The organism is Bacillus sp. FJAT-27245, assembly GCF_001273955.1.
Lineage (GTDB): Bacteria > Bacillota > Bacilli > Bacillales > Cytobacillaceae > Bacillus_D.
This window is the reverse complement of the sequence record NZ_LIGI01000001.1, coordinates 3,507,030-3,968,402: the sequence shown is the minus strand read 5'-3', so window position 1 is coordinate 3,968,402 and position 461,373 is coordinate 3,507,030. Positions and strand designations below refer to the sequence as shown.

Here is a 461,373-nt window from a genome sequence, read left to right as displayed (position 1 = left end):
TCATGACGGCATACAGTTGGGGCCTCCTCCCTTATATGAAGGTCTATGGCAGCGACGCAATGAGCACAACGATTCTCGGAATCATTTATCTTTCCATTTATCCTGTCTTTTATATAGCGAATATCACCTTTTTAAGCATCCGCGATGAGCAGGCAATGGATTACATCAAGACGGCTTTTTCGAAAGGGACTTCTTCGTTAAGAGTTCTCTACACGCACGTCCTGAAAAATTGTTATCCGAAAATTCTCAGCCATACGAACACGATTACACTTTATACTCTCTCAAACTTGTTTATTGTTGAATACTTGACGAATTACCGGGGCGCGGCCTATTTTTTCTTCCAATCGGTCGCCTCTCCATTCATTGTAGCCGTAGGGCAGGAGCATTATCCAATTAATATTTACAGCGCGGCGGGTTATATCTTTCTTTTTACATCGGTTATTTTCCTTTCAAAAGTAGTCAGCCAGATTGGAAAAAACCTTCTGTACCCGCTTGAAAGGAATGGATCAGGATGAAGAAAAACTGGAGGCTTTGGGCCGGTGCTTTTTTTCTTGCTCTTTTGGCTGTCATCGCTGTTGCGGGGCCGCATTTGCCATTTGTAGACACGGAGCTGAAAGAAATTGGAGCGATAAGGACGGACGAGGGGAAAATCATCCTTGTCCCGTTTCCGCCAATGGAGGGATATCCGCTTGGAAGTACCCATAAAGGGGTCGATATCCTTAGCCTGCTTATAATGGGGACGGGAGAAACACTTAAGATTGTCCTGGGCGTCGTCGCGCTGCGTTACGTATTTGCCGTTCCGCTAGCTGTAGCTGGCTTTTATTCAAGATTTATAGAGTGGCTTATGAATGGCTGGCAGCAGCTTTTTTCATTCATGCCGCCAATTTTCTTCGTATCATTTTTTTCCGGCCTGCCGTTCATCTTTTTCTCCGATTGGCGGCCATTTTACATGATTCTCGTCATTGCCTTGCTGGAAACGGGGCGGGTTGCCGAAATTATTCACACGCATTTGCGGGATACCGAGAAACGGCCCTATATTGAGGCGGGAATTGTCTCCGGCTGTTCTCCGTACACATTATTCAGGAATTATTATCTGCCTGTCGTCATACCAAATATTATTGTAATGATTATCAATGATATCGGCAGGACGCTGTTCCTTCTCGCGCAGCTCGGTATTGTTTTTATTTTCATTAGCCAGAAATTCATGATGAACGAATGGGGGTCGGCTTACGAAGTTGTCAATACCTCTCCATCATGGCCCATGATCTTTGAGAGCATTCTTAAAGATGTCCGGGTCTACAAGTGGATCCCGTTTGCAGGAATTGGCGCGATTGGGCTCACCCTTCTGTTCATTAATCTGTTCGCGGGCGGGCTTCAGCGCTACTTTGAAAGCAGGCATCGGACGGCAAGGTATGATTTGTGAAAAAAATAGCCCATACTGAAACTTTTTAGGTAAAGGCCCGTAAAAACAGGGAAGGGAGGCTGGTGTTATGGATACAAGGAAAGTCCTGTCCGGATTATGCTATTTTAGCATCTTTTTTGCACCGTTCCTGTTTCCGATTGTAGTTTATTTTGTAGCAGAGGACCTCATCACGAAGGAGCACGCCAAAAAGGCATTGTTATCCCATCTCATACCATTCGTAGCGATTCCGTTTGCGATGCTTGGTGCGATTGCGGGTGCGGGTGCCGGGTCAGATGCCGGATTTGGGATAGCGATACTCGGGATGGGGATTTACGGAATCCTGTCGATAGGGGTAATTATCTGGAATGTTGTGAAAGGAATAAAGACAATCCAGGAGCTGTAAGGCTGTACCAATTTGCAAATGGGCAAGGTATGAAAATGACATCCCAGTTTTAGGTTTATTTTAAAAATATGTGAAGGAAAACGTGGAGGAAGGGGAGTTTTTTTGTGAAGGAAGAGCGCAGAAGGATTTTGGAAATGGTTGAGCGTGGCAGTTTATCGGCGGTTGAAGCCATCACCTTGCTTGAGGAGCTGGAGAAGTCCTCCCAGACCGCAGGCGAGAGGGAGCAGGAGCTGAGGAACGAGCTCTCGGTAGTCGTGCACGAGGACTCCGGAAGCAAAAGGGCAAACGAGGAGCCGTATAGGTCGCATACGACGAAGGATAAGCTGTTTGAACTCCTTGATACCGCGATTAAAAAAATCAAGGAACTGGATTTGGATTTCAATTTTGGCCAATCTGTGGAGATTTCACACATTTTTCATCAAAATGCCGTGAGCCTGGCTGATATTGATGTCAACATTGCCAACGGCTCGCTGAAAATTGTCCCATGGGAACAGCAAAACGTCAGGGCTGAGTGCCAGGCCCGCGTTTACCGGGTGGAGAACCAGGATGAGGCAAGGAAAACGCTCCTTGAAGCGGTTGTTTTCGATGTCGTCGAAGGACGGCTGAGATTTTTAACGACTCATAAATGGATGAAGGTGGACACTGTCCTGTATGTCCCGGACGAATCGTACGAAAAGGTTCGCGCCAAATTGTTCAACGGGCCAGTAACCGGGGAAAATCTGCGCGCAGCCGATGTAAAGGCGAAGACTGGAAGCGGAAAAATTTCCTTTAAAGGAATTTCCGGCAAAAAGCTTGAGGCTGAGACAGGAAATGGGCATATTAAGCTAAAAGGCTGTGCGGTTGAAAAGGTTGAGGCTGAAACGATCAATGGCGGCATCAAGCTGGAAGGGTCTTTTCAATCGGCCGATCTTAGGACCTTTACTGGCGGAATCACCTGTGACATTCAGGGGGCATGCGAGTTCCTTTCGGCAAAAGCAGCGACCGGCGGCATTGATATATATGTGCCGGAAGGTCAGGCGGTCGACGGCGAACTAAGATCCAATTTGGGCGGTTTCCAGGTTGACCTCGACCGTATCCAGCTTCTTGAGGAAAAAAGCGAGATGATCCAGAAAATGCTCCGGTTTAAAACAATTCAGCCTGATGGCCGGACGGCCAGGATTATCGCCGAAACGAAAACCGGCGGCATCACAGTCAAAAAGGCCGAATCTGCTAGGAAGGATGAATTATAATTAACGTTAGCGGATACGTTAATCCAATTTGATCATTACTAGGAAGACTACAGTTTTTTTAAAAAAGAAAAGATAGTTGTTGGAAATGAAAGGTGGAGCTAGAAATGAGATGGCTGATAGGGATAGGGATTAATGCAGTACTGTTCATGGCAATCGCGGGGTATTTTGACGATGCATTCCGGATATCGGGCTTTGGTGCCGCTATCGTTGCAAGTTTCCTGCTGTCCATCCTGAACGTGCTCGTCAGGCCGGTGCTCATTTTGCTCACCTTGCCGGCTACTATCCTGACACTCGGGCTGTTTTTGTTTGTAATCAACGCGGTGACACTGCTTTTGACGGACGCGCTCATGGGGCCTGCATTTGAAATCTCAGGCTTCGGGATGGCACTGCTTGCGGCAATTATCATTTCGTTGGTGAATATTATCATTCAAAAATTTGTGATGGATAAAGAGCGAAAATAAGCCGTTACAGAAAAAAGCGCGGGAAGCCGCGCTTTTTTCATTCGTAAGGAAACAGCGTTATTGAGCTTGCCCCGTGGAGTAAGTAAGTTTATCGAAGGCAGCTCGCTACTCCTGATAAACCAAAGCCGCAAACCCATCGGCCATAAGCCTTTTTACAAGCGCTTCGGCATTTTCTTTTTTGGAAAAAGCGCCGGCCTGCACTTTGTATAGGCCATCTTTGTCCTTCGCGGCAAATGCCTGGTAACCTTTTAACGACAGTTTGGATACCAAATCATCGGCATTGGTTCTGTCGCGGAAAACTCCGGCTTGTACTCGGTAAAGAATCCCGTCGCGAGGGGCAGGTACCGGCTGTTTCTTCTTCAATCCGAACTGTTCGGCAATCCCGTCGGCTATCGCCATTCCGCATATTTGCCTGTAGGAGTCAGATCGTAGAAGTGCCTCTTCCTCACGATTTGTCATGAACCCGCACTCAGTAAGTATGGCGGCCATGTCCGTCTCGCGGAGAACGTGAAAATTGGCCGTCTTGACGCCCCGGTCACGCCGTCCGGTTTTCTCGACTAAATGTTGCTGAACCTTTAAGGCAAGCTCATAGGCATCCTTTGGTTTTTTCACATAAACGAACGTATCTACCCCATTCGCACTGTTCCATGTATCCTCGTACGCATTTGCGTGAATCGCCACATACGCATCCACCTGCAATTGGTTCGCCTTGTCTGTCCGTTCTTGGAGAGGGACATCCCGGTCGTCCGAATGGGCAAGGTATACCGAAACATCCTGGTACGTTTCGAGCTCCTTTTTCGCGTAGGCGGCAACCGCCCTGTTAAACTCGTATTCCCGCATCCCCGAAGGGCTTCGCTTACCCGCTGTCGAATAGCCATGGCCCGCATCCAGCATAAATTTCATCCTATTAACCCCCTTTCAAGTCTTTCTCTTACTAAATATGAAAAATTGTTGAAAGTGGCTAGGGACAAGCTGACAATTAATTTAAAGAATGCTCTTTTTAAAAAAGGACTTTTACTGCCTCGGTGCCCAGAGGATGATGGAAACACCAATCAGGCAAATTCCGGCCCCAAGCCAGTCAAAAAAGTCAGGGGTTTTGCGGTCGACTCCCCACCCCCAGAGCACAGCCAGGATGATGAATACTCCACCATAAGCGGCATACACCCGCCCAAATGTCGGGAAGTTTTGCAATGTCGGAATTACTCCGTACGCGGCAAGGATAAGGCAGCCGAAAATCCCGTACAAAAGTGGGCGGCCTTCCCTAAGCCAGAGCCAGACTAAATAGCCGCCGCCGATTTCCGCCAGACCGGCAACCACAAATAAAAGTATTGCTCCAATCATAAAGGACCTCCACTTAAAAACAGTACTTACACCCCATTCTAAATGTAGAGGGGGAGAGAACAAAAAAAAGAGCCATTGCGGCTCTCTTTACACTTTTCAAGCTTGATCTTTAAGGTTTGTCCACGGTTTGAAAGAGATCCAATCGATTCTTTTGTAAAAAAACCGCTCCTTAAATCAGGCTTAGTGCATCCTCATCTGCAATGATTGTTACATTGCCATGCTTCTGCAACGCGGATGCAGGGAAGTCTTCGGTAATTTCTCCTTTAATGAGGCTGTGCAGCGCTTCAGCCTTTGACTTTCCGTTAGCGAGGAGGATAATCTCCTTGCTTTCAAGTATGGTTGCAATCCCCATCGTAAGCGCCTTTGTCGGAACTTCCTCAGGAGAGGAGAAAAAGCGGGCGTTATCCTTGATTGTATCTTCCGCCAGCGAAATGACTTGAGTTCTGCTCTCAAATGAAGTCCCGGGTTCATTGAAGGCGATATGGCCGTTGCGCCCGATGCCGAGCAGCTGAAGGTCAACTCCGCCAAGATCGGCGATTTTCTTTTCATAATTGGTGCACTCCGCCTCAAGGTCCTTCGCCATTCCATCCGGAATGAAGGTCCTTTCCGGGTTGATGTCGAGATGGTCAAACAAATTTGTTTTCATAAAGTAATAATAGCTGTTTGGGTCTGTTTTCGGCAGACCGATATATTCATCAAGGTTAACGGATGATGCCTTGCTGTAGGAGGTGCCGTTTTTCTTGTGATCCTCAATCAAATATTGGTATGTGCCAATCGGCGTGCCTCCTGTCGCAAGCCCCAGGACAATCTCCGGGTTGGCGCGGACCTTTTCCGCAATTAGCTCCCCGGCGGCTTTTGCCAGTTCCGTATCGTTCTTAACTTTGATAATTTTCATCCTTTATCCCTCTTTCCAAACCTTTTATTTTTTTTATTATGAAGGAATTTTTCTTTTCCTCCAAACGATAACCTGCCGCCATTCGATTATTTTTTATGCGCCAGTACCCCGCGGCACCATGTTGCAGCGACATTCATGCCGGAATCCAGGACGGCCAGGTCAGCGTCCTTTCCTGGAGCGATGCTGCCTTTCTTATCAAAAATTCCGATCTGCTTCGCCGGGTTCACGCTTGCCATCCGGACCGCATCCAGAAGGCTGACCCCCGAAAAATCAGCTGCATTTCGGACGGCTTCATTCATTTTTAAAATACTTCCGGCAAGTGTCCCATCCGCCAAAACTGCCCGGCCATTACCAACGGTTACATCTTGGCCCCCGAGGTCATAAACGCCTGCGTTCAGGCATTTCGCCCTCATCGAGTCGGTAACGAGCACCATCCCATCAGGGCCTTTCGCGGCAACGGACAACTTGACCATTTCAGGGGCGATATGGATGCCGTCGACAATCATTTCAACGAGAAGCTCCTTGAACAATAGCGCCGCCCCGGCAGTACCTGGCTCGCGGTGGTGCATGCCGCGCATGCCGTTGTACAAGTGGGTAACATGCCTGGCACCGGCCTGGACCGCTTTTTCAACTTCCTCATAGCCGGCGTCGGTATGGCCGATGGAGGCGATGACGCCTGTACTGGCCAAATATTCAATGAACTCTGTCCCGTTTTCAAGTTCGGGTGCAGTGGTGACAAGCTTAATCAGGCCCGCCGCTGTTGTTTGCCATTGTTTGAATAAATCGATATCGGGATTGATAATATATTCCCTTGGCTGGGCTCCTGCCCTTTTTGCGTTGATGAATGGACCCTCCAGATGGACGCCGGCCATTTCCGCCCTGCCGGGAACATTATCGTTTTCGCAATAGCTCGCTGCATTTCTCAATGCCTGTTCGATGTTTCCATGCTCCTGGGTAATGGTCGTCGCGAGGAAGGCGGTTGTTCCTTCCGCGGGCAAGGCGCCGGCAATTTTCCGAAGCGCTTCATGCGTACCGTCCATTGTATCCGCGCCGGCCGCCCCGTGTATGTGCAGGTCAATGAACCCAGGCACGACCGTTGCAGATTCCCCGAACTCAAATACCTCGGCATCCTGGTATTTTCCGTCAGCTTCGGATAAAGGACCCGCGGCAGCGATTTTTCCATTCTCTATATAGACGTATTGATTTGTTTTAACTTCATTTTCAAAAACAATTCTGCCTTTAATTTTCAGTAAAGTGGCCAAACCAACCAGCTCCATTCGCCTAATATACGTCTAGGTGCTTCCCTTAAGTATACGGTTTTCGCCATTTGGCTGTCCAGGCAACAGCGGTGCAACGATGATTAAATTGGCCAGCTTGATTTTGTTCCGGTGAAAAAAGTGCTAAAATAGATAGAATCAACTGATTGGCTGCGCCAGAAGAGAAGGAGGAACGGCTTTGTTGAAAGTACGTACGAGGGATATTTACGAGAAGTTTGGCCTTGAACTCATTTGTGGCGGTGAAGGCATAGACAGGCCGATTACAACGAGTGATTTGTCCAGGCCGGGCATTGAGCTCGCAGGCTTTTTTGATTATTATCCAGCCGAACGAATCCAGCTGCTTGGAATGACCGAGCTTTCTTTTTTTGAAAAATTAAATGGAAACGATCGCGTCGTAAGGATGGAGAGGCTATGCACGGATATTACTCCTGCAATCATCATCACCCGCGGCCTTGAGGTTCCGGAAGAATTAATAGAAGCAGCCGAGCGGGAATCCGTCCCAGTGCTGCGCACGAAATTCAAAACGACCCGCTTCTCCGGAAATTTGACCAATTTTCTTGAAAGCAAGCTTGCGCCGACAACCGCTGTCCATGGCGTTTTGGTAGACGTTTATGGAGTGGGGGTCCTTCTTACTGGAAAGAGCGGCGTCGGTAAAAGCGAAACCGCGCTCGAATTGGTGAAACGCGGCCATCGGCTAGTTGCCGACGATTGTGTAGAAATTCGCCAGGAGGATCAGGATGCGTTGTTCGGAACGTCGCCTGATTTAATCGAGCATCTCCTCGAAATCCGCGGACTCGGCATCATCAATGTTATGACGCTGTTCGGTGCCGGCGCTGTCCGCAGCAACAAACAAATTACGTTAAATATCCATCTTGAAATATGGGACAAGGATAAGCAATATGACCGGCTGGGCCTTGACGAGGAAAAATTGAAAATCATCGACTCAGAAATTACGAAACTGACAATACCCGTCCGCCCTGGCCGAAACCTGGCTGTTATTATCGAGGTTGCCGCAATGAACTTCCGGCTGAAGCGGATGGGCGTCAACGCGGCTAAGCAGTTCACTGAAAAGCTGTCGGGTGTAATTGAGGAAGGCCGTTCTGAACCGTTTTAACCGCCTTGATTAAAAGTGGATCTCCAACTTTTGGAGGAAAAGAGAAAATCAAAGGAGAATGAGAATGGAAGAAACGATTACACCGCTCAACCCGGTTGCGATCGACCTCGGCCCAATCCAGGTTCACTGGTACGGCATCATTATCGGGACCGGGCTTGCGTTGGCTTTATATCTTGCCATGAGGGAAAGCGATCGGAGGGGGCTGCCAAAAGAGACCTTTTCCGACCTGCTCATTTGGGCAATCCCGATCGCCATTATTTCAGCGCGCATTTATTATGTTATTTTCCAATGGGACTACTACGCCCAAAACCCGGGCGACATTATAAAAATCTGGAACGGGGGAATCGCCATCTACGGCGCATTAATCGGTTCCGTTCTGACAGCCTATTTCTTTACGAAAGCACGAGGCATTTCTTTTTGGAAGCTGGCCGATATTGCCGCCCCGAGCATCATCCTTGGCCAGGCAATCGGCCGCTGGGGGAATTTCATGAACCAGGAAGCCCATGGGGAAGAGGTTTCGCGGTCGTTCCTTGAAGGCTTGCACCTGCCTGATTGGATCATTAACCAAATGTATATTGAAGGGCACTACTACCACCCGACCTTCCTGTACGAATCGCTCTGGAACTTTGCCGGCTTCGCGCTGTTGCTTTTCCTGCGCCGCGTCAATCTTCACCGGGGGGAAAGTTTTCTGGCATACGTTATCTGGTATTCAATCGGCCGTTTCTTCATCGAAGGGATGCGCACTGACAGCCTAATGCTCGGTGATATCAGGGTCTCACAGCTGCTATCGATCGGCCTCATTCTGCTGGCCGCGGTATTGATCTTTTACCGCAGAAAAACCGGCCTTGCCGACGCCCGGTACCTTGATGACGACGGGAAAGGGAAGTAGGCCGCTGGATTCAACCCGGCAATGCCGGCATTTGATTTATGAAGACAGTTTTGGGAAGCTTTCCGTATGAAAGTGTCTTCATCGGCGTTATGAAGACAGTTTGGGGAGGGTTTTCCGCTTGAAAGTTTCTTCATCAAGGTTATGAAGACAGTTTAGATAAGCTTTTCAACTCTAAACTGTCCTCAAAATAAATTTCTACTCACAATCATTCAAACACAAAACCAACAAAGGGGAAAAGAGAAGCAATGCTGATCCAATCAATCAAAAAGGGCTTGCTCGTTGGCTTAAAAACAACCTGGTCGCTGGGCAAAGTCATTTTTCCTGTCACTCTCGCCGTCTCGATCCTGCAATATACGCCTCTTTTGGCATGGCTAATCAAAGCGGTCAGCCCATTGATGAAACTGATCGGCCTTCCCGGCGACGCGGCGATCCCGCTCGTCCTTGGCAATGTGCTTAACCTGTACGCGGCAATCGGGGCGATCCTGACCCTCGATTTCAGCGTCAAGGAAGTTTTCATTCTCGCCGTCATGCTGAGTTTTTCCCATAATTTAATCGTGGAATCAACCGTTGCCCTGAAGGCGGGGGTAAAACTCTGGGTTGTCCTGGCAGTCAGGCTTGGGCTTGCTTTCGTGTCGGCCGCCGTCATCAATCTTGTTTGGCACGGAGGCGGAAGTCAGGCGGTTTACGGATTTATCCAGACAAAGGCCGAACCGGCTTCCGGAGTCCTGAACATCATTCTTGAAGCCATTGAAAAAGCTGGCCTCGGCATCGTCCAGCTTGCCATGATTGTCATCCCGCTCATGGCTGTCATCCAAATCCTCAAAGATCTGCAATGGCTCAGCAAATTTTCAAAAACCATGGCGCCAATGACACGGTCGCTTGGCATGAAGGAAAACACGTCCACGACAATGGCGGCGGGCCTACTGTTCGGCCTTGCCTACGGGGCCGGCGTCATGATACAGGCCGTCAAGGAGGATGGGGTCAGCAAAAAGGATGCAACACTCGCATTCATCTTCCTCGTCTCCTGCCATGCTGTCGTCGAGGACACCCTGATCTTTATCCCGCTTGGCATCCCGGTCTGGCCGCTGCTGGTTATCCGAATCGGCGTGGCGGTCCTCCTGACATTCATCGTTGGCACAATCTGGAAGCAAACAGGCGCTATGCAAAGAAAGGAAGTTAACTTATGAAGCCAGCCACAGGAATCGATACAATTCTGTTTGACCTTGATGGAACCCTGATTGATACGAATGACCTGATTATCAACTCGTTCCTGCACACACTGAACCGCTATTACCCAAATAAATACACGCGTGACGACGTTCTGCCGTTCATGGGCCCCACTCTCCGCGAAACGTTCGGAGCAATCAACCCGGAGATCGTCGAGGACATGGTCGCCATATACCGCACGTTCAATCGCGCCAACCATGACCTGCTCGTCAAGGAATTCACCGGCGTGTTTGAGACAGTAAGGACGCTGAAGGAAGGCGGCTACAAAATCGGCATCGTCACGACGAAAATGCACGATGTCGTCCTCAAGGGGCTAAAGCTCTCCAAGCTGGACCAATTTTTCGATGTCATCGTCGCCCTCGACCATGTCAAAAACGCAAAGCCCGATCCGGAACCGCTCATGCTCGCCCTCGAGCAGCTTGGATCCAAGCCGGAAACGGCCATCATGGTAGGCGATAACTACCACGACATCCTCGCGGGGAAAAACGCCGGGACCAAAACAGCCGGAGTCGCCTGGTCGTTAAAGGGCCGCGAATACCTTGAAAAATTCGAACCGGACTTCATGCTTGAGAGCATGGCAGACATCCTGGACATCGTCGAGGCAAGCCGGCAATGAGGCGCACAAAACGATACCCTGTCAAAGGCGCCAACTCGCTCTGGCAGGTATATAAAACAGTATCGTTTTGGAAAGTCGCCAAAAACTTCATCATCATCCAGATATCACGCTACACCCCGTTCATCGGAATGAAAATCTGGCTTTACCGGACATTCCTGGGGATGAAGGTCGGTGACAGAACCTCATTCGCGCTGATGGTCATGCCCGACACCATGTTCCCTGAGTTAATCACCGTCGGGCAGAACACCGTCATCGGCTACAACACAACCATCCTAGCCCACGAATACCTAATAAGGGAATACCGGCTAGGCGAGGTCACAATTGGCGACGAAGTCATGATCGGCGCAAACTCAACCATCCTGCCCGGAGTCACTATCGGCGACGGCGCCATCGTCTCGGCCGGAACACTTGTCCACAAGGACGTCCCCGCCGGCAGCTTCGTCGGCGGAAACCCGATGCGCATCATCTACACCCCGGAACAGCTCGCCCAGCGCTGGGCCGAGGATCCAATATACGGTACTGGGAAAACCGACTAAACGTCACACTTCTTTTTTGGAAAAGGGGACAAAGCATGCGCCCCTACCCAATTTGGACACCCAGAACCCCGTTCGGCTCAGGCCGTGCCGGAAACTGCTAAGCGCAGCTTCCGGCACGGCCTTTTGCATGCGGCTTGGACTCACGTCCCACAAGCATCCGCGCTGCCACAAACTTCGCTTCAAGGTATGTTGCCGCTGCCACAAACTTCGCTCCACAATATGGTTCCGTTTCCGCAAACTACCGCTCCAAAATTTGTATTAGCTTCCGCAAACTACGCTCCAAAATTTATTCGCGCTACAGAAATCACCAATCCGTAATATGTTCTCGTGCTGGGCAGGGGAGCGCTCCGGCCCGCAGCTAGCACCAGCTTTTCATCCGTCTCCCTGTGCTAGTAAACTGCTATCTGGATGCTAGCGATTCCCGGAGATTTTCCGGTTTTATCCGGAGATCTCACAACTTTAACCGGAGAGTTCACAACTTTATCCGGAGAAACACTTTAATATTTAGCCTGGGATTCTGTTTTTCCTGAAATTCCGCCACAGTTGAACATGGTTGAGTTCGCCCGTAAACTTTTTCAATTCTTCAAAACTTATGATCTCTTTCCCCGTGCTGTCCGGAAGTTTCAGAGTTTATCCCCGCGCCGCTAAATTTATGATATACTACTTAGGTTATTACATTAGTGGAGGACTTCATGGGGAAAGATTCGAAAGCATTTAAAGGCAAGGGGAAGCTTCTCTCCTTTTTCCCGACAGGTGAGTATTATTTTACAAAGGGGCTGAAGGCCTACCACCGCAGGGATTTTGAAAAAGCGAAACGATATTTAGAGCGTGCATTCCAGCTGGAGCCGGGCGAACCGATGATTGCCTGCCAGCTTGCTTTGGTGTGGACGGAAATCGGCGGGTATGAAAACTCGAACCGGCTTCTCCACATGATCCTGGATGAACTTGATCCGGAAATGACCGAATGCCATTATTTCTTAGCGAACAATTACGCCCATTTGGGTTTCTTTAAAGATGCCACCCACCATTCAAAGCTTTACCTTGAGCTTGAAGAGGATGGAGAGTTTGCCGACGACGCCGAGGAGCTATTGGAGCTGCTGATCATGGAAGGCTTCGATGATGAGGATGAACTGTTGTTTGAGGAAGATGACTTGATGTCAAGGCAGGAGGAAGCACGGAATCTGCTTGAGTCGGGCTATTTTCCGAAAGCGATTGAAATGCTGACCTCTATTGTCGAGGAGTATCCGGAGTATTGGTCGGCATACAACAACCTGGCTTTGGCCCATTTTTACCTTGGCGAAACCGAACAGGCACATGAGGTGCTTTACGATGTGCTGGAGAAGAATCCCGGGAACCTGCACGCATTATGCAATCTGCTTGTGTTCGCCCATTATCGCCGGGACAAAAAAGAGACTGCAAGGTTAATAGAAATCCTGAAGAAGATCAAGCCGATGATGACGGAGCACCAATTCAAGCTTGGCGCGACCTTCGCTTTGTCAGGAGAGTACGAGCTTGCGTTTGAGTGGCTTAAGAAGCTGCATAAGCGTGGATATGAAGGCGATGGACCATTTTATTATTGGTTTTCGTATGCGGCTTATTATACAGGAAGGGATGAGCTTGCTCATGCCCTTTGGAAAAAGGTTATTGCGATTTCACCCGACAAGGAAGGCGGCGAGCCGTGGAATAATGCTGGCGCATCGGGAGGAATGGAAAGCCAATCACGGTCGATTTTGCAAAAGCTTGGAAGTGATTATCCGGAAGAGCGGCTGTTTGCAATTTTCCTTGCTTCAGTGTCAGAAAACAGGCAGGAAATACTCCAATCAAGCGAGTTTTGTGACAACGAGAAGTTCGGTACGCATGAAAGGGCATATCTTGCTTACCTTAAGGATGGCAAGCGTTCACCGGCCGCGGATGCACATGAAGCTGCTGAGATGCTCTACCAGACGTACCGGCCGATTGGCACTGTTGAATCCGGATTGTACCTGATGTGGTTCTCCGTGTTCGAGGAAGCAGAAAAGCAGGGGCATAGCCTTAAGAATACAGCAGGCTGGGCGGCCGGGGCCGCGCAAGTATGGCATAAATTGCGGAACGATAAAGTGCCCATCGCCCAGCTTGTCGATCAATATGGCGTATCAGCGGGAACAATCAGGAAATATGCCAAACTGATTATGGGCTGCATACAATAGGCAGGAATTGAACGGAAAGCTAGGACTGCCTGATTCAATTTTTCGTATTCGATGTGTTCAGCGGCAGCGGGAACTGGCAAGCCGGCCATGTACCAGCCCTGATGCCGAGTGAGCAGATGGTTGGACGGAAAGCCTGTTGTTTTATAGGATAGATGTGATAAGGAAAGACTATTATTGGATTGAAACCATCGTGCGATATAAGGAGTGACAGGCATGTCGGAAGAAAAAATTTATGATGTCATCATCGCTGGTGCAGGGCCTGCCGGAATGACAGCAGCGGTGTACACATCGAGGGCCAATTTGTCCACGCTCATGATTGAGCGCGGGATTCCCGGCGGGCAAATGGCAAACACGGAAGAAGTAGAAAACTATCCAGGTTTTGACCATATTCTCGGGCCGGAGCTATCGACAAAAATGTTCGAGCATGCGAAGAAATTCGGCGCGGAGTATGCATATGGAGATATAAAAGAAGTCATCGACCACGGCGACTACAAGACTGTTGTTGCCGGTGCGAAAGAATACAAGGCGTATTCTGTCATTATTTCCGCTGGAGCGGAGTACAAGAAAATCGGTGTGCCGGGCGAGAAAGAGCTTGGCGGCCGTGGCGTATCTTATTGCGCTGTCTGCGATGGCGCCTTTTTCAAAAACAGGGAGCTTGTCGTAGTCGGCGGCGGAGATTCCGCTGTGGAAGAAGGCGTGTATTTGACTAGGTTTGCGACAAAGGTAACAATCGTGCACCGCCGTGACGAACTGCGCGCACAGAAGATCCTTCAGGACCGCGCTTTTGCGAATGACAAAATCGACTTCATCTGGAACCATACAGTGAAGGAAATTAACGCCAAGGATGGCAAGGTTGGCAGCGTAACACTTGTATCGACGGTTGACGGAAAGGAAACCGAATTCCCGGCGGACGGCGTGTTCATCTACATCGGCATGGTGCCGCTTTCCAAGCCGTTCGAAGGCCTCGGCATCACGAATGCAAATGGCTATATCGAAACGAATGAGCTTATGGAAACGCGCGTTCCAGGCATTTTTGCGGCTGGGGACATCCGTGAAAAAACGCTCCGCCAAATTGTCACCGCAACAGGCGATGGCAGCATCGCGGCCCAATCCGCCCAGCATTATGTTGAAGAACTGAAGGAATCGATGAAGGAAAAGCAAGCATAACCCATTTCGGAAAACAAGAGCCTGTCGAAGAATGGGAAAGCCTGTCTTGAAAAATTAACGTCATTTTAATTTAACTGTAACAAAAGTGAAATAATGGTAGGGTATCATAAAACTAGAAATTGACCCCCTTTTTATATACCCTTTAGCACGGGCTCTTGTCCGTGCCCTTTTTTTGTTGTTTTTTCCATGTAGGCTAATAAGAAAACTTATTTTCCCTTCATTGTGGGGGAATTTTAAAAATAGTATAATGTATAGAATCAGGGCCGGAATGTTCGTTTAAATTCCCGCTTTGCCATAATTGAGGTGGAAGCTATGCAAAGGGTCGCCAATTGCGTATTGATGAAGGATAGCGAAATACTCCTCCTGCAAAAGCCGCGGCGGGGATGGTGGTCGGCGCCGGGCGGGAAAATGGAGCCGGGTGAGTCCGTCCGCGATGCCTGTATCCGCGAATACAGGGAGGAAACGGGCATATACCTGAAACACCCGAAGCTGAAAGGCGTTTTTACAATAATCATCCAGGAAAACGGCAAGACCGTGAATGAGTGGATGATGTTCACTTTTTTTGCGAAAGATTATGAGGGAAAGCTAAACGAGAATTGTGAGGAAGGGATTCTCCAGTGGCATTCCGCGGACAGGATTGCCAGCCTGCCAATGGCTCCCGGGGATTACCATGTCCTTGAATATACAATTCATGGCAATGATATAATTTTTGGAACGTTCACATATACGCCGGAGTTTGAATTGCTTGGTTACAGGCTTGATCCAAGTTGAGAAGGGGGAAACATGAATGAGCACCGGTTCAGTACATGATACACAAATGGTCATCATAACAGGCATGTCGGGTGCCGGAAAAACAGTCGCGATCCAAAGCTTCGAGGACCTTGGCTTTTTTTGCGTCGATAATCTCCCGCCAACACTCTTGCCCAAGTTTCTGGAATTGATGAAGGAATCCGGCAACAAGATGAACAAGGTTGCCCTTGTTATGGATTTGAGGGGCAGGGAGTTTTTTGACCACCTATTCAAGGCGCTTGATGAACTCGCAGAAACGGACTGGGTGACACCGAAAATCCTTTTCCTGAACGCCGATGATGCCGCTCTTGTTAGAAGATACAAGGAAACGCGAAGGTCTCACCCGCTTGCAAGCTCCGGGTTGCCGCTCGAAGGCATCAGGCTTGAGCGTGAACTGCTCGAGGATTTGAAGGGCAGGGCCCAGGTTATCTACAACACAAGTGAAATGAAACCAAGGGAGCTTCGCGAAAAGATTCTAAACGAATTTTCGGTAGACAGAGAAACGATATTCACCGTAAATGTTGTGTCTTTCGGCTTCAAGCATGGCTTGCCGATTGACGCGGATCTCGTCTTCGATGTAAGGTTCCTGCCGAATCCCCACTATATTGAGCATATGCGCCCGAAAACCGGACTTGAAACCGAGGTTTCGGAGTATGTCCTAAAATGGAGCGAAACGCAGAAGTTCATTACGAAAGTAACCGACCTGTTAAGCTTTATGCTTCCCCATTACAAAAGGGAAGGGAAGTCGCAGCTTGTTATCGCGATTGGCTGTACAGGTGGCCAGCATCGTTCGGTAACCTTGGCTGAATACATTGGCCATTATTTCGAAAAAGATTATAAAACTGTCATTTCCCATCGGGATATTGCCAGGCGAAAGGAAATAATGACATGACAGGCGCTACGCAACCAAGAGTCGTAATCATAGGAGGCGGAACCGGGCTTCCCGTCCTGCTACGGGGATTGAAGCGGTATCCCGTCGATATTACAGCGATCGTGACCGTAGCGGATGACGGCGGCAGCTCTGGGCGGCTGCGTGAAGATTTGAACATACCGCCTCCGGGCGATGTCCGTAACGTGCTTGCCGCGCTCTCAGATGTCGAACCTTTGGTGGAAGAGATGTTCCAGCACCGCTTCTCCACATCCAATGAATTGTCCGGACATTCGCTTGGAAACTTGATTCTTGCCGCAATGGCTTCAATTACGGGAAATTTCACCCATGCAATCCAGGAAATGAGCAAGGTCCTGAATGTTAGGGGGAAAGTGTTGCCGGCCGCCACACGCAGTGTAGTCCTTCATGCCGAGATGGAGGATGGCACGGTTGTATCCGGGGAATCGAAAATCCCTTATTCGGGCAAAAAAATAAAAAGGGTTTATTTGACTCCTTCCGATGTCCAGCCGCTTCCTGAAACGCTTCAAGCCATCAGGCAGGCTGACATGATTATTATCGGGCCGGGAAGCCTATATACGAGCATCCTTCCAAATCTCCTAGTAAAAAAGCTTGGAAAGGAAGTATGCCGGTCGAAAGCCAGGAAAGTATATATTTGCAACCTTATGACGCAGGCGGGTGAGACGTTCGGCTATACAGCGAGCGACCATGTGAAGGCAATCTACAAGCATGTGGACTGCCCGTTCATTGATACGATTCTCGTCAACAACGAGGAAATTGACGAGCATATCCAGCTCCGTTATAAAGAAGAACTTGCACACCCGGTTAAATATGATACAGAGCGGTTGGAAGAAATGGGCATCGAGGTGCTCCATGAAGAAATAGCCATCCAGGATGGCACAGCCCTTCGCCACGACACGAAAAAAGTGTCGGCAATTCTTTATTCGATGATTGTGGAGGAAACGAAGAAGCGCGGAAACAGCTGAGCTTGCATCGGTATCGGACAGCCCCGTTTCATTCAGCCAGCTAGGTGTTCCTTTTAATGCCTTTTGTGGGCATTTTGTATTTGGATGCTGAATGGAAATTAGCAGATATTTATACTAAATCCAGGTAAAATAGCTTTTTAATGAAACCAAGTTGGGGCTTGCCCGTAAAATAGAAATGAGCCTTCCATCAGTGGGGGGTTATTCCCCCGCTGATTGCCCGTTTAAAAAAGGATTAAGCATGTAGGATCGTTCTGGAGGTGAGGAATTGTCTTTTGCATCAGAAACGAAAAAGGAATTGACGGCAATTGAAGGAAAGCCATGCTGCGGCATAGCAGAACTTTCCGCCCTGATCCGGATGAACGGCTCGCTTTCCTTTTCGAACAGGAAGCTGATGGTGGATGTCCAGACAGAGAATGCCGCAATCGCCAGGCGTATTTACACTCTGATCAAAAAGAGTTATCCCATCCAGGTCGAGCTCCTCGTCAGAAAGAAGATGCGCCTTAAGAAAAACAATGTGTACATCGTACGCCTTGCCCAGGAAGCGAAGGAAATCCTTGAGGATTTAAAGATTCTTGGCGAAGGCTTTACAATTATCCACGACATTTCGCCGGATTTAATCAAAAAGAAGTGCTGCAGGCGTTCATACTTACGCGGTGCATTTTTAGCAGGCGGCTCTGTGAACAATCCGGAAACATCATCGTATCATCTGGAAATAGCTTCACTTTATAAGGAGCACAATGACTCGCTTTGCGAATTGATGAATACGTTCGGGCTAAACAGCAAAACGCTTGAACGGAAAAAAGGATTTATTACTTATTTGAAAGAAGCCGAAAAAATCACCGAATTCCTGAATATTATCGGAGCACATAATGCCCTGCTCCGCTTTGAGGACGTCAGGATCGTAAGGGATATGAGAAACTCGGTGAACCGCCTTGTAAACTGTGAAACGGCCAATTTGAACAAAACAATCGGCGCATCGCTCAGGCAGGTAGAGAATATCCGCTTCATAGACCGGACAGTTGGCCTTGAAATTTTGCCTGGCAGGCTTCGGGAAATAGCGGAATTGAGGGTGGCCTACCAGGATGTGACGCTAAAGGAGCTGGGGGAAATGGTTTCCGGAGGCGCAATCAGCAAATCGGGCATCAACCACCGCCTTCGCAAAATTGATGAAATCGCGGAGAAATTAAGGGCAGCTGAACAGGCGCCGAAATAACTGCGCCCTATGCGAAGTGGTGTTTCGCATAGGAGCTTCAACGGGAATAGAATAGCAACAGGCAGCTGCCGTAAAAGAGATATAGAGGAGGAAGAATGTAATGGTAGAAAAAGAAGTAGAAGTGAAATTGAAAACCGGCCTCCAGGCGCGGCCGGCTGCCCAGTTCGTACAGGAGGCGAACCGTTTTTCAGCGGAGGTCTTTTTACTGAAGGACGGCAAAAAAGTGAGTGCGAAGAGCATTATGGGCCTTATGAGCCTGGCTGTCAGCTCAGGGTCGGTTATTACCATTGCGGCAGAAGGCTCCGATGCAAATGCCGCCGTCGAGGCACTTGCACAGTACGTCTCAAAAGAAGATTGATTATTTTGAAAGCGGATTCGTTCATGAGGTGAACGGATTCGTTTTTTTTTTTATTAAACGGTGCTTTAATGTTAAACGACTGGAGGACCGAGACTACCGCGGGAAACAGAGGCAAAGTTAAGAACCCGTAGGCTGCGGCTCGGGGCTATGATTGCGCCTTGTGGATAACAGATTGCGCGGAAGTAAAAATCCTCCTGTTTATTTGGGAGAGTTGTAAGTATTTCTTCCTGGGGGTGACATAATGGGAACTGTAAATCGTCTAATTGATAAACGTGCAGAAAGGGGTACCCCGCCTTGAAGATTTGGATGTCAATGATGATTGTTTCCCTTATGTTTTTAGCCGGCTGTAATGGCAGCAAGGAAGCTATTAAAGGGCAAGTTGATTTAAAAGGATTGGTCAAAGAAGTGAATAGCGATGGAAACCGGATTTTAATTGATGATGAAGAAGCTGGGCTTGTATGGGTTTCATTGCCCGATCATGGAAAAATTGACCGCTACAGTGTAGGGGAGGAAGTCGTCGTCTGGATTACAGGAGGTATTGATACATCACTACCTGCACAGGCAAGGGCTCTAAACATCGAAATCGTAAAGTAGCAGTCTGTTGACTGGTTGGGCTAACGGAAATCGACGGTAGAAAAAGATCCAGCCGCAGGAGCTGGAGCAGAATGTTGATTGGAGTTGGTTCTCAAGACCGTTTTGAATGTGGTTGTCTGTTGAAACAGTCTTAATGCGTGCTCTCAAGACCGTTTTGAATGTGGTTGTCTGTTGAAACAGTCTTAATGCGTGCTCTCAGGACCGTTTTGAGTGTGGTTGTCCGTTGAAACGGTCTTGATGCGGGTTCTCAAGACCGTTATGAGTGTGGTAGTCTGTTGAAACGGTCTTGATGCGGGTTCTCAGGACCGTTATGAGTGTGGTAGTCTGTTGAAACGGTCTTGACGCGGGTTCTCAAAATCGTTTTGAGCTTATCCTCTTGTTGAACAGGTTTTATACGTCACATTTAAACACCGGATAAGGATCGCCCCTAAAAAAACAGTTTTACAGCAACTCCCTTATTTAACCCAGCCACACCAAACAGCCCGCCTCCAATCGGAAACGGGCTGCATTCAGTATGTTTTATTATTTATCCTTCTTCTCTTCAATGACATTGCGGCTGATGATATGGTCGACGAGACCGTATTCTTTCGCGCGCTCAGCTGTCATAAAGTTGTCTCGGTCCGTATCCTTGGCGATGACTTCAAGCGGCTGTCCAGTGCGCTCAGAAAGGATGCCATTCAGCTTCTCGCGAAGGAACAGGATGCGTTTTGCGGCAATATCGATATCAGTTGCCTGGCCTTGCGCACCTCCAAGCGGCTGGTGAATCATCACTTCAGCATTTGGAAGGGCATAACGCTTGCCTTTTGTTCCTGCTGCGAGAAGGAACGCGCCCATCGATGCCGCCATGCCGATGCAGATGGTCTGGACATCAGGCTTGATGAACTGCATCGTATCGTAGATGGCCATCCCCGCAGTAATGCTTCCGCCTGGGGAGTTAATGTAGATGGAGATGTCCTTTTCAGGGTTTTCCGCTTCAAGGAACAGGAGCTGGGCAACGATTGAGTTGGCAACGTGGTCGTCAATCCCGCTTCCTAGCATAATAATCCGGTCTTTTAACAGGCGGGAGTATATATCGTATGCTCGCTCGCCCCGATTTGTTTGTTCAATAACCGTAGGGATCAAATTCATTAGACTGCCTCCTTATGAAACATTTTAAGGTTTCCTTATGTAAGTATCATACAATGATGGTCAATAAAGGTCAAACGAATCGCTCAGCCAAGTGGATTTTGTTCGAACTTTTTTCCATGTTAGCCATCTTACCCAACGTTGTCCATTTTAAACATATTCTACACTTGCAAAGCTGAACGGTTTCCCCTATAATATGAAATTGTGATGCAAAAAAACATGCCCTCGTAGTGCAACGGATAGCACGCAAGATTCCGGTTCTTGAAATTCGGGTTCGAGTCCTGACGAGGGCGCTACTTTTAAAAAAATCAACGGTTCCTGTATAGGGGCCGTTGATTTTTTTTGTAAAAATGGCCATGGCATCAACTTCCATGCTATCGAACGAGTGAGCAAGGCCAATTCTTTTCCCAAAAAACCTCTCCAAGTTTTTCTCCCTATAACCCAAACAGATGAATTTCATGTAAAATAGAAGTCGGGGGGGAAGCAGATGAACATGAGGATTGGACTTTTGCAACAGCAGCAGACAAGATTGTCAATGACGCAGGAATTGTCCCAGGCGATTGCCCTGCTCCAATACAATGCCCAGGAGCTCGCAAGCTTTCTGGAGGCAAGGGCGCTTGAAAATCCCCTGCTTGAAATTGTACCTTCCGGGCAGCCGAAAGACCGTTCAAGAAAAACAAACTTCAGCAAAAAGGAAAACGATATAAATGGAATTGCAGCGGAGACGGGAACGACGCTTGAGGAGCATCTTCTCTCTCAGTTAAATCCCGGGCGCTATCATAATGACGAACAAAAGCTCATTCGCCAGGTTATATTAAATATAGATGAAAACGGTTATTTCCGTGGGGATATAAATGAAATCGCTCTCAGTATAAACGTGAGCCCAGCCCAAGTGGATGAGTGCCTTAGGGAAATACAGCAGCTTGACCCGCCGGGCATCGGCGCGCGAAGCTTGCAGGAATGCCTCTTCCTCCAGTTGGACAGGATGGGGGAACTATCGCCTTTGGCCCATTTAGTCGTAAAAGGGTATTTTTCCGAATTTGCGGAAAAAAAGTGGAAGAAGCTCGCAAAGGAATTGAAGGTAAGCCTTCAGGAAATACAGGAAATCTATGATCTTTTGCAGAAACTAAATCCGAGGCCGGGTGCGGATTTTCATCAGGAAAGGGCTGCATATCTTGTGCCCGATGTGGTGGCTGAATGCATGAATGGGCAATGGCGCGTCCATCTTGTTGAAGGGAATCTTCCGGCAATCGGCTTTAACGACGATATGTATCATTCACTGACTTCCAGCGGCGATGAGCAGGCAATCAAATTTCTGCAGGATAAATACCAGGATTACCAATGGCTTGCGAAAAGTATCAGGCAGCGGAACGATACACTTTTAAAAGTGGCTGGGAAAATCATTGAAAAGCAACCGTACTTTTTTGCGGAAGCGAAGGGGCAGATGATGCCGCTTACGATGAAGGAAGTTGCCGATTGCCTCAATATCCATGAATCGACCGTGAGCCGGGCCGTCCGGGAAAAATACCTTGGTACCCCTTTTGGCACCTTTGAACTGAAGTCGTTTTTCTCATCGGGAATCGGTACTGTCTCGGACAGCAGCGCATCCTCAGCCCAGGTGAAAAAATTGATTGCCGCGATTATCGGCCATGAGGACAAAAGGCAGCCAGTTTCGGACCAGGATATTACCAATATGCTGAAGAAGAACGAGGGGCTTGTCATTTCGAGAAGGACTGTGGCCAAGTATCGGGAACAGCTTGGAATCGCATCTTCTTCAAAACGGAAACGATTTTAAAAAAGGGATGATTGAATTGAAGCCGAAAGTTACTTTCTATACTAGGAGCCGTTGCCCGCTATGTGATAAAGCGAAGGATGATTTGCTTGAGATCCGCGAGTCCTTAGCGTTCGAGCTAGAGGAAATTGATATCGGCTCCAGTGACAAATTAACTGAAGACTATGGGTTGATGATACCGGTCATCCTAGTAGACGGAATCGAAGTGGGATACGGGATTATTGACAAAGAGTATTTGTTTTCAATAATAAAGAAAAAACAATCCGCCCATATTAGTTGAATGTGAAAATCACTCCTGTTAAAATGAATTCGAACAGGGTGATTTTTTTTTGTGATAAGTGGGACATAATTTGTCATAGTGGGACAAAAAACGTCCCAGTCCCTTTTCGGGAAAGACTCAGCTATGCCCCGCCAATTTGCAAGAAGGAGCTGCGAAGGATGCACTCGTTAATAGATATCCAAAAAAGATTATTGCCTGACCTTCTCAACGTTATGCAGGAAAGGTACTCCATTTTACGAACAATCAATTTCCTGCAGCCGGTGGGAAGAAGGACTCTCGCCGCGAACCTTGGCTATACGGAAAGGGTTCTTCGCACTGAGACCGACTTCCTGAAGGAGCAGAGCTTGATTGTGTCACATCCATTGGGCCTGATGCTTTCAGAAGAAGGCAGAAATTTGCTGGAAGATCTTGATGGCATAATGCGGGAGCTAACGGGTATAGACGTAATGGAACTCGAATTGAAGCACCGCCTTCGCATCCAGAACGTGATTATCGTACCCGGAGACAGCGACCAATCACCCCTTGTCAAAAGGGAAATGGGGCGCGCGACGGCGAGCAGCATGAAAAAGCTGATTGAAGGAAAAAATATCATCGCGGTGACTGGTGGATCTACGATGGCGGCTGTTGCCGAAGAATTGGGCCCGGGCCTTGCCAGGGAAGATTTGATGTTTGTTCCGGCTCGCGGCGGAATCGGCGAGGACGTCCAGAACCAGGCGAATACGATTTGCGCCATTATGGCAGCCAATACGAAATCCCGGCATCGCGTCTTTTACGTTCCCGAGCAGGTAAGCATGGATATTTACGAATCTTTTATTAGGGAACCTGGAGTGCATGAAGCGCTGTCGCAGATTAAGTCGGCGGGAATGGTGCTGCATGGTATAGGGGATGCTATCACAATGGCTACCCGGCGCAATACCCCCAAAGATGATATGGAAAAAATCACTCAAAATAATGCTGTTGCAGAGGCGTTTGGCTATTATTTCAATGAGCAGGGCGACATTGTCCATAAGGTAGTGACGATCGGCCTGCAGCTTGGTGACCTGGCGGGCATACCAAAAGTCCTTGCTGTTGCAGGCGGGAGKTCAAAAGCCAAAGCCATTCAATCGTATTTAAAAAAGGCTCCGCCCCAAACAATCCTCATAACTGACGAAGGGGCAGCCAAACTAATGTTAAGAAGCAATGCAATCTAAGCAAAAACGGGACACATGTTATTAAAAGGGTAATTGCCCTTTGATATAAAATTTTAAGCCTTACCGAATCAAAGGAGGAACTAATCATGGCATTAAAAGTTGGTATTAACGGTTTTGGACGTATTGGACGGAATGTTTTCCGCGCCGCTCTTAACAATCCGAACATTGAAATCGTCGCAGTAAACGACCTTACAGATGCAAATATGCTTGCCCACCTTTTGAAATATGATACTGTCCACGGAACACTTTCCGAGGATGTAACAGTAGATGGCTCCAACCTGGTTGTTGGCGGAAAAACGGTTAAAGTTCTTGCAGAGCGCGACCCTGCGCAGCTTGGATGGGGAGACCTTGGCGTTGAAGTGGTTGTTGAATCAACTGGCCGTTTTACTAAGCGTGCTGACGCTGCGAAACACCTTGAAGCAGGTGCCAAGAAGGTAATCATTTCCGCCCCGGCTTCCGATGAAGATATCACAATCGTAATGGGCGTTAACCATGATAAGTACGATGCAGCGAACCACCATGTTATCTCAAATGCATCTTGTACGACAAACTGCCTTGCGCCTTTCGCAAAAGTACTTAACGACAGCTTCGGCATCAAGCGTGGCATGATGACCACTGTCCACTCTTATACAAATGACCAGCAAATCCTTGATTTGCCACATAAAGACTACCGCCGCGCGCGTGCAGCAGCTGAAAACATCATACCTACAACAACTGGTGCTGCAAAAGCGGTTGCCCTTGTTCTTCCTGAACTGAAAGGCAAGCTGAACGGTATGGCAATGCGTGTTCCAACTCCTAACGTATCCGTTGTTGACCTTGTAGCCGAGCTGGAGAAGGACGTAACGGCTGACGAAGTGAACCAGGCGCTGAAAGAAGCGGCAGAAGGCCCACTGAAGGGAATTCTTAAGTACTCGGATCTTCCACTTGTCTCTTCTGACTATAATGGCAGCACTGAGTCATCCATTGTTGATGGCCTGTCCACTATGGTCCTTGAAGGTAATATGGTGAAAGTCCTTTCCTGGTACGACAACGAGTTCGCTTACTCAAACCGAGTAGTCGACCTGTGCGAATACATCGCTGAAAAAGGCGTATAATCCGTACCATTAGTAAAATTGGCTAACTTTTAAAAAAACATCTATAATGAAATTGGCTTTTAACGGGGAGCGGGGAGGATTCCCCCTCCTTTTTTAATGGCAAAATCGAAAAAATTCGATGTTCCAGGAGGGATTCCATGAACAAGAAGACGTTGAAGGATGTAGATGTAAAAGGAAAGCGCGTTTTCTGCCGGGTCGATTTCAATGTCCCGATGCAGGACGGTAAGATTACTGATGAAACTAGGATTCGCGCTGCACTCCCAACCATCCAGTATTTGATCGATCAAGGAGCCAAGGTGATCCTGGCAAGCCATTTTGGCCGCCCGAAAGGTAAGGTTGTCGAAGAAATGCGCCTTGCGCCCGTTGGGGACCGTCTTGGCGAACTGCTTGGCAGGAATGTCCTGAAAGCTGATGAGGCCTATGGTGACAATGTAAAGGCGCAAATTGGCGGCATGGCGGATGGCGATGTGATTCTTTTGGAAAACGTCCGTTTTTATCCCGGCGAGGAAAAGAACGATCCTGAACTTGCAAAGGAATTTGCAGCACTTGCAGATGTTTATGTAAATGACGCGTTTGGCGCGGCACACAGGGCGCATGCATCCACTGAGGGCATCGCACACCATCTTCCGGCTGTTGCGGGATTCTTGATGGAAAAGGAGCTTGACGTACTTGGAAAAGCACTTTCCAACCCGGAACGCCCATTTACAGCGATTATTGGCGGCGCAAAGGTCAAGGATAAAATTGGTGTAATTGAAAACCTGCTTGAAAAAGTCGACAACCTGATCATTGGCGGCGGCCTTGCTTACACTTTTGTAAAAGCAAAGGGCTATGAGATTGGAAAATCCTTGCTGGAAGAGGATAAAATTGATCTGGCCAATTCATTCATGGACAAGGCTAAGGAAAAAGGCGTCTCCTTCCATATGCCAGTCGATGTTGTCGTCGCGGATGATTTCTCTCCGGATGCCAATACGAAAGTCGTGGGCATTGAGGACATCCCTGCTGACTGGGAAGCACTCGATATTGGCCCGAAAACAGCGGAGCTTTACAAGGATGTCATAAAGAACTCAAAACTTGTGATCTGGAATGGCCCGATGGGTGTCTTTGAATTTGATAAATTTGCAAACGGAACAAAAGCAGTTGCCGAGGCACTTGCTGAATCCGAATCTACATATTCGGTCATCGGTGGCGGTGATTCTGCCGCGGCGGTTGAAAAGTTCAACCTGGCAGATAAAATGAGCCATATTTCAACAGGGGGCGGGGCTTCCCTTGAATTTATGGAAGGAAAAGACCTTCCTGGCGTATCCGCGCTGAACGATAAGGAATAAACCAGGAAAGAAAGGACGTGCCGGAATGCGGAAACCGATTATCGCGGGAAACTGGAAAATGCACAAGACGTTATCGGAAGCAAAGAGCTTTGTAGAAGAAGTAAAAGGCAGCGTGCCAGATAGCGGGGAAATTGAATCGGCCATTTGTGCCCCTGCACTATTTTTATCGGCTTTGGTCACTGACACGGACGGCTCCTCTGTTAAAATCGGGGCGCAAAACATGCACTTCGAAGAAAAAGGGGCTTTTACAGGCGAAATCAGCCCGGCTGCACTGGCCGACCTTGGCGTCGCTTATGTCATCCTTGGCCACTCCGAGCGCCGTGAAATGTTCAATGAAACAGATGAAATGGTGAACAAGAAAACGCTGGCTGCGTTCAAGCATGGCCTTGTKCCAATCGTTTGCTGCGGTGAAACGCTTGAACAGCGTGAAAACGGCGAAACAAACGGGTTTGTTGCCGGACAGATCGAAAAGGCTCTTGACGGCCTGACAGAAGAACAGGTGAAGCAAACCGTGATCGCTTACGAACCAATCTGGGCAATTGGCACAGGAAAATCATCGACTGCGGAAGATGCGAATGAAGTTTGCGCCCATATCCGTAAAGTTGTAGCCGAAAAGTTTTCACAGGAAGCTGCTGACGCGGTCCGCATCCAATACGGTGGCAGCGTCAAGCCGGAAAACATTGGGGAGTATATGGCCCAGCCTGATATCGACGGCGCGCTCGTTGGCGGCGCAAGCCTGGAACCGCAATCGTTCCTTCAGCTTTTGGAGGCTGGTAAAAAATGACCAAGTCCCCTGTAGCTTTAATCATCCTTGACGGCTTCGGCCTGCGGGGTGAACGATATGGAAACGCCGTTGCGCAGGCGGAAAAACCAAACTTTGAACGGTTCTGGAACGAATACCCACACGCACAGCTTAGGGCTTGCGGCGAGGCGGTCGGCCTTCCTGAGGGACAGATGGGCAACTCCGAAGTTGGCCATCTCAACATCGGTGCAGGCCGGATTGTGTACCAAAGCCTGACAAGGGTGAATATTGCCATTCGCGAAGGAGAATTCCAAAAGAATGAAACCTTCCTCGGTGCCATCGAGCACGCGAAAAAGAATGGGACCGCCCTTCATCTATTTGGGCTTCTTTCCGATGGCGGGGTCCACAGCCATATTAACCATATGTTCGCGTTATTGAAGCTTGCGGCCGAAGAGGGCCTGAAAAAGGTGTATATCCATGCCTTTCTTGACGGGCGTGATGTCGGTCCGCAAACCGCAGGCACGTATATCGAGGAAACACTTGAAAAAATGAAGGAATATGGCGTTGGCCAGTTTGCGACCATTTCCGGACGCTACTACTCCATGGACCGCGACAAACGTTGGGACAGGGTTGAAAAATCGTACCGGTCCATGGTTTATGGCGAAGGTCCGTCGTACTCCGAGCCGATGCAGGTAATCGAGGACTCGTATCAGCACGGGATTTTCGACGAATTCGTGCTTCCTTCGGTTCTGACGGATGAAAATGGCCAGCCGGTAGGGAAAATCAAGGACAATGATGCGGTTATTTTCTATAATTTCCGTCCGGACCGTGCCATCCAGATTTCAAATACATTTACGAATGAGGATTTTCGGGCTTTTGACCGCGGACCAGAACATCCAAAGCATTTGTACTTTGTCTGCCTGACCCACTTCAGTGAATCGGTTGACGGGTATGTGGCATTCAAGCCTACGAATCTTGATAACACCCTGGGCGAGGTGCTTTCCCAGAACGGGCTGAAGCAGCTGCGGATTGCCGAAACCGAAAAATACCCGCATGTTACGTTCTTTATGAGCGGTGGGCGGGAAGACAAGTTTCCGGGCGAGGAGAGGATTCTCATCAACTCCCCGAAGGTAGCGACCTATGACTTGAAACCTGAAATGAGCGCCTACGAAGTTACGGATGCGCTTTTAAAAGAAATCGAGGCCGACAAGTTTGATTGCATCCTCCTCAACTTTGCAAACCCGGATATGGTTGGCCACTCAGGAATGCTTGAGCCGACCATCAAGGCTGTTGAAACAGTTGACGAATGCCTTGGCAAAATTGTCGATCTCATTTTACAAAAAGGCGGTACGGCCATCATTACAGCGGACCACGGTAATGCAGACGAGGTTGTTACGATTGAAGGCAACCCCATGACTGCCCACACGACGAACCCGGTTCCGGTCATCATCACAAAACCGGATGCTGAATTAAGGGAAGACGGCATACTTGGCGACCTGGCTCCAACCATCCTTGACCTGCTTAAAGTCGAACAGCCAAAGGAAATGACAGGAAAAACACTTTTGAAATAGTAAGAACAGACTGAATTAGGAAGTTTCCATACCGGAATTAAAGCCGGAACACTACTACTACTTTTTAAGGAGAGATACTGCATGCCATTTATTACTGATGTTTACGCACGTGAAGTACTTGATTCCCGCGGCAATCCAACAATCGAGGTAGAAGTTTTCACTGAATCCGGCGCATTCGGACGCGCGCTCGTTCCAAGCGGTGCTTCTACCGGTGAGCACGAAGCAGTCGAGCTTCGCGACGGTGACAAAGACCGTTACCTTGGAAAAGGCGTACTGAAAGCTGTTGAAAACGTGAACGACGTTATTGCGCCTGAATTGATTGGTGAATACAGCGTCCTTGACCAGGTTGGCGTTGACCAGGCCCTGATTGAGCTTGACGGCACGGAAAACAAAGGGAAACTAGGCGCCAATGCCATTCTTGGAGTATCGATGGCGGTTGCCCACGCAGCGGCAGACTACCTTGATATCCCATTGTATCAATACCTGGGCGGCTTCAACTCCAAGCAGCTTCCAGTTCCAATGATGAACATCGTCAACGGCGGTGAGCACGCGGACAACAACGTCGATATCCAGGAATTCATGATCATGCCTGTCGGCGCTCCGAACTTCCGTGAAGCCCTTCGCATGGGTGCGGAAATTTTCCACAGCCTGAAATCAGTGCTGAAAGAAAAAGGCCTGAATACAGCTGTTGGTGATGAAGGCGGTTTTGCGCCTAACCTTGGCTCCAACGAAGAAGCGCTTCAGACAATCGTTTCCGCGATTGAAAAAGCAGGCTACAAGCCAGGTGAAGAAGTTATGCTCGCAATGGACGCGGCTTCTTCTGAGTTCTATAACAGAGAAGACGGCAAATACCATCTGTCTGGCGAAGGTGTTGTGAAAACCTCTGCAGAAATGGTTGACTGGTATGCAGAAATGGCATCCAAATATCCAATCATTTCAATTGAAGACGGCTTGGACGAAAACGACTGGGAAGGCCACAAGCTTCTGACTGAGCGCCTTGGCGATAAAGTCCAGCTTGTTGGTGACGACCTATTCGTAACAAATACGAAAAAGTTGGCACAAGGAATCGAGCAGGGTGTCGGCAACTCCATCCTGATCAAAGTGAACCAAATTGGTACATTGACTGAAACGTTCGACGCGATCGAATTGGCGAAGCGCGCGGGCTACACAGCTGTCATTTCCCACCGTTCAGGTGAAACGGAAGATGCAACAATCGCTGATATCGCTGTCGCAACAAACGCAGGCCAAATCAAAACGGGCGCACCATCCCGTACTGACCGTGTGGCAAAATACAACCAGCTGCTTCGTATTGAAGACCAGCTCGGCGAAACTGCCCAATACCTTGGCCTTAAAAGCTTCTACAACCTTAAGAAGTAAGTGGGCAGTAAAGCAGGGGACGTAACTGCTTATTCAGAAAAAAACTCCTCCAATGTGCAGCATCACATTTGGAGGAGTTTTTATTTCATTTTAAAGGCCTTTCCAATTAAGTACTTATACTTTGTATAAAATATAATGAGGGTCGGCTGAAAAAAGTCGCAATTTTTCGACACATATTATTTTACCTGTACAAATATAGTGGTTAATATAAAGGTAGTCAGGCTATTGCCTGTCTTTGAAAGCGCTTTAAAAATTGAAGAGGGAGAGGTGTGGAAAGATGTTAGGTTTTTTGGTACGGATAGGAAGGGCGCTCATGCTCCCGATTGCCGTGTTGCCAGCAGCCGCCCTATTGCTTCGCCTGGGCCAGCCGGACTTATTGGATATTGAATTTATTTCTTCTGCTGGTAACGCAATTTTCGCAAACCTTGCACTCCTTTTTGCAATCGGGGTCGCTGTCGGAATCGCGAAGGATGGCAATGGAGCCGCCGGGCTTGCCGGCGCAATTGGCTATTTTATTTTGACGGAAGGCACAAAAGCCATCAATGAAGAAATTAACATGGCGGTTCTTGGAGGGATCCTTGCCGGGGTAATCGCCGGGCTATTGTACAATAAATACCATGATACCAAACTTCCGGATTGGCTTGGATTCTTTGGAGGGCGGCGCTTCGTCCCCATTATCACTGCCTTGGCGATGCTTGTTTTGGCCGCCATATTCGGCTTCGTTTGGCCGCCGATCCAGCACGTAATCAACTCTATTGGGAACTGGATTGTTGGCGCGGGTGCGCTTGGAGTCGGAGTATTCGGCTTCCTGAACCGTTTGCTCATTCCGCTCGGCCTGCACCATGTCCTCAACACACTTGTCTGGTTTGAATTTGGGGAATTTACGAATGCTGCCGGCGAAGTCGTGAAAGGTGACTTGACCCGTTTCTTTGCGAAGGATCCAAATGCGGGAATCTTCATGACGGGATTCTTCCCGGTCATGATGTTCGGCCTCCCAGCCGCAGCCGCAGCGATGGTTGCCGCCGCCAAAAAGGAACGGCGCAAAGCAGTTGCCGGGGTTATGATCGGGCTTGCGTTTACCTCGTTCCTGACCGGTATTACCGAACCAATTGAATTCCTGTTCATGTTCTTGTCTCCAGTCCTCTACTTTGTCCACGCACTTTTGACAGGGATTGCACTAGCAGTTACCTATTTGATGGGCATACGGCACGGATTTGGGTTCTCGGCAGGCGCGATTGACTATTTCCTGAATTACGGAATCGCAACGAAGCCGTTTCTGCTCGCACTGGTCGGCCTTGTGTATGCAGCCATTTACTTTGTTGTCTTCTACTTCCTGATCAAGAAGCTCGACCTGAAGACTCCGGGACGGGAAGATGATGTAGAAGGTGAGTTTGACGAGGATTCAGCGATTAAAGGGGATTACCATACTGCCGCCGTCCAATATGTCGATGCCCTTGGCGGAAAGGACAACTTGCTCAGCATCGACAACTGCGTCMCCCGCCTTCGCCTCCGGGTTAAGGACGTTGATAACGTGAATGAAACCCGCCTTAAACAACTAGGCTCCAAGGGAGTCATCAAGCTTAGCAAGCAGGACATCCAGGTGGTTGTCGGCACCGACGTTGAATTCCTGTCCAACGAAATGAAAAAGCTATAAATAATTTGAAACGCTTGGCGGCCACGTGCCGCCAGGTATTTTTTATTGGTTCTGCACCAAAAAGAGTGGTTTTAACGGAGGGGCTGATACAGAACGATCCGCCCATGCGAAAATTAAAGAAAAGAATCCCCATAAAAAAGGAGAGTGCCGCTCTTCCAAAATATTAAAAGCTCATAAACCAAAACAAGTTTGTAGCCAGACTGCAGAACTGGAACCTCCTGTCATACTTTCGATGAATAACGGATTGCCTCTGCCTTGTATATATCCAGATTGGAAGAGTAAAGATTTAAGTAGCCAAATAACAATTTATTCCCTGGGAGGTAGCCGCGTTGAAACGAATTCTTGATTGCACCGCTTCCGATTTTGTGAAAATGACCGGACAGGATATTAAAAAGTCCATCCTCGCCTCGGAAGGGAGAACGATTTTAGCCGAGGTCATCGGCGCGTTCACCCCGCTTTACCCTGCTGTGACAAACGCCGAAATGGTGGCGGCGTTTGGGGCGGACCTGATTCTCCTGAACTTCTTTGACGTTTTCAACCCTGAAATTCAGGGAATGCCCGATACCGAACCGAAGGAAATTGTCCGCAGCCTTAAACAGCTTGTTGGCAGGCCGGTCGGCTTGAACCTTGAACCTGTCGACCTTTCAGCGGAAAAGCTTGAAGCACTCACTGAACTACCTGAAGGACGCATTGCAACCGAGCAGTCCCTCCGSAGGGCAAAGGAGCTAGGTTTTGACTTCGTATGTCTGACGGGAAACCCGAAAACAGGTGTCTCAAATGCCGAAATCACGAAAGCAATTGCCGTCGCCCGGGATGTCTTTGGACCTGAAGGACTGATTATTGCCGGAAAAATGCATGGAGCCGGAGTCGCGGGCGAAACCGGAAGCAGCCTGATGGGGGAAGAAACTTTGCATAGTTTCATTGAGGCGGGTGCCGATATTATCCTCATCCCATCCCCGGGAACCGTTCCGGGCTTTACCGTATCAAAAACAGTGCGCCTCGTAGACCTTGTCCATGCAAAGGGAGCGCTCGCCATCCTCACGACCGGGACAAGCCAGGAAGGATCGGACGAAGCAACCATTAGGCAAATTGCCCTGAACAGCAAAATGGCCGGGGCGGATCTTTACCATATTGGCGATGCTGGCGCGAATGGAATCGCATTGCCGGAAAATATCCTGGCGTATTCCATCGTTGTCCGCGGCAAGCGGCATACATATGTCCGAATGTCAGCTTCGGTTATGCGATAGGACATCACCCCTTTGCTGCCGAAAGCATGCTGCCTGGCTGAATACCCATGCCAAGCATAGCCGTTAAAATCTCCCTCAATCCTCCTATTGTGAAAAACGGGATTATATGTTAAATTAAGAATACTGTGAATGAACGTCTAACAGGAGGTGGCCTTCATGCATGCATTTTTTGTAACATTATTGGTAATCGTATCAATCGGACTAATCGTCGTTGTTTTACTACAATCTGGCCGTAGCGCGGGACTTTCCGGCGCGATTTCCGGCGGGGCGGAGCAGCTTTTTGGGAAGCAGAAAGCACGCGGAATCGACCTGGTCCTTCACCGGATTACGGTTGTCCTTGCGGTATTGTTCTTTATCCTGACAATTGCCGTAACATACTTCAAACTTTAATACAAAAAAATGAGCCCGGCCGCGTGCCGGGTTTTATTTTTTTATTAAAAAGGATGTAAAGCTGTTGCTCTCGAATAAATGAGTGGGATTGGATTAAAAGGAGCGATTGTATGTTAAAGTGGGCAGGCGCAGCGGGTATATGCATAAATGAAGAAGGCAACCTATTAATGGTTTTGCAGGGGATGCCTGAGGAAGTGAAAAAGTGGTCGGTGCCTTCCGGAGGCGTTGAGGAAGGCGAAAGCTTCCAAGAATGCTGCAAACGGGAGTTCGAGGAAGAGACGGGTTATCTTGTTGAGGTTCTTGACGAAGTAAAGGTAAAAACAGGTACATATGAAGGTTTTATGGTTGAAGTCCGTTACTTTATTGTAAAAATCGTGGGCGGCAGCCGAAAAATCCAGGATCCAGATAACCTGATTTATGATATTGCCTGGAAAACAGTGGATGACTTGGCTACTTTGGAGCTATCCTTCCCGGAGGATCGAGGCTTTTTGCTAAATCACATGGAAAATCGGGGTAATTTTACTTAATAGAAGCGCGTAAGTTGTGCATTTACTTAGTCAGAATATAATTCGCCCCATTTATTTGCTTATTCACCCTGTTTTTAAAAAGATTCGCCCCATATTTCTTTTGATTCGGATGTATCTAAATTTTCAGTAAATTAACCACCATAATCGGAAGACTTATTTCTGGCATGTGTGGCTTGCCTTTGTTAAAACTAAAGGAAGATGTACGCAAGAAGGAGACAACAGAAATGAAAGTACAACCACCTAAGCCGTTTACATTTGAAGCTGGTCCGCGCGCGGTTCTTCTCCTGCACGGTTTCACCGGGAGTTCCGCCGATGTCCGCATGCTCGGCCGCTTCCTTGAGAAAAAAGGATACACAAGCCATGCGCCTCACTATAAAGGCCATGGGGTCCCGCCCGAAGAGCTTTTGAAAACCGGACCTGAAGATTGGTGGCAGGACGTCATGCGCGGCTATCAATTTTTAAAAGATAAGGGCTATGAGGAAATTGCGGTTGCCGGCCTGTCCCTTGGCGGAGTGTTCTCGCTCAAGCTTGGTTACACGGTTCCTGTAAAGGGTATTATTCCAATGTGCGCCCCGATGGATTTCAGAAGCGAGGAAACGATGTATGAAGGGGTGGTCCATTATGCCCGCGAGTACAAAGAGCATGAAGGAAAATCACCTGAAGAAATAAATGAGGAAATGGCTGAATTCATGAAGACCCCGATGACGACGCTAAAAGCTCTCCAAGAACTGATTACGGATGTGCGCGGCCATGTCGACCTTATCTATGCGCCGCTGTTTGTCGTCCAGGCTCGCCACGACCGGATAATAAACCCGAACAGCGCCAATATTATTTATAGCGAAGCGGAGTCGATTGACAAGAAAATCAAGTGGTATGAGGAATCTGGGCACGTTATCACCCTCGATAAGGAGAAAGAACAACTCCATGAGGATGTTTATGCGTTTCTGGAAAGCCTAGATTGGAAAGAATAATAAGAAACACCCTGTAAGGGAGGGATTAGCTTGGAAGATAATATTCAAGCACATATAGACAGGCTTTTGCAATATATGAGAGATGAAGCCTACAAGCCGCTGACTGTCCAGGAGCTTGAGGAAGCTTTTGGGATCGAAGATTCAGCTGATTTTAAGGAATTCGTCAAGGCACTCGTCCAGATGGAGGAAAAAGGCCTTGTCGTCCGGACCCGTTCAAACCGCTACGGACTGCCGCAAAAAATGAATTTGATTCGCGGAAAGGTTGCCGGCCATGCGAAAGGCTTCGCATTCGTTATGCCGGAAGAACCAGGTATGGATGATATTTTCATTCCGCCAAATGAAACGAACAATGCAATGCACGGCGATACTGTTCTTGTCCGGGTTTCATCGGAAACATCGGGTGAGCGCAGGGAAGGGACGGTCATCCGCATCCTGGAACGCGGCATCACCCAAATGGTCGGGACATATGTGGAGAGCAAAAGCTTCGGGTTCGTCATCCCGGACGAGAAAAAATTCGCCGGGGACATCTTCATTCCAAAGGCAGCTAACGGAGGCGCAGTCGAAGGCCATAAGGTTGTCGTGAAGATCGTCAGCTATCCGGAAGGAAGGACGAGTGCAGAGGGCGAGGTTATCCAAATCCTCGGCCATAAAAATGACCCGGGCGTCGATATCCTGTCGGTCATTTACAAGCATGGCCTGCCGCTCGCGTTTCCAGAGGAAGTGATTGACCAGGCAAATTCGGTGCCGGATGAAATCGACGAACGCGACATGGAAGGGCGCCGCGACCTGCGCGACCAGGTCATCGTTACGATTGACGGCGCCGATGCGAAGGACCTTGATGATGCCGTTACTGTAACAAAACTTGATAACGGCAATTATAAGCTGGGCGTCCATATTGCAGACGTAAGCTATTACGTAACTGAGGGCTCCCCAATTGATAGGGAAGCGGAAGAGCGCGGAACGAGCGTATACCTCGTCGACCGGGTTATTCCGATGATTCCACACCGTTTGTCGAACGGGATTTGTTCCCTTAACCCGAAGGTGAATCGCCTGACGCTCTCATGCGAAATGGAGATTGATTCGAGCGGGCATGTTGTAAACCATGAAATATTCCAAAGCGTCATCAAGACGACCGAGCGGATGACGTACAGCGATGTGAACAAGATCCTAGTCGATAAAGATGAAGAAATACGCAGCCGCTATGAAGCGCTCGTTCCAATGTTCGAGCAAATGGAAGAGCTTGCGTCTATTTTGCGTAAAAAAAGAATGGGCCGCGGCGCGATTGATTTTGACTTTAAGGAATCGAAAGTACTTGTTGAAGAAGATGGCAAACCGGTTGATGTCGTTCTTCGCGAGCGCTCTGTCGGCGAGCGTCTGATTGAAGAATTTATGCTCGCGGCCAACGAATCGGTCGCTGAACATTTCCACTGGATGGATGTTCCATTCATCTACCGGATTCACGAGGATCCAAAGGAGGAAAAGCTGCGCCGCTTCTTTGAATTCATCACGAATTTCGGCTATTTTGTCAGGGGGACGGCAAATCAAGTCCACCCGCGCGCCCTTCAGGAAATCATTGAAGAAGTCCAGGGCAAGCCGGAGGAAATGGTCGTTTCAACGGTAATGCTGCGCTCGATGCAGCAGGCGAAGTATTATCCTGAAAGCCTTGGCCACTTCGGCCTTTCAACCGAGTTTTACACGCATTTCACCTCTCCGATCCGCCGTTATCCGGACTTGATTGTCCACCGGCTTATCAGGACATATCTTATAAATGGAAAGCTGGATGAAGCAACCCGGGAAAAATGGAATGCGAGGCTGCCGGAGATTGCCGAGCATACGTCCAAAATGGAACGCCGGGCAGTCGACGCCGAGCGGGAAACAGACGAGCTGAAAAAAGCGGAGTACATGGAAGACAAAATCGGCGAGGAATACGATGGAATTATTTCCTCGGTTACAAACTTCGGTATGTTTGTTGAACTTCCGAACACGATTGAGGGACTTGTCCATGTCAGCTACATGACAGATGACTATTACCGCTATGATGAGCGCCATTTTGCGATGATTGGCGAACGAACCGGCAATGTGTTCCGGATTGGAGACGAAATCACCGTCCGCGTCATCAATGTAAACAAGGATGAACGGTCGATCGATTTTGAAATCGTCGGCATGAAAGGGAAAAGGCGCGAACGAAGCGGGGAAGGCCGCGTTTTCAGGACGAACAGTTCCGACAAGAAGCCGACCAATGGCAAGGGAGGCGGACGCGGTTCCGTATCCAAAAGTATAGGCCGCACGGAGCCTGGTTCTTCGGATGGCGATAAGGCGAAGAAAAAGAAACGTAAATTTTACGAAAACGTACCGAAAAACAAAAGTGTAAAGCGAAAAAATAAAAAGCGGTAGGTGTGGCTGGCGGGKTTTTGCTCTTTAAACCGGCCAGTAAATTACCGCAGCAAATTGGAGGGCCTCCTGGAGGCTCTCTTTCATTCCCGGCCCATCCGTTGTGGGAATAGAGAAATTTTGCTACAATTAAGGAATGTTAGGGGGAGTCAGCATGCCTAAAGGTTTTGGGAAAACAGTCGCGCAAAATAAAAAAGCGTACCATGACTATTTTATAGAAGAGACATATGAGGCCGGAATCGTGCTGCAAGGGACCGAGATTAAATCAATCCGAGCCGGCAAGGTGCAATTGAAGGATTCGTATGCAAGAATCCACAATGGCGAGATGTTCCTGTACAGTGTCCATATTTCCCCGTATGAACAAGGGAACCGATACAACCATGATCCGCTAAGGACACGGAAGCTTCTTTTGCACAAACGGGAAATCATGAAGCTGCTTGGGGAAACGAAGGAAGCAGGCTATGCGCTCGTGCCATTAAAAATGTATTTGAAGAACGGCTACGCCAAAGTGCTCATCGGCCTTGCGAAAGGGAAGAAGAAATACGATAAACGTGAAGACCTGAAACAGAAAGAAGCAAAGCGAGACATCGAAAGAGCATTCCGCGAGCGCCAAAAAATGTAGGAAAGACTGGGAGACCAAGTCCTTCCTATTGAAAAATTGGCTGTTTGTGCTATAATAAGAATTGTCGCAGGTTAATTGCGGCACATAATCTAAGCTCAACTCTGAGCTTTTCCGACGTCCGGCAGGAATTCTTGCCGCACATATACTAAATGGGGACGCTACGGATTCGACAGGGGTAGTTCGAGCTTAGGTTGCGAGTCGAGGGGATCGGCCTCGTAAAAACGTCAACGCCAATAACTGGCAAAACTAACAACAACCTAGCTTTCGCAGCTTAATAACTGCATAGCTGTTCGCCCCTCCATCGCCTATGTGGTAGGGTAGCGGACTCACTCTTAGTAGGCTACGCCGGATCCCACCGCCTGAGGGAGAAGGAAGAGAACAACCAGGCTAGCTGACCAAACGCCTGTCGACAGGCAGATGGCTCAGCGAATCGCGAATATGTCGACTACACTCGTAGAAGCCTAAGTGCCGATATCTTTGGACGTGGGTTCGATTAGTAATTAGTCGCCTTGCATAGCAATATGCAAGTGAAAATCTGGCTTTATCGGTGAAACCTAAGTCGCGCTTGCGCGATAAGGCAATGCCGAGCGGTATGTGGGGCAATCCAACAGCCGTGTATCGACTTATAGGCTGCCCACTGGGTAGTACTAGGATGCATAATCTGTCCGGGAACCGGGCAAATCTGCATTATGCATAATACGCCAGACGGCCTTTATAAAGAAGGTCGAAGATATAGTCAGTGCCATCTCGAAAGAATGGAAATGCACGTCCCACCGTCTCCACCAATACATAATTGGTGGTTTTTTTTTGTTTAAAATAGCTTCTGACACTATTATGTTTAAGACAATTTGTTAAACAATAGAGGAGGTTTGAGTCCTATACCTTGATGAAGTGGAAAAAATTTTTGATAGCAGGGTAGAGAACCCAATCCCACTCTCGGCGTAGCATCAATATTCCAATTCTCTAAATCCTTATATTCCAACTTCCTCCCTCCAAGGATATTTTTATAGGAGTACAGGCTAGATGGTTATAAACAAAAGAAACTTTTTTCAAATTCAATTTTTAGAGCAAGTTTTTGTTGATCATATTTTCCGTTCCTAGGGGTAACGTTATTGTAGTGTAGAAGAATCCAGTTACATCGGTCCTTTTTTCTTTCCACTCTCAAATAGGGAGAAACTTGCTTTAAAGCTGTGAAAACCTCTTTCTTTTTAACAATGTTTAAGCAATAAGAGTTTTTGTGCTTCAAAGGTCTGTAGTTTTTCTTATTAACGATGGTGCCTCCAGTGATACTTTTTACATATTCCAAGAGCTCAATATCTGTGGAGGCTATAGTAATACATGGGCGTCTAAATTCTTTTCGATGCATTCGAGTTAATGTTATGCTCCCCTCTCCATCGATAATTCCCGCAAGATAGGATGCCTCCCACTCCTCCACAATTAACCCCTCCAAGGTTATTCAATCTTCTTCTCTATTATAAAATTAATGACCACAATACTCCAACCCAATTAGGGGTGAAGTTTCTTTCCTGTAATAGCTCCCTCCACATGCTTCAAAGCAGCCTATTTTGCTTCTTCGACTGACACATTAGGTACACTATTGTTAGGTAAGCTGTTCTCCTTTTCGAAATTGCTTTGCTCTTGTGCTACTTCGTTATAGCCAATCACTTTCCCTGTTAAGGCATCGATTTTCACTTGGTAATCCCGGTCTTGTTTTGTGATAGTGATTTCATACTTCTTTAACCCGCCTTCCTGGGTTAGATGACTGTCCGTTACAAGACCGCCTCTTGTCAGATGTGAAGCAATATCAATAGCCTTCAACTGGTTGATCTTGCTGGCAGGTACATTGGCCTGGGCGGATACAGATTGGTTATCTATGGTAGCGTAAGCAAACATTCCGAGGCTTCCTATCAGTAAAACGTTGGTTAGTAGTTTTGTGAATAATTTCATCTTTTTCATCCCCTAATCTTGTTTGTATCCTTATCATAGCCGTCTGAAATTAAAGCATTAGAAGGGGAAGTTTAAAATTCCATTAGAAAAGCATTAGAAAGTTGAAGTAATCAATCGTGATGGCCGCTTCTCCTTGCTGCTGGAGGCTCAGCGTTCAGACCTAATAGGCGCGATTATTGTATATGAATCAGATAATAAGATTGAGTGGGCTTTTTAAGGGGAACTAGGCCTTGGACTGGGTTTGCCAGATTCCGTTTACGTGCTGGAGTGCCCACCTTTTTGAGCCGGATGGCCATGACGTGCTCGTGGTATCCCCTCAAGGGGTGGAATCATAGGGCCATGGCTACCATAATCTTTATGGCGGCATTTATGTTTTGGGCAATTTGGATATCGAATTGCTTACATTGTAAGTCAATCACTATAAGGAACTTGAAAGAGGCTGTGCTTTTATATACGCCGCAGATCTTTTCCAGCAAAAATAAAGGGTGCGATAAATACGGTTTTGTCTGGACCTCTTTGCTTGAGATTTAAAAAACAGTGAAGAAACAAATGTGTGTCGATCACAGCATTGCCGGGATTTTCATAAACGGCGAAGGAGCCGTCATCACAGCGCGTGTCTTTCCGAAGAGTGCATCAAAGGGCATTGCTGTGTTCGGTGATGGTAAACTAAAGATAGCCTATTAAAAACACGAACTGGCATAAGGCATTTCTTTTTAGGGGTGAGCACATGACGAAACTTTATTCAATTGGAGAAGTATTAATTGATTTTATCCCTCTTCAGCGGGGCCAGGCGTTGAAGGATGTAAGTTCGTTTGAACGGGCTCCCGGCGGCGCTCCTGCCAATGTGGCGGCTGCTGTTGCGAAGTACGGGCATGATGCTTCGATGATTACAAAGCTCGGTAAGGATGCTTTCGGTGATTTTCTCATCGAACAGCTTGAGAAGGCCGGAGTCCATACGGATGAAATCCTTCGCACAGACGAAGCGAATACCGGTTTGGCATTTGTTTCCCTGAAGGACAACGGAGAAAGGGATTTTTCCTTCTACCGGAAGCCATCGGCGGACCTGCTTTTTACCGAGGAAGAAGTGAAGGCTGAATGGTTTGGAAAAGGTGATGTCCTGCATTTCTGTTCAGTCGACCTTGTTGAAAGCCCAATGAAACAGGCACATTTCCGCGCGATCCGCCTTATGAAGGAAAAAGGAGGACTGATCAGCTTTGATCCGAATGTAAGGCTGCCATTATGGGATGATCCCGAAGAATGCCGTTCAGCGATCCTGGAATTCTTGCCAATGGCTCATCTTGTGAAAATTTCGGATGAAGAATTGGAATTCATCACGGGATTGAGTGATGTCGAAGACGCCATTCAATCTCTTTTTGCGGGCGATGTCCAGGCAGTCGTTTATACGAAGGGTGCTGCTGGTGCAGACCTTTACATGAAGAACAGGGCAAAATGGGAATCCCGTGGCTATAAGGTTGAGGTCCAGGATACAACGGGTGCCGGGGATGCTTTTATTGGCGGATTTCTGTACAAGCTCCTAGAAGCTGGGGCGGATCCCGGAAACCTGGAATTGCTCTTGGTGGAAAAGCACGATGAAATCCTTAATTTTGCCAATGCGAGCGGTGCATTGACTGCGGCGGGCAAGGGGGCGATTTCAGCGCTTCCAAGCAAGGAAGATGTTATTAATTTAATTACGTTACAGTCCAGATGAAAAAAATGACGTGTGCGAATGGCACACGTCGTTTTTGTCATTAGCAGGATATATGAAAATACTGCCCCCCTGATAATGTAGCCCAATAGGCAGCAAGGAGAATCCTCTCTCGCATTGAATTGAATATTGTTTTAAATTTTACAAGTTTGGCAAGACTTTTCTGGCCCCGACAAAAAACCATGTGATAAGCACGAAAGGCATGGTCAAAACCGGGAGCCCGTATGGCAAAAGCCATGTAGTCACACTGGCGGTAAGCGGTACGGTTAAAAAAGCCACGATAAGGCCGGAGTAAAACGCAAATCGGTTTTGAATCGCCTTAAATACGACAGAAACGCCTAAAGTGGCCAATATAGCATTGTATCCGTAAAAGCCCATATAAATAGGATTATGTTCTCCTCCAAGGGAAAACGATGTTAACAAAGCAATTGCATTTCCCAGTACAGCATAAAGGCCTAGCTTCCATCCTGCTAAAAAAATCGCAATAAAAAGCAAAATCCCTGAAATGATACTATGAACAAAGAAAATCTGTCCAATTCCGTTAAATGCCGCATAAGTCCAATCTATTTTTTCGGATAAATCCAATCCTACATAAGAAATATCCTGAGGAACTAGTTTTGACGTTAAATGAAAAACCTCTAAACGGTAAGTAGCAAGCAGAGTGAACCATGTCACGATGATATAAGGAATTGTAAGCACAGGAATCCCCGTATTTTTCATTACATGCATCATGGTCGCAGTTAATAATGCTGCTACTGCCGCGCCGGTGAGAGCGATAATCCAATGGTACGGCCCTGTTAGGAATAAGGTTAGCGCCATACCTGTCAACACGGAATTGTACCCGAACAGACCCTGATGAATCGTTTGTTCTTCCGCGCCTCCTATTTCCCCGATAAGTGTGCCAATCAAGGCTGATAATAAAGCGGTAATTCCTAAAGAATAGGAAAAGGTTGTTATAGCAATGAGCATGACAAGCCCTGAAAGAGCATTTTCAATGAGCAGAACCTGGGAAACGCCCTTTAGAGCCGCCGTCAGAAAGGAAAATACTTTACCTTCTGTCCATGGCCTGTGATGGATGTGTTGCATACTATCCTTCCTTTCGGGATTTTCTTACTTAGGATTCCTGCCTCTGAATGGAGGCCGTTCTCTCTCTGCACAGCGGCAAAGTTTTTTGGTTGCCTAATTGTTTAAATACCTCGTAAGGAAGCAGGTAAACGGAAATAGAAAAAGGCTTGTTCCCTTCTATGAGGAAATCATCCTATTAATTAACGATAGATGATGGTTTAGAAGGAATCAACCTATGGATGTCGGGATTTTCCATGTAATTAGTGGATAATCAACAAAATTCTTCATTTGAATCATTTAAAGGCGAACGTTAACGTCTTAATATTTTTGAATATTCGTTTGTTAATGGATTTATTTCCTTTGGGCCCAGTGTTTCTATCACTTATTTTTTCGGCCTGTAGATACGTTTTAGGTAAAGGAGCTTTTATTGGAGAAACGGCAATAGCCGTTTCTTCTTTCTTATTTGGTGGGAATACGTCTATATTTTTTGAAAACGCCCTTCCATCTTAACCCTATTCACAATAATCCAACTTTTTAATTATATTAAAATACCTTTTTTTGTCGAATGTTATCTGTTATAATCCATGTTGTTATTAATTTAATAATTTTCACTCATATAATCGCAGGGATATGGCCTGCAAGTTTCTACCGAACCCCGTAAAGGTCTCGACTATGAGTGGCGATATTCTTGTGTTTAATCTCTTGTTTTATTGTCAGGAGACCAATTTTGTATTGGAAGCCCAAGAAATATTGTTCACTCATCTGTGTGTTCAATATTTCTTGGGCTTTTCTTTTTGGTTATTTTAACAAGAGCAAGATTTAATTTTTCCGCTTTTTAGTAATCTCTCGGCAAACCCGATAGACCAATTATTATCATTCAATAACATCATTTAAAAAATAGAAAGTGAGGCCAGTAATGACGCACAGAAGATTTCCTTATATCATCTTGGCTCCAGGTTTAATTCTCTTAATTTTGTTCTTGGTATTGCCTCTGATCTCCATCATTTTTCCTACATTCTTTGATGGAGGATTTACCCTCGGACATTATATTTCGTTCTTCAAGGATGGTTACAATTTAGGTATTTTATGGCGGACAATTAAGGTTTCACTGGTTGTGACGTTGATTTGCGCAGCTATAGGAGTTCCGACAGCATACTATATTTCCCAAAGTCCAAAGAAATGGCGCGGTCTTTTAATGTCTTTAACCTTGTTTCCGTTACTGACAAATTCAGTTGTTCGAAGCTTCGCATGGATTACGATTTTAGGGAAAAACGGCGTTGCGAATAATGTCTTGATGGGAGCAGGCTTGATTTCCGAACCACTAACTCTACTTTATACGGAGTTTGCGATCGTGATTGGGTCCGTGTATCTATTCTTGCCTTTAATGGTTATTACCTTAGTGGGGATTTTAGAAAATATTGAGTCCGAAATTATGGAAGCGGCAGAAACATTAGGTGCGAATCGCTTGATCGCTTTTATGAAGGTCATATTGCCGCTAAGTGTGCCAGGAATCATTGTTGGCAGTATTTTGGTTTTCACAGGAACGATGACTGCCTATACAACCCCACAATTATTGGGAGGGAACCGAAATATGATGCTAGCCACCTTCTTGTATCAGAGTGCAACTGCATTAGGCAACTGGCAAGGTGCAAGTGTCATTGCCCTGATTATGATTGTTGTAACTCTAATCGTTATGAAATTATTTAACGTGGTTGCCAAACGCATGGATAGGAGAGGTGAGGTAAGTGCGTAAACAGATTGGCTTAAAAATCTTTGCGGGTTTGGTATTTGCGTTTTTATTTCTTCCATTGCTGATTATTGTCATAACCTCATTTGGAACGAATTCTACGATTCAATTCCCGATTGAAGGTTTTACACTTGACTGGTACAGCAAGGTATTTAGCAATGAGTACTTTATGGACAGCTTCATTCTTAGTTTGCAAATAGCATTTTTCGGGACGGTTTTGGCGCTGTTCGTCGGGGTTCCGGCTGCATACTCGTTGGCGCGGCACAACGTGCTTGGGCGTAGTTGGATTAAAAGTTTCTTTCTTTCACCGACAATTGTACCGGGCTTGGTCGTCGGGTATTCATTGTATCAATTTATAGTGATAAGATTCCAATTTCCGGTTATTCAAGGCTTGCTGCTTGGCCACTTTTTAATTTGTTTGCCCTACGTCATTCGAGTGGTAGGCTCAAGCATCGAACAGCTGGATACCTCGATTGAGGAAGTGTCATGGACACTGGGCTGCACTAAATTACAAACATTCGGAAAAGTGGTTTTGCCGAATATTACGTCAGGTATTTTTGCTTCCTTTATGCTGGCATTCATTAATTCTTTTAACAATATTCCGGTATCCCAGTTTTTATCAGGGCCTGGAGTGACAATGCTGCCAACAAGCCTGATGAATTACATTGAATACAATTATGATCCATCTGTATCGGCATTATCGGTTATTTTAATGCTGGGCACGGTTGTTCTGATGTTCATTATTGAAAAGACATTGGGGCTGGCAAGTATTTCATAGGAACAGCCAGGATAAAACAGTAAAGGGGGAAAACCGATATGTCCTATGTTGAATTAAAAGATATTCGTGTAAGTTATGATAACCAATCCAATATATTAAAAGATTTAAATTTATCGATTGAAAAAGGCGAATTGGTTTCCTTATTAGGGCCATCGGGTTGCGGGAAAACAACCACTTTACGTGTAATTGCAGGTTTAATTCAACCAAATGATGGTGAATTTCTGGTCGACAAACAAAACTTAACAAGGGTACCCGTGCATAAGCGAGGATTTGGCATGGTATTCCAAAGCTATGCCTTGTTTCCCCATCTAACCATTAAGGAAAACGTCGAGTTCGGCTTGAAATTGCGTAAGGAAAAGAAGGATACGATTGATAAAAAAGTAAAGGATATTTTGGCCATTACAGGACTGGACGAGCTTGGTGGCCGCTATCCAAAGCAACTTTCCGGCGGCCAAAGGCAACGTGTGGCATTAGCGCGGGCTCTCGTAATCGAACCAAAACTATTATTATTGGATGAGCCATTAAGTAATCTGGATGCTAAATTGCGCGTGGCAATGCGGATTGAAATCAAGCGCATCCAGAGCCAATTAGGGATTACATCTGTGTTTGTCACGCATGACCAGGAGGAATGTTTCTCTATTTCCGACAAAGTCGCTGTCATGAATAAAGGGGTTATAGAGCAGTTCGACACTCCGGAAGAAATTTACAAAAATCCAAAAACGGAGTTTGTCGCCCGCTTTATAGGCTTTGAGAATTTCTTTGACTTAACTAAAGAGCAAGAAGGAAAATATAAAGCTGTTGATGGCACGGTTTTCTTAAGTACGCGCCATTGGGAAACAGGAAAACGTACTGGAACAATCCGCCCAGACGACATCGATATAGTAGCAGGTACCGGGCCGCATACAACTAACAGCGTGGCCGGAACAATCAAAGTCCGTACTTTCCTTGGAAAGTCCTATCAATATGAGGTTGAAACATCTATCGGAACATTACTTGTCAACGAAGCGGATGATGTCATTTATCAAATGGGGGATGCTGTTACATTATCAATTCCATCCCACAAACTAATCATCGTTTAAATGGTGGAGAAGGATTGGGCAATGACTATCGTGCACATGGCGAAATCGTAAATATTCAAAAGACAGGTATTAATCCGTATAAACAGTTCAGGAACCTATAAAAAGGGAGAGAAAAAAATGAAGAAAAAATTGGGTTTGGTTGGTCTAACGTTCATAACTGCTGGCATCTTGGCGGCATGTGGCGGCAATGCTGAGGGAAAACAAAAATTGATCGTTTCGACGTTTGGTTTGGAAGAGGACAAAATGCAGGAGGATGTCTTCAAGCCTTTTGAAGAGAAATATAATGTAGATATTGTACTGGAAACTGGTACAAGCTCCGAACGTATTACTAAACTAAAAAGCAACCCAAACTCAACGGTTGATGTCATTGAATTATCCCAATCCAATGCGGCTGATGGAGCGGCGGCGGACTTATTCGAAAAAATTGATAGCACCAAAGTGCCGAACATGGAAAACTTAATCGAGAGCGCGAAAGAATTATCTGCAGATGGTTCTGGCCCTGCATACACATTGAACAGTATCGGGATTATTTATAATAAAGAGGCAGCAGGCATGGAAATCAAGGAATGGGACGATCTTTGGAATCCATCTTTGAAAGGGAAAATCTCCATTCCGGACATTACGTCCACTTTTGGCCCAGCCATGCTTCATATAGCAAGCAATCACGAGAATGTGGATATTACAACCGATAATGGAGCAGCGGCCCTTAAAGGGATTAAGGAATTAGCACCAAATGTCGTAAAAACGTATAGCAAGTCATCCGATTTAGCAAACATGTTCCAATCTGGTGAAATTGTAGCAGCTGTTGTGGGCGACTTTGCTGTTCCGATCATTTCGACTTCAAATCCAAAGGCCGAATATATCGTCCCGCAATCGGGAACATACGCAAACTTTAACACAATCAACGTTAACAAAAACTCTAAAAATAAAGAGTTGGCTTATAAATATATTGACTGGAGATTAAGCCAGGAAATCCAGGAAAAAACGGCTGTGTCGATCAATGAAGCACCATCCAATAAAGAGGTTGTTTTAGACGGAGAAACGGCAAAGAACAAAACATATGGCGAAGTGGCAGAACGGACTAAAAGGATTGATCCGAAATTCGTAAATGAAAACCTTGAATCTTGGATTAATCAATGGAATCGAATTCTCAATAAATAATACCATCGGAAGGAGGAGAAAGGCTAAGAATGATTCTTGGCCTTTTTTCTCTTTTACGATATTCGTGTGGTGGAGGGATTTTAAAATGCAAGTCGATTTGATCATTAGAAATGCACAGGTTTTTAACTCGTTTACGAAAAGGTTTGAACGGAAAAATGTTTCAATTGTTGGCGACAAATTTTACTATTTGAAGGCTGGTGAATTCGAGAGTATTGAGGCTGCCGAAGTGGTGGATGCCAAAAATCAGTATATGGTTCCAGGATTGATGGATATCCATATGCATATTGAAAGCTCGATGACTTCGCCTTCTATTTTCTCAGGGGCCGCCATTGGACACGGAGTGACAACTGTTGTCGCAGATGCCCATGAGATTGCGAATGTGTTTGGGATTGAAGGCCTCGAGGCGTTCTTCTCCCAACCAAGTGTTATGGATATTTTCTTTGCGATTCCTTCTTCTGTCCCTTCAACTACACCAGAATTAGAAACGACGGGCGGCATTATTGGGGTTGAAGAAGTGAAAACGCTCCTGCAGCATCCTAAAGTCATTGCGCTTGGGGAAGCGATGAATTTCAATGGGATTGTTAATGAACCAAGTTCTTTAATTCGCCAAATTATCCACCTTGTTCAAACGGAGAGGCCATTTATGCCTTTGGAAGGCCATATCCCGCGTGTTTCTCAATTGGAGCTTGCGAAATTTTTATATGCTGGCCTAACGGCTGACCATACCCACCAAACGCCCGAATCGGTTTATGAGAAAATCTCAAGCGGGATGTTTTTGGAGTTGCAAAAGAAATCGATTACCCCGGAAACGATTCGGGTCATCGTTGAGAATCAGTTTTATGAATATGTATCTTTCATTACGGACGATGTGATGGCTGACGATTTGCTGGAGGGGCATCTGGACGCAAATGTCCGCCTGGCTATTTCATGCGGGATGCCGGTAGAGCAGGCGCTATACTGCGCTACGTATACCCCCGCCAGACGAATGGGATTTCAGGACCGGGGTGCGATAGTCCCTGGTTTTAAGGCTGACTTCATGCTATTGGATGGTCTCGATAGCGTGGATATAGCGGCAGTTTATAAGGATGGCAAGTTGGTGCATGAAAAAGGAAGTAATTTCCGATATCCAGCTGAGAAACCTCATTTTCCTAATCATTTTTATCAATCCATTCAATGCCGTCCCTTAACATTAGAAGATTTACAGATTAAGGTGAAGGCATCTGATAAGGCCTTGGTCAATGTAATTCGAATTTCTGAAGTGGGGACATTTACCGAACATGTACAACGGGAAGTCAGCGTCGTGGATGGATTTTTGGATTGGGAGAGTAGTGGGTTGGCCTTGATTGTTGTAATGGAGCGATATGGGAAAACCGGGGATATCGCCTACGGTTTTGTCGAAAAGGCTTTATCTGAAAAAGGAGCCGTTGCCACAACCTGGGCTCATGATCACCACAATTTGATGGTGATGGGAACAAGCGCCGAGGATATACTAGCCGCACAAAAACGAGTATTGGACATGCAGGGAGGCTATGCTGTTGTAAAGGCTGGAAAGGTACAGGCGGCCTGCCCACTGCCAGTTGGGGGTATTATCAGCGATGCACCGATACAGGAAGTAGGCGCACAATTGAAGGAAGTCCGCCAAGCGATGATTAAGTTAGGTTATCGCAACACCAATGAAATCATGTCTTTTTCGACTTTATCATTGCCAGTCTCACCTGTTATAAAAATTACAGACAAAGGCATGATGAATGTACGTTCCCAAATGATCATCCCATTGGTAGAGGGTGAAAAAATATGAGAACACTCATTAAAAATGCCTGGATATTAACGATAAATGAACAAAAGGAGCAAGTTCAAAACGGCTATTTACTAGTGGATGGGGAAAAAATTGCAGAAGTCGGAGAAATGAATTCATTGCCGAAGGATACCGCATATGAAAAATGTGTTGATGCCAAAGGTGCTATTTTGTTGCCTGGTATGGTAAACACGCACACACATATCGGCATGGTACCCTTCCGTTCTTTAGGCGATGACTATCCCGATCGTTTGCACCGTTTCTTATTTCCATTAGAAAATGAATGCATGAATGAACAATTGGCCTACACGAGCGGACGATATGCGATTGCGGAAATGCAGCTTGCCGGCGTAACGACTTTCTTTGATATGTATTATTTCGAGCATCAATTGGCGATTGCGGCAGAGGAAATGCATTGCCGAGCTATTTTAGGGGAAACCGTCCTGGATTCCATAACCGTAGATGTACCGGAGCCTATGGGGGGATTGCATTACGCTGAACGTTTTATGCCGAAGTGGCACGGACATCCCAGAATTAAAGCAACAGTAGCACCACATGCACCCTATTCGAATACGATTGAAGTGCTTCAGCAAGCGGATCGTTTGTCTCAAAAATACAATGTGCCTTGGATGATGCATGTTAGTGAAATGGATTTTGAGATGAACAAATACCGTGAAGAACGCAATCAAACTCCGATTGAATTTTTGGAGGAGATTGGCGTTTTGAGCCCAAGGCTCGTCGCTGCACACTGTATTCATTTGTCAGACCATGATATTGAGTTGTTAAAGAAGTATGATGTGAAAGTGGCTCATTGTATCGGCGCCAACACGAAATCTGCCAAAGGAGTAGCTCGGGTACGGGATTTATTGTCTGCTGGCATAGCGGTGGGGTTAGGAACAGATGGCCCGAGCAGTGGCAATACACTCGATATATTTAGCCAGATGCGATTGTTTGCCAATTTTCATAAAACATATTTACAGGATCGCAGTGCGTTCCCAGCCGAAAAGATTGTCCAGTTAGCGACAATGGGGGGAGCAAAGGTTTTAGGCCTGGAGGAGCAAATTGGCTCTATCGAAACTGGGAAACAAGCCGATTTTATCCTCGTAGAAACCGATTCAGTCAATATGTTTCCCATATTTGATCCGTATTCTGCTTTAGTGTACTCGGCTAATGCCAGTAATGTAAGAGATGTATTCATCGGCGGGAAGCAGGTTGTTGCAGGAAAAGAATTAGTGGGTGTTCAGTTGGCCGAATTAAAGGCAGACCTTGCTGAAGCGATGGAACAATGCGGATTTAAAAGTAAAGCGTTAAAGGCGATGGAGGGAAATGAAGGTCGTGGTGAAAGTTAGATAAGATGGGAAAGAGCCCATTGGTCGGAATCTTAACAGGCTGGAAATTGAATTCATAACATACCGAAAGAAACCTTGATTGGCAATTAGCCATCAAGGTTTCTTTTTTTAAAAACACTTACTTAACGACGAATCATTTAGCGCAGGAAAAGCTTACCCAAATGAGTAAGCTTCACCCTCCCGTATAAATCCCTTCGCATGTATCAGGAGCCGGTTCATAGTAACAGTGGTTTTTGTATTGGCCGGAAAAGGGCTGGCCATACCATGATGGAGGGCAGGGGGCATACGGATTGAAGTACCAAAGGGCAAATTTCGCCGGGTGCTGTCTCCAATACTCCAGATTCTGCCTTGCCAAACGTTTTTCAACATCCCTTGCCCGTTGATAAAATACATTTCCTTTCTGTACGGCTTCAAAGGAAAAATTTCCTCCCTGGACATGAAAGATAACCTGGCGAATCGTTCGAAGCCCTTTAAAGTCCGAACAATTTGCCTTGAGGCGGTTAACAATTACATTTCCAACATACAGCATTCCCTGCTTTCCTTCACCCTCTGCTTCTGCTCTCATCATCCTTGCCATTAAGTTAACGTCTGCTTCCCGGTATTTAACTCTCGCCATATTTTCACCCCAAGATATAGTATGAAAAAGGCCTAGATTGGTGTAGGTCTTTTTTTATTCATCTGTTCTGCGGGGTTTTATCCCAACTGTGAGGGAATAATAATCGACATGACAAAGGATGGTGATTCTTGTGGCGAAAAGAATAGCGCAGGGCTTGTTTTTGCTGGGAATCGTGCTGTTGCCCCTTATAACGCAAGCGCACGTTAAATGGTTTGCCGAAGTAAAGCCGATTAGGGAGTCAATTGAGAATATCCTCTCTCCGTTATTTATCACGGTGGCTTTAGTATGCGCGGTACTCCTGGCGGTGTTATCGCAGGTGATGCATAAGCTAACTAGTTTTGAAATGGCAAGAAGAATAGACCGGTGGCTTGAAAAGCGAAGAGCATATTCCCGTCATGTATTAAAATACGGAACAGCGCTGGCGCTGCTGCTGCAAGTTTTTTCYGGAACGACGTTTGCCCCCGAATTCCATATTGAACATACGTGGGAAACCATTTTAATGTGGGCAGCGATCATCCTTCTCGTTATTCCGCACCACATCGCTACCAAGTTAGGTGCGATAGTGCTTTTCATTCTGTTTGTAAACGTGACAATGACCGCCGGCTGGTTCCATATGCTCGATTATGGATTTTACCTCGCTATTATAGGCGTTTTTCTGGTCGGAAAAACGAAGTGGGAGGATTGGGGCTTTCCGTTTTTGTATCTTGGGACGGGTTTGAGCCTGTGCTGGGTAGCAGTTGAGAAATGGGTCTTCCCAAATATGACGCATGAGATTATCCACCATCACCACGTGCCTACCTTTGGCTTTCCGGCAGATACGTTCACAGTCCTGGCTGCTTTTATTGAATTTGTTGTCGGCTATTTGCTGGTTGTAGGGATTTTGAACCGAATTCTTGCAGTCGTTGTTACAGTGCTATTTATCCTGACGACGATGATTTTTGGCTATACGGAAATTGTCGGACATGCGATGATTCACATTGTGTTGCTTATCTTTATTATCGAGGGAGTTTCTTTTTATCACCCGCCAATCCAAATGCACAAAACGAAACTGGATCAAATGGTTTTCGTTTTCCTGAATTTTATCTTTGTTCTTTCTACATTTTTGCTGATCTATTATCGGTTTGCTTAAGGATTTTTCAAAATCAAAAAGGACGAATGGCCAATCGGGATTATCCGTTGGCCTTATTTTCGTTGGGCTTCGATAAAAATCGTTTGGGATGATTTTGGAGACTTTAATAGAATTTAACCAATGATTTGAACCGCTCTTGAAAGACCATTCGTCTAATTAGTAAGGAAGGGGGATGGACATGGAACTTTACTCGGAAAATAAGCCTGACTTGCAACAGTCCCTTAATGAAATCATGGATCGCTATGGTACTGAGCTTTCCATTCTTGCATTCTCTTATGTGAAGGATATTGAAGCAGCGAAGGATATCGTCCAGAACGTATTTGTAAAGTGCTATACCCATATTCATTCGTTTCAGGGGAAATCATCATTAAGAACATGGCTATACCGGATCACCATAAACGAGTGCAAGGACTATTTGAAATCATCTTATTTGAAAAGAATATTTCTAGGTGGCCGTGTAAAAGAAGAACCTACCCATCAGACACCTGAAGCGGTTCTGCTCAAAAAGTCTGAGGACGAGCAGGTGATAATGGCAATCATGAGCCTTGGAAAAAAATATCGGGAAGTGATGATCCTTAGGTACATCCATCACCTTGAGGTAAAAGAGATTGCCCACGTACTCGAAGTTTCGGCGGAGACGGTTAAAACAAGGATCAGGCGCGCAAAAATGAAGCTATTGCCGGTAGTAAAGGAGGAACTTCTTTATGAATAGGAAACAATCCTTACAACAAGCCTTTATTAAAATGTATGGTGAGAGCCTAACATTTTCGGATAGAGATAAAAGCGACGTGCAGAGTAAGCTTCAAAATAGACGGGTTAGGAAAAGGATGAAAATTCACTTGGGCCCTTATGTCGTAATAGCCCTCGTTCCAGCGGTAGTATTCGTCCTCCTGCTTAGCAACGTGAATATTTTTGAAAAAGGGACGGAAAGGCGAGAACACTCTGCAGTCCTAAAGCCGGCGCCGCAATCCAATCAACAAGCTTTTGGCGATATCGGGATTCAACAAGTATGGGAGAAAGGGGGGTTCCAGGAAATAAAACAAACAGCGGAGGACAAGGGCATCGCCATTTCGGTCAACGGGGCCATGTATGACGGGGCGCGACTCGTAATTGTTTATACAATAAAACCCGAGATTGAAGTAAAAAACCCTTTCGATTTATTTCCGACTGAAAAATTAGTTATAAATGGAGAACATTTTATAGACTATTCCAGCAGTGGCGGACCGATAGGGAAAACGGGCCAACACTATATGGAATATCAGCTTTGGGGTGATTTGCCGGATGAGTTTGAGCTTGGATATGATTTAGTTGCTCATGGAGATGAAAAAAGGGAATGGAAGTTTACATTCCCAGTAAAAAAGATTGAAGGCTTAAACAAATTAATAAAACCGGCATATTCGGTTACAAGCAAAGACATGACTTTAAAAGTGGAGGAGGCGATGTTTACCCCCAGTACTACAAATCTTAAAATTAGTTTAACTGTCCCACAAGGGCATGAGATGACCAAGAATCCTTCCAAAAGATATATTTTCGAAGTGACTGACCAAAAGGGCAGGCAGATAGGCGGCATGTATTCGGCTGCTACCTCAGGGAAAGGCCTGGATAATAACATGTTCAGGGAAACATTCAATGAGTTTTATGAGCCTGTAGGCAAACTGCCAAAATCCCTTACCATTCAGGCGTACTCAGTTGAAACCGGACAGATGGAGATGCTGGAAGAATCCCTGAATCAGAAGCTGCCTATCCATTTAAAACATGGCCAGTACAGCGGCATAAGCATAAAAAAGATTGAACGATACCGGAATCAGCTTTGGATATACTATACCATTGAGGGACCTATACATTGGAGGCAGTTTCTTGGAATTAGGGAAAAGGAAACGGACCTGCAAATTCAACCTATGAACCTAATCAAAAATAACGAGGGTTACCTTGCCAAATTTGATACGAATCTCCCACCGGAGGACTTAATCGCCATTTCGCCTCAAAACAATTTAATAAAGTTGGATGACCTTAAACTAGAGATAGAGATTAAGTAAAGAGCGTGAAAGCATAGGCTGGTTTTAAGAACCTCTTCACACTGCAGTGGAGAGGTCCTTTTTTCATTCAAGATAAAATAAAATGGAGGGCATTTTCCATTTTTGTAGAATGAATAGAGAGGAGGAATGAGATGAGGGATTCTACTAATATGAAAAGAGAACCAGAAATTGTACTTAAGGTATGTGAAGCATACTTTAATTTATGGCACAAACATCTGCCGGGCAAACTTCAAGGCTTTTATTTACAAGGCTCCATCGTCCTTGGGGCTTTTGAAAACGGCTTAAGTGACATTGATTTCATTGCAGTGACGAAAAACCGGATGGCGGAAGAGGAGCTTCAGATTGTTTCGGAGATTCATAAAGCCATTGCAGAAAGCTTTCCGAAACCAGAGATGGATGGCATGTATATTGTTTGGGAGGATTTTGGCCGCCAACACACTTTTCATAACACTCCATATCCTTCTTACAATGAAGGGAAGCTCTCGTTTGGTGTTCATTTTAACCCTGTAACCTGGTGGCTCTTAAAGAAAAAAGGAATCAGCCTTTTAGGGTCAAATAGCTCCGAACTCGACATACCAGTGACCGAAAAGGATCTTGTCGAATACGTTTTGGAAAATATGGATTCCTATTGGGGGAAGAGGGTTGAATGGCTGGAAAATTCAAAGGAGAAGCTGTCCGCTTTTTCCGTTGCGGAAATAAACGGTGAAATTGAATGGACAGTGCTTGGGCTGCTGCGCCAATTCTATACGTTAAATGAATACAACATCACTTCCAAACTGGAGGCTGGTGAATACGGGCTCGCCCGACTTCCAGAGGAATGGCACTCTATTATCAGGGAAGCTATCGCGATCAGAAGCGGGAGCACGGAATCGCTCTTCGGTTCGGATGGGGAGCGGGTCAACAGAATGGTAGAATTCGCGCGATATATTATTAGGAAATCAAAGTGGGGAAACAAAATGCAGCTTTCAAATGAAATATATAGCGTACGGACCGGAACCATCGCAGATGCGGAAGGCACTTTTGAAGTACAAAAATCTGTCGTTGCCGAGGGTAGATATCTTATGACAGCTCCCGAGGAATTCAATAAAACCATCGACCAGCACGAAGAATGGATAAAGAGGATTACGAGTAGTGAACGGGAAACGCTTTTTGTTGCTGAAAGAAACGGAGAAATTGCGGGTTTTATTATATTTCAATCACCCGATAGGAAAAGGCTGTCCCATACAGGCACTTTTGGCATCATGATCAGCAAGGAGCACAGAGGCCAGGGGCTTGGCAAATTGCTTTTAAAAACGTTGCTCGATTGGGCGGAAAAGAACCCTCTTATTGAAAAGGTAAGCCTCGCGGTATTTTCTACAAACCAGAGGGCGATTGCTTTTTATAAAAGCTTTGGGTTCATGGAAGAAGGTCGAAAGGTCAAGGAAGTGAAGTTTGGCGAAAATGAGTATGCGGATGACATCCTCATGTACAAATCAGTGAAATAGCAAAAAGGCACGATACTCCTTTAAAAAGCGGGTACTGTGCCTTTCTTTAATCTATTTTTTTGTATTGTCCTTTTCGTCGCCCTTGGCAATTTCCTTTTTAATCTCGTCCGTCAGCCCCTCGGAAGCCCGCTTAAACTCGCGGATTGACCGTCCGAATGCGCGGCCGATTTCAGGCAATTTATTCGGTCCGAACACAACAAGCGCCACAATAAGGATTAAGATCAATCCAGGAACACCGATATTTGAAAGCATTGTCTCATCTCCTGATGGAATTGTATCCCGAACTACAAGACCAGTATACTCTTTTTTGGAAAAGAGGACTAGTGTAAGCTTCCGTTAACCGATGTAAAAACCCGTACCCAGCGAAAAACTGGCTACGGGTTTTCCTGTTGCTAACAGCACCTTGAGACTTTACCGCCCTTGCCATTGTAGCGGGCGTCCTGTGCTTCGCAGAAGAATTCCTTTCTAGTTTTAACGGGCTGTTCTGGATGATGGGCTTTCATGTGTTCAACATATCTCTCATAACTCGGGACCCCGACGAGCAGCGAAATGAATTGTTTCCGGTATGCGAGTATGTCTTTCAGTTTATTAAGCATAATGTTTCAGGTCTCCATCCCCGCGTGGAATGTAAGGGGATTCGTGTAACTCCAGTTTCTGGTTCTTCAGCACCTTAATCCAAATCCTGAGGGCCGAAATCAGGACTGCAATTACGACTACCATGAAGAATCCGCAAAGGGCGGCATCAATATAGTCATTCATAAGAACCTGCCTCATTTGTGCCTCACTCGCTGCAGGGGCCAGAACCTTCCCTTCATCCAAAGCCTGGCTGAACACCTTGGCGTGGGCCAGGAAGCCGATTTTTGGGTTCTCATGGAACAGCTTTTGCCAGCCGGCAGTCATGGTTACAATCAAAATCCATGTTGTCGGTACAAGGGTAACCCATACATACGCTTTTTTGCCCATTTTGAAAAGGACGGTCGTCCCGAGAAGCAGGGCGATGGCGGCAAGCATTTGGTTTGCGATGCCAAACAGCGGCCAAAGCGTATTGATTCCGCCAAGCGGATCGATTACACCCTGGTAAAGGAAATAACCCCAGAATGTGACGCAAAGCGTCGTCGCAATGATGTTCGGGATTAAAGCGTCTGTTTTTGCAAATGGCTTGTACACGTTGCCGATCAAGTCCTGAATAATGAAGCGGCCGACACGTGTTCCGGCGTCGATCGTCGTCAGAATGAACAGCGCTTCAAACAGGATGGCGAAATGATACCAGAATGCCATCAAGGCTTTTCCGCCAATGACCTTAGAGAAAATAAACGCCATACCGATGGCCAGGGTCGGCGCTCCGCCTGTACGGGAAATGATCGATTGCTCACCGACATCTTCGGCAAGCCCTGTCAAATCGTCAGGCGTAATCGTGAATCCCATGTTTGAAACAGCAGTTGCGGCCTGTACTACGTCCGTTCCAATAACAGCGGGAGGGCTGTTGATCGCAAAATAAATCCCCGGCGTCAGTACGCACGCTGCAATCATTGCCATGACCGCAACAAACGATTCAGTTAGCATCGCGCCATAGCCAATCGGCTGGGCATGCGATTCACGCTCGATCATTTTCGGGGTTGTGCCTGATGAAATCAGGGAGTGGAAACCGGATACTGCCCCGCACGCGATGGTGATAAACAGGAATGGGAACAGGTTTCCGGCGAATACCGGGCCGGTTCCATCAATGAACTTTGTCACGCCAGGCATCTGCAGATCCGGTGCGACAATCAGAATCCCCAAGGCCAGTCCGAAAATAACGCCGATTTTCAGGAATGTACTTAAATAATCACGCGGTGCAAGTAGCATCCAGACTGGAAGGACGGACGCGACGAAGCCGTACACAATCATCATAACGGCAATTGCTTCACCCGAAAACGTAAACATTTTTGCCAGCTCGGCATGCTGGGAAACGTATTGTCCTCCATAAATAGAGAGGAGAAGCAGAATTCCCCCCATGATTGAGGCTTCGCCAACGCGGCCCGGGCGGATATAACGCATATAGAAACCCATCAGCACCGCAATTGGGATGGTCGCGGCAATCGTGAACATTCCCCAAGGGCTTCCAATAAGCGCTTTTACAACTACCAGTGCCAATACGGCCAATAAAATAATCATAATTCCTAAAATGCCGACCATGGCGATGATGCCTGTAATAGGGCCGATTTCTTCCTTGATCATTTCTCCAAGTGATTTTCCATTGCGGCGCATGGAGCCGAACAGGATGATGAAGTCCTGGACAGCACCGGCAAGGACGACACCGACAACAATCCAGAGTGTTCCCGGCAGATACCCCATTTGGGCCGCGAGGATTGGTCCGACGAGCGGGCCGGCACCGGCAATTGCGGCAAAGTGGTGCCCAAACAAAACCCATTTGTTTGTCGGGACATAGTCTTTCCCGTCATTGTTTACTTCCGCTGGAGTTTTCCGGTTGTCATCCAGCTCGAAAACTTTTCTCGCGATGAACTTGCTGTAGAAACGATAAGCGATTGCATAAACACAGATGGCGGCTGTTACGAGCCAAATCGCATTGATGGTTTCTCCATTATTCAGAGCCAGAACCCCGAATGCTGCGGCGCCCAATGCAGAAACCAATCCCCAAATAATGATTGACTTTAATGCTTTAATGATACTCCCCACCTTTTTCTGTTTTTTGTATACAAATACAATTATATTGTATTATTCAGAATTTTTAAATAAACATTTGTCGGTTTGTGAAAAAATAAGGAAAAGATACTAGGATTTTCTGCTAGGAGCAGGTCAAAATAGAAGAAGTGTATTTGCGGAAAATCAATAGAGCCGGTTTCTTGGCAGATGTCACTTACCTGTCATGGCTTTCAGAAAAGTAAAAAGCCGCTTGCTACGGCCTAACGGATATACTTTAAAGTATATCCGTTAGACGTCTGCTGGCGGCCTTATCGATCAAAAGTTAATTTTAACTTAAATCCATCGTTCCCTTGACTCTTGCCTGGTAAGCAGCAAAACGGATACAACCGAGGCAAATAATGAAAAAAACGATTCCCAATAAAAACTCCTGCCCGGCATAGACAGGGACTCGATCAAAGTTTCCTTCATTCATAATCTCCTTTGTCAGCTTGACCCCTCTTGTTAAGGGAATGAAGTTTGCTATGAATTGCAGTGCGTGGGGCATGCTCGCTTGAGGATAGTTAGCCCCGCTTAATAGAAGCAGGATGCTGGCTAATAAGTTGGTCAGCAGGTGCATGGAAGGCGTCCATAAACAAAAGCTTCCGATGATTAACCCAAGGCCGCAAGCAGAGAAAATCGAAACAGCCCATACGAGCGCAAGGGCACCCGCCGCTTCAAAAGTAATGGATATGTCAAAAAGTAAAATTCCAAATAATAAACCGATAAATGCGGTAAACATCCCGTTTGCCACGTGCGCCAAAGAACGGGCCAAAAACATCGCAGGCTTGTTCGCCGGTGCAGCCATAACTAGCTGGAGCGTGCCCATGCTCCGGTCTGAGGTAATGACGGATGTGATTCCAAACACCGAATTCATTACGCACAAAAGTAAGGCGTTTGCGCCAATATAGCCGGCTAGGTCCACGCCATTATAAACGTGCCTCACCAAGAAGGAAAAAAACAGCAATTGGCTGAGCGGCATGCATACCATGACAAGTAAATACACCTTCGGATTCAGCCACCCAAATAATGCCCGGTAGGATAATAAACTATGCCGCAGAAAACGCTGAAATGGTTCCATGATTAATACACCCCCAACTTTCCGTCAATCCTTGCTTTTCGCTCGACAGCTTTATAGCATGACCATGCGATCAATCCATACACAAGAGACAATAATACTAAAATGCCCATTGTTTTGAGAATGGCAGAAGTGTCAGTGGCAGTGAGTGTCTCCCGCAATAATGCAATTGCCCATGTAGGGGGCAGTAGATACGAAAGCGGCTGAATCCAATTCGGCAAAATGGAAATCGGGAATAAAAACCCGCAAATAAAATAAATCGGGTATTCAAGGAAGTTCATTAATGCCTCCGCCTGGCGGGATAAAGTGAAAAACAGCGCCATAAAGAATGAAAAGATGATCAACGTAAATACCACAAGCAGGAGCGCCAGCAAAAACAGCAGGGGATGGGCAATCACAACCTGAACACGGAAAATCACAACTAAATAGAGTACCGACAACCCCATGGCGATAATTCCCCAGATTGTATTCCCGACAATTTTGCCGAGAAGGATAATTGAAAAGGGGGTAGGGGCGACGAAAATGTTTTCCAATGTTCCGTAAAATCGTTCCCGGTTAATATCGCTCGCGGAAGAATAGACAATTGACGACCACAGGGCCATAAAGCCGGAACCAAGCAACACATACTGCACGAGTGTCTCATTTGGAACTTTACCGTAAATAAAGTAGCTTAGTGTCGCGTAAAAAAGTGGGGAAATCCAAATGATGAATTGGAACATTGGACGTGCGATTGAAAGCCTCATTTGCAGATTAGCTGTTTGCCATAATGGGTGAAGAATGCTGTTCATCTTTTAATCCTCCGATCAAATGCAAATAAACATCTTCCAGGGAAGGTTCCGTAATCGAAATGTTTTGAACACCGCTTTCACCCAACCCGCTATAAAGAAGGGAAATGACTTTTTGCGGATCACTGGTTTGGACACGGACAGTCGAATAGTAATCATTTGTGGTTTCTTCCAAATGGTGAAAGCTGGCATGTTTGCTTAGCAGGGATTTTGCTTTCAGCCCATTTGTACAATCAAATTGGACGACTGAAAGCTGCCCCACCATCTTCTTCAAATTATCGGGTGTGTCTATTGCGATAAGTTCCCCTCGATTAATAAATGCAATGCGGTCGCAAAGCTCATCTGCTTCCTGCATGTAATGGGTTGTCAGTACAATGGTTGTTCCTTTTTCGTTTAGCTGCCGGATGATTTGCCGCAGGTTTCTGGCACTTATCGGATCCAGGCCGATGGAAGGCTCATCTAAAAAAAGGATTTTTGGGTCATTTATCAACCCACGTGCAATTTGCAGCCGCTGCTTCATCCCTTTTGAGAAAGTTTCAACCCGCTGGTTGGACACATTCTCAAGCCCTACCAGTTGCAGCAATTCAGGGATTCGTTCCTTCTGGACGATCCTTGGGATTTTATACAGGTCAGCAAAGTAGGTGAGATTATCATAGGCTGATAACCGCCAGTATAAATTTCGCTCCCCGCCAAGAATGAAATTGATTTCGGGCCTCAATTTGTTGTTTTCCGTTTCAACATCCAAACCAAGGATGGTGGCTTGACCTTCCGTCGGAATGAGCATAGTCGTCAAAATTTTAATCATTGTCGTCTTGCCAGCTCCATTGGGGCCAAGCAAACCAAAGACCTCTCCTTTTTGTACTTCAAATGAAATTCCCTTAAGAGCTTCAGTCGTTTTCTTCCTCTTTTTGATAAATCCCTGCTCTGTCACATACGTCCGTTTAACATTTTTTACATGAATAATGGTAGTATTCACCTTGTCACCCCTATATTAGATGTATATCTTATATTATGATTGTATTATAATTCTAAATTTTTGCAATAAAAAAAGAACGACATATTTTGTCGCTCTTTTAATCATGATTCAGCATTCGTGAATTCCTGAAGTACTAATTTGAATTTCTCCAGTTGAACCGGATTCGCGGAAAAATATTTAATTGCCCCGATTTTTTCTTCCTTGATCAAATTGGCCTTTTTTAGCTGGTCCAGATGATGTGAAACAGTCGCCGTTGTGACCCCGACATACTCCGCCAATCTTGCGCCATATTCCTTTTTTACGCATAACATTCTTAATATGAGAAGTCTGTTTGGGTCCGATAGAACTTTTAGGATTTTGGACAATTCTCTGCTTTTTTCCCTGTCATCATTCAGTGGTTGGGCGCAGCCGAATATCACAATACAAACCGCATGATTAAAGACACGCATTTTAAATGGAGAAAAACTGTAGCTTGGGAAAAAATAATAGAGCTTATAATCGCTTGTGCGCTTGAACGTTTTTCCCATTACGTATTGTGAAAGGCCGAGTGGTTTCATGTTTAACTTTCCTAATTCCAGTAATGATTGATCAATGTCTGCTTGTTTTGTCTTAATCAACTTTTGGAAATGGCCGCTTTGAACGATGTGAAGGAATAAATTAAGGAAATCCTTGCGAAATGAAGGGAGTTCGAGCAAAAACAATTTAATGAATTGCCGTTTTTCAGGGGTGCTCCACTCATAACGCTCTTCTATGGATTCAATGCCATCTGGTGCAATTAGGAGCTTTTCAGTTAAATCCCTTGGAATTTCTCCTCCTAAAAAGCTCTGGACAAAATCAATATCGGATAAGGCCGAAATGCCGGTGCAAAAATCTTTTTCATCTTGAAATTGCGGTACTTTTAAAAGTAGCTCGAGGCAGCCTAATAAATCATCAGTAGAATAGCCGCGCCACTTTTCAATAAATACTCTCGATTGTTCAGGAAGCTCTTTTTCAACTGATTGGTAATCTATGTAGTGAAAATTCTTTTTGTTCCTTAATAACAATGCACAAAGGAGAATCATCCCTTCCACAACGGGAGAAAAAAACATATGTACTTGTTTATCCGCGGTTTCTTCGTAGTTTACCTCAATGGTCATTTTCAGTCCTCCATAAGTATGTTACTAGTATTATAAAATGGCCATCTGATATTTGGAAGTTTAGGGACCAAAGTACCTCCAGTAAAATAGAAAAAGCCATGAGTGAGGAACTCTTGGCCACTTTAACGTATTTCATTTTAGGAGAAAAGCTTTTATTTATCCTTCGTTTCTTCTATAGCCATAAGCACGGCTTCCCTAATCTCCTTATACCCGGTACACCGGCAAATATTGGACTCCAGCCAATCTTCGAGCACCTTTTCGTCAGCATCTGGTGCCTTCTGGACAAGCGCATGGCAATTCATCAGAAAGCCGGATGTGCAGTAGCCGCACTGGAAGGCGAATTTCTCGACGAATGCCCGCTGAATAGGAGTATCTTTAAGGCCTTCAACCGTCGTAATTTCCTTTCCTTCACCCTCGAGGGCAAGCATGAGGCATGATTTCTGTGGTGTGCCGCCAACCAGTACGGTGCATGCGCCACAATCCCCATTCAGGCAGCCGGGCTTCGACCCGGTTAGCCCAAGCCTTACACGGATAACATACAGCAATGTATCGGCCGGACGGATCGTAACAACTTCTGTTTCGGAATTGATGGCAAGATGGACGTGGACCCTCGGATCATTGGCCAATATTTTCACCCTCCAGGTCACGGATGGCATCCGCAATCATATTTTTCAACACGTAAAGGCGAAATTCCTTCGAGCCCTCAACATCGTCCAGAATGGGGGAGGGAAGGCTGCCCAAGGCCCTGTCCGCTCTTTCTTCGGGAGAAAGCGCTTTCTCATTCATAGCCTCTTCGATTTCCGCAGACCGGAACGGGAAGGGGCAGACCCCGCTGAACGCCATCCGAATTTCCTCGCCCTTTTTTATGGCTGCGATTGTCACGAGCGGGTAACCGGTGTTCCACTGCTTCCGTCTTTTTTTTGTGTAGTATGGAAGGTTTAAATACTCTTTTTCTATTAAAATCGTGAACACGAATTGTCCATCCTGCAATTGGATTGTACGATTGAATATGGTGTTTAATGGCCTATATGCAAGCCCAGTTTCGTCCATAATCCCAATTACGGAGTCGGCGAGCAGCAAAGGCAGCACGGCTTCCCGGTAAAAGATTTTCCCGCATACATTCCCGCCAATCGTGATTTTATTCCGGGAAGTCCGGTCGGCGATTTCACTCACCGTCTTGCTAAGGAGGGGAAAAAGATTGTCCTCTTCGATAGAAGTAAGTGTCACGCCTGCTCCTATCACCAAATACTTTTCATGGGAAAAAATATCTTCATACCCAGGTATCGCTTTCAGATCAATTACAATATCCGCATAATCTAGGCCAATCCGTCCAAGTGTGACTAGTTCGGTACCGCCTGAAAAATAATAAGGGGCTTCCTGCTGGTTTTTGGCTCCCTGATAAAGACGGACGGCATCCTGGGCTGTTTTCGGTTTGAAATACCGGAAGTTAAACGGTAGCATTTTTCATCCCCCTCGATGCCCGCCATAGTTGTTCCGGAATAAGGGGAAGGTGGTTTAACTGGACGCCTAATGCAGCCGACAGGCAATTTCCGAGGGCAGCAGGCATGCCAATCAAGCCGTGCTCACCGGCGCCCCTTGAACCGTAGGGACCGGCCAGGTGGGGAGTTTCTACAAAGTCGACGATGTATTCGGGCTGTTCTCCATAATGAAGCGGCCTGTATGTCCTCAGTTGAGGGTTTAGGATTCTCCCGTTTTGATCGAATACAAATGTTTCCCTTCCCCCAAAGGCGATCCCCATGCTCATCGCTCCCATCACTTGGCCAAGAAGAGCTTTCTCGTTTAAAACTTTCCCGATATCCAGAACCGCATAAGCTTTTAAAATCCGATACGTAAAATCCCTTGTATCCAGTTCTAGTTCAATTCCTTCAGCGCCTACAGTCCATTCGGGACCCGGCCTCCCTTTTCCAGTCTGGGGATCGAGCTTTGTAATCCGGTTCTGTGTATAAATCCCGGTGGCAAGGATTTGGCCGCCAATCGTTTCGCCATTGGGGAATTTGTATCCGTAGGCCAAGTCCTTTACATCAAGGCTTAGAGTTGGATCATCAATGTAATAAACCTTTTCATGCGCAACCTCAAGATCATCGGGGGTAACATGCATAACACAGGAGGCAAGCTCCTTAAGCTGGCGGATTGCATCCTCTGCGGCCGCGAGAACCGCCCGCCCACCCATCAACGTTCCACGGCTGCCGACTGTCTTCCAGTGCTCGGGAGTCGTTTGCGTATCGACAGGCATTTTCACGTGGATTCTATTTATGTCCATTTTCAGCCGTTCCGCTAAAATTTGCGCAAGGACCGTTTTCGTTCCGGTGCCAAGTTCGACGACGCCCGACATGAGGTTAATGCTGCCGTCCGGGTTGAACGTTAAAATCGCGCCAGAGGTCGCATCCGTATCAAAGGTAGAGGTCTTCCAGACGCAAGCGATTCCTTTTGCCCGGATCAACCGGCCATCTTTATGAATTTTCGGCTCTGCGTCCCAGTTCATCAGTTCCTTTAGCCTGTCTATGCATTTCGGGAGGTTGCCGACGGTACTCCGGTTCAGCACGACCTGGGTCGGCGTCATATCACCTGGCATGATTGAGTTTTTTCGCCGTAGCTCCAGCGGGTCCATCGAAAGTTTTTCGGCGAGCACATCCATCGTCCGCTCGAAGGCAAAGTGGACTTCGGAATGGCTGTAGCCTCTGAATGCGCTGGCATAGGGATGATTCGTGTACATGCAATACGAATCGCAGTAAATATGTTCAATATCATAGGGGCCGGTGCAGTCAACCGCTCCGGCGCGGCTTATATCCACCGATTTATCCGAGTAGGCACCGCCATCCCATAGAAACACGATTTCCGCCGCCTTCAGCATGCCGTCCTTTGTCGCACCGAGCTTTACAGTTGCGTCCAGGCCAATATGGCAGGGGGATGTGATGATGTCCTCCTCCCGTGAATTGAACAGCTTGACCGGACGGCCGCCAACCGCTTTTGAAGCGAGGTACGCAATGACCTCGAGCTGGATGGCCGCCTTGCCGCCGTACGCCCCACCTACAAGGGGCGTATAGACGATAACTCTGCCAGGATCAATACCGAAATACCATTTGAATAATTTTTTTATCGCGAACGGAGCCTGGGAGGAGGTCGTAATTTTAATATGGCCGTCAGGTAAAATTTCAGCAATTGATGCCCTTGTTTCCATTGCGACGTGGTCAGAGGGATTAAAGTCAATTTGGAACTCCGCAACAACCTCGCTTTCCCGGAACCCTTTCTCGATATCGCCTTTCCTGATTTTATCCAAATTGGCAACATTTGTACCTGGGATTGGATACACACCTCCTGGCTTTTCATAATTGCCAAGCTGCTCATGGACAAGAGGTGCATCCTTTTGAAAAGCCTGCCGCGGTGAATTTACGACAGGAAGTGCCTCATAGGACACCTTGATCCGGTCAACCGCCTGCTTTGCGATAACCGGCGTTTCCGCCACAACTACCGCAACTGGCTCACCGTGATACCGGACCCTTTTGTAGGCGATGGGCGACCTGTCCTTGATTTCCTCGCCGACCAGCGGAAATGACTGATTTCCGAGAATTGCTTTCACTCCGGGGACATTCCAGGCATCGGAAAAGTCCATGCTTACAATATTCGCATGGGCGTAGGGGCTGACCAGCATCCTGGCATGAAGTGTGCCCGTTTCCTGGAAATCATTCGTATACTTCGCCCTGCCAGTTACTTTATCAAAAGCTTCCTTTCGGATGATGCTTTTCCCGATATACTCCAATCGAACCACCTCGCAATCTATTTGCCCCGGCAGTCGGGGATGTTTTAGTTCGACCATAAACAATGGTATTCGGCCAAGTTTCAGGACATTAAAAGCAAACCTTTGATTTGTTCTGGAACGCATTAAGTGTTCCTTTCCTTGAGCAGACTTGCCAATGCTTTATATTCATCCATTGTATCGACATCGTAAAAAAGCCGGGGCTGCCTGAAATCGATTGCCCGCACGGATGCCTTTGACTCACCCCGGATTAGTTTCCGAAGCCCGTGGTCACCATCAAGATGTTCAAATAAGGAAAAACACTTATTTGAAAGCAAGATTGGCGGCATCGGATTGCCCCTTGGCCCCGATGCTCCGACAAAATCAGTAGGGGTCTTACTAAAATAATCGATTAGTGTATCAATTACCTTAAACGTAACAAAAGGCTGGTCAGCAAGGAGGACCATTCCTGCATCCGCTCCCGATTCCGCGGCTTTTTTGACGCCAATCTTCAGAGAGTATCCCTGCCCTTTTTCCGCATCGGCGCATTCCAACCGGGTCCACTTTCGATAGATCCGGGATTCAAAAAACGAATCCGGAAGCCAATCAAGGTGATCCCCTTGCTTTGTTACGACAAATACATGATCCAGTTTTGAAAGAAGGGCCTGCTTGAGGGCAATGCTTCCGAGCGGAACTCCGCCAAAAGTCAGCTTCCGCTTATCCGTTCCCATGCGTCTGCTGCTGCCTGCCGCAAGATAAAGGCCGGCAATTCTCATAAGGCCGGCTCTTTGTCTCTGCGAATTTTCTTGATTATCTCGGCAACGATGCTGACGGCTATTTCCTGAGGGCCTTGAGCACCAATGGCCAGGCCAACAGGGGAATGGAGAAATTCGGGTATGGGAGTTCCCCGAAGCAGCCGTTCCGTCCGCTCCCTCGGACCGAGAACTCCCAGGTAAAATAGCGGCCCGGACTCAAGCAAACTGTCCAAAATTAGTTGATCTCTATCAAAGTGATGCGTCATGACAACCGCCAAATCCGCAGCTGAAAACGAAAGGCCCATGAATATTTTTTCAAGAGAGTCGCTTAAAAGCATATTTGCCTCCGGGAACCTCTCAATAGACCCAAAAGCCGGCCGCCAATCGATTACAGTGACATCAAAGCCTGTTTGGGAGGCGAGGGAAACAACCGGCATGGCATCATCACCCGCGCCAAAAACAAAAAGGCGGGGCCTTGGCTTCAGTTGATGGACAAACAGGAATCCGCCATTTTTGGCGTCGGGATGAAGCCCTGTTGGCAGCTGCGAAGATTTTATCACTTCGCTTCCTGTCGAGGATTTTTCCGCGGGAAAAAATCGTCCATCGGCAAGTTTCATATCCGGAGTAAACCTGACGACCCGTGTGACTGCCTTATTGGAATCAAGCGCTTTTTTTGCAAAAAGAAGGCCCGAAAGCAGCTTGTCATTGACGGGCTCCAAAAGGATAGTCAACCTTCCGTTGCAGCCCGCTCCCCGCCCCCACGCTAAATCATCCTCATTTGCCATATCAAAGTGGACAACGCTTGGGTTCCCTGTAGTGAAAACTTCCGTCGCCCTCTCTGTTATATCCTCCTCGAGGCAGCCCGCCGAGAGAAGCCCAAGCCTGGATTTGTCCCGGAGTATCAGTATCGACGCCCCTTCCTTCCTGTAGGCGGAGCCCTCCACATGAATAATGGTCGCGAGCACCATCGGCTTTTTGGGTGAGAGGGAAATTGTATCGAGCAGTTGATTCATCGTTTCCACGGTTTTCACCGCTTTCCTGCCAATTTTCATCTCTATATGGATATTCCCCCGAATAAAAAAATATCCCAGGCCCGGCAGGCGAGGGATACTTAATGCAACTGATTTAGCAGCCTCCGTGTTTCAAGACAGAAGGTGTTTCGGTACATCTCATCACTTTGGCTTTGTGGAAGGGCAATGTTTGATTGAATCAGGCCAATTACGGCGTCGCGCCTTTCCTGATTGAAGCCCGGGGCACCTGTTTCTAGGAAAAAGTCCTTTAAAATCTGCAAATCTGTCCTTAACATAGTTTTGTCCGCGGGGGAAAGCTGGCCAGCTTTTTCCCATTCTGTAAGGGTGCCGATGACTGCTGAAGCATATTCAAATCCATTTTCGAGTATGTGAAGCCTTGTTTTATAGCTGGAAAGCGTATCTTTGTGTTTTTTTCCAAGAGGATTGAACTTTAGGCTCCTCGATGCGATGTTAAGGGTGTCCTTCACCGTATGGAGATCGTCCAACAAGTCCTTGCGCCGGTTTTCCATTTCCGTCTGCTTGTCGAACCCCCATTCCGAATGGACCCAATTGGCCATTTCCCCTAGGAGGACTGACAGTTTGTGGCTTGCCTTTTTGATTGCTGCCTCGGCATCCTTTGTAAAATCGGGCGGAAAGAGAATCATATGGACAATAACCGCGACAACCGCGCCAATGATGGTATCCACAACACGGTCAAAACCATAATCACCGGACTTTCGTTCAAAGGAAAAGAGCAGCAGAATGGTGAGCGCAACCTGGTGGATTGCGGTCTCGTCCATCCTCAGCCATTTGACGGCAAACGTCCCGGCCAAAAGCAACAGGCCTAGGGACCAGCCATTCATGGGAAGGTGGCTGACAAACCACGAAACCATCAGAACGCCAACCACCGTTCCGGCAATTCGGTGGAACGAGAACCTGATTGATTTGTAGATAGTCGTCTGCAGGCACAAAATAACCGAAAGTGGCGCGAGATAGGGATGGTCCGAGCCAGCCAATTTGGCGAGCTCCCACGCTATCGCCGACGCTATCGCCATTTTCCAGACGAGCAGTGTTTTGTTCACGAAATCTTTCTTATTCTTCTTCATGCCGGACCTTCTTTCAAACGTCTTCTTTATAGAGTTCTATTGCGGGCATCGTTTTATTCCATGGTTAACTGGCTGGCAGGGTGAAACAGAAAAAGTCCGCTTTCCCAGGCAAGGGATAGCGGACCATATATAACTAGAAATCGTATCGGTTCATAAATTCAGGGACCCGGTTCGGTTCATAAAACATCGATTCCGGTTCATAAATCTTTGAGGCTCGTTCATAAAACGAGAAATCGGTTCATAATTCCCAAACACGGTTCATAAACCCAAAACCCTATTTACAAACCGACAATCACAACCGCAATCCTTAAACCGAATTAATAAACCATCCCTTCATCATGATAATACTTGAATTCAAGCAGGTTGTTCGCCGGGTCAATCAAAAAGAACGTAACATGCTCCTCTTTTTTTCCGGGGAACCGGACCATCAGCTCTTGGAAAAACGGCAGTTCGTGTGTTGTCGCATGCTCAAGCGCCTGGTCGAATTCCTCCCTGTCGAGGAAAGTGACTCCGAAGTGCCTTGGGTACATTTTCGGGGCAGGGTCAATCTTATCCGGGTTCAAATGGCAAACAACCTGGTCGCCGAAAAAGTCGAAGGTCACCCGGTCATGGTACCGGCGCGCAAGCCGGCAGCCGAGCTTTTCGTAAAAGTCCACTGTCTCATCAAGATCCTTGCACGGAATTGCAAGGTGGAACACTTTGTTCGTTTCCCTCATTTTACAGCCTCCTCGAAAAGGAAAAATGTATCGGACCGCAAGCCGAGCCGGAGCGTTTCAAGTGCGATTGCATCGCTGAACGGGATATTCGCAAGGTTCGCATTCGGGCCCGCAAGCCTGATAAACTCGGTTTGCATTTTCTTCGTCGGCGCTTCAAACAGGATCCGGTCAAGCGGGATGCCGGACGCGAGGATGTCGTTGACGATATCGAAGCGCATGTCTCCGTTAGCCTGGCAGATGCCGCTTGTGCCGCTTTCCCTCGCCTCGGTAATGACTTTGGCCGCGCCTGCCTCAAGGTCTTCCTCGATGAATTCCAGCCATTCGGAAGGAGATGCGGTTACGCTGCTGTCCTTGTTCCCGACTTCACTGAAGACGGTGAACTCCTTCGAAAAATTGGTGATGTGCCGGGCTTTCTCCTTGTTCGTCATCGGCAAGGTCCCGTTAGAGATTTCAATGTGCATGCAACAGAACCGTTTGCAATAATCATAGTAATCGTCCAGCTTGTTCTGGCTGAGGAATTTTTCAAAAAGAGTCCCTCCGAAAAAGTAGCCGACTTTATGCTCCTGTAAAATCGAAATCTTGTTTGGAAGGCCGGGTGAAACAATGGAAGTCCCCCAGCCGAACTTAACAAAATCGACATAGGGGGAGGCGCTTTTAATCGTATCGGCAAAAAAGCCTTCAGGGACGCCGTTGTCGATCAGGACGGTTACCCCTTTAAACCTCGGCTTCGCTTCTCTTTCCGGAAGGTCCAATCCTGTATAATTCATCGTTATTCACCCTCACAATCGTCGGGAATTTCCTGGTGCAATCCACATGCATCACAAACCCGCCAGCCAATTCCCTTGTGCAAAAAGCAATATCCTCCGCCTGAAACTCAGGCCGGGATGGGTCAAAAAATTTCCTAGCAGGTACGGAGCGCCTGATTCTTTCAGCAACAGCTTCCGCGGAGATGGTTTCCTTCCCGTTGAGTATCCCTTTTATATACTCGGCGCATGCCAGGTCATCGTCCCCATCGGGATGGGAAGCGATAATATTCACAACTGACCCTAGCGGCCACAATTCAAGGACACATTCCGCTGTCGTGCGTGCGTTTGAAAAGCCTGTTACAAATACAGCGTCGGCATCAAGGGCATTCAGCGCGGCCTTGACGCCGTTCGTTGTTTTTTGGACGAGCGTGCTTCCACCAACATCTGCACAGGCCATCCTTGCCGGGGAGTTATCAAAATTAAACCCTGCAATCGGAAGCCCCTGTACCTCGCCGGCGAGCAAAAAGTCCGGATTTTTTTCTTTTAAAAGGAAGGCCTCGCCTTCAGTTCCCGCAAGGATAATTTCCCTGGCTCCGCGGAGGAAGGCGTAATGAGCGACAGTGAACGCCCGCACGACATCAATGACAATATTCACGTCCGCATGTGGGAGCCGTGGGCGATGGCCCTGATAAATGGTTGCTTTCATTTTTTGCGCTCCTGTTTTTTAGAAAATGCCTAGACACTCTGCAAAAAGTATATGCCCAGGAACCGAAAGCGTACCTTATCCCTGTTTTTTTAGGTGACTATATAGGTTGAAATAAAAATTGGGTTCCAAATGTAACGAGGTGGTTGATTTCCGCTCCGGGCATTTCGCTTTCCGCGGGGCGTCAGTGGAGCCTCCTCGTCGCGTTGCTCCTGTGGGGTCTCCCCTTGCCGCTCAATCCCGCAGGAGTCTACATGCCTGAGCTCCAATCAGCCAGCTCCCCAAACTAAAGGGTGTAATTATTAAGTTCAACCTATATAGTGTTTTCAAGTAAAATTTGGCCTCCAGAAAATAAATAGGCGCATATCCTTCCGGAAATAGGCTTTTACCCTCCGAACTTTTAAGGGAAAAATGAATATTTTGTACATAGGTTTTAACCTATTTTGACAGTTGGAAAGGTTTTAGAATCGAGGGGAAGGAAATGGGGAATGTGCTGACCTACGAAACATGGGAAGAAGGTAGTGCCGGCCGTGTGCTGGAGAAATTGACCGATACAATGGATGTGCTGAAATGGGCGTACCGGGAATATGGGGACGATATCGTCTATGCGTGCAGTTTTGGCGCAGAGGGAATCGTTATGCTCGACCTGATTTCAAAAGTAAATAAGGAAGCAGGAATCCTCTTCCTGGATACCGGCCTTCACTTCGCTGAGACGTATGAGCTGATTGATAAAATAAAAGAAAAATACCCGGGCTTCAGGCTGGACATGGTCGAACCGGATCTCTCCCTGTCAGAGCAGGAGGCGCTATACGGGAAGGAATTGTGGAAATGCGACCCGAACCTTTGCTGCAAAATCAGGAAGGTCGAGCCGCTGGCAAGGGAGCTGGGAACGGTGAAAGCCTGGATCTCGGGTCTTCGGAGGGAACAGTCCGAGACAAGGAAGAACATCCAGTATATCAACAAGGATAACCGCTTTAAAAACATAAAAATCTGTCCGCTCATCCACTGGAAATGGGAGGATACCTGGAATTACATCAGCCTCAATAACCTTCCGTATAACCCGCTCCATGACAAGCTTTATCCGAGCATTGGCTGCCAACCGTGCACCCAGCCGGTGAAAGAGGGGGACGACTTGCGCGCGGGAAGATGGGCAAATACCGGGAAGACTGAATGCGGCCTCCATCTTGCGGGAGGGAGCGACTGAGCAGGGCCGTTCTTACCGGAAAATCGGCTTTATTCCAGCTGGTGAACGGATTGCTTGAAAGGATAAGGAGGAACAATACATGATCGAACCTCACGGGGGAGTCCTGGTCAATAAGCTAGATGAAGACTATTGGGTGGATGAGAAGAATCTGTCTGTGGAGCTGGATGCGATGGCCCTAAGCGATCTTGAAATGCTTGCGATTGGGGCATATAGCCCGCTTGGCGGATTTATGGAGAAAACCGATTACCTCGCCGTCGTGGAAAGGATGCGCCTTGAAAATGGGCTTGTCTGGAGCATCCCCGTTACCCTTCCCGTAACAAAGAGTGTGGCTGCGAGGATTAAGCCTGGCGACACGATTAACCTGGAACGGGAAGGAACCATCTTTGGCATCATGGATGTCACCGATAAATACATTCCGGATAAAAGAAGGGAAGCGAGGCTTGTTTACAGGACCGATGAACAGGACCACCCGGGTGTAAAAAAGCTGTTCGAGCGGGGAGAGGTCTATCTTGGCGGCCCTGTTACCATGGTAAAGAGGCCGTGGAACCGATACGAAGAAGAGAACCGTACTCCGAAAGAGACAAGGGAACTATTCCGAAAACGGGGCTGGAGGACGGTTGTTGGCTTCCAGACGAGAAATCCGGTCCATAGGGCCCATGAATACATCCAAAAGTGCGCCCTTGAACAAGTCGATGCCCTTTTCCTGCATCCCCTCGTCGGCGAGACAAAGGCGGACGATGTTCCCGGCGATATTCGCATGAAGAGCTATAAGGCACTTCTGGAAAAATATTATCCGAAAGACCGGGTCCTGTTATCGGTTTTTCCGGCGGCAATGCGCTATGCCGGCCCGCGGGAGGCAATTTTTCACGCGCTAATCCGGAAAAATTACGGGTGCACCCATTTTATCGTCGGGCGGGACCACGCCGGCGTCGGGAATTATTATGGAACATACGATGCACAAAAAATCTTCGCCAATTTTGAAAAGGGCGAAATTGGCATCCAAACCTTATTTTTTGAAAACAGCTTCTACTGTGAGGTTTGCGGAAATATGGCTTCCGTAAAGACATGCCCCCATGATAAAAAACACCACATCGCGCTTTCAGGGACAAAGGTTAGGGCCATGCTGCAAAAAGGGGAGGCGCCGCCGCCGGAATTCAGCCGCCCGGAGGTAGCCGGCATATTGATTGAGGGCATGAAGACGCAGCGGCTTTCAGTCCAGGAGATGGTGGGTAAAAATGAGTGAGCATATCGTCTGGCATCCGTCATCCATCACGAAAACGGATCGCCAGAAGTTGAATCGGCATAAAAGCTTTGTCCTCTGGTTCACGGGGCTGTCCGGTTCGGGAAAATCAACCCTTGCCAATGAAGTAGACCGCCAGCTTTACAGCATGGGGGTAAGAAGCTATGTCCTTGATGGCGATAACATCCGCCACGGATTGAACAAAGGGCTTGGCTTCAGCAAAGAGGACCGAGTCGAGAATATCAGGCGCATCGGTGAAGTTTCCAGGCTGTTCGTCGACAGCGGCATGGTTGTGCTGACCGCCTTCATATCGCCGTTCCGTGAAGACCGGAATAGGGTGAGGGAGCTGTTCGAGCCGGGTGAATTCATCGAAGTTTTTGTCGACTGCCCACTTGAGGTGTGTGAGATGAGGGATGTAAAGGGGCTTTACAAAAAAGCGAGGAGGGGTGAAATCCGGGAGTTCACCGGAGTTGATTCCCCTTATGAAGCCCCAAACGCGCCGGAGCTATTAATTGATACTTCCGAATCATCTGTGGGGGATAGCGCAAGAAGGGTCATCCGCTATTTGCAGAATAATGGATTGATAGGGATGAATAATGACATTTCGTAAGGATAGGAGAACCAACAAGCATAACCGCCAGTAAAACGGGCGGTTATGCTTGTTTTAAAAAGAATTTGCCCGACTCCGAGGGACGGTGCAGCATCATAGGTTTACGCGAATTTTTCGGGAACCTGCCGCTATCCTTAGTTCCAGCCGTTGTCGGCCAAGTATTGTTCCTTTTTCAGAATATCCTTCCGTGAATCCCCGAGCAGGAGGCCATTTATGAATGGCTGCATCCCTGAGCCGGCCTCCTCTTCAGGATGATAGATTGCCAGGGGGATGAGGGAGCCCGATTCAATCATGTTTTTGCAGACGGAGAGAAATTCTTCCCACTCGCCATCAATTTTCCACGTTTTATACATCATATCCTGCGTATTTTGGCTTCTAAAAATGCTGTCTTTCAGCAGGAGTGCCGGGGTGGAGCCATTCAATCGGAAATTCAGGTCAATGCATAACACCCTCCCGTCTTCCGTCAAGAGGATATCGAACCCCGCTACCCCTTTGTAGCCAAGTTCGCACGCCTTTTCCATGATAGATTCCCCAAGGGCAATTGCTTCATCGGGCGGCCCTTCGGCGTTCGGAATCCAGTTTCCTTTATATTCTCCGGTATCGGTTGTAATTTGTTCCCCCGCCCCCAGATAAATGGTTTTACCATCATGCGTTTTGGCAAATTGGATGCAGTAATTTTTCTTAATATCAACAAGCTCTTCAATTACAATGCTTTCGCTCTCTTTCAGGCTTTCTAGCCCCTTGGCAAAATCCTCATCCGTATGGCAAAAGAAGACGTCGTGCCCGCCAGCATTCGGGAGGTCTGTCCCGGCCTTCATAACAAACGGATAATTCCACTCCGCTTTTACCGAAACGGCTTCTGAAGGGCTGACAACCGTACGTTTCGGTCGATGTTCACGAGGAACGAGTTCTCCCAAATTCGCCTTGTTGTTTAAATAGGAAAATACATCTTTATCAATCCAGTAATTTTCTTCTGGTACCTCGGAATCCGGGACCGGCTGGTTCATTACTTTTTTCTGCCGGCCGCTGTTAAGCTTGTCCAACAGGCTATAGAAGCTTTCCTCTGAATCATAAACGAGGAGGTTTGATGCGGGGGTGATTCCCGCCTTTTCAAAAAGGGCAAGCGTTTCATCCGTCACTGTCCTATCATTGCACACGAGTGGCATATCCCCAGCAATGGGAAGAAGGGCACCCGTCCGGAAATCATCCATGTTTTCGTTTGTCGGAATCCAGCCCAACCCTTGGAATGATACGCGCGGATTAAAAACGAGCTCGGGCCCGAATATATCCTGTAGCGTCATTGAAGGCTCTATTTTCATTGTTTAAACGTCCCTCCCTTGAGCAAAATCATAATCGCAATCTTACATACCCTTACCCGGAAAAGACTATTTTTAAAATCCGCTTTCGCTGTATCCTGATATTCCCAAAGAGGGTTTTTTTGAATCCATTAAAAAAGGAGGACGTAGTGTTTCTCCTTACCCTCCAGATCCAACTGTTATTTATCATATAAAAAAATTGATACATGATCATTCCTGTCTACTGTAGCGAGCAGAATATCGCCGACTTCCGCCTGATAGGTGCGTTTTATGGTCGATCGAATCCAATCCTCATCCTTGCCGATTCTTTTCAGTTCTTCGAAGTTAATTTTCCCTTCCTTAACAATGACCCGGGGCAAAAAGAACGGCTTTGTGTCCATCTTTAATGTTGCGGGCGTTACCGGTTCATACTGCGGGTCGAGGAAAAAAGAAATCCGCCCGTCCGCTTCCCAAATAGCAAGCGCCACCTTTTTTACGTCTTCCACCTTTTTTTCGCGCATTTCCTCCAATAGGACGTCGAGAGAGATCCTGGCCCGTTTCAGCCCGGCATAAAGGATGCTGCCATTTTCAATAATTGTAATTGGGGCATGATTGACCAATTTCCTAAACCATGGCCATTTTAAAATTAAAAAAATCCCCAGACTATACAAAACGACAAGGACGATAGTGGTAATAACAGATCCTTTCATACTCAGATGGTGGTCTGACAAAGGGTGGGCAATAATATTCCCGATGACAAGAGCAATCACGAAGTCAAGCAGCCTGAGTTGCGATATCGCCCTCTGGCCAAGAACCTTGGCAACTACCACCAAAAAAACAAAACCAACAACTGCCCGAAGAATCCAATCTAATGTGGATAGGGTTTCTTGCATTTGATAAAAATCCATCCGTTAGCACTTCCTCGCCCATACCGTATTATTCCCTTTTTGAAAAGCTACTTTTACTATTTCCAAACCTTGGGGGTCCATTCAAAAATAAAAGGAGTGCCCCATGTTTAGACTCCTGCAAAATTGTTGGATTTGTCCCATTCCACCTCGGTCTGAAGTCTTAGGAAAAAATCATTCCACAGCTTCATACGTTAAAAAGGTGAATAATTTACCATAAAGAGGACGATGTTCCAGAGTATTCCTCTGGGCGAAAAAAGGATGGGAGAATCAAAATATGAAAAAAGTAATCCAATTCAGTATGAAAAACGGGGTAGCACTGTTTTTAATGATGGCGCTGATTCTGGCCGGGGGAATCTTTTCCCTGAAAGAAATCAATATTGAAAAGTACCCGAATGTCGACATTCCGTATTTGACTGTCGTCGTTCCATACCCGGGCGCTTCACCCGAGCAGGCAATGAAGGAAATTGGCGAACCGGTTGAACGGGAGCTGATGAATATTGAAGGCGTTAAGAATGTGTATACTGATGGGGTTGCCAACGCCGTTTATGCGACTATGGAGTTCGACATGTCCATTGATATGGACGACGCCGAACAGATGGCCAAAGCAGCTGTTGGTAAAATCGCCCTTCCGGAAGCAGCGAAAAACCCGGAATACATTTTGCAGGGACCTGATCCCGACCCTGCTGTCTATACCATTGGCGCATATGCCGGAAAAAGCGGCGCCGAAGTCCAAGCGTTTGTCAAAGAGAAACTAGTCCCGAGGCTTGAAATGATTGAAGGGGTCAGCAAGGTGGATGTGGGCGGCATTGCGGATAAAAGCATGAATATCCGCCTGATACCGGAAGAAATGAACAAACGCGGCATTACGCTTGACCAGGTAAAAGCGGCAATCACAGCAAACAATATGACAATACCGACTGGTGATGTCAAACTGTCCGGCCAATCACTGCCGGTCCGGGTCGGCAAGGAACTGAAGTCGCTTGAAGACGTAAAGGGAGTCATCTTGTTTGCACAGGGAACGGGTTCTCTTGAACAAATTAAGCTTAAGGATATTGCCGACATTACGTTTGATAGTGAAAACAGGAGCGACTTCACCCGCATCAACGGAAAGGAAGGCGTCCGCATCGGCATCATCGCGCAAGGCGGAGCCAATGTTGTCTCAATCGTCGAAAATGCAAAGGAAGAAATCAAAAAAGCAGACCTTCCTGACGGCGTGAAAATTCAAGTCCTAAGAGACCAATCTATCGAAATCAAGGATTCTGTATACGCGATGCTCCGCGAAGCGCTGCTTGGATCTTTGATGGCTGTCATCGTGACCTTCCTTTTCTTGAGGAATTTGCGCTCGACGCTCATTGCCATCATTTCGATTCCACTGTCGATTTTCGCATCATTTACCGTATTGAATATGCTTGGCTACACACTTAACATCATGACGCTCGCGGGTATTGCCGTCGCAGTCGGCCGGGTTGTAGATGATTCGATTGTTGTCATTGAAAATGTATTCAGAAGGGTCCGCGCCGCGAAAGACCGCGACGAAAAGCTTGTCGAAGAAGCAACGAGGGAAGTGGCGTCCGCCATCACCTCTTCAACGATTACAACCGTGGCAGTATTTCTTCCAATGGCGTTCGTGCCTGGAATCATCGGGAAATTCTTCGCGCCGCTTGCATGGACGGTCGTAATTTCCCTGCTGTTCTCGCTTCTTGTCGCCGTTACCGTCGTCCCGCTAATGTCAAAATTATTCCTTCTCAAGCTCTCCCCAAAAGAGCATAAAGAAGGGCTCATTCAAAAGAGCTACCGTACGTCTTTGAACTGGGTGCTAAGCCATCGCGCCTTGACTCTTGGAGTATCGATAATGCTTCTTGGCGGAACGGTTGCGGTTATTGCCCCGAAGCTCGGGACAACGTTTTTGCCCCAAGAGCGGGTCAGCAATTATGACGTAAGAATCACGATGGACAAAGGCACATCGCCGGAAAAAACGAGTGATGCTGCCAGTATCGTCGAGGCTGTTTTATTGGAAAAAGAAGAAGTCAAACTTGTGAGCACGAGCGTGAACGGCCAATTCGGAAGTGCTTCAATCAGCTTCGAAATAAAGGATTCCGTCAAGGATGCGGATGGCTTCATAAAAGATTTGCGCGGCCAATTTGGCAAACTGAATATAGCGAAAGAAATTTCCGTGACAGGAGTCGGCGATTTTGCCGGCGGGGCCCAGTCTCAATATGTCCTTGTTGTGAATGGTTCGGATTTTGAAGACATCAAGTCCGCCAGCAAAGACATCGTGAACGAGCTGAAAGGGATCACAGGCATAGCGGATGTCCAATCCTCGCTTGAAGGGGATGAGCCTGAAATCCAAATTGATTTAAACGAGCAGAAACTTGCGGATAACGGGCTGATGCCGGCAATGGTTGGTAAAAGCCTCCGGGAACTGATTAATGGGGACGTTGTCACAACGATGTCCGTTGATGAAAACAAAACGGATGTGAAGATTGGCTTGAAAATGGATTCTATTGCCTCGCTGGATGAGCTTGGCGAACAGCAAATTACGAATATGATGGGCATGCCGGTCAAACTTAAGGACATCGGCGAACTAAAGCGCGGAAAAAACCGGACAGTGATTACCCACCTGAACCAGAATGAATATGTCATGGTTTTTGGGCAAATCACCGACAGCAAAACAGGTGATGTAGCGAAAAAGGCAGACAAGGCAATTGCGGCCCTGAATTTACCGGACAGCGTCAATTATTACAAGGAAGGCGCATCGGCTGCGATGGAGGAAGGCTTCAAAAATATGGCGATTGCCATCGTTGTCAGCATCCTGCTTGTTTACCTTGTGATGGTCATTGCGTTTGGCGAAGGGAAGGCGCCGTTTGTCATCCTGTTCTCAATTCCTTTCTCGCTCATTGGCGCGCTTCTCGGCCTGTACATTGTCAACGAGCCGATTGGGATGCCGGCGCTAATCGGGCTCCTGATGCTGAATGGAATTGTCGTAACGAATGCAATCGTGCTAGTAGATAAGGTAAAGCAATTCGAGAAGCAAGGCCTTGCAGCCAGGGAGGCATTGCTTGAGGCGGGAGTCATCCGGATCAGGCCAATTCTCATGACTGCTATTGCGACGGTCGGCGCTTTAATTCCGATGGCGGTATCAAGCCATGCCGGTATTGTCTCTTCTTCGATGGCAGTCGTCGTCATCGGCGGGCTTGCCACTTCCACACTCCTGACGCTATTCATTGTGCCGGTCATGTACAGCCTCTTCAGTTCAAAGAAGAAGGTGGCGGAATCGGCCCTTGTAAGCCAGACGGAAACGAAAGAAAAGCCGTTAAAGGGCGTCATCATTACAACAAAACCAGTGTAATTTCCTATTGGAATCCGGATTTTACCAGTGGTGTTCCAAGGAATGGGTGAATACCTGCCCCGGAAATTAAGCCAAAATCGGAATAGTAAAAAAATAACAAGGTGAAATCCCGTGAAATTGTTTTGAAAGTATGGTATAAAGGTAAAGGATAAAAAAATACTTGTTCTTGGAGGAGCCTGTCACCAAGGGGAGAAGTCTGCCCTTTGGTGGCGGGCTCTTTTTGTATTTTTTTAGACGTGCAGATAAAAATAGACTGAAAGGATGGGAAAGAATGTTAATACTTCAACTCGCAATTATTTTAATTGCTTCAAAAGTTGCCGGCAGCCTCAGCGTCCGGCTTGGGCAGCCTTCCGTTCTAGGCAAGCTGCTGATAGGCATCGTCCTTGGCCCATCCGTACTGGGCCTTGTAAATGAAACGGTGACGCTGGCCCAATTAAGCCAACTCGGCGTAATCCTGCTAATGTTTATCGCGGGCCTTGAAACGGATATCGATGATTTCAAGCAATCCGGCAAAGCAGCTTCATTTGTAGGGCTGGGCGGAATCATCCTGCCGCTTGTCGGGGGGTATTTGGTTGGGGGCATGTTCGGCCTTTCAACAATGGAATCCTGGTTCCTGGGACTTTTGCTGTCCGCCACGAGCGTAAGCATCTCGGTCCAGGCCCTGAAGGAGCTGAACCAGCTTCAATCCCGTGAAGGCACTGCGATCATGGGGGCGGCCGTCATTGATGACGTCGTCGTGATTATCGCGCTCGCATTCCTGATGAGCTTCGCAGGCGGAGATGTAAACCTAACCGCCGTCGTCCTGAAGAAGATTGCTTTCTTTGCCGGGGCAATCCTCGTCGGCTGGAAGGCAGTCCCTTGGTTCCTTGAGAAATTTGGGAAGCTAAAGGTGACGGAAACAGTTATTTCCTCGGCCTTGATCGTTTGTTTGGTTTTTGCTTATTTTGCGGAATACACAGGGGTTGCCGCCATTATCGGGGCCTATATCGCGGGTGTAGCCATCAGTGTAACGAAGTTTAAGGAAGAGGTATTTGAAAAAGTCGAGACGATCAGTTATTCAATCTTTGTTCCGGTATTTTTCACCTCTATCGGCATCTCGGCGCAATTCAGCGGGATCGCAGATAACCTTCCCCTGATTGTTATCCTGACTGTCCTGGCAATTTTAACAAAATTCGTTGGGGCAGGGATTGGCGCCAAACTATCCGGATTTGGCTGGAACAGCGCGATGGGCATCGGCTCAGCCATGGTTTCCCGTGGTGAGGTGGCGCTGATTATTGCAGCAATCGGACTTGAGGCCAAACTTCTTACACAGGACTTGTTCGCTGTTCTTGTTGTCGTCATCCTCATCACAACAATCGTCACTCCGCCAATGATGAAAGTATTCTTCAACCGCGGATCCAAAAGTGTAGAACCAGTTCATTCAAATTAAAGGGTTCTCGAACCGGCTTTACTAAAGCCAGTTTAAAAAAGGCCTGCCGGCTTCAAGCTGGCAGGCCTTTTCATGATTAAACCTCTTCAGTTATCGGTATGCCATCTTTATCTTTGAAGCTGCCAATCAAAATGAATATCAGGTCAATCAATGCCCAAATCCCAAACCCGCCAAACGTCACCAATTGCAAAATGCCAGTACCAATCTTTCCGACATAAAACCGATGGGCGCCAAGCCCCCCTAAAAACAAGCAAAGCAAAAGCGCGATAATTCTCCGTTGATTCATCTTCCATTACCCCCATGAATAAAATTGTTTGTTGCAAATCAAAATGCTAACCATAAACTCTCTGGCGGGTACGTAAACTTTCCTGGCTGCGGCGCCAGGATTAGGGCAGATTCGCTTATTAGCGTTTCTAATTGGCCAGGCTTCATGCGATTCAGTTGTTTTTTAACGAAGGCCCTCGATTACCCCCTTAGCCACCTGCCTGCCGCTGAATAAGCAGCCCCCGAGGAAAGTCCCCTCGAGCGAACGGTACCCATGGACACCGCCACCGCCGAAACCCGCAACCTCACCAGCAGCGTAAAGGCCTTGAACCGGATTGCCATCCTTGCCGAGCACACGGCCCGCCAGATCGGTCTGCAGCCCGCCAAGTGTCTTCCGGCTGACAATATTCAGGCGGACGGCGATAAGCGGTCCATTTTTCGGGTCAAGAAGCTTGTGTGGCTTTGCGACCCTGATCAGTTTGTCGCCAATATAATTTCGCGCCCCTCTCAAAGCCGTAATCTGCAGGTCCTTTGTGAATGTGTTGTCCATCTCGCGGTCGCGTGCCACAACCTGCCGTTCAATTTCCCGGAAATTCAGCAAATTTTCACCGGTAAGCCTGTTCATCCCATCTACAAGGGCCGCAAGATTATCGGCAATCACGAAATCCTCACCCTTATCCATAAAGGCTTTAACGGGTGCCGTCGGGCCGGGGAGGATTCTCGATAAAACCTGCCGGATGCTTTTTCCGGTCAAATCCGGATTTTGCTCCGAGCCGGAAAGCGCGAATTCCTTTTCAATAATCGCCTGGGTTAAAATGAACCAGGAATAATCGTATCCCGTTTTCATAATCGCATCCAGCGTTCCGAGTGTATCGAAGCCGGGGAAGTTGGGTGCGGGGAAGCGCAACCCTTTGGCGTCCAGCCAAAGGGAGGAAGGGCCAGGCAGTATGCGGATGCCATGGTTTGGCCAGACCGGATTCCAATTTTTAATGCCTTCGGTGTAATGCCACATCCGGTCGCGGTTTACTATCCTTCCGCCAGCGTTTTCGGCAATCGCTAGCAACCTTCCGTCAACATGGGCCGGAACCCCTGAAAGCATTCGTTTCGGAGGGGAGCCAAGGCGCGTTGGCCAATTTTTTCGAATCAGCTCATGATTTCCGCCAATTCCTCCGCTTGTCACAAGCACGGCGGGGGCATGGAATTCAAATTCGCCGGCAACCTCGCGGGAACTTGCTTCGCCGCGCGCGGCATTGCTTGGGACAAGGATCTCCCCTGAGACTCCGGCGACGGTGCCGTTGTTTGAAAGAAGCCTGCTGACACGGTGGCGCGGCCGGTAGTCAACAACCCCTTCCGCAATCCCTTTTCGCATCCTTTCATCAAATGGTTTAACGAGCCCGGGACCGGTCCCCCAGACAATATGGAAGCGGGGGACTGAATTTCCATGTCCCTCGGCGAGGTAACCGCCCCGTTCCGCCCAGCCGACTACCGGAAAAAAACGGATGCCCAGCTTGTGAAGCCAATCCCGTTTTTCGCCGGCAGCCCAGTCCACATAGGCTTCAGCCCACTTTTTTCCCCAGTAATCCTCGTCGTTTTCTCGGTCGAATCCAGCGGCCCCTAGCCAATCCTGCCAAGCCAGTTCCTTTGAATCCTTTATTCCGAGCCTCCTTTGCTCTGGCGAGTCGACGAGGAACAAGCCTCCAAAAGACCACCACGCCTGCCCGCCAAGCGAGGCTTCCGGCTCCTGGTCCAAAAGAAGAACCTTTTTGCCGGCGGAAGCAAACTCGGAAGTTGCCACGAGGCCGGCAAGCCCAGCCCCAACGACAATAACGTCATATCCCATGTATTCTCCTCCATTATTCGTGGTAAAGCGAAAATTCTTTGGTCCCGGCTTTTTTTCCTGCCTGAGACGGTAAAATCCAGCCAAATCTTTAATGAAAAGGGCCATGACGAGTTTTTAATGTGTCACAGCCCTGAATGTCGACTTTTCCTTATACATTTCCTTATCGGCTAGCTCAATGATTTCCTCCGCGGTCATCTGCTTTCCTGGTGTAAAGTGGTAAAGCCCGTAGCTCGCCGAAAGCTGGAAATCCTTTTGCATCGTGGCATTCAGGATTTCAAACTCTACCGTAATCGCCTTCCACGATTTCCGGGCGTCATCCGGCTTTTTCTTGTTGAAGATAATCACAAATTCAYCCCCGCCAAGCCGGAAAAAAATATCCTCAACGCCAATTTGGCCGGAGATGACCGAACAAATCATTTTGATCATTTCATCGCCGACATTGTGGCCATACTTGTCATTGACTGTCTTTAAATTATTAATATCGATAAAGCAAAGCGTAAACTCATGCCCTGGCCGGGACAGCGCTTGCTGTTCAAGGATTTCAATCCCGCGGCGCCGGTTCATGATTCCTGTCAGCATATCAATAGTAGCGTGGCGGTGAAGCTCTTCTTCCTTCTTTTTAAAACTCGTAATATCGGAAACGGCAATCAAAACGCAGGATTTTTCCATATAATCGACCGGTTCAACATTGAGCATTGTCCACCTCGGGGATCCGCTTGAATCCTTATATTCAATCATATAGTTCTGGATGCTTCCGTTTTGATGGAGTCTTTCAAGAATTTCCTGTTTTTTTTCCTCTACCGGAAAAATGAAATCGGCATTCAATTCATCTAAAGGAAGAGTTCCTGTTTGATAAAATTCCGTTGCCTGCCTGTTCATGAGGATAATTTTATTTTCCTTCAAATTTACCAAAAGCAGGGGGGAAGGATTCATGCTAAAAAGCCTCCTGAAGCTTCTTTCTTTGCCTTTCAGCTTTTCTTCCTTGATAAAGATTTGCTTTTGAAACATATAAAAGCTGTAGCATATCAGCAAGGATACGGCCGCGGCCCCTGAAGAATTCATTTGTTTGGCCAGCAGCGTATAGTAATTTTCCATTAACTCTGGCAATCCCGCCAGGAAGAGGGAGTGTACAATTGCTAGCATGATTGAAAAATGGAGCGGCCTGAGCGGGAATGCCGCAGCCGCCGAAATCATGACGATCACATACGCGGCAATCGTTCCTGTCAGCATCTGGCTGTTAAGGGAAGCCGCCGCTCCGGCTGCCAAATAAAAAGCAATGTATGTATAATTGATAAATCGCTTGTTAACGCGGTCCGGTTTTTTTCGTAAGTATAAAAAAATCACCGAGGCAAAAAAGCACACGGAGTGGAGGATAAATAAATTCATCCTGTAAACTATGCTGCCAAGATCCCGTAAAAGAAAAAGGTCAACCGCGAACAAAAGCGGGTAGGAAGCAGCCAAAAGAAGGGAAACCAATTTTATCCGCTCAAAAATTAGGTGGTCAACATGAAGATTGAAATTGCGGCTTGAATTCCGGTCCTTAAAGGCCGGTTTGAACAGGTTGGCAAATGGCCTCATGGGCATCGTTCCTTTTATCTGATAACTAATGATATTTTACCATATTTTTCACGTTTTTAAGTAAAAACTAACATGTTTTCTTTTTATTAACATTTAAATATTTTCATAGATTTTCAATAAAAGAAGTGGGTTATTCCTCCTTTATTGACGGCAGGACGTGCTATCTACCGCTGTTCGGGTGTTAGATCCTCCTTTAATGCCCGAAGGATTGGTTGCCCACTGGCGTTCGTGCTCTAAATCTTCTTTTAGAGCCCGAAGGATCGGTTGCCCACTGCCGTTCGTGCTCTAAATCTTCTTTTAGTGCCCGAAGGATTGGTTGCCCACTGGCGTTCGTGCTCTAAATCTTCTTTTAGAGCCCGAAGGATCGGTTGCCCACTGCCGTTCGTGCTCTAAATCTTCTTTTAGAGCCCGAAGGAGAAGTTGCCCACTGCCGTTCGTGCTCTAAATCTTCTTTTAGAGCCCGAAGGACCGGTTGCCCACTGCCGTTCGGGCTCTGAATCTTCTTTTAGTGCCCGAAGGATCGGTTGCCCACTGGCGTTCGGGCTCTAAATCTTCTTTTAGTGCCCGAAGGAAAGGTTGCCCACTGTTGTTCTGGCACTAATCTATCGTTAGTGCCAGAAAGATTGCCGCGATGTCCCAGTTCTGGCGTCCAGCTAGCAAACTTTAATATTTTGAGAGGGCGGCACTCTTTCTTTTTGTGGGGATTTCTTCTTGTATTTTTCGCATAATCGCGGATGTCCTGCATCAGCACATTCAAAATTTAAAACCCCTCCCGATTCGGAAGGGGCTGGTTTTGTTCTGAACCGTCAAGGCTTGAGAACGACCTTTACAACATCATCTTCATGGTCATTGAACATTTTGTATGCTCTCGCTGCATCGTCAAGCGGGAGGCGGTGTGTAATAATTTCTGTCGGGTCGATTTGGCCGCTGATGATTTTATCAAAAAGAAGCGGCATATAATGGATTACCGGGGCCTGTCCCATTTTTAGCGTCAGATTCCGTTCCCAAATATGCCCGAGCGGGAATGCGTTGAAAAGGGCCGAATAGATGCCGGTCAATTGAATCGTGCCGAATTTTCTGACCGCATTCATGGCAATTTCGATTGCGCTGAGCGTCCCTCCCTGGAGGTGCAGCTTTTGGCCAATTTTTTCAAGGGCCGATTTCTTGCCGTCAATTCCAACACAATCGATGACGACCTCGGCACCGCCATTTGTCAGCTCACGGAGGAATTTACCGGTATCATCATGATCTTCAAAGTTACAGATTTCCACATTGTTCATTTGTTTCGCCTTAAGCAGCCTGTATGGCAAGTGATCCACGGCGATGACACGTTTTGCCCCTTTCATCCAGGCAAATTTCTGGGTCATCAGCCCAACAGGACCGCAACCTAGGACAATAACCGTATCCCCCGCTTTTACCCCCGCATTTTCCACACTCCAATAAGCTGTCGGTAGCACGTCCGATAGGAACAGCATTGCTTCATCCTCAAGCTCGCACGATTCGGGAATAACAAATGGCATAAAGTTTCCATAAGGCACCCTTAAGTATTCAGCCTGTCCGCCCGGGTAATCGCCATACCGCTCGGTAAACCCGAGAAATCCGGCAGTATCAAGAAGCGGATTCGGGTTTGAGTTGTCGCACTGGCTTTCCATTTCATGCTTGCAAAAAAAGCATTCGCCGCACGAAACATTGAATGGGATGACAACTCGGTCGCCTTTTTTCACCTTTGTGACTTCAGGGCCGACTTCCTCAACAATCCCCATTGGCTCGTGGCCGATAATATAGCCGGGTCGGGTCGGAACAGCCCCTAGGTAAATGTGCAGGTCGGAACCGCAAATCGCAGTTGAGGTAATCCGGACGATGATGTCATCATTTTTTTCAATCTTTGGGTAATCAACTTTTTTTACCTGGATATCCTTTGCGCCCTGAAACGTAACAGCTTTCATATCCACCCTCCTAATTTTGGAATAATATCCTTTACCCGGGATAGCTGGCTATATGTATTTTTCGTTGGGAAAAAGGAGCCTGCAATCCGGTAACGGGTCCCCACCTGCCAGCATTTCAAGGTGTCGGATGAAAAAAGGTTCAATGGTCTGTATTTTTCTTCCTATTAGTATGGTAAAATTTCGGCGACACTATGAAAAGGATGTGCATCAGTGAAAAAGGCATTTTCGATAGTAGTTGGACTCGTTTTCCTGCTAGGCTGGCTTCCTTTGGCTGGAGCTATGGGCGGCTGCTCACAATATGAAGGATTGGACAAGGTGTGGTGGAACGGTGCAGAATTGAAACCTGGCCAAATCGGCAGGCTGACTGTGCTGGCCGATACATCTCTTTATAAAGTGGATGGGGAAGAAAAGGTTTATACACGGAAGCTTAAGGCGGGGGAATTTTACAGAATCTATGCCTTTAAACCGGGTATGCTCAGCGTTGGCGGCGGGTATTATGTTGAACGTGACAGCCGGGTAAACTATGAAACGCCAAGCAAAGCAAAGCTGGAGGCGGCCGCCTGTGTGTACGCATCAATGCCGGTTGGCCAATTTACGAATCTTGGGCCAACAATAGAAAATATCACGGCTATGACTGCGGCGACAGGATATGGGCCGGATGGCACGCCGCTTATGTATGTTGTCATGCAGGGCCAGCCTGCCAAACTGGTTGTCATGGACATTTTACGAAATAAAATGGTTGACCAGAAATCGTTGGGCACGTCTACGAGCGCTTGGGCAATTACAGTTGATGCCGGGCAAAACGCCTGGATTGGCGGAACGCCGAGTGAACATCTATACCGCTATAATCCCGGAACGAAAACGTTGACTGATGTCGGAAAAGCCACAGTAAAGGGTACGTCGATCCACGACCTTGAGGCGTTGCCGAACGGAACCATTTATGGAAGTGGATCACCGAACGGGAATGTGTTCCGCTATAAGGCTGGGCAAGGGTTCACTGATTTAGGCCAGGTGCTTCCTGATAAAAAACTTGCCCGAAGCCTCGCATACAATGAAAAAACGAACACCCTGTTTGTTGGCGTCGGCGCCAAAGCGCAGCTCGCTGCCTGGAATTTGGCCACAAACAAAAAACAGGCGATTCTCCCGGCTGCCTATCAAGGAGAAACATCCGTGTATGATCTGGATGAAGAAAACGGCTTCTTGTTTGCAAAATTGGAGCCTAGCAAGAAAATTCTTGTTTTTAATAGCTCAACATATGCATTCCTTGGCGAGCTGCCGGCAAGCTCGCGAGGCGTATCGCCTGTTGTGGAGAAGGAGAATGCGGTCTATTTTACCCATCAATACACGCTGAAAAAATACGACTTAAATACGAGGAAGGTAACTTCAATTCCAGGGACGACAAAAGGGACGGAGGCGGTTGCGATGGATGTGATTGATTTGCACAGCAATGCCTATCCCGGTGAATCGGTCGTTTCTTTGCTTGGGAATACAGGAACATATATGATTTACAATCCCGCCACCGGACAGTCGAAAATAAGCAAATTCAATCTGCCGCCGCAGCCAATCCCGATTTATTCAATCGCGAAAGGCCCGGATGGACGCATTTACACAAACGGATTTGTCTCGGGCCAATTGAGCGCCTATAATCCGGGGGATGGTTCGATTAAATCATTGCTGAAGGTAGGGCAGGCCGAGTCAATGGCGCCGCTGAACGGCAAGCTATATCTTGGGGTATACCCGGGTGCTTCTCTTTATGAATACAATCCGGCTACCGATACACTTGGCGTCCCATCACCACTATTTTCGGTAGGGAACGGGCAAGACAGGATTGCCGCGATGGCGGTGGATCCAGCGACAAACACGATATTCATGGGAACGCACCCGAAGAACGGGGAAGTTGGCGGGGCGTTCGTCGCCTATAATACGAAGACGAAGACCAAAACGATCCGGAGGAATATTGTGCAAAACCAAAGCGTTGTCTCGCTCGCGGTAAGCGGAGGGTACGTTTACGGAGGGACTTCCATTTTTAGCAACAGCCCTTCTGAAGGCACGTATACGGCTAAATTTTTCAGGCTGAAAACGGGGCAACCGGGAAGCCAGCCGGAATTCATCTCGCTTCCGCTGACGAAGCCGCGGATGATTCACGCGCTTGCCGTGGCGCCAAACGGGGTGATTTGGGGGCTGTCGGATGGGAATTTATTCGCCTACGATCCTAGGACAAAAACGACGAAAATCATCTCTATTACCGCCAACACGAGCGGCCGCTTCAAGAATGGCTCACTTGTGATCGGCAAGGACGGGAATGTGTACGGCACGGTCGAGCAGAAGCTTTTCAAAGTTTTTCCGGCAACGATGACAAAGAAAATCCTCTTGGAAAAAGGCGCCGCCAATTTGGCTATGGATAACAATGGGGCTTTATTTTTCAACAACAATACCGAACTGTGGATGTATAAAACGAATTAAGATGAAAAGTATAATGCGGTTTGATTATCCGCACATTAAGGCTTGCTGGAAGTGGTTCGGCAAGCCATTTCTCTTTTTGCGGATCCTTTCGCCGATAGGAGGAACAAGCGCCTTGGCAACTGGTTCATTTCTAAAGGTTCCTCCGAAAGGACCAGTCCAGTACAAATAAGCTAGTAGTTAATTCCTGATTATGGCGTTTACGGAACCTTTACCCCTATTTAACAATTCCTTCATACGTAACTCTTATAATGAAAGTGTACCAACCAACTTACCAACAGGAGGGTTTTGAATGAGGAATGCGTTGAAGAAAAAAGTATTGGCAGTTGCAGCTGTGTCGGCGATTGCTCTCGGCGCCCTTGGAATCGGATCGGCGGCCGGGGCGGATGGAACGTACAAGCATAACCATGGGAAGGTGAAAAATGTAATCTTTTTAATCCCTGACGGCTTCTCTGCCTCCTATGCTACAAACTATCGCTGGTTCAAGGGCAAGGAAAGCCAGATGGACTCCATCCTTGTCGGGATGCACCGTACATACTCAGCCGATACGGAAGTGACAGACTCCGCGGCAGCCGGGACAGCAATGGCGACTGGCGTGAAAACGAACAACGGCATGATCAGCACTTCCCCGGATGGCAAAAAGCTTAAGACAATTTTACAAGCAGCCGAAGCGAGCGGCAAAGCAACAGGGCTCGTCGCAACTTCGACGATTACCCACGCAACCCCAGCTGTTTTTGCATCCCATGTTGCAAGCCGCGCGGATGAAGCATCAATTGCCCCTCAATTGCTCGAAAACGATGTTGATGTCGTGTTGGGCGGCGGTAAAAAGTATTTCCCGGACTCCCTACTTGATGAAGCGAAAAAGAAAGGCTACACATACATCAACGACAAATCAGGACTCGCTACTGCCGCGAAATCAAACAAGCTGATTGGCCTGTTCGCGGATGATGCGCTTGCTCCTTCTCTTGACAGGGAGGAAACGAACCAGCCATCCCTTGCGGAAATGACCGACACTGCATTAAATGTCCTGAATAAGGATAAGGACGGTTTCTTCCTCATGGTTGAAGGCAGCCAAATCGACTGGGCCGGCCACGACCACGACGCGGCATGGGCAATGAACGATGTGAAGGCATTTGAAGAAGCATTGGCCAAAGCGCTTGCTTTTGCGAAAAAAGACAAGCAAACACTTGTCGTTGTAGCGGGCGACCATGACACAGGCGGTATGTCTGTCGGCGGTTACGGCGTCTACGATTCAAAAGTTGATATTCTCCGCAATGTAACCGCGACCGGTGACTACATGGTCAGCAAGCTCGATGCGAACAGAAGCAACATCAAGGAAGTTGTAAAACAGTACACCAGCCTCGACCTGACTGATGCAGAGGTAGAAAAAATCAAAAACGCATCCAAGCCGGACATGGCGATCAATGATATTGTTTCCGAGCGCGCACTCGTCGGCTGGACAAGCACCGCGCACACAGGCGTTGACGTACCGCTCTACGCATTCGGCCCTGGCTCCGATCTGTTCAACGGTCTGCACCAGAATACGGATTTGCCTGTTTTGATGGCGAAAGCAATGAAAATTAAGTTTTAATAGGTTGGATAGGAGGGCACCGCTCGGATTGGGCGGTGTCTTTTTGGTGTTAGTGGGTGCTCACTCCGATTGACTTGCGGTAAAGTGGTTGCGTTTACTGATGAAAAGCCTTTGTTTGCTGATAAAGATATTGCGTTTACTGATAACCGGCTTCTGTTTGCTGATAAACTAGTCCCGTTTACTGATATAGCCTCTGTGAATGCTGATAAACATTCCACGACCTTCTATCAGGTTGCTGCGAAGCCATTGCTTTCAATCCAGCCCGGTTTTTGTTAACAAATTGCCATCCGGGGCGAAAGGGTAATCCGCTGATTCGTGTTCTAGCTCAGCCGGACGGGGGAGGAATTTGCTGAATACTGATAAAAAGTCTTTGTTTGCTGATAAACTGGTCCCGTTTGCTGATAACCTGTCTTCGTTTACTGATAAAACCCCTCCGATCGCTGATAAACCACCCGCAAATGCCATATTACGTTGCCAATTCCGAAAAAGTTTGTCGATTTTGTGTGGTTTTTTGTAAAAAGGAGGAAGTTCCCGATTAACCTTAGAAACTTATACCTATAAAGAAATGGAGTGATATAATGATTAAAAAACCTAGAACGAAACCAACCTACCTTTGCCAGCTAGAAGAACTTGACCAACGGGCGCCAATCCATCTGTCCCAGAAAGCCGACATTCAAAAGCGTTTGATAAACGAAAAATCCGGCTTTAAAGGTGAATTGGCAGTAAATTACCCTCTGAGTTTCCTCCCTCATCAAGACTTCATTATTCTTCATGGCCTACGTTTAAAAGGTGCCTCAAACTACTTTCAAATGGATACCCTGCTACTATCCAGATTTCTTCTCATCCCCCTTGAAATAAAGAATTTCTATGGACTAATCGAATTTGAAGACAATGGGCAATTTACCCGGACTGGGGATAGTGGCATACAGGAAGGCTATCCCAACCCAATCTACCAGTCTATGTATCAAATGGAGCAGCTTCGGGAATTTTTTAAAAAGAATGGATGGCCTGCTATCCCAATATATCCTCTTGTTGTGATAAGTTTTCCCAGTACAATTGTTCGATCCAGCCCGGGTAATCGGGAAGTGATTGAGCGGGTCCATCATAGCGCAAAACTCCCGTTCATTGTTCCTCATATTGTTAAACAATTTCCTAAACCTATTATCGACGATGCGCAATTAGTGCACCTTTCTAATCAATTAATGGCTTCGCATGAACCATACTTTCCCAATATTATGGAGTTGCTCGGAGTCCGGGATACAGAAACTATAAATGGGGTGCAATGCCAAAAGTGCCGCCATATCCCGATGGCCAGGACTTCAAAAACATGGATTTGTCCAAGGTGCACTCATAATGATCCAATTGCCCATATAAAAACGCTATCCCATGATTTTCCCCTTTTAAAAAGTTCCACGATTACAAACCGCCAGGCAAGGGAGTTTCTTCAAATACGTTCCCCAAACGTTGCAAAATACCTTTTACAGTCCACTTTCCCGACATGGATTGGAGACAACAAAAAGCGCATTTATACTATTAATTGGGAAGAACTACTTCCTTAATCCATTTATTTTCACCCTACCCTCCTTTTTCGCTATACTTACGTTAACGGGGATGGATTCGGCCGCCGGATGCGTTCTACATGTATGATTGGGGTAAAGTGATGCAGGACTGGGTGATTGGGCTTTTTGAAAACTACCGGGAAGCTGCGGTATTGATCAGCGTGCTGCTGAATGTGGCGATCAGCATTCTTGGGGTTGTACCGAGTGTGTTTTTGACAGCGGCCAACATTATTGTGTTCGGGCCGATTGCCGGAACGGCGATTTCGTTAATCGGTGAGGCCGCTGGTGCCATCGTATCATTCCTGCTCTACAGAAAAGGTTTCAAACGGTGGGCCGGGAAAAAGCTGCCGGAGAAGCTCTGGATCCAAAAGCTGCTCAATGCCCGCGGCAAGGACGCATTTGCAATGATTGTTGCTTTGCGGGTTCTCCCATTCGTTCCCTCGGGACTCGTCACGTTTGCAGCAGCGATTGGCTCGGTGGGGGCTGCAACATTCACGCTTGCCAGCACAATGGGAAAAATTCCAGCCCTACTAATAGAGGCATATTCCGTTTACCAGGTTACGGAATGGTCGATTCAGGGCAAAATAATTCTGGTGGTTTTTTCAATAGGAATCATTTTTATTGGATTGAAGAATAGAAAAAAGTAAATTTTTATAAAAAGAAGGAGGGGCTTTCATGGCTGAAAAAGTTGAATTGGCCACATTTGCGGGGGGCTGTTTCTGGTGCATGGTGCAGCCGTTTGATGAACAGCCGGGCATTAAGGAGGTCGTTTCCGGCTATACCGGCGGCCATACCGAGAATCCGACGTATGAAGAGGTCTGTTCGGACACGACAGGCCATTACGAGGCGGTCCAGATCACGTTCGATCCAACCGTTTTTCCTTATGAAAAATTACTTGAATTGTTCTGGCAACAAATTGACCCCACCGATCCGGGCGGCCAGTTTGGTGACCGCGGCTCCTCGTACAGGACGGCAATTTTCTACCATAGTGAAGAACAGCGAAGGCTCGCCGAAGAATCGAAGCAGCAGCTTGAAGCGAGCGGCCGTTTCAACAAACCAATCGTGACGGAAATCCTTCCGGCCAAGCCGTTCTACAGGGCCGAGGAAAGCCATCAGCACTATTACAAAAAGAACGCTTTTCACTATAATATGTACAAGGAAGGGTCTGGAAGGGCACGTTTCATCCGGGAAAACTGGAAAAAGAAGAAAAGCGATGAAGAACTGCGCCGCGAGCTGACGCCGATGCAATATGAGGTAACCCAAAATTCAGGGACCGAGCCGCCGTTCCAGAACGAATTTTGGAACCATGAAGATGATGGCATTTATGTTGACATCGTTTCAGGTGAACCTTTGTTCAGTTCGACGGATAAATACGATGCCGGCTGCGGCTGGCCAAGCTTTACAAAGCCGATCCGCAGAAATGAAATCGAGGAAAGGCTTGATACTTCGTACGGAATGAGGCGCATCGAGGTCCGTTCGAAAACGGCTGATTCGCATCTAGGGCATGTATTTGACGATGGCCCCGGACCTGACCGGGCGCGGTATTGCATCAACTCGGCCGCCCTCCGCTTTATACCGAAGGACAAGCTTGAAGAAGAAGGGTACGGGGAGTTTTTATCGCTGTTTGAGTAAAGGCGCCTTTGCCAGTTTCGGGCTCCCTTGAAAAAGAGCCGGCGTGTCTTTTCCTGAAGTAGGAAACCACGCCGGCTTTTGCGGTTTTGGGAAATGATTTTTTTAAAAAGAACGTTTATGATGGTGAAAATAGACTTTAAGGGTGAAAGAGATGAACCAGGTTATTCTTCCCGCATCATCAAATATGAAGGATTTCGAGGCCTTTTTGGAAAGCCCCTATGAAATTGGCGTGTTTTTGGAGCTCCATGTCGCCAGGCTGAAAAGTGTCAGCGCGATGGCAAAGGAGCATGGGAAGAAGATGCTTTACCATGTGGACATGATTCGTGGCATCAAGAGTGACGACGCCGCGACCGAGTTCATCTGCCAGGAATACAAGCCGTACGGGCTGATTTCAACAAAAGCGAATGTCATCCTCAAAGCAAAGCAAAAGGGCGTTCTTGCTATCCAAAGGATTTTTTTAATAGACTCGCATGCACTTGAAAAAAGCTATCAGCTACTCGAAAAAACGCGGCCGGATTACATCGAGGTTCTGCCAGGGGCGATGCCTGATCTAATTGCCGAAGTAATCGAGAAGGTGAACATCCCGGTGCTGGCAGGCGGATTTATCAGGACTCCAGCCGATATTGAGAATGCCGTCAAGGCGGGCGCCCAAGGTGTGACAACCTCCAAGAAGGATTTGTGGGACCATTTTGCAAACAAAAAAAATTGAAAGCGGTGCCGCGCTGGAGTATACTCAATTCAAAGTTAACAAGTGATGGAGATCAGGAGAATCACACAGACAAGTCCTTTTGGAAGGGGTATTTCTGTTGGTTCTCCTTTTTTTGTCCAATCAAAATCAGTGGAGGGGATTTGGGATGGAAATGTACATTTTAGCGTTGGATCAGGGAACGACGAGTTCGAGGGCGATGATTTTTGACAAGGACGGAAAAATCGTCCATTCATCCCAAAAGGAATTCACACAGCATTTTTCTAAACCGGGCTGGGTGGAGCATAACGCGAACGAAATCTGGGGATCAATCCTTGCAGTCATCGCAGGTGTTCTGTCGGAATCGAATATCAAGCCCGAGCAAATAGCGGGAATCGGAATTACGAACCAACGTGAAACTACTGTCGTCTGGGATAGGGAAACCGGTACGCCTGTTTATAATGCAATCGTGTGGCAGTCAAGGCAGACGAGCGCCATTTGCGAAGAGCTGAAGGCAAAGGGCTTAAACGATCTTTTCCGCGAAAAGACGGGACTCCTGATCGATGCGTATTTTTCGGGTACCAAGGTGAAATGGATCCTGGACAATGTTGAAGGGGCGAGGAAAAAAGCTGAAGAAGGTAAATTGCTGTTTGGGACAATTGATACTTGGCTAATCTGGAAGCTCTCCGGAGGCAACGCCCATGTGACCGATTACAGCAATGCGTCCCGCACGCTGATGTTCAATATCCACGAATTAAAATGGGATGAAGAACTGCTAGAAATCCTCGGCGTTCCGGCTTCGATGCTTCCCGAGGTAAGGCCTTCATCGGAAGTGTATACGAAGACGGCGCCGTTTCACTTTTTCGGAAAAGAAGTGCCAATATCCGGAGCGGCCGGCGACCAGCAAGCGGCATTGTTCGGCCAGGCCTGCTTTGAAAAGGGTATGGCGAAAAACACCTATGGAACGGGTTGTTTCATGCTAATGAACACGGGCGAAAAGGCGGTCCGGTCGGAGCACGGGCTGTTGACGACGATTGCCTGGGGGTTGGGCGGAAAAGTGGAATATGCCCTCGAAGGCAGCATTTTCGTCGCAGGCTCCGCCATCCAATGGCTCCGTGACGGATTACGGATGCTGAAGGATTCAAAAGACAGCGAAAGCTATGCCGAAAGAGTTGAATCGACGGATGGGGTCTATGTGGTTCCGGCATTTGTCGGGCTTGGCACGCCGTACTGGGACAGCGATGTACGAGGAGCGGTGTTTGGCCTGACAAGGGGAACGAGCAAGGAGCATTTCATCCGGGCAACGCTTGAGTCGCTTGCCTACCAGACAAAAGATGTCCTGGCAGCGATGGAGATGGATTCGGGCATTAAGCTGAAAACGTTAAGGGTGGACGGAGGGGCTGTTAAAAACAATTTCCTGATGGACTTCCAGTGCGATATTCTTGATGTGCCGGTAGAACGGCCGCAAATCAATGAAACGACTGCCCTTGGCGCGGCCTATCTAGCTGGACTTGCAGTCGGGTTCTGGGGCAGCCAGGAGGAAATTGCTGCGAAATGGGCGGTTGACCAGGCCTTTGAACCAGAAATGGAAGCTGGGATACGGGCAGAATTATACAGCGGTTGGAAAAAAGCAATCAAGGCGGCAATGGCTTTTAAATAGACACTTCGTTTGAATGGAATTTGAGTTTGGAATTTGATACAATAATCTTAAGTTAATATGACGGCAGGAGAATTGGAGAGACCGCGAAGCATTATCACCAGAAGTGGTAATGTTTTTCGTGGTCTCTTTTCCTGTTTTTGGGAGGAAAACGAATGTTTACGAATTTGCACCGCGCGGAAATCATAGAAAAGCTAAAAGGGAAAACCTTTGATTTACTTGTAATAGGTGGGGGAATTACAGGAGCCGGCATTGCCCTCGATGCGACAACAAGGGGAATCGATACGGCCCTGATTGAGATGCAGGACTTTTCAGCGGGAACGTCCAGCCGGTCGACAAAGCTTGTGCATGGCGGTTTGCGCTATCTTAAGCAGCTTGATGTAAAGGTCGTCGCCGAAGTCGGAAAGGAAAGGGCAATCGTTTATGAAAATGGCCCGCATGTCACGACCCCGGAATGGATGCTTCTTCCGCTCCACCAGGGAGGAACGTTCGGCAGCTTTTCAACCTCGATTGGCCTTAGGGTCTATGATTTTCTCGCCGGTGTAAAAAAGGAGGAACGCCGCTCCATGCTTTCTGCCGGGGAGACATTGCAAAAAGAGCCGCTTATAAAAAAGCAAGGCCTAAAGGGCGGCGGTTATTACGTCGAATACAGGACTGATGATGCAAGGCTTACAATCGAAGTCATGAAGGCGGCTGTTGAAAAAGGTGCGACGGCAATCAATTATTCAAAAGCGGATGACCTGGTCAAGGAAGGCGGCAAAGTGGTTGGCGTCGTTGTGAAGGACCAGCTGACAGGCGAGACGTACAAGGTTTTCGCCAAAAAAGTCATCAACGCTTCGGGTCCATGGGTTGATACAATTCGTGAAAAAGATGGCTCGAAAAAAGGAAAGATGCTGATTTTATCAAAAGGGGTCCATATTGTCATCGACCAATCCCGTTTTCCTCTTAAGCAGGCGGTCTATTTTGATACCCCGGACAAGCGGATGATTTTTGCGATTCCGCGCGGCGGGAAAACGTATGTTGGTACGACTGATACCTTTTATAACGGAGATAAAGTGAATCCGAGGATGACCGTCGCGGACCGCGATTACATCCTATCCGCAATAAACTTTATGTTCCCTGAGGTTAACGCAAAGCCCGAAGATGTAGAGTCCAGCTGGGCAGGCATTCGGCCGCTCATCCATGAAGAAGGGAAGAACCCGTCCGAAATTTCAAGGAAGGACGAAATTTGGGAATCGGATTCCGGCTTGATCACCATTGCCGGCGGAAAACTGACCGGTTACAGGAAAATGGCTGAAACGATTGTCGACTTTGTCGCAGGGAAATTGGAAGCTGCCGGACATAAAAAGGCTGGGCCGTGCAAAACGAAATCAATCAAAATATCAGGTGGTGATTTCGGTGGTTCCGGAAATTTCGCCAGCTTCATCACTTCGGCAACTCAACAGGGAACGAGTATGGGGATGAGCGATCAGGATGCAAGGCACCTGGCAGGGTTTTATGGATCGAATGCGCCTGTCGTATACGATTTGGCCAAAATCCATAGGGATGACGCAGAGAAATTCGGAATGCCAGCTGTCCTGATGGCAAAATTGGTCTACGGCATCCAGTATGAAATGGTCGCAACGCCGCTCGACTTTTATTTCAGGAGGACCGGCGACCTTCTATTCGATATTGGTTCCGTAAGAAAGTACAGCGAGCCTGTTCTCGCCTATATGGGAACCTTGTTCAGGTGGAGCCCCGAGCAGGCCGCCAAGTATGCGGCTGAGCTTGAGGCGGAGCTTGAATATACGGCAACCCCTGTCGCTGAATAACATAGCGGGAAATAAAAAGAGAGCTGGCACACTAGATGTAGCCAGCTTTTATTCTTTGGGCCCGGTGTTTGGAACTTTTGTAAAATTGAAGTGTTATCAAAAATACTACCCGGCTGAAGACAGTTTGGAAGCCGAAAACTGTTTGAAAGTGTCTTCATGAAGCCGATGAAGACAGTTTCAGGGATGGAAGCCGTATGAAAGTGTCTTCATGAAGCCGATGAAGACAGTTTCGGGGATGAAAGCCGTATGAAAGTGTCTTCATGAACCCGATGATGACAGTTTCAAAGAGGAAAGCCTTTTAAAAGTGTCTTCATAACCCAACCTGAAGACGGTTATTCAGATGACCTCCGTCCGAGCAGTTCAGCGAGGCGGTTCGGGKAATTTGTAAAGGCGCCGTCCACCCCAATTTCCAATGCTTTTTTCATATCCTGTTCCGAATCAATTGTATAGGGATGCACTGCCAGTCCTGCTTCATGGGCCTTTTTAACATAGTCCCGATCGATTTTTTCGAAGTTTGGTCCAATCCCTGCCGCATACAGTTTGATCATTCGCGCTTCTTTACCGGTAAGGGATGCTTTATCTCGATATTTTTTTAGCTGAATAAGCGGAATGTCAGGCTCAAGCTCGTGAATCCTTTTTAAACTCTTGCTGCTGAAGGATTGGAGAATTAGGCCGGGGTTCTTCCCTTCCTCGGTCCGGATGACGCCATACTTTCGTGCCAGCTCAATCAATTTATCTTCCATCCCCGGATATACGTCCGGGGATTTTGTTTCAATATAATAATTTGCGGAAGTCCCGAAATGCCTAAAAATCTCCTCTAACGTGGGGACCCTTACGTTTTCAAACTCGGTCCGGGCGTATTCCGGGTGTAGGTGATTGAACCAGGAGCCCGCATCAAGCCGTTTTATTTCTTCGAGGGAATAGGACCCCGCAGCGCCGGTTCCATCGGTTGTACGGTCTACCATTTTATCATGCATAGCGATTAAATGGCCGTCCTTTGTCATCTGCAGGTCGATTTCCAAATAATCCGCGCCAAGAAGATAGGCCAGTTCATAGGACGCAATCGTATGCTCGGGGGCATAAGCGGATGCGCCACGGTGCCCAATAATCATGAACCCGCCCGGTAAAGCGGATGCCGGAGCCGTTTCCGTAAACCCACAGCCTGAAACGGTAAGCATAATGAAAAGAAAGACTACTAGGTTTTTGTACATCAAGGCACCCCGAATCTGAATTTCTATCTATAGATACTGTTAATAGGTAAAATGAGTAAAATAATTGACTGTAAATTGGATTTATTGTAATATTATAACAAGTTAATAGCGTGATGGAGATCAGGAGGCTCACATTTTTTGTCTATTTGTTTGATAGGCATGATTTGTGGCCTCCTTTTTACATAACCAGGGGGTGAAACCAGTTACAATTTCGGCAACAGCAATAATTGGACGACTGCTTTTGGCTGCCCTCCTGGGCGGCGTTATCGGATGGGAGCGCGATCTGCGTAACAAACAGGCAGGGGTGAAAACACATTTGCTCGTTTCAGTCGGATCAGCCTCAATCATGCTCCTATCCATTTATGGATTCACCGAGACAATTAACCATGTGAATGCCCGTTTCGATCCGGCGCGGCTGGCACATGGCGTCATCAGCGGAATTGGTTTCCTTGGAGCGGGCGCAATCCTGAAACATTCCAACAGGAGCGTTACCGGTATAACCACAGCGGCGACTTTATGGGTTGTTTCCGCCATTGGCCTTGCTGTCGGAAGCGGCTTTTATCTTCCCGCACTCGTCACAACGGGTATCGTCATGTTAACCKTTTTTGTGTTGAGGGGATTCGAAGAAAGGTTTCTGGCAACCTACAAATTTATTACCTTTACCCTGTCGATGAAGGATGAAGCGCAAATTCTGGGCAAAATCAACAAAGTCTTCAAAAATGAAGACGCCCAGATCGAAGCGATATCGATGTCGGACGAATATTTCTTTCTCGAAGAAGGGCATCTGTCGATGGATATCCGTGTGAAAATTTCCTCAAAGAAAAATGTGTTGGAACTTTCCAGGGATCTAGGAAAACTTGATGGCATCAAGCAAGTAAAGCTGAACAATAAGGCCATGCCTTCACAAACGGCGGACTAATTTTTTTGGAAAAACATAAGTGGAATTGAAAGCGCTTAAAAAAGAAGGGGTGGCAATTTTGAAAAAAGTCGAGTTGGTGAATGTCTCCAAATCATATGACAAAAAGACGGATGTCATCACCGATATTAATGTAACAATCGAGCCCGGGGAATTTTTCGTACTTGTCGGACCGTCCGGTTGCGGGAAAAGTACGATGCTGCGCATGATAGCGGGGCTTGAGGAAATAACCGGCGGCGTCCTTCGAATTGGCGGCATGGAGGCAAACCATCTTCCGCCGAGCAAACGGGACATTTCAATGGTGTTCCAGAACTATGCTTTGTATCCTCATTTGACCGTTGAAGAAAACATCGTATTCGGGCTCCATGTAAAAAAAGTGTCCAAGCATGAAAGGAAAAAACGCTGTGACGATGTCGCCACGATGCTGGGCCTGACACCTTATTTGAACAGGAAGCCACGTGAGCTATCCGGGGGCCAGAGGCAGCGTGTCGCGTTGGCAAGGGCAATCGTTAACCAGGCGCCGATTTGCCTGATGGACGAGCCGCTATCAAACCTTGATGCGAAACTGCGCGCACATATGCGTTCCGAGATAAGGCAAATCCAGAGAAGGCTTGGCATTACGATGATCTATGTTACCCATGACCAGGTCGAGGCGATGACGATGGGTGACCGAATTATGATCCTCCATGACGGGGAAATCCAGCAGATTGGCAAGCCAATCGATATTTACAACAATCCGGCAAATCCTTTCGTCGCAACTTTCATCGGCTCCCCGCCAATGAACATCGGTGATGGAATGGTTGACCGCGAGAACTCCGTCGTAACGGTTGGCGAGGGCGCGAAAATAGACGTTCCGGCCAGGGACCAAGGGATGCTGAAATCCGACCGGATCATTGTCGGCATCCGCCCTGAGCATCTTAAACCTGCCACGAAGGACTCTAGCGCTGAAAACCGGATCGACGTGAAGGTAGTCAACGTCGAAGTTCTTGGAAACGAAACGATCTTTTCTTTCGATATGGGCGGAAAGGAATGGCTTGCAAAGTGGACGGGCCAATGGCGTATTGATGTAGGCGACACGATCCCAATCATCATCAATTATGATTCGGTATGCTTTTTTGATGTTGAATCAGAGAAAATCGTAAAGACGCCTACGGATATAGAAAACTATGTGTTCGGTAAAGAGGTGCTCATATGAAAGCGGAAGTAAACGGCCGTGTGGCGTATACTCCACCGAAACTGTCCTTGTGGAGAAGGTCGCTGAATGCACGGACAGCGCTTTTGTATTTGTTCCCTTCAATTTTATTGTTTTCAGTTTTCGTTTTTTATCCGATGTTTAGGACGATTTATTTAAGCTTTTTCCTGACCGACCAGCAGGGGACAGCGGCTGTTTTCGTCGGGATGGAAAATTACCAGTATCTCCTTGAGTCGCCGGCCTTCCGGAACAGTGTGAAAGCGACTGTTTTGTTTGTCCTGTACACGGTCCCGACAGGCGTTATCATTTCACTTTTCCTTGCACTGATTGCAAATGAAAAGCTGAAAGGAATTGGCTTTTTCCGGACGATTTACTCGTCGACAATGGGGATTTCCGTCGCGGCGTCATCCGTAGTCTGGCTATTTTTATTCCATCCAAGCATCGGGATGTTCAACCGGCTGCTTCATGTTCTTGGCATGCCGGGAGTACAGTGGCTTCTGGATCCGGATTGGGCGCTTGTTTCAATATCCATCTCAACGATTTGGATGAATATCGGTTTTTCCTTCCTTATCCTGCTTGGCGGCCTTCAGAATATTGATGAATACTTGTACGAAAGCGCGAAAATAGACGGTGCCGGCTATTGGTACCAGCTGAGAAGGATTACAATCCCGATGCTTTCGCCAACGCTGTTCTTCATCATCACGATTTCTTTGATCAATGCGTTCCAGACATTTGGCCAGGTTGATATTTTAACAAAAGGCGGCCCTTCCCAGGCGACCAACCTGATCGTCTATTCGATTTATCGGGAAGCGTTCGTCAACTACCAATTTGGCACGGCGAGCGCGCAGGCTGTATTCCTGTTCATCTGCATACTCGTTGTCACTATCTTGCAATTTAAGCTCGGAGAAAAGAAGGTGCATTACCAATGAGCATGTCCACGCCTAAAAAATTATTGTTCTATGTGTTGCTGGTACTGTCGGCCTTTCTAGTATTTTTTCCGGTTCTATACGCATTCATGATTAGCTTCATGACTGGAGGAGAAATCCTTCAGGGGAAGTTCTTTCCGAGTTCCTTCAGCTTTGAAAACTATGCCAAGGTATTCGACAGGCTTCCATTGTTGAATTACTTGATAAATAGTTTTGTTGTTTCATTCGGGGTCATGCTTGGCCAGCTAGTCGTTTGCAGCATGGCGGCATACGCATTTGTCTTCATTCCCTTTAAAGGCCGCGATTTCATTTTCTTCCTCTTCATTTCAACGATGATGATTCCGTGGGAAGCGACGATGATTCCGAACTTTTTTACGATCCAAAAGCTCGATTGGATGAATACATACCAGGGCCTGACCGTGCCTTTCTTTGCGCTCGCGTTCGGGACATTCCTGCTTCGCCAGCATTTCAAGACAATCCCGAAGGAGCTGCATGAAGCAGCTGAGGTAGCTGGATTGAGCAAATTCGCCTTCTTCTGGAGGGTCATCCTGCCAATTTCGAAAACAAGCCTTGTGACCCTTGGAGCGTATGGCTTTTTAACAACATGGAATATGTATTTATGGCCACTCCTTGTCACAAGCACAAAACAGGTAAGGACAGTGCAAATCGGGTTGAAACAGCTCCAGTCACAGGAAGTTGCGACAGAGTGGGGCGTCGTTATGTCCGGGGTAATCGTTGTTATCATTCCAACCCTGATTCTTTTGTTCGCTGGGCAAAAGCAGCTTCAAAAAGGCCTTACACAAGGAGCAATCAAGTAATAAGTAATGGGGGTTTCACCTTCTGGCATCTCGCTCGGTAAGGAATTGCCGGAAGTTTTTATAAAAAATGAAAAAGGGGTGTAGGAAAAGTTGAAAAAGAAGCTCAAATGGTTAGTTGTCCTTAGTACGATTATCAGCATTCTCATCATGTCGGCATGTTCTAATGATGCAAGTTCGGGAACCGTTAAGAAAAAAGATGGCAAGGATGCAGGCGAGAAGCAGGAAAAAACCGAAATTTCCTTCTGGCATGCCATGTCAGGTCCTGGCCAGGTGGCGCTTGACAGCATTGTCGCCGATTTTAACAATTCACAGGATAAATATGTTGTAAAAGCAGAATTCCAGGGTACATATGAAGAGTCTCTCACCAAGCTGCGCAGTGTCGGCGGCACGAAGGACGCACCGGCTATTACCCAGGTTTTCGAAGTTGGCACGAAATACATGATTGAAAGTGGCTATATCGAGCCGATGCAGACATTCATCGACAAGGAAAATTATGACGTTTCCCAGCTTGAAGATAACATCCTGAACTATTACCGTATCGATGGAAAGCTGTATTCCATGCCGTTCAACTCCTCCACACCGGTTATGATTTATAACAAGGATGCGTTCAAGGAAGTTGGGCTTGACCCGGACAATCCGCCGCAAACCTTCAACGAAGTAAAAGAAGCTGCAAAGAAGCTGACCAAGAAAAACGAAAGGTTCGGCTTCTCCATGCTGACGTATGGATGGTTCTTTGAACAGCTGGTCGCTACGCAAGGCGGACATTATGTCGACAATGACAATGGCCGTTCCGATGATGCCACAAAGGCAGTCTTTAATGGAGAGGAAGGCCTTCGCGTCTTCAATTGGCTAAATGAAATGAACAAAGCGGGAATTTTCGGGAACTACGGAACGAACTGGGATGATATCCGCGCCGCTTTCCAAACAGGAAAAGTGGCAATGTACATGGACTCTTCAGCGGGTGTAGCCGGGGCGATCAACAACTCACCATTCGAAGTGGGAGTCGCCTACATTCCATATCCGGATGAAGTCGAAAGGCAGGGTGTTGCCATCGGCGGAGCTTCCCTCTGGATGTCAAAAGGAATTGCCAAGGAAGAACAGGAAGCCGCATGGGAGTTCATGAAATTCCTTGCGTCTCCTGAAAGCCAGGCGAAGTGGCATGTTGGAACTGGTTATTTTGCCATCAACCCGGCCGCATATGACCAGGATATCGTAAAGACCGAGTGGGAAAAATACCCTCAGTTTAAAGTAACGGTTGACCAGCTTCAGTCAACAAAAGCATCCTATGCAACCCAGGGCGCGCTCATTTCTGTGTTCCCTGAGTCTCGTCAGCAGGTGGTGACCGCCCTTGAAAACATGTATCAAGGCATGGATCCTAAAAAAGCGCTCGACCAGGCCGCTGATGGAACGAACAGGGCAATTGAAATCGCTAATAAAACTAAGAAGAAATAATTGAGAAGAAGGGTAAGGCAGCCATCTTCCAAGGCAAAAGAATTTACCTTGGAATGTGCGCCTGCCCTTTTGGATTTTTTAAAAAGAGGTGTGGCAATATGGGGAAGACAAAAATTTATGCTCACAGGGGAAGCAAGGGAACGCATCCCGAAAATACGCTTGAGGCTTTCAAGGAAGCGATTAGGCTAGGAGTTAACGGCATCGAGCTCGATGTCCACCTTTCCAAGGATGGCGAGCTGGTGGTCATCCATGACGAAACCGTTGACCGGACGACGAATGGGTTGGGAAAAGTACGGGACATGACGCTTGGGGAGCTGAAAGGCCTTGACGCGGGTTCATGGTTTGGCTGGGAATTCCAAGGCGCGGCAATTCCGGCGCTTGATGAGGTTCTCGAGCTGTTGGCCGGCACCGGAATCATGCTGAATGTCGAAATAAAAAGCGATGTCATCCCATACGAGGGCATTGAGCAAAAGGTACTTGAAGTACTCGAGCGGCATTCCTATAAGGAGCACGCGATCATTTCATCCTTTAACCATTACAGCCTGAAAAAGATCCGCGAGCTTGACTCCGAAATTGAAACTGCAATTCTATTTATGGAGGTTCTCCATGAACCGTGGGTGTACGCGAAAACCATTGGCGCTTTCGGGCTTCATGTCCACCTTCCCGTTGCCTATACCGAAATGGCCAGGACCGCAACTAATCTCAGAGTCCCTGTCCGTGTTTTCACGGTGAATAAAGAAAAAAATATGAGGGAGCTTATCGATCTTGGCGTTGATACTATTATGACAGACTACCCGGAACGCGCGCTTAAGGTCAGAAGCGAGCGCGGTGTAATGGAATAGGGATTTTAGGAGGGACCTGGGGCGGCGGGTCCTTTCTTTTTTCTGTTTTTGGGAAAATAACGGTCGGTTGGCGAGTTGGAATCGAGGATGGCCTTATTTTTTGTGGGATCGTACTGCCAATTGGACAAGGAACAAGAATTTTCGAGGTGTGGTTGTCAGAAAAAGCCCAGATATCTGACAAGCGCAGGCGAAAATCGGGTTGGGTGTTAGATAAGTCCTTGATATGTGACAAGCTGAGGCAGAAATCGTGTTAGGTTGTCAGATAAAGCCATGATACGTGACAAGCGGAGGCGGAATTCGTGTAGGGTTGTCAGAAAAAGCCCGGATATCTGACAAGCGGAGGCAGGAATCGGGTTAGGTTGTCAGATAAACCCATGATATACGACAAGCGTAAGCTGAAATCGTGTAGGGTTGTCAGATAAAGCCTTGTTATCTGACAAGCAGAGGCAGAAATCGGGTTAGGTTGTCAGATAAAGCCATAATATGTGCCAAGCGGAGGCGGAATTCGTGTAGGGTTGTCAGAAAAAGCCCGGATATCTGACAAGCGGAGGCAGGAATCGGGTTAGGTTGTCAGAAAGAGCTTGGATAGGTGACAAACGCAGAAAATCGTTATCGTTAGCTTTTATAAACACTAATGAGATAATCCTCTTCCGGTAAGTCCCCCAAGTATTCAAGGCCGCACTCCAAATAAAACTGCCTGAGTTTGTCGTTCCCGGCCCAGCAGTCGAGGTACATCGCTGTGCCAGTGTTATTTGCAAAAGAGCGCGCGAAGGAGACAATTTCTCTCCCAATCCCATGTCCCTGGAAGTGTGGGAGAATGGCAATCTTTGATAGGTAGAGGCTGCCTTTTTCCACCAGCAAACCTGAAAAATTATTCGCCTCGCCAATCCAGAATGCACCAACGATACTTCCGTCCAATTCTGCTTTATAAACTTCGCGCTTCTGAATTGCGTCTTTTACACAATCAACCCGCCACGGGTAGTCCCATTGGTGGATTCCCTTTCTGAGTAGCTTCAATGTGACTTCATTGTAAAGTTCAACGATTTCATGGCAATTTTTAAGATCGGCGATTTTGAATGTTGCCGCCATTCCTGTTCCCTCCGATGCGTTCTTTTTAAAATAAGTGTAATCCAGCGGCTTGGAATAGGGAACCAAATTGTCCGCTTTCTGGGTGACAATCATCCGTGTTTCCCTTAAGATGGAAGTTAAAGGGGGAGTTTGCATGCAGGTCAAGGTGTTTGCCAATCTCCGCGTGATTTGCGGGGGCGTGACCGTTGAAGTGAAGCCGGACGGGGACCGGGTCATTGATGTGTTGGAGAAAATGGTTGAAATGTTCCCGGATATTGAAGAGGAAATTTTTACACCGGATCGGACGCTTAAGGATTTTGTCCATGTATACATAAACGGAAAAAATATCGTCCATCTTGCCGGACTGGAAACGACAGTCAGCGAGGCGGACCAGTTCGCGCTGTTCCCGCCGGTTGCGGGCGGTTGAGATGAAGGAAACCGTTCTTGAATTTCGGGGCATCAATCTCATCCTTCTCGAACAGTACTTCGAGGAACTAGGCGGGGTGCTATCAGTTGATTCCGGCATGCCGAAAAAGTATAGCGGAGGAAGCTGGAGCGGGGAAATCCTCTCGGAAAAAGAAATTGCCTTTTCGAAGACTTTCAAGGTCAACTCCGTCATGGTCCGCTTCCGGGCGGAAACTGAGGAAGAGCTTGCTGCGCTGATAAAAAGCTATCGTTACAAAACCACAAGGGTTGGCGGATAGGTGGAAAGGATTTCGAAAAATTACTAGAACGCAATGGAAACTGTATACATTCTGGTGCGGGGCACCTTGGTACATCAATACAGCACCTTGTTTAAAGCACCCAAGTAAGTGGGTGTTTTTTATTTGCAAAGGCCACCTTAGATAATAGTGTGCTGAATTATTCCGGACTTCCGAAAACGGTGTGTGCAGGTTTAGGCGGGGTGCATGGGCCCAAAGGAACTTTTCCAAAAAAGAGAGGTAGCGGAATTGCTTGGGGAAGTGATATTCTGAATTATGTTAGAATAGCGTTTACATTACAACAAGTGAAAAGCAGGTGAGGCAGTGGTGAAGAAGGTAATTCTGGATATTGATACGGGGATTGATGATGCTCTGGCAATCGTTTATTTGTTAAAGCATCCGGATGTTGAGGTGAAGGGCCTGACGACGGGCTTTGGGAATGTCAGTGTTGAGCAGGCGACGAAGAATACTCTTCAGATCGCGGAGCTGGCGGGGCGGCCGGATGTTCCGGTTTTTGCCGGGGCTTCAAAGCCGTTGCTTAAAACGTGGAATGGGCCTGTCGTCCATGTGCACGGGGAGAACGGAATCGGGAATGTTTCGCTGCCCGACCCGAAAGCAAAAGCCCAAGAGGAAAGGGCATCCGATTTCATCGTCCGCGCGGTGAATGAAGACCCGGGCGAAATTTCGGTGATTACCGTTGGGCGCCTGACGAATCTCGCCGAGGCGCTTGCAAAGGACCCTTCCCTGCCGAAAAAGGTAAAAAAGGTTGTCATCATGGGCGGGGCTGTAACGGTGCCGGGGAATGTGACGCCGGTGTCGGAAGCGAACATCGCCGGTGACCCGGAAGCGGCGAATATGGTATTCGAGGCAGGCTTCCCGCTGACAATGGTCGGCTTGGATGTGACGATGCAAACGCAAATCACGGCAGGGGACATGGCGTGGCTGGTCAGCCAGAAGGACGGGTCGAATGCGGAGCTTATCGACGCGCTCGATGAAATGGTTCGCTTCAGGCTCGATGCGTACAAGAAGATGGACGGCATCGACGGGAGCCCGCTCCATGATCCATTGGCGGTTGCCGTAACCCTCCATCCTGATATTGTAAAAACAACACCAATGCTCGTCGCGATTGAAACGAAAGGTGAGCTTTCCTCGGGAGCGACCATTGCGGACCTCCGCGGCTCGGAAAAGCCTTACTACAATGTGGACGTCTGCCTTGAAGTCGACGCGAAGCGCTTCATCAAGGAATTCGTTGAAATCGTTTCCGGCAAGCAAAGGGAGGTTTTATCATGAAGAAAGTCATTCTGGATGTTGATACAGGTATCGATGACGCGCTGGCGATTGCGTATGCAGTGAATTCCGAGGACATTGACCTCGTCGGAATTACAACGAGCTTCGGGAATACATCGGTGGATGAAGCGACCCGCAATACGCTGCAGTTGCTTGAATTGCTCGGCCGTGAGGATATTCCGGTTTGTCCGGGTGCGGAAAAGCCGCTGTTCCGGCCTACGTTGAAGCAGAAAGCGACGTTCATCCATGGCGAAGACGCGATGGGAAACCATTCGCTTCCATTGCCAAAAACAAAGCCGTCAGATAAGCACTCGGTTGAGTTCATCATTGAGATGGTTCATAAATATCCAAATGAAATCACCCTTGTCTTTGTCGCGAGCATGGCAAACCTTGCGCTTGCTGTTATGAAGGACCCGTCGATTGTTGGGAAAGTCGAGCGCGTCGTCATTATGGGTGGTGCCGCGACCGTGCCGGGGAATGCGACACCTGTGGCTGAAGCGAATATTTACGCGGATCCGGAATCAGCCGAGTATGTTTTCCGTTCCGGGCTGCCGGTCACAATGGTCGGCCTCGATGTGACGATGCAGACGCTCCTTCCATGGGAACAGCTTGCGGTCTGGAGGCAAAAGCAAACGCCGGTTGGCGATTTCATGGCGCATATTGTGGAGTTTTACATAAATGCGTACCGGAACATGTATCCGAACATCAAAGGCTGCGCGCTTCACGATCCGCTCGCAATTGGGGCTGTTATCAACCCTGATTTTATTAAAACAAAACCGATGCATATCCAAGTCGATTGCGAAGGCATCCACTCCGTCGGCAGGACGATTGCTGATTTGCGGAGTATCCCGGCGAACCCGCCCAACGTCGATGTGGCGCTTGAAGTCGACGCTGAGGGATTCCTGGAACATTTTCTAAGTGTGGTTGTTTGAGCGGGGGAGTTGTTTGATCAGTGTGATTGATTGGACGGCGTAGTGGTCTGACCACTGAACCTGTTAGACAGTCCCTCAAATGCTTATCAAGAAGTATTTGGCTAACATAAAATAAATAGGGTAAAATTTCGGGGAAGCCGTTCCCGTGGAGTAAAGCGGAAACAGGTTTCCGTTCTCCACAGGGGGCGGTTTTCATTATTATCGGAAATGTCCTGTAAATTGTAGGGCAGCAAGTGGGAAGGATTGATTTGTTGGATAGAACGCTTGGTATACTATCGGTTTTAGCAGCCGCGTCAATATATGGTTTTGTGAATACGATCGTAAAGCTCGCCTATGCGGATGGGTTTGAGTTTCCGGAGCTGACGATCAGCCAGTATGTCTATGGCACGATTGGCCTTATTGTTCTTATTTTGGCGACACGGTCTTTTGGAAAAGTAACGCTCAGGGACTATTTGAAGCTGCTTGCGGTCGGGGGGATCGGTCTCGGCGGTACGAGCATTGCCCTTTATAAGAGCCTTGCTTATGTACCGACTTCCGTTGCTTTGGTGATGCTTTTCCAGTTTACCTGGATTGGGCTCCTCATAGAAATGTTCGTTTTAAAAAGAAAGATTCACCGAAACGAGTGGATCGCAGTCGTGATTGTTCTCGTAGGAACGCTGCTTGTGCTCCGGATAACCGCTATTGATTCAGGTGCGGTCAATGCGCCTGGCCTGATTTTCGGATTTATCGCGGCAATTTGCTATTCCGTTTTCCTGATTGGCGCATCTGTTCTGCCGGAAACGATTCCGCAATTTTATAAAAACGGCCTGATGGTGTCAGGAACGCTTGTCCTGCTTTTTGTTGGGTTTGCGGTGACCACGCCGATCGCGGAGATTAACCCGTTTGGTGCGGTGCTGAAATGGGGGCTGTTGCTTGGGATACTCGCCCAGCTCGTGCCGCCAGTCCTGTTCACTTACGGGGCGCCAAAAATCGGCGGGGCGCTTACGTCCATTTTGAGTTCATTCGAGCTTCCAGTCGGGATTATCGCCTCAAACCTGATACTTGGCGAACAGGTCGCCCTCGTCCAGTGGATCGGAATGCTGCTTATCCTTACAGGGATTTTCGTGTCTCAGGTGCGGCAGAGGGAGACAGGGAAGGCGTAGATTTTTGGGGGAGTGGGGGAGTTTTGAGAGGTCAAGACCGTTTCGGTTGTGAAGTCCACTTGAAACGGTCTTTAGACCTTCTATTAAGACCGTTTCAGTTGTGCAAATCATTCGAAACGGTCTTGAGACCCTCCTTCAAGCCCATTTCAGATAGGGAAGTCATTCGAAACGGTCTTGAGACCCTCCGTCAAGCCCATTTCAGATAGGGAAGTCATTCGAAACGGTCTTGAGACCCTCCATCAAGCCCGTTTCAGTTGTGAAAGTCCTTCGAAACGGTCTTGAGACGCTCTATTAAGACCGTTTCAGTTGTGGAAGTCATTCGAAACGGTCTTGATAACCTTAGATGTCGATTAGGGTTTCTACTGTTTCTTGATGAAGACAGTTTTAGGTTGCTGGTCCACTTGAAAGTGTCTTCATAGCCTTGATGAAGACAGTTTTAATCTGTAAATCTACTTGAAACTGTCTTCATTTCAAAGGGCTGCTAGTTTTGCCCAAATGATGAGGAAATTAGGCGTTTGAAGCAGCTTTTCATAGGAATCGGGCTTCATGGTTTTGAATTTTTCCGTTGGTAGGGGCTCGATGATTTGCTTTATGGTAAAAAAGGCAAGGGTGTCGTTGAAGATTCTATGCAACGGCCTTCTGTAGAATGGCACATTGAACACTTTCCCATCCTTTCGCCATTCGTCGATGATCAGTTCAGTAGAAAAATAGCTTGGGTTTTCAAGTAGTTTGATATCGGCGAACGGGTGGTGGACGGAAAACAGGAAATCGCCTCCGGGTTTCAAAATCCGCTTGAATTCGCTGAAGGTAAAGTCCCAATCCTGTAGATAGTGGAGAGTAAGAGAACTGACCACGTAATCGAACGACTGGCTGGCGAACGGCAGCGGTTCCGCCAGATCATGGCACAGAATTTCGGCTTTGTCCCCAACGCGTCTTTTTGCGGCGTTGACCATTTCGGGGCTTAAATCAATGCCTACGACCCTCGCGCCCCGATTGGCGAGCTCAAGGGGATACCAGCCCGCTGCACAGCCCGCGTCGAGAATTACTTTCCCTGTTAAATCCTCAGGCAAAACTGCGAGCATGGAAGGACGTTCGTACTCGCTATTGTACAGGCTGGATGTGTCGACCGATTTTTCATAGGAGGAAGAAAGCTCGTTGAAAACGTTCTTTATTTTGTCTTTCATGTGTCACCCCACAGAAATAAAGGCTCCTGCACAACCGCGCAGAAGCCTTTGTTTATTTATTGAAGAGGTCCCATGTATTAAACGAGCTGGCTGCCTGGTTCTGCGGCGGCAGGGAGGATGCCGAGTTCGCGCAGTTTTTCTTCAGGGACGACGCCGTCTTTCCAGCCGCGGGCCTGGTAGTATTCGTCAAGCATGATGTCCATGCGGCTGACGGATCCGGCGCTATTGCCTGTAGCAGGCTCCTCTGTGAAGCGCTTTGGCAGGAAGTCGTCCTCGCGGCGGTTAAAGCCTGCAAGGTTATTGTAATAGCGTTCGAGATTGTAGATCCGTTCACCGGCGAGCATGACGTCCTCGGCCGTCATTGGGATGCCGGTCATTCCGCTGTACTGCTCCGCATAGTTCTCGGCGTTTTCAGAGAACGATGAGAATTTACAAATATTCATTGAGTCAGAGAAGGAGAGAAGGTCCTGGAATATTTTCAGGAGCTCGCCCTTTCCTTCAGGCTGCAGGCGGTCGGTTGGTTCCGGGATGCCGGCAATTTCCGAGGCGACGGTATAGCCGCGCAGGTGGCAGGCGCCGCGGTTGCTCGTCGCATAGCCAAGGCCGATTCCCTGGATGCCGCGCGGGTCGTATGCCGGGATGGACTGGCCTTTGACGGACATTGACAGGTGAGGAGCTCCCCACATCGCGGATGCCCGGGCAGGACCCTCGGCTAGAATTCCGCCGAAGCCTTCGCGATGGGCGATTTTCCTTGTCATTTCAATCATCTTGTCGGCATCTCCCCAGTCAAGCTGCTCGTCGACGATGCCCTTTTCGTACGCTTCCATTGTTACCGAGAAGGCGTTTCCTAGCTCGATCGTGTCGATTCCGTACTCGTTGCACGAGTCAATCAGGTAGGCGATCGCCTCCGAGTTGCTTAGGCCGCTGTTCGCGCCAAGCGCCCATGCGGATTCGAATTCGAAGCTTTCAACACGGGTTTTGTATTTGCCGTCCTTGACTTCGACTTCGATTTTACAGGCGACAGGGCAGGCGTGGCATGTATTGTTGGCAACAAGCAAATGCTCGTTTACATACTCTCCGCTATGCAGCTCCGCCTGGTCCCAGTTGGTGAACTGGGCGTTCTTAGTCGGCAGCGCGCCGACTTCGTTGATGAGGTTGGTCAGGACGTTCGTGCCGTAAACGGACAATCCGCCCTTGTTCGGCGCGGTCAGTCCGCCTTCAAGAATCGCTTTGACCGCTTTTTTATTGGCCTCTTTGTATTCGTTTTCGAGTGCGGGCTGTGGCATATTGCCTTTTTGCGCCGCCTTGATGACGATGGCCTTCAATTTTTTATATCCCGCGACTGCGGCTGTTCCGCCACGGCCTGCAGCACGGTCATGCTCGTTGATGAAGGATGCGTAGCGGACGGTGTTTTCCCCGGCCTGGCCGATTGCCATGACGCTCAGGTCTTCCGCGCCGTACCTGTCCTTCATCGCTTTGACCGTCGCCCGTGTGGACGTTCCCCACTCGGCGGATGCATCGCGCAATTCCGCTTTGCCATCCTCTATGTAGAGGTATACCGGCTTGTCGCTTTTCCCTTTGAAAATAATGTTGTCAAAACCGGACCATTTCAGGCGCGCGGCTGTCCAGCCGCCCATATGGGAATCGGTTACCGTCCCGGTCAGCGGTGATTTCGTTACAACCGCAAGCCGTCCGCTCATTGAAGAACGGGAGCCAGTCACCGGCCCGGTCATGATGCAGAGGATGTTTTCCTCTGAAAGCGGTTCCACTTCAGGCCCATTGTCAAGGACATACTTGACGCCAAGGCCTCGCCCGCCGATATACTTCCGTGCATCTTCCTCATTAATGCTCCTATACTCCACTGTGCCATTGGTCAAATCAACAACTGCTTCCCTGTTCTTGAAACCGCCAAGTTTCATTGATTCGGAGCCCCCTTACATGGATTGGATTTTACTAAAAAAACGCATGTACCTGTTATATATTCGTTATCGATTTGCATATTCCTTCCTTTTTTAAAAATAATTTAAAATCTTTAGTATATTTTGTTTCTTTATTTATAATAGAAGAAAACCGTAACGATTGGGAGGCAGGCAGATGGAACGGTATTCGCGCCAAATACTTTTTAAGCCGATTGGGGAAGAGGGGCAAAGGCGGCTGCTCGAAAGCCGGGCGGCGATTGTCGGGATGGGAGCATTGGGGACAGTGATCGCTAATCATCTTGTCCGCTCTGGTGTCGGATATGTCCGGCTGATTGACCGCGACTTGGTCGAGCTGTCCAATCTCCAGCGCCAGACGCTTTATACCGAAGACGATGCTCGTAAAAACCTTCCGAAGGCGGTTGCTGCGGCTGAACGGCTGAGGGAGGTTAACTCGGAAATCACCATCGACCCGGTCATCGCCGACTTGAACCTGGATAATGCCGAGGATTTGCTGGCGGGATTCGATGTTATCGTCGATGGCACCGACAACTTTTCGGCGCGGTACCTGGTCAACGATATTGCGGTTAAATTCGGAATTCCGTGGGTGTATGGCGGCGCGGTCAGCTCGCGCGGCATGTTTGCGGTAATCGTCCCTGGAAAGACGCCGTGTTACCGCTGCCTTTTTCCGGACGCGCAGGCCGGGCTTGGCGAGACGTGCGACACGATTGGCGTCCTGTCCCCGATCACCGAAATCATCGGTTCGTTCGAGGCGATGGAGGCGCTTAAGATCCTAGTCGGAGCCGAGCACAACCCGAATCTCGAGCAAATTGACATCTGGTACAATTCGAACATGCAAATGGACATTTCCAAAGGGCGGAACCTGGAGTGTCCGTGCTGTGGGAAACGGCAATTCGATTTCCTTGACCGATCCTCTGAGCGGCAAGTCGCGTTTACCGCGTTATGCGGGCGGGATACGGTCCAAATCAATCCTCGTAAAAAGAAGCCGGTCGAGCTGGAAAAATTGGCTGGCGTCCTCCGCGAAGCCGGTACTGTTACCGCGGCGAACCCATTTTTGCTAAAATTTTCGCCGGACGAGCGCATCACGATGGTCTTTTTCAAGGATGGACGCGTTTTGGTGCACGGCACAAACGATCTGGCGGAAGCCAAATCGTATTTTGCCAGGTACGCCGGGGCATAGGGAAATGTTATTTTTAGGGATTCACACATAATGTCTTTCTGAATTTTGCGCCTGAAATCCGTGAAATAATGACTATATAGGTTGAACTTAATAATGACACCTTTTAGTTTGGGCAGATGGTTGATTGGAGCTCAGGCATGTAGACTCCTCGAAAATGCTATCGCATTTCCTTCGTGCAAAGCCTATTCGAGGAAGCCAATTGTCCTGCGGGATTGAGCGGCAAGGGGAGACCCCCTGGAAAAGCGAAAGCGCCTTGGTCAGCCCTGACAAGCGCTGGAGGGCCTGAAGGAGAAGTCGCTCTTTGACTTCACCTGAAGGACCGAAGCGACCTCGAGGGGCTAGGCGCTGTAGCTCGACAAGCAGGAGCAACGCGACGAGGAGGCTCCACAAAAGATGCTCCTGCGCCACAGAATATTCGAGGAAGTGAATCTTCAGCTCGTCGCAAAGCTGCACGGAGCCAATTCACGGATGCTTCTCGGGAAGTTAATACAGGTAGCTGCTTCGCCCCGCGGAAAGCGAAATGCCCGGAGCGGAAATCAACCACCTCCTTCACATTTGGAAACCAATCTTTATTTCAACCTATATAGAATAATCGAAAAATAGTTAGCTGTTCCTTAATTATTTCGACAGTTGGACTTAAATGTATTGGACTTGGAAGGTTACATCTACAAGGATGTGAGTTAAAAAAGTATTACACTTTGGGGGACACGATGAAAAACCACTTATCAATCATTTCATTAATGATCTTATTAATGGTTTCCTGCCAATCAAAGGAGAATCACTTACTATCTGAAGGCGATGGAGAAGAAACTCAAAGTAAAACAAATGTGAATATATCTAATGGAAATAGTCTTAAAACAAATGAACAAAAAGACTTCGACCTTCATATTGAAATGCCAAACCGAGAACCACTCTATGTATCCCTAGAAACGCTTCCGATTTTAAATACATACCTAGAACAGTTTGAGGACAAAAAGAATGAAATAAGCAGAATTCGAAGCAGCTATTTGTATACAACTGATCAGAAGGACTATTTCCTTGTGAATTACAGTTGTGGGACGAAACTTTGTAATCAACTCCTTTTAGAACATAAACAAGGGGAAATACAGTCATTACACATATCAGAAGCAAGTTTTCTTCAAAATTCAAAACTCAACAATGATTATATAGCATTTCTTTTTGGCAGAAATGAAGGTTCCGATGTCCTTCGAAATCAAGTCGTAATAATCGATTTGAAAAATTTTCGGAAGGTTTCGCCTCCAGAAGACATGAAAGTATTAGAGTCATTTGAATACCCAATTCCGACAATTGAATGGGGGGATGGCACTTTACTATCCACAATTGCTGATATAGACGATACTTCCTATGAAGGTATAAAGAAATGGTATAAAAATAATCAAGAACCGATTAAACAATTTAAATGGAAAATTCAATGACGGAATCCCAAAAACCAATTAGAGCTAAATTGGTCTGCTCTATTTGAATATAATGCCGGAAATGGAGGGGGTGCACCCTCCTTTTTGCTTTTGGTGGACATGGTGCCTGGGCTAGGGGATGTTTTTTTCCCAAAAGGAGAAGGGTATAGGTAGAACAGGAACGTAATTCGCTGCGGCTGACTTGGGGAGACTGTATGCTAAAACGGAGAATTGAATTTTTGTTTGTGATTGTGTTGGTCATATCGCTGTATATGGTGTTTTTTACAGGGGCGAGCCCGTTGTGGAAGTTGGGGTTTGGGCTGTTGTATGCAGGCATTATTCTTGTGAGCGTTTTTTCGCTTATTCTTGAAAATCGGTCAGCGCACCATACGCTTGTGTGGATGTATGTGCTGTTGTTCATACCGGTGCTTGGGTATATTTTTTACTTGTATTCGGGGCAGCTTTATTTGAAGGGGTATTTGTTCAAATCAAAGCGGCAGTTGAACCGGGATCAGTGGGAGCGGATGATGCGGTCGGAGATTACGCCTGATTTGACTTTCCTGGTCGACAATCAGGAGAATTTCGCGCGGTTTGCGGGAAAGGTCGCGATGACGCCGATCAGTACGGCTTCAAGGTCGGTTGTTTTGAAAAATGGGAAAGAGACGTTTGGGGAAATATTGGATTGGCTGCGGAAAGCGGAGTCCTATATCCACATTGAATATTATATTTTCCGGTCGGATCGGCTTGGAAAGGAAATTATCGATATTTTGATTGACAAGGCCCATGCTGGCGTCGAGGKGAGGTTCATTTTCGACGCGGCCGGGAGCAGGACGCTGTCTGGGGCTGACCTGAGGGCGATGAAGAAGGCGGGCATTAATGCAATTCCATTTTCGCCGTTGAAGTTCGGGTTCTTCAACCAGAAATTCAATTTCAGGAACCACAGGAAGATTGTGATTATCGATGGGAAAGTCGGTTTTGTCGGTGGCCTGAATGTTGGCATTGAGTATTTGGGCGAGGATGAAAATTTCGGCTACTGGCGCGATACCCATATGATGCTGACGGGTGAAGCGGTGTACACGCTGCATACGATCTTCCTGCTTGATTGGGAGTATGTAAGCGGCGAAAAGGTGCTGAATGAATTCCCGATCGAGAGGCACCCGATTGAGGTTGAGGAATTGGATGGCGCGATTCAGGTTGTCGCGAGCGGGCCGGATACGCAACAGGGGATCATGAGCGATTTTTATTATGCGATGATGGCGGTTGCCAACCATTCAATCTGGATCGCAACCCCATATTTCGTCCCGGATGAGTCGATTCGGACCGCGCTAAGGATTGCCGCTGCAAAAGGGCTCGAGGTGAGGATTCTGGTGCCGGAAATCAACGACAGCTTTTTGACGCAATATGCAACAAGGTCCTATTTTCCGGAGCTGCTCCGCAGTGGCGCCGAGATTTATTCGTATAAAAAAGGTTTCCTTCATCAGAAGGTCATCATTGTTGACGGGAACCTGGCCTCAATCGGGACTGCGAATATGGATATGCGCAGCTTCCATCTGAATTTCGAGGTGAACGTGTTCCTGTACGGAACGAGTTCGATCCGCGACCTCGTTGCCCATTTTGAAGAGGATATGAAGGAAAGCGAAAAGATTGGCGCCGTCGAGTTTTACAAGCGCGGGTTGTGGAACCGGGTGAAGGAATCATTTGCCCGTTTGTTCTCGGGAGTTCTGTGAGACAGGGGACGTACCCTTTGTTTCATTTGGACATTTTCCGGGGAAGGGGTAAAATTAAGTGAATCTTCCATGGGTGGAGCATGGTTTGTTCCCGCCATTGGTTATAAAATCAATCTGACTTTTAGGGCTTACGGTCCCTTAAGGTGGGGAAAAGTGTATTTAGGCTAGGAGGGATTGTTTTGAGTATGCAGGAGCGTATTATCACGGAGTTGCATGTGAAGCCGGAGATCGACCCGAAGGAGGAAATCAGTGCGCGGGTCGGCTTTTTGAAGGAGTACTGCAAGAAGGCAAAGGCGAAGGGATTCGTGCTCGGGATTAGCGGCGGCCAGGATTCGACGCTGGCTGGACGGTTGGCGCAGCTTGCGGCCGAGGAGCTTCGCGAAGAGGGTTATACTGCCAAATTTATTGCCGTGCGCCTTCCGTACGGCGTTCAGAAAGACGAAGATGATGCGCAGCTAGCGCTTGATTTTATTAAGGCGGATGAGGAGTTTACCTTCAACATCAAGGATGCCGTCGACGCGGTGAAGGCGGAGTATGAGCGTTCCGGTGAGGGCCAGGTGCTCGCTGATTTTCAAAAAGGGAATGTGAAAGCGCGGTTGCGGATGATCGCGCAGTATGCGTATGCGGGCATGAACGGATTGCTAGTTATTGGAACCGATCATGCCGCCGAAGCGGTGACCGGATTTTTCACAAAGCATGGCGACGGGGGAGCGGATGTGTTCCCGTTGACTGGCCTGAACAAGCGGCAGGGCCGGGCGTTGATGAAGGAACTCGGCGCGGTTGAGCGGCTGTACCTGAAGGAACCGACCGCCGATTTGCTGGACCATGTGCCGCTGCAGGCGGATGAAACCGAGCTCGGGATTTCGTATGATGTAATTGATGATTATCTGGAAGGCAAGCAGGTTTCCGAGGAAGACGCAAGGAAAATCGAGGAGCGCTTCCTCATTTCGGCGCATAAGCGGCATATGCCGGCCAATCCTTATAGCGAATGGTGGAAATAGTGAGCGGATTTTAGGCCGTAGACGTGGATTCATTTGAACACAGTCCTTTTTATAGGGCTGTGTTTTTATTTTAGGAGGTAAATACGGCCATACCGCCATTCATACGGAGGAGCAGAAGTACAGGCTGATTGACGAAATCGGCGGGGTGCTCGGCGAGTGAATTGGTGCTTGTCCGCATTTAATCAGCTTTCGACTGTGCTGGCATACGATAGTCCCCACCCTTTCCCCCTAATAGCCCGCCAGCCACAAAACGTTGCAAGAATAGTCATGAATTTGCTATATTCCTCACTGCCAAAGGCTCCACATTGCTTTTATAATGGAGAAAATTGGCTTGGAATAGGGGGGAGTCAGGTGAGGAACACGATGACGGAAGGGCGTTTTCTGGCGTGGGTGGTTGGGGCGATCATCGCGCTCATGGGCATCCATGTTTTCCACCTGCAGTTAATCCAGGCGTACAACCCGGTGAACTATGTGTCGTTCCACACGCTGCTTGAATTTTTCAGTATCATCATTTCGCTCATAATTGTCATGTACAGCTGGAGGGCGTTCAGCCGGAACCGCTCGGCTAGGCTGCTGCTTCTTCTTTTCATTTTTTCCACAGTGGGAATGGTAGACCTCCTCCACACGATGTCCTTTAAAGGCATGCCTCATTTTCTGACCGAAAGTTCCGTGGCGAAAGCAACTTGTTTCTGGATCTTTGCCCGAATGATCCAGGCGGTCCTGATGCTGGCGATGATACTGATGCCGGACAGGCTGGTGAAGCGGGATTTGCGAAAGCCGGTTATAGCCGCCGCAATTATGATTGGACTGGCTATCATGGCAATTGTTTTCACTTTTGAAAAGAGCCTTCCCATTCTTGTGATTGAAGGGCAAGGGACGACTCCTCTTAAAAATGGCCTCGAGTATTTTATCAGTTTCATGCATTTCCTGTCACTCATCGTCTGCCTGCACAAATACTATCTTGAAAAATGTCCGGCCCACCTGAATCTTGCGCTCGCCTTTACACTTCTGTTCCTGTCGGAGATGATCTTCACCGTTTACCAAAGCGTCGTCGACCTCGATAATTTTACTGGCCACATTTTCAAGGTGCTCGGCTATTATTTCATCCTGAAAGGTATTTTCCTTCTCTTTAAGAAACAGGAACAGGCGCGTGATGAAAAAGTGATTGTGAGACTTAGTCCGGGGGCCGTCTTTACTTTTACAAAAAAAGAAGAGTGCTTCGTTATCACCTTCATGGAGGGCGGACTGCTCCGGGAGGTAGGGCTTAAGCCGGCCGCACTCACCGGCACCCACGTTGGGGACTTGCTTCCGCCATCGGAAGCCGATGCACTCGACTACTGCCGCGAATGCTGGGAAACTGGCGCCAAACAAACGTTTCTGGCCAATTTTAACAAAAGGCATTTGGCAATCTCCCTCGTACCGGTCCTAAAAGGCGGGGAGGTCGCGGAAATTGCCGGAACCGCCATCGATGTTTCCAATTTCGTCCATTACGGCGCCCGCGGGAGGCCGCAACCGGCAGCTGCCAGGAAGGGGAAGGCCTTGAAAACACTGTAATTGACGGCTTTTTGGAAAATTGGCCACCCGGGCCGGGCGTTGCGCGGGAGAGGTTGACAAATCCCCTGAGAGGGCTTATCCTAGGTTAGTCTAATTGAGGCTCTACTAAAAAATAATTATATAATTCCTCATCAGCGAGATGAGGTAGAGGTCGCGGGTATTATGAGTAATCCGGAAGAGGGGCAGGCACCCCGGGGAGGCTGGATGAAAGGAATAACCGCCGAAGCGCCGCAGGTCACTGGCTGCGGCAGCTGGGACTGTATCCGAACAGGTGCAGGACTGTCATGGGAAACCATGGTGAACTATCCCGTTTTGTCTGATGCGGCACCAACACACTCCGTATCAGGGGTGTTTTTTTTATGCCTGTTTTTTGAAGTGTAACAGAGGGAAGCAGTGCAACAGGGGACGGATCTACTGCTTCATTCATTACCGGAAATGTGTCTGTTATAGCTTTATTGCAAAAAGTGAAGCACCGGGTACGTCCCCCGCTTCATTTTCGACAGCGAAGAGAGGAGACAAGTATAAATGGAAAAGCAAGGGAAACTTGGTTTATGGATATTGACGGCACTTGTCGTTGGAAATATGGTTGGGTCGGGCATTTTCATGCTGCCTCGTTCGCTTTCGGAGGCGGCAAGCCCGGCTGGCGTTCTGATGGCATGGGGGCTGACCGGCTTTGGGGTCATGATGACGGTCCTTGTGTTCGGCAATCTCGCCATCCGCAAGCCGGAGCTTAAGGGCGGACCGCAAATTTATGCGAAGGAATTGTTCAGGCCGGGCACACAGGCTTCAACACTGTCGGGCTTCATGGCGACATGGGGCTACTGGATCGGCAACCTCGCCGGCAACATTGCGATTATTACAACGTTTGCAGGCTATCTTTCAACCTTCTTTCCGATTTTGACGAGCCAGGCGGAATGGTTCTCGATTGGCGGTGTGGATGTTAGGGTTGGAAACGGACTGACGTTTATCGTCTGCACGGTGATGCTCTGGGCAACCCATGCCATCATCCTGCGTGGAATCGAGAACGCCGGCCGCTTGAATTTCGCCGCCACCGCTGCGAAGGTTATCGGTTTCGTTTTATTCATTATTGTTGGTTTATTTGCGTTCAGTAAAACAAACATCCTGCCGCTCACCGCTCCGCGGGTTGATGGAAGCGGCCAGTCAATCGGGCTGCTTGGCCAGGTGAATTCAGCCGCCCTGTCAACGCTTTGGGCGTTCGTCGGCGTTGAATCCGCTGTCGTCTTCGCATCAAGGGCAAAGAGGCAGATCGATGTAAAACGCGCTTCTATCCTTGGTTTGCTTATCGCCCTCGCGCTTTACATCGGAATCTCCATCCTTGTCATGGGCATGCTCAGCCAGGGAGAACTCATTGCTTCCGACAAGCCGCTGATTGACGCAATTACCAAGGTGCTTGGGCCTGTCGGTGGCCAGGCGCTCGCCGCAATCGGCCTGATCAGCCTCGTCGGTTCGACGCTTGGCTGGGTCATGCTAAGCGCGGAAATTCCGTACCAGGCGGCAAAGCAGGGGCTATTCCTGCCATGGTTCTTAAAAGATAACAAAAAAGGCATTCCGGTCCGTGCAATGATCGTTACAAACGGCCTTGGCCAGCTTTTCATTTTCTCAACGATTTCGAATTCGATTTCGAAGGCATTTGGATTTGTCATTTTCATTGCGACCCTGTCCTATCTCGTTCCGTATTTCATCGCTTCGCTTTACCAAATTAAGCTAGTCGTGACTGGGGAAACGTACCTCGGCGACAAAAAGCGTGTGACTGATGGAATCATTGCCGCTGTATCGACGATTTATTCAACATGGGTAATCATCGGCGGGACAGCTGACCTTAAGACATTCAGTTTTGGGATGCTTCTCATCGTAAGTGGAATTCTCTTTTACGGGCCGCTATGGAGGGCGACTGCGGGAAAGCAGTCTGCTAAAAAGAGGCCCGCGGCTTAGGGGTAAGGAACACGAACTTAGCGGGCCAGCTTTACCTCCACAAATTCCGTTGCAAGATGGAGCCGTGCTTGGAGCAATGAACTGCAGCTTAGGGGGAGCTACTGCCCCGGACCGCAAAAAAATATAGAAACAACTAAACCGCTTGGGGTTCCCAGGCGGTTTTTTCTAGGTTCAACATTCTCCTTTTATTGGATACACCGTAATCCTTGGCCAAGTGGCCTTCCAGTTTTTCTGTTTTATCCGGTTCTCGTAAATAGGGGCAAGGAGAGTGTTTTGGAGGAAGTGAGCGGTTGGACGGACTTCCATATTAAGAACATCTGTAAGGCCGCACGGTGCGGAAAGGATGACTCTGTTTTCTCCGCCAAGCTTTAAACCTAAGGCTGTCGCCGTTTCCGGGAACTTTGACATTGCGTCCTCTGACGATGAGTAGGGCGGAAGGTGATTGACAAGATGCATCCTGGCTTCATTTTTCACGGACCAGGGAATATCAGGGAGGATTCCTTTCAATCTTTCCTCCAGCCTCTTTTCATCTCTTTCGCCCAGGTTTGTTTTATCAAAATAAATCACGTCTATGTCCGGAATCGGGGTCCTTTCTGAAAATCCATGCAACGTGTCCCAAATTTTCGAGCGGACAAACCCAGCGCAAACCCACCAATCCGGCAAACTCAATGACTTAGCCGCAAGTAAAATGTCCATCATCCAATCATCCTGCTCAATCAGGTGAATGATATCTTTTTCGGTACGAATAACCATAAAAGGCATCTCCTTTGGTATTAACCTATAAAGTTTATAGTACAGGAAAAACAGAGGAGGGAGGAGAATGTTATATAAAATCCTGTCTGCCCGGTCCGGGTGGCCAATTTTCACAAAAGCGTCTTTAAAGGGAATTCGGCAGCTTTCCAAGATATCCCTTGTGAATGCGATTAATCTGAAACAGGAAGGGTAAAATATACAGAAAATAATCTTTGACAGAGCTGGCATTCCTGTACTATGATGTTTAAAGTTGACCAAACCAATGAGAATTAGGGGGTATTGATTTTGAAGAAGTTATCCATTGTTTTTGCGTTCATGCTTAGCCTTGTGCTGGTGGTTACGGCGTGTGGTACGAATGACGCGAATAATGCTAAGAATAATAACAATAATGAAGGAAAGAAGACTGGCGGGAATGATGTTCTTGCCAAGGTGAAGGATGAGGGGACGCTTGTTGTTGGTACGGAAGGTACATATCCTCCGTTCACGTTCCATGATGATAAAGGAAAACTGACGGGTTTTGACGTTGAGATTGCCGAAGAGGTTGGGAAGCGGCTTGGCGTGGAGGTTAAATTCCTTGAGACCCAGTGGGATGCGATTTTCGCTGGGCTTGATGCGAAGCGTTTTGATATGATTGCAAACCAGGTTGGCATCCGTCCTGACCGCCAGGAGAAGTATTTGTTCTCCGAGCCTTACATTACTTCCGCAGCAGTCTTGATTGCGCGTGAAGATAATAATAAGGTGAAGAAGTTTGAGGATATTAAGGGGCTTCAGTCTGCCCAGTCGATGACAAGCAATTATGCGGATATCGCAAGGAAATATGGTGCTAAAATTGTTGGCGTTGACGGATTTAACCAGGCGGTCGAGCTTTTGAACTCGAAGCGGGTTGATGTGACGATCAATGATAAGATTGCGTTCCTTGATTTTAAAAAGAACCGCCCAGAAGCGAAAGTGAAAGTCGTTGCGACAGAAAGCGATGTTTCAAAAAGCGGTCTCATGTTCCGCAAGGACAGCCAGACGCTAGTCGATGAAGTGAACAAGGCGCTTAAGGATATGGTTGACGACGGCACGTACGACAATATTTCAAAGAAATGGTTTGGTGAAAATGTACTTAAGTAGTATTTTCACAGACCCTGCCCGGATGGACAGGTTGGTTGCGATTGCGAAAAGTTCCTTCCAGCCTTTGCTGGAAGGACTTGTTGCCAATACAATTCCTTTGACGCTTATTTCTTTCGTGCTGGGGCTGATTCTGGCGATCCTGACGGCGCTGGCGAGGATTTCGCAAACGAAGGTGCTTCAGGGAATTGCGCGGTTTTATGTGTCCGCGATTCGCGGCACGCCGCTTTTGGTGCAGCTGTTCATCCTGTTTTACGGGTTGCCGACTGTCGGAATCGTCATCGATCCGTTCCCGGCTGCGGTTATCGGTTTCTCGCTCAGTGTGGGAGCTTACGCTTCGGAAATCATCCGGGCCGCAATCCTGTCGATTCCAAAGGGGCAGTGGGAAGCTGGCTATTCAATCGGAATGAGCTATCCGCAGCTTTTAAAAAGAGTTATTTTGCCACAGGCGGCAAGGGTTTCGGTTCCGCCGTTGTCAAACTCGTTCATCAGCCTTGTAAAGGACACGTCGCTTGCGGCGATGATTCTCGTGACTGAGATGTTCCGCCGCGCGCAGGAGATTGCGTCGACGAACTATGAGTTTTTGCTGCTTTACCTGGAAGCAGCCCTGCTTTACTGGGTTGTCTGTTTCATCCTTTCCATCTTCCAGGGCAGGCTGGAAGCAAGGTTTGACCGGTATGTTAAATAGATGGGAAGGGGGAGCTGTTAGATGAGTACTGTGAATGAATCGGCTGGGCTGCAAGGTTCAGGTGTTGTGGCCGGTGGCGGTACCGGGGCGCCGATGGTTTCGATTAAAGGTTTATATAAGCAGTTCGGCGATTTGGAGGTCCTGAAGGGGATTGATCTTGAAGTCGGGAAGGGGAAGGTGGTTGTTGTCATCGGCCCGTCCGGTTCGGGTAAAACAACGCTTCTCCGCTGCCTCAATGTTCTTGAGACGCCGACGAAGGGAAGAATTTCGATTGCGGGGCAAGCGCTTGATTTCTCGGGCAGCGTGCCGAAGAAGGATATCGCTTCGTTCCGGCGCCTGACAGGGATGGTGTTCCAAGGCTACAACCTTTTCCCGCATATGACGGCGCTCGGGAATGTGATGGAAGGGCCGGTTACTGTCAAAGGCGAAAACAGGGAGAATGCGCGGCAAAAAGCGGCGATGCTTCTGCAGAAGGTCGGCCTTGGCGACAAGCTCGATTATTACCCGCACCAGCTTTCCGGCGGGCAGCAACAGCGGGTCGGCATAGCCCGGGCGCTTGCAATGGAGCCTGCGGTCATGCTGTTCGATGAGCCGACATCCGCTTTGGATCCCGAACTCGTCGGGGAAGTATTGAAGGTTATGAAGGATTTGGCGAATGAAGGGATGACAATGGTCGTCGTAACCCATGAAATGCGTTTTGCGCGAGAAGCCGCAAACGAAGTCATCTTCATGGACAAAGGCGTCGTTGTCGAACGCGACCACCCCGAAACCCTCTTCACCAATCCAAAACACGAACGAACCAGGCAATTCCTCAATCTCATCCAGCCGGAATAAGAAGCTTTGGTGGTGCCAGCACCTTCGTGGGACGTTTTTTGTCCCAGTTGGGTGCCTGGCACCATTTTTGCGTTTTTTGTGCAATTTTATTGAGGGGGATGGGCTTTTTGGCATCTTTCATTTGATATGAGTGGTAGTTATGTCCGAAAGTCGTAGCGGGTTGCCGGATTTTGAAAGAAGGTGTGATTTGAAACCCCATATGGGGCTTTTTTAAGAAAAAATTATACGTAACGTTGTTAGCTGCTACTCTCCTTTATTTATTCACCCCATTTTCATAAGGATTCGCCTTTCTCTAATTCTTCCTGAAATATTTCCCAACATGCAAGCCCCTGAATTCTTCCGTGTTTATGCCAAATTAATGGAAATTGGTGATAAAATAGTAGAAAAAGGATAGAAAGGAGGGGAAAGATGGCGAGGTGGAAGAGGATTTCGCTCAGTATTTTTGCTTTTCTGGCGAGCATTTCCATGATAATCGTCATTGCGGCTTACACTTACAACATCATAGAAGAAGATTATGACAAACTGACAATCACAAAAATGGATAAAACGATCGCGGTTATAACGAATCAAAACGAAATTGAGAAAATTATCGACCGAATCAATGACAGCCCGAGGAAGTTTCTGCGAAAGACGGGATTTACCTATGATTATCTCCCATACGGATTCCTTATTTTTGAAAATGAAAAAGAAAAGGTTGAACATGCCTTTTATCTGTTTAAGGGAAACACCGTAATCGGTTATTGGGACATCGATACAAAGTTCGAGTTTGCGAAGGAGTTGGAATAGTTTTTTTTAAAAGAGAGCAGGTGCCATTAAGCTGGCCGTGAAGGGTACGTTACATAAAAAAAGCTTGGAAAGTATCCAAGCTTTTTTAAGATGAAATAATAGATTGCCAACGTATTTTTTTTACAGTAAAATCAGACTTCCGTTAGAAAATAGCCAGATTTACCTGTTATAGTTGCGCCTCTTGAGTTTGTCAGTCAGGTAGTTCGGCTTTTTTGAAACCGCTATTAATGAAGCAATGAAGGAGATGCCGAGTATTGTTGGCACGACCCATGCCAGATGGTCAATTGGTTCCATCGCGTTGCACTCCTCTCGAAGATAGTCGTTTGCGCTATATGACCTATACCCTGTTTGGGAATGGGTCAAACGGCATGGGGCTTTACCAATCTTTTTTAAAAAATTTACAAATATTTCAGAAATTGAAACTTTCCCTGTCAATCGCCGTATACCTTACTGTAAAATAAAAGGGAAGACACTGAACGGGGGTGATGGCAAATGGAAACGATTAATGGCGTCCCAATCGAGACGATTTACTTGTACAGCCTGATCATAGCCGGCGCATTGACACTGATTTATGTGCTGTTTAGCGATCTGCTGTCAGGCCTGTTGGATAGCCTCGATTTTTTTAATCCCGTCCTTTTATTTTCGTTTATAACTTTTTTGTCGGCCAGTGGTTTTATTTTTGAAAAGGTGACAGCTCTCTCGTCACTGTTGATTCTATTGGTTTCCGCGGGGATTTCCGCAATTCTCGTAACCTTGCTGAATGTGTTCGTCCTTGTGCCGCTGTCCCAGGCGGAGGCGTCGCTTTCCTACAACGACTCCGATTTACGGGGCCGGATTGGAAAAGTGATTACGTCCATACCGGTGAACGGGTACGGCGAAGTGATGATTGACAGCATTAGCGGGAGGATCGCCAAGCCAGCCTCAAGCTATGACGGCACCGAAATCGGTTCCGGGAAGGATGTACTGGTTGTCGATACGGCCAATGGAGTGCTTCAGGTCGCGGTAAAAGAAAAACTAGAACAAGAGTGGATCTAGGAGTAGGAGGAGATTGAATGTTTGATTTGACGTTGATTGCAATAGGAATAGCGGTATTTATCGTTGTAGCGCTTTTGGCGGTATTTGTAACAAAGTATAAGACGGCCGGCCCGGATGAGGCGTTGATTGTGACAGGCAGCATGCTTGGCAATCGGAATGTCCACGTCGATGAGTCGGGAAATAAAATCAAGATTATTCGCGGCGGCGGTACATTTATTTTGCCGGTATTCCAGCAGTCCCAGCCGCTGAGCCTATTGTCGAGCAAGCTTGAGGTTACGACTCCGGAAGTGTATACCGAGCAGGGCGTTCCGGTTATGGCCGATGGCGTTGCGATTATTAAAATCGGCGGCTCGATCTCCGAGATCGCGACCGCGGCCGAGCAGTTCCTTGGCAAAGCTACAGCAGACCGCGAGAACGAAGCGAAGGAAGTCCTTGAAGGGCATCTGCGCTCCATCCTCGGTTCGATGACTGTTGAAGAGATTTATAAAAACCGTGACAAGTTCTCACAGGAAGTCCAGCGTGTCGCTTCCCAGGACCTTGCAAAAATGGGTCTCGTGATTGTTTCATTCACAATTAAAGATGTCCGTGATAAAAACGGCTACCTCGACTCGCTCGGTAAACCTCGAATCGCACAGGTCAAGCGTGATGCAGATATCGCAACTGCCGAGGCGGAAATGGAAACACGCGTCAAAAGGGCGGAAGCCGCGAAGGAAGCAAAGCGCGCCGAGCTTGAGCGTGCAACTGAAATCGCTGAAGCGGAGAAAATTAATCAGTTGAAGGTTGCCGAATTCCGCGCCGAGCAGGACAGCGCGAAAGCCCGCGCCGACCAGGCGTACGACCTCGAAACAGCCCGCTCCAAGCAGCAGGTTACCGAGCAGGAAATGCAAATCAAAATCATCGAGCGCCAGAAGCAAATCGAGCTTGAGGAAAAAGAAATCCTCCGCCGTGAGCGCCAGTACGACTCAGAGGTTAAGAAGAAGGCAGATGCTGACCGCTACTCCGTTGAGCAGTCCGCGGCAGCCGAAAAAGCGAAGCAAATGGCTGAAGCCGAAGCGAACAAATACCGGATTGAAGCGATGGCGAAAGCGGAAGCCGAGCGCATCCGCCTTGACGGTCTCGCGAAAGCCGAAGCCCTTCGCGCGCAGGGTGAATCCGATGCGGAAATTATCCGCTTGAAAGGTCTCGCGGAAGCGGAAGCGAAGCAAAAGATCGCTGAAGCGTTCGAACAATTCGGCCAGGCAGCCGTTATGGATATGATTATGAAAATGCTTCCTGAATATGCGAAGCAAGTCGCGGCTCCTCTTGCGAACATCGACAAGATCTCCATTGTTGATACTGGAGGCGGCGGTGCGAACAGCGGTGCGAACCGGGTAACAGGCTATGCCACGAACCTGATGGCCGGCCTTCAGGAAACGTTGAAAGCATCCAGCGGCATTGACTTGAAGGAACTAATTGAAAGTTATGCAGGTAAAAACAGCCTTCGCCAAAACATAATCCAGCATGCTTCCAAAGAAGAGAGCCAAAAGGAACCTGTTCAGATGTAATTGCATACAATATAGAATCGAAAAGCCATTCCAGTTAGCTGGAGTGGCTTTTCTTTTTGGCTGGAATGGACTTTTTATGATTTGAATTTGGTTTTGTGCGCTGCGCGGGTTGGGGGGGATTGCTAGCAGATTGCTAGCGATTCCCGGAAATTTTTCGGTTTTATCCGGAGAGTTCACAACTTTATCCGGAGATTTCACCGTTTTATCCGGAAATCTCAATGCCAGCCCGTTAATTATACAAGGACGCAAAAAAAAGACCGCTGCGACGAAGGAGCGGCGGTGCCTGGCACCAGATTATAGGATGATTTCAAATTCGGTTCCAATGCCTTGATTGCTTTTGACGGTGATGGTGCCGCCGTGGGCTTGGATGATTTGTTTGGCGATGGCGAGGCCGAGGCCGCTGCCGCCGAGTGTGCGGGTGCGGGATTTGTCGACGCGGTAGAAGCGTTCAAATATCCTTGGCAGATCTTGTTCGGGAATGCCCCACCCGGTGTCGCGGACCACAATCCTGGCTCGTCCGCCAGCCAATGAAGCTGCCTCCACGGTGACGGATGTTCCTGGATCGGAATATTTGCGGGCGTTGTYCAAAAGGTTTACGATGGCCTGCTCGAAGCGCGTAGGGTCGATACTGGCGCGCAACCCCGCCGGGCAATCGAGGCGCAGGTTGATTTGCCGTTCCTTGAAAGCGGGTGCCACTTTTTCCAAAAGGGCCTTGAAAAAGGGCTTAAGTTCGACGTCGATTTTTTCGACGGTGAAAGTGTTTTCGTCGAGTTTGGCGAGGTCGAAGAGTTCTTTGATGAGCTGGGCGAGTTTGCCGGATTCTTCGTGTATGATTGATAGATATTTTTCGCGTTCAGCCACTGGAATGCCGGGACGGGTGGCGATTTCGGCATAGCCTTTGATGTAGGTGAGCGGGGTGCGGAGTTCGTGCGAGATGCTCGCGAGAAATTCGTTGCGCTCGTTTTTCAAAAGCTCGAGGTCGCGGGCGAGGATTTCAATCGATTGGCCAAGCTCACCGACTTCATCCCGGGACAGTTTTGGCAAGGTTACCGAGAAATCCCCTTTGCTGATGCGCTTAGTTGCTTCGTTCATCCTGACTAGCGGCAGGGTGAGAACGCGCGATAGGAAGGCGACGACCCCGACCATAAACAGGAGCGAGAGCAGGCCGGCAACCAGGAAATGCCGGTTCATGTTGGCGATGAGTTCCTTTAGTTTGGCGGTGTCCTGGAACATGTAAATATAGCCTGCCGTGCCGCCAGCCATTTTGACTGGGGAGACGGACGCGATGAACGGCCGGTTTTTCCAGTCTTCTTCAAGGATCATGCCCTGGCGGGGAACATCATCCGGCCGCAATCCCATAATGGTTTTCATGGCGGGGGTGACGGTGTTCGACGACATGAGAATGGTGCCGTACGTGTCGGTGAGGGTGACCATTGTGTCTGTGCGCGATTCCATGAGGGCGATGTGGCGGATGGTTTCCTCATGAAAGCTTGCCTCGAGTATTTCGCGGTGGTTGTTGCCGCGCGTCTTCAGGGCGGAAAGTTCGTCGTGGACGCGTGAGTGAATGATGGTGCTGTGAAGGACCACCATCAGGACGATTTGGAGCAGAAAGATGGCCGCGAAAAAGACGAGGCCGATTTTGAAGGAAAGTTTGTTCATGGGAATATAGCCTCCGATGCGTGAGTTAGGCTGGATATATCTAATAAATGATTTTTTACTGGGCAAGGACGTGTTTTTTGAAATTATAGCCTGTCTCGAGGCCGGTTCTTCTCACACTTTAAACGGACAGTTAGAGCACCGCTGATGGACGTTTCACTTATAATGAAATACTGTCGGCATATGCCGGTTTTGGAATTTTGCAGGGAGATAATTTTAGAATACATCATTATACGGGTTTTTTGGCAACGTTTTTGTTAATTGGTCATGGAGGGGGAGCAGGCTCTGCCTTGTTTCGTGGTTTAGGGTCTTAATACTGTAATCGAATGAAGCGGCGGGGACATCCCCTGCTTCATTTGGGCAAAAAAAATTGGGCCCTGCGTCGCAGGCACCCGTATTATTAAAGGGAGGTTAATTAAGGGTAAAGCAAGATAGTTCAAACAAAAAACTTGGTAAAACAGATTTTGAGTCAGTGTTGCGTATTGAGCAATCTGATTTGCCTTTTCAGATTCGGCTTCCTGCTGCCATGGCCCCACCATGTAGCATTCAGCTTGTTCTTTACGGCATTTCAGGATCGTTTCCTGAATTTTGGGTTTGTCAGGGTTTTTCGTTCCCTTCCTTACCACATCTTTATCATAGAAAAAGGGAATGTAGATGGTATGAAGAAGTTGTGTGGTTTTTGTGAAGATGAAAATTGTTCAAATTTGCCACATCGTTTAGATGGTATGATGGAAGTGGCGGAAGGAGTGCATATTTATGGCGAAAATTCTGATTGTTGACGATGAAAGAAGAATTATTGAAGTGCTCGAAGCCTACCTGGAACGGGAAGGGTACGGGATTGCGACGGCAGATAACGGGGTTGACGCCCTGAAGAAGGCGCGTTCGGAAAACCCCGATTTGATTATATTGGATTTGATGCTTCCGGACATTTCCGGAGAGGAAGTGTGCCGGCTTGTGAGAAAGGAGTCGGAGGTGCCGATTCTGATGCTGACGGCGAAATCAGGCGAGGATGACAAAATCAACGGCATTATGATGGGGGCGGACGATTATGTGACAAAGCCGTTCTCGCCGAGGGAGGTCGTTGTCCGGGTCCAGGCAATTTTACGCCGCGTCAAAAAATCGGCAGAGAAGTCCGACAAGCTTCAATTCAAAGGCGGGCTCTCGATTGATACCGGGAAAAAGGAAGTGACGAGAAACGGCGAATTAATAAGCCTGACGCCAATCGAGTACAAGCTTTTGACGAATATGGCCGAGAATCCGGGCCGGGTGTACAGCCGGATGGATTTGCTTGAGAAGATCCAGGATGAAGGCATGTTTTATGAAGGCTATGAGCGGAGCGTCGACACGCATATTAAGAATCTCCGCAAAAAAATCGAGCTGGATTCAAGGCAGCCCCAGTTTGTCGTGACTGTGTTCGGGATGGGCTACAAATTCGGGGGCGCTCCGGATGCTTAAGACGCTTAGGGCGAAACTTCTATTTTATATCCTCTTTGTGTCGATGGTCGGGATTGTGCTTGTCAGTATTTTTATCCAGTGGGGGTTTGACAAGAGCTTCAACAACTATCTTGAGCGGAACCGCGACCAGAAGATTGAGAGGGTTGTTAATCTTGTAAAAGCGGGTTATAAGCGCGAAGGTAAATTCGTAGATGACCAGACTTTAAGATTGATGCATGAATACGCGTTGACGGAGCAGCTTTATTTTCAAATTGTTGATGTTGCGGGCCATACGCGGCGGGATACGTCGCAGCTTAGGGCTGTGATGAATAATATGGGGATTGCCGTTCCGGAAAATACGGAGGGCTGGCTTTCCAAGCCGTATCCGCTCTTGGTCGGCGATAAGCGGGTTGGCGAAGTGATCGCGATTTACCCGCGCGGATTTATTAAGGATGAGTCAACGTTCCTGCAGACGATTCAGCTGTATATATACGGGGCGGTATGCCTGACAGTCATTATCGCAATCATATTTTCAATGTTTTTTTCAAAAACACTGACGTCCGGGCTGAAGAAGCTCCAGTTTGCCGCGAACCAGCTCCAGAACCATGACCTTGAAATCCGGATTCCGCTTCGGGGACTGCCGGAAGAGGTGAAGCAGCTTGCGATTTCGTTCAATAATCTTGCCGAATCGCTTTCAAAAGAAGAGATGCTCCGCAAGCAATTTACAGGTGACCTGGCGCACGAGCTGAGGACGCCGCTCGCAACATTGCGGAGCCAGATTGAGGCGTTCCAGGACGGCATTTGGGAGCCGACCCCGCAGAGGCTTGAAGCGAGCCATGAGGAATTGATGCGGCTCGTCCGGCTTGTGAATGAACTGGAGAAATTGCTTGCGGCCGAAAATCCGCAAATCCATTTGGAGATGGCCAGGCTTGAAGCGGGCGCGGTCCTTTCCTCGCTTGCGGAAATTTTTTCGCCGGCTTTTGCGAACAAGGGTGTCAAGCTTGCGTGCCGCCTTCCTGAAAAAGAAGAATGGTTTTACGGCGACAAGGACAAGGTGATGCAAATCCTTTCGAATGTCATCAACAACGCGCTGAAATACACGCCCGAGGGAAAGCAGGTTGCCATTTCCGTGGCAGGTGAAAATGAATACTCGGTTGGCTTTGTCGTTGAGGATGAAGGGGCCGGGATTGCGGAGGGTGACATCCCGCATATTTTCGAACGCTTTTACCGCGGCGACAAATCGCGCGATCGGAAGACGGGTGGAGTCGGGATTGGCCTTTCAATCGTTAAGGCGCTCATGGATGCCCATAAAGGCAGCATCCAGGTGAAAAGCCGGCTGAAAAAGGGCACAACCATGACGCTATGGTTTCCGCGGGAAGAGGACTGAGGAATAGAGAGAAACTTTAACGCCATGGTCCTGGGAATAGGAGTGGGAAAAGAGCGAAACTTAGACGCTATGGCTTCCTGGGAAGAGGACTGAGGAATAGAGAGAAACTTTAACGCCATGGCTTCCTGGGAATAGAAGAGGGAAGATAGCGAAACTTTGACACTATGGCTCGCGAGGGAAGTGGACGTGGAAAAGAACACAACCATAGATCCACCGGAAGAAAACTGAGCGGCGGGACGCATACAAGAAGGGGAACCATTCCATTGGCCTTATAATGGGGTGGTTTTTTCTTTGAAAATGTGGAAGGGAGCCGGGCCGCCGATGTGAAGAATGAAAAACTTATCCACAGGCAGGAACAGACTTATGAAAATTGCGCGAATAATCTCCTTTTTGAGCTGATTATCCCCATAATATAGTTTACCTGTCCACAATTCCACAGCCAATTGGTGGTTATCCCCAGAAAATTAAAAATACCACCCATATTTATAGAGTGGTATCCACTGAAACTACTTATCCACATGTGGATGAATGAGTATTGGCCCGGCCGGCAATGTCCCATTCATGATGAAAGGGCGTTCCTAGTACGAAAATCGATACTTGAACTAATTTCAATTCGAACGCCTGACTTACTCCGAACATTGCTCTCTTAAAAAAGAACCTCTTTTCAAACACTGTATCTCTTCCAAACTTCAAGAAAATCAGCGGACTCTTCATTCGGTTCGGCCAAAACATCCAAGGTGGCGCCCGATTGCTTGATTTCGCCGCCGGCCATGATTGCGAGCCTGCTCGTAAAAAACTTCACTTCCATAAGGTCGTGGCTGACGAACATCGCGGTGGTCCCGGACTCCGAGAAAATTTCCCGGAAATCCTCCATCAGCTTGATTTTTGTTGGAAAATCAAGCGCTGAGAACGGCTCGTCCAAAAACAATATTTCCGGCTCGATAATCATCGCCCGTGCAAGCGACACGCGCTGAGCCTCGCCGCCTGAAAGGAACCGGGCATTTTTCCGGGCGAGATGGCTGATTTGGAACCGCTCCATCCACAAATCAACCCGCCGGGCAATTTCGCCGCTCGGAATTTTCCTGAGCTTCAGCCCGACCCCGATGTTCTGTGAAACCGTCGTATCGAGGAGCAACGGCTGCTGAAGCGCAATCGAAAATTTCCGGCGCAGCTCAAGCGGCGCCCCATTATTAGAAACTGCCTCGCCCTTGTAGGAAATCGTCCCTTCCGCAGGCGTTTCCAGGAAGGAGGCAATTTTTAGAAACGTACTCTTTCCGGCCCCATTTGGCCCCATTACACCAAGAAACTCTCCCCCGTAGAATGAAAACTCGGGGATATCGACGACTTTTCTTTTACCAAAAAAATGCTTGATACCTTGAAAATGAAGATATGGATTCATAGCGGCCGCTTCCTTTGCTGGAGGGTTGTCAGGAAAAACGTAATCAAAAACGCCAAGGACATCAAGATAAATGATAGGGCAATCGCGACGTCGAAGTTGCCTTTCGAAACTTCCATAACAATCGTCGTTGTTAGGATGCGCGTGTCGCCTTTGATATTTCCGCCGACCATCATCGCGGCGCCGACTTCAGCAATGACGCGCCCAAACCCGGCCATGACCGCGGCGAGGATGGCGATTTTCGCCTCTTTCAGTAGCAGCCAGAGCGATTGGGCTTTGGTTGCGCCAAGGGCTTTTATTTGTAAAAGAAGCTTCGGGTCAAGCGCCTGGAACGCCGATGCTGTCAGCCCGGTCACGATTGGCAGCGACACAAGGATTTGCGCCAGCACAATCGCAGCCGGCGTATAAAGGAGCGACAGGTCGCCGAACGGTCCGGAGCGCCAGAGCATGATCGTAATTGTCAAGCCCGCGACAACAGGCGGAAGCCCCATGCCAATGTTGATGAACACCATCAACAGGCTTCGTCCCGGAAACCTGGCGAGCCCGATGAGCATCCCGAACGGTATGCCGATCAGCGTGCTGACTAGGATCGACAGGAAGCATACCCGAAGCGTCAGTATTGTGATTTCCAGGATTTCCTTGTCTCCTGCCAGGATCATTTCTATCGCTTTTAAAAAACCATTCACAACTAAATCCATCGCAGCCAGGCCTTTCTTGTATGGTAGAGGTGAGCATGTTCATTTGTTATAGCGTCTGTGCAAGTAGCCAATTTTCCGTTTAGAGGTCGATGCCGGTTGGCGGTTACCGAGTTTAGAGTACCACGCCAGATGGCGGTTACCTTGTTATTTGGCGGGAACCCGGAGCGAAAATCAGCAGCAAAGTAGGATGGCCAATTTTAACAAAAGCAAAAAAACTGTGTATGAAAGCTACAATTCTATTAAACTACAAACCTGCAACGATTTAAAATAGGGTTGCCCCCGTCCTTGGCGAAAACGGGGGCAGATAAAAGGGAACTCTATAGAAACAGGAAGGGAAGGTCCTGTTTGCTACTGCTTGTTTCGCCCCGTTGTTGGAACCGGCGGAACGTTTTTTGGCAGGTGAATGGATGGCCGATTACTCGGTATACTTGAAGAACAGGGATTGGCCGTACTTCTCTTTGCCGAATTCTTCAATCATGTCCTGGGTCTTGCTGTCGACCATGAACTCGACGAACTGTTCGCCGCCCTTCGCATTGACCTTGCCGTGCTTTTCAGGGTTGACTTGCATGACGTGGTAAATGTTCTGCAGGTGAGGGTCGCCCTCAACGACAATTTCGAAGCCTTGCAAGTTTTTCTCCTGGGCGAGGTAGGTTGCCCGGTCAGTCAGTGTGTAGCCTTGTTTTTCAGAGGCGATTTGCAGGGTCGGCCCCATTCCCTGGCCGCTTTCAACATAGCTATCGCCAGCCGGGGTAATGGAAATGGATTTCCAGATGCCGAGTTCTTTTTTATGCGTGCCTGAATCATCACCGCGTGATACGAAAATGGCTTTCGAATCAGCGAGCTTCTTGAACGCATCCTTCGTTGGCATGCCTTTGATTCCGGCCGGGTCGCTTGATGGGCCAATGACGATGAAATCATTGTACATGACGCGCTTGCGGTTGATGGCATTGCCAGCGTCGACAACGGCCTGTTCAGCTTCAGGGGCATGGACGAGCAGGACATCCGCTTCGCCTTTCGTGCCCATTTCAAGCGCCTGGCCAGTACCGACGGCAATTGTTTTCACGTTTGCGTTATACTTTTCCTCGAAAACCGGAATGAGTACGTCGAGGAGCCCGCTGTCCTGCGTGCTCGTCGTTGTGGCGAGAATGACATTCTGTGGCGGTTCGGCAGCTTTTTTGTTTTCAGCCGGCTTTTTTTCGGCCGATGTTCCTGAGCTTGAGCAAGCGGATAACACTAGCAGGAAAGCGATCATGAGTACGGATGGATAGCGATTTCTAAACATTTGCAGATTCCTCCGGTTTAGTCGTTTCGTATATCATTGCGCCGAGTTCGCTGATGTTATAGCCTTCGAGATTTGAAAGGCTCTTCTTGAATTCTTCCGATTGTAAAAATGAAGCCAATTTTCCGAGAGTTTCGCGGTTTTCATCCGTCCAGCGGAACACTAGGTCGAATTGCTCGTTCGCGACTGGAATGAAGTCAAGGCCAAGGTGGCTTGCGGCTGAACGAATTCCGAATGCAACATCCGCGGCGCCTCTGCTGATGTGGGAGGCGGTGGAGAGATGTGTCCATTCCTCATTTTCATAACCATTGATTTCGGCTGGGGCAATCCCGTTCGCCAGGAGCTTCGAGTCAAGCAGGAACCGGGTCCCGGAGCCTTTTTGCCGGTTGATGAAACGGATCTCCTTCCTGGCGAGGTCACGGAAACCACGTATGCCCTTCGGATTTCCTTTTGCAACAATAAATCCTTGCTCGCGGGAAGCAAGCCGCATAACAGAGATTGTTTCATAGACGAAGAGCTGGTGGATGAATGGCAGATTGTATTGCTGGGACGCCGGGTCCAATAGGTGCATCGCGGCAATATCCGCCTGGCCGCGATATAGCATCATAAGGCCTTCAAGGCTGCCTATGTACGTCGGCTGAATTTGCAATCCCTGGGCAGCGGCGGTTTCCTTGACGAGATGCTCCACAAGGAAATCATGGCTTCCGGCAAGGCGCGCCTGGATTTGCCTGGTTGGCGCCGGCTGCTGTTCGGTTGCGGCTGGCTTTCGGGCGGGTGCCTTCATGGATTCCTTGTAGCGCTCGATTTCTTCATGCTCGATGCGCATCTTATTGCCGATTTTGAATGCCTGGAGCTCGCCGCGTTTGATCATTTCGTACACTGTGTGTTTGGAAATCTGGAAAATTCGCGCTACCTCATCTGGCTTATATGCCTTCAATTCCACGAAAGAGCCTCCTCTCACTAGCAACCTCGTATTTCCTTAAGTGTGTTTCAAAAATCTGATAGTTTTATAGTAAACGATTTCCAATGGAAGCGGAAGTGAGATTTGTTACAAATTGTTAAAATTCATTAAATTTCGTTAAGTTTTGTTTAGTCATGTATGGTTAGTTCCGGAAGAAGAGGGCGATTTAAGAAGAGTTTCGATGTCATTCACATAATCTCCACAAACGTCACGGATTGTTCAACGACTCACAGATGAGTTTTACTGTACTATGGAAGAGAGTGAATTTGTCTATAAGGAAGGGATATGTATGCCAAAGCTTCTATACGTAACCGCGACACCGAAGAACGATAGCAAACTTTCTAAAGGGATGCAGCTTGGCGAGGCGTTTCTGGATGCCTTCAAGCAGGAGCAGCCGGATGTTGAAATAACACATATGCATCTTTACGATATGGATATCCCGGTGATTGATATGGATATGCTGTATGCACGTGCGAAATTGAGCTTTATGGGGAAAAAGATGGAGGATTTGAGCGAAGGGGAGAGGAAGCAAATCACCGAGATGCACGCGCTCGCCGACCGTTTTATCGACAACGATTATTATGTGTTTGTGTCCCCGATCTGGAATCTTGGATCACCGGCCATTTTAAAATCATTCATGGATAACTTGTTCATTGCAGGCAAGACGTTTGATCCGGATCCCGGGAATCGCCAGGGGCTCCTGACAGGAAGGAAGGCCATCCACCTCCAGACACGTGGCGGGATTTACTCAGAGGGGCCGCTGAAGGACTTCAATTTCGGCGACCAGTACTTGACAACCGCACTAAGGTTCCTTGGGATGGACGTGCTCCCGACCGTATATGCGGAAGGCGTCGACCATTTTCCGAAAGAAGTCCCGGCCATCATGGCGGCGGCAAAAGAACGGGCAGCCGAAGCCGCACGCGTCATGGCGGACACAACGGAATAAGGCCCGCTAATCTTTAGTGTTAAGGTGATTGTGAAAATAATGAACGGCCTAAGGGATTCATTCACCTTAGGCCGTTTTAATTGCTTTTGAGCTTCGCTTTTTTAGTAGAGTTGCCCTTTTTCCAGTGGGCTTCATGGCTAAATTGCCATTTTTCACACTATTTCCTGGGAAATTTGTCGTACTGCGGAAATTTTGCTGTCGAGCTCTTCTTTTTAAAAAACCGAAACGAAACCATCCTTCCCCTCGACTATTGTTTCGTAACACATAAAACAATATTATTGGGGGTTAATGAAAATGGCTGTACGATTTCAATCTGCTAAAGGTTTTGTCTTGTTGGGGGCCGTTCTCGCACTGGCACTATCAATGATTTTTGCTCCATTTGCGAAAAAGGCAGAGGCGTCTGTTTCCTGGGGGCAAGAAGTATCGGAAGTGGCGAAGCGCCATATTGGCACGCCTTTCAAATGGGGCGGGACATCATCAACAGGATTTGATGCTTCAGGCTTCACTCAATTTGTTTACAAAAAGTCGGCCGCAAAACTCAGCCTTCCACGTACTTCAGCAGACCAATACAAGACCGGAAAAGCAATCCCGAAGAAAGACCTTAAAGAAGGCGATCTTGTATTTTTTAATACAAATGGCAAGGACGTTTCATGTGTAGGCATTTTTCTTGGCAAAAATAAATTCATCACGGTTACATCTTCTAAAGGAGTTTCCGTCCAGTCAATGGATACAGCGTATTGGAAAGACCGATACGTTGGAGCAAAGAGAGTCCTGAAACAGTAATACATTTTGATTCATTAGAAAGGACTGGGGGATTTGCGCCAGTCCTTTTGTGTTGAATAAAGTGATTTGTCAAACTGGGACTTTCCGCTGTAAGATGCTGAACGGCAAACCGTTCTTTTTTTTGAAAAATACCGCCAACTTGCCGGGTTTCCGCCTGAAATTAAAATTTGCCTGTAAACTGAAAGAATAGAACAATAACGCCCAAAATCCATACGTAAATCGCGAATGGTTTCAAGGAGTGGTTCCGCAAATAGCCTATCATCCATCGTACCGCGATATAACCGAAAATGGCTGCTGAAATGATGCCAACGATCAGGGCGGAGAGGGAAATGGTTTCGGCGCCGCCCCCCATCAAGTCAAACGATTGCAGGACGACTGCGCCGACGATGGCCGGTGTCGACAGCAGGAATGAAAAATAGGCCGCCGTTTCGCGGTCAAGCTTTCGCCAAAGCGCCGCGACGATCGTAAAGCCGGAGCGGGAAATCGCCGGCATGATTGCAGCCGCCTGAAATAGCCCGATAATAAACGAATCCTTATAGGAGATGTCCTCCATTTTTTTATGGCCGTTTTTAATGGAGTCCGCCATCCACAGGAATAACCCCGTGATGAGGAATTCCCAGCCGATTGTTGAGCCTGTTTTTGAAATTTCATCAATATAATCTTTTAACAAAAGGCCAACGACTACGGCGGGAATTGTTCCGACAACGAGCAGCCATGTGAGCTTGCCGAACGGGTTCCGGAGGATTTTTAAAAATTCGTGCCTGTAAAAAACGAATACCGCGGCAAGGGTACCAACGTGCAGCATCGTATCGAGCAGAAGCCCGGCTTCCTGCAGGCCAAATAAGTTTCTGCCGAGATAAAGGTGGCCTGTGGAGCTGATCGGCAAAAATTCCGTCAATCCCTGAATCAGACCTAAAATGAACGCTTCGATTTTCGTTAACATCGCGAACCTCCAATTTCGTTAATAACGTCCTTCGGGGGACATTCGAATGCGCGGGGCGGCTGGATTTGCTGTCCCTTCCAGGCAGGAAGAACAACCAGTCCATTATTATGTATGCTGAAATTGATTACGGTAGCCCTGGGTGGAACCTTGTGTTTCGGGAAAAACTAAACAGTAATTTCCATTTGCGCCATTTTATTTTAGTTGCCGTTTTGGGTAGCCGTCAAGGAAAACTGCACGATTAGGCTACCTGATCAAACGAGCTTATGGAAGTTTCATTGCCCCCTGCACAAAAGAACCGAGGTTGACCCTTGATTCAATTTCAGCGAGTTTGCAATACCTTGATCAGAGGAATAGGGTAGAAGATTCTAAAGGCTAGCGGCAGGCGACCAAATTTTACCTGGGACCGCTTTTATGTTGTGATTTCCTAACGAAAAAAATATAATGAAGTATTGTAACCATACCGTTTAAACGCGATTTTATTTAGGAAATTACGGAAAAAGGTTCAATAGATGATATTAGTAAAACTGTCACGCTTAAAAGGATAATGGCTTTGGGACCAGCCCGGCACCTTCCTTTCCATGAAAAGCGGGCAGCCAGCCGATGAACGCACAAAAAAACCCCCTTGCCGTTCCATGCAGGAAGGGACAAAGGAGAACTCCTAAAAATGAAAAATACAACTAAAATAGATTATAATCTTGCACTTATCCTGTTTCTGCTTTTCCTCTCTAGCTGCATCGCCATCTATAGCGCGCAAAGCTCCGGCCAGTACCACGGAAACTTCCTCGTGAAGCAAATTCTCTGGTACGCAGTTGGCAGCGGCATCATCGCCGCCGTTATCACGCTTGACTCCGACCAACTGAAAAAAATAACCTGGTATGCGTACGGTTTCGGGCTTTTTTTGCTTTTGCTCGTTATTATTGCGCCCGAGTCAATCGCCCCGCGCATCAACGGCGCGAAATCGTGGTTCAAGGTGCCTGGCATGGGTTCGCTCCAGCCGTCCGAATTTGTTAAAGTTTTTGTCATCATGGCACTGTCGAAAGTGATATGGGACCACCATCAGAAATACCCGGTTAAGTCAATGAGTACTGACCTCCTTCTTTTGGCAAAATTGGGCGCCGCGACATTTGCGCCTTTCGCACTCATCATGCAACAGCCCGATTTGGGGACATCTCTCGTCCTTCTGTCGATTCTGGCGGGGATGGTGTTTATCGCAGGCATCACCTGGAAGCTGCTTCTCCCGATTTTCGCCGGCGGAGCTTCCATTGCTGCAAGCATTCTATACCTGGTTATTTGGAAGCCTGAATGGCTTGAAAAATATCTCGGCTTCCACCAATACCAGTTCAGCCGGGTGTACTCGTGGCTTGACCCGTATACATATCAAAGCTCAATTGGTTTCCAGTTGACCCGCTCGCTGCTTGCGATTGGCTCCGGGCAAACGGAGGGGAAAGGCTTCGGTAAGTTGCAGGTCTACCTGCCGGAAAGCCATACAGATTTCATTTTCGCCGTCGTTGGCGAGCAATTCGGTTTCGTTGGCGCCAGCATCCTGATCTCATTGTTCTTTTTGCTCATTTACCATATTACCAAGGTAGGGATGGAAACGAAGAATAACTACTATACGTACCTGTGCGTTGGCGTCATCTCGATGATCACCTTCCATGTTTTCCAAAACATCGGCATGACCATCGGGCTCTTGCCCATCACCGGCATCCCGCTGCCCTTCGTCTCATACGGAGGAAGCTCACTCATGGGTAACATGCTCGCCATCGCACTCATCTTCTCCATCCGGTACCACTACAAAAAATACATGTTCTCAACCAAAGATTAGGTGGCCGGGCTTAGCCCGCCACCCATTCTTCGTTCGAGGGGCCATCGGATGGTGCCTGGCACCTTTTATGACAGCGATTTTATTCAATGACGCCGCTTTCGAGGATGGAGACACGGGGCTTGATGTTTACTTTTAAGCTTTTGTAGTCGGTTTCTTTCCATTTTTTATAGCTGAAGCCGCGGGTTTTCGATTTGACCAAGTGTCCAAATCCAAATGGGTCTACGCCTTTTTTCTGGAATTGAATTACGAGTTTTCCGGATTGTTTTCGTATTTCATTTTCTAAGGCGCGCTCAATTTCATTGACGATTTTTTGGTCAAGGTGATGCCCGGTATACTGGGGAAGGTAGCCCTTCACGTTGATATGGACATCAATTTCATAAGGGTTTCGGCGTACGAGCTTCTTTTTTAAAGTCGACCTTATGCTTTCAACAACAGCTTTCTGTTTGCCAAGGTTAACCCTTTGGACTCCCTTGCTGTATTTTTCTACCATTATTTTAAAGAAGAACATTTCATTTCGGGAAATCTTATCAACAACCCTTCCATCCTTCAAAAGGGCGATCCCGGTAAGCTGGACGGCTGTGTCGTCCTTTTTTTTAATAATAGGGAGGTAAGCGGTTCTTCCAGTCTGATAATAATCGGACATGAACAAATGCAAATTCGTTTTTGGCATGTCTCTTGTTTTAATGTTATGGTCGAGCAAATCAGAAATAAATGACGAGTTGCCCCGCTTTCCGTAATCTCCTTCAAGTATCTCTTGTGCTTTTCCATCTACGACTGCCAAATAAGTTTTTGTTCCGACTCCCGGGTCACGTTGAAGTGAGTCAAGAACTTGATAAATCCCTTTTTTGGCAAAGTCCATCCCAAACAGTGCCACCTCTAAGGAGCCCCCAACAATCGGATCCGATGACATCTGTTCAAAATTGTTGAAAAGATCCCGCGTTGGGGAAGCGGAGGTAGTCAGTGTATTATTTTCCACCTTTTGATCGGGCATATAGAAAGGGATTAAAGCAGTTCCAATTACTTTATCCCCATCACCTTTATCATAGCCGATGCCGGAGACAAGCCGGACATCGTCAATGATCTCCGATTGTACGCACCCGGCTAAAAGAAGCAATGAGCAAAGTCCAATCTGCAAGACAGCCCAACTACGTTTTTCCATTGCCTTTCACCTTCCTTGCGATGAGAACTGCGATAAAAAGGAGGGGTAAATAACCGAAATTTAGGAAGAGTCCTGTTCTCCCCATGACTGTATTTAGTAAAGCGTCCTGTTCCCTGGTTTGGATTAGCGTCATGGAGATAAGGATCACTACTGCAAGTACATAAACACTGTATTTTTGTTTTACATTGTAGGTACGCTTTAAGATCCGTGACGCAGCCCACAGGCCCATGCAAACAATTGGAAGGACGTTTAGCGTCCAGCTTACAATCCCAATATATTCAAACCGTTCAACGAAAGGCAATTCCACAATTTTAAACATAGAGAGTGTTGCCCAAATTGTCCGTTGCAGCTGGCCTTCTGAATAATAGCCAAATGAAATTAACGTGATGAACACATATTGAATGGTTGTAAAAAGAGCCCCACCCTGCGCCCATTTATGCGAATCCTGGGGATTTTTAATATACGGGATATAAACAAGCAAAAGTTCCCAGCCCATATAGGTGAACGACATGTGTAACGCCGCAAGTGTCAAATCCTTAATAGAATGGTCCATAATTGGCAGTAAATCCGAGTAGTCGGAAAAAGGGACTGTGTACAAAAAAACGAACAACAAATAAAAGGTTAAAAAGATCCCAAAAAAAATAATTCCCGTAATTGTCCTGAACCCACCATGAATGACGTATATGACCAAAAGGAGAAATGCCAGCCCGAACCAGAAAGTGCTAAAGCCAGGAAACATCCAAACCTGGACGATTTGGATGAAAGTCCTAAGCGTTACAATACTGAACGTTGTAAAATAAAAGATAAAGAGCAGGCTGATTAATTTTCCTAAAAACTTCCCATAAATATATTCATGAATAGAGACGATATCTCCGCCTGCAATACCCGCCATTTTGTAAATCATCCATATAATAGGGTGAATCGCCAAACCTGCAATCAGGACGGAAATCCAGGCATCATAGCCCGCATACTTGGCGATGATGCGCTGGAATCCGAGGACCCCGACCCCGAATTGCATTCCGTGTACGATAAAGAAAGCGAGGAATGGGGAAACCTTTGCCTTATCCGGAACCATACCAGACATCCCATCCACTCCTTTTAGTCGTCAATGTCTTTCAATTCCTTCAGCTTCTTCATATTTTTTGATTTAAAACGGACTGGGTTTTTCGTGCGCAAAAAAAGCGGCCTTGTTTTCTCGGACGAAAACGGAAACCGGATGAGCACATCCTTGTTATCGACCAGCCGCGGCGGATAAAACGGTTCGAGAAATGGCCTGTTCATGGATGTCAGCCTAATTAAATGGGTCAGCATAATACAAAGACAGAAAGCGATGCCAAGCAATCCCCAAAACGCAGCAAACAGCAAAAATGGGAAACGGAGCAGCCGGATTGTGTTGCCCATTTTATAAACGGGTGTTGTAAAAGAGGCAAGCGCCGCAAGTGCAACAAAAATTAGCAGGACATTGCTTGTAAGTCCTGCATCTACCGAGGCTGTCCCGATGACGATACCTCCCACAATACCGATTGTTTGGCCGACCTTTGTCGGAAGGCGGGCACCGGCCTCGCGCAGCAGTTCAATCGTCAGTTCAAGGAAAAGGGCCTCGAGGATGGGAGGAAGAGGGATTACTCTCCTCGAGCTGACTAGCGTAGTAAGCAGGTCCTTTGGGATTAGTTCATAGTGATATGTTAAGACGGCTACATATAAAGGAGTGACTAATACTGAAAATACGATAGAAAAAAAACGGATCAGCCTGAAAAAGGTTGACAGTATCCAGTTAAGGTAATAATCGTCAAATGAGCTGAAAAACTCCCCCAGCGTTGTAGGCGCGATTAGTGCATGAGGCGAACCGTCTACAAGTACAGCGATCTTCCCTTCGGCAAGGATGGATGCAACCCGGTCTGGTCTTTCCGTGTCCAAGAGCTGTGGGAAAGGGGAGTACATGTTATCGGAAATCAGCTGTACGATGAAAGAACTGTCAATAATTGTATCGAAATCGATAGCCTTTATTCTGTCTGAAATCGTTTTTACATTTTCCGAATTCGTAATGCCCTCGATATGGAAAATTGCGACCTTCGTTTTCGTGAGCGTGCCTATGATGATTTCTTCTATAACGAGTTCCTTAATCGGCAGACGTTTGCGAATCAGGTTCGTATTGATAGAGATCGACTCAACAAACGCTTCCTTGGGTCCCATGACACTGAATTCGACCTCAGGAGGGGCGATTGCCCGGACATTTGCCTCTTTCGTTTCAAACAGTGCGAATTTCCCTGGGTCTGTACTAACTGTTAAAAGAAGATAGCCTCTCAGCACCTTTTCTTCAAGCTTATCCGGTTTGTCCAAAATTTCGATTCCCGTCATCGGTACGAGTGCCGTTACATCGTCAATAAGTTCAAAATGCCGTTCTAGGAGAAAAGGGAGAATATCCCTCTGGACAACTTTCTCGTCCACCAAAGTAGAGAAAAAGGATAAATGGAACTTCACACCTGTCTTCCGATTCGAATATTCCTGCTGTGTAAAATCATTTGACCGTAAAATAATATCCGGAAGCGGCACCTCAACCCCAGCTTTCCGTCCCATAATCCACACCTCCACGCAATCAACAAACATATTATTTACCGGGTAAGGCAGATTTATGAAAAGGAATAGAAGATGGCGTATCCTTTCATACGTAATAAAAGTACTCGTCCCATCAAATTTTATCGATATGTAGGGGCGTAGTTACGGCCAGACAAAAAAAGCACCCGCCATAAGCAGGTGCGAAAGGGTATATAGGGAAGGGAGAGTTTTCATGCAATGGCATTTCACATGCCACGCGAAATTAGTCTGCGAAAATCTTTTCAATATCATCAAGCATCAGGTTAGCCGCAATAACGCCGCCAGCTGTGTTCCAGACCGTATCGCTGACTTTATGGACATTGCCCTTTTTAGAAACTTCAAGGTTTTTGAAAAGAGGGTCTTCAATCCACTGTTTTTCAACCTGGGACGCCTTGCCGTCGCCTTCTTCATATGTGAAGTAGAAAAGGATATCGCCGTCCATCGCCGGGATGCGCTCCTTTGTTACGTTCTTTTCGGCAAAATCGTCCACGTTCTGGCTTTCAGGCCGCGCAAAGCCGAGCTGATCAAGAATTACTCCCGAGAAGGTGTCCTTGTGGTAAATTCGGACGTCCCCAGCCATAAATCTGACCATTGAAACCTCCATGTTAAGCTTATCGCCAAGCTTGCCTTTCAGGTCCTCAATGCGCTTATCATAATCGGCAAGCACTTCCTTGCCTTTTTCTTCTTTATTAACAGCTTTTGCATATAGCTCGAAGTTTTGTTTCCAATCACCACGCAGCGTTTCGGCAAATACAGTAGGAGCAATCGCGTTCAGCTGCTCATAAATTTCTTCCTGACGCATCTTGTTGCCGATGATTAAATCTGGTTTAAGAGCCGCAACTGCTTCAACATTGACCTGGCTTTCAACGCCGACAACCTTTGCATCCTTCATCTCATCCTTGATATGGTCGTACCAAGGGTCGCCTGTCCACGATTGAACGGCTCCGACAGGTTTAATGCCCAGGGCCAGCAATGCTTCAGTGCCTTCGTTTGTTAAAATAACGACACGTTGGGGGCTCTTTTTAAGCGTAGTTGTTCCCATCGCGTGTTCTACTGTATAGCTTTGATCTTCCCCGGCTTTAGGCTGGTCCTTGCCTGCCGAATTGTCTTTCTCATTTCCTCCACAAGCCGCCAAAAGCAGCACCGCGAATATCGCCATTAGGGAGAATATGTATTTCATGTTCTTCATGGTAGTCTTGCCTCCTAAATAAGATAGATAAATAGGTTGTTTCAATTGATAATCATTTTCAATGACATCATCATCATAAAATGATATGTTCATCATGTCAACAAATTAATTGAAAATAATTCTCAACTATAAGGCGAAAATGTGAACAGGCATGCTGCCAGCAGGCGAAGCAAGCGGTGCCAGGCACCCAGGTGGGACATAAAGCGTCCAGCAGTGGTGCCAGGCACACAAGTGGGACGCAAATGAGAGCACCTAAACGAGGCACCTAAGTATCCATCGTTAGTTTGACAAATCGGTGAAAAGTGGCGAATCCAAATGAAAATGATTCTCAGAATCATTGACACCCTATCAGAGCCGCTTTAGACTAGAAGTATAACTAGTCAATTTTGTAAATGTGGGAAAGGTTTCTACTACTATGATCCTCCTTAGGAATACAGGTTTAAAATGGCTTGGCCTGTTTGCCGCCATTTTCATGATGCTTGCCCTGATGGTGGCGAGCGTTGTGTTTGGCTATACCGACACAACGATTAAAATGGCCATCGACACATTCACCAACTTTAATGGATCAAATGAACATATAATCATCGAATCGGTCCGGCTGCCGCGCGCACTTATCGCCGCAGCAGTTGGAGCGAGTCTTGGCGTGTCGGGGGTGCTTCTCCAAACACTGACGAAAAACCCTTTGGCATCGCCGGATATCTTTGGCGTTAATGCCGGTGCGGGAATGATGGTCGTCATCGCGGTCACTTTGCTCAAAGTTGACAGTATCCAGGCCTTCACCTGGCTGTCGTTTTTCGGAGCAGCCGCTGCCGCGATCGGCGTTTACGCTGTCGGGTCATTCGGCCGCGAAGGGTTGACGCCGATGAAGCTGACTCTCGCAGGCGCCGCGCTATCGGCAATGTTCGCGAGTTTTACCCAGGGGCTGCTCGTCCTGAATGAAGCGGCCCTCGAGCAGGTGCTATTCTGGCTGGCGGGATCCGTTGCCGGCCGGGAACTTGATAACCTTGTTGCGGTACTCCCTTACTTGGGTATTGGCTGGATCGGGTCGCTGCTCATCGCTTCAAAAATGAATGTCCTATCGATGGGCGAGGACGTGGCGAAAGGCCTTGGGCTTAACACCGCTTTTGTTAAAATTGGCATCGGTATCCTTGTTATTCTGCTCGCCGGCGGGGCGGTAGCGGTTGCCGGCCCGATTGGCTTTATCGGCATCGTCATCCCGCATGTAACCCGCTCGATTGTCGGCATCGATCACCGCTGGGTTATTCCGTATGCCGCGCTCCTAGGAGCCATGCTTTTATTGGCGGCAGATATCGGCTCCCGGTACTTGCTCATGCCACAGGAAGTGCCGGTCGGTGTTACAACTGCGATCATCGGCACCCCATTTTTCATTTATATTGCGAGAAGGGGGTTTAACAGCCGATGAGCCAATTCCGGAGCACTAGACTTTTAAAGGGAAAGGTTTCTTTCCTTCTTGATAAAAAAGCACTATTTGTCTTCTCGGGGCTTGCCATAGCCGCTTTCGCCCTTTTTGTAGCGAGCACGGCAATGGGGGAAATGAAAATAAACCCGCTTACCGTCCTCCAAGTATTTTTCGGCGGCGGAACCGAAATGGATCAGCTGATTGTTAAATCGTTCCGGCTTCCGCGCATCATCATCGCGCTTACGGTCGGCATGGGGCTCGCCGTAGCGGGGGGCATTCTGCAGGGGATGATCCGCAACCCGCTCGCATCGCCTGATATCCTTGGTATTACTGGGGGCGCATCGGTCGCAGTCGTAGGGTTTCTGGCCATATTCAGTGACAGAAGCAACGCCCTGACCGTCAGCATCGCCTGGCTTCCGGTCGCCGCTTTCATCGGTGCCGCGATTGCCGCAATCCTCGTTTACATTCTTGCCTGGAAAAATGGCGTCTCACCAATCCGCCTTGTCCTCATTGGGATTGGGCTTATGGCATTAATGAAAGCTTTAACAACGATGATGATGATTCTTGGGCCGATTTTTCAGGCGAGCCAGGCGAATATTTGGATTACAGGAACCGTCTACGGCTCGAAGTGGGCAAACGTTTCAATCGCCTTGCCGGCCACCATCATATTAATAGTACTAGCTATCATCGCCGCCAGAAACCTGAACATTCAGGAACTAGGCGATGATGTAGCCACTGGCCTTGGTTCGCGCGTGCAAAAACAGCGTTTCGCCTTGCTCGCAATTTCAACCGGATTAATCGGGACGTCAGTTGCGTTCGCGGGCGGCATCGGCTTTGTTGGCCTAATGGCTCCGCACATGGCGCGCAGGCTTGTTGGCTCATCATTTGGGGCGCTGCTCCCGGTGGCAGCCATCCTTGGCGGAATCCTTGTTATGGCCGCTGACCTTATCGGAAGAACGATGTTTTCCCCGCTTGAAGTACCCGCCGGTGTTTTCACCGCAGGCATTGGGGCACCCTACTTCATCTACCTTCTATTTAAAACAAGGAACCAGTAGAAGCAGGGCGGATTAATTGGAAAAAGAAAGTCTAAATGAAACAACTTGCTCATATTAAAAAACAAACCGATTTTGGAAAATCTTTTACGAAAAACAAAACCGACCCCAGATAAAATAGAAACCAAGTAAGCCATTGGAACAGAACGTGATAACGTGTAAAGGAGCTGTCTGAATTGACGCAAGCGCAAGCGATTGAAACGAAAGAACTGTCCCTTTCCTACGGAGATACATTGATCATCAAAGAACTCGACCTCAAAATTCCTAAAGGTGAAATCACTGTCTTTATCGGAGGGAATGGCTGCGGGAAATCGACCCTTCTTCGCTCAATTGCGCGCCTGCTGAAACCAAAATCAGGCACAGTCCTGCTTGAAGGGAAGTCCATTTCAAAGCTATCGACAAGGGAAGTCGCCAAAAATATGGCCATCCTTCCGCAAACACCTGTTGCTCCGGAAGGGCTGACCGTCCTCCAGCTTGTAAAACAGGGACGGTATCCGTATCAGTCGTGGCTAAGGCAGTGGTCCGAAGAGGATGAACAAAAAGTAAGTGATGCGCTGAAGGCAACCGGCCTTGAGGAACTGAAGGACCGCCCCGTCGATTCTCTGTCCGGCGGCCAGCGTCAGCGCGCTTGGATTGCGATGACACTTGCGCAGGATACCGATATCCTGCTTCTTGATGAACCGACAACGTATCTGGACATGACCCATCAAATTGAAATCCTGGATTTGCTCTACGAATTGAATGAGCGTGAAAACCGGACAATCGTCATGGTCCTCCACGATCTGAATCTCGCCTGCCGGTACGCCCATAACATCGTCGCCATCAAGGACAAGCAAATCTATGCACAAGGCCGTCCCGAGATCGTCATCAACTGCTCACTCGTCAAAAACGTATTTGGCATGGAATGCGAAGTCACAATGGATCCGCTCTTCGGAACGCCACTATGCATCCCATACGGAAAAGGCCGTTGCATCCTTAAAAATGCCGTCGCCGCTAACAGCTAAAATTATTTCGGTGCCGAACGGCAGTGGGCAACCATTCCTTCGGTCACTAAAAAGCAGATTTAGAGCCCGAACAGCAGTGGGCACCCGTTCCTTCGGTCACTAAAAGAAGATTTAGAGCCCGAACGGCAGTGGGCACCCGTTCCTTCGGTCACTAAAGATTTAGAGCCCGAACAGCATTGGGCAACCGATCCTTCGGTCACTAATAGAAGATTTAGAGCCCGAACGAACTGTGCCAGGCACCTTAGCACCTTGATGGGTGCACCGTACTTTTTAGGGAGGGGGTTTTGTGGATTTGGAGTTGATTGTTGGGAGATTGACTGATACAGAGAGGGGAGTTTTGAAGGATTTCCGTTTTGTGGATGAGCAGGTTGAGGGGATGGTTTCCGCTAAAACGCTGCTGGATCCGGCGGCGATGCATTCGTTGATTGAGCGGCTTAAGGTGACGTTCCAAACAGATTCCGATAAAGTGGCCGCATCCATTTTTATGAAACGGTATGCATTCCTTGCCGTCCTCGCCCTTTACACGATGACCGCCTGGAACAAAAAACTCGATATCCGTCCGGAAAACATTTATTTCGAGCCGCCTTCAGATGAGCCGAAATGGCTTCCGAAGTTTTTCCTGAAAAACACGCAAACAGAGGAATATGCCGAAGCAGACCGCCAGACCCTTTTCAGAAAAGGGGTTTCCGAGCTATTCGCAGGCCACATCAACCCGGTTATCGAAACACTTGCCAAAACGACCGGCCTTTCAAAACTGATCCTCTGGGAAAACACCGCTGTCTACATCATGTGGCTGTATGAATCAAAACTTGAAAACGAGCCCGCCGCCGCAGCAGACCTCGATTTCCTTCTCTGCAAAGCGGAAGGATCCCTGTTTGGCAAATACAACCGAAATCCAATCAGCAAATTTTACACTGAAAAAACATATGTGGATGAACTGGACGAAATGGTCCGGATTCGCCAAACATGCTGTTTTTCCTATTTGACCGGCGAAAAGGCGGCGCGATGCAAAACGTGCCCGTGTCGGAAGCTTGAAATGGAGGGCAAATGCACAAATGGACCAGAAGACGTTTGCGATGCAGTTCGAAGCCTTACTTGAAAAATACGCCGAACTCCTAGTCGGCACCACAGACAAGGACATCACCGAAAAAGTGAAAATGTATGCCCTCTACACCCACATCGCCAAGACAATGCCAGCCCTCACCAGGCATTGGAACGCCCTTTATCCGGATGCGAAAGACGAAATGAAAGAACTCATGGCCGAAATCAAACGCCTAAACGAGGTGCATCGGAACACAAAGGCGGATTCTCAGGCCTAGTGTGTTGGCCTTTTTTTAAAAAAGGGCCCAGGCCACCGGGAACTGAAGCAGCACCGGTGGCTTGGCTACCCACTTTGCCTAGCGCAAGTCTTCCTCTAGCAAACTCTTCGCAATTGTATGGCCAATCAAATAGGCGGATGCGGACGTGTTTCCGTCGACGGTGAACGGGATGATTTGGGCATCAGCGACAACGAGATTGCTGACTCCGTGGACTCTGCCCCTGTTATCGACGACTCCGCCTTCATGCAGTGGCGCCATCCTGAGCGAGCTTTGCTGGTGATGGTTGTGCCCGAAGTTTTCCTTAATATATTCCTCAAGCGCGGAATCATCGTCAATCGTTTCAAGTGAGGGGGAAACGAGCCGGTAAGAAGGGTCAATTTTTGAAAGTTCGAGCGCGATGGGCTTGATATAGCTTCTGAAAATTGCCTTGACTGCTTCCAGATCGTATGGGTCTTCGAGAAATGCCTCGTCGGCGAGAACGATTTTCAAAGGGTCATTGTTTTGGAGGCGGATGGTCCCGCGGCTTCTCGGCTGCAGAAAAAGGATGACGATGACGAAATTCCCCTCCGAGACGGAGCCGATCAGCTGAACACCGCGCCTCGCTTCCCCGCCTTCAAGTGGATTTGGCAGGAACGCTCCCCCCGTATAAAGGGCGGACGGATCACGCTGAACCGCGGGGATATCCCTTTGATTCATTGTAAAGACAGCCGTATTCAACGTATGGTTCGTTAAAAACTTGCCAACGTTAGGGTTATGGAATATTACCGGAATTCCCGCTTTCTCAAGGTCATTCCCGGGTCCGATGCCGGACAGCATAAGGAGCTGCGGACTATTGATCCCTGTGGAAACAATCACTTTCTTTCGGGCAAAAACCTTCACCTTTTTTCCTTCTCGTAAAATTTCCACTCCTACTGCCATCTTTTCTTTAAAAAGGACGCGGAGCGCTGTCGAACGATAAAGTAGCCTCAGCTTCCGTCCGTTAACCCCAAATCCATTCGCATCAACAATGTCCCGCGACAAAAAGGCAGTCGAGGCGCTTTCCCGCTCCCCGTTTGGTTTTTGGGTCAATTGCCATCTCGTGAATGCACCAGTAGCCGTTGCTGGGTCATTATAGTCTTCAATAAATGGAACCCCTGTTGCCCGCACGATTGCCGAAACGAGTTTCCTGGATGCAGCGGGTGGGTGCTCCGGCGCTTGCCTAATGGACAATCTGCCATTGAAACCATGAATCCTTGGATTGAATTGTATTCCCCTAAAACGTTCGAGCTCGCGAAAACTCCGGATAGCCTCAGCAGGCGACCACATCGGCCCTAATAGCCGTTCCCATTCCCGCATTACAGCTGGAGTAGGGCGGACATACTGCTCCCCATTTATGGATGAGCCGCCTCCGGAAAGCCGTCCGGTTGTCCATTCGAAGGACCGTTCATTGACTCTTTCCTGGGGCACGCCCTCCCCCTGCCAAAAGTAGTTTGGAAAGAAGTGCTCCTCAAGCTCGGGTGCGAACCGGGAATCCCGTATTGGCCGGTCACGGTCATTGTTATCCCCCGCCTCAAGGATAAGCACCGACGTTTTCATGTCATCTGTCAGCATCTTCGCCATCACCGCACCAGCCGGACCCGTTCCGACGATTATATAATCATATAGCGAATTGGAAAGTTTTCCATGGACCATTCCTTCTCGTCTCCTATACACAATTTCTTTATTTTATGAGAAGAGTGGACAGGAGGAACCGGGCGAATTGCATATTTGTTTTTTTACTATATCTGCCATCGTGGAATTGTGTTAAAATTTAGAAAACTGAAGGACGTCCAAGGGGAGGAAGCCTATGAAGGCCACAAAAAGAACGATCAACCAAATCGATTATACGTTTACAGACAACGGAGGAGCGGCCGTTTGCTTCATGTTCTCGGGAGCCGGCTACACATATGATCGACCGCTTCTTTACTATTCGACGATGGCCTTGCTTGAGCGAGAATATGATGTGGTCCATATTCATTATTCCTACGATTACCGGGCGCTGTTCGAGCTACCTTTAGAAGGAATCTGTGATACCATGTGCAGCGATATCCACCCCGTGATAACCGAAGTTCTTGGTATAAAGCAGTATGAATCCATTCTTTTTTTAGGAAAATCGCTCGGGACAATTCCAATCATCCATAATTTTATGAGAAATAACCAATATGGAAATTCGAAAATGGTACTCTTGACGCCGCTCCTGAAATACAATGATATATCCGAAACATTAAAAAATTGCCGCCAGCCGGACTTGGTCGCCATTGGCGAGAACGATCATCATTTTATCGAAAGCAGAGTCGTTGAAATCGGAACCAATCCGATGGTTAAAGTCATGGCGATCCCGAATGCCGACCATTCCCTTGAAATCGTGCCGTATAATATACGACAGTCCCTTTCTGTGATGGAACAGGTCATGGAGAGACTGGCTGATTTTATAAAGTGAGGCTTTAGTATAAAACTCATTCTTAATGTAGGGGAAAGCAGTTTGCCAGCTGCCATGCCAATAAAACAAAGGAGCGGAACATGAGATTACTTTTAATTGCCGTATTGATGAGTATTGTCGGCGGGGCACTTTGGATGCTTGGCCCAATCGGCGGCATCATCGGGKTTGGCATCATCACAGCCCTGTTGATTGAACTGCTGATTATTTTGAAGGATGTGGAATTCACGGTATCTGGGCTGGGACCAAAGCGGGACAAAGTGAAGGAATTTGTTGAGGAAGTCTTGTTGAAAAAGGATGACGTTGATTTGAAGTAGGCTGGGATTTTGTGTTAGATAGTATGCAATACGGAATATGCCCAGGCCAACTGAAAAAGCCCCCATCAATCAGGAGGCTTTCTTTTTTGGAAAAATATTTTCCTTCAAGTGCGTTGCAAGGATAAACGATGTGTTACTGGACATTCCCGCCATATGGAAGCTGGTCGCGGTAACCGGAGAATTGTTGGGCCTTTTTTTGAAGCGATTGCGCCTGGGCCGGCTCAACTTTGTACCAGCCTTCCTGGAACATAACATTGTACAAATGGCGCTGGAGATTCTGCGTCTCATTGTACATATCGAGTACATCCTTGTACAAGCCCATGTGGCTCGCCTCATTCAAAAATACATCATAGCCGTGGGTCATATATTTCTCTGTCGCCAGCAAATCGTTGATAAAATCCCGGTCATTCATGGAAGGGTTTTTCTCAACCTGGGTCGGTTGATTTGAAATCGAATTGTTGGTCATCGTCCGTTCCTCCTACTGCTGCATGTACTGCTGCGCATTTTGGTTCTGATGGGCATTCAAATGGCCAAGGATTTTCTCATAATGGCGCTGGTGCATCTGCCCAACCTGCTCGGCCTCAGCCCGCATCGCTTCAATCTGGCAATGCTGCGCGTAAAAATGAGCCTTCTTCGCCGCCATCAAATTCCACGTCAGCATATCCGTCAAATACAGCTCATCCTTCCCGGACAACACATTCGGCGGCTGCTGCATAAACCCCTGCTGATTCTGCATACCCTGATTCTGCTGCTGTTGCATAATCAAAACCTCCTGAACAAAATAATCCCGCATCCGTTAACATCCCCAACCATGGCAGGAATATACAAAGATAACCCGGTGCCAGGAGCCAGTGTGGAACAGAAAACGTCCCGGTTGGGTGCCAGGCACCATTTAGAAGAGAGAACAGTCGGTTTTTGATTCATATATGGGAATGGATTGGGGTGCGGCTGCATGCTTTAACGGCCAGCCGCCATTTCTTCCTTAAACTTGAGCAAGCACTTCCGGCAAATGCACACCTTGTGCAACAACTCATTTGGGATTAATTCGAAGATTCCGCTTGGGAACTCTTCATGAGTGCACCAGCAAGACCCATGTTGACCGGACATACACCCGTTCTCCTCCCCGCAAAGCGGGCAAACATTTCCAGCCATCCGCAACCCCTCCATAATATGTTTTTTCTCTATTTTAAGCTTTTTTGGTGGGGAGTCCCATAAAAATTATAAAAAGAAGGCACCCGCGATGGGCGCCTCCGGATTAATCCTTCTTAAATTGATTATTTTGGCTATTTACCTTATTCTTTCGATGCCGAATATTATGCGGACCCGCATTTCCCTTCACACTCGCCGCACTTACACCAGCTTCCGAGGGATTCTTTTTCAACCTCGCCATCAACATCACCCCTTACCTTAACATCCCCAGCTTAATCATAATTAAAGAGGTAAATTTGGGCTTTGTGATTTTATATCTTGAGATAGTGTTTAACATTATTTATGCAATTATCTACAAATGCCATTGGACAATAAAAAAATCCCGGCACAAGGCCGGAAAAATTTTGTTCTGTATTTTACAGAGGGTGGGGAATATGAAAAGTGGGGTAACTTTTCATACTTCCATCGTATCCACCCAATATGAACACTATGTGAACGTAATGTTAAGAAATTCTAAAGTTTTAGGAAGATTGAACTTTTTTCATCCGGACGCCAGAGGTGGGACATAAAGTGACCAGCATTGGTGCCTGGTACTGTGTTCGTTGCTTCACAAGCCTTTTTCGGTAAGTCTTTGATATTGGAGGATGTAGCCGTCGAGTTCCTGGCTGGCTAGGATGGTGGCTTCGTGGTTGATTCCCAGCTGCTGGCTTTTTTCAAGTAATTCAGTCCGAAGTAATTCGATATAGTCAGCCATTTCGTCCAAATTTCGAATTAGTGGATTAGCGATGGACAACCCTCCTGTCAGGAATAGTTCAAATATAAAAAAGATCCGGCCAGAAGCCGGATTGGTAAGACTCTATATTAAAAGAGGGGGGAGTATGAAAAAGTATGAGGGTTCCTTTTCACAAACCCATCATACCGTCCAAAAATGAACAAACTATGAACAAACCTTTAACATTTCCTTAAATTAAACCTAATGCGAAACTGTTCAAAAGTTGGGAAATCCTTGCGAATAGACAACGAAAAGTTAAAGAGTGGGTAAAAAGCGAAAAAGACAAAATCCTCCTGTAATTTTAAACGAAAAATAAAAAAGGGTTTTCCCCTACAATAGCGAATCTTAAACCAAAAGATAAAGGGGGAAGCCGAAATGTATCAATATTTTAACGGCCTCGTGATCAGGGAAGGAACGGAAGGTGTTCCCGCCGAAAAAGTCGAAGCCCTTTTCGAAGATGCCGGATGGGCCCGGGACACGCCGAATTGGCAAAAGGAAAAATTTACTTTGATTTTCAAAAATTCGACTTGGGCTTTCACGGTTTGGGATAAAGAGGACATGATTGCCATGGTCCGCGTCATCTCTGACCAGGTTATGGCCGCAACAATTATGGACCTCATCGTCCGGTCAGACCACCGGGGCAAGGGCATCGGCCAAAAACTTGTCGCCCTCTGCCTCCAAAAACTCCCGCACGGGGACTGGTTCGCCCACACATCCGCCAATAACTTCCCGTTCTACGAAAAATGCGGCCTCGAGGTTAAAAACTCTGCCGAAAAAGGAACATGCGCTTACTTTGGGTACATCCAGGCTCGATTGGATGGCCACCGTAAATAAAATGAGCTGGGCCTGACCAACGAATAGGGAAGATGGAGAACAGGAGTTGTGTACTGGTCATAATGCCCGCTTCGCCATTAAATTTTTCATTTTTTATTTATTGCGCTTCTATGTATACCGTTAGACGATTTAATCACAAATTTTATTGGAAGAAATTTCGGGGATGAAAGGTTTTTTTATAAAGATGGAGAATTAAAGCATTAAATATGAGGAAAGGTTGGGGAAGAAATGGAAAACAAGCTTTTCAGGGTTGGAACGATGTATTTGCCTGTTTCGGATGTGGAAGCTGCATCTGAATGGTATACTAGCAAGCTTGGGGCATGGATTAGCTACAAGGATGGAGACAAGGCAATCGCCAATTTTGCCAACCAAAGCTTTTTCCTGGTTAAGGCCGAAGAAGGACAAAGCGCAAATTTTTGGGATTCCTATGGCAACGAACGTTTCTCAGTAACCTTTGAAGTCGATGGCGTTGAAGCACTCGAAGCACTTCGCAGCGATTTCCTCGAAAACGGAGTAACAGCCGGTGAAATCGAAGACCGGGGCCACAAAGGAAGAAATTTTGTCTTCCGTGACCCGGACGGCAACGCATTCGATGTCTGGAGCGAACTTTGTCCAACCTTCAAAGAGTATCTAGCCCATGTAAAATAGAGAAACCGAGATAAAGAGTATTCATCAATAATGGGGTGCCAGGCACCATGCTGGGACAAAAAACGTCCCACCTGGGTGCCAGGCACCTTAATCCATAAGAAGCGGTCTTTTTTTGATAAAAAGATCGTTTTTCTATTTTTATAAAGGGCGGATTTGGAATTATTTAGGGGGAGGCTCCTGGTTTGGGTAAATTCTGTCCATTGCAAAACGTCCAAAGGCGCTGTTTTATCGGGATTTTGGGACGATATCGAGAATTTTTATGTCGTTATCGAAAAAATTTTGGATATATCGAAAATTTCGGAGTGGATATCGAAAATTTCAAGGCATATATCGAAAACTGTCACAATTTGGACGAATTTACCGGCCGAGATGAAGCTTTGAAAGTTACCGATGGCCAATTTTGAATGCCCAACTGGTTCAGTAAAGAGCCTGGAGAGAAGTGACAGTATTCAGAACAAAAAAAGGTCCGGCACGAGGCCGGACAAAAAAGAGAATTTTAAAGGGGGTATGAAAAAGTTGGTTCCTTTCCACACACCTATCATACTGCCCAAATGTGATAATTCTATTACCATCAGATTAAAAATTCGATTAAAATTGATTACAGCACAGTAATATTCCCTCTATATGGGATTTTCACTAAAAAACTGGAGGAGAAACGATGACAAAACCACTTTTAAAAGGCATGGAAGGGGTATTCATTCCTGTTAAGGATCCGGCGGCATCAGCTAAATGGTACGATGAGATACTAGGGTTTTCACTTCTTTACATAGAAAAAGAGGCAGCGGTGATGAAAATTTCCGAACAGGCGCAGACCGTCGTTTGCCTTGTGAAAACCGAGAACCACCAGCCGATGAAATTTCCGGCGAACAATTTCGGGGTCGGGAAGTATTATAATTTCATTCCTGAAGACATTGAGGAAACCTACAAACTGTTAACTGAGAAAAATGTAAAGGTCAATCACATTGGCGGGGAAGGCTCTTCAAGATTTTTCACCTTCTTTGACCCGGATGGGAATCCATTGGGCGTTTGCCAATAATGGGCAAGGTTGCTGAAGCAGCCTTTTAAAAAAACAGGCACTTGGAAGGAATTAGTGGGCGATTCGACGAATACAGAAATAAGGGAGATAGCAGAATAATTTCCAGTATGAGTCAAGGGGGGCATGCCATGGCGTCAATTGAAATGATGATGAAGCTGGCTGATTATTTAACCGTACCAGTAGTGGTTTTGACGATCATCGTTATATTGCTTACCTTCCGATCCATTATTGCTATTTTTTTGCCTATTAAAACCCGGCTTGTCCAGTGTACGAATTGCATTGAGCTGATTGACGAAACCGCCTTGACCTGCAAGTATTGCAAAACTGTTATGAACAGGGCCGAGAAAAAGCCGAATATATTCATAAGGATTTTACATTATAAAGGCTTTGACAGAACCTACGACTGGATCAGGGATTTCCATAAGAAGAACAATGAGCCTCGTGTTTAGGGAGAACTCAGACCAGCAGTGCCTATTTTTCAAATTACGGAAAAAATGGGTATTGCCAACGGTGTGTAAATATTGTAATATGTGGAAACAACAATAGAAACTTCCGATTATTAAAAGCGATGATGAGGGCATGGGGTACTTTTTCGGTTTCCAGAGAGGGAAGAAAAGCTGGGATCTTCCTAACGCAGGAAAGTATCTTACCACCTACTGAGCTGCATTGGGGAACCTAAGTATCCAATGCCGTCTTTGCTACGTTACAGCGCCAAAGCCGTAAGCAGCTGCAGCTTTATTTGAAAAAGCGACAAGTATGCTGACGGGAAATTGGGTGGAACCGCGGGTAACACACTCGTCCCTTTCCGAGGGATGGGTGTGTTTTTTATTTTGCAAAAAAATACAGGTATCGTGATGAAAAGGACACGAATTGTTTTTCCGGTTTCCAGAGAGGGAAGGGTGCTGTGAACTTCCTAACGCAGGAGAACGATTTACCGCCTTTGAGCCGCATCGGGGAATAAGAGTATCCGATGCCGTATATGCTGCGTTAAAGCACCAAAGCCGTAAGCAGCTGCCGCTTTATTTGAAAAAGCGGCAAGCTTGCTGACGGGAAATTGGGTGGAACCACGGGTTAAGCGCACTCGTCCCTTTCTTCAGGGACGGGTGTTTTTTCATTTTGGGCTGTGTTGAGGACTGAAACGGAAATCACCAGCCAACTTTAAGTGGGCTTTTATTTTAAAAAAGGAGAGGAAAGCCATGATTAACGTAAAATTGCCGGACGGAAGCATGAAGGAATTTCCGAAAGGAGTATCAGTCGGGAAGGCGGCGGAGGCAATCAGCACAAGCCTTGGGAAGCATGCAGTTGCCGGGAAGGTGAACGGCGAGCTTGTTGATTTAAACTTCAAGCTTGAAAACGGCGCGGAGCTTGCGGTTATCACGCCCGATTCTGAAGAGGGACTGTACATCATGCGGCATACATCGGCCCACATTTTGGCGCAGGCCGTAAAGCGCCTCTTCGGCGAGGTAAGGCTGGGCATCGGGCCTGTCATTGAAGACGGATTCTATTATGACATGAAGCTCGAACGCAGCCTGTCCCCCGAGGATTTACTCGCGATTGAAAAAGAAATGGAGCGCATCGTCGCCGAAGCCCTGGAAATTAAGCGGCACGAGGTTTCCTATGAAGAAGCGGAAAGGCTTTTTTCGGAAAAAGGCGAACAGTTCAAGCTCGAAATCCTGAAGGACCTGCCGCCTGACGAAAAAATCACACTCTATGAGCAGGGCGAATTCATTGACCTTTGCCGCGGACCGCACCTGCCGTCCACAGGCTTTGTAAAAGCGTTCAAACTGACTCGCGTTTCCGGTGCTTACTGGAGGGGTGACAGTGAGAACGAGGTCCTTCAGCGGGTATACGGCGTCGCTTTTAAAAAGAAAAAGGAGCTTGATGACTATCTGAACTTCCTTGAGGAAGCGGCAAAGCGCGACCACCGGAAGCTTGGGAAGCAGCTGGAGTTGTTCATGTTTTCCGAGGAAGCACCTGGAATGCCGTTTTATCTGCCGAAGGGGCAAATCATCCGCAATGAATTGGAGGATTTCTCCCGCGAGCTTCAAAACGGGGCCGATTACAGCGAGGTCCGGACGCCGTTCATGATGAACCAGAGGCTGTGGGAGCAATCGGGCCACTGGGACCACTACCATGAGAACATGTACTTTTCCGAAGTCGACGGGACAAAATTCGCGATGAAGCCGATGAACTGCCCAGGCCATATGCTCATTTTCAAAAATAATCTTTACTCCTACCGCGACTTGCCTGTTCGCTTGTCCGAGTTTGGCCAGGTGCACCGCCACGAGTACAGCGGCGCGCTGAATGGGATGCTGCGCGTCCGGACTTTTTGCCAGGACGACGCCCACATTTTCGTGCGCGAGGACCAGATCGAGGATGAGATCAAGCAAGTGTTCAAGCTTGTTGACCGGGTCTATAGGACATTTGGCTTCGAGTATTCTGTGGAGCTGTCGACTCGTCCGGAGGATTCACTCGGTGAAGACGCGCTCTGGGAGGTTTCCGAGGCCGCTTTAAAGCGGGTGCTTGATAACCTGGAAATTCCCTATCAATTGAACGAAGGCGATGGGGCATTTTACGGGCCGAAAATTGATTTCCACATCAAAGACGCCTTGAAACGGAGCCATCAATGCGCGACAATCCAGCTTGATTTTCAAATGCCGGAAAAATTCGATTTGGCGTACATCAACGAAAAGAATGAAAAGGTGCGGCCAGTCGTCATCCACCGCGCGATATTCGGCTCGATTGACCGCTTCTTCGGAATCCTCGTTGAACATTTCGCCGGCGCATTCCCGGTTTGGCTCGCCCCGCTCCAGGCGGACATCATCCCTGTCTCGCAAGTCCACCTCGATGCCTGCCTGCGAATCCAATCTGAATTGAAGCAGCTTGGGGTCAGGGTAAAAGTCGACGGCAGCGGGGAAAAACTCGGCTACAAAATGCGTGAGGCGCAAATGCAAAAAATCCCCTATGTACTCGTGGTTGGAGACAAGGAAGTGAACGAAAACGCCGTAAACGTACGGAGATACGGCGAGCAAAATTCCGAAAGCATTCCATTTGAAGTGTTTAAAGAAAACATTGTCCGGCAAATCGCAGAACGTTCCATCCGCAATGAAGCGCCGGCTGGGGAACTTGTATAATCCAGTTAGTGCGTCGATCCTTTGAGATTGGCGCACTTTTTAAAAAAATTGGCAAATCTCGAGGCGGATGTGATAATTGAAGTAACCAGTTATAGGGAAATGGAGATCGCGGAATATGAGAAGCATTTATATAGTGTCCGGACCGGCAGGCGTGGGCAAATCGACCACATCGAGGCGGCTGGCGGAACAATTTAACCACAGTGCCTATATTGAAGGCGATACAGTCAACCATATGGTGATCGGTGGCTACCTCCCGCCCTGGAAAAGCAGGGAATTGGAGTTGCTCGTCTGGGAAAACATCGCAGATCTAAGCATTAATTTCGTACAGGCCGGAAAGGATGTTGTCATCGATTATATCGCGTTTCCGGAGGATGTCCGGAGGTTTTCGGAAAAGGTTCTCATGGAAGCCGGGAATGTTGAAATCCATTACACAGTACTATGGGCCGAACGCGAGGAATTGTTGCGGAGGGATTCCCTCAGGGACGAAGCCGACCAAATGGGGGCCAGATGCCTGGAGCTTGTCGAGGAGTTTCTAAGCAAGGAAGTCGAACCGCGATTTTTCTATGACACTTCCCGTCTAAAACCAGCCGAACTCGATAATATCGTCAGGACGATTATTGTAAATCCTTCCTATAAATTTTCATGAAAGGCGGCGGTCACTTGAAAAAATGGCTTTTCGCCGGTATCGGAATAGCAGTTGTTATCGTTGTTCTTTTAGCTTTTGGGAAAAATAGGCCCACAAACCCGGTGAGGCTTGGGGCACACATCAACCTGCTTGCATCCGGGAAAAGCCTCCCTGACAAATTCGAAGAGCACGCCTATCAGAACGAAGATCATCCCGGTAATGAATATTTAGTGAAAAAAGCAGTCAACCAGATTGGCTATCTGAAGATATGGAGGCAGTTTAGACTAAATCGTGCAGGCATCCCGGCAGTCAATTTTCAAAAGAATGCCGTTATCTTCATTGGCACTTATGAATCAGGGAGCTGTCCTTATAAGATTGAGGAGGCCGTTATCCGGGCTATGGGAGAAGAGCTGTCAATCAGGCTGTCAGCTGCAAGTGGTGTCTGCACAACCGACGCCTCCCCGAGAGCATTTGTGATTGAAGTTGGCAAGGGCGCATCGGAAAAATTAGAAAGCGTTGTAATTGTGCGAGGCGATGTGGAAACTAAGGTGCCAATTCGGGAAGAGTGAGCTTTTTAGGGTGAATAGGGGGATGAACAGAACGTGGAAAAGTGGAAAACACTGGCGTCAGAGTATTTTTACAAAACGGCCTTCGGAAACTTGCGGAAGGACACATGCCAGCTCTCAAGCGGTATCGTAATCAACGATTATTACGTAAATGAATATGCAGACTGGGTGAACGCCGTGGTCATTACCGAGGACAACAAAATCGTCCTTGTAAAACAATACCGCCACGCCGGGAATGACTTCTTCCTGGAGATACCTGCCGGAAAAATTGAAGAAAACGAGACATATGAAGAAGGAATCCTTCGGGAGGTCAGGGAAGAAACGGGTTTTATAACTAATTGCGCGCCGGTTAAATTAGGGGAATTCATGGTCAATCCCGCCACCCAAACAAACAAAATAATAACCTACCTTATTCGGGACGGCTATAAGGCATCTGAACAAACTTTGGATAGCACCGAAGAGATTGATGTGAAACTTATTAATTTTAAGGAATTTGGAGAGCTGATCAAAGCAGGGGAAATCAAAACCCAGCTATTTACCGCAAGCGCGTATTATATGGCGAAGGATTATTTTGAGGGGTAAGGTTCTCAAGAACGATTGAAGCGGGTTTAGTAATGAATCGGTCTTTAGCTGTTTCTTAGGCTATTAGATTTAAATTATTTATGAAGACAGATTCACCACGGTTTTCCGTTCAAAATTGTTTTCATAGTTTATTTCACTATTTTTTACATAGAGGTGGCAAAGGATATGTTTCTCTCAAAATTGGACGCCGGGGCGCTGACGGATAGGCAGCTGACAAGCCTGCTATTCCAGGGCCTTGAGGATGATGGGGAACCTGGAGACTGCATTTTTGTGGCTGGGAGCAGCAAGGCTGTCCAGTACAAGCTGCCGAAAGCAGTGCAGCTTTACAATGAGGGCCGTGCTGGCAAAATCCTTTTTTCCGGCGGCGTAACGTGGCCGGGTAATAATTTTCCGGAAGCCATTATGCTGAAAAATGAGGCGCTCGCCCGCGGGGTTCCGGAAGAGGATATATTGGTTGAGGACCAATCGCTGCACACAAAGGAAAACGCGCTTGCCTCATTGTTAACATTAGACCGTGCGTTTTACTTGCACAAAGTAAACCGGCTCCTGGTTGTTACGACGTATTATCACATGAGGCGGCTGCACCTGACATTGAAAACGTATATGCCGCCGTGGATCCGTTATTCGCTGTGCGCCGTAAACGATAACAATACTAAGGAGGATAACTGGTTCCTTAGTGACATCGGGAGAAAAAGGGTTGAAACAGAGGCCCAGAAACTTATTTACTATGTAAAACTTGGGGTCCTGGTGGATGAAGATGTGGAGTTATAAAACTCCATTATGCCTTTTAAAAAATGCCCTGCATTAAAAGTCGGGAGGGGAGAACGATTAAAAGATACCTTGCATTCATCATTAGCTTTATTCTTTTGTATATGTTTTTCGAAGTTGTATCGGGTTTTGTTCTAACCGCGCTATACACGCCTGAATTACATTCATTGAGTAACAGCCTTAGCGGGAAAGCGGTGTTTGCGAGCCCGTCCGCTTTCTATTTTCTAGGCACCCTGCTTATTGCCACAGCAGCCTATTTCCTGTCGCAAAAGTTGTTTAGAACGTCATCGAAGTGACTATTTTCCCCCATTCAAGATGACTGTACCGCAAGCCGATGATTCTCTCTAAAAAAATTGCAGGAATATGCCGAAAACAGGTTTAGTCTAATTGTGTAGTGGGTAGATATGACTGAATGCGAGAAACTTCTGCGAGGCGAGCGAGATGCACGAACATGAACAGCAATTACTCAAAAGAGAAATCAGCAGGCTGTCACAGGATTTGGAAAGGTGCTCCGATCCTCAATACAAAGAACTGATACAAGAATATATAATGTTTTTAGGTACAGTCATTGAAAATAATTAATCCCCTTGAGGGGGTTTTTTGTTTGAAGAAAGTTTCCAATAAGGACTTTTCAGAATGGCTTAAAGGCATAATCGATCATTAAAATTAGAATGAGACCGTTTCTAAATTGAAACGGTTTTTTTTGTGCAAACAGCTCCATTTAATGGTAAAATTAGGATACGCAAGTTACCTCGGTTAAGGAGGTCTTATAATTGGACGCAAGCGAAAAAAGGTACATGATTTCAAATAAAATCAGGAAATTCCTCACGTTGCTTCTTGTCGGCTATTTCGCTCTGGGGATTGTTATTAATGTTGTGAAGCTTCCAGTATCCGCGGCAGGTTTAATTTTCAAAATCGAACCCCCAGCCTACCTCCCGATTGAGGCGGAGCAAACGTATGCGAAGGTCATCAACCTGAACAGGGTGCAGCTAATTTACGAAAATAAAAATGAGTCAATCGTTGTTTGGGCAACTAGCAAGCTCGGATGGACCAACATTGCGGGTTGGGATGAAACCCTCTCCTTACCGGATGGCACCCCCGCCTATTACAGGGTCGGCCCCGATGACATCCAAATGTTTAGCTGGACAAAGGACAAAGTTGAATACTCCATTGATTATAAAGGACCAAGGGACCTCTCAAAAGAGGAGTTCATAAAAACGGCGTTGAGTATGAAGTGATCTTGCCAAATCGAATTTCCTCCATATAAGAAAAAACAAGCGCTTACCAATATGGTAAGCGTTCTTTTTTATTTCCTCTGTGTAAAATTAGCCCCTATTTCCTAAAGGGATATTATGGTACATTGAACTCGATTTATAAATTCTTTTTGCACATAGGGAACTTTTTTACCTAACAAACCCTCTAATTTACGATAGCCAAAAGGGAAGGGGGCAATGGGAGCTGTGATTACCGCTGTAAAGGATGCAATGATTATAAAAAGAATAAAAAAGAAAGATTTGAATGCTGTTCTGGATTGGTTTGACACGCGCAAGGAGAAGTTTTACAGGATTGGCTGGGCCTATTTAAAAAATCATCATGATATTGAAGATGTTTTTCAAAATACAATCTTAAAAGTTCATGATAAAATCCACCAACTGCGGGAGGAAGCGTATTTTGAAACATGGGTGACGTCAATTTTTATCAATGAATGCCGGGATTTTTACCGGAAAAATAATCAAAAGAGGCAGCTTGCTGAGGAAACCGCATCCATTCCTGAGGACAGGGAATCAGGTTTGGACATGCGGCAAGCGATCAGCCGGCTGGAAGAGAAGCACCGGGATGTCATCGTTTTAAAATACTTAAGGGGCTACGCGCAGGAGGAAATTGCAGCAGCACTGAAGCTGCCTGTCGGAACCGTGAAGTCAAGGCTGTATCGGGGTCTTCTTCATCTGAAAAAAGAAATTGGAGGTGGCAGGGATGATGGCTTGCGATAAGGGATATGAATCCATTTTGAAATTTCTCGATGGAGCGCTGAATGAGGAAGAACTGCGCGGATTGGAGGAACATGTAGAGGGGTGTCCGGGCTGCCGAAGCGAATTTTCCGAGTTGAAGGATTGCGTGAGGATATTGGAGCATGAGGCTGCCGCCATTTCCGTCCCAGCTGGTTTCATGGGGAACGTCCGGACGAAGGTCGCTGCGGCCCACATGAGCCGTAAAAAGACCTTAAAAGCCAATGCGTTACTTGGTGCAGCGGCGGCAATGTTTTTAACCTTCTTTGTCGGCACAGCAATGGCGAATGGAGGCTTTGCAACGATGGCGGATTGGTGGGAAAATTTGACCGTGCAGGAAGACGAGCAGTTGAAGGGCATAGTCGAAAACGGGCTCGGAGAAGAACTCAACCTTTCCGCGGAGAGCAGCGGCTTTCGTGTGAAAATAAAAAGCGTGGCTGCGGATGATACCCAAACCCTGGTTTATTATGAAGTTGAAAATACGGTCGGTCCGTCAAAATATATGATTGACTTCAGTGAAGGCCTAAATATTAAAAATAGAGAAAAGAACTGGGACCTTGAAGGCGGCACTCCTTTAAGAAGCCAGCTAAACTTGTTTTCTGACGAGGAGGGCGTATACAGGGGGAGATTGGCTCTGGAGCCGCTCAAGAACGCCAATGGAAAAATCAATGTAACGGTTGGAAAACTTGAGAGGGTTGTGAGTGAGCCAGGCAAGCCTGCCGAAAAAGGGGCTGAACTGAATGAAGCCGAACACATTGAAGGCAGTTGGAGCTTTGAAATTCCAGTGAAAAAACACCCATCGATTGAACATACCGTGAATGTTGAGACAACTATAAAGGGCATCCCGGTTGTTTTTGAAAAACTGACCATTGCCCCTACGGGAACGTTGTTGACCTATCGTTATAAAAGCGGCGATAGCCTCCTGGATATTAAAATCGACAGTATTGAAGCAAACGGCAAGTTGGCGAAACCGGAAATACTCGGCGCCGAAACCTCTTCAAGCGGCGAGACTCCAGGCTGGACAACCAAGCAGGTGGCTTTTGCCTCTCTCTACTTTGAAAAGGTTAAATCTGTAAAAATCAAGCCCGGCTCGCTTCATTATTTTATAAAGGACGAGAAGAAAATAGATCTGGCTGAAAATACACAACTACCATTTACATTTAAGTATAAGAATAACAGTATCACGATTGAAAAGATGGACGTAGGGATTCGAACAAGAATTTTCATGACAGAAGAACTTCAGGCAAACAGGCCTTATGAAATTCTCCAATACGAATTCTTTGCAAAGGACCAAAAATTGGGATCCGGAAGTATGATCGATGGTTACTTTATCGATAAACATGGTGAAAAATTCGAGGCCAGCGACTATATGCTGCGGACTGATGAATTGGATGAGCCGCGGTTATTTTCCACTCAGCATACCATCGAACTTTCCGGCGCAGGGAATACGATTATGCCCGACGCGCTCGTTATCGAAGGGTATACAAAGACTGAATTTGTCGACAGGGATGTAACGATTCCATTGAAGTAAATGGCCAGATATAAAGGCTGCCGGCACCTAGTACAAAAGGTTGCCGGCAGTTTTATATTCCTGAGAGCCTCAAAATGTCTATTAAATACATTCATTAGCGTTCGGCCGCCAAAACCGGAATCATATATCGAAACGTTTGTGCAGTGGGGGATTCGAATCTTTCCAATTTAACTCCATTGGACTGGAACCCGAACTTGTGCACCTGCCTCATGAACTGGAAACAGATGAACGGATCATTGACACAGCATTCCAATGTGGCATAGACCATTGGCTTCAGTTTTTCAAAATACATGTCTTCTCCGCTGGGCGCGTGGGAAGGCTCCTTTGTTAAAATAAACCCTATTTCCCCCGTCATGGAATCGCCAGTTGAATCCAGTGTCCTAAGAAAGACTCCAGGCCGAACGCCAAGCCCAAGTTTTTTTATTTTACCCATATCGTAAAGCATGGCTGCCTGAAAGGGGTTCGTTTGTCTTTTGACAGTATGCCGGAACCAAATGAATATTGGCTGCTCATCCCATTTCACCAACTGCATATGCTGTTCCTTGGTATTGATTCCATTTAGATACTGTTTTGCAACCTGCAGGGAAGCAAGCTTCTCTTCCACTTCAAGCCTCCAGCCGGAGAGCAAATGCTGCCTTTTTTCCTCATCCGCGTTCAGATACGAATGTATGTCCTGAATACTGATAACGGCAAGGCGGAGGGAGTGAATAATCTGGGCTTGGTGCACCTGCTCCTCTAAGTAAACCCGATAGCCATTCTCCAGACGCCCGGCAGGTTTCAGCAACCCTTTCTGGTCATAAAAGCGCAGCGTGCTTGGTATTAGACCTGTTCGCTCGGCAAACTTCTTTATTGTCATTGCCAAACCCATTCACCTCCATTCGGGTAGCCCAGCAAGTATCTAACGCAATTGCTTAAGCGGGGTACGACCAAACATTGATGCGGTTTCCGTCCAAATCAAAAAAGTGGAAGCCAGCCCAGCCTGTATTGGGATTGCCTGCGATTTCCGATGGTTCCAGCCCTTTTGCCTTCAACTGGTTATACGTTTCGAAAAATACTTCTGGACGGATATCAAAGTAATTCCGTACGGAAGGGTTTGCTTTTTCAAAAAGGGCATCCTCCATCTGCTCAAGCCAAACGTTATCGTAAAACACTTCCGAAAGCTGAATCCAATCATAGGCATCCTCTACTTGTAGGTGGGCATAATCACTGCCGTATTGTTTTACAAATTTCAGCCCGAGGTTCTCTTCATACCAGGCCGCCGCTTTCATTACATCCCTAACTCCAATCCTTACATTCACATCGCTGAAGCCTGTAATCCGCGCATCCGGAAATTGCCCTTCAAGGGAAGGGTTATGTACAGCGGTCATCCTGGCGTTGTCAAAGCCGAAAATATCAAAACTCAGTTGCCCCGTCGGCAATTCAGTCATCCCCGAAACCTTGATTCCTTCCCTTTTGAAATAGGCCAATGTTTCTTTCAGACTAACAACTTCAAAGCCTACTCTCGTATGCCCTTCGAATGAACTGTCCGATTTAAAATGTTCAAATTCAGCTTCAAATGATTTCAGAGTCACAACCCCAAGTCTTGGCATTTTTAAAAAAGCCTTTTTTCCGACCGGTGTTACGACCTGATCAAGGCACGTCCACCCCATATGTTTGGTGTACCAGGTAACCCCATCCTCAAAACGGTCCCACGGCACCATAATAAACCCGCCATCCCATCTAAAAACCATCTCTCCAGCCCCTATTCATATCGGTAACATCTTCCAATCTCTATTGTAAAGGTTAAAGTTACTTTAAGGTCAAGGGATAATACAAAAATTAATGAAGTCCGGTCCGACTCCGAATTTCAGCAGGGCTGAAGAAAAACCGATTGCTTAGCTTAAGCTCCTCGATCTATCCAGCCATGCTGAAGTGTTCCCCATGTTCGGCATTCATTTGGTTAGCATTAATAATTGTGAATTTGGCATTAAAATCGCTCGAATTGGCATTAATAATGCTCGGTATGGCATTAAAATCGCTCTGCAGGGCATTAATAATGCTTGGAACTGCATTATTAACGCTCCAGTTGGCATTATTATTGCTCCGTTCGGGATAGAAAATCGTCAACTTGGCATTTTTGGGCTTTTCCTCACTCCAAAGATGCCCAGCAATAGGTCGCTTTTCACTTGTATAAAATTGATCTATATGTATAATAAAAACGAATTGCATAAAAAAGTTTTCTAGGGTTCCGTAACAGCGATGTTAGCCTGGTCCGAGAGAAAACTCACAGCCAATGCTGTGCCACGGAGGGATAAAAGCCTGGGAGATACTGTTTACAGTAATCTTTCGGGTTTTTTTGTTTTTGTGGGAACATAACATACGGAAGGTGAGAAACATGAATTCAAACTGGATGAAAGTTTTCATAGCTGCCATTTTCGAGGTAGCATGGGTGATTGGATTGAAACACGCGGATGGATTCCTCGAATGGGCGGGAACCGTTCTTGCCATAGCGGTAAGTTTTTACTTCCTAATCCTGGCGGGCCGGAATATGCCAGTGGGAACGGTTTATGCTGTGTTCGTCGGCCTCGGGACAGCGGGCACCGTTTTATCGGATATTGTACTCTTCGGGGAGCCGTTCAGGGCCGAGAAAATCCTCTTGATTGCTATTTTGCTTGCCGGAGTAATAGGGTTGAAATTGGTCACTGGCGACAGTGGGAAAGAGGGGGCGGAATCGTAATGGCATGGATTGCATTGGTATTTGCAGGTCTACTTGAGATGTTTGGAGTCGCCATGATGAATAGGCTTAACCAAAAAAGGGACTGGCAGTCACTTGTCTTGCTAATCCTCGGGTTCGTAGCCAGCTTTTTCTTGTTATCCTTTGCGATGAAAACATTGCCGATGGGGACGGCTTATGCCATATGGACGGGAATTGGTGCATCTGGCGGGGCACTTATCGGTATGTTCTTTTACGGTGAATCAAAGGACTGGAAGCGGCTTGCCTGCATATCAATGGTACTGGGCGCGGCAATAGGCCTAAAGCTCATTTCTTAATTGTGGAAAATTGCTCCTCCTTATGGTTAGACTGAATTAACAAAAAATTCCTATGAAGAAATAGCCATTTTACTTTTAATAGGGGGAACTGCCAATGGACCACGAACGGGCATTGCAAAATTATATCCGGGCAACGAATACGCACGACTTCGGCCAGGTCAAAGACTTACTGCATCCGGGAGCGGTTTTCTGGTTCTCGGAAAAGACCTGTACTTCGATTTGCGAAATTCAAAACTTCTTTGAGAACTCATGGAATCTAATCAAGGACGAAGTATATTCCGCCTCAGATATCAACTGGCTGGCTGTTGACGCCAATACCGCCACATGCATTTACCAATACCACTACGAAGGCTACTACAATGGCAGCTTTGTTTCTGGAAGCGGCCGGGCAACCAACGTTTTTGTAAAAGATGCCAACCGGGAATGGAAACTAATTCATGAACACCTAAGCGCAAACTGATAGAAGTTCACTTATAGGCCAATCCACATTTACCAAACTAGCAAATGAGGAAAATCACATGAATGTCGAAATTTTAACCTACTCTGATAAACCGATTAAGGCTGCAGATGTGATGCTGTTGTACCGTGATGCCGGATGGTGGCCGAAAAGGGCCGAGGGCGATATTGAACTGATGCTGGCGAACGGGCAATCCGTTGGTGCATGGGACGGCGAAGCGCTCGTTGGGTTTGCCCGGGCCGTGACGGATGGGAGATTCAGGGCGTATATTGAAGATGTAGTTATCGAAACTTCCCATCAACGGGACGGGATAGGGGCAGAACTTGTATCCAAGCTGTTGGACGGCCTCGCCCACATTGACGTCATCAGCTTGTTTTGTGAACCTCACTTACTCCCGTTTTATGAAAAAAATAACTTCAGGCAGAGCAAATCGCAACAAGTCATGCATAAAATAGCTGACAGTTAAACTCAAATAAAAGAAGCGTGCGGAAACAGCACGCTTCTACATAAAGTTCCTTTTGGTTAGGTATATTAGTACCCACACATATAGGATGCACCAATAATAATTAGAAGGATGAATAGCACAACAATCAAAGCAAAGCTTGTGCCATATCCACCGCCACCTTGGTAGCCCATAAATTCACCACCTTAATAGTCATATTACACAGTATGTAAATCCTGGGGAGATTGATAGAGACAAACATGGAGGAGCTAGTAGGTGAATGCACCAATTAGCGAAAATTGGGATGGGAATCAATGATTTTACCGTATATTTCCCAAGTCCTTTGAAAGTGAATGCGATGAGGCAAGCCAGCCTGCGCTCTCCCAGAAAAAGAAAGGAGTGCCATCAGTGCAACAGTCCAAGCCTACTGTCCTAGTTCTTGGGACTTTCCACATGAGTGAACATAAAGAACTATTTTCAGAAAAACGGCAAGCTGAAATTGAGGAAGTAGTAGAGAAAGTAATCGCATTCCAGCCGACGAAAATCGCGGTGGAAATGACGGCCGAAAAGAATGAGCTCCTTAACCAGCAGTACCAGCTATTTAAATTGGGGCAGTTTACCCTGGAGCTAAATGAGATAGACCAGATTGGCTTCCGGGCTGCTTCAAAGTTGGGGCATGAGCAGCTATACGCAGTTGATTGGATGGGCAAATCGCGGATGGGCTATGGGGAAGTTGAGCAATGGTTAAAGGAAAACCAGCCTGATCTCCATTCAGATATTTACGATGGGATGTTTCTGCCTGGACTGGCGGAGGAAAAGAGCATCCTTGAGTATTACCGGGAGCTGAATGACCCTGAATGGCTTGCTAAAATACATAAAATGTATCTTAATATGGCACGTATTGGTGACTTCCGCAATTATGTAGGCATGAACTGGCTAAGCTGGTGGTATGAGCGGAATTTAATCATCTTCTCCAATTTAACCCGCCTTTTGAGTCCGGATAGTGAAAGAATTTTATTTATAGTAGGCTGTTCCCATAGCTCGATTATTACCAGGTTTCTTGAAGAAAGTGAAATATGCGAGATTGCAGAACCATTGAGATATCTATCCTGAAATTGCGGCAGGCTGAATGTAGGATTGTTGAGGTGAAAAAGTGATCACATATAGGGAGATTGATGAATCATATTTTGATAAATATGATAGCATTCCAATGCTTGTCCATGTAAAGAGTAAATTCAGCTTGGAAAAGATAGAAAATGGGCTGGGCGGAATATTGCTAAAAGAAACCCCGGTTGAAGAATACATTAAAGATTTGGGCTTATATGAGAAAGCCACACAATATACAAATGAATTTGACATAACAAATTGGGTATTCTTCATGGCGTTCGATAATGAACGGCCTATTGGAGCTGTGACGGTTGCCTCAAAAACAACGGGGATCCAAATGTTTGATGGCAGGGAGGACCTTGCTTTGTTATGGGATATAAGGGTGGATGATCAATATAAGAAACAGGGGGTCGGTACAAAACTGTTTAACTTGGCAGTTGAATGGTCCAAATTAAATGGATTTAGCCAAATGAAAATCGAATGCCAAAATAATAATGTCCCAGCGTGTAAATTTTATCAAAAACATGGGGCGGTGTTAGGCAAGATAGATGAATATGCATACTTCAAAGATCCAAAGGTTAAAGATGAGGCTCAACTTATATGGTATTTGGATTTATGACATCTCCACAATAAAAACCTTCGAAAACACACGAAGGTTTTTATTGTGAATTTTTACATTTTACCTTTCAAAAGCCGATTTGGTAGGCGTGTAGGGCGATGATTCTCAATTTATAATAATGATTGATTATGAGGTATAGTTGGTGGCTGAATTGGATCGGTATTCTCCTTTTCCGTTAAAACCATATTATACATATTTTGTTGCCCATCTAAATGCATAGATGGTGAAGTTTGTAAAAATAGTGCGATTAAACTAATAGACAAAATTATTCTCATTTATTACAACTCCTTTAAGTTTCTCATAATAAAAAATAGACTTATCTTTATCTACATCCTTATAATAATCCGCTAGAAGTAAAGTGAATTTTCTAATATCGTTATTTAAATTATTCTTTTCTAAATAAGGTAATAGGTGTTTTTCCAAATATCCGAGAGCTAAAGATGTTTTATCCAAGATAGCGTATTTATGGTATTTAAATGTCATATAATATTTTTCCAATTCTTTAGTTCTTGTGTTCCGAAGAATTATATTAATATTTTTTAAAGCCTCATTCTTCTTATTTTGCCTAATAAGGATTTCAGTAAGGTTACAGAGGCTTAAATAATATTGGAAGGATGTTTTTGACTTATTTTGAGCAATTGTGTAATGATTTATTGCCTTTTCATATTTTTTTTGTCTTTCACAAAAGATAGCATAGTTGTGATGTATAGTAGTGATAATTTCTGCGTTATTAATCAAGTTCGAATTTCTTAATAAATGCTCATATTGTTCAAGTGCGTCCTGAAATAAACCAAGTTCCGTATAATGAATACCTAATAAAATCTGCGCATGAAGGACCCGTATATAATTAAACTGATCACCAAAAGCCTTAAGTGCTTTTTGTGCATATGTAATGCTTTTACTACTATCGTTGATATTACTATATAGAAGAGAAGTTAGATAAAAAAACTCACCATTATAAATAACGGGCAGGGTAGCTCTTTCCTCTAAATTTCGAAAAATTTCTAATGCCTCTATATAATTCCCTTGTTGTAATAGTAGTATTGCATTACAGTAATCAAATAAATCCTTTTCGTACGAAGAGAAGACATTGAAAAAGGATGATAGTTTAATTTTAATATCAGAGGATTTTTCTAAGTCGTTAGTAAATAAATAGTATCTAAACAAATATATTTTATAAGTATAAATTTTATCTGATAAATGATACTCATCCTCTTTATTTTTAAGAAGGATATATTGATTTGATGCAGAAACTTGATCGAAAAAGATAATAAATCTTATGAGTAATTCCAAATGTTTATCTAGCTCGGTATTTAGATTATTAATTTTAAAAAACGAAACACCCAACCTTTCCAATAAAAGGAATGCAGTTGCGTCATCCACTCCTTTACTATTACTTTCAATTCTTGATAACTGTGTAACAGAACAAATTCCATGACAGAGCTCTCTTTGAGTTAGCTTCCTCTGGTTTCTATGGTATTTAATGATGTTGCCGATTTTCATTGTTACCCCCTTAATTGCTTTATTGCAATTATATCAATTATTTGAATAATTTGAAAACTGGCATTTAAGGAGGAAATACATATAAACTGTTCTAATTGATTAATTTATTGATTCTATCACAACCTTTTCCCAGCTTTCTCCCGAATTAGTGGTTCTAAACATAGTTGCACCTTCCTCATTGCCAATGATAATCCAGCCTTCTGTTTCATTTATAAAATCAAATGTTAAAATTTTGTTATTACCTGTCACTAACTGAGAAATCGAATGAACCTTCCTCCATTCTCCATTAAAGTAATACAATTCTTTCCGGTCAAAAACCGCCCATACATTATTTAAACTTGTTGGGTCGAATTTAAAATCAAAGGATTGATCACTATTTTTCGGGAATCGTAATCCAGGAGATATCTCCCATGTCTTCCCGGAGTCTTTTGTGAAATACAAATATATTTCTTGTTGATCAGAGATAAAATACATAGGAATAACCCCATCCGACTCATTAAAAAAGGTAGGTGGAAATATTTCGAAGTAATGGTTAATCGGCATTTCTTTTGTTGTAGGTAGTGAATAGGCAACCCAATTAATGCCTCCATTCTCTGTCTGATAAAGCCATGGGTTACCACTGTCTATAACTGAAATCCAGCCTTGATTTTTTGAGGAGAATACAGCAAACGATTTATATCCATCGTATGGTATTTCGTTTCCTAGTTGTTCATTAGATTGAATTCTCCAGGTTTTACCCCCGTTACTAGTCTCCGCCAGTTCGATTTGACTTCCACCCGCACCGATTCCCTTAACAAAATTAGTCATCCAACCATTGTTTTCATCTAAAAAATACAATCCTATTATTTGACTATCAGAAAGAAAGGGGATACTTTTTTCCCATGTTTGTCCACCATTATTCGAAAAGGTTATTTCTTTATTTTCATTTTCTTTTGTAGTAAACCATACAAAATTATCATTCAATAAATAAAATGGACTACTTATTTTTTCTGGAGGAGTGACGTCCTTCCAGGTCACTCCTCCGTTTGTCGTTCTTAACAATCTTGGTTTAGGGTCTACTACTACTAACCACCCTGCATTAATATCCACCATTTTGATATGTTGAGAATAGGGTAAATTTACTGTTTTCGTAACAATCTCTTTCTTGCTTACATCCATTGAATTTTTACAGGATACTAGTAAAGTAATCCCCAGTAATAAAACTAATATTCTCAAAATATGATTTAGCAAGGTGGTATTCCCTTTCCGAATGGATTTATTGAATTACTCTTACAGTTGTACTACTCGACCATACAACACCAGATCTGGGATCTGTAGCCATGTCCCATTGAGCTGCTTTTAGCGAACTGTATCCCGTGTCACTAACAAACCAAATATAATTATCATAATAACCACCTGAATACGAATAGAAAGGTAACGGCAGAGGCTCACTTGTTGAACTTCCGTTATGATTTAAATTTAACCAAAAAACATTCTTTGAATTGGAATCTCCTTGAACTTTTGAAATATCATATTTATAACATGGAAAACTACTATCCGGTATGTTCCTCATGTCACAGGTGTGGGAGGTTAGGCCGCCAAGCCTTGTTACAGTGGTATCTCGGGTTATATTCAATGCTTTAGTACTGGAATTATAAATCGTATTAAAAACATCCTGACATCGTGCGGCGTCTCTTGGATTTGTACTTCTATCGCACGCGTACCAATCACTCCATGCATACTTCCTTTTTTCAGCTGTAGTAGTAGCGGATGAACTTTTATATTTTCTAGCTATCTTTTCAGCAACAAACGGAGCAGCAACAGAGGTATCAATAGCCCCTTTAAGGGAAATATATTTTCCCATTCCTATTCCATCCAATGCCCATAAGCCCCTATGAGCATTCCAATGTACACGCCTATAATAGTTGACCCCGTCTCTAATGGCATTGTAACCTGTTTGTCCATCTACCCATAATTGGTATCCCCTGGAAACTGAAAAATCGGATCTTCCTAGTGCCATTGGGAGAGGAGTCTTATCTAAATAGCCTGTCCCTTGGTTACTATCTACTGACTCAAGCCAAGTTGGCGCTAGTGTTATAGCCGCCAAATAATTATAGTCTGTACTTGGCAAACCTGCATTTGTAGTGTTATTTTTTGAAGCATTCACAACATCATCTAAGCCTTGACTGCTAAATTTAGCGGCATATGTCCAACTAGGTAATGAGAAAAAAATAGTAATGATAATACATAAGGATTTGAAAAACTTTGAAAAAGTCATCTTATTTCCCCTCCGCCCAAGTAATGAACTGATGCTCACTTAATAAGGGACCAACATTGGAGTTATCAACCTTTATAAGATTAAAATCCGCGGAACCGTCCACTGGAACCCCGTTTGCATACCCTTTTTTATCTAATGAACTCTCCTCAATCCATGACACTTTACCTTCTGGAGTCAACCAGGCCACAACTAAATTTGCGTCTTTTATTTCTCCTCCTAAGTTATCAAAACTAACATGCAGCAGGTACGGATAAGGAGCATCATAACGCTGGTAATTTCCAACTTTCTCAACTCCAAAGGGAAGCTCCCAAGAAGGGGTAATATTCAAATCCCGTTTTATATTATTTTTTGCATTGGTATGGCGAGTACTCCACTCTATTGATGCTACATCTTCTGTTAAGGCTTTAGATTGTAATTTAAATGGGGCAGGCTCTCCCGGTCTGATATTGTCTATTAAAGTTTTTCCTACCACCTTTTCTATAATTATCCCATTCTTATTTTTAAGGGTTGCAGTAATAATTACTTCCCCAATCAGGTCAGTTGTTTCATTTCTTACCAGCCCCAATACCGACCAATTTTCTTTTTCGAGCACGTTAATTGAATCTTTTACTATTTTTACTTTATCCCCATCAATTAGTTCAATTGCGTAAGGTCCCGAAAAGCCTGGAAACGTTCTAAATGCTTTTTCATTTGCAGGATTAATGTCAAATCCTTTCTTGACCGATAGTAGATCTGCTTTATATTCTTTTTGATCAAGTGACTTATAAATCTCCCATATCTCTGGCTGTTCCGGCAACTTAACTTTCACCTTTTTTTCATTTGTGGCTCCGACAGAAAATGTGAAGAAAATCGACATTAAGAGGAATGTCGTAACAGCCCAAAATACTGTGCGTTTCATCAAAACACCTCTCCAGTACAATTTATTTGAATTTAACGATATAAATTCACCCAAATAGTACCAAAAATGAATTTTAATTGAAACAATTAAAATGTTGGTGAAAATGTTGCTAAAATAAATTAAAAAAATTTGCCTTCATTTTCCCAATAGAATTCCATGTATATATAATACAAGTTCTATTAAACACAATTTAATATCCTTTTTTATTGTAAAAACAGCTTAATTTTCCCAAGTTTTAACTTGAATAATTAAGGGGAATAATGAATCCGTCTCCAAGGTTTTTGAAAAGTAAAAATTAACTTTAATAAAGAAACCCCCTTTTAAAACTATTCAATCGAGATATTAGGTTCAAATATATTTATTGAAACTCCATCGTTGAGATGGATATGGATTGTTCTCTCCTCTTTATTGCTGCTTCCACTTACCTGATAACCAAGGTGCACTTCATAACTGGGGTCGGATTTGCTTGGAATGGCCTTATCAATTGTTATGGTTTTATAATCAACTTTGTTATAGTAATCAATCAAATCCTCAATTTCAGATTCCATTCTTGTAAATGAAAACTTTTTGATTTCTTCCATATCGCTTTGCTTAAGAGCATGCAGATAAAGGATAAACACCTCCGCGCCTTCTTTTGAATTTATTTCTTTGGACAATGTTTGATAAAGGTTTTGATAGTATGGATTTTCTTTTAAAAGTTTATTTAATTCATATGAGTGTTCTAAAGGTAGTGGTGTTTCGGGATCTGAGGATATTGTACTTTCTGTGGCTGGAACCCTTTGTTCACGTTTTTGAGATAATTCCCTTTTCGTTGAGATGGAATCCAACATTGAAAATGCCAGGGTGCAAAATGTCAAAATTGCTAGGGAACTTGCAAGTATGATGCGTAGCTTACCAGGCAGGTTCCTCGTTTTAGAAGAGCCCTCGGAAAGCCTGGACCTAAGTGATTCCACAAAATCCTTATCCGGTTCTAAATCATTTCTCTTTTTTAACGGAAGTAGAAAGTCGAAATCATTTGGAAGGTCATTTTGTTTCTTCAAGGTACTTCCACCCTTCTTGTGAATGTAGGCTCCGCTTCAATTGCATTAATGCGCGATGCAAATCTACCCGGACTTTGAGTTCATTGCATCCTAAAACCTGGGCAGTTTCCTTTACACTTAATTCCTTTAACACTCTGAGTATGACAACGCTCCGATAATGGGGTTTAAGCTTCATTAGAGCCAGCTGCAGTTCTATCCATATTTCCTTGTTGATTAACACACTGTCAAGGGGTTTATCCTCGGAGGACTTGGCTTCATTGAAGATTTTCGGTAAAAAACTGATCATTTTCTGTTTCCTCATAAGGTCCACTGCCGTATTTCTGGCAATGGAAAGAACCCAAGTTTTCCTCTTGCTAAAGTCCTTTAATTGATGGATGTTGTTCATTACTTTAATAAAGGTATCCTGTGTGATATCTTCCGCTTCCTGTTTGTTGTTGGTAAAATACAAAGCAAATTTATAAACATCTTTGTAATATTCCTCATACAAGCTGCCAATTAACGAAGTACTTTCATTCACCTATGTCCCTCCTGGCTCCCATTTGGTAATAAGTCGTTTAGGGGTATGGTTTTGTTTCAAAAGTCAGAAAAAGAGGCAGCTAAGAGCTGCCTAAAATAAATACATATTTAAAGTTGTGGAAGCGGCGTACCGTCATCAGCAATACGGGTATAGCGTATAGGGACAAATTTATGCGTTGTTTCTAACCAGTACCATGTACGGCTATAGCTTTGAGCTTTTTGTCCACCATCCGTCGTTGCTTCCTTTGTATATATACCATCGCTTGACGCCCCGTTATACAGCACCACATGAAATCCTGCATGATTTAAAGCATCCATATATTTTAAATTTGATTTTGATATACTAATAGTTATCTCCGATAAAGAGCTTGTTGAATATTTTTTATCAGTACGGAGCCATGCTAACTGAGCAAATCCGGAACAATCTAGACCAGTTACGCTTGAAACTCCAAAATCAGCTGTGTCAACATCACCGGTTTGAATTTTATCAGTTGCCTGATATGTGACAAAGGTTTTTCTTCCACCTGCCCCATAATCTTTCCCATCTCCACCACCCCACTTATAAGGAATACCGGTTAAAGTGGCACCAACTGCAGCGTTAGCTACATAGGATGGCAATTTTGTACCGCTTGCGGGCGGTGATGGTTTATTTCCTGCATATACCGTCCAAGTGTGGTTAATCATAGCATTTGCTCTTGATAATGCATCCGCTCTATGCAAGTGAAGATTAGGGCCATTATTTGCCTGAATCGTAATTAAATCCTGATTTTCGGTGGTTTTAAGGTTTTTGTCCATTGCTTCCATTTCTGCCTGGTGTTCCATTTTATATGCCTGAATTCGATTTTTTAATTTCTTGTTGAAAAAATTTCCTGGTTTTAGTTCATAAACTACTAATTTAGTAGGTTCTGGAGACAATAAATAGATTTTGTTTTTATCTACTCGTACTAAATGCCTTGGTGCAAAATACATTTTTTCTAATGGAACTCTTGCGGCCCCCAGAATTTTCCCTTTTTTATTAGCAACGTAAACATGGGTTTCCGCCATAATTTTTGGGATATCTGCTGCGACTTCAGTTTTTGTATAAACAATTTGATTGGATTTTAAGGAGTTGACAGTAATGCTTCCAAATGATTCTTCAAAATCAATATCAATATCATAAGACTTTCCGGCTTCAGTTAAAGTAATTCTTCCCTTGTTTTCATTTATTCTCGTTTCCTTTATTGTGATATCCTCTTCTGCTAGCGGCCTCGTCGATGTTAAAGAATTTCCTTGAGTAAGATTAACAGAAATATCCTGAGACTGATTTACAATAATTTCTCCCTTATGGTTTACTTCTAGACCTGTAGGAACCTCAAGGGAATCTGGAATAGAATAGTCATTAAGATGTTGTCCGTCTTGAGAGTATTTACTCACAATTCTATTGGCAAAATCCAAAACATAGATATTCTTCTTTTTATCAACGTAAACATCTTCTAACCAGGATGATTCATTTAATTTAATCGTCGAAGTTTTTCCGCTTTTATCTGTAATAAGCACCTTTTTATTTACGTTATCCAGTAAATAAAAGATATCATTCTGGACAAAAAAACTAGTTACTCCTGTACCAATATCTCCCTCAGTTCCATTGGGTTTAAAACCGACTTCATCTTCCTTGTCACTATACTTAATTTCCAAAGCGGGATTTAAAGTTTCTATGTTTGTTATTTGTAAATCTTCACTAAGATTTACTGCTTCAGTCCTTTCTGATGAAAAGGCAAACAAATGTGAGAAAATCATGATGGTGGCAATTACATGAATAGAAAGTTTTTTCATTAGAATTCCACCTTTATTAGAATTTGAGTATTGTGGCCACAACCTCATATATATAATAACTACTTCCGAAATTTATTAGTATTGGGAAATTTTTAGGTGAATTTCACGATATTTCCCCTGTCAATACTACTATGAGGGCTCTTATTATTATAGATTTCCGGTTTTTAGTTTGGGGGATTTCCAATTTGTTTTTGGTAATAGAAGAAAGGTGAGGAATAAATGGGGAAATTCAGTTGGTATGCCAATAGGAAACAGATAGACGGAGGCAGATTAATTTATTGTTAATACTATCCTATTCACGGAAAAAAGGACGTTAACGGAGCCGTTTTCACCTGGGATGAGGGCTGCCTCTTTACGTCCAAGCAAGACATGCGAGTTCAAAGGATTCGGTATCAGTTGCAGCCATTTCATTAGGTATCTGGCCTTGGCAAACCTCAAAAAATTAAAATCTGAAAAAATTATATTGCACTATAATGCAATATATTCAGAGATAGGGAAGGGAACGCAGTCGAAGGATTAAAAAATGCCACAATAACAAGCGGAGAAAAAGGATCATGGTTCCCTAAGTCTTCTATAAACCAAAAATACTATGGGTAGCACTAACCCCAAGCCGCTTCCAAGCAGCCATTTGGATATTCCCGCACCGCCCGATTCCAAGTTGACTATTTTTTCGGGGTTTTTTCCTGCACCAAGAATCTGCAAGTCTTCCGCCGCATTTTGCAAAAGCTTCGTCCGGTCACATAAGCCTGTTTCCAATTTGTCCGGCTTTCCGGATGCATAAACCAAATAGTCATTTCCCTCAATTAAATTCGCTCCGCAGCTGGCTGTACCTTTCGCGGTCGTCACGATCATGTGGCTTTGGCTGGGGCCTTTCCAGACAGATTTTACTTCGAAAATAATAGTAAGCGGGTAAGCCGAAGACTCAGTAAACAGGTTGAAGTTCCGGTCTTCAATCTTAAGCACTTTACCTGAAAATACCGCAGTTTTGTTTTGCAATGCGGTTTCGACGGGCTGCGGGCCAGCACATGAGCAAGCCGCTACTTTAGTTGGCCCGCCAATCCAAAACGAACCGGCAAAAAGCAAAACAGCTACAAAACAGAACAATCTTCTCATCCCCATCACCTCTTAATAAGTAGACGGTGTGAGGAGTGAAGATGTGGCAAAACTATCGAAACAGCCTTAACCAGCCTGGATAGTCGTATTGTCCTTCTGAGATTTGGGAAAAATGGCCCATGAATCCCAAGTGGACGATTCCGTATTCATCTTTCGTTTCTTTTGGGGCGGGGGCGTAAGTTGAAAAAATAAAGAAATTAATCCGTTCAATCCGGACTGAGTCTGGGATGGGGATGCCGGTTTCTTGCCGGTCAAACGCAATGTAGTCCTTCATTGTGGGGTTTGTCAGCAATGAAATAATGATAATAAGGCCAAAAACCGGCCCGAAAACCGAACCTACTCCAAACATTCTTTTTCCCAAAAAAACACACCTCCTTCTCAAGATATATTCGACTTTTGTAAAATAAATCCTTTCCCTCCACTCTTTTAATTCAAAATAATGTAAAATAGAAGAATACAAATTAACAAGTGTTTAACAAATTAGGGGGATATGCATGCGTATTAGGAATTCAGCAAAAGCGGTTATTATCATGGATGAAAAGATCTTGCTAATAAAAAAGCATGATGGTGAGGGAGACTATTACCTTTTCCCGGGAGGGGGTCAGGAACACGGTGAAACACTTCATGACGCAGTAGTGAGAGAGTGTATTGAAGAGATTGGCCAGCCTGTTGAAATTGGGGAACTGCTATATGTCCGTGAATACATAGGAAAGAACCATGAATTTTCTTCAATGCATGTTAATTTTCATCAAGTCGAATATTACTTTGCATGTAATCTCGTAAATGGCGTATACCTCAACCAATTACCATCGAGCCCCGACGAAAATCAGGTTGATGTAGTGTGGCTGCCACTTAATCAATTGCCCGAGTGTAACGTATATCCAAAGGAGCTTAGATATCACATAATCAAACATGCTAGAAACGAGAAATCTCCGGTTTATTTGGGCGATATAAATTAAAGGTTGAGGATAAAGTTCCTCAACCTTTTTTATCACTTTCACTCTTTTAAACGCGGTTTTGCAGGATCGCAGTTTGGCTTTTCAAGGTTTGCCGATTCACTTAACTTCATTAAGTAGTAGCATTCTTCACGGAACATATGGTCCGCCATCAGCGGGGCGAATGTCCCAAGTGCTTCCTTGCTTAATCGAAGCTCCTCGATTTCCTCTAAAAATTGCTGGAATAGCACGATTTCCAGCTTCGCTTCGGTGTTGAACCTGGCCAATGCCGGGAATTCCTTTAGGTTCGTCCGTAAATAGCCAGCCATTTCCACTGCCTTCAGGTAGAACTGTTCAAAGTGCTTCGTAAACGTATCGCTTTTCTCTTTTAAGCGTTTTTCCACACTGTCCAAATTTGAAGAAATCGCTCCGGAGTGGCCGGCCGCGTCCAGCAGCCAAAGTAGATGATGGTGCACTTCATGGTACAAGGGGGGGATTTCGCCTGCCCTCAAATGCTTAAGAATTCTTGCATATTCTTCAAGTTCATTCACCATATGATTGATGAAGGTAGGGGGTAGGTGGATTTTTATTTTCCCGGCAAGATGTTCCCGCAATAAATCTAGTTTGAACTCCCGCAGCCTAAGCACTTCCGCTTCAGCAGTGCCTGCAAGCTGCATCGGGTTCGCTGTTCGTGCCTGAGCTAGAAGCGTATCAAATACCTGTATGAATCTCGAAGACTCCCGGATCTCCCTAGTTTGGACGGGTGTCAGTGCTTCATGGATAAACCGCGCATGATCGCCCAATATTTGAAGCCAAAATAGATGTTCATTCCTTGCTGTCTTTTGAAAATCAACAGCCATTTCGGTCCCCCCTTTAAAATCCTATGCCCTATTAATGTGTATTCCTTGTTTACAGGGCTTATGATTTTTCAGGGACCGTCCGTTTTAATGCACGTAAAAACGCCCAGATTTCTCTGGGCACTGGCTATTTTATTTAGTCGGCTATGCACTCCCATTATACCACAGTAAAAAATGAATTTTCAGACTGCAAATAGCCACTTATTTCGGTTACCATGAAGGGACAAAGCTCTTACTGCTGAACGGGGAGGAAGGCTATGAAACTGGGACTTGAGTCGAATGAAGTACGATTGGTGCCGTATGACCCCGAGTGGAAAAACGAATTTACCAAAGTAAAAAGGGAACTTCTACAGCACACAGACCTCCAGGGCCAACGGATTGAACATATCGGAAGCACCGCAATCACAGGGATTCATGCAAAGCCGATTATAGACATTCTCGTTGGAATTGAGGATATCTCATCCGTATCCGATACACTTTTAAAAGGCTTCCGGGACGCCGGCTTTTACCGGCTCCGCGTGGAACGGCCGAACGAAATTGTCTTCGCCAAATTTAGGGACAGCAGCTACCAGATTAAAACTCACTTCATCCATTTGGTTGATTTCCACGGCGTGTTATGGAACAACCTCATCTTTTTCCGCGATTATCTAAACTCGAACGAAGAGGCTAAAAGGGAATACGAAAAGCTGAAACTAGAGTATACCAAGCAGACCTCACAAGGAATTAACGAATACACGGACCATAAGGAAGCCTTTGTTAAAAAAATCTTTGAGTTGAGAAAACGTTAGACTAAGTATTTCTACGCTTAATTAACACTAGGGGCGGTTCAAAAGGCCGAAGTGGTAGAATACAAAACAGAGGKGGGAGCGAAATGGTTATACAAGCGAATATGTCACCAGTTGGAATTGTGGATGTTTGGGAAGCGGCGGCAATTATTTTCGAAAAATATAACATCCCTTTGACAAAACAAAGACTAGAGGAAATCGTTGAAGGAGCTGATCTCTCTTCACTTCTAGAAGAATTAAACGCTGCCGTTGGAAGTTCTGCATCAACCTGTATCGAAGGCGGCTGACACGTCCCAGTCAATAAGGAGTAGTTTACTCCTTCCATAAAGCACTCCACATTTTAAAAGGAAACGCCCAGAGCCATCTGGGCATTTCCTTTTTCTGAAACTACATCTCCTCCGGCGCCTGAATTCCAAGCAGCCGCAGCCCTTCCTTCAGGACAATCGTAACGGAATAGGCTAGCGACAGGCGTGCCTGTTTCTGGCTGTTCTCCTCCAGGAAACGGACCGAAGCGTAATATTTATTGAACGCCCGTGATAACTCAATCAAGTATTTGGCGATTTGGGAAGGATCGTATTCAGCAAAAGCGCGTTTCACCGCTTCCGGGAAGGCCATCAAAGCGGTGACGACCGGCCATGCTTCACGGTCCTCAAGCTGAATTTCCCCCTCGCTCTCGGCAAACTTCCCTTTTCGTAAAAGCGAGGAAGCGCGGGCATGGGTGTATTGGACATACGGCCCGGTTTCGCCTTCAAAGCGAAGCATGTCTTCCAATGAGAATTCAATGTCGTTCATCCGGAAATTTTTCAGGTCGTGGAAAATTACAGCCCCGGTGCCAACCTGTCGGGCAACTTCTTCCTTCGCGGGAAGGTCTGGATTTTTCCTCAGGATGTCTTCGAGTGCCAGGGAAATGGCTTCATGCAAAACCTCCTCAAGCAATACGACTTTCCCTTTCCGCGTCGACATTTTCTTGCCATCCTTCAGCATCATCCCGAACGGAATGTGAACCAATCCTGTTGCCCATCCAAAACCCAACTTTTCCAAAACGGAAAATACCTGCTTGAAATGGAGGGTCTGCTCATTCCCAACAACATACAGCGATTTCGCGAATCCGTACGTTTCGTGCCGGTAGATGGCTGCAGCCAAATCGCGGGTCGCATAAAGAGTCGTTCCGTCCTTCTTTTTGATCAGGCAGGGAGGAAGATCCTCTAGCTCGACAACCTGGGCGCCATCCGATTCGTTGAGAAGCTTCTTCTCTTCCAGCAACTTGACAACCCGGTCCATTTTATCATTGTAAAAAGCTTCGCCATGAGTCGAATCAAAGCTGATTCCAAGCAACTCGTAAATCTTGGAGAACTCCTTAAGCGATTCCTCCCGAAACCATTTCCAAAGTGCAATTGCTTCTTCGTCGCCATCTTCAAGCTTTTTAAAGCATTCGCGCGCCTTGTCCTCAAGCCCGGGATTGTCCTCCGCCTCTTCATGAAAGCGGACATACAGCTTCAGCAACTCCTTAATCGGCTGCTGCTTCACTTTTTCCTCATTGCCCCACAGCTTATAGGCGACAATCAGCTTGCCGAACTGGGTGCCCCAATCGCCGAGATGGTTAATCCGGATCGCCCGGTAGCCGCATTTTTCCGAAATCAGCGCAAGGGCATTCCCAATAACCGTCGAGCGCAGGTGGCCCATCGAAAATGGCTTTGCGATATTCGGTGAGGACAAATCAATTGTCACCGCTTGGCCATTGCCGAGTTTAGCATCACCGTATGCTTCTTTTTCAGAAAGAACCTGCCGAATCACGCTGGCTGAAACAGTGTCCTTCTCAAGGAATACGTTCACATACCCGCCTGCGGCTTCGACCTTTTGGAAAAATGGCGAACGGATTTTTCCAGCCAAATCTTCCGCAATACTATTGGGTGCTTTTCGGAAGATTTTCGCGAGCTCGAAGCAAGGGAACGCCAAATCGCCCAGATGCTCGAACTTCGGCTTTTCAATCATCAAACTGAGTTTCGGCTTCTCCAGCTGGCCATCCAGCACTTCAAAAAGAACGTCCGCAAAACTGTCCTTAAAATTATTCATTTCGTTCCCCTCCCAGAAAAATAAAAAACTCCCGCCTCTGTAAAAGAGACGGGAGTTATATCCAAACCCGTGGTGCCACTCTGCTTGTTTTTTCAAAGAAAAAACCACTCGACTTTGTAACGGGGCCATCCCCGGCCATCCCTACTCGTTTTCAGGAAAGCATCTCCGAAGTGCGCTTCATCATTCGCCTCATGCCGGGCTTCCACCATCTCCGGCTCGCTTCTTTTGGCAAAACAACTACTCTCTTCATCATCGATTTTTTTATTTTGTTATCAATAGTATAGACAAAAATTTGGAAAATGCAACAAGTTTATGGCGGGTCAAAAATTTTAGCAGATGGAAGTGAAAAAAATATCGTCTGCTTAAGGCAGAACTGATAAAATTTTAAAAACGATAATACTATATTGGTAACGTCCATGAACATTAATGGGGGTTATAAAACTGAAGGGAAATAGCCTTTATGAAGCGGATTAAATTCATGTTTAAGCAGTTCTTAAAAGAGCCGTTCTGGTTTAAGCTGTTGATCCTTACATCCTTATTGTGTTCAATTCTTTTCAGCAGTTCATTTTTTTCAGGAAATGTATATTTTCAAGGCCTGTCCAAACTAGCCGCGGCAATTTTTTTCGCGGCCTATGGTTTTAAGTTTCGGTTTAATCGTTTAACTTTCGGCATCTTTATTGCTGCAGCTGTTCTATGTATCTATCTCTCCATTACCGCGTTTTTCTAGAGAGCATAATGGCTATACTGCGAAGGAATAATCAAATAATATTAACTAAAGTCCAAAAGTCACGGTAAGAATCTAAGTGGAGGTCCAGTAATGTCAAATGGCAGATTGAATCTTAAGGTTGATGAATTTTTAAGCAAGGCGACTAAGTGGAAGGAAGAATATGAGAAGTTAAGGGGAATCGCTCTTGACTGTGAGTTGGAAGAGGACTTTAAGTGGATGCATCCTTGTTACACGTTAGAAGGCAAAAACATCGTCTTAATCCATGGATTCAAGGAATACTGTGCGCTGCTTTTTCCAAAAGGCGCCTTGTTGAAGGATCCGCACGGAATTTTAATTCAGCAGACGGAAAATGTCCAGGCGGCACGCCAGATTCGCTTCACCAATATCCAAGAAATTAATGAACAGAAATCCATCCTGAAAGCCTATATCAAAGAGGCCATTGAAGCTGAAAAAGCTGGTTTGGAAGTGAATTTTAAAAAGACTGAGGAATACATCATCCCCGAGGAACTTCAACATAAATTTGAAGAGATGCCTTCCTTGAAAACCGCTTTCGAAGAATTGACGCCAGGGCGGCAAAGGGCGTACCTTCTTTATTTTTCTCAGGCTAAACAAGCCAAAACCCGTGTGGCGCGGGTGGAAAAATATGTGGAGCAAATCCTGGACGGAAAGGGTTTAAATGATTAGCGCGAAGGAATTGCCTGGAGAGTGTTGAATTTATACATAGGGTTCGTAAAAATTCCTAAAGGGGAGCTGAAAAGAATATGATCAATAAACTCGGCCAGGTCATGCTGTATGTGAACAACCAGGATGAGGCAGTGGATTTTTGGACAAATAAGCTTGGGTTTAGCGTAATTGCTGAAGAAGACAACGGGCAGGGATTCAGATGGATTGAAGTCGCACCCAAAAACGGTGGCGGTTCTTCAATCGTCCTCCACAACAAGGAATTCGTTGAGAAAATGTCGCCCGGATTAAATCTCGGTACGCCATCTCTAATGTTTTTCACGGAAAATCTGGAGGAATTGTACCAAGACCTTTCCTCCAAAAATATCAAAGTCGGCGAAATCGTCACAATGCCAAGCGGCCGGGTATTTAATTTTGCGGATGGCGAAGAAAATTACTTTGCCGTGATGGAGAAATAAACGAATATTGATTATAAAACGGGTTTCTCTATTGAACTACAATATAGAGGAACCTGTTTTTTGTTTGGAGATGCGGGAAATGGTAAGGAACAATGAAGAAGTAACACTTCTACAAGAGGTTGTTTCGTCCTCAAGGTTTTTTAAGGCTTCTACGGAACTTGCTGAATTGGCTGCCAAGATTATTAAAGCAAGCGAGGGAAAGAGGTATATAATTCATTTTGGTGTTTAATGCCTATTCCTTCCCGTCTCCCTTTTCAAGCAATTCGATAATCCTATTGTTTTGCTCAACCTGCAATTCGGTATTTCTTTTGATCTGATAAATCCAGTAAGCAAGTACTATCACCATCACCGGGATAACAAGTGCAATCAATAAAGACATCAATCCCATTATACTAGCCATTTCAAGTCCTCCTGCAACTTTTCCTCAATTTTACCATCCCTTAAAGGAGTTTCCCCATACTTTGTTGAAAATTAATACGAGATTACAATTCTTTCAACGAATTGAGGTAAAAGAGCATGACCACAAATAAAACTAATGAAGTACCTACAACTGCATCACTTCGGGAAATCCAAATTCCGGAGGATTATGAGCAGCTTGCGGATCTGCTTAACCTAATTGAACCGGGCTCCACCTCAGCGGCAATGCTTGAAAATGAAGATCGGCAAATCCCCGCCACATCCAATTTGAAACTTGATGAAAATGGCCTTCTTGCAGGATTTGGACGGACAAGGGTCATAGCTGAGACAGAAGATGGCCAAATTATTGGGTACGGCGCTTGCTTTCGGGCACCTTGGGTCGATCCCGGCCAGGTAGGGAGTATCTTTTGTGTTCACCCTGATTTCCGTGGGCAGGGCGTAGGGGAGATGATTCTTTCGTATATTGAAAAATGGGCCACCGATAATAAGGCTGCTGTTTTAACATCAATTGTAATGGATTGGATTGACGGTTCACTTCCTTTTGTCAAAAAGCGAGGCTTTACAACGGACGCCCACATTTATGACCTGGAGCTGGCAATCAACCAATTTGATATTACCCCATATGCAGAAACAGTGGAAAAAGCCGAGAAGTCCGGAATCCGGTTTTTGACACTGGGTGACATGCCAGGAGAGGAATCGGAACGGAAGTTATACGAGTTATTCGCGGAAACAGCGAAGGATAATCCAGGCCAGTATGGAAGCGTTCCTCCTTTTGAACAATGGAGAAACGAGTTTATGCCTGAGGACTCATCACGGAACGATTGGGTTTTCATCGCCGTTGAAGGAGAAAAGCTTGTTGGGGTGACTCAATTATTTTCCACGAAGGATGAGGGGGTCGTTTACACAAACTATACCGGCGTCCGGAAAGACTATCGCGGCCGCGGAATCGCAAAAGCGTTAAAGCTTCTTTCCATTCATGCAGCACTCAAAGAAGGAGCGCATACGATGACGACCGATTCAGAAGAAACCAATGCCCCGATACAATCGATTAATCGCAGTTTAGGCTATCTCCCTGGAAAAGGGCATTACCGGATTGTGAAACGAATTAAAGAAAAGTTGCCAAACTAACGATATGTTTTTGGATTATGGTACTGTAATTAATGGGAAAATAGTTTGAGGAAACTAAAAGGAAGTGCAAATCGTTGAATAAAGAAACAGTGATGCAGGAGCTTGAAGCACTTGGCAAAGAACGAATGAAAAAAATATACATATCCAATGGCGCGCATGAGCCGCTTTTCGGCGTGGCTACAGGCGCAATGAAGCCAATTGCGAAGAAAATAAAAATTAATCAAAGTTTAGCTGAAGAGCTTTATGCGACAGGGAACTATGATGCAATGTACTTTGCTGGCATTATTGCAGATCCAAAAGCTATGACAGAGTCGGATTACGATCGCTGGATGGATGCGGCTTATTTTTACATGTTGTCCGATTTTGTCGTGGCCGTAACTTTATCGGAGTCGGACATTGCACAGGATGTTGCGGATAAATGGATATCAAGTGGTGAGGACCTGAGAATGTCAGCGGGTTGGAGCTGCTACTGTTGGCTTTTAGGAAATCGGCCGGACATTGAGTTTTCCGAAAGTAAGATTTCCAACATGCTTGATAGTGTAAAGAACACGATCCACGATGCCCCGGAAAGAACGAAAATTGCTATGAGTAATTTTTTATACACCGTTGGACTATCGTATTTGCCGCTCCATGAAAAGGCAGTCGAAACCGCAAAAGAATTGGGTATAGTAGAAGTCAAGCGGGACAAGAAAAAAAGCAGTTTCCTAAATGCATACGAACGTATACAAAAGGATGTCGATAAAGGAAGGATAGGTTTTAAACGCAAATATGTAAGGTGTTAAAATTAAAGCGTTCTTAGAAAAAAACACGGGGCAGATCCCTTAGCATAGTAAGCCGAGAATCCTGTCCCCGTGGCCATTGAAAAGATGATGGCTAGCCTCTGTAGTTAACGTTTACTTCATTACAAATATTCTTCTTGATAATTAAGTAGTTCTTAATCTCGAAATTTAAATAATAGAGATTTGCTCTAATTTCAAATTCTTCCCTTGACTTCGGTAATTCCATTTCACGTATGGACTCTTCGTATTCCTCTAATTGTTTTAATGCAATGGTTGTATCTCCTGAATCAACATGTTGACTGATATTGAGAAATATATTAGCAAGCATTCCTTTTTGTTTTACATCTAACTTTGACGAAGAAACAATGCTTAGAATGTCTACCATTTGTTTTAGGATTTCCAGTTGATCCTCTCGCATTTCGAGATAATAATAATCTTTATTTTCTCTCCTTAACAGATGATTTTCTACATCTTGTATAACAATGTTTTTTGCTTGATTAAGGAGATTTTCTACTTCAACTAATTCTTTTCTGTCCCAGTTCCGCTCACTTTTCTTTAGATATAAAGAGAATTCGTAAAGAATGACGCTAAATTTATGTTCAATTTCTTTTTTATATTTTTCAATTTCATTCTTAAAGCTTGGCATAATGCTGTTTACGATTAAGGCGATTCCTGTACCGATGAAAATAATATAAAGTTCATTCAATAAGTTTTCCAGACTGGCTTCCTTCACTGTATAAATATGTAAAACGATAACTATGCTTGTGACAAGACCCTCCAGTATACGTCCTTTAATAAGGAGGGGAACAAACAATAAGATAAATAAAGTTAAGACAATTGGATAATATCCTAATAGTTCAAAACAGATGGAACCAAGAATTAAAGATAAAAGAGATGCGAAAAACTTTTTCTGAATGGAATGTAATGTCCTTTTCTTTGTCTTCTCAATACACATAATGGCGATTATGGCTGCAAATGATGCAAATTCCAAGTCCAGTAAACCAGCAATCCAAATTGCTAATCCTGCCCCTATTGCAGTCTTAATTGTCCGATATCCCATTCCAACCATAAGTACCACCTATTGTTTTCAATATTTTCATTAAACCAATAAATAATTTTAACATAAACTCATGGGGACCTGAAAGCTATTGGACAGGTGCCTAACAAGGCGCATGGATTAAACTGTAAGAAGCAATAGCGGCATTTCAAAAATGGTGCCGAAAAGGATTGCTTAGTGTCCAAAAGACTTTATGACAGCAGACCGGGTCAACTACCCCACTGAGATAATGCGTTTCAGTGGGGGCTTGAGTTAGAACTCTAGGTCTTTTCGTCTACCACTAGACAGAGTGACGCTCTAGAATTCATGTCACGTTACGGTGACACCCCAAGTAATTTTTAGGTCGGTACTGGCAATGGACGATTGTTTACCCACTTGCACCCTCCCTGCTGTGAGTTAAGGTTCCCCGAATGATACGGCGAAGTCATAGCCTTGCGAACTATGTACTGCAAGCCCCGGCACAAATGCGCCCGATACCCTGGATGGCTGACACACCCACTAAGCCATGCACGAAGCAACAGCTTTACGTTTTCGTACGTTTAACACAGTTGGAGTTTTCACTTTGATGTTTTCCTGAAATTCAGCAATGGATCGATTGGAAGCCCGCAAGTGAATGATTATTATGAATTCGCTGGCCAACCCTCTGAAAATATCCTTTTTCAATGGTGGTTTCAATTAATGGCCTCGCTGATTAATATTGTTGCCCGTCAGCTATGATTTAGTGAAAAACCTCATTTAGGATACTCATAGGAACTGTAACCTATACTTCGTGTGCAATAACGATTATTTTCCAAAACGAAAAAGGGTCAAGCCTTCCTGCGTAAAAGCAGAACGGGCTTGCCCCTTTTTGATAGCTCCGAATCCTTTACGAAAAGCTATATATTCTAATTTAGTTTTTTTCCCTTTCGATTATTTTTAAGTATCTGTACACACTGGGTTCAGATACATTCAATAATGTGGCTACTTGCGATACGGCACCTTTTAGTTGAAAAATGCCTTTCATATATAACTGTTTGATGATTTCTATTTTTTGCTCCTGTTTTAGGATTATATTTGGATTCAAAAGGGATGGATCGACGATTGAGTGAACAACCTCTTCAATAGAGTCTGAAAAATATTCGATCATTTCATGTTCCGGTTGTTCCAAAATTGCTTTTCGGCCGGAAAAAACCGTTTCATCGGCAGCAGGGAGGATCATATTTAGTTGAGTTTGGACTAAACCAAGAATATCATTGGCAATTTTTCTATGCTTGCTGGCATCAAAATTGATACATAGCATGCCAATTAACTCATTATTTTCATCTTTAATAAAATAGGTTGAGCCCCTAATTTCGGTCCCTATTTTTGTTAATCCTTTGTAGTTTGTTATATAGTCCCTATCAAGATACGTTTTTTCCTGCATCATATTAAGCGCGAGTCCTGTTAATGGGGCATTGACTGTACGTCCACTTATGTGGCTATTTGAAATGGCGCCAACATAAGAACGGCCTTTCTCGATAATGTGTAAAATGACTTCATAGTTTTCTCCAAGAACTGTACCCAAAAATTCGACTAATTTTTTGTAATGATCGATTATTTCTTTTTTCTTACTCTTATTTGTCATAATATTTTCCCTCTACTATAATAATAGGTTTTCATCGTACCCGTAGAACTAGGTGAAGCAATAAGGTTCATCATCACAACAAGTGTTTTACGAGGTGCAGATTACCGCTCCAATCTTTTTGTATAGAAGTTTTTTTATACACCAGCGCTTAGGGGCGGCGTTGAACCAGTAATAACCGCTTTACTTAAATTTATCATATTTAGATAAATTTTCCGTAAAAATCTCTAATATCTTAAATCCAACAATTCCTATCTATATAATAGTATACTAAATGATTTTGCAATGAGTTTTTACAAAAGTATGAGAATTTTAAAAATATTTTATCAACACTATAAATTTCTATTGTAAGCAATTTCGCTTAATAATATAATTTTATCAAAGTAATAAAAAATTATAAAGAGGTGCTTTTAATGAAAAAGTATCCAGAGGCAATTGGTCCTTATTCGGCGTACCGTAAAGCGGGAAATTGGATTTATACGTCTGGACAGCTTCCAATTGACCCAGAAACAAACGAATTTCCCAGCGATAAAATTGTAGATCAAACGAGACAATCTCTATTAAATGTTAAAGCGATTCTTGAAGAGAATGGCTGTTCGATGGATGATGTCATCAAAACGACAGTTTATTTAAATGATATGAATGAATTTAGTACCATGAATGAAGTTTATCAGGAATTTTTTATTTCACCTTACCCTGCAAGAACGGCTATTGCTGTCCGGAAACTTCCAAAGGATGCTTTAGTAGAAATTGAAGTTGTTGCAATACGGAATAATTAAAAAGGAGACTAAGATTATGAAGCTAGATACAAAATTAATTCACGGTGGCCCATTAGTAGATAAATATACTGGAAGTTCGTCTATTCCTATTTATCAATCGTCCACATTCCATCAGGAAAACTTTGCTGAATCACAAGAGTTTACTTATGCGCGTTTTGGCAATCCAACAAGAAAGGCGCTTGAGGAAACGATTGCTTGCTTGGAATTTGCTGAATATGGATATGCCTTTTCCTCCGGTATGGCCGCGATTTCGGCGGTGCTGCTTAATTTTTCACATGGTGACCATGTAGTCCTTTGCAAGGATATATATGGCGGAGCTTATCAACTGGTAATAGAAATGTTTCCGAAGTATGGAATTGAGTACTCTTTCGTTGATGAAACGGATCTTTCTGCTTGGGAAAAAGCGGTTAAAGAAAATACGAAAGCTTTTTATATCGAAACACCTTCTAATCCCCTGTTAACGATTACAGATATTAAAGGGGTTGTGGCGCTAGCGAAACAGCATAATATCCTTACGATCATCGACAATACATTTATGACGCCAATCTATCAAAATCCAATCAAACTTGGGGTTGATATTGTTATCCATAGTGCGACGAAATTCATTAATGGCCATAGTGATGTAGTAGCTGGAATGGTTGTTACCAATAATGAAAGGATTGCCGATATGTTATGCAAAACACAAAAAATGTTTGGCAGCATGTTGGATCCGCATAATTGTTGGTTAGTTTTAAGAGGGATAAAAACAATGAAAATCCGTATGGAAAAGGAAGTGGAAAATGCCGAATTTATAGCGAATGAACTTCAAAAACACAGTAAGGTGAAGGCTGTTTATTATCCGACCCTTGCCAACCATGAGGGGAAAGAGATCCATTTTTCACAGGCTGGCAGTGGGGGAGCTATCTTAACTTTTGATTTGGGCAGCTATGAAAATGTAAAAACCTTCTTTGCAAATGTATCACTTCCAATTGTCGCTGTTAGTTTGGGAGGGGTAGAATCGATATTATCTTACCCGTTTACAATGTCACATGCTGTTGTACCTGAAGAAGAAAGAATTGCTATGGGGGTGACAGAGGGATTAATTCGCCTAAGCTGTGGAATTGAAGATAAACATGACCTTTTAAACGATATATATAAAGCGTTGGAGCCTATTAAAAAAGGACAGTCCTTACAGAAAAAAATAATGTAAAAAATCGTGTTGATCAGATTGGTAAAACTTATCTATGATGCCGATTCAAAGGTCATTTTGGGTGGGCAGGTTGTAGGGAAAAAAGGAGCAGTACTTCGTGTAGATGTTCTTGCCACGGCTATTTACAATAAAATGACCAAAAACAAACAACCGCAAGCCCCTGTATTCATGCATAGGGTAAGGTTGTGGTTTATTTTTTTCGAACAAACGTTCCTGAAATAATTGTATTCGTTTTATCCATTTGATATAATAGAAGTATGAAAAGTCTAATACAATATAAAAGTAATAATAACGTTGTATATTCATGTAAGTATCATGTGGTTTGGTGTCCTAAGTATCGACGGAAGGTGTTGGTSGATGGAGTAGATGAACGKCTTAAATCTATTCTAATGGAGGTTGCTGCCGAGACGAATTCGGAAGTAATCGAAATGGAGATTATGCCTGATCATGTTCATCTTYTCGTTGAATGCGACCCGCAGTTTGGCATTAATAAACTAATTAGAATGATGAAAGGAAGAAGTTCCCGCTACCTCCGCAGCGAATTCCCGTGGTTAAAAAGTAGAATYCCTTCCTTATGGACGAATAGCTACTTTGTTTCCACTGTAGGCGGTACTACGCTTGATGTCGTAAAGCAGTACATAGAAAATCAAAAAGGAGTGTAAGGCCATGGCTGCACCAAAAGATCGGACTCCCTCTTTTATTGCCACGATTCGGCTAAAAACGGATACGAAAGCAGGAAAACAGCTTTTGGTGCTGTCAGAATGTGCTCGACAGCTTTACAATGCCTGTCTCGGGGAAAGTTTGAAGAGACTGAAAGCGATCCAATCCAYTGAATTGTATAAAGAGACRATTCAATTATCCAAAACTCTCGAGAAAGAKATTGAAAAACGCCGGGCAAACTTTGCCTATCTTAATGAAACCTTTGGTTTTACTGATTATTCGATTCAGTCGTTCGGRACAAAAACGAAAAATGATTCAAAGTTTATTGCGGAACATTTAGGGACACACATCTGCCAAAAAATCTCTACAAGAGCCTTTAAAGCGGTACAAAGATTGGCCTTTAAGAAAGCGAAAAAGGTAAGGTTTAAACGAAAAGGAGAGTTTGTCTCTTTAGAGGGCAAAAACAACAAAACCTTTCTTWCCTATTCCAATGGTTATCTCTCCGTTGGGAAGACCCTATCGTTGAAATGCCTGATCGACCCCAAAGACCAATGGATGCAGCACGCTTTAAAGCAAAGGATAAAATATTGCCGGCTGATTAAAAAGGAAGTTAAGGGGAAAAATCGGTTTTATGTCCAACTAATCCTGGAAGGACATCCCTTTCGGAAATATCAATTAGGAAAAGAAAAAGTCGGGCTGGATATCGGTCCATCCACAATCGCGATTGTCGGGGAATCCAAAGCCGAGTTAAAGGARTTTTGTGAGGAAGTCGTTTATCTAGATAAAGAAAAAAGAAAACTACATCGCAAGTTAGACCGCCAACGCCGGGCAAATAACCCAAACAATTACCACAGCAAYGGCGTTGTGAAAAAAGGGAAAAAGAAATGGACCAACTCCCATCATTACATCAAGACCCGTTCAGCATACAGGGAACTGGAACGCAGGATAAAAGAAGTGAGAAAACAGCTCCATGGACGGGATACGAATCAAATCCTTCAACTAGCCTCCTCCATCCAAACAGAAAAACTCTCGTATAAAGCATTTCAGAAGATGTTCGGCAAAAGTATTGGCAGGAAAGCACCAAGTATGTTTTTGAACATGTTAAAGAGAAAAGTGAAATCGCAAGGGGGAATGTTCAGRGAATTCCCTACCTACTCCACAAAGTTATCCCAGTCCTRTCATTGYGGWGCAGTGAAGAAAAAACGACTAAAAGAGCGTTGGCATAGTTGTGAATGCGGCGTTGAAGCACAACGCGATTTATACAGTGCATTTCTAGCCAGGTTTGTCACAACAACCAATCGTCTGGGACTGGAACAGGCGAAAAARRAATGGGATCGATTTTCCATGGTCCTGGATGAGTGTATAGCAAAAATGAAAAAAATGAAGTCAGAAAAGAAGTTCAATCCTACATTTGGATTATAAACAACCTTTGAGAATRGGTTAACTCTCTCGGTGCAGACGTACCCCGAAACGGTCAATAAGTTGTGAGTGGCAAGGAAAATCCGAGCCCATGTAAATAGTCCTGTTTCGATTATTTGCATTAGAACGATTTCGGCTGTCGAAGCCTTTTAGACCAAATTGAAGTTCTTCTTCTGGGTTTTTTCCAGGAGAAGGAAGAGATGAGGTTGATTAAAGGTGGAACCCCCTCCATTTATGGATGGGTGAGCGTCAGAACTGAAGAATTAGGGATGCTGGACCTTTGTTATGCGCCACCATTCTCCAGAACATGGGATGCCCTTAATGTGGCGGGAAATGTATCAAAATAATAGATAAGTAAATTGATAACTTATAATTGGAAAGGATAAACGATTAGTTAAGGGATGGAAAGTATTAAGGCTCATCTTTTCGTCAATTGCACAACAGAATAAATTTGGCGAGTGGCTGTTCGCCTCCTGCCAAAGGTTTGTAGAAAAGCATTGGGATTGAGGTGTTCCGGTGCATTTTTCACTTAATCGTTACGTTAGTGTTTTTCCAACACAGAAAAAGGGCCAAGCCTGACTGCGTTAAAGCAGAACGGCCTTGGCCCTTTTGGAATTTGTAGGCGCCATGCTATATGCAAACGATTCCTTTTTTTAAAAAAAACCTACCCCTCAACATCCTTCCTGAATTTAAACAGACTGCCGCCGAGCTCATTCAAAACAATGGCTGCCAGAATAATCGCTGTGCCCAGCCACTGAAGCGGGGTCACCGCTTCTGATAAAATTACGCTCGCTGATACGATGGCAATTGGCAATTCGATGGATGTTAGAATATTGGCGATGCCGCCTGAAACCAATGGCGCGCCGACCGCGAAAAATAGTGGGGGCAGGACTGACCCGAACAGCGAAGCGCCTGCGGCGAACGTAAATAAGTTTGCCTCCAATGGAACGACAGTCGGGATTTCACGCATAAAGACGACAAAAACCAGAATGGCGGACCCGGTTGCCATGAAAGAAGTCCGAGTCAGGGGGCTCACATTTACGGCAATTTTCCCACTGAAAAAAATAAATCCCGCATAGGTGAATGCAGATAGGATGCCAAATAGATAACCCTTAAAAGGAAGCCCCTGCATGTCGCCAGACACATTTGAAGCGAAAAAGACGCCAATCAAAATTAAAACGATAGCCAATATAGTTACAGGCGCAGGCTTGATTTTGCTGAAAATCCATTCCAGGATAATTCCAATCCAAACAAATTGGAACATTAAAATGATGGCCAATGACGCTGGAAGATATTGCATTGCGCCATAATAGAAAATACTTGTTAACCCAATAAAACAGCCCGTCATCATCAATTGGAGAATGTTTTTCTTATTCAGCCCTTTGAACCCAGAGCGTGTTATCAGCGTTAAAGACCAAATTAATAGAAATGAAATACTCATCTGAACGATATTAATCTGGCCCAGCGAGTAGCCGTGGCTAAATCCCAATTTTGCAAATATCGGGGTAAACCCAAAACATCCGGCGCCAATTAATATAAATAAAATGCCTTTATTTATTTTCAAAACAAAACCCCCTCACACAAAAAAACTAACAAACAGTTATTATACCATGATTGGGAAAACACTGTTCAAGGAAAGTTTTGAGAGGGAGGTTTAGTAGCCGGGGGCCATTTGTTGTCCAAATCCCTTGCTTCATTTAACGCCAAAGCTGCTATGCCCAATGTTTGGACAGCAAAGTGCAATTCCAGGGGTTGTGTGTCCAACGCAAAGTATGGATAAGGGAACGTAAAACAGACCAACCCAATTTAAAGTACGAATAAGAAATTGCAACACTTCTAAAAAGCAATATGAGCCCCAATTCGGTAAAAATCAGGGACTCATACAGCTCCAAAAACGAAAGAATCACTTCATTAAATTTACGCCTGCCAGTTTGTGTGGAAGAACCCTTCTGCGTCAATTCGTTCATACGTGTGGGCCCCGAAGTAATCACGTTGTGCCTGAAGCAGGTTTGCACTCGACATGCCAGTACGGTAACTGTCGTAATACGTAAGCGCGGCACTTAAGCCTGGGAACGAGATGCCGGAAGTTATCCCCTCGCAAACCACTTTTCGCAGGCCTGCTTGGTACTCTTTTACTTTTTCGGTGAAATACGGCGCGACCAACAAGTTTGCCAAGTTTGGCTGCTCACCATATATTTCGCCGATTACGTTTAAAAACTCGGCGCGAATGATGCAGCCGCCCCTGAATATGAGGGCAATATCCTTTAAAGGCAAGTCCCACCCGTACAGATCGGACGTCATTTTATATTGCGTAAATCCTTGTGCATAAGCACAAACCTTTCCCATATATAAAGCCTGTCTCACATAGTCAATCCACAACTGTTTATCAAGGGTTTGCCCATCCATTTCGGGGCCGGTTAAAATATCTTGCGCCTTCATTCTTTCATCTTTTAATGCGGAAAGATACCGGGCAAACAATGATTCCGTAATGATTGAAGTTGGGATTCCATTATCAATTGCCTGAAGGCTCGTCCATTTCCCAGTTCCTTTTTGGCCAGCCTTATCGAGGATCACATCGATTAGCGGCAAGCCTGTTCGTTCATCTTTTTTCCTAAGAATCTCGGCTGTAATTTCGATTAAATAACTTTTCAGTTCACCTTGATTCCAGGACTCAAAAATGTCGGCGATTTCCTCAACAGGCAAGGCCAATCTTTTTCGTAAAAATGTATAGGCTTCTGCAATCAGCTGCATATCCGCATACTCGATTCCATTGTGGACCATTTTAACAAAATGTCCCGCGCCTTTTGGACCGATATACGTACAGCAAGGCTGATTGTCTACCTGGGCCGCGATTTTTGTAAGGATAGGGGCAGCTTTTTCATAGACGTCCTTATCCCCGCCCGGCATGATGGAAGGCCCTGTCAATGCGCCGACTTCCCCGCCGGAAATGCCAATACCCAAATAACCGATACCTTTTGGCTTCAGCTCTTCATATCTGCGCGCGGTATCTTCAAAATGGGAATTGCCGCCGTCCATTATCACATCGCCAGCTTCAAGAAAAGGGAGTAATGACTGGATGACCGAATCAATCGGGCTTCCGGCGGTAACCATGAGGAAAATTTTTCTTGGGGTTTTTAAAGACTGGACAAAATCCTGAACTTCATAGTAAGGGGAAATCGACTTCCCGCTGCTTTTTTGAACGAGTTGATCTGTTAAATCCCTAGTATAATTGTAGACAGCAATTTGCTCACCTTTGCTGGCCATGTTTAAAGCGATATTGCTGCCCATTACTCCTAAGCCAATGACTCCAATTGTGTTCAACATGTATGCAAGACTCCTTTTTTAATAGATAAGGGGCAGTGCATCCCCGCGTAATGGCTAAGGGATATACTGCCCGGTTGGACAATTTTAAAAGCTCAGTTAAAGGTGAGTGTTGATTTAGATGAAGTTGATTGGAACGGAGGGGACTGACTCCGGCGGGATGCAGCGGCACGTGGAGACCCCACAGGCGTCTAGGACGCCGAGGAGGCTCCACGGTCCGCCCCGCGGAAAGCATGTCCCCGGAGTGGAAATCAACAATCAAGGATAACAGAGCCTTTTTAAAAAGAAATTGCGGCTTATCAGAATATAATTCTAAAATTAAACGATTAAGCTTAATAGCAATACGAATCCTAATCCCGCAACTGAGATGATTGTCTCAAGCAGGGTCCACGTTGCGAACGTTTCTTTCATGCTTAAGCCAAAATACTCTTTAAACATCCAGAAACCTGCGTCGTTAACGTGGGAAGCTATTAAACTACCAGCACCTGTTGCCAAAACGACCAAAGCAAGGTTCACATCAGTTTGGCCAAGCATTGGGATAACCAGTCCGGCAGTCGTCAACGCGGCGACAGTAGCTGACCCAAGGGAAATCCTCAAAATCGCGGCAATAATCCAGGCAAGCAGGATTGGGGACAGGGACGTTCCTTTGAACATTTCCGCTACATAATCACCGACACCGCCATTGATCAACACTTGTTTGAAGGCACCGCCGCCCCCAATAATGAGGAGCATCATCCCGATATGGGAAATCGCTGTTGTACAAGAATCCATAACGGTTTTGATTGGAATCTTTCTTGCAAGTCCCATCGTGTAGACAGCAACCAATAAGGAAATCAGCATCGCAGTACCGGCCTCACCGATAAAGCGGATGGCTGCCAGCAAGGAATTGTCTTCGAATCCCATTGTTTTTTGAAGCAATGTGATAATCGTTGCGATCGACATTAAAATAACAGGAAGGATAGCAGTGAACACACTAATTCCGAATCCAGGTGTTTCTTCTAGCTTAAATGACTTTTGCTCACCTAATGAAGCGATATTACCTGTTTTCGTAAAGGATTCCGGAACAAGCTTTTTAGCAAGCTTTGTAAAAATTGGCCCGGCAATCAGGACTGTAGGAATCGCAATAATGAACCCGTAAAGCAATACTTCACCAATGTCTGCGCCAAATTCACCTGCAATGACAGTCGGTCCCGGATGGGGAGGAAGGAATCCGTGTGTAACGGATAACGCAGCCGTCATTGGAATACCAAGATACAGAATCGAAACCCGTAATTGTTTTGAAATAGCAAAAACGATCGGGATTAATAGCACTAGACCTACTTCAAAGAACAATGCGACACCGATGATGAAGGAAGCAGCAACAACTGCCCATTGAATATTTTTCTCACCGAATTTATTCACGAGTGTCATCGCAATCCGTTGCGCGCCGCCCGCATCGGCGATCAGCTTACCCAACATTGCCCCAAGACCGAATATTAATGCCAAATGCCCAAGTGTTCCGCCAAGTCCGGCTTCAATCGTTTTGACGATTTCACCGAGCGGCATTCCCAGAGCCAAAGCAACGCCAAACGATACAATAATTAACGAAATAAACGTGTTTAATCTTAAGCCCATGATTAATAGTAGTAATGCTACAATTCCAATTGCTACAATGACTAATGGCATTGAATTTCCTCCTAAACGTTATCGTGTTGTTAAGCCCCTTTGATACTTTGCAATTCTGGAATAGTCATCTGTTAATGCTCTGGATAAGTCGATGAAAATCGGCAATAATTGCCTGTATTCTTTGACGGCATCTCCTTTCGGCGTATGTTTGTACGTGCTGCCAATCATTTCAGAAACGATTTCAAAGGATTCGATTTCTCCCAATGAATACAATCCTAAAATACAGGCGCCAAGGCATGAGCTTTCATAGCTTTCCGGCACGACGACCTCGGATTCAAAAATATCCGACATCATCTGCCGCCAGACCTCAGACCTTGCGAACCCTCCAGTTGCCTGAATGCGGGTGACAGGGCCATCCATGCATTCAATCAAAGCGAGAAATACTGTGTATAAATTGTATATAACGCCTTCTAGGGCGGCACGAACCATATGTTCTTTTTTGTGTGACATCGTTAAGCCGAAAAACGAACCGCGTACATCCGGATTCCACATCGGCGCCCGTTCACCAGCCAAATAGGGGTGAAACAACAGCCCATCAGCGCCTGGCCTTACCCCTGCGGCGATTTTTGTTAAAACTTCATAAGGGTCAATCCCCAATCTTTTCGCTGTCTCTACTTCCGCGGATGCAAATTCATCGCGAATCCAGCGCAAAACCATACCGCCATTGTTTACCGGTCCGCCAATAACCCAATGCTTTTCGGTTAAGGCGTAACAAAAAATCCTGCCTTTTTCATCTGTTTGCGGCTTGTCAATAATTGTCCGGATGGCGCCGCTTGTTCCAATCGTAACAGCAATTTCGCCTTTTCCAATTGCATTTACACCTAAATTCGAGAGCACCCCATCACTGGCGCCAATGACAAACGGGGTCTCTGGGTCAAGACCGATTTGCCTTGCCAGGTCCGGGTTGCAATTCGTAAACAGTTTTGTTGTCGGGACAAGTTCGGATAACTTGTCTCTAGAAACCCCGGCAACCGTTAATGCCTCTTCATCCCAATCAAGCGTTGTCAAATTCATCATTCCCATCGCCGAAGCAAGGGAGTAATCGACAACATATTGATCGAAGAATTTTTTGAAAACAAATTCCTTAATCCCGATATACTTCTTCGTTTTAGCGGCGATTTCCGGACGGTCATTCACGATCCAGGCAATTTTGGACAATGGCGACATCGGGTGCATCGGCGTTCCGGTCCGCTTATAAATCTCATGGCCATTCAGCTCATTTTTAATTTTGTGCGTCCACGCTTCACTCCGGTTATCAGCCCATGTAATGCATGGGGTCAGCGGCTCGTCATTCGCATCCATCGCAATAACGCTATGCATCGCACTGCTGAATGAAAGAAACATCAGCTTTTTGTCGGAATGCCGTTTCGTAACATTGGTAATCGCTTGCAAAACAGCCTGGAATATTTCTTCCGGGTCTTGTTCCGCAGTTGAAATGTCGGGTGTGTAAAGCGGATAGCCAATATTCTCCGTATGGATGACTTCGCCTTTTGCACTGAATAAAACAGCTTTTGTACTTGTGGTTCCAATATCGATTCCTAACATATAGTTAGTCATTTTCTTGTTCCACTCCTTCTGAAAGCATTTGCTGTGACCTCCACAGGTCTTCAACCTTTCCTTGGACATCATCAAAATTTTGGTGCAGCGACTTAATCATCAGGCTCCGGTCTTTCGTTTTGATTGCCTCAATATACAGGTCATGATTTTCCACAATCCGTTTAAAATCATCGTATTTTTCCTTGAAACGCATGCGCATGGATAAGAGAATGAAGCTTTCCATAACGGGTTTCAAATTATTCCAAATCATGAGGATGTAGGAATGATTAACGGCCCGAATAATTGTTTCATGGAACAAGACATCCTGGTAGGAAAACTCATCCGCATCATGATATTTGATGGCAACTTTCATCATTTCCTGAATTTTGCTGAGTTCTTTTACCAAATCGCTAACGTCCATTCTGACTAGCCGTTCGAAAACAAACGTTTCAATGAGCAGGCGGACATCATAAATTTCTTCAATTTCCTTTTCGCTTAAGCCGAGAACAACGGCGCCCATTCTTTCCAGCTGGATGATATTTTCAGATGCCAGTATTTTTAACGCATCACGAACAGGTGACCGGCTTACAGAAAAATCGGCAGCCAATTTGTTCTCTGATAAAGTGGTGCCGCTTTCAATCATGCCGGATATAATGCGCATTCTAAGCTCATATGCAATCCGGTCTCCGGTCGATGCTTTGGAAAGCCATTTCTCGGGATAGAGGTTTTCCATCCATTTTCCTCCTAATGAATCGAGCAAGTATACTTGTATACAAGTATTATAATATAATTTTTTGAAATGTAAACGCTTTTTTAAAAGTCTTTTATCTTAGTGTTTATAAAGGATTCCTCCCCCCACACACCAAAAGATGCGTCTATCTGCTAGCGATAAACGCACCTTTTTGTTAATTAATAAGGAAAAGGATTTAATTTTCCAACTATAATTTCCTGGCTTTAATGATTAGCGTAGTCGGAAGCAAGTGAGCTTTTTCATAAGAATACCAGCTATTGGAGTGTCGTTGAATATCCGTTTCCGATAAACAGGCATCCTCGACTACTTTTTCAATCACGAATCCATTCTTGATTAATGTATTTATGTAAGTACTCAACCTGTATTGCTGCATGATGGCCGGGTGGCTCCATGCTTCATGCTCATAAGGGCCTTCGTCATGATACGATTTAGTAAACGCAAGTGTGCCGTCGATAGCTTTAACACGATTGAACAACGGATGCTCCCAGCTAAAAATGAAGAGGCCGCCCTGCTTTAAATATGAATGGACATTTCTTAATGTCTGATTAAGGTCAGCGGTCCATCCCAAAGCGTAAATAGAGAAGACGATATCAAAGTAATCAATGGGAACGCCCGGGTTTTCCTCCATTGGTGATTCAAATAACTTAATAGGGGTCTTTGACCTTTTTAATAATTCCCTCGCCGCGTTTATCTGTGTTTTCGATAAATCCAGTCCCCATAACTCACGGGCGTTTTTCGAATCTAAATAGTTTAATGAATGTCCGCTGCCACAGCCAATCTCCAATAACTTCAAATCGTCCACATCGCCGAAAAGATGTAAATCTTCCTCGTTGGGAGCCAAGGGCCCGTATTCAGGGAGTGGATTCCTGCCATAAAAACGGTGTGCCACCTCATCCCAACTTTTTTTATTTACACCAATTGCATCAATAGTCATAGCTCATCCTCCATCAGTTGATAAGAACATATATTCTCTAACTGATGTAGATGTCCTGCTAAAATGTCGGTAATTTTAAAAGAGAATACTTGGAGAATTGAACGCGCATTTGTTAAGCTCATAGGTGAAATATGGTAAAATTCCCATATAACTGTATAGGTGGTGAACAAAGATGGAGCCTAAATGGCTAGATTGGTCGAAACAGCTTCAATCGATTGCACAGGCCGGGTTGGCATATTCCAAGGATGTTTATGACCTGGAGAGGTTCGAAGAGATAAGAAAAATAAGTGTTGAAATCATGTCCCAGTACACTGGTTTGGACAAACAAATTATTGCCGATTTATTTGCGAATGAAACTGGTTATGCAACTCCGAAGGTTGATATTCGGGCTGTTGTTTTTAGGGAGAACAAAATTTTAATGGTCAGAGAAAATACTGATGGAGGCTGGTCATTGCCAGGCGGCTGGGCTGACATAGGGTTAACTCCAAGTGAAGTGGCTGTCAAAGAAGTAAAAGAAGAATCAGGGTTTGATGTCAAAGCGGTAAATCTGATAGGCGTTCTTGATAAAAAGTGCCATCCGCACCCACCATCGCCCTATCATACATATAAACTTTTTTACCAATGCGAAATTGTTGGCGGGCAGCCGAAGAAAGGGATTGAAACAAGCGCAGTCGGTTTTTTTGGGGAAAATGAGCTGCCCCCACTATCAATAGAGAGAAATACGGAATCTCAGATTCAGCTGGCTTTTAAACACTTGCATAATCCGCGAGAACCTGTCTCGTTTGATTGATTCATAAAGAGAAGGATAAATTGTCGCACGATACGCCATTGATGGAATGGGCGTCCCGTGGTAGCCTAAAAGTAGTTTGTTAAATTAAGGGAGAGAACACGAGTGATTAAGATAAAAGGCGCCCACACAGAAGCAACAGTGTTTTCCAATTATCCTCAGGAAACTGCGCTTGAACAGATTCAGGAATTGTGCAACCAAGCTTTCTTGCAGGATGCGAAAATTAGCATTATGCCGGACTATCATGCAGGGAAAGGCTGTGTGATTGGAACAACGATTCAGTTAAAGGATAAGGTCGTCCCGAACCTGGTCGGTGTTGATGTTGGCTGCGGCGTCCTCACCGTAAAGCTTCAGGATAAAACTGTAGATTTCAATAAGCTGGATCACGTTATTCGGAACAAGGTGCCAAGTGGAATGGACATCCATACCGAGGAGACCGTGGGGCAAATCAGGACGAATTTTCCTCCTGTAAAAGAATTCAAAGCCGAACACATACTGAGTGAGAGTAAAAGCCTGCACTCCCTGGGAACCCTGGGGGGAGGAAATCATTTCATCGAGGTTTCAACGGATTCGGAAGGGCATCATTATTTGACGATCCATACGGGGAGCCGCTATGTCGGATCAAGAATCGCCACCTATTATCAAAAAGTCGCAATCTCAAAGCTTCGCAATAATGATTTAACCGAAATAATTGAAAAGCTAAAAGCAGAAGGACGCCAAAAGGAAATCCAGAGCGTTATTCAAGCCTACCAAGAAAGAACGCCTGTCATCCCAAATGATTTGGCCTATTTGGAAGGCGCTGATTTTCACGATTATATCCATGACATGAAACTGGCCCAGGCGTATGCAAAGGCAAACAGGGAAGAAATTGCGCGAGCTATTATTGAAAATTTGGGATTTGAGGAGGTGGACCGTTTCGATACGGTTCATAACTATATAGATACCGAGAACCTGATTTTGCGAAAAGGAGCAGTTTCGGCCCAAAAAGGGGAGCGCCTCATCATTCCAATCAACATGAGGGACGGGTCGATCCTTGCAGTCGGCAAAGGCAACGAAGAGTGGAATTTTTCCGCGCCACATGGAGCGGGCCGCCTCCTTAGCCGGACGAAAGCTAGGAAGGCGTTAAGCATGGATGACTTCCAGAACACAATGAAAGGCATTTGGACGACATCCATTTCCGAAGAAACATTGGACGAAGCTCCTATGGCATACAAATCAATGAACGAGATTTTGGAGAAGGCTGAGGAAACTGTAGAAATCTCCACCTTCATAAAGCCGGTCTATAACTTTAAGGCCAGCGAAAAATTTACTCCAGGAAGATACAAAAAGAAAAAATAATTGTCTTCCTCAAAACTGTGCGTCAATCCCATGAGGATTGGCGCATTTTTTTAAAAAACGAATGAGTAGATTTGAAGATAGAATAGTAGGGGTGATTTTTATCAATTCAAGAAAACTGGTAATTTATGCGTTTGTTTTACTGCTTGCCGGGTCTATCAGTTTGAATTTGTATCAGTATAAACAGAACCGGGATTTTCAACAATTCGTTGGGACTGCTTTTCAAGCTACAGTCCGAAACACCATTTTTGATCTCGGTACCCCTGCCACATTTTGGGTGAAAGAGCTGAAAAAAGAGAATGGGCGCGTGCCTTTAGAGAGGCATATTGTGGAGTTGGAAGCGAATGCTCGAAATTTTTTTTATATGGGCGGGAAAATGAGGATGATCGGAGACCAGCTGCATTATTTATCAAAATTATACCGGAACTTGGCCGAAGCAGTGAATTCAGATACAGAGGATGTTGGCGAGCTTCACGCACAAATTGAAGACCTAAGAAGTTTCATCATTAATGTTTTAAGGGAAACAGACAATGCTTTAGGGGAGGATCAGATTATGTGGTTTCATGAACTATCCAATCCGGACTCCCGAACGTCCAAGCAATTTTGGATGGAATTCAAAGCACATGAAAGAAAATAGTATGTTTTGGAGGAACCTGCCCAAATGGATGGGTAATCGGGGTTAAAAAGTGGTTTTTGTTTAGTCCCGTCGCTGAACTGGGCATAATTTTGATAATAGAGAACTAAACGTATTCAATTTATGGTACAGTTAGATAGAAAATTTTAAAAGTGAGAAGGCGAGCTACATGATTGAAATAAAAACATCTTCACTTAGTGATGGAGAATTCAATAGAGGCGTATTTGCGAAACGGGATATCAAAAAAGGGGAGCTTATACACGAGGCTCCTGTCATTGCTTATCCGAATGACCAGCATGAACATATAGAGAAAACCTTGCTTGCTGACTATGCGTTTGAGTATGGCATTAACCATACTGCAATCCTGCTTGGTTACGGGATGCTATTTAACCACTCGTATGAACCGAATGCAACGTATGATATCAATTTTGATAACCACACGTTCGATTTCTTTGCTTACAAAGATATTAAAGCGGGGGAAGAAATTCTTATCAATTACAATGGCGACGTTGATGACAAGGAAGAACTCTGGTTTAATAAGGAATAAAACGATGCGCACCTATTGCGGAGGAATTAGTTAATGAATAAAAGATGGACGATTGACAAGATCAAGGAATTTGTTGAAAAAAATTCAGATAGTAAATTGCTATCGACGGAATACCACGGTTTTTCGCAAAAGCTGCTTTTTAAATGTGTATGTGGCAGCAATTTTGAAAAAACATTTACAAAGTTTAAAAACAACCACCAGCGTAAATGTGACGTGTGCCAGCCGCCGAAAGCATCACGCTAAAATGAATAGCCAATAGACATAGCGCCGATTTCTTTTTTAGAGAAAAAGGCGCTATTTTTTTCAAAATGCCTGTTAATTGCTGCTTCTCACAAGAATATGCATACCAGGAGCATCGGAAGGACGGACATGAAAACCAAACATTTCATAAAATCCTACTTTTCCCTTGGCGCAGGAGAGCTGAATAAAATTCACATTGGATTTCTTACAGTGATCCATCAACATTTGCATGATTTTCTTTCCGATCCCTTGTCCTTGGAAGTCGGGATGGACGATTAAATCACAAATAAAGGTTTGGTAAAGACCGTCAGAAACAATTCTTCCAAATCCAACTAAGTGATTGTCCTTTCGTGCGGATACGGTATACCAACTATTTGAAATCGCTTTATGTAAAACATCATTAGAGTAACAAAAAGCGTTATTCCATCCAGTGGTCTCGTATAAATCAAAAAACTCTTCTTTAGAAGGAACCGATTCAAGATAAGCGATTTCCATTTTTGACCCCCAAAAGTGATTGTGTTTTCTACTATTTTTGACGTAAAAGGTTAAATAAGGTTTCGGATTGGAGAAGGGCTTGGCAAGTAGTTAAATCAGCAATTTGTAGGAGGAGGGGAAGCATGGCTAAATTTGAAATCACTTTTAGGACTGAACCTGACGAAAACCTGGTGGAAATCTTTAAAGATGAATATCAGGAATACGATTTCTGGGGCGAAATGGATATTATTATTGATGGGAAATCCTTTTTCAAAAGCTGCAGACCATCCTTTTATGAAAAATATTATGAGATGACCTCCACGATTTCAGACCGGGGGATTACTGTGCCGGTATTTCCTATGATTGAGGCAATTCTGGAAGGAATCGATAAAATTAGGGCAGAAGGAAAAACAGTAATAATTGAGGAGTATACAGGGCAGATTGGCAAATCAATGGTTTGGGACTTGGACGTTCAAGAGGGCAAACTAGTGATTGCGATCATGGACTGCTTTTTTGATGAAGAACATACTTGGTATGATGGAAGAGAGGTTTCTATTCAAAAAGAAATCCCTGTCTCAAACGTGAATGTCCTAATGAAAGAGGATGTCATTGAAGGAAGTATCCTTTCTATAAAAAACTATCTTTCGAACCTTACAGATAAGTATCCCGAATTAAAGGAGATGCGACATTTTAGAGATATTTTGAAAAGCGCAGGTTTAAAATAGACAATTTATCATAAGGAGTGAAAGGGAAAGAACTAGGTGCTTATCAAATCAATGGCCGCCAATTGAGGGTCCGAAGAAGTTCTTGAAATACTTTCGGATGAGGTTTCACTCACTACCGCCATCCCCGCCGCCATCCCCGTCTCCTCCTCCATCAGTTTGGTCACCACCAAAAAAGGTGTCGATTTTGCTAATTAGATTCGTTTCCTCGTTCACGTGGTTTTTTTGCTGCAAAAACTCACCTAATGACATGCTTTCCAAAAGTTGTTCCTTATCCTTGCGAAATAAAAAGGTGAAAAATAGTAATATCAATAAGATGATTAAACTAGTCAACATTGTAATACCCCCCAAACATATTTTATTATCAGTGGAAATAAAAAGACCATTGCGGAAAGGGATAAGACCAGTTTTAATGGGAGGACCGATATTTTAAAACCAAGTGTTGGGGATACTACCCTCGAGGTGGTATGGATGATTAAGAAGGTATTCGTTTGCATTTTAATCATGGGTTTTATTTCAATGCCCACTGCAGCTCAAACGCATCGACAAGTTGAAATATTTGATATCGGCAAAGGCAAAGTCGTTTTGACGGCGCAGCCAAATCCCAAGGTACAGCTGGAAGTCGGGCAATTCCTTGCAGGAATAACAGGGATTTACCCGAAAATAAATCCTGTTCCAAGCGAAGGCTTTATGGTTAGAGTTCCTTTGGAACCAAGTATCACGGTGAAAACTCAATTGTTTACCGGACCAGTCGATGAAGTCATCATTATTTTTCCCGCTTATGAAAATCCGCATCTTATGTTTTTCGACGACAAAGGCAGGGCGTTAGTCTTCAACTTTAAAGGTGATGCAGCCAGATTGTTGGAGTTGTTAAACTTTAAACCATAGGCCTTTTCGCAAAAGGGGGGGAAGGTTTAGGTTTTAGGGAGCTTCCCAATACAAAAAAGAGCAACGCCTTTACAGCCGCTGCCCCCGAAGTCGACCTCTTATTTAATCGGCGCGTTATTGATCAAGGATAATTCTTCGTGCACCTGAAAAATTTTCGCGCGAATAGGATCAAAGCCAAAGCTTTTCAAACGGGCTGAATGCATTTCCAGGAACTTTTGAGCACATTCTTCCGTTTCGAATAAATAGACCCCGCCGGCTTCTTTCGTCACCGGATTCTCAGTCCAAATTTTCCAGAGAACGCCTGGCTCCTCATTAATGCTTTTTGCCAAGTCTACTTTCTCCTTCATCTTTTCATCGCCAAATGGGCCATTCGATTTAAAATCGACTTGCAATAGGTACCTCAAGCTGAACACTCCTCGTTGTTTTTTACCATAATATCACCCTAACGAAAAATAACTGGCTATTATGCTCAAGAATGGGAAAACAAACTTGAAAAAATAGGTCGATTTCATGGAGTGGAAAAATAATTATAGAAAAATGTATCGTTTACCCTGGCCAAACGTCTAATTCATAAATAAGGATTTTTTTTGACAAAAAGGGGAGTGAAGCAGGTGAGAAAGAGGGCTTTTGCATTAGGCTTTGCGGGCATCGTAGCAATCGTATTTTTTTTGTTGTTTTTAAAAAAGGATGTCTCTTATCAGGAAATATCGCTTTCGCAAAATGAAATAAACAGCATGTTGGCAAATTTCCCTTCAAGTGAAACTCCCTTTACCGGGATAGCAGAAAGAGGCAAAAAGACCGAAGCCTTTATTGTTGGCCAGGTTGGGCAGCAGATCGAAATCATATCAGTTAGAAAATCGGAAAATGTAGGAATTGACGTCTTTTATAAAATGAGAGACGCCATTGATTCCAGTTCTGAGCGGCCAGTTGCGAAAGTTAGCTTCATGAACCCTTGGGGGAAACCAGTTGGATTTATAAAAGTGGATTAGGATTTTGGCAGGGATTGGGAAGGGCTTTCCGGTTTTTCTATTAGGAAAATCAATTTAAATTAAGTCAGGCTGCCACATGAATGGTATGAGGTTAAAGGAATTAAATGTTTTTTGAAAACTCTTCCGACTATAGGTAGGGTTTTTCCATTTTTTAATGGTATACTCACCTTAATTTACAACTATTTTGGATTAAAACGATTGGAGCGCAAAGCCTATGGTTTGGCTTTTAATATCATTACTAGGAGTAGTCCTTATAGTAGTTTCGATATTCTATTTTGTTCATGAAGCAAAGTTATTGGAAAACAAAAAAATGGGGACGATATCATTCCTCTTTGATTTCGTTTTTTCTGTGATGGGCGGAGTAATTTTGCTGGGGTTGCTTCTCTTTATTTTTGGAATAGTTAAGGCTGGAGGACTGTTGTGAGAATGACAAGGTTTGTTTTTTAACTTGCAATAATTATCATTGCCTTTGGAGGATTATGGATATGGGTTGAAGAACAGAATAATTTCTCAGCTGAAAAGTGGATGGCTGAACCCTTTGGGTGTGGGGAACTTGGTGATGATTTACTAACAACCTATCAACTGGTTGGCATGACGAAAAAGGAAATAATCAATTTATTGGGACAGACGGTGAACCAACAGATTTAGGCCATTCGGGAAAAAGGAGCAACAATGCCTAAGTATATAATTTAGGGCTGGAACCAGGTTTTATCAGTATCGGATGACACCTGGCTACTCGTTTACTTTGATAAAAACAATCGGGTTAGAGCTTTTAAACTAGCAATTGATTATAGATAAACGCCATGGTTTGAAAGGGACAAATTTTCATGAGGAAATAAATATTTCGGCTTAAAGCGGGGGATAAAGCATGAGAAAATTTTATGTTGCGTCGAGTTTTAAAAATATAGATCAAGTTCATGAAGTCAGTCAGCTGTTAATCAAGAAAGGCTACATTCAAACATATGATTGGACGAAGAATGAAAGAGCCTCAACGTATGAGGATTTAAAAGAAATAGGAGACCAAGAGAGAAATGCTGTAAAAGAAGCTGATTTATTAATAGTGTTATTTCCAGCGGGGAAAGGCAGTCATATAGAATTAGGAATTGCTTTAGGGCTAGGGAAAAAGATTTTTTTATACTCACCAAATGGTGAAGTGAATAATTTTGAGACGACTAGTACGTTTTATCACTTACCGGAAGTGGAGAAGTGTCTTGGAACTATTGAAGAGCTAGTTGAAATGGTAGAGGGATAGCCATTTTATTCAGCACCACCATCGCCATCACCCTTCACGTCCCCATATAATTATTTTTATTGTGAAAGAAGCTTCATAACAAAATAAAAGGAGAACCTTTTTATGAAAGCGATGGTTTACGATAAATACGGAACAACAGGGGTTCTGAATTTAACAGAAGTCGAGATGCCTGCTCCAAAGAGCAATGAAGTATTAGTAAAAGTTCATGCTGTATCCGTAAATTCGTGGGACTGGGATCTCCTGAGAGGAAAACCTTTTTTGGCTCGGCTTGGGGGACTGCTAAAGCCAAAATATAAGATACTTGGTGCGGATATAGCAGGGCGTGTAGAAGCAGTTGGCAGCGATGTAAATAATCTTCATATCGGTGATGAGGTATTTGGGGATATTTCCTGGTGTGGCTGGGGTGGATTTGCGGAATACGTTTGTGTTCGTGAAGATGCGTTGACGTTGAAACCAGCTGCTATGACTTTCGAGGAAGCGGCGGCAATGCCTCAAGCAGGAATCCTTGCCCTGCAGGGACTCAGGGATAGAGGGGGAATTCAGGCGGGCCAAAGGATTTTAATTAATGGGGCTGGCGGGGGAGTCGGGACGTTCGCTTTGCAAATTGCCAAATTATACGAAGCGGAAGTCACTTGTGTGGATAGTATGGGGAAATTGGCGATGCTCGATTCGCTTGGGGCAGACCATGTTATTGATTACACTCAAGAAGATTTCGCTCATAATGGACAGCTATATGATGTAATCCTGGATGTTGTGGGAACGAGGTCAATCTTTACCTACAGACGGGCATTAAATCCAAATGGTACATATGTGATGGTCGGTGGGGCGCTATCGCTTATTATGCAGGTATTGCTCCTAGGGCCAATGATTTCAAAAGCTGAAGGGAAGAAGTTGGGCATCTTGGTTCATAGGCCGAACAAAAAGGACCAAGACTTTTTAAAAGAGCTTTTCTTGGTAGGGAAGATAGTGCCGATTATAGATAGGCAATTTTCTTTAAGGGAAGCCGAAGAAGCGATTCGTTACCTTGGGGAAGGACATGCCAGGGGAAAAGTAATTATCCGGTTGGAAAATAAGTGATGACGCTTCAGAAAAGCTGTCGCACAAATCCGTATGAACGACAAAGAATCTCCGAAACCTAAAAAGCTGTCATGCAAATCACGGATGGATGCATGACAGCCCGGTCAACTAAGATTTTCTCCCGTATACTCCTCAACAAGCTCCTGGATTTTCTCGGGTTTTAAAAATGGCGAAATCGACTTTTCCGTTTGAAGTGTAAGAGCGGATCCGGCAAGGCCCAATTGGCAGGCCTCCAGTAATGATGTTCCGTTCATAAGCCCGTATATTGCACAAGAAGCAAATGCTTCGCCGGCTCCGGTGACATCGACAATCTCCGTTTCGAAAGCGGGCAAATGCCTGGATTCTTCCGCAGAGCAGTAATAGATCCCCTGATCGCCGAGCGTGATAATCACGTTTTGAACCCCGCGCTGCCTAATTTTCTCACAAGCTGTTTGGCAATCTTCAATTGAGTCAATCTTAATTCCGGCAAGAATTTCCGCTTCTTCCCGATTTGGGAGCATTAATTCGACCCCGTCAAGGCGGAAAGGAAGCTTTTGTGCCTTTGCCGTCGATACAGGGTCGATATACACAGGAATGTTCTCATCATTACAGCGTTTTATCAGGTAACTGATGCACTCCCTGGGAATATTCGTATCCAGATAGACGGCTTGCGAGGCGGCGATATGGGACCACTTTTCCTCGAACATTGAAATGGTCAGCTTTTCGTATATGTTCATATCAGCCATAGAAACAATGCTTTCCCCATCAATATCCAATAAAGTTGTAAAAGTCCCCGTCCGTTCGGTTGGCAGCACCCATACCTGGCTAACATCGACTCCCTGCCCCTTCGTTTCCTTCAGAATCCAGTTTCCTTCTTTGTCATCCCCGACACAAGTCATGAGCGAAGCGCTCACGCCGAGCCGGCTTAAATTTTCCGCGAAGTTCCGCGCTACTCCGCCGCAAGCCTCGGTTATTTTAACCGGATTGGAAGAATACAGGCGCACTTTCTTTTCCGTTCGTGCTTTCCGGTCCGTATTCGCCCCTCCGATGCAAATGATTGATGATTCTTCCCTTAGAATGTAGCCGCGCCCTTTTATCTCGCCTCGCCTCGTCAAATTGCTAATATAGTTCGCAACTGCAGGCCGCGATAACCCGACTATGCTGGACAATTCCTGTTGGGAAATAAACGGGTTCATTCTTATATGATGCAAAATTTGCTTTTCTTTATCCATGGAAGATTCCACTCCCCTTCAAACAATAGATTATTCCATAAACAAACGTTTGTAAACGCTTAATTTTACAAGGAATAACAAAACGTGTTCTGTAAAAGCGTACCAGGGCGGATTGCAATGCTCATCCTTCACCTTTATACCAAACTTATTCAGCTTTTCATTCTATTGGTAAAACATTATACGCTACCGAAAAAGGACAGACAAACGAAAGTCGGCTCCCGCTGCTAGAAAAAAATAATTGTAAAAAGGCTTATCTGTGTTTTATAGTGAAAGCTATGATTTTTTTTGGACATCAAAATCATTATGCAAAGTTATTGCTGAATAAATGATTGGAGGAAGTTGAATAATGAAAATGTATCTGTATCCCTTGCTGGTCGTGATTGCAGCCAGCAGTTATGGCGTCGTTTCGACAATCATAAAACTGGCGATGCGCAGTGGTTTTACAGTCCCTGAGGCCGTGACAAGTTTATTTTTTTGCGGCTTTATTATCTCGTTATGTATTTTTTTCATTACAAACAGAACCAGATTTACGTTTTCGGGTATAAAAGTCCTCGTTGTTGCCGGTATTTTAACTGGATTGACGAATATCGTTTATGGCCATTCGTTAAATTTCCTGCCTGCTTCCTTGGCAGTTGTCCTGCTGTTTCAATTTACTTGGATTGGCATGGTGATTTCCTGTATTTCAAAACGCCAATTTCCAAGCAAAATTGAACTCGTCTCCCTGATTGTCCTTGTAGCTGGAACGATACCGGCAGCTGGCTTGATTGATGTTGATTTATCTCAAATCCCTGTTCAAGGGTGGCTATGGGGGTTAGCGGCGGCTCTTTGTTATTCTCTATTTTTATTTGTAAATGGAAAGGCAACCGGAAATATGACAACGTCCAACCGGCTCGTGTTCGTTTCTTTCTTTGCTTTCATGGTTACGGCAACATTCCAGGCTCCGGAAATCATTTGGGATGGGACATTTTTTACCGAAGGATTGTGGATGTATGGCCTGGCACTGGGGCTATTCGGAATGATTATCCCTGTTTTCCTATTTACAATTGCCGTTCCGAAAGTTGGTCTTGGGATGTCGTCAATCTTAAGTGCGATTGAATTGCCGATTGCTGTCATGGTGTCCGTAATGCTATTAAGTGAAAAGGTTACATCTTTCCAAATGGCCGGAATTGTTACGATCCTTCTCGGAATGAGTTTGCCAACAATCTTTGATAAAAAACATTTGTTCAGCAAAAAGTCCCCTGCGAAAAAACAAGCAAACATGTTGGGCGGGGTAAACAAAGGCGTTAGCTAAATAGTGGCATTTTTCAACTTATCAAGTTGAAGACAGGCCAAAAAAATCCCGTAATACAAAGTTTTAACCGTCCTTCTCCAGACGGTGGGGAATTATGGGATTCTTTTTTTTGGAGAATATAGTTGACTTTCGAGAATGAAAACGTATACTAAACTTATGTTTAGATAATAAACTTATGTCACGGAGGGAGGTTGTACGAATGACGGATGATATTACCAGAAGTGAAAAATTGGTATTGGAAATGATTCGGGCAAACCCATTTATTTCTCAAGAGGAATTATCCGAATTAATGGGACTCCCAATGGCCTCCATCGCAAGTAGTATTTCTGAGCTCGTTAAGAAAGACTATGTTCTGGGCAAGGCGTTTGTTTTAAACGAAGCAACTCCCATTATTTGCATAGGTGGGGCAAACATTGACCGTAAGTTCTATGCGAAAGAGGAAATTACGCACGAAACGTCAAACCCGGTGAAATCTTCTATCTCAGTAGGAGGAGTCGCGAGAAATATTGCTGAGAACCTGGGCAGAATGGGCGAAGAAGTGATTTTGCTATCAGCCAGGGGCAATGATTCCGACTGGGAGACGATCTATGAATTATCATCACCGTTTATGAATTTGGAGCATGTCACCGCATTTGAGCATTCGTCAACTGGTTCCTATACTGCTGTTTTGGATAAAAACGGCGATTTAACAGTCGCATTGGCAGACATGGACATTTATGAAAATATTACGCCTGAGATGTTAATGAAAAACAGTAACATTCTTAGAAAAGCGAAATGTATCGTCGTTGATTTGAATTGTCCGAAAGAAACGATTGATTTTCTCAGCTCGTTCACTTCGAAATACCATATTCCGTTAGTCGTGATCCCGGTTTCAGGGCCAAAAATGAACAGGCTTCCAAAAAGCTTGAATGCCGTAAGCTGGCTCATCGTGAATAGGGATGAAACGGAAACGTTCCTGAACATGACAATCAAGGATGATCAGGATTGGCAAGATTCCGTTAAAAAGTGGCTGGAGCTAGGCGTGAAAAATGTAATCGTTACGAATGGTTCGAAAGGTGTAATGGCGGGAGTCGAAAGCGGCGAGATCCGTTACTTCCCGGCCATCGAAACGCTAAAGGTAGAGGATGTAACCGGTGCGGGCGATTCATTCTGTTCAGGAGTTGTTTATTCCTGGCTACAGAAGAAAGACCTTGACTTTATTATTAAATCCGGTTTAGTCAATGCACACAAGACGATTATGTCGAAGTACACAGTTAGACAGGAATTATCCCAACAACAATTCAAATTGGATATGGAGGAATTTCAGAATGAAACAGTATATTGAACTATCTGCAGAGGTACAAAAAGCGAAAGAAGAAGGCAAAGCGATCGTAGCACTTGAATCTACAATCATTTCCCACGGTATGCCTTACCCACAAAACGTCCAAATGGCACGCGAAGTTGAACAAATCGTTCGCGATAATGGCGCTGTTCCGGCAACAATCGCGATTATTGACGGAAAAATCAAAGTCGGCCTGACAGACGAAGAATTAGAGCTTTTCGGTAAAAGCAAGGACGTTGCGAAAGTATCTAGGCGTGACCTGGCTGCAATCATTGCAACGAAAAAGCTTGGTGCGACAACTGTTGCTTCTACAATGATCTGTGCTGAATTGGCAGACATCAGCATTTTCGTAACTGGCGGTATCGGCGGCGTTCACAGGGGCGCTGAAACAACAATGGATATCTCAGCCGACCTTGATGAATTGGCACAAACAAATGTAGCGGTTGTCTGCGCAGGTGCGAAATCCATCCTGGATCTAGCTCTTACGCTTGAGTACCTTGAAACAAAAGGCGTTCCTGTTATCGGGTACGGAACTGAAGTTCTTCCAGCATTCTACACTAGAAGAAGCGAACATAAATTGAACTTCCATACTGATTCCCTTGATGTTATCGCTGAAACTCTAAAAACAAAGTGGGAATTGAACCTTAAAGGTGGAGCGGTAATCGCCAACCCAATCCCAGAAGAGCACGCGATGGATGAAGACTACATCAATGGCATTATCGCTGGTGCAGTTAAAGAAGCCGAAGAAAAAGGCATTTCCGGTAAAGACAGCACGCCATTCCTTCTTGGAAAAATCAAAGAAATGACTGAAGGCAAGAGCCTTGTTGCCAATATCGAATTGGTAAAACACAATGCAAAAGTCGGTTCCCAACTTGCAGTTAGCTTCAACAACAAAACAAAATAATTAAATTGCTATAACCACAACTTCTATAAAGTGAAACTTCCATCAGCGGTGTTTTCCGCTGATGGTTAGTTGAACCACTCGGACCTTTAGGGACAGTGCCCCTATAGGTCTTACTGTCCCCTAAGAGTGGGGAAAGTGAAAAATCCCTTTATAGAAGTTGTTTTTTAAACAACTCGGTGAAAACGCTAACAACAGAAGGTGGGCTTTACATGAATTTTATTTTCCTTATTACAGGAATATTGTTTGTTTTTGCGATTGGTTTCCTTGTCAGTAATGACCGAAAACAAATTAAATACAAACGTATTCTAATCATGCTTGGTGTGCAAATCCTTTCCGTTTACTTCATGATGAATACCAATATCGGCTTGGTCGCAATCACAAAAGTTGGCGTGTTTTTTGAAAAGCTGATGAAGCTTGCGGATGCCGGTATCAACTTTGTATTTGGCGGTATGGTGAATGAAGGCGCATTCACTTTCTTCATATCTGTATTATTGCCATTAGTATTTATCTCGGTTTTAATCGGAATCTTAAACTATATAAAAGTACTTCCGTTTATTATCAAATATTTAGGTTTGTTTTTAAGCAAAATAACCGGTATGGGGAAACTGGAAAGCTACTTTGCAATCTCCACTGCTACTCTTGGGCAGCCAGAAGTGTTCTTGACTATTATCAAACAAATTCCGGTCCTGTCGCCTCAACGGCTTTACACGATTTGTACTTCTGCAATGAGTGCGATCAGTATGGCGATGGTTGGATCGTATATGAAAATGCTTGAGCCGAAGTTTGTTGTAACCGCTGTCGTATTGAACATTTTCAGTGCCCTAATCGTTGCAAACATTATCAATCCATATGATTTGGATGATAATGAGGATTTGGTTCAGGTTGAAGAAAAAGAAAAACTTCCATTCTTCCAAATGATTGGCGAAAGTGTAATGGACGGGTTTAAACTCGTCATTATCGTTGCCGCTATGCTATTGGGGTTCATTTCCTTAATGGAGTTAATCAACGTCGTATTTCTGGGCGTATTCCATATTTCGTTCCAAACGGTTATTGGTTATGTCTTCTCGCCAATCGCTTTCCTGATGGGGATTCCATGGTCGGAAGCTGTACAGGCAGGCGGCATTATGGCCACGAAGCTAATCACGAATGAATTTGTCGCAATGTTGAATTTTGGCGATGTTGCAAAACAGCTTTCCGATAAAACAATCGCGATTGTATCTGTTTATTTGGTTAGTTTCGCTAACTTTGGAACTGTTGGAATTGTTGCGGGATCGATCAAGGCAATTAGTGAGAAACAAGGTAATTTCGTAGCGAAACACTCTATGAAATTATTGTTGGGTGCGACATTGGCATCTGTTATTTCAGGAACAATGATGGGGCTTGTAATGTAAAATTTTAATGGGGTGAATGATGTGGATAAAAAAAGGAAAATTATTATGGATTGCGATCCAGGCCATGATGATGCAATCGCAATTATTTTAGCTGCTGCACGTCCGGAATTGGAGATTCTGGGAATCACAACGGTTTCAGGAAATGCTGAGATTGAAAAAACAACCGACAATGCCTTGAAAATTTGTGACTTGGTTTCATTGACAGATGTCGTCGTTTCAAAAGGTGCAAGCGATCCTTTAATTCGCGTCCGCGAAACAGCACCCGGCATACACGGGGATTCTGGGCTTGATGGCCCGGAGCTTCCTGAACCATCCCGTAGCTGGAGCGATGAACATGGTGCGGACACCATTATTAGACTGGTAAAAGAGTCAAACGAGCCTGTTACTATTTTACCAACAGGGCCATTAACAAATGTTGCATTGGCTCTCGCAAAAGCACCAGAAATTAAGAATAATATAGAAGAAATTGTCCTTATGGGCGGCGGGACGTTCGGGAACTGGACGCCAACGGCTGAATTCAATATTTGGGCCGATCCGGAAGCTGCTAAAAAAGTATTCGATAGCGGCCTGCCAATCGCGGTGATGGGGGTGGATATCACTCACCAAGCCTTGGCAACTAAAGAAGTGATCGATGAAGTGAATAAAATTGATAACAAGGTTGCCAATATCGTTGGCGAACTGTTAGTGTTTTTTGCTTCAACGTATAAAGAAATGTTCGATTTCGACGGAGCGCCAGTACACGATGTCCTGACTGTCGCATACTTGGTCGCACCGGAGTTATTTAAGATGAAGGATGTAAATATCGCAGTGGAAACGAAAGGCGAGTTTACAGCCGGAACGACGCTGGTTGACCTCCATGGGGTCACCGGCAGGGAAGTAAACGCCAAGTTCGGGCTTGAACTGGATGTAGACGGCTTCTGGAAGCTTATGATCGACGCGTTGAAGAAGTACTGATTTGATTTGAGTGCGTGGGAGCGCTTAGGGGTTTGAGCTAATTGCTCAAGCCCTGTTTTTGTGGTTGTAGAGGGTTGTAAAAGTGGGGTGGCTGTCGGTTAAGATAAAGCTGCAATTAGTGACAAGCCAGGTGCAGAATCCGGTCTGGTTGTCCCAAAAACCAAAAAATGATGTAATTCCCCATAGTGTACCCATAGAGTACAAGAGTAACCCGGCTAAAGGATGCCGGGTTATTTTTGGTGATAAAATAACCATCAACTCTTCAATGGGATTTCCTTTTACCTCGCCTGGAGGAAGATTATGTTGAGAGCACTTATACCAATTCTTCTATTTCTATTGATATATCATTTTGTGAGTGCGTTCGCCCAGGAGGGATAAAGCACCTTTGTTGAAAGACGAATTGAACAAGAAAGTTACTTCATTTGAAGGTTAATAATAACTAATTTTGAGTTCTAATTAAAGACTAAAAATATATAGATACAAAGACGCACCATTCCTTGCACCGATTGACTAATTATTCATTCATCCCAAAAAGCAGGGAATTTCGAATGCATTATTGAAAACTAGATAAGGAAGTCGATTATGAATGAAGGAGGTTTGACAGATGAAAGCTGCTATCTACAGGTCCTATGGTCCCCCTGAAGTCATGGAAATAACAGATGCCGACAAACCATCCATAATGGATGACAATCGCGTATTGGTTAGAGTGCATAGCGCTTCGGTCAATGCATATGACAATCTATTTCGAAAGGGCTATTTGCCTACCAGGTTGGAAAATGGTTTTACAAAACCAAAGAATTCAATATTGGGAATAGACGTTGCCGGTACTGTTGAAGCCGTCGGGAAAAATGTACATAGATTCAAGGTTGGAGATCGTGTTTTCGGGAGTTGCCTCGGATCTCATGCAGAATTTGTCTGTCCCTCCCAAAGTGCCCTAAGTTTTATGCCAAAGAATGCAACCTTTGAGGAGGCAGCGGCTATCCCATGTGCTGCTCAGACAGCGCTGCAGGCTTTACGAAATGTAGCACAGGTCAAGCAAGGCCAAAGAGTCTTGATTTACGGTGCGTCAGGGGGCGTCGGCCACTTTGCTGTTCAGCTTGCCAAATACTTTGGCGCTGAAGTAACTGCGGTTTGCAGTACCTCGAACCTTCAGTGGGTTAAAGATCTTGGGGCAGATTTCGTGATCGATTATACAATGGAGGATTTCGCGGTTAATGGGAAAAAGTACGATGTCATTCTGGATGCGGTTGCAAGGCGGACCTTTTTCAGCTGTTTGCGTTCCCTAACCGATACGGGTGTCTATATTACAGAGAATCCACTCTCCCCAAAGTATCACCCTATTCAAATGATAGTCGGTTCTTTGATTGGCCGAAAGAAAGCAAAGATTCATCTTGCGAAACCAAATGATGCAGATCTGGATTTCTTAAGTAGTCTTGTGGAGGAAGGAAAGTTAAGGCCTATTATTGAGAAATCCTTTCCTTTGGAACAAATTGTTGAAGCTCACCGGCATATCGAAAGTGGACGCACAAAGGGGAAGATTGTTCTTAAAATGAAAATGGAATAATAGATGATAGATGCGCTGGTCCAGGAAGGATTAACGTTTTTTGTTGAATTCTATTGCGAAACGGATTGTTGATGGAAAAGAAATAGTGGTACAAAGTGAAAAAGGATGTCAAATAAGTATAAGAGCTCGGGGCCGTCCGGGCTTTTTCTATATAGAGAAGTAGGTAAATAATCCAAATGAATAGAAGATTGTTATACTAAAAAAGAGGATTATTTCCATAATATTGGTTAAACAAGACTGGAGGGGTGGTATGGCGCGCTTATTATACATAGAAGACGAAACGGATATTGGAACATGGGTACTGAAGGATTTGACTGAAAGGGGCCATAATGTCATCTGGTTAAAATCAGGAGAAGGAGCAGAAAACCATATTTTAGACGTAGATGCGGTTATTCTAGATGTTATGCTGCCAGGGTTGGATGGTTTTTCTGTCGGAAAACGAATAAAGAAGGAAAAAGCAGACTTGCCAATCATTATGCTCTCGGCGCGGACTGGTGTAGAGGATAAAGTGGAGGGCCTTAATTTTGCGGATGATTATGTTACAAAGCCTTTTCATCCAGATGAACTCGCCGCGCGAATTGAAGTATTGTTAAGGCGTTATCAAAAAAATGAAGACGTACTGCAATTGCAGCACTTAACCATTTATACAAAAGATTTGAGGATTATCAACCAGGATAGTGGAAAAGAAATTCAATTAACAGGTAAACAATATCATTTATTTAATTTCTTTCTTCGGCATTTGAACCAGATTTTAACAAAAGAACAGCTTTATGAAGGTGTGTGGGGAGAACGTTTTATTGAAGGGGACAAGACTCTAATGGTACATATCCGTTACTTGCGCGAAAAAATTGAGAAGAATCCCGGAAAACCAACAATTGTAGAGACAATTCGAGGGCTGGGATACAGAGTAAAACTATGAAACTGATTCGTTCTTTGCAGACAAAATACATAGCTATTATCCTGACAGCCTTGTTTCTTATTCAAATTGCTTATTTAGTGATGTTCTTATTTGTTTCTGGTCTTCAAAATATGAACGGTAAAACTGCACAGCTGGGTAAGGAATCCCATTATGAGATTGAGGAAAAGTGGCATAAAGGAGCAGCAAATTTACAGGATTATTCTACGGAAACGATTAGCCGGTACTTTTCGGCTTGGAAGGATGAATATCCCAAGGCATCTATGTTTTATGTAGGCGATAATGGTCAGCTTTTGAATCAGGTGAATGTAAAGGAAAAACTGCCATCAGAATGGACGCCGGTTTATACTGCACAATTCATTAAGGAACGGTATGGTGGTGACCCATTTACTGTTATTGCTTTTGTTGGAGGAGACAAACCTCGGGGATTCATTGTCCTGGAGCTGCCCAGAACGTTCTTTGACCCGCCTTTGGTCCAGTTATCCGCTGAACATAGCACTGCTCTGATGTTGGGGGTTGCTTTCATTACCTTGTTGTATTTAACTGTATCGTTCCTATTTTTCAGGGGTATTCGAAAGCGGATACTGCAATTGCAAGAGGCCATGGATATTCGGGATGTAGATGGTTTGCCTATTCAAATTCATGTCAAGAAGATGGATGAAATAGGCCAGCTTGAACAAGCGTTTAATCAAATGGTAATAGAGCTTAAAGCAAGCAAGGAACGGGGGCAAAAAGAGGAACAAGTACGAAGGGAACTGATTGCTAATCTTTCCCATGACCTAAGGACGCCCCTCACCAAAATAAGAGCCCAGATTTATTCAATAGGAAAGGAGGAGTTATCCCAACAAGGGCAGCAATCAATTGCAATCATGGAAAAATCAATAGTAAAGATAGATCGATTAATTGAAAATTTGATGTCCTATACTTTGCTAATGGCCAGTAAATATAAGTTTGAGCCTATTAAACTGGACATCATCAGGTTCGCCCGTGAATCCTTTGCCTCCTGGTATCCTGTTTTTGAAAAGGAAGCTTTTCATATTGAAGTTGATTTGAAATCGTATGAGGATAACATATGGTATGTAGATCCAAACTGGATGGGAAGTATCATAGATAATTTACTGCAGAACGTGATTCGCCATGCCAAAACGGGAAAATACATTGAACTCAGTTCCGAATCAACCGCCGAGTACGATGCGCTTGTCATTATTGACAAAGGAAAAGGAATGGAAAATGAATCAGATGAAAAAGGGGCGGGCATAGGAATGTCGATTGTGGATCTAATGGTAAAAGGCATGATGCTCGAATGGAACATTGAGTCAGGACAAAATGGTACTAAAATTAAAATTAAACGAAACAAAAAAGAGGGAGCCGATGGTCTTTAACCATCAGGTTGCCTCTTTTTTGTATGTTATATGGAAGAGGTAAAAAGAACTCTTACACAAATAAACATCCATTTTAAACAAAATTTAAACTTCCTGCCGACTTCCTTTTAACCTTAAACCTTTACCATGGTAAATGAGGTGATTGAAATGGAACTCGTAGTAAGAACAGAAAGATTATCGAAACGGTTTGGCAACGAGATTGCAGTCCGGGATTTGGATATGAGGATTAAAAAAGGTGAAATCTATGGCTTCTTGGGACCAAACGGAGCCGGTAAAACAACGACCATCCGAATGCTGTTAGGTTTAATGAAGCCTACAGCAGGAAAGATTCATATTTTTGAACAGGATATAACTCGATCGCGGATACAAATTTTAAAACGTGTTGGCTCGTTGGTAGAAAACCCATCATATTACCCGCATTTAACAGCCTATGAAAATTTGGAGGCCATTCGAAAAATACTCGGAGTCCCTAAGTCGAGAATTCATGAAGTATTAGATATTGTCCGTTTAACAGAAGCTGCTGACAAAAAAGTAAAGGGATATTCCCTTGGAATGAAGCAACGGTTGGGGATTGCAACGTCACTCTTGAACAGCCCGGAACTACTGATACTCGATGAGCCGACGAATGGCCTTGATCCGTCAGGAATCATTGAAATTCGGAACTTGATTAAACGGCTACCCGCTGAGCATGGTATGACAGTGTTGATTTCCAGCCATTTACTATCCGAGGTTGATCAAATGGCAACAACAGTCGGCATCGTTTCAAAGGGGAAAATGATTTTTCAGGATTCTATTGAAGCGATGAGGCGGCATGCCAAGCAAAAGGTATATATAAAAGCAGATCAGGGAGAGAAAGCCTGGAGAACGTTGGTATCCAAAGGGATTAACTCAGACTTGAAAGAAGGATTGATATCTTTATCTGATCTTTCTGATGAAAAGGTCGCATTGGCCATTAGGATACTGGTCCAGGAAGATATTGCAATTTACCGTGTTGAAGAGGAAAAGAAATCCTTGGAGGACATTTTCCTGCAATTAACTTCAGAGGGGCAGATAAAATGATTGGAAGGCTAATTCAGATGGATTTATTAAAGATAAGGCGGAAAGGATTTTGGCTGCTGGCATTCCTTGGCCCGTTCGGAGTCGTGGCGCTGCAGATGGTCAATTATGGAGTAAGAAAAGAGTGGTTACTTGCCCAGAGTGAAGATGATTGGGGTTATTATCTAGGGAATGTCGGCTCATTTACCCCGCTCGCCCTTGTGTTGGGGATTGCAATCCTGACTTCTTTTGTCGCAAGTATTGAGAACGAAACGAATGCTTGGAAGCAGCTGATTGCGTTGCCTGTTTCCAAATACAGCGTATATTTGTCGAAATTCACAATCGTTGCTGGATTTTTATTTTATGCAACTGTTCTTTTATCCATTTTTACGCTCGGATACGGTGTTTGGCTTGGCTTGGGAGAAATCCCGTATTTGGATATTGTGAAAAATAGTGTATATCCGTACTTCGCAGCCATTCCTGTTCTGGGACTTCAGCTTTGGGTTGCGAGCGTGTCCAAGAATCAAAGTATTCCGATTACGACAGGTATTCTCGGCGTTATATTAACCTATTCTGCGTATATTTTGCCTGATTGGTTGATTTGGAAATGGCCTTCCCTAATGAATAAATGGGATGAGCCAATCATCAATGTCATGCTGGGAATTGGGGTAGGAGCTATCCTTTATCTAGCCGGAATGATCGATTTTACGAGAAGGGATGTGAAGTAATGTTTTCAATTCTTCAGTCTGAATGGTACAAGTTACTCAAATCGAGAATCATGTCAATCGTGTTTGCCGGGCCCATTCTTAGCTTCTTACTTGGCGTTTCCATTCCTGAACGGCCAGAATTTGCAGATTTTAATAAATGGTTTTTGACACTTAATATGATGAATTTGACGTATTCATTGTTATTTTTGCCGCTGTTTTCAGGGGTATTGGCCAGCATGATTTGCCGGTATGAGCATCAAGCTGGAGGCTGGAAACAATATTTGACGCTGCCTGTCACGCGAGGCCAAGTGTTTGTAGCAAAATATATCTTAATCTTGTTGGTCATTTTATTTATCCAATTATTCTATCTCGCGGCAATCTATGCTGTCGGAATGGTTAAAGGGTATCCGGACCCTTTTCCAATGGGAATTGTTTGGAAAAGTATCTTTGGGGGATGGGTAGCCACATTCCCGTTGGTTGCACTGCAGTTGTGGACATCAATCATATGGAAGAGCTTTGCTGCTCCGTTTACCGTAAATGTACTATTTACACTGCCAGCAATCCTTGCGGTGAATTCGGAACGATTTGGCCCGTATTACCCTTGGGGGCAGCCTTTTTTGATGATGTATGCCTGTGAGAGTGGGGAGGGTGTTTTTATTGTCCCTTGGGAACAGCTTCTGGTTGTTGTGGGCGGAAGTTTCCTCGTCTTCTTTATCGCTGGATATTGGTCGCTTCAAAAGAAGGCCTTTTAATTTTGCAGAAAGGAGCCTCGACACCGGGCTCTTTTCACAGTCGATTTTTGACTTCTAACTTGTTTAAAACGAGATTGCGCACCCTAAAGTAAATTCGGAATCTCGTCAAGCGTAACCGGGATTAACACGAATGACAGACTAAGTTGATCAAGTAAAAGTAACTGTCTGTATAGTTGAATTCTTATGAATAAACATAGGCACTCGAAGAGCTTCCTCTTTTTAAGAGAAAGCTTAATTATTATAGGCAGGTTTTATAGAAGTACGTTAATCAAGGAAGGATTAACACTTTTTTTGTTGAATTCCCTTATTTAACATCTTGGCAATAACGTTAACAAGGAGTTATCCCACTTCGGACATAGGTATGGAGGAAGATGTTAATGAATCGAACTGAATTGCTTTTAAAAATGCTCGACACTACGTTTGACAAAGAGAGTTGGTATGCGCCCTTCAGATCTGCAATAGAAGGACTGACTGCAGAACAGGCTAAGAGGAGACCGACAGGAGAGGCCACCAAAACGATTTGGGAAAATGCTAATCATCTCATTTACTATAAAGAAAGACTTGCAGCCAATTTAGAAGGCCGTAAATGGACACATAATCTCGATGGTGATCAAACCTTTTACCTGACCGAACAAGTAAATGACGACAACGAATGGAGGGCAGTCGTTGAACGTGCAGAAACTGCCCATCAACGTTTAAGGCAAGCGCTCAGTACACTAACCTTTGAAGAACTTGAACAAAATTCTCTCGAAGAAAGGCTTTTAGACATCATGCTTCACGATGCTTACCATACCGGCCAAATTATTCAAATTAGAAAGATGCAAGGTTCTTGGCCATCGCATCGTTGAGAGTTTAGTAGGAATGTTTGTGTTAAATCTGCTTAAACGAGCGGGGGCCTAAATCAAAGTAGGAGTAAGGCACCTTTTTAGGGTAGAGAGGTGGAATGGTTAATGACAGATTATGGTGGTGAATTGTTCAAGGGTACTGCTTGGTACTATTCACGTTATAGGCCTTTATATCCGGCGTCTTTAATTAGGTATTTAATAGAAAAGTTTTCTCTCGACGGTAAAGGCAAAATGCTTGATTTGGGGTGTGGAACGGGACAATTGGCAATCAGGTTCGCCGATTGGTTTGAAGACATTGTTGGGATTGATACAGAGCCTGAAATGATACTAGAAGCGATACGAATGGAAAAGGAATGTAGAGTAAATAATCTGGAATGGTTTAATGGAGAGCTGGATACATATAGGAAAAAATATGATGGGAACTTTAGATTTGTAACAATTGCTAAGGCATTTCACTGGATGGATAGAGAAAAGATTTTAGATGCCTTATATGAAATGGTTTCTTACGACGGCGGGGTTGCAATCATAGATAATCATTTTCCGAAAAAGGAACTTTTACCTTGGCAAAAGAAAGTGAATGAGGTAGTTGAACAATGGTATGGAAAGGAAAGAAGAGCAGGAAATACAACATATTCTCATCCAACAGTTAGCCATCAAGAAATTATATCGAATTCAAAATTCGATCTGGAAATACACGAAATACCAACTTATGAACAGGAATGGACCTTGGAATCAATAATTGGAAATCTTTATTCGACTTCCTATGGTTCTAAACGATTTTTGGGGGATAATGTTCATCTATTTGAAAAACATTTAAAGAAGAATTATTGGAAATTGAAAATAGTGGTGTTTTTAAGGAACAAATAGACCTGTCAATAAAACTGGCAATAAAAAAGTGAGGAATTTGCTTGTTGTACTTACCGGATGAGTTGAAGAAGGAATATCGCTAAATAAACACAATATTTATTTACAAAAACTTATGGTATTTCACGTAGGAGGTGTTTTTTTGAAAGAGGATAATAAGAAGGAAGAAAAAAGCCAAATAGAGACCAATGACGGCTGGAATAGGGCTCTTTATGGCAGTCCTACACTCGGAGGTTTCATTGTAATTGGATTAATTGTTATTTTTATTCTTTATATCATTTTCTCTAAGTAAATTTTTCAATTCTTCATTTAGAAATTTTACTACCGGGGGAGTTTAATAGAATAGTGAAAAAGTAAGAATAGGAGTCCGAAACTCAGGACTCCTATTTCCTTTCATAGTGATTTTTACAATTTCATTCATACAACATCCTGTCTGAATAAAACCTGCTGCATCGTTAATGTCCCCTTGCGTGAAACTGTCGGTGGAGTTGACGAACTTCCTCCGCTAGCTCAGGAACAGGGCCATCTATTGTGGTGTCACGAATAACCTCGTGAATGGGAAGATTCCGAACGCGCGATGGAGCAACCCCCATTTCACTCAACCATTGTCCCAGCTGTTCGGACGAACTTGCATACACAATCCGGCCCAAACCAACCCAACCGTGGGCCGCAGCGCACATAGGGCAATGTTCACCCGAGGTATATACTGTTGCTTTGCTTCTCTCTTCCGGTGTCATGTTCGCGGCTGCCCATCGCGCCAAAGCAAATTCCGGGTGTTGGGTATGGTCCCCTCCCGCAACGTGGTTATGGTCTTCCGCAAGCACCTCACCGTCAGCTGAGACAAGAACTGAACCAAATGGCTCGTCACCTTTCTCCAGTGCTGTTTTTGCCAATTCAACACAGCGTCGCAAGTACTTCATATCTAATTCACTGATTATCATTTTTTATCCCCCTTGTCCTTTTTTCATCAATATTCCACAAGCATGGCCCGTTTGCGGGTGGACTCTTCTTAGTAAGAGTCAATCAAATTCATAGCTTGTTGGCAAGATAAGTGCTTTTAAAACGGTTTTCTCCATTATGAAACAGTAGCATTCGAAGCGGACAAGCAACGAATGCTTTTTTCTGTCCACGGCTTTTTTAAAAATAGTAAATAAACCATACAAACCTTCTTCCTAATTTATTTCCAAAATTATGGTCTTAAGACCTTAAATGAATCTTTTTACCTATATCTAACTACCAATAAATTGTATAATATACTAAATGGTGGTTTTCTAGTGTGATAAAAGAACTATTTAAATATTCTGTATATTTTTAACAAAAGGGGTAAATAGATGCCGCAAGAAAAAGGTCAATTTCTAAGTATGGTTATCATTGTCATGCTTTTTTGCTTGCTTGTTCCAACAGCAATAGCAGAGGCCAGCCTTTTGGGATTAGATAATAATAAGAATGGAATAGATGATTTTTGGGAAAAGAAATATGGGCTCGATCTAACCAGCAAGCTGACCGCGGCTGAAGACCCGGATAAAGACGGGTTACCTAATTTGGTCGAATACCAGCTACACCTTAATCCAAAATCAAGTGATACCGATAAAAATGGGGTACCTGATGGGTTTGAGGATTATGACAAGGATGGACTATACAATCTTGCGGAGGTAAAGTTGGGATTTAATCCGAAAATAGCAGATTTTGATAAAAATAAAATAGTAAATGTCGCTTCAAAAAATAGTACAGAGCAACTACAAAAGACTTTAAACCTTGGAGCTGGAAAAGTTATCGTCCTGCCATCTGGCAGCTCTTATCAAGTCAGCGGCTTAGTCGTACCTGACAATACGACTATAGTTGGGTATGGATCAAAACTATACAACGACAAAAAACACCAAACTCTTCTGGCGATTGGCGCTGGGGTAAAGTTATACGGGATTGAACTCCAGGGTGCAGGCAATACAAAGGCAGACGCAAAGGGAGTCGGAATATCGATTCGGGGGGCGAATGCAGCTAACTATGCCAAGAACATTGTTATAGAAGATTGCTTTATCCATGATATTGGTTTCTATGGTATTATGGCTGAATTTGCGGATCATGTAAGTATTTCTAATACAGTGATCCGCGATATAGGTTTTGCAGGGGTAGGCGGATTGTCTGTCAGAAATATGCATATTAATGGGAGCCATATAAAGTCAATCAAACCTGGAAACAAAGGAAATGCCTACGGGGTTTTTTATTCGCGGAAGGGTGCTGAGAGTAACTTAAAGGCGCATCCAAGGAGCGTAAATAGTTCGGTGACGAACAGCATCATCGAGGACATTCCATTATGGGAGGCCCTTGACACCCATGGCGGAGAAAATATTACGTTCAACAATAATACGATACGAAATACAAAGGTTGGAATTGCATTTGTAAACGCAACAGGAAAAGGCGGGAAGGAGCTATTTGGTTCCCAAAAGTGTACGGCAAAAGGCAATCGAATTGAAGGAATCGGTAAGGGATATGGGATCGTTGTGGCTGGATTACCAGCTGAACATAGTGGAGGCTGTACCATTGAAGGAAACACCTTAAAAGAGGCGGGCCAGCAGGGAAACAGTATTTCTGGGGCAATCCAGGCTTCCTATACGAGGGATTTGGTTATAAAAAATAATACATTGGTATATTCCTACGCAAATGGCATTCACCTTTATACTCATAATCAGCAGTTTTCCGTGGCGGGAAACAGAGTGGAGGATGTACAGGATTCTTCGTATAAGGTGCCTTCCGCAATTGCCTTTCGTTCCGGCAATAATAGCGGTACAATTACCGGGAATAACCTTATCAAAAAAAATGCAAAATTAAATGCTTACGTATCGGTTCGTGGAATCAATATAACCACGAAAACCAATATGCAGCTTGTAATCGGCAAGAATACGAATAATTGTGTTCTTCCGATAGCAGGAGGAACAGGCAAGCATGTAAAGTATATTTCCAAATAAATCTTTTGCCGGGTTCCACTCAAAGTTCATAGGAGCTTTATTCCGGTTTATTGTAGCCAGCCTTCCTCTCGTTAGGAAGGCTATTTCTTTTGGCATGAAAATTGCATTACATAAGGATGAAGGAAATGCATTGAAAATTTTTAATAAAGCGAGGGAGATAGTGTGGAGAGAATAATTAGGCTGCGGGAAAAGTTTAACGAACTGGGAATCGACGGAATGATGATTAGCCATCCGTGGAACCGGCTTTACATGTCTGGTTTTACGGGAGGGAATGGTGTTCTTCTTATCTCAGAAACGGAGGCAAAGCTGATCACAGATTACCGATATGTTGAACAAGCCCAAAACCAGGCTAAGGATTACGAGATTGTTTTGCACGCGGGGCATACAGGCCATAAAGGGAGAATCTTTGATGAAGTGGCAGTGCAAGTTAAAGAGATGAACATCCGTAAACTCGGGTTCGAGCAGGAACATTTATCCTTTGGCTTTTTTCGTAAAATACAGAACCAGTTCCCAACCGAGCTGATTTCTCTCAGTGAAGTGATTGAAACACTGCGAATGATTAAATCGGAGGATGAGATTGAAAAATTAAGGGTCGCCGCCTCGGTTACGGACCAGGCATATCTGCATATTTTAAACTTTATTCGGCCGGGCATTACGGAAAACGACATTGCCGGGGAACTGGAGTCGTTCATAAAGAAAAATGGATGTTCAACTACATCTTTCCCTCCAATTGTCGCTTCAGGCTACCGCTCCTCGTTGCCACATGGCCGTGCAAGCGATAAACGAATTGAAAAAGGGGATATGATTACGATCGACTTTGGGGCGAATTACCAAGGCTATTGGGCAGATATCTCACGGGTGGTTGCGGTCGGGGAGCCCGCACCTGAACTGAGGAACATATTCGATGTTGTCCTCTCATCATTTGAAAATTGCGTCGCCGCTTTACGGCCTGGGCTGACAGATCAAGAGGTCGACTTTCTGATGCGTGAAACGTTTATTCAAAAGGGGTATAATGAATGCTCCGGAACAGGCACAGGCCACGGAATTGGGCTCGAGGTTCATGAAGCGCCGCTTTTTTCCATACTAAAAGACAAAACATTAGCGGAAAATATGGTGATTACAGTCGAGCCGGGCATCTACCTGAAAGGTTTGGGCGGTGCGAGGGTCGAGGATGTGATTCTCATTACAAAGAATGGCCGGGAAGTACTAACCCCCTCAACGAAGGAATTAATAATTCTATAGAAACTTCAAAAAATTAACCCAAAAGGACTGAACAAGAATGACAGAACACTATCAAAATCGGTTAAACGCATTAATAAAGCATTTGGAACAGCAACAAGTGGACTTGGCAATCGTGAAGGACCCGAAAAACGTTTTCTATTATACAGGTTTCAATTCAGACCCGCATGAGCGTTTTATGGCCTTGGTTATTGATCTTAACAAGCAAAGCCACTATTTATTCGTCCCTTCGTTGGATTTGGAAATTGCCGAGGAGCAGTCTTTTGTAAAAGAAATCGTCCCAATATCGGATGAGATGGATCCATATCAAATTCTAAAAAATACATTGGGTGAAGAATTTCAAACGATAGGTTTGGAAACGAAAACAATCTCTTTGTATCACCATGAACAGCTAAACAAGTATTTTCCGGATTATCGCTACATAAATATCGGGGAGTTCATTTCCCTTCAAAGAATGAGGAAAACAAAAGAAGAATGTGACAAGGTGCAACATGCCATTCATGTTATTGAAAAGGTTATGGGGGAAGGGATAAAAAGAGTAAAGGAAGGCATGGCAGAACAGGAGTTAACAGCCGAACTGGAATTTCTGATGAGGAAATTTGGCGCGGATGGCCCATCCTTTTCCACGATAGTCCTTTCAGGCTCGAAAGCTTCATTGCCACATGGCAAACCTGACGACAAACCGATTAGTAAAGGCGACTTTTTGCTAATCGATATGGGTGTGGTTGTCGATGGCTATTGTTCAGATATTACACGGACATTTGTAATTGGTGAAGAAACCAGCAAACAAAGGGAAATTTACGATATCGTCCGTAGAGCAACCGAAACCGGAGTGGCTGCGGTTAAAGCGGGTATCCCGATTGGCCAAATTGATCGTGCCGCCAGGAATGTTATCAAGGAAGCGGGGTACGGACAATATTTTAATAATCGGGTAGGACATGGCCTTGGAATCGAAGTTCATGAGGAACCTTCAGTGCATGAGAATAACGAGCTGTTGGCAGAAAGCGGTCTATTATTTACCGTCGAACCAGGCATCTATATTCCCGGATTCGGTGGCGTGCGCATAGAAGAAAATGTCTATATCAATGAAGACGGCACGGCAAAATTGCTAACTACATTCCCGACAGAATTAATAAGAATTGGTTAGGGTGGAAAATAAAAAGAAGTCAACGGTGCTAAACCGCTGACTTCTTTTTTAGTTTAAATGTTTGTTAACCAATGTTTTTCGAAACCTCTTGGCCGGTTCCGGAATAAGTTGCTTCCCAAAGGTCATGGATTTTCCTTCTGCCTGCCGTAATCTCAGGGTGAAACTGGATGATTGCCTGTTCGCGAAGTGTCCGTACGTTTTCAATGGCATTTTGCAGCTGTGCTTCGATCGTTCCAACGCTTTTTCCGGAATGTTTAGCGATGGATAGGCCGGCAACCGTCCCTTGTCCCATCGCTATTTTTCCACCCTCAATGCCCGTAATGTTGCCTGCTACAAAAAGTCCGTCAAGAGGAGTTTCCATCTCTTCTGAGTGATGGGGGACATGTCCACCGAGCTCAGGAATAAAGTGGAATGGGCAGCCGGCGACTGCTGCGAGTTCCGCAAGAGGATAGAGCCCGCCTGCAATGCAGACAAAGTCTGCTTCAATAATCGCTTCGGTTCCAGGCACGACTTTTCCATCCACATCAATATCTGCGACTCTTACTCCTTCAACCTCGTCTTTGCCGATAATCTCAAGAGCCGCTTTTCGAAGGAGGAACGAGGTGCCGTTAATCCCGATGCCATTCTTCGGATAAAAGGTTAACCCCATCTTTCTCATCCAGGCATTTTTCATGAAACGGGACCCGAGCCGAATAAATGAAGATGGAGCGAGATGGGAAGCGTTAAGCAATGACTGAAAGACTTTAGCCGGGTTACCGGCATCTTTGCTGAGGGCATTTTTTTCAGGCAGGAGGATGTGGCTTACTCCAATGCCCGCAAGCTGCAGCTCATTTAATATGGCAAACGCTAGAATATTCGCCCCAATAATAACCCCTTTTCGGCCAATCTTCACGCGATGGACATTCGTCATTACCTGCGCGGCCCCAACGGACATGACTCCAGGAAGGGTCCATCCTGGTACGGGGATTGGATATTCCGCTGCCCCAGTCGCGATTAGGACAAAAGGTGCCGTTCGTGTTCCATTGCTTGTATACACGTTCCAGCGACCGGTGTCTTTTTCAAGATTGTACACCGAAACCCCACATTCAATTTCGATATCCAAATCCCTAGCTTGCTTGTAAAGGCGTTCGGATTCCAGGATTCCATTCCACCACTCCCCTGTCGGTTCCTGATGAAGCTGTCCAAGCAATCTGCCGCCGGGCTTTATGAATTCATCAATAATTGTTACGCGAAGGCCATGTTTCGCACAGGCTATTGCCCCTGACATCCCTGCCGGCCCGCAGCCAATGACAATTACGTCACTCATCACTATCTCACCATCCTTTTGACAGGATTGGGGAGCCTTTTCCCGCTTTCAACAACCATGCCGTCCTCCACAACCTGGAGGCAAGCCCTTACATTCGCTTGTTGGTTGACAGTTACACGGCATTCCATGCAATGGCCAATGTTGCAATAGAAACCTCGTGGGGAACCGCTTTCTTCATGAAGGCGCAATGCTCTGATTCCATTTGCCAGAAGGGCGGCGGCAATGGTTTCATTCTCATATGCCTTATAGTCAACACCATTAAATTGAAAAGAAATCGTGGTTCTTTCCTGGAGCCTTCCCAAAACTGGATGGTCGGTAATTCTATTCAACGCGATCACCTGCCTTGCCGAATGACATAGGCCTGATCGGCGGTTGATATTTTAATGGTATTTCACTGGCAGAGGAACCAGGAACAATGTCCTCTATGATTCTCTCAAGCGGGAGCCTGCACGTCCGCCCCCCGCAGAAACCCATGCCTGCCCTCGTTCGCAATTTTAGTTCCCGGGCTGTGCATTGATGGAAACTGGCTGTTGCTTGAATTTGTCCGTACGTCACTTCTTCACATCGGCAAATAATCATGCTCTCATTGTTTGACACGTGTTTTCCTCCTTCACTTTCTTTACATAAGTACCATGCAAAAATCGTACCAAAGTGAAAATGAAGGGGATTCTATTACAATAAGTTAAGGCGATTCATGCGGTTGTATAAGGTTGCCCTCGTAATTCCCAGCTGCTTGGCGCATTCCAATTTGTTCCCATTTACAAGCGATAAGGCTCTTTCAATCAACTTCCGCTCATGTAACTCCATTTCTTCCTGCAAAGATAAAAGTGGGGCGCCTGGCACATCATTTGCATTGGCTGCCGATTGGTTCTCCTGTACAGAGGTAAAGGGCAAATACTCTTTTTTAATCACTCCATCAGTTGCAAAAACGACTAGCCTCTCAATCACGTTCCGAAGCTCCCGAATATTGCCCGGCCATTCATAATGGAGAAGTTCGAGCATAATATCCTTGGAAATCTCATGGATTGGCCTCTTATAGTTGGTAGAGAAATCACCTAGGAAATAATGGGTTAGTTCAATGATATCTTCCCGCCTTTCTCTTAAAGGAGGGATTTGAATACTGACTACATTTAAACGGTAATATAAATCCTCCCGGAACTTTCCTTCCAGCATTAACTCCTTCAAATCACGGTTCGTTGCGGCAATGATTCGGATATCCGCCTCGATTTCTTTTTCTCCGCCAATCCGAAAATATTTCCGTTCTTGGAGAACCCTTAGTAGCTTTACCTGCATATCGTGGGGCATTTCACCTATTTCATCGAGGAAGAGTGTCCCGCCTTTAGCAAGCTCGATTTTCCCCTTCTTCCCTTTTTGGTCCGCCCCCGAGAAGGCGCCGCGTTCGTAACCAAACAATTCACTTTCAAACAATGACGCCGGAATTGCGCCACAGTTAATAGGAATAAACGGTGCGTTTGGTTTTTCACTGGCCTCGTGTATTGCTTTTGCGAAAACTTCCTTTCCGACCCCGCTTTCCCCTAAGATGAGGACCGTCGATTTAACCGTGCAAACCTTGCGGGCCAAGTGGATGGTTTTTTGAATGGCAATACTTTTTCCTTTTATGTAATTGAACGGATCGCGATCATCTTTATACTTGGCTACCTCTTGTTCCAAACGATGTACTTCCGTGGACATATTGAATAATTTCTCGTTAAGTACGACCTGGTTAGTAATATCCGTTTCCGAAACGACCGCCCCGATAATGCGCTTATTAAAGTAAACAGGATTCGAGTTAATTAAGACGAACAGATCGGGCCGCGGCTGATGGTATTGATGGGAAATACTTCTTCCTTCATAGAGCGTTTGTAAAATCTCAAGGCTATTCCGGTCAAAAAAATCCGTAATCGGTTTCCCGAGAATTTCGTGTCTTTTTACCGAAAAAATCTTTTCGGCACCCTTTGTCCAAGTGCATACACGCTCGTTGTCGTCGATGACGGTGACCGATGCATCGGATGTTTGGATGACGGCATCATAGAAGGCTTTTAATTGTTTGAAAGAGTTAAGGAGAAATTCGTTCAATTGAGCAGAAGATACAATGCCAACTGGGGATTTAGCATTATTTAATAGGATGACTGTTTCATGGTGGGTGAATAACTGGATGAGGGTTTCTATTGCTTCATTTTCATTTATCGTTGCACAAGGTATTAAAGCTTCACCTTGAGAGGATTCCAAATAAAAAGCTTCATTGTTGTTAACAATCGAATGTTTGGCCAATTGATTATGAAAGAGGGAATTTTTAAGCATATCTTTCACGGTTTGAATGGTAAGAGCCATGGTAACCTCCTCTGTTTGTATAAAAAAGTTGTCACTGTATAAATAATTATACACGTATATTGAGAACATTGGAAATATTCAAACGAAGTCCGTGGATGTTGGAAAAATTATTTGGCATGAAAATTGCATTAATAGAGATTGAGAACAGCTTTTCTATGGAAGGGAGGATAAAAATTTGAAGCACTGTGATGTAGTAATCATCGGCGGGGGGATAATTGGCTGTTCCATTGCTTATTATCTATCCAAATTTGGTAAGGACGTAACGATCCTAGAAAGAGGGGAGTTTGTTAGCGGGACCTCGTCCAGATGCGATGGAAATATTTTAGCCATTGATAAAGATCCGGGCTTTGATAGCCAGATGTCGCTCGAAAGCCAGAAACTGGTGGACTGTCTGAGCAGAGAATTGGACCATCCTTTTGAATACCGCGCGCCTGGGAGCATACTCGTATGTGAGTCGGAGGAGGAAATGGTTGCAGCTGAACAATGGGTCAGCCGGCAAAAAGCTGCTGGTTTGCCTTTTAAAATGCTAGACAAAAGCGACATACGCCAGGAATCGAAGTATTTCGCGGATGACTTGTTAGGCGGGCTGGAATGTGCGACCGACTCGACAGTAAATCCGTATCTTCTGGCCTTTTCCCTGCTGGAGGGAGCGAAAAAACAAGGAGCAAAGGTGTGGAAGCACACAGAAGTAAGAGATGTGAAAAGAAAGGCGGAAGGCCACTTCGCCGTAGATACGTCCAATGGGGTATTTACCGCAAACCAAGTTGTGAACGCAGCGGGGGTCTGGGCACCGAGGATTGGAGAAATGCTCGGGCTATCGATTCCAATTCAGCCAAGAAAAGGCCATCTTCTGGTCGCTTCAAGACAAGAAAATGTTGGCCTACGAAAAGTAATGGAGTTCGGTTATTTGATATCCAAATTTGGCGGGGTGCGAAACGTGGACCCAATGACGGAAAAATACGGCGTTGCCCTCGTCTTTGAACCGACAGAGAGCCAGAACTTTCTCATTGGCAGCAGCCGGGAGTTCGTTGGCATTAACACAAAAGTGAGCAATGAAGTAATCCAGTGTATCGCAAGGCGTGCCATCCGCTTCTATCCAAAAATGGCTGATATGATGGTCATCCGCACTTATGCCGGCTTGCGGCCGTGGACTGAGGATCATCTGCCGATCATTTCACGTGTCGATGGGATTCCGAATTTTTATATCGCAGCCGGGCATGAGGGAGATGGGATTAGCCTCGCCGCGATTACTGGAAAAGTTGTGGAGGAACTCATTAACGAAAAGCCAACGTCCATACCTATCGAACCGTTACGCTATGAACGTTTTCAAGAAAGGGTGGTTTCAATATGAGGGCACATAAAGTATTTACAACCATTGATACGCACACAGGAGGCAATCCGACAAGGACGGTTATCAGCGGCCTCCCGAAGTTAATCGGCAGCACCATGTCTGAAAAAATGCTTCATATGAAGAAAGAATATGACTGGATACGAAAACTCTTGATGAACGAGCCGAGAGGACATGATGTCATGTCAGGCGTTTTGCTGACCGACCCGTGCCATCCGGATGCCGATATCGGAGTTATCTACATAGAAACGGGCGGCTATTTGCCAATGTGCGGCCATGACACAATCGGCGTCTGTACAGCTCTGGTTGAAGCTGGTTTAATCCCAATCCAAGAGCCGGTCACTTCCTTGAAATTAGATACTCCCGCTGGCCTTGTGGAGGTAGATATTTTTATCGAGGATGGCAGGGCAAAGGAAGTGTCATTTTCCAATATTCCAGCATTCCATCTTAAATCTGTTTCGGTCGAGGTTGATGGAATTGGTAAAGTAGAAGCGGACATTGCGTACGGGGGGAATTTTTACGCCATCATTGACGCTGCTTCGGTCGATTTGGAATTAGTGCCTGCGAATGGGTCTCTTATCATCGAGAAAGCAATCAAAATCAGAAATGCCATCAATGAAAAAACGGAGATTGTCCACCCGGAGCATCCATTCATACAGGGACTGACACATGTGGAGTTCCATAGCGGACCGAGCCATAAAGAGGCCGATGTGAAAAATGCAGTCGTTGTTCCCCCGGGAGGAATCGACAGGTCTCCATGCGGGACTGGAACATCAGCGAAGCTCGCCGTCTTATACGGCAGAAGGGAAATCGGGTTCGGGGAGGATTTTGTCCATGAAAGCATTGTCGGCTCACTTTTTACAGGCCGCGTTTTATCTGTAACGAGTGTTGGCGGCATTGAGGCAGTCGTGACAAGGATTACCGGCTCTGCATGGCTGATGGGAATGCACCGCTTCTTTTACAACGAAAACGATCCATTAAAAGAAGGGTTTCTGCTTATTCCGCCAATGGAGGAACATGAAATGGAGGATGTTGTATGAGGGTCCAAAGGATGATGTCAACAACCGATGTCCATGTAGCCGGAGAGGCATTCCGGATTATGAAGCAAGCTCCGGCCGCCTATTTCCAAAGTCTAGAAGAACTGTATGGGCAATTTCCACTTTTGTATCGGGATGAAATAAACCTGCTGTTGAATGAGCCCCGCGGGTTTGCGGGATTAAAAGGCTGTCTCGTTGTGCCGCCATTCAAGGCGGAGGCAGATGCGGCAATTGTTTTTTTCAACCATGAGGGAACGGAACCTATTCAATATGGCGGGATTGCAGCGGCCATAACCGAACTATTGGAGTGCGGGAATTTGCCGGCCAGGCACTCTGGCGAATACAAAATTGAAACCATTCGGGGAGTGGTCCCGGTGCGCGCAGTAATGGAAATGGGGGAGGTCACTTCCGTACAGCTGGCATGCGAACCGTGTACAGTCGTGGAAAAAGAAGTGCCTTTATCACTTCCGGACTGCATCACCCACTATTCCCTCGTCCAAGCCGATCGTGTCTATGCGGTGTTTGAAAGGGAAGAGTTTTTTGCGGATATCAGGCTTGAAGAATTATCGGAATTGAAGAATTGGAGCCAAACGATGTTCAATGCCTTCGGGCCGGGGAGTCCGGTTGAAGCTATCATTTTAATGGATTCATCCATTGGGCTTGTGGAAGGAATCCGTTCCATCACCTTCCGTCCTGATCAGCTTATTGTCCGGTCACCAGGTTACGGCCCAACCATGGCCTGTTATGCAAGCGTCTTTTCCAAAAGCGGTGTGAGCACGCATACGAATTGTGTAAATGAAAGCATTTTTGGAAGCCAATTGAGTAGCCGTTTGGAGAAGGAAAACGGAACTGAGTACCAATTTTCTTTTACAGCGAGGGGCTTTGTGACTGGCATGCAGACATTTATCCTGGATCCAACCGATCCATTGGCATCCGGCTTTTTATTAAAATAGGGGAGGAATAAAGATGGCAGCGATAAAAGGAGCTTTTCCGGTATTGATTACACCAATGAATGAGTCGCAGGAAATTGATTGGGGCGGGTTGAAAAATAACGTAAACTACTTTATTAATCAAGGAGTTGCCGGAATTGTCATTAACGGCAGTACAGGTGAATTTGTCAGTTTGACGATGCAGGAGAAATTCCAAATCGTTGAGCTGGTTACAAGGGAGGTAAATGGGCGAATTCCTGTCATTGTTGGGACCGCTTCCGAGACGACCAGGGAGACGATCGAATATACGAAGCAGGCTGAGGCTCATGGAGCGGACTGCGCCTTGATTATTAATTCCTATTATTGCAAGCCAAAGGAAGAGGAAATCTACTATCACTTTAAAGCAGTATCGGATGCTGTGGATATAMCCCTTATGCTCTATAACAACCCGTTTACTTCAGGAATCAATATGAGCACGGAGCTTATGCTGAAAATAGGCAGGGAATGCGGCAATGTGACACATATTAAGGAATCGAGCGGAGATATCCGAAAAGCAAGGGATCTTGCAAGAATGGGAAAAGGGGATATTGAGGTTTTCTGCGGCTCGGAGGATTTGGTAATGGAATCGTATTTGGTCGGGGCGACCGGGTGGATTTCAGTTGCCGGAAATATAGTTCCGAAGCTTGTAACGGATATGTTTACCCATTTTCAAAAAGGAGAACTTAACGAGGCATGGGCGTTGAATGATTCAATTTTACCGCTTTGTGAATTCCTTGAAGGCTCCGGAAAATACGTCCAAATCGTTAAGCGCGCAATGGAACTGAACGGGCAGGCGGGCGGTCCGTCCCGGTACCCGCGGCTTGGATTAACGCCAGAGGAAGACGAAAAGCTGAAAGGCCTGCTGGCTAGCCTATCCGCTCTGTCACTAATTTAATTTAAAAAGGAGAGTCGATTGACTCTCCTTTTCATTTTCCCGCATGGACGGGCAGGAAGATTGAAGTTTCACTTTATATCGACAGCTGGTGATTAAGAAAAGTGAGGATGTCCGCATGTTCTTCAATTATTTTTACTAGCGGCTTGCCTAGACCATGTCCCGCTCCTGTTTCAATCCTTATTAAGATTGGATTTGTTGAGTCCGGGTTAGCTTCTTGAAGTGCGGCCGTAAATTTCCGCGCATGCGCCGGGACAACCCGGTCGTCTGTATCAGCCGTTGTGATAAGAATCGGCGGGTATTGTACGCCGTCTTTAACCGTATGCACTGGCGAATAACGGTATAGCACATCGAATTCCTCTTTCGAAGCCTCGGGATCGCCGAACTCGGTTACCCAGAACCGTCCGACCGTAAATTTTTGAAAACGAAGCATGTCCAAAACGGGAACGTTGCAGATAACCGCGCCATAAAGCTCCGGCCGCTGAATCATGCACGCGGCAACGAGCAAGCCGCCATTGCTTGCCCCCTGAATCGCCAATTTTTCCGGGTTCGTATAGCGCTCGGAAATTAAATATTCGGCAGCGGCAATAAAGTCATCAAACACATTTTGCTTTCTTTCCTTCATCCCGGCTTCATGCCAGCCAAGCCCATATTCTCCCCCGCCGCGGATATTCGCTACCGCGTAAATCCCCCCATTCTCGATCCATGTTGCATTTGTTGCGGAGAACGAAGGGGTTAAGGAGATATGGTATCCACCGTATCCATACAACAAAACAGGATTCTGCCCATCCCGTTTTAAATCTTTTTTATAGGTCAGGAACATCGGGATGGATGTCCCGTCCTTGGACTGGTAAAAAACCTGTTCGGTCTGATAATTGGAGGAATCGAATTGGCTTTCAGGTTTAAACACTGCTTCGACTTGTCCGGATTGAAAACAATACCGGTAAATCGTTGCGGGAGATAAAAACGATGTAAAACTAAAATACAAATCGTCGCCCTTTTCCTTTCCATAAAACTCACTAATTGTGCCTAGTCCAGGCAAAGGGATTTCTTTTACAAACTCGCCTGCCAATGTGAAAATCTTCAAACAGGAGGAGGCATGGCGAATATAGGAGACGACGAAATGGTTTGCAATTACTTTTACCAAAGAGATGGACTCTTCCGCTTCACGGATGACTGCGTTCTCGTTCTCTTCAGCCGGTGAACTTAACGAATAACAAACAATCTGTCCGTTCGGCGCATTCTTGTCGGTAAAAAAGTACAATTGATCTTCAATTTTTCCGACAAACGAATAGAGGGCGTCGCCTTTTGATAAAAGCCACTTGAATTCACTGCCGGGCGTTGTTAAATCTTTATACACATATCTGCTTTTATGCTCGGTACCCCTGCCGGCATAAAGAAGCAAGGTAGAGGAATCGGAAGTAATCGCAGGATAGAACACCATCTGCTGATCCTCTGGATAGTCGAAAACAATTTCATCGTCTTCCTGGCTCGTATTTACCGTATGCCAGTAAACCTTGTTAAAGTGGTTTTCATCATTTTTCTCATCCTTTGCTTCCGGATAACGGTTGTAAAAAAAGCCTTTTCCATCCTCTGACCAGGCCACGCTTGAAAACTTGCACCAGTGAATCCGCTCGGGATACTCTTCCAAAGTCTCCAGGTTCAGAATCCTGAATTCCTGCCAATCACTGCCGTTTTCGGACAAGGCATAGGTAAGCAGCAATCCATCGGAATGAAAAGTAAGATTCGTGATGGCCACTGTTCCATCGCTGCTGAGTGCATTGACATYGAGAATGATTTCTTCAGTATCGAAGCTGCCTGTTACTGCCTTGGATCGATAAAGGTCGGGCTGATTTTTGGACCCGTCATTTTTTAAGTAATAGTAATACTCCCCATGCTTTTTTGGGACAAAATATTTGGCGTAATTCCACCGCTCCCTCAAGCGTGATTTAATTTCTTCCCTTCCTGGAATTGAACCAAGAAAACTCTCCGTGTTCAATTTCTGCCTTTCTTCCCATTCCTTAGTTTCGGGAAGGCTGGAATCCTCAAGCCAGCGAAAAGGGTCTTTTACAATCGTTCCATGATAATTGTCTTCAGCTTCCAGTTTAACAATTTCCATTTTCCAAACCTCCTAGTCAATTCAATCTCTTTAAAAATATGCAAGTATTATGCCAATCATTTGCCGGTGTGTTCTGAAAAGCTTTCATTTTCCAATGTAGGAAGGGGTAGCTACATATTTAATAGAGTCGGTTTTTACCATATTAACAGATTAAAGGCTGACTATTCAAAATATTTATACATTTACACTATAAGTGTATAAAAAATTTAACAGATATGTTCAATATAGCCCCAAAGGATGGAGGAGATACTTTATTTTCCATGAAATGCCCGGCGTGCGAAAGGTTGGCACGGTTCTTGCAAATAGTAGATTAGTAAACGACAAGAGAGGTGTTGAGTGAGAAAAACGAGTTGTGCCTTTTGGGAAAATTAGGCCGCGTGTATACAACTATATGATTGTAAGGTGGTTACGCGAGATATGTCTGCATTATTGGAAGTGAAAAATCTTAAAACCCATTTTGTGAGTAAAAGGCAAACCATTCCTGCTGTCGATGGAGTCGATTTGAAGATACGGAAAGGGGAAACGGTTGCGCTTGTAGGAGAATCAGGCTGCGGCAAAAGTATTACCTCCCTTTCGATTATAGGATTGGTACCGGCACCGGGCGGCAAAATTGTCGACGGGAAAATTTTTCTTGATGGAGTCGATTTGGTCGGGTTATCGGAAAGCAGCATGTGCAAAATTCGCGGGCGGGATATCGCTATGATTTTTCAAGAGCCAATGACCTCGCTTAATCCCGTATTAACCATTGGCGAACAAATTATCGAAGTGATCATGTATCACCTGAAAATCAGCCGAAGCGAGGCCGCCGAGAAGGCCATCCATCTATTAAAAATGGTCGGCTTTTCAGGGGCGGAAAAAATGCTGAATGAATATCCCCATCGTTTATCAGGAGGAATGAGGCAAAGGGTTATGATCGCGATGGCAATGAGCTGCAATCCGAAGCTCTTAATCGCAGATGAACCAACGACCGCCCTCGATGTGACAATCCAGGCGCAAGTATTGGAGCTTATGAAGGATTTAAGCGAGAAATTTGAGACTTCCATTCTATTGGTCACTCATGATTTAGGAGTCGTATCGGAGCTCGCCGACAGGGTCATCGTTATGTATGCAGGCCAGGTCGTTGAAGAAGCGGCGATCGATGACATTTTTGACCGGCCCTTGCATCCCTATACGAGTGGGCTGATTGAATCCGTTCCACTCATCGATGGGGAAATAACGAGGCTTAATTCAATTCCGGGAAATGTTCCATCGCCGGATGAGATGCCAATGGGATGCCGTTTTTCCCCGCGCTGCCCGAAAGCGATGGAGCGTTGTTTCTATGAACAGCCAGCTTTAAAGCAACTGGCTTCCTCCCGTTCCGTCCGATGCTTTTTATACGAAGAGGAGGCGGAATAATGCAGTCTTATACAGAGTTGGAACGGCCAAAAGCTCCGGAGGCAAAGACTGAAGAAATGATTCTTGAAGTTTCGAATCTAAAAAAATATTTTCCGATTAAAACAGGTATTTTACAAAAAACAACCGGTTACGTAAAAGCGGTTGATGGACTTACGTTCAAGGTGAAAAAAGGCGAAACGTTGGGGATTGTCGGGGAATCGGGTTGCGGGAAATCGACGATGGGCCGGACGCTGATCCGCCTTTATGAACCAACAGATGGCCAAATCCTGTTCAATGGACTGGATATTTCCCATCTGCCGGAAAGCGAGTTGCGGAAGGTCATGAGGAAGAAAATCCAAATGATTTTCCAAGATCCCTTTGCTTCCCTTAATCCAAGGAAGACATTGAGAAGTACACTATACGAACCACTGAAAACACATCAGCTTTTTGCAAACGAGAGGGAACGGCTTGAGAGAGTGGAAGAACTGCTAGAAATAGTAGGCCTTAATCGTTCATTTGTAAACCGGTACCCACATGAATTTTCGGGAGGGCAGCGGCAAAGGATCGGGATTGCCAGGGCTTTGGCCTTGGAGCCTGAGCTTATTATCGCGGATGAAGCTGTATCGGCGCTTGATGTATCTATACAGGCGCAAATTGTGAACCTGTTGGAAGATCTGCAAAAGGATTTTAATCTGACTTACATTTTCATCTCCCATGACTTAAGTGTCGTCAGGCATATTTCAGACCGGGTAGGGGTGATGTACCTCGGGAACATGGTGGAGCTTGCGGATAAAGAGGATATTTATGCAGAGCCGCTCCATCCTTACACGCAGGCATTGCTATCAGCCGTGCCGGCCATAAAAAAAAGAGGGCTGTCCAAGAGGGAAAGAATCGTACTTAGCGGTGACCTGCCGAGTCCATCGAATCCGCCGGCCGGATGTGTATTCCATACGCGATGCCCTGTGAAAATGGATATTTGCAGTAAAACCATACCGGCTTTTAAAGAAGTTGGGCCAAACCACTTTGTTGCCTGCCATCTTTATGATTAGGCAAGGTTTTAATAACGACAAAGATTGAAAGCTAGGATATTCATTACAAAATTTGGAGGGGTACTTTTGAAAAGGTCATTCATTTTGTTTTTAACAATGATTTTAGGATTTTCGCTTTTCCTGGCAGCCTGTTCGACTACAACATCCGATTATGGAAGTGATAACAATTCCGGAAAAAACAAAAATAAAAACGAGGCAAAGGCATCAACGGAGCCTCAAAAAGGCGGCAGCCTCATTCTTGGCCATACAGCTTCTCCGACCTTATTCAATCCATACTTTTCAACAGGCGGCCCGGATGGAACGATTGAAGCAATGCTTTTCAGCGGCCTGGTTACCATTGATAGGGAATTTAGCCCGGTTGGGAATCTCGCGGAAAAATGGGACGTTTCAGATGACGACAAAACGTACACGTTTTATTTAAGAAAAGGGGTCAAGTGGCATGACGGTGAAGACTTCACAGCGGATGACGTCGTTTTCACCTATAATATTCCGCTTCACAAAGACTATACAGGACCAAGGGCATTGCCGTTTGAAACCGTCACTGAAATCAAAAAAGTTGATGATTATACGGTGACTATTACATTGTCCGAGCCATATGCGCCATTCATTACAATCACCGCCCAATTTGAAATTTTGCCGGAGCATATTTTAGGGAATGTTCCGATGAAAGAATTGGCGACACACGAATTCAATACAAAAAAGCCGATTGGGACTGGCCCGTTCAAGTTTTCGGAATGGAAGGACGGCCAATATATTAAGCTGGACGCGTTTGAAGACTACTATGATGGAAGGCCATATCTCGATTCATTCGTTTTTAAAATTGTCCCTGACGTCAATGCCTTGATGGCACAGCTGCAGGCGGGCGATATAAATTATACGGGAATCACCGCTGAACAGCTTTCAACAGCAAAATCGCTGGAGGATAAGGGAATTATTAAACTCGTTTCAGGACCGAGCAACTCATGGGATTTTATCGGCTATAACCTGCGGAATCCATTATTCCAGGATAAAAAGGTCAGGCATGCCTTAACACACGCAATCGCGAAGCAAAAAATCATTGATGCTGTGCACGGCGGGGATTCAACAATTGCTCATGGACCAGGAAGCCCGGCTAACTGGGCGTTTAACCCCAATATGCCCAAATATGACTATGACCCTGAAAAAGCCAAGAAGCTGTTAGAGGAAGCTGGCTGGAAATTAGGGAAAGACAAGGTTTACGAGAAAGATGGAAAGAAATTTGAATTCACCCTTAAAACGACCAATGGCTACGGGTCTTGGACAAAAATTGCCGAAATTGCCCAGCAGCAATGGAAGGAAATTGGTGTAAAGGTGAAAATCGAGGTGCTAGAGTGGAGTGCGTTTTACGAAGAAATCGGCCCTCCAAAGTGGAATTTTGACGCAGTTGTATCAGGCTGGTCAATCGGAAGCGACCCCGATCCAACATGGTTCTGGCATACTAGCGAAATTAAAGCCGGGCTGAACTGGTTTGGTTATTCCAATCCTGAAGTTGACAAGCTGCTCGAAATCAATACGAGCATCGTTGACCAGGAGGAACGAAAAGAGCTTATTCAAAAGGCGGATGCGATTGTGGCGGAGGATCAGCCGTATACGTTCCTGTACTATCCGAGCGGCAATCTGGCACATACACCTAAATTGCATGGGCCGAAATTTTCCCCAGCCAACGGCTACTTTGAAATTCATAAGTGGTGGATGGAGCAATAAAATTATTACTTCTCATAGTTCATTTTGAATAAACAACTATTTTCAATAGGGGAGGGTAAAACCTTCCCTGTCAATCCTTGACCTTGGGCCGGGATGATTGCCAAAACAGATTTTTAGGAGGAAGAGGAGATGATTACATATATTGTCCGGCGGACCTTGATGGCGATACCGTTGCTGTTTGGAATTACGATATTATCGTTTGCAATCATTCAAATTGCTCCGGGTGATCCGACTGCATTAATGATCGATCCAATGATACGGTCAAAGGATCTGGAGGCCTACAAAGAATTATATGGCCTGAATGACCCTATCCATGTCCAATATTTCAAATGGGTAGGGAACATGCTCCAAGGGAACTTCGGTGATTCATTGATTCGCCAGGGGGTTGCCGTAAATGAATTGATCATGGCCCGATTGCCAAATACATTGCTCTTAATGCTCGTTTCTACTATATTGGCCATTCTCATTTCCATCCCAATTGGAATCCTGTCGGCCACTAAACCAAATTCTCTAACAGATTACACAGTGACTTTCTTCTCGTTTTTAGGGATTGCGACACCTAACTTTTGGATTGGACTAGTTCTCATCATGTTCCTGTCTGTCCATTTAGGCTGGTTCCCAACTGGCGGGGTGGCGACCTTGAATGAGCCTTTTAGTATTTGGGACCGGATCCACCATTTAATATTGCCAGCCATCGTACTGGCAACAGCTGATGTAGCGGGATTAACGAGGTATATCCGTTCGAGTATGCTCGAAGTGTTAAGGCAGGATTTTATCCGGACTGCCAGGGCAAAGGGCTTCAACCAACGGAAGGTCGTTTACAAGCATGGGCTCCGTAACGGTTTAATCCCTGTCATTACAATTTTTGGGCTAATGCTGCCGTCGTTTATTGGAGGTTCGGTGGTTGTTGAGAAGATTTTCGGATGGCCAGGGATTGGATTACTATTTTTTGATGCGGCCTTCCAAAGGGACTACCCCGTGATCATGGCAATTACCGTAATAGCCTCAGCTTTGGTCGTCATTGGCAATCTGCTTGCTGACATTCTCTATGCGATTTTTGACCCGAGAATTGAGTATTAAAGAAAGGCGGGATAGGTATGGGGCTTCCAGAACAAAAAGCGCTTGAAAACTTACCTTATAAACCCCTTCATAACAACCCTAAAGGAACGAAAAAACCTGAGACGCTCGGAAGAATTATGCTGCGGAAATACATGAAAAATAAACTGGCGGTTGTGAGCGCGGTCATCCTGTTCATCATCATTAACGCCGCTATTTTTGCGCCATGGATCGCACCATATCATCCAAGTGATCAAAATTTGTTGGAAACGTTAAGCCCTCCTGGCGGAAAATACCTTTTGGGAACCGATGATTTAGGGCGTGACACGTTAAGCCGTTTGCTATATGGCGCACAGGTATCGCTGCTTGTCGGATTTACTTCTGTCGCTGGTTCAATTTTTATTGGAACGGTCGTTGGGGCAATCGCAGGCTATTTCGGCGGGAAAATCGATGCCGTTTTAATGCGATTTGTAGATGTCATTATTTCTTTCCCATCGATATTTTTATTGATTACCCTCGTCACCATTTTTGAGCCAAGCCTGATGACATTAATACTCGTGTTTGCTTTGTTCGGCTGGACCGGGACTGCGAGGCTTGTCAGGGGAGAGTTTTTAACTCTCCGGTCACGTGAGTTTGTCCTCGCTGCGAAAACAATGGGTATCAAAAGCTCGCGTATAATATTTTCGCATATCCTTCCCAATGCGATGGGCCCAATCGTCGTTTCTGCAACCTTAGGGATTGGCGGGGTTATATTAGCCGAAACCGCCCTTAGTTATCTTGGCCTGGGAATCCAACCACCAAGGCCGAGCTGGGGGAATATGCTTCAAAGCGCCCAAAGCTTGAAAATCATGGTTGAAGCATGGTGGTTTACCCTATTCCCGGGAATCATGATTTTAATTACCGTATTGGCGTTCAACTTTGTTGGAGACGGGCTCCGTGATGCTTTTGATCCGAAGATAACAGAATGATTATTGAGAGAGTGGCGGCATAATACGAAAACTTCACAGAAAGAAGAAAAAGGCATTATCCACACAGGAATAATGCCTTTTTTGGTCAATGAATAGAATGCATGTAAATTAAGGAAGTTCGAGTCTACTTTAATATTTGATTCAGGGCGCTATTCAGACTTTCAAAAGAGAAAGTGTACCCTTCCTTTTGCAACCTTTCTGGAATAACCCATCGGCTCTTCAATACCAATTCCGTTTCCGTGTTTATGAAAACTGACCCCATTTCAAGCAACCATTTGGGCGAAGGAAGACCAAACGGGACATTCATGGCATTCCTCAACTCTTTCATAAACTCACGATTTGAAACAGGGTTTGGAGAAGAGCAATTAAATACTCCCTCCAAATCCTTCCTTTCGATTAGGAAAAGGATAATCTGAAACAAATCTTCAATATGAATCCAACTGAACATTTGGTTTCCATTCCCTTGAATGCCCCCAAGTCCGAATCTCACTAAATTTCGATAAGGTACCATTACGCCTCCATCTTTACCGAGAACAATCGCAATGCGCAGTGCGATTTGTCTGGTATTAGGCAGGTTGAAAGAGAAAAAAGTGTTCTCCCAGTTTGTAGCGACATCAACAGAAAAACCAGTACCAATTTCCCCGTTCTCTTCTGTCATAGGACGGTCCTCCGCGTGGCGATAAATGGTTGCGGTACTCGAATTCATCCATACTCTAGGCGGGTTTTTGCATGATTGTATACACTCTCCGAGGATTGAGGTTGTAAGTATCCTTGATTTCATTATTTCTTTTTTGTTCTTTTCATTATATCGGCAATTGACAGATTTTCCAGCGAGGTTGATCAGTAGCTCCGCACCTTCCAACGCTTCGACAATGCCATGCCGATCTTCCCATGAAACTGCATGATTTTGCCTTGAGATAATAATTACCTCATAACCTAATTTAACGAATTTATTTTTAAGATACTCACCGATAAACCCTGTTCCGCCAGCTAAGACAATTTTTTTCATAAAATCTCCCCTCGTCCAGAACCTGTTTCTAAGTTCAAGGTAATGGAAATATACAATTTAATTAATTGTACCTGTTTTTATAGATAAACACGTAGAGAAGACGAAAAAATATACAGGAAAAAATCAAATATGAATGAAGCCATTATTTCAGTTCTGGATTTTAGGATCCGTTAACCTAACCAGTGATTTTACTAATGGAGGACATACTGCCAAGTAACAAACAATACTGTGACAGGGATTCCTATTTATATTGGTAAGATAAACCCATTTGCAAAGGACGATGCAGGATTAGAGTCTATTTTTGTTGAATTCTTTAATAGGTAAGAGGAAGAAGGATTTAGCAATAATCGAAAAACAAATAATAATAACGGACAGGAGTTAGATACGATGATAAAAGGTCTCGGAGGAATATTTTGGAGAACCAAGAATCTTGAAGTAGTGAAAAAATGGTATAGTGAAGTGTTGCAGATTGAAATAGGCAATTGGAATGGGACGATGATTAAACCCCATTCAGGAAATGAAACGATCTTTTCATTCTTTGCTGAAGATGACAGTTATTTTCCAACAGACCAGCAAGTAATGTTAAATTTCCAAGTTGAAAACCTAAACGAGACTATAAAGCATCTAGAAAAAATTGGTGTACCTCTTGTGAAGGAAAAAGAGATTAGTGAATTTGGAAATTTTATTTGGATTGAAGATCCTGAAGGTCGACGAGTCGAGTTTTGGGAGAAAAAGGATGACTGAGGCGCCTTTTTGTTGAAGTCCATTTTGAGCTAAATGGGCAGCTTTGTAGCAGAAAAAAATTTAAGAGGATTATGTGAAGGGGGAATGATATGAAAAGTTTCTTGAAATGGAGTTATTTATGGGTGTTATTTGTGGGTATTTTTATAGGTTATTTTGGAATTCCGATGCTCTTCCGACTGCTTCATATCATCTTCAACAACGATGCGGGTTAGCATAACAAGACACAAGAATTGTTTACTTATTGGTATGGATAAATGGAGTAGTTGGAAGGAATGTAGGAGGTATGAGGCATGAAGATTAATAGAATAGATCATGTGAGCATAAACGTAAATGATCTTTCAGAGGCTAAAGCGTTTTTTCTTGATTTAGGACTTGAAGTGCAAGCAGAATGGGAATTGGATGGAGAACAGCTGGACAAAATTGTTGGGCTTAATGATGTTAAAACGGCTTGTGTAGCATTGGGGATGCCAGATGGCCAGGCATGGATAGAGCTAGTCAAATTTTATACGCCGTCAGATGAAAAGGACATTCAGAAACCTTTTGCAAATACGCTTGGTATCCGGCATATTTGCTTTGCTGTTGAAGATATTGAAGCTATTGTCGCAAAAATGAAAAAGAGGGGTACGGAAATCTTTAGCGAGATACAGCAATATGAAGAAAGATATAAGCTATGTTATGTTCGTGGTCCAGAGGGCATTATTTTAGAGCTGGCGGAGAAGATCGGATAAATCTTTAAATGATTGGATTTCCAGCTTTAAAAATCCTTTTAAAACTTTGGTCCAAATAAGATATTTAATGTCCATAGGGGGCAATGCTTTGAATGGATTTCACAAAATAATAGGTGTGATATTTTTTATAATAAACTTTTGCTTTATATTGGTTTCTACAAAAATCGCTGAAATGATTGTTGCACTAAGCAGGCTTGACGAGAGTAAAGGGTACATGATTACCGAAGCTGAGGAATTTAAGCTTTTTCTTTTTATGGGTATCCCAATGCTAGTGATTCAATTTTTTTTCTTGCTTTTCTTTTTCATTTTTTTGAAAAAAAAGCTATTCAAAAAATCTTCAATCATACTGAACTTATTAGCACATTTTCTTCTTTTGTTTTGGTTTATCTTTAACGTATATCAATTTACAATAAATGGTTATTAAACCAAGGAATTTGGTAACCCCCAAAAAAGCCCTGCAAAACAGAGCGAAAAGGATCCCTGTTTGCAGAGCTTTTTAAAGTTTAATGATTCAACGATACTTTTACTGCCTCATCCCCAAACTTCATTTCAAAACAGTTTCTGTGTTCGGTCAGCGAGTCATAGGTGATTTGCCGGACTAGTACGTTTTCTTTGATGAGCCCCTCAAACCTTTGAAGTATTTCCTTGGTGGCTTCGGTTGCCGAGAAGGCAATGTCTATATACCGTTCAACCGGCAAATCCAATTTTTTTCGGGTATCCTGGATTGCCCGGATCAAATCCCGGACCCGGCCTTCCTCCATGAGTACGGGGGTTAGTTTTACATCCAACAAGACCTTCAATTGCTGATCGCCAGCCATTTCGAACCCAGTTGCAACGGTATGGTCGACATGGACGTGTTCCTTATCCAATGTCACCGTTTGCCCACTTACCCTAATTTGAAGCTGGCCATTTTCCAATAGAGTCTTCTTTTCTGTTTCGGTTAAATGTTCAACAGATTCCTTAACGAAATTGACCAGTTTTCCAAAAGCCGAACCCGCTGTTTTAAAATTAAGTTTGAAAACGGTCGATTCATACTGTGACAGGTTTTCCGTATAAAAGACGTCCTTCACATTAAGCTCATCTTTGATGATATTAGAATAGCCGTCCAAATCGCGCACCCCGTCCTTGCGCCACACAATAAGCTGCTTTAATGGCTGCTTAACCTTCAGATTGCTGGCATTGCGGATGCTGCGGCCAAGCTCGACAATTTTCAAAACAGCCTGCATATCTTCTTCCAGCTCCGGATGAATCATTGAAAGCTCCGCACCAGGATAGTCCTGCAGATGGACGCTCTCCTGATGCAGCTTCAAATGGATATCCTCAGCAACATACGGGACAAACGGAGCCAGCAAGCGGCTAAGTGTGCTCAGCGTCTCAAATAGTGTTGAATAGGCTGCAACTTTATCCTCGGAAAGTCCGCTCGCCCAAAATCTCGTCCGCGACCGCCGTACATACCAATTGCTCAGTTCATCGGCAAATGCGGCAATTTCGCGTGCAGCCTGAGTGAATTGGAATCGGTCCATGTAGGCTTCAACTTCCCTGACTGTCCGATTCAGCCGTGAAAGTACCCACCGATCCAAAAGTGTCCGCGTGCCAGTATGGTGGGGGTTATAGGCAAAGCCATCGATTTTCGCATACATGGCATAGAACTTATACGTATTGTCCAATGTATCAACAAGCTTGGATTTGGCATCCTGGACAATCTTTTTCGAAAAACGCTTCGGATTCCACGGAGAACTATCGACGAGGAAGGCCCAGCGCAGGGCATCCGCTCCGTATTCCTTCATCAATTCATCCGGGTCGAGCGCATTCCCCTTGCTTTTGGACATTTTCTGGCCGTGCTCATCAAGGACATGGCCAAGCGATAACACATTTTTATAAGGAGCCTTGCCTGTAAAAAGAGTTGAAACCGCCAGCAGGCTATAGAAAAATCCTCTCGTCTGGTCGATTCCCTCGATTACCGCATCAGCAGGGAATTGAGAATGAAATTTTTCCTTATTTTCAAAAGGAAAATGGTACTGGGCAAATGGCATTGAACCGCTATCGAACCAGACATCGATAACTTCAGGCGTCCGGTCCATGGACCCGCCGCATTCCGCGCATGTGCATTTGACAGCGTCAATATACGGCTTATGAAGCTCGATATCGTCCGGGACTTCTGTTGCCACGAGTTTTTGAAGGGCGTCGATACTGCCAGGTGCTTCCTCATGCCCGCAAGATGAACAAACCCAAACATTCAGGGGGGTTCCCCAATACCGATTCCGGCTGATGTTCCAGTCAACGAGATTATCAAGGAAGTTCCCGAACCGGCCCTCTTTAATATGGTCAGGATACCAGTTCACCCCAGCATTGTTGGAAAGCATTTTTTCTTTCAACGCTGACATCTTTATAAACCAGCTGTCGGTCGCGTAGTAGAGCAGGGGAGAGTCGCAGCGCCAGCAGTGCGGGTAGCTGTGCTCGTATTTTTCTTTATGAAAAAGCGTTCCCTGTTGAGCGAGCATTTTGATGATCTCGACATCGCAATCCTTCACAAATTTTCCCGCAAGCTCCGTCACCTCTGCCGTATAGCAGCCGCGGGCATCAACGAGATTGACAAACGAAAACCCATTTTGCTGGACGGTTTTATAGTCATCCTCGCCGTAAGCAGGGGCGATATGGACAATCCCTGTCCCGCTCTCCTCCGTCACATAATCCGCCATTACAACCTCATGGCCTTTCCCGACAGCGGCATAATTGAATGGCGGCACATAACGCGTACCTCCAAAGTCACGGCCGCTATGTTCACTCAACAGCTCGTAATCCCCTAGCACCTTTTCAGCGAGCGATTTTGCGACCACATAAACTTCGTCATCCTTTCGTGCCCGCACATACGGCAAGTCAGGATTCATTGCCAGCGCGACGTTCGCCGGCAGCGTCCATGGCGTCGTCGTCCAGCCAAGGAAATATTCATTCTCCCGATCTTGCAGCTTGAATTTAACGGTTGCCGATAAGTCCTTTACATCCTTATAGCCCTGGGCAACCTCATGTGAGCTTAGCGAAGTTTGGCAGCTCGGACAGTAGGGTGACACCCGGTGGCCTTTATACAAAAGACCGTCGTGGTGAACTTTGGCGAGGATGTTCCAAACACTTTCAATATACTCGTTGCTCAAAGTTAAATAAGGCTGGTCCATGTCGACCCAGTAGCCCAATTCCTCTGTAAAAGAACGCCATTTTTTCTCGTATGTGAACACGCTCTCCTTGCATTTTTTGATAAAATCCTCAACGCCGTACTTCTCGATTTCCTGCTTGCCGGAGATGCCGAGCTGCTTTTCGACTCCGAGTTCGACTGGCAGCCCGTGCGTATCCCAGCCCGCCTTTCGTTCAACGAGAAATCCCCGCATCGTCTTGTACCGGGCGACCACATCCTTGATTGTCCGTCCAAAAGCGTGGCCAACATGGGGAAGGCCATTGGCTGTCGGCGGCCCTTCGTAAAAAACGAACGGGGTGTTGCTTTGCCTAAACCGAACCGACTCCATGAAAGTGTTCCTTTCCGTCCAGTAATTCCGGATCCGTTCCTCACGCCGAACAACGGATTCCTGCTTGTCATTAGAGTTCATTGATATCGCTCCTTTTTTTAAAAAAAGTATTCTAAAAGCACACAAAAAACCCCATCCCAAGCAAGGGACGGGGTTAGCCGCGATACCACCCTAATTCTATTGATCCGCTCAATAGCACTTAGCAACGTACAATCATACGCGTTCCTTGTAACGGCAGACTCCCGTCCAGGCTTACTCAACATTTTCAGCCTGGCTTCTCAGAGAGGATATTCACGCAACACTCGAACGCCGGCTTGCACCAAAATGCCGGCTCTCTGTGGATCAAGACGAAACGCTACTTTTTCTCATCAACGAATTTGTATGCTTTTATTGGAATAAATTGTAACAAATTGAGTTTGAAACGTCAAGGTATAAATTTATTTTTAACTACGAATTGGATGTATGTTAAAATTATACAAATGCGATATTTTGGAATCGTGTTTTTAGGTGAATTAAAGATTGATATGTGAAAAAACGCCGAGAAAGCGGAGGAGTCTCGGCGCTATTTTTTAGATAGTCAGGTTGGTGATAACACTTTTAATACGGTTTACGGATTATGATTGGATGAACGGCTTGAACAATGAATTTTTGAAAACAGATTACCAGCAAATTGTTGCACCGATGATAATTAGCAAAATGAACAGGACGATGATTAGGGCGAAACCACCGCCGTAACCAAAGCCACCACCGTAACCGTAGCCACCGTAACCACAGCAGCCGCCGTAACCAAAGCCACCATAACCGAACATGAACACCACCACCTTTGGGAAGAAGATACGATACGATATGTTACGTTTCTGGGTCTGGTATAGGCAGGAGCGGAGAATTCGATATTTTAATAAAATAAGTGCCCCAATAAGAAGTGGGAAAAGCAGATAAGAGTAGGTACGCTTGTATGAAAAAAGTGCCGTAGGGAGAGAAAACGTGTGAATCCAACTATAGAAATTAGGCCGGCAGCAGCCAAAGATGTAAGTGAGCTGTACGAATTGATGAGACTGTACATTGTTGATTTTTATCGACAGCCTGAACCAGAAGAGGATAAGTTAAAGGGCTTGATTACTCATTTGCTGGAGGCGCCTTCAAGCGGACTTCAGTTTGTGGCCGAGGAAAACGGGGAGTTAATCGGATTCGCCACTTTATATTTCACATTCAGCACCCTGAGGGTGAAAAGACAGGCAATCCTGAATGATTTGTTTGTGGCATCAAGGGCAAGAGGCAAAAAAGTTGGAGAAATGCTATTCAAGGCCTGTTTGGAATACATCCGGAAAAAAGATTTCTCTTCCATGACATGGGAAACCGCAAAGGATAATCTAGTAGCGCAATCACTATATGAAAGAATGGGCGGTAAGCAATCTGAGTGGCTTGTTTATGAAATTAACTAAGGTTAGGTAAAATGGCAATTGATTGGCAGTGCCTTTTTGATTTACGAAATCCTCTGGGTCATAGGAAGATCAAATACTTATCCGTAGCATGATTTCCACGTATGAGTAAGATATTTGACATGCATATAGGGAGTATAATATAGTTGCTTTAAATAGTTGAATAGTTCTCCTAAAGGGGAGTAGCTTTTACAACAAAGTCGTCATTGCGGAGTGTTGTCATTCCCGGCTTTGTTGGCAACATAACGTTGTTAGCAAGACCTTTACCTGTTGGTAAGGGTCTTTATTTGTAAAAAAAACCTTTACCAGATCTGGTAAGGGTTTTTTTATTTGGTGATTTTCGGTGGGAGGCAAGGCTATAGAAAAATAGACTTCATTTACTTGTGGCCATAGTAAATGAAGCCGTTAAACAAAAACGGCTTGTTAAATACAACGGAAGAAATTAGACGGCCACACTTTAACATATTAACAATAAAAGAAGGAGGAGATAACGTTATGAGAAAAGCAAAATTATCCTTTTCTGAATTACTCAGAAAAAACAAAGAAGAGCTTCTAAAAGATAAGGCGCAAATTGAAAAAATTGAAAAGCGCATTGAGGAAAAATATATAAACAACCAATTAAGATACTAAGGGAGAATTAAGTTACGTGGAACTTTCAATTTTATTATAATACGGCTGGGTACTATTGCTTTTAATTGCCATTGAGGGACTATTAGCAGCGGATAACGCACTGGTTTTAGCGATTATGGTCAAGCATCTTCTAGAAGAGGATAGAAAGAAAGCACTGTTTTATGGACTCGCAGGTGCATTTGTTTTCCGTTTTGCTTCATTATTTGCGATTTCCTTCCTTGTCGATGTATGGCAGGTCCAAGCAATAGGTGCTCTTTATCTTTTATTTATTACAATCAATCATATTGTTAGAAAATTGGTCGCAAATAAAGGAAAAGATATGAATATAGGAGAGGAGAAAAAGAAACAATTAGGGTTTTGGGGAACTGTTTTCAAGATAGAATTGGCCGATACCGCATTTGCAGTAGACTCTATTCCAGCAGCGGTAGCACTGGCAGTTACACTTCCTAATACAAAACTTCCCCAAATCGGCGGGCTAGATGGAGGGAAATTCCTCGTTATTTTTGCTGGAGGAATGATAGGTTTAGTAATTATGCGCTTTGCCGCTAATTTCTTTGTCAAATTGCTTCATACGAAACCTGGCTTGGAAATTGCCGCTTTCCTCATTGTCGGTAGGGTTGGAGTAAAGTTGTCTGTTTTAACATTATCACACCCGGAGCTGGCTTTATTGCCTGAAGGATTAGCTAACTCACCTGAATGGAAGATAACATTTTATGTTGTACTCGTTCTAATCTCATTGGGAGGCTGGTTTCTATCAAAGGATAAAAAAGAGTTGCATTCTGGAAAAGAATTTAAAGGTGTATAACCCTCCAAATTTTATAAGTCCGGGTTATAGAACGGGCCTGTAAAACGGGGCTCGCCCTGTAGAGTAAGTCCGATAGAAAATCCTCTAAAATCTCGAACAGAAAGCCACATGAAGAAATATGTGAAAACTTAAACGAATGAGGAGGGCATTCCTTGTTACTGAGGAAGTTAATGTCACGTTTAGGAATAGGTTTAGCACAAATTGATCTTATCTTGCCTAAGAAAACGTATAGTGCCGGTGAAAAAATTTATGGGCATTTCTTAATCAGAGGAGGTACTATTGAACAAAAAATCAAAAGAATCGACTGTGATTTGGTCATGATTGATCAATCTAAGGGTATAGAAAAAATAATAGATTCAGTAACGATCTTGTCATCTAGGCTTATTCCTTCGGAAGAATTAAATAAAATTTCGTTTACTTTTAATCTGCCGGCCTCTATTAGGGTTTCAACAGAAGATATATCGTACCATTTTAAAACAAAGCTTATTTTTAATGAAGGTTTGGAAAGTATAGACCAAGATATCATTCAAATCACCTAAAAACTCGTTCGTAAAAGTACATGTTTGGACGCTATATGAATAACCGTTATTGATTCTGAAGGATGGAGACAAGTGAAGCTGGGTAGACTTTGCTTAGTGGTTCTTATTATATTTTGTCCTTCATTTATGCTAGATTAAACAAAACACCAAGACCTATAAACAATGAAAAGAGGTAAAAAATGTTTAAAAAAATAATAAGGCAAATCAAACAACTCACCCAAGGCAGCAGCGAGCGAAGACATGGTTATTATCGCGGAGGCAGCAGTAGCAGCAGCCGGCGGTATAAACGATCTCCAATGAGTGGAAGTAACCGCTACAAGCGGAAGGGCCGGAGCAGCAGCTAACCTTCCTCTCTATGGCGAATGTGCTTTTTCGTTCGCTTTGAGTGCTGCATGAAGATCAGCCGAAATCTCACTAATATCCGTATAATGTTTGTTAATGCCCAATAGCCGTTTCAGCAAATATACTGTTTGCATTTCTAAAGAAAGTTCTTCTGTCCAAGGAAGGGCTTTCTTGTTTTTTGAAGAGTACGTCGTATAAAGCAAATATAAAAGTATTTCTCCTAAATCATAGTAGTCCTGTTGTTTCATTTCCAAGATACCTTCTTGTTTCTTCTGTAAAGAACTAGCTGGGGATTGGATAGGGGCTGCTGTGGCTCCCTTCTTAGACAACCCAAAATCGATTAAAAAAGGCTCATTATTTTTTAGTAAAATGTTTGGAATACGTAAATCTTGATGGTAAATGTCTTTTTTGTGAAGATAATCGACTAATTCGAGCAGCTGATCAAGAATGAGCAGAGACTCTCTCTCATTAAAAGTTTTCTTCTTGAAAAAAATTAGGTCTTCCAAATTGTCCCCTTCAATGAAACTCATTACATAAAAAAAATATTCGTTATCTGAGAAAGCTTCATATAAGCTTGGCATATTTGGATGGTTAAGCCTGCCCAACACAGAGGTCTCATTTTCAAACAGCCCAATCTCTTTTTTGTTACGCCGTTTACTTGGACGGAGCTGTTTAACCACTCTATTCTCTTCTGTCTTCAAGTCATTGCAAAGATAAACAATCCCATAGCTTCCAGCCCCTATAATATTCAAAACCACGTAGCGGCCGTTTAAAACCATCCCTTCTTTAAAAGGTTTATCAATAAAAGATTGGTAAATTTTCCGAATTAATCGCAAGATCGAAACTTTCCTCACCTCTTCTTTAAAAAGACCTTTATCGACTCGGCAGGCGAAATCTTGGCAAGTATACAATTGTCTTAACTGTCATTCTCCGAGCACAACGTGATATCATGATTTAATTTTAGCTGATTAACCATAGTACCTCCAACTTTACGGCCTTTTGTTCCCGCTCCTCATCCAGCCTTAATCATCACTTGAGAACTGTTCAAGCGGGCTTCAATTTGTGGGGAAAGAAAATAGTGAGTTAATCGGCTTCGCAACTTTGTTTTTACGTTAAGCACCCCTAGGGTAAAAAGGCGGGCTATCCTGAATGATTTGTTTGTAGTTTCAAGGATGAGAGGGGAAAAGTTGGTGAAAAGTTGTTCCAAGCCTGTTTGGACTACATACGGAAAAACGGCTTTGAATCCACGACTTGGGAAACCGCAAAAGATAGTCTTGCAGCCAAATCGCTGTAGGAAAAATTGGGCGGGAAACAATCTGAGTGGCTGGTGTACGAAATGAACTAAGGTTTAATAATTTTCCACTTAATAATTCAAGTCAGAAGGGATAATATGGAATAACGGAGAATTAAATGAATATAAATTTATTTTTTTTGGGGGAAGTAATGAAAAAGTACTATTCGCTGCTTACTTTATTGCTCGTTTTACCATTATTTTTGTATGGATGTGGTACCAAAGAAAAGATAGTTAAAGGGAATGCAAATGTCACAAATAATAAAATTAGCCAGGAGAGATATTTGGATCCCGTTTTTAAACCAGGCGACAGGGCAGTTTTATTGGGCGGCACTTGTTTGATTTACGAAAAAGAGGACCTTGAAAAATACTTCGAAGCTCTAGCAAACAATGACATGCAAACATTATATGAAATGGATATGGAAGAAAATACAATTGATTGCACAATTGGGGATGATAGACCGCTTAAGGTGGTAGAGGTGGATGGGAAAAAAGTTAAAGTAAAAGTAAAGTTCCTTGATGAAACAAAAACAGCTTGGCTTGGAGTGACCACCAATTTATTAACAAAAGCCTTTGATGGAAAAATTACTGCAGTTAAGGATGACCTTTTAGAAGTCGATTGTTCTAGGACCTACCAACAGGGTAAACCATGTACGGCAAAAATTACAGAAAACACAACATTTACTGATGAATTTGGGAATTACCTGGGTATTGAGGACTTTACAGAAGGGAAAAAAGTCTTGGTAGCCCTTGAAAAACCAGTAGATGCGGACAAGGATGTTGGAAATGGAGAAATGGAAATTCTGAGATTGACACTCCTCGATTAAATCTTAGGATCTAAAGGATGAAAAGTTGTATAACTATACATACAGATAGAGCTGCCTACAAAGGCGGCTTTTTTTGCATTTTAAAAAGGGATTCACGTTATAGAAACAGAATATGTTATATAAGGAATTATATGTAAAGTGCGGCTGGCCATAGGAGGGATGACGTATTAAAAAGTGGGTTTCTCTTGTTCCTGTATTACTCATTATTATTTTTCTGATGATGACAACTGGCTATCGGTTCACTCCATTAAGTGCAGCCAAGGCAAATTCATTTGTTACATGGGACTTTGACGTGATTGATGGATATAAAAGTGGTACATCCACTATTTTTTTATTTAAGAGTGATGCTAAAAAGGCGTATCGTACCGTTTTAGCAGAGAAATCGGGCTTATTATTTTATCGAAGTTATTCATCTACCTTTATCCCGTATAATTCGGATAAAATTCAGACCGTTGGAGGTATGAGCGTTACAACTGAAAATACGGAAGTGTCTTTTTTAAGTATCGTTTCAAACGATGAGAAAGTTGCCTATATAGAGGCCGGTGAAGAACCTGATGTTGAGAGAAAGAAAGTGAAAAAAGGAGAGCGAATTTCATTTTTATTTCCATATAGTATGCAGATCGATTTCCTTAATGCTAAGGCCTATGATCAAAATGGAAATGCACTCTATTATTACGGGTACCCAAAAGGGACAACTATTTTTTCGCCGGAAGATCTTAAATGGCACAAAATAAATGAGGAATTATGAAGTTGGGTGCCACCGTTCATGGGATTGTTAGACAAAAAAGATGTGGAGGGTTAGAAATTCAAATGGGAAAACAACTGATCTATTACTTTTTTATTGGAATCTTTTTTGTCATCTACTTTAAACTTTTCAGATTCTTGTACGTACGCATTGGAATGATGTTCGATTCGTCCTATGTCAACATTTTAGTGATGCTTCAGATTTTTATCACCATTGTTATTCTTATTCCTGCTTCGGTAGCCACGACAAGGAAGGTTTTCGATATTATTAAAAGCGATTAGGTCCAAACCCCTGGATTTAGGTCCTATCAATTTTTTACTTGAATAATAGCACAGGCATAGTATTGGGTGTGGGGTTAGAAGATATGTTGCAAAAAGGCAGGCGATTCGCAGAGGGATTGTACTGCTTCATATTAAATATGACCGTTAAACATTTTCAGCGGGAAAGCAGATTACAAATCCCTGTAAACCTAGAAGGGGAAAATTTCCAGACAAGGAATGTTTTAATGGCAAACATTAAATATGGATTCAAGTATATGATAAAGGAGCTGAATTCCTCATGACGGGTTTTACCAGAGTTAAAAATCTGTTGGGAAATTATCAAACTGCGGTTTATGAAAGAGATGTCGGGAAATTTTTATCCGGATACTCTGCTGATATCCATATGTATGATTGCTGGGATAGCTGGGAGGTTAAGGGCATCACCGGATTAAGCGAAATGGTGACAAGGTGGTTTACTGATTTAAGGGATGAGGGAGCTATACTTAAAGTAACGTTTACCGATTTAGTAGTGGAAGAAAATATAAATCTGGCATATATTCATTGTGCTGTTACTTTCGAGGCTCATAACGAAGAATCCGGAGAAAAACTGCGGCAGATTACCAATAGGTTCACCTATAGTTGTAAAAAAGAAAATGATTTCTGGGCCATTACGCATGAACATTCCTCAATTCCAATAAACGGCGAAACCGGGGAAGGTATTTTTAATGTGAAGTAAGAATAAGTTTGCTTTGAAAACTCAAACTTTAGGAGAGATTGTAGCTGTCATCTCTCCGTAAAGGTGAGTGGCAATCGGATATTCCGAATGCCACTCATTCATTTTCTCAGGCACGGTAACCCGCACAAATCACCCCGAAATAAGTTGGAACTTCGTAAGAAAGGAACTCGGCTTTTCTCTCTTTAAACGGAATGGCCCCGGCAAGAATCAACGTTTGCCAGATTCCGTCCGGCTTGGCTGCTTCAATAAAGTCCTCCTCGAATTCAGCCATTTTTTCAAGATTATTCGATTTGATCAATTCAACCGTTTCCCCATCGAATTTGCGCGCGGCAGGATCAAAGCCGTACGGGCCATCGGCGTCATGGGCATGTGCCCAATCACAGCTTGCAATCAATCCAACCCGCTTCCCCGATCTCTCCACGGCTGTCCGTAAGGCTTTTCCAAAAGCAAGGTGTTGCTCGAAGGCCATTTCCCTTGAAGGCGTAATCACAATAACCGGGACATCCGGCATAAAACGGAGCGGCACCATTGCTCCCCAGTCGAGTGGAAGGCAGGAAATCGGACCAGCGGACGTTCCATAATTGATTGTCGATGCCGGCACCCCGTCTACAGCCGCCTGTTCGTTAATCATTCTGGCAAGCTCCCGGTCGACCTTCTTTTCCATCGAAAAGCTTGCTTCATTTTCTTCTAAAAATCCTTCCATCCTTTCCGAATTGGCTATGGAAAATCGGCCGTCAATTCTTGTCCCGTGCGGTGTCAACACGACTAAACTATCCGGCCTGGCACTGCTCATCCATTCTCCGAGCCTCACCATATTTTCTCTCGTTTTCGCCATCCGTTCAGGCTTGGCACCTTGCAATTCGGGAATAATCTCGCCTCCGTGCGGAGTAATGCACGCAAATACAAATGGATTCATCAACACAACCACCTTAAAGAGTTTTAATACTAATTTGCTTAAAAGGGGGGAGAATCCTTCTTTTAAGTAATTTTAATAGGATAAATTGAAGTGTAAGTCGAATAACATATAATGGGATAAAAAAGGAGCCAGACTGTATGTTTCAAATGAAAGTAATGAAAGAATTTAAAACGTCCTATCAAATAAAAGTATCAAATGACCTTCGTTTTCTTGCTCATATAATGGGAGGAAAAACCGTAATTTATAAAACGGAATCATGGGAAAAAGTAGCGGAACTAACTAAACCTAAGCATCCTGGTTCGATACAGTTCTCACAAAACGGGGATTGCCTATACATAAAAAGCACCAATGGAACTTTATATGTTTATGAAACTTCCGATTTTAAACCAAAAAGTACTAAATCACCTAAATTGGTTGAAGGGGACTTCGGAGCCGTGGATGAGTCGATGGTTATCCTTGATTCTGTTCAAACCGAAGGAGGAGTCCAGCTGGCATTAATCAATCCTGAAAACGGCAAATTCGAGTTGCTTACAGACTATCAAGCACCGGGTACCTTGTTTTATTACAATCAGTCGCTTCCGCTTGAAAAATCACATCTCTTTACGTGGAGTCATATTAATAGCCAGACTGATTACCGGGAATATAAACTCTTACGGGTTGAAACAGCTAAAAGTAAGCCGGAAATAAAATTAATGGATAATCCCTTAAACTTAGTTTGGAATGCAGCTTTATTTGACGCGAATCATCAAGTTTACATCTTGATAATGGATTTTGAACTAACAATAGTTGATTCGGCATTTACTAAGGATGTAAGGAAAAAGCAGATCCTGGATGAGGATAAACGTGAAAACTTCGGGTACTTCTGTCATATTCACCAGTCTAATGATGGGCAATGGATTATAGTGGCGTATAGTAATGGGGTGATTATTTTAAGGATTGAAGACCTTGAACCAATTTTGGTGGTAAACATTCCTTATGCCTGTTTTGCCGAGTTCAGCCAGAATGATCAATACATGCTTGTTGGCACCTGGAGCAAGGGGTATTTACTAGAAAATAATTTGAACAAGTAAAATTGAATAGTTAGCAACCAAACATTTTATGGAGGGTATCCGTATGTTTATCGTAAATGTAGAAGGCGCTATTAATAAGGGTGGAAAATGGCTGTTAATTAAACGCAGTGAGAAAGAGGAACATGCCGGGGGCACACTTTCCCTTGTCGGCGGCAAGGTGGAGAAGGAAGGTGCCTCAATTGATATCTTGGAAAAAACACTTCACCGGGAGATTGCTGAAGAAGTGGGGGTTGAAGTCGATAATCTGCGATACGTTACAAGTACTTCCTTTGTAACGGATAACGGGCTGGCTGTCGTAAATATCGTGTTCCTTTGCGACTATAAATCTGGTGAGGCTTTTGCGAAATGTCCAGATGAAGTGGATGAGATTGTCTGGATGACAACTCAGGATATCGCGGGCCATCCCAATATACCGATGTATTTGAAGGATTATGTTAGGCTTGCTGATAAATTGGTCGGAGGGAACCCTGCTCCGGTTTTGTAATTAATATTTTTGGTTGGTTCAGTTTGGAAAAGTTGCAAAAGTTGACCACGGCGAAAATATGCTAAAGGAATTTTAGTAATTTTGTAGGGGGGGTCAAAATGGAGCAGTTAGCAGCTTCCATAATTGCCCTGGGTGTTTGTGTGCTTCTATCAATTTGGCATTTATCCAATGCAATTATCTCTTCTTCGAGTAATTATCCGCAACACATCAGTGTCGACCAAAACACAGAGGGAAGCTTGGAATTGGTCGTTAACGAGGGCTGGCTTTATCTCTATGACAAAAGGAGCGGGAGATCTGGAAAAAACCAGACAATGCGGAAGCCAACTGGGAAAGGGTTAAGCATTATTCGGAATGAAGTGTTTTTAAGCTTTTGAAAAGGATATCGCCATAGTTATGTTGAGGGATTTAGCGTAGATGGCTTGAAAAAGTAGTTATTGGGAATTAAACAGGATTTAAGTCTTCGGGAGGTGAATAAGCTGGTAATGACGCGGTGGGACTCCAACTTGAACAACCCCCTTGTATACATGAACAAGCTTCTTATCATTTTAATCTTGTTCTTCGGTATAAAAGGGGCCATCTTTAGTTCTGACACATTTTTGGACTTGGCCATTTCTCTATTTTTATATGCTGTTTTTTGCTTCATAAACGGTATTAAAGGAATTCAAAGCAAAACGGCCAAATTAGAAATAGTTGGTGACTTGTTTGTAGGTGTTGTTTTAATTATGACGTGTGGTTATTTTGTTCTCCTATATTTGTTAAATACCTTTAGTGGAGTAGACTTTTAACGGGAGGAAATACTGAGCAGCCAATATGACAAGCTTTTTTTCAAATGCGAAGTCCATTAAAGGATTATCGCTTTTTTTGTGGAATTTTATAACAAAGGTGTATTGAGTTTCGACACTATTTTTACAAAAAGAAGGATACATATGAGGGGAAGAACACTTTGGATAAGATAAAAAAATTGAAGCTTCCGGAAAACGGGAGGGTAATTGTTATCTCTGATATTCACGGGGAAATCGGCCATTTTAAAGATCTTTTGAAAAAAGCAGAATTTAGCAGTGAGGACTGCTTAATTATTAATGGTGATCTATGCGAAAAAGGTGCCAATAGCAAAGAAGTTGTCCGGCATGTGATGAAGCTTGCCGCTACCAACCCGAATGTGCATGTTATTGAAGGGAATTGTGACGCGCTCGTGGAGCATCTTCTAAAGGAAAACCCGAAGCTGCTGGATTATATGAATGCACGAGGCAATACCCATTTCAAGGAGTTGCTGGATGAAATCGGTTTTCAACTGGATGAAAAAACGACCATCCAGGAAGTGAAGGAAGTTTTGCTCAGCCACTATTCCAAAGAATTGGAGTGGTTGGCCAATTTGCCGACAGCCATTGAAACGGACCGCTACATCTTTGTCCATGCGGGCTTGGAGGACAGGGAGGATTGGAAGGAAACCGAGCGAAGCAATGCGCTGGCGATGCCTTCTTTTTTGGAAAAATCGCACCGCGCTGGCAAATTTGTCGTTGTTGGGCATTGGCCAGTTGTGAATTACTCAACCGACATTCCGTCCGATAATCCTATTATTGATGAGGCGAAAAAGATAATCGCCATTGACGGCGGCAACGTCATAAAGCCAACAGGGCAATTAAACGCCTTTATCATCAAACGGACATCGGAAGGCGATTCGTTTTCCCATCTGTATGTAGACAAGCTGCCGACCAGGGCTGCCACCAAGGATTTTGCCGCTGATTCAGCAATGAAGGGCTCGATTAATTATCCGTTCTACACAATCATTCCTGTCGAAAAAGGGGAGTTCTTTACTCTATGCCGGCAACCGGAATCTGGCAAGCTCATTCATGTGAAAAACGAATATATTATTCAAAAAGAGAATGGAGATTTTACGATTAAAGCAGATGTATCCTGCGCCCAAATCAGTGTAAGCAAAGGGGAAACAATGTCTGTCATAGATGAGGAATGCTCGGGGTATGCCTTGATTAAAAAAGGCGGCAAGGCTGGCTGGATTTTGAGAGAGTGTCTTGGATAAATTGGAGTGGTGATTGAACCTGGTAACCAGGTAAACTCGGAGGATTGGGATGAACATAGTAGAAATACTTAAAAACAAAAACATTAAGGTAAGAGAATTACCGAAATGGGGAGGGTATTTGCGGAAGGAATGGGAAACCCATTTCGCCAATCATCTAAGTAACGAAGAAAAAAAGGCAATCTATCTATTTAATCAAGGTGGGTATTGTGGTTATTTATGGCATGTATTTAGTTATAAAAAGAAAGATTGTCTTGAAGGTGAAAAGGCCGAAGTTGCATTTAATGATGAGCGGAAAAATGAATGTTATATCTTCTTTCAAGACTCTGATTACGCATTGCAACTTGCGAATGCATCAACGCTTAACACCTTAGATTTACTTGATGAAACGGATAATGATATGTACATAGTAGATAAACAGTTTCGCTGGACGTTTGTCATGACGCACGAAATCGGTTTGTGCGGGCCTTATTTTAGCAGAAGGTAAGGATTCAATCATGATAATTTGCTTAGTAAAATTCCTGATACTCTTTGAATAGTATGGAGGCTAAACATGATCTTCCCAACAATTCTTCGAAATACTTTAGGAACGATAGGATTTCCTTTTACAATCTGGAATTTGGCGATGGATCGAAAAAACAGAGTCGAACCGCCAGGCCAGATTATAAAAACGAAAAACGCGGATATACATGCAATTGTAACCGGGGAAGGACCAATTACGGTAATATTGGAAGCCGGATTTAGCTCGGTTTCAATTGACTGGTGCTATGTTCAGCCGGAAATTTCCAAGGTTGCCCGTGTCATTTCCTTCGATAGGGGGAATTTTGGCTGGAGCAGGACAAGACGGAAGACCATGACTTCCCTTGATAGCGTCGAGGAAATACGAGAAGTGCTGGCTCATCTTAACATCAAGCCGCCCTATATTTTGGTGGGCCATTCCTATGGGGGCCTTTCAATGCGGTTGTTTGCAAGCATGTATCCGGATGAGGTGGCTGGCCTTGTTTTGGAAGATGCAGTCCATGAAAGCCAGTATGTGATAACACTTGAAAATAAGAAGCGAATCAGGAAATTCAGGCGACTTGTGGCGATGGGATATGTTACATCACTGGTCGGTATTCCGAGAATGTTTAAACAGAAAATTGGCAGGAAATTTCTCGAAAAGAAGTATGACCGCTCGCTAAACTACATCGGCTATACATTAGGCGCTTATCAATCAGCCTATCGTGAATACCTTGATTCAGAGAAGTCAGCCAAACAACTTATAAACGCCCATCCTTTGCGAAAAAATTTACCGGTTATTGTGATAAGTGCAAAAAAGCAGCCGGGCAGTTGGAAACAACAACAGCAATTATTATTGAATTTAACTAAAACGACCGAACACATTGAGGCAGACACAGGGCATTCCGTGCATCTTGAAAACCCAGGGATTGTAATAGATAACATTAAAAAGTTGATTAAGGTGAATCAAGAGGGGAAAACAGCCCTTTATAAAAAAACTGAAAGGATTATCAATTAAATGACCGAATTTAAAACCACTGTCGACAAGGAAGTACATAAGAAATTAGCAATCGAGTTATTCAATTACACATGGGATTTAATTGAAACACCCACTCGAAGCGAAGCAGACGATGAAAACATGATAAACGCAGCCCACGCTTCTCGGTTTCATTGGGGAATAGCAGGAACGCCCCTGCAGTTTGCCAGAGGTGAATGGCAAACTTCACGGGTCTATTCGCTCATGGGCAGAGCTGAACCTGCCCTGTATCATGCAAAAAAGTCCTTGGACCTTTGTTTGTCCAATAACCTTGGCGATTTTGATTTGGGTTTCGCGTATGAAGCACTGGCCCGTGCATATGCGGTCGAGGGTGACATGCGGCAGCGTGACGAACACATTTCTTTAGGAATGCGGGCTGCAGAACAAGTCCAAAAGGAAGGCGATAAGGCATGGCTGCTTAAAAACGTAGATACAGTTGCCACGCTTTCTCTTCCAAAGTGGGAGTAACTGAAATTTCGAGAGGGTGGTGGGGCGGTGATTTATTTTCTTATTTTTGTTTCCTTATTATTATCTGCGGCGGGCTCTGTCCTCGTTTTAAAAAAGAGAAGCAAGAAGTGGTTGGCATGGTTTGTTGCATTTTGTTTAAACACAATTTTTCTAGGAACTGCCACGTGGGTTTTCTATCTAACAAATGACGAGGTAAGGTTATTTGGCTTTGGGCACACGAATGTTTATCAGTTGATAGTATCAATCCCACTCCTTGCTTGGATAAATATATATATACTTGAATTTGCAAAACGCAAAATGGCAAAAAACAAAGCCGTCTAACCACTTTTTAAATAGTGGAACATTATTGCTGCATTTCCGTATATAGTTAGAAAAAGGGGGGTTTTTATGAAAAAATTCCTTCATTATCTGGGTAGCACCCTTTTCGTCTGCATTATTTTATATATGGGAATGAAGTACCACTTTCATCTTAAAAAAGAAGCTGAAGCGACGTATCAAATGCTTCCGTTGTTATTTTTTGCAGTCGTCTCTCCAATCGTGATCGGGATGGTGCTGCGGCTACCTAAGCTGATTCTGGAGATTCTGGAACGAAAGCGATGGACGTTTGATTGGGCTAAAATTGTCGCTGTAGGGCTCCCTGCACTGTATGTTGCGATGCTGCCATATGTATATTACACGCAAATTGGAGGGCATTTGCCCCTCGCAAAAGAGTTCGCAATTTTGGAATATTCCGCCATCCCAACAGCGGCAGGGATTATTTTTGGATATGTTTTGTTGGACAGCTTTAAAAAACCTGATTGAATGTATGTAAGAAGTCCGCCGGGAATATTCTGGGCGGACCAATTTTTTGAAAACTTTCCTGTCTCTCTTTTAATAAAAGAAAAGTGGAGCAATCGCCGCGCCAGTAAAGCCGCCGAGGAATCCTCCGGCAAATCCTCCCGCAAATCCCGGACCGAAACCATAGCCACGGAAGCCAGGGCCGTAACGGTAAGGAGGATATCCCCTGAACCTAGGACCGTACCCATAACGATAATAACCCATTCCATTCACTCCTTTAGTAGATAGCATTGCTTTCGCCGAATGGGTCAAGCAACCTTACTCCTACTATATGGAATTAACCTTGTGCCTGTACTCAACAAATGCGGAGATATGAGTTAATATTTTTAAATAAGGCCTTTGAAGCAGTGAAGCAGGGGACGGATCTACTGTTTCATTGGCGAAAGAAATGGGTGCATTATAATGAAAGATTTTCACTGCTGTGCGACCTGCCAGCATTTCCGGGCCGAGAAAATGGCTGCAGGAATGAACTACTACTGTAGCCGGCTTGGGTACAAAACGAAACCAACCTATAAATTTAACTGCTGGACCCCAAAGGAGCATGTACAAGAGCTGATGAACAAGAAAAATATGGGCCAGGCGGGCAGTTAAGAATTCGTTTGAGAAAGGGCGTTCCTAAAAGGAATACGCCTTTTTTTGGTGAATAATACTTTATAAAGTGATCGGTACGATGTTTGGGATTGGAGGGAAATACAGTGAAAATTTTGGTGACGGGTGCGACAGGAAAACTTGGATCCGCTTTAGTAGACCATTTAAGAGAATCGGATAATGAAATAAGGTTAACCTCCAGGAAAAGGCCGGAGTATCCTGGAATCTTTGAATGGGTGTACTGCGATTTAAAAACAGGTGAAGGCATTACTGATGCGCTAAAAGATGTGGATGTGGTCCTGCACGCAGCAACAAGCCCTTTAAGGGATTCGACTATCATCGAGGTGACCGGATTTGAACGGTTTTTGAAGGAAGCGGGGCATGTAAAGCATTTTATATACCCGTCCATAGTGGGAATTGAAGATATTCCGATGAGATACTACAAATTAAAATGTGAAGCCGAGGATTTGTTGAAGAATAGTCCAATTCCATATTCAATTGTCAGGGGCACACAGTTTCACCATTTTGTTGATCAATTATTTTTATCAAAGCCTCTCTTAAAAAGATACATCCTTCCGGGAAAGTTTAAATTCCAGAGTGTCGATGTATCTGATTTCGCTAGGCATTTAATTGATATATTGAATGCAGGTCCTCAAGGCAAAAGTGATGACTTTGGCGGCCCGGAACTATTGACCTTAAAGGAAATGGCTTTAATGAAGGCTAAAGCAATGAATGAACCAGCAAAAGTCATTAGCATACCGATCCCCGGGAAACTCTCAAACGCCTTTATTAACGGTAAAAACACAAACAAGGCTCAAAAAAGAGGAAAAACCACTTTTGGCGAGTATCTTAAAAAATCTGGTATTTAAGCGGAAAGGACTGAGTTGGGGTGGCGAGACAAGGCAACATTTAAATTCCGAAAAAAATTTGTTCCAAGAATCGTATCTTATCAATCGATATGGTATACTGTAAATAACCTTTTAAGCTTTAAATTTTTTACATTACCGGCACCATGTCCCTACTCGAACGTTGAGTAGGGTTTTTTATTGACCATTTTTTTAAAAAGCATAAAAAAACAGGCCCGATACGGAGCCTGTTTTAAAATCAAATTTTATAATTAAGCTTTTTGAACGTTAGCAGCTTGTGGTCCACGAGCGCCTTGCTCAACGTCGAAAGTTACTTTTTGGCCTTCGTCTAAAGACTTGAAGCCTTCGCTTTGGATAGCAGAGAAGTGTACGAATACATCGTCACCGTTTTCGCGTTCGATAAAACCAAAACCTTTTTCTGCATTAAACCATTTAACTGTACCTTGTTCCATTTTTGTTGCCTCCCAGTGCGTTAGCGCACAATGTATTACTATCCTTGCCCAAAGTGAATTTCAAGACGAAGAGTGAAAATTCATACAATCCTTTGCACCGTGCAAAAATAATTCTTCTCTATCATAACAGTAATCGGAAGATATTGCAAATAGGCCAAAAACACTATCTTTAATCCGGAATTTTTATGAAAAAAATCCATCTATATAGGTTGAAATAAAAATTGGGTTCCAAAAGTGAACGAGGTGGTTGATTTCCGCTCCGGGCATTTCGCTTTCCGCGGGGCGTCAGTGGAGCCTCCTCGTCGCGTTGCTCCTGCGGGGTCTCCCCTTGCCGCTCAATCCCGCAGGACAATTGGCTTCCTCGAATGGGCTTTGCACGAAGGAAATGCGATAGCATTTTCGAGGAGTCTACATGCCTGAGCTCCAATCAACCAGCTTCTCAAACTATAGGGTTATCTCAATGTATAAGATAAAATCTTTTATCAGAATTATTGGAATCATTATCACGAGAATCCCTCTTTCTGGTAAAATGGAATTATAGGATGGAGAGGGGGCAGAGATGTGAATAAGCGCATTAAGCCGCTAGTACTGATTGCAACTGCCGTACTGCTGATGGCCGGCTGCGAGACCCAAGCCGGCAGCCAAGCCCACATCAAGCTGAAAAGCGTTGAAGAACAAAGAGAAATTTTAGAAACGTACACACTCGACGATTATAAAACCATCTATGAAAATGTACCGGATGAGGCGAACAGGCTGGAGAAGGATCAGGATTTGCAGAAATGGGTGATCCGGACATTGGCCGAGGAAAAATTGCTTTATGATACAGACTTATCCGACAAACAAGTAAAGGCGCTCGCCAAAGAGGCGATGGAAAAGGATAAGCTTTGGAAATCAATCGCTAAGAAAAAATATGGGGTTATCGCCAGTGATGCCGAAATCGATCGCTATATCGAGGAGGGGGCGGATACAAGCGGCCTGCCGCAGCATCTTGCCATTGCTGCAACGTTGAATATGTCGCTGGAAGAGTATAATCATGGCTTCGACCGGGACATTTATGAAAAAGCGGTCATCTGGCAAAAATTAAAGCCGAAGCTCGAGAAGAAATATAACACAACAAACAACGAAATGCTGGCTGAGAAGTTTGATGAAGAGGTAGAGAAAAACTATAAAAAATAGCTTTTAGGAAAGGGGTTGGCAGATGCTGATGCCTTTCCATTTTTAAATAACGAATTGGGGGAAAAAGCATGGCAATGCCAACACACATCGCGGCAGCGGGAGGAATCGTCGAAAACGAACAAGGAGAAATCCTTTTGGTAAAAACACACAATCAAGGATGGGTATTTCCCGGTGGGCAGGTGGAAATCGGCGAAAACCTGATTGATGCGGTCATCAGGGAAGTTAAGGAAGAAAGCGGCATTGATATAGAAGTCTCCCACTTGATTGGAGTGTATTCAAACACGGCAATTTATAAATGGTACGATGGCGTAACGGATGTGCCGACTAAGGTCATGTTTGATTTTGTTTGCAAATTCGTTGGCGGAGAATTGGGGACATCGGATGAAACAACAGACAGCAAATGGGTTCCTAAGGAGAACGCCCTCGATTATATCGAGACGCCGGCAATCCGCACCCGCTACCAGGCTTATTTGGATTTCAATGGGAAAACCACCTACATGGAATATGTGACCCGGCCGGATTTTGCTGTGAAACTCAATCGGACTGTTTAAGGATGAAGAAGCGCTGGGGGATGGCCCAGGCGTTATTCACTTTTGATGAAAATTTATAAAAAGGTAATTCCTATGGATTTAGACCGCTACTTTTTGGAACTTGCTTTAGAAGAGGCCGAAATTGCATTTAATGAAGGCACAATCCCAATTGGCGCGACCCTAGTTGACCACGAGGGTAACATCATTAGTAAAGGTAGAAACCGCGTATTCACTAAATTGGATCCATCATGCCATGCTGAAATTGATGTTATAAGGCAGGCTGGGGTTAAGTTGTTGAACCCACAATATAAGAATAGGTGTACTCTATATTCGACAGTAGAACCATGTCCTATGTGCTCCGGGGCTTTGATTCTAGCGGATATTTCAAGAGCTGTTTGGGCGTTAAGCGATGATTATCTTGGAGCATTGAGAATTATGAAAGAGGGGAAACATTTTAGGCATAAATTCGATAAAATAGCGATAACACCAATGCCTTATAGAGATTTGGCTATCCGTTCCCAGGAACTTCATCGAAAGTGGGATGAGCGACGTGGGGTTAAGTATCTTGTAAGTGATATTGCTGGGGAAGTAGAGTCAAAGAAATAGCAGGTTTTAACAATGCTTTGGCCATATGCGCTGAAATTCAATAAGGGTTAACCCCTTATGTGAACTCTTAATTGAGCATATATAGGAGGTTAGTTAAACCATAATCACATTTATAACCCTTAAGCATTGCATCTAGAAATAACCATAATTATTATAAAGATAACTAAAATAGCCTCGAGTGTAGCGTATTTGTTTTCAGTGGACTTGTCTTTTCGTAAAATTTTTCTATACAGTGCTTAGATTTTTATTTTTTTAATTTTTTCATCATGTTTATTCATTCCAGTCCCCCCCCCTTAACAAATTTTGGATTACATATTAACTTTACTATAAAATGGTTATAGTGAGATACCTTATTATCCTGAACAAGTCCATTGGAAGGGGACAATTTTGCAGAGATATTTTAAAATGATGACTTACCGGGTGCTTATCCTCAATAGCCACTTACTGATTGCAGAATGCTTGGAGTAATATCAATGATATGCTCCAAGCCTTTTTCAGTGTTAATTTAATCCCACAATTGCTCGTTTTGCGTGGTGATATTTGGATAAAAGATAAATAGCTTCTGCTTAAGAGGGAGTGGCTGGTTTGATCCATGAATTGAAAAGATTCGTAAACAATTGCAGCGAAGAAGAAGCGAAATCACTTTTATTCCTCATTTTAGCGAGAATTGAAATGGCGGAGGAGTCTGGTATCCCTGCTGAACAATTAAGTGAGGATCTTAGAAAGCTTTATGCTGATTTTAAAAATAAAGCCGGCCAACCCAACCTATGGAACAGTCAAAAACCGTCTGCGGTTCATATTGTGTTTGGCGATTCAACTTTCTCCATGCTAAAGCATGTGTTGAAAACGGAAGGACTTGCTGAAAAGGAACAAGTTATCGGGTTTCCGGACCTTTTTGCCATTGGGCCATTGGCGAGGCTCGATGAGGAGGCGGGTCTTAGTAAGAGGGATGAGTGGTTAAATAATCACATCCACTACGACCAGGACGACCTCGATGAATATCATGCAAAGATGAAAAACGCGATTAAAACGGTTAAGGCTATACCTGAAGGCATTCCAGTTCATGTCTGGAGTGGAGAAAACGCTCACGAACAAACCGGTGCCTGCTTTGCTATGCATCTGTTAAGCGGGAAAAAGAATGATGTTACCGTATTCAACACGACTTCGCGGTATAAAGAACAATTTAACACTGCCGAAATAGAATACGATCCTCTGCATACCGGTGAACTCCATCCTGAAAAACTTTGGTCAATTTTTGTGGAAAATAGAAACATCATCCCACTCACACCGGAAGACCGACTTAAGCTGGAAAACGAATGGATAGAGATATCAGCCGCAAAAGCTGTCCTCAGAATTTGGGAAGCGGGAAAAGTACGCAACGTAGAGGAAGATTTTTTCGATGAAACATTAATCAATATAGCCAAGAGGCTGCATAAGAAGCAAAAGAAAAAGGAATTCTTGGTCGCTGCGAGAATTATTGGGGAGGCAATCGGCGAAATCGAACAATATGCCGGGGATGCTTTTTTGGAATACAGGCTGAGGCATCTAATCGCTGCGGGCGTATTTGAGATCCGGGGCACGACGAAAGCTTTACGTTATTATAGTGTGAAGCTCCGTTAACATTATTTGTAAACGGGATTACCGGAAGAAAAGGCCTAATCAGCCAAGATATCTGACTGGGTTCCCGTTTATTTTTCCAAAAGTATTCGAAAGTAGCCATTATTTTCAATGCAATAAAATGCTCCCAAGGTCTTTAGCAAATTGACCCTTACTTAAAACATAAGTGTAAATCCATTCACGTGTAAATCCCATAGCAAATAGCCAATCCACCCCACATTTAGGACGACCACACCAACCAATCCTATTCCTAAACCTTTTGTAAATTCTTTGTTCCGATTTTTAAATATATGATTAACGGAACTACGTAAAGTCCTTGGTAAAATCCAAAAAGATGCAAAATATCTTCCGCTAACTGATCATTGCTAAACGTTCCTATCTCTCTCTGTAAAAACAACCAAGATCCTAAAATTGTCAAGAACCCCGTTCCGCCTACCAATATTATCCCCTTTTTCTTATCTTTACTCATTACAAATTCACCCCTGCTCTGATACCCTTTCTTCCAGCACCCCATGAGTTAAAGGTGCATTATCCCATCAATTACACGGCCGTTAAGTTCAATTTCCTGAGAATCAATAGGCCATGGAAAGCCTTGTTCGTAATTTGCAAAATCGATTTTATATTATTTTTGAATGGGTCACTTCTTCTCTGCCATTAAAAACATGGGTCTTACCAGACTAACAATCAACACCATTCCAATTAGCCAAAAAATACTTCCGCATTCCAACCCCACCCTAATTAAATCAATTATACTAAACTATTGCAGGGTAGATGTTATTTAATGTTAAAATAGTGATAATATGGATCGGGGTCAGAGGATGTACCACTTGAACTAGTAGGAATAGTTTTTGATCCCATAATTTTTATAAAAAGAAGCGCGATGAAGGAGGCCGTACCGTGGTTGAGAAAAAAAGCATCGATGTCGAGCAAATAAATATTGTGGATGAAAACGGGACAGTAAGGCTTAGTCTATTCAACAATCAGAATATCCCTCCCGCAATAATTGACGGGGAAGACATCCTTCCGGGGCATCGGCAATGCGACCCAATCGCGGGGCTCATGTTTTATAACGCGGAGGGTGATGAGGCAGGCGGCCTTATTTTTGGAAGCGAGCGGGATGAAAATGGCAATTATACGGCTTCCGCAAGTTTGACGTTCGACCAATACAAACAGGACCAGGTCGTTCAAATGCACTACTCTGGTGAAAATGGCAACAATACATATGGCTTTTCAATTTGGGATCGCCCCAATACATCATTAAAGGATCAAGTCAAAAAAGACCTGGAAATCAAACATTCAACTATGCCAGAGAACGAGAAGCAGGCGGAATTGGACAAGCTGTGGAAAGGCCATGCACACCGTGCGTTTATGGGGAAAACTGCGAACGGGGATGTAACGGTTCAGCTCTCTGACAGCAAAGGCCAGCCCAGAATCCGCATGGTCGTTGATTCCAATGATGTCCCGAGAATGGAATTCCTGGATGGGGACGGGAATGTAATTTACAAATTGCCTCCTGAGTGAGGGACCTTTTTAAAAAGCAGCTTAGTTTGTTCTCTTCCCAGCCAGCTTTACAGCGATATACTGCGGGATTAAATTCAACATGCTGACGGTGAGCAAAAGCGAAGTGGCTGTCAAAGGTTTAAAATAATATCCCCATCGGTCACCCCCAGCCATTTGGCTTGAAAAATAAAGTGATACGCCAACCGACAAAAGATTCCCGATTATAATCAGGAATGGATAGCCCTTTGATTTGCTGAAAAAAGCAAGTACGGCAGGAACTAAAATCAAAAACAGGTAACCAAACATGGAGCCATCTTTATAATCCTGGTACATCGCAAAATAGCCAAAGGGAAAGCAATAAGAAATCAATATGAAACAAACCCAAACCTTTTTCACTCTGCACCTCATTAGTGTAATTTTACACTAATTGTAACGTGATTTAACTGAAAGTTCAATCACTTTCTGAATCACAAGAATACGGACTTTAAGATCGATTACTTACCAAGATGAAAGGGGAACGAAAATGTATGTTTTATCGTAGAAAATTTTACATTGTGAAAAACGAGTTTGTAGAAGTTTTTAATAGGCACTTCAATGAAACGAATTTTCCAAATCAATTAAAACATGGTGCCCGGCTAGTCGGCCGTTGGATGGTGCCGAACGACGAAAAGACAACCGAAATTTTCGCGGTTTGGGAGTATGACAGCTACGAAAGATACCAGGAAATTGAAGCGAATGTCCGCGGCGACCGAGAACATGTCGAGCGAATTAACCAGTGGTACGAAGCACATGGCGGCAGGGATTTTGTCGTGAAAGAATATATTCTAAAAATGAAAAACGAAGAGTTGAAGACTACTGTATTTTAAAATAAAGAACTCTCAAGCCCCAAAGCTTGACCTTGTAAATTAATCCAGCTATTATTGTTGATATATCAACGTTCTAAAGGAGGCGGGGCCAATTGGATGAAAATAAACACATTGGACTCTTAATCCGGAACGCGGATTTGACGATTGCGAATTACGTCAAGAAGCAGCTGGAGCCGTTCAACCTTGCTCCCGAGCAGAATTTGATTATGATGATGCTTTGGGAAAAGGACGGGATTTCGCCGAATGAACTCTCCCAGCATTTGAAAAAGGATAAGGCAAATATCGCCCGCATGATTGTGAGCCTTGAGAAGAAAGGCTACATCAAACGAATGGCTGATCCCCTCGACAAGCGGACATTCAAAGTTCTCTTAACGGAAGAGGGCAGACAGCTTGAATGTCGTGTGGCTCCCATTTTAGAAGAGGCCAGCCGCACTGTAATGAACGGAATTAGTCCCGAACAAGCAGTGCAGCTGCGAAAGCTTTTAACAAAAATTATTCACAACATAACTGGAGGACAAGCAACATGAAAATCGTAGCAATAGTAGGAAGCATCAGAAAAGATTCGTTAAATATGTATCTGGCAAAAACAATGCAGGGACGCTACCAGGACAAGCTGGATATTGAAATCGCCGACATCCGATCCCTGCCTCATTACGACCAGGACGAGGAAAACAACCCTCCGCAGTCAGTTAAAGATTTTAAACAATCAATTGCGAATGCGGACGGGGTTATCATCATTACCCCTGAATTCAACTGGTCCATTCCCGGTGTTTTGAAAAATGCTCTCGATTGGGCATCCCGCGTGGACAAGGTATTTATCGGCAAGCCGGTATTCCCAATGGGAGTCACCATGGGGACACTCGGAACCATCCGCGCGCAATTGCACCTGCGTGAAATTTTGACTGCCCTTCAGGCGAAGCAGCTCCCGCCAGCAGGAAATGAAGTGCTCATCGGCTTTGCCAACCAGAAATTCGATGCTCGGACAGGACGTTTGGTCGATGAACAGACACTCGGCTTCCTCGACAGCAAAATGGAAGTGTTTATTGACTTGATGAAATCGGTGTAACCCAGTAATTCAGACAGGATCTTTTTGAAAAAACATAGTCTATCCGTTGAAATGCGTTTCCACTTATTAAGTGGGGACGCATTTTTATTTTAAAAATGAAAAAGTTTATTGGAGGCTATTCAGACAGCGCCCGTGGTTTCCCGGCTTGTGAGTCAGAAGAGCCCCTGACTTCTGACGGCTTTTCTGTAAAAGTGGGACAATTAGAGGCCGCTACAGTGCGGTATTTTTACTTTGGGGAAGAGGGAAGGTGAATTTGCCTTTCATCTCGAATAGATAACCATTAGGAAAAGCATTAGAAGGATGGTGGAACCGTGATTCATGCAAAAGATGTTTTAGCCGATCAGCTCCTGGCAAATGCGAATGACCCGAGCTGGTATATTCCTTTTTTACAATCGGTGGAAAATTTGACTGAAGAACAAGCCTTTTGGAAACCGGATGAAGGAAGCTTCAGTATTGCTGAAATCGTGCAGCATCTACTTTACTGGAACCAATCGTGGCAAACCCGGTATCAAAGCGGTAATGTAAACGCTGTGCCGGCACTTTCAAGCAATGAAGAAAGCTTTATAATTCCAGAAAATAAAACGTTTATAGATTTAAAGAACCGGTTAGTAGGGGTGTTGCTACAATGGCAGGATCTTTTAACAGTGGAAAAAGTGGAAAGCGATGTAGTGGGCTTCTCTGTAAATGCGAAGTGGTGGGGAATCATTGCGAATCTAACAACCCACAACGCATATCACATCGGCCAGATTATCTATATCCGTAAGCTTCAAAAAAGCTGGCTCAGCATAGAAGACTGCTAAAACTGTAGGATTATTATTCGACAAAATCCTTCCATTTTTTGTGATAGCATAAAAATACAACAAATTTATTAGGGGGATGAGGGATGGAAGTGAACAATGTCCAATCGGTAAATATTAGGCCAATACGCATTGATGACTTTAAATTTGTATTGAACTGGAGCAGTGACGAAGAATTTTGCCTTGCAAATGGGTGGGAGACGAACAGGAACGAGGACGAACTATATCGGTGGTGGCTTCGCTGCGTAAAAAATGAAACCAACGATTTTGTTCGCATGGGAATTGAATTCGATGGAAAATTAATCGGGTATGCGGATTTAGCCGGTATTCATGGCCATTCCGCCGAACTAGGCGTTGCAATTGGTGATACTGCATATTGGGGTAAAGGCCTTGGGGTTAAGGCAGCCCAATGCATGATGGAGTACGGTTTTAAAAAATTGGACATCACGAATTTTACCGCTGAAACACATGAGGAAAATGTTCGCTCCAAAAAAATGCTTGAAAAGATTGGCTTTAAAGAAATTAGCAGGATTGGCCACGAGGAATACATGGGTGCAGAGAGCCGTCTGGTTCAATACCAAACTTCTTATTGGTAATTCCTATTAAATAAAAATAGAACATAGGTCTGTCCAAAATTAAAATTAGTTTTATTCTGTAGTTATTTTTTTGCATATGGTTAATTGAAAGACCCGCTACAGTCATTCCCAAAATATGATTTTGACTAGGAATATCCATTTTTAAAAGGGGCAGTCCTTTTTTCATGACAGATAAATCGAATTGCAGTGCGGCATAATGATATAATTTCCCTTTAAAGCTTAAAGCGATTAGGCAGGTTATTAAATGAGGTTATATACACTAAAGACAGAGTTTAATGGATATAAAAAAGGAACAAAGTTCTACCTGATTGCGGAGTCGGAATTCATCGGGGTTAAGGAGTTCGTGTTGAGAACGACTGACCTGTCGGGCAGGATATCGGTCAATGAAAGTGAACTCAATAAGAATTTTGTTTTCATAAAATATCAAAAGGGGGGATTTGCTTGAGAAATATTGAGTTTGAAAAAGAACTCTGGTTTGAATTAAAAGGACATTGTGAAGGCAGGCACTATATTATTGGCAATCCTCATACTTTTAACGGAAGAATATCTGCTTATTGTCTTCAAAAGGATGTGCTTTTTAATGTTTCGTTTGGGGAAATAGTGAATATGCCCCAAGAAACAAAGTATTGGATAAAGGGATATTTATCCGGAAACGAACCTTCACCTCCTGTTGATGAAGATGGCGATGTATACCCTCCAGAACACGAAGAATTTATTCGATGGCAGGAAAGTATTGATTTGTTTCACGAGACAGGATATTGGTATGCAGGGGACAGGGACTGTGAAGTTTGTGGGCGGAAATTGCTGAATTCTTGGACGGAGTTTGAATGTGAAAGCTGCTATAAAAAAGAAATGACTTAATTAGTTAAGTGCCATTGAACAAATTTTTCAATTTCATAGCTTAAAGATAAAAAACATTCCTCTGCAACGAAGAATGTTTTTATTTTTGTGCATAAAATTTGTTTTTCGATAATAACATAACAATAAATGATAATTATTTATTGTAAATCGATAAATATCCTGGTAAGATAAATTGAAAACAATTAGGTGAGGTGCTTTTTATGAAACGCGGTTCAACACTTTTTTTAAAAATCGCTGTTATGATTATGGGAATTCCCGTTCTTGCGATAGGCATATTCGGGTTGTATTGGTTATTGAGAAATCCTCCAAATCCGGATTATGCCCACATCCTGTATCCTATTGTAATCGGCATGTATGTGTCGGTGATTCCGTTTTTCGTTGCATTGGTGCAAGCATTTAAACTGCTAAGCTATATTGACAGGAACGAGGCTTTCTCACAATTGTCTGTTAAAGCTCTGAAGAATATCAAATTGTGCGCAATGACAATCAGTGGCTTGTATGTGGCGATTTTGCCATTTGTTTATGTCGTAGCAGAGCTGGACGATGCCCCGGGCCTCATCATAATTGGAATGGTCCCAATCTTTGCTTCACTGGTAATCGCAGTCTTTGCTGCTGTTCTCCAACGACTTTTACAAGAAGCGATTAATATAAAATCAGAAAATGATTTAACGGTCTGAGGTGAAAACAATGGCGATTATAATCAATATTGATGTGATGCTGGCAAAAAGGAAAATGAGCGTAACGGAGTTATCGGAGAAAGTGGGAATTACAATGGCGAACCTCTCCATTTTAAAAAATGGCAAGGCAAAAGCGATTCGACTTTCAACGTTGGACGCGATTTGCAAAGCTTTGGACTGCCAGCCAGGGGATATTTTAGAATACAAACATGACGGAGAAATTCAAGGATAAAGAAAGATAATTACCTTAACATGAAGGTTGAAAATGAATATATTCAATTACCATTGCGTTGGTCCAAAGAGGATTAACGCTTTTTTTATGGAATTATTTATTGAGCGGAGGCTAGATGAAGCAGAATTTGTTTACATGTACGTCGTGGAAAAACAGTTATTGTTCAAACTGGGGAGTTTAGGAGGAATGGTGCATGTCGGATTATGTAATAAAATTACTTCCTTGGCATCCTGAATTTATTCCGAGTTTTGACGCGATTAAAGAAGCCGAGTTATTCGTTAAATCAGTTTCGAATTACTTCAGTGATATTCAATTACTACTAACAGATGAGGTCCGATTCATAGACCTGGGCGAAAATTTTGAAACTGTCAGCTGTCAATTTTGCCATAGTGACTTAAGTATTGATTGGTGGGTTGAAGCGATGTCAGAAGCAGATACATCTCAATTCACTAATCTGCAAGTAATTGTTCCTTGTTGCCATATGGAATCTTCATTAAATGATTTAAACTATAAGTGGAATGCAGGATTCGCCCGGTTTTCAATAGAATTTTATAATCCCATTGTTGATAACTTTGAAGTCATATCCGAGAAACTTGAAGAGATACTTTCGTGTGAGTTTAGAAAAGTGTGGGCATGTTATTAAAAAAGGTTTGAAGTGCAGGGAGCAAAATTAAAAAAGGGCAGAGAACTCCATTTTTGATTCCCTATGAGGATAGAGTCCAAGCTTAGTACATGGTAGGAACTCGGGCAAAACAAAATTGGGCGAGCGGCTATGATTTTAATAAAAAAGGATGTGGTTAAATGAAAAACGAATCGGACAAACTGGCGAAAAAGAAATTGACTGGGCCCGAGCAGGTTGCGGAATTCATGGATAAACTTGACCATCCGCTCAAAGAGGAGATAGAGGAGGTCCGGAAAATAGTCTTGAGCTGCGATGGCCGAATCACAGAACATATTAAATGGAATGCACCGAGTTTTCTCATCGAAAATGACGATCGGATTACGTTCAACCTGAAAGGAAAAGGTTTTTTTCGCCTTGTTTTTCATTGCGGGGCAAAGAAAAGTCAGGAATCCCAAAAGGAACCTTTGTTTATTGACTACACGGGACTATTGGAATGGCAGACGAATGACAGGGCTTTGATGAAATTTTTTAATAAAGATGATGTGAAAGAAAAGGAAGATAGGCTCAAAGCCGTAATTGGGGAATGGATCAAGGCAACTGTGGAATAAGGTAGTTGCACATGCCGCATTGGTCGTAGGGGAATGTTAATCAAATCCGGATGAACGCATTTTTGAAACAGTCCATTTAATGAGAAAAATAGCAATAAACTACCAACAGTTTAGGCGTTTATTTCCGGTTTCCATAGGGAATAACAATTAGGATGCAAGAAAAATGGGGACATGACCCATAATTAGTAAGTAAGATTAGGGGGCATTGGTATGGCGAAAAAAAGAGCTAAAATTGGTGACCAAATATCATTTACCCGTAAGGATCACTCTTTAGAAGGAACTGTTGAAATTGTAAGAGACAACAGCGTAATAGTGGATGTCTCAAAAGAAACCGCGGATAGTCTGGGTTATGATACAACCAAAACTGTTGTAAAGCATTCCAATTATATGATTTTATCTTCGTCTGAAACGGCGTAATCCTTTTGGGAAAACAAGTTAAAAATAACTCTTGAAAACCAGTTCGTTATTATTGTCAACTTCTCGCTTAAAGCACAAAAAAGCTGTCCGATGTATCCAGCATCGGACAGCTTTTTGTTGCAGCCTGAAACGAATATGAGGGCAGCTTTATATTTTTCAAAAATCACTCCCGATACCAGCGCCCATCAAAATCAAGACTCAACGCTTTTCCAAATGTTACTCCGAACCGTACGAAGGCACTGCCCCTGGCGGTTATGATATTCCCGTCCTGGACGACCATATCCGGGGAGTAGTTGTCCATTTCAAAGACCCCTGACTTTATTATCCCTTCCATCGGCAGTCCGACGGTATATTTCTTTCCTTTCAAAACCCCTGCTTTTGCCAAAAGGAAGGGTGAACTTGAAATGCTTGCGATAATGTGACCGGCTGCACCAATCTTCCCGACGAAATCAAAAAGTTCCTGTTCATGCAGGAGCGTCCCGATATCCATGCATCCCGGCAATAAGAGGCTGTCGATTTCACCCATATTCACTTCATTAACCGTCGTATCCGCCACACAAGTAAGTCCGGACTCTCCCATAATAGGCGTCTGTTTCAGCCCGACCGTGACGATCGGTTTGCCCCCTTGCATTAAAATTGATAAAGCCACACTCAACTCGTATTCACTGAATTGAGGATACAGCACAACCGCTGTTTTTTTCATAAAAAACCTCCCCTCAAAAGAGTAGTATTCGAGGGAATCCCTAACATCCCTGCCTAAAACTTTTTTGCTGCGAAAACTTCAGACACAATAATTAAAAACTGCGCCTCCAGCCAATGGAGGCACAGCCAATAAATCTATTATCACTGAAAAAATTCGTAATAGTTGGACGTCGGAAGCAATGGAATTAGCGGGCTTCCTTCATCATCGGTTCTGTAATGGCTAATTGAAGCTTTTAAAACCTTATTCTCATCGTCCATGTATTTTTCACCGATTGTCGTTAACAAATGATTATGATAGAAAACATAATGATGCCACATCTTGGTTGAATATATTTCCTTCAGTTCCAGCGTCCTGTAATCATAGACACTGACAATCGTTCCACCGGTATAAAACTTTCCATCCTCAAGATTGAACCCCAGGCTGTAAAAAGCGTTAGGAGAACCCCCTGTAATCCTTTTGAAAAAGGTCATATCTGTTGCCTTGTCATTCGTTGTTAAAAAAACATTTCCAGAGCCGTTAAACAAATATTTTCCGTCTGGAGACAAGTAAAATAGTGGCGTCAACGGATAATCCCCATGATAGGGAGAACGGAAATGGTTCACACGGGAAAAATTATCGGTATATTGAAAGCCGGACATCTTTTTTATCAAGCCTTTAGCCCTAACTGTATAAAACTTATTCAGCGCTTCTGAAAATTTAATCGTGCTTTGGTCGGTGAAATCAACTACATATTCTGACCCCAAAAACTCGTAGGTTTTTCTAGAATACCGATAGACATGAGTTGATTGTCCAGATCCGGGAGTTAAATAGATATACGAATCGTCAACCGCAATGTCATAGGGGTCAATATTGATGGGGAATTCTTTGATAAGTGTGAATGTCTTTGTATCAATTACGGCAACTGCTCCACTTTGATTGTGAGACCAATAAGGATCATGTTCTTCCCTTGTCATCAATAATACATAGAGGACATCCCCGGATACCATCATCTTTTCCGTTTTAAGGTCCAGCTTCAGTACTTTCTTTTCCTTTGTTTTGTAATTGTATCGAATGACATTTTTTTGATTATCGAAACCGTAAACAAACGGCCTATTAGGGTCAGCAATCGGCTTTTTGATTGTATTTCCCGGTACCCAGACGAAGGAATCGTCCAAATACCTGGCTAATTTCACTCGGAAGGGCCGGTCTTTAAAATCCCAGATTTTCCTCTCGAGCGATTCTAAGCGAGTTTTTACAAGTTCACCGTCGGCAGTGAAATAAATCGAAATGAAACTATCTACCTCCATTTTAAGCGAAATAAAGGGCCTGGTTTCGTTTAAGAGTTTCTCACCGGGTGCTTTATATTTTGCTAAGATTGCGTCCCTAGTTGTTTTGCCATAGACCCTGTATAGGAGAATCGCCTGCTTATTGATTTCTTTTGAGAGCAAATGGAAGGCAGCTTCGGTATTTTTTTCTGTTGGGCCTGCAAGATATTTCTTATTAAAATCTTCAGTAAGGGCCAAGGTTTTTGTTCCCTGGTTAATGGCATCAATATAAGCCTGGGCCCTAGCTATTGGAAGGGAAACAGTTGAATTCAGTCTGGCTTCCAGCTCATTTCTTTTCTGAGGAGGGAGCGTTCTGACACGGTCTCGAGCTAGCTGAAGTTTGGCACGGGCATCGTTGTAATACTCCATTTTGGGGAGTGAGACAGGATTAGATGGATATGCTTTTACCCTGTAATCATAGGATGTTTCTTGCTTTAGGAGGGCCGCAGCCTTTTCCGCCTGTTGCACAGATTGAACTGCCTGCGAATAGGTAAAGGCAACCGCCGCTCCAGTATGAAAGGGGACCAAATTAAGGAAAAGGACCATCATACACAAAGAGAAAAATAACTTTTTCATTATTCACCTTTCCATTTCTTGAAGTTAATTCCTATATTACGGATTTTTACAAATAGTTTCATTGAGTAAATAATGGAAAGAGCGAGTGAGGAGGAAGATTTCAACAAAAAACGTATTCGGTTTTTAGGCCGAATACGCTTTTAGTTGCGATTGGGGAATAAATTTTAAATAGAAAGAATGCTGAAAATATCACCGGCAATCATGCCGACTACTAGAAAACCCATAAATAGCATTTCAATTATTGTCGCAACATAGGCTTTTCTGTTTTCATCATACTTCCATTCCATAACTGTGCGAACGGTTTCGGACACGAAAATAAAACTTAGTATAATGAACCACGACTCGAAATACCAGGGAATTTCCATGATGTCATTGCTAAGTGTGTAAAACGCAAAAATGATGTAAAGAACCACAAACATAATACGAACTGTCCAATCCGCGATTCTATGCTGCTTGTTTATATGATTATAGGAAAACCAATGCCTTCTCTCCACGCCTAATAATTTCCTTATAAAGTATCCAAAAATATTAATTACCGCCAACACCAGGAGCAATAATAAGATTAATTTCCCCGCACTACTCAATTCATTTCACCCCTCTCTTTTGAACCCTCATGGTACGACCCTCTGTTTCACTTTTAAAGGAAGAGCCTAATATTCATMCCCGACATATGTCCCGCCAATGAAATCGTGGACCGCTCTTTTGTCCTCGCGAATTAATACCATAAACAAACTCACGAGACTTGAAATTCCGAATGTAACAGAGGATAGCAGCACCTTGCCAACAACTTCGCGTAGAATCATATTCATTAAAGTGAGCGGCTGGTCATCCACTCGCATAATTCTTATTTTCAGCATGCGCTTCCCTACAACATAACCATTCCACACAAGTGGCAAAAGCGTTAAATAGACCATATAAACCAAATGAAACGCCCAGCTTGTTTCAGGGTAATAATTCCCAAATCCGCCTGCTAAAAAAGTAATCAAGAAAGTAACTGGCAAACCGACAAGTAAAAAATCTATAATATCCGCAAAAAACCGCAATCCAAAACCTGCTTGGGAATATTTCATTCGGCTCACTCCCTATAATTTTATTGCGTAAGCAGTTTATTTAACTAGTGCTACCCTCTAATAGGAATAGACGCTCTCAAAATCCCTATCTCTTCTAGTAAATCCTTCAAATCCTGTTTTTCCCTATCCAAATGAAACGCCCTCATCCCAACCCGCGATGCGCTTTCGACATTTTCAAGTTTGTCATCAATGAAAATGCAATCCCTGCTTTCAGCCTGAAGGCGTTCGAGTGCAAGTTTATAAATGGCTTCATCCGGCTTTTCGGTTTTCACATGTGCCGAGAGTATAATCGTGTGGAAATACTTCCGGATTCCCAATCTGTCAAATACCCAATCCATACTTGGCGTCGCGTTTGAGATGACAGCGAGCCGGTATCGACTATACAAATCCTCCAGTACTTCATCTGCCTCAGGGAACAACTCACAGTGATTGGCATAATGTGCGCAGAAAAATAGTTCCTCCATTAACTCGCTTGCCCCAAGCTCCCGAGCTATTGTTCCGTAATAGTGCTTGAAATAGCTCTCTTCCTCAAGCCACGTGGTCACGAAAGGCATCGGGATCTCTTTTGCCCTTTCAATAGCTAGGTCAATGTCCGCACGGCGGTAGCCCCTTGCTTCCAGAAGCCTTCTAATCCGGTCATCGCCCTTTATGAATGTATCAAAAAGAATCCCGCCGGCATCGAAAAAAATGACTTTTACATTTTCATATGACTGCATGAACAATCCCTCCAAACCGATTCTCGTAAAAAATCAATCTATCCGAAAGACGACTTCGAGCCCAGTTGGTTCTTTTTTAGGATGATTCCGATATTCTTTAAAAACGAGTTCCGTTCCTTGGAGATTGTCAGGCAGCGGCGGGGTCACGATGTATTTGTAATGATAATGGCCATTGGACCCGCCGCCTCTTGTCAGCCGGCACCTATAAGGTTCTTTCAGAAACATTTCGAAATTATGAGTATCGAACGGGTCGCCAATTTGTCGTTCCGGTTCATCCCAGTCAATTGTAAATTGAACGACACTGGCATTTTCGAATTGGCGGATAAACGAGAGGGTATAGTATCGATCGTCCATTTCGACTGTTTTTAAAAGTGAAATGTTCTTACGGTATCCAAATGGTTCCGGGGGTAAACGGAATTGTTCTTCATGCAGCAACCAGGCAAAAAGATTTCCGAGTAGTTCGGGGGCAATCCCATATTTTTCAGCCCAATCGGTAATCCGATCGAGTGGCGGAAAACCAGGATTATTCCCCGAAACCTCTTTCCGCTCCTGAATCAAGGCGCATATTTGTTCATCGATAACAGAAACCCGCTCATCATAGTAATCCGTAGGAGGCTCAAACCGATATTTTTTCAAAAGAATACCTCCCTCAGTGAAGCACAGGATCGACCCGGGTACTTCACTTTCTCGTACGATACACAATAAAAAGTCCTATCAGTGCGGCTGCACCGATACCGGGGAGCCACATGGAAAGTTCCTTTTTTCAAGATTGACTTCCTTCTTGGGCGGTTCACCGTTCCCCAAGACTTTTAAATCTTCCGCCGCGTTGGCCACCAGCGCTGTGCGGCCACACATTCCTGCCGTCAGGAATGGGGAGCCATTATGAATTTTCCGCTCCTTTGCGTACATTAAATACTTCTCGCTTTTATAAAAATGAATGGCGCACGACGTATTGAATTGGGGAAAGCTCATTTCAACCTGGGACCCCGAAGCACCCTTCCAAATCTGATCCACCTCGAATAACACTTTTTGGGTAGAAGCCCCTTCCCAAGTCTTCAGGACTTTTCCGGTAAAAACCGCATCTGAATTTTCGAGTTCTTCCTCAACAGACAAAACCCTCGCACAATCACAGGCAAAACTGACGGATGGCCCCGCCAGTAACACCAAAGCCACAACTAACAAAAAACTTTGAAGCAGGGGACGTACCATATGTTTCACTGCCTTCACTTTTTCGCCCCTTTCCAAACGAAGAATCCAACGAGTCCGGCAACCCCCACTACCGGCATCCACATCAGAATGGTACGGACTGGCACGGGCGGGTCCAACTCCTTCCGCAGGGACACCTGCTTTACCGGAGCTTCACCCCGGCCGAGGAATGTTAAATCCCCACCAGCTTTGGTGACTTCCGCCGACCTGTCACAAACACCGGTTGTCATGGCCGTTTTCTTTTTAAAATCGGGATTTTCCTTGGCGTAAATCAGATACTCTTTGCCTTTTTTAAAATCAATGTTGCATGAAGATTGATTGAACTGGAGAATGATCTGGGACTCCGAAATGCCTTTCCACGTGTCACTTACTTCAAAAAGAACTTTTATTGTCGGAGAATCAATTCCAGTCCCTTTTTCCTCATTAACCCCAATGACTTTTCCGGTAAAAACGGTGGTCGATTTTTCAAGCTCTTCCTCAACAGGAGGAAGGCCATCGCACTTGCATGCATAGCTCACCGACGAACCTAAGGTAACGAAAAAAATCCCGACAACCAGACATGCAATGAATACTAAAAACCTTTTCAACATACAATCCCTCCATAAGTAGGTGAAGCCGGAGTTAGGGAAGCGAAAGTGGAGCAATGTTGAAGAACTGAAAAGGGAAAAACTGACCTCCATTTTTTAACAACAAAGAATTCTAATTCTTGTAATATATGTTATAATTTTACCATAATTCGGAATACTATGAAACTTTACGGGGAGGAGGACGAATCAAGAGTAATCTTCAGGAAAAATTCAAAGGGAGGCGGAAATGTGTTAAATTTCGCTGAATTAGAGGAAAAAAGTACGAAATACATACTAATCATTTCCATCATGCTATTCATCAGCAGCCTTTTTATGCCCTTTCTTCTTGTCTACCTGATTCAGGAATCGCTGTACAGCTCGAAGGATATTCTGTATTTCAAGACACCGCCATCCTCCTACGTTACGTTCGGGGTCGGAATGATGTGGATTGCGCTTGTCCTGCTGGTCTTTGTCATGGCCAAAAAGAAATTCGACCTTGGGGAAATGAAGTGGCTCTCACTTTTGTTTATCCCGCTAAGCATCCCGTTTTTCATGTTCAGCATCTCGAACTATTATTACCTGGACAAAGATGGGATTCATGCAAATGAACTGAAGAGCTACAATGCAATCGAGACGTTCCGTTGGGATGAAATGAAAGAAGTAAAGGAAATATACGCAAACGAAAGAGGCATGACCACAATCAAGGCATACCAATTCACCACAAAGGATAACCGCGTATTCGAATTGCCCCATGATAAAAAGCTGCTTCCTTTCCGGGCCGGCCTTATGAAAATGCTCCGGGAAAGCAATGTGGCGATAACGGATAATTATGATGAATTGTGAAGGAAGGGGACAAGAGTGAGGAAGAGGAGCCGTCCCTAGGCTTATATGATGAAAGCGCAGAGGATGATGTAAACTTTAGCCTCCGCGCTTTTTTTAATCACAAAAACGAACTCCAAATGGACTTGAAAAACACATCCAAACCACCTAAAAACACGCCCAAGCAAGCCAAGCTTAAAGGGTTTCCCCACTTAATTCCAGGCAGCGATTTGCCCTCATTTCCTCTGGGGTTTATAGTGGAATTACACCATATATACCAAGCTGGCGTTTTGAGAAAATGTTACCGACCAACCCGTCCCTAAGAAGTGAAAACCGATACCTGCATCATTCCTCGCCATTGTGCTATTCTAAGTGAAAAGGAATGACAAGGAGTGATCAGTGATGGGCATGATTGCGAGTTTTTTTAGAGTCACCCCAAAAGCGCTGCAGGTTTTAAAAGCAAATCCTGACGAGGCGGTCGACCTGATTTTTGAAATGGAAGAAATCGAGGAACTTGAGCTCGACATCGATAAATCGTGGCATGGCATTTACTATTTATTGAGCGGCGTCGCCGACCTGGACGAGCCGGCGGACGGGCATATTGGCCGCGCTGTGCTTGGCGGGAACGAACTGGCGGAAGACCTCCGCTACTTCGAACCCGACGAGGTAGCCGCGATTTACAACGACCTAAAAAGCATATCACCCGAGGAGTTCGCAAGCCGCTATGACGCCGAGAAATTGAGCGAGAAGGGCATCTACCCGATGTACAAGAAATGGACCGAAGACGACAAGGAGTATTTAGTCGACAACTACGACTTCCTCCTCCGCTACTACGAAACCGCTGCAAAGAACAACGAAGGCATGCTGCTGTTGATTCAATAACGCTTCTTTTATAAGGATGTTTTAAATTGAAACTAATGACACTGTCTAAGGGGCGCCCCTAATTTAACTTCAGCTGTTAAGGGATGTGCGTAAATGAAAGAGTTTTATCACTCTAAAAAGAAGAAGATTCGGGGGTGGAAACGTCACAAGAGGAAAATTCAAAGGTGGAGACAAAACGTAATTGACTTAGATTTGGACTACTTGAGAGAGCATCAGAAGTATTATGTTAAGTTGTGGATTCATCCCTTTTATTCATTAGTTAGAACCAACCCGCCGAATTGGTATGACCGACTATTGTTAAACGAAATGATCGATGTGTATTTAAGTTGGAATGAAAAAATGGCTAAAGAATTTGAGGATTATTATCTTAAAATTTGGTTGTTTGATCCCGATTTTATTAGCTCCCAAATCGTAGTCACATGCAAAGGTTGTATAAATACTTACGATGAAGCCTTTGACAAAAATCCAGTGACAAGGACATTCCCATTTCATAAATTCGAATCCCTGAAGGATAAATTGGCTTTATTTGATTGGGAGGCCCACATTAATGCCGAAGTGTATTTCGAAAAAGAATTGGTTGAGGATTTACAATTAGGCTTTAGAACAGAAGCTGAGTTAAATAAGATAAGGAATCAATCTTATGTTAACGAAACAATCCAATTTAGCTATGGAAATGACATTTTGTATAAAGTTAATGTTGGTGATGTTTGGGTAGGAACCTTAAAAAAGTCTTTTAAAAGCAACAAATGAAGCTCAACTTTTTTATCTGCCATACCAAAAAGGATGGGAGATGCAAATGGATGATATTTTAATGAATGTCTTGAAAAATGATAGATTGGATGACTATCCGTTATTCAAAAAGTACTGTGTACTCAAAGACAAAGGACTGAGGAAGGATTCTTTTCAAGCATTATCCACATTTAATGGTGAAGCAAAGCGATGGGGCTTTAAAAAACAACAGGATTTTGCTCGCTGGCTATTTGGTTTATTCGAAGTATCAGAGAATAATCACGAACTGCTTGTTCATCCTTTAGAAGAAAACTTATTAAAGCCGATACTTAAGGAATGGATGAATAGTAATCCCGATGATCCGAGGCCATATCGGTGGTATGCTTTGTATTTAACAACCGAAAAACGTATCGATTACTTAAACAAAGCTCTTGAACTTGGCGGAAGCTCCGAGCAAACAGCCTTGTTAAAACTAATTGATATCAATTTGGACTCGCTTTCGTTTTCTATCCATCATATAACTGAAGATGCGTATCTAGGCGATATTAAAGAAGATTCTATCCTGATTACTAAGTCCCAGCAGTTAAACGGCATGGTAGAATGCCGACAAACAAGAAAAACAAATGATGGCTCCCTTATCTATTATAGAGAACTTGAACGACTGGATCCTGTTTAAAAACGAACAAGGAAAAGACTTTGTCAGTTGGTGCAAAAACAGGGGAAGACAGTACCGATGGATCAATGCATATTATTACGAATAATATTTTTAAAAAACTATCCTTTTCCACAGCTTTTTAAAAAGAAAAAAGTTTTGAATAATAGTCAAGTGCTTGCCTGACAACGGAGGGGCTAATCCCAGTTTTGGAAAAAATGCGTTCACTCCATTTTTCATTTGAAGTGCATGGAGAATCATGAAATAAGCCTGCATTTGTACTCAGAAAACTGCTCCAATTATAGAATTCCCAGTGCTGAACCTCATCCCCGGTGCGAATCCGCATTTCACATAAAGGTTTGCTGAGCAGATTTTGTGAATAGTGTCCAGCTTCAAACAGCTCGTCATCCGAAATTTTATTTAAAGAATAAAGCTGGCGGCTGATTTTCCCACTGGGGCGGTGATAGGTAATTTCACAATCAGTTGCAGAAGAACTGATTTGCACGTTCGCGGCCGGGAAAAAGCCGGATACTGGCTCACTTACGAAGTCCGAACTAGAATGGTCGATTAAAACAGGGAGGATCCATTGGTCCCCAAGGTCACATAGATAACGGTATCCATCCACATAAGCAAGAACCCCGACATGAGCTTCGGGGGTACCGAAATCAGAACCGATCGCATGCGCTTCAATCCCGGCATCCTTCAATTCATGTAAAAGCCAAATCGCTAAGTCAAAACAATTGCCACTCGTTCCAAATTGGTTTCTATGCTCAATCATTTCACGGACAGTCCGTTGCCTGGGACCCGATGGCTGATTGTACACCCAGGCTTTCGTGAGTGTTTCCATGGGGAAATCATCAAACAAACGCCAAACGTTTAATAAAGAATGTGGTGGAATCACTGGATTTCCTCCTATTAATAACTGTTTCTATAATTTTACTATTAAAATACAGTTTTAACAGTTTGAATTTTAATTAGTCCACGGAAAAAATGACGAGTATCAGGAGGCCTGTCATGAGCAAAATCATCCAATATTACAGCCAATTCGATGAGTGGGGACGGCTGGACCGTGAGCCGATTGAGTTCCAGGTGAATTGGCACTATATGAAAAAATATCTCCCTAATACCGGTCATATCCTGGATAACGGTGCGGGGCCGGGGAAGTATGCAATCGAGCTGGCGAAGGATGGATACAAGGTAACATTGACCGACTTAACGCCAAGGCTGGTTGAGATGGCTGAGGAAAAAGCAAGGCATTTTGGGCTGGAAGAACAGTTCAATGGCTTTTTCACCGCGGATGCCCGGTCACTGGCCAACTTGGGGGATGAACAGTTTGATGCCTCGTTGATGCTTGGGCCTCTGTATCATTTGCAGGAAGAAGAGGACAGGATCAAAGCGGTAAATGAATTAAATCGAGTCACAAAGAAAAGCGGACTTGTTTTCGTTGCGTTCATGCCACGAATTCGCCATATTCTAACCTCTCTATTGAACCCTGAAAACTGGAAGCCGAACGACAATATCAATTCAATCCTGGAGTTTTCACGAACTGGCCGCTTTAACCATGCGGATGATGGCCGCTTTACAGGAGCCTATTATTACAACATTGAAGAAATTGTCCCTTTTATGGAACAACACGGGTTTGAAACAGTGGAGTTAATTGGCTCAAATGCCGGCGCCATCCTTACTAGCGCCAGCTGGAAATATTGGGAGGGCAGAGGGGAGGAAGAGGTCGATAAAATCATTAATCTAATTATTGAAAGAGCGACCGATCCCTACATACTTGGTGTCTCATCCCATTTGCTGTATATAGGGAGGAAGAAGTAATATGCAGAATAGAATGAATCACGGAACGTACCAAGTTCACTCCAAATAAAATCGCTTGAGTAAAGTTCCCTCAAGCGATTTTTGCTCTATATACCGTGTTATTATTTTGACAAATACCCAAACAACACCTCAGCCCAAATCTTCTGGCCCTCGTCGTTCGGGTGGACGCCATCTTCCTTAAGCGTATCCTCGAACTTGACGTTCTTTTCTGCCAAATACGTCTGAATTCCTTTATTCATGTCGAAATAATCCCAGCCGTTTTCTTCAATGAGGTCCTCGACATTGCGGAGGTAATCCCCGTATCGGTAGCCCCGTGCATTGGCTTCCCTGATTTTCTCGGGTGAAGGGTAGGCGGAAAAAAGAACAATCCTGGCATTCGGCAAAGCCTCTTTCAAGGATGAAACAATCTGAGTTAGATTTGTCTTGGTCCCGTCCATTGAAAGAGACTTCCCATGATTATGCAAAAGGGAAGTTTCAATGAGAACGAGAGCAGGGTAATCCTTCACCACCGCGCTCACGATGCCATGATCGACGATATCTTGGGTGGTCAAATCACTTTCTCCATGGTTCTTGACAGTAATCTTACGGAGGTCTTCGTTCACACCCCGAATCCTGCTCTCCACTACACGCGGCCAGGCTTTCGAATCCGTGCTGGCGCCCTCGCCCTTAGCAACACTGCTTCCTATCACGGAAATAGCAACCCGTTCCTTCATTAGCGTATTATAGTGAAGAAAATCAATCACCGGCTGATTATTATTTGATTTTGGATTCAAGCGGTCCAGCTTGGCCAGCGTTTCCTTCTTTTTTTCTGCTTCTTCCTGCTGAAGCTTTTCCTTGTAAGCTATGTATGATTCCTTACCCTTGGCCTCGATTTTCTTGTGGTAATAATTGCTCCCAAAACCCAGCACCACCGCCAGTGACAGGAAAATAAACAAAAAGACAAACCTTTTCACCGAAATTCCCCCAACATTATAATACTACAATTATTACATGTATTTACAAAATGTTACAAGCGACTTTCTATTAAAATAAAAAAGAAGACTACAAGTAGCCTTCTTAAATGAAATATAAATCTGTATAAGGCACTAGAAACGTCCCTTGTTTCACTTTCTTAGAACATCGGCTTGGCAGGGKCAACAGCCAGAACCGGCTGGCCATCTACTTCGATCCAATAGTAGTAGTGGTCTACTTCTATGCCTGTCGCATTCGTTAACTCTTTATGTAGTGTCTCCTGCAGCTCGAAAGATGTTTCAGCAGTATTCAATGATGGAAGATTAAGCCCGGTTTTGAGTGAAATCGTCTGGTCATACTGGCTCAAATACGCAGCGCCGGCCGTTCCTGCGAACAATGTTTGCAGAGCGAACGCCAACATTAAAACCAACAGCATCCTTTTCATCGTATCACCTCCTTTCAAATCAGCTTTATAATTTTTCAATACGGTTCACTAACCATCAACAATTGAAAAAAACGCATCAATGACATCTGGGTGGAACATAGTGCCTTTGTTGTGGGCCAATTCTTCAAAAGCTTCCTCACGGGTCATTCCTTTCCGGTACACGCGGTCGGTCGTCATCGCATCAAATGCATCCACGACCGAAATTATTGCAGCCTCAATCCTGATTTCGCCGCCCTTCAACCGATGGGGGTAGCCTTTCCCGTCATACCGCTCGTGGTGCTGCTCCACAATTTCGCCGGCCTTTAACAGATCAGGATTGCCCGTTTCGGTTAAAATTTCCCTTCCCCAGATGGTGTGCATTTTAATAATGTCGTACTCTTCGTTCGTCAGCTTCCCGGGCTTTTTTAAAATTTCATCCGGAACTCTCACTTTGCCAACATCATGGAGAAAGCCGGCCAAGTTCATAATATAAAGCTCATCCGCATCCAGGCCCATCACTTTTCCGAGCCGCATCGACAGCTCCTTGATCCGGTCGCAATGGTCGGACGTGTAGCCATCCTTTTCTTCCACCAGGATGGCGAGATCCATCATGTCCTTTACGGCATTGCTGTAAAAATGGAATTGCGGCTGTGATGTTACATATAAAAACTCCACGTCGGTTTCAGCCGTGAAAATCATGTGCTCTTTTACTGGGCAGGCATTCACCGAATCACCGGGCTCAAGAATAACCTCCCCGGCTGACGAAACCATCAAAAGCCGCCCAGACAGGATGGTCAAATGTTCAAGCGCCACCCAATCATCAGCAGGCCCCATCGCCCAGCGCGCGCCTGCATACAGCTTGTGGAGGATAACCTCCGTACCGTCCCCGGACGCAAGCAGGGAGAGCTCCATATTCTTCATTAGAACTTTATCAAGTGGCTTTCTCTTTAAAATCTTCATACAATCCCCGCTTCCAAAAACAATCAGATTAAAAACTTTATAGAAAAGGAGCGATTCTTGTCGAAAAAAAGTGTTAAATAATGAATATAATACCATCTTTATCACCGTAAAAACAGTGGGTTTTCTAAAAAAATGAAGCAGTGAAGCAGGGGACGTACCCTGTGTTTTAGTTTCTTGGACATCTTAAAGCCGAGATTTAGAGACAGAAGGTTTTGGCAGAATTAGTCCCTGTTTTGGCATTATTAATCCACGGTTTGGCAATAATCCTTCCAGATTAGGCACTATTAGAGCTCTGTTAGGCATTATTAACGCTAATTAGGCAGAATTCAAAAAGTTTCTTTGACTCTTCCATACCGGATTACTAGCTCCGTTTGTCGCTTCAAACCTTATTCCAGCTTTCCCCCTAAAGTGAACCATTAGAACCGTCCCCAACTGCACTACTTAATTGTTGCGCTAATTTTCAAAATATTTTATTATAAGAGGTAGCAGAACTCATTATTTTCCAGTGCAATTTTTTTTGCCGAAAAAATGAATGAGCATTCATTCAAATTTTGTCGAAGGGGGAGACACATGTGATTCAACCGATTAAAAAGGCTGCCGTGCTTGGCTCGGGGGTGATGGGTTCGGGGATTGCCGCCCATCTCGCCAACATCGGAATCCCGACACTCTTGCTCGATATCGTCCCGCGCGAGCCAAACGATGCTGAAAAGGCGAAAGGCCTGACGCTCGAGGACAAACAAGTCCGCAACCGCATCGCGACCGAATCGCTCCAAAAGCTGCTCAAGCAAAAACCGGCGCCGCTCACCGTCAAGGAAAACCTGAATCTCATCGAAGCCGGAAACCTTGAGGACGACTTGAACCGCCTCAACGAAGTAGACTGGATCATCGAAGTCGTCACCGAAAACCTCACTATAAAGAAGCAAGTTTTTGAAAAAGTCGACCAGCACCGGAAGCCGGGCAGCATCGTCAGCTCGAACACATCCGGCATCTCGGTCGAAGCGATGGCGGAAGGCCGTTCCGAGGACTTCCAAAAGCACTTCCTCGGCACCCATTTCTTCAATCCGCCGCGATACTTAAAATTGCTCGAAATCATCCCGACCCAACACACCGACCAAGAAGTCCTCGACTACATGAAAACGTTCAGCGAAGATGTGCTCGGCAAAGGCGTCGTCATCGCGAAAGACACGCCGAACTTCATCGCGAACCGAATCGGCACGTACGGCCTGCTCGTCACCTTAAGGGAAATGCTGAAGGGCGGCTACTCGGTTGGTGAAGTCGATTCCGTCACAGGCCCGCTGATCGGACGCCCGAAGTCCGCAACATTCCGCACACTGGATGTTGTCGGCCTCGACACGTTCGTCCATGTCGCCAAAAATGTCTACGACCAGGCGGAAGGCGCCGAAAAGGAAGTATTCGATGTTCCGCCGTTCATGCTGAAAATGCTTGAAAACGGCTGGCTCGGCAGCAAGTCCGGACAGGGCTTTTTTAAAAAAGAAGGAAAGGACATTCTTGAACTTGATCCAAATACACTCGAGTATGGCCCACGTAAAAAGCTAAAGACACAGGCAACAGAACTTGCCAAGCAGGAAAAAGGCTCAGCGAATAAATTGAAAGCGCTTGTATACGCGAAGGACGACAGAGCCGGGAACCTGCTCTGGAACATTTTCAGTCCGGTCCTGCTCTATTCCGCCGAGCTTCTTGGAAAAATTGCCGATGACATCCCGTCGATTGACCGTGCGATGAAATGGGGCTTTGGCTGGGAAAAAGGCCCGTTTGAAACATGGGACGCAATCGGCGTTGAGCGTGCAGTTTCGAAAATGAAGGAGCAGGGGAGCCAGGTCCCGCAATGGGTCGAGGACATGATCGCCGCCGGACACACTTCTTTTTATAAAAATAATGAGTACTATCATAACGGTGAATACAAACCCCTTGAAGTAAACCCGAAAGTGATTGACCTGAAGCAAATCAAAGAGGAAAAAGGCGTCATTAAAAAGAATTCCGGCGCAAGCCTGATTGACATCGGGGACGGCGTCGCGCTGCTCGAATTCCATTCGCCGAACAACGCAATTGGGCCGGACATCCTCCATATGATCAACTGGTCGATCGACGAGGTCGAAAGGAATTACAAAGGGCTCGTCATCGGCAACCAGGGCAAGAACTTCTGCGTCGGCGCGAACATCGCAATGATCCTTATGGAAGCCCAGGACGATAACTTCTTCGACCTCGACATGGTCGTCCGCCAGTTCCAGAACACGATGATGAAAATTAAATACTCAAGGAAACCGGTCGCCGCGGCGCCATTCCAAATGACACTCGGCGGCGGAACCGAAGTCAGCCTGCCGTGCGCGCACATCCAGGCATCGATGGAAACGTACATGGGACTCGTCGAAGTCGGCGTCGGCCTCATCCCGGGCGGAGGCGGAAACAAGGAGCTTTATCTCAGATACATGAATGCCCTACCGAAAGGCGTCGATTTCGACCTCATGAAAGTCGCGGCCAAAGTATTCGAAACGATTGCGATGGCAAAAGTCTCAACATCAGGCGACGAAGCCCGCGAACTCAATTTCCTGAGGCCATCGGACGGGATCTCCGTCAATGCGGACCACCAAATTTACGACGCTAAACAGGCGGTCCTCGCCATGCATGATCAGGGCTACAAACCGCCGGTACGGAAGAAAATCCCGGTCGTCGGTGAAACCGGCTACGCGGCGCTCATCCTCGGCGCCCAGGCGATGCAGCTATCCGGCTACATTTCCGAGCACGACATGAAAATCGCAAAGAAACTCGCCTACGTACTAGCCGGCGGAAAAGTCCCATTCGGCACCGAAGTCGACGAACAATACTTACTGGATCTAGAGCGGGAAGCCTTCCTAAGCCTCCTCGCCGAACCAAAATCACAGCAACGCATGCAGCACATGCTCCTAAAAGGAAAACCGCTGCGTAACTAAAGGGGATCAGGGTGAAGCAGTGAAGCAGGGGACGGATCTAGTGATTCATTCGTGAAACATCAAATAGGGGACGGACCCTATGATTCATTTGAGCTTTTTATAAACCGGCTTTTCGTTAACCAACAAGCGGAGTCACGTTAATCGGCTCAAATGCTGATAAAAGGCTGGCGAATGCTGATAAACGATTGTCACTTACTGATAAACAGCGGCCACTTACTGATAAAAGTTTTGTAAATGTTGATAAACCGCACTCAATTGCTGATAAATAAGCTTCACCCAGCAACCGCTTATACCCGGTTGCTAGAAACAGCAACTCAATACTAGCGGACTCCCATATCCGCTGCCAAACAACCAACTAGTTTACTAGAACACTAGAACGAAAGAGAGGGAACCCAATGAGAGAAGCGGTCATCGTTGCCGGAGCCCGCACCCCGGTCGGAAAAGCGAAGAAGGGCTCACTCGCCCAGGTTCGCCCCGACGACCTCGGAGCGCTCGTCATCAAGGAAACCTTGAGGCGGGCCGGCAATTACGAAGGAAACATAGACGATGTCATAATCGGCTGCGCCATGCCGGAAGCGGAGCAGGGACTGAACATGGCGCGCAATATCGCTGGCCTGGCCGGGCTCCCATACGAAGTCCCGGCCATCACCATCAACCGCTATTGTTCGTCCGGCCTGCAGTCAATCGCCTACGCCGCCGAGCGAATCATGCTCGGCTATGCAGACACCATTCTCGCCGGCGGAGCTGAATCGATGAGCATGGTGCCGATGATGGGCCATGTCACCCGCCCGAACGTAAAGCTCGCCGAAACGGCCCCCCAATATTATATGAGCATGGGCCACACCGCGGAAAAGGTCGCCGAAAAGTTCGGCGTCACCCGCCGCGATCAGGATGAATTCGCCGTCCGTAGCCACGAGCGCGCCGCCCGCGCCATCCAGGAAGGCAAATTCAACGAAGAAATCGTCCCGGTGGATGTCATCGTCCGCTCGGTCGGCAGTGACAACAAGCTGAAGGAGAAAACATTCCAGTTCGCACAGGATGAAGGCGTCCGCCCGGATACGAATCTCGAAACACTCGCAAAACTGCGCCCGGCATTTGCACTGAACGGAACCGTCACAGCCGGGAACGCCTCGCAAACGAGCGACGGCGCCGCCGCAGTAATGGTAATGGAACGTGAAAAAGCGGAAGCCCTTGGCTTAAAACCGCTCGCAAAATTCAGGTCGTTCGCGGTCGGGGGAGTGCCGCCGGAAATCATGGGCGTCGGACCGGTCGTCGCCATCCCGAAGGCGCTTAAGCTCGCCGGCCTCGAAGTAAGCGACATTTCGCTATTCGAGCTGAACGAAGCATTCGCTTCCCAGGCCATCCAGGTCATCCGCGAGCTGAACCTTGATGAAGACAAAGTCAACGTGAACGGCGGCGCAATCGCACTCGGCCATCCGCTTGGCTGCACTGGCGCCAAACTCACGCTGTCCCTAATCCACGAACTGAAGCGCCGCAATGAACAATTCGGCGTCGTCACAATGTGCATCGGCGGCGGCATGGGCGCGGCCGGGGTATTTGAACTGCTTTAGTCGGAAAAAAAGCCACCCAATTCAGAATTTCAAAGCAATCCAGCCACCCCGGCGCGCCGGGGCTGGCTTGTTAACCTAGAATTGAACCCAGTCGGAGCCTCGCCAGGTTCATAAAAGTTCAAATCGGTTCATAAAACCACTCAAAAGGTTCATAAATTTAATAATCGGTTCATAAATTCGACAAACCGGTTCATCAATTCCGAAACCGGTTCATAAAAGCTAGTACCTGCTAGCACCTAAACGAAATAAGTCAAAAAAACACACCCAGCGGGGCGGCAAACCCAACCATGACACATCCCAACCCAGACTTAACCCAACCCACAGACCCAACAAAAACTCAACCCAGTCACGCCCGCCCAACCACCAACCCAACTCTTCAATAAAGAAACGGAGGAATCATAAATGACCAACCAGCTCGGCGAATCAATCAAAGGCGGCAGTTTTTTAATCGAAGACATACCATATGACCGAGTCTTCACCCCCGAAGACTTCACCGACGAACACAAAATGATCGCTAAAACGACCGAAGAATACATTGAAAAAGACGTCATGCCGCAAATCGAACACATCGAAAACCACGAATTCGACCGCTCGGTAAAACTGCTGAAACAAGCCGGCGAACTCGGCCTACTCGGAGCCGACGTCCCGGAAGAATACGGCGGACTTGCGCTTGATAAAATCAGCTCCGCCCTCATCGCCGAAAAAATGGCCCGCGCCGGCGGATTCTCGATTTCCCACGGTGCCCATGTAGGAATCGGCTCACTGCCAATCGTCCTTTTTGGTAACGAGGAACAAAAGCAAAAATACCTGCCCGACCTTGCAACCGGTGAAAAACTGGCTGCCTACGCCTTGACCGAGCCAGGCTCCGGATCCGATGCACTTGGCGCAAAAACAACCGCCAAACTGAACGCCGAAGGAACCCACTACATCCTGAACGGCGAAAAGCAATGGATTACAAACTCAGCATTCGCAGATGTTTTCATCGTCTATGCAAAAATTGACGGCGAGCATTTCTCGGCATTCATCGTTGAGCGCGACTTCCCGGGCGTATCCGTTGGCGCCGAGGAAAAGAAAATGGGAATCAAAGGTTCATCGACCCGGACGCTGATCCTCCAGGACGCACAGGTTCCGAAAGAAAACCTTCTTGGCGAATCAGGCCGCGGCCACATCATCGCCTTCAACATCCTAAACATCGGCCGCTACAAGCTCGGCGTCGGCGTCGTCGGCGGAGCAAAGCGCGCGTTTGAAATCACCGTCCAGTACGCGAACCAGCGCCAGCAGTTCAAAACGCCAATCTCGCAATTCAACCTGACAAAGGAAAAATTCGCGACAATGGCTTCGAAAATCTATGCAGCCGAAAGCTCCGTCTACCGCACAGTCGGCCTGTTCGAGGACCGGATGGGACGCCTCACCGCGGACGAAGCAAAGGACGGCCTCCAAGTCGCAAAATCGATCGCCGAGTATGCCATTGAATGCTCGCTCAACAAAGTCTTCGGTACCGAAACACTCGACTATGTCGTCGACGAAGGCGTCCAAATTCACGGCGGCTACGGCTACATGGCCGAATACGAAATCGAGCGCGCCTACCGCGACTCCCGAATCAACCGCATTTTCGAAGGAACGAATGAAATCAACCGCCTGCTGGTGCCTGGCACATATATCCGAAAAGCAATGAAAGGCGAGCTGCCGCTTTTCCAAAAAGCCCAGCAGCTTCAGGAAGAGCTCATGATGATGATGCCGGAAGAGCCGGGTGACGAGCCGCTCGAGCAGGAAAAGCACCTCGTCCGGAACGCGAAGAAAATCGGCCTTCTTGCTGCCGGCCTCGCCGCCCAGAAATACGGAAAGGCGCTTGAGCAGGAACAGGAAATCCTCGTCAACATCGCCGACATCATTTCCAACGCCTACGCAATGGAATCGGCTGTCTTGAGGACCGAGAAAGCCATCGCCAAATCCGGACTCGAAAAATCCAGGCAGAAGCTCCTGTACACACAAATCTTCTGCCAGGAAGCATTCAACGAAATCGAGCAGCACGCCAAAGAAACACTCGTCGCCACGGAAGAAGGCGACACCCTGAGGATGCTCATGTCGGCCCTCCGGAAATTCACGCGCCACACGCCGATCAACGTCATCGCCAAAAAGCGCCAGGCCGCCGACCGCCTCATTGAAACGGAAAAATACGTTGTCTAAGAACTTCCTTTTGTGAAAAAAGGCCTCCGCACCTGGAGGCCTTTTTATAATGCCAACGCATTGCTGTACTTTGTGCAAAATCCCCCTATTTTGTCATGTAAATCATTTAAAAAAATCGGAGTGTTTTTCTCCCATCCCCCGGACACATATATTCCATAAAATTCAGCAGACTATTTAATGAATATGAAAAGGAAGCTGCCTGTTTTATTAACATTTAAAAAGGGGAATTTATCATGGAAAAAAAGCTGTTGAATTTACTCACTGCAATATGTTTTATTTCTTTGCCAATTTTATTTAAAGGTTCGAAAGTTAGGGAAAATCTTCTTATTCTTTTCTCAAAAGGTGTACTTTCAACTCTAATCGATGCTTATGTTGTTGGAACTAAAAGATTGGAATATCCAGTTCGCCCTTTTCCAAAAATTTTTAAAACAAATATTATTTTTGACCTATTATTTTTCCCTCTATTAAGTGTTATCTGGGTAAAGCTCTCCTACCATGATAATCTTAGGAAAATTTTATTGAAAAGTTTATTTTTTAGTGTCCCGATGAGTCTAGGTCAATGGTTTATGGAAAGAAAAACCAAGCTATTCAAGTGGAATAGGTGGTCCCCTTTCCATACATTTGCCAGTGTTAATTTTACTTTATTTTCAATTAGAGGTTTAATTGGACTATTAAAAATAATAGATAAATCTAAAGAGAAAGCAGCCCAAAATTAATGTGGAAATGGGAAAATGTATCCCCGAAAATTTGTAAGCTATGTTTATTAAAATGGTGAGGCGGGATCGCCAAAAAAGTATGGTAAGTAAACGGACTCTTGCAACTTTCCTGAACGAAACACTAATTTTGAAATCGTTTCATATTATTCTAAAGGAATAATAGGGTTTTTTTTATCTGTATATCTTAAAGAGCAGTCTATGAGGAAGTATTGAAAACCAACCAATATTACCTCCTAAGCGAATGGCCGTTTCGCCACCCCCCAACACTCCATCAACCGATGAATCCCAGTTTCAATGTCATCCAATGGAATTCCGCCAAAGCCAAGTAGAAAGGTTGGATACTCATAGTCAATTGGCTTTAACAAATAATCGGTTACTGGATAGATGGCAATATCGTTTGCCGCCGCGATCCGTTTTAACTCGTCTTCACTTTTTGACAAGGGCACTGAAATCAGAATATGCATACCAGCCTGGTCGCCAGTGATTGTGACATTTGGGTATTGCGTTGCAAAGGTGTGGGTTAATTTATCGTGTTTCTTTCGATAAATTTTCCGCATCCGGTTTAAGTGTTTGGAAAAATAGCTATCTTTCATGAAGTTAGCCAATATGTGTTGGTCGAATCTCGGGACGGTTGCCGAGTAATAGCTGAACGTCTCCTTGTATTTCCGAACCAATGTAGAAGGCAATACGAGATAGGCAACACGCAATGATGGCATTAACGATTTAGTAAACGTGCTGAGATAAATCACTTTATTGTTTTGGTCCAGGCCGTGCAATGCGGGAATGGGCTTTCCGATATAACGGAACTCGCTATCGTAATCATCTTCAATAATGTAGCGTTTTTCATCCTTTACCGCCCACTTCAACAGCTGTGTCCTTCTAGTTGCGGATAAAACAGCTCCGGTAGGGAATTGGTGGGAAGGGGTAATGTAAACGACATTCGCATTTGTTTTTTCGAGCTCGTCCACAATTAGCCCTTCTTCATCAACCGGGACCGGAATCGCCCTGTTTTGCAATTCGACCCTGGGGATTGCGGAGTAACCGGGATTTTCAAGGGCAAATTCAGAATCGTTTTCAAGCAATCTTAAAATGATCGGAAGGAGCTGCTCTGTTCCCGAACCAATGACGATTTGTTCCGGCTTACAAACAATCCCCCTCGATTGATAAAGATACTTCGCAATCTCGGTCCGCAATGCGTATTCCCCTTGAGGCTCACCTATTTGTAAAAGCTCCTTTGAATGAATGTCGTACAAGTCTTTCGCATATTTTCGCCATTGGGAAAAAGGGAAGGAGTCTGCATCAATTTTGCCCGGATGAAAATCAAATTGAAAAGCCCTTCCCACAGGCTTTTCCACCGGAATGTCCAAAGACTCTTTTTCTATATAAGGCAATTCATCTATTTCTTCTACAAAAAAACCAACGCGGGACCGGGAGATAATATAGCCTTCCGCAACAAGTTGGCCATAGGCAATTTCGATCGTCGTTTGGCTGATATTTAAAAATTCGGCTAATTTTTTTTTGGAAGGCAATTTCGTTCCAACTGCGATTTGTTTTTGGACGATGGCATTCTTGATACCGAGATAAAGCTGTTCATATAGCGGCTTTGCCGTACTTTTATCCAAGTCAAATATTAGCATGTCCATATGCAAGCCCCCTAACTGACCACATGATTTTTTGAAAAATTGACTCTTTCTACAATGTCAATTTTCATTATACTAAATATCAAGCAATCATGGGTTTTAAATTTACACAAAAAAGGGGTATTCATATGCAATCGACGTTAGCACCCGCATCAACGAAAACAAGATCATTGGTGATCAATTCTCTTTTCATCGCTCTAACCTTGGTAGCGACGATGTTCATTAACATTAAGCTTCCGATCATGGGTAACGGAGGCCTGATCCATCTCGGGAACGTGCCTCTTTTTATAGCGGCATTCGTATATGGCAGGAAGACGGGAGCCATTGCTGGCGCATTCGGAATGGGCATGTTCGATATTCTCTCCGGCTGGGCAGCATGGTCGCCGTTTACTTTTGTCATCGTTGGAGCAATGGGATTCGTAGCCGGCCTTATTTCTGAAAAAATGCCAGGCAAAAGAGTGCTAGTTTACTCATTGGCGGTTGTTGTCGCACTAATCATCAAAGTTGTAGGCTATTACTTTGCCGAGGTAATTCTATATGGAAACTGGATCCTCCCATTCGGCTCAATTCCGGGAAACATCATGCAGGTAGTCATTGCCGGAATCATCGTAGTCCCGCTTGTAGGACGCTTTAAAAAGCTTCTATAAAAGAATGAAGCAGGTGAAGCAGGGGACGGATCCGCTGTTTCATAAATTGGATAATTTTAGGCCTACCCCCTTTTCATTCAGAAAAAGGGGGTATTTCATACTCGACGGATTTTTTCGCCCGCGGGCTTGTTTGGTTTTGAACCAGAGATGGGGCATGGGTTTTTTAAAAAAAATCCGTATTAGCTGTTCACCGTTGTTCGGGCTTTAAACCCTCCTATAATGCCCGAAGGAAGTGGCTAATTCGTTCCCATTTTTTTAAACCTTTTCCAACAGTTCCCGTATATCCGGATTATCCCTATGATGGTATGATATGTTGTATTCTGAGAAAAAAAGGGTGGAGAAAAGATGGAATGGTTCCTGAAGGTTTTAAAAGACTACGCGGTGTTTAAGGGAAGGGCGAGAAGAAAGGAATACTGGATGTTTACCTTGATTAGCATAATCATCGCGTTTGTTCTTACGCTGATTGAAGAGCTGATAGGTTTGGGTGCTATCCTTTCTGGCCTGTTCTCACTTGCTATATTTATCCCGTCCCTTGCTGTAACAGCAAGAAGGCTGCACGATACCGGCAGAAGCGGCTGGATGATGCTACTTGCACTTATCCCGTTAATTGGTGGAATTATTCTTCTTGTGTTCGCAGCACAGGACAGCAGGCCTGGTACAAACCAGTACGGTCCAAATCCAAAAGAATTGGCATAAAGAAGAAGGGCAACGCAATGATGCGTTGCCCTCTTTTTAAAGTGTTGAAACTAGGCTTTCCTTTTTGCCGGGTATCCGATGAGGATAGCGATGATACCGCAGATTCCGATGAGGATTGGATAGAACGAGTATTGGACAATACTCACTGGCGATATTCCGGCTACACTTGCAGCTGCCAGTAATTGGGCGCCGTATGGCAGAAGGCCCTGAATTGAACAGGAGAACAGGTCCAGTATACTTGCGGACTTTCGCGGCTCAATCCCATACTGATCGGCAATATTTTTTGCAAGCGGACCGGCAATTAAAATAGCAATCGTATTGTTGGCCGTCGATACATCAGTTAGGCTCACAAGACCCGCAATCCCAAATTCCGCACCTTTTTTCGATTTAATCCGACGTGTCGCAAGGTGGAGCAGAAAGTCAATTCCTCCGTTAAACTTAATAATCTCTACCATTCCAGCAATTAATATCGCAAGAAAGGCGATCTCATACATGCCTGCCATTCCTTCGCCAATCTTTTGAAAAAGGCTCATCACATGATAGCTGCCATCCGCTAAGCCAACAGCCCCGGCGAGTACAATCCCTAATGCGAGAACAAGGAAAACATTCATTCCGGCTAACGCAAAAATGATAACCAATACATAGGGAACAATTTTTACCCAGCTGTAGCTTAAATGTTCGACCTGGGCCGTTTCACCCATTGTAATAATTCCGAAAATAATGCCCGTAACAATAGCTGCCGGCAGCACAATCCAAAAATTCACCTTGAATTTATCCTTCATTTGCGCGCCCTGTGAACGAACGGCAGTAATCGTTGTGTCGGAAATAAACGATAAATTATCGCCAAACATCGACCCGCCAATGATTGCCGCCATTATCAGTGCCATGGAAAGATCGGTATGCCCGCTTATCCCAACGCCGATAGGCGCAAGTGCGACAATCGTTCCCATCGATGTCCCCATTGACAGGGAGATGAAGCAGGCAATGATGAACAAGCCTACGATAAGCAGGTTTTGCGGAACGACCGATAAAGCAAAGTTAACAGTGGAATCCACCGCCCCCATGCCTTTTGCTACTTCTGAAAAGGCCCCAGCCAAGAGGAAAATAACAACCATCAGCATAACATTTAAATTTCCTGCGCCTTGGCAAAAAATATCAACCTTTTTAGAAAACGATTCTTTCCGATTCATCGCTAGAGCCACAGCACCTGAAATGGCAATGGCTACAATGACAGGAAAGGCATAAAAATCACCTGTAATAACCCCTGAACCAATAAATAAAATCAAAAAAACAACAAATGGGAGCAGCGCCCATGGATTTCCTTTTTTCATTGTTCCACCTCCAAAAAAATCTCTGAAAAAAAGGCCTCTTCCTGAAACAACAAGAAGAGGCCTTATATCTATAAAACACTCCTCTTATCTACCAAGCCTTTGCTTGCTGGATTTGGCACAGAAACGTAATCACTAAGTTCCGCTGCCGAGATCTCGTCGGGCCAGTCCCTCCATCTCTCTTGATAAGAAGAAAAATATTATTTAATTGTAACAGTACTAAAGGTTACATCATTTTCATTGCTTTATCAACATAATTTTTATGGGTATTTTTTGCTGCTCACTATCACACAAAAAACAGTAGCCATTTCCCAAAAGAACGGAATATCTTTAGTTGGAAACTCTGGATATCACCTTCGCGACCCCAAGGGCGAAGTGGCTGAACAAAATATTCTCGACGATCTCTCCTTGGGAATCCTCACAGTCAACAATGACGATGATTTCGGAATGGAATCCTTTCAGCTTTCTGCGCCTCTTTTTTACAACGAATTCCGTAAAAAGGCGAATGGCAAATCCAATCAAAAAACCGACAGCGGCACCAATCAGCCCCCAGTAGATGGGACCCCACGCCAGCTTGAATCCTAGGCTGGCGCCAATCACTGATAATGCAGTCGCTAGTGCGGCTCCGATATCTATCAAGGATGTTCCATCCGAACGGTGCAGATTATCAAAAATATTCCGCTCTTCTTTCCTGTTATCAAGAGGGATGACAAATATGTTTTCTTGTTTAATCCCTTTCTTTTCTAAAGTGGCAAGGGCCATTTCAATATGGACGGTATGTTCAAATGTAGAAAATAGCTGCATTGTTAGGTCACCTTTTGTCCTTTTAAAACTTTAAAAGATGGGGACTGATATTTCTCCCTAAAAAAGGCTCTTTGTTCTTTATCGTATAGCTTGTTGTTCTCAACTGTATTTAAATAGGCGTCAAAGGTTGCAAAACCATACAGAGAAGGGAAAAATAAAAGCCACTCAGGATTTACAGTTGCCGTTGCTTTTTCAATTTCGCCCAAAAATAAAAGTGAAATGGCCTCAAGGCCGTGAGAATAATAGAAGAAAACAACTGTCCAAATGATGACAAAAAATGATGCCACGATCCGATGGATATAAAGCTGTCCCAAACCCGGAACAAAAAGTGACCAAACTACTGCCATGACTGGGTTTCTTTTATCCAAATAATTAATTTCCATCGCACCAATGCTAAAGGAATTAAAAGGATGCTCCTCACGGTCTGCCAATACAAAGACTTTATTTAAATCGACAGTAGTCCGATAGCTATCCCAAATTCCGAATATATAGACCGGGATATAAATCAGCAGCCAGCGTGTATCCAAAACGTCTTTAGCTTTATCGATGTCACCCTGGAACGAATGAATCATCGCCATATTCACATGTGATTGTAAATTAATGACGACTTCCCAAGCGAATAGCACAAAACCCCGTAAATACTTTGACAAAAGAAGATGCCCAAAACCCGGAAACGCCGCACTCCACCAAGCTACAATATAAGGGTTCCTAAGATGGATTTGAGTAGTCCCAAGAATGCTGACGTGGGCCCTATACCTTCGTGCAGTGTTGTCATTGCTATAATTATTCATCTTCTCCACCTTGCCGCTTCATTGGATAGAATTAGTATTCAACAAACTGACAGGTTCATACCTTGGGGAATATGAAGGCAATAGTCATCGTTATTTCGTGGTAAAATTAGGGTGTTAGTCCGAGCAGCGCACTAAAAATTGGGGGTGTGAAATGCACAAAATAAAATGGGGCCTTTTTTCTTTGATTGTCATTTTACTTGTGGTTGGCGGAATTGGTACGTATCAAAAAGCCACCGATAATACGTATGAGGGAATGTCAATCATTCCTGAGCAACATGACGATATTCCCCTTTTTAAGGGTTTGGAGCCGGACCAATCCCAATACGCCATAGAAGGGGATCGTTGGCAGGAAATATCCGACTATTACTCTAAGAAGCTTCCGAAGTTGGGCTGGAGTAACGTATATATGCAAACCGCACTTGATGATGATGACCCGGAAAATGACTGGGGTGGATTTTATTCGCGATGGAAAAAATCAGGCTTTGATGGGGAGTTAAGTGTTTATGGTTCCTACAATGAATTCGATGACCAAACTGAGGTAATGTTTGATAAAACCCCCATTGTTCATGTATCGACATGGATAAAAACAGTTCCAGAAAGCATTTGTATATATAAATCGCCGACTGATCGCAGCTGTACAGAAATTAATGATAAGGAACAGATTCAACAGCTAGTCAATTTCATAAACGAAGCTCCAGATTGGGACAAAAAAGCATTGCCACATAAAAAAGAAAGTATCATTGATTTTAGGTAAATGGAAATAAAGGTACTTTACGAAAAGGAAAAGGAAATTTACTTTAAGTCGGAAAAAGGCATGAAAATCATGAAACCAGACCCTGAATTCTTTAATCTTACGGGTCTCCAGGAATGAATTGAATGTGAGAGGCGGGTTCAAAAAGAATTACCGTCTTTTTTTGCAATTTATTCTGATGTCGGTGACTACGGCGTTAGTGAAAGGCGGTATGTTCTTATGGATAATATTAGCTTCAACCCATTCCTAAGTATTAAAAATCCTCAGCCATTAGGGCCAGGATCGTTTGAGATGGCATGGCCGTTGATTAAAGCATTGAATCTGGAACCGGGAATGCGGGTGTTGGAAATTGGCGCAGGCACAGGCCAGATTGCTGTTGCGATCGTAAAGTATTGGAATGTATCAGTCGTAACATTGGAACCTTGGGAAGATTTGAATGTAATTCATAATTATGCGGAGAAAGAAGGGGTAGGGAACCAAGTTCTTGCCTTGAAGGCTTTTGCTCAAAATGTGCCCTTCGCTGACAATTCTTTCGATGCGGTTTTCAGCATTGGTTCCTTCTTCATGATTGGAGAAGAACGTCCCGTAGCTTTGAAAGAGATTAGCCGGGTAATCAAAAATAAAGGGCGTATCGGGATTGCGGAACCAATGTGTACAATGGATGCCGCACCCGATGACATTACAAGCTATGAGATTTACCAAAGCTATAAAGAATGGCTGCGCACCGTTCAATGGAATTCCGATCTGTTTATACAAAACGGTTTAGATGTTCATGAGGCCTACTATTTTAAAAATGGCTACCAAATGTGGGTTGATAATTTCAAATACTATGATGGTGAGAAAGATATCATTTTGCAGGATGGCGGCCGTTGGCTGTCTGCAGGAATGGTTGTTGGGCAGAACCGGTAATCAAAAGGGGTAATGGGGTTTAGTGTCCCATTGCCCTTTTAAATATAAAAGGAAACTACCTCTGTTTGTCGAATTATCATTAGGAACAAATAAATTAAAGGAAATAAATTATGGCCAATACATTATCATTTGAAAATTTTCAAAAAGCCCGAAGTTATCTCATGAATCATGGAAGAGATTTGGAACAGGAATTGTTTCGTTTTCATTTTGAAAACGGGAATCCCAAGAACGTAGTCGCTATATTGCAACGGTACCAAGGAGAAAATGGCGGATTCAGAAACATGGGGGAAGGCCACTCTGTCATCCCAAACGGAATGGACACGAGCATGGCATTTCAGCTTCTTAGCGAAGTCGGCGCTTCATCGAGTGACGAGGTTGTCCACAAAGGCATTCAGTACATAATAGATTCCTATGATCATGAACTGGGATGCTGGCATCCGAGACCAAACGAAAGAAGCAAGGGGTGGACAGATAACCCGTGTGCCGAGCTCACAGGCTTCTTGTATGAGTACCGGCAATTGGTTCCAGGGGATTTTCTCAGGAATGTAACGGAACACGCCATAGCTAATATGAGCACCATCCACACCTCAAAAGAACCGAGGCAATTTTACTTCCTGGAAGCACTAAGCTTACTTCGCTTGGCAATACGAATAGATGAACCATTCAAGTCTATTATTTTGGAAAAATTAAAACAAGATATTGTTGAAATCATTGAAACGGACTCCGGCAAGTGGGCGACTGTCTATTGCGCAAAACCATTCTTCTTCGCTTATTCAACTGAGAGTCCTATGTTTCTTCCGATAAAGGAGCATGTTATCAAAAGCTTGGAGAATGAAATCAATACTCAAGCCGAGGACGGGCATTTCATCTTAAATTGGAATGCTGATGAAGAAGGAGCGAAAGTTTGGAAAAGTATCATGACAATGGATGTTCTGAAGGCTTTGAAAAATCACAAGTTGATTGACCTGTCATAAAAAAAGAGAGGTATGTTAAATGATCACATTACCTGAAAGCAGTTTTGAAAAAGCAAAAGTTTTCATAAAGTCAAAAGCGCGGGAATTAGAGCGTTCACGGTTTGAATTTTTATTCGAAAATGGCAGTAAGGAGAGTGTCCTAAAAGAACTAGAAAAATATCAAAATGAAGATGGAGGCTTCGGGCACGGCATTGAACCAGACTTTTGGCTTCCTAGCTCATCCCCAATGGCAACTTGGGCGGCAGGGCAGATTTTGATTGAGATTGGCGCGGATAAAAATGAGCCAATCGTTCGGGCGATGGTTCATTACTTGGTCAATTCAATTGATTTTAAAACTGAAATCTGGCATGCAGTACTCCCCGAGAATAATGACTATCCGCACGCACCTTGGTGGCACTGGAATGAAGGAGTTCAAGAAAATTGGTCGTTTAATCCAAGTGTTGAACTCGCTGCGTATCTTGTTCATTGGTCTGATGAGCAAAGTGAAGTGGCAGAACTCGGGTGGCTTGTTATTGGAAAAGCAGTAGATCATTTGATGAATAAAAGTGATATGGACAGGCATGAAATCAACAACTACCAGGCAATGGTGGAAATAATGAAACTCCGTCAGGCCGCTTTTGACTCCAAATCCCACTACGCGTTGAATGCCGTTTCCGAACAAGTAATGAAGCTCGCGGAGAGATGCGTAAACAAGGATGTTTCAACCTGGAGCGATGGCTATCAACCGCTGCCTTTGGATTTTATCAATCATGCATCTGATCCTCTTTGTGAAAGGCTGGGCTCACTCGTTGACACGAACCTTGATTTCTTTAGACAGCAATTGTCCGATGAAGGAATATGGGATATCTCATGGAATTGGGGAAGCTATCCAGAAGAATATGAAATTGCACGAGGATATTGGAAAGGTATTCTGGCTGTTAATCGGTATAGGCAATTAAAGGCGTTTGATTTAATAAAATTTGAATTTTAATAATATCGCAGTTGTTCTAGTTTGGGGAAAAGCAAGGAGTGAAACGAATGGATTTAGGTGCTCCTATAGCAATTGGAAATACAGCAAAAATCTATCTCTATAATAACAGTATTTATAAAGTATTTAATGACTACTTGCCAGATACGGAATCTTTTATTGAAGCTGAAAAGCAGAAATATGCTTATTCATGTGGACTGTCTGTTCCCAAAATAATAGATGTTACAAAAATAGATGGTAAACAAGCTATTATAATGGAGTTTATTAAGGGAAGATCAATAGGTGATATTCTTTCCGAAAACATGGAGCAAGTAGAATATTATATGGATATTTTCGTTGGGATTCATCAAAAAATTCATATGGTTGAAGTCGAGACTGATTCAATTGAATACATGAATGAAAGATTAAGCCGAAAGATTAAATCGGTCAATAATCTGGAGAGTAGGCATAAGTCAGCTTTAATACAAAAATTGAATGAAATTACCTTTGAAAGTAGACTATGCCATGGAGATTATCATCCGTTTAACCTGATCATGATAAATAATAATGCGACAATTATAGATTGGGTGGATGCCACCGCAGGGGATATACGCGCCGATGTGTATCGTACATATCTTCTTTTTTCCCAGTTTTCAAATGAATTAGCTGAGCTGTATTTGCATCTTTATTGTGAGAGAAGCGGTTTGTTAAAAGATGAAGTATTGCAATGGGCGCCAATTTTAGCTGCGGCAAGGCTGTCTGAAATTGTCCCATCAGAGAACTCAGAACGTCTTTTAGACATAATCAATCAATTCTGTCCTTAAACCAGATTAGTGGAAAAACAGATAAAGCACTCACTGGAGGTGAGGAAATTGGAAATGAAATTAGAAAAGGCTGTTGCTTCACGAAATAGCGGACATCATAAAGAATCAAATGAATTACTTCTGAAACTTGTACAGGAGTTCCCTAACGATGCATCAATTAACTACCATTGTGCATGGAGTTTTGATTTATTAGGAGAAGAATCGAAGGCAGTACCCTTTTATGAAAAGGCAATCAAATTAGGGTTATCTTCAAAAGAATTGGAAGGAGCCTTATTAGGATTAGGGAGTACATACAGGAGTCTAGGAGAATACGAAAGATCAAAAAATGTTTTTTTAAAGGGCATTGAATTATTTCCAGACAATAAGGCTATTCAGATATTCTATACGATGACCTTATACAATTTAAATGAACATAGTAAAGCAATGGAGTTGTTACTAAAATGTTTAACAGAAACAACAACCGATGTTGAAATAACAAAATATAAAACAGCAATTGATTTTTATTCAAATAAATTAGATGAGATTTGGAAGTAATTGTTGAAAAGATTTTTTAAAGCTTATATGCGTGAGGAAAACGGGAAAATACAGAGGGGAATACGATTGTTATTGTTTATATCTAAAAATAAGGCGCTATCCTAAATACATTGGATAGCGCCCTAAAATTTCACATAGTTTAATTAAGGATTGGTTGACCAAAGTCCGGCATGTTTTAGGACAACACGTGGATGAAGTTTTAACTGTGCAACCATTAAATCTGCTAAATCTTCTGGTTGCATTACTTTTTCTGGATTGCCGTCTGTTAAATTTAGCTCAACAGCCATATCTGTTGCAACCGTACTTGGAGTTAACGTAGTTACACGGATATTTTTCTTGCGTACTTCAAGCATTAATGACTCACTTAGTCCGATGACTGCAGCTTTTGAAGCCGAGTAGGCACTTGTAATTGGCGCACCTTTTTGTCCAGCTGTTGATGAGATGTTTATGATGTCGCCTGAGTTTCGCTCAATCATTTCAGGTAATACCGCACGTGTTGTGTAGTAAACACCCTTTACATTAACATCGATAATATTTGTCCATTCTTCAGGGGTTAAGTCCATGAAGCTACCGAATTTTGAAATGCCGGCATTGTTTACTAGAATATCGATTGGACCAAGCTCGCCACGAATGGATTCAATCGCCGTCGTAATCGAGTCTAAATCCGCAACATCTGCCGCAGCAATTGCTACCTTTACATCATACTCCTTCAGTTCCTCTGCCACTTGCTGCAAATTTTTAAGTGTACGTCCGACAAGACCAACGTGAATTCCTTCTTTAGCAAAAGCAATTGCTGTTGCGCGACCGATCCCACGCCCTGCTCCTGTAATGACTGCTACTTTTCCTGCTATGGTTTGCATGTTTTTTCGCTCCCTTTAAAGATATAAATATAGTCTAGACGAAAAATGAAGGGGTTTAAACTAAACCGCTTAAGGTAAGTGAGTTTGTTAAAATCTTAACCGTTTCAGGTAATTTAAATAAGACTTTCATTCAGGTCTCTAAATGGTCATGTTGACTTTAAACAGCCATTCATAGAGACTTTATTTATTGAGTATCCTCACTTTTGCAATTAAACAAAATTCATAGCACTTGGTAACGGCGGCTTATTTTAGACGTTTACCAACGAACCGCTTAAAGATTTGCTGAAGGGATGGATAGAATAATTCCAACGGGACTTTCAGCGTAGGTGTTAGCAAAGTTCCTAGTGTCATAATTCAAAGGAGGCAAATAGTTTGAAAATCATTGTTACAAGCATATTCGTTCAAGATCAAGACAAGGCCCTGGAGTTTTATACCGAAAAGCTTGGGTTTATTAAAAAGGTTGACGTTCCCGCCGGCAAATATAGATGGATTACGCTCGTTTCTCCCGATGATCAAGACGGTACCGAGCTATTGCTCGAGCCGAATGACCATCCTGCCGCCAAAGAGTTCCAAAAGAAGATATTCGCCGATGGCATCCCGGCAACCATGTTTGGTGTAGCGGATGTTCGGAAGGAATACACTCGATTAACGGAAAAAGGAGTGAAGTTTACAATGGAGCCGACAGAAATGGGGCCAGTCACAATAGCTGTCCTGGACGACACATGCGGCAACCTTATTCAAATCGTCCAAAAGTAAATCGTACCTTTATTTAATCAATGGCTGTCCTTAGGGCGGCTTTTTTTCATACTGGTTAGTTTGTTACCCGTTGAGGTGTTCCTTAAAGGATTACAGTATCTTTTGTAGAACTTTTTATTAACACAGAAAAAGAATAATGAATCCTACTGGAATTTTTTACGTATAGTATTAAACAATCTCGCATTTCCTGTATTAAAAAAACAAAAAAGCGATGTGTTGCCGATGTTGTTTTTACGTAGGATCACTCTATTACGGGAAGAAGTTCCTGATTTCAATACATACCCATTCACTGTTCCTGCTATAGGAGGAATGGGTGCATTGGAACTGGATAGTGAAGTAACTTTTTTTGTAGGGGAAAATGGTTCTGGAAAATCTACTTTGCTTGAGGCAATTGCGTACCAGTGTGGGTTTAATGCCGCTGGCGGAGGACGAAACAACTTATATGATGTGGATGCATCCGACGCCGCACTTGGAAAGTATATTCGTTTGTCGTGGATGCCAAAAATCAGTCAGGGCTTCTTTTTAAGGGCTGAAAGTTTTTATCATTTTGCCTCTCATCTTGATCAACTAGCCAAGGAAGATCCTACGTTTAATTATCAGGGATATGGAGGCAGGTCATTGCACCACCAATCTCATGGAGAATCCTTTTTATCATTATTTTTAAACCGATTTTTGGAAAAAGGCATTTATCTATTGGATGAACCTGAGGCAGCATTATCGCCAGCCCGCCTTTTAGCATTTATGAGGGTTATTCATCAGTTGGTCAGTAGTGGAAATTCCCAATTCATCATCGCCACACATTCACCTATTCTTCTGGGGTATCCAAACGCAAAGATTTTCAGTTTTGACTCCAATGCAATTGAAAGCATCGCATATGAAGACACCGATCATTATCAAATAACAAAGGGATTTTTAAATAGAAAGGAAAGGTACTTAGAAGAGTTATTTTTAAATGACGAGGATTGACTTCTAGTTTGAAAATTTAAGGAGGATGCGGAATGGCAAAGAAGAGTGGAGTGTTTGAGTGGGTGAAATTAATTACAGTTGCGATTGCTATCGCTTTAATTGTCCGTACGTTTATTTTCACCCCGATTGTCGTTGACGGTGCATCAATGGAACCTACTTTGCAAAATTATAATCGAATGATCGTAACAAAAATTGGCGAACCGAATAGGTTCGATATTATTGTATTTCACGCACCTGACGGCAGGGATTATATAAAACGTGTAATCGGGCTCCCGGGTGACAGGATAGAGTATAAAGATGATGTCTTGTATATAAATGGGAAGGCATATGATGAACCCTATTTGGAAAAATTCAAGAAAAAAATCAGCGGCGGAACCTTAACCGGATCTTTTACATTAAAGGAGACAGCAGTTGGTACGGATACCGTTCCAAAAGGCCATCTGTTCGTCCTGGGCGATAACAGAAGGCATAGTGATGATAGCCGCGGTATTGGGGCGGTTCCGATGGAAAAGGKAGTCGGAACAACAAAACTTGTTTTCTATCCGGAAATCAAAATCATAAATAACTAGTTTCCGGAGGAGGCTGTTTAGATTGTTAAAAGATAATGGATTCGAGTTTCTCGAATTTATTCATACAAATGAGACAAGCATTAACGAATATCATCCCTTGGCTGGCTCTTTTGCAGTAGTGAAGTGCGAAGGAAAGTACCTTTTATGCTATAACACCTTGCGCAGGCAATGGGAACTGCCCTCCGGGAAAAGAGAAAGTTATGAAACCCCAAAGGAATGTGCCATGAGAGAACTGTATGAGGAAACAGGGCAATATATAAACAATCTAGAGTTCAAAGGTCTATTGAAGGTGAAAAACACCTTGAACGGCAACATAAAATATAATCCTGTTTACTTTACTACAATTGAAAAACTGCAACCATTCAAAGAAAATGATGAAACGTCCGAAATAAAACTGTGGGATTTAAATGAAGAAATAGGGTACATTGATTCGGTTGATGTGAAAATTTTTGACTATCTTTTTGTTTGATTTAAATAATAGTAGTCTACTGAATTTTAATTTATTTATAAATAATGTAAATAAATCTGAAGGGAGGCGCTCCTCTGAAAAAGGCACATGTCTTAATACTACTTTTAATATCAATTTCACTTACAGGCTGTAAGAATGCAGAACAAAGTTTTAAGGAAGCAATTCCTAATGATAGAATCGATTTTATTGTTCATCAGGAGGAAGTTGATCATGGGAGAGTTTTGTTTTATGTGCCCAATTTAAGAGGAGATCAACCTGCCAAAGCGAGTTTTGAAGCATTATTTTTGGAAAAAACGACTTTTGGATGGAAACAAACTTTTGATAGAGGCGCCACATCTGGAACATTAGAGAGGAATCTTTATAGTCAATACCTTTCGAAATACAGTTCTAAATCACCATTCCCAATGTTATTTGGAGAAATAACGAATCCAAGAATTGAAAAGGTTAAGATTGAATATGGGAATGGCCAAAAAGTTATAGAGCCCAAAATAGTCACGAAAAATGATAAAACATTCTGGTTTGTATTTGTTGAAGAGCCTAAAGAGAAAGAAACATATATTATCAAGGGATTCACTGCCGATGGTGAATTAATCGAGACTGTCACTCAAGAATCGGAACAATAATCGAGTAACTGCAGTACATTTCCATCTAAATAAAATTAGTTTTCAGCATCTTTCGGCTGTCTTCAGGTAGCTTTTTCCATATTTCAGATCTTAGTAGTGTTCCAAAGGGAGGACAATCATGAAAGAAGAACAATTATTTGAACAGATGAAGACGTGGCGTAACTGGACTGTTGAATTGCTTCGTACCATTCCTGAGGAGGTAGTGGACGAAATTCCGCATGGCCATAACAACAACATCCGCTGGAATGCCGGTCATATTTTAGTGGGCTGGGATCATACGATGTTCCCATCGGTCAATGAGGAGAGGCGGCTTCCTTTGTCTTATCATGGTATGTTTCCGAGAGGGAGCAAGCCAGGAAACTGGGAAGAGCAGCCTCCGTCTATGGATGAGTTAATCGAACTGTTGGAAGAACAGCCGCATCTTATCGAAAAAGCGTGCAAGGGTCGTCTTGATCAGCCGCTGAAAGAACCGTTTTTAGGCATGAAAACGGTAGGTGATATGCTTGTTTTTCACATGAACCATGAAAATCTGCATATGGGAATCATTAGAAGTATGAAGCAGATTCTTATAAAATAATTCAAGCTTACAGAAAGTCATTTAGGAGAGCTGCCTATGCTAAATCATGAAAACGAAGAAATGTTAACAGGAGGCAATGTCTCTCGCGTATATAGGGTAGGGAACACTGTCCGGAGGGAATTAAAACCAGATAGTCATAAAACTCATAAGCTATTAAAGCATTTGGAGAATAAAGGTTTCGACTATGCTCCCAAGTTTTTTGGGATAGATTCAGAAGGCAGAGAGATACTTTCTTTTATAGAAGGAGAGGCAGGTAATGATCCTTTAAAGGATTATATGTGGTCTGATGATGCCTTGAAAGAAGTAGCGGGTATGCTTCGTTTGTATCATGATGCTGTAAGTGACTTTCCAATACATGATGATTGGGAACCAATAGATAACACTCCGGACAACATAGAGGTGCTATGCCATAATGACTTCGCTAGATACAATATTATTTTTAATGGTAAAAAACCAGTAGGTATTATTGATTTTGACGTTGCTGGGCCAGGTCCAAGACTTTGGGACATTGTCTATACTCTTTATACTTGCGTCCCTTTAAGCAGGTTTTATCTCTCTGAAACCGATGAGGCGGTTTATTATAATTCCATAAAGCATGCTAAGCGGATAAAACAGCGGGTCGAATTATTCTTTCAATCCTATGGCGAAGGATTTGAAAATGATTATTTGAAAATGCTACTCCGACGATTAGAGGGTTTATGCAAAACAATTAAAAGAAAAGCTGATGAAGGTGATAGCGCTTTTATAAAAATGATACAAGAAGGACACCTTGAACATTATAAAAAAGATATTGGTTTTATTCAGGAACATGGAAAAGAGTGGGTTTAAATGCTAGTGGATAAAATTTGTGAGAAATAAAGTGTTTTTTAGCATATCAAATGTTTCATAACACCGACTTGGAAGGTAAGGGTTTGTGCTTGAATTTAAGAGAGCAATTTGGTCGAAAGGGAATGGCAAATGATTAAATACGAGAAAGGCAACTTAAACCTAGTACAACTTGATAAAGGTGATATCCCAGGTTTAATTGCATTATCTGCTTCAGTTGAATGGGATTATGATGAATATGAAATTGCGACGGTTATGAGTTCTGGAAAAATATTTGGGTACAAAAATAATAAAGGGGAAATTGTTTCTAGTTCTGCAATAATCCAATATGATAAGTTAGCTTCAATTGGTATGGTAATCGTTAATAAGGAATACAGAGGACTGGGTTTGGGGAAGAACGCAACACAAAAATGTATAGAATCGGTTCCGCAGAATAGTTTAATAATGCTGATTGCAACTGAGGAAGGGAAACCCCTTTATGAAAAAATGGGGTTCAAAACAGCCGACCGCGTTCATAAATTTCTGTGTGATAGCTACATAACTCCTCCTAAAATGTTAGTACTCAATAATATTTCCATTGAAGATTACAATGAAAGTGATTTTAGTGAAGTCTTAAATTTAGATAATGCCGCTTTTGGAGATAAACGAAGTAACTTTCTCCATTACAGGATCAACCAATCTAAACAATGTCTAGTAGCTAAAGATAACAAAGGGCACATTTATGGTTATGGACTATCCATTTTAGGACCAGTAAATCTACTGATAGGCCCTATTGTGGCATCTGATCCTCAAATAGCAGCTTTATTACTAGATAGGTTAGCCTTTCAACATTCAGGTAAATTAAGGATTGATGTTCCATCGGGTAATAAGGAATTTTTGTTCTTTTTGGAACAATGCGGTTTTAAAAACGTTGCTAATCCCCCGGTCATGATGCTTAATTCGGTTTGTCTTCCAGCTAGGAACAAAAACTTATTCGGAATTGCTGCCCAAATTTTTGGGTAGAAAGCAGGGGGTTATCTTGACCCGATCAGGATGCATTCATTAATGAGATTAATAAATATCGAAAAGTCTGGACAAGCAAGGACGAAGGTGGTATTCCCACTTCAACAAATTTAGATGGTGAAACACATCAATGCCGTTTTGGTCTTTAGAATTCAGGGCACAAAAAATGATTGAAAAAGCTCCTGCTTATCGCCACTTCCAACCATTTGAAATTAATTTTGATGATTTTCTAACTAGTTGGTTAAGGGGTCTTGAAAAAGATGTACTATATTTGGGAGTTAATTGGAGTGGCGAGCAGGCTACTGGATATGATATTAAGCCAAAAGAAGTTCTGGAACGCCTACAATATGAACTCGGTATAATTGATTGGCCAATATCGCCTTTGAAAAAATAATAACCCCATAGAATGCGTTGATTCAACATAAATCAGCGCATTTATTGTTATATATACCTAGAAAAGGTGCGGCGAATTATATAACGTATCCAACTTCGCCAAAGCTAGCCATTCCAATAATTTATAACAGTTTCAATCCGCTCATAAAATTAAATTTCCTGTCTTTTATAGGTAAATAATGTTAAAGTTGAAGTTGCATGAACATAGGAGGAAGTCAGATGAAACGTTTTGTAACCCTGTTAATTGTTATCACCACGATATCTGGGGCAGGGGTTTATTTTTATAAAAATGTAGATAACAATTTTCATACTCTGCAAGACTTTTATGATTTCCCTGTTCCGGATGCTGCGACGTTAGAGAGTGAAAGTGAAAAAGGCAAACATTATATATGGGGGCCTTCAAGCGGTACATCGGTGCCAATTAGTTATCGATTGGCAATTAAAAAGAATGGTTGGAAAGACGTAGATCTAGACGGCCATAATACTATTTACGAAAAGGATGGCCGCCGGATCAGACTGGCTGTTGCTAAAGATTATATCGGTATTCTAAAAGTACAGAATGAATAACCAGAGATTTTATATCAAATGAATTGAGCGGATTAGTGTTCAATGCCACCTGGATTTCTACGGGAGCTTTTGTCGTATAAACCGTTTTATACAATACTGACATTCCTGGTATATTGCCCTACTGGAGAATTGCCCTCATACTTACTTTTGCTTTAGATGGCATTAGGAACAACAAAAACAAGAATAAGAATGGATTAATCATCGTAGTTATCTTTTTCATTTTATACATTTTAATGGACTGGGGTTTCGGGGTTTTTATATAATTTCTTACTTACGTTAGTAGGGGCGGGGGAAAAGGAATGAAAGGTTCTCTAAAATGGAGTCATTTTTGGATTCTCTTAGTTGGTATTTTGATAGGTTATATTGGAATTCCGATGCTCACACGATTGATTGAGTTACTCTTTAATTAAAAGACTGTTGAAGAACTGGGGTAAAGTTGCTGGCTATCGCGGTGCTTTTTTAAGCCTTTTTACTTTAGCCTATGGAATTCCATTCCGATAATTGGATTAATAAGATCGATTGTAATGGATATTAAAAATGGATATTAATGATGGTTGGCTAACGATGCTTTACTCCAATAAGGATTAAGGCATTTTTTTGTTGAATCATTTACAGTGATTTCGGGTGATGAAGGGAGTTCATCTTATGACTTCAGATGAACAGTGCAGACTTGTCATTCAAGGACTATTAACAGCAACACATCCTACAGAAGAAGGCGGAGGTTACAACACATGATGAATTTTTAGTTCATATGGCTAGTGTTCGCCGGAAAAACAGTCAAAATTGAAAAATACGAAAGGTGACAAAAATAAAATAAACCCTACTATTTGAGCAGAAGGGTTTATATTCTCATTCTATAGGCTTTTTTCTACTTCAGGAACATCCCAATTTGCTACATTATTATTGTTAAGGTTGTTGAATATAGGATTTAAAAAGCAAAGGATGGTTGTAAGGCAGATTAGACAACCTAATACTAAAAATAAGATAGAAATGGAAAAGGATTCAGCAATAATACTCCCTAATGCTGCACCGAAGGGAACTCCTGCCTGTGCCAATAAAATTCTAACTGAGAAAACCCTGCCACGTAAATGATTAGGAACTCTTTGTTGGTATAGAGTGGTGTTATTTATATTGAAAATAATGGCAAATAAACCTTGACCGAAAGAAAGAACGAGAGCTACCCAGTAAAATGGGGTCCAAGCCAACCCCAAAAAGAGTAATCCATTTAAAAATAGTGACCCTAGCATCACTTGTTTTCTGTTTTTAGGCTGCTCTCGAATACCAGTTAGTAATGAGCCGGCCAACATACCAAAAGAAAAAGCAGAAGTAAATAGGCCGTATTGAAAGGCAGTGCCTCCTAAATCATCCAAAACATAAGGTAAAAACATTGGTTGTGCGGCACCGGAACTAGTGTTAATAAACATCATCATGATACCGACCCAAAACAAGACGGGGTAAACACGGTAAAATTGCAAACCCTCCCTAAATTGTACAAACCAACTTTCCCTTTTCACGATTGTGCTTTTCTTTGAGCTTGGGTTCAACATAAGTAAAAGCCCAGATAACCCCAGTGAAATGACTAGGAACAACAAAACAACCTCGACTCCAAAGGCTGTAATTAACAGGCCTCCTAGAGATGGCCCAAACAACATCATAATCTGGCCTGTACCTTCGAGAATGGAATTGCCTTTCATCAATTTATCCTTAGGCAGAATATCAGCGACATAGGCCATACTGGAAGGTGCAAAGAGTGGTTGAGCATTACGGTTGCTACCGAAACGAGATACAAATGCCAAGTTTCCAGTTGCCCCATCGGGTATAAAATAATTGGAAGTAGAAAAGCAGAAGCTCTAAACCATTCTGAAAAAATCATGACTTTCTTTCGTTCCCAGCGATCTAGAAAAGGCCCCGCAAACATTTGAATAATAATATTTGGAAGCATAAATGCTACCCAAACACTGCCCATTGCCACTTTAGAGCCAGTCAATTTATAAACAAGCCACGATAGGACAAAAGTGGAAAAAGTACTGCCTAATCCAGATGCTGCCTGGGCCATCCATAAAAAGACAAATTTCCTGTTATTAAATAAACCCTTCACTCGTCTACCACCCTTTTCTTTTTCAGAGAATGAATGCAACCTCTTGTTAAATCCATCAAGTTTATTCTCTTCAAATGTTATATGTACTAAAATTATATATAATTATGACTTATCTGAATATATTTACTTTTTATCGCTAAGAATTTAGTGGCAAAAGATAGTTTTAGCGAGGATATAGAATTGTATAAAAATAAGTTATAAATCAAAAATGGCAAAAAAGCTTTACAAGGGAGAATAAATAATAATGGCAAAGAGTAAAGAACTAAAAGCTTTTGCAATAGGCAATGAAAACTTTTATCAAGTTGTTATTTGCCATAGTAAAGAAATTGCAGTCCAATGGTTAGGAAAAATTACAGGAATAAGCAAAAAAGATTTGAATGAATTGAAAGTGTGGGAGTTTCCTATGGATAAGAAGGTCCTTGTTAGGGATTTAGGAGAAACAACTGCTAAAGATTTGATTGAAGAAGTAAGGCAAAGTGAGTCTTTTCGTAGCTTTCCAATCGTAGTCTTCTGGAAAAATGCCGAAAGTGATTATTATGAAAATTGCCATTCCAAAATTTGATGTAGATCCTTTACCTACTTCTTGTCCTTAGCGGAACAAATAACCTTTAACACCAAACGATTATTCTATAAGGAGTGGTTTGGGCTAGGGTACTTTTGGTTGCGGGTCCATAGATAACAATGAGATTTTTGTTAGCTGGGTTTTTTGAAAAAGGCTGTCCATTTGCTAATACAATTTGAGTATATGGAGATAGATTTAATTGCAATTTCCTATCACTGCTCACCAACTGACTATCAAAATAATCTACTTTCACATTCTGATAAGGATTATCTTTTACGATGACAAGTGCGGGATTTTGTGGCGGGTATATAAGAATGGCAGGAGCATCCCCATCATAATATCCAGTTACCCGATCTCCCATAGCCACCATTGCATGGTCTACAAAATAAGTTGTGGGTGAAACCACGAAATTGACTATTGCCCCCATTCCGTTCTCGACTGTCATCAATTTATAGCAGCCTTCCGATTCAACATTTCCTGTATAAAAATCGCTAATCATTGTGACGATTCCCTGAAAAGAAGTAAATTTAACCATTTTTGATACCTCCAATGCTTTAAGGAAGGTGGCGGGCCTAATCCACCAAAACCAGGAGCAATTACTTTGTGTACCATATGTGGGTGAAAACCTATAAGACTGTGTGATTGCCCATAAAGTAAAAAAATGCTTTTTGTAGTTATGAGTCCTGATGGGGTTTAGTAAAGAATATGAAGTGGACCTTTTTCTGGCAAGGTCCAAGTTAATTGAAGCGTTTGATTTATATTCGGAAGTTGGTGGGTTGGCTTGTATTAACGAAAACATTGTTCAATATAATGGGCACTTTAATCCATTGGTGTTCGATTAATACTAAACTAGAAAATGAGTTAATGCATATAGAAAAATCGGAAATCAAACTTGTTTGGCGCACAATTCAGCAATTAAGAATTAGACCGTTCTACCCTAAGGGAATATTGGATGTTGTCACCACTAACAAAAAAGATATTTCACATATCAAAATTTCCAATGTTTGGTTTGATTTTACCATAAAGATAATTTGGAAGAGGAGAAGGGCAGCAATCAAAAATCCGCGATTGAAAAATTTTGAATAATATACATATAACGGTAATTTGTGGTAATATTCATTTATGTTTCCGAAAAAAATGGGGAGGGTGCTATGAAGAATATCATTGAAGTTAAGGGACTAACACGTTTTTATAAGGAAAAGGGCGGCCAGAAATGTGTACTGGACAATGTTTCTTTTGAAGTAAAGGAAGGAGAAGTTTTTGGCCTTTTGGGACCGAATGGAGCCGGGAAAACAACGACTATTAAAATACTTACCACTCTATTGCTTCCGTCTGCAGGTGAAGCCAAGGTATTAGGATACGATGTAGTGTCCGAGAGCCATAAAATTCGGGATAAGATTAATTTTATTTATGGAGGAGAACGGGGTGTCTATGGCCGGTTGACGGCAAAGGAATATATGCATTACTTCTGTACCCTCTATAAAATAAAAAACAAAGCTCAGTCAGGTTTAATTAAAGAGTTGTTAAATCTGGTTAACCTCCAAGATGCCGAAAATCAAAAAATCCATACATATTCCAAAGGGATGGTTCAGCGACTCCATATCGCCCGGTGCTTAATTAACGATCCCAAATTACTCTTTCTGGACGAGCCAACGATCGGGCTTGACCCTATTGGAGCAAAACTCCTACGGGACCTCGTTAAAGAATTATCCAAAAAAGGCATCACTATTATTTTGACAACTCATTATATGCAAGATGCAGATGAACTTTGCGACCGAATAGCGTTTATTAGAAATGGGAAAGTGAGTCTAATCGGTGAACCTAACTATATAAAGGATAGCTGCAATCATCTAAACCTATACGAAGCAACTATGAATATCCAAGATGTAGACCAATTAAAACAGGACAATTACTTTAATAAAATCGAAGTAGAAACGATTAAAGAGCCATTTTATACAGTGAATTTTGAAGTGAATGAAACCCGTATAGAAACTATTACACAGCATCTTAGTAATTATGGCGATGTTTTGAAAATTAGAAAGCGGGATATTTCCCTTGAGGATGCTTATATCTATCATATGAAGGATGTAGGGTGAATGCATGAATACAATCCATCTTTTAGTTCGTGAAGTCAAATACTTCACCAGCTTTGGTAATAAAATGTATCAATTCCTACTCTTTTTTCAGCCGTTAATGTTTTTATCGATAGTATATTTTCTTAGTGAATTAAGGGGTGGAGTGAATACAGATAAATTTGTTGTAGCGTCAGCACTTATTAGTATGTGGAGCTATGTTCTCTACTCTTCAGGATCTGCTCTAATATCCCAACGATGGAATGACACATTAAAAATGCTGATAGCTGCTCCTGTGTCGCTTTTTACAGTCATTTTGACAAAAGCGTTAAGCAATTCACTGATTGCTTTGATTTCAATGATATTAAGCTTTGTGTATGCTCGTTTTATCTTCCAACTTCCTATCAATATCCCAAGCTATTCATTATTTTTTCTTTCTGTTTTGGTGCTGATTTTTTCCTTAGGAGTTGTAGGACTTATTTTAGCAGTTGTTTTCGTCGCGTTTCAGAACGTATTTGATTTTCAAAACTTAATCCTTACTCCTATGATTCTCCTATGTGGGGTATTTATTCCCGTAGAGGAATTCCCGATATTGATTAAAATTTTTGCCTTCCTAATACCAATGACATGGGGAATCAAATCAGTCCATGAAACACTGGAATTAGCACCAGCTATGTATTTGACAATGGGAATATCCATTATCGTCAGTACTATTTTTTTAATAGCAGCTTACTATATTATTAAAAAAATTGAAGTAGTATTGCGCGAATCCGGCAGACTGGGGGCGCTGTAGTGTTTTTAATTAATAAATATGGATTCACTAATCTATCGTACAAAGCAGTTTATTCATTCCAGACATTGAAATTATTCGTCCTATTTCGCATTGTTGACCCTATCATGCAATATGTATTCTTCGCAGCATTGGCAAGCTCACTTGTTGGATCAGACTATCTCCAATATGTAGTTATTGGACAAATTGCTTTTTATGTGTGTAGAACAATGATGATCAATTTTTTAAACATGTTTAGAATGGAACGGAGATATGGAACACTAGAATTGAATATAGCATCGCCGACCCCCACCCTTCTTATCATTATCCGCAAGGGAATAGTACCCTTGCTAGACGGCTTATTTGTTTTTATCGTAGGTTTGCTCATAGGAAGATTTTTATTTGGCCTTCAAGCACCTCTCGCTGATCTGGGTCTGCTAATTCTTTCAATTGCTGTCACATTGTTTTCTATTATTTGTTTTTCCTTGCTGTTTGCATCCATAGGACTGTTGTTTTCAAATGTAAACCTATTTTTAAATATATCAATAGCGTTCTTCCAGGTGTTTTGCGGAGTGAACTTTTCGGTTACAGTGCTACCGGAACCACTGGAAAATCTAGCTCGCCTAATGCCGCTCACCCATAGTATCGAAGCCCTCCGTTCTATCTATAATTTAGAGAACAATGAGATTATGCCATTACTGGGAACAGAATTTATAATTGGCATTGGTTATTTAATTATTTCCATTACATTGGTTTCTATAATGGAGATGCTGGCAAGGCGGACAGGGGCCTTATTTAAAGATGTGTAACTTTAAGCTGGGGAGTATCTTACTAAATCTAATGGTCGCGGATAAGTGCGTTTACATCTGTAACGAGAAGTTTTCTTGATTAATCAAATAGTTTCTTATTCACAGGTGCCATAGTCCAAGAAGATTAAGGCACCTGTTTGTTTATTGACCTAAAGGACATTTTAGCTCAAAAAGCTTTACGAGAAGGGCAAAACATTTGAATGCTGTAAAAAAAGTCTACGGATATGTAACGAGATTAATAGAAGGAAATACGCAAGTGTTAGTTTTTAAGCATTCCAATCCTGAAGCAGGCATACAAATTCGAAAAGGAACAGTGGGTCATAACGAAGATACCTCTGACGCTGTAAGGGAAATAATAGAAGAAACAGGCTTGAAAGACTTTAAGGTTGATACCTTACTTGGAGAAGATTTCTGGAAATACGATGATGGCTCAATACATAATAGATTTTTTTACAAGATAACTGTTTTGAAAGCCCCAAACGAATGGGATTACAATCCAATAGGTGGTGGGGCGAAGAAGGAATTACTTTTGCATCTTTTTGTATTTAATGCTGCAAAGATTCAGGTTAAAGAAGGAACTTACTGGGGCAATCAACGATGATAGGAGCATTTCAAGGAAATTTGCTAATAGATTGGAGAAAAAATTAAGACAAGAGATGACCTTAGTTTTTTTGCCACTATTTTCGCTATCCTGGCAATTATTTTTAAATAAACTAACGTAAACTGGCGGATGCACTCCAGGATTTCAAAAGTCTGGAACCAGTTATCGAATAAAAAAACGGCCTAAAAGATTGCCGACGAGGAAAACCAAAATCATGACCAAGCTAACCGGTAGACTGGCCAATATCAAATGCCAGTCCAACAGTCCAAACTCGACTAAGGAAGAATAGGTAACGAGGCAGTAAGGGATGAGGAGGAACAGTGACGTTATGATGCCAGGCGTGTATCCCCTGAACATAATGGTTTGAACAATATGCATGCATGCCTGCAATACAAATAAATTAAGGATGGCTGTAAATAAAAGAAAACCCCTTCCGTTAGATGAAAAATGGGTGGTCACCACTGTAGTGAATGAGATAATCACTAAAATCCATGTAGCCGAAACAGCAAGCTGGGCAGCAGTCGAGCCTAGTTTTTCCCTCATTCTGAATGTTAGTTCGACAAAGCTCGTTTTCGGGTATTTGTCCTTCATTGCAGCCATGGAGGATTCAATGGTTATGATCTCTTCTAAGTCATGGAAAATAAAAATGATGGGGAACAACCAAATTAATGTTTTAAGATCCAAAAATGGATGGAGGGCCTCTAGCATGTTTTATCTACCTCCTTATAGTTGGTAAGATGCCGTCCGTTGTGGTTTGTTCATTTTATATGACAGGATATGAATATATACCCTAGGTCTTAGGAGGGTGTTTAAATGCACAAATCATTATTTAAATTCCTTAACCGTTAAGAGCTGACCGCCAGCCAATTTTTGATAATGAGCCAGGGCAAGCAGTGGAAAGACATATTCATAACAATGATAATTGAGATAAAACGATCCTGCCATTCCCCTTCCTTTTGGGTAGGTTGCCTTCCAGTCTTTCTCCTTCTTTTCCACTAAAAAAGCTGCGCCGTTTTCAATTTCAGGCGTAACCCCAGTTGCGGCCGAGATGAGTGCGTCAAGCGCCCAGGCGGTATGAGTGCGGGTACTTTCGCCCAATGGCACATAACAATTTTTGATATCACTTTTACACGATTCTCCCCAACCCCCATCCGGATTCTGGGTGCTCCGCAACCAAGCCAGCGCTTTTTGTATAGCTGGATGATTCGGTGAAACCCCAACTGCAACAAGTCCCGTTACAGCCGCCCATGTCCCATAAATATATACGCCCCAACGCCCAACCCAGGAACCATCTGAATTCTGATGCCGCAACAGCCAACGAATCCCATCCTTCACCATCGGATGGTGAAGATTCAAATGGGTATAGGTGCCGAAGAATTCCAAAGTCCTTCCCGTTAAATCAACTGTCGACGGATCAATCAATAAATCTTTGCCACCCTCTATCGGCAACAAATTCAACACTTTCTTGTCTACATTCTTTTCGAATGCGGCCCAACCTCCGTCCTTGTTTTGTATGGAAATGAGCCAGTTTATTCCACGGTCCCACGCCTGCCGGTAATCCACTTGCTCTGTGGCCAAAGTGCGTATCGCCCTCAGTGCAGCGGTTGTGTCGTCAATATCCGGGTGGATTGTGTTTAAGTCGGCAAACCCCCAACCTCCCGGTAACACATCTGGTTCATGAATCGCCCAATCCCCGTATTTGAGATGCTGGCGGGAGAGAATGTACTGATTTGCCTTTTGAATCGTTTTTGATGAATACGGAACTCCGGATTCTTGCAGGGCATAGCTGAGTAAAGTCGTATTCCAGACCGTAGCCGTCGTGTACTGGCAGTGAAGTTCCCCGTCAATCCGGCAGGCCATCGCTTTTAAACCATTTACTGCACGAGTAATCACCGGATGTGTAGTTGGATATCCCCTCGCCAGTAAGGCAAAAATCATCAGGAAAGTCGTGCTGAAATAATTTAAAAAGGTGCCGTCCGGTTCAATTCGGTCGAGCATATATTTTTCGGCTCGATGCAATGTCAATTCACGAAGGTTTCCATGGTATTTCAGCCCCTGAATCCCTTGTTTAATCCATTTGATTACCGAGCGGACGTCTTCTGGTTGATCCTCTGTGAAAAAACGAACCTCTTTTCTTTGAAACAAATCGGACAGATTTGGCGACCGTTTCGTCCTTTTGCGAAAATTAGTATTGGCAAGGATTAAAAAAGGGATGATGTTCGCTCTTCCGTACACGGAGAGGTCAAAAAGATTGATTGGAAAGGAGTCAGGTAAAAGCATCACTTCAATATTAATGGGGAAGTGCGGCCACTCACATTGTCCTGTTATGGCCAGCATGATTTTCAAAAACATATGCACTTCCGAGGCGCCTCCGTTGGCCATGATAAACCGTCTTGCTGCCTGGATTTCCTTAGCATTTCGATCCCGGTAACCAGAATAAAGAAGGGCATAATAAGCTTCCACTGTGGATGTCAGATTTCCTTTTTCCGCATCATGAAACAGCTTCCATGACCCATCTTTCTGCTGTTTTCCGGCGATACGTTTCACCAATTCTTTAATAAACTCCTCATCACTTATCTCCAACGTCCGTAATAAAATAATCATACTACAGTCCGATGCAATCCCAGTCTCAAAAGGATAACGCCAGGACCCGTCCTCTGATTGGTCGTGGACGATCTGATTGGCGATTCTGTCCATTTCCTTATATACCCGATGCCTCATAGTACCCGTCCTCTCCCAACTAGTCATCTTTGTATTCATATTCCGTGAACAATATGAATATGAATTCCGTGGGATGGCCGATACACTCAAAATCAACTTTGCTAAAGGGTGATGCCGTTTTTGCTGGATTCTTTCTCAGATGTAAAAAAAGAATTAAAAAAGAAGATGAAAAAGAAATCTTCCGCCCTTCTGTCCTGCTTATCAGAAGTTGATAAACAATATATTCACCTAATAAAAGAACATACGAGACAACTAAACCAAAACAATATAACACGGACGCAAGCTTATTTGCAGTTTTACCTTCAGCACCCCGAAATCCATTGGGCCCTTCTCGGACATATGGTATCGCGGAACGTCGGATGGAACATGACGGATTTAAAAGGGGAATTGCTGTCAAAACTTCTGCCTGAACGAGATCAAAAAGCGATTTTTTCCTTTTTGGAACGCGGCAGTTGGCTGATTTTTCAAGATGTGTTTCCTCAATTTCTCGTTTATGACCTGAGTTTGAGGGCGGGGCGAGACATGTTCCACCTTCTTCCGTTTCTTCGCGTTTCCACCTTCATGGAAACAATATGGCGGTATTTTTGGCGCAGTGGGGATTGCCATACATTGGCGATTGGGACGGTGATTAATGAACAAAGCTATTTGGAAAAAAGATTAATTCAAAATAACCATTTCAAAAATACCGTAACAGGTACGGTCAGCTTTAAAATGTATGACTTTTTGCGGCTCAACAACATTCTTTTTCCCTACTATCCAGGGGAGAGAAGGGAGAAAGCGTCCCTTGTCGGCGCCACCTCACGTTATTTCACTTCACTCCACGAAAGAATTTTATTTGGAAAAGAATTGTATGCCCTTCTTTTTGAGCGCGAAAAAATTCTGGAGGGGGTATTGAAATGGGCGCATGAACACCCTCACACGGGCTCACGGAAAGATTATTGGCCTGACTTGTTTAATGATGTAAATGAGTCTGATCCCAGGTCACTCTATAAGCGGCGGGTTAAGAATTGTGTGTTGAGAAAGGGTGCCGAGCGACTGTACAGCCCGCCTTTAAAATACGCCTGGCCGAATATTCCCCATGAAGATGCGGCGAGCGGAGATTGGTTTGAGGATTGGCATGTGCTGGATTATATTCATAAAGAAGTCAATTTGGATGGAGAAATTTTAACGAATTATTGCAAAACCCTTGAAAAAATTGAACTCGCGGTTATGGCGAAGGAAGCCCTTCTGTTTAGGGAAGGAGAATAATTATTGCGGGGTGTGGCCCTGGTGTTGTTCAAAGGATGCCAAGACAATAACCTAAACTTTCATAAAAGGGCACCAGAAATCGAAGTGGTGACTAGGAAGAATGGGCCCAACTCAGGACCCATTCTCCTCAGTCTTTTGCCCGACCAACTTTATATCTTTAAACCCTTGCTGCACATTCATTCTTTTCTTGGAGCTTCATTATATATTTCAAGCCAGTATGAGCGTCACTAAAGGTAGCGATATTATTTAGTTGTTGAATGCTAAGTGCTAATTTAGGCTTAATACCGACAATAATACATTCCACACCTAACAACTTTAAACAATCGTGTAGTTTTTGTATTGTTTGCCTCACACTGTCATCAAAATGATTTATACCTCTTAGACTAACCATTACGAATTCTACGCCTTTTGTGACACATTCCTCCAAAACAGCAGGAATTACTATCTCGCCCCGATCCAAATCGAATTCTCCAACAAGGGTTATCGCAATTGTTTTGTCCCATATATTTAGAATAGGAGCGGATAACTCCCTAATTTTTTTCTCCATCTTATTTTGTTCTTCTGCTTCAGTTGTAACATCCATGAGCATGACCATATAACCTTCAACTACATTGGGGTTTTGATTTCTTCTAATTGGAGTCACTACAATATCAGCAATAAATTTACCTTTTATATTAATCCTTGCTCTATGTCCATCCTGCAACCCGCCCATGACATTGCGCTGATATGAAGGTTTCTGATGAAAATGGTCCATGCTCAATCCGATAAATTCATCCACATTGGAAAGCCCATACAGAGGGCCGATTAATGCAAGGGTTTGCCTTGCTTTAATATTAAGCCAAATAATTTTATATTCGGTATCAGCTATAATAATATTTTCACCAATACTATTTAGAGCGTCTATACCTGTTATATTAATGGGTAATTCGCTGTTCATATTTTTTCCACCTTTGTTTGTGAAAATTTTTTACGTGAGAAGCATGATTGCGCTCTGTTTTAAATCCTAGCACAATAGCAGGAAAAACCGAAGGATATCGCCCTTGAAGAGTTGTTATTGAGGTGTCGTTTAAAAAGTGGGATTAGGGAGTTTTGAAAAACACAGATAGTTCATACCGATTTTAGGAGTGGCGAAATATACCTCCCCACTCCGGTATTGTTATTCCTTAATGTATTAATACATTTTCATTAGATGATCCGCCATAAAAGAGAGTTGAAAGATTCGGCCAATAGTGTGCGCAATTAAATTATTTAACATTAGTTCATCTCAATCAAAATAAAACATTGATCATCGTTGTTGTATTTAATATAGTTGCTTTCCTTGTTTTCAAGGGCTTTTTGTATATAATCTTTTGTCTTTGCCAAGGGACTACATAATGATTCTTGCAATAAGGAACTTAAGGAGTTTAACTCAAATGCTTCCGAGACCCCATCTGTATAGAGAAGAATTCTTGTCCCGCGTGTATAGTGTAACGTTCTCGATGTAAAAGAAATATTTTCAAATGTCCCTAACGGAGGGCTTGTTGCCAGGAATTCTCGCTGAGTGCCATTTTCTTCTTGTAAAATGGCAGGAGGGTGTCCTGCATTAATATATTCAACAGTCTTTGTACGTGTATCAATAGTTAAATAAATAGCTGTGCAATAATGCCAAGCGTTTTGGTTGTCTTTAAATAATTCGTGCAAGTATTGGTCTAACTCCCCCATAACCATTTCAGGCGCTACACCTTGTGAAATTAACTTTTGGAAAAGTGATTGAAGAGACATGGTGATTAAGGCCGATGAAATCCCGTGCCCCATAACATCCAATAAGATAATTCCATATTTTTGTGAAGCAATCTGGTAAAATCCATAAATATCTCCTGATAATGATTTTGAAGCATGGTAATACGCAAGAATCTTAATATTGTCATTTACTATATTTTTGGTAAGGGCAGTTTCCTGGATTGTTTTTGCGAGTTGTAATTCGCGTTCGGTGTCCAACTTGAATTTGGCATTTATTTGATTCGCCTCCAGTAGCTCCTGTTGTTTCCCCTCTAAGGATTTAAGAACTACTTCCAATTCCAATAGGGCCTTTTCTTTTTCATGATACGCGGCTTCAGCCGTTTTTCTTGCATTAATGAGCTCATCTTCCAACGCATTCCGATTTCGCATTGGAACAATCACACAGATAACTTCATTATTTTTTTGCAAGGACGCATTTAATAAAATAGGAATTTCCTCGCCGTTTTCGGTAAGTAATGAAAGATATATTTCCTCCACATAGTGCTTTGCTTTAATTAGGGGAAATAAATAAAGCTGAATAAAAATCTGAGCTGAAGTAGATAGTGCAACATTAAAATGTTTCCCTATCAGCAGCTCAGATGATGGGTATTGCAGTAAATTAAGCAATGTTTTATTAATGGATAGGATTTTACCCTCCTTCGTGAGAGTCATAAATCCACAGGGTGCATTGTCTATTAATTCATCCATTTAAACAACACCTACACCCTCCCCAATAAGTGGGTCATATTGATTAATCAAGTACTTTTTAATAGATTGGATAGTTTCATCCGGGTCGCTCAAATGCGGGCAATGACCGACGGCATTCATATAGGTGAGTGTACTATTTGGCATGTTCATTTTTAAATACTCACCAACCGCAATTGGTGCAATGATATCTTCAGCACATTGCAGGATGAGAGAAGGCACCTTCGCTTTTACGATATCCAGCCGGCTATCAGCAAAGAAACAAGCATTTGCAAATGTTTTGGCGATAAGAGGGTCAGTTGAACAAAATCGATCTTCCAGATTTTTTGCCACATCTGTTCGGGCTGAATTATTTATTAGAGTACCAGAGAAAGCATTGGCCCACCCAATGTAATTTTTCTCCATCATCTCAATTAAACCGACTAAATCTTCTTTTTCAAAACCACCATAATACTCAGGAGGATCATTTAAATAACAAGGTGATGGAGCAATCATAATCATGTGTGAAAAATACTCTGGTTTCAAATTGGAAGCTAATAAACCAATCATACTACTGACAGAATGTCCGACAAATATCGCTTCCTTTAAATCCAAAGCAGCACAAACATCCAGGACATCCTGGACGTAACCGGACAGATCACTATATTTAGCAGGGTCAAAAGCGGTAAGATCTGAATTGCCTAATCCAACATAATCAAATAAAATAACTTGATAATCGTCAACAAATGCTGGCGAAACATCTTTCCATACGGTTTGGTCACATCCAAAACCAGGAGCGAAAATAATAGGTTTCTTACCTTTGCCGCTGATATGTATATTATTTCGAATAATAGTATTGTGGTTCATAAAATTAGCACTCCTTTCTGTTGATCATTTTTTCACTGCTATCTTTATCATATCATTTTGGTCTCGTTTAATATCTTCAAACCCCATTTGGTTCACTTTTCCAGTCGCAATCCATCTTTATTGTCCAAAGGCTCACTCTTTCGGCTTTTTTTAAAAAAGTAAGCTGTGGTTTTTTATTCAAGATTGTAAATATAAAAAAAGAACATATGGACATGATTAGCAGCTATGGACTTATCAAAATACTCATACTGCTGCGCCGATTGATTATTACCATGCTAATGGTATATGTGGGCAATGGTCACTTTAAAAGCGGCGGGKTAAGAATTGTGTGTTGAGAAAGGGCGCCGAGCGGCTGTACAGCCCGCCTTAATAATACGCCTGGCCGAATATCCCCACATTCTTCTGGTGATTTTGGATGATTACCAATTTCAATTAGAAACGGGACCGTAGTTCTAAAAAATTGCGGTCCTTTTTTGTTGAACTTCTTTTGGAAGAAGTGGTAGGTTTGTGAAAGTAGGACTACATAAAACAGAACACTCTTTATGCCAAAATTGAAATAGAGTTAGGGAGTAACTATTCTTTATTGTATCCACAATTCAACGCATATGAATTGAAGAACCGGAGGAGCTGGAAAGCTACTTAAGGCGCACCTAAAAGGAGAAAAAAGATGATTCGATTTGAACAGGTTTCAAAAGAATATACCAATGGAACGTATGCAGTGAATTCCTTGGATTTTGAGATAAAGAAAGGCGAATTTTTTGTTCTCATTGGTCCGAGCGGATCAGGGAAAACGACTACCTTAAAGATGATAAATCGGCTCATCAGCCTGACAAGAGGAACGGTTTGGATTAATGACAAGAAAATCAGTGATTATGATATTAATGAGCTCCGCTGGAATATAGGATACGTGCTTCAACAGATTGCCCTGTTCCCGCATATGTCAATAGCCGAAAATATCGCAGTCGTTCCAGAGCTGTTGCATTGGGATAAACAGAGAATTGCCAATCGTGTGGACGAGTTGCTTACTTTAGTGGGCCTGGACCCTGCCTCCTATCGAAACCGGAAGCCGAGTGAACTATCAGGCGGGCAACAGCAGCGAATCGGAGTGGTTCGGGCCTTGGCGGGGGACCCGGAGATTCTTTTAATGGATGAACCGTTCAGTGCCCTTGACCCCTTTAGCAGGGAAAAACTTCAGGACGACCTGCTTACCATACAGCGTGAAATTAAGAAAACGATTGTTTTCGTTACCCACGATATGCGTGAGGCGTTAAAATTAGGCGATCGCATCTGTGTGATGAAGGAGGGGGAAATTGTCCAAATCGGCACACCAAACGAACTTTTAACAAACCCAGTGAATGATTTTGTAAGAGAATTCGTAGGAAGCGGACGCAACCTGACAATTAAGTTAGAAGATTTGATCATACCGATTTCGCAATTGGCCGATATCCCATCTAGCGAGAACGCGATTTCAATTTCCGCTGATTTAGATGAGGTGCTGGAGGAATTGATGAATACCGATTCCTTGCCTGTAAAGCACAATGGAGAAGTGACGGGAGTAGTAAATAGACAGCATGTGCTGAAATATCTTGCAGATTATGTGAGGAAAGGCGGGCGGGAACATGAATAATTTAGTGCACGCCTTTGCCGAACGGAAGTGGCAGCTTTTACATGCTTTGCTTCAGCATATTGAAATATCGCTAATTGCGCTCTTTTTCGCCATATTAATCGCTCTGCCATTGGGGATTTATCTAACCCGGAAGCCAAAAATTGCCGAATACATTATCGGTATGACTGGCGTCTTACAAACGATTCCTTCCCTGGCCCTCTTGGGATTGCTCATTCCGTTGTTTGGAATCGGCACAATMCCTGCCATTTTCGCATTAGTTGCTTACGCATTACTACCATTATTACGAAACACGTATACAGGAATTAAAGAGGTAGATCCATCTGTACGCGAGGCAGCACGTGCAATGGGTATGAATACGCGAAAAAGACTTCTCAAAGTCGAAATTCCGTTGGCTATGCCGGTGATCATGGCAGGCATTCGCACGGCGACCGTATTAATCATTGGAACTGCAACAATTGCCGCTTTAATTGGAGCGGGTGGATTGGGCGATATAATCCTCCTTGGAATCGACCGTAATGATTATTCACTCATTGTTTTAGGTGCAATTCCTTCTGCATTATTGGCTATCGTATTTGATGGCCTGCTTCGCCAATTTGAAAGGCTTTCTTTTAAAAAAGTAATGGCCGGGGTTGGTACTTTTGCTTTGATAGCCTTGCTTATCATAGCATCAACATTCTTTAACAAAGGAGAACAAAAGGATCTTGTCATTGCTGGTAAATTAGGGTCAGAGCCTGAAATTTTAATCAATATGTACAAGTTGCTCATCGAGAATGATACAGACTTGCATGTTGAATTAAAGCCTGGGCTGGGCGGTACATCTTTTGTATTTAACGCATTAAAATCCAAAAGTATTGATATCTACCCTGAATTCTCCGGAACGGTCATCGCCGAGTTTCTAAAAGAGCAGCCAGTAAGTACGGATAGGAAAGAAGTATACCAACAAGCCAAAGATGGGGTTTTGAAGAAGCTGAATATGTTGCTGCTGGAGCCGACTCAATATAATAATACCTACGCACTGGCAGTTCCTGAACAATTTGCGGAGCAATATGATTTGCAAAAGATTTCTGACCTGGCTAAAGTCCAGGAGCAAATCAAAGCCGGATTCACTCGCGAGTTTACAGACAGACAAGATGGCTATCCGGGTCTAATAAAAAAATACAACGTAAAATTCAACTCATTGACTACCATGGAGCCCAAGTTGAGATACAATGCCGTAAAAAGCGGCCAAATCAATCTTGTTGACGCCTATTCTACTGACAGTGAGCTGGAACAATACCATCTCAGGGTTCTTGAAGATGATAAACATTTCTTCCCGCCTTATCAGGGAGCACCGCTATTGAGAAAAGAAACGGCAGACAAATATCCTGAGCTTGTAACAGCACTAAACAAGCTTGCCGGAAAGATAACCGACGATGAAATGCGGAAAATGAATTATGAGGTTGCGGTAAAAGGAATGAAACCTGGCACGGTAGCAAGGAACTTCCTCAAAAAAGAAAACTTAATCAAAGATTAGGTGTAAACTGATTAATTTATGGATTCTGTATTGCAGGCTCCCTTTTTTATATGCTGATACGATAGGATGCTTAATTCAAGAAGGATTAAGCTCCTTTTTTGTTGAATTCCATAATAAGCAAAATAGGCATTTTGGTTAAAAGGGGAAGCAACGGTTACGGTAATGAAGTGTAATCCGGGTTTTATTTATGAATGAAAGGTGAGGGTATTTAGTGAAGCATAGGAAAGTCACTCCGGAAGAATGGGAGAAGAATCGGGAAGCTCAGTTTCAAGCTTTCATGATTCGGTTTAAGAAAAGAATCCGGCGAGCTCATTTGTCGGTTGTCCCGGATAATGCACAGAGTAAAATGGCAAGCAAGGAAGCGCCAAAGGAAAAATAATTCGCAATAAGGGATGGAATCCCAATCTGCTGTCAAACAAGACAGCATTTTTTTTTGACTAACATTGCAAGGTGGATATGGTAAAATTAGGTATAGGCTTAAAGCAAGGAAATAGGGGGCTGAGAATTTAGTGTTAATAAATGGCAGTCTTTTTGTGAATTTAGGAATAGCTATCTATCTCATCGTTCGTACCATTTTTATAATAAGGCAGTACAAATTTGTAAGAAAAACTTTGTAATCCTTGGCGAAACAATCAGGTGCGTAAAAGCCAGAAAAGGTGTACGTAGTTTTCTGTTGAATCCTTATTGTACAAGCGGCCAAGAGATAGTGGAAGAAATAAGTAGAATGGGGTGATAAATATGAATAGGCATTTAGCTTTCATTTTCTTAATAATCATATCTTTATTAAGCGGTTGTGTTGAAGAAAGAACTTCAACACAAGAAAAAACACCAAAAAAGGAAGTTTCCCCCGAGCAAGTTGAACAAAACCAAAGCTATGTAATTAAAAATGCCGCTCCACTACAGTTTAAGGTCGGAGAACAAGAGTTTGATCTAGTGCCGGTTTTTAATCCTATACTCGAATACATACAAAAAATGAACGATAATTCGGATGCGGACCATAAAGAATTGTACATATCAACAGTTGTAGAGCCTTTCCGCAAAGAAGCATTTGGTGAAGATGGTGGACTATGGCTAAAAGATAAATATAATTTTGCGGCTCCAATCAATATAAAACGATTGAATGAATCAATACAAATATTGGATAAAGACTTTGAACATTTTAGCCATTTAATAAAAGAAGCGTTAGAAAAGTCAGCTACCGTGCTTCCAGGTGGAAAAACAACCATCTATCTGTTTCCGTTTAATCCAGACCAATACTCTATTATCAATCAAATGAACGGAGTTACTGCGTTTGCAACCTCTAACAAAGTTATTGTCCTGCAGATTGCACCCCAAAATTATGATGAAGAGACGCTAAAATACGTCTTGGCACATGAATACCATCATACCGTCTATTTAGAGGGAGATAATAACCAAAGAATTGATTTAATAGATTATGTTTTAACAGAAGGTAAAGCCGATTCCTTTGCACACATGATTATTCCTGAATTAACCCTTCCATGGATAACTGAATTAACGCAAGATGAGGAACAGGCAATTTTGAATTGGGCAATAGAGAGAAGATATTCTTATGATACTGACGACTTGGTTGAGTTGAATGCTGGAAACCATAACATTCCCAGATTGTCCGGTTACAAAATCGGTTATCAGATTATGCAGGATTTTTTGAAAAAAAATCCTAATGTCTCTATAAGCGAATGGACTTTTATGAAAACTGATGAAATTTTGGAGAATGGGCGTTTTGCTGAGAAATTAAAATAGAGTTGTTGATTGAAATATCCTAATTGAAAAAATCGGTGTCGGTTAGCTTAAAAAGAGAGGGGAATTTTTACTAGTTGGAGTGGTTAAATGAAGTTAATTGGAAAATCGCCGTACTTCACAATTAAGGAATTTGAATTGGGACTAGAAGAAACAGCAAAGTTTTTATACTCCTTTCTAGATAAAGACGACCTTATTTTATTCCCGTATTTTGAAGGGAATTTAAGATATGAGGAAGAGGAATGGAAATCATTTATATCAAGTAGGGAAGTCTTTAGAAGTGAAACCTGGTCCTTTGGTAATGCGTACCACGAAAATGTTATCTGGATTAGTCCAAGAAATCCTCAAGAATTATTAAGGATAATTGAAAATGAAGAATCCAATTTTATGCTTTATGTCCTCTCTTCTATTGTGGAAGACATTCAAGATTATAAATATGAGATTTATGTGGCAGAACACACCGTTGATGACGAAACCAGTGGGAACGAGGAATTTGTCGCCATGTTCATAAAAGAAAGAAATAACGGGAACTTTGAGGAAAAAGTGTTGCCGACATTGAGAAAAAAATTTTCGTTTTAGAGATTACCGTAGCTTTTGTTGAAGTTCTTACTGAACCAACGGGAGGTTAGACGATAAGGAAAAAAATACATATATAAACCAAGAGGATTTGCTGTTAAAATTTGAGAGGTACAACATTATATAGAAACAAATGGTATGCCGTGGTATATATGAAGAAACATGAGGGATAAAGATGCTTTGGAAAATATATTTTTGGTTTATGGTAGCTTTGTTGATAGTGTCAGTGTTCTTAGAAAATGAATATGGTTTGGTAGGAACAGTAATACATATTGTAAGTTTGATTATTAACGTTATTAACACAGTGGGGCTATATGGTTATGTATACAAGAAACAATTCTTTTCACAATCTATTTGGAAAATCATATTCATAATTTCTTTAATAGATGTAATTGTAACTACAATGTATTATAGGTCTAAAGAGGCATCTTCACTGGGAGAGCTAATTTTTGGTGTGATTTTCACGTTTATTGTTTTGTATCCTCATTTGCTAGGTTTATATAGATATGGATTCAAAAACTAGCATATTTGAGGTGTTCCAGGTTAATCCCATAAGAATTATTAAGCTAAAAGGTGCTTTTATCCACGAAGGATGAAGCACCTATTTGTTGAATTTCATATTGAGCCTAAAATGGGCATGTTTTTGAAACGCATTCATGGCACTTTTTGAAAATTTGTCTAATGACTGTGATAATCACTTTTACCCTTATTATGCTTTATTTTTGCCCTCCAAAAAATCAATGCGACTAATAAGGGTGATTAATAATCCAATAGCTATCCAATAAGTTGAGTTATTCGCATGATCGCCATTTAAAGTTAAAGGGGCTACTTCTTCTTCAGATTCAGTAGCTTTGCCAGTAGGTAAAGGTATAGGCTGAACTTTTGGTAAATCATGATAGAGGGTTTCAGCAGCATTCGTATTCTCAATATTAATAATCCCATCGTAGTATTCTTTGGGAATGACTTTATCAAGTTCTCTAGTTTCGTATAACTTAGACCCAATTAAATGCATTAAATGTTCCACTGATAACCAAGCTTCTATATCCCGATCCGTTGAAGCAGTAGTAAAATCCAAGAAACTTATTGGATAGCCTGTTTCCTTGAAATAAGAACTAAATATTCTCTCTTTCGGCTCATCCAATTCTATTATCCCTAGTGTAGTTTCCCCAATTGTAACGAGACTGCCTTTATAAAAGTCAAAGCCTAACGAATAGTACGCATTTTTAAATTCATCTTTAAGCAGACTTCCCATATTGGTGGTAGGCAAGTGATTACTGATATGCCCGTTGTGAGCCCAAAGCATAATTTTATCATTCTTAAAATATTCCTTTTCATAGTTATGGATCCACTTCACATTTTCCGCCATACTAGCGTCCCGAAAAATTACATATTTTATAAATTTTTCTTTTGAAGTCTCAGTACCACTATTCAAAAAAGGTGAAGAGATTTCAAAATGAAGGTTTTGTAAAATGATTTCTAATTCTCTGCGGATAATTTCATATTCTTCTTTCGATGATAGGGATACGTATGTATCTTTATTTTTTTCAAAGGCGTCAACCAGTTTTTTTACTAAAGGTTCAGTATTAGACTTTTCATATGGAGGGTTTAGATAACTGAAATCGGATAGAAGTTCACTAGTAGGATCTACTATTTCTAGATAAGCCTGAATATTAGCAACCGTACTGTTCACGCCTTGCATGTCAAAACCATAAAATCGAATGTTTTCGATGTTATTGGGATTTTGATTGTATTCCTTCATCCAATCAATCATATCCGCGACTTCTTGAGTTGACCAAGGCCACATTACCATCGCAGAAATTACGTCTTCCATGCTGCCATTACCATTTAAAATGTAATCATTTATTATCTTATGAATCCCAAATTCGGCTTCAATGGCAAACGCTCGATAACCCATTTCTTCTACTAAGAATTCATACATTCTGTGCTTCATTTGAAAAAATTCCTTAGTACCATGAGTGGCCTCGCCCATACCCAGGATTTTAACATCCTTCAATATGTCCTTTAATGGTTGCAAATCCTCAAACCCATTACCTGCTTGAGTAGTCTTTAAAGGAATAAGCATTTCTTTTAGTTTTGGACTAATTGAATTAGGATCAAAGGCAGATTCAGCTTTTGAAATAGCAGGTTGAAATCCTGCGAAAAAAATAACTATAGCCAATAAATGTGAAAATAGTTTATTGGAAATTTTCATGTCATTCCCCCAATTAATAAACTCTTTCTATAAGCTTTATCTCTATACTATCAAATCCCTTAAAATGTTAAAATATATATTATTTGTAATTTTTACACAAACCGGTTTAGATTGGTTTATAACTCCTTGTGGAAAATGAAGGAAAATACGAGTGTGTTGTTGAATACAATATATGTAGTATCTCCTAAGTTAATCCCAGTTATAAACCATCTAACTTTTTTTGAATGGGGGTTTTTATGTGAGTGAGGAGAAAAAATCAATTTTGAAAGAAACTTTAAAGGCTGTAAGTGTCGGTTCAGTATTTGATCCAGATATGTCCGAAGAAAAGGTTACGGAAACCGAGGGAGTTTCATTAAATGAAATTGTTGACCATATAACAGGAAAGAAGAAGCTTTCAGAAGATAAAGTTGAAGCATTAAAGAGGGCGGCAAAATACAATAGAAATATCAGATTTTAGATTACCAAACCAAAATAAATAAAGAAGTAAATCCAGAAATTCACTCTTGAACTAAAGTCTGCATTAATCTAGGAACGATTAACGGATTGTTATTGTAGAATTCCTAGTAAATAAACGGTGCGGTATGTTTTATAAGATAGTGCTGAAGTAGCGGCAAGGGTTTAATTCAAAGTTAGAAAAACGTACGGGGAGAGGTGGGAGAAGATATTATGAGTTTTACGAGGCTATTCCATATTGGATATATCGTATTTCTAATTTCTCTAACTTTCATTTATTTTTTTGCTCCACGTAATTATGGATGGATTGGTATAGTGGTTTCGTGTCTGCTTTTTGGCGTATATCAAATGATTGTTGGATATCGGGTGAAAAAACGATTGTAAAATAAAAAAATTAGGCACAAAGCATTGATTTGCTAGTGCCTTTTTCTGTAGTGAAGAAACTTGGGAGTCTAGTAAAGAAGGCTAGGAGACACCATTTTTAAAACGGGAGGTATTCGTCTGATCGGAGTATTCTTAGATCGTGATGGTACAATCGGTGGACACGGCGGGGGTATTCATCCCGCTGAATTTACACTCTATGATTTTTCAGGCAGGGCAATTAAGCTTCTTAATGACCATGGGATAAAAGTGTTTCTATTAACCAATCAAAGCTGGATAGGGATGGGCAAATTTACTGAAGAAGAATTTATTGAAGGTACAAAAACAATGAACGGATCCCTAAACAAGAACAGATCTTTTTTTGACGGTATTTATTATTGCCCTCACACATCAAATGATAGTTGTGGGTGTCGGAAACCCAGACCGTCCCTTTTAATAAGGGCTAAGGAAGAGCATAACCTTGAATTAAAGAAGTGTTATGTTGTTGGCGACGGATTGAGTGATATATATTCTGCTAAAAACGTTGGAGCAAAGGGCATCCTGGTTAAAACGGGTAGAGGGCTGAAATCCTTAGAAGAGGTTCATACGAAAGGTATAGATGTGAAAATTGACCATGTAGCTTTAAATGTTTTGGATGCAGTTGATTGGATAAGAAGGGATATCGAACGCTATGAGGAGACATGTGTTTTCGACAACCACCAGATGCTTTGAACCGGGGAGTTAAATGAGCTCTCGTTTGTTTAATTCCTTAAATCCTATTAATACTTCGGGAATCAAACGTACAGCAGGGAACTTCCAGCATAGTTGGAGGCTCCTTTTTTTATGTGTTTTTTGCATATCGTAAACAAGGAAACTTGATTGTAAAACAATATGATTAAACGAATGTGTAATTTGATCCAAGAAGGATTAAGTATCTTTTTTGTTGAATTCCTTAATAAGTTATAAATGGGTGTTTTAGTCAAAGGGTGGAGGGATCGAATGAAGAAAGGGCAAATTCGTGCAATTGCTATTTGTGTGTTCAGAAAAGGGGATTCAATACTTGTATTTGAAGGCTTTGACGAGGTAAAGAAAGATTATTATTATCGTCCAATTGGCGGAGGAATCGAGTACGGTGAAACTAGTTGTGATGCATTGAAAAGAGAAGTCCTTGAAGAAATCGGCGCAAGCATAACTAACATGAACTTCCTTGGGGCAGTTGAAAATATATTTACATATAACGGTGACCTTGGACACGAAATAGTCTTTGTATATGATGCTGAATTTGTTGAAAAGTCGTTTTATGAGAAATCTTCTTTCGTGGGATACGAAGATAACGGGGCACATTTCACATTGTTTTGGAAGCCAATTAGCGATTTTACAGAAAATAAATTAAGGCTGGTTCCAGAGGGATTATTAACTTTACTTTAGAACGCGAAATGGGTTACAAGACTCTTTTTGTTCTAAATGGTTAGTGAAAAAAAAGAGTTTTTTAAAAAGGAAAACTACAAAATATCAAGTGTTTTAGGCGACCGAACTGACCCGGTTGTGGCGATGTGCTGGATTGGAGGAAGATACCCGATGAAAATGGCGTCTAAGCTTATAGTCGGTAATAAGGTAAAACTCCCAACACCCGGTCTCGTCCGGTTTGCCAAAAGCCGGATTTTGAATGCGACCATTAGGCACAACCAGTCAGGCAAATACTTTGTTTCCTTCCTGACCAAGAAAGAAATAAAACTATTGGACGAAACCGGCTCAATCGTTGTTAGATGCCGTTAGTTTTCCATACTTGGGAATCCACCTCCTCAAAAGCGTTAGCTGTAGATGGGGGAGGTTCAATTCATCGCAGCGTCTCGTTTTGTCTTAAAGTGTGACCACACAATTAACGGAATTAAGAGAAGCCCTAAATAAGTCCCGAGAAAACCGAGAAATGCATAGCTAGAATATGCGACGATGAATCCCGAGAGTAAGCTGCCTGCTGTTCCACCCAGAGCAACCCATACATCGACAGACCCTTGTGTCTTAGCACGCGTTGCTAAATTCGTTGAATCAATAATAATTGCAGTCCCGCTAATGAGACCAAAGTTCCAGCCAAGTCCCAGTAAGATTAATGCAGTCGTCAACCAACCTAACGAATCTCCTGGGGAAAATGCGGCTATGAGACCCGATATAGCCAATGTTACGCCAGACGCTATAACCATAGGTGTCCGCCCAATTTTGTCAACGAGCACTCCTGTGCCAAGTGAAGGCAAGTACATCGCTGCAATATGCAATCCAATGATTATCCCCACGGCCGTTAGACCCTTTCCGTGATTTTGCATATGGACGGGCGTCATCGTCATAATGGCTACCATAATAATATGCGAGAGCACCAGCACGAGAGCTCCCATAATAATGCCCGTACGATTTACTGTCGTTTGAAGCGTTTTTTCAACGTGCGTCGTCTTTTTACGAACTTGTTCTTCTTCCGCTGCAATCGCCTTCGCTATGAGAAGGGGGTCTGGACGGAAATAAAAGAACAATGTTAGTCCTGCCAATAGATACGCCGCAGCTGCCAATATAAAAGGACCTGCCAATGCTGGAATGCCAATCGCTGTCGCGAGCTTGCCCATCGGCGTAACAAGATTCGGCCCAAGTACGGCACCTAATGTCGTAGACACCATCGCAATACTAACAGCCATCCCTCTTTGCTTTTCATTTGCTAAATCGGTTCCAGCATAACGTGCTTGCAAATTCGTCGATGTGCCTGCCCCGTATATAAACAGAGATAGGAATAGGAAAAATACATGATTCCATGTGGCTGCAAAAATAACCCCGAGCGCTCCAATCCCACCGGCAATAAAACCTAGCGACAAGCCAATTCGCCGTCCAAATCGCTGGGACAGCCTCCCCACTAAATAGGCGGATAACGCAGATCCTAACGTAAATAACGCGGCGGGTAAGCCGGAAAAACTCTCCGTTCCAAGCATATCCCGTGCCAACAACGCACCGACCGTAATACCCGCAGCCAGCCCGGCACCCCCAAAAATTTGTGACATGACAACGGTAAGTAATGTCTTTTTATATAACTTTTGTTGAGCTTCTTTTGAATGCTTGTATTGGACCGTGTCCACGCACACTCCTCCTTTTTGCATTTTCTATATTAATCAAACACACCCAATTAGCATATGATTGTTCTTTCGTTTTCTTTCCCTAATATACGTATGGGGGTATAGTATCATATATTAATAGGAGAGCGAAAGATTTTGATTCAACTCCAAAGGGAGGAATAGGTTCCAAATCGCCTTTCAAACAAGGTAGCATTTTCTTATTCAATGAACGGCGCAGGTCAGTGGGAAAATAAATGTAAGTTGTATGCATTGAACTAACGGTGCAGCATTCCTGAGAAAATAACTTTAGCATCATTTTTAGATTAACTGGTTGCATAATAGGGAATTCTATCATAGCGAAACTTTGTATATGATATTTTTGTTATAGATAGGGGAGAAATAGATGGAGTCAATATGGCTAGAATATGCTTGGGCATTATTAATCCTAATTGGATTAGAAGGGTTGTTATCGGCTGACAATGCTCTCGTACTAGCAGTTATAGCCAAACATTTACCCGAAAATCAGAAAAAAAGAGCGATAAATTACGGAATCATTATGGCCTTTGCTTTCAGATTTGCTGCACTCTTTGCGATTTCTTTTATTGCAAACGTCTGGCAGATACAGGCGATAGGAGCGGCTTATCTTCTTTACCTTGGTTTAAAGCATGTCATTCAGGCAAAATTCGGGAAAGAAAATAAGAATATTCATAAGGATGATGAAAAGGAATCCGCTGGTAAAGGTTTTTGGCCTACAGTAGGGAAGATTGCATTAGCTGACCTGGCTTTTGCAATTGATTCGATCCTAGCTGCGGTTGCTATTGCCCTTGGCCTTCCAGATTCACCGCTAGACAATTTTGGCGGCATGGACGGGGGGCAGTTTATTGTTGTAGTTCTCGGAGGTATTGCCGGCCTTGTCTTGATTAAGTTTGCTGCAACCTGGTTTGTGGAGCTCCTAAAAAAACGCCCAGCATTGGAAACAACCGCTTATGCAATTGTTGCCTGGGTCGGGGTCAAACTGGCTGTAGTTACCCTTTCCCATGAAGACATTGGTGTTTTGGATCATGACTTTCCTCACAGCACCGCCTGGACTCTGGTCTTCTATGGGGTATTAGTCGGTATTGCCTTGCTCGGATGGTTTGCACCTGGAAACAAGTCATTACAACAAGATAATTCCTAAAAAGCAATTATTGATTTTCGTTAATTTAAAGGTGAGTTAATTCAAGTGGATTAACTCATTTTTTTGCGTTTCTTGAATGTCTTTTTTTAAAAAATCTCATTATCTCCTTCATTTACAACCGTAAGCATTGGACAAATTGTCTTGAGAATATACTCATAACAGCATAACCGAAAGGGGGGTAATGATGGGGTATTCGGACAATTATGAAAGGGATGCATATGGAATAGTATCTTTCTGGTTACGTAACAATTTAGATCATGGCCGATTTTTCGACAGGGAAATAAGCCATTATGAAATTGATCTAGCACGTACAAACCAGCAGTTTGTCCAAAGTATGGCGGGGATCTGGCGGAGGGCGGAAGCTAAACAAGGGGACCTTGGTACTTTGATCAATGAATCTCAACAAGCTATAAGTGAATTTAAAAATTTTCTTCTTGTTGGTATGGATAAGAATCTGCGTCGTACGGCAATTGTTTCAACGCCAGTAGCACTTATGGACCATATGATACGAGAAGCCGAGGAATCTCAGAACGTCCTCAATTTAATACAAACTGGCGGTCAAGTGTTCGTAGCGGATGCGGTTATACATGAAAGTACATTTTGGTTGAGGCAAATGGCTGACCACCTGGCTTTTGTACAGCATTATTTAGATCCAACACATTATGAACTACAAAAAAGAGTAAGGAGAATGACTCAAAAGTTTGAACGCCTTTTTCTCCAGGCAAATGCACTGAGAACAATAATAAGGAAACCACGCACTGAGTTACTACCTGTTTTAAATGCATTTAGGCAAATGGTTATTGTTGAAGCAAAGGATTTAGAGGCATTTAAATTAGAATTAGATGTTCTAATCAAACAGTGTGCTGTTATTACAACCGCACCACCAGATCTTTTGGAGCATCTTGCAAGGGAAGCCCATCACTTATGGAGAAACTTAGAAGAGGGAGTTGTAACTTAATTCCCTTGTTCATAAGATTGTAATAACGTATTGATTTATAAGTTAGACTATGGGGCGATGCTTAATGAGGTCCCGATGTTAATTCTTATATCAATTTCTTTAAATGGCTGTGGTTTATTTGAATTCAAAAGTTTATGTAAGAAAGCGCCTTAATCCCTTGTACTAAAGGATTTGGGTGCTTTTCTTTTTCTTGAACTGGGGAAAAAAATTAACACGAATTCGCTTTGATAAAGGCAGGATTAACGCCCTTTTTTGTTGAATTCCTTCGAACAAACGGAATTTTAATGCTGGATGAACCAAACTAGAGTCTTATTGAACGGTGTTGGACTAATTCAATAAGGATAATGGAATGAGGTCTATATGTTTTTATTAATGTTTTTTCTCAGATATGTCATGGAGCAGCCCCTTTTGTGTTTCGGAACATTGTTTCTTTCTGTGTATGGCATTATATTATCTAGTATCAGTCTCGTATATAAAAAATCATCTATTGTCCAAGTAAGTAGAATTATGCTTTGCTTGGTAATTCCATTTACAAATTTTTCAATGTATCTATCTAGCTTTGATGGAAATGCTGCAGATGGGTTTAGATTTGTTCCATTTAACACTGTGGACAAATTAACGTTCATATTCCAAATATTGTTTATTCTCTTACCTGAACTCTTTTGGATTCTCTCTTTAAAAATAAACACAAAGCATTACCGTTTTTTACCTTGGCTTTATCCTATTGGATTTATAGCTGTATTTATTATCCTCTCTAACTACCAATAAGGAAAAAGTATCTTTTTATCACTTTAATCACTTCAAAGATTAATCACAGGACTTGGGCTATATTTCCTGGTATCGTGAATGCTTGGAAGTGATTATACACAGAATGGGTTCCTACCTCTGGATATGAACATGCTGATGTACCATGTATCGAATGTTATTATCCACCAAAGCATAAACCAAGAAACGAACTTTGGGTTCCTGAAATACCTAAATAATTCATATTCATACTTCGGGAATCAAACGTACAGCAGGGAACTTCCAGAAAGTTGGAGGCTCCTTTTTTTATTTGTTTTTTGCATATCGTAAACAAGAAAGCTTGATTGTAAAATAATGTGATTAAACCAATGTGTAATTTGATCCAAGAAGGATTATAGATCTATTTGTTGAATTCCTTAATAAGTTTAAAATGGGCATTTTAGTAAAAGGGTGGAGGAATCGAATGAAGAAAGGGCAAATTCGAGCAATTGCTATTTGTGTGTTCAGAAAAGTTGATTCAATCCTTGTATGTGAAGGCTTCGACGAGGTAAAACAAGATTATTTTTATCCTCCAATTGGCGGAGGCATCGAGTACGGTGAAACTAGTTATGATGCATTGAAAAGAGAAATGCTTGAAGAAATCGGCGCAAGCAAAACTAACATAATTTCTTAGGGGCGAATGCTTTTAACAGTTAATAAAATTTGGAGGAGATTAATGATTTATAACGAGGTTGTTAAAATCGGTGATACATATTTACTTCCATTAGTTTCAGAGTTGTACGGGTTGAAAGGTTATGAAATCAGGCCGGTCAAGGCACATATAGGAGGGCGTAATGTTGTTTATACCTGTGAGAAAGAGGGCAACGACTCAAAAATACTCAGAATCGCCTTCTTATATGACAGAGACCGGAGAGATTTTCTGGGTGAGGTTGAGTATATCAGGTATTTATTCGAACATGGCGGAAGTGTCTCGGATGTAGTCAACTCCCGGAAGGGGAATTTGCTGGAAGAGATAAATCATAACGATCATACCTTTTTTATCTGCTTGTTTCAAAAGGCTAAGGGAAAAATGCTTGTGGAAAATAATTATAGGTATCGGGAAGGAGTTCCAATTACCGAGTATTATTTTAATTGTGGTAAAGTACTTGGGAAACTCCACCATTTATCAAAAGGGTATAATCCTGTCCATAGGCGGTATAGTTTCTTTGATAAATACAATGCTGAATATATCGAGAAACTGATACCCGGTTCGTTACCTCTTCTGAAGGAAAAGCTGGTAGACCTCCTTAAAACCTTAAAAGGATTGGACAGGAACCGTGAGTCTTTCGGTATGGTCCATTTTGATTACAACGATGGGAATTATTCAATAGATTTTGATAATGGGCAAATAACCGTATATGATTTCGATAATTCATGTTACTGCTGGTATATGTTTGACCTAGCAGCTCTCTGGACAAACGGAGTTGGCTGGATACAAAATGAACCAGACCCCGGTAACCGGAAAAAGTTCATGGATAATTATTTTGAAACAGTCCTCCAGGGATACAAATCCGAGACCGGAATTGAAAATTCGATGTTGGATACATTGCCCTTATTTATCCAAATAACTCTCATGGAGAGTATTGTAGATACATTTGAGGTAATGCGGAACAATGGTGAAGATCCGGAGTGTGATGAGGAGTTGTCATATCGCATAAAATGTCTGGAAGATGAAATCCCGTATTTGGGATTTTTCCATAATATCTATTCGAGTAAAGAACCCTTTGAATATGAGAAGAGAAATGTTTAGTCTCTTTGTAGCAACCCTAGCTTTGATGATATTGTGAGGATGTGTACTTCAGCTAAAGGTGCTTTACCAAGAAGGATTAAGCACCTTTTTATTGGATAGCTTATTGAGCTTTAGTGGCGTAATACTCGAATTACCGATTGAGCAATCAATACTTTTTCACAATAAAGTTAAAAGCTGCCAATGCGGAAATAGTGTTCTTGAGGTGAAATATGAAACTGAAAATTATCATTTCTCTTTCATTATTATTACTGATTTTTATAGTTATTAATTTGAATTATAAAAGTTTAAATGAAGCTGTAAGAGAATCGAATGTTCCAATCGATGAAATTTTCCACACGGCTGATTATAAAGATCATAAAATAATATTTTATGGCAAGGACGATGTTTTATCAGCAGCATTGATTGAAAAGACCTTTTTGGGGTTTCAAAGGGGCTTTGGAGCGGGCAGCAAGCAGTTCAATGAAGAAAATGTAATGTTAACCAGAGGGTTTAGTAACTTACCAATTAGAAGTAAAAAGTCGAAAGATGAACTAGTTTCCCTAACATTTGGGGTAATTAACGACCCTTTAATAGAGGAAATAAAAATAAAGTATAAGGACCAAGATATTACTAAAGCAACAATAATAGACACTAGTAAGGGGCGAATATGGTATTGCTTTTCAGAAACCCCTATTAATTATGATCCTGATGTAAAAGTAATTTATAAGGGTGGAACTATAAAATCAGATTGGTATTAAGCGGGTGCTTTAATCTAGAAGGATTAGGCATCTTTTTTTTAGCTATCGGGCCGGTCAGCTTTAGAAGGATTGCCTTTAGCTAAAGTGGAATATTAGCTTTGGGGTGATAAATTGAAAGAAATTACTTCTGCAAATCCATTAATAAAAAGTCTATTGACCTATGCCACATTACCAAACAAAGTTGATGAAGAATATCAGCTTTATTTAATGTCCCCAAAAAGGAGATTATATGGATTTGAGTTAAATGGCGAGCTGGTTGGCTGCATAGGAGTCGAAGTTATCAACTCAATAGAATGTGTTTTAAAGCATATAGCAGTATCCCCAAATCATAGAAATACAGGCATAGGAACAAAAATGCTCAATAATATCTCTAATATATTTCCATTCGTTACAGCTGAAACCGATAAGGATGCCGTTGGATTTTATTCCAAGTATGGATTTAAGATACTGAGTTTAGGTGAAAAATATCCCGGTGTAGAACGGTTTAAATGTGTATACAGGAATTATTAAACAAACCGGGCAGTTAGTCTATAAGAAAAAAACAAGGTAATTACCAATTGAAGGAGAAAAATAATGTTTGAATTAACGAAAAGTGATTTTGCTATAGTTTCTCATTTAATAAACGAAACCGAATATGAGGTTATTTTTGCACATGCAGTCCTTGACCAGAATCAGCCAGGAAGAATATTTACTGATAATATCGAAAATCCTACTGTCGCATTATTTGCAAGTAAGGGTGGACATTACTTTTTAGTTGGTAATCCTCACAACGATGATTTTAATAACTCCTTATATCAATTCTTAATGGATGAAAATAATCATTGGGTCTTTTTTGATCTTTATACTTTTTCATCAGAGTGGTCAGAAAAAATAAGTACCTTTTTGGAAGATCACGTTATAAAGGTAAAAAGGTCAGGATTTTCATTTAACCCGGAAAGATTTTCAACTTTGCCTTTATGGAAGGAAGCTATACCAGTTGGTTTTGAAATGAAAGTAATGGATGAAATACTGTTTGATCAATATCAAAACGAAATGGACAATCATTTTAAAATGTTATGGGATTCCCCAGTCGATTATGTGAAAAAAGGATTTGGTTACTGTCTCTTATATGAAGGGAGATTTGCAAGTGTATGTAATTGTTATTATATCGGTGGTGGCTATGCAGCTTTAGATATAATGACAGCAAAAGAATTTCAAAATAAAGGTCTAGCAACTTTAACATCCATGGCTTTTATTAAAAAATGTTTGGAAAGAGATTTAATTCCAAGTTGGGAGTGTCAGGCAGAAAACCTACCGTCACATAAATTAGCCTCTAAATTGGGATTTGACAAGCAAGATGAATTTCATATTTTTTGGTGGCATAAAAACAAAAAAGTATTAGAAAATTATTTGAAAAGAAATTCCGAATTAAGTGATATAAATCTTTTGTGATGAAAACGGATCTTGTGTTGAATAAAAAGATAGGAGAACTATTATGGAACTAATAAGGTCGGCAAAGGGTAGTAATGGAAAAATTATATTTCTTAACGGGGCATCGAGCTCTGGAAAAACAAGTCTTGCCAATGAACTTGTGAGTATCCTTGAAGAACCATACATTTATTTGTCAGCAGACCAAATCGGAGAGTTCCTTGAGAGTTTTATATCAGAGGGATATAATCCATACGACGAAAAGATGATAAAAGCATTTTATATGATTAGACCCTCGATGATGGCTTTATTTCATCATTTTATTAAATTCTTAGCTATGATAGAAAAAAATGTGATTGTAGACCACATTGTATTATTACCCGCATGGTTAAAGGAATTCTGTGAATTATTATCCGACTACTCGGTTTATTTTATTGGTGTTCATTGTTCATTAGAGGAACTTGAACGAAGAGAATTAGCTAGGGGAAACAGAAAAATTGGATCGGCTAAGGCTCAACTTGAGCAAGTTCATAAGCATATAATTTATGATTACGAAGTGGACACTTCAAATGCTAGTTCAAGAGAATGTGCTTTGATGATTAAAGAATATCTAAATAATGAAGATAACATTCCTTCAGCATTTGCTGAAATAAAACAAACACTTTAAGATGGAAAAAAAATAGCCCAATGAGGGGCTGTTCTTATTTAGCTTGCGGATGATTTAATTGAATAGGACATTAGAAAAAGCCGATTGACTTATGAAAAATGTCAGTCGGTTTTTCTTGCTAATTCATTGCTGTTTAATGTGCGATTTCTGATGTTATTTAGTCTGCCTATTTTAGCTGTTTTTTGTTTTACCTCCACGTTATCGGAACTACTTAATCTGAAAAAATGAAAGAAGAATCAGGTTTAAATGTAGCTCGCTTTTTATTTTGAAAAAGCTTCGGAAACGTTGGTACATCAACAATGACAAGAATCTTGTCACTCGAAAATCGAGATGTTAAAAAGCTTATCTAGTCATTAACATGAATCTGAAATAGGCTAATTTTAGAAAGGAGACCAAGAATGAATTTATCAGTAAAAATTAAAAAGCTAAGAGCAGATAACAATTTAACACAAGAACAATTAGCTGAAAAATTGCAAGTGTCGAGATCAACTATATCAAGTTGGGAAACAGGGAGAAGTTACCCTGACTTAGAAATGGTAATTGTCATTTGCGACCGTTTTAATGTTTCTTTGGATTTTTTATTTAGAGAGGATGAGCAAATGGTGCGGAAATTGAATTTTGGAATCAAACAAAAAAGAATGTTAATAGGGTTAGTAGTTATTTTATTAGTATTGTTACTCAATACAGTTGTAAGCACGATATCATTTCAAGCTAATCCAAAGAGTTTGGAAATAAGTAACGTCAGAATGATTCGGGACTTAAGTTACAATGGAGAGGACCGATACAGAGACTGGAACACAATTATTAATTTGGATATGAAATCTAAAAATGTCTTCTTTAAACCCGTATCAGATGATTTATTAGTTTTCAATGATAAGGGGAAATTAACATTCCAAACAAATTGGTCGTTTAGTCTTTTTAACATTTTTGATATAAACCGAACTGTTCATGCTGATCAGTCTGTTTTAATTAAGGAAAATGTATCTAAGGATGATATTATGTTGAAATTGCGCGGTGACAAATCGAATAAATTAATTCCATTTCATCTATCTAATATTAATAACTGAAAAAATTTAAGTTGGTGTGGACATGGGGAAGAGGGAGTGATACCTTCAAACCCTTGTATTGAAGGCAGTTTATCACCCGAGGGGCGCAAACGATGTGATTCTAGATTACTATTTGTCGTGATGGTAAGAAAAGCAGTGGACTCTAATCGGATCCACTGCTTTCCATTTTCCTTAATAGACTCTATCACCGTTAAAGATCGAATTCTTAACAATCGCATAGTCGACGTTCCGGATGGCGGATAGCTTGTTGCCTCCAGCATACGAAATCGAGGATTGAAGGTCCTGCTCCATTTCGATGAGAGTGTCCTTGATTGGGCCTCGATACTCAACATGCATTTTCTTGCCTTCGACGTTCTTTCTTTCCCCTTTTTGAAATTCGGAAGCCGAGCCGAAATATTCTTTGTAAAGCTTTCCGTGAATTTCAACCGTTTCTCCAGGTGATTCTTCATGGCCGGCAAAAAGTGAACCAATCATGACCATTGACGCTCCGAAACGGACCGATTTCGCAATATCGCCGTTTGTACGGATTCCGCCGTCAGCAATGATAGGCTTGCTTGCGGCTTTTGCGCACCATCTTACCGCAGCCAGCTGCCAGCCGCCTGTTCCGAAACCTGTTTTAATTTTCGTAATGCAGACTTTCCCAGGTCCAATACCAACCTTTGTCGCATCCGCACCCGCATTTTCCAGTTCACGAACGGCTTCAGGAGTTCCAACATTGCCAGCAATCACGAAGCTTTCAGGAAGATGCTTTTTAATATGCTTGATCATACTTATGACCGAATCGGAATGGCCGTGGGCAATATCGATTGTAATGTACTCAGGAATTAATTGTTCCTCTGCCAATTGCTCAACGAACCGATATTCTTCTTCTTTTACCCCGACGCTAATGGAAGCATATAATCCGCGGGATCTCATATCTTTTACAAAATCAATTCTCTTCTCCGGCTGAAATCGATGCATGATATAAAAATAGTTGTTCTCTGCCAATTTGATTGCCAGGCTCTCATCAATAATGGTTTGCATATTTGCCGGTACGACTGGCAGCCTAAACGTACGACCGCCAAAAACTACAGATGTATCACATTCAGAACGGCTTTTTACAATAGATTTCGCCGGAATAAGCTGAATATCCTCATAATCAAAAACAGTATCCATTCCCTATACTCCCCCTTTGAAGTCGTAAAGAAATAAAACAAGTTACTTTCCCTTGAGTTTTAGATGTTAAAACACAATTATCAGTTTAATATGCGAATGTTTTATTGTCAACGAATCTAAATGTTCGTGAATTAATTACTTTTATATTAATTAGAAAATTCAAGCGGCTCGAAGTTATTTTACGATTAGGCATTACAATAAATAATTATCCTGACCAGACTGATTTGAGTGTATAATAATGGAAAATGGAGGTGTGTTTCGATGGCCTATCTATTTATTGCAATTGTAGTATTAGTGGTCGGAACTGTAATTTTTAAGATGATCAGAAATAGAAAATTACCGAGTAACAACTACACTCCTTTCGATGATTTAACTACAGGAAAAGTTGATAAAGAGTAGAGTTTGCTGTCATTTGAAAGCTTTTTTCTTACACTACCATGAAAGAATGGAATTAACTTTTTTTGGAGGAGAGAGATGGCCATATGGAAAATATATTTAATTACTATTAGTGAAATCATTTTATTTTTAGTTGTTGGTTTTTTAGTAACGAACAATGTGCTTAAAAATGTATATGAAAGTGCTGGAATTAGCTTTATAGGGAATGTTTGGGTTGTATGGTTCGGTTTATCATTTATTCTTTTTGGTTTATATTCGATTGGACTCTTCTTTTTTGTCTCAAAAGAAAATCAATTACTGAAGGATAGGTTAACCTCAAAAACTTTTTGGTTAATCGTTTTAGCTTCAATTGTAGGAGTTTTTGTCCCATTTTTTAAAGGGGAAATTCCTTTTTAACTATCACAAACGGGTGGACTGATTCAGGAAGGATTCGCCTCCTTTTTTTTTTGAATCCCCTTATGTGGTGAAAGTTACCAAAACAAGAAGTGTGTTCTGATAAATTGAGGTGATTCTAATGCTCCTTAGTCTGATGTGCCTGACATTAGTCATTCATTTAATTGATACGCTGTCCTACTCTGTTCGAATAAGTTCCGTTAAGAGTGGTAAATTTGCACTTTCTATGTCTTTATTTAATATATATGTTTTAGTTTCCAGGACAGCCAATATGTTTCAAGCTCCATTAATAGGTGCACTTATAGGATTAAGCATTGCCAATCAAACAGATCCAATAAATGAAATTAGACTTGTAATATTATCAGCAACAATTGGTACACTTATGGGAGTTATATTAATCCCCACCTTTCTGAAATTATTCCCAAAAGCAGTTGATAGACTTGAAGTGAGAGGGTCAGTTCCCTCAATTGTATTGGAAGCGTTAAGTATTGCGAACATAAAACGTATGGTTAAAAATACAAAAAAACCGCAAAGAAAAATGATTCACAGGTTGAGATTTAGAGAAATACCAAAGAGGTTATTAATTCTCAACACAATGATTACAGCGATTTATACAGTAGGAGTTGTTTCAGCCTATTATGCTGCATTCTTTGTAGAAGAAGAATTTCGCTTATCCGCATCAGCCTCTTCTGGAATGATTAACGGGATTGCAACAATTTTGTTAACTCTATTAGTGGATCCTCAATCAGCTATTATTACTGACCAGGCATTTAGAAATAAACGACCAAATGAAGATGTGAAAGCCCTGGTGACTTTATTAATTGGAACCAAGCTTTTGGGAACTCTAATTGGACAAGTTCTAATTTACCCAGCAGCAATGGTAATTGCTAGTTTTTATAAGTAGGACTTTTTGTGCCGTTAATGAGTGGAATACATTCAAAGCCGAACTGATTGACCAGAAATCAACACGCGGGCAGCCGCGGAAAAAGTGAAACAACTAATCAACTTGTCGTCTATTAAAAAAGGGGCATTTTTATGTATAGAAAAAGAATTTTTTATGCCATTACACTGCTGTCAGTTTTGACTATATTCGGTGGATGTAACAGTTCTTCATCAAATGGCTCATATGCAGGTATTTTAATGGTTAATAAAAAGGAATATTACTGGCATGGGGATATTAAAGATAATGAATTTACCCTTGGCGAAAAAATTGGTGATGTACAAAAAAGGGCAGGAGAAGACCTTATACCAAAAGAGAATTTAACTTCCAACTTTTTAGAAGTAGGCGAAGAGGTATACTCTTCCAACGAAGACAGTAAGGTTATTATCGTAAAACGAAAAAATGGAAGTTTGGAGAAAATGACTGAAGAAGACTATTATAAAAATGAATGATGGGTGTTAAACTAAAGAGCGCTTTTTTCAAATCAGAAAATGGATTCCATAGAACAAACTGGACGGCTAAAGGGGTGAGTTAGAATTAATAACGTAATATAAGAACACCTAGGGTAGGAACAAGGGACAATGACTTCAATACAATAAATTATAACCAATAGGAACAGTCACTTTGATGACTATTCCTATTTTTTTAATGAATAATTTTTATTCAATTGGGAACACGCTGGGGAATAAATGATATTACTTTATATTTTTGAAACCGATAAATAATAATTCCGTCTATACTCTTAACATGAAAGGGGGGGTAACATGAATCGACATATAGAACTGCAAATTCAAATGTTGTATGAACAATACCATAATGAAATTTTTCGTTATATATTCCTAATGATCGGTGACCGTCAACAAGCTAAGGATTTAATGCAAGAAACCTACGTCAAAGCATTTATAAATATAGGAAATTTTCGGGGGGATGCTAGCCTTAAAACATGGTTATATCGAATAGCTCGGAATGAAACAATTGATTACTTGAGGCGAAATAGGCCTGCTACTTATTTTCTTGACTTCTTTTTACATGTCAAATCGAATGAACCGACTCCGGAAGAAGTGATAGTGTATGGCGATAATCTGGAACAGCTTTATCTTGCACTTTCACGCATAAAAAAAGGATACAGGGATGTTATTATCTTACGTAAAATTAGAGAGTTTTCTACCAAGGAGACAGCAACTATTTTGGGGTGGAAGGAAAGTCGGATAAAAACTAATTTGCATCGAGGGCTTATGGCACTTCAAAAGGAAATGGAAAAGGAGGGATACTTAAGTGAAACATTCAGATTTTGAAAATCAATTGAAAATGTTAAATAATATAAGTTTAACAGAACAAGAATCCTCTGAATCCTATCAAAAAGTACTTTCCAAAGTTAATGAAGTGAGGAAACGAAAGAACATTGGAGCCATCCTTAGACGTCCAATAAATGGAATTGCTACAATGCTCGTACTATTAGTCGCTGGCTGGTTCCTAAATGACCTTGTGAATTTCTCTATTAATCAACCGGGAGATCAGAAGCCATCTTTAGGAGATAAAGATAATTCTATAGTGGTTGAAAAAAGTAATGCCTGTATGGATAGCAATGTTGAACTCTCTGCTAACTCAATATTGGTTTATTTCGAATGTCAGGGAGTTGAAGACCAACCAAAATCAGTTTTACGGGAAGTTAAAAGTGGTGAAAAAGTGGAAAGCCGTATTGAATATGCAGTTAAGCACTTAATACGTGGTCCGTCGAAGGAAGAACTTAAAGAAGGATTCATATCCATATTTAATGAAGAAACTGCTGATTCATTACAAAGTATCGAATTACAGGATTCTGGTCATCTAATAGTAGATTTCGCTGATTTCTCAAAGATTATTCCAAATGGAAGTGCATCAGCTTCTTCCTTTGCAATGATGGAAACGTTAAACAAAACAGTTTCTCAGTTTGCAGAGGTTAAAACGATAGAGTACCGTTTTGACGGCAGCTGTGCAGAATTTTTTGGATGGATTCAACAAACGTGCACGACTTATGAAGCAGATGATTATAGGGACATAGAAGAGAACACTAAAAAATTATTATTAGAAAAGTCAGAAGTTGTATTTAATCAGTTAATGACGAAGCAATGGGAGGAATTAGCGAACAATATTAATATAGAACGAGGACTTGTATATTCTCCATATTCTAATGTTGGAGACAGTGATGATTTACATTTTAGTAAAGAAGAAGTTCGAAGGTTTGCAGAGGATCAAAAAATATATAGTTGGTCTTGGGATCAAAGTGAGGCTGAATTTAAAGCTACACCAAATGATTTTGTGGAAAACCTACTCAAAAAACGCAATAACTATGTCTATGAGTATGATGAAATTACGTATAATGACTCTAATGTGGGAACAATGGTTAATACGATTCATGATATTTATCCAAACGCAATCTATGTTGAGTATTTAGATGAACCTGATAGGGAGTCCCTGGACTGGTATAATTATCAAGCGATAAGATTTGTTTATGAGGAAATAGATAATGAATGGTATCTAATTGGATTAGTAAGGGGGGCTTATAATCCTTAATTAGAACACGGACAGGCCACGGGGACGGTTCTCGTGGCTTTTTTATGTACCAAAAGAACCGTCCCTGTGGAACACCTGGAACACCTGCCTGTGGAACACAATGCTAGTTCCTAAAGCGATTCTGAAAGGATGCGAGCGATTTGTTCGCTATCCCCTTCTCTGTACACATATTCATGATAATGTGGTTGATGGATGTCTCTCCATCCCTTTTCTTTAGCCTTTTTGTAATAATGTTTCGCCTGTTCCTTTTCGCCGGTCAAATAAAACATACAGGCTGTATTCCAATATAATGCGGCATCCCCATTCCAGTCCCAGCCTTTATCAAGTGCCTGCGTATAACTCCAGGCTGCGCGGGACATTAGGAATTTTATAAGGATGAAAAAGTTGAAAATGCAGATAAAATAATTATTCAAGATGGTTCAACTGGAAATTCAGAATCAATTACTGAGCAGAAGCAAATAAAGGAAGAGGTATTTATATATAACTTTAATGTGAAGCTGGGAATCCAGATGTAATACCTGAAACTCTTCAACTTGTCATTTCCTTTAAAGCATAACAGAGATTCATTTCACCTGACAGACTTTATAAATTTCGTAAACAATCATGCCATCATCTTTTTGTATAGAAAAACTTATTAAGAAACATGCACTAGAAAAAATAAAAATCATATATAGGTGATATCCGGTTTAAATGGTTGAGGAGGATATCATGAAACCTATGCTACCTATTGAAAAATATTTCGGTAAGCTAGAACTTGTTTATACATTTTTTGGGGCAATGCCCACTGGTGTTAGTGTTTCAGAAACAGGGCGTATTTTTATTTGTTTTCCGAAATGGGGAGACGAAGTAAAATTTACTGTGGCGGAAATTGTTGATGATAAATTGCAGCCTTATCCTAATTTACAAACCAATTTGTTTAACCCCGAGAATATCAAAATGACTTTCATCAGTGTCCAAAGTGTAGTTACTGATGGAAGGGGAACGCTTTGGGTATTAGATACATCCGCACCCAATTTCTCTGAACCTATTAAAGGCGGAGCAAAATTAGTCGCTGTTGATTTAAAAACCAATACAATTAGAAGAGTGTATTCATTTACAGAAGATGTTGTCCTGCCAACAACTTACCTGAATGATGTCCGATTTGATTTTCGTGTTGGTAGAGCCGGATATGCATATATTACCGATTCCTCATCTAGGGGACCAGGAGCTATTATCGTGGTTGATTTAGAAACTGGAAACGCATTTAGACGGTTAAATGGGGCAAATCCAACTTCACCCGATCCCTTTTTTTTGCCGAAAGTAGAAGGCGAAATTTTGATGAATCGAAACAAAGATGGCTCAACCTCCCCATTTAGGCTGGCGTCCGACGGAATTGCAATTTCTCCCGATGGAAAGGTATTATTTTTTTGCCCACTCACAAGTCGTCATCTGTTTTCGATTTCAACAGAAGTCCTAAGAGACCGGTCCATACCGGATGCAGATTTAATTTATCATGTGAAGTATCGGGGAGAGAAAGGTGCATCTGATGGAATGATCACCGATGCAAAAGGAACCGTTTATGCTGGGGATTATGAAAATAACAGTATTCGAAAGATCTTACCGAATGGAGCCATGGAAACCATTGCACATGATCCAAGAATACTTTGGCCGGATACTTTTTCAATTGGCCCTGATGGATACTTATATGTCATTGTAAACCAATTACATCGGCAAGCCAGATTTCATTATGGAAGAGATTTACGAGAAAAACCTTATAGTTTACTTCGTTTGAAAATCGGCGAATTACCTGCTCCTGCCTTTTAATAATAATGGGTTACTTCCTTCACAGCAGTAGGCCTTTTAGATGTTAATCAGCCACTGCTAGCCATTTCTTTTCATGACAATCCAATCGCTGAAGAGGATAAAAAACGGGGAGAGATCAGTACTTTTCCAGTGATACAACAAAACCCAGTCTTAAACTCACTGGGCTGTCTGTTTTTTAAGGTTTTAATATAACTTTAATGCAATCTTCTGTTTTTGTGTCGAAAACCTCATATCCATGCTTAGCCTGATCGAGGGGGAGAACGTGTGTAATAACATCGCTAGGATCTACTTTTCCGGAATTGAACAGGTCATATAGGAAAGGCATATACGGAATTACTGGTGCCTGTCCCATTTTTAAATCGATATTTCTCTGGAAGAAGTCTCCAAGCGGAAAAGCATTGTATCTTCCTCCATAAACGCCTGTTATTTGGATGGTACCGCCTTTTCTAACTGCCTGGCTGGCAATTACAATCGCCCCCATCGCTCCGCCCTGAAGCTTTAGTCCACTTGCAAGAAATTCCATTTCGGTCCACTTTCCATCCATGCCGACAGCATCTATGACTATATCTGCTCCGCCCTTTGTAATTTCCTTTAGGTACTGACCGGTGTTTTCATGCTGTTCAAAATTCACAATCTCAACCTTGTTGTGTTTCTTGGCATGCTGCAGCCGGTAGTTAATGTAATCTACAGCAATAACCCTTTTTGCTCCTTTGTACCAGGCAAATTTTTGGGCAAGCAGTCCAACCGGGCCGCAACCAAGCACTATGACTGTATCTCCCTCTTTGACGCCGGCATGGTCTACCGACCAGTAGGCGGTTGAAGCTGCATCGGCAAGTAAACAAAGCTTTTCATCTTCAATTTCGCAAGCTTCGGGAATTTTAAAAGGCGTAAAGTTTCCGTAAGGGACGCGCATATACTCAGCTTGCCCGCCTGCATAACCGCCAGTAAGTTCAGAGTAGCCGAAGAATCCACCCATGTCACCATGGGGGTTGGAATTATCACATTGGCTGGTTAGATCATGCTGACAATACCAGCACGAGCCGCAACTCACGTTGAAAGGGATAATGACCCGGTCACCTTTTTTTAAATTCCTTACATCTGGCCCTACTTCCTCAACAATCCCCATCGGCTCATGCCCAATGACAAAGTCAGTAGGCATGCTGGGAATCATACCATGAATTAAGTGAAGGTCCGAACCACAAATTGCGGAACTTGTTATTTTAACTATAATATCATCGGAATTCTTAATTGTTGGATCTTTCACTTCTCTTACTTCTACATTTTTAATCCCTTGATAGGTAACAGCTTTCATCTAAGTATTTCTCTCCTTTTATTCATTTGGAGTAGCGAACATTCCGCCCCGGTCGGTGTCATTATGGAAGAGAGTCATTTGGCCAATTTGAACGGCTGTCTCTGCTCCTTTTAAATCAACTGGATACTGCTCCTTAAAATCATAGGGGTGAAGCCATTTTCTCTCCATCATTAAGTCGGAAATTTCTCCGTGTAAATCAATTGCTTGCATCAATTGTTTAGTTAATACTCTTTTAAGTTCCGGATTCGCAACTTCTGCAATGGCAAAGCCATAATTACGAATACCATTTTTTACAGAAAGCAAGAAGTCCATTGCAAATGCTGAATCGGCCAGATTCGGCATGCCTTCCGCGTTTCTCGGGTCTAGATAGTCTTTCATGATTCCACCTCCTGATTAATGAAGAATTTCACTCTGTTTATAAAAAGGCAGTAGCTCATTTATCGCTTCTGTTGATTGTTGAACATCTTTCTGCATTAACTGTTTTAACTCATTATTAAAGCAAATCCCTTGCATTAATTTAGACCTCAGCAAACAAACAGTTTTCAGATTGATGATTTCATGTGTCTCCAAAGTTTCGTGTAGTGCCAACTTTTGCTGGTCCATCAACTCTTCACCTCTACTTTTTAGTCTAAAGTATTTTCCCAATGAGGATTTCTTTTTATACACAATCAATGGGCGACTTTATTTTTTGACATGAATATTCCATTAAGGTCATCCAAATAAATAAGAAGGTACAAAAACACAAAAGGAGTGAATATGATGGTCAAATATCTAGGATTGCATGAGACTCTGGAAGTACACGAATTGTTAACCTTTAAAAACCTATGTTTAACCAAATCAACAACGATGGGTCCTTTGGCACAGGATGAAGAATTAAAAACAATTCTTTCAAATGATGTTTCGGCAGGACAACAGCATATTCAGCAATTGCAGCAAATCTTAACAAATCGGGAGGCCAACCAATGAATCAATTTATCCAAAACATGGTAGGGATGGGCGGTATGACGGATCAGGTTATCGCAACTGATTTCTTAATGTCTGCTAAAGCAGGAATAAGGAATTACACAATTGCAATAACAGAAGCAGCTACCCCGGAATTAAGAACAGTATTGAGGGAACAGTTACAGGCTGCTATTCAAACTCATGAAAATATAACCAGCTATATGATGTCAAAAGGATACTATCATCCACATAATCTAAGTGAGCAGCTGCAGGTCGATTTAACTGCATCACAGACAGCAACAAACCTAGCACAGCAATAGGCTATTGTTTATTATGGGAAGAGAGGACTCAATAGCGAACCTTAACAAAGTGAGTACTTATGAATGTGCCTGTGTAGAATTGACTCTGCACAGGTTTATTCTTTTACAGGTTACGATCTTTTGGTCGATAACTAAGACCAAGTCCCAAGGAAATAATTAAGTTCTATATAACAGGATGAATAGGGCAGGTTAAGAGAATTTAATTTATTCGTATAACCTGAAAATATAAAGTATAAGAAGTGTCAAATACCTTGATAATAAAGGGATTAGGCGCTTTTTGTTTTTTTATGAACTGGAAAAAACCGAGATTAACACGAATTCGCGTTGATAAAGGCAGGATTAACAGCCTTTTTTGTTGAATTCCTTCGAATAATGGAAATTTGATACAGGGATACCAGACGGCTGCTTTGATGGATATGGTTTACCGATAACCGTCAAGTTATAACCGGGGGAAAAAAAACGAGGTGCTGTGATTCTTCTCCCAAGTCATAACAAAGAGTATATCGGTATGAAAATCATGAAAAGATCGCTGCTTAGCCTTAGATAAAAAAGAGAAGTGGGGGAAAGATAAATGGGATGCTGGTATGAAGATCTAAAGGTAGAGAAGCCTTCGGTTAAAAAAGGATTTAGCAAAAAGTGCAAAGGACCGAACAGAATATACATTGGGTAAAACAAATTTTATTAATAAGATATTGAGTTTAAGTATTAAACCAATTTGAAAGCGGCTAACGGGGGCTTAGTTCAAATAAGGATTAAGGCACCCTTTTGCTGAATCCTTATTGAGCTAAATGGCAGCTTACTTTAAGAAGTAATGTCTTTTCCTTTGAAAAATATCTAATAAAAGAGGGGTTTGTATAAAAATAGAGAATTTAAATAAGTTAATAAGTGGAAAGTTAATTAGAGGTGTATAATGAAAAATCCCGACAGTAAATTAGACCAAATAACTGATTTTATAAATGGACTTTGTGAAGAACAACATACCGTTGGAATCAGTGTTTCAATTACTTTGGAGAAAGAAATTGTATATGCTAAGGGATTCGGTTATTCACAATTAGGAAAACAGCCTCTTAAAAAAATTACCCCAAATACAATAATGAGTATTCAAAGTGTTTCAAAAAATTTCATGGCGACAAGTATTTTACAATTGGAGGAAAGTGGATTAATAGATTTGGATGATCGTCTTGTAGATTATTTACCTTATTTTCAAACTAAAGATAATAAGTTAAGTGATAAAATCACTATACGTCAAGTGTTAAGTCATACGGCTGGGTTTCCATCCGATTTGGGTATTGCAAATTTGATAGCTCCACATTTAAGAGAGATTCATTCAGGTAATCCAACTGGTTACCAAAATGTTCTTGATTATTTCCGTTTGACTGAAAAAGAGCTTAATCAAATTAAAAGTCGTGAAGATATTACAAAATGGTTCTCTAAAGTTGAATTATCATATCCTCCAGGAGCTGAATGGCAGTATTGTACGGATGCATATGTAATCGTCTGTGACCTTTTTGAAAAAGTTAGTGGTCAGTGTTGGGAATCTCATTTACAAAAGAATATATTCCAACCACTAGGCATGACTAGAACTACTTGTGATCATAGCTGTGTGGAAGCTGATGATGATATTGCCTCATATTATTTAGGTGAAGAAATGAAACCAATGCCTTATCCTAAAAATCCTATTTCAGCTCCAATCGGCTTTATATATTCAACTGCTAATGATTTAGCAAAATATTTGTCTGCTCATATGGAAGTAACTTCGATATTAAAAAATACATCCAAAACAACAATGCAGACACCAGTTACTTATGTTACAGGAGATTGGAAAAAGGAAAGCGAAGTCAGAGGGTATGGTTTGGCTTTTTTTACTGATAACTATAAAGGCTTAAAGCTAGTTGAACACGCAGGTGGTCAATTAGCAGTACGTGCATCAATATCGATGATACCAGAAAAAAAACTTGGTGTTACCGTTTTACTTAACTTTAATAGTCCAATCTTCCACACTATAAACCGTAAAGTATTTGATATATTATGTGATTTATAATTTTTAAAAAATACTCAGAAGTCATTACTTGTCAATCTAAAAGGTGAACGTAAAAAAGGTGCGATGATCTTGGAAGGATTTCCGCCCTTTTTTTCTTGATTTTCTAATTAAATGAACGGGAGGTTTGTGGAACATGGATAGGAGGAGTTTCTGTAATATGAAGAGACGCTCTTTCACTAAACACGAAAGAATTTTTAGAAAAGAGAGTGAACGATGAACACAATAATGCAAGAAATCATACGTTGGATTTATAATTCGGATAAGAAACTGATTATTGGGATTTCTGGTCATGGAGCTGCTGGTAAGACGACTTTTGCACATATGTTAATGGAAGAGTTACAGTGCGAAGTAAACTATCTTAATACGGACCCTTACATAATAAGTTCTTCATTACGAAAATACGCAATGATCGATTATACACATAAAGGAACATTACATCGTTTTAAAATGACAGCATGCCATCCCGCAGCACATCATGTACCTTCCTTAGAAAGAGATTTACTGATGCTAAAGGAAAATATGAATTTACGCACGATTAATACACATTATTTAAAAAGCGAAATACTCTCCTCACAAAACGAATTGTGCATAGTAGAAGGAATGAGTGTTGCTTTTGCTAATCCTGAGTTATTTGATATTCTAATCTATTTTTATACAGATGATGATACGGAGCTTGAAAGACGATTCGGTCGAGATATAAAGGAAAGAGGGACAGATATCGATTATTTAAAACAATCTCACAACGAGCGACGTATTCAGTACGAAGTGTTTATGCATCCATACAGTAAGAATTTTGACATTATTATTAAAAGTACCAAGGAAACAATTTATGTAGAGGAAAATAATTTTGATTTTAAATTAATTTAGTCTTTAAAAAAATAGAAAGAAAGGTATCGGAAAAAAACTAACTAAATACGTTTTTGAATTTGGAAGAAGCCTCAAAGTTGATAGTATTGAATTGGGAGTATCCGAGGAAAATACATCTGCCATTGAATTTTATAGATCAATTGGGATGACAACGAAGAGTAGAAAAATGGGGATTATATTGAACTAGCGGGTGCGATGATCAAGGAAGGAATGACTTCCTTTTTTTGTTGAAATCCTTATTGAACAAACGGGGCATTTAGTTGAAGAGTGTTTCTTAAATTGTGTTCAACAATCGGGGCTTTTAGTGGAATACAGGTAGTTAGATTAAGGGGGATTTTTGTGAAGTTATTGTTATCCATTCTATTAGCTGGGTTTTTAGGTATCTTGGCATTCCTCGGTCCTATTGGAATTTATATCTTATGTGCAATTATTGTCGGAGTCATTTTCAGGTCATTTATTTTAATTAATGAGGTCCATAAACAAGTAGTACCAACTAATAGTAATGACAAGGTGAAAGATGCGTACGAAAGATATATCAAAGAGAGAAACGAAAAAGAAACGGAAAACTAATGTACGACGTTCTTCAACTTACGGGTGCGTTAATCCAGGCAGGATTAACCGCCTTTTTTGTTGAATTCCTTATTGAACATACGGGGAAGCATTCCTTATTGAGGGAGTATAGTTTAAGTGGAACATAGACAACTTTTATTAAATTATGTAAAATTATGGTATGATTTCTTTTGCTGAATTCCGTATTGATCTAACGTGGAGTTTAGTCAAGAAGAAGGAGAAGAAAACTCTTTTTAATGAAAATGGAGTTCCTTTCTTTAACGAAAAGGTACTTTGTTCGGTAATAGTTTAAGAGAATATTTTAAACACAAAAGTACATTTTAAAGGGGATTATCTACAAAATGGGGATTAGAAATTCAGCCAAAGCAGTTATCGTTAAGAAAGGGAAGATACTAGCCATAAAAATGCATGAAAATAGTGGAACGTACTATATTCTACCTGGTGGTGGACAAGAACATGGTGAAAATCTTCATGAGGCTTTAAAAAGAGAGTGCAAAGAAGAATTAGGTGTAGAAGTTGAAATTGGTGAATTGTTATTTGTCCGAGAATATATCGGAAAAAACCATGAGTTAGCTGCGTACCATTCACATGCACATCAAACAGAATTTATGTTTATGTGTCATGTTAATCAAGATACACCTTTTTATGGGAACAGTCCAGACAAGGGGCAAATAGGTACGGAATGGTTACCAATTAAAGAGTTATTAGAATATAAATTATATCCCCGAGCATTAAGAAATCATTTAACATCTTATTTTGAAACTGGAAAAGCTCCAGTTTATATAGGTGATATTAATTAATCTCTAATACTTCCTATTTCAACAAAAAGGTGCTTTAATCCATGAAGGATTACGGCACCTTTTTGTAAAATCTTCTTCTTGTGCTAACGTTGAAAAAGCTTGAATGATTAAATTAGGCAAAAATGAAACTTGGCAACGAATTGCAACGTAGCTTATGTAAGGAGGGGGTTATGGTATGTTACGTTTTTTGTTTTTTCTAATTTCTCCACTAATTTTATTGGTAGGTTGTCAGGGGAATGATGATATTTCATCAACTACTCCAAAAGAAGCTTTGGAACGGTTACATTTAAACGAAAATTATGCAGAAGTAAAGGAAATTTATGAAACGGTCAACATTCATGAAGGAAGAGTTATTAGTGTTTATAAAGGAATTTTAGACAATGATGAAGATATATTTGTAGCAAATATTGAAAAAGAGGATGGTAAGTGGTTGGTAACAGATGCCGCAAACATTGGTATGCCTTCTGCTATTAAACTGAACCAAAGTTCCTCTACTGAAAAATTCGAAGCAGGTTATACAAATGAAAAATCAACATCTAAAGAAAATGTTAACTTAATCGAAATAGATAACAATGAATATACGGTTTGGATTGAGGTTTTTTAGTATTCGAATTAAAATCATCTTCAACAAAAAGGTGCTTTGTTCCTAGGAGGATTAAGGCACCTTTTTGTTGAAATGCTTATTGTGCTAACGGTGCAGGTTAGTACAACAAAATGGAGTTAAGGAGGTTATTTGTGTGAGAGAGAAACTAAACTATGCAATTGTCTTTACATTTCTTTTAGTCTTTGCTTTCGGTTCTTATCAATTATTGTTAATAGCTTCAGAATTAAAGGAAATGAACTTGTGGGTCGAGTATATAAATCAAGGTGTTAACAATTTAAGAGACCAGTAAAAACCACAATTACCTTAAATCCACATTCCTAATTCGAGAAGTATGCCTAAAAATAATAAATTGTGAAGGATTGTACTTAAACAAACGGGTGCGTATGTTGAAGAAGATGACCATCACCAAAAGAATCAGAAAGGCCATCATTTTATGAACTGATGTTTAAAATGGTTCATTATTGGAGAGAAAATGTGAATATGAAGCAATCCGGTTTGTATTCCTTAAAGTACCAATGCCTCAGCGTGGTCTTACTCCATTCTGAGTAAATACATTTGGAGGCTCAGTCTTTTGCTATATAGCAGGATGAAAAGGGCAGGTTAAGTGAGTTTAATTTATTCGCATAATAGAATTTAACCTGAAAATATAAAGTATTAGAAGTGCCTAAATACCTTGATACTAAAGGGATTAGGCGCTTTTTGTTTTTTTATGAACTGGAAAAAACCGAGATTAACACGAATTTACTATGATAAAGCAGGATTAAGGGCTTTTTTGGTGAATTCCTTCAAAAACTGGAATTTTAATGCAGGAGAACCAACCAATTTCTTAGATGAATATGGTATACGGCTAACCGTCAAGTTATAACAGGGGAAAAAAACGAGGTGCTGTGATTCTTCTCCCAAGTCATAACAAAGAGTATATCGGTATGAAAATCATGAAAAGATCGCTGCTTTGCCTTAGATAAAAAAGAGAAGTGGGGGAAAGATAAATGGGATGCTGGTATGAAGATCATTTTCAGCAGGATTATTTATTAATCTATAAACATCGTAACGAACAACACGCACAATTGGAGCTAGAGAGTCTGTGGAAACATATCCCGTTAAATAGAGAGGGGAAGGTACTTGATTTATGTTGCGGATCTGGACGTCACAGTAGATGGATGGCAAAAAGTGGCCACAAGGTGACGGGTATCGATCTATCTGCTGTTTTATTAGAGGAAGCCAGAAAGTCATTAGATAGTGAAACGATAATCTATCAAAAGTCAGATATGAGAGAAATATCATTTAAAGAGGAGTTTGACATCGTAGTTAACCTTTTTACAAGCTTTGGTTACTTCGACCAAGACGAAGAAAATGAAAAAGTTCTGAAGAAGGTGTATGAAGCATTGAAAACAGATGGTTATTTTCTATTTGACTTCCTTAATCCTTCTTTTTTGGAAAGTAACCTTATTCCATTTTCTACTCATTCAGAAGGAGAGATGATTATTAATCAGTATCGGAAAGTTGAAGGGGAATTCATTGTAAAGCGGATCAGCGTTAAAGATGCATATTCCCAGCGTGACTACGAAGAACGGGTGAAGCTCTACTCCTATCAAATGCTGAAATCCATGTTGTTACGGAATGGCCTTGAGCCTATTCAAGTATTTGGGGATTACAGCGGAGACTCTCTGTGCGAATATAGCTCTCCAAGGGTAATTTTTCTTTGTCAAAAAAGAACAGGAAAGCAGTTGACAGGGTGATTCTATCAGGAAAAACTATAGAATCCAGGTTAAAACAAGGAGGTTTAATATGGAACTCGTTATAAGAAGAGCAGAATACAATGAAGCCAAAACATTAGTACATATTTATCGTGACGCATATTCTGAAAATGAAAACTTGGGGCTTCCTGCAAGTGCATCAAAGGTGAAGATTGATGAAGTCCAAGGCTGGATACTCAACACTATCTTACTAATAGCAAAAGAAAAAGATACAAACAAAATCCTAGCCACTGTAAGGTTTAAATATAGTGAAGATTGGCAGTGTTACGTGTTAAGTAGATTAGCAGTCAAGTCAACTTATAAAGGTATGGGTATCGCTACACATTTAATGAAATTTGGGGAATCTGAGCTGGCAAAGATGGGCGAAGAAAAAGTTAGGTTAACAGTAGCTCAAACTCACCCATATTTGGCAAAAATGTATGAGAAAAAAGGATATAGAATTGTTGGCGAACGATTACTTCATAACTTGCCATATAATGAATTTATTATGGAAAAATTATTAGGATTCTAGTTGAAAGGATCTTTAGGCCAAGAAGGATTACGGAACCTATTTGTTGAATTACCTTATTAATCCAAAGGGGATCGATCGTACATCTAACATGCAAATCTTTTTTACACAACGATTTGATTTTTTATCAATGTATTGATTGGTTTATTTATAAAGAGAGTTAAATTAGAGGATTTGCCTCTAAAAAGGAGGAATATTGATGCTGTTTATGCTGATTGTCAAAGCCTCGAGGAATTCGGAAGCGGGAAATCTCCCGAGCCCCGAGCTCATGGAAGCGATGACGAAGTACAATGAGGAATTGGTTGAGGCAGGCGTGCGGGTTATGGCTAAAGGGCTTCATCCAAGTTCGAATGGATTGCGCATTTCGTTTCCGAATCCAGGGGAAAAGCCAGTTGTTACGGAAGGGCCGTTTACGGAATCGAATGACTTGGTTGCCGGGTTCATCCTGATTGATGTGAAGTCCAGAGAAGAAGCTATCGAGTGGGCAATGCGGATGCCGGACCCGCAAGGATATGGGGAAGGCCAGATTGAAGTGCGTCAAGTATTTTAGGAGCCGGAGCTAAATGCGATTGGGGTTTAGATATGGATAAAAAAGCTGTTAAATTACTCTTTAAGCGGTTTTGGACATCGGAAGGCTGGACAAATAACCACCTTAGTAAAGAAGAATTACAATACGCCAAAGAAGCAGGGATCATGTTCGAACCAATCCTCGTTTCGCACGATGAAATCATCCATCAAATCGTAGAATTGGTGAATACTCTAGATTTGAAAGATATTAGTGATCAGTTTATTGCAAGTTTATCTACAAGGCGACTTGATTTACGATCAGCTTTAGGATCATACATAATAGGTAGGCATTTAGTAGAGCACGCATTTGCCGGCTCGGAAGTTTTTTGCTTGTATTGCGGATCATATGGTAAGACCAAAGAATTAGAAGATTTAAATGTACTGAATTTTGAACGGTTTAAATGGGGTGGAGTGCGCCACCTGCAGCCTATTTATATAGCATTTGATCTATTGCAATATTCTAAAACAGAAAAACTTGTACCTACCTCAGAAGATTATGAAATCCTCGATAGAATCCTATCTGCTATAAATGAACTACCAGCACATGGAAAACCAAGAGATTTGGAAAAAGCACTCGCCAAGATAATAAAATCGAATAAAGCAGAAAGGGAAGTATTATTGCAAATACTAGGGTATTGTTCAATCTTATCAACAAAGGATTATCCAGGTTTCATGAATGAATTTATTCCACTTATCAAAAGGGAAACGCCAAATAATAAAAATGACTGGTCCTATCCCGTATGTTGGTGGAAAGGCAAAAATGGCCTAAATAGCGAAGCAGTAAAGCTGATATTTCCTAATGCCCTAAGCAAATAAAATGACATGTTTTTTTAAAGTGAAAGGTGCTTTCTTCCTGAAAGAATGAAAGCACCTTTTTGTCGAATCGCATGGGAATTACTCCTCAAACTCCACATCATTTGGAATAACATCCACATTCTCTTTCGTCTCGATAAACTCAGTCAATTCCTTAACAGAGCTTCGGGATAGTTCAAACGTGCCACCATCGGGAGAATCCAAGCTTTGCATATAGCCCTTTCCGTTTGATGTGATCCATAAGTGATACCCCTGGTAATCGCCCTCTCTTGACATGATATTAATTGTTAACGAAGGCTTCGTACTTATGATTTTATCGTCTTTCATTTTCTTTGCATCATGAACCGCGTCCACGAAAACAATCATGTCCTCTTTATGCAAAAGCACGTCAACTTGCTGGTTTTTCTCACCATCTTCCCAATAATTCACATCCACCTCTAAAACATAATCAATTTCACTGGGAGATAATAAAAAATGGGCAAGACGTAAAAGCAGGAAAACTTTTATCATGAAGCTCTCTCCTTACTAGTAGAATATCCTTTAAATTTGTGGAAAGAAGTGATGAACCAACCCTTAGTGGTTCTTCCTAGTTCTTCTACCTCTCCCCAGTAATTCGCTAACCTCTAAAAGTTGATGTGAAATTCTCACACAATTTATTTGGAGTGAAGTTGATTGGAGCGGAAGGCACCGGCTCCTGCGGGATTCAGCGGCAAGGTGGAGACCCCACAGGCGCTAGAAGCGCCGAGGAGGCTCCACTGACGCCCCGCGCGTGTGCCTGGAGCGCAAATCAACCGCAAGGTTAAATTTGATCTGAAATTTTTGTGTTATTTGGAAGTTAAATCAAACATAACACAAAAAATCCCCCTCCAACACAACTGTTGAGGGGGATTCAAAGAATTATTTATTGTTTTAGGAAATCAACTTCTACTTCATTTCTCCGCGGCTCACGCTTAAACAAATACTCACCATTACGAACAGATACAAGCACTTCCGCACGCTCACGAATCGCTTCATATGCATCCTTTGCATCCAAAACGATAAAGTTTGCAGGTTTGCCCGCTTCAATGCCATACTCATCGTTCACTCTCATAATATTAGCGCCGTTATATGTAATCAAATCGAACGCCTTATTGATCTCATCAATATGTGTATAATGCGCTAAATGAATACCATTGTCCAAAATGTTCATCATATTCCCATTGCCTAATGGATACCAGTAATCCGCTATCGAATCTTGCGCAAAAGCTACATTATTTCCGTTAGCCAACAACTCTTTCACTCGTGTCAGGCCCCGGCGTTTCGGGTAACTGTCCCCACGGCCCTGTAAATGCGCATTTTCAGTAGGGCACGAAATAAAGTTGATTTTCGACTCCCTAAACAAACCGAGCATCTTATTCGCATAACTGTTTTCCACCGAACCAAAGCTTGTTGTATGGCTGGCTGTCGTGTATTCACCATAGTCCTTTTCCATTACAAGTGCATTCAACACTTCCAAAAATCTGCTATTCGGATCATCATTCTCATCACAGTGAATATCAATCATCACGTTGTATTTTACCGCCATGTCCACAATGCGCCTCAAAGATTCCACACCATGCTCATATGAAATTTCAAAGTGAGGAATGCCGCCAGCTACGTCAGCACCCATTTTAAGTGCCTCTTCCATTAACTGCTCCACACCTTTGTATCGAAAGAATCCCTCTTGGGGGAATGCAACAAGCTGCAATGTAACGATATCCTTCAACTCTTCGCGCAGCTTAATTAAAGCTTTCATCCCAGTCAGATTAGGGTCGGTAATATCGACATGGGTACGAATGAATTGAACCCCATGGCTCACCTCTTTTTGAATCCCCTTAATCGCACGTTCCCTTACCAATTCTTCCGTCAATGATTTTTTATTATCGCTCCAGCGCTGAATCCCTTCAAACAGCGTACCGGAAACATTCGCATTCCCTTCGCCTAGCCCTGAAAAGATGTAATCCAGATGCAAATGAGGGTCAACATAAGGCGGCAGCACCAATCGGCCTTCCAGATCAATCACTTCGCCATCGCTCTCTAAATTGTTGCCAATCGCTTTAAACCGGCCGTCTTCCACCAAAAACTCATGAGACTCCGCGTCACCGTATATAGTCGCATTAATAAATTTCTTCATATAACCATCACTCCTTACCGCCAGTGTAGTAAAGAAACTTTTGCATTGCAAAGTACCCGTTTGTGGCAAGCCGCGGGGACGGTTCTTGTGGCTTTTTATGTACCAAAAGGACCGTCCCTATGGAAGAAAAAATAATTTACTTGTAAATTTGTTCTTATTGGGCAAAATATGGTGCGGGACAGTGCTGCCGAAAAACAGCACCTCCTATAAAAATGAGGGAGTGAAAGATGATGGCTAATACCAACGACCGTAAACGTGAAACAAATGATACCGGCTCAGTAGCATTTAACGTAGGCGCGGTTCCCGGGGACACCATGGCTGATGCACTTGATCCATTTGGCTCCGTTGCAAGCGCACCTACTGGCCAATCGCTCGAAAACAGATCCGGCGTAGGAATTGTTGATAAAAACAATGAAAGCTCCGAAGCCAAACAGCAGAATAAGTAAACCCATCCAGTTACAGCAGTTATCGTATCCGGCGGACTTCCAACATGGGAGTCCTTTTATTTTTTTAAAATTTTCTTCGATAATATATTCATTCCTGTATGATTAAAAGTATCGAATGTCTTTGAAAATTGTCCGGCAACAAATGCCCGGATATCTGTTTGCGTTTAACCAAATAAGTGAGGAGTTTTAGCCAAGATGATTTCTTTAAGAAATGTCCAATCTGCAGATCTAGAACAGCTGATAACGATTGAAAACGAAGGCTTCTCAAAAGAGGAAGCTGCCACGAGGGACGCATTTGTGGAAAGGACTCGCTTGATTCCTGATACATTTATCGTGGCAGAAAAGGATGGGGAGATTCTTGGCTATATTAACGGCCCTATCATAACTCAACCTTACATAACCGACGATCTTTTTGAAAAAATCACAGCGAATCCGGAAAGAGGCGGATATCAGAGCGTTTTAGGATTAGCTGTGTCCAAAAAGGCCAGGAACCAAGGAATCGCAAAAATACTGATTCGAAAAATGGAAGAGCTCGTAGTACAAAATGAACGAGATGGAATCACGTTAACGTGCAAATCAGACCTCGTTCCCTTTTATGAGAAATGCGGATTTGTTAACCATGGTATGTCCGAATCACAGCATGGAGGAGTACGCTGGTACAACATGGTGAAGTTGAGAAGGAATATGGATTGATTTGGACAGGGGAAAGCCCCCTTGATACCAGGAGACTGCTACCAGAAACAACAGCCAACCACTATGCTGGCAACAAAACCTCCGTCTTGCCATGGATTAAAAGACTCTCCATTTCGTGATTCGCAGCTCCTCATCCCTATTCTTGTTGTGATGACGACGGATACCAAGAAGGACAACTGCTCCCTTTTGTTGAATTAGTTGAGGAAGATTTAGATGGGGAAATAAGTAACCGGGGGTAAGGGGATGTTAAACGAGGCTATTAAGGCTGTTGAAGAGTATCGCTCCATTCTAAACAAGGGCGATGTACAGGAAGTAAACAAGTGGATATCGGATGCCTTTATAGGATATTTCGGTTACTACAATGACCGGGATTATGAGGTTTATGATGGAAGCTCGTACAAAAAGTCCAATGTGGAAACAATCAAAGGGTATCAAGGTAAAAATCCATATTGGGAGTACAATGATTTAACAATGAACCTCCGATCAAAAAATGAGCTCATCCTGTCGTCAATCTTAAATTTTTATCTATCCGGAGAAAAAGTAGCCGTTGCTTTGGCCATGGAGATATTTAGAAAGGAACCGGATGGTTGGAAATTGTACAGACATCATATGGAAAGGTATTCGTCCTAAATATCTTTGATGTTTTAACGCTCTTATAAAAAGATTTTTGGCAATCTATCTAAAGACAAATTCCATAATAATAAGGGGAAATTTAGATGCAGACGATTTATGCAAATTGGAGTGGCCATCATGTGAAACTCACTTGGATTCCCCGGATGAAAATAACCGAGTCTACCACAATCACGAGTGTTCATGCCGTCTGTTTGAAAGATGGGAATGTCCTGTTAGCTCATATTAAAAATAGAGGTTTTAATTATCCAGGAGGGCACATCGAGGACGGTGAAAATGTCGAGGAAGCCATAGTACGGGAAACTTATGAAGAAGGATACGTAAAAGGAACGATCAAATACATAGGGTCGATTGAAGTAAGCCATGAAGAAAATCCTTTATTTGACCCAAACGGGAAATATCCTTTGATCGCTTATCAGGCATTTTATCGAATGGATGTAGTCGAATGTCTGCCTTTTCTCCGTGAACATGAATCAACCACCCGGATTTGGGTCGAACCCTCCGAGGTGCCATTCGTTACTAATGACCATGAACTATCAACATTAATCTTACAGGATGCACTGGCATTGTAAGGCCACGGGGACGGTTCTCGTGGCCTTTTTATGTACCCAAAGGACCGTCCCTGTGGAACAAAAAAAGGCCCCTTGATTTCCAAAAATCAAAGGGCCTCGTCTTTATTAAAATCCAACCTAATCATGCGCCTTTTCAAGGGCCAGTTTTATGCCAAAGCCGATTAATATAGCACCTGTGATGCCTTCAATCACACTTTGTGTTTTAGGCTTTTTCATAAAAGCGCTAATTGAATTAATTAAGGTGACGTAAAGCAAAAACCAGACGGCGGTAAGTAATGTGTACGTAATGCCCATGATTAAAAACGGGATGAAGGTACCGGTGCCTGGATGAACAAATTGAGGCAAAAGGGTCAGGAACATGACAGCCACTTTTGGATTGAGAATATCCGTCAGGAACCCTTGCTTAAAACAGGATTTGTTTTGAAAACGGCTGCTCGTGTCCGCTTCTAGACTGGCTGTTGCATCCTTTTTCCTCAAAGACCATAACGATTTAACACCAAGATAAATTAAATAAACCGCACCAACGTATTTGAAAATCGAAAACAATAAGGCCGATTTCATAATGAGCGCTGACAGTCCTAAAATCGCAGCGGACGTGTGGATGAGAAGGGCAACACAGGTGCCGAAAGCCGTCTTAAGCCCGCCGATTTTTCCCGCTGTAATCGTATTTTTCGTCACTACCGCAATATCCGGACCAGGCAAAACAATTAAAAACACACACAACATCAAAAACAAATAAAAATTATCCATGAACTCATCCCCCGTTCCAAATAAGATACCCTCAAAATTCTTACTTAAATTATATAGGAATTCAGCTATATAGTGAAAGCCAGAATCGGTTCTACTTCATTTAAAAATACCCTTTTCGGCCTTCTCCGGAGATGCCCCTACCCAAGGAAAATTTACCAAAAGAACCGTCCCTTTGGAACATTCATGTGGAACATGTATAATAATCTATTTGGCGGGATTCTACCGTGGTAAAAGAACGAATTAAAATTCTGTATATATTTTTACAAGGAGTAAAATGGGTTCGTTTAAAAGGAGTAAGAAGATGCAGCAATTAAAAGTTCCAAGGATGGGTATCATGTTCATTCTTTTCTTCTTGATTGTTCCCACTGTATTAACGGGGTCTAGTGATGGGGCATTGGAGAATAAGAATGGATTAATTCATCTTTTGGAAAAGAAAATACCGAATTTTGATAAAACCAAAATAATATATGTTGTGGCTGATGAAAACACCGCAAAAAACGATAGGACAGAACAACTACAAAAGGCTTTAAATTTTGGAGCTGGAAAAGTTATCGTATTGCCATCTGGCAGCTCATTTAAAATCAGCGGCTTAGTAATACCCGACAATACCACGATAGTTGGGTACGGAGCAAAACTATACAACGATAAAAAACACCAAACTCTTTTGTCAATTGGCAATGGCGTAAAGTTATATGGGATTGAGCTCCAGGGGGCGGGCAATACAAAAGCAGATCCAAAGGGAGTCGGAATAGCAATTCGGGGGGCAAATTCAGCTAGCTATGTCGAAAATATTGTTATAGAAGATTGCTATATTCATGATATTGGTTTTTATGGCATTATGGCTGAATTTGCGGATGATGTAAGGATTTCGAATACAGTGATCCGTGATATTGGTTTTGCTGGAGTAGGAGGATTGTCAGTCCGTAATATGCATATTAACAAGAGCCATATAAAATCAATCAAACCAGGAAACAAAGGAAATGCATACGGGGTCTTTTATTCGCGGAAGGGTGCTGAGAGTAATTTAAAGGCACACCCCAGGAGCACAAATAGTTCAGTGACGAATAGCATCATAGAGGACATTCCGTTATGGGAGGCCCTTGACACTCATGGCGGGGAAAATATTACGTTTAACAATAATACGATACGAAATACAAAGGTTGGCATTGCATTTGTAAATGCAACAGGAAAAGGAGGGAAGAAGCTATTTGGTTCCCAAAAATGTACGGCAAAAGGCAATCGGATTGAAGGAATCGGCAAGGGATATGGAATCGTTGTGGCTGGAGCTCCATCTGATAAAAGCCGTGGCTGTACCATTGAAGGAAACTTTTTAAAAGAGGCGGGCCAGCAGGGAAATAGTACCTCTGGTGCAATCCAGGCATCCTATACGAGAGGATTGGTTATAAAAAATAATACATTGGTAAATTCCTATGCAAATGGCATCCACCTCTATACTCATAATCAGCAGTTTTCAGTGACTGGAAACAGAGTGGAGGATGTACAGGATTCTTTGTATAGGACGCCTTCTGCGATTGCCTTTCGTTCTGGTCATAATTCCGGTACGATTGCTGGAAATAATCTTATCAAAAGTAATCCGAAATTAAATCGCTACGTATCGATTCGTGGAATCAATATAACCACACAAACAAATATGAACCTGGTCATAGGCAAAAATACGAATAACTTTGTCCTTCCTATAGCAGGAGGAACAGGTGACCATGTAAAGTAGAGGCCACTAGGTCACGGGGATGGTTCTCGTGGCTTTTTTATGTACCAAAAGGACCGTCCCTTTGGAACACTCTCTTTTTTGAAAATACTTGGAGGATAGTTGAACTATATAACGAATACTTCTCAATAAGCTCTTTTTAACGCCGGATGTGAAAGTGAGGTAGTGATGACTAGGCAAATTGAAATCACGGAGGCCATCCACTATATCCAAACGCACCTGTATGATCACATTACACTCGACAAACTGGCCAGCCATGTATCGTATAGCCCCTATCATTTTAGCAGGATGTTTAAAGAAGAAACGGGCCTTCCGCCACTATATTTCGTTTCCTCAATGCGCCTGCAGCGGGCAAAGGAGTTATTGCTCAACACAAATCTGAGTGTCCGGGATATTGGTTTGGAAATCGGTCAGCAAAGTTTAGGCACCTTCACGACCAGGTTTACAAAAAGTGTCGGCGTGACCCCGGCCCATTTCCGGAATACCCGTGAGGAAGCGGAAAACCTGCTGCACACCCTCGAGCAGCTGGATGGAAAAACAAAACGACAACAATTTGCCAACAGCCCCCTATCCGTAAAAGGAACCGTCTCATCAAATGAGGAGTTTGAAGGGGTCATTTTGGCCGGCTTATTTCCCAAACCCATCCCGGAAGGACTTCCGCTCTATGGCACACTTCTCTTTTCGCTCGGTGACTTTCAATTTCACAACGTAAAACCCGGGCTCTATTATTTGTTTGCCACATCTGTTCCATGGGGAATGGACGCGCAGTCCTTCCTGATTCCGCATCAGACGTTAAGGTATAAACCAACAGGCCCCATACTCGTTAACGGGAATGAACAAGTCCCTCACCAAGATCTACTCCTCAGGCCAGCTCAACTAGACGATCCTCCAATTCTCATTTCAATTCCCAGATTAATGACGAACTTCCTTCAGCGAGTAAAAAAGAGCAATCGAAAAGAAATATGAACATTATGACAGTGTTAAGATTGGGATAAGATGAAAAATGAAAACGTTAAATAATGGAGGGATAAACAATGGGAGTACAATCAAAACAAATTTTTGTGAACCTGCCAGTGAAAGACCTAAACAAGTCAATGGAGTTTTACAAGCAAATTGGCTATGAATTCAACCCTCAATTCACCGACGAAAAAGCAGCCTGCATGATCATAGGCGAGAACATCTATGCCATGTTACTCGTCCAGCCCTTCTTTCAATCATTCACGAAAAAGGAACTGCCTAATCCACACGAAACGACAGGAGTCATTAACTGCCTTTCCGCCGAAAGCAGGGAACAAGTAAATGAAATAGTAGATAGAGCCATAGCGGCAGGCGGCCACGAAGCAAGCAAGCCTCATGACCAAGGCTTCATGTACTACAGAAGCTATCAAGATCTTGACGGACATTATTGGGAAATCATGCATATGGATCCCCAAGCCCTGAACGGTTAAAAAGTGAAAATGAAGGAGTGAAGCAGGGGACCGACCGAGTGCTTCACTCCTTTAGTGTTGCTCTGGATGTTACTAAAAGGAGAAAATGTATGATTACTGTAAGGCAGCTGTCAATTGACAACCATCACCAAGTTATAGAGCTTTTTGGTGACGAAGTGGACAACTATTACTTTCTCATCAATGACTTAATTAGTAACAGATATGAAGGTGAAAATTTTAAGTTATTTGGTGAATTTGAAAACGGGAAATTAGTTTCCGTTTTATTAAATAACTTTAATAACATCACATACTATTCCAATGCTAATCGGGATGTAACTTTATATAACGAAATGTTAATGAAATTAACCTTTAGTAAGATATCGGGTCCAAGTAAATTTATTAACAAATTCATTCCTTTAATCAATCCTAAAAAGGTTACTTTATCTCATATGGGGGTTGTGAAGGCCGTTTCTGCTAAAAGAAAGTACCCGGAACTTCAGCTGAAAATTGTCCAAACCGATGATGAAATTGGAATGCAATATGACTTATTCTTAAGGACCGAGGAATTTGTCGGCACTCTTCCCGAAAATAAAGAGGATTATATTAGGAAGGAAAGAGAAAGATTAAGGAGCACCACTGACCGGACGGTTTATTTAAGTGTGGAAAAACAAATGGTTGCATCAGCAGCAACAATTAGAGAAGGGAAAAACAGTGCAATAATTATCGGGGTTTTTACCCATCCCGATTTCAGGGGGATGGGATATGGCACAGAAGTATTAATAGGTTTGTTCGAAATGCTATTAAATGAAGGTAAATATGCGTACCTGTTTTATAACAATCCAGTTGCTCGAAGTGTCTACAAAAATTTGGGGATGATTGAAATTTGCGAATGGCAGGTAGCAGAAGTCTGATAAAAATAGGAGATATTCGAATGATACGTGAAGCAGATAGAACGGATAAAACCCAGATTTTCAATCTCTATAAAATGTTGGTACCAAATAGTAAGAAAATGAATGTACTTGAGGACCAGATTGATAAACTGAGAAGGGATCCCCACAATTTTTTACTCGTATATGAGGATGAAGGAGAAATAGTAGGGACGCTGACACTAAATATATGCCTCCAGGCTTTGCACGGATTCAGACCCTATGGAGTTGTCGAAAACATTGTCGTTCACGAGCAGCATCGGAACAAGAAAATTGGCCAAGAACTTTTACGTTACGTTGAACAATATTGTAAATCGATAGATTGTCATAGGATTATGTTATTAAGCAACGCGGAACGCAATAATGCTCATCGCTTTTTTGAACGGGAAGGGTATGACGGTTCAATTAGCAGGGGGTTTAAAAAATACTTATAATTGAAGACCACGGTGGATGTTTTGGGGAATTATGTATAAGGACCCCGATGCTGTAAATAGGTAAAATGGCTAATATATCGGTGAAATAGTAGATCCGTCTCTTGATGCAGGAGGTTAGTATAGCTTTAAAATATAAATGCTTTATCTTAGACCACGATGATACTGGAGTTAAAAGCACTCCAGATATCCACTTTCCTTCATTTGTGGAGGCTCTTAAAGACTTAAGGCCAAATGATAAACCCATTACCTTAGAAGATATCGTTCGATACTGTTTCAATCCAGGTTTTTCTTCTTTGTGTAAAGACATCATTAAATTCACAGAGGAAAAACAAAAACATCAGCAAGTGGTATGGAAAAAATATACCGAATCAACTGTCCCTGACTTCTATGAACTGTTTGTAGAGACAATCCAGGAATTTAAAAAACAAGGTGGCATTGTTACGGTTGTTTCTCATTCTGAGAGGAGCCGAATTGAAAGAGATTATTCGATTCATTGTGGGTTTATACCAGACGCAATCTTTGGCTGGGAACTTCCGGAACATCAGCGAAAGCCACATCCATATCCAATTAAAGAAATATTAAATCGCTTTAATCTTCAGGCGACAGAAGCGCTGATGCTGGATGACCTGAAGCCTGGCTTGGAGATGGCGAGAAGCTGTCATGTGGATTTTGCCGCTGCTGGATGGTCTCACAGCATTCCTGAAATCAAGGAACAAATGAAATTGGAATCTAAATTTTACTTTGAAACTGTAGAGCAATTTAATAGATTTATATTGTGTAAATAAAAACGCTTGGGAGACCGGATGTTGTGAAGCAGTAGATCCGTCCCCTGTTTCATGTTTCATTACTCGTCGTTTATAAGTCATTCAGAATATGGACAAAGTGGCGGACATCGAGCATCACTACGGGACGGGTCGTGGTTTCCGTTGACTAAAAGGTATATAATAATTAAACTTAGTTTAATAAAGATTTGTGTTAAAGGAGGGGCGATGATGTCCACGTTTAATTTGAAATACGATCAAGGCCGGGTTAGGAAATATCATTATTTTATGCTATTAAGTTTAATTCAAAAACATAAACAAATCTCAAGAAGTCAATTAGCCGAACTAACCAAGATGAGTAATACTAGTATTGGAAAAATTATTAAAGAATTAATCAACGATGGGTTGGTTATCGAGGTCGGACAAATAGAAGGAGAGGTTGGCAGGCGGGCGACGCTTTTAGAAATAAACTCAAATGGTTCTTACATTATTGGTGTAGAAATAGATTGGAATGCGATTAAAATAGGGATTGTTGCTTTAAATGGAGAAGTGTTGGAAAAAAAGTACTTGGAATTTAACGCTAGTCAAGGAGCGGAAACTGCCCTTGATCAAATTGCTGATGAAATTTCCCTATTAACAGCTCAAGTTGATCAAGAGATTGTTAAAAAGATCATCGCGGTTGGGATCAGTATCCCTGGTCTTATTTCGTGGCCGGAAGGGGAAGCCCTGATTGTTCCTCAGTTTCACTGGGAAAACGTTCAAATAAAAGCCTACTTGGAAAAAAAGATTGATTATATTGTCTACGTTGATAATCATGTTCGGACCGTTCTATTGGCTGAAAGCTTATTTGGGAATATGACTGATTTTCATGATTCCGTTTGTATTTATATCGGGACTGGAGTCGGTGGGGCTGTCATGATGAATGGTGAAATTTTACGCGGTCATCTCAATACTCTTGGGGAAATCGGACATATTACAATGGAACCAAATGGAGCCATGTGTGATTGTGGAAGATTAGGGTGTTTGCAGACCTATGTGTGTTCCTCGGAAATTGAAAAACAATCGCAAAGACCAATTAATGAAATTTTCGCAGCCTATGAGAGAAAGGAAAATTGGGCGCTAAACCTGATTGACCGTGCTCGTAATTATCTTTGTTTAGCGATTGCCAATGTGATTTGTATGTATAATCCTAAAGGGGTGCTGCTGGCAGGGCCAATGGTTCAAGATTATCCAATCTTGGTCAAGGATATTGAAACAATTACAAACAAATATATATGGTCGCCGCTTAATCATTCATTTCACCTGATTCATCCGAGTATTGGCAATGATAGCGGAATCATTGGAGCCAGCGCTCTCGTTTTAAATGAATTTTTACGATTTACAAATGATGAAATTTAGTTTTTTAAAAGAACATCCACTTATTTAATTTTCAGTCTTGTAAGCAATTTCAGTTGTATATTAAATAAATGGGTGTTACAATTTGGTTAATTATTAAACTTAGTTTAACAATACAGCTGAATTTACAATGAATACCGTCGTATTTAATGTAAGGTAAACGAGGTCCTCCCCTATAGATAAACTTAGTTTAATAGCATGCAACCTTTTGAAACTTTTGTGTTATTAAAATATCTGTAAAAAGGAGAAATAGTGATGAAAATTATTCAGGTAAGAGATTATAACGAATTATCCAGAGCTGCATTTGATGTGATTGCTGAAACACTCAGGCAAAACGAGGAGGCAAGCATTAATACAACAACAGGCGCAAGTTATGACGGTACGTTCGAATTATTGGTTGAGGCGATTAATAAAGATGAAGTTAAGATTGAAAATGCCATTTTTACAAACTTGGATGAATATGTGGCTGAAAGAAATAAGCCTTTTACCGTCTATACATACATGCATAAAAAGTTTTACGACCTGATCAAAACCCACCCGAAATACATTGGTCTTCTCGATGGCAGTGTCGAGGATACAGAAGCGGAATTAACCCGTTACCGTAAAGTTCTTGAAAAATATCCTCGTGATTTGCAAATTGTCGGACTTGGCGTAAATGCCCATTTAGCCGCAAATGAACCAGGCACACCGTTTGACTCCCGCCTATTTTTAGCGGATAGTGACGAGTCCACCATTCAAAGCACAATGGGCTACCACAATTTGACGCCTGAGGAGGCGCCGACACAAATGCTGACAATGGGCTTGGCCGATATTATGGAGGCAAAGCATATTCTAGTTGCTTCATCGGGCGAAAGAAAAGCTGCAGCAGTTAAAGCAACACTTGAGGGCCCAATTCATGAGGAATGTCCAGCATCGATCTTGAGAACACATCCAAATGTAACCTTTATCATGGATGATGCTGCTGCGTCTTTGTTAGAGAAAAAGTATTAAAAAAGCAATCTGCCAATTTAATCGAGTCAGTGCCTAAAGCCGCTTGCTGTCTATGCTTTAGGCGCTGATCCCAAAATCAGTGTAAGAAAATAGGTAGCGCTAAAGGAGTAAGTGCAATGGAAATCATAATAGGAATTGATATCGGAGGGACAACTGTCAAAATCGGTTTCCTGAATCTGCAAGGAGATATCATTCATAAGTGGCAAATAGAAACGAATAAAGAGAGCCAAGGCCTTTATATTCTTGATGAAATTTGGGATTCAGTCGCCGGTAAAATTTCTGAATGGAACATAAGCAATATTTTAGGTATGGGTGTTGGTGCACCAGGATTCGTTGATAAAACAACAGGTATCGTTCATGAGGCTGTGAACATTGGCTGGCAAGACTTTAAATTGAGACAAGAGTTAGAAAAACGGTCTGGAATACCAGTATATGTAGAAAATGATGTGAATTTAGTTGCCTTGGGTGAAAATTGGCTAGGGGCTGGAAACAATACAAAAGAGCTGCTGGCGATAACACTTGGAACAGGCGTAGGCGGTGGCGTCATCGCCAATGGTGAAATTTTAAATGGAATGAATGGTACGGCTGGKGAAATTGGCCACATTATTGCCGATCCAAAAGGATATCCTTGTAATTGCGGCCGAACAGGGTGTTTAGATACGATTGCATCTGCGACCGGGATTGTCCATCAGGCAATGGACCGCATTGAAGAAAATCCTGAAAGTGGTTTAGCCGCCTTGTACCATAAGAATGGAACAATAGACGCAAAGGATATTTTTGATTTAGCCAAAAAAGGTGACAGAATCTGTGAAGAAATTATTAACCGGACGGCAGATCTCTTAGGATTACTCATTGCCAATGCCGCGATGATTGTGAATCCTTCTAAGATAATTATCGGTGGGGGAGTCGCGAAAGCTGGAGAGCAGCTTCTTCGTCCGGTAAGGCATTCTTTTCAAAAATATTCCCTGCCCAGAATTAGCGAGAAATGTAAAATTGAAACGGCCAAACTAGGGAATGATGCAGGAATGATTGGCGCCGCTTACTTGGTGAAACAAGAAAGGCAAAACATTTTACATGTATAGAAAACGATTATTTTTTTCGGCTTAAGGAAAGCGCTTTAAGAGTTACTATTGGGAAAAGCAGTGAAGATTTGTCCATTTAAAAGATAGCAAACTATTGATTTGCCGCTCCTTAGTAACGCGTTTGTAAGATTTGTTGAAAGATATTGTATTTTCTAAAAATATTGACTTTGACAAAAGGTTATACTACCATGTGGTTAATAAACTTTGATTAACAAATATGGTAAAATATATTGGGAAAAGCTTGAAATTAGCAAAAATAATGGTTTTATTGGGTGTAAGCCATCCATTTATTAATCTTAGTTTAACAATAGAGTGGCTGAGTAAGAATACTAGGGCTTCCACTATTAAAAAAGACCAAGCTAATGTAGGGAAATATGGTTTGCTTGGGGATGAATCGGTCATTCAAGGTTAGACAAATCGAAGGGGAGGTGGAAACAGCTATCTACATTGTTTCAATTTATTAAACAATGATTTGGTTTGATTCTCCTTAAATCTATGCTGGGAAGGATGAATAAAATGTCTGTTAAAGAGGAAGTATTCGCTAAAAAGTCTGTTAAAGAGGAAGTATTCGCGAAAATTGATGAAAAAAGGGACGAAATCATTGAGTTTGTTAGAAGTCTGATCAAAACTGAATCGGTAAATCCTGCGCATAATGAGAATTATAACGAGCGTGAATGTCAGAAAATAATCAAAGATAGACTTGTTGCAATGAATAAACTTACTATAGATGAATTTGACGTAGAACTAGAAAAATTAGAAGCGTATCGAGATCTACCTGGTTTTGTAAGCGGTTTTACCGATAAAATTCCATGGGAGAATCGCCCGAATGTTATAGCGTGCTTGCCAGGTCAGAAACCACAAAACGGACGATCGCTTATCTTGACTGGCCACTCAGATGTCGTTGCAGCTGACAATGTTTCAGATTGGAAATTCCCTCCTTTTGATGCTGTTATTGATGAAGGTGTGTTATATGGGCGAGGGTCTGTTGATATGTTGAGCGGACTTGGAGCTATGGTTATGGCCTTAGAATCAATCGTAGAATCAAAAGTAGAATTGAATGGCGACCTTTGGCTTGCTAGTTGTGTAGGAGAGGAAGCAGGAGGAACTGGGTTTCTCGCCATTGCAGATTATATAAGCAAGAATAACATTGAAATAGACGCAGGAATTATGGGTGAACCGACTGATTTAGATCTTAGCCTATTATGCCGGGGGATTATATGGGGAGATTTGATTATTCCTGGGCGAACAGGTCATTTAGAAGTAACGCAGCCCCATTGGACAGAAGGTGGAGCAGTGGATGCCATCCAAAAAGCACGGTACATAATGAATGCAATCGACGAATTTAACCAAGATTGGTTGACGCGTCCAGATAAAAACCACCCATTATTGACTGAAACCAATCAGGTAAAAATCGCATTGATTGAGGGAGGCCATGCACGATCCAGCTATGCGGATTACTGTAAGCTATCATTTAATATTCAGGTGTTGCCTCATGAATCAGATGAAAACGGTTTAGGTTCGAGCTCCCGAAAAGAATTTGAGGATTTTATTAAAAGAGTTGCAGACGCTGATCCTTGGTTAAGGGAAAATCCTCCAAAAATTAATTGGGTACTGGAAGCTGATTGCTCAGAGGTACCAGAAGACCACCCATTTGTGGATGTATTCAAAAATGCTTCAAAAGATTTAAGACCTGAATTAAAAACTTTCGGTAATGGGTTCCATACAGATACAGGGTGGTTAGATCGTCTAGGGAAAATCCCGACTGTAAACTTCGGACCAGGAAACCCAATGTTAGCACACACTACAAATGAAAACTGTAAAGTGGAAGATATCATTACTGCCACAAAAATGATCGCAGCCACTTGTATTGATTGGTGCAATAAAGAATAAAAAACAATAGCCTTCATTATAAGAAGAAAACCTAAAGAATACAAGATATAAGTTCCCATTCCTATAATGAACGTCATGTGAAATCTAATTAAAACTATTGCCCTATTAATACTAGTACAAATGGACACAGGCTTTCAGTAAAAGTTTTTAGAATTAAGCTGTGTTAAAGAAGTATGTTGATTTTTAACTACGTTGATTGAAGCGAAGGGCACCGACTCCTGCGGGATGCAGCGGCAAGGTGGAGACCCCACAGGCGCCACGGCGCCGAGGAGGCTCCACTGACGCCCCGCGGAAAGCGTGTGCCCGAAGTGGAAATCAACAGCCAAATTCAACAAAGCCTAAAATCAAATGTAAGCGCGCGTCAAAAAAAGGAGGGAAAAAAATGGGGAATCCACAATTGAGTAAACAGTCCATTAATCTATCATCTTCTAATAATAACAAAGTTGGATTAAGTGAAAAGATAGGCTATGGTCTTGGAGACTTAGCTACCAATCTTGCCTGGGCATCGATGAGTATGTTTATCGTTTATTTCTATACAGATGTTGTTGGAGTGGCTGCTGGTATAGTTGGTACGATCATTCTTTTTTCACGTATTCTAGATGGCATCTCGGATATAGCAATGGGAGCGATTGTCGATAAAACGAAGACTAAACATGGGAAGGCTCGACCTTGGATACTATGGCTTACCATTCCTTTTGCCGGTACAATGGTTGCGCTATTTGCGGTTCCTGATGTTGGCAATGTGGGTAAAATTATTTACGTTTTCATCACCTATAACCTGCTTGTCTTGCTTTATACAGGAGTAGTCATTCCTTATGGAACACTAAATACATTAATTACTCCGGATCAAGGGGAACGTGGTCTATTAAATGTTTATCGAATGTTCTTCGCTAGTATCGGAATCATTGTAGTCAGTACAGTCACCTTTCCTGTAATAAACTTTTTTGGAGGCCATCAGTCTGGTTGGGTAGCTGCTTATTCTATATTTGCTATAGCGGCAGTTATTATGTATTTTATTACGTTTAAAACAACCAAGGAAAGAGCGACAGAAATTTATCAAAAGGATAGTAATCATGATACATCTTTTATAACTGGCTTTAAGGGTCTTTTCAAAAACAAATACTGGGTTCTCACAATCTTTATCTTTATCTTCTATTATATAAATGACGCATTTTATAATGGCGGAACAGTTTTCTATGCACAATATCTAATGGGAGACCCACTATTGGTCGGGTTGTTAACGATGGCTATTTATATTCCTTCACTTGTGGGGATGTTGTTTGTTGCACCAATAATCAAACGTTTTGGAAAACGTAATGCCATGATGGGCGGAGCAATTTTATTTATAGTTGGGTCGTTAGTCATATTGATTAATCCAACAAACATAGGTGTTGTACTGACTGGGTCAATACTAAGAGGATTTGGAAGAGCACCTATTTTTGGAAGTATCTTTGCTTTGTTGCCAGATACAGTTGAGTATGGAGAATGGAAGACAGGGGTAAGAAGTGAAGGACTTGTCTATAGTGGTGGAAGCGCGGGAACAAAAATAGGCGCAGGTATAGGTGCAGCATTTGTAGGATGGATTTTAGCCTGGGGTGGATATGTAGGAGGAGCAGCAGTTCAAACAGAATCCGCGTTATTCGCCATTAACTCACTATTCATCTATCTACCTATTGTCACGTATATGATCCTACTAGTATTTTTGTACTTTTATAAGCTTGATAAAGAATATCCAAAAATCATCAAGGAGTTACACGCTCGAAAAGGAATAACAGTCTAATCAAATGGCATAAATGTGATATGAATGAAAAGGAGGGAGAGGGAATCTCCCTCTGCATTTAAACGAAGGATTAGTAATGGCAGTAGAGTTGGAAAAAGTCGCTATAAAATAAATGAACAGAGGTTATATCGTATGAATATAAAAATTGAAAATCTAAATGATTCATGGAAGCAATTCACCTTAAATAATGATCGTGGTATGTCAGTAAAAATCTTAAACTATGGAGGCATTATTACGGGTATTTTCGTACCTGATAAGCATGGAAATGTTGAAAATGTCGTTGTTGGATATAAGGATTACCGAGATTACGTAAAAGATCCAAATTATTTTGGGGCAATTGTTGGGAGAGTCGCAGGAAGAATACAGGATTCCTCTTTTACATTGGATGGTCAAACGTATACTGTGGATGAAAATGAAGGAAAACATCACCTGCATGGCGGAAGGAATGGCCTTCATTGTGTCATTTGGGATGATGAGATCATTGAAACTGATTCTTCTGTTAGTGTTAAGCTTAGTTATAGAAGCCTCGAAGAAGATAGGGGATATCCAGGAAATCTTACCGTTGCTGTAACCTATACACTTAATAATGATAACGATCTGATTGTTAATTATGAGGCAACAACTGATAAAAAAACGGTTTTGACTTTAACAAACCATACGTATTTTAATTTAAACGGTAATTTAAAGGAAACCATTCATAACCACCATGTTACGGTTGATAGTAGTCGCTTCGTTGAATTGGATGAAGAGCTAATCCCTACGGGGAAGATTTTAAGTGTAGACAAAACTTCCTTTGATTTTCGAAATGGCAAGTATCTAGCAGATGGAATTGAAAGCCCAGCAGAACAAAATAAACTTGCGTTAAATGGATATGATCATTACTTTCTTTTTGATAAACAAAAAGATAAAGATGTTATTGTAAAAGAAGAAAATAGCGGCCGTATCCTAACAATTAAGACAAATCAACCTGGTGTCGTCATCTATACTGGCAACAATATAAAGAATGGATTAGAGCTAGCTGAAAGAAGTTCGGAAAAGTATTTAGGGGTTACTTTTGAAACACAATCCTCTCCAGCCTCACTACATAATGAGGGGTTTCCAAGTATTATATTAGAGGCTGATGACACATATGAGCAGCAAACAGTATTTACTTTTGGAATAGAAAAATAGAAACGCTGAAGAGAAATGAATGGATGGAGATTTAAAAGGGTTTGGTAATTTTGGATATCACCTAAGAAACCGAGGCTAACAAGGCTTGGTTTCTTCAGAGTGTCGACAAAAGGCCGCAAGAGGGTGCCCTCTCGCGGCCTTTTGTCATTTTTGTGGAAAATACTAATGTTAATCCTGAGATAATCTTCTCCAGGACCTAACTCTTCGGGATTCTTATGAAACTTGCCAGGTCCAATTGGCCAGTTTCTTCAAATTCATTGCAGCAAAAGTAAGCATCGCCTGCATGGACAATTTTTTAAGACCTCGTAAGGTTGTCCACCGCATACCATGCTTTTCTTTCACGTCTACAAGGACACGTTCAATCGTTTCTTTTCGCTTGGTGTATATCTGTTTAATCTCAAGCGTGTGTCGCAAATGTTCAGCCTCTTCCAGGTAAGGCTCCCAAATGTGGCGCTGAATGAGCTTTTGGTGGTTTTTACTATCTGTACACTTCGAGAGGAATGGGAAGGAAGCACAAATCGCTGGGTCTGATTTATATTGGCGGTACCCTTCCTTCGTTGTTGTCGTGTACTTTAACTCCTGCCCTTTCCAGTCGTCATTTCCCTTAACGGAAAAGCTCCCGAAATATTAATGCTTTGGCTAGTATGATAATGGACCATTGTTATGTACATAAAATTCCACCGCCTTTTTATGTTGAAACCAGTCGGGATCTGAATCTTTTACCCGATATCTTCGTAATTAACTTTATGATTCTTTAGGAGTGAGAACTATTGGACGATCAAAAAATGAAGTTTCTTGACGGTATTGCCCTAGCCTTGGCTCTGTTGATATGCTCAATAATTTTGTATCTAAATCCACTTTTTTTAGGGCATAAGACTGTCACCAGTATCGTTGGAATCCTTTTCGGAGTTATTGGTTTTGCGGGCTTCATGCAGGAACTGTCACGGACATCTAAAAACGAAATACTTAAAAGTGGGCAGATCGATATTGCCTCTGCTGCTGTTATTGGAGTATTGGCCATCGTAATACATTATTATTTTTCGCATTGGGCAGTGAATATTTTGATTATCTTTTTCTTGCTCATGGCATTTTACGGTTTTTTTAGAGGGATGTTAAAGGTCTTGTTGATTCTCCGTGAAAATCGGACCAATTGGGTTTTAAAAATTCCTATGGTGATCTTGCATTTGGCTGTTTTCACATTAACAACTCTGCAACTGTTACAAATCCTTAAAGTTATTGATAAATGAAGCAAAAAGGATTCGGTGGTTAACTGAGTCCTTAATTGCTTTTAACCTTCAGTAAATTGTAGGGTTAATAGTTGCCAACCAGTGAAGGACCTAAACAAGTCAATGGAGTTTTACAAGCAAATTGGCTATGAATTCAACCCTCAATTCACCGACGAAAAAGCAGCCTGCATGATCATAGGCGAGAACATCTATGCCATGTTACTCGTCCAGCCCTTTTTTCAATCATTCACGAAAAAGGAACTGCCTAATCCACACGAAACGATAGGAGTCATTAACTGCCTTTCCGCTGAAAGCAGGGAACAAGTAAACGAAATAGTAGATAAGGCCATAGCGGCAGGCGGCTACGAACCAAGCGAGCCCCATGACCAAGGCTTCATGTACTACAGAAGCTATCAGGACCTCGACGGACATTACTGGGAGATTATGTACATGGATCCCAATGCCGTGAACAGTTAAGAAGGCTACTATCTCGGTGAATCAGTAAATCCGCCCCTGAAGCAATTTAACGCCCAATTCGCATATGAATTGGGCGTTAAATTTACCTCAAATGCTACAGAGCAGCTGTTAACCATTAAGAACAAAGGCTTTCAAAAGAGCAAGCCATCACGAAAGATGCATTAGTATCAGCTTAACCGAGTACATCCGAACGACCCACCTCTTAAACCAACTTTTTTGAAAAAAGCCCATCCTGACGGCAATTCGAAAGCAGCCAGGAGTCCGCACCAAGCCCTGCTCCCAAATCACAGTTGCCGAATTCCGGGAACAAGGCAGGAACACCCCAATCCGCACATCCTCCTTCACACCAAGATGCGCCCAAAACAACCTACCCGCCAGCATCGCTGTTTTGTACATACGGTTTTAAATTCTGCTCCGATTTCCTGGGAAAACTATCCCATCCGTTGAGATTTCTTCTCCAATTGCTGCTAAACCCTTTCACTGATACTCCCTCTGCAAATGCTACTAAACGAATCCCTTATGCTGATAAATGACCAGCAATTAGCTGATACGCAACCTAATTTTGCCCCGGAGCTTAGCCTTCAAGCCAGCATGGCTTTTAGTTAACCTCTGCCAGCCTGCTCTTTATAAACCGGCCCTTCGAGCCCCCAAAGTGTCGAAAATGTGAAGAGGAGGGACATTATTGTCGAAGAACAATTAAAGATGTAGTCAAAGTGCCCCATTTTGCCGATACAATGATTAATACAGAAAAGCAGTGAAGTAATCCAATTTGCCAGGTGCCAAACCGTTTAAAAACCAACAAACCTTTTTATTTACCCCGTTCCGACGAAACAAAACATCCAAATTATAGAAAATATAAAAATACCTACAAATTTTGGCATTGTTGTGGTTTAATAGTCTCAATGGAAACTTAAGCAAATTAGTAGAAAATACCCCAAAAACCGACTTATTTTGTATATTACCAATACTTTGGATAAGAAAGTTTGATAAGAAAGCAGGAGGACTTCATGGAAGAAACAATTAGTTTGAAAGAATTGCTCGAAACGTTGAAAAAACGTCTGGTGCTTATACTATCCATTACTTGCATTGCCGCCCTAATTAGTGGAGTCGTTTCGTTTTTTGTCCTGACGCCCATTTACCAGGCATCCACGCAAATCCTTGTAAACCAGAACAAAAGCGAACAAACAGTCTACAATTACAATGAAGTGCAGATGAACCTGCAGCTCATTAATACGTATAACGTCATCATCAAAAGCCCGGCAATTCTCGACATCGTCAAAAAAAATCTAAAACTTGATGAAACCGTGAACCTGAATGAAAAAATCACGGTCGGCAGCGAAAAGGATTCCCAGGTAGTCAACCTGTCAGTCCAGGATCCGGATCTGGTAATGGCTGCGCGGATCGCCAATGAAACGGCATCTGTCTTCCAGGAAGAAATCGTTAAAATCATGAACGTTGATAACGTCAACATACTCGCAAAGGCTGAAGTAAGGGAGAACCCGGCTCCAATCAAGCCGCGTCCACTCCTGAACATCGCGATTGCGATTGTCGTCGGCTTGATGGCGGGGGTTGGCCTTGCGTTCCTATTGGAGTATTTCGACAACACCGTTAAAACTGAACAGGACATTGACCGTATACTTGGCCTTCCTGTCCTAGGCGTAATCGCAACAATAGACAGCGATCAAATCATTGAGGCAAAAGCGAAGCGGATTGAGCGAAGAACACGAGCAAGAGGTGAGAAAATTGGCATTTAGAAAAAAATACAAAAAAATGGCAGCGCCGACTCGAGTGATGCTGGTTACCCTTTTTGATCCAAAATCAACTATTTCCGAACAATACAGGACAATCCGGACAAACATACAGTTTTCCTCTGTCGACCGGGAAGTAAGATCTTTGATGGTCACGTCCTCCGGGCCTTCGGAAGGCAAGTCAACGACGGCAGCGAACTTGGCTGTTGTTTTTGCCCAGCAGGGGAAAAAGGTCCTGCTTGTCGATGCCGACATGAGGCGCCCGACTGTGCATTATACGTTTAATCTTCCAAATACATTTGGGATGACGAACGTTTTGACAAAGCAGGTTTCATTTTCTGAAGCGGTCAGGGATACAGATGTCGAAGACCTATATGTTCTCACAAGTGGGCCAATTCCACCCAACCCTGCGGAATTATTAGGCGCGGCATCAATGGGGCAACTTTTTGAAGAAGCGCTTGAAATGTTCGATCTGGTCATTTTCGACACGCCGCCGGTTCTGGCGGTAACCGACGCGCAAATTCTCGCCAATAAATGCGACGGCACGCTGCTTGTCGTTTACAGCGGAAGAACACAGATCGAGCTTGTCACGAAGGCGAAAGAATTGCTCGATGCTGCACAAGGCAAGCTACTGGGCACAGTCCTCAATCATAAGGAAATTAAGTCGAATGACTATTACTATCAATATTATGGCGGCAAATGACAGCTTTCGACAAATTAACCCCCTTTACGCTTTAAAGGGGTGCTGATAGTATTAAAGTCATAATGATTGGGAAATTTTTGGGAAGATGGTGGGTGGAATGGTCGATATTCATTGTCATATAATACCGAATGCCGATGACGGTGCTAAAAGTCTCCAAGATTCGATTGCCATGGCGAAAGCCGCAATAGGGCAGGGCCTCCGGAAGGTCATTGCTACCCCCCATCACCTTAACAGCCATGATGTGAATCCTAAGAACTCCATCCTCGAAAAGACTCAACAGCTGAATGAAGCCTTTCAAAAAGAGGGAATTGGTTTGGAAATACTCCCTGGACAGGAAGTTCGGATTTACGGGGAATTGCTAGATGGAATTGAAAACGGGGAAATCCAGCCACTCGCTGGATCTGAATACATATTAGTGGAATTTCCGTCCAACCATGTTCCGGCATATACAGAAAAACTGTTTTTTGATTTGCAGATAAAAGGGTACACTCCGGTCATCGCCCATCCGGAGCGGAACCAGGAATTGATTGAACGCCCTGAGGTCCTTTACCAGCTGATCAAAAAAGGAGCGCTTTCCCAGATTACGGCAACAAGCGCGGCTGGTTCATTCGGCAAAAAAATACAAAAGTTCTCACTCCAACTGATAGAGTCGAACCTTACCCATTTTATTGCCTCTGATGCGCATAACTCAACAAACCGTGGCTTCATGATGGACAGGGCATACAGCACCATCAAGTCTGCTTACGGAATGGACATAGTATTTATGCTCAGGGAAAATGCTGAGCTTTTGGTTGCGGGTAAGCATCCGCACCGCGAAATCCCGGTAAGAATCAAACAGAAAAAATTCTTTGGTTTATTTTAATTTACGCCAGGTAGGCTGCTTATTTTTCCATACTTTTGCCCGGGACAACTCGCTCCCGGCCGGCGAGGCTTTCCTGTCCGTTATACCTGGAGGCACTCGGCCATGCAGTGGGAGGCTGCCCTCCTTAGACGCGAATGTTGTCAATTGCATGGTGTGAGGACGGGTTAGATGCCCACTTATTTATATAGTATCGGTAGATGTCTAATGAAAGAATAGGGTGATTTACACTGTTTACACTATTTTTTCATTAGATATTTATTTTTATTTTTCAACAGATTAGAGAATAGAGAGTGGCTAAACCAATTAGGGGGGAACATGTTGAAAAAGGTAAGGAAGGCAATCATCCCGGCAGCGGGATTGGGGACCAGGTTTCTGCCGGCAACGAAAGCGATGCCAAAGGAAATGCTGCCAATCGTTGACAAGCCGACAATCCAATACATAGTAGAGGAAGCGGTCGCATCGGGCATTGAAGACATTATCATCGTTACTGGAAAGGGTAAGCGTGCAATCGAAGACCACTTCGATGCTGCGCCTGAACTTGAACAGAACCTGATAGAAAAAGAAAAGCTCGAAATATTGGATAAGGTTCGTTACTCCACCAATTTGGCTGACATCCATTACATACGACAAAAAGAACCAATAGGCCTTGGCCATGCCGTGTGGTCGGCTCGCAAATTTATTGGGAATGAACCATTTGCTGTCCTGCTTGGCGATGATATCGTTCAAAGCGACATTCCTTGCCTCCAACAGCTGATTACGCAATATGAAGAAACATATTCCTCAGTAATTGGGGTCCAAACAGTTAGCGACAAGGAAACACATCGTTATGGGATTATTGATCCTTCCTCACAAAAAGGCCGGCGCTTTCAGGTCCGGAACTTTGTTGAAAAACCAAAACTAGGAACGGCTCCCTCGAATCTCGCAATCATGGGCAGGTATATCTTAACTCCGGAAATCTTTATGTTCCTTGAAAAACAAGAAAAAGGCGCCGAAGGAGAAATTCAGTTAACCGATGCGATTGAACAGTTGAACAAATTCCAGCGTGTTTTTGCTTATGACTTTGAAGGAAAGAGATATGATGTGGGCGAAAAGCTTGGCTTTGTAAAAACCACACTTGAATTTGCTTTAAACCATGAAGATATAAAAGAAGAAATGATTCTTTATCTGAAAGAACTAGTTTCGTCATTTGAACAAGAAAAAGTATTGATATAGGGAAAGAAGGGAACGTGGTTGGATAACCTGGCAAAAACAAATACCGTTTTTATTGATTCGCAAAAAGCTTATCCAATACAACTGAACAAAAGTAAAATCTATCCTTATAGCAAGCGGTTCATTGACATTGTCGGTGCTTCAGGGGGCCTACTTGCACTAAGCATTGTTTTTTTGTTTGTCGCCATTTTGATTAAACTTGAAGATCCCAAAGGTCCAATATTCTTTTCCCAAAAACGGATTGGGTTAAATGGAAAAGAGTTTAAGATATATAAATTCCGCTCCATGGTATCGAATGCAGAAGAAAAGCTTGCTGAACTGTTAAAGTTCAATGAAGTTTCCGGTGCGATGTTTAAAATGAAAGAAGATCCCAGGATCACAAGAATAGGAAAGTTCATTCGAAAATCAAGCATAGATGAACTGCCTCAATTAATTAATGTTCTAAAAGGAGATATGTCGTTAGTTGGGCCACGTCCGCCGCTTCCGCGTGAAGTAGCGGAGTATACAACCTATCACAAACAAAGGTTGTTGGTTATTCCTGGATGTACAGGCCTTTGGCAGATTAGCGCCAGAAACAGTGTCGGCTTTGAAGAAATGGTTGAAATGGACCTTGAATATATTAAAAATCGTTCCTTTATCTTTGATATTAAGCTTATTTTAAAAACAGTTTTTGTTCTGTTTGGATCAAAAAACGCATTCTAGAAAAGAAGGTATCGTTATGATGAATAAACAAGCCAAAATATATGTTGCCGGACACCGCGGCCTGGTAGGGTCTGCATTGGTAAGAAAATTAACTTCCCTTGGCTATGAAAATTTAGTCTTAAGGACAAGCAGAGAACTTGATTTAAGGGATAGAAACGCTGTGGACCATTTCTTCTCTAAAGAGAAACCTGAATTTGTGTTCCTGGCCGCTGCAAAAGTAGGCGGCATTGTTGCGAACAATGAATACCCCGCGGATTTTATTCGTGACAATCTTCAAATCCAAACAAATGTTATTGATGCTTCCTACAGGAACAATGTGGAGAAGCTTTTATTTTTGGGCAGCACTTGCATATATCCTAAAATGGCACACCAGCCTCTAAAAGAGGAGTTTCTGCTAACCGGTCTGCTTGAACCAACAAATGAACCGTATGCAATTGCAAAAATTGCAGGTATCAAAATGTGTGAATCGTATAACCGCCAATATGGCACAAAATATATTTCGGTCATGCCGACCAATTTATATGGGCCTCAGGATAATTTTGATTTGCATACTTCACATGTATTACCTGCACTGATTCGCAAGTTCCATGAGGCGAAAGAAAACCATGCACCTTATGTGGAAATCTGGGGAACCGGAAAACCAAAACGTGAATTCCTTTATTCAGATGACCTTGCCGATGCATGTGTTTATTTAATGGATAACTATTCAGGTAATGAAATCGTGAATATCGGTATTGGTGAGGATATTACCATTAAGGAACTTGCTGAGAACATTAAAGCAGTTGTAGGATATGAAGGGGAATTGAAGTTTGATACTTCAAAACCAGATGGAACACCTAGAAAACTTGTAGATGTAACAAAATTGAACTCGCTGGGTTGGAACGCTCAAACTTCGTTAGAAGATGGCTTACAAAAAGCTTACCAGTGGTTCCTTGAAAATGAAAAAACTAGCGTTAAATAAACCTATTATAATAGAAGAAATACGTTGGAGGATAAAATGAAAAAGGCATTAATCACAGGAGTAACCGGTCAAGACGGTTCATTTTTAGCAGAGTTCTTACTAGAAAAAGGTTACGAAGTACATGGTATTATCCGTCGAAGCTCATCTTATAACCAAGAACGTTTAGAAGACATCATGACTGAAGAAGAGTCAGATACTCTTCTTAATGATAAAAATTTCCACCTCCATTATGGGGATGTAACTGATGCATTAAATATTACTCGTATTATTGGTGAAGTCCAACCGGATGAAATCTATAACCTTGCGGCTCAATCGCATGTACGGGTGTCCTTTGATATGCCAGGTTATACATTAGATGTTGATGCAAAGGGAACACTTAATATTCTGGAGGCTGTTCGAATTCTTGGATTAACCGAAAAGACACGCGTTTACCAGGCATCAACTTCTGAATTGTTTGGTAAAGTCCAAGAAGTACCGCAAAGAGAAACTACTCCTTTCTATCCAAGATCTCCTTATGGTGTTGCAAAAATTTACGGATTCTGGATCACTAAAAATTATCGTGAGTCTTACAATATGTTTGCTGTAAACGGTATACTATTCAACCACGAATCAGAGCGCCGTGGGGAAACCTTTGTAACTCGCAAAATAACTTTGGCAGCTGCCCGTATAGCACAGGGTAAGCAAAAAAAACTTTCTTTAGGAAATCTTGAGTCTCTTCGTGACTGGGGTTATGCAAAGGATTATGTGGAATGTATGTGGTTAATTCTTCAACATGACAAAGCTGAAGATTTTGTTATTGCAACAGGAGAAATGCATACGGTACGCGAGTTTGTTGAAGTGGCCTTTAAACATGTTGGAATAGAGATTGAGTGGTCAGGTAAGGGGTTGGGAGAAAAAGGTATTAACAAATCAACTGGTGAAGTAATTGTCGATGTTGACCCAAGATTCTTCCGTCCTGCTGAAGTTGAACAACTATTAGGAGATCCAACTAAATCAAAGACTTTACTAGGTTGGAATCCTATAAAAACTTCTTTTGAAAAATTGGTTGAAATTATGGTTAAGGCCGATATTAAGAAGGTTAAAAACGAAAGTAGAAAAAAGATTATGTTTGATTAATATCATAAAAAAACCTTTTTACTATAAAAAGAATTTAAAAAATAAAGGCGCATAACGCGCCTTTATTTTTAGGTATGGTGATCTTTTGTTAAAGAAATATATAGAATCACTAAAAAATCAAAGGGATTTAAAAAATAGTATTTTTAACTTTTTATCTTTTATTATAACACCTTTAATTTCACTAATAGCAACACCTTTATTATTGCAAAATTTAGGCTCAGAACTTTTTGGAATTTGGATATTAGTTCAATCTGTTTTAATGATCTTAAGTATGGGAGACCTAGGAATATCCACATCAATTATTAAATTTGGTTCAAGTTATATTTCAAATTCTCAAAAAGAAAAATTTACAAAATTAATAGACTTTTGCTATGGAGTATCACTTATAATATCTGTCTTAATTTCCATAAGTACATGGTTTGCTGGCCCTTATATTGTTACATCTGTATTTAATGTGGATTTAAGTAACTTTCGAGTTGCTTCGATTGCATTCAAACTAATAGGTCTTATAGTAGGTATCAGACTTATTGGAAATGTATGGGCGAGCATTTTAATGGCTCACGAGAGGTACGACATTAAAGGCCAGATAAATATTTTATTTAACATTATAAGCAGTCTTTTTTCTATAATACTAGTTGTTTTAGGATTTAAGATTATCTCTTTAGTTGTCATGATATTAATAGTTTCTTTTTTAAATAATCTAATTTTATTTGTTAATGCAGTAAAGATATTTCCCTACATTACTTTTTTTCCAAGTTTTAATTTTAAACTGGAAAAAAATGTTATAAGCTATAGTTTTAATGCTTGGTTACAGCTTATAGTAAATATGATTTACTCTCAATCTGATAGATTTATTATAACTTCAACATTAGGCCCCACCGCTTTAGGATATTATTCCGTTTGTATCCAATTAGCATCCAAACTCCATGAAATTCCTGCAGCGGTTTGTTCATTTTTATTACCTAAGTTAAGTTCCTTACATGAAAAAGCCGATCAGCCCTTGTTAAGAAAAACCTACAAAAATTTTTATTTATTTGTATTGCTATTTTCTGTAACGAGTGGTTTTACAATGTTCATTTTCTCGCATGATATTTTAAGTTTATGGATAAATCCTAGTTTTGCAGATAAGTCTACCTTGTTATTAAGAATATTAATAACAACTTTTTTTGGTATGACTTTAGGAATTGTGCCTTATTATTATCTTAATGCGATAGGCCATGCAAAGTATATTACTAGGCTAGGTGCTGTAAATAGTAGCATTAGTGTAGTTTTAAGTTTATTTTTAACCCCAATATTTGGCGTGACAGGTACTGCTTTTGGAAGGCTTATCAGTATACCAACTAATATATTCATTCAAATATTCATAGAAAGAAAGTTTTTGAAAACCAAATTTAATTATATAAGGGCAAATTTAGTTCCAGTTATTTTTGTTTTTATAGTTGGGATTAGTTGGCTCGTACTAGTTGGAGAGTCGGACAATTATAGACAACTTTGGTTGTTTCTAATAAAAGTTTTTTCATTTTTTAGTTTGATAGCTTTATTTCTTACCATTTCATTTTTTAAAAAAAATTTTAAGTCCAAATTGAAGGTATTTATAAAATAATAAAAAAGGTTTTGATAGGGTTGGGTTTGAATAATCTTTTTACTAGGTTATTTCTAATTGGGGGGGCTTTTCAATTATCCCTATTTGGATTTCTTCCATATGGATTTAAATTTATTGGTGATAGTATCCTTTTCGGTTTAATTCTAGTTGCTTATCTTAAAGGATTTTTAAAAAAACTTCCTAATAAGTTTTCGAATGTAACTTATATAATTTCTGTAACATTTATCATTTATTATTTTATGTTAGGCCTCTACTCAATCTTTGAATGGGGAGAAGTAAAATCAACAATAATTTGGTCTAGAAGATGGCTTATTTTTAGTCTTTATCTTTTAATTACTTCAACTAACTTTAAAAACTTATTAAATAAAAAAATTATTCTAAGATATATGATTTTTGGGACGTTAGTGTCCATCCTTTCAATTATCTTGGAGAGAGATTTTGGTATAAATCTATCAGGAACTACCACATCTTATGAGGCACAAGGGGGATTGTTAATTGTAAAAACCTTCACCCCTGGAAATTTTTTAATAATGGTTTTTACGTTGTATATAACTGTAAAATTCCTATACTCATTTAATTTAAGATATTTCATATTTGCCTCTTTTTTTAATAGTTTATTTTTCTACACCATTAATTTTAGAAGTTGGTGGTTAGTATTTTTTGCTTCGATATTTTTATCGTTAATAGTGATATTTTGGATTAAATTTAATAAAGAAAAAATTAAGGTTAAAAAGATAATTATTCTTCATTTAATTGCTTTTTCTATTATTCTTATTTTAATTGCTTTAGGTAATACTATTGTCCTTCAGGCGTCTTCCAATCCTAGGTTTGAATGGATAACCTCCGCATTTAATGACTTTAAAAATGCTGATGGAAATATGGGCACAAGATTCGACAAAGATACGAGTAGAATTATTTCAATTTGGGAGTCCAATATTAATCAATTTAAACTATTGGGAGTTGGGTTTGTAGCAGAAGGTAGTTTAGGACATGCATTTCTAGGGTTTACTTCTGAAACAAATGATAGCGGTTGGGTTGAAGTTTTATTGACAGGCGGGATAGTTGGAAGTGCACTCTTCTTACTGGTTTGGATACTTAATTTAAGCAGAATTTATAAAATTATAAAAAGTGCTCCCACTAATGAAAGTATTGTTTTATTTGCAATCTGGTTTACTTCTCTTCCCTTAATGATTAGTTCTAATCCTTTTTTATGGGATTTCGGTTTTATCCCTATTATTTGGTTGTACTTATTCTCATTAAGCGAAGAAGTTAGAAAGGATGGAACTCATGGGTAATAATTCCACGAAATTTTCTATTATTACACCTTCTTTTAATCAAGGGGAATTTATAGAACAAACAATTAAATCTGTAATAAACCAAAGTTATAAAAACTTTGAATATATCATTGTAGACGGTGGCTCGACTGATAATACACATGAAATATTAAAAAAATATCTTGATCATCCTAAAATAAAAATAATAGTTGAAAAGGATGATGGGCAATCCGATGCAATTAATAAAGGTTTTAAGATTGCGACAGGACATTTAGTTGGTTGGATAAACTCTGATGATTTACTAGAAAAAGATTCTTTTAAAAAAATCTCAAACGAATATCAAAAAAATCCGAACGCTGCAATTTTCTATGGTGATTTAAAAATAATAAACGGAAATGGAATTAAAATAGGGTGTATTAAATCAGATAATATTGATTATTATTCTCTCTTAAATATCAAACCAGATGTTACACAACCTGGCTCATTCTATAATGGAAGTTTTCTTAAGGAGATAGGGTTTTTGGACAAAAGTATTCATTTCACCATGGATTATGATTTATGGCTAAGATTATTAAAAAAGGGTAATGCTATTAAAATTAATAGTATTTTAGCAAGTTTTCGATTCCAGCAAAATTCGAAGACAATTCAGAGAGGAAATGCATTAAAGTTTTGGAAAGATATTTTTTATATAAGAAAAAAGAAACATTCACCTTATATATCTAATAGATTATTTTTATACTTTCTAAAATGGTGTTTTCAATCTATCTTAAGAAAATTCCATTTAATTAGAGGGTTATAATGAGAAATTTTTTTTTGATTGGGAGTATAAATTCAGTTGAAAAACCAAATGGTCCAGCTAATGTACTAATGAACCTAATTCAACATTTTCAGACTGAAGGCATTAGTTATACTTTTATTAATACAAATACAAACAATTTTTTTCAAAAGTTTTGGTTGGTTTTGAAGTTAGTGTTTTTAGTTTTTACAAAAAACTCTATTATTAATATTCATTCTTATGGTTATAAAATTCCTCATTTGATACTTGGAATTAGTAAAGTGAATAAGTCAAATAAATATTATTTAACCTTGCATGGATTAATGAGTGAGGAAAGTAATTATTTAATTGGAAATAACTTTTATCAAGAATACAGAAATAATCAAGAGAAGTACAACAAAATTGAGAAAGATTTAATTGAACAATTCCCAAACTTGATTTTAGTTTCGCATCGATTAGAGGAAATTATTCGGAAAAAGTATAATAGGAATGAAAATCTCTTTGTAATTTATAACGGGGTTAAGTATAAAAGATTAAAACCTAAAGCAAATTTGAAGTCTCGGAATATAAAAACTATAATGGCTGGAGGCATTTTTAGTATAAAATCGATATTCGAATTAGTGGAAGGTATTCATTTTTTAAACAAAAAATTAAACTTAAATATTTCATTAGATGTTTATGGTGGATATGAAAGTGAAGCAAGTTTACAAAGGTTTTACAGTTTCATAGAAAGTAATGATTTGAAGGGTTCTGTACATTATAAGGGAATGGTGAGTAAAGGGGAATTGGAAGATTTATATGGTAGTTATGATTTTTGTTTTTGTATTAGCAAATTCGATACATTTAATTTAACATCCTTGGAATCAATGATCAATGGCACGCCAGTTATCATTTCAAGACAATGTGGTGCTTCTGAGCTAATTTCTAATTATAAAAATGGATTCTTAGTTGAAATGGATAATAACTACCTAATTGATTTGGAAAATATATTTAATTATCTTATTAAAGATATGGTATCTTATCAAAATTTATCGGAACACTGCTATTTTCTTGCTAGTAAATTTACTTGGCATAAGATTGGTAAACAATATTGGAATCTCTTTTTCAAAAAAAATATTTAAAGGTGAATTTATGATTAATCGATTAAAAAGATTATTATTTAAATTTATAAGAAAGATGATTGACTTAATAAGAATATTTGACCGTCAACTGTATCAAAAATTGTTTGTTAAGTATTTAAAATATATTGGCCTTAATATCGTTGGGAACCCAACTTATATTTCAAATGATATTTTTATTGATGATATCGATTATTCTTTAATTACAATAGATGAGGGAGTAGTAATTAGTATAAATGTCGTTATTTTAGTTCATGATTATGCAGTTACAAGAGCTTTAATTGCTAACGAACAGCGGCCTAAAAAGGAGCTAGCAATAGTAAGACCGGTAAAAATCGGCAAAAATTGTTTTGTGGGTGCAGGAAGTATTATTCTTCCTGGAACGGAAATTGGAGACAATGTAATAATTGGAGCAGGATCAGTTGTAAAAGGAAAAATTCCCAATAATATGGTAGTTGCAGGTAATCCACTTAGAACTTTAACCACTATTGAAGAATATTTAGAAAAACAGTTAACATTTAATAAAGAATTTTTAAAAGAGGACATTTAATAGGAGAATTGTATGCATGTATTGATTATTCATAACCACTATGCCCAATACGGTGGAGAAGATAAAGTTTTAGAGCATCAAGTACAATTATTAAGAAGTAAAGGGCATAAAGTATCTTTATTTAGTAAACATAACGACAACATTAAGGATTTTTCTTTGATTGATAAAATAAAATTGTTTAAGTCTGGATATTCAAATGCTTATATAGAAAATGAGTTAGAAGATATTATTAGAAATGAAAAGCCAGATATTGCTCATGTTCATAATATATACCCAATTATATCGCCACTAGTTTATAAAGTTCTTCATGAGAATAATATCCCTATTGTTCAGACTTTGCATAATTACCGCTTTATTTGTCCAAATGGTCTTATGTACAATAACAATAAAATATGTCGTAAATGTTTAGATACCAATAACCTATATAATTGCTTTTATGATAAATGTTATAGAAACAATTATTTAGAAAGTTTTTGGTATGCAGATATTATATCCCAAGCATATAAAAAAGGCTATTTTGAAAAAGTAGATAAATTCATTGCTCTCAATCCTTTTATGAAAAACATCATGATATCAAAAGGTTTTCCGGAAAATAAATTATCTGTTATTCCTAATTTTGTAGACGAAAAAGAAATTGAAAGTGTAAAGAAAAAAGATTATTTCCTATTTATAGGTAGACTTTCTGAAGAAAAAGGAGTTATTCAGCTCGTTAAATCAATGGAACACTTAATAAATATTGAACTGAAAATTGTCGGTGAAGGTCCATTAGAATCAGAAATTAAAAACTATATTAAAGAAAGAAATTTAGAAAATATAACATTAGTTGGATTTAAGAAAGGTTACGAGAAAAATTTGTTAATTAGTGAATCTAAGGGATTAATTGTACCTTCACAATGGTATGAAAATTTTCCAACGGTTGTATTAGAAGCATTATCATTAGGTACTTTAGTTATTGGATCAGACATAGGTGGATTATCTTATATGATTGATAATGGTTTAAATGGTTTATTGTTTAAACCAGAAAATTTATTAGATTTAGCTGAAAAGATAAAACTTATAGCTGAGGACGATAATTTAATGCAAAGTTTATCTTCTAATGCATTTAGAACTTATAAACGTAATTATACACCTAACTCTTTTTACATGAATATTATGCATTTATATAAAGAGATTTTGACTTCCAAAACTACTAAAGTAGGAGTTTGAAATGAAGAGGATAAAAATTTTAGGTTCGGCAATTAATGCAACTAATATGGAAAATGTAATCAGTTTAATTGATAACCAAATTCAACAAAAAATCACTGATTATATTTGTGTTTCTAATGTTCATACTGTAATTACTGGTTATCGTGAACAAGAATTTAGAAAGATTACAAACAATTCTTATTTAACGATTCCAGATGGAATGCCTTTATCTATTGTAGGGAAGCTACAAGGTAATCAAGAAATAGAGAGATGCACTGGCCCAGATTTGATGGCTGAAATGTTTTTGCATAGTAAAAACAAAAGTTATACACATTTTTTCTATGGAAATACCAAAGAAAATTTAAGTATTTTGAGAGAAAAATTACTAACAAAGTATCCACATTTAAAGATTGTTGGAATGTATTCCCCGCCGTTTAGGGATTTAGATGAAAGAGAAGAGCAAGATATAATTAATTTAATTAATAAAATTAGTCCTGATATTATATGGGTTGGTCTTGGGGCGCCTAAACAAGAAATATGGATGTGGAATAATAAATCTAAACTACAAGGGACTCTAATGATTGGTGTCGGAGCTGCTTTTAATTTTCATGCTGATATTATTAAAAGGGCACCAGAATGGATGCGAAATTTAAGTTTAGAGTGGTTTTACAGGTTGTTAAAGGAACCAAAACGATTATTTAAAAGATACGCAACTACTAACTTTTTATTTATATATCTATTAGCAAAAGAAGTTATTAATAAAAGGTTACCAGGTAATAACGTATAAAGTAATGTAGGAGGTCTACAGTTGGGGCTTAAGCATTATGTGTGGGGAAATATAAATAAAATACAGGCATCACCAATTTTTCCTAAAAGTATGAGGAATAAATTGTTAAGGACTTTAAAAGTTAAAATTGATAAAACATCAAGTATTGCGGAAGATGTATTCATAGGCTCTTCAAATTTAGTGATGGGAAAAGATACTTTTATTAATGTGGGAAGTTTTTTAGATGGGTGCGCACCTATTATTCTTGAGGATTATGTGAGAATTGGTCCATATGTCAAAATTCTTACCGGTACACATAAATACAGAAATTCAGTAATAAGAAGAAATCCTGAAGACGGGACAATTGCTCAAAGTGTAATCATTAAAACGGGAACGTGGATAGGTTTAAACGTGACTATATTACCGGGGGTGACCATTAGAGAAGGATGTATAATTGGGGCAGGTTCTGTAGTTGTAAAGGATACACTGCCTAATGGGTTGTATGTAGGTAATCCAGCAAAAAGGATAAAAGACTTACCCGTGGATTAAAATAGTATTTTCATCTTAAGGAGATGTAAAAGTTGAGATTAGTTTTATTATCTGGGGGATCCGGAAAGAGGTTATGGCCATTATCAAATGATACAAGGTCAAAACAGTTCTTAAGGGTATTAGAAAACAAGGATAGAGCAAAACAATCCATGGTACAAAGAGTATGGGGGCAATTAGAATCTGTAGGGTTAGCAAATAACTCGGTTATTGCAACTTCTAAAATGCAACGAGATATGATATATAGACAACTTGGTGTGGAAATTCCATTAATTATTGAACCTGAACGAAGAGACACTTTTCCGGCAATTGCATTAGCTACTTCGTACTTATACTCAGCTAATGTTTCCCTAGATGAAATTATTGTGGTGCTACCGGTAGATCCCTATGTAGAGAATACCTTCTTCGAAAAAGTAAAAGAATTAGAGAATGTACTTATTGAATCAAAAGCAGATTTGGCACTCGTTGGGGTAAATCCTACATATCCCTCTTCTAAATACGGGTATATTGTTCCGAAAGAGGCTAATCATCAAACAGAATATATTACAGTAAATAAGTTTACAGAAAAACCGAGTGAAGAAAAAGCCCAAAAATTAATCGATTTAAGTGCATTATGGAATTGTGGTGTTTTTGCATTTAAATTAAGCTATTTAATTAATATATTAAAAGAAAAATGTTTTCCAATAAGTTATGAGGAGTTAGCCCTCCGGTACCAGGACTTGCCAAAAATAAGTTTCGATTACGAAGTTGTAGAGAGAGCAAAGCACGTTGTTGCTCTCCCTTATGATGGTTGTTGGAAGGATTTAGGTACATGGAATACTCTAACAGAGGAAATGGCTACTTCACAAATCGGTAGTGGAGTTATAAGTGATGATTCAGTAAATACTCATTTGATAAATGAACTTGACATTCCTGTTACGGTCGTTGGAGTAAAGGATATCGTAGTTGCAGCAAGCCCTGATGGTATCCTTGTTGCTGATAAGGCATCTAGTCCAAAAATTAAAGATTTAATAAGTAACTTTAACTATCCTCCAATGTATGAAGAGCGAATCTGGGGATGGTCAAGGGTATTAGATTATGCTAAATACGATGATGAACAAGAGATGGTAACCAAGCGTATTTGTATCCACAAGGATAAAAACTCCAGCTATCACTATCATAATCTTCGTGATGAGGTATGGACTATTGTACGTGGTGAAGGAGAACTTGCCCTGGATGATTATATTACCCGTGTTAAGGCTGGCGATATTGTTCACCTTCCTGCCGGTAAGAAACATGGAATAAAAGCAATTTCTGAGTTGGAATTTATTGAAGTGCAAACTGGTGTAGGAATCAGTGATGAAGATTTCTTCCGTCTATTCTTTACCTGGGAAGATGTACTTAACCATTTTCAAAAATCAAAATCAAAGGTGTTTGCTTAGGGGAGAGGGGTTAAACCTTCTTTTTTTTATGGTTACGAAAAGAATAGCTTATTATATGTCTGATTATGGATATGGTCATGCTGCCAGAAGTATAGCTATAATAAGAAAAATATTAGGGGTGGATTCCAATACAGAACAAACATTCTAGTTTAAATATTAATTAACAACTTAGTTTCACTGACTTTATCCCTCGCCATTCTCTGGCGGGGGATTTTTAGTAATGGAGAAATTTAATATGAAAAAGTTCTTTTGGGCCTACGGTGCAATTATATGGATGGTCGGGATTTTTTTCTTTACACAACTTCCTTATTTTACAGGGGAAAATACTGTTCGTGTCATAAATGAAGCAGTGCATTCGGTAAAAAGTACTGAATCCATCTCACAAGGAACAGCAGAGCAAGTGAATTTATTAAACCTGGCTCTTAGGAAGTCTACCCATGTTCTTGTTTTTGGTATTCTTGCCTTCCTGCTCGTTAAAAGCTTCCGTAAAACCCGCTTTCCTTATTTGTACGCCTGGCTTGGAGCTGTTGCTTATGCGGCTACGGATGAATGGCATCAATCATTTATGCCAGGGAGAGTAGCCTCAATTGTGGATGTGGGGTTCGACGGGATAGGTGCATTTCTCTTTTTGGTTATCTTTTATTTTTTTCAGAGAAAAGATGAAGGGGTTATGTAATGGAGCCTTTATTTTTTAAACCGGATTTTAAGGAGCGGATTTGGGGCGGGGAAAGGCTTAAGCATTTTGGCTATGACCTCCCTTATCCTCAAACAGGAGAGTGCTGGGCCTTTGCAGCGCATAGCAACGGCCATAGCAAGGTGTTGAATGGCGAATTAAACGGCCTGTCTTTAAATTATCTTTGGGAACGAAACCGTGGGCTTTTTGGTAATATAGAAGGCGAACGCTTCCCGCTTCTGACGAAAATCCTCGATGCCTGTGACGATTTATCCGTCCAGGTCCATCCGGATGACACTTATGCGCGCGTAAATGAAAATGGGGAACTTGGAAAGACCGAATGCTGGTATATCATTGACTGTGAAGAAGGCGCGGAAATCATTTATGGCCACCAGGCACAAACAAAGGAAGAGCTTGAGCTCATGGTGGCTAATGGAGAATGGGACCGCTTGTTGCGAAGGATTCCTGTAAAATGCGGAGATTTTTTTATGGTGCCAAGTGGAACCATCCATGCTATAGGAAAAGGTATTGTAATTCTGGAGACCCAGCAAAATTCGGATACAACTTATCGTGTTTATGACTATAACCGTAAAGACAATGATGGCAACCTTCGTGAACTGCATATTGAGCGCTCTTTATCCGTCACGACTGTACCATCGATTGAACCTAAGGTTGAACCGCTTATTCAAATGCTGGAAGGCGTGACAGTGATCACATATGTTCAAAATGAGTACTTTACCGTCCATAAATGGGAAGTCGATGGTGAAGCTACTCTTAGGCAAAGAAAGCCTTTCAAACTTGTTAGCGTCCTTAATGGCAATGGTTCAATTCTAAAGAACGGGAAAGAATATGCATTTAAAAAAGGCGATCATTTTCTCCTTCCGCATGGATTTGATGAATACAAACTTGCTGGAAAAGCGGAAATGATTGTTTCACACGTATAAATTCAAACAAGGTAGTAGCTTATTTAGGGGATATAGAGAGAACCAATAATTTTAGCCCGAGGAATATTTTATAAACGATGCGGGTACATTTATAGTAGAAACTATAAATGAGGTGTTGGAGATATGCTAACGTTTTTAATTGGCCTTTTTATTGGTTCTCTAGCAACAATCTCCACGATGAGCTTGATGATGGCAGCCAAAAGAGGCGACGAGAAATTGAGATATTGTTCACAAGATAAAGTGTAGCAGTCCTTAAACGGCTGCTTTTATTTTGTTTTTCGGTTATCTCTATAAATACTTTTCGTCCTCGGCCCTGGCCCTGATTTTTTTGGCGGGGGTCCCATACGCAACAGCATAAGCGTGGATGTTTTTAATAACGGTGGACCCGGCTCCTACAACCGTATGCTCGCCAATTGTAATATTGTGTATTACGTTTGCTCCTAGTGAAATAGTCGAATGGTTACCGACCGTAACACCGCCGGCAAGTGTTGAACCTGGGGCAATGCTCACAAAGTTACCAAGCCTGCAATCGTGATCAATAGATGATTTTGTATTAATGATGCAATGGTCGCCAATGGTTGTATCACTATTGATAACAGCGTTTGCCATGACGGCCGTTCCCCTGCCGATTGATACATACTTTCCGATGACTGCTGACGGGTGAATGGCACGGATGAATATAAAGTCTCTGTCGATTTTTACTATTTCATTTACCAGTTCTCGCCGGGCGCCATTATCTCCAACTGCGACGATTCCTCCCATAATGGAATGCGGGTATGTTTTTAACACCGTTAAATCGCCAATAACGTTATAACCCATTACTTGTTCACCAATTTCTCGGGCTTCATCTATTAATCCGATAATGCGGTAACTGCCCATCCTTTCAAGGATATCAATAATCACCTTGCTATGTCGCCCTGACCCAAAAACAACTACATTCTTCAATGTCGGTTCATTCCTTTTATAAAATGGTGCTTCTATTTATAATCTACCAAAGATTTGCAAAAAAGGGGAACTGTTTTAAGAGAATCTGGACAGTTATTTGGAGATTTCTTAAGTGGGAGTTTACAGATTATGCTTGCAATTAACTAGTAATTTGATAAAATAACCACTAGATACATAGGCAAAAAGATCTAAATGCATACCACATAATTCGTACGAAACGGCAAACCCATTGAAAAATGGCGGCGCAAAGCTATAGGGGCTAAAGTGTTAAAACTATGCCAGCCAGCTTCCGAATATGAAAACCTTCCTGCGAATTATGAACTAATGGAGGAGCACTATGTGGTTATTTGTTGCAGGCATACTGTTTGGAACTTTTTCAGTCGTTGTCACTATGAGTCTAATGGCAGCCGCTAAAAGAGCCGACTGCCGATGCGAACTCATTCATCAAGAAAAGGCGTATTAAGCAATCCCATTCGGGGTTGCTTTTTTATTTGGATGAAGGAGAGGGACTTCTTGAATATAAAAGGGATTCATCATGTAGCGATTATCGCTTCAGATTATGAATGCTCAAAAGATTTTTATGTAAGGATTTTAGGATTAAAGCCAATACAGGAAGTTTACCGCGAGGGACGGGAATCATATAAACTTGACCTGGAAGTAGCCGGTACGTATCAAATTGAAGTATTCTCATTCCCAAATCCAGCCAAACGGCTAAGCTACCCAGAAGCAGCAGGACTCCGCCACCTAGCATTCGAAGTCGACAATGTAGAACAAACTGTCGCCTACTTATCCGACCATCAAATTGAGGTAGTACCAGTCCGCATCGACCCAACCACCAACAAAAAGTTCACTTTCTTTAAGGATCCGGATGGATTGCCGATAGAGGTGTATGAATCTTAAAGTAAGCGGGTGCAGAATCTAATTATTCATTAAAGAGTGTAGGGAAGATTTTTGACTAAAATGGGTTACGCCCCTGTTAAAAACGCTGTCGAGGTTATTCCTTTTAAAATTTTTTTGAACTTGGAAGTAAGTGGATAAGTTTGTATTGCTTAAACCCATATTGAATAAGTAAATCCTTTCTAACATCTACATATCTATCTACTTCTCAGAAATTGATTCCTAATTTGAAGTATTAAAAAAACAGGCTTCCGTGATGGACGCCTGTTTTTTCTATGTAAACTCATGATGTAAATAATAGTTATTTGCCTTTAGACTTTGTTTGAGCTAAGGCAGAGCCTGCAACAGATTTTGAAGCTGAGCTGTATCTTCCATCTTTTAATATTTTGGAAGCTGTAGAAGCAACCTTTGGACTAGTTACTTTTTTAGTGCTATTCTTCGGCAATAGAACCCCCCCTTTTATTAGAATATACTACTAAAAAATAAAATAATCAATATATACGGGAATGTACATTCCTGTATATACTATATATTGTGCGATTTCGATTAATAGTCAATTACTATAAGCCTTGAGTGAAATACGAGTTTTACAAATTCTCTTCGAAAAGAGGGGTTTAACTTAATGTATTAATTTTATTGACATATACTTTTAAAAGGGGTGTTTTTATATATTGGGTGTTGACGGTCAAAGGTCGAGTGGTAATCCGAATTTGGTGATAGCTATTAGATTCATTAGCACATCCGTAGATATCTCCCTTTTCCGGATTTGGTAATGGTTTGATAACTACAAATTCCTCCTAAAAAAGATGTCATTCTTATTATTATGGGCCAATCAAAATGAGCTAAAGAGAGGCATTTTTATATCAATATGTTTGCATGGATGAGGTTAGGAATTTTTATGGAAAAGAAAAGCAGGAGAAATAGAAAATTTGTTGAATTAGTAATCACCAAACAAATGGGTGGGTAGGTATGGACGATTATTCGACAGCTTTTATTAGCAGGTGTTTAGATACAAACAGGTTATATCTTTCCAAAAGAAAAATAGCTGCAATGCATCTTGGAGGTATTACAATTGAGTGTTTTTTAAAAAAAACGTGTTTTATTTATCATGGCATAAATGATTGGAATCAAATAAGTAATCGAACAGGAGTTAGTATAGCAAACCCAAGACACAGGATATCTAATTTGGTAACAATTATTAGTAGTTTACATATCCGGGCCAATGCTAGTCCAGATGTAATGCAAGCTATTAGACATGTACAAGAGCCATGTGGTATGGATTATATACTGTGGAGGTATCACGGCGTTGAGCCCAGCCAAGGAGATTTTGAAGAATGGTATAAATCCTATGTATTATTGCTAAAATGGCTGGTAGTACAGGTTAAAACCCTATGAAGAGTGGTGAGATTTATGAATAGTAAATACAATTTAGAGAATAAATTAAGAAACTTTTATATTAAAACTCAAAATGAATGGGTACAGGTAGATTTTTCACCAGCAGGGCTATTAAATGTTACTGTTGTTAGCGACTATTTGGAAAATAAGTCACAAGAAGAACGAATTGAAAGTTTAAATTCAGTCATCGAAGATGATTATCAATATGGTTTCGTTTATCTATTCACAACAAATGAAGCTGAAGAATTAGCTTTAATTCCTTATCCATTTTACATTAATCAATTAGAACCTAAATCATGGGGTGAGTTAGCAACACTTGCTCAAAACAATGGTGGAGACTACGGCCTTACACAACAGGAGGCAATTCTAAATGACACTAGAACTGTTGCATTTTATTCCTATAAGGGAGGAGTGGGTAGGACAACTGCATTAACTCATGTTGCAGCTATACTCGCTAAAAGGGGGAAAAAGGTATTATTAGTTGATTTGGACTTGGAAGCTCCAAGTTTACATATGATTTTCAAAAAAATGTCGCCTTATCCTAATGTGGGAATAGTTGATTATTTATATGAGCGTGCCTATTCCCCTATAAACCAATATCAAATTCATATTACCGATATTTTTGGAGAAATGCATCTGGAGGATACCCCTGGAAGACTTTTTGTTATTCCTGCTGGGAAAATAAATTTTCCTTATGTATCAAAAGTAGATGATTTAAGAGTATCTACGCTTCAACAAAAAAATATATGGGGAATTTTTAAGGATGATGTAATATCCCAAATTCGTCCGGATGTTATCCTTATTGATTCAAGAACAGGAATAAATGAGTGGGGTGCATTTTCTTTATTTGAAGCGGCAGACGATATTATTTTATTTATGTACCCAAATGAGGAAAATATTGAAGGGCTCGGTTTAGTCTCTGAAGGACTAAATGTTATAAAAAATACAAACAAGACAGTAAATTATGTTCTTTCCAAAGTGCCTTCAAATAAAGAAGGTAAGAAAAGGGCTGAACTATATTGGGAAAGAATTAAATCGTTTAATAAACAATTTGTAATACTAGAAAACCAAGAGGAAGATGCAAAAGAAGATTTTATTGTTGACGATTTAGAAAATGAGAATGAAGGAGAACCTATTGTAATACATTATAATTCAGATATTGCGCTGTCAGATGCTTATCCTGTTGAATATTTAACTTCTATTTATTCTCCTGTTGCTAATTTAATCGATGAGGAAAGTGAACAAAACAAATTAAAAATAATTTTGTCCAGTACAAATAGATGGGAGATTATTGAATCCTTAGAATTTGAAACTGTTGACGCAAAAGATGAGCGAAACGATCTTAGCAAAGTTTTTCAAAAAACTTCTGACTTTGATAAATTTGTGGATGAGAATACAGCTGTTGTTCATGGCCAAAAAGGCACCGGTAAAACGGCTCTTTATTGGATGCTATTAAAACATTTTGAGCAGTCCAAAAGATTGTCGAAAGGTCGTTTGGAAAATGTTATAGCCGTTTCTGGACATGGTCACTATTCGGCGAGGCCGGGGAAAGAAGAGTTTCGTTATATTCATCATAAAATGAAGGATAAAATATCTTGGGAAACTTTTTGGAGAGCTTATGCCGTTTTAAGGTTATATATTGAAAATAAACTCCCCGTTTTTCGTAGAGGTAAGTTTTCCCAGATATACGAAATTCTAAAAAAGGTCGGGAAGAATAATCGCAATTGGACACAGGAACATACACAGGTTCTTTTGTTTTTTGTAACTAATATTGACTTAAATATTCTCATAAAAGACTATCTCTTATATATCAATGATGAGTTCAAGAAAAAAGATCAAAGTATCTGGTTGTTATATGATGATTTAGATGAAGATATTGAAGAAAGGAGTACGTACCAGTTTGATGTATTAGCAGGTTTATTTTATTTTATACGGTCCATAGATGGACAGCGGTTATCAAATATTAAATTTAAGGTTTTTATAAGAGAAGATATATGGGAAAGATTGAATTTTACCAATAAAAGTCACTTTAACGGTAGGGATGTTTTATTACAATGGACTAGGATAGATTTTTTACGACTTGCATTAAGGCAATCTTTGTATTCAAATCAATATAAAGAGTTAGTAGATAAATTTTTCCCGGTTCAAGATATCGATAACGCTTCGGAAGATTCTATATTAAATGCGCTTCAAATATTATGGGGAATGAGAAGGGAAAAGAACCGAAACTCTAAGTATGTTGGTAGATGGGTACATGAAAGATTAACCGATGCTTCAGGCACTACCTTTCCTCGTGTTTTAGGATTATTATTAAGTGCTGCCAAAGAGCACGAGTTACAATATATTAATCAATCTCATGTTACATCTCCGACGGATAGGTTACTACGAAGCCAATCGTTAAATGCAGGTTTAATTCGAGCTGCTAAACATAGAGGTAGTGAGTTAAGGGAAGAATATCCGGAACTTGAGCAAGTATTTAATAGGCTATCTAATTTTTCCGATATTTGCACCAAGAATGATTTAGAAATTTTATATAAAGAAAGCTTTGGAAAGCCAGGCAATTCGTTTGATGAGTTTATATCAATGATTAAAAATATTGGTTTAGCAAGTGAGGATTTTATTAGAGGTGAAATTCATTATAGATTTGCTGATATGTATGTACATGGATTTGGAATGAAAAGGAGCCATGGAAGAAAACTTTGATATTAAGGGCACCCAATTTGGGTGCTCTATTTAATTTGATATCCAGTAGAATTTGGGTCACGGTTTCAAACCTTATTGTGGATAATTCAAAGCCACCGGGACGGTTCTTATAAGAACAATCGGAAGTTTTGCGCGTGAAAAGGCCAGACTAGCGAATAGAAGCGAGTCTGGCACTAATTGTTATTGATAAACAAAATTCTCAAAATCTGATGGTATGCCTGATCGGATAGTAACGGATATCGGTTCCAACTAAAAGGGAAAGGACGACGCTACAGTGCTGCTTAACTATGGTGCGAGGTCGAAATTTTTAGCTTTTGCTACCCGTTACTTCCCTTTTGGTATTGGAATCACTCTAGCTTCTTATTGATAAGCAACTATGTAAAGTTGTTTTAAAGCTTTATGAATTGCTTTTTTTCTGCTGGTCCGGTGTTTTCCGGTAGTGATGCAGTCCTTGTATGGCGGTTCATCTTGGCAGATTGTGGCCGTGACATGGCAATGATCTGGATACTTAATGATTTCAAGTTCGACTTCATCTCCGTATTCGTTAAGCAAATGTGTAACTTCCCTCGCTAAAAAGTCCACTTGGCAACCTCCTTAAAATTCAACCATCCTATTTTGATTTATGTATAATTTCCTATTACTCTGAGCGCTAACAATAGTTCCTGCTAAAACTTATCTATTATTGTTACTTTCTTCAGCCGGCCGGCCCAGTTCCCAAGCTTTTAAGCCCAGTGCTTTTGCTATAGCCGCGACAGCAGTCCCAAGAGTTGGGTCGATATGGTCGCATTCAAGTTTGCTGATGTATTCTCTCGTGAATCCTGTCATGCCCGCTAAGTCTTCCTGAGACATTCGACATTCATTTCTCAATTGTCTTACTGCAGTCCCGATGTAAATGGTCTGGTGTTTTTCCAAGGAATATTCTCCTTTTTAAAACAATTACATAACTGTCCGCAACCAAACACTATGAACTATAATTCACATAAATTGCGTAATTTCTATTTTGCTTCTGTTGCCGTCTCTGGAATTTTAAAAATAATATTCGGATTTTGCAGTGTTTAAAGTGTTTGGGCCTATTGGTCGGAATGGCGGGAGCTGGATGAATTGTGATATAAAAAAGGATTTTCTATTCCATATGTGTTGTGACGGGCAGGAATAACAGTTGGATACCGTGCCTTGGTGCAATGGGCATTTTGAATTTCCGATTACATTATATGGAAGACTTCTGCATCGTAAGAAGTGTTAATATTAACAGGCTTAAATGATGGCTGCTATATGTCGTTAACGGGGTTTTACTTGAGACGTTTGGGTCCTGAAGGATTAGCGGTGTGTATTTTCAGTTTGTTTGATGGAGGGAAGCATGGTTATGGACCAATTTACCCCAAAGACTTGGGGAACCGTGGTCAATAGTGGGGACGTGAGATTTTATTGTTGTATGCAATGAAGTAATGTACTCTTTTTCTATGTGGTAAATGGTTGGCACTAATTGGTACATCGTTTGTCACATGCCGGTAAGAAAGATGGCAGAGGTGGTGAATGTATGGCTGTTACTCTAGCATGGCTCTCCCCGTGCAGTTGCTGCTTGAAATGTCCGGATTCGCTGGCTCAAAACTTTGCAAAGCCGGCTCAGTTTTTACGCAATGCTGATGGCAGAGTGGGCAAAATGTGTATGGCTGTCATATATGAGAGCCACTTCGGACAACAATACGCGCCATCCCTGCCAATGTGAGAGCCACCGTGAAATAACTTGGCAGATGTTTTTTGGCTTGGAATCCAAGCTGTTTAGGCTTTATGGTTAAGTGAGAGTCTCGTTCTGCTGGATATTTCATAACCCTTTTAATAGTGGTTAAACAAAGAAATTGGTACTCATTTTGTTGCTTTTGGCACTGAGTGATTGATGTTTACACTTGGAGGCTCCACAGCATATTTCTCTAACAGAGCCTCCTCGTATTCGGCTAACGCAATACTCTACACTTCATCGTCAAAGACGAAGTCATCCCAATTTCTCCTTGGGCCAGCTTTTTGATTGAGATAGGATTCAAACTTGGAGCCGAATAGTGTTTCGGGCCGAAGGAAGTTGCTCCATTTCGGGTGGTCTAGCCATTCAGCTGCCTTTTTATCAATGACACTTTTGAAATCAGGCAGCCGGTAGCCTTCGTTCCAGCGAGCCAGGATGAGCATTTTTGTTTTCTTGTTCTCCGGTTTATAGGCTGAAGAGGTTTTCAAATTTAAATACTTAATCACTTCGTCAAACGGAATGTCCTCGTCCATTTTCTTCTTAAGGGGTTTGGTTGCCCTGGAAACTTCCCCGTGCTCGTCTTCATCAAGTTCTTTCAATTTTTCGTAGTCGATTGTATACCACTTCGTCTGGTCCATTTTTGTCCTGTTGAAATTGCCCGAGATGACATAACCAAAGTCCTCCAGTGACTTGAATACTCGCTTGATTGTTCCCTCCGACCAGAACGGAAACTGCTTCTGCCAGTCGCTGTATGTGTTGTAAACCCAGCTCCGGCCGTCAATCATATTTAGCTTTTTCTCCAGCCAGTAGTTAAGCTGCACGAGCACAATCGATTCGTTCAAGCCAATCTTCACCGCCAACGTAGGATGAATCAACAATGGCTCATCGTCGAACAATAATTTACTCATTTCCATAACCTCCAATTAAGTGTTCCATCAGGGTCCGGGACTCCAATGGATTGTCCAAATTTCACTCCCACCAGTTATATAGAGCTAAAACGAAAAAAAGGACATGGCAGATTGAAAGTTTTTTTGAAAATAAACAGTGTGGAGGATTTTGTGGGGTCCGTAATATAGGTGTGTAGTCTCTGAAGTAATCTTTGAGTAATCTATGGTAACAGCGTGTCACTTTGCTACCACATAAAGTGGCGAACTGAAACGTAGAATCGAGCAAATTGTCCGATAGGAAAGCAACAGCTTTATCGAAACAGCACAGTAAATTGGTGGCCGGGTGTTGCGATGAATGGAGGGGGAGGGACTTGGAGCCTGTGGGAAATTGTGCTGATTTGGACATATTTCGAGTTGGGTTGACAAGGAATTCAAATGAAGCTCTTACTAGTCAGAATCGTTAAACTCCGCAAGGAGTGTTTTATTAACAGGGTTGAAAGAATGGCGCCCCCGCCAGAACCACTGCCTTGGTTCTGACGGGGACGTTTTGGAGGCGAACGCTGTGTATTTTCTGTCTACCTGATGAAGGGGTGCGAGGTGTATAGGCCGAATTTTTCCAAACGAGCCCTTAATGACCTGTCACTTCTCGCTTTTTGTTGAATGGATTACTCAGCGCAATGCGGGTAGTGACAGGTACTTTCATACTTTTAAGAAAGCCACGGATAAAAGGACGGAGAAATGGCATTCTTTTTTCACTATATGGTACATTATAGATTAGCAAAAGGATGGGAGTTTTTTTAATGACAGAACAGAACAATGCTTTACCGCCAAAGACGTGTGAGATTGAGCGTCTTATTACAAAGGAAGATGACGTCAATAAAGTGTTGGACGGGAAGAAAACGGCTACGCGCCGTAACGGCCGTTATGCGGATGTAGGCGAAATCATGGAGTTAAAAGGAAAGAAATTCGTTGTGGACCGTGTCTATTCCCAATCACTGGGAGAATTGACGGATGCAGATGCCGAGCGCGAAGGCTTTGAAAATGTGGAAGCGTACAAGCAGTCGATCCTATCTTATCATCCAGGAATGCCATGGCTTCCGCAAATGCGCGTTTGGGTGCATGAATTCAGCCCTGTTGAAGAATAAGAAATGGATTTAGTGTACCGAATCATTATTTATCTTCATGTCGCAAGCGCGATTGCGTCAATTGGGCCTTTCTTCATTTTGATGCCCATTGTGAAAAAACTTCCTGATGCTGTGGGGAAAGAGCTGGAGGCTTATTTGGCTTTTTTGAAGTCAGTCGTGCGGCTGTCCAAGCACGCCGGCCATGTGCTGATTGGGACAGGAGTGCTGCTCGTCATCCTCGGCCCTTGGACATGGAAAACGCCGTGGATTGTTGGGACGCTGGCGCTACTGTTCGCCTCCCTCTTTTTCCTGGCACGGGCATTCTCACCAACCCTTCGGAAATTTGCCGAAGAAGGTGCAAATAAACTAGTACTTGCCGCAAAACTGAAGCGCACCATCTGGACCTACATTATTTTATTGATGGGGATGCTCTGGTTCATGGTCGTGAAGCCGAATTTGTGGTGAAGATGTTGAAAAGCCCGGGCGGGGATTGATATGCACGGGCTTTTAAAATTGGTGGAATGAGACATTGGTGTCAGATTCCTGAAAAAGACAACTTTATGTAATTTGTCCACAAGCGGGGCCGGGGAAAAGGATTCACGCTTCAGTCGAAAATCACCCATATCGACAGCGGGAAGCCATCTATTTATGAGGAATACGATACAGGGATCAAGCGGCTCTTGTATATCGGTGATACCCTGTTCGCCCTGTCACCGGAAAAAATCACAAGCCATGACCTGAAATCGTACAGAAAGTTCGGAACTCTCGGGCTGAAAGCCATGGGGGCGGTTCTGTTGGCTTTTGGAAGGTAAAGTAAGCCATGCAGGAAGGATTACCGCCCTTTTTTTGTTAAATTTCTTATTGAACAAACGGTGCATTGTATGATCGGTTTACCTCTTTTGAAATAAAAATGAAAAAACGCCAATTGGCGTTTTTTCGAAGAAAGTGCTATTCATTTGAGCCCATATTCTGTACATTCTTCGCCACTTTGTTGACGGCATTTGTTGTTGCATCCACGGCATTCATTGCAGCGTTCTCTGTTGTCTCTAACGCACTATGGGCGACTTGGAATGCGGCACCCGCAGTATCCTTTATCCCTTTAGACACCAGATTTTCTTGCTGATTGTTATTTTGTTGTTGGTTAGTCATTTTCCCACCTCCTGACATTTTAGGGTATGGAGATAGAATTATTAATATACATGTGTAAAAATGAGTTTGCCCTCTTCCACTTATGTAAAGAGGCTGTCCCAAAGAGTCATCAATCAACGACCTTTTGGGACAGCCTCTTTTATATTGATGAACCATAAGAGGTTCTGGACGTTCACGAAAACAACACTATTATATATTTTAGACGCAATCGTTCAATTTCAATTATTAATGTTTTTGTACCTTGTTAAGCAGCCTGTTATGAAGTTTTGATAGGAATAGAAGTGCGAGAACTGAACCAATTAATGTTAACGTCATATCCCATTGTGCATCCCACATACTTCCTTGTGTACCTAAAAAATTTCTGGATTCTTTCCCACCCTTTGTTATTAAAAAAAATAGCCATTCAATTATTTCATAAAGGGAACTGATTGCCATAGAAATACTTATTATGATGGTAATTAACCAAGGACCTTTCATTAACGGTGTTTTCCTTAATAAAATTTCCCTTATCACTATTACAAACAAACCCTTTAACAAATGACCAAAGCGATCATAGTGATTTCGGTTGAAGTCAAAAGCGTCTTTTATCCAATTAAATAAAGGAACCCTTGAGTATGTGTAATGACCGCCGATAAACATTAGGATTGCAAGAACTGCAATTATAGTATAAGACAGGGTTGTAAGTCGAAACTGCTTGTATGTAACGACTACAATCAATAACCCGACAACGGCAGGACCTGCTTCTATAGCCAATAAGCCATATCCCCCAATTGGCTTAATTGTCGACCATATAAGAACAGCGGTAACAAACAAGAGTAGACAAATATTAATTGTGTTGCTTCTTGTTTTTATCACGTTATCCATCCTTAGAGGTTATTTCTTGCCATTGGGCAAAGATTAATTCCCCCATATCCTTTCCACATCAAGAGGAACAATTTCACGTCCTTTTATTTGCTTATGAATTAAGGGATTTTTAAACGGATCAGAAATTCTATTTTCTTGGATTCGTGCACGTGCACGTACATCAATTCCTAGAATATAGTCGATTTTTTTGTAGTAAGTCATTGAATCTTCTCCTCACATCAAGTTATTTTTTTAGTATCGTTCTTTGATTGAGAATCATTCACTATTTATTTTGTGCAAATTGATTTTCAAAATCCTTGTTGTGCTAAATGGTGTAAGCCACGGGGACGGTTCTGTTGGCCTTTGGAAGGTAAAGGAAGCAGAGGGGGTATGCGGAAACTATTATAATTTGTTTTAGGCCCTTAATGCGTGGCCCCCGGTAATACCGCTAGCGCGGTATTACCGGGGGCTTTTTTGCGGGAGTTGGGTTGTTGTAGGAACGGGTTTAAGGAGTGCGTACAACCGGGGATAACCGCTGGCGTGGTCTTGCCGGGTGGTTTTGGTGTGTAAGGTGAACGGGGTGTATTTGTAGTCTGCTTGTGGGAGGGGGGCTTGGTGTATGGGCCAATTTTTCCAAAAAAGCTATGACACAAGTTCGGCACTGCTTCCGTCTAATCTTTTAGGAGGGGTTTATATGAAAAAATGGTTTATTTTAGGCGGGGTTTCGCTGCTGTTGATTGCCGGTCTTTCTTACTACTTTTCAACGCAATTCAAGGTGGTCAATGCGTGGGAAGGAGAAGGAGAGGCCATTGTCATGGCCAATAAGGTTTGGAGCATTCAGTTTACCGAAAAGGTCGCGAAAGAAAGTATTCATTCCGATTCAATCTATGTTTTGGATGATCAAGGCAAGAAAATTAAAACAAAACTGTCTCTTAGCGATGATCAAAAAACCATTTATATTGACCCTCCTGGAGACGGGTATCCTCATGACGCAAAATTTTATACACTGAATTTTAATAAAGGCCTCGAATCTTCGGCAGGGAGAAACTTGGGAGGGGTTAAATCCTGGAGGTTTGTTGTAAAAGAAAGCCTTCCTGTCATCGGATCGAAGGAAAAGTTGAATGGTTACTTTAAAAAAATATTGAAGCAAGAAAAAACTTCGGGCGGCTGGTGGTTTTCGCTTGATACAAAAGAGTCGGCCATGGATGGCGCAAAATCATCCGCGGGTTTAGCTAATCAGGCAGGCCACTCCGAAACGAACAATCAAGTCCAGGGAGTCGACGAGGCGGACCTTGTCAAAACGGACGGAAAGAATATTTTTCAGGCGGAAGAAAATGAAGTTCGCATCATTATGGCTGCACCCGAAGAGGATATGACGCTTTTGTCGAAGATTTCCTATAACAGAGAGTTCATGCCGTCCCAGCTTTTTTTACACGAAGAGACATTGGTCGTCATCGGCCATCAGTATCACACTTTTGCGAAACCATATGAACAAGTGGTTAAGGATGCTAAGATTGCCCCGATGATGCAATCAGCAAAGGCCATCATCTATGATGTGAAAAATCCGGCAAAGCCAGTCCAGTTACGGGTGGTTGAACTGGAGGGAAGCTATGTGTCGGCGCGGAAAGTGGAAGGAATTGTGTATCTCGTCACGATGCATCATCCTCATTACTGGCTCCTGCGCGAAAACGAAGCCATTGATATTCGTCCGAGGTATTCGGATTCAGTAACAAAGCCAGTGGAAAACATCGTCAGTTATGATGAAATCAATTATATCCCGGAATCCAAAGAGCCTAATTATACAATGATTGCAGCGATTGACCTTAATCATCATGGTAAAAAAGCCGCTGTCACCACCTACCTTGGAAGCGGGGAACAACTGTACATGTCAAAGGAAAATCTCTATCTCGCGATTGCGAATTGGGCCGAGCATCCGCAGGGGGATTGGACTCGGATGACGGCACCGGATACAACGATCCATAAGTTTTCGGTTAAAGGGATGGACGTGGAATTTCAAGGGTCGGCATTGGTCCAGGGCACCGTGCTCAATCAGTTTTCCATGGATGAACATGATGGCTATTTCCGGGTCGTGACGACAAAGGGATATGCATGGGATGAAAATAGCCCATCCTCCAATGCCCTGTATATCCTGGATGAAAATCTGAAGCCGGCCGGAAAGCTTGAGTCACTGGCGCGGGGTGAGCGGATTTATTCTGCGAGATTCATGGGCGATCGCATCTATATGGTTACCTTCAAGGAAACGGATCCGCTTTTCGTCATTGAGGCAAGCAATCCGGCAAAGCCAAAAGTGCTCGGGGAGCTGAAGATTCCGGGGTTCAGCAACTACCTGCACCCTTATGATGAAAATCATTTGATAGGATTTGGGCAAGACACGAAAATCGTCGCGGCAAAAGAAGCCGGCGCCCAGCCGCGAATCCTGACTGACGGCGTCAAAATTTCGCTGTTCGATGTTAGTGACATGAGCAATCCAAAAGAGAAGTTTACAGAAATCATCGGCGGGAGAGGGACGCATTCACCGCTGAATCATGACCATAAAGCACTGCTGTTCAACAAAGATAAGGGTCTGTTCGCCTTTCCGATTTCCGTTTATCAAAACAACAAGGCAAATGAATACGATCAAATTTTTGAGTACCAGGGAGCCTATGTATACAGGATTGACCCGGAAAAAGGATTCACGCTTCAGTCGAAAATTACTCATATGGACAGCGAGAAGCCATCTATTTATGAGGGTTACGAAACAGAGATCAAGCGGCTCTTGTATATCGGTGATACCCTGTTCGCCCTGTCATCGGGAAAGATTACAAGTTATGATTTGAAATCGTATAGAATGATTGGGAGTGTTGGGCTAAGATAATTATACGATTAGAAAAAGTCCTTTAAGTAAGAGGAGATCAGGAAGATGAATGCTGAGATTTTAGTGGAGGAATCAAGGGCAGGCTTAGTTGAGAATGTTCATTTCGGAATGATTTGCGGGGTAAACGAAAGGCTTGAAACGGTTTTCCATGTAGGGGATGATCTTCACTATACCTATTACCGGTCTGCCGCCAAGCCAATCCAAGCATTGCCTGTTTTTTTAACAAACATTGCAATGAAATATGGGCTGACGCGGGAAGAAGCTGCTTTGTTTACGGCATCGCACAGAGGAGAACCGTACCATATTGCGGCGCTTGAATCGATGTTAAAGAAGTTGCCTGTTCAGGAAGAGGAATTATTTTGCCCCAGTTCTTATCCTTTAAATGCGATGCCGAGGGAAGAAATGATTTGGGCAAATAAGGGGAAGAGGAGACTTTACCATAACTGCGCGGGAAAGCATATGGGGTTTATTGCCGTTTGCCGTGAACTTGGCTTCCCAGTTGAAGGATATTGGGAAGCAAACCATCCTCTTCAGCAGCAGATTCTGATGATCCTCTCATCCTTATCAGAAATCCCCATTTCTGAGATTGTTATTGGAAAAGATGGCTGCGGGGTACCTGTATTTGCGATTCCGTTAAAAAATATGGCGACCACTTATTTGAAATTGGCCTGCCCAGATTTAATTGTAGATCCATTGCTACAAAAAGCGGTTCGGGATATGACCTCAGTGATGAACGAATACCCTCAAATGGTCGCTTCAGAGAAATTCATTTGCTCCGCCCTGCTGCAAGATCAAAACATCGTTGCCAAGGGGGGAGCGCAGGGCGTCTACTGCTTTGGTTTGAAAAATGAACGGTATGGATTTGCCTTAAAAGTGTTAAATGGTTCAGAAGATGTTTGGCCAACTATCGTTGCATCCATCCTAGAGCAAATTGATTACGACAATAAAGACACCATTGCGAGATTAAGAGACATGAAACCGTCTGTGATTGTGAATGATTCAGGTGCAGTTGTCGGGGAAGTTAAAGAAAAGTTCTCGCTGATTCCAGTAAGAAGTTTTTAAATAAGGCTCTGATATCTTGATTGTTGATTTCCACTCCGGTGACATGCTTTCCGCGGGGCGGACCGTGGAGCCTCCTCGGCGTCTTAGACGCCTGTGGGGTCTCCACGTACCGCTGCATCCCGCTGGAGTCAGTCCCCTCCGCTCCAATCAACTTCATTAAAATCAACACTCACCTTTTACTGAGCCTTAAATATAGAAGTGTTGGCCGAAAATTTCATTTTCATTCCCAAGACCTTGGGGACCGTTCGGATTGCGTATAGATGCAAGAGGAACCGCCCCGGTGGCTTTCGGTGGCTTCATGGGTGGGGCTCATTTGAAAGCCAAGAACTGTTGGTATTGCTAAAGGAGAATGAAAAGAGGAAGGCATCCATAGCAAGGGCCTTCCTCTTTTTTCTAGATAATAAACGTCCCAGCCACTAACGTACTGAACAGCAAACCTATCAATGTGGCAAACATGGCACAGGCCATAAGGATTGCACCGTGCGTCCTGTTATAGTCAAAAAAGGTATTTGCCCCAATGTACAAGGCCATCCCGCCGAAAATGATTGGTAGGAATACTACCGCAAGTGCAGCAAAGATCCACCCCATCACAACATACATGAACCCCTTTTTTTGGACTGGTTTTTCCTTAACCACAAACGCAGTCTGCCCGCAGTGTTGGCATACATTTGCTTCCATCCCCATCTTCCCTTCATTATAGATTTGTTTCATAGTTTCCACTATCTAGATGTTAATAATTATATGAATATAACATTATGTCTGTTTTTATTATATTATAATTTTCAGAAAAATGACACACAAAAGACACAAAAAGTTCAAAAAGTGGTAAAATTTTGGGGTTGAAAGTTAGCGCCCCCGTCAGAACCGCTACCGAGGTTCTGACGGGGGCGTTCTGTGCATGGTGAACTGGGGTATTTGGAGTTTACCTTTTGTAAGGGTTCAAATTGGATGGTCGGCTTTTTTAGGTATTTCCACTTCTAAACTAGTGTACTGTTCTTCTGTAATCGTGAAAAATCTTTTTTTCTGATCGGCTCTGGAATGGACCAGGTCGGAAAAACCTATTTAATCAAATAATCTATCTGGCTCCCCATATTCATCCTCCATTCTTTGGTATATAGTTAAATTATACCAATGATGAGTGAAGGCTAATATTAGAGTTTAGGAGGGGGTTTACTTTGTACGAAGGGATTCTGAAAAGCTTTTCTTCATTTAGTGAGTCATTGCCAAAGGAAAATGAAAATTTGTTTGAGATATGTGGGTTTCCGCATTATGAAACGGTGATCTCAAATGTCCTTGCATTTTTCTTTGATCCTTCCAAGCCCCATGATTTGAAAACGACTTTGATTGAAGCAATCCTACAGGCGGTCGGGCAGGATTATAAAAGCATCACTGATGGATGGGAGGTAGAAAGGGAGGTAAGAACTAGTAAAGGCACTTTTATTGATATTGTGTTAATAAGTGAAGAGATTGTCATAATCATTGAAAATAAAATCTTTGCTCCTTTGTACAATGATTTGAATGGGTACCTCGACTTTATAAAAATTGAGTATCCTAACAGAAAAATATACCCTATTGTCTTATGTTTAACGGCGCCTTTAAGCTATAGCCAAGTAGACGGTTTTAGTGTTATTACATATGAAGCATTTTTTAAAAACGTAAGGGCCCTATTAGGGGACATCATTGAAACAGTCAATTTACGTTACTTTCAAATTCTAGCAGACTTAATGGACAATGTACGAAAATTGAAAGAGGGAACAAAAATGGATGAAACATTTGTTAAGTTCATAGAGCAGAATAACGAAGAGCTGATGCGGCTAATCAAGGATATTAATGTATACAGGAATACTCTCCGCAAAAAAGTGAAAGAGGTTAATTCCCTGCTTCCGGAAACCATCAATGAAATAAAACTTACAAAATGGGAGTACCGAGACCTTAACCAATTATACGATATAGCGGTAACCGATCTGGTTCTAAATGGGAATGTCAAAATCGCCCTTGATGTCATTATTGATCATAATGGCTGGAGAATTGAAATCATACAAAGGGGTAACGGAGTCGATTTAAAAGAATTTTGCAGCAACAAGGGCATTTACGGAGGAATGGAAGGAAACAAACTAGCAGTCCACAGCTCTCTCCCTTTTAACGAGAATCCAACAAACATTAGTGAGAAAGCTTATGAACTGTTGGATGCGTTGACAAAATGAGATAGGTGCCCGGAAAGCCACCGTAGACCATGGGGACGGTTCTGGTGGGTTATAGATGCCGCAGGAACCGTGCTGGTGGTGTTGTGTTTTTTGCGGAGTTCAAATGGGGCGTTTTACACTATATTATAATAGAAGATACTAGGTTTAGTGTGGTGGTCCGGGTTCAGAATGGAAAGTAGTGTATTGAGGATCCAAAAAAGAAAGAGGCGGATTGAGGATGATAATGAAGGTAAATGAGAAGAAGATTATTAAGGATGAAGACAAGCTGTTGGCCAAGTGGAAATTGGTTATAGATTATTTGGAAGAAAGAGGAAGAGAACCCGAGTTGGTCCTGGAGATTCTTTCTAAACTAGATGGACTACACGAATTACTTGAACGAAGAGGGAACAACGAAATGGAGCCAGTTGCTGATGCAGTTGAATTGTTTACTGTTTCAAGAGGGAAGTCTTTTAAGTATAAAGGGTCAGTTGAAGAAGGAACTATGATTTACTTTGGCCATAATAAGTATGAGTTTATTGATCGTGAAGTTTATAAAGAATTGCTTCATACATTTTCAGGTAAGCGGGTCTTAATAGGTGAACCCACCCTAAAAAACCCCACTGCAGAGAGTATGGGAACCTGGCTAAAGAGTAAAGTGAAAGCAAGAGCGATGTATTCCTATATAGCTCCAGTATTGATTAAAGAGGAATATGCCTTTTTGCCAGATGATGAAACTAGGAATGAGATTCAGTTTAGGAGGTTTGGTGGTGGGAAGAAATAGAGTGCTGAATGCGTTTAGGTAGCTTATTTAAAGTACCTGAGTTGTTTATTATTAGTAATGTATTCCACAGATATTGATTTGCCCGCTACGATTTTGCACGCTTAACCAAGATTTACCCTAGGGACGGTTCGGATGGCTTATAGATGCTAGGAGAAACGTCCCGGTGGCAACACGTCATTGTTCAACAAGAAGGGAGTTTTCTCTTTCAATAGTTTTGCCGTTCAAGTGGTGCGGGGGGTAAGGCGAGTGGTGGGTATTTTCGGGCCTGCTGCTAGAGGCAGGCATGCGATGATGGAAAACACTAAATTTATAAGTGTTTTGTTCAATAATAAAGCGGTGGCGGTTCCCGTTTTTCATTCGGTAAGATGCAGGGTGAAGTCGGGGAGAATTACGTGATTCATCTTCTAGGTATTATCGTAGTGCGGTTTCGATAAGTTGTGGAATGAGTAATTGGTCCCCCGTTCTAACCGCTAGCACGGTTAGAACGGAGGCTTCTTTTGTAGGGATAGCTCCTGGGGTAAGCACCAATCCACAAAAAAGCTCTATTCATTTATATTTCGCGTTGCTGGCAAATGGTACAAGATATTTGGGAAGGGTATGAAGTCAACTTGAAGTACTATCGTCTTGCTTCCCTTTCCATTGCTTTTATTAAACCAACATTAAAGAAACAAAGTGTCTATCATTTGTTCTAATGCAATAAAGATTAGGGTCTATGGCGAATGGTTATTATTTCCTTCCTGTATGCTATAATTTATTTAATATAACAACACCTAAGGTGGTCCATATATGAAGCTCTTTGAAGTATTGCCTGACCGCTTTTTTAGCTTATTTTCGGGAGGCAATAAGGATATTTACGCTGAAGCGGTTCTCTCGCTGTACGAGCAATATAAAATCAGCAGATTTGGAATAGATTACGAGCTTATGAGAGATTTATTCCAAGAATTGATTGAGACATATGAAGAATTGGGAGTCGAGTTTGAACCTGAAGAAGAAAGGCTAGGTTATTCAGACGAGACAGAAGGGATACATAGAGGAAAAGCAAATGCATTGCTGAGAAAACTCCTACAGATGAAGTGGATAGATGTTGAAACGAGGAATAATTTTAAACAGTATATAATTTTGCCCCATTACTCAATCAGAATTCTTGGAGTGCTTCAGGATTTGTGCAAGGCAAGAAAGGTAGAATTGCAAAGCTATGCCCTAAATACGTACTATCTTCTTAGTTCCGAAAGTATGGAAGAACAACCTAGTTTGGCAATTTTTGAGGCAGCAAACATCACCGATAGACTCATTGAGGAGTTGAGGTTGCTTTTAAATAATATGAAAAGCCATATGGAGCAGGTTGTTAGCAAACAATCACTCCAGGAAGTATTGGATCATCACTTTGATAATTATATGAAAAAAATAGTTGATAAAAGCTATCATCGCCTTAGGACCTCTGATCATGTTTCAAAATACAGGTTAAAAATTTTGGAGACTGTTCATCAATGGACTGTAGATGAGGGATTGTTTAGCCTTGCTTTAGATGATGCAATGAAATCAGGATTATGTGCTTCACTGGAGGAAGCTGAAGAGAGGCTAAAGACCGCTCTGCAATTTATCCAAGAAACCTATGGGAACTTGGATGAATTATATGAACAGATTGACATAAGGCATCATCAATACCTTAAATCCTCATATGACCGAGCCCGTTATTTAACACAGCATAACCAGGGAATGGAATATAAAATTGCCTCAATATTGGAAGCGCTCACAATAGAAGATGGGAGTCTCGGCCACTTTGTAACAGAGGTCTTTCGTATAAATGAAACAAATATTTTGGTCGAAAAGTCACTCTTAGCTCCAAGAAAAAAAAGAGAAGCTCACCAACCTGAAAGACATAAAGTGATCCCAATATCGGAGGAGCTAAAAAAGAAAATTCGAAACAAAAGCATAGAAAAAATTGAAAATGCAATAAATCGGCAAAAAATCAACCAGTTTGTGTTGGAACGCCTTCGGGGCCGAAATGAAGTGGGGATGTCCGAGCTTGCCCCAAAAACAATTGAAGAGTATTTATACTTACCCTATGTTTATCTATATGGATATGATTTACAATCGGACTATCGTTTAGTTAGGGCAAATGAACGATGTATTCTCCATATTGGAGAATTTCGATTTGACGATCGGACAATAATGCTGAATAACACCAAAAAAAGGGAGGCCAAGCGGTGATTATAGAAGGAAGCGAACTGGAACAAAAAGAGCTCCAGGAAGTCATAAACAAACTGATATCGGTAAATGTCCTTGTAAAGGAATTAGATAGGAATTCTTATTATCTTGCTAACCGGCTTAAGCCACAACTTGAGGGATTTTTTCGCTTCCTTGGCTGGGATTTTGTTATTGATGATAGGCACGAAACGGTTTTTGTGACATCCCCAACCGCATTGCACCGAAAGAGGCTGAGCAAGGAAGAAAGCATTTGGCTTTTAGTGCTGAGGATTCTTTACCAGGAAAAAAGAGAAAGCCTCTCTTTATCAGAATTTCCAATCGTTAACCTATATGAAATAAAGGCAAAGTATGCGACGTTCCAGTTAGCTGCTTTTTCAAAGACAAAGCTAAATGATTATGTGCGTTTGTGTGTTCACTATCAATTGTTGCAACCACTTGACAAAGATTTGAATGTAAATGGATGAAGAAGCTGAAGTTGATTAATTGGCACTATTTTCAGGATGAGGAAATCATATTTGGAAAACAAACGATGATTACTGGGAGGAACGCGGCTGGAAAGTCAACAATCATAGATGCCCTACAAGTGTTGTTTATTGCCAACTTAAAGATGATTCGGTTTAATTCTTCCGCACATGATGATGCCAAGCGTTCATTAATTAGTTACCTGAGAGGGAAAATTGGGAGTGACCAACAAAAATACATCAGAGAAGGTGATTTTACTACATATATTATGGCGGAGTTTTTTGATGAGAAGAAACGCAGTTATTTTACCGTCGGAACGGTTATTGATGTGTATAGGGATGATAACTGTGACCAGGAGTTCTTTATTATTAATGATTGCCCACTGGACAATATCAACTATTTAAATGAAACTGGCCATCTGAAAAACCGGGATAGTTTTCATCATTATGTTGCGCGCCTCAAAAATAAAACCATCCAGGAGAGATCAAAAGAAGGTTATCAAAAGGCCTTGTTAAGCCGGATGGGCCATGTGAATCCTCGCTTTTTCTCCTCTTTTTCAAAAGCACTATCCTTTAAACCGATTCAAAATGTCCGTGATTTTGTCTACGACTATATCTTGGACAAAAAAGAGCTTCAGCTTGATATCATGAAGGAAAACTTTGAAATTCATCAAAAATATAAACGTGAATTGGAAGATATGGGAGTTCGCAAAGCCCATTTATCTTCAATTAAAGACATATACTCACAATATAAGAAAGGGCTTGACACAGTAGCCCAGCAGGAATATGTAATTAGGTCGTTAGAACTTGAAAAACAGAAGGAGGATATCAAAAAATTATCAATTTCCATATCTGGACTTCAAGAAAAGATTAATCACTTAACAGTTGAACAGGAACAAGCCAATAAAGAGCATGAAACAGCAAAGGAAAATAGTCTAACCGCTTTCCAGAAATGGCAGAGTTATAAAGACAAAAACAAGCAGGAAGAGCTTACAAAGAAAATTAATGAGAATTCAGACGTGCTGTCGAAAATGAAAAATACGTTTCGGGCTTTCATTGCTGAAATAGAGACCGAAAAACAAATGATAGAGGACTTAAAATCTTTGCCTAATAATCCATATTGGGAATGTAGCGACCGTACTTTCATGGAGGAGGGTATTCAAACCCTTGAGTCCATTCTTGCTGGACTAAAAGCTCCAACCCAGGAGAATAACCTTGATAATAAGCAAACGCTAGACAAGCTTGGGGTGGAACTCTCCGATCTATACAACAAATTTGTTGTGGCAAAAAATGATACTGACAAACAGATAACCGAGTTGAAAGGAAAAATTAGTAAACTAAATACTGATATTCAAAACTTAAAAAATAAGAAAGTAACCTACCCCTCTTCGGTTAAGGCGTTGAAAGATTTACTAGAGAGAGAGCTCAGCGGAAAATCTCAGGTATGGATTTTTTGCGAGGAAATGGAAGTGGTGGACGAAGCCTGGAGAAATGCCATAGAGGGCTATTTGCACACCCAAAAGTTTGATGTTTTAGTTGAACCGGCTTTTTTTGAGCAAGCTTTATCTGCTTATGAACGAGAAAAGTGGAACCTTAAAATAGAGGGGGCTGGCTTGGTTAATACAAACGAGGAAAAGGAGTATTTGGGGTTAGTCCAAAAAGGATCGCTTGCGGGAGAACTTGAAACCCCGAACAAGGTTATTAAAGCAAGAATTGACCACTTGCTCGGGAAACTCATGAAGGTTACTTCAGAAAAGGGACTCAGCCAGCATCGAGCAGCCATTACGAGTAGCTGTATGCTATATCAGAATCTTACGGCCAGGCAGATAAAAAAGGAAAGGTACCAAGTTCCTTATATTGGAACAAAAGCAATCCCCAGGCAGTTGGAGTTAAAGCAACAAGAACTTGATGACACTAAAATGGCGCTTGTGGAAATTGGAGTACTCCAACAGCTATTTGAAAAGTGGAAAAATAACCTTGCTGAAAAACGAAGCCAATACCAAAAGTTTAGCGAGGACTTGGATTTGCCCATTAAGATTAGCAAACTTGAAGCAGTTAATAGGGAGCTTAAACAACAGCTTTCTCAGCTTGATTTTGAGGGGATTGAAAGGCTGAAAACAGATTACGAGAACTGTAAACGAACAGAGAAACACTGGGAAGAGGAAATTAAACGATTAAGTGGTGAAATAGTAGGTACAAAAGTAAGGTGTGAGCAGCAAGAAGAATTCCTAGGAAATTTGAAAGGAGAAATGTTGAATTTAATAGAGTGCGTCAGTACGTGGAAGAAAGAGCATTCCCCTGAAATGTATAATGCGGCGATGGATCGGCTTAAAGAGGCTGAAAAGCAGTCTGTCCCACTTTCAGAGAAGATTGAAAATTGGCTCGGTAACCAAAAGGGTAATGAGACCCAGGCGCAAAAAAGGTTCGATAAACTTAAAAATGTACGGCATGACTATAATATAAAGCATTTCTATAGCGGTAATGAAGATGCTAAGGATAACAATGAATATGAACATTTGCTTGAACAAATCGATATTGATATTGAATCTTATAAAGAGAAGTTGGAAGAAGCGCTAAAACAGTCTGAAGAAGAATTCAAATCTCATTTTATCTATAAACTAAGAGAAGCCATAGAAGATGCCAGAATGCAATTTAGAATTCTAAATGACTCCCTTAAAAAATTTCCTTTTCACCAGGAAAGCTATCAATTTGAAGTTAAATCGAGCGAAAAGTATAAACGCTTTTATAATGTCATCATGGATCCGAATATTATGGAGGAAGGGACTTTATTCGACCTGCCAGAAGATGAGAAACACCAATCTCTTCATGAGTTATTTGATGTTTTGATAAAGGGTGAAGCAGGAGAGCAGGAAGAGTTTACGGATTATCGCCGTTATTTGGACTTTGATATTATTATTTCGAATGGGAGCGTCGATATCAAGTTTTCTCAAGTGCTCAAAGAGAAGTCCGGGGGCGAGACGCAGACTCCTTTTTACATAGCGATTTTGTCTTCCTTTAATCAGTTGTATAGCTCGAATAAAACAATGAGACTCGTTGTTTTTGATGAAGCATTTAATAAAATGGATGAAGAAAGAATTCAAACCAGCCTACGTTTGATAAAAACGATGAATTTTCAGCTAATAGCAGCCGTGCCTGACGAAAAACTACCCAACATGGCACCGGAAGTATCAACCATAATCATGGTTCACAGAGATGGCTATAATTGCTTTACAGATATGATTGATAGAACCTGTGGGGAGGATTATGATGGAGCAGTCGATAGTCAGGCAGTATCAGTACAGGATTCTCTCTTTTCTTTTGGACAAATATGAAACTAGCAAAGCTTTTAAGGAAAATAGAGTCACTCAGCAGCGTCCCCAGTTTTCCATGAACAAAATCACCAATCCAATAACCAAAGACTATTATGATGAAATGGATTTTCGGAAAAGGGATGAGATTCACCAAGCAGTGACGGAACTCAGTGAAAAAGGGATCATTGAAGTAAAATGGTCAAAATATAAGCATGGTGAAGAGATAGAAAAGATTTATCTTAATTATGATCAAGTTGATAAAGCCTATGAAAAAACCGGAATTGTCCCAAAGCAACAGAAGCTGCAGACAATAAGAAGGATTTTGACTCCTTTACAGGAGCATCCCTGGGATTGGGTGAGGCTTTTTTGGCAACATTATGATGATTCGTTATCCAGGAATCATACCGCTGGCCTTGATATTAATGAACCAAAAGGCCATGAAGATTTAGTAAAAACTCTATTGCATTTGCCCACAATGAAAGAGGGAACAACAAAAAGAGTGCTGAGCCATTCTCTCTTTCATGACACGAAATACTTTGAAAAAAATGTCCAGTCAAGGCTGCTGTCAATTTATAAGCGCTTTGGTAATAATGAAATGGAAACGGATATTGAGTATTTGGATGCAATAGGCATAGTTGATACCCCGAAACTCACAAGGATTTCTGGCCCGCTGGTGTTTATCTGTAATGGAGTAACCACAAATATTTCAGGGCTTCCTGGTGGGATTGGATTAACCTTTGAAACCATTAGTAATCTTGAGATTATACAGATTAGTGCTAAACGAATTATCCTTATAGAAAACCTGACTGCTTATAATGAATTTCTATCGGGAAGCGTCAAAGAAGAAGTAGAGGAGCTACATATTTCCGGAAATCCAACTGATAATCTTGTCATTTATACGGGTGGTTTTCCGCATCATGCACTTCGCAAACTTCTGTTAAAGTTGAAGAATTTTCTGGAGGAACAGAATAGTAATATAAAGGTATTTCACTGGGGAGATATTGATTATGGCGGTATTTTAATTTATGAACACTTGCGGAATAACTATTTTCCAAAATTAGAACCACTTTTTATGAATGTGTATATATACCAAAAACATTGCGACTATGGCCTTGAATTCACGCCAGGTTACGAAGAAAAGTTGGTTTTACTTCTTGAGAATAAAAGCTACATGCATTGGAAAAGCCTAATTGAAGCTATAATAAAGAACAAAAAGCGACTTGAACAAGAAAGTTTGCTAATCAATTGGTGGTAGGATCGTAGGTCGTTCACTACTTCTACAACAATAGAAACAACTCGAAACTAGAAGAACAATTAGCGCCTATATAAACAATCCCACTGAAGTAACAGATGAATCGGCCTGACTATAATAGTCCGGCCGATTCGTCTGTTTTTCTCTTTAAACTTTCCTTCTTACCCTTAACAGGATCCCCTGAAACTCCTTCTTTTGTACGAAATTCATAATTTACTACTGAACTATACCTCCTATTTTGAGCGTAAAGATTTGTCAAATAAATAGAGATTCCTGTCTATTAAAGTTCCTCCGTAAAATTAGTAAACTTATGTTGTCTGATATTTCGGGCAAATGTAATTTTGGAGGGATTCGATGAAGAATAAGAAGAAGGTTTTAGCTTTTTCACTATCAGGGCTGTTGGCTTTTGGCGGAATTACCGCGGTTGGTCTGCCCGTTGGCGCTGTGGGTAATGGCCCGAGTGCTGGGAATGGGTCCATCCAGACATCTATTTTACATACGTATGAAAGTATGGTTGAATACCTGAAAACCCAGGACGCAAAGCAGGCTGCGATGGAACTTGAAGTCATCGGCAAAACCGTGAAGGGCCGGGATATTTACGTGGCGAAATACATTTCCAACCCTTCTAATCCGACCATCCTGTTCCTGACACAGCAGCATGGCAATGAACAGCTGACAACCGAAGGCGCCATGGAATTCATCAAGCATCTAGGGACTGGGAAAACAAAGGGTGTGCTGAATAATGTAAACGTTCTCATTATTCCGATGCTGAATGCTGATGGTGCTATGGGCGATGTGAATTTCTCATTGGATCATTATCTTGCGGACGGCGACCGCCACTTAACCCGCTACAATGCCAATGAAGTGGACTTAAACCGGGAGCATGACAAAGCCACATCAGCGATGCAGCCTGAAGTGCGCGCGCTTCATGAAAATGTATTCCAAAAGTACAAAATCGATTATATGATTGACCTGCACCACCAGGGAACGAGGAGTGAAACGGAAGGACAATTGGTTTCCGGTTCCATCCTCTATCCGACGAACGAAAACGTCAAACCTGAGGTTCTTGAAAAATCCAAGAAGCTTGGGGCGATTGTCTATAATGAACTTGAAAGCAAGGGCTGGGGGCATATCGGCAAATATGTCGGAGGCTCAGAGGAAAGAATCGGGCGCAATGGAGCTGCTGTCCGTTATGGTATTTCAACACTCCTTTTTGAAATGCGTGGGATGTCCGACCATTATATTGAATCCTATGCCCTCGGCCAAAAGAGCAATGGCTATCTGATCAAACAAACGGTCGAAACCTTGGATGCAGCCGTAAATGCAATAGCCGACGGATCGATTGATAAAGCAGACACAAGCTTCTGGGACACCCTTCCTGAACAAAAGAATAGGGCGTCTGAAGAAGAAGCGGACGAATAGGTAGGACTGGAAAGATACGCAAAGACAAGATTGAGTAGCGTCCCTGTTAGAACCACTAACCTGGTTCTGGCGGTGGCGTTTTTTTGTTTTTACCCGGCGGGGTGCGGAAGCAAGGGGACGGTTCTAGTGCTTACAATTTAAAAATTTGTTGATTCGAAAGGAAGCACAGTGGTTTTACGTCTATAAAATGAACTCTGGGATGCGGGAGCTTTGGCTTCCGTATTTTTTACTCTTAAAAGGTTTTATTTTGCTGGGATGAAGGAGGGAAAAGTGCGTGATATTACGTCATATTGAGGAGTTTCTATGTTAAAAAATAAAATGTAAAGCAAGCCCAAGAGTTAGATAACGGCCTTTGTTTGTAATATTTATGTTGGAAAATAGGTAATAATGCGTAGAAAAATGATTAAAATTGTAAAAAATAGTTGAAATATCAAAGGATAATGGTAATATAATCCTATAAAAGAACTATTCGATAACGGCAAACCTGCTGAAAGGCAGGGACGCAAAGCCACGGGCCTAAAGCAATTGCAATGGCAGCCGGGTCGCCGAAAATAGATGGATATGAAAAAAGAATCCACTGTTTTTGTGGGTTCTTTTATTTTGCCAAAGGGGGATAAAATAATGGGATTTTTGCGTGAATTAGGGAGATTTACCGGACAGGCTGCCGGATTTGTAATTGGCGGTGCTGTAAATGTCGTTGGGGAAGTGACAGGAAGCAAGTTTATTAAAGAGGTCGGAGATGGCGTAATAAAAGCGTCCGAGTTTGCCGGAGATACAGTAGGGCAGGTTGCAGACGGTGCCTGGAATGCCGCATCCGGATTCGTTCAAAATGATGATAGCAAGATAGAGAAAGGCTTCAATGATATTGGTAGCTCTGTATCGCGCACGGCTAAAGGGGTGTATGAAACCGCCAAAGGGACCATCCATAACGGCAAAGAAGTATTTGAAGGTTTTGCGACTAATGATGATGAACGGATTAAACAAGGTGTAAAAAATATAGCAAAGACAGTGGCGATTGGCACGTTGGCTGTGGGTATAGTTGATATGGTGGATGGAATCGATATTGGCGATCCTATGGAGAACCAGAATTTGGCGAATGGTGAAGTTGGAATAGACGGTGGAGATGATACCATGAATATTCAGCATGTTGAGTCTCCCGATACGCAACTGGGAATGGCAGATACAGCTGAAACAACGGAGGCGCCAGGAACTACTCATGTAACTCCGCATGAAGTGAGCGGCTATTACCGGGCAGACGGAACATATGTTGATGGCTACTACCGGGATGGCGATGGCAATCCAGCAACTAGTCTGACGGAAGAGCAGGGCGGTGGTTACTTGAGGACGAATCCAGATGGAATCTTAGGGAATAATTTAAATACATAATTTTAATTGTGTCTGAGTACCAATCCCCGATTTTTCTTGTTTCAAAGCCTGGTTGTCCCATACTGGGTGTAAAGAAAATGGTGCGAATTGGTATAGTTGTAAGGGAACCCGCCAGACGGAATGTGACTTGGCGGGTTTTTAATTTGGGGAACACATTGGATTTTAGAATCTTAATACTTAATGGCCAATTTTTTTCGGAAAAGACCAAAACCGTAAAATAATTCAATACATATTTATTATTCTAGCGAGGTGTTTTTATGTATTTTACCTTAACAACGTTTCTTTTCTTTTGTTTAATCGTTTACACTCTTATAATCCTTTTGGTGGGAAACTACACCATTGGATCCGCTGAGAAAAAATATGAAAATATTGCTAAATATTTAATAGACAAACATGGTTATAGCTTAGAACAAATTAATAGTATTCATTTTAACAAATCAGAACAAAGCAAGTTTAAAATATTTATATTTAAACATTTTCTGAACATGAATGCTGTTGTGTATTATCTATCGATAATAATGTTATTGTTTTATATTGCACATCATATTTTCGGAATAGTTTTTTTGGATTTACCAAAATATGAAACTGTAAACTTTGTGATAGATAATAAACCGTTAGAAGTCGTTGATAACAACCAAAATAAAATTAATTTGAAAATTTTATCTAACGAAGATCCAGTGCCAAAGAGTTTTATATATAAGTTGTTATCAGACAATAGCATTCATCAATACTGGATAAATATAGCTACCCTTGCTGGTCTCGCTTTTTTGTTAAGGGATTTAAAAACTAAAGTAAATAAACAGAAAAAATTATAAACACATTACCAGTTTTTTTTTATATGCGCAAAGGTTCATAAGAGGGATATTCAATAAATATTAAACGGCTAGAAAATAACAGGGCTGGACACCTTAAAAATACGAGGAAAGCATCTGGGACACCCTTCCTGAACAAAAGAATCGGGCATCTGAAGAAGAATAATGAAACAAGAAATGACGTGTGCAAATTCACACGTCATTTCTTATGTCTTTTATCAATAAAGGCTTATTTTATGAGTTGCGATTTTTCAGGACTTCTTGGAGGCGGTCAGGGAAGTTGGTGAACATTCCTGTTACGCCCCAGTCGAGCAGTTTTTCCATATCGGCTGTTTCGTTCACTGTATAGGGGTGGATCAACAGGCCGCTGTCGCGGACCTTTTGTACATAGGCTTTATCGATTTTGCCATAATTCATGCCAAGTCCGATGCTATAAGATTTGTACTCTTCCAGCTCTTCATCAGTCACGGTCGCTGGCTGATCGTACCAAAGCAGCTGGACCAATGGGATGGTCGGATCCAGTTCATGGACCATTTTCAGGCTGTCCGCGCTGAATGATTGAACGATGACTTTGCTGGAAGGCACATTTTTCCCTGTCAATTTATACTCGTTCAGGATTTCCACTAGTTTTTCTTCCATGCCAGGGTAAACTCCGGGAGATTTTGTTTCGATGTAATAGCGGGCGCCGGTCCCGAATGTTTCAATGACTTCCTGCAATGTCGGAACTTTAAGGCCCGCGTACTCAGGCTTGGCATACTCCGGATACTTCTCATTGAACCAGGAACCAGCATCAAGCTGCTTGATTTCCGCGAGTGTAAAATCCTTAACATGGCCGGTCCCATTCGTTGTACGGTCCAACGTTTCATCATGCATGGCAATCAATTCGCCATCTTTTGTCATTTGGAGGTCAATTTCTATGTAGTCGCCTTTCATTTGCTGGCCGAGCTCGTAAGCGGGAAGTGTATGCTCAGGAGCGTGCCCGGATGCACCGCGATGCGAAACATTTAAGATTTTGTTTGGATTAAGAGAAGGCTTAATCGTTTCCGCCGCCTGTACCTGGCTGACTGCTCCAGTTCCAATACCGACAATTGCCGCAGACATCATGACATTTCTGAAAAAACTTTTCATCAACATTTAAAATCCCTCCATTCAGTAGTCTCTTAAAGTTTAATGAACGTAAATGAATAGAGTGTGAAGGGGGAGTGAAAGTATGGTAATAAAATTGTAAAAAGGTTCTTCGCCATAAATGCTGGTTTAGGATTAAATACTTAATTTAAATGTTGGTTGGAGCGAAAGGCGCGCAGACTCCTGCGGGAAAAGCTGGCCAGGGGAGACCCCGCAGGCATGGGTTTTGCCGAGGAGGCTCCCGGACTGCCCGCGGAAAGCGAAGCGCCTGTAGCGTAAATCAACATATTTGCAAAAACCACTTTTTGCGGTGAAGAATCTGTAAATACTGAAAGTGCAATTTTTTCCGAGATTACATTGCAGTTTACAGAGTTTGCTTAAGGCAGCGGAGGAAGGGTACATTAGTATTGAGGTGAGAAGGATGAAAGTTACAATTAGTAATGATGCAAAACAGCAGCTTGTTCATGTATTTGGTGCCGAACCGATTATTAAGATTAATCAAGTTCGAACAACCGGTTGAGGGGCTACCTATGTGTACGAACTTGCTCAGGTTGAGCAAATAAAAGATGAAGAAGTATTTAAAGAAGGCGAAATTACAATCGTCATTGACCGGCATACTGTCAGTGATCTGGATGGCGATATCGTAATTGACCATAAGAGTAATTACGGGTTTATTCTTAAAAATAGTTTTGAAATTTTAACTTTTGGGATGAAGGTAATAAAATCATCGTAAAGTTGATTGCTTTTTAAAGATGGGGGGCCTAGTCCAAAGGCAGTTCTCGCTGTTTGTTGGCCTGTAAAATTGCTATCAGTTAATCTAAATAGCGCATTTGAAAAACCAGCCCGTTAAGCTATTTGAGTTGCTTAACGGGCTGGTTTTGTATTTTGACATGCTCACCACCCAAGTTATGCTGAAGTGATGATTCTAGTTTTTGATGAGGGATGTCCGGGCAATTATTTTAACAAAGGTGGTAAAGAGTCTTTTGTTTCATATAAAGATTCACCATGAGTATGAATAACTTTCTGATACCAAGAAAAGCTATCTTTTTTAATTCTCTTTCGGGAGCCTTGTCCATCATCATCGATGTCAACATAAATAAAACCGTATCTTTTACTCATTTCACTGCTTGAAGAGCTGACAATATCAATTGGAGCCCAAGCGAGATAAGCTAGAACTTCCACGCCTTCATCCATGCATTCCTTCAATACTTTCAGATGGACTCGGTAGTAATCGACCCGGTAGTCATCATGGACGGTTCCATCTTCTAGCTTGTCGATAGCTCCGTATCCATTTTCTGCAATGATAATAGGCACTTTATATCGATCCCAGTATTGTGAAATGCTATTATAGAAACCTAGAGGATCTACTCTCCAATTCCAAGGAGTGGGTTTCAAGTAAGGGTTTTGTTCGTAAGAGTTAATAGCCATAGTGTTTTTTTCATAATCGACGATATAAGTGGAATAGTAGCTTATCCCTAAAAATTCCATCTTATTGTTTGCCAGCAGCTCTTGATCTCCATCTTCCATTGTTATGGAGATGTTGTTGTCGGAAAAATACTTTAGGGCATATTGAGGGTATTCCCCATTGAGCTGAACGTCTGTAAAGAAATATTGCATTCTATTTTTTTTCATGGTCCATACAATATCTTCTGGCTTACATGAAGCTGGATATCGTGTGCAATCTGAAACCATGGTTCCAATTTTAGTCGTCAGGCCCATATTTTTTGCGATTTCTTTCACTCTAGCTGTCGCGACAAACTGATTATGAACGGCTTGGTACATTAATTCTTCCATATTTTCTGCTTGGTCATCACATAACCCCAATGAACCAAATTGAACTGTCGGGACTAAATTGACTTGGTTAAAAACAATCCAATATGGTACTTTTTCCCCGAATCTTTCTAATAGAACTTTGGCATATCTTACAAAAAAGTCAGTCACTTTTCTATTGGCAAAGCCTCCGTATTCGGTAACAAGAGTGAGAGGGATATCATAATGGGCCATTGTAATGATCGGTACCATGCCATTCGATATAATTTCGTCGATTAACTTATCATAGAATGCAAGGCCTTTTTCATTTGGAAATTCTTCATCCCCTCTTGGAAAAATTCTTGACCAAGAGATGCTCGTTCTAAACGTCTTCAATCCAAGCTCCGCTAACAAAGCCAAGTCTTGCTCGTAGGTATGATAAAAGTCTATCCCATGTCTTTTAGGGTAATAACCTTCTTTATCATTCATTCTTTCTATAATCGTCTGAAGTGTTCCTCCACCTTCGTATTTGATATTGCCTCTATCCATTTTAGAGTTATATTTATGCAGATCGGAAGTTGAAAGACCCCTTCCGTCTGCATCAAATGCGCCTTCAATTTGACAAGCCGCGACTGCTCCGCCAAAAAGAAAATCTTTTGGGAAAGATAAATTACTCATTCGTTTATTCTCCTTCTTTTGGAACTTTTATTTACGATTTACGATTAGCTCATATAACTCAATCATTTTTTTAGTCATCCGTATCTCAGACATGATTGTCATCAAATGGTCCTGGGCATGGTTGAACAATAAGGAAGGTTCGTGCGTGATTCCTCGTGTTTCATCCTGAATGACTTGTGTTTGGGCTCGGTGTGCTTTTAAGATTTCTTTATCTGCTTCTTTCATTTTTTCATGTGCAGCCTGAAAGTCAGCTTCTTTTGCACACTTAAATGCTTCGTCAGCAACCACTCTTGCATCACCCGCATGTAAGATGATCTGCATAGCAGCAGAAATTAATTCGTTTTCTTCATTTACATTCTCTCTAGCATCAGACATTATTTATTTCACCAATCCTTTAATGTATTTGTTTAAGCTCCTATTGGGCTAGTTGTTTCTTCAAGTTCTTCTTCTTTCAATTTTTCTTTTTCATATACTTTAAAGAATGGGTACCAAGTTAAAAGATAGATTCCTAACAGGACAAGAAAAACGATAATGGCTCGTAAATCCTGCGTTATCATAACTCTTGAAAAAGGCGCTGGAATTTGCCCGACATAAACCATTTTATCTGGTATATTCAATAAACCGGATTTCATTACAGTCCAAATGACTACTGGTCCCGTGATGGCATTAATCCACAAAGGCAACATTAGAAATGGATTCATCACAACAGGCGCGCTAAACATTAGGGGCTCATTAATATTAAATATAGAAGGCAAGATAGAGATTTTGCCTATCGTTTTTAAATCTCTTGATTTAGAGAAAAGCATTAGTAGGTTTAAGCCTAACGTAGCTCCTACTCCCCCCATTGTAATAAGCGCGGCTGTGAAAACCGTTTCAATTGTTACAATATTTGTAGCAGGCAAACCTTGCGCTGCTGCATCAATATTAGCTGAAATCCCTGCCATATAAATTGGTGTTGTGAGCGCGCTCCAAAACCATGCGGAAATTCCTAATGAGTAGAAGAAAGTCATAATAAAAACGATTAAAATAAATCCTGGTAAGGTTTGTCCAAATGATTGGATAGGAGAAAATGCTTTAATAATCAAATCAAAGATATCTAACTTAAATTTGAATGTTAATAAAGCAGTTAATCCGATTGATGTTATGATCGGAAAGATATTGTTAATCCATTCAACGACGAAAACCGGTAAGTTGGAATCACGTAACAGCTTCAGCTTTCCGAACATATTAAAAATAAACCCGACAAAAATCCCTGCAATGATTCCCACTATAATTCCTGTGGGGCCAAAACGTCCAAACGCTACAGTCATCATTCCGTTATCATCAAATGTCGGGTTAATAAACATCATAAATACACAGATTGCTGTTAATCCGGCACTTACCATGTAACCTGGATGCCGCAGCTTTTCCATCAGCTGGTTTGTCATCATGAAGGCAATTAACAACCCTAACATTCCAAATGAGTAGTCGGCAATCTTCCCTAAGTCTGGAAGTGCTTGTATATAGGATCGCAAGACATTATATAGAAAAATAGATGCACCAACTAAAATGAACGGAATAATTTTTTGCATAGCGCTTGATAGTGCTGCCATCCAAGGATTCCTAACAATCTTTTGCATTTTTGGAGCAAACGAATCACTTATCCATTTCATAAAAGCCTTCATATTTCCTGCCCCCTACGTTATTTTTTATTTCTAATAATATCTAAAGCAAAATCCAGTAACTGGTCTCCATCTAAAGTACCGTAAATTTTTTTAGGAATGACTTCTACAGGTACATTGAATGGTTTTCCTAATTCTGCAAACTCGTCTTTGTAAGTTTCATAGTGGGGACCTAATAACAAAACATCTACAGATGATAAGTATGCAGCTGCTTCAGTTTCACCTTTTGCATCAATAGTTACATTTAACTCCCTCTTTTTTGCAGCCTTTCTTGCTTTTTGTGCTAAGAATCCACTAGACATTCCTGCTCCACAACATAATAAAATGTTCAGGTTTTCCATAGAAGAATATCCCCCTTTGTTTTATTGTCTTTATTATTGACTAAAATCTGAAATGCCTCCACTTGTCTTTTGCACGGCAGAGTGCAAAAAAAGAAACAAAAAAATTGCACCATACAGTGCAATTAGCAAGTTGAATTAATAACCAGGTTAGATATAATTAGTTAAACATTTTAGTATGAGGTGGGGGAGAGGTACCGTGACTGACAAGAAGAGGAGATTACTACTTTATTTAATGGAGCAACAATCCCCTTGCTCTGCTTCTGAATTGGCGAAACTTTTAGATGTTTCAGTTCGCACAGTTAAAACTTATACAAAAGATATTAACATGATGACAGATAATAAGATCATTCACTCTTTTAATAAAGGCTATTTAATTAACAAACAGGATGCTCTTTCTTTATTAGCTAAACAACACTCTCTGCCGCAAAACTACTCCGAAAGAGCCTTTTATATTATCAAAAAAATATTAGTGGAACACAAACATCTAAACGTATTCGATCTTTGCAATGAATTGTTTATCGGCTACTCTACTCTTAAAGCTGACCTTTCTAAAATGAATACTACTTTTCAAAAGTTCAATGTTCGTTTTTCTACCCAAAATGATACCGTGCATATAGTAGGTATGGAAAAAGATAAGCGCTCGTTATTATCCAATGTGATTTTTGAAGAAACAAATAACCGGATTATTGACACAAATACATTAAAACAATCTTTTAACGAAGAAGATATAGAGAAAATTTCTAAAATCATTGATGACTTTTTTGTAAAAAGCAATTATTATCTAAACAATTTTTCTTATATGAACTTGTTATTACATTTTTCTATTCTTATTGATAGGGTTAAAAAAGGACACTATCTTTCAGACATTCAAGAAATTATTACGGAAAATCCCGAAGAAATGGCGCTTATTGAAAAATTATCAGAAAGAATTGAAAAAGATTTTTCCATTAGTCTAAATTCTTATGAGAGAAATGAAATTTACATTCTTTTTAAAACAAAAGTGAATTATTTGATTAACTCCAATTACCATCAATTAAAAAATATTATTGGCCCAGACTATTTGAACACCGTTTCTGGAATAATTGATGAGGTCTTAGATTTATATTCAATTGATTTAAACCATGAAGGCTTTATCATTCCATTTGGATTACACATTAAGTCATTAGTGACTAGAGCTTCTTTAAAAAAATATAATAAAAATCCCTTTTTAGAAAATATAAAGCGTGATTGTCCAATTATCTACGATATTGCAATTTTTGTATCATTGAGACTTTCTGATATTTATAAAATTGTTATAAAAGAAGATGAAACCGCTTTTATTGCGATCCATATTGGTTCAGAAATCGATCGTCAAAAATCAACAACAGACAAATTAAAGTGTATACTCCTTTGCCCGGATTATTTAGGTCTTGAAACAAAAGTTTATAATCAATTATTACTGGAGTTTTCTAATGATATTTCTATTGAGGCTATAATATCCAGTTATGAAGAAGTAGAGAACTATTCTTTCGATTTATTGATTACAGTTATTGATGATAACAGGAATAATTATTATCCATCCGTAGTGATTTCCCCATTCCACATTGAAAATCAAAAGAAGGGGATTCATGGGAAAATACATGAAATTCAGCAAACGAGGAAAAGAGAAATTATTTTCAACAATTTCGAAAAATATTTCAATGAAGAACTGTTCTTTAAGGTAGAAGACATCTCTAAAGAAGAGGTTATTGAAACTTTATGTGATGAAATGGAAAAGATGGGCTTTGTTTCTCACTCTTTCAAAGCAAACGTATTTGAAAGGGAGGACGCATCTTCTACTTCTTTTGGACAAGTGGCCATACCACATTCTGTTCATATGAATGCTCTACAAACAAATATTGGCATAGCAGTTAGCAGGAGTGGAATCACTTGGGGAGATAATATTGTACACGTAGTCTTGCTTATAGCCATCAACAAACTTGATAAGCAAATATTTTTAACTATATATGACTCCATACTATCTTTATTTGAAAATCAGAATGTCTTTGAATTGTTGAAAAATGCGTCATCTTTATCAGATTTTAAAGATCTTGTTTTCTCGAATATATAATTTTTCTTGGTCATATATCGAATACACTATTTCTCAAATGGATCATATGCCAAACATTAAAACCAGCCCGTTAAGCTATTTGAGTTGCTTAACGGGCTGTTTTTGTATTTTGGCAGACTTGTACGTCAGGTTATGCTGACGTGCTAATTTCCCCTATTTCCTCGAGCTCGTCCTTGAGGATTTTTTTCATGTCCCGGTATTTGCTTGAGATGCTGCCGGGGGAAGTTCCGTATGCTTCAGCCAATTGCTTTTGAGAGATTGAAGCGGAATTTGGACTGTGTGACAGCGTCAAATAGATGAGCGCGGCTGTATAGATTTGAGGGTTCCGGATCGCAGGGTTTGCCTTATTCGTGTATTGGATCCAAAGTTTTAGGCCGAGGTTGACCAATGTTATTGGGCCATCTATTTCGTTTATGTATTCCTGGTATGCTTCCGCGACTTTCCGGTGTTTTTCGGAAGGCCATTTCCACCCGTCCATAATGGTGAGGGGTTCCGGGAACATGAAGCGGTCAACGGCGACTAGGTAAGAATCCTTCATGAAGGATTTAGGGTTGCCATTACCGGTTTCCTTATACAATGCGAGAATTTCTCTTTTAACTTCATTCGCCAGGTGGGCTGGAATGTTGAAGAAGGTTCCAAAGAACACTTTCGGCTCTGACAGAAGGACTGTTCCAATCATGAGATCGCCTTGTTCAGGTAAATAATCCGGTTGGAGTAATTTTATTTGGGACGTTTCTTTTGTAAATACATCCTCAACTGTTAGGAAGTTGCCATTCTCCAATCCGGCTGCCCGGAAGACAGAAGGATAGCTGTTTCGCCACGCCTCGGCCATTGCTTTTACCTTTGGCCTGGAAATGGTTTTGGCGAAAGAGTCGAGGTATTCATCTATGACGGTTTTGCCATTTTTCTCAAGGGACGTGGCAAACCATGTTAGCGCGCAAAATTCGAACACCTCAATTGCCTCTTTCGGAACCGGGTGGTTTTTGTAATGCTCCTTTAGGTAATCCCTGATTTCTTTTTCATGGTTAGCCCATGTGTATCTGATCATATCGGCTTGTAATTCCTGCAATTCCTTGTCGAGCAGCTGGTCCAATTGGACAACGGACCCCTTGCCGCAGCATTTCTTGTACTTCTTTCCGCTCCCACATGGGCACTTGTCATTTCTGCCTATGTTTGACACTACTACTTGCACATCCTTTCACTTGCTTTACAACTAATCTATCATATCACAAACCCAATGATGGCGGGACTATTGGGGGTTGGCAATCCTTGGGGAAGAAAATTGAGGGTTGCTATTTTTGTATTTAAAATTTAGAATATTTAATTAACCGTAACGGAGCACGACCACTGCGACTGTTTTTATAAAAAGAGAAGAGGGGAGGAAGGCTGGCTCAAACATTCTTTTGCTATATCAATCGCGCGTGGATGCGGGTCAATTACTTTATCAATGGCGAGTGGGTACGGGTCACACGGGGGAAGTATACACGAGTATGAACCCCGTGATCACGGAAGGAATGATCGAATAATCGGGAGGGATTTTGTATGCAGGACTTTTTTGAAAAGCTGGATGAAATCTATGATGAAATAGTTTCTATTCGGAGATTTTTGCATGAATATCCGGAGTTGTCTTTTGAGGAAGTGAAAACAGCGGAATACATAGCCGATTACCACCGAGGCCTTGGGCACGAAGTCCGGACAGGCGTTGGCGGCAATGGGGTCGTTGCCTATTTAAGGGGGGACCGTCCTGGCCCGGTTGTCGCATTGCGGGCTGACTTTGACGCCCTGCCGATTTTTGAACAAACGGATTTGCCATTTAAGTCGAAAAATGACGGGGTGATGCATGCGTGCGGCCATGACGGCCATACTGCGTCATTACTCGGCCTGGCCAAGGTTTTGAATGGGATGAAGCAGGAGTTGAAAGGCACGGTCGTCTTTATCCACCAGCATGCGGAAGAATTGCCTCCGGGCGGTGCGATTTCGATGATCGAGGATGGCTGCCTGGATGGAGTCGATGTGATTTTCGGTACGCATTTACAGGCGCAAATGCCTCTGGGTGAAGTTGGGTACCGGGTTGGTGCCGTCCAGGCCGCTCCCGACCGGTTTGATATTAAAATCCAGGGGCGAGGAGGGCATGGGGCCTATCCGCATCAAACGGTTGATAGTATCGTAGTCGGAGGCCAGCTCATTAGCAATCTCCAGCAGATTGTAAGCAGGAAGGTCGATCCTTTGGACTCCGCGGTTGTATCGGTCACGTCATTCGTTGCGAAAAATCCGTACAATGTCATCGCGGATACTGCCGAAATGATCGGAACCGTCAGGACTTTTAAAGAAGAGACCCGCACGTTTATAGAAAAGGAAATGGAAAGGGTTGTTCGCGGAACGTGTGAGGTGAGTGGTGCGGACTATGAGTTCACGTATTCCCGCGGCTACCCAACCCTTGTCAACCATAAGGAGGAAACGGAATTTGTCGCCCGGTTGGCGGAGGATGTGCCTGGCGTGGAGAGGGTGGCGGAGACGGAACCGGTCATGGGCGGCGAGGATTATGCCTACTACCTGCAGCATGTGAAAGGCACGTTCTTCTTTACCGGGGCAAAGAACCCGGAGTGGAAGGACTCCTACCCGCATCATCACCCCAAATTCGATATTGATGAGCGCGCCCTGTTAATTGCCGCAAAGATACTTGGAAAAGCAACATTGGAATACATGAACGTCCATGCGAAAGAGGCAGTAAGCTAACCGAACAGTGCCAGGCACCCCTCGGAATTTGTCGGAAGCCGAACTGTGCCAGGCACCACCGGGAATTTGTCAAAAACCGAACAGTGCCAGGCACCACCCGGAATTTGTCGAAAAGCGGCCGCCGCGAAGGAGGCAGTGAGCTAAGTTGGTTTTTGAAGGCTGTGTGAGGGGATCTTGTTGTTTTGAATAGGATTGATTCAAGCGCAAATGAACATCCTTCTTTAACAAAGCTTTTGAAATAGGTAGGAATGACAAAAGGAGGAGAAGAACATGAGTGAAAATACTATGCATCTATGGAAGGATTGGCGCTTGCATCTAACCGTACTCGCCATTGTCGTTGTTGCCGAACTGATTGGCACACATAAAATTACTGTCGGGGTAGGGGTTATTCTATTGTTGCCGATGCTGTATGCGGTCATCATCGGGATTGCCGTCTATTTTACGCCGGCTGTTTCGAAAAAGCAGTCCGAGAATGCTGAATCTCTCGTGTTTATTACCTTGACTCTATTGGTCGCTAAATTTGGGGTCCAGGCAGGCCCGTCTTTACCGCTGCTGATTGAAGCAGGCCCTGCGCTCCTTCTCCAGGAGTTAGGAAACCTCGGTACGATTATCTTAGCCTTGCCGGTAGCTGTTTTACTAGGTTTGAAGAGAGAAAGCATTGGGATGACGCATTCAATTGGCCGTGAATCAAACCTGGCGCTTATCACCGATAAATACGGCCTTTCGTCTCCGGAGGGACGCGGTGTGATGGCCATGTATATTTTCGGTACAGTCTTTGGATCGATTTTCCTTGGGCTCATCTCAGGATTCCTGGCGACAGCCACGCCGCTGCATCCGTATTCATTCGGGATGGCAACGGGCATAGGAAGCGGTAGTATGGCTGCTGCTTCGCTTGGGCCGCTCGTGGCGGCTTATCCGGAGATGGCGGACGAAATTGCCGCATTTTCAGGAGCCAGCAACCTTCTAACTTCTGTCACCGGATTATACGCGAGTATTTTTATCGGCTTGCCGTTAACCGAAAAACTGTACAATGTCCTGGCAAGAAGGAAAAGCAAAAAAGAAGAAGTTAATGTGGAAGCGAAGGGGGCCTAATCACCAATGTTAAAAAGCATACAGGAATGGGTAGTATTGTTCATCATTGTTTCATTATTAATTCTTCTTGGAAACTGGATTGGGTATGAGGTTATGCCACTCGCAGCGCTTCCGGGACTGCTTGTGTTGGTAGCACTCGGTTTGCTCGGGTTGATTATCCATAAAGCCCTTCCGTTTAAAAAGATCCCGAGCATTGCCTACATTGGAATTATCGGATTCATTATTACGATTCCGGGCATGCCATTCCAGGAAAAGATTGTGGAATGGACGGCACAGGTAAATCTGTTAGCGATTGCTACCCCTATTCTTGCCTATGCCGGCATCTCGATTGGCCGCTCCTGGGCAGACTTCGCAAAGCTTGGTTGGAAAACAATCATCATCGGAATGTGTGTCCTGCTTGGCACCTATCTTGGGTCCGCACTCATTGCAGAAATTATTTTGCGGATACAAGGGGTAATCTAGTGTACGTTGTATGAAGGAAAAGCCTCCGTTATAACCGGTGTTGCGGTTGTAGCGGGGGCGTTTTTTGTTGGGACCGGCGTATTTGCCGGCTGGGTTTGGATGGGCGGGTCTTGGTGTATGGGCCAATTTTCCCAAAAAGAAAAAATTAACGGAATATTCACATTCAGATGATGGTTCCATAATCGGATTCTGTGAAATTAAGGTTAGAATACGTGAAAGGAAGTTGAGTTTATGATACTGAAGGAACGAACGGAATCTGCGGAGCTGCTTTCCATGCGGTCTTTGAACGCGCGCATTGTGTTGACTAAGAGTGAAAAGTTTTATTTGGCAAATTTGGAAATGGGGTTTGAGGGGGAGGTGGCATTCGACAAGCTTTCTGCGAAGCTTAAAGAAGAGAGGTTCATTTTGAATGATATGTTGCTCGAGGCGAACCGTTCCGATTTCCAAGTTGATTCGTTTATTATTTCGGAAGGGATCATCGACTTGGTTGATGTGAAGTATTACAAAGGTGAGTATGTGTGGAGAGATGGCGACATTTACTCGAAGCTGACAGGCCGTAAATGCAAGAATCCCCTCGACCAGCTTAACAGAAGCACTCATCTTTTCAATCAATACCTCCGGGACAACAAGCTAAATTTCCTCGTTCGCTCCACCTTGGTCTTCAATAATCCTGAATTCACCTTATACAATGCCCCAGAAGATAAGCCTATCATTCTTCCGACCCAAGTAAAACGGTTCATGGCCGAAATGGATAGCCGGCCTTCCAAACTACATGATGGCCATAAAAAACTGGCTAATATTCTATTAACATCGAATAAGGATGGCAGCCGATATTCCAAGTTGCCGGCGTATACGTATGAGGGGGTTGAGAAGGGTATTTTTTGTGGAAAATGCCTTTGTAGGATGACTACGAAGAACCAACAGGTTTTGATTTGTAGAAACTGCGGCTGCGAGGAAAAGAGTGAAGCTGCAATTGTGAGGAGCGCGAAAGAGTTTATGTTGCTTTTTCCTCAACGAATCATGACTGCCCAGAGCCTGATGCAATGGTGCCAGGCTGATTTTAGCGTCCGTACGTATACGAGGGCTTTGCAAAAGCACTTTAATGTATTAGGAAATAAAAAGAACACACATTATCAATGAGTGGTCACTAGGCGATGAGCTTCTTCTTGTTCCTTTCTTGACGAGGCGTAAGCTAGGTAAACTTGGATGAGCGACAAGGATTCGCTGGTAACCTTAAAAGGTGTCGTGCAAATCGGGATGAGCGACAAAGATTCGCTGGTAACCTTAAAAGATGTCGCACAAATCCGGATGAG

Annotated in this window: 475 protein-coding genes, 1 tRNA gene, 1 other RNA gene, 7 pseudogenes, 6 riboswitches and 2 other annotated features (1 of these 492 cut by a window edge); of the genes and pseudogenes, 336 read left to right on the top strand and 148 right to left on the bottom strand. The window is 43.0% G+C overall.

The window, feature by feature from the left end; all coding sequences use genetic code 11:
- The 5 genes from ADU24_RS19605 to ADU24_RS19585 form a co-directional block, all read left to right on the top strand.
- Positions 1-515 carry the 3' portion of an ABC transporter permease subunit gene (locus ADU24_RS19605; RefSeq protein WP_053368214.1) on the top strand. The gene continues 433 nt to the left of window position 1, outside the view, so 515 of the gene's 948 nt are visible here — the last part of the coding sequence; the start codon falls outside the window, past its left edge; the stop codon is at positions 513-515.
- A complete protein-coding gene (locus ADU24_RS19600; RefSeq protein ID WP_053368213.1) occupies positions 512-1,423 on the top strand; it encodes an ABC transporter permease subunit in 912 nt (303 codons plus the stop codon). Before ADU24_RS19605 ends, ADU24_RS19600 begins: the two co-directional genes overlap by 4 nt.
- Positions 1,424-1,490: 67 nt before the next feature.
- Positions 1,491-1,805: a DUF4870 domain-containing protein gene (locus tag ADU24_RS19595; protein WP_053368212.1), complete on the top strand. Its 315-nt coding sequence runs from the start codon at positions 1,491-1,493 to the stop codon at positions 1,803-1,805.
- 104 nt (positions 1,806-1,909) lie between these two features.
- Positions 1,910-3,034: a DUF4097 family beta strand repeat-containing protein gene (locus ADU24_RS19590; RefSeq protein WP_053368211.1), complete on the top strand. Its 1,125-nt coding sequence runs from the start codon at positions 1,910-1,912 to the stop codon at positions 3,032-3,034.
- 104 nt (positions 3,035-3,138) lie between these two features.
- Complete coding sequence (locus ADU24_RS19585) at positions 3,139-3,495, top strand: phage holin family protein (protein ID WP_053368210.1); 357 nt, start codon at positions 3,139-3,141, stop codon at positions 3,493-3,495.
- 105 nt (positions 3,496-3,600) lie between these two features.
- Here the strand turns inward: ADU24_RS19585 and ADU24_RS19580 are convergent, their stop codons facing one another.
- The 4 genes from ADU24_RS19580 to nagA form a co-directional block, all read right to left on the bottom strand.
- The gene (locus ADU24_RS19580; protein ID WP_053368209.1) at positions 3,601-4,398 is read right to left on the bottom strand and encodes an N-acetylmuramoyl-L-alanine amidase; all 798 of its coding nucleotides are present in this window, start codon (positions 4,396-4,398) and stop codon (positions 3,601-3,603) included.
- Positions 4,399-4,509: 111 nt separating this feature from the next.
- Positions 4,510-4,836: a YnfA family protein gene (locus ADU24_RS19575; RefSeq protein WP_053368208.1), complete on the bottom strand. Its 327-nt coding sequence runs from the start codon at positions 4,834-4,836 to the stop codon at positions 4,510-4,512.
- Positions 4,837-5,005: 169 nt separating this feature from the next.
- Positions 5,006-5,731 carry a glucosamine-6-phosphate deaminase gene (nagB, locus tag ADU24_RS19570; RefSeq protein WP_053368207.1) on the bottom strand — a complete coding sequence of 242 codons (726 nt, stop codon included), beginning with the start codon at positions 5,729-5,731 and terminating at the stop codon, positions 5,006-5,008.
- Positions 5,732-5,817: 86 nt separating this feature from the next.
- Positions 5,818-6,993, bottom strand: a complete 1,176-nt coding sequence (gene nagA / locus ADU24_RS19565) for an N-acetylglucosamine-6-phosphate deacetylase (protein WP_053369018.1) — start codon at positions 6,991-6,993, stop codon at positions 5,818-5,820.
- 193 nt (positions 6,994-7,186) lie between these two features.
- Between nagA and hprK the strand changes: the two genes are divergently transcribed.
- The 13 genes from hprK to ADU24_RS19500 all read left to right on the top strand — a co-directional run bounded on the left by hprK (position 7,187) and on the right by ADU24_RS19500 (position 19,569).
- Complete coding sequence (hprK, locus tag ADU24_RS19560) at positions 7,187-8,122, top strand: HPr(Ser) kinase/phosphatase (RefSeq protein WP_053368206.1); 936 nt, start codon at positions 7,187-7,189, stop codon at positions 8,120-8,122.
- 64 nt (positions 8,123-8,186) lie between these two features.
- A complete protein-coding gene (gene lgt, locus ADU24_RS19555) occupies positions 8,187-9,011 on the top strand; it encodes a prolipoprotein diacylglyceryl transferase (protein ID WP_053368205.1) in 825 nt (274 codons plus the stop codon).
- A 245-nt stretch (positions 9,012-9,256) separates the two neighbouring features.
- The gene (locus ADU24_RS19550) at positions 9,257-10,198 is read left to right on the top strand and encodes a nucleoside recognition domain-containing protein (protein ID WP_053368204.1); all 942 of its coding nucleotides are present in this window, start codon (positions 9,257-9,259) and stop codon (positions 10,196-10,198) included.
- Positions 10,195-10,854 (top strand): pyrophosphatase PpaX, encoded by a 660-nt coding sequence (ppaX, locus tag ADU24_RS19545; protein WP_053368203.1) that lies wholly within the window; start codon positions 10,195-10,197, stop codon positions 10,852-10,854. The genes ADU24_RS19550 and ppaX overlap by 4 nt, the downstream gene beginning before the upstream one ends.
- Positions 10,851-11,390 (top strand): acyltransferase, encoded by a 540-nt coding sequence (locus tag ADU24_RS19540; protein WP_053368202.1) that lies wholly within the window; start codon positions 10,851-10,853, stop codon positions 11,388-11,390. Before ppaX ends, ADU24_RS19540 begins: the two co-directional genes overlap by 4 nt.
- A gap of 692 nt (positions 11,391-12,082) precedes the next feature.
- Entirely contained in the window at positions 12,083-13,576 is a 1,494-nt protein-coding gene (locus tag ADU24_RS19535; protein WP_053368201.1) for a tetratricopeptide repeat protein, read from the top strand.
- Positions 13,577-13,789: 213 nt separating this feature from the next.
- On the top strand, positions 13,790-14,743 hold the full coding sequence (trxB, locus tag ADU24_RS19530) for a thioredoxin-disulfide reductase (RefSeq protein ID WP_053368200.1): 954 nt from the start codon (positions 13,790-13,792) through the stop codon (positions 14,741-14,743).
- Positions 14,744-15,055: 312 nt separating this feature from the next.
- A complete protein-coding gene (locus ADU24_RS19525) occupies positions 15,056-15,514 on the top strand; it encodes an NUDIX hydrolase (protein ID WP_053368199.1) in 459 nt (152 codons plus the stop codon).
- 16 nt (positions 15,515-15,530) lie between these two features.
- The gene (gene rapZ / locus ADU24_RS19520; protein WP_053368198.1) at positions 15,531-16,424 is read left to right on the top strand and encodes an RNase adapter RapZ; all 894 of its coding nucleotides are present in this window, start codon (positions 15,531-15,533) and stop codon (positions 16,422-16,424) included.
- Positions 16,421-17,404 (top strand): gluconeogenesis factor YvcK family protein, encoded by a 984-nt coding sequence (locus tag ADU24_RS19515; protein WP_053368197.1) that lies wholly within the window; start codon positions 16,421-16,423, stop codon positions 17,402-17,404. The genes rapZ and ADU24_RS19515 overlap by 4 nt, the downstream gene beginning before the upstream one ends.
- A gap of 265 nt (positions 17,405-17,669) precedes the next feature.
- Positions 17,670-18,617 carry a DNA-binding protein WhiA gene (gene whiA / locus ADU24_RS19510; protein WP_053368196.1) on the top strand — a complete coding sequence of 316 codons (948 nt, stop codon included), beginning with the start codon at positions 17,670-17,672 and terminating at the stop codon, positions 18,615-18,617.
- A gap of 100 nt (positions 18,618-18,717) precedes the next feature.
- Positions 18,718-18,975 carry an HPr family phosphocarrier protein gene (locus tag ADU24_RS19505; protein WP_053368195.1) on the top strand — a complete coding sequence of 86 codons (258 nt, stop codon included), beginning with the start codon at positions 18,718-18,720 and terminating at the stop codon, positions 18,973-18,975.
- Between the two features lie 294 nt (positions 18,976-19,269).
- Positions 19,270-19,569: a DUF3221 domain-containing protein gene (locus tag ADU24_RS19500; protein ID WP_053368194.1), complete on the top strand. Its 300-nt coding sequence runs from the start codon at positions 19,270-19,272 to the stop codon at positions 19,567-19,569.
- A gap of 522 nt (positions 19,570-20,091) precedes the next feature.
- Here ADU24_RS19500 and clpP read toward each other — a convergent pair.
- A complete protein-coding gene (gene clpP, locus ADU24_RS19495; protein WP_053368193.1) occupies positions 20,092-20,697 on the bottom strand; it encodes an ATP-dependent Clp endopeptidase proteolytic subunit ClpP in 606 nt (201 codons plus the stop codon).
- Positions 20,698-20,915: 218 nt separating this feature from the next.
- Here clpP and ADU24_RS19490 point away from each other — a divergent pair.
- The 17 genes from ADU24_RS19490 to ssrA all read left to right on the top strand — a co-directional run bounded on the left by ADU24_RS19490 (position 20,916) and on the right by ssrA (position 38,363).
- Positions 20,916-20,987 (top strand) — tRNA-Arg (locus ADU24_RS19490).
- A gap of 194 nt (positions 20,988-21,181) precedes the next feature.
- A complete protein-coding gene (rpoN, locus tag ADU24_RS19485; protein WP_053368192.1) occupies positions 21,182-22,489 on the top strand; it encodes an RNA polymerase factor sigma-54 in 1,308 nt (435 codons plus the stop codon).
- A gap of 16 nt (positions 22,490-22,505) precedes the next feature.
- On the top strand, positions 22,506-22,766 hold the full coding sequence (locus tag ADU24_RS19480; protein WP_231689649.1) for a glutaredoxin family protein: 261 nt from the start codon (positions 22,506-22,508) through the stop codon (positions 22,764-22,766).
- A gap of 158 nt (positions 22,767-22,924) precedes the next feature.
- Positions 22,925-23,956 carry a sugar-binding transcriptional regulator gene (locus tag ADU24_RS19475; RefSeq protein ID WP_053368191.1) on the top strand — a complete coding sequence of 344 codons (1,032 nt, stop codon included), beginning with the start codon at positions 22,925-22,927 and terminating at the stop codon, positions 23,954-23,956.
- Between the two features lie 86 nt (positions 23,957-24,042).
- Positions 24,043-25,050, top strand: a complete 1,008-nt coding sequence (gene gap, locus ADU24_RS19470) for a type I glyceraldehyde-3-phosphate dehydrogenase (RefSeq protein WP_053368190.1) — start codon at positions 24,043-24,045, stop codon at positions 25,048-25,050.
- Positions 25,051-25,187: 137 nt separating this feature from the next.
- Positions 25,188-26,375 carry a phosphoglycerate kinase gene (locus ADU24_RS19465; RefSeq protein ID WP_053368189.1) on the top strand — a complete coding sequence of 396 codons (1,188 nt, stop codon included), beginning with the start codon at positions 25,188-25,190 and terminating at the stop codon, positions 26,373-26,375.
- A 25-nt stretch (positions 26,376-26,400) separates the two neighbouring features.
- Complete coding sequence (gene tpiA, locus ADU24_RS19460) at positions 26,401-27,159, top strand: triose-phosphate isomerase (RefSeq protein ID WP_053368188.1); 759 nt, start codon at positions 26,401-26,403, stop codon at positions 27,157-27,159.
- Entirely contained in the window at positions 27,156-28,688 is a 1,533-nt protein-coding gene (gpmI, locus tag ADU24_RS19455; protein WP_053368187.1) for a 2,3-bisphosphoglycerate-independent phosphoglycerate mutase, read from the top strand. The genes tpiA and gpmI overlap by 4 nt, the downstream gene beginning before the upstream one ends.
- A gap of 81 nt (positions 28,689-28,769) precedes the next feature.
- Positions 28,770-30,065 carry a phosphopyruvate hydratase gene (gene eno, locus ADU24_RS19450; RefSeq protein WP_053368186.1) on the top strand — a complete coding sequence of 432 codons (1,296 nt, stop codon included), beginning with the start codon at positions 28,770-28,772 and terminating at the stop codon, positions 30,063-30,065.
- 277 nt (positions 30,066-30,342) lie between these two features.
- Positions 30,343-31,719: an N-acetylglucosamine-specific PTS transporter subunit IIBC gene (nagE, locus tag ADU24_RS19445; protein ID WP_053368185.1), complete on the top strand. Its 1,377-nt coding sequence runs from the start codon at positions 30,343-30,345 to the stop codon at positions 31,717-31,719.
- Between the two features lie 329 nt (positions 31,720-32,048).
- The gene (locus tag ADU24_RS19440) at positions 32,049-32,966 is read left to right on the top strand and encodes a DUF7916 family protein (protein ID WP_053368184.1); all 918 of its coding nucleotides are present in this window, start codon (positions 32,049-32,051) and stop codon (positions 32,964-32,966) included.
- Positions 32,967-33,122: 156 nt separating this feature from the next.
- The gene (gene secG / locus ADU24_RS19435; RefSeq protein ID WP_053368183.1) at positions 33,123-33,356 is read left to right on the top strand and encodes a preprotein translocase subunit SecG; all 234 of its coding nucleotides are present in this window, start codon (positions 33,123-33,125) and stop codon (positions 33,354-33,356) included.
- Positions 33,357-33,466: 110 nt separating this feature from the next.
- The gene (locus ADU24_RS19430) at positions 33,467-33,883 is read left to right on the top strand and encodes an NUDIX hydrolase (RefSeq protein WP_053368182.1); all 417 of its coding nucleotides are present in this window, start codon (positions 33,467-33,469) and stop codon (positions 33,881-33,883) included.
- A 224-nt stretch (positions 33,884-34,107) separates the two neighbouring features.
- Entirely contained in the window at positions 34,108-34,854 is a 747-nt protein-coding gene (locus ADU24_RS19425) for an alpha/beta hydrolase (RefSeq protein WP_053368181.1), read from the top strand.
- Positions 34,855-34,929: 75 nt separating this feature from the next.
- The gene (gene rnr, locus ADU24_RS19420) at positions 34,930-37,248 is read left to right on the top strand and encodes a ribonuclease R (protein WP_442853762.1); all 2,319 of its coding nucleotides are present in this window, start codon (positions 34,930-34,932) and stop codon (positions 37,246-37,248) included.
- A gap of 151 nt (positions 37,249-37,399) precedes the next feature.
- On the top strand, positions 37,400-37,867 hold the full coding sequence (smpB, locus tag ADU24_RS19415; RefSeq protein ID WP_053368179.1) for an SsrA-binding protein SmpB: 468 nt from the start codon (positions 37,400-37,402) through the stop codon (positions 37,865-37,867).
- A 159-nt stretch (positions 37,868-38,026) separates the two neighbouring features.
- Positions 38,027-38,363: a transfer-messenger RNA gene (ssrA, locus tag ADU24_RS22750) on the top strand.
- 531 nt (positions 38,364-38,894) lie between these two features.
- Here ssrA and ADU24_RS19410 read toward each other — a convergent pair.
- Both ADU24_RS19410 and ADU24_RS19405 read right to left on the bottom strand, forming a co-directional pair.
- Entirely contained in the window at positions 38,895-39,302 is a 408-nt protein-coding gene (locus tag ADU24_RS19410) for an LAGLIDADG family homing endonuclease (protein ID WP_082306982.1), read from the bottom strand.
- A gap of 125 nt (positions 39,303-39,427) precedes the next feature.
- Positions 39,428-39,814, bottom strand: a complete 387-nt coding sequence (locus ADU24_RS19405) for a PepSY domain-containing protein (RefSeq protein ID WP_053368178.1) — start codon at positions 39,812-39,814, stop codon at positions 39,428-39,430.
- A 549-nt stretch (positions 39,815-40,363) separates the two neighbouring features.
- Here ADU24_RS19405 and ADU24_RS23765 point away from each other — a divergent pair.
- Together ADU24_RS23765 and ADU24_RS19395 are read left to right on the top strand one after the other, a co-directional pair.
- On the top strand, positions 40,364-40,498 hold the full coding sequence (locus ADU24_RS23765) for a GH32 C-terminal domain-containing protein (protein ID WP_197277534.1): 135 nt from the start codon (positions 40,364-40,366) through the stop codon (positions 40,496-40,498).
- 43 nt (positions 40,499-40,541) lie between these two features.
- Positions 40,542-41,522, top strand: coding sequence for a carbohydrate kinase family protein (locus ADU24_RS19395; RefSeq protein WP_053368176.1), 981 nt, complete (start codon positions 40,542-40,544; stop codon positions 41,520-41,522).
- 138 nt (positions 41,523-41,660) lie between these two features.
- Here the strand turns inward: ADU24_RS19395 and ADU24_RS19390 are convergent, their stop codons facing one another.
- Positions 41,661-42,605 (bottom strand): urea transporter, encoded by a 945-nt coding sequence (locus ADU24_RS19390; RefSeq protein WP_053368175.1) that lies wholly within the window; start codon positions 42,603-42,605, stop codon positions 41,661-41,663.
- A gap of 571 nt (positions 42,606-43,176) precedes the next feature.
- Positions 43,177-43,277: riboswitch (purine riboswitch) on the top strand.
- A gap of 223 nt (positions 43,278-43,500) precedes the next feature.
- Here ADU24_RS19390 and ADU24_RS19385 point away from each other — a divergent pair.
- From ADU24_RS19385 to ADU24_RS19360, 6 genes are all read left to right on the top strand, one after another.
- Positions 43,501-44,337: an ABC transporter permease gene (locus ADU24_RS19385; RefSeq protein WP_053368174.1), complete on the top strand. Its 837-nt coding sequence runs from the start codon at positions 43,501-43,503 to the stop codon at positions 44,335-44,337.
- On the top strand, positions 44,330-45,109 hold the full coding sequence (locus ADU24_RS19380; RefSeq protein WP_053368173.1) for an ABC transporter permease: 780 nt from the start codon (positions 44,330-44,332) through the stop codon (positions 45,107-45,109). Before ADU24_RS19385 ends, ADU24_RS19380 begins: the two co-directional genes overlap by 8 nt.
- A 38-nt stretch (positions 45,110-45,147) precedes the next feature.
- Positions 45,148-46,188 (top strand): ABC transporter ATP-binding protein, encoded by a 1,041-nt coding sequence (locus ADU24_RS19375; protein ID WP_053368172.1) that lies wholly within the window; start codon positions 45,148-45,150, stop codon positions 46,186-46,188.
- A 117-nt stretch (positions 46,189-46,305) separates the two neighbouring features.
- Positions 46,306-47,349: an ABC transporter substrate-binding protein gene (locus ADU24_RS19370; protein ID WP_053368171.1), complete on the top strand. Its 1,044-nt coding sequence runs from the start codon at positions 46,306-46,308 to the stop codon at positions 47,347-47,349.
- A gap of 85 nt (positions 47,350-47,434) precedes the next feature.
- Positions 47,435-49,147 carry an adenine deaminase C-terminal domain-containing protein gene (locus tag ADU24_RS19365; RefSeq protein ID WP_053368170.1) on the top strand — a complete coding sequence of 571 codons (1,713 nt, stop codon included), beginning with the start codon at positions 47,435-47,437 and terminating at the stop codon, positions 49,145-49,147.
- A complete protein-coding gene (locus ADU24_RS19360) occupies positions 49,144-50,493 on the top strand; it encodes an amidohydrolase (RefSeq protein ID WP_053368169.1) in 1,350 nt (449 codons plus the stop codon). The genes ADU24_RS19365 and ADU24_RS19360 overlap by 4 nt, the downstream gene beginning before the upstream one ends.
- Before the next feature lie 172 nt (positions 50,494-50,665).
- Here ADU24_RS19360 and ADU24_RS19355 read toward each other — a convergent pair whose 3' ends face one another.
- Entirely contained in the window at positions 50,666-51,109 is a 444-nt protein-coding gene (locus ADU24_RS19355; RefSeq protein WP_053368168.1) for a cell wall hydrolase, read from the bottom strand.
- 130 nt (positions 51,110-51,239) lie between these two features.
- Here ADU24_RS19355 and ADU24_RS19350 point away from each other — a divergent pair, with 130 nt between their 5' ends.
- The 5 genes and pseudogenes from ADU24_RS19350 to ADU24_RS23575 all read left to right on the top strand — a co-directional run bounded on the left by ADU24_RS19350 (position 51,240) and on the right by ADU24_RS23575 (position 55,758).
- Positions 51,240-52,238, top strand: a complete 999-nt coding sequence (locus tag ADU24_RS19350; protein WP_231689648.1) for a DoxX family membrane protein — start codon at positions 51,240-51,242, stop codon at positions 52,236-52,238.
- 178 nt (positions 52,239-52,416) lie between these two features.
- Positions 52,417-52,950, top strand: coding sequence for a sigma-70 family RNA polymerase sigma factor (locus ADU24_RS19345; RefSeq protein ID WP_053368166.1), 534 nt, complete (start codon positions 52,417-52,419; stop codon positions 52,948-52,950).
- Positions 52,943-54,274, top strand: a complete 1,332-nt coding sequence (locus ADU24_RS19340; RefSeq protein ID WP_053368165.1) for a DUF4179 domain-containing protein — start codon at positions 52,943-52,945, stop codon at positions 54,272-54,274. The genes ADU24_RS19345 and ADU24_RS19340 overlap by 8 nt, the downstream gene beginning before the upstream one ends.
- 131 nt (positions 54,275-54,405) lie before the next feature.
- A pseudogene (locus tag ADU24_RS23710) lies at positions 54,406-55,179 on the top strand (aminoglycoside adenylyltransferase domain-containing protein); the annotation flags it as partial.
- 51 nt (positions 55,180-55,230) lie between these two features.
- Positions 55,231-55,758: a GNAT family N-acetyltransferase gene (locus tag ADU24_RS23575; protein ID WP_053369015.1), complete on the top strand. Its 528-nt coding sequence runs from the start codon at positions 55,231-55,233 to the stop codon at positions 55,756-55,758.
- 51 nt (positions 55,759-55,809) lie between these two features.
- On the opposite strand, the gene ADU24_RS19330 is transcribed toward ADU24_RS23575, so the two are convergent.
- The 16 genes from ADU24_RS19330 to ADU24_RS19255 all read right to left on the bottom strand — a co-directional run bounded on the left by ADU24_RS19330 (position 55,810) and on the right by ADU24_RS19255 (position 71,205).
- Positions 55,810-56,010 carry a twin-arginine translocase TatA/TatE family subunit gene (locus ADU24_RS19330; RefSeq protein ID WP_053368164.1) on the bottom strand — a complete coding sequence of 67 codons (201 nt, stop codon included), beginning with the start codon at positions 56,008-56,010 and terminating at the stop codon, positions 55,810-55,812.
- Between the two features lie 140 nt (positions 56,011-56,150).
- A complete protein-coding gene (locus tag ADU24_RS19325) occupies positions 56,151-56,354 on the bottom strand; it encodes a YbdD/YjiX family protein (RefSeq protein ID WP_053368163.1) in 204 nt (67 codons plus the stop codon).
- Positions 56,347-58,422: a carbon starvation CstA family protein gene (locus ADU24_RS19320; RefSeq protein ID WP_053369014.1), complete on the bottom strand. Its 2,076-nt coding sequence runs from the start codon at positions 58,420-58,422 to the stop codon at positions 56,347-56,349. The genes ADU24_RS19325 and ADU24_RS19320 overlap by 8 nt, the downstream gene beginning before the upstream one ends.
- A gap of 307 nt (positions 58,423-58,729) precedes the next feature.
- The gene (locus ADU24_RS19315; RefSeq protein ID WP_053368162.1) at positions 58,730-59,518 is read right to left on the bottom strand and encodes an ABC transporter permease; all 789 of its coding nucleotides are present in this window, start codon (positions 59,516-59,518) and stop codon (positions 58,730-58,732) included.
- Positions 59,519-59,520: 2 nt separating this feature from the next.
- The gene (locus tag ADU24_RS19310) at positions 59,521-60,303 is read right to left on the bottom strand and encodes an ABC transporter permease (RefSeq protein WP_053368161.1); all 783 of its coding nucleotides are present in this window, start codon (positions 60,301-60,303) and stop codon (positions 59,521-59,523) included.
- The gene (locus ADU24_RS19305; protein ID WP_053368160.1) at positions 60,266-61,276 is read right to left on the bottom strand and encodes an ABC transporter ATP-binding protein; all 1,011 of its coding nucleotides are present in this window, start codon (positions 61,274-61,276) and stop codon (positions 60,266-60,268) included. The genes ADU24_RS19310 and ADU24_RS19305 overlap by 38 nt, the downstream gene beginning before the upstream one ends.
- A 101-nt stretch (positions 61,277-61,377) precedes the next feature.
- A complete protein-coding gene (locus ADU24_RS19300) occupies positions 61,378-62,412 on the bottom strand; it encodes an ArsR/SmtB family transcription factor (protein ID WP_053368159.1) in 1,035 nt (344 codons plus the stop codon).
- Between the two features lie 152 nt (positions 62,413-62,564).
- A complete protein-coding gene (locus tag ADU24_RS19295; protein ID WP_231689647.1) occupies positions 62,565-63,038 on the bottom strand; it encodes a (2Fe-2S)-binding protein in 474 nt (157 codons plus the stop codon).
- Positions 63,028-63,873: an FAD binding domain-containing protein gene (locus ADU24_RS19290; protein WP_053368157.1), complete on the bottom strand. Its 846-nt coding sequence runs from the start codon at positions 63,871-63,873 to the stop codon at positions 63,028-63,030. Before ADU24_RS19290 ends, ADU24_RS19295 begins: the two co-directional genes overlap by 11 nt.
- The gene (locus ADU24_RS19285) at positions 63,860-66,190 is read right to left on the bottom strand and encodes a xanthine dehydrogenase family protein molybdopterin-binding subunit (RefSeq protein ID WP_053368156.1); all 2,331 of its coding nucleotides are present in this window, start codon (positions 66,188-66,190) and stop codon (positions 63,860-63,862) included. The genes ADU24_RS19290 and ADU24_RS19285 overlap by 14 nt, the downstream gene beginning before the upstream one ends.
- Positions 66,191-66,312: 122 nt before the next feature.
- Positions 66,313-66,942 carry a nucleotidyltransferase family protein gene (locus ADU24_RS19280; RefSeq protein WP_053368155.1) on the bottom strand — a complete coding sequence of 210 codons (630 nt, stop codon included), beginning with the start codon at positions 66,940-66,942 and terminating at the stop codon, positions 66,313-66,315.
- Complete coding sequence (locus tag ADU24_RS19275) at positions 66,939-67,943, bottom strand: XdhC family protein (RefSeq protein ID WP_053369013.1); 1,005 nt, start codon at positions 67,941-67,943, stop codon at positions 66,939-66,941. Before ADU24_RS19275 ends, ADU24_RS19280 begins: the two co-directional genes overlap by 4 nt.
- 89 nt (positions 67,944-68,032) lie before the next feature.
- Complete coding sequence (locus ADU24_RS19270) at positions 68,033-69,037, bottom strand: FUSC family protein (RefSeq protein ID WP_053368154.1); 1,005 nt, start codon at positions 69,035-69,037, stop codon at positions 68,033-68,035.
- A gap of 317 nt (positions 69,038-69,354) precedes the next feature.
- Positions 69,355-69,753 carry a VOC family protein gene (locus ADU24_RS19265; RefSeq protein WP_053368153.1) on the bottom strand — a complete coding sequence of 133 codons (399 nt, stop codon included), beginning with the start codon at positions 69,751-69,753 and terminating at the stop codon, positions 69,355-69,357.
- Positions 69,750-70,520 carry a phosphosulfolactate synthase gene (locus tag ADU24_RS19260; RefSeq protein WP_053368152.1) on the bottom strand — a complete coding sequence of 257 codons (771 nt, stop codon included), beginning with the start codon at positions 70,518-70,520 and terminating at the stop codon, positions 69,750-69,752. Before ADU24_RS19260 ends, ADU24_RS19265 begins: the two co-directional genes overlap by 4 nt.
- Positions 70,468-71,205 carry a 2-phosphosulfolactate phosphatase gene (locus ADU24_RS19255; RefSeq protein WP_053368151.1) on the bottom strand — a complete coding sequence of 246 codons (738 nt, stop codon included), beginning with the start codon at positions 71,203-71,205 and terminating at the stop codon, positions 70,468-70,470. The genes ADU24_RS19260 and ADU24_RS19255 overlap by 53 nt, the downstream gene beginning before the upstream one ends.
- 478 nt (positions 71,206-71,683) lie before the next feature.
- Here ADU24_RS19255 and ADU24_RS19250 point away from each other — a divergent pair, with 478 nt between their 5' ends.
- The 3 genes from ADU24_RS19250 to cysC all read left to right on the top strand — a co-directional run bounded on the left by ADU24_RS19250 (position 71,684) and on the right by cysC (position 74,256).
- Positions 71,684-72,406: a phosphoadenylyl-sulfate reductase gene (locus tag ADU24_RS19250; RefSeq protein ID WP_053368150.1), complete on the top strand. Its 723-nt coding sequence runs from the start codon at positions 71,684-71,686 to the stop codon at positions 72,404-72,406.
- Positions 72,407-72,485: 79 nt separating this feature from the next.
- A complete protein-coding gene (gene sat / locus ADU24_RS19245; RefSeq protein ID WP_053368149.1) occupies positions 72,486-73,649 on the top strand; it encodes a sulfate adenylyltransferase in 1,164 nt (387 codons plus the stop codon).
- Positions 73,642-74,256 (top strand): adenylyl-sulfate kinase, encoded by a 615-nt coding sequence (gene cysC, locus ADU24_RS19240; protein WP_053368148.1) that lies wholly within the window; start codon positions 73,642-73,644, stop codon positions 74,254-74,256. Before sat ends, cysC begins: the two co-directional genes overlap by 8 nt.
- Positions 74,257-74,390: 134 nt before the next feature.
- Here the strand turns inward: cysC and ADU24_RS19235 are convergent, their stop codons facing one another.
- Together ADU24_RS19235 and ADU24_RS19230 are read right to left on the bottom strand one after the other, a co-directional pair.
- Positions 74,391-75,575, bottom strand: coding sequence for an ATP-grasp domain-containing protein (locus ADU24_RS19235; protein WP_053368147.1), 1,185 nt, complete (start codon positions 75,573-75,575; stop codon positions 74,391-74,393).
- A 176-nt stretch (positions 75,576-75,751) separates the two neighbouring features.
- Positions 75,752-76,459, bottom strand: coding sequence for a DUF421 domain-containing protein (locus ADU24_RS19230; RefSeq protein WP_053368146.1), 708 nt, complete (start codon positions 76,457-76,459; stop codon positions 75,752-75,754).
- A 274-nt stretch (positions 76,460-76,733) separates the two neighbouring features.
- Here ADU24_RS19230 and ADU24_RS19225 point away from each other — a divergent pair, with 274 nt between their 5' ends.
- Together ADU24_RS19225 and ADU24_RS19220 are read left to right on the top strand one after the other, a co-directional pair.
- Positions 76,734-79,808 (top strand): efflux RND transporter permease subunit, encoded by a 3,075-nt coding sequence (locus ADU24_RS19225; protein ID WP_053368145.1) that lies wholly within the window; start codon positions 76,734-76,736, stop codon positions 79,806-79,808.
- 271 nt (positions 79,809-80,079) lie between these two features.
- Positions 80,080-81,237, top strand: coding sequence for a cation:proton antiporter (locus ADU24_RS19220; RefSeq protein ID WP_053368144.1), 1,158 nt, complete (start codon positions 80,080-80,082; stop codon positions 81,235-81,237).
- 76 nt (positions 81,238-81,313) lie between these two features.
- On the opposite strand, the gene ADU24_RS19215 is transcribed toward ADU24_RS19220, so the two are convergent.
- The 5 genes from ADU24_RS19215 to ADU24_RS19200 form a co-directional block, all read right to left on the bottom strand.
- Entirely contained in the window at positions 81,314-81,523 is a 210-nt protein-coding gene (locus ADU24_RS19215) for an NINE protein (protein WP_053368143.1), read from the bottom strand.
- Between the two features lie 162 nt (positions 81,524-81,685).
- Entirely contained in the window at positions 81,686-83,341 is a 1,656-nt protein-coding gene (locus tag ADU24_RS19210; RefSeq protein ID WP_053368142.1) for an FAD-binding dehydrogenase, read from the bottom strand.
- A gap of 114 nt (positions 83,342-83,455) precedes the next feature.
- Positions 83,456-84,919 (bottom strand): sensor domain-containing diguanylate cyclase, encoded by a 1,464-nt coding sequence (locus tag ADU24_RS19205; protein ID WP_053368141.1) that lies wholly within the window; start codon positions 84,917-84,919, stop codon positions 83,456-83,458.
- Between the two features lie 505 nt (positions 84,920-85,424).
- Positions 85,425-85,676 carry a hypothetical protein gene (locus ADU24_RS23190; protein WP_156324641.1) on the bottom strand — a complete coding sequence of 84 codons (252 nt, stop codon included), beginning with the start codon at positions 85,674-85,676 and terminating at the stop codon, positions 85,425-85,427.
- Between the two features lie 49 nt (positions 85,677-85,725).
- Positions 85,726-86,865: a zinc-dependent alcohol dehydrogenase gene (locus tag ADU24_RS19200; RefSeq protein WP_053368140.1), complete on the bottom strand. Its 1,140-nt coding sequence runs from the start codon at positions 86,863-86,865 to the stop codon at positions 85,726-85,728.
- A 210-nt stretch (positions 86,866-87,075) separates the two neighbouring features.
- On the opposite strand from ADU24_RS19200, the gene ADU24_RS23570 reads away from it, so the two are divergent.
- From ADU24_RS23570 to ADU24_RS19155, 10 genes and pseudogenes are all read left to right on the top strand, one after another.
- On the top strand, positions 87,076-89,328 hold the full coding sequence (locus tag ADU24_RS23570; protein WP_053368139.1) for a WD40 repeat domain-containing protein: 2,253 nt from the start codon (positions 87,076-87,078) through the stop codon (positions 89,326-89,328).
- A gap of 289 nt (positions 89,329-89,617) precedes the next feature.
- The gene (locus ADU24_RS19190; RefSeq protein WP_082306978.1) at positions 89,618-90,916 is read left to right on the top strand and encodes an alkaline phosphatase; all 1,299 of its coding nucleotides are present in this window, start codon (positions 89,618-89,620) and stop codon (positions 90,914-90,916) included.
- Between the two features lie 69 nt (positions 90,917-90,985).
- A complete protein-coding gene (locus ADU24_RS23185) occupies positions 90,986-91,192 on the top strand; it encodes a hypothetical protein (RefSeq protein WP_156324640.1) in 207 nt (68 codons plus the stop codon).
- 302 nt (positions 91,193-91,494) lie between these two features.
- Positions 91,495-92,475, top strand: a complete 981-nt coding sequence (locus ADU24_RS19180) for a nuclease-related domain-containing protein (RefSeq protein WP_053368137.1) — start codon at positions 91,495-91,497, stop codon at positions 92,473-92,475.
- 80 nt (positions 92,476-92,555) lie between these two features.
- Positions 92,556-93,122 carry a TVP38/TMEM64 family protein gene (locus ADU24_RS19175; protein ID WP_231689646.1) on the top strand — a complete coding sequence of 189 codons (567 nt, stop codon included), beginning with the start codon at positions 92,556-92,558 and terminating at the stop codon, positions 93,120-93,122.
- Positions 93,123-93,150: 28 nt separating this feature from the next.
- Positions 93,151-93,681 (top strand): annotated as a pseudogene (gene msrA, locus ADU24_RS23565) (peptide-methionine (S)-S-oxide reductase MsrA); the annotation flags it as partial.
- On the top strand, positions 93,658-94,107 hold the full coding sequence (gene msrB / locus ADU24_RS23560; protein WP_269432251.1) for a peptide-methionine (R)-S-oxide reductase MsrB: 450 nt from the start codon (positions 93,658-93,660) through the stop codon (positions 94,105-94,107). The pseudogene msrA and the gene msrB, both read left to right, overlap by 24 nt.
- Before the next feature lie 151 nt (positions 94,108-94,258).
- Complete coding sequence (locus tag ADU24_RS19165; RefSeq protein WP_053368134.1) at positions 94,259-94,816, top strand: glycerol-3-phosphate responsive antiterminator; 558 nt, start codon at positions 94,259-94,261, stop codon at positions 94,814-94,816.
- 145 nt (positions 94,817-94,961) lie between these two features.
- Complete coding sequence (gene glpK, locus ADU24_RS19160) at positions 94,962-96,452, top strand: glycerol kinase GlpK (RefSeq protein ID WP_053368133.1); 1,491 nt, start codon at positions 94,962-94,964, stop codon at positions 96,450-96,452.
- Positions 96,453-96,604: 152 nt separating this feature from the next.
- Entirely contained in the window at positions 96,605-98,260 is a 1,656-nt protein-coding gene (locus ADU24_RS19155) for a glycerol-3-phosphate dehydrogenase/oxidase (protein WP_053368132.1), read from the top strand.
- A 332-nt stretch (positions 98,261-98,592) separates the two neighbouring features.
- On the opposite strand, the gene ADU24_RS19150 is transcribed toward ADU24_RS19155, so the two are convergent.
- Positions 98,593-99,471: a glycerophosphodiester phosphodiesterase gene (locus tag ADU24_RS19150; protein WP_053368131.1), complete on the bottom strand. Its 879-nt coding sequence runs from the start codon at positions 99,469-99,471 to the stop codon at positions 98,593-98,595.
- Between the two features lie 193 nt (positions 99,472-99,664).
- Between ADU24_RS19150 and ADU24_RS19145 the strand changes: the two genes are divergently transcribed.
- From ADU24_RS19145 to ADU24_RS19120, 6 genes are all read left to right on the top strand, one after another.
- Entirely contained in the window at positions 99,665-100,390 is a 726-nt protein-coding gene (locus tag ADU24_RS19145; RefSeq protein WP_082307071.1) for an MgtC/SapB family protein, read from the top strand.
- A 58-nt stretch (positions 100,391-100,448) separates the two neighbouring features.
- Complete coding sequence (locus tag ADU24_RS19140; RefSeq protein WP_053369011.1) at positions 100,449-101,582, top strand: ABC transporter ATP-binding protein; 1,134 nt, start codon at positions 100,449-100,451, stop codon at positions 101,580-101,582.
- A complete protein-coding gene (locus tag ADU24_RS19135) occupies positions 101,579-102,508 on the top strand; it encodes a carbohydrate ABC transporter permease (protein WP_053368129.1) in 930 nt (309 codons plus the stop codon). The genes ADU24_RS19140 and ADU24_RS19135 overlap by 4 nt, the downstream gene beginning before the upstream one ends.
- Positions 102,509-102,510: 2 nt before the next feature.
- A complete protein-coding gene (locus ADU24_RS19130; RefSeq protein ID WP_053369010.1) occupies positions 102,511-103,323 on the top strand; it encodes a carbohydrate ABC transporter permease in 813 nt (270 codons plus the stop codon).
- 147 nt (positions 103,324-103,470) lie between these two features.
- Positions 103,471-104,775 (top strand): ABC transporter substrate-binding protein, encoded by a 1,305-nt coding sequence (locus ADU24_RS19125; RefSeq protein WP_053369009.1) that lies wholly within the window; start codon positions 103,471-103,473, stop codon positions 104,773-104,775.
- 98 nt (positions 104,776-104,873) lie between these two features.
- On the top strand, positions 104,874-105,617 hold the full coding sequence (locus ADU24_RS19120; protein ID WP_053368128.1) for a glycerophosphodiester phosphodiesterase: 744 nt from the start codon (positions 104,874-104,876) through the stop codon (positions 105,615-105,617).
- A gap of 615 nt (positions 105,618-106,232) precedes the next feature.
- On the opposite strand, the gene ADU24_RS19115 is transcribed toward ADU24_RS19120, so the two are convergent.
- Positions 106,233-106,799 (bottom strand): GNAT family N-acetyltransferase, encoded by a 567-nt coding sequence (locus tag ADU24_RS19115; protein WP_053368127.1) that lies wholly within the window; start codon positions 106,797-106,799, stop codon positions 106,233-106,235.
- A gap of 40 nt (positions 106,800-106,839) precedes the next feature.
- Between ADU24_RS19115 and ADU24_RS19110 the strand changes: the two genes are divergently transcribed.
- The 5 genes from ADU24_RS19110 (at position 106,840) to ADU24_RS19090 (ending at position 110,747) form a co-directional block, all read left to right on the top strand.
- Positions 106,840-107,112, top strand: coding sequence for a ubiquitin-like small modifier protein 1 (locus ADU24_RS19110; RefSeq protein WP_053368126.1), 273 nt, complete (start codon positions 106,840-106,842; stop codon positions 107,110-107,112).
- 1 nt (position 107,113) lies between these two features.
- Positions 107,114-107,389 carry a hypothetical protein gene (locus ADU24_RS19105; RefSeq protein ID WP_053368125.1) on the top strand — a complete coding sequence of 92 codons (276 nt, stop codon included), beginning with the start codon at positions 107,114-107,116 and terminating at the stop codon, positions 107,387-107,389.
- A 324-nt stretch (positions 107,390-107,713) separates the two neighbouring features.
- On the top strand, positions 107,714-108,676 hold the full coding sequence (locus ADU24_RS19100) for a nucleoside hydrolase (RefSeq protein ID WP_053368124.1): 963 nt from the start codon (positions 107,714-107,716) through the stop codon (positions 108,674-108,676).
- The gene (locus ADU24_RS19095) at positions 108,673-109,605 is read left to right on the top strand and encodes a nucleoside hydrolase (protein WP_053368123.1); all 933 of its coding nucleotides are present in this window, start codon (positions 108,673-108,675) and stop codon (positions 109,603-109,605) included. Before ADU24_RS19100 ends, ADU24_RS19095 begins: the two co-directional genes overlap by 4 nt.
- A 248-nt stretch (positions 109,606-109,853) precedes the next feature.
- Complete coding sequence (locus ADU24_RS19090; RefSeq protein WP_053368122.1) at positions 109,854-110,747, top strand: DMT family transporter; 894 nt, start codon at positions 109,854-109,856, stop codon at positions 110,745-110,747.
- A 470-nt stretch (positions 110,748-111,217) separates the two neighbouring features.
- Here the strand turns inward: ADU24_RS19090 and ADU24_RS19085 are convergent, their stop codons facing one another.
- Together ADU24_RS19085 and ADU24_RS19080 are read right to left on the bottom strand one after the other, a co-directional pair.
- Positions 111,218-111,931 (bottom strand): class I SAM-dependent methyltransferase, encoded by a 714-nt coding sequence (locus ADU24_RS19085; protein ID WP_053368121.1) that lies wholly within the window; start codon positions 111,929-111,931, stop codon positions 111,218-111,220.
- A gap of 77 nt (positions 111,932-112,008) precedes the next feature.
- On the bottom strand, positions 112,009-113,850 hold the full coding sequence (locus ADU24_RS19080; RefSeq protein WP_053368120.1) for an aldehyde ferredoxin oxidoreductase family protein: 1,842 nt from the start codon (positions 113,848-113,850) through the stop codon (positions 112,009-112,011).
- A 175-nt stretch (positions 113,851-114,025) separates the two neighbouring features.
- Here ADU24_RS19080 and ADU24_RS19075 point away from each other — a divergent pair, with 175 nt between their 5' ends.
- The 6 genes from ADU24_RS19075 to ADU24_RS19045 all read left to right on the top strand — a co-directional run bounded on the left by ADU24_RS19075 (position 114,026) and on the right by ADU24_RS19045 (position 122,698).
- On the top strand, positions 114,026-115,048 hold the full coding sequence (locus ADU24_RS19075; RefSeq protein ID WP_053368119.1) for a ThiF family adenylyltransferase: 1,023 nt from the start codon (positions 114,026-114,028) through the stop codon (positions 115,046-115,048).
- A 710-nt stretch (positions 115,049-115,758) separates the two neighbouring features.
- Positions 115,759-116,484 carry a hypothetical protein gene (locus ADU24_RS19065; RefSeq protein ID WP_053368117.1) on the top strand — a complete coding sequence of 242 codons (726 nt, stop codon included), beginning with the start codon at positions 115,759-115,761 and terminating at the stop codon, positions 116,482-116,484.
- Between the two features lie 194 nt (positions 116,485-116,678).
- Entirely contained in the window at positions 116,679-118,190 is a 1,512-nt protein-coding gene (gene cls / locus ADU24_RS19060; protein WP_053368116.1) for a cardiolipin synthase, read from the top strand.
- A 179-nt stretch (positions 118,191-118,369) separates the two neighbouring features.
- Positions 118,370-119,191 (top strand): ammonia-dependent NAD(+) synthetase, encoded by an 822-nt coding sequence (gene nadE / locus ADU24_RS19055; protein WP_053368115.1) that lies wholly within the window; start codon positions 118,370-118,372, stop codon positions 119,189-119,191.
- 351 nt (positions 119,192-119,542) lie between these two features.
- Positions 119,543-120,745 (top strand): MASE3 domain-containing protein, encoded by a 1,203-nt coding sequence (locus tag ADU24_RS19050; protein WP_053368114.1) that lies wholly within the window; start codon positions 119,543-119,545, stop codon positions 120,743-120,745.
- 137 nt (positions 120,746-120,882) lie between these two features.
- Positions 120,883-121,058: riboswitch (Lysine riboswitch) on the top strand.
- 212 nt (positions 121,059-121,270) lie between these two features.
- Positions 121,271-122,698: an amino acid permease gene (locus ADU24_RS19045; RefSeq protein ID WP_053368113.1), complete on the top strand. Its 1,428-nt coding sequence runs from the start codon at positions 121,271-121,273 to the stop codon at positions 122,696-122,698.
- A 171-nt stretch (positions 122,699-122,869) separates the two neighbouring features.
- On the opposite strand, the gene ADU24_RS19040 is transcribed toward ADU24_RS19045, so the two are convergent.
- Entirely contained in the window at positions 122,870-123,451 is a 582-nt protein-coding gene (locus tag ADU24_RS19040; RefSeq protein WP_053368112.1) for a nucleotidyltransferase family protein, read from the bottom strand.
- Positions 123,452-123,518: 67 nt separating this feature from the next.
- Between ADU24_RS19040 and ADU24_RS23700 the strand changes: the two genes are divergently transcribed.
- The 5 genes from ADU24_RS23700 to ADU24_RS19020 all read left to right on the top strand — a co-directional run bounded on the left by ADU24_RS23700 (position 123,519) and on the right by ADU24_RS19020 (position 126,872).
- Positions 123,519-123,644 carry a hypothetical protein gene (locus ADU24_RS23700; RefSeq protein ID WP_269432243.1) on the top strand — a complete coding sequence of 42 codons (126 nt, stop codon included), beginning with the start codon at positions 123,519-123,521 and terminating at the stop codon, positions 123,642-123,644.
- Positions 123,645-123,736: 92 nt separating this feature from the next.
- On the top strand, positions 123,737-124,567 hold the full coding sequence (locus ADU24_RS19035) for an amino acid ABC transporter substrate-binding protein (protein WP_197277533.1): 831 nt from the start codon (positions 123,737-123,739) through the stop codon (positions 124,565-124,567).
- On the top strand, positions 124,554-125,252 hold the full coding sequence (locus tag ADU24_RS19030; RefSeq protein WP_053369007.1) for an amino acid ABC transporter permease: 699 nt from the start codon (positions 124,554-124,556) through the stop codon (positions 125,250-125,252). Before ADU24_RS19035 ends, ADU24_RS19030 begins: the two co-directional genes overlap by 14 nt.
- A 93-nt stretch (positions 125,253-125,345) precedes the next feature.
- Positions 125,346-126,086, top strand: coding sequence for an amino acid ABC transporter ATP-binding protein (locus ADU24_RS19025; RefSeq protein WP_053369006.1), 741 nt, complete (start codon positions 125,346-125,348; stop codon positions 126,084-126,086).
- A 408-nt stretch (positions 126,087-126,494) separates the two neighbouring features.
- Positions 126,495-126,872, top strand: coding sequence for a hypothetical protein (locus tag ADU24_RS19020; RefSeq protein WP_053368111.1), 378 nt, complete (start codon positions 126,495-126,497; stop codon positions 126,870-126,872).
- A gap of 159 nt (positions 126,873-127,031) precedes the next feature.
- On the opposite strand, the gene ADU24_RS23695 is transcribed toward ADU24_RS19020, so the two are convergent.
- Positions 127,032-127,166: a hypothetical protein gene (locus ADU24_RS23695; protein ID WP_269432242.1), complete on the bottom strand. Its 135-nt coding sequence runs from the start codon at positions 127,164-127,166 to the stop codon at positions 127,032-127,034.
- Between the two features lie 198 nt (positions 127,167-127,364).
- Here ADU24_RS23695 and ADU24_RS19015 point away from each other — a divergent pair, with 198 nt between their 5' ends.
- Entirely contained in the window at positions 127,365-127,907 is a 543-nt protein-coding gene (locus ADU24_RS19015; RefSeq protein WP_053368110.1) for a hypothetical protein, read from the top strand.
- A 17-nt stretch (positions 127,908-127,924) separates the two neighbouring features.
- Entirely contained in the window at positions 127,925-129,451 is a 1,527-nt protein-coding gene (locus tag ADU24_RS19010) for a flotillin family protein (RefSeq protein ID WP_053368109.1), read from the top strand.
- A gap of 294 nt (positions 129,452-129,745) precedes the next feature.
- On the opposite strand, the gene ADU24_RS19005 is transcribed toward ADU24_RS19010, so the two are convergent.
- Positions 129,746-131,110 carry a sensor histidine kinase gene (locus ADU24_RS19005; RefSeq protein ID WP_053368108.1) on the bottom strand — a complete coding sequence of 455 codons (1,365 nt, stop codon included), beginning with the start codon at positions 131,108-131,110 and terminating at the stop codon, positions 129,746-129,748.
- 753 nt (positions 131,111-131,863) lie between these two features.
- On the opposite strand from ADU24_RS19005, the gene ADU24_RS18995 reads away from it, so the two are divergent.
- Positions 131,864-132,562 (top strand): response regulator transcription factor, encoded by a 699-nt coding sequence (locus tag ADU24_RS18995; protein WP_053368106.1) that lies wholly within the window; start codon positions 131,864-131,866, stop codon positions 132,560-132,562.
- Positions 132,555-133,928 carry a HAMP domain-containing sensor histidine kinase gene (locus tag ADU24_RS18990; protein WP_053368105.1) on the top strand — a complete coding sequence of 458 codons (1,374 nt, stop codon included), beginning with the start codon at positions 132,555-132,557 and terminating at the stop codon, positions 133,926-133,928. The genes ADU24_RS18995 and ADU24_RS18990 overlap by 8 nt, the downstream gene beginning before the upstream one ends.
- 664 nt (positions 133,929-134,592) lie before the next feature.
- Here ADU24_RS18990 and ADU24_RS18985 read toward each other — a convergent pair.
- The 4 genes from ADU24_RS18985 to ADU24_RS18970 form a co-directional block, all read right to left on the bottom strand.
- Positions 134,593-135,327, bottom strand: coding sequence for an ATP-binding cassette domain-containing protein (locus ADU24_RS18985; RefSeq protein WP_053368104.1), 735 nt, complete (start codon positions 135,325-135,327; stop codon positions 134,593-134,595).
- Positions 135,324-136,022 carry an ABC transporter permease gene (locus ADU24_RS18980; RefSeq protein ID WP_053368103.1) on the bottom strand — a complete coding sequence of 233 codons (699 nt, stop codon included), beginning with the start codon at positions 136,020-136,022 and terminating at the stop codon, positions 135,324-135,326. Before ADU24_RS18980 ends, ADU24_RS18985 begins: the two co-directional genes overlap by 4 nt.
- A 415-nt stretch (positions 136,023-136,437) precedes the next feature.
- On the bottom strand, positions 136,438-137,304 hold the full coding sequence (locus ADU24_RS18975) for a substrate-binding domain-containing protein (RefSeq protein ID WP_053368102.1): 867 nt from the start codon (positions 137,302-137,304) through the stop codon (positions 136,438-136,440).
- Positions 137,297-138,244, bottom strand: a complete 948-nt coding sequence (locus ADU24_RS18970) for a helix-turn-helix transcriptional regulator (protein ID WP_053368101.1) — start codon at positions 138,242-138,244, stop codon at positions 137,297-137,299. Before ADU24_RS18970 ends, ADU24_RS18975 begins: the two co-directional genes overlap by 8 nt.
- A gap of 307 nt (positions 138,245-138,551) precedes the next feature.
- Between ADU24_RS18970 and ADU24_RS18965 the strand changes: the two genes are divergently transcribed.
- The gene (locus ADU24_RS18965; protein ID WP_053368100.1) at positions 138,552-139,208 is read left to right on the top strand and encodes an FMN-dependent NADH-azoreductase; all 657 of its coding nucleotides are present in this window, start codon (positions 138,552-138,554) and stop codon (positions 139,206-139,208) included.
- Positions 139,209-139,502: 294 nt separating this feature from the next.
- Positions 139,503-139,991: a C40 family peptidase gene (locus ADU24_RS18960; RefSeq protein ID WP_082306975.1), complete on the top strand. Its 489-nt coding sequence runs from the start codon at positions 139,503-139,505 to the stop codon at positions 139,989-139,991.
- Between the two features lie 160 nt (positions 139,992-140,151).
- Here ADU24_RS18960 and ADU24_RS18955 read toward each other — a convergent pair whose 3' ends face one another.
- Positions 140,152-140,934, bottom strand: coding sequence for an undecaprenyl-diphosphate phosphatase (locus ADU24_RS18955; RefSeq protein ID WP_053368098.1), 783 nt, complete (start codon positions 140,932-140,934; stop codon positions 140,152-140,154).
- 664 nt (positions 140,935-141,598) lie between these two features.
- Here ADU24_RS18955 and ADU24_RS18950 point away from each other — a divergent pair.
- Positions 141,599-142,759 (top strand): FtsW/RodA/SpoVE family cell cycle protein, encoded by a 1,161-nt coding sequence (locus ADU24_RS18950; protein WP_053368097.1) that lies wholly within the window; start codon positions 141,599-141,601, stop codon positions 142,757-142,759.
- A gap of 79 nt (positions 142,760-142,838) precedes the next feature.
- On the opposite strand, the gene ADU24_RS18945 is transcribed toward ADU24_RS18950, so the two are convergent.
- The 4 genes from ADU24_RS18945 to ADU24_RS18930 form a co-directional block, all read right to left on the bottom strand.
- Entirely contained in the window at positions 142,839-143,918 is a 1,080-nt protein-coding gene (locus ADU24_RS18945; protein WP_053368096.1) for a Ger(x)C family spore germination protein, read from the bottom strand.
- Positions 143,905-145,002: a GerAB/ArcD/ProY family transporter gene (locus ADU24_RS18940; protein ID WP_053368095.1), complete on the bottom strand. Its 1,098-nt coding sequence runs from the start codon at positions 145,000-145,002 to the stop codon at positions 143,905-143,907. Before ADU24_RS18940 ends, ADU24_RS18945 begins: the two co-directional genes overlap by 14 nt.
- 14 nt (positions 145,003-145,016) lie before the next feature.
- A complete protein-coding gene (locus ADU24_RS18935) occupies positions 145,017-146,495 on the bottom strand; it encodes a spore germination protein (protein WP_053368094.1) in 1,479 nt (492 codons plus the stop codon).
- 241 nt (positions 146,496-146,736) lie between these two features.
- The gene (locus tag ADU24_RS18930) at positions 146,737-147,702 is read right to left on the bottom strand and encodes an ABC transporter substrate-binding protein (protein ID WP_053368093.1); all 966 of its coding nucleotides are present in this window, start codon (positions 147,700-147,702) and stop codon (positions 146,737-146,739) included.
- Between the two features lie 415 nt (positions 147,703-148,117).
- Here ADU24_RS18930 and ADU24_RS18925 point away from each other — a divergent pair, with 415 nt between their 5' ends.
- The 5 genes from ADU24_RS18925 to ADU24_RS18905 all read left to right on the top strand — a co-directional run bounded on the left by ADU24_RS18925 (position 148,118) and on the right by ADU24_RS18905 (position 152,497).
- A complete protein-coding gene (locus ADU24_RS18925) occupies positions 148,118-149,125 on the top strand; it encodes an iron ABC transporter permease (protein ID WP_053368092.1) in 1,008 nt (335 codons plus the stop codon).
- Positions 149,122-150,177, top strand: a complete 1,056-nt coding sequence (locus tag ADU24_RS18920) for a FecCD family ABC transporter permease (protein WP_053368091.1) — start codon at positions 149,122-149,124, stop codon at positions 150,175-150,177. Before ADU24_RS18925 ends, ADU24_RS18920 begins: the two co-directional genes overlap by 4 nt.
- A gap of 173 nt (positions 150,178-150,350) precedes the next feature.
- Positions 150,351-151,178: an ABC transporter ATP-binding protein gene (locus ADU24_RS18915; protein ID WP_053368090.1), complete on the top strand. Its 828-nt coding sequence runs from the start codon at positions 150,351-150,353 to the stop codon at positions 151,176-151,178.
- 286 nt (positions 151,179-151,464) lie between these two features.
- Positions 151,465-152,277 carry an IucA/IucC family C-terminal-domain containing protein gene (locus ADU24_RS18910; RefSeq protein ID WP_053368089.1) on the top strand — a complete coding sequence of 271 codons (813 nt, stop codon included), beginning with the start codon at positions 151,465-151,467 and terminating at the stop codon, positions 152,275-152,277.
- Entirely contained in the window at positions 152,234-152,497 is a 264-nt protein-coding gene (locus ADU24_RS18905) for a DUF2573 family protein (RefSeq protein ID WP_053368088.1), read from the top strand. The genes ADU24_RS18910 and ADU24_RS18905 overlap by 44 nt, the downstream gene beginning before the upstream one ends.
- 78 nt (positions 152,498-152,575) lie before the next feature.
- Here ADU24_RS18905 and ADU24_RS18900 read toward each other — a convergent pair whose 3' ends face one another.
- Positions 152,576-154,168: a GMC family oxidoreductase gene (locus ADU24_RS18900; protein ID WP_053368087.1), complete on the bottom strand. Its 1,593-nt coding sequence runs from the start codon at positions 154,166-154,168 to the stop codon at positions 152,576-152,578.
- Positions 154,169-154,322: 154 nt separating this feature from the next.
- On the opposite strand from ADU24_RS18900, the gene ADU24_RS18895 reads away from it, so the two are divergent.
- Both ADU24_RS18895 and ADU24_RS18890 read left to right on the top strand, forming a co-directional pair.
- The gene (locus ADU24_RS18895) at positions 154,323-154,955 is read left to right on the top strand and encodes an alpha/beta family hydrolase (protein ID WP_053368086.1); all 633 of its coding nucleotides are present in this window, start codon (positions 154,323-154,325) and stop codon (positions 154,953-154,955) included.
- An 80-nt stretch (positions 154,956-155,035) separates the two neighbouring features.
- Positions 155,036-155,269 (top strand): hypothetical protein, encoded by a 234-nt coding sequence (locus tag ADU24_RS18890; protein ID WP_053368085.1) that lies wholly within the window; start codon positions 155,036-155,038, stop codon positions 155,267-155,269.
- 133 nt (positions 155,270-155,402) lie between these two features.
- On the opposite strand, the gene ADU24_RS18885 is transcribed toward ADU24_RS18890, so the two are convergent.
- The 5 genes from ADU24_RS18885 to ADU24_RS22730 form a co-directional block, all read right to left on the bottom strand.
- Positions 155,403-155,735 carry a spore coat protein gene (locus ADU24_RS18885; RefSeq protein ID WP_053368084.1) on the bottom strand — a complete coding sequence of 111 codons (333 nt, stop codon included), beginning with the start codon at positions 155,733-155,735 and terminating at the stop codon, positions 155,403-155,405.
- 12 nt (positions 155,736-155,747) lie between these two features.
- The gene (locus ADU24_RS18880; RefSeq protein WP_053369005.1) at positions 155,748-156,029 is read right to left on the bottom strand and encodes a hypothetical protein; all 282 of its coding nucleotides are present in this window, start codon (positions 156,027-156,029) and stop codon (positions 155,748-155,750) included.
- Between the two features lie 197 nt (positions 156,030-156,226).
- Entirely contained in the window at positions 156,227-156,421 is a 195-nt protein-coding gene (locus ADU24_RS18875; protein ID WP_053368083.1) for a cysteine-rich CWC family protein, read from the bottom strand.
- A 103-nt stretch (positions 156,422-156,524) separates the two neighbouring features.
- On the bottom strand, positions 156,525-156,659 hold the full coding sequence (locus tag ADU24_RS22735; protein ID WP_082306974.1) for a YuzL family protein: 135 nt from the start codon (positions 156,657-156,659) through the stop codon (positions 156,525-156,527).
- A 366-nt stretch (positions 156,660-157,025) separates the two neighbouring features.
- Positions 157,026-157,211, bottom strand: a complete 186-nt coding sequence (locus ADU24_RS22730) for an aspartyl-phosphate phosphatase Spo0E family protein (RefSeq protein ID WP_156324637.1) — start codon at positions 157,209-157,211, stop codon at positions 157,026-157,028.
- A gap of 354 nt (positions 157,212-157,565) precedes the next feature.
- Here ADU24_RS22730 and ADU24_RS18865 point away from each other — a divergent pair, with 354 nt between their 5' ends.
- The 12 genes from ADU24_RS18865 (at position 157,566) to ADU24_RS18805 (ending at position 168,920) form a co-directional block, all read left to right on the top strand.
- Entirely contained in the window at positions 157,566-158,024 is a 459-nt protein-coding gene (locus ADU24_RS18865) for a GNAT family N-acetyltransferase (RefSeq protein ID WP_053368081.1), read from the top strand.
- Positions 158,025-158,252: 228 nt separating this feature from the next.
- Positions 158,253-158,672, top strand: coding sequence for a VOC family protein (locus ADU24_RS18860; RefSeq protein WP_053368080.1), 420 nt, complete (start codon positions 158,253-158,255; stop codon positions 158,670-158,672).
- Between the two features lie 658 nt (positions 158,673-159,330).
- Positions 159,331-159,708 (top strand): VOC family protein, encoded by a 378-nt coding sequence (locus tag ADU24_RS18850; protein ID WP_053368078.1) that lies wholly within the window; start codon positions 159,331-159,333, stop codon positions 159,706-159,708.
- Between the two features lie 128 nt (positions 159,709-159,836).
- Entirely contained in the window at positions 159,837-160,157 is a 321-nt protein-coding gene (locus ADU24_RS18845) for a hypothetical protein (RefSeq protein WP_053368077.1), read from the top strand.
- Between the two features lie 747 nt (positions 160,158-160,904).
- Entirely contained in the window at positions 160,905-162,842 is a 1,938-nt protein-coding gene (thrS, locus tag ADU24_RS18840; protein WP_053368076.1) for a threonine--tRNA ligase, read from the top strand.
- A 115-nt stretch (positions 162,843-162,957) separates the two neighbouring features.
- Positions 162,958-163,488, top strand: coding sequence for an AAA family ATPase (locus ADU24_RS18835; RefSeq protein ID WP_053368075.1), 531 nt, complete (start codon positions 162,958-162,960; stop codon positions 163,486-163,488).
- A gap of 14 nt (positions 163,489-163,502) precedes the next feature.
- Positions 163,503-164,036: a hypothetical protein gene (locus ADU24_RS18830; protein WP_053368074.1), complete on the top strand. Its 534-nt coding sequence runs from the start codon at positions 163,503-163,505 to the stop codon at positions 164,034-164,036.
- A gap of 33 nt (positions 164,037-164,069) precedes the next feature.
- Positions 164,070-164,615, top strand: coding sequence for an NUDIX hydrolase (locus ADU24_RS18825; protein ID WP_053368073.1), 546 nt, complete (start codon positions 164,070-164,072; stop codon positions 164,613-164,615).
- A gap of 165 nt (positions 164,616-164,780) precedes the next feature.
- Positions 164,781-165,386, top strand: coding sequence for a YdcF family protein (locus ADU24_RS18820; protein ID WP_053368072.1), 606 nt, complete (start codon positions 164,781-164,783; stop codon positions 165,384-165,386).
- A gap of 770 nt (positions 165,387-166,156) precedes the next feature.
- The gene (locus ADU24_RS18815; protein WP_053368071.1) at positions 166,157-166,621 is read left to right on the top strand and encodes a hypothetical protein; all 465 of its coding nucleotides are present in this window, start codon (positions 166,157-166,159) and stop codon (positions 166,619-166,621) included.
- A gap of 213 nt (positions 166,622-166,834) precedes the next feature.
- A complete protein-coding gene (locus tag ADU24_RS18810; protein WP_231689643.1) occupies positions 166,835-167,374 on the top strand; it encodes an RNA polymerase sigma factor in 540 nt (179 codons plus the stop codon).
- On the top strand, positions 167,361-168,920 hold the full coding sequence (locus tag ADU24_RS18805) for a DUF4179 domain-containing protein (protein WP_197277532.1): 1,560 nt from the start codon (positions 167,361-167,363) through the stop codon (positions 168,918-168,920). Before ADU24_RS18810 ends, ADU24_RS18805 begins: the two co-directional genes overlap by 14 nt.
- Positions 168,921-169,014: 94 nt before the next feature.
- Here ADU24_RS18805 and ADU24_RS18800 read toward each other — a convergent pair whose 3' ends face one another.
- From ADU24_RS18800 to ADU24_RS18790, 3 genes are all read right to left on the bottom strand, one after another.
- Entirely contained in the window at positions 169,015-169,776 is a 762-nt protein-coding gene (locus tag ADU24_RS18800) for a helix-turn-helix domain-containing protein (protein ID WP_053369003.1), read from the bottom strand.
- 55 nt (positions 169,777-169,831) lie between these two features.
- The gene (locus tag ADU24_RS18795) at positions 169,832-170,650 is read right to left on the bottom strand and encodes a VOC family protein (RefSeq protein ID WP_053368069.1); all 819 of its coding nucleotides are present in this window, start codon (positions 170,648-170,650) and stop codon (positions 169,832-169,834) included.
- 163 nt (positions 170,651-170,813) lie between these two features.
- Positions 170,814-171,128, bottom strand: a complete 315-nt coding sequence (locus tag ADU24_RS18790; protein ID WP_053368068.1) for a hypothetical protein — start codon at positions 171,126-171,128, stop codon at positions 170,814-170,816.
- Positions 171,129-171,227, top strand: a riboswitch (guanidine-I (ykkC/yxkD leader).
- Positions 171,228-171,294: 67 nt separating this feature from the next.
- Here ADU24_RS18790 and ADU24_RS18785 point away from each other — a divergent pair.
- The 4 genes from ADU24_RS18785 (at position 171,295) to ADU24_RS18770 (ending at position 172,873) form a co-directional block, all read left to right on the top strand.
- On the top strand, positions 171,295-171,636 hold the full coding sequence (locus ADU24_RS18785) for a DMT family transporter (protein ID WP_053368067.1): 342 nt from the start codon (positions 171,295-171,297) through the stop codon (positions 171,634-171,636).
- Positions 171,636-171,950 (top strand): DMT family transporter, encoded by a 315-nt coding sequence (locus ADU24_RS18780; protein ID WP_053368066.1) that lies wholly within the window; start codon positions 171,636-171,638, stop codon positions 171,948-171,950. The genes ADU24_RS18785 and ADU24_RS18780 overlap by 1 nt, the downstream gene beginning before the upstream one ends.
- A 94-nt stretch (positions 171,951-172,044) precedes the next feature.
- Positions 172,045-172,410: a YybH family protein gene (locus ADU24_RS18775; protein ID WP_053368065.1), complete on the top strand. Its 366-nt coding sequence runs from the start codon at positions 172,045-172,047 to the stop codon at positions 172,408-172,410.
- A gap of 58 nt (positions 172,411-172,468) precedes the next feature.
- Complete coding sequence (locus tag ADU24_RS18770; protein WP_053368064.1) at positions 172,469-172,873, top strand: GNAT family N-acetyltransferase; 405 nt, start codon at positions 172,469-172,471, stop codon at positions 172,871-172,873.
- A 65-nt stretch (positions 172,874-172,938) separates the two neighbouring features.
- Here ADU24_RS18770 and ADU24_RS22725 read toward each other — a convergent pair whose 3' ends face one another.
- Positions 172,939-173,043: a YjcZ family sporulation protein gene (locus tag ADU24_RS22725; RefSeq protein WP_082306972.1), complete on the bottom strand. Its 105-nt coding sequence runs from the start codon at positions 173,041-173,043 to the stop codon at positions 172,939-172,941.
- A 214-nt stretch (positions 173,044-173,257) separates the two neighbouring features.
- On the opposite strand from ADU24_RS22725, the gene ADU24_RS18765 reads away from it, so the two are divergent.
- Positions 173,258-173,962 (top strand): DUF5694 domain-containing protein, encoded by a 705-nt coding sequence (locus ADU24_RS18765; protein ID WP_053368063.1) that lies wholly within the window; start codon positions 173,258-173,260, stop codon positions 173,960-173,962.
- 40 nt (positions 173,963-174,002) lie between these two features.
- Entirely contained in the window at positions 174,003-174,575 is a 573-nt protein-coding gene (locus ADU24_RS18760; protein WP_053368062.1) for a GNAT family N-acetyltransferase, read from the top strand.
- 110 nt (positions 174,576-174,685) lie between these two features.
- On the opposite strand, the gene ADU24_RS23175 is transcribed toward ADU24_RS18760, so the two are convergent.
- The 10 genes from ADU24_RS23175 to ADU24_RS18715 form a co-directional block, all read right to left on the bottom strand.
- Positions 174,686-174,850, bottom strand: coding sequence for a hypothetical protein (locus tag ADU24_RS23175; protein WP_156324636.1), 165 nt, complete (start codon positions 174,848-174,850; stop codon positions 174,686-174,688).
- On the bottom strand, positions 174,828-176,078 hold the full coding sequence (locus ADU24_RS18755) for a helix-turn-helix domain-containing protein (protein WP_053368061.1): 1,251 nt from the start codon (positions 176,076-176,078) through the stop codon (positions 174,828-174,830). Before ADU24_RS18755 ends, ADU24_RS23175 begins: the two co-directional genes overlap by 23 nt.
- Positions 176,079-176,177: 99 nt before the next feature.
- Complete coding sequence (locus ADU24_RS18750) at positions 176,178-177,308, bottom strand: hypothetical protein (RefSeq protein ID WP_156324635.1); 1,131 nt, start codon at positions 177,306-177,308, stop codon at positions 176,178-176,180.
- Between the two features lie 25 nt (positions 177,309-177,333).
- Entirely contained in the window at positions 177,334-178,335 is a 1,002-nt protein-coding gene (locus tag ADU24_RS18745; protein WP_053368059.1) for a hypothetical protein, read from the bottom strand.
- A gap of 1 nt (position 178,336) precedes the next feature.
- Entirely contained in the window at positions 178,337-179,233 is an 897-nt protein-coding gene (locus ADU24_RS18740) for a hypothetical protein (protein ID WP_053368058.1), read from the bottom strand.
- Positions 179,234-179,559: 326 nt separating this feature from the next.
- The gene (locus ADU24_RS18735; RefSeq protein ID WP_053368057.1) at positions 179,560-180,273 is read right to left on the bottom strand and encodes a hypothetical protein; all 714 of its coding nucleotides are present in this window, start codon (positions 180,271-180,273) and stop codon (positions 179,560-179,562) included.
- Entirely contained in the window at positions 180,257-180,790 is a 534-nt protein-coding gene (locus ADU24_RS18730) for an RNA polymerase sigma factor (RefSeq protein WP_053368056.1), read from the bottom strand. The genes ADU24_RS18735 and ADU24_RS18730 overlap by 17 nt, the downstream gene beginning before the upstream one ends.
- A gap of 107 nt (positions 180,791-180,897) precedes the next feature.
- Positions 180,898-182,601 carry a hypothetical protein gene (locus ADU24_RS18725; protein ID WP_053368055.1) on the bottom strand — a complete coding sequence of 568 codons (1,704 nt, stop codon included), beginning with the start codon at positions 182,599-182,601 and terminating at the stop codon, positions 180,898-180,900.
- 552 nt (positions 182,602-183,153) lie between these two features.
- Positions 183,154-183,714: a hypothetical protein gene (locus ADU24_RS18720; RefSeq protein ID WP_053368054.1), complete on the bottom strand. Its 561-nt coding sequence runs from the start codon at positions 183,712-183,714 to the stop codon at positions 183,154-183,156.
- Positions 183,715-183,766: 52 nt separating this feature from the next.
- Complete coding sequence (locus tag ADU24_RS18715) at positions 183,767-184,075, bottom strand: hypothetical protein (protein ID WP_231689642.1); 309 nt, start codon at positions 184,073-184,075, stop codon at positions 183,767-183,769.
- Between the two features lie 133 nt (positions 184,076-184,208).
- On the opposite strand from ADU24_RS18715, the gene ADU24_RS18710 reads away from it, so the two are divergent.
- Positions 184,209-184,673 carry an NUDIX domain-containing protein gene (locus tag ADU24_RS18710; protein WP_053368053.1) on the top strand — a complete coding sequence of 155 codons (465 nt, stop codon included), beginning with the start codon at positions 184,209-184,211 and terminating at the stop codon, positions 184,671-184,673.
- A gap of 38 nt (positions 184,674-184,711) precedes the next feature.
- On the opposite strand, the gene ADU24_RS18705 is transcribed toward ADU24_RS18710, so the two are convergent.
- A complete protein-coding gene (locus tag ADU24_RS18705) occupies positions 184,712-185,509 on the bottom strand; it encodes a DUF2935 domain-containing protein (RefSeq protein ID WP_053368052.1) in 798 nt (265 codons plus the stop codon).
- 254 nt (positions 185,510-185,763) lie between these two features.
- Here ADU24_RS18705 and ADU24_RS18700 point away from each other — a divergent pair, with 254 nt between their 5' ends.
- Positions 185,764-186,294 carry a GrpB family protein gene (locus tag ADU24_RS18700; protein WP_053368051.1) on the top strand — a complete coding sequence of 177 codons (531 nt, stop codon included), beginning with the start codon at positions 185,764-185,766 and terminating at the stop codon, positions 186,292-186,294.
- Between the two features lie 83 nt (positions 186,295-186,377).
- The gene (locus tag ADU24_RS18695) at positions 186,378-186,578 is read left to right on the top strand and encodes a hypothetical protein (RefSeq protein WP_053368050.1); all 201 of its coding nucleotides are present in this window, start codon (positions 186,378-186,380) and stop codon (positions 186,576-186,578) included.
- 100 nt (positions 186,579-186,678) lie between these two features.
- Here the strand turns inward: ADU24_RS18695 and argS are convergent, their stop codons facing one another.
- Positions 186,679-188,364: an arginine--tRNA ligase gene (gene argS / locus ADU24_RS18690; protein WP_053368049.1), complete on the bottom strand. Its 1,686-nt coding sequence runs from the start codon at positions 188,362-188,364 to the stop codon at positions 186,679-186,681.
- Between the two features lie 41 nt (positions 188,365-188,405).
- Positions 188,406-188,626, bottom strand: a binding site (T-box leader).
- 555 nt (positions 188,627-189,181) lie between these two features.
- Between argS and ADU24_RS18680 the strand changes: the two genes are divergently transcribed.
- From ADU24_RS18680 to ADU24_RS23170, 3 genes are all read left to right on the top strand, one after another.
- Positions 189,182-189,775: a YdeI/OmpD-associated family protein gene (locus ADU24_RS18680; protein WP_053368047.1), complete on the top strand. Its 594-nt coding sequence runs from the start codon at positions 189,182-189,184 to the stop codon at positions 189,773-189,775.
- A gap of 77 nt (positions 189,776-189,852) precedes the next feature.
- Positions 189,853-190,230, top strand: coding sequence for a VOC family protein (locus ADU24_RS18675; protein ID WP_053368046.1), 378 nt, complete (start codon positions 189,853-189,855; stop codon positions 190,228-190,230).
- Between the two features lie 79 nt (positions 190,231-190,309).
- The gene (locus ADU24_RS23170) at positions 190,310-190,459 is read left to right on the top strand and encodes a hypothetical protein (RefSeq protein WP_156324633.1); all 150 of its coding nucleotides are present in this window, start codon (positions 190,310-190,312) and stop codon (positions 190,457-190,459) included.
- A gap of 3 nt (positions 190,460-190,462) precedes the next feature.
- On the opposite strand, the gene ADU24_RS23400 is transcribed toward ADU24_RS23170, so the two are convergent.
- Positions 190,463-190,630 (bottom strand): hypothetical protein, encoded by a 168-nt coding sequence (locus ADU24_RS23400; protein WP_197277531.1) that lies wholly within the window; start codon positions 190,628-190,630, stop codon positions 190,463-190,465.
- Positions 190,631-190,746: 116 nt separating this feature from the next.
- Between ADU24_RS23400 and ADU24_RS18670 the strand changes: the two genes are divergently transcribed.
- Together ADU24_RS18670 and ADU24_RS18665 are read left to right on the top strand one after the other, a co-directional pair.
- Positions 190,747-191,775, top strand: a complete 1,029-nt coding sequence (locus ADU24_RS18670) for a GNAT family N-acetyltransferase (protein ID WP_053368045.1) — start codon at positions 190,747-190,749, stop codon at positions 191,773-191,775.
- A 74-nt stretch (positions 191,776-191,849) separates the two neighbouring features.
- Positions 191,850-192,557: a DNA alkylation repair protein gene (locus ADU24_RS18665; protein ID WP_053368044.1), complete on the top strand. Its 708-nt coding sequence runs from the start codon at positions 191,850-191,852 to the stop codon at positions 192,555-192,557.
- 91 nt (positions 192,558-192,648) lie between these two features.
- On the opposite strand, the gene ADU24_RS18660 is transcribed toward ADU24_RS18665, so the two are convergent.
- Both ADU24_RS18660 and ADU24_RS18655 read right to left on the bottom strand, forming a co-directional pair.
- A complete protein-coding gene (locus tag ADU24_RS18660) occupies positions 192,649-193,623 on the bottom strand; it encodes an aromatic acid exporter family protein (RefSeq protein ID WP_053368043.1) in 975 nt (324 codons plus the stop codon).
- An 877-nt stretch (positions 193,624-194,500) separates the two neighbouring features.
- Positions 194,501-195,214 carry a helix-turn-helix transcriptional regulator gene (locus ADU24_RS18655; protein ID WP_053368042.1) on the bottom strand — a complete coding sequence of 238 codons (714 nt, stop codon included), beginning with the start codon at positions 195,212-195,214 and terminating at the stop codon, positions 194,501-194,503.
- A 410-nt stretch (positions 195,215-195,624) separates the two neighbouring features.
- Here ADU24_RS18655 and ADU24_RS18650 point away from each other — a divergent pair, with 410 nt between their 5' ends.
- The 6 genes from ADU24_RS18650 (at position 195,625) to ADU24_RS23160 (ending at position 199,605) form a co-directional block, all read left to right on the top strand.
- Positions 195,625-195,990, top strand: coding sequence for a RidA family protein (locus tag ADU24_RS18650; RefSeq protein WP_053368041.1), 366 nt, complete (start codon positions 195,625-195,627; stop codon positions 195,988-195,990).
- Between the two features lie 16 nt (positions 195,991-196,006).
- The gene (locus tag ADU24_RS18645) at positions 196,007-197,179 is read left to right on the top strand and encodes a trans-sulfuration enzyme family protein (protein ID WP_053368040.1); all 1,173 of its coding nucleotides are present in this window, start codon (positions 196,007-196,009) and stop codon (positions 197,177-197,179) included.
- Positions 197,180-197,185: 6 nt separating this feature from the next.
- Entirely contained in the window at positions 197,186-197,401 is a 216-nt protein-coding gene (locus tag ADU24_RS18640; protein WP_053368039.1) for a hypothetical protein, read from the top strand.
- Between the two features lie 35 nt (positions 197,402-197,436).
- Positions 197,437-197,841 carry an IS200/IS605 family transposase gene (tnpA, locus tag ADU24_RS18635; protein ID WP_053367090.1) on the top strand — a complete coding sequence of 135 codons (405 nt, stop codon included), beginning with the start codon at positions 197,437-197,439 and terminating at the stop codon, positions 197,839-197,841.
- Between the two features lie 520 nt (positions 197,842-198,361).
- Positions 198,362-199,261 carry a zinc ribbon domain-containing protein gene (locus ADU24_RS23165; RefSeq protein ID WP_156324579.1) on the top strand — a complete coding sequence of 300 codons (900 nt, stop codon included), beginning with the start codon at positions 198,362-198,364 and terminating at the stop codon, positions 199,259-199,261.
- A gap of 197 nt (positions 199,262-199,458) precedes the next feature.
- Positions 199,459-199,605, top strand: coding sequence for a hypothetical protein (locus ADU24_RS23160; RefSeq protein WP_156324632.1), 147 nt, complete (start codon positions 199,459-199,461; stop codon positions 199,603-199,605).
- A gap of 317 nt (positions 199,606-199,922) precedes the next feature.
- On the opposite strand, the gene ADU24_RS18625 is transcribed toward ADU24_RS23160, so the two are convergent.
- The 6 genes from ADU24_RS18625 to ADU24_RS18600 form a co-directional block, all read right to left on the bottom strand.
- A complete protein-coding gene (locus ADU24_RS18625) occupies positions 199,923-200,822 on the bottom strand; it encodes an EamA family transporter (RefSeq protein WP_053368038.1) in 900 nt (299 codons plus the stop codon).
- Positions 200,823-201,175: 353 nt separating this feature from the next.
- Positions 201,176-202,582 (bottom strand): decarboxylating NADP(+)-dependent phosphogluconate dehydrogenase, encoded by a 1,407-nt coding sequence (gnd, locus tag ADU24_RS18620; protein ID WP_053368037.1) that lies wholly within the window; start codon positions 202,580-202,582, stop codon positions 201,176-201,178.
- A 315-nt stretch (positions 202,583-202,897) separates the two neighbouring features.
- A complete protein-coding gene (locus ADU24_RS18615; protein WP_053368036.1) occupies positions 202,898-204,244 on the bottom strand; it encodes a GntP family permease in 1,347 nt (448 codons plus the stop codon).
- Between the two features lie 18 nt (positions 204,245-204,262).
- Positions 204,263-205,801 carry a gluconokinase gene (gene gntK / locus ADU24_RS18610; RefSeq protein ID WP_053368035.1) on the bottom strand — a complete coding sequence of 513 codons (1,539 nt, stop codon included), beginning with the start codon at positions 205,799-205,801 and terminating at the stop codon, positions 204,263-204,265.
- The gene (locus ADU24_RS18605) at positions 205,794-206,540 is read right to left on the bottom strand and encodes a GntR family transcriptional regulator (RefSeq protein WP_442853744.1); all 747 of its coding nucleotides are present in this window, start codon (positions 206,538-206,540) and stop codon (positions 205,794-205,796) included. Before ADU24_RS18605 ends, gntK begins: the two co-directional genes overlap by 8 nt.
- A 178-nt stretch (positions 206,541-206,718) precedes the next feature.
- The gene (locus tag ADU24_RS18600) at positions 206,719-207,465 is read right to left on the bottom strand and encodes a class I SAM-dependent methyltransferase (protein ID WP_053368033.1); all 747 of its coding nucleotides are present in this window, start codon (positions 207,463-207,465) and stop codon (positions 206,719-206,721) included.
- 172 nt (positions 207,466-207,637) lie between these two features.
- Here ADU24_RS18600 and ADU24_RS18595 point away from each other — a divergent pair, with 172 nt between their 5' ends.
- The 5 genes from ADU24_RS18595 to ADU24_RS18575 all read left to right on the top strand — a co-directional run bounded on the left by ADU24_RS18595 (position 207,638) and on the right by ADU24_RS18575 (position 211,011).
- Positions 207,638-208,255 (top strand): NUDIX hydrolase, encoded by a 618-nt coding sequence (locus tag ADU24_RS18595; RefSeq protein WP_053368032.1) that lies wholly within the window; start codon positions 207,638-207,640, stop codon positions 208,253-208,255.
- Between the two features lie 102 nt (positions 208,256-208,357).
- Complete coding sequence (locus ADU24_RS18590; RefSeq protein ID WP_053368031.1) at positions 208,358-209,590, top strand: RNA-splicing ligase RtcB; 1,233 nt, start codon at positions 208,358-208,360, stop codon at positions 209,588-209,590.
- 373 nt (positions 209,591-209,963) lie between these two features.
- Positions 209,964-210,224 carry a hypothetical protein gene (locus tag ADU24_RS23155; RefSeq protein WP_156324631.1) on the top strand — a complete coding sequence of 87 codons (261 nt, stop codon included), beginning with the start codon at positions 209,964-209,966 and terminating at the stop codon, positions 210,222-210,224.
- Between the two features lie 166 nt (positions 210,225-210,390).
- Entirely contained in the window at positions 210,391-210,768 is a 378-nt protein-coding gene (locus tag ADU24_RS18580) for an SET domain-containing protein (protein WP_053368029.1), read from the top strand.
- 33 nt (positions 210,769-210,801) lie between these two features.
- The gene (locus tag ADU24_RS18575; protein ID WP_053368028.1) at positions 210,802-211,011 is read left to right on the top strand and encodes a hypothetical protein; all 210 of its coding nucleotides are present in this window, start codon (positions 210,802-210,804) and stop codon (positions 211,009-211,011) included.
- 72 nt (positions 211,012-211,083) lie between these two features.
- Here ADU24_RS18575 and ADU24_RS18570 read toward each other — a convergent pair whose 3' ends face one another.
- Positions 211,084-211,503 (bottom strand): GNAT family N-acetyltransferase, encoded by a 420-nt coding sequence (locus ADU24_RS18570; RefSeq protein WP_053368027.1) that lies wholly within the window; start codon positions 211,501-211,503, stop codon positions 211,084-211,086.
- Between the two features lie 122 nt (positions 211,504-211,625).
- Between ADU24_RS18570 and ADU24_RS18565 the strand changes: the two genes are divergently transcribed.
- Complete coding sequence (locus ADU24_RS18565) at positions 211,626-212,207, top strand: hypothetical protein (protein ID WP_053368026.1); 582 nt, start codon at positions 211,626-211,628, stop codon at positions 212,205-212,207.
- Positions 212,208-212,312: 105 nt separating this feature from the next.
- Here the strand turns inward: ADU24_RS18565 and ADU24_RS18560 are convergent, their stop codons facing one another.
- Positions 212,313-212,537 carry a hypothetical protein gene (locus ADU24_RS18560; RefSeq protein ID WP_156324630.1) on the bottom strand — a complete coding sequence of 75 codons (225 nt, stop codon included), beginning with the start codon at positions 212,535-212,537 and terminating at the stop codon, positions 212,313-212,315.
- 138 nt (positions 212,538-212,675) lie between these two features.
- Here ADU24_RS18560 and ADU24_RS18555 point away from each other — a divergent pair, with 138 nt between their 5' ends.
- Entirely contained in the window at positions 212,676-213,092 is a 417-nt protein-coding gene (locus ADU24_RS18555) for a hypothetical protein (protein ID WP_053368024.1), read from the top strand.
- 98 nt (positions 213,093-213,190) lie between these two features.
- Here the strand turns inward: ADU24_RS18555 and ADU24_RS18550 are convergent, their stop codons facing one another.
- Positions 213,191-213,496 (bottom strand): monooxygenase, encoded by a 306-nt coding sequence (locus ADU24_RS18550; protein ID WP_053368023.1) that lies wholly within the window; start codon positions 213,494-213,496, stop codon positions 213,191-213,193.
- 207 nt (positions 213,497-213,703) lie between these two features.
- Between ADU24_RS18550 and ADU24_RS18545 the strand changes: the two genes are divergently transcribed.
- The 3 genes from ADU24_RS18545 (at position 213,704) to ADU24_RS18530 (ending at position 216,410) form a co-directional block, all read left to right on the top strand.
- The gene (locus tag ADU24_RS18545; RefSeq protein WP_053368022.1) at positions 213,704-214,081 is read left to right on the top strand and encodes a hypothetical protein; all 378 of its coding nucleotides are present in this window, start codon (positions 213,704-213,706) and stop codon (positions 214,079-214,081) included.
- 868 nt (positions 214,082-214,949) lie between these two features.
- Entirely contained in the window at positions 214,950-215,333 is a 384-nt protein-coding gene (locus tag ADU24_RS18535; protein ID WP_053368020.1) for a nucleoside 2-deoxyribosyltransferase, read from the top strand.
- 102 nt (positions 215,334-215,435) lie between these two features.
- On the top strand, positions 215,436-216,410 hold the full coding sequence (locus ADU24_RS18530; RefSeq protein WP_053368019.1) for an NAD(P)-dependent alcohol dehydrogenase: 975 nt from the start codon (positions 215,436-215,438) through the stop codon (positions 216,408-216,410).
- Positions 216,411-216,514: 104 nt separating this feature from the next.
- Here the strand turns inward: ADU24_RS18530 and ADU24_RS18525 are convergent, their stop codons facing one another.
- Entirely contained in the window at positions 216,515-217,621 is a 1,107-nt protein-coding gene (locus ADU24_RS18525; protein ID WP_053368018.1) for a carbohydrate kinase, read from the bottom strand.
- A gap of 352 nt (positions 217,622-217,973) precedes the next feature.
- Here ADU24_RS18525 and ADU24_RS18520 point away from each other — a divergent pair, with 352 nt between their 5' ends.
- From ADU24_RS18520 to ADU24_RS23150, 14 genes are all read left to right on the top strand, one after another.
- A complete protein-coding gene (locus ADU24_RS18520; RefSeq protein WP_053369001.1) occupies positions 217,974-218,912 on the top strand; it encodes an EamA family transporter in 939 nt (312 codons plus the stop codon).
- A 199-nt stretch (positions 218,913-219,111) separates the two neighbouring features.
- Positions 219,112-220,236, top strand: coding sequence for a carbohydrate kinase (locus ADU24_RS18515; protein WP_053368017.1), 1,125 nt, complete (start codon positions 219,112-219,114; stop codon positions 220,234-220,236).
- On the top strand, positions 220,220-221,137 hold the full coding sequence (locus ADU24_RS18510) for a pseudouridine-5'-phosphate glycosidase (protein WP_053368016.1): 918 nt from the start codon (positions 220,220-220,222) through the stop codon (positions 221,135-221,137). Before ADU24_RS18515 ends, ADU24_RS18510 begins: the two co-directional genes overlap by 17 nt.
- Positions 221,138-221,346: 209 nt before the next feature.
- A complete protein-coding gene (locus ADU24_RS18505) occupies positions 221,347-222,528 on the top strand; it encodes a NupC/NupG family nucleoside CNT transporter (RefSeq protein ID WP_053368015.1) in 1,182 nt (393 codons plus the stop codon).
- Positions 222,529-222,573: 45 nt separating this feature from the next.
- Positions 222,574-223,482, top strand: coding sequence for a nucleoside hydrolase (locus ADU24_RS18500; RefSeq protein WP_053369000.1), 909 nt, complete (start codon positions 222,574-222,576; stop codon positions 223,480-223,482).
- Positions 223,483-224,086: 604 nt separating this feature from the next.
- The gene (locus ADU24_RS18495; protein WP_053368014.1) at positions 224,087-225,046 is read left to right on the top strand and encodes an NAD(P)-dependent alcohol dehydrogenase; all 960 of its coding nucleotides are present in this window, start codon (positions 224,087-224,089) and stop codon (positions 225,044-225,046) included.
- Between the two features lie 250 nt (positions 225,047-225,296).
- Positions 225,297-225,965 (top strand): response regulator transcription factor, encoded by a 669-nt coding sequence (locus ADU24_RS18490; protein WP_053368013.1) that lies wholly within the window; start codon positions 225,297-225,299, stop codon positions 225,963-225,965.
- Positions 225,962-227,344, top strand: coding sequence for a sensor histidine kinase (locus ADU24_RS18485; RefSeq protein WP_053368012.1), 1,383 nt, complete (start codon positions 225,962-225,964; stop codon positions 227,342-227,344). The genes ADU24_RS18490 and ADU24_RS18485 overlap by 4 nt, the downstream gene beginning before the upstream one ends.
- Positions 227,345-227,491: 147 nt before the next feature.
- Positions 227,492-228,403, top strand: a complete 912-nt coding sequence (locus ADU24_RS18480; RefSeq protein ID WP_053368011.1) for an ABC transporter ATP-binding protein — start codon at positions 227,492-227,494, stop codon at positions 228,401-228,403.
- A complete protein-coding gene (locus ADU24_RS18475) occupies positions 228,400-229,107 on the top strand; it encodes an ABC transporter permease (RefSeq protein ID WP_053368010.1) in 708 nt (235 codons plus the stop codon). The genes ADU24_RS18480 and ADU24_RS18475 overlap by 4 nt, the downstream gene beginning before the upstream one ends.
- The gene (locus ADU24_RS18470) at positions 229,107-229,838 is read left to right on the top strand and encodes an ABC transporter permease (RefSeq protein ID WP_053368009.1); all 732 of its coding nucleotides are present in this window, start codon (positions 229,107-229,109) and stop codon (positions 229,836-229,838) included. The genes ADU24_RS18475 and ADU24_RS18470 overlap by 1 nt, the downstream gene beginning before the upstream one ends.
- Before the next feature lie 377 nt (positions 229,839-230,215).
- A complete protein-coding gene (locus ADU24_RS18465) occupies positions 230,216-230,686 on the top strand; it encodes a DinB family protein (protein WP_053368008.1) in 471 nt (156 codons plus the stop codon).
- A gap of 102 nt (positions 230,687-230,788) precedes the next feature.
- The gene (locus tag ADU24_RS18460; RefSeq protein ID WP_053368007.1) at positions 230,789-231,550 is read left to right on the top strand and encodes a class I SAM-dependent methyltransferase; all 762 of its coding nucleotides are present in this window, start codon (positions 230,789-230,791) and stop codon (positions 231,548-231,550) included.
- 139 nt (positions 231,551-231,689) lie between these two features.
- A complete protein-coding gene (locus tag ADU24_RS23150) occupies positions 231,690-231,839 on the top strand; it encodes a hypothetical protein (RefSeq protein WP_156324629.1) in 150 nt (49 codons plus the stop codon).
- Between the two features lie 163 nt (positions 231,840-232,002).
- Here the strand turns inward: ADU24_RS23150 and ADU24_RS18455 are convergent, their stop codons facing one another.
- The gene (locus ADU24_RS18455; RefSeq protein ID WP_053368999.1) at positions 232,003-232,485 is read right to left on the bottom strand and encodes a nucleoside deaminase; all 483 of its coding nucleotides are present in this window, start codon (positions 232,483-232,485) and stop codon (positions 232,003-232,005) included.
- A 393-nt stretch (positions 232,486-232,878) separates the two neighbouring features.
- Here ADU24_RS18455 and ADU24_RS18450 point away from each other — a divergent pair, with 393 nt between their 5' ends.
- From ADU24_RS18450 to ADU24_RS18440, 3 genes are all read left to right on the top strand, one after another.
- Positions 232,879-234,510 (top strand): right-handed parallel beta-helix repeat-containing protein, encoded by a 1,632-nt coding sequence (locus ADU24_RS18450; protein ID WP_053368006.1) that lies wholly within the window; start codon positions 232,879-232,881, stop codon positions 234,508-234,510.
- 162 nt (positions 234,511-234,672) lie between these two features.
- Positions 234,673-235,752, top strand: a complete 1,080-nt coding sequence (locus ADU24_RS18445) for a M24 family metallopeptidase (RefSeq protein ID WP_053368005.1) — start codon at positions 234,673-234,675, stop codon at positions 235,750-235,752.
- Positions 235,753-235,789: 37 nt separating this feature from the next.
- Complete coding sequence (locus ADU24_RS18440) at positions 235,790-236,896, top strand: M24 family metallopeptidase (RefSeq protein ID WP_053368004.1); 1,107 nt, start codon at positions 235,790-235,792, stop codon at positions 236,894-236,896.
- Between the two features lie 64 nt (positions 236,897-236,960).
- On the opposite strand, the gene ADU24_RS18435 is transcribed toward ADU24_RS18440, so the two are convergent.
- From ADU24_RS18435 to ADU24_RS18420, 4 genes are all read right to left on the bottom strand, one after another.
- Positions 236,961-238,202 (bottom strand): NAD(P)/FAD-dependent oxidoreductase, encoded by a 1,242-nt coding sequence (locus ADU24_RS18435; protein WP_053368003.1) that lies wholly within the window; start codon positions 238,200-238,202, stop codon positions 236,961-236,963.
- A gap of 2 nt (positions 238,203-238,204) precedes the next feature.
- Positions 238,205-238,531 carry a (2Fe-2S)-binding protein gene (locus tag ADU24_RS18430; RefSeq protein WP_053368002.1) on the bottom strand — a complete coding sequence of 109 codons (327 nt, stop codon included), beginning with the start codon at positions 238,529-238,531 and terminating at the stop codon, positions 238,205-238,207.
- Positions 238,524-238,799 carry a (2Fe-2S)-binding protein gene (locus tag ADU24_RS18425; protein WP_053368001.1) on the bottom strand — a complete coding sequence of 92 codons (276 nt, stop codon included), beginning with the start codon at positions 238,797-238,799 and terminating at the stop codon, positions 238,524-238,526. Before ADU24_RS18425 ends, ADU24_RS18430 begins: the two co-directional genes overlap by 8 nt.
- A 75-nt stretch (positions 238,800-238,874) precedes the next feature.
- The gene (locus tag ADU24_RS18420; protein ID WP_053368000.1) at positions 238,875-240,533 is read right to left on the bottom strand and encodes a sigma-54 interaction domain-containing protein; all 1,659 of its coding nucleotides are present in this window, start codon (positions 240,531-240,533) and stop codon (positions 238,875-238,877) included.
- Between the two features lie 175 nt (positions 240,534-240,708).
- Between ADU24_RS18420 and ADU24_RS18415 the strand changes: the two genes are divergently transcribed.
- The 4 genes from ADU24_RS18415 to dapA are packed head-to-tail and all read left to right on the top strand — an operon-like array spanning position 240,709 to position 244,781.
- Positions 240,709-241,884 carry an NAD(P)/FAD-dependent oxidoreductase gene (locus ADU24_RS18415; protein WP_053367999.1) on the top strand — a complete coding sequence of 392 codons (1,176 nt, stop codon included), beginning with the start codon at positions 240,709-240,711 and terminating at the stop codon, positions 241,882-241,884.
- On the top strand, positions 241,881-242,921 hold the full coding sequence (locus ADU24_RS18410; protein WP_053367998.1) for a proline racemase family protein: 1,041 nt from the start codon (positions 241,881-241,883) through the stop codon (positions 242,919-242,921). The genes ADU24_RS18415 and ADU24_RS18410 overlap by 4 nt, the downstream gene beginning before the upstream one ends.
- The gene (locus ADU24_RS18405; protein ID WP_053367997.1) at positions 242,918-243,871 is read left to right on the top strand and encodes a proline racemase family protein; all 954 of its coding nucleotides are present in this window, start codon (positions 242,918-242,920) and stop codon (positions 243,869-243,871) included. Before ADU24_RS18410 ends, ADU24_RS18405 begins: the two co-directional genes overlap by 4 nt.
- Before the next feature lie 13 nt (positions 243,872-243,884).
- The gene (gene dapA, locus ADU24_RS18400) at positions 243,885-244,781 is read left to right on the top strand and encodes a 4-hydroxy-tetrahydrodipicolinate synthase (RefSeq protein ID WP_053367996.1); all 897 of its coding nucleotides are present in this window, start codon (positions 243,885-243,887) and stop codon (positions 244,779-244,781) included.
- Positions 244,782-244,854: 73 nt separating this feature from the next.
- On the opposite strand, the gene ADU24_RS18395 is transcribed toward dapA, so the two are convergent.
- Positions 244,855-246,897, bottom strand: coding sequence for a prolyl oligopeptidase family serine peptidase (locus ADU24_RS18395; RefSeq protein WP_053367995.1), 2,043 nt, complete (start codon positions 246,895-246,897; stop codon positions 244,855-244,857).
- Between the two features lie 417 nt (positions 246,898-247,314).
- Here ADU24_RS18395 and ADU24_RS18390 point away from each other — a divergent pair, with 417 nt between their 5' ends.
- From ADU24_RS18390 to opp4C, 5 genes are all read left to right on the top strand, one after another.
- A complete protein-coding gene (locus ADU24_RS18390; protein ID WP_053367994.1) occupies positions 247,315-248,292 on the top strand; it encodes an ABC transporter ATP-binding protein in 978 nt (325 codons plus the stop codon).
- A complete protein-coding gene (locus ADU24_RS18385) occupies positions 248,292-249,320 on the top strand; it encodes an ABC transporter ATP-binding protein (RefSeq protein WP_053367993.1) in 1,029 nt (342 codons plus the stop codon). Before ADU24_RS18390 ends, ADU24_RS18385 begins: the two co-directional genes overlap by 1 nt.
- A gap of 66 nt (positions 249,321-249,386) precedes the next feature.
- On the top strand, positions 249,387-251,042 hold the full coding sequence (locus ADU24_RS18380; RefSeq protein WP_231689641.1) for a peptide-binding protein: 1,656 nt from the start codon (positions 249,387-249,389) through the stop codon (positions 251,040-251,042).
- Positions 251,043-251,171: 129 nt separating this feature from the next.
- A complete protein-coding gene (locus ADU24_RS18375; protein ID WP_053367992.1) occupies positions 251,172-252,122 on the top strand; it encodes an ABC transporter permease in 951 nt (316 codons plus the stop codon).
- A 17-nt stretch (positions 252,123-252,139) separates the two neighbouring features.
- Positions 252,140-253,066, top strand: a complete 927-nt coding sequence (opp4C, locus tag ADU24_RS18370) for an oligopeptide ABC transporter permease (protein WP_053367991.1) — start codon at positions 252,140-252,142, stop codon at positions 253,064-253,066.
- A 124-nt stretch (positions 253,067-253,190) separates the two neighbouring features.
- On the opposite strand, the gene ADU24_RS18365 is transcribed toward opp4C, so the two are convergent.
- On the bottom strand, positions 253,191-254,075 hold the full coding sequence (locus ADU24_RS18365; RefSeq protein WP_053367990.1) for a TIGR01777 family oxidoreductase: 885 nt from the start codon (positions 254,073-254,075) through the stop codon (positions 253,191-253,193).
- 387 nt (positions 254,076-254,462) lie between these two features.
- Here ADU24_RS18365 and ADU24_RS18360 point away from each other — a divergent pair, with 387 nt between their 5' ends.
- The 3 genes from ADU24_RS18360 (at position 254,463) to ADU24_RS18350 (ending at position 255,971) form a co-directional block, all read left to right on the top strand.
- Entirely contained in the window at positions 254,463-254,819 is a 357-nt protein-coding gene (locus tag ADU24_RS18360; protein WP_053367989.1) for a VOC family protein, read from the top strand.
- A 290-nt stretch (positions 254,820-255,109) separates the two neighbouring features.
- Positions 255,110-255,547: a VOC family protein gene (locus ADU24_RS18355; protein WP_053367988.1), complete on the top strand. Its 438-nt coding sequence runs from the start codon at positions 255,110-255,112 to the stop codon at positions 255,545-255,547.
- Positions 255,548-255,635: 88 nt separating this feature from the next.
- Complete coding sequence (locus ADU24_RS18350; protein ID WP_053367987.1) at positions 255,636-255,971, top strand: hypothetical protein; 336 nt, start codon at positions 255,636-255,638, stop codon at positions 255,969-255,971.
- A gap of 79 nt (positions 255,972-256,050) precedes the next feature.
- Here the strand turns inward: ADU24_RS18350 and ileS are convergent, their stop codons facing one another.
- Both ileS and ADU24_RS18340 read right to left on the bottom strand, forming a co-directional pair.
- Positions 256,051-259,143: an isoleucine--tRNA ligase gene (gene ileS / locus ADU24_RS18345; protein ID WP_053367986.1), complete on the bottom strand. Its 3,093-nt coding sequence runs from the start codon at positions 259,141-259,143 to the stop codon at positions 256,051-256,053.
- A gap of 60 nt (positions 259,144-259,203) precedes the next feature.
- Positions 259,204-259,443: a binding site (T-box leader), on the bottom strand.
- Between the two features lie 278 nt (positions 259,444-259,721).
- A complete protein-coding gene (locus ADU24_RS18340; protein ID WP_053367985.1) occupies positions 259,722-259,871 on the bottom strand; it encodes a YjcZ family sporulation protein in 150 nt (49 codons plus the stop codon).
- A gap of 177 nt (positions 259,872-260,048) precedes the next feature.
- Here ADU24_RS18340 and ADU24_RS18335 point away from each other — a divergent pair, with 177 nt between their 5' ends.
- The 4 genes from ADU24_RS18335 (at position 260,049) to ADU24_RS18325 (ending at position 262,475) form a co-directional block, all read left to right on the top strand.
- Complete coding sequence (locus tag ADU24_RS18335; protein ID WP_082306971.1) at positions 260,049-260,504, top strand: GNAT family N-acetyltransferase; 456 nt, start codon at positions 260,049-260,051, stop codon at positions 260,502-260,504.
- A 492-nt stretch (positions 260,505-260,996) separates the two neighbouring features.
- Complete coding sequence (locus ADU24_RS22720; RefSeq protein ID WP_082306970.1) at positions 260,997-261,131, top strand: FbpB family small basic protein; 135 nt, start codon at positions 260,997-260,999, stop codon at positions 261,129-261,131.
- A gap of 55 nt (positions 261,132-261,186) precedes the next feature.
- The gene (locus ADU24_RS18330; protein ID WP_231689640.1) at positions 261,187-261,936 is read left to right on the top strand and encodes a TerC family protein; all 750 of its coding nucleotides are present in this window, start codon (positions 261,187-261,189) and stop codon (positions 261,934-261,936) included.
- A 152-nt stretch (positions 261,937-262,088) separates the two neighbouring features.
- Positions 262,089-262,475 carry a sporulation protein gene (locus ADU24_RS18325; RefSeq protein WP_053367984.1) on the top strand — a complete coding sequence of 129 codons (387 nt, stop codon included), beginning with the start codon at positions 262,089-262,091 and terminating at the stop codon, positions 262,473-262,475.
- Between the two features lie 353 nt (positions 262,476-262,828).
- On the opposite strand, the gene ADU24_RS18320 is transcribed toward ADU24_RS18325, so the two are convergent.
- A complete protein-coding gene (locus ADU24_RS18320; RefSeq protein WP_331457059.1) occupies positions 262,829-263,653 on the bottom strand; it encodes a serine/threonine protein kinase in 825 nt (274 codons plus the stop codon).
- Between the two features lie 607 nt (positions 263,654-264,260).
- Between ADU24_RS18320 and ADU24_RS18315 the strand changes: the two genes are divergently transcribed.
- The 4 genes from ADU24_RS18315 (at position 264,261) to ADU24_RS18295 (ending at position 266,676) form a co-directional block, all read left to right on the top strand.
- Positions 264,261-264,935, top strand: a complete 675-nt coding sequence (locus tag ADU24_RS18315) for a hypothetical protein (protein WP_156324628.1) — start codon at positions 264,261-264,263, stop codon at positions 264,933-264,935.
- A gap of 292 nt (positions 264,936-265,227) precedes the next feature.
- The gene (locus ADU24_RS18310) at positions 265,228-265,683 is read left to right on the top strand and encodes a hypothetical protein (protein WP_231689639.1); all 456 of its coding nucleotides are present in this window, start codon (positions 265,228-265,230) and stop codon (positions 265,681-265,683) included.
- Between the two features lie 62 nt (positions 265,684-265,745).
- Entirely contained in the window at positions 265,746-265,961 is a 216-nt protein-coding gene (locus tag ADU24_RS18305; protein WP_053367981.1) for a hypothetical protein, read from the top strand.
- 277 nt (positions 265,962-266,238) lie between these two features.
- Positions 266,239-266,676: a nuclear transport factor 2 family protein gene (locus tag ADU24_RS18295; RefSeq protein ID WP_053367979.1), complete on the top strand. Its 438-nt coding sequence runs from the start codon at positions 266,239-266,241 to the stop codon at positions 266,674-266,676.
- 106 nt (positions 266,677-266,782) lie between these two features.
- Here the strand turns inward: ADU24_RS18295 and ADU24_RS18290 are convergent, their stop codons facing one another.
- Positions 266,783-267,592: an extradiol ring-cleavage dioxygenase gene (locus ADU24_RS18290; protein ID WP_053367978.1), complete on the bottom strand. Its 810-nt coding sequence runs from the start codon at positions 267,590-267,592 to the stop codon at positions 266,783-266,785.
- 137 nt (positions 267,593-267,729) lie between these two features.
- Between ADU24_RS18290 and ADU24_RS18285 the strand changes: the two genes are divergently transcribed.
- The 8 genes from ADU24_RS18285 to ADU24_RS18240 all read left to right on the top strand — a co-directional run bounded on the left by ADU24_RS18285 (position 267,730) and on the right by ADU24_RS18240 (position 273,984).
- Positions 267,730-268,662 carry a hypothetical protein gene (locus ADU24_RS18285; RefSeq protein WP_053367977.1) on the top strand — a complete coding sequence of 311 codons (933 nt, stop codon included), beginning with the start codon at positions 267,730-267,732 and terminating at the stop codon, positions 268,660-268,662.
- A gap of 43 nt (positions 268,663-268,705) precedes the next feature.
- The gene (locus ADU24_RS18280) at positions 268,706-269,146 is read left to right on the top strand and encodes an NUDIX hydrolase (RefSeq protein WP_053367976.1); all 441 of its coding nucleotides are present in this window, start codon (positions 268,706-268,708) and stop codon (positions 269,144-269,146) included.
- 98 nt (positions 269,147-269,244) lie between these two features.
- Complete coding sequence (locus ADU24_RS18275; protein WP_053367975.1) at positions 269,245-269,520, top strand: hypothetical protein; 276 nt, start codon at positions 269,245-269,247, stop codon at positions 269,518-269,520.
- 569 nt (positions 269,521-270,089) lie between these two features.
- The gene (locus ADU24_RS18265; protein WP_053367973.1) at positions 270,090-271,184 is read left to right on the top strand and encodes a metallophosphoesterase; all 1,095 of its coding nucleotides are present in this window, start codon (positions 270,090-270,092) and stop codon (positions 271,182-271,184) included.
- 49 nt (positions 271,185-271,233) lie between these two features.
- Entirely contained in the window at positions 271,234-271,668 is a 435-nt protein-coding gene (locus ADU24_RS18260) for a DUF4275 family protein (protein ID WP_053367972.1), read from the top strand.
- A gap of 66 nt (positions 271,669-271,734) precedes the next feature.
- A complete protein-coding gene (locus tag ADU24_RS18255) occupies positions 271,735-272,697 on the top strand; it encodes an alpha/beta hydrolase (protein WP_053367971.1) in 963 nt (320 codons plus the stop codon).
- Positions 272,698-273,183 (top strand): hypothetical protein, encoded by a 486-nt coding sequence (locus ADU24_RS18250; RefSeq protein ID WP_053367970.1) that lies wholly within the window; start codon positions 272,698-272,700, stop codon positions 273,181-273,183.
- Between the two features lie 387 nt (positions 273,184-273,570).
- A complete protein-coding gene (locus ADU24_RS18240; protein ID WP_053367968.1) occupies positions 273,571-273,984 on the top strand; it encodes a hypothetical protein in 414 nt (137 codons plus the stop codon).
- Positions 273,985-274,053: 69 nt separating this feature from the next.
- Here the strand turns inward: ADU24_RS18240 and ADU24_RS23145 are convergent, their stop codons facing one another.
- Positions 274,054-274,224, bottom strand: coding sequence for a hypothetical protein (locus ADU24_RS23145; RefSeq protein WP_156324627.1), 171 nt, complete (start codon positions 274,222-274,224; stop codon positions 274,054-274,056).
- 198 nt (positions 274,225-274,422) lie between these two features.
- Here ADU24_RS23145 and ADU24_RS18235 point away from each other — a divergent pair, with 198 nt between their 5' ends.
- Positions 274,423-274,611: a hypothetical protein gene (locus ADU24_RS18235; RefSeq protein ID WP_197277530.1), complete on the top strand. Its 189-nt coding sequence runs from the start codon at positions 274,423-274,425 to the stop codon at positions 274,609-274,611.
- Between the two features lie 104 nt (positions 274,612-274,715).
- Positions 274,716-275,477: an SDR family oxidoreductase gene (locus ADU24_RS18230; RefSeq protein WP_053367966.1), complete on the top strand. Its 762-nt coding sequence runs from the start codon at positions 274,716-274,718 to the stop codon at positions 275,475-275,477.
- 248 nt (positions 275,478-275,725) lie between these two features.
- Here ADU24_RS18230 and cspC read toward each other — a convergent pair whose 3' ends face one another.
- Positions 275,726-275,926, bottom strand: coding sequence for a cold shock protein CspC (gene cspC / locus ADU24_RS18225; protein ID WP_053367965.1), 201 nt, complete (start codon positions 275,924-275,926; stop codon positions 275,726-275,728).
- A gap of 561 nt (positions 275,927-276,487) precedes the next feature.
- On the opposite strand from cspC, the gene ADU24_RS18220 reads away from it, so the two are divergent.
- The 4 genes from ADU24_RS18220 to ADU24_RS18205 all read left to right on the top strand — a co-directional run bounded on the left by ADU24_RS18220 (position 276,488) and on the right by ADU24_RS18205 (position 279,858).
- The gene (locus ADU24_RS18220) at positions 276,488-277,102 is read left to right on the top strand and encodes a hypothetical protein (RefSeq protein ID WP_053367964.1); all 615 of its coding nucleotides are present in this window, start codon (positions 276,488-276,490) and stop codon (positions 277,100-277,102) included.
- Positions 277,103-277,170: 68 nt separating this feature from the next.
- Positions 277,171-277,653 carry an NUDIX hydrolase gene (locus ADU24_RS18215; RefSeq protein ID WP_053367963.1) on the top strand — a complete coding sequence of 161 codons (483 nt, stop codon included), beginning with the start codon at positions 277,171-277,173 and terminating at the stop codon, positions 277,651-277,653.
- Positions 277,654-277,698: 45 nt separating this feature from the next.
- A complete protein-coding gene (locus ADU24_RS18210; RefSeq protein WP_231689706.1) occupies positions 277,699-278,238 on the top strand; it encodes a nucleoside deaminase in 540 nt (179 codons plus the stop codon).
- A gap of 585 nt (positions 278,239-278,823) precedes the next feature.
- Complete coding sequence (locus tag ADU24_RS18205) at positions 278,824-279,858, top strand: DUF1835 domain-containing protein (protein ID WP_053367962.1); 1,035 nt, start codon at positions 278,824-278,826, stop codon at positions 279,856-279,858.
- A gap of 247 nt (positions 279,859-280,105) precedes the next feature.
- Here the strand turns inward: ADU24_RS18205 and ADU24_RS18200 are convergent, their stop codons facing one another.
- Positions 280,106-280,324 (bottom strand): hypothetical protein, encoded by a 219-nt coding sequence (locus tag ADU24_RS18200; RefSeq protein ID WP_053367961.1) that lies wholly within the window; start codon positions 280,322-280,324, stop codon positions 280,106-280,108.
- Positions 280,325-280,752: 428 nt separating this feature from the next.
- Here ADU24_RS18200 and ADU24_RS18195 point away from each other — a divergent pair, with 428 nt between their 5' ends.
- Positions 280,753-281,376 carry a hypothetical protein gene (locus ADU24_RS18195; RefSeq protein ID WP_053367960.1) on the top strand — a complete coding sequence of 208 codons (624 nt, stop codon included), beginning with the start codon at positions 280,753-280,755 and terminating at the stop codon, positions 281,374-281,376.
- Between the two features lie 21 nt (positions 281,377-281,397).
- On the opposite strand, the gene ADU24_RS18190 is transcribed toward ADU24_RS18195, so the two are convergent.
- Positions 281,398-281,751: a hypothetical protein gene (locus ADU24_RS18190; RefSeq protein ID WP_082306969.1), complete on the bottom strand. Its 354-nt coding sequence runs from the start codon at positions 281,749-281,751 to the stop codon at positions 281,398-281,400.
- Between the two features lie 131 nt (positions 281,752-281,882).
- Between ADU24_RS18190 and ADU24_RS18185 the strand changes: the two genes are divergently transcribed.
- From ADU24_RS18185 to ADU24_RS18130, 12 genes are all read left to right on the top strand, one after another.
- Entirely contained in the window at positions 281,883-282,221 is a 339-nt protein-coding gene (locus ADU24_RS18185; RefSeq protein ID WP_053367958.1) for an NIPSNAP family protein, read from the top strand.
- Between the two features lie 92 nt (positions 282,222-282,313).
- A complete protein-coding gene (locus ADU24_RS18180; protein ID WP_053367957.1) occupies positions 282,314-282,748 on the top strand; it encodes a MarR family winged helix-turn-helix transcriptional regulator in 435 nt (144 codons plus the stop codon).
- Positions 282,745-283,287 carry an NADPH-dependent FMN reductase gene (locus ADU24_RS18175; RefSeq protein ID WP_053367956.1) on the top strand — a complete coding sequence of 181 codons (543 nt, stop codon included), beginning with the start codon at positions 282,745-282,747 and terminating at the stop codon, positions 283,285-283,287. Before ADU24_RS18180 ends, ADU24_RS18175 begins: the two co-directional genes overlap by 4 nt.
- Positions 283,288-283,598: 311 nt before the next feature.
- Positions 283,599-284,087 carry a DinB family protein gene (locus tag ADU24_RS18170; RefSeq protein ID WP_053367955.1) on the top strand — a complete coding sequence of 163 codons (489 nt, stop codon included), beginning with the start codon at positions 283,599-283,601 and terminating at the stop codon, positions 284,085-284,087.
- Between the two features lie 83 nt (positions 284,088-284,170).
- Positions 284,171-284,680, top strand: a complete 510-nt coding sequence (locus ADU24_RS18165; RefSeq protein ID WP_053367954.1) for a GNAT family N-acetyltransferase — start codon at positions 284,171-284,173, stop codon at positions 284,678-284,680.
- A gap of 244 nt (positions 284,681-284,924) precedes the next feature.
- Positions 284,925-285,125 (top strand): hypothetical protein, encoded by a 201-nt coding sequence (locus ADU24_RS18160; protein WP_053367953.1) that lies wholly within the window; start codon positions 284,925-284,927, stop codon positions 285,123-285,125.
- Positions 285,122-285,541 (top strand): hypothetical protein, encoded by a 420-nt coding sequence (locus tag ADU24_RS18155; RefSeq protein ID WP_053367952.1) that lies wholly within the window; start codon positions 285,122-285,124, stop codon positions 285,539-285,541. The genes ADU24_RS18160 and ADU24_RS18155 overlap by 4 nt, the downstream gene beginning before the upstream one ends.
- A 200-nt stretch (positions 285,542-285,741) precedes the next feature.
- Entirely contained in the window at positions 285,742-286,218 is a 477-nt protein-coding gene (locus tag ADU24_RS18150) for a DUF2975 domain-containing protein (RefSeq protein WP_053367951.1), read from the top strand.
- A gap of 10 nt (positions 286,219-286,228) precedes the next feature.
- Positions 286,229-286,450 (top strand): helix-turn-helix domain-containing protein, encoded by a 222-nt coding sequence (locus tag ADU24_RS18145; protein WP_053367950.1) that lies wholly within the window; start codon positions 286,229-286,231, stop codon positions 286,448-286,450.
- A gap of 193 nt (positions 286,451-286,643) precedes the next feature.
- Positions 286,644-287,093 carry a hypothetical protein gene (locus ADU24_RS18140; protein ID WP_053367949.1) on the top strand — a complete coding sequence of 150 codons (450 nt, stop codon included), beginning with the start codon at positions 286,644-286,646 and terminating at the stop codon, positions 287,091-287,093.
- 158 nt (positions 287,094-287,251) lie between these two features.
- Positions 287,252-287,680: a DUF1801 domain-containing protein gene (locus ADU24_RS18135; RefSeq protein WP_053367948.1), complete on the top strand. Its 429-nt coding sequence runs from the start codon at positions 287,252-287,254 to the stop codon at positions 287,678-287,680.
- 210 nt (positions 287,681-287,890) lie between these two features.
- Entirely contained in the window at positions 287,891-288,097 is a 207-nt protein-coding gene (locus tag ADU24_RS18130) for a DUF2187 family protein (RefSeq protein WP_053367947.1), read from the top strand.
- A 163-nt stretch (positions 288,098-288,260) separates the two neighbouring features.
- Here the strand turns inward: ADU24_RS18130 and ADU24_RS18125 are convergent, their stop codons facing one another.
- From ADU24_RS18125 to ADU24_RS18090, 8 genes are all read right to left on the bottom strand, one after another.
- Positions 288,261-288,800, bottom strand: coding sequence for a DJ-1/PfpI family protein (locus ADU24_RS18125; protein ID WP_053367946.1), 540 nt, complete (start codon positions 288,798-288,800; stop codon positions 288,261-288,263).
- A 140-nt stretch (positions 288,801-288,940) separates the two neighbouring features.
- A complete protein-coding gene (locus tag ADU24_RS18120) occupies positions 288,941-290,680 on the bottom strand; it encodes a hypothetical protein (protein ID WP_053367945.1) in 1,740 nt (579 codons plus the stop codon).
- 164 nt (positions 290,681-290,844) lie between these two features.
- Positions 290,845-291,225 carry a DUF4181 domain-containing protein gene (locus ADU24_RS18115; protein WP_269432250.1) on the bottom strand — a complete coding sequence of 127 codons (381 nt, stop codon included), beginning with the start codon at positions 291,223-291,225 and terminating at the stop codon, positions 290,845-290,847.
- 105 nt (positions 291,226-291,330) lie between these two features.
- Positions 291,331-291,750, bottom strand: coding sequence for an RDD family protein (locus tag ADU24_RS18110; protein WP_053367943.1), 420 nt, complete (start codon positions 291,748-291,750; stop codon positions 291,331-291,333).
- 50 nt (positions 291,751-291,800) lie between these two features.
- Positions 291,801-292,466: an HAD family hydrolase gene (locus ADU24_RS18105; RefSeq protein WP_053367942.1), complete on the bottom strand. Its 666-nt coding sequence runs from the start codon at positions 292,464-292,466 to the stop codon at positions 291,801-291,803.
- Positions 292,467-292,499: 33 nt separating this feature from the next.
- Complete coding sequence (locus tag ADU24_RS18100; protein ID WP_053367941.1) at positions 292,500-293,102, bottom strand: hypothetical protein; 603 nt, start codon at positions 293,100-293,102, stop codon at positions 292,500-292,502.
- A 78-nt stretch (positions 293,103-293,180) separates the two neighbouring features.
- Positions 293,181-293,693 (bottom strand): hypothetical protein, encoded by a 513-nt coding sequence (locus tag ADU24_RS18095; RefSeq protein WP_156324626.1) that lies wholly within the window; start codon positions 293,691-293,693, stop codon positions 293,181-293,183.
- Complete coding sequence (locus tag ADU24_RS18090) at positions 293,690-294,262, bottom strand: hypothetical protein (RefSeq protein WP_053367939.1); 573 nt, start codon at positions 294,260-294,262, stop codon at positions 293,690-293,692. Before ADU24_RS18090 ends, ADU24_RS18095 begins: the two co-directional genes overlap by 4 nt.
- Before the next feature lie 225 nt (positions 294,263-294,487).
- Here ADU24_RS18090 and ADU24_RS18085 point away from each other — a divergent pair, with 225 nt between their 5' ends.
- The 4 genes from ADU24_RS18085 (at position 294,488) to ADU24_RS18065 (ending at position 297,344) form a co-directional block, all read left to right on the top strand.
- Entirely contained in the window at positions 294,488-295,081 is a 594-nt protein-coding gene (locus ADU24_RS18085) for a hypothetical protein (RefSeq protein ID WP_156324625.1), read from the top strand.
- Between the two features lie 378 nt (positions 295,082-295,459).
- Entirely contained in the window at positions 295,460-295,939 is a 480-nt protein-coding gene (locus tag ADU24_RS18075; protein WP_053367936.1) for a YfbM family protein, read from the top strand.
- 93 nt (positions 295,940-296,032) lie between these two features.
- A complete protein-coding gene (locus ADU24_RS18070) occupies positions 296,033-296,689 on the top strand; it encodes a hypothetical protein (RefSeq protein ID WP_053367935.1) in 657 nt (218 codons plus the stop codon).
- Positions 296,690-296,735: 46 nt separating this feature from the next.
- The gene (locus ADU24_RS18065) at positions 296,736-297,344 is read left to right on the top strand and encodes a hypothetical protein (RefSeq protein WP_231689638.1); all 609 of its coding nucleotides are present in this window, start codon (positions 296,736-296,738) and stop codon (positions 297,342-297,344) included.
- 118 nt (positions 297,345-297,462) lie between these two features.
- On the opposite strand, the gene ADU24_RS18060 is transcribed toward ADU24_RS18065, so the two are convergent.
- Positions 297,463-298,221, bottom strand: coding sequence for a hypothetical protein (locus tag ADU24_RS18060; RefSeq protein ID WP_231689637.1), 759 nt, complete (start codon positions 298,219-298,221; stop codon positions 297,463-297,465).
- 113 nt (positions 298,222-298,334) lie between these two features.
- On the opposite strand from ADU24_RS18060, the gene ADU24_RS18055 reads away from it, so the two are divergent.
- A complete protein-coding gene (locus tag ADU24_RS18055) occupies positions 298,335-299,144 on the top strand; it encodes a class I SAM-dependent methyltransferase (RefSeq protein WP_053367934.1) in 810 nt (269 codons plus the stop codon).
- 101 nt (positions 299,145-299,245) lie between these two features.
- Here the strand turns inward: ADU24_RS18055 and ADU24_RS18050 are convergent, their stop codons facing one another.
- The 3 genes from ADU24_RS18050 to ADU24_RS18040 form a co-directional block, all read right to left on the bottom strand.
- Positions 299,246-300,097: an SGNH/GDSL hydrolase family protein gene (locus ADU24_RS18050; RefSeq protein WP_053367933.1), complete on the bottom strand. Its 852-nt coding sequence runs from the start codon at positions 300,095-300,097 to the stop codon at positions 299,246-299,248.
- 158 nt (positions 300,098-300,255) lie between these two features.
- Positions 300,256-300,540, bottom strand: a complete 285-nt coding sequence (locus ADU24_RS18045; RefSeq protein WP_053367932.1) for a hypothetical protein — start codon at positions 300,538-300,540, stop codon at positions 300,256-300,258.
- A 48-nt stretch (positions 300,541-300,588) separates the two neighbouring features.
- Complete coding sequence (locus ADU24_RS18040) at positions 300,589-301,479, bottom strand: HD-GYP domain-containing protein (RefSeq protein ID WP_053367931.1); 891 nt, start codon at positions 301,477-301,479, stop codon at positions 300,589-300,591.
- A gap of 572 nt (positions 301,480-302,051) precedes the next feature.
- Here ADU24_RS18040 and ADU24_RS18035 point away from each other — a divergent pair.
- The 4 genes from ADU24_RS18035 (at position 302,052) to ADU24_RS18020 (ending at position 308,901) form a co-directional block, all read left to right on the top strand.
- Positions 302,052-304,427 carry a 3-hydroxyacyl-CoA dehydrogenase/enoyl-CoA hydratase family protein gene (locus tag ADU24_RS18035; RefSeq protein ID WP_053367930.1) on the top strand — a complete coding sequence of 792 codons (2,376 nt, stop codon included), beginning with the start codon at positions 302,052-302,054 and terminating at the stop codon, positions 304,425-304,427.
- Between the two features lie 395 nt (positions 304,428-304,822).
- Entirely contained in the window at positions 304,823-305,998 is a 1,176-nt protein-coding gene (locus ADU24_RS18030) for an acetyl-CoA C-acetyltransferase (RefSeq protein ID WP_053367929.1), read from the top strand.
- Between the two features lie 402 nt (positions 305,999-306,400).
- Complete coding sequence (locus tag ADU24_RS18025) at positions 306,401-308,185, top strand: acyl-CoA dehydrogenase family protein (RefSeq protein WP_053367928.1); 1,785 nt, start codon at positions 306,401-306,403, stop codon at positions 308,183-308,185.
- Between the two features lie 233 nt (positions 308,186-308,418).
- A complete protein-coding gene (locus ADU24_RS18020) occupies positions 308,419-308,901 on the top strand; it encodes a CBO0543 family protein (RefSeq protein WP_053367927.1) in 483 nt (160 codons plus the stop codon).
- Positions 308,902-309,134: 233 nt separating this feature from the next.
- On the opposite strand, the gene pdxR is transcribed toward ADU24_RS18020, so the two are convergent.
- Positions 309,135-310,544, bottom strand: a complete 1,410-nt coding sequence (gene pdxR, locus ADU24_RS18015; protein WP_156324624.1) for a MocR-like pyridoxine biosynthesis transcription factor PdxR — start codon at positions 310,542-310,544, stop codon at positions 309,135-309,137.
- Between the two features lie 125 nt (positions 310,545-310,669).
- Between pdxR and ADU24_RS18010 the strand changes: the two genes are divergently transcribed.
- Both ADU24_RS18010 and ADU24_RS18005 read left to right on the top strand, forming a co-directional pair.
- On the top strand, positions 310,670-311,188 hold the full coding sequence (locus tag ADU24_RS18010; protein ID WP_053367926.1) for an ECF transporter S component: 519 nt from the start codon (positions 310,670-310,672) through the stop codon (positions 311,186-311,188).
- A gap of 345 nt (positions 311,189-311,533) precedes the next feature.
- A complete protein-coding gene (locus tag ADU24_RS18005) occupies positions 311,534-311,884 on the top strand; it encodes a DUF805 domain-containing protein (RefSeq protein WP_053367925.1) in 351 nt (116 codons plus the stop codon).
- A 50-nt stretch (positions 311,885-311,934) separates the two neighbouring features.
- Here the strand turns inward: ADU24_RS18005 and ADU24_RS18000 are convergent, their stop codons facing one another.
- From ADU24_RS18000 to ADU24_RS17990, 3 genes are all read right to left on the bottom strand, one after another.
- The gene (locus tag ADU24_RS18000) at positions 311,935-313,215 is read right to left on the bottom strand and encodes a Na+/H+ antiporter NhaC family protein (RefSeq protein WP_053367924.1); all 1,281 of its coding nucleotides are present in this window, start codon (positions 313,213-313,215) and stop codon (positions 311,935-311,937) included.
- Between the two features lie 81 nt (positions 313,216-313,296).
- A riboswitch (SAM riboswitch) is annotated at positions 313,297-313,404 on the bottom strand.
- Positions 313,405-313,542: 138 nt separating this feature from the next.
- Entirely contained in the window at positions 313,543-314,016 is a 474-nt protein-coding gene (locus ADU24_RS17995) for a hypothetical protein (protein WP_053367923.1), read from the bottom strand.
- 2 nt (positions 314,017-314,018) lie between these two features.
- A complete protein-coding gene (locus ADU24_RS17990) occupies positions 314,019-314,807 on the bottom strand; it encodes a hypothetical protein (RefSeq protein WP_053367922.1) in 789 nt (262 codons plus the stop codon).
- 151 nt (positions 314,808-314,958) lie between these two features.
- Between ADU24_RS17990 and ADU24_RS17985 the strand changes: the two genes are divergently transcribed.
- The 6 genes from ADU24_RS17985 to ADU24_RS17960 all read left to right on the top strand — a co-directional run bounded on the left by ADU24_RS17985 (position 314,959) and on the right by ADU24_RS17960 (position 319,745).
- Positions 314,959-315,561 carry a hypothetical protein gene (locus tag ADU24_RS17985; protein ID WP_053367921.1) on the top strand — a complete coding sequence of 201 codons (603 nt, stop codon included), beginning with the start codon at positions 314,959-314,961 and terminating at the stop codon, positions 315,559-315,561.
- A gap of 216 nt (positions 315,562-315,777) precedes the next feature.
- Complete coding sequence (locus ADU24_RS17980) at positions 315,778-316,467, top strand: class I SAM-dependent methyltransferase (RefSeq protein WP_053367920.1); 690 nt, start codon at positions 315,778-315,780, stop codon at positions 316,465-316,467.
- A gap of 161 nt (positions 316,468-316,628) precedes the next feature.
- Positions 316,629-317,441 carry a hypothetical protein gene (locus ADU24_RS17975; RefSeq protein ID WP_156324623.1) on the top strand — a complete coding sequence of 271 codons (813 nt, stop codon included), beginning with the start codon at positions 316,629-316,631 and terminating at the stop codon, positions 317,439-317,441.
- A 19-nt stretch (positions 317,442-317,460) separates the two neighbouring features.
- Entirely contained in the window at positions 317,461-318,411 is a 951-nt protein-coding gene (locus tag ADU24_RS17970) for a hypothetical protein (RefSeq protein ID WP_053367918.1), read from the top strand.
- A 47-nt stretch (positions 318,412-318,458) separates the two neighbouring features.
- Positions 318,459-319,211: a phosphotransferase family protein gene (locus ADU24_RS17965; RefSeq protein WP_053367917.1), complete on the top strand. Its 753-nt coding sequence runs from the start codon at positions 318,459-318,461 to the stop codon at positions 319,209-319,211.
- 48 nt (positions 319,212-319,259) lie between these two features.
- Positions 319,260-319,745 (top strand): tetratricopeptide repeat protein, encoded by a 486-nt coding sequence (locus ADU24_RS17960; protein ID WP_053367916.1) that lies wholly within the window; start codon positions 319,260-319,262, stop codon positions 319,743-319,745.
- A gap of 143 nt (positions 319,746-319,888) precedes the next feature.
- On the opposite strand, the gene ADU24_RS17955 is transcribed toward ADU24_RS17960, so the two are convergent.
- Complete coding sequence (locus ADU24_RS17955; RefSeq protein WP_053367915.1) at positions 319,889-320,605, bottom strand: 3-ketoacyl-ACP reductase; 717 nt, start codon at positions 320,603-320,605, stop codon at positions 319,889-319,891.
- A 372-nt stretch (positions 320,606-320,977) separates the two neighbouring features.
- Here ADU24_RS17955 and ADU24_RS17950 point away from each other — a divergent pair, with 372 nt between their 5' ends.
- From ADU24_RS17950 to ADU24_RS17905, 10 genes are all read left to right on the top strand, one after another.
- On the top strand, positions 320,978-321,361 hold the full coding sequence (locus ADU24_RS17950) for a VOC family protein (protein WP_053367914.1): 384 nt from the start codon (positions 320,978-320,980) through the stop codon (positions 321,359-321,361).
- A gap of 225 nt (positions 321,362-321,586) precedes the next feature.
- Positions 321,587-322,327: an AAA family ATPase gene (locus ADU24_RS17945; protein WP_053368992.1), complete on the top strand. Its 741-nt coding sequence runs from the start codon at positions 321,587-321,589 to the stop codon at positions 322,325-322,327.
- Positions 322,328-322,359: 32 nt separating this feature from the next.
- The gene (lepB, locus tag ADU24_RS17940; RefSeq protein WP_053367913.1) at positions 322,360-322,896 is read left to right on the top strand and encodes a signal peptidase I; all 537 of its coding nucleotides are present in this window, start codon (positions 322,360-322,362) and stop codon (positions 322,894-322,896) included.
- A gap of 22 nt (positions 322,897-322,918) precedes the next feature.
- On the top strand, positions 322,919-323,365 hold the full coding sequence (locus ADU24_RS17935) for an NUDIX domain-containing protein (protein ID WP_053367912.1): 447 nt from the start codon (positions 322,919-322,921) through the stop codon (positions 323,363-323,365).
- A 230-nt stretch (positions 323,366-323,595) separates the two neighbouring features.
- Positions 323,596-323,988 (top strand): hypothetical protein, encoded by a 393-nt coding sequence (locus ADU24_RS17930; RefSeq protein ID WP_053367911.1) that lies wholly within the window; start codon positions 323,596-323,598, stop codon positions 323,986-323,988.
- A gap of 118 nt (positions 323,989-324,106) precedes the next feature.
- Entirely contained in the window at positions 324,107-324,565 is a 459-nt protein-coding gene (locus ADU24_RS17925) for a DinB family protein (protein ID WP_053367910.1), read from the top strand.
- Positions 324,566-324,601: 36 nt separating this feature from the next.
- Positions 324,602-325,393: an aminoglycoside phosphotransferase family protein gene (locus ADU24_RS17920; RefSeq protein WP_053367909.1), complete on the top strand. Its 792-nt coding sequence runs from the start codon at positions 324,602-324,604 to the stop codon at positions 325,391-325,393.
- 129 nt (positions 325,394-325,522) lie between these two features.
- On the top strand, positions 325,523-326,392 hold the full coding sequence (locus ADU24_RS17915) for a GNAT family N-acetyltransferase (protein ID WP_053367908.1): 870 nt from the start codon (positions 325,523-325,525) through the stop codon (positions 326,390-326,392).
- A 130-nt stretch (positions 326,393-326,522) separates the two neighbouring features.
- The gene (locus tag ADU24_RS17910) at positions 326,523-326,786 is read left to right on the top strand and encodes a DUF2750 domain-containing protein (RefSeq protein ID WP_053367907.1); all 264 of its coding nucleotides are present in this window, start codon (positions 326,523-326,525) and stop codon (positions 326,784-326,786) included.
- 218 nt (positions 326,787-327,004) lie between these two features.
- Positions 327,005-327,352 (top strand): hypothetical protein, encoded by a 348-nt coding sequence (locus ADU24_RS17905; protein ID WP_053367906.1) that lies wholly within the window; start codon positions 327,005-327,007, stop codon positions 327,350-327,352.
- 854 nt (positions 327,353-328,206) lie between these two features.
- On the opposite strand, the pseudogene ADU24_RS17900 reads toward ADU24_RS17905, so the two are convergent.
- Positions 328,207-329,408 (bottom strand): annotated as a pseudogene (locus ADU24_RS17900) (MFS transporter).
- A 286-nt stretch (positions 329,409-329,694) separates the two neighbouring features.
- Here ADU24_RS17900 and ADU24_RS17895 point away from each other — a divergent pair.
- Positions 329,695-330,012, top strand: a complete 318-nt coding sequence (locus tag ADU24_RS17895; protein ID WP_053367905.1) for a hypothetical protein — start codon at positions 329,695-329,697, stop codon at positions 330,010-330,012.
- A gap of 46 nt (positions 330,013-330,058) precedes the next feature.
- On the opposite strand, the gene ADU24_RS17890 is transcribed toward ADU24_RS17895, so the two are convergent.
- Positions 330,059-330,547: a hypothetical protein gene (locus ADU24_RS17890; protein WP_053367904.1), complete on the bottom strand. Its 489-nt coding sequence runs from the start codon at positions 330,545-330,547 to the stop codon at positions 330,059-330,061.
- Positions 330,548-331,163: 616 nt separating this feature from the next.
- On the opposite strand from ADU24_RS17890, the gene ADU24_RS17880 reads away from it, so the two are divergent.
- The 4 genes from ADU24_RS17880 to ADU24_RS17865 all read left to right on the top strand — a co-directional run bounded on the left by ADU24_RS17880 (position 331,164) and on the right by ADU24_RS17865 (position 334,263).
- Positions 331,164-332,108 carry an ABC transporter ATP-binding protein gene (locus ADU24_RS17880; protein ID WP_053367902.1) on the top strand — a complete coding sequence of 315 codons (945 nt, stop codon included), beginning with the start codon at positions 331,164-331,166 and terminating at the stop codon, positions 332,106-332,108.
- A gap of 4 nt (positions 332,109-332,112) precedes the next feature.
- Positions 332,113-332,877 carry an ABC transporter permease gene (locus ADU24_RS17875; RefSeq protein WP_053367901.1) on the top strand — a complete coding sequence of 255 codons (765 nt, stop codon included), beginning with the start codon at positions 332,113-332,115 and terminating at the stop codon, positions 332,875-332,877.
- Positions 332,877-333,662, top strand: coding sequence for an ABC transporter permease (locus ADU24_RS17870; RefSeq protein ID WP_053367900.1), 786 nt, complete (start codon positions 332,877-332,879; stop codon positions 333,660-333,662). The genes ADU24_RS17875 and ADU24_RS17870 overlap by 1 nt, the downstream gene beginning before the upstream one ends.
- 196 nt (positions 333,663-333,858) lie before the next feature.
- Positions 333,859-334,263: an NUDIX domain-containing protein gene (locus ADU24_RS17865; RefSeq protein ID WP_053367899.1), complete on the top strand. Its 405-nt coding sequence runs from the start codon at positions 333,859-333,861 to the stop codon at positions 334,261-334,263.
- A 162-nt stretch (positions 334,264-334,425) separates the two neighbouring features.
- Here the strand turns inward: ADU24_RS17865 and ADU24_RS17860 are convergent, their stop codons facing one another.
- Together ADU24_RS17860 and shc are read right to left on the bottom strand one after the other, a co-directional pair.
- The gene (locus ADU24_RS17860) at positions 334,426-334,971 is read right to left on the bottom strand and encodes an HXXEE domain-containing protein (RefSeq protein WP_053367898.1); all 546 of its coding nucleotides are present in this window, start codon (positions 334,969-334,971) and stop codon (positions 334,426-334,428) included.
- A 117-nt stretch (positions 334,972-335,088) separates the two neighbouring features.
- A complete protein-coding gene (gene shc / locus ADU24_RS17855; RefSeq protein WP_053367897.1) occupies positions 335,089-336,984 on the bottom strand; it encodes a squalene--hopene cyclase in 1,896 nt (631 codons plus the stop codon).
- Positions 336,985-337,095: 111 nt separating this feature from the next.
- On the opposite strand from shc, the gene ADU24_RS17850 reads away from it, so the two are divergent.
- Positions 337,096-338,232, top strand: coding sequence for a DUF2515 family protein (locus ADU24_RS17850; protein WP_053367896.1), 1,137 nt, complete (start codon positions 337,096-337,098; stop codon positions 338,230-338,232).
- Between the two features lie 157 nt (positions 338,233-338,389).
- Here the strand turns inward: ADU24_RS17850 and ADU24_RS17845 are convergent, their stop codons facing one another.
- The 3 genes from ADU24_RS17845 to ADU24_RS17835 all read right to left on the bottom strand — a co-directional run bounded on the left by ADU24_RS17845 (position 338,390) and on the right by ADU24_RS17835 (position 341,541).
- A complete protein-coding gene (locus ADU24_RS17845; RefSeq protein ID WP_053367895.1) occupies positions 338,390-339,169 on the bottom strand; it encodes an STAS domain-containing protein in 780 nt (259 codons plus the stop codon).
- A gap of 317 nt (positions 339,170-339,486) precedes the next feature.
- A complete protein-coding gene (locus ADU24_RS17840; RefSeq protein ID WP_053367894.1) occupies positions 339,487-340,698 on the bottom strand; it encodes a SpoIIE family protein phosphatase in 1,212 nt (403 codons plus the stop codon).
- A complete protein-coding gene (locus ADU24_RS17835; RefSeq protein WP_053367893.1) occupies positions 340,699-341,541 on the bottom strand; it encodes an alpha/beta fold hydrolase in 843 nt (280 codons plus the stop codon).
- 667 nt (positions 341,542-342,208) lie between these two features.
- Here ADU24_RS17835 and opuFA point away from each other — a divergent pair.
- From opuFA to ADU24_RS17815, 5 genes are all read left to right on the top strand, one after another.
- Positions 342,209-343,168: an osmoprotectant update ABC transporter ATP-binding subunit OpuFA gene (gene opuFA / locus ADU24_RS17830; protein ID WP_053367892.1), complete on the top strand. Its 960-nt coding sequence runs from the start codon at positions 342,209-342,211 to the stop codon at positions 343,166-343,168.
- Entirely contained in the window at positions 343,161-344,681 is a 1,521-nt protein-coding gene (gene opuFB, locus ADU24_RS17825) for an osmoprotectant update ABC transporter permease/substrate-binding subunit OpuFB (RefSeq protein ID WP_053367891.1), read from the top strand. Before opuFA ends, opuFB begins: the two co-directional genes overlap by 8 nt.
- Before the next feature lie 211 nt (positions 344,682-344,892).
- Complete coding sequence (locus tag ADU24_RS23140) at positions 344,893-345,060, top strand: hypothetical protein (protein WP_156324622.1); 168 nt, start codon at positions 344,893-344,895, stop codon at positions 345,058-345,060.
- 359 nt (positions 345,061-345,419) lie between these two features.
- Positions 345,420-346,442, top strand: coding sequence for a DUF2268 domain-containing protein (locus ADU24_RS17820; protein ID WP_053367890.1), 1,023 nt, complete (start codon positions 345,420-345,422; stop codon positions 346,440-346,442).
- Positions 346,443-346,529: 87 nt separating this feature from the next.
- A complete protein-coding gene (locus ADU24_RS17815; RefSeq protein WP_053367889.1) occupies positions 346,530-347,018 on the top strand; it encodes a hypothetical protein in 489 nt (162 codons plus the stop codon).
- 706 nt (positions 347,019-347,724) lie between these two features.
- Here the strand turns inward: ADU24_RS17815 and ADU24_RS17805 are convergent.
- Positions 347,725-349,227: an erythromycin esterase family protein gene (locus ADU24_RS17805; protein ID WP_053367887.1), complete on the bottom strand. Its 1,503-nt coding sequence runs from the start codon at positions 349,225-349,227 to the stop codon at positions 347,725-347,727.
- Positions 349,228-349,465: 238 nt separating this feature from the next.
- Here ADU24_RS17805 and ADU24_RS17800 point away from each other — a divergent pair, with 238 nt between their 5' ends.
- From ADU24_RS17800 to ADU24_RS17785, 4 genes are all read left to right on the top strand, one after another.
- The gene (locus ADU24_RS17800) at positions 349,466-349,684 is read left to right on the top strand and encodes a hypothetical protein (RefSeq protein WP_053367886.1); all 219 of its coding nucleotides are present in this window, start codon (positions 349,466-349,468) and stop codon (positions 349,682-349,684) included.
- 473 nt (positions 349,685-350,157) lie between these two features.
- Positions 350,158-350,772, top strand: a complete 615-nt coding sequence (locus tag ADU24_RS17795; RefSeq protein WP_331457067.1) for a D-glycero-alpha-D-manno-heptose-1,7-bisphosphate 7-phosphatase — start codon at positions 350,158-350,160, stop codon at positions 350,770-350,772.
- Positions 350,773-351,039: 267 nt separating this feature from the next.
- The gene (locus tag ADU24_RS17790) at positions 351,040-351,468 is read left to right on the top strand and encodes an NUDIX hydrolase (RefSeq protein WP_053367884.1); all 429 of its coding nucleotides are present in this window, start codon (positions 351,040-351,042) and stop codon (positions 351,466-351,468) included.
- Positions 351,469-351,618: 150 nt separating this feature from the next.
- The gene (locus ADU24_RS17785) at positions 351,619-351,816 is read left to right on the top strand and encodes a hypothetical protein (protein ID WP_053367883.1); all 198 of its coding nucleotides are present in this window, start codon (positions 351,619-351,621) and stop codon (positions 351,814-351,816) included.
- A gap of 56 nt (positions 351,817-351,872) precedes the next feature.
- Here the strand turns inward: ADU24_RS17785 and ADU24_RS17780 are convergent, their stop codons facing one another.
- Complete coding sequence (locus ADU24_RS17780) at positions 351,873-353,156, bottom strand: MFS transporter (RefSeq protein ID WP_231689636.1); 1,284 nt, start codon at positions 353,154-353,156, stop codon at positions 351,873-351,875.
- 373 nt (positions 353,157-353,529) lie between these two features.
- On the opposite strand from ADU24_RS17780, the gene ADU24_RS17775 reads away from it, so the two are divergent.
- The 10 genes and pseudogenes from ADU24_RS17775 to ADU24_RS17725 all read left to right on the top strand — a co-directional run bounded on the left by ADU24_RS17775 (position 353,530) and on the right by ADU24_RS17725 (position 361,672).
- Complete coding sequence (locus ADU24_RS17775; protein WP_053367881.1) at positions 353,530-354,303, top strand: TerC family protein; 774 nt, start codon at positions 353,530-353,532, stop codon at positions 354,301-354,303.
- 184 nt (positions 354,304-354,487) lie between these two features.
- Complete coding sequence (locus ADU24_RS17770; RefSeq protein WP_053367880.1) at positions 354,488-355,261, top strand: DUF2935 domain-containing protein; 774 nt, start codon at positions 354,488-354,490, stop codon at positions 355,259-355,261.
- A gap of 818 nt (positions 355,262-356,079) precedes the next feature.
- Positions 356,080-356,244: pseudogene (locus tag ADU24_RS22715) on the top strand (GyrI-like domain-containing protein); the annotation flags it as partial.
- Between the two features lie 224 nt (positions 356,245-356,468).
- Positions 356,469-356,678 carry an NUDIX domain-containing protein gene (locus tag ADU24_RS17755; protein ID WP_053367877.1) on the top strand — a complete coding sequence of 70 codons (210 nt, stop codon included), beginning with the start codon at positions 356,469-356,471 and terminating at the stop codon, positions 356,676-356,678.
- A gap of 42 nt (positions 356,679-356,720) precedes the next feature.
- The gene (locus ADU24_RS17750; RefSeq protein ID WP_231689635.1) at positions 356,721-357,794 is read left to right on the top strand and encodes a phosphotransferase; all 1,074 of its coding nucleotides are present in this window, start codon (positions 356,721-356,723) and stop codon (positions 357,792-357,794) included.
- A gap of 209 nt (positions 357,795-358,003) precedes the next feature.
- Positions 358,004-358,531, top strand: coding sequence for a hypothetical protein (locus ADU24_RS17745; RefSeq protein WP_053367876.1), 528 nt, complete (start codon positions 358,004-358,006; stop codon positions 358,529-358,531).
- A 111-nt stretch (positions 358,532-358,642) separates the two neighbouring features.
- Entirely contained in the window at positions 358,643-359,041 is a 399-nt protein-coding gene (locus ADU24_RS17740; protein WP_053367875.1) for a GNAT family N-acetyltransferase, read from the top strand.
- Between the two features lie 63 nt (positions 359,042-359,104).
- Positions 359,105-359,962: a GNAT family N-acetyltransferase gene (locus tag ADU24_RS17735; protein WP_053367874.1), complete on the top strand. Its 858-nt coding sequence runs from the start codon at positions 359,105-359,107 to the stop codon at positions 359,960-359,962.
- Between the two features lie 43 nt (positions 359,963-360,005).
- Positions 360,006-360,605: a chloramphenicol phosphotransferase CPT family protein gene (locus tag ADU24_RS17730; protein ID WP_053367873.1), complete on the top strand. Its 600-nt coding sequence runs from the start codon at positions 360,006-360,008 to the stop codon at positions 360,603-360,605.
- A 398-nt stretch (positions 360,606-361,003) separates the two neighbouring features.
- Complete coding sequence (locus ADU24_RS17725; protein WP_053367872.1) at positions 361,004-361,672, top strand: helix-turn-helix transcriptional regulator; 669 nt, start codon at positions 361,004-361,006, stop codon at positions 361,670-361,672.
- A 171-nt stretch (positions 361,673-361,843) separates the two neighbouring features.
- Here ADU24_RS17725 and guaC read toward each other — a convergent pair whose 3' ends face one another.
- Positions 361,844-362,827, bottom strand: a complete 984-nt coding sequence (gene guaC, locus ADU24_RS17720) for a GMP reductase (protein ID WP_053367871.1) — start codon at positions 362,825-362,827, stop codon at positions 361,844-361,846.
- A 261-nt stretch (positions 362,828-363,088) separates the two neighbouring features.
- Here guaC and ADU24_RS23135 point away from each other — a divergent pair, with 261 nt between their 5' ends.
- The 6 genes from ADU24_RS23135 to ADU24_RS17695 all read left to right on the top strand — a co-directional run bounded on the left by ADU24_RS23135 (position 363,089) and on the right by ADU24_RS17695 (position 367,109).
- Positions 363,089-363,226 carry a FeoB-associated Cys-rich membrane protein gene (locus ADU24_RS23135; protein WP_156324621.1) on the top strand — a complete coding sequence of 46 codons (138 nt, stop codon included), beginning with the start codon at positions 363,089-363,091 and terminating at the stop codon, positions 363,224-363,226.
- A 75-nt stretch (positions 363,227-363,301) separates the two neighbouring features.
- Complete coding sequence (locus ADU24_RS17715) at positions 363,302-363,619, top strand: hypothetical protein (protein WP_053367870.1); 318 nt, start codon at positions 363,302-363,304, stop codon at positions 363,617-363,619.
- Between the two features lie 118 nt (positions 363,620-363,737).
- Positions 363,738-364,520 carry a lipid II flippase Amj family protein gene (locus ADU24_RS17710; protein ID WP_053367869.1) on the top strand — a complete coding sequence of 261 codons (783 nt, stop codon included), beginning with the start codon at positions 363,738-363,740 and terminating at the stop codon, positions 364,518-364,520.
- 131 nt (positions 364,521-364,651) lie between these two features.
- Entirely contained in the window at positions 364,652-365,008 is a 357-nt protein-coding gene (locus ADU24_RS17705; protein ID WP_053367868.1) for a hypothetical protein, read from the top strand.
- Positions 365,009-365,320: 312 nt separating this feature from the next.
- On the top strand, positions 365,321-365,851 hold the full coding sequence (locus ADU24_RS17700) for an RNA polymerase sigma factor (protein ID WP_231689634.1): 531 nt from the start codon (positions 365,321-365,323) through the stop codon (positions 365,849-365,851).
- Positions 365,832-367,109 (top strand): GerMN domain-containing protein, encoded by a 1,278-nt coding sequence (locus ADU24_RS17695; RefSeq protein WP_053367867.1) that lies wholly within the window; start codon positions 365,832-365,834, stop codon positions 367,107-367,109. Before ADU24_RS17700 ends, ADU24_RS17695 begins: the two co-directional genes overlap by 20 nt.
- Before the next feature lie 110 nt (positions 367,110-367,219).
- Here the strand turns inward: ADU24_RS17695 and ADU24_RS23555 are convergent, their stop codons facing one another.
- A complete protein-coding gene (locus tag ADU24_RS23555) occupies positions 367,220-367,522 on the bottom strand; it encodes a hypothetical protein (protein WP_053367866.1) in 303 nt (100 codons plus the stop codon).
- A gap of 295 nt (positions 367,523-367,817) precedes the next feature.
- On the opposite strand from ADU24_RS23555, the gene ADU24_RS17685 reads away from it, so the two are divergent.
- On the top strand, positions 367,818-368,912 hold the full coding sequence (locus tag ADU24_RS17685; protein WP_053367865.1) for an L-dopachrome tautomerase-related protein: 1,095 nt from the start codon (positions 367,818-367,820) through the stop codon (positions 368,910-368,912).
- A 175-nt stretch (positions 368,913-369,087) separates the two neighbouring features.
- Here ADU24_RS17685 and ADU24_RS17680 read toward each other — a convergent pair whose 3' ends face one another.
- Genes ADU24_RS17680 through ADU24_RS17670 form a run of 3 tightly spaced genes read right to left on the bottom strand, consistent with a single transcriptional unit; the run spans position 369,088 to position 370,827 of the window.
- Positions 369,088-370,224, bottom strand: a complete 1,137-nt coding sequence (locus ADU24_RS17680) for a zinc-dependent alcohol dehydrogenase (protein ID WP_053367864.1) — start codon at positions 370,222-370,224, stop codon at positions 369,088-369,090.
- Positions 370,225-370,242: 18 nt separating this feature from the next.
- Positions 370,243-370,602: a spore coat protein gene (locus ADU24_RS17675; RefSeq protein WP_053367863.1), complete on the bottom strand. Its 360-nt coding sequence runs from the start codon at positions 370,600-370,602 to the stop codon at positions 370,243-370,245.
- Between the two features lie 15 nt (positions 370,603-370,617).
- Entirely contained in the window at positions 370,618-370,827 is a 210-nt protein-coding gene (locus ADU24_RS17670; protein WP_053367862.1) for a hypothetical protein, read from the bottom strand.
- A gap of 156 nt (positions 370,828-370,983) precedes the next feature.
- Between ADU24_RS17670 and ADU24_RS17665 the strand changes: the two genes are divergently transcribed.
- From ADU24_RS17665 to ADU24_RS17615, 12 genes are all read left to right on the top strand, one after another.
- Complete coding sequence (locus tag ADU24_RS17665; protein WP_053367861.1) at positions 370,984-371,190, top strand: hypothetical protein; 207 nt, start codon at positions 370,984-370,986, stop codon at positions 371,188-371,190.
- A complete protein-coding gene (locus tag ADU24_RS17660; protein ID WP_053367860.1) occupies positions 371,187-371,486 on the top strand; it encodes a spore coat protein in 300 nt (99 codons plus the stop codon). The genes ADU24_RS17665 and ADU24_RS17660 overlap by 4 nt, the downstream gene beginning before the upstream one ends.
- Before the next feature lie 910 nt (positions 371,487-372,396).
- Positions 372,397-373,527: a serine hydrolase domain-containing protein gene (locus ADU24_RS17655; RefSeq protein ID WP_053367859.1), complete on the top strand. Its 1,131-nt coding sequence runs from the start codon at positions 372,397-372,399 to the stop codon at positions 373,525-373,527.
- 213 nt (positions 373,528-373,740) lie between these two features.
- On the top strand, positions 373,741-374,394 hold the full coding sequence (locus ADU24_RS17650; protein WP_053367858.1) for a uridine kinase family protein: 654 nt from the start codon (positions 373,741-373,743) through the stop codon (positions 374,392-374,394).
- Positions 374,395-374,419: 25 nt separating this feature from the next.
- Positions 374,420-374,581 carry a GNAT family N-acetyltransferase gene (locus ADU24_RS22710; RefSeq protein WP_082306968.1) on the top strand — a complete coding sequence of 54 codons (162 nt, stop codon included), beginning with the start codon at positions 374,420-374,422 and terminating at the stop codon, positions 374,579-374,581.
- 152 nt (positions 374,582-374,733) lie between these two features.
- Positions 374,734-374,964, top strand: a complete 231-nt coding sequence (locus tag ADU24_RS17645) for a hypothetical protein (RefSeq protein WP_053367857.1) — start codon at positions 374,734-374,736, stop codon at positions 374,962-374,964.
- Between the two features lie 341 nt (positions 374,965-375,305).
- Entirely contained in the window at positions 375,306-375,764 is a 459-nt protein-coding gene (locus ADU24_RS17640; RefSeq protein WP_053367856.1) for an NUDIX domain-containing protein, read from the top strand.
- A 175-nt stretch (positions 375,765-375,939) separates the two neighbouring features.
- Positions 375,940-376,368, top strand: coding sequence for a hypothetical protein (locus ADU24_RS17635; protein ID WP_053367855.1), 429 nt, complete (start codon positions 375,940-375,942; stop codon positions 376,366-376,368).
- A gap of 989 nt (positions 376,369-377,357) precedes the next feature.
- Positions 377,358-378,107, top strand: a complete 750-nt coding sequence (locus ADU24_RS17630; protein WP_053367854.1) for a class I SAM-dependent methyltransferase — start codon at positions 377,358-377,360, stop codon at positions 378,105-378,107.
- Positions 378,108-378,156: 49 nt separating this feature from the next.
- Positions 378,157-378,636 carry a GNAT family N-acetyltransferase gene (locus tag ADU24_RS17625; RefSeq protein WP_053367853.1) on the top strand — a complete coding sequence of 160 codons (480 nt, stop codon included), beginning with the start codon at positions 378,157-378,159 and terminating at the stop codon, positions 378,634-378,636.
- Between the two features lie 196 nt (positions 378,637-378,832).
- Positions 378,833-379,183, top strand: a complete 351-nt coding sequence (locus tag ADU24_RS17620; protein WP_053367852.1) for a YciI family protein — start codon at positions 378,833-378,835, stop codon at positions 379,181-379,183.
- A gap of 32 nt (positions 379,184-379,215) precedes the next feature.
- Complete coding sequence (locus ADU24_RS17615; RefSeq protein ID WP_053367851.1) at positions 379,216-380,016, top strand: hypothetical protein; 801 nt, start codon at positions 379,216-379,218, stop codon at positions 380,014-380,016.
- Positions 380,017-380,094: 78 nt separating this feature from the next.
- Here ADU24_RS17615 and ADU24_RS17610 read toward each other — a convergent pair whose 3' ends face one another.
- Both ADU24_RS17610 and ADU24_RS17605 read right to left on the bottom strand, forming a co-directional pair.
- On the bottom strand, positions 380,095-380,523 hold the full coding sequence (locus ADU24_RS17610; RefSeq protein ID WP_053367850.1) for a hypothetical protein: 429 nt from the start codon (positions 380,521-380,523) through the stop codon (positions 380,095-380,097).
- Between the two features lie 391 nt (positions 380,524-380,914).
- A complete protein-coding gene (locus ADU24_RS17605; RefSeq protein ID WP_053367849.1) occupies positions 380,915-382,165 on the bottom strand; it encodes an amidohydrolase family protein in 1,251 nt (416 codons plus the stop codon).
- Between the two features lie 230 nt (positions 382,166-382,395).
- Between ADU24_RS17605 and ADU24_RS17600 the strand changes: the two genes are divergently transcribed.
- From ADU24_RS17600 to ADU24_RS17585, 4 genes are all read left to right on the top strand, one after another.
- A complete protein-coding gene (locus ADU24_RS17600) occupies positions 382,396-382,611 on the top strand; it encodes a hypothetical protein (RefSeq protein WP_156324618.1) in 216 nt (71 codons plus the stop codon).
- Between the two features lie 195 nt (positions 382,612-382,806).
- Entirely contained in the window at positions 382,807-383,304 is a 498-nt protein-coding gene (locus ADU24_RS17595) for a GNAT family N-acetyltransferase (protein WP_053367847.1), read from the top strand.
- Between the two features lie 243 nt (positions 383,305-383,547).
- The gene (locus ADU24_RS17590; protein ID WP_053367846.1) at positions 383,548-383,934 is read left to right on the top strand and encodes a hypothetical protein; all 387 of its coding nucleotides are present in this window, start codon (positions 383,548-383,550) and stop codon (positions 383,932-383,934) included.
- Between the two features lie 86 nt (positions 383,935-384,020).
- Positions 384,021-384,506 carry an NUDIX hydrolase gene (locus ADU24_RS17585; protein ID WP_053367845.1) on the top strand — a complete coding sequence of 162 codons (486 nt, stop codon included), beginning with the start codon at positions 384,021-384,023 and terminating at the stop codon, positions 384,504-384,506.
- A gap of 117 nt (positions 384,507-384,623) precedes the next feature.
- Here ADU24_RS17585 and ADU24_RS17580 read toward each other — a convergent pair whose 3' ends face one another.
- Positions 384,624-385,256 (bottom strand): LysE family translocator, encoded by a 633-nt coding sequence (locus tag ADU24_RS17580; protein WP_053367844.1) that lies wholly within the window; start codon positions 385,254-385,256, stop codon positions 384,624-384,626.
- A gap of 301 nt (positions 385,257-385,557) precedes the next feature.
- Here ADU24_RS17580 and ADU24_RS17575 point away from each other — a divergent pair, with 301 nt between their 5' ends.
- The 12 genes from ADU24_RS17575 to ADU24_RS17520 all read left to right on the top strand — a co-directional run bounded on the left by ADU24_RS17575 (position 385,558) and on the right by ADU24_RS17520 (position 398,837).
- On the top strand, positions 385,558-386,985 hold the full coding sequence (locus tag ADU24_RS17575) for a right-handed parallel beta-helix repeat-containing protein (protein ID WP_053367843.1): 1,428 nt from the start codon (positions 385,558-385,560) through the stop codon (positions 386,983-386,985).
- 165 nt (positions 386,986-387,150) lie between these two features.
- On the top strand, positions 387,151-387,948 hold the full coding sequence (locus ADU24_RS17570) for a helix-turn-helix domain-containing protein (protein ID WP_053367842.1): 798 nt from the start codon (positions 387,151-387,153) through the stop codon (positions 387,946-387,948).
- A gap of 68 nt (positions 387,949-388,016) precedes the next feature.
- The gene (locus tag ADU24_RS17565; RefSeq protein ID WP_053367841.1) at positions 388,017-388,430 is read left to right on the top strand and encodes a VOC family protein; all 414 of its coding nucleotides are present in this window, start codon (positions 388,017-388,019) and stop codon (positions 388,428-388,430) included.
- Between the two features lie 89 nt (positions 388,431-388,519).
- Positions 388,520-389,320, top strand: coding sequence for a GNAT family N-acetyltransferase (locus ADU24_RS17560; RefSeq protein ID WP_197277528.1), 801 nt, complete (start codon positions 388,520-388,522; stop codon positions 389,318-389,320).
- A 20-nt stretch (positions 389,321-389,340) separates the two neighbouring features.
- Positions 389,341-389,769: a GNAT family N-acetyltransferase gene (locus ADU24_RS17555; protein ID WP_053367840.1), complete on the top strand. Its 429-nt coding sequence runs from the start codon at positions 389,341-389,343 to the stop codon at positions 389,767-389,769.
- 104 nt (positions 389,770-389,873) lie between these two features.
- Positions 389,874-390,554 (top strand): HAD family hydrolase, encoded by a 681-nt coding sequence (locus ADU24_RS17550; RefSeq protein ID WP_231689704.1) that lies wholly within the window; start codon positions 389,874-389,876, stop codon positions 390,552-390,554.
- Positions 390,555-390,761: 207 nt separating this feature from the next.
- Positions 390,762-391,928: an ROK family transcriptional regulator gene (locus tag ADU24_RS17545; protein WP_053367839.1), complete on the top strand. Its 1,167-nt coding sequence runs from the start codon at positions 390,762-390,764 to the stop codon at positions 391,926-391,928.
- 252 nt (positions 391,929-392,180) lie between these two features.
- On the top strand, positions 392,181-392,915 hold the full coding sequence (locus tag ADU24_RS17540) for a glucosamine-6-phosphate deaminase (protein ID WP_053367838.1): 735 nt from the start codon (positions 392,181-392,183) through the stop codon (positions 392,913-392,915).
- Between the two features lie 116 nt (positions 392,916-393,031).
- Positions 393,032-393,997: an ROK family glucokinase gene (locus tag ADU24_RS17535; RefSeq protein ID WP_053367837.1), complete on the top strand. Its 966-nt coding sequence runs from the start codon at positions 393,032-393,034 to the stop codon at positions 393,995-393,997.
- Between the two features lie 516 nt (positions 393,998-394,513).
- Positions 394,514-395,887 (top strand): M20 family metallopeptidase, encoded by a 1,374-nt coding sequence (locus tag ADU24_RS17530; protein WP_053367836.1) that lies wholly within the window; start codon positions 394,514-394,516, stop codon positions 395,885-395,887.
- A 382-nt stretch (positions 395,888-396,269) separates the two neighbouring features.
- Entirely contained in the window at positions 396,270-397,667 is a 1,398-nt protein-coding gene (locus ADU24_RS17525) for an MFS transporter (protein ID WP_082306963.1), read from the top strand.
- A gap of 132 nt (positions 397,668-397,799) precedes the next feature.
- Positions 397,800-398,837: an aldose epimerase family protein gene (locus ADU24_RS17520; RefSeq protein ID WP_053367835.1), complete on the top strand. Its 1,038-nt coding sequence runs from the start codon at positions 397,800-397,802 to the stop codon at positions 398,835-398,837.
- 213 nt (positions 398,838-399,050) lie between these two features.
- On the opposite strand, the pseudogene ADU24_RS22705 reads toward ADU24_RS17520, so the two are convergent.
- Positions 399,051-399,425 (bottom strand): annotated as a pseudogene (locus ADU24_RS22705) (transposase); the annotation flags it as partial.
- A 182-nt stretch (positions 399,426-399,607) separates the two neighbouring features.
- On the opposite strand from ADU24_RS22705, the gene ADU24_RS17510 reads away from it, so the two are divergent.
- From ADU24_RS17510 to ADU24_RS23690, 21 genes and pseudogenes are all read left to right on the top strand, one after another.
- Positions 399,608-400,084 carry a hypothetical protein gene (locus ADU24_RS17510; protein WP_053367833.1) on the top strand — a complete coding sequence of 159 codons (477 nt, stop codon included), beginning with the start codon at positions 399,608-399,610 and terminating at the stop codon, positions 400,082-400,084.
- A gap of 75 nt (positions 400,085-400,159) precedes the next feature.
- Positions 400,160-400,540, top strand: a pseudogene (locus ADU24_RS17505) (VOC family protein); the annotation flags it as partial.
- Positions 400,541-401,547: 1,007 nt separating this feature from the next.
- The gene (locus ADU24_RS17500) at positions 401,548-402,294 is read left to right on the top strand and encodes a YveK family protein (RefSeq protein ID WP_053367831.1); all 747 of its coding nucleotides are present in this window, start codon (positions 401,548-401,550) and stop codon (positions 402,292-402,294) included.
- A gap of 16 nt (positions 402,295-402,310) precedes the next feature.
- Positions 402,311-402,991 carry a CpsD/CapB family tyrosine-protein kinase gene (locus ADU24_RS17495; RefSeq protein ID WP_053368986.1) on the top strand — a complete coding sequence of 227 codons (681 nt, stop codon included), beginning with the start codon at positions 402,311-402,313 and terminating at the stop codon, positions 402,989-402,991.
- Positions 402,992-403,088: 97 nt separating this feature from the next.
- Positions 403,089-403,853, top strand: coding sequence for a tyrosine-protein phosphatase (locus ADU24_RS17490; RefSeq protein ID WP_053367830.1), 765 nt, complete (start codon positions 403,089-403,091; stop codon positions 403,851-403,853).
- Between the two features lie 318 nt (positions 403,854-404,171).
- On the top strand, positions 404,172-405,065 hold the full coding sequence (gene galU, locus ADU24_RS17485; protein WP_053368985.1) for a UTP--glucose-1-phosphate uridylyltransferase GalU: 894 nt from the start codon (positions 404,172-404,174) through the stop codon (positions 405,063-405,065).
- A gap of 51 nt (positions 405,066-405,116) precedes the next feature.
- Positions 405,117-405,764: a sugar transferase gene (locus ADU24_RS17480; RefSeq protein ID WP_442853761.1), complete on the top strand. Its 648-nt coding sequence runs from the start codon at positions 405,117-405,119 to the stop codon at positions 405,762-405,764.
- 19 nt (positions 405,765-405,783) lie between these two features.
- The gene (gene fcl / locus ADU24_RS17475; RefSeq protein WP_053368983.1) at positions 405,784-406,725 is read left to right on the top strand and encodes a GDP-L-fucose synthase; all 942 of its coding nucleotides are present in this window, start codon (positions 405,784-405,786) and stop codon (positions 406,723-406,725) included.
- 36 nt (positions 406,726-406,761) lie between these two features.
- Positions 406,762-407,841 carry a GDP-mannose 4,6-dehydratase gene (gene gmd / locus ADU24_RS17470; RefSeq protein WP_053367829.1) on the top strand — a complete coding sequence of 360 codons (1,080 nt, stop codon included), beginning with the start codon at positions 406,762-406,764 and terminating at the stop codon, positions 407,839-407,841.
- 85 nt (positions 407,842-407,926) lie between these two features.
- The gene (locus ADU24_RS17465; protein WP_053367828.1) at positions 407,927-409,444 is read left to right on the top strand and encodes an oligosaccharide flippase family protein; all 1,518 of its coding nucleotides are present in this window, start codon (positions 407,927-407,929) and stop codon (positions 409,442-409,444) included.
- A gap of 20 nt (positions 409,445-409,464) precedes the next feature.
- Positions 409,465-410,739, top strand: a complete 1,275-nt coding sequence (locus ADU24_RS17460) for a hypothetical protein (protein ID WP_053367827.1) — start codon at positions 409,465-409,467, stop codon at positions 410,737-410,739.
- On the top strand, positions 410,732-411,517 hold the full coding sequence (locus tag ADU24_RS17455) for a glycosyltransferase family 2 protein (protein WP_053367826.1): 786 nt from the start codon (positions 410,732-410,734) through the stop codon (positions 411,515-411,517). Before ADU24_RS17460 ends, ADU24_RS17455 begins: the two co-directional genes overlap by 8 nt.
- Positions 411,517-412,614 (top strand): glycosyltransferase family 4 protein, encoded by a 1,098-nt coding sequence (locus tag ADU24_RS17450; protein ID WP_053367825.1) that lies wholly within the window; start codon positions 411,517-411,519, stop codon positions 412,612-412,614. The genes ADU24_RS17455 and ADU24_RS17450 overlap by 1 nt, the downstream gene beginning before the upstream one ends.
- Before the next feature lie 10 nt (positions 412,615-412,624).
- Positions 412,625-413,161, top strand: a complete 537-nt coding sequence (locus ADU24_RS17445; protein ID WP_053367824.1) for an acyltransferase — start codon at positions 412,625-412,627, stop codon at positions 413,159-413,161.
- A gap of 12 nt (positions 413,162-413,173) precedes the next feature.
- Positions 413,174-414,367, top strand: a complete 1,194-nt coding sequence (locus tag ADU24_RS17440) for a glycosyltransferase family 4 protein (RefSeq protein WP_053367823.1) — start codon at positions 413,174-413,176, stop codon at positions 414,365-414,367.
- Between the two features lies 1 nt (position 414,368).
- Positions 414,369-415,133, top strand: a complete 765-nt coding sequence (locus ADU24_RS17435; RefSeq protein WP_053367822.1) for a WecB/TagA/CpsF family glycosyltransferase — start codon at positions 414,369-414,371, stop codon at positions 415,131-415,133.
- A gap of 21 nt (positions 415,134-415,154) precedes the next feature.
- The gene (locus ADU24_RS17430; RefSeq protein WP_053367821.1) at positions 415,155-415,661 is read left to right on the top strand and encodes an acyltransferase; all 507 of its coding nucleotides are present in this window, start codon (positions 415,155-415,157) and stop codon (positions 415,659-415,661) included.
- Between the two features lie 32 nt (positions 415,662-415,693).
- On the top strand, positions 415,694-417,079 hold the full coding sequence (locus ADU24_RS17425) for a sugar phosphate nucleotidyltransferase (RefSeq protein WP_053367820.1): 1,386 nt from the start codon (positions 415,694-415,696) through the stop codon (positions 417,077-417,079).
- Between the two features lie 220 nt (positions 417,080-417,299).
- Complete coding sequence (locus ADU24_RS17420; protein WP_053367819.1) at positions 417,300-417,755, top strand: VanZ family protein; 456 nt, start codon at positions 417,300-417,302, stop codon at positions 417,753-417,755.
- Positions 417,755-418,696: a mannose-6-phosphate isomerase, class I gene (manA, locus tag ADU24_RS17415; protein ID WP_053367818.1), complete on the top strand. Its 942-nt coding sequence runs from the start codon at positions 417,755-417,757 to the stop codon at positions 418,694-418,696. Before ADU24_RS17420 ends, manA begins: the two co-directional genes overlap by 1 nt.
- A 123-nt stretch (positions 418,697-418,819) precedes the next feature.
- Positions 418,820-418,942, top strand: coding sequence for a DUF3789 domain-containing protein (locus tag ADU24_RS23690; RefSeq protein ID WP_156324615.1), 123 nt, complete (start codon positions 418,820-418,822; stop codon positions 418,940-418,942).
- Positions 418,943-418,984: 42 nt separating this feature from the next.
- Here ADU24_RS23690 and ADU24_RS17410 read toward each other — a convergent pair whose 3' ends face one another.
- Positions 418,985-419,641: an acetyltransferase gene (locus ADU24_RS17410; protein WP_053367817.1), complete on the bottom strand. Its 657-nt coding sequence runs from the start codon at positions 419,639-419,641 to the stop codon at positions 418,985-418,987.
- Positions 419,642-419,850: 209 nt separating this feature from the next.
- A riboswitch (cyclic di-GMP riboswitch) is annotated at positions 419,851-419,935 on the top strand.
- A 219-nt stretch (positions 419,936-420,154) separates the two neighbouring features.
- On the opposite strand from ADU24_RS17410, the gene gloA2 reads away from it, so the two are divergent.
- Positions 420,155-420,541 carry an SMU1112c/YaeR family gloxylase I-like metalloprotein gene (gene gloA2, locus ADU24_RS17405; RefSeq protein ID WP_053367816.1) on the top strand — a complete coding sequence of 129 codons (387 nt, stop codon included), beginning with the start codon at positions 420,155-420,157 and terminating at the stop codon, positions 420,539-420,541.
- A gap of 298 nt (positions 420,542-420,839) precedes the next feature.
- Here the strand turns inward: gloA2 and ADU24_RS23395 are convergent, their stop codons facing one another.
- Entirely contained in the window at positions 420,840-420,983 is a 144-nt protein-coding gene (locus ADU24_RS23395) for a hypothetical protein (RefSeq protein WP_197277526.1), read from the bottom strand.
- A gap of 524 nt (positions 420,984-421,507) precedes the next feature.
- Between ADU24_RS23395 and ADU24_RS17400 the strand changes: the two genes are divergently transcribed.
- A complete protein-coding gene (locus tag ADU24_RS17400; protein WP_053367815.1) occupies positions 421,508-421,933 on the top strand; it encodes a hypothetical protein in 426 nt (141 codons plus the stop codon).
- A 15-nt stretch (positions 421,934-421,948) separates the two neighbouring features.
- Positions 421,949-424,636: a MinD/ParA family ATP-binding protein gene (locus ADU24_RS17395; RefSeq protein WP_053367814.1), complete on the top strand. Its 2,688-nt coding sequence runs from the start codon at positions 421,949-421,951 to the stop codon at positions 424,634-424,636.
- A 360-nt stretch (positions 424,637-424,996) separates the two neighbouring features.
- Here the strand turns inward: ADU24_RS17395 and ADU24_RS17390 are convergent, their stop codons facing one another.
- The 3 genes from ADU24_RS17390 to ADU24_RS17375 all read right to left on the bottom strand — a co-directional run bounded on the left by ADU24_RS17390 (position 424,997) and on the right by ADU24_RS17375 (position 427,279).
- Positions 424,997-425,218, bottom strand: coding sequence for a hypothetical protein (locus ADU24_RS17390; RefSeq protein WP_053367813.1), 222 nt, complete (start codon positions 425,216-425,218; stop codon positions 424,997-424,999).
- A gap of 90 nt (positions 425,219-425,308) precedes the next feature.
- Positions 425,309-425,548 carry a helix-turn-helix domain-containing protein gene (locus tag ADU24_RS17385; RefSeq protein ID WP_053367812.1) on the bottom strand — a complete coding sequence of 80 codons (240 nt, stop codon included), beginning with the start codon at positions 425,546-425,548 and terminating at the stop codon, positions 425,309-425,311.
- 1,053 nt (positions 425,549-426,601) lie between these two features.
- Positions 426,602-427,279 (bottom strand): conserved phage C-terminal domain-containing protein, encoded by a 678-nt coding sequence (locus ADU24_RS17375; RefSeq protein ID WP_053367810.1) that lies wholly within the window; start codon positions 427,277-427,279, stop codon positions 426,602-426,604.
- A 779-nt stretch (positions 427,280-428,058) separates the two neighbouring features.
- Between ADU24_RS17375 and ADU24_RS17370 the strand changes: the two genes are divergently transcribed.
- From ADU24_RS17370 to ADU24_RS23125, 3 genes and pseudogenes are all read left to right on the top strand, one after another.
- Positions 428,059-428,403, top strand: coding sequence for an ASCH domain-containing protein (locus ADU24_RS17370; RefSeq protein WP_053367809.1), 345 nt, complete (start codon positions 428,059-428,061; stop codon positions 428,401-428,403).
- Positions 428,404-428,406: 3 nt separating this feature from the next.
- Positions 428,407-428,847, top strand: coding sequence for a hypothetical protein (locus ADU24_RS17365; RefSeq protein ID WP_053367808.1), 441 nt, complete (start codon positions 428,407-428,409; stop codon positions 428,845-428,847).
- Between the two features lie 134 nt (positions 428,848-428,981).
- Positions 428,982-429,194 (top strand): annotated as a pseudogene (locus tag ADU24_RS23125) (hypothetical protein); the annotation flags it as partial.
- Between the two features lie 136 nt (positions 429,195-429,330).
- Here ADU24_RS23125 and ADU24_RS17360 read toward each other — a convergent pair.
- The 3 genes from ADU24_RS17360 to ADU24_RS23390 all read right to left on the bottom strand — a co-directional run bounded on the left by ADU24_RS17360 (position 429,331) and on the right by ADU24_RS23390 (position 430,596).
- Positions 429,331-429,531: a hypothetical protein gene (locus ADU24_RS17360; RefSeq protein WP_053367807.1), complete on the bottom strand. Its 201-nt coding sequence runs from the start codon at positions 429,529-429,531 to the stop codon at positions 429,331-429,333.
- A 225-nt stretch (positions 429,532-429,756) separates the two neighbouring features.
- On the bottom strand, positions 429,757-430,395 hold the full coding sequence (locus ADU24_RS17355; protein WP_053367806.1) for a DUF2238 domain-containing protein: 639 nt from the start codon (positions 430,393-430,395) through the stop codon (positions 429,757-429,759).
- A 33-nt stretch (positions 430,396-430,428) separates the two neighbouring features.
- Positions 430,429-430,596: a hypothetical protein gene (locus ADU24_RS23390; protein ID WP_197277525.1), complete on the bottom strand. Its 168-nt coding sequence runs from the start codon at positions 430,594-430,596 to the stop codon at positions 430,429-430,431.
- Between the two features lie 472 nt (positions 430,597-431,068).
- Between ADU24_RS23390 and ADU24_RS17350 the strand changes: the two genes are divergently transcribed.
- Both ADU24_RS17350 and ADU24_RS17345 read left to right on the top strand, forming a co-directional pair.
- Positions 431,069-433,249, top strand: a complete 2,181-nt coding sequence (locus tag ADU24_RS17350) for a beta-propeller domain-containing protein (protein WP_156324613.1) — start codon at positions 431,069-431,071, stop codon at positions 433,247-433,249.
- 45 nt (positions 433,250-433,294) lie between these two features.
- On the top strand, positions 433,295-434,311 hold the full coding sequence (locus ADU24_RS17345; protein WP_053367804.1) for an asparaginase: 1,017 nt from the start codon (positions 433,295-433,297) through the stop codon (positions 434,309-434,311).
- A gap of 393 nt (positions 434,312-434,704) precedes the next feature.
- On the opposite strand, the gene ADU24_RS17340 is transcribed toward ADU24_RS17345, so the two are convergent.
- Positions 434,705-435,022, bottom strand: coding sequence for a hypothetical protein (locus ADU24_RS17340; protein ID WP_053367803.1), 318 nt, complete (start codon positions 435,020-435,022; stop codon positions 434,705-434,707).
- Positions 435,023-435,486: 464 nt separating this feature from the next.
- Here ADU24_RS17340 and ADU24_RS17335 point away from each other — a divergent pair, with 464 nt between their 5' ends.
- The 9 genes from ADU24_RS17335 (at position 435,487) to ADU24_RS17295 (ending at position 448,130) form a co-directional block, all read left to right on the top strand.
- Complete coding sequence (locus ADU24_RS17335) at positions 435,487-436,515, top strand: PD-(D/E)XK nuclease family protein (RefSeq protein WP_053367802.1); 1,029 nt, start codon at positions 435,487-435,489, stop codon at positions 436,513-436,515.
- Positions 436,516-436,732: 217 nt separating this feature from the next.
- Entirely contained in the window at positions 436,733-437,275 is a 543-nt protein-coding gene (locus ADU24_RS17330; RefSeq protein ID WP_053367801.1) for a hypothetical protein, read from the top strand.
- Between the two features lie 786 nt (positions 437,276-438,061).
- Positions 438,062-439,486 carry a Wadjet anti-phage system protein JetA family protein gene (locus ADU24_RS17325; protein WP_053367800.1) on the top strand — a complete coding sequence of 475 codons (1,425 nt, stop codon included), beginning with the start codon at positions 438,062-438,064 and terminating at the stop codon, positions 439,484-439,486.
- Positions 439,483-439,947 carry a DUF4194 domain-containing protein gene (locus ADU24_RS17320; RefSeq protein ID WP_053367799.1) on the top strand — a complete coding sequence of 155 codons (465 nt, stop codon included), beginning with the start codon at positions 439,483-439,485 and terminating at the stop codon, positions 439,945-439,947. The genes ADU24_RS17325 and ADU24_RS17320 overlap by 4 nt, the downstream gene beginning before the upstream one ends.
- On the top strand, positions 439,944-443,276 hold the full coding sequence (locus ADU24_RS17315) for an ATP-binding protein (protein WP_053367798.1): 3,333 nt from the start codon (positions 439,944-439,946) through the stop codon (positions 443,274-443,276). Before ADU24_RS17320 ends, ADU24_RS17315 begins: the two co-directional genes overlap by 4 nt.
- A complete protein-coding gene (locus ADU24_RS17310; protein WP_053367797.1) occupies positions 443,212-444,510 on the top strand; it encodes a Wadjet anti-phage system protein JetD domain-containing protein in 1,299 nt (432 codons plus the stop codon). Before ADU24_RS17315 ends, ADU24_RS17310 begins: the two co-directional genes overlap by 65 nt.
- A gap of 351 nt (positions 444,511-444,861) precedes the next feature.
- Positions 444,862-445,929 (top strand): M14 family zinc carboxypeptidase, encoded by a 1,068-nt coding sequence (locus tag ADU24_RS17305; RefSeq protein ID WP_053367796.1) that lies wholly within the window; start codon positions 444,862-444,864, stop codon positions 445,927-445,929.
- A gap of 467 nt (positions 445,930-446,396) precedes the next feature.
- A riboswitch (cyclic di-GMP riboswitch) is annotated at positions 446,397-446,479 on the top strand.
- Positions 446,480-446,550: 71 nt separating this feature from the next.
- Positions 446,551-447,315, top strand: a complete 765-nt coding sequence (locus tag ADU24_RS23120; protein WP_053367795.1) for a hypothetical protein — start codon at positions 446,551-446,553, stop codon at positions 447,313-447,315.
- A 257-nt stretch (positions 447,316-447,572) separates the two neighbouring features.
- A complete protein-coding gene (locus ADU24_RS17295; protein ID WP_053367794.1) occupies positions 447,573-448,130 on the top strand; it encodes a hypothetical protein in 558 nt (185 codons plus the stop codon).
- A gap of 231 nt (positions 448,131-448,361) precedes the next feature.
- Here ADU24_RS17295 and ADU24_RS17290 read toward each other — a convergent pair whose 3' ends face one another.
- Complete coding sequence (locus ADU24_RS17290) at positions 448,362-449,255, bottom strand: glycerophosphodiester phosphodiesterase (protein ID WP_053368982.1); 894 nt, start codon at positions 449,253-449,255, stop codon at positions 448,362-448,364.
- 529 nt (positions 449,256-449,784) lie between these two features.
- Here ADU24_RS17290 and ADU24_RS17285 point away from each other — a divergent pair.
- Complete coding sequence (locus ADU24_RS17285) at positions 449,785-449,985, top strand: hypothetical protein (protein WP_053367793.1); 201 nt, start codon at positions 449,785-449,787, stop codon at positions 449,983-449,985.
- A gap of 221 nt (positions 449,986-450,206) precedes the next feature.
- Here ADU24_RS17285 and ADU24_RS17280 read toward each other — a convergent pair whose 3' ends face one another.
- Genes ADU24_RS17280 through ADU24_RS17265 form a run of 4 tightly spaced genes read right to left on the bottom strand, consistent with a single transcriptional unit; the run spans position 450,207 to position 453,681 of the window.
- Positions 450,207-451,679 (bottom strand): glycoside hydrolase family 1 protein, encoded by a 1,473-nt coding sequence (locus tag ADU24_RS17280; RefSeq protein ID WP_053367792.1) that lies wholly within the window; start codon positions 451,677-451,679, stop codon positions 450,207-450,209.
- A gap of 27 nt (positions 451,680-451,706) precedes the next feature.
- Positions 451,707-452,054: a PTS lactose/cellobiose transporter subunit IIA gene (locus tag ADU24_RS17275; protein WP_053367791.1), complete on the bottom strand. Its 348-nt coding sequence runs from the start codon at positions 452,052-452,054 to the stop codon at positions 451,707-451,709.
- Positions 452,055-452,086: 32 nt separating this feature from the next.
- A complete protein-coding gene (locus ADU24_RS17270; protein ID WP_053367790.1) occupies positions 452,087-453,343 on the bottom strand; it encodes a PTS transporter subunit EIIC in 1,257 nt (418 codons plus the stop codon).
- A gap of 17 nt (positions 453,344-453,360) precedes the next feature.
- Positions 453,361-453,681, bottom strand: coding sequence for a PTS sugar transporter subunit IIB (locus tag ADU24_RS17265; RefSeq protein WP_053367789.1), 321 nt, complete (start codon positions 453,679-453,681; stop codon positions 453,361-453,363).
- 196 nt (positions 453,682-453,877) lie between these two features.
- On the opposite strand from ADU24_RS17265, the gene ADU24_RS17260 reads away from it, so the two are divergent.
- A complete protein-coding gene (locus tag ADU24_RS17260) occupies positions 453,878-455,770 on the top strand; it encodes a BglG family transcription antiterminator (protein WP_053367788.1) in 1,893 nt (630 codons plus the stop codon).
- Positions 455,771-455,900: 130 nt separating this feature from the next.
- Here the strand turns inward: ADU24_RS17260 and ADU24_RS17255 are convergent, their stop codons facing one another.
- Positions 455,901-456,950: an SEC-C metal-binding domain-containing protein gene (locus tag ADU24_RS17255; protein ID WP_197277524.1), complete on the bottom strand. Its 1,050-nt coding sequence runs from the start codon at positions 456,948-456,950 to the stop codon at positions 455,901-455,903.
- A gap of 362 nt (positions 456,951-457,312) precedes the next feature.
- On the opposite strand from ADU24_RS17255, the gene ADU24_RS17250 reads away from it, so the two are divergent.
- The 4 genes from ADU24_RS17250 (at position 457,313) to ADU24_RS17235 (ending at position 461,200) form a co-directional block, all read left to right on the top strand.
- The gene (locus ADU24_RS17250; RefSeq protein ID WP_053367786.1) at positions 457,313-458,506 is read left to right on the top strand and encodes a M20 family metallopeptidase; all 1,194 of its coding nucleotides are present in this window, start codon (positions 457,313-457,315) and stop codon (positions 458,504-458,506) included.
- A gap of 270 nt (positions 458,507-458,776) precedes the next feature.
- Positions 458,777-459,598 (top strand): DUF3100 domain-containing protein, encoded by an 822-nt coding sequence (locus ADU24_RS17245; protein ID WP_053367785.1) that lies wholly within the window; start codon positions 458,777-458,779, stop codon positions 459,596-459,598.
- Between the two features lie 6 nt (positions 459,599-459,604).
- Entirely contained in the window at positions 459,605-460,060 is a 456-nt protein-coding gene (locus tag ADU24_RS17240; protein ID WP_053367784.1) for a hypothetical protein, read from the top strand.
- 231 nt (positions 460,061-460,291) lie between these two features.
- Positions 460,292-461,200 (top strand): nuclease-related domain-containing protein, encoded by a 909-nt coding sequence (locus ADU24_RS17235; RefSeq protein WP_053367783.1) that lies wholly within the window; start codon positions 460,292-460,294, stop codon positions 461,198-461,200.
- Positions 461,201-461,373 lie beyond the last annotated feature (173 nt).

Excerpts from the sequence above, each read along its gene's own strand:
- ADU24_RS19600 (WP_053368213.1), top strand. The coding sequence starts at position 512 with ATGAAGAAAAACTGGAGGCTTTGGGCCGGTGCTTTTTTTCTTGCTCTT.
- ADU24_RS19595 (WP_053368212.1), top strand. The coding sequence starts at position 1,491 with ATGGATACAAGGAAAGTCCTGTCCGGATTATGCTATTTTAGCATCTTT.
- ADU24_RS19585 (WP_053368210.1), top strand. The coding sequence starts at position 3,139 with ATGAGATGGCTGATAGGGATAGGGATTAATGCAGTACTGTTCATGGCA.
- ADU24_RS19580 (WP_053368209.1), bottom strand. The coding sequence starts at position 4,398 with ATGAAATTTATGCTGGATGCGGGCCATGGCTATTCGACAGCGGGTAAG.
- ADU24_RS19575 (WP_053368208.1), bottom strand. The coding sequence starts at position 4,836 with ATGATTGGAGCAATACTTTTATTTGTGGTTGCCGGTCTGGCGGAAATC.
- nagB (WP_053368207.1), bottom strand. The coding sequence starts at position 5,731 with ATGAAAATTATCAAAGTTAAGAACGATACGGAACTGGCAAAAGCCGCC.
- lgt (WP_053368205.1), top strand. The coding sequence starts at position 8,187 with ATGGAAGAAACGATTACACCGCTCAACCCGGTTGCGATCGACCTCGGC.
- ADU24_RS19550 (WP_053368204.1), top strand. The coding sequence starts at position 9,257 with ATGCTGATCCAATCAATCAAAAAGGGCTTGCTCGTTGGCTTAAAAACA.
- ppaX (WP_053368203.1), top strand. The coding sequence starts at position 10,195 with ATGAAGCCAGCCACAGGAATCGATACAATTCTGTTTGACCTTGATGGA.
- ADU24_RS19540 (WP_053368202.1), top strand. The coding sequence starts at position 10,851 with ATGAGGCGCACAAAACGATACCCTGTCAAAGGCGCCAACTCGCTCTGG.
- ADU24_RS19535 (WP_053368201.1), top strand. The coding sequence starts at position 12,083 with ATGGGGAAAGATTCGAAAGCATTTAAAGGCAAGGGGAAGCTTCTCTCC.
- trxB (WP_053368200.1), top strand. The coding sequence starts at position 13,790 with ATGTCGGAAGAAAAAATTTATGATGTCATCATCGCTGGTGCAGGGCCT.
- ADU24_RS19525 (WP_053368199.1), top strand. The coding sequence starts at position 15,056 with ATGCAAAGGGTCGCCAATTGCGTATTGATGAAGGATAGCGAAATACTC.
- rapZ (WP_053368198.1), top strand. The coding sequence starts at position 15,531 with ATGAGCACCGGTTCAGTACATGATACACAAATGGTCATCATAACAGGC.
- ADU24_RS19515 (WP_053368197.1), top strand. The coding sequence starts at position 16,421 with ATGACAGGCGCTACGCAACCAAGAGTCGTAATCATAGGAGGCGGAACC.
- ADU24_RS19505 (WP_053368195.1), top strand. The coding sequence starts at position 18,718 with ATGGTAGAAAAAGAAGTAGAAGTGAAATTGAAAACCGGCCTCCAGGCG.
- clpP (WP_053368193.1), bottom strand. The coding sequence starts at position 20,697 with ATGAATTTGATCCCTACGGTTATTGAACAAACAAATCGGGGCGAGCGA.
- rpoN (WP_053368192.1), top strand. The coding sequence starts at position 21,182 with ATGAACATGAGGATTGGACTTTTGCAACAGCAGCAGACAAGATTGTCA.
- gap (WP_053368190.1), top strand. The coding sequence starts at position 24,043 with ATGGCATTAAAAGTTGGTATTAACGGTTTTGGACGTATTGGACGGAAT.
- ADU24_RS19465 (WP_053368189.1), top strand. The coding sequence starts at position 25,188 with ATGAACAAGAAGACGTTGAAGGATGTAGATGTAAAAGGAAAGCGCGTT.
- gpmI (WP_053368187.1), top strand. The coding sequence starts at position 27,156 with ATGACCAAGTCCCCTGTAGCTTTAATCATCCTTGACGGCTTCGGCCTG.
- eno (WP_053368186.1), top strand. The coding sequence starts at position 28,770 with ATGCCATTTATTACTGATGTTTACGCACGTGAAGTACTTGATTCCCGC.
- secG (WP_053368183.1), top strand. The coding sequence starts at position 33,123 with ATGCATGCATTTTTTGTAACATTATTGGTAATCGTATCAATCGGACTA.
- ADU24_RS19430 (WP_053368182.1), top strand. The coding sequence starts at position 33,467 with ATGTTAAAGTGGGCAGGCGCAGCGGGTATATGCATAAATGAAGAAGGC.
- ADU24_RS19425 (WP_053368181.1), top strand. The coding sequence starts at position 34,108 with ATGAAAGTACAACCACCTAAGCCGTTTACATTTGAAGCTGGTCCGCGC.
- rnr (WP_442853762.1), top strand. The coding sequence starts at position 34,930 with ATGAGAGATGAAGCCTACAAGCCGCTGACTGTCCAGGAGCTTGAGGAA.
- smpB (WP_053368179.1), top strand. The coding sequence starts at position 37,400 with ATGCCTAAAGGTTTTGGGAAAACAGTCGCGCAAAATAAAAAAGCGTAC.
- ADU24_RS19405 (WP_053368178.1), bottom strand. The coding sequence starts at position 39,814 with ATGAAATTATTCACAAAACTACTAACCAACGTTTTACTGATAGGAAGC.
- ADU24_RS23765 (WP_197277534.1), top strand. The coding sequence starts at position 40,364 with ATGTGTGTCGATCACAGCATTGCCGGGATTTTCATAAACGGCGAAGGA.
- ADU24_RS19395 (WP_053368176.1), top strand. The coding sequence starts at position 40,542 with ATGACGAAACTTTATTCAATTGGAGAAGTATTAATTGATTTTATCCCT.
- ADU24_RS19390 (WP_053368175.1), bottom strand. The coding sequence starts at position 42,605 with ATGCAACACATCCATCACAGGCCATGGACAGAAGGTAAAGTATTTTCC.
- ADU24_RS19385 (WP_053368174.1), top strand. The coding sequence starts at position 43,501 with ATGACGCACAGAAGATTTCCTTATATCATCTTGGCTCCAGGTTTAATT.
- ADU24_RS19375 (WP_053368172.1), top strand. The coding sequence starts at position 45,148 with ATGTCCTATGTTGAATTAAAAGATATTCGTGTAAGTTATGATAACCAA.
- ADU24_RS19370 (WP_053368171.1), top strand. The coding sequence starts at position 46,306 with ATGAAGAAAAAATTGGGTTTGGTTGGTCTAACGTTCATAACTGCTGGC.
- ADU24_RS19365 (WP_053368170.1), top strand. The coding sequence starts at position 47,435 with ATGCAAGTCGATTTGATCATTAGAAATGCACAGGTTTTTAACTCGTTT.
- ADU24_RS19360 (WP_053368169.1), top strand. The coding sequence starts at position 49,144 with ATGAGAACACTCATTAAAAATGCCTGGATATTAACGATAAATGAACAA.
- ADU24_RS19355 (WP_053368168.1), bottom strand. The coding sequence starts at position 51,109 with ATGGCGAGAGTTAAATACCGGGAAGCAGACGTTAACTTAATGGCAAGG.
- ADU24_RS19345 (WP_053368166.1), top strand. The coding sequence starts at position 52,417 with ATGGAACTTTACTCGGAAAATAAGCCTGACTTGCAACAGTCCCTTAAT.
- ADU24_RS19340 (WP_053368165.1), top strand. The coding sequence starts at position 52,943 with ATGAATAGGAAACAATCCTTACAACAAGCCTTTATTAAAATGTATGGT.
- ADU24_RS23575 (WP_053369015.1), top strand. The coding sequence starts at position 55,231 with ATGCAGCTTTCAAATGAAATATATAGCGTACGGACCGGAACCATCGCA.
- ADU24_RS19330 (WP_053368164.1), bottom strand. The coding sequence starts at position 56,010 with ATGCTTTCAAATATCGGTGTTCCTGGATTGATCTTAATCCTTATTGTG.
- ADU24_RS19325 (WP_053368163.1), bottom strand. The coding sequence starts at position 56,354 with ATGCTTAATAAACTGAAAGACATACTCGCATACCGGAAACAATTCATT.
- ADU24_RS19315 (WP_053368162.1), bottom strand. The coding sequence starts at position 59,518 with ATGGAACCATTTCAGCGTTTTCTGCGGCATAGTTTATTATCCTACCGG.
- ADU24_RS19310 (WP_053368161.1), bottom strand. The coding sequence starts at position 60,303 with ATGAACAGCATTCTTCACCCATTATGGCAAACAGCTAATCTGCAAATG.
- ADU24_RS19300 (WP_053368159.1), bottom strand. The coding sequence starts at position 62,412 with ATGACCATTGAGGTAAACTACGAAGAAACCGCGGATAAACAAGTACAT.
- ADU24_RS19290 (WP_053368157.1), bottom strand. The coding sequence starts at position 63,873 with ATGCTACCGTTTAACTTCCGGTATTTCAAACCGAAAACAGCCCAGGAT.
- ADU24_RS19280 (WP_053368155.1), bottom strand. The coding sequence starts at position 66,942 with ATGAGAATTGCCGGCCTTTATCTTGCGGCAGGCAGCAGCAGACGCATG.
- ADU24_RS19270 (WP_053368154.1), bottom strand. The coding sequence starts at position 69,037 with ATGAAGAAGAATAAGAAAGATTTCGTGAACAAAACACTGCTCGTCTGG.
- ADU24_RS19265 (WP_053368153.1), bottom strand. The coding sequence starts at position 69,753 with ATGAGGGAAACGAACAAAGTGTTCCACCTTGCAATTCCGTGCAAGGAT.
- ADU24_RS19260 (WP_053368152.1), bottom strand. The coding sequence starts at position 70,520 with ATGAATTATACAGGATTGGACCTTCCGGAAAGAGAAGCGAAGCCGAGG.
- ADU24_RS19255 (WP_053368151.1), bottom strand. The coding sequence starts at position 71,205 with ATGAAAGCAACCATTTATCAGGGCCATCGCCCACGGCTCCCACATGCG.
- ADU24_RS19250 (WP_053368150.1), top strand. The coding sequence starts at position 71,684 with ATGGGGAATGTGCTGACCTACGAAACATGGGAAGAAGGTAGTGCCGGC.
- sat (WP_053368149.1), top strand. The coding sequence starts at position 72,486 with ATGATCGAACCTCACGGGGGAGTCCTGGTCAATAAGCTAGATGAAGAC.
- cysC (WP_053368148.1), top strand. The coding sequence starts at position 73,642 with ATGAGTGAGCATATCGTCTGGCATCCGTCATCCATCACGAAAACGGAT.
- ADU24_RS19235 (WP_053368147.1), bottom strand. The coding sequence starts at position 75,575 with ATGAAAATAGAGCCTTCAATGACGCTACAGGATATATTCGGGCCCGAG.
- ADU24_RS19230 (WP_053368146.1), bottom strand. The coding sequence starts at position 76,459 with ATGGATTTTTATCAAATGCAAGAAACCCTATCCACATTAGATTGGATT.
- ADU24_RS19225 (WP_053368145.1), top strand. The coding sequence starts at position 76,734 with ATGAAAAAAGTAATCCAATTCAGTATGAAAAACGGGGTAGCACTGTTT.
- ADU24_RS19220 (WP_053368144.1), top strand. The coding sequence starts at position 80,080 with ATGTTAATACTTCAACTCGCAATTATTTTAATTGCTTCAAAAGTTGCC.
- ADU24_RS19215 (WP_053368143.1), bottom strand. The coding sequence starts at position 81,523 with ATGAATCAACGGAGAATTATCGCGCTTTTGCTTTGCTTGTTTTTAGGG.
- ADU24_RS19210 (WP_053368142.1), bottom strand. The coding sequence starts at position 83,341 with ATGGGATATGACGTTATTGTCGTTGGGGCTGGGCTTGCCGGCCTCGTG.
- ADU24_RS19200 (WP_053368140.1), bottom strand. The coding sequence starts at position 86,865 with ATGAAAGCTGTTACGTTTCAGGGCGCAAAGGATATCCAGGTAAAAAAA.
- ADU24_RS19190 (WP_082306978.1), top strand. The coding sequence starts at position 89,618 with ATGAGGAATGCGTTGAAGAAAAAAGTATTGGCAGTTGCAGCTGTGTCG.
- ADU24_RS19180 (WP_053368137.1), top strand. The coding sequence starts at position 91,495 with ATGATTAAAAAACCTAGAACGAAACCAACCTACCTTTGCCAGCTAGAA.
- ADU24_RS19175 (WP_231689646.1), top strand. The coding sequence starts at position 92,556 with ATGTATGATTGGGGTAAAGTGATGCAGGACTGGGTGATTGGGCTTTTT.
- ADU24_RS19165 (WP_053368134.1), top strand. The coding sequence starts at position 94,259 with ATGAACCAGGTTATTCTTCCCGCATCATCAAATATGAAGGATTTCGAG.
- glpK (WP_053368133.1), top strand. The coding sequence starts at position 94,962 with ATGGAAATGTACATTTTAGCGTTGGATCAGGGAACGACGAGTTCGAGG.
- ADU24_RS19155 (WP_053368132.1), top strand. The coding sequence starts at position 96,605 with ATGTTTACGAATTTGCACCGCGCGGAAATCATAGAAAAGCTAAAAGGG.
- ADU24_RS19135 (WP_053368129.1), top strand. The coding sequence starts at position 101,579 with ATGAAAGCGGAAGTAAACGGCCGTGTGGCGTATACTCCACCGAAACTG.
- ADU24_RS19130 (WP_053369010.1), top strand. The coding sequence starts at position 102,511 with ATGTCCACGCCTAAAAAATTATTGTTCTATGTGTTGCTGGTACTGTCG.
- ADU24_RS19125 (WP_053369009.1), top strand. The coding sequence starts at position 103,471 with ATGTCGGCATGTTCTAATGATGCAAGTTCGGGAACCGTTAAGAAAAAA.
- ADU24_RS19120 (WP_053368128.1), top strand. The coding sequence starts at position 104,874 with ATGGGGAAGACAAAAATTTATGCTCACAGGGGAAGCAAGGGAACGCAT.
- ADU24_RS19115 (WP_053368127.1), bottom strand. The coding sequence starts at position 106,799 with ATGATTGTCACCCAGAAAGCGGACAATTTGGTTCCCTATTCCAAGCCG.
- ADU24_RS19110 (WP_053368126.1), top strand. The coding sequence starts at position 106,840 with ATGCAGGTCAAGGTGTTTGCCAATCTCCGCGTGATTTGCGGGGGCGTG.
- ADU24_RS19105 (WP_053368125.1), top strand. The coding sequence starts at position 107,114 with ATGAAGGAAACCGTTCTTGAATTTCGGGGCATCAATCTCATCCTTCTC.
- ADU24_RS19095 (WP_053368123.1), top strand. The coding sequence starts at position 108,673 with ATGAAGAAAGTCATTCTGGATGTTGATACAGGTATCGATGACGCGCTG.
- ADU24_RS19085 (WP_053368121.1), bottom strand. The coding sequence starts at position 111,931 with ATGAAAGACAAAATAAAGAACGTTTTCAACGAGCTTTCTTCCTCCTAT.
- ADU24_RS19080 (WP_053368120.1), bottom strand. The coding sequence starts at position 113,850 with ATGAAACTTGGCGGTTTCAAGAACAGGGAAGCAGTTGTTGATTTGACC.
- ADU24_RS19075 (WP_053368119.1), top strand. The coding sequence starts at position 114,026 with ATGGAACGGTATTCGCGCCAAATACTTTTTAAGCCGATTGGGGAAGAG.
- ADU24_RS19065 (WP_053368117.1), top strand. The coding sequence starts at position 115,759 with ATGAAAAACCACTTATCAATCATTTCATTAATGATCTTATTAATGGTT.
- ADU24_RS19045 (WP_053368113.1), top strand. The coding sequence starts at position 121,271 with ATGGAAAAGCAAGGGAAACTTGGTTTATGGATATTGACGGCACTTGTC.
- ADU24_RS19040 (WP_053368112.1), bottom strand. The coding sequence starts at position 123,451 with ATGGTTATTCGTACCGAAAAAGATATCATTCACCTGATTGAGCAGGAT.
- ADU24_RS23700 (WP_269432243.1), top strand. The coding sequence starts at position 123,519 with ATGTTATATAAAATCCTGTCTGCCCGGTCCGGGTGGCCAATTTTCACA.
- ADU24_RS19030 (WP_053369007.1), top strand. The coding sequence starts at position 124,554 with ATGTACTTAAGTAGTATTTTCACAGACCCTGCCCGGATGGACAGGTTG.
- ADU24_RS19025 (WP_053369006.1), top strand. The coding sequence starts at position 125,346 with ATGGTTTCGATTAAAGGTTTATATAAGCAGTTCGGCGATTTGGAGGTC.
- ADU24_RS19020 (WP_053368111.1), top strand. The coding sequence starts at position 126,495 with ATGGCGAGGTGGAAGAGGATTTCGCTCAGTATTTTTGCTTTTCTGGCG.
- ADU24_RS23695 (WP_269432242.1), bottom strand. The coding sequence starts at position 127,166 with ATGGAACCAATTGACCATCTGGCATGGGTCGTGCCAACAATACTCGGC.
- ADU24_RS19015 (WP_053368110.1), top strand. The coding sequence starts at position 127,365 with ATGGAAACGATTAATGGCGTCCCAATCGAGACGATTTACTTGTACAGC.
- ADU24_RS19010 (WP_053368109.1), top strand. The coding sequence starts at position 127,925 with ATGTTTGATTTGACGTTGATTGCAATAGGAATAGCGGTATTTATCGTT.
- ADU24_RS18995 (WP_053368106.1), top strand. The coding sequence starts at position 131,864 with ATGGCGAAAATTCTGATTGTTGACGATGAAAGAAGAATTATTGAAGTG.
- ADU24_RS18990 (WP_053368105.1), top strand. The coding sequence starts at position 132,555 with ATGCTTAAGACGCTTAGGGCGAAACTTCTATTTTATATCCTCTTTGTG.
- ADU24_RS18985 (WP_053368104.1), bottom strand. The coding sequence starts at position 135,327 with ATGAATCCATATCTTCATTTTCAAGGTATCAAGCATTTTTTTGGTAAA.
- ADU24_RS18980 (WP_053368103.1), bottom strand. The coding sequence starts at position 136,022 with ATGGATTTAGTTGTGAATGGTTTTTTAAAAGCGATAGAAATGATCCTG.
- ADU24_RS18975 (WP_053368102.1), bottom strand. The coding sequence starts at position 137,304 with ATGTTTAGAAATCGCTATCCATCCGTACTCATGATCGCTTTCCTGCTA.
- ADU24_RS18965 (WP_053368100.1), top strand. The coding sequence starts at position 138,552 with ATGCCAAAGCTTCTATACGTAACCGCGACACCGAAGAACGATAGCAAA.
- ADU24_RS18960 (WP_082306975.1), top strand. The coding sequence starts at position 139,503 with ATGGCTGTACGATTTCAATCTGCTAAAGGTTTTGTCTTGTTGGGGGCC.
- ADU24_RS18955 (WP_053368098.1), bottom strand. The coding sequence starts at position 140,934 with ATGTTAACGAAAATCGAAGCGTTCATTTTAGGTCTGATTCAGGGATTG.
- ADU24_RS18950 (WP_053368097.1), top strand. The coding sequence starts at position 141,599 with ATGAAAAATACAACTAAAATAGATTATAATCTTGCACTTATCCTGTTT.
- ADU24_RS18945 (WP_053368096.1), bottom strand. The coding sequence starts at position 143,918 with ATGGAAAAACGTAGTTGGGCTGTCTTGCAGATTGGACTTTGCTCATTG.
- ADU24_RS18940 (WP_053368095.1), bottom strand. The coding sequence starts at position 145,002 with ATGTCTGGTATGGTTCCGGATAAGGCAAAGGTTTCCCCATTCCTCGCT.
- ADU24_RS18935 (WP_053368094.1), bottom strand. The coding sequence starts at position 146,495 with ATGGGACGGAAAGCTGGGGTTGAGGTGCCGCTTCCGGATATTATTTTA.
- ADU24_RS18930 (WP_053368093.1), bottom strand. The coding sequence starts at position 147,702 with ATGAAGAACATGAAATACATATTCTCCCTAATGGCGATATTCGCGGTG.
- ADU24_RS18925 (WP_053368092.1), top strand. The coding sequence starts at position 148,118 with ATGATCCTCCTTAGGAATACAGGTTTAAAATGGCTTGGCCTGTTTGCC.
- ADU24_RS18920 (WP_053368091.1), top strand. The coding sequence starts at position 149,122 with ATGAGCCAATTCCGGAGCACTAGACTTTTAAAGGGAAAGGTTTCTTTC.
- ADU24_RS18905 (WP_053368088.1), top strand. The coding sequence starts at position 152,234 with ATGGACCAGAAGACGTTTGCGATGCAGTTCGAAGCCTTACTTGAAAAA.
- ADU24_RS18900 (WP_053368087.1), bottom strand. The coding sequence starts at position 154,168 with ATGGTCCATGGAAAACTTTCCAATTCGCTATATGATTATATAATCGTC.
- ADU24_RS18895 (WP_053368086.1), top strand. The coding sequence starts at position 154,323 with ATGAAGGCCACAAAAAGAACGATCAACCAAATCGATTATACGTTTACA.
- ADU24_RS18885 (WP_053368084.1), bottom strand. The coding sequence starts at position 155,735 with ATGACCAACAATTCGATTTCAAATCAACCGACCCAGGTTGAGAAAAAC.
- ADU24_RS18880 (WP_053369005.1), bottom strand. The coding sequence starts at position 156,029 with ATGCAACAGCAGCAGAATCAGGGTATGCAGAATCAGCAGGGGTTTATG.
- ADU24_RS18875 (WP_053368083.1), bottom strand. The coding sequence starts at position 156,421 with ATGGCTGGAAATGTTTGCCCGCTTTGCGGGGAGGAGAACGGGTGTATG.
- ADU24_RS22735 (WP_082306974.1), bottom strand. The coding sequence starts at position 156,659 with ATGGCGAGGTTGAAAAAGAATCCCTCGGAAGCTGGTGTAAGTGCGGCG.
- ADU24_RS18865 (WP_053368081.1), top strand. The coding sequence starts at position 157,566 with ATGTATCAATATTTTAACGGCCTCGTGATCAGGGAAGGAACGGAAGGT.
- ADU24_RS18860 (WP_053368080.1), top strand. The coding sequence starts at position 158,253 with ATGGAAAACAAGCTTTTCAGGGTTGGAACGATGTATTTGCCTGTTTCG.
- ADU24_RS18850 (WP_053368078.1), top strand. The coding sequence starts at position 159,331 with ATGACAAAACCACTTTTAAAAGGCATGGAAGGGGTATTCATTCCTGTT.
- ADU24_RS18845 (WP_053368077.1), top strand. The coding sequence starts at position 159,837 with ATGGCGTCAATTGAAATGATGATGAAGCTGGCTGATTATTTAACCGTA.
- thrS (WP_053368076.1), top strand. The coding sequence starts at position 160,905 with ATGATTAACGTAAAATTGCCGGACGGAAGCATGAAGGAATTTCCGAAA.
- ADU24_RS18835 (WP_053368075.1), top strand. The coding sequence starts at position 162,958 with ATGAGAAGCATTTATATAGTGTCCGGACCGGCAGGCGTGGGCAAATCG.
- ADU24_RS18820 (WP_053368072.1), top strand. The coding sequence starts at position 164,781 with ATGTTTCTCTCAAAATTGGACGCCGGGGCGCTGACGGATAGGCAGCTG.
- ADU24_RS18810 (WP_231689643.1), top strand. The coding sequence starts at position 166,835 with ATGGGAGCTGTGATTACCGCTGTAAAGGATGCAATGATTATAAAAAGA.
- ADU24_RS18805 (WP_197277532.1), top strand. The coding sequence starts at position 167,361 with ATGGCTTGCGATAAGGGATATGAATCCATTTTGAAATTTCTCGATGGA.
- ADU24_RS18800 (WP_053369003.1), bottom strand. The coding sequence starts at position 169,776 with ATGACAATAAAGAAGTTTGCCGAGCGAACAGGTCTAATACCAAGCACG.
- ADU24_RS18795 (WP_053368069.1), bottom strand. The coding sequence starts at position 170,650 with ATGGTTTTTAGATGGGATGGCGGGTTTATTATGGTGCCGTGGGACCGT.
- ADU24_RS18790 (WP_053368068.1), bottom strand. The coding sequence starts at position 171,128 with ATGCAATTCGTTTTTATTATACATATAGATCAATTTTATACAAGTGAA.
- ADU24_RS18785 (WP_053368067.1), top strand. The coding sequence starts at position 171,295 with ATGAATTCAAACTGGATGAAAGTTTTCATAGCTGCCATTTTCGAGGTA.
- ADU24_RS18780 (WP_053368066.1), top strand. The coding sequence starts at position 171,636 with ATGGCATGGATTGCATTGGTATTTGCAGGTCTACTTGAGATGTTTGGA.
- ADU24_RS18775 (WP_053368065.1), top strand. The coding sequence starts at position 172,045 with ATGGACCACGAACGGGCATTGCAAAATTATATCCGGGCAACGAATACG.
- ADU24_RS18770 (WP_053368064.1), top strand. The coding sequence starts at position 172,469 with ATGAATGTCGAAATTTTAACCTACTCTGATAAACCGATTAAGGCTGCA.
- ADU24_RS22725 (WP_082306972.1), bottom strand. The coding sequence starts at position 173,043 with ATGGGCTACCAAGGTGGCGGTGGATATGGCACAAGCTTTGCTTTGATT.
- ADU24_RS23175 (WP_156324636.1), bottom strand. The coding sequence starts at position 174,850 with ATGAGAATAATTTTGTCTATTAGTTTAATCGCACTATTTTTACAAACT.
- ADU24_RS18755 (WP_053368061.1), bottom strand. The coding sequence starts at position 176,078 with ATGAAAATCGGCAACATCATTAAATACCATAGAAACCAGAGGAAGCTA.
- ADU24_RS18745 (WP_053368059.1), bottom strand. The coding sequence starts at position 178,335 with ATGACTTTTTCAAAGTTTTTCAAATCCTTATGTATTATCATTACTATT.
- ADU24_RS18740 (WP_053368058.1), bottom strand. The coding sequence starts at position 179,233 with ATGAAACGCACAGTATTTTGGGCTGTTACGACATTCCTCTTAATGTCG.
- ADU24_RS18725 (WP_053368055.1), bottom strand. The coding sequence starts at position 182,601 with ATGAAAAAACTTTCTATTCATGTAATTGCCACCATCATGATTTTCTCA.
- ADU24_RS18720 (WP_053368054.1), bottom strand. The coding sequence starts at position 183,714 with ATGAGAAGATTGTTCTGTTTTGTAGCTGTTTTGCTTTTTGCCGGTTCG.
- ADU24_RS18710 (WP_053368053.1), top strand. The coding sequence starts at position 184,209 with ATGCGTATTAGGAATTCAGCAAAAGCGGTTATTATCATGGATGAAAAG.
- ADU24_RS18705 (WP_053368052.1), bottom strand. The coding sequence starts at position 185,509 with ATGGCTGTTGATTTTCAAAAGACAGCAAGGAATGAACATCTATTTTGG.
- ADU24_RS18700 (WP_053368051.1), top strand. The coding sequence starts at position 185,764 with ATGAAACTGGGACTTGAGTCGAATGAAGTACGATTGGTGCCGTATGAC.
- ADU24_RS18695 (WP_053368050.1), top strand. The coding sequence starts at position 186,378 with ATGGTTATACAAGCGAATATGTCACCAGTTGGAATTGTGGATGTTTGG.
- argS (WP_053368049.1), bottom strand. The coding sequence starts at position 188,364 with ATGAATAATTTTAAGGACAGTTTTGCGGACGTTCTTTTTGAAGTGCTG.
- ADU24_RS18680 (WP_053368047.1), top strand. The coding sequence starts at position 189,182 with ATGTCAAATGGCAGATTGAATCTTAAGGTTGATGAATTTTTAAGCAAG.
- ADU24_RS18675 (WP_053368046.1), top strand. The coding sequence starts at position 189,853 with ATGATCAATAAACTCGGCCAGGTCATGCTGTATGTGAACAACCAGGAT.
- ADU24_RS23170 (WP_156324633.1), top strand. The coding sequence starts at position 190,310 with ATGGTAAGGAACAATGAAGAAGTAACACTTCTACAAGAGGTTGTTTCG.
- ADU24_RS23400 (WP_197277531.1), bottom strand. The coding sequence starts at position 190,630 with ATGGCTAGTATAATGGGATTGATGTCTTTATTGATTGCACTTGTTATC.
- ADU24_RS18670 (WP_053368045.1), top strand. The coding sequence starts at position 190,747 with ATGACCACAAATAAAACTAATGAAGTACCTACAACTGCATCACTTCGG.
- ADU24_RS18660 (WP_053368043.1), bottom strand. The coding sequence starts at position 193,623 with ATGGTTGGAATGGGATATCGGACAATTAAGACTGCAATAGGGGCAGGA.
- ADU24_RS18655 (WP_053368042.1), bottom strand. The coding sequence starts at position 195,214 with ATGACAAATAAGAGTAAGAAAAAAGAAATAATCGATCATTACAAAAAA.
- ADU24_RS18650 (WP_053368041.1), top strand. The coding sequence starts at position 195,625 with ATGAAAAAGTATCCAGAGGCAATTGGTCCTTATTCGGCGTACCGTAAA.
- ADU24_RS18645 (WP_053368040.1), top strand. The coding sequence starts at position 196,007 with ATGAAGCTAGATACAAAATTAATTCACGGTGGCCCATTAGTAGATAAA.
- ADU24_RS23160 (WP_156324632.1), top strand. The coding sequence starts at position 199,459 with ATGAGGTTGATTAAAGGTGGAACCCCCTCCATTTATGGATGGGTGAGC.
- gnd (WP_053368037.1), bottom strand. The coding sequence starts at position 202,582 with ATGTTGAACACAATTGGAGTCATTGGCTTAGGAGTAATGGGCAGCAAT.
- ADU24_RS18615 (WP_053368036.1), bottom strand. The coding sequence starts at position 204,244 with ATGCCATTAGTCATTGTAGCAATTGGAATTGTAGCATTACTACTATTA.
- gntK (WP_053368035.1), bottom strand. The coding sequence starts at position 205,801 with ATGACTAACTATATGTTAGGAATCGATATTGGAACCACAAGTACAAAA.
- ADU24_RS18600 (WP_053368033.1), bottom strand. The coding sequence starts at position 207,465 with ATGACTATTGATGCAATTGGTGTAAATAAAAAAAGTTGGGATGAGGTG.
- ADU24_RS18595 (WP_053368032.1), top strand. The coding sequence starts at position 207,638 with ATGGAGCCTAAATGGCTAGATTGGTCGAAACAGCTTCAATCGATTGCA.
- ADU24_RS23155 (WP_156324631.1), top strand. The coding sequence starts at position 209,964 with ATGAGGATGATCGGAGACCAGCTGCATTATTTATCAAAATTATACCGG.
- ADU24_RS18580 (WP_053368029.1), top strand. The coding sequence starts at position 210,391 with ATGATTGAAATAAAAACATCTTCACTTAGTGATGGAGAATTCAATAGA.
- ADU24_RS18575 (WP_053368028.1), top strand. The coding sequence starts at position 210,802 with ATGAATAAAAGATGGACGATTGACAAGATCAAGGAATTTGTTGAAAAA.
- ADU24_RS18570 (WP_053368027.1), bottom strand. The coding sequence starts at position 211,503 with ATGGAAATCGCTTATCTTGAATCGGTTCCTTCTAAAGAAGAGTTTTTT.
- ADU24_RS18565 (WP_053368026.1), top strand. The coding sequence starts at position 211,626 with ATGGCTAAATTTGAAATCACTTTTAGGACTGAACCTGACGAAAACCTG.
- ADU24_RS18555 (WP_053368024.1), top strand. The coding sequence starts at position 212,676 with ATGATTAAGAAGGTATTCGTTTGCATTTTAATCATGGGTTTTATTTCA.
- ADU24_RS18535 (WP_053368020.1), top strand. The coding sequence starts at position 214,950 with ATGAGAAAATTTTATGTTGCGTCGAGTTTTAAAAATATAGATCAAGTT.
- ADU24_RS18530 (WP_053368019.1), top strand. The coding sequence starts at position 215,436 with ATGAAAGCGATGGTTTACGATAAATACGGAACAACAGGGGTTCTGAAT.
- ADU24_RS18525 (WP_053368018.1), bottom strand. The coding sequence starts at position 217,621 with ATGGATAAAGAAAAGCAAATTTTGCATCATATAAGAATGAACCCGTTT.
- ADU24_RS18520 (WP_053369001.1), top strand. The coding sequence starts at position 217,974 with ATGTATCTGTATCCCTTGCTGGTCGTGATTGCAGCCAGCAGTTATGGC.
- ADU24_RS18515 (WP_053368017.1), top strand. The coding sequence starts at position 219,112 with ATGACGGATGATATTACCAGAAGTGAAAAATTGGTATTGGAAATGATT.
- ADU24_RS18510 (WP_053368016.1), top strand. The coding sequence starts at position 220,220 with ATGAAACAGTATATTGAACTATCTGCAGAGGTACAAAAAGCGAAAGAA.
- ADU24_RS18505 (WP_053368015.1), top strand. The coding sequence starts at position 221,347 with ATGAATTTTATTTTCCTTATTACAGGAATATTGTTTGTTTTTGCGATT.
- ADU24_RS18500 (WP_053369000.1), top strand. The coding sequence starts at position 222,574 with ATGGATTGCGATCCAGGCCATGATGATGCAATCGCAATTATTTTAGCT.
- ADU24_RS18495 (WP_053368014.1), top strand. The coding sequence starts at position 224,087 with ATGAAAGCTGCTATCTACAGGTCCTATGGTCCCCCTGAAGTCATGGAA.
- ADU24_RS18490 (WP_053368013.1), top strand. The coding sequence starts at position 225,297 with ATGGCGCGCTTATTATACATAGAAGACGAAACGGATATTGGAACATGG.
- ADU24_RS18485 (WP_053368012.1), top strand. The coding sequence starts at position 225,962 with ATGAAACTGATTCGTTCTTTGCAGACAAAATACATAGCTATTATCCTG.
- ADU24_RS18480 (WP_053368011.1), top strand. The coding sequence starts at position 227,492 with ATGGAACTCGTAGTAAGAACAGAAAGATTATCGAAACGGTTTGGCAAC.
- ADU24_RS18475 (WP_053368010.1), top strand. The coding sequence starts at position 228,400 with ATGATTGGAAGGCTAATTCAGATGGATTTATTAAAGATAAGGCGGAAA.
- ADU24_RS18470 (WP_053368009.1), top strand. The coding sequence starts at position 229,107 with ATGTTTTCAATTCTTCAGTCTGAATGGTACAAGTTACTCAAATCGAGA.
- ADU24_RS18465 (WP_053368008.1), top strand. The coding sequence starts at position 230,216 with ATGAATCGAACTGAATTGCTTTTAAAAATGCTCGACACTACGTTTGAC.
- ADU24_RS18460 (WP_053368007.1), top strand. The coding sequence starts at position 230,789 with ATGACAGATTATGGTGGTGAATTGTTCAAGGGTACTGCTTGGTACTAT.
- ADU24_RS18450 (WP_053368006.1), top strand. The coding sequence starts at position 232,879 with ATGCCGCAAGAAAAAGGTCAATTTCTAAGTATGGTTATCATTGTCATG.
- ADU24_RS18440 (WP_053368004.1), top strand. The coding sequence starts at position 235,790 with ATGACAGAACACTATCAAAATCGGTTAAACGCATTAATAAAGCATTTG.
- ADU24_RS18435 (WP_053368003.1), bottom strand. The coding sequence starts at position 238,202 with ATGAGTGACGTAATTGTCATTGGCTGCGGGCCGGCAGGGATGTCAGGG.
- ADU24_RS18420 (WP_053368000.1), bottom strand. The coding sequence starts at position 240,533 with ATGGCTCTTACCATTCAAACCGTGAAAGATATGCTTAAAAATTCCCTC.
- ADU24_RS18410 (WP_053367998.1), top strand. The coding sequence starts at position 241,881 with ATGAGGGCACATAAAGTATTTACAACCATTGATACGCACACAGGAGGC.
- ADU24_RS18405 (WP_053367997.1), top strand. The coding sequence starts at position 242,918 with ATGAGGGTCCAAAGGATGATGTCAACAACCGATGTCCATGTAGCCGGA.
- ADU24_RS18390 (WP_053367994.1), top strand. The coding sequence starts at position 247,315 with ATGTCTGCATTATTGGAAGTGAAAAATCTTAAAACCCATTTTGTGAGT.
- ADU24_RS18385 (WP_053367993.1), top strand. The coding sequence starts at position 248,292 with ATGCAGTCTTATACAGAGTTGGAACGGCCAAAAGCTCCGGAGGCAAAG.
- ADU24_RS18375 (WP_053367992.1), top strand. The coding sequence starts at position 251,172 with ATGATTACATATATTGTCCGGCGGACCTTGATGGCGATACCGTTGCTG.
- opp4C (WP_053367991.1), top strand. The coding sequence starts at position 252,140 with ATGGGGCTTCCAGAACAAAAAGCGCTTGAAAACTTACCTTATAAACCC.
- ADU24_RS18365 (WP_053367990.1), bottom strand. The coding sequence starts at position 254,075 with ATGAAAAAAATTGTCTTAGCTGGCGGAACAGGGTTTATCGGTGAGTAT.
- ADU24_RS18360 (WP_053367989.1), top strand. The coding sequence starts at position 254,463 with ATGATAAAAGGTCTCGGAGGAATATTTTGGAGAACCAAGAATCTTGAA.
- ADU24_RS18355 (WP_053367988.1), top strand. The coding sequence starts at position 255,110 with ATGAAGATTAATAGAATAGATCATGTGAGCATAAACGTAAATGATCTT.
- ileS (WP_053367986.1), bottom strand. The coding sequence starts at position 259,143 with ATGAACTCTAATGACAAGCAGGAATCCGTTGTTCGGCGTGAGGAACGG.
- ADU24_RS18340 (WP_053367985.1), bottom strand. The coding sequence starts at position 259,871 with ATGTTCGGTTATGGTGGCTTTGGTTACGGCGGCTGCTGTGGTTACGGT.
- ADU24_RS22720 (WP_082306970.1), top strand. The coding sequence starts at position 260,997 with ATGAGAAAAGCAAAATTATCCTTTTCTGAATTACTCAGAAAAAACAAA.
- ADU24_RS18315 (WP_156324628.1), top strand. The coding sequence starts at position 264,261 with ATGAAAAAGTACTATTCGCTGCTTACTTTATTGCTCGTTTTACCATTA.
- ADU24_RS18305 (WP_053367981.1), top strand. The coding sequence starts at position 265,746 with ATGGGAAAACAACTGATCTATTACTTTTTTATTGGAATCTTTTTTGTC.
- ADU24_RS18295 (WP_053367979.1), top strand. The coding sequence starts at position 266,239 with ATGACGGGTTTTACCAGAGTTAAAAATCTGTTGGGAAATTATCAAACT.
- ADU24_RS18290 (WP_053367978.1), bottom strand. The coding sequence starts at position 267,592 with ATGAATCCATTTGTATTTGCGTGCATTACTCCGCACGGAGGCGAGATT.
- ADU24_RS18285 (WP_053367977.1), top strand. The coding sequence starts at position 267,730 with ATGTTTCAAATGAAAGTAATGAAAGAATTTAAAACGTCCTATCAAATA.
- ADU24_RS18280 (WP_053367976.1), top strand. The coding sequence starts at position 268,706 with ATGTTTATCGTAAATGTAGAAGGCGCTATTAATAAGGGTGGAAAATGG.
- ADU24_RS18275 (WP_053367975.1), top strand. The coding sequence starts at position 269,245 with ATGGAGCAGTTAGCAGCTTCCATAATTGCCCTGGGTGTTTGTGTGCTT.
- ADU24_RS18260 (WP_053367972.1), top strand. The coding sequence starts at position 271,234 with ATGAACATAGTAGAAATACTTAAAAACAAAAACATTAAGGTAAGAGAA.
- ADU24_RS18255 (WP_053367971.1), top strand. The coding sequence starts at position 271,735 with ATGATCTTCCCAACAATTCTTCGAAATACTTTAGGAACGATAGGATTT.
- ADU24_RS18250 (WP_053367970.1), top strand. The coding sequence starts at position 272,698 with ATGACCGAATTTAAAACCACTGTCGACAAGGAAGTACATAAGAAATTA.
- ADU24_RS18240 (WP_053367968.1), top strand. The coding sequence starts at position 273,571 with ATGAAAAAATTCCTTCATTATCTGGGTAGCACCCTTTTCGTCTGCATT.
- ADU24_RS23145 (WP_156324627.1), bottom strand. The coding sequence starts at position 274,224 with ATGGGTTATTATCGTTATGGGTACGGTCCTAGGTTCAGGGGATATCCT.
- ADU24_RS18235 (WP_197277530.1), top strand. The coding sequence starts at position 274,423 with ATGAAAGATTTTCACTGCTGTGCGACCTGCCAGCATTTCCGGGCCGAG.
- cspC (WP_053367965.1), bottom strand. The coding sequence starts at position 275,926 with ATGGAACAAGGTACAGTTAAATGGTTTAATGCAGAAAAAGGTTTTGGT.
- ADU24_RS18215 (WP_053367963.1), top strand. The coding sequence starts at position 277,171 with ATGGCAATGCCAACACACATCGCGGCAGCGGGAGGAATCGTCGAAAAC.
- ADU24_RS18210 (WP_231689706.1), top strand. The coding sequence starts at position 277,699 with ATGAAAATTTATAAAAAGGTAATTCCTATGGATTTAGACCGCTACTTT.
- ADU24_RS18200 (WP_053367961.1), bottom strand. The coding sequence starts at position 280,324 with ATGAGTAAAGATAAGAAAAAGGGGATAATATTGGTAGGCGGAACGGGG.
- ADU24_RS18185 (WP_053367958.1), top strand. The coding sequence starts at position 281,883 with ATGTTTTATCGTAGAAAATTTTACATTGTGAAAAACGAGTTTGTAGAA.
- ADU24_RS18175 (WP_053367956.1), top strand. The coding sequence starts at position 282,745 with ATGAAAATCGTAGCAATAGTAGGAAGCATCAGAAAAGATTCGTTAAAT.
- ADU24_RS18165 (WP_053367954.1), top strand. The coding sequence starts at position 284,171 with ATGGAAGTGAACAATGTCCAATCGGTAAATATTAGGCCAATACGCATT.
- ADU24_RS18160 (WP_053367953.1), top strand. The coding sequence starts at position 284,925 with ATGAGGTTATATACACTAAAGACAGAGTTTAATGGATATAAAAAAGGA.
- ADU24_RS18150 (WP_053367951.1), top strand. The coding sequence starts at position 285,742 with ATGAAACGCGGTTCAACACTTTTTTTAAAAATCGCTGTTATGATTATG.
- ADU24_RS18145 (WP_053367950.1), top strand. The coding sequence starts at position 286,229 with ATGGCGATTATAATCAATATTGATGTGATGCTGGCAAAAAGGAAAATG.
- ADU24_RS18140 (WP_053367949.1), top strand. The coding sequence starts at position 286,644 with ATGTCGGATTATGTAATAAAATTACTTCCTTGGCATCCTGAATTTATT.
- ADU24_RS18135 (WP_053367948.1), top strand. The coding sequence starts at position 287,252 with ATGAAAAACGAATCGGACAAACTGGCGAAAAAGAAATTGACTGGGCCC.
- ADU24_RS18130 (WP_053367947.1), top strand. The coding sequence starts at position 287,891 with ATGGCGAAAAAAAGAGCTAAAATTGGTGACCAAATATCATTTACCCGT.
- ADU24_RS18125 (WP_053367946.1), bottom strand. The coding sequence starts at position 288,800 with ATGAAAAAAACAGCGGTTGTGCTGTATCCTCAATTCAGTGAATACGAG.
- ADU24_RS18120 (WP_053367945.1), bottom strand. The coding sequence starts at position 290,680 with ATGAAAAAGTTATTTTTCTCTTTGTGTATGATGGTCCTTTTCCTTAAT.
- ADU24_RS18105 (WP_053367942.1), bottom strand. The coding sequence starts at position 292,466 with ATGCAGTCATATGAAAATGTAAAAGTCATTTTTTTCGATGCCGGCGGG.
- ADU24_RS18090 (WP_053367939.1), bottom strand. The coding sequence starts at position 294,262 with ATGTTGAAAAGGTTTTTAGTATTCATTGCATGTCTGGTTGTCGGGATT.
- ADU24_RS18075 (WP_053367936.1), top strand. The coding sequence starts at position 295,460 with ATGGGCATGATTGCGAGTTTTTTTAGAGTCACCCCAAAAGCGCTGCAG.
- ADU24_RS18070 (WP_053367935.1), top strand. The coding sequence starts at position 296,033 with ATGAAAGAGTTTTATCACTCTAAAAAGAAGAAGATTCGGGGGTGGAAA.
- ADU24_RS18065 (WP_231689638.1), top strand. The coding sequence starts at position 296,736 with ATGGATGATATTTTAATGAATGTCTTGAAAAATGATAGATTGGATGAC.
- ADU24_RS18055 (WP_053367934.1), top strand. The coding sequence starts at position 298,335 with ATGAGCAAAATCATCCAATATTACAGCCAATTCGATGAGTGGGGACGG.
- ADU24_RS18040 (WP_053367931.1), bottom strand. The coding sequence starts at position 301,479 with ATGAAGATTTTAAAGAGAAAGCCACTTGATAAAGTTCTAATGAAGAAT.
- ADU24_RS18030 (WP_053367929.1), top strand. The coding sequence starts at position 304,823 with ATGAGAGAAGCGGTCATCGTTGCCGGAGCCCGCACCCCGGTCGGAAAA.
- ADU24_RS18025 (WP_053367928.1), top strand. The coding sequence starts at position 306,401 with ATGACCAACCAGCTCGGCGAATCAATCAAAGGCGGCAGTTTTTTAATC.
- ADU24_RS18020 (WP_053367927.1), top strand. The coding sequence starts at position 308,419 with ATGGAAAAAAAGCTGTTGAATTTACTCACTGCAATATGTTTTATTTCT.
- pdxR (WP_156324624.1), bottom strand. The coding sequence starts at position 310,544 with ATGGACATGCTAATATTTGACTTGGATAAAAGTACGGCAAAGCCGCTA.
- ADU24_RS18010 (WP_053367926.1), top strand. The coding sequence starts at position 310,670 with ATGCAATCGACGTTAGCACCCGCATCAACGAAAACAAGATCATTGGTG.
- ADU24_RS18005 (WP_053367925.1), top strand. The coding sequence starts at position 311,534 with ATGGAATGGTTCCTGAAGGTTTTAAAAGACTACGCGGTGTTTAAGGGA.
- ADU24_RS18000 (WP_053367924.1), bottom strand. The coding sequence starts at position 313,215 with ATGAAAAAAGGAAATCCATGGGCGCTGCTCCCATTTGTTGTTTTTTTG.
- ADU24_RS17995 (WP_053367923.1), bottom strand. The coding sequence starts at position 314,016 with ATGCAGCTATTTTCTACATTTGAACATACCGTCCATATTGAAATGGCC.
- ADU24_RS17990 (WP_053367922.1), bottom strand. The coding sequence starts at position 314,807 with ATGAATAATTATAGCAATGACAACACTGCACGAAGGTATAGGGCCCAC.
- ADU24_RS17985 (WP_053367921.1), top strand. The coding sequence starts at position 314,959 with ATGCACAAAATAAAATGGGGCCTTTTTTCTTTGATTGTCATTTTACTT.
- ADU24_RS17980 (WP_053367920.1), top strand. The coding sequence starts at position 315,778 with ATGGATAATATTAGCTTCAACCCATTCCTAAGTATTAAAAATCCTCAG.
- ADU24_RS17975 (WP_156324623.1), top strand. The coding sequence starts at position 316,629 with ATGAATCATGGAAGAGATTTGGAACAGGAATTGTTTCGTTTTCATTTT.
- ADU24_RS17970 (WP_053367918.1), top strand. The coding sequence starts at position 317,461 with ATGATCACATTACCTGAAAGCAGTTTTGAAAAAGCAAAAGTTTTCATA.
- ADU24_RS17965 (WP_053367917.1), top strand. The coding sequence starts at position 318,459 with ATGGATTTAGGTGCTCCTATAGCAATTGGAAATACAGCAAAAATCTAT.
- ADU24_RS17955 (WP_053367915.1), bottom strand. The coding sequence starts at position 320,605 with ATGCAAACCATAGCAGGAAAAGTAGCAGTCATTACAGGAGCAGGGCGT.
- ADU24_RS17925 (WP_053367910.1), top strand. The coding sequence starts at position 324,107 with ATGAAAGAAGAACAATTATTTGAACAGATGAAGACGTGGCGTAACTGG.
- ADU24_RS17920 (WP_053367909.1), top strand. The coding sequence starts at position 324,602 with ATGCTAAATCATGAAAACGAAGAAATGTTAACAGGAGGCAATGTCTCT.
- ADU24_RS17915 (WP_053367908.1), top strand. The coding sequence starts at position 325,523 with ATGATTAAATACGAGAAAGGCAACTTAAACCTAGTACAACTTGATAAA.
- ADU24_RS17910 (WP_053367907.1), top strand. The coding sequence starts at position 326,523 with ATGCCGTTTTGGTCTTTAGAATTCAGGGCACAAAAAATGATTGAAAAA.
- ADU24_RS17905 (WP_053367906.1), top strand. The coding sequence starts at position 327,005 with ATGAAACGTTTTGTAACCCTGTTAATTGTTATCACCACGATATCTGGG.
- ADU24_RS17895 (WP_053367905.1), top strand. The coding sequence starts at position 329,695 with ATGGCAAAGAGTAAAGAACTAAAAGCTTTTGCAATAGGCAATGAAAAC.
- ADU24_RS17890 (WP_053367904.1), bottom strand. The coding sequence starts at position 330,547 with ATGGTTAAATTTACTTCTTTTCAGGGAATCGTCACAATGATTAGCGAT.
- ADU24_RS17880 (WP_053367902.1), top strand. The coding sequence starts at position 331,164 with ATGAAGAATATCATTGAAGTTAAGGGACTAACACGTTTTTATAAGGAA.
- ADU24_RS17875 (WP_053367901.1), top strand. The coding sequence starts at position 332,113 with ATGAATACAATCCATCTTTTAGTTCGTGAAGTCAAATACTTCACCAGC.
- ADU24_RS17860 (WP_053367898.1), bottom strand. The coding sequence starts at position 334,971 with ATGCTAGAGGCCCTCCATCCATTTTTGGATCTTAAAACATTAATTTGG.
- shc (WP_053367897.1), bottom strand. The coding sequence starts at position 336,984 with ATGAGGCATCGGGTATATAAGGAAATGGACAGAATCGCCAATCAGATC.
- ADU24_RS17850 (WP_053367896.1), top strand. The coding sequence starts at position 337,096 with ATGCCGTTTTTGCTGGATTCTTTCTCAGATGTAAAAAAAGAATTAAAA.
- ADU24_RS17845 (WP_053367895.1), bottom strand. The coding sequence starts at position 339,169 with ATGAACAGCGAATTACCCATTAATATAACAGGTATAGACGCTCTAAAT.
- ADU24_RS17840 (WP_053367894.1), bottom strand. The coding sequence starts at position 340,698 with ATGGATGAATTAATAGACAATGCACCCTGTGGATTTATGACTCTCACG.
- ADU24_RS17835 (WP_053367893.1), bottom strand. The coding sequence starts at position 341,541 with ATGAACCACAATACTATTATTCGAAATAATATACATATCAGCGGCAAA.
- opuFA (WP_053367892.1), top strand. The coding sequence starts at position 342,209 with ATGATTCGATTTGAACAGGTTTCAAAAGAATATACCAATGGAACGTAT.
- ADU24_RS17820 (WP_053367890.1), top strand. The coding sequence starts at position 345,420 with ATGAATAGGCATTTAGCTTTCATTTTCTTAATAATCATATCTTTATTA.
- ADU24_RS17815 (WP_053367889.1), top strand. The coding sequence starts at position 346,530 with ATGAAGTTAATTGGAAAATCGCCGTACTTCACAATTAAGGAATTTGAA.
- ADU24_RS17805 (WP_053367887.1), bottom strand. The coding sequence starts at position 349,227 with ATGAAAATTTCCAATAAACTATTTTCACATTTATTGGCTATAGTTATT.
- ADU24_RS17790 (WP_053367884.1), top strand. The coding sequence starts at position 351,040 with ATGAAGAAAGGGCAAATTCGTGCAATTGCTATTTGTGTGTTCAGAAAA.
- ADU24_RS17785 (WP_053367883.1), top strand. The coding sequence starts at position 351,619 with ATGAAAATGGCGTCTAAGCTTATAGTCGGTAATAAGGTAAAACTCCCA.
- ADU24_RS17775 (WP_053367881.1), top strand. The coding sequence starts at position 353,530 with ATGGAGTCAATATGGCTAGAATATGCTTGGGCATTATTAATCCTAATT.
- ADU24_RS17770 (WP_053367880.1), top strand. The coding sequence starts at position 354,488 with ATGGGGTATTCGGACAATTATGAAAGGGATGCATATGGAATAGTATCT.
- ADU24_RS17755 (WP_053367877.1), top strand. The coding sequence starts at position 356,469 with ATGAAGAAAGGGCAAATTCGAGCAATTGCTATTTGTGTGTTCAGAAAA.
- ADU24_RS17750 (WP_231689635.1), top strand. The coding sequence starts at position 356,721 with ATGATTTATAACGAGGTTGTTAAAATCGGTGATACATATTTACTTCCA.
- ADU24_RS17745 (WP_053367876.1), top strand. The coding sequence starts at position 358,004 with ATGAAACTGAAAATTATCATTTCTCTTTCATTATTATTACTGATTTTT.
- ADU24_RS17735 (WP_053367874.1), top strand. The coding sequence starts at position 359,105 with ATGTTTGAATTAACGAAAAGTGATTTTGCTATAGTTTCTCATTTAATA.
- ADU24_RS17730 (WP_053367873.1), top strand. The coding sequence starts at position 360,006 with ATGGAACTAATAAGGTCGGCAAAGGGTAGTAATGGAAAAATTATATTT.
- ADU24_RS17725 (WP_053367872.1), top strand. The coding sequence starts at position 361,004 with ATGAATTTATCAGTAAAAATTAAAAAGCTAAGAGCAGATAACAATTTA.
- guaC (WP_053367871.1), bottom strand. The coding sequence starts at position 362,827 with ATGGATACTGTTTTTGATTATGAGGATATTCAGCTTATTCCGGCGAAA.
- ADU24_RS23135 (WP_156324621.1), top strand. The coding sequence starts at position 363,089 with ATGGCCTATCTATTTATTGCAATTGTAGTATTAGTGGTCGGAACTGTA.
- ADU24_RS17715 (WP_053367870.1), top strand. The coding sequence starts at position 363,302 with ATGGCCATATGGAAAATATATTTAATTACTATTAGTGAAATCATTTTA.
- ADU24_RS17710 (WP_053367869.1), top strand. The coding sequence starts at position 363,738 with ATGCTCCTTAGTCTGATGTGCCTGACATTAGTCATTCATTTAATTGAT.
- ADU24_RS17705 (WP_053367868.1), top strand. The coding sequence starts at position 364,652 with ATGTATAGAAAAAGAATTTTTTATGCCATTACACTGCTGTCAGTTTTG.
- ADU24_RS17700 (WP_231689634.1), top strand. The coding sequence starts at position 365,321 with ATGAATCGACATATAGAACTGCAAATTCAAATGTTGTATGAACAATAC.
- ADU24_RS17685 (WP_053367865.1), top strand. The coding sequence starts at position 367,818 with ATGAAACCTATGCTACCTATTGAAAAATATTTCGGTAAGCTAGAACTT.
- ADU24_RS17680 (WP_053367864.1), bottom strand. The coding sequence starts at position 370,224 with ATGAAAGCTGTTACCTATCAAGGGATTAAAAATGTAGAAGTAAGAGAA.
- ADU24_RS17675 (WP_053367863.1), bottom strand. The coding sequence starts at position 370,602 with ATGAAAGACTATCTAGACCCGAGAAACGCGGAAGGCATGCCGAATCTG.
- ADU24_RS17670 (WP_053367862.1), bottom strand. The coding sequence starts at position 370,827 with ATGGACCAGCAAAAGTTGGCACTACACGAAACTTTGGAGACACATGAA.
- ADU24_RS17665 (WP_053367861.1), top strand. The coding sequence starts at position 370,984 with ATGGTCAAATATCTAGGATTGCATGAGACTCTGGAAGTACACGAATTG.
- ADU24_RS17660 (WP_053367860.1), top strand. The coding sequence starts at position 371,187 with ATGAATCAATTTATCCAAAACATGGTAGGGATGGGCGGTATGACGGAT.
- ADU24_RS17655 (WP_053367859.1), top strand. The coding sequence starts at position 372,397 with ATGAAAAATCCCGACAGTAAATTAGACCAAATAACTGATTTTATAAAT.
- ADU24_RS17650 (WP_053367858.1), top strand. The coding sequence starts at position 373,741 with ATGAACACAATAATGCAAGAAATCATACGTTGGATTTATAATTCGGAT.
- ADU24_RS17640 (WP_053367856.1), top strand. The coding sequence starts at position 375,306 with ATGGGGATTAGAAATTCAGCCAAAGCAGTTATCGTTAAGAAAGGGAAG.
- ADU24_RS17635 (WP_053367855.1), top strand. The coding sequence starts at position 375,940 with ATGTTACGTTTTTTGTTTTTTCTAATTTCTCCACTAATTTTATTGGTA.
- ADU24_RS17630 (WP_053367854.1), top strand. The coding sequence starts at position 377,358 with ATGGGATGCTGGTATGAAGATCATTTTCAGCAGGATTATTTATTAATC.
- ADU24_RS17625 (WP_053367853.1), top strand. The coding sequence starts at position 378,157 with ATGGAACTCGTTATAAGAAGAGCAGAATACAATGAAGCCAAAACATTA.
- ADU24_RS17620 (WP_053367852.1), top strand. The coding sequence starts at position 378,833 with ATGCTGTTTATGCTGATTGTCAAAGCCTCGAGGAATTCGGAAGCGGGA.
- ADU24_RS17615 (WP_053367851.1), top strand. The coding sequence starts at position 379,216 with ATGGATAAAAAAGCTGTTAAATTACTCTTTAAGCGGTTTTGGACATCG.
- ADU24_RS17610 (WP_053367850.1), bottom strand. The coding sequence starts at position 380,523 with ATGATAAAAGTTTTCCTGCTTTTACGTCTTGCCCATTTTTTATTATCT.
- ADU24_RS17605 (WP_053367849.1), bottom strand. The coding sequence starts at position 382,165 with ATGAAGAAATTTATTAATGCGACTATATACGGTGACGCGGAGTCTCAT.
- ADU24_RS17600 (WP_156324618.1), top strand. The coding sequence starts at position 382,396 with ATGGCTAATACCAACGACCGTAAACGTGAAACAAATGATACCGGCTCA.
- ADU24_RS17595 (WP_053367847.1), top strand. The coding sequence starts at position 382,807 with ATGATTTCTTTAAGAAATGTCCAATCTGCAGATCTAGAACAGCTGATA.
- ADU24_RS17590 (WP_053367846.1), top strand. The coding sequence starts at position 383,548 with ATGTTAAACGAGGCTATTAAGGCTGTTGAAGAGTATCGCTCCATTCTA.
- ADU24_RS17585 (WP_053367845.1), top strand. The coding sequence starts at position 384,021 with ATGCAGACGATTTATGCAAATTGGAGTGGCCATCATGTGAAACTCACT.
- ADU24_RS17580 (WP_053367844.1), bottom strand. The coding sequence starts at position 385,256 with ATGGATAATTTTTATTTGTTTTTGATGTTGTGTGTGTTTTTAATTGTT.
- ADU24_RS17575 (WP_053367843.1), top strand. The coding sequence starts at position 385,558 with ATGCAGCAATTAAAAGTTCCAAGGATGGGTATCATGTTCATTCTTTTC.
- ADU24_RS17570 (WP_053367842.1), top strand. The coding sequence starts at position 387,151 with ATGACTAGGCAAATTGAAATCACGGAGGCCATCCACTATATCCAAACG.
- ADU24_RS17565 (WP_053367841.1), top strand. The coding sequence starts at position 388,017 with ATGGGAGTACAATCAAAACAAATTTTTGTGAACCTGCCAGTGAAAGAC.
- ADU24_RS17560 (WP_197277528.1), top strand. The coding sequence starts at position 388,520 with ATGATTACTGTAAGGCAGCTGTCAATTGACAACCATCACCAAGTTATA.
- ADU24_RS17555 (WP_053367840.1), top strand. The coding sequence starts at position 389,341 with ATGATACGTGAAGCAGATAGAACGGATAAAACCCAGATTTTCAATCTC.
- ADU24_RS17550 (WP_231689704.1), top strand. The coding sequence starts at position 389,874 with ATGCAGGAGGTTAGTATAGCTTTAAAATATAAATGCTTTATCTTAGAC.
- ADU24_RS17545 (WP_053367839.1), top strand. The coding sequence starts at position 390,762 with ATGTCCACGTTTAATTTGAAATACGATCAAGGCCGGGTTAGGAAATAT.
- ADU24_RS17540 (WP_053367838.1), top strand. The coding sequence starts at position 392,181 with ATGAAAATTATTCAGGTAAGAGATTATAACGAATTATCCAGAGCTGCA.
- ADU24_RS17530 (WP_053367836.1), top strand. The coding sequence starts at position 394,514 with ATGTCTGTTAAAGAGGAAGTATTCGCTAAAAAGTCTGTTAAAGAGGAA.
- ADU24_RS17525 (WP_082306963.1), top strand. The coding sequence starts at position 396,270 with ATGGGGAATCCACAATTGAGTAAACAGTCCATTAATCTATCATCTTCT.
- ADU24_RS17520 (WP_053367835.1), top strand. The coding sequence starts at position 397,800 with ATGAATATAAAAATTGAAAATCTAAATGATTCATGGAAGCAATTCACC.
- ADU24_RS17500 (WP_053367831.1), top strand. The coding sequence starts at position 401,548 with ATGGAAGAAACAATTAGTTTGAAAGAATTGCTCGAAACGTTGAAAAAA.
- ADU24_RS17495 (WP_053368986.1), top strand. The coding sequence starts at position 402,311 with ATGGCAGCGCCGACTCGAGTGATGCTGGTTACCCTTTTTGATCCAAAA.
- ADU24_RS17490 (WP_053367830.1), top strand. The coding sequence starts at position 403,089 with ATGGTCGATATTCATTGTCATATAATACCGAATGCCGATGACGGTGCT.
- fcl (WP_053368983.1), top strand. The coding sequence starts at position 405,784 with ATGAATAAACAAGCCAAAATATATGTTGCCGGACACCGCGGCCTGGTA.
- gmd (WP_053367829.1), top strand. The coding sequence starts at position 406,762 with ATGAAAAAGGCATTAATCACAGGAGTAACCGGTCAAGACGGTTCATTT.
- ADU24_RS17455 (WP_053367826.1), top strand. The coding sequence starts at position 410,732 with ATGGGTAATAATTCCACGAAATTTTCTATTATTACACCTTCTTTTAAT.
- ADU24_RS17450 (WP_053367825.1), top strand. The coding sequence starts at position 411,517 with ATGAGAAATTTTTTTTTGATTGGGAGTATAAATTCAGTTGAAAAACCA.
- ADU24_RS17445 (WP_053367824.1), top strand. The coding sequence starts at position 412,625 with ATGATTAATCGATTAAAAAGATTATTATTTAAATTTATAAGAAAGATG.
- ADU24_RS17440 (WP_053367823.1), top strand. The coding sequence starts at position 413,174 with ATGCATGTATTGATTATTCATAACCACTATGCCCAATACGGTGGAGAA.
- ADU24_RS17435 (WP_053367822.1), top strand. The coding sequence starts at position 414,369 with ATGAAGAGGATAAAAATTTTAGGTTCGGCAATTAATGCAACTAATATG.
- ADU24_RS17420 (WP_053367819.1), top strand. The coding sequence starts at position 417,300 with ATGGAGAAATTTAATATGAAAAAGTTCTTTTGGGCCTACGGTGCAATT.
- manA (WP_053367818.1), top strand. The coding sequence starts at position 417,755 with ATGGAGCCTTTATTTTTTAAACCGGATTTTAAGGAGCGGATTTGGGGC.
- ADU24_RS23690 (WP_156324615.1), top strand. The coding sequence starts at position 418,820 with ATGCTAACGTTTTTAATTGGCCTTTTTATTGGTTCTCTAGCAACAATC.
- ADU24_RS17400 (WP_053367815.1), top strand. The coding sequence starts at position 421,508 with ATGGACGATTATTCGACAGCTTTTATTAGCAGGTGTTTAGATACAAAC.
- ADU24_RS17395 (WP_053367814.1), top strand. The coding sequence starts at position 421,949 with ATGAATAGTAAATACAATTTAGAGAATAAATTAAGAAACTTTTATATT.
- ADU24_RS17375 (WP_053367810.1), bottom strand. The coding sequence starts at position 427,279 with ATGAGTAAATTATTGTTCGACGATGAGCCATTGTTGATTCATCCTACG.
- ADU24_RS17370 (WP_053367809.1), top strand. The coding sequence starts at position 428,059 with ATGACAGAACAGAACAATGCTTTACCGCCAAAGACGTGTGAGATTGAG.
- ADU24_RS17365 (WP_053367808.1), top strand. The coding sequence starts at position 428,407 with ATGGATTTAGTGTACCGAATCATTATTTATCTTCATGTCGCAAGCGCG.
- ADU24_RS17360 (WP_053367807.1), bottom strand. The coding sequence starts at position 429,531 with ATGACTAACCAACAACAAAATAACAATCAGCAAGAAAATCTGGTGTCT.
- ADU24_RS17355 (WP_053367806.1), bottom strand. The coding sequence starts at position 430,395 with ATGGATAACGTGATAAAAACAAGAAGCAACACAATTAATATTTGTCTA.
- ADU24_RS23390 (WP_197277525.1), bottom strand. The coding sequence starts at position 430,596 with ATGACTTACTACAAAAAAATCGACTATATTCTAGGAATTGATGTACGT.
- ADU24_RS17350 (WP_156324613.1), top strand. The coding sequence starts at position 431,069 with ATGAAAAAATGGTTTATTTTAGGCGGGGTTTCGCTGCTGTTGATTGCC.
- ADU24_RS17345 (WP_053367804.1), top strand. The coding sequence starts at position 433,295 with ATGAATGCTGAGATTTTAGTGGAGGAATCAAGGGCAGGCTTAGTTGAG.
- ADU24_RS17340 (WP_053367803.1), bottom strand. The coding sequence starts at position 435,022 with ATGAAACAAATCTATAATGAAGGGAAGATGGGGATGGAAGCAAATGTA.
- ADU24_RS17330 (WP_053367801.1), top strand. The coding sequence starts at position 436,733 with ATGATAATGAAGGTAAATGAGAAGAAGATTATTAAGGATGAAGACAAG.
- ADU24_RS17325 (WP_053367800.1), top strand. The coding sequence starts at position 438,062 with ATGAAGCTCTTTGAAGTATTGCCTGACCGCTTTTTTAGCTTATTTTCG.
- ADU24_RS17315 (WP_053367798.1), top strand. The coding sequence starts at position 439,944 with ATGAAGAAGCTGAAGTTGATTAATTGGCACTATTTTCAGGATGAGGAA.
- ADU24_RS17310 (WP_053367797.1), top strand. The coding sequence starts at position 443,212 with ATGGAGCAGTCGATAGTCAGGCAGTATCAGTACAGGATTCTCTCTTTT.
- ADU24_RS17305 (WP_053367796.1), top strand. The coding sequence starts at position 444,862 with ATGAAGAATAAGAAGAAGGTTTTAGCTTTTTCACTATCAGGGCTGTTG.
- ADU24_RS23120 (WP_053367795.1), top strand. The coding sequence starts at position 446,551 with ATGGGATTTTTGCGTGAATTAGGGAGATTTACCGGACAGGCTGCCGGA.
- ADU24_RS17295 (WP_053367794.1), top strand. The coding sequence starts at position 447,573 with ATGTATTTTACCTTAACAACGTTTCTTTTCTTTTGTTTAATCGTTTAC.
- ADU24_RS17290 (WP_053368982.1), bottom strand. The coding sequence starts at position 449,255 with ATGAAAAGTTTTTTCAGAAATGTCATGATGTCTGCGGCAATTGTCGGT.
- ADU24_RS17280 (WP_053367792.1), bottom strand. The coding sequence starts at position 451,679 with ATGAGTAATTTATCTTTCCCAAAAGATTTTCTTTTTGGCGGAGCAGTC.
- ADU24_RS17275 (WP_053367791.1), bottom strand. The coding sequence starts at position 452,054 with ATGTCTGATGCTAGAGAGAATGTAAATGAAGAAAACGAATTAATTTCT.
- ADU24_RS17270 (WP_053367790.1), bottom strand. The coding sequence starts at position 453,343 with ATGAAGGCTTTTATGAAATGGATAAGTGATTCGTTTGCTCCAAAAATG.
- ADU24_RS17265 (WP_053367789.1), bottom strand. The coding sequence starts at position 453,681 with ATGGAAAACCTGAACATTTTATTATGTTGTGGAGCAGGAATGTCTAGT.
- ADU24_RS17250 (WP_053367786.1), top strand. The coding sequence starts at position 457,313 with ATGCAGGACTTTTTTGAAAAGCTGGATGAAATCTATGATGAAATAGTT.
- ADU24_RS17245 (WP_053367785.1), top strand. The coding sequence starts at position 458,777 with ATGAGTGAAAATACTATGCATCTATGGAAGGATTGGCGCTTGCATCTA.
- ADU24_RS17240 (WP_053367784.1), top strand. The coding sequence starts at position 459,605 with ATGTTAAAAAGCATACAGGAATGGGTAGTATTGTTCATCATTGTTTCA.
- ADU24_RS17235 (WP_053367783.1), top strand. The coding sequence starts at position 460,292 with ATGATACTGAAGGAACGAACGGAATCTGCGGAGCTGCTTTCCATGCGG.